A 370717-nucleotide genomic window follows, 5' to 3' on the forward strand; every position below is an offset into this window, starting at 1 on the left:
TGTCCAGAAACGCTTCGGGCTGTTCCAGGGCATAGCCGGGAATAAAAAAACGGTTTTTGCCGGTTTTGTCCCGAACCAGTTTCAGGCCGTATTCAAAATCACCGGATAGCTTACGATAGATCTGGTCAATATTCAACGATTCATTTGTCATTTTCTCGGAAATGAAGTCAATGGCATCTTCCTCAAATACGATATTGACATCATGACGATTGTAAAAGTCAATTTCAATTTTTTTGATCCGGTCGTAGAAATGCTTTATCCGGTGCATGGCCGTGCCGATTTCCACCACATAGTTCCAGTAATAATCGGCAATGGCTGCGATTCTGGATTTGGATAGCGGCAGGCCGTATTGTTCAGCCAGTTTTTTTCGGTTTTTGCGGATATAGTCAATGATGTGGCTGCGGTTTTGTTCGGCAATACGGGCAAACTCGGCTTCCTGTTTGGCGCTGTCGCCACCCGGGCCCATTGTTTTAAGGGCCTTTTCCGGATTTTGGATGGCCTCCGGGGTCACCGGAAACCGCCTGATGTTCATGGACGGCAGACGGGTTTCAAACGGAATCAAAGCCTGCTCAATAACGCTGACCAGTCCACGGGCACCGGTGTTTTCATCATAGGCCTGCCCGGACAGCAACTCCAGGGCCTCGTCTGAAAACCGTACGTCAATGCCGTAGGTGGCAAAATCAAGCCGCTTGCTCAAGATAACCGGGTTATTGGGGTTTTGGAGGATATCGAGCAGATCCTGCCGGGTCAGGCGTTCAAAGACCGAGCGCACCGGAAGCCGGCCGATAAATTCGGATTCAAATCCGTATTCCACCAAATCCTCGGACTTCACAAAGGAAAGAAGGGATGTGGGTTCCCGGGAGCTGTCGATTTTTGCACCAAACCCGATGGATTGCTGGGTGGTGCGGTTTTTGATGATCTCGGGCAGTTCGGAAAACGCCCCGCTGACAATAAAGAGGATGTTTTTGGTGTTAACGGATCGCTTCTCTCTTTTGCCGGTCTTTCTGAACTGTTCGACTTCCTGAATCATGGAGATGGGATCATGCGGAACTTTCATCTCCACCTCGGTTTCCTCCATGGGCTTTAAAAGAGCCCGCTGCACGCCGCTTCGTGACACATCCGTGCCAAAATGCTGCCGGCTTCCGGCGATTTTGTCGATTTCGTCAATGTAGACGATGCCGTACTGGGCCCGCTCAATGTCATTGTCGCTTTCGCGGACCAGGTCGCGCACCATGTCTTCCACATCACCGCCCACGTAGCCGGTTTCACTGAACTTGGTGGCATCTGCCTTGACAAAGGGCACGCCGATTTTTTTGGCAATCAGCTTGATCATATAGGTTTTGCCCACACCTGTGGGACCGATCATGACGATGTTGTTTTTGATCCGGCCTTCAAATTCGTCCTGGGTCCCGGTTTGGCGCTGATGCTCGATGCGGTTGAAATGCGTGCAGACCTTGGTGGCAAGGGTCTGCTTGGCGCTGTCCTGCTTGATAATGTACTGATCCAGATAGCCGATGAGTTCTTCGGGCTTCAGGTCAAAACGAATGCCACCGTTATTTTCTCCCTTACCTTCGTCATCTTCAGGGGATTGTTTGTCAGGAACCACCACGGGTGAGACGATCTTGACCTGGTTGCCATATTTTTTTGTAAGATAATCAGATATTTCTTTTTCGATTTCCCGTGGATCCGGAATGCTTGCATCTTTCATTTTTATTTTATCCTGATCATTTAAACTGTTGCCTAAATTGAGCGATTTACAAGTTAGGCATTGATATTCAGTGGTTATTTTCGATGGTTACACTATAATCACTTGCCCGGCAAATGCAAGGCTTGCCCGTGCAGGGTCTGAAATTCGCGAACTGGCGGGTGGTTTTGGGCAGCAAGCCAAATAATCGTTGGACAAAGCAAACAGGGTTTCTTATATTAAACATAGGTTTTCTTTCAAACTTAACGGACAAGGAGGGACCATGAGTGAGAGCGTGTACAAATTTATCGAATTGGTCGGCACCAGCCCTACATCCTGGGAGGAGGCAGTGAAAAACGCAGTTGAAACAGCCTCCAAATCCCTGCGGGATACCCGTGTGGCCGAGGTCAAAGATCTGGATGTCAAAATCGAGGGCGGCAAGGTGGCATCTTTTCGCGCAGTGGTGAAACTATCCTTTAAATACCAGACAGGTGACGCTTAAACCATGATGTTTATCATGATCACTGCCCTGATTCCGGGGGGATGACAGGGTCGGCGCTGTCCCCGGCCATCAGGTGAAACAATTGCTGAACAAATTTGCCGGACACCACGTCCGGCAAATTGATTTCCGGGGGAGTGTAGGGTGTGGTATCTTCGAGAAAGACTTCCAGCAGTTCATGGGAGAGAACCATGAGCTGCCATGCGGAGTTTTTGGTCATTTCCCGGGTTGTGCGGTCAAATACCCGGCACTGGGCCGGCCTGAACGCATAAAGCAGGCAAACATCGTTGTCAAGAAGCGGGCAGGGCGGTTTTTTTTCCGGATACCGGTCTTCTGAAGGCGTGTTTGAAGCCATGGCCCGGTCAATGGCCTGCTGGCGAAAGGTGCTGCTGAGCTGGGTGTTAATCCCGAATTGGAGGTAAACGGCCTCTGCAAGGGACATGGTAACCGGGGTAAAGCAGCACTGGCAATGATCTTTTCCGCAACGGGCCGCATTTTCCGGCACATCTGCCTCGGTTCCGGACAGGGCGGCTTTTGTTTGGTCATAATAGGGCTGGAGATCCACTTTGTAACCCGGAGCCAAAGAGGGTTCCATGGATATTTTATAAGGCTTTTCTTTTTTCCAGTACTGGTGCAGAAACCGTTTCTGGGGCTGTTCCGTGGGCTGGGAGCGGATGCCGCGCATTTTTCGGGCCGCGCTTTTGGTATCATATCCCTTGCGCAGCAGATAGGCATACACAATCGTGCCGGTCCGGCCGATGCCGAAACGGCAGTGAACCAGCACTTTTTTGCCCAGGTAAATGCATTCATCGAGCCAGTCCAGGGCCTTTTCCAGTTCATTGATCTCCGGAAACCCTTCATCCCGCACAGGAAGGTAATACACTTCAAACCCCTGCTGCTCTTCTAATGCAACCAATTCCCTGATTTCCATGCACAGGTTCATAATGCCCCGGATGCCCTGGTGTTTGATGCTGTCGAGCTCTGCAATGGACATGGGCGCATGTCCCACTGCCAGCTGAGGTGTCACCCAGGTCAGGGGATAAATGAAATCACCTTTTTTCTTGGACGGAAAAAATATCATGGGTTTCCTGTATGATTTGTCGGGCAAGGGTTTGAATCTGTTGTTGGTCTTCCAGCCGCATGTCGAGCATGACGGTTTTGCCCAGCACAATGCCGAGCACCACCAGTCCGGTCCCGGTATCGTCCATGGATTTGCGGTCAAGCGCGGCTTCCAGCAAATCTGAGGTTGTATGCACCACAAATCCGAAATGTTCCAGGATGGTTTGAATCAAATAAATTCGCATGTCCCGCTGGTCCGGGCTGCCGCCCCCGCCTTTGAAGCTGAAATGAATGTAGTTTTGCTCAGGGACCGTTCCCTGAACCGAATCCAGGACGGCAAAATGATACCCGAACCGAAGAAGGGCATGCAGATATTCCCGGTCCACGATGGCGTAGCTGCTAAAAAGGGTGGATTTCTCAACATCCACGAAATCCGCTGAGCTTTTGTAATATGCATCCCAGTCATAGTGCAGAATGCCGCTGTTCCATTGCACTGCCGGCGAGCCCAGGCCGTCAAAGAGCTGCCGCATGGGCAGGCTCTCAATGTGTTTGAGCGCAACCGATTTTTGACCGGCCGCCTCCGGGGAAAGCCCCTTGTACACGTCGAGCACATGCATCACCAGGGGCAGTCCGGACTCCAGGCGTTTTGCGCCGTAGCGGTCCAGCCCCCGCCGGCCCACCAGGGAAAACATCTCTCGAACCCCGGCTTCATGCACATAGCGGACAATATCATGAAGGCTCCGGCAGGATCCAATGGTAAAATCCGGACTTTCAGAATCCGGAAGGGTGAGGGGAGAGACATATCTCAATGCATCGGCCAGCTTTTGGATTACCGGGGTTTGCGGGGCGGCGGATGCTGTTTTGCCGGGTTTTGCCCGGAAAAAAGTGCCGGCCAGAATTTTTCCCGTGTTGCCGTCAATGCTGACATCCTGCTGGTTTTCCAGGGTATCGGCTGCTCCTCGGGCGTTGCAGATCACCGGAATGCCGGCTTCCCGGGCCACGGAAGCAAAATGGCAGGCCGGGCTTCCCTTCTCCGCCACCACTGCCCGGACCCGGTTTAATACCAGGGTGAGTTCCGGCGGCAGGTCATCGGTCACCAATACCGCCTGGTCGGGTATGTCGGATAAAAATTTCAAATCGTTAAGCTTGTACACCCGTCCGGCGGTCTGCCCGGAACTGACCCACTGTCCCGTTATCAAAACCGCGCTTTCCGGGTAATCCGGCTGACTATCGGGCGTATCTGCAACCGGCATTCCCAGGGGTCTGGACTGAAGAATGCGAAGCTTTCCCGAGGTGTCCAAAAGCCATTCCACATCCTGGGGCACCCGGCCTGCGGCATGTTCGAGTTTCATTCCCAGCCCAAACAGGTTTTCCAGGATATCCGGGCCGAGAAAGTCCCGGGGCGCCACTTTGCCCACCCTGCGGCTTTGTCGGTCAAAATCGGCCCGGCCCTGGTACTGCCCGCCGTCGGCCAGATTCTCCCCGCTGCCGGTGACCATGTAGGAGACAGCCAGTTCCGGCCGGTGGGGGTCGCGTGTGTAAAGAATCCCGCTGATTTTTGCCGCAATGGTGGGCATGATCAGCACGGCCATGGGTGTCATTTGATCGGTAAAGCCCTGGCGCATCCGGTAATGGATGGCATGCGGGCTGTATTTGCTGGCCGCCACCTGCTTGTAGGCCTCAAACCAGTTTTCCGGGCCCACGTTCAAACAGGTTTTAAACTGTCCGGCAAAAGAAGCCTGCAGATCTTCTCCCACGGCACTGCTGCGCAGCGCCAGGGGCTCGTTTTCAATACCCAGTCGGTTGATGCCGCTTAAAAATTCGTTTTCAAGCTCAGGCGGCATTTGGGCTTCGGTGACGGCAAACTGGAGGGCCTGGCTGATTTCATTTATTTCTGAATGATTGTTTGGCCCGATGCGGGCCAGCTGTCTTTGAACCCAGGCGGTAAGGTCGTTGGCCGCCAGCAGGCGGTAAAACGCCCTTGTGGTCATCACCATTCCGGCAGGAACGGGAATGTCGAAATCCCGGATCAGCCGGGAAAGGGGAGCCGCCTTTCCGCCAGCCAGGGATTCGGACAACTCCTGGTCCAGCCCCAGCACGTAAGGCGGATCGGTTTTGGGATCATCTTCGGCCAGGGCCATGTGGGCATAAAAGGCGTATTTGCGGTGGTAATTGCGCAAAAGTGCGTATTTCACCGGATTGAACCGCACAAGTGCCTCGATCAGGACCTGGATTTCATAATCCAAAAGACCCAGCAGATGACGAATGTATTCGATGTCGCAGGCGCTGTTTTTCTGCCGGATTTCCTCCAGTTGGGAGATGAGTTCCAGAGCCCGGCGGTCGCCGGCGCGCAGGTGCTGGAATGCAGCGTATTTTTTGCGGATCAGAGATCCGGGAAAACAGGTTCGCAAAAACCAGTTTTCCAGCAAGTGACGCGTCTGTGAGCCGATTCGCTGGACCCGGGTCAGTGGAATGGGTCCGGATGCGGTTTCCTGGATTTTTTGGGCCATCAGGCAGATGCTTCCCGGCTTTCCAGAATGCCGGCAATTTTTTCTTCAAGTTCGTTTTTGTCAATGGGCTTGACCAGATACTCCCGGGCGCCGTAACCCATGGCTTCCTTGGCGGTTTCCAGGGTGGGATAGCCCGTGAGCATCACCACATCGGTATCCGGACGTTCTTCCTTGATCTGCCGCAGGACCTCCACTCCGCTGATTTTTTTCAGCTTGATATCCAGAATGGCGATATCCACATTTTGATCGTGTACGTGGGCCAGGGCGTCGCGCTCTTCTGTAAAAACCGCCACAAAATGTCCTTTGCGTTCAAGGATGCGTTTGATCATGGCGCCGGCATCCTCCACATCGTCCAGGACCATAATGCTGCTCATTTCATACCTCCGAAATCATCAGGGTTGTCGTGTGGTTGGGGGAAGCCCGAGTTCCTCGCACTCTTCTTCCGGAAGCTCCATCTGCCAGAGGGGCAGTTCCACGAGAAATACGGTTCCGGGGCCGGTACATGAATCGGAATTTCCCATCTCCTGGAGATACTCTTTGGGCGCCGGGCTCAAAACATTGATCCGGCCCCCGTGATTCTGAATGATGCCAAACGTCACAGACAGGCCCAGCCCGGTGCCCTTGCCAACCGGCTTGGTGGAAAAAAACGGGTCAAAGATTTTGTTTAAGATTTCCTGCTTGATACCCGTGCCGGTGTCGGTGACGGTAAGGGCCACACGCCGCCGGTGGGCACAAAGCTTGGTTGTGATCCGGATGCAGCCGTCATGTTCAATTGCATCCAGGGCGTTGTTTAAAAGGTTTAACCAGACCTGTTTGAGCTTGTCCTTGTCCCCCTCGATTTCCGGGATGTTGGGATCCAGGTCATAGAGAATCCGGACCCGGTTTAAGCTGAAGGTATGCTCCACAAGGGAGATGACCTCCTGTATGGATTCATTGATATCCACATCCGTGCGTGTGGTCTGGCTCTGTCTGGAAAATCCGAGCAGGTCTGAAACAATACTGCTGCAGATTTTGGTCTGCTTTTCGATGATTTTCAGATCCGCCGCCATCTGGCTGTCAGAGTCCACGTCTTCGAGCAGCATTTGGGCATAACCCAGAATAATGCCCAAAGGCGTGTTGATCTCATGGGCAACTCCGCCGGCCAGCCGGCCCAGGTCTTCCATTTTTTGGGACTGCACCAGGCGATCCTGGTACTGCTTGATGACGGTAATATCCCGGGCGGTCAGCAGGAGCCCGGAAATCCGGCCCTCGGCGTACACCGGAACCTTTAAGATATGAAACCATATCACCATGTCCCCCTGTTTGACGCTGATTTCCTTGGACATGGGCTTTCCGGTCTGCAGGATCTGCCGGTCTTCATGGTAATTTTGATCCGCCTGGGATTCACTGAAAATATCAAAATCGGTTTTGCCCACAATATCGGATTCATTTAACTGAAAATAAGAGCAGAAGGCCTTGTTCGCAGCCCGGTACACCAGGTTTTCATCCTGCAGGGCCACCATGTCGGGAGTGACGTCCAGGGTTGTGCGCAGCAGTTCCTTTTGCCTGGAAAGCTCCTTTTCCGCGCTGCGGGCCTGGTCAATGCGCTCCTGCAGGGTCATGGCCATGTAATCAAAGGCTTCTGCCAGTTCCTGGATCTCATCTCCTGCATTCTGCTGATAAACCGGGCAGTTCAGGCAGTTTAAATCGCCCTGGGCATCCTGCTTCAAATGGTAGGAAGGACAAAGGGTTCCTGTTATATACCAGCATCTTCGCCGGGTATCGCCGTAGGCGGGGCAGGAGTATGCCTGGCACTTGTTGATTTGCCAGCACTGGCGCCTGGGCTCTGTGGCGGACTGGACCTCAAGATTGCCTTTGATGACTTCATTGGCTGATTCCGTGAGGCATTTGATGCGATTGGTAAATTTTGAGGAAAACCACAGAACCAGTATTATGGCGCCAATGGTGACCGCAGCGGTGAGTCCGAAAATCCAGAGACGCAGCCGGTTGATCATGGCTTCCAGCCGCTGTCTGTGTATGCCGATGCGTACCGTTCCGATGGGTTCCTGCTGGATTTCCACGGGCTGGACAAAATCGTAAATCTTTCCCTCATTGGTCAGCAGAAGCATGCTTGTGACATCGTTGTTTGGCCGGTTTTCCGGGTAGATATTGAACAACTCCACCGGAAACCCCTGCTCAAAGGTATGCACCAGTACCCGGCCGGCTGAATTCAGGATAAACGCATATGCAAGATCTGAATTGGCACTCTTTAATTCATCCAGCAGGTTTTTGAGGCGCAGAAAATCCCGTGTCAGCAAGGCTTCATCAGATCTGTAGGCCAGGTTGGCGGCCAGCACCTTGCCGCGTTCCTTGTTTTCCTTTATCAGTTCAGTGGAGGCAATATGAGTGCCGATAATGCCCAGAATCAGGCCCAGACACAGGACAACAGCCGACAGCCCCAACAGCAGTTTGCTTTTAATTTTCAGGCGCTGAAAGGAGATGGCCAGTTTACTCATATGGTTTTTCTCCGACTTTTTCCAGAAGCCTGCGGATGGCGTCAAAGTCGGCATCCTGCGCCGGAATAACTGCCTCAAAATGCGCCTTTTGAAGAATTTTTCGGTGATCGGCATTGTCGGGGTTTAATTCCAGCAAAGCCTGTTTGATTTTGTCCTCCATTTCAGATTCCAGATTTTTTCTTACGGCATACACCCAGCTCGGAAATGGCCGGGTTTGATCCAGTATGCGGATGGCCGTCAGATCCACCCGGTCCTTGACCAGCTCAAGGGTGCCTTCCCGAATGGAGCCGACATCGGCCTGCCCCAGGTACACGGCCTGGACAACGGTTTCCTGCTTGCCGCCGGGCCCGGGGGCAAAGGATATGTTTTGGAAATCGGACTTGGAAATGCCGTTTTTTATAAAATGATCCAGGACGAACAAGTAGCCTGCAGCCGATGCCCGATCCACGGCCATCCATCGTTTGCCTTTGCAGTCCTGGAGATTTTCAATGGCTTTGTTGTCTGCCCGGCAGATGATCTGGCCCCTGAAGGTGGGGGACTTGTTTTTTTCCACGATGCGGGCAAACGCCCTAGCCTGATAACGGTCTGCAATCCGGGTATAAACCAGGGGATTGGAAAATGAGATGTCGATTTTTTCATCTCTGACCATTTCCATGTGCTCTTTAAATGTGTCCGGAAAAACCTGCCGGATGGGCAGGCCGGTTTTTTCGGCAATATATTCCACCATCAGGTGATGCCTGGCAAACGACACTCTGTGGGAGTACTGCGGCAGGCATGCATAGGTCAGCGAGTCGAGCTCCGTGGGCGTCTGGATTTGTCTGCGCTGGTTCAGGTTGACTTTTTTGACGCCATCTCCCTGATCGCATGCAGACAAAAAACATCCGGCAACCAAAAAGACCCAGATAAAAATTCTGACCGGCAATGGAAATCGTGATTTCATTTTTTTGATGTTAGCATCGAAAGACAGAAAGTCAAGCAGACAGGGCATGGCTCAGCGCTTGGGTCACTTTCCGGGCCTGCCTTCCAGTTGCAATGGTGAATGTTTCGAATTGTTTTTTTAAGGAAAAACAATTGTCTGCTCTCTCCCGGATGTGATATGTATCCGCGCAATTGTTCTGCCATCCGTTGATCTGCAGCCGGTATCCGAATAAGGAGAGACAGCCATGGTGCAAAGCCCTTTAAAACTGATTTCCTGGAACGTCAACGGCCTTCGCGCGGTCATGAAAAAGGATTTTCTGAAATCCATTGACAAACTCGATGCCGACATCGTGGCTCTCCAGGAAACCAAGATCCAGCAGGACCAGCTCACAGAAAGCATGCACAGGGTCAGGGATTACGAAGCCTATTTCAGCCACGCAACAGTGAAAAAAGGCTACAGCGGCGTGGCCACCTATACCCGCATCACCCCCGAACACGTTCGCTACGGCATCGGCGAGCCGCGCTTTGACGACGAAGGACGCGTCATAGAGATGGATTTGGGAGACATTGTCTTTTTCAATGTCTATTTTCCCAACGGCCAGATGAGTGATGAGCGGCTGCAGTACAAGCTTGATTTCTACGATGCGTTTTTTGATCATGCCGATGATTTGCGCAAACAGGGCAAAGGCGTTATTGTTGCTGGTGATTTTAACACCGCCCACAATGAAATTGACCTGAAAAATCCGAAATCCAATGCCAACCGCTCGGGTTTTTTGCGCATTGAACGCGACTGGCTCGATCATATCGAGCAAAGGGGTTATGTGGATACCTTCCGGGCCTTTTACCCGGATACGGTGAAGTACTCCTGGTGGACCTACCGGTTCAACGCCCGCCAAAACAACGCAGGGTGGCGTATCGACTGCTTTTTCGTTACAAAAGACCTGTTTGACAGCGGCCGGATTGCAGACGCGTTTATCGACAATGACATCTACGGCTCGGATCACTGTCCGGTAGGTGTTGTATTAAATCCGTCCTGACGGGTTTACTGAACACTGAATCCCTTAAAATTGAACACTGCCTGTAAAAAAGACTTCTAAGTAATTTCGTTCAAAGTTCAAGGTTGATGGTTTCGTAAAAAGTAAGTTTTCAGATGGCGCCGTAAAAGTTCAAGATCAAGGCTTGCGCAATTTCGAAGAATGCAGCGTAGTTATCTGTACGTGAAATTCTGAGAAATTGCGCGTAACGCAGATATCGGACTTTTTACGACGCCATCACAAATAAGAAAGGCGGCCTTTTTAGGGGCCGCCTTCACTTATTGATTTTATTGGTGCCGAGGGGCGGATTTGAACCACCGACACGGGGATTTTCAGTCACCTGCTCTACCGACTGAGCTACCTCGGCGTAAATTTTTAAAAAATGTATAGGCAATGTGGTAAAACCTGTCAAGGACTTTTTTGGAGATCCCCGAAAACATACTGGACCAGGGTGCAGGCGGAAATGGCGGCGGTTTCAGCCCGAAGGATGCGGCATCCCATTGAAACCGCCGAAAATCCGGAAGCTTCAGCATCCGCGGCTTCGTTTTCCGTAAACCCGCCTTCGGGGCCCAGCAGCAGCAGTATGGCACCCGGGCTGTTTTCCGCAGTATCAGCCAGGGGAGCCCGGGCCTGTTCCCAGAAAAAAAATCGGGCATCCACGGTTGCCCCCAAAGACAGCACTTCGGAAAAATCCATCACCGGCGCAATCTCCGGCACCATGCTTCGGCCGCACTGCTTTATGGCCTCCAGGGAAATGGCCTGCCACCGCTCCATGCGCTTTTTCATCCGGCGGGCATCCGGCCGGGCAACGGTTCTGCGGGTCATCATGGGAATCCACCGGGTCACCCCGAGTTCGGTGAGATGCCGCACAAGTTCATCCATTTTTTTGTCTTTTAAAAAGCCCTGGGCCACAATAAGGTCCAGAGGCGATTCATTGCCGGCTTCAATCCGGTTTTCGATCACAACCCGCACGGTCTTTTCTTCTATTGAAATGATGCGGGCATCGCAGATCCGGCCGGCTCCGTTGGTGACCCGGATGCGGTCTCCGGCTGACAGGCGCAGCACGGTTTTCAGGTGACGGGCCTCTTTTCCGGTAATGCAGGGCTCGGGGCGCTCCAGTTCCGACGGGTTTATGTAGAATCGTCTCATGCGTTATGGCTGTATTGAATAAAGTTTGCGATTTCGGGCCCATCGGACCAAGGCCGGCCGGGTTTTCCGGCAGGATTCAAATTTCTTGACAACATCAGGCGGTTAAGATAATTTTACAGGATTATAACAGGATTTTCAACAGACAGTAAACTGGATGCGCCTGTAAAAAGTCTTTTTTACAGGCAGTGTTAGGTTTGAAGTGATTAAGTATTAAGTAAAATCAATAAGTTATTTCTTTACTGGTTGACGATTATATTCATTTCAGGACGTTTTACGATTCCATCAAACATATTCGGCACTGAATTTTCCAGGGAGGCCCATTATTATGACCGAAGACAGCCAGAAGGATCCGGACAAAGAAATCATCGAGCTTTCTGAAATCGTTGTGGGCACTTCTGAGGATGATGATGCCATTGTGGAGATGACCGAGGGCTTGCTTGACGAAGCCAGAAACGGCATTTCCGGGGCAACCGGGGATGAGTCCGGCGATTCCCGGCAAATGGATTTGTCCCGGGATTCAGCGTTTGACTTTGGTTTGGTTTCGCCTGAAAATGAAATCATTGAGCTTGTGGAGGAAATTGAGCCCGGTGCGGATGTAGAGGGGGAAGAAAAAGCCGTTGACGGCAAGGGGACCGAAAACGGCGATGAAAATGCCAGTGGCACTGAAAATGGCAGCGATGATATTCTTGAGTTGACCGAAGAGGTGGCGGCGGTTTCCGGGCAGCAGCTTGAGCAGGCGCTGGAGCGCGTTATTGAGAAGCGTTACGGCGATATGATCGACCGGGTGTTAAAGGAAGTGATCTGGCAGAAAGTCTCAGAGGATATTGAACATCTCAAGCAATACCTGCTGGCCTGCAAAACAGAAGAGTAACCCGCATCAACCGGGCCCGGAGCCGGCCCGGATGATGCGCCTGCAAACAAAACTTTTGCTGATGGGGATTGATTCAATCCCCATCTTTTTATGAATTGGAGTGCAATAAAACAAATGTCTGGCAAAGAGATCAACAAGGGCTATGAGCCCGCTGAAGTGGAAAAGCGCTGGTATGCGTACTGGGAGGAAAACGGACTGTTTCAGGCCGATGAAAATCCGGCAAATGACGCTGAAGCCTTCTCCATTGTCATCCCGCCGCCCAATGTAACGGGCGTGCTGCACATGGGCCATGCCCTTAACACCACCCTGCAGGACATTTTGTGCCGGTATCGCCGGCTGTGCGGAGACAATGTGCTCTGGCTGCCCGGCACCGACCATGCCGGCATTGCCACCCAGAATGTGGTGGAACGCCAGTTGGCCGCAGACGGGGTTGACCGCCACCAGATGGGAAGGCAGGACTTTATTCAGGCCGTGTGGCAGTGGCGGCAGAAATACGGCAGCGCCATTATCCGGCAGTTGAAATCCCTGGGCGCCTCGTGCGACTGGAGCCGGGAGCGGTTTACCATGGATGACGGCCTGTCTGCGGCCGTGCGCAAGGTTTTTGTGGAACTCTACGAGCAGGGCCTGATCTATCAGGGAAATTACATCATTAACTGGTGTCCCCGCTGCAATACAGCCCTGGCCGACATTGAGGTGGAGCATGAAACCCTTCAGGGACATCTCTACCACATCCGGTATCCTTATGAAAACCAAGAGGGCGGCCCGGTGGTGGCCACCACCCGCCCGGAGACCATGCTCGGGGATACGGCCGTGGCCGTGCACCCGGACGATGCCCGCTATGCCGATATTTCATCAAATCACGTGATGTTGCCCTTAACCGGCCGCAAAATTCCGATTATCCGCGATGAGTACGTGGATATGGAATTCGGTACCGGCGCGCTGAAAATCACCCCCGCCCATGACCCCAACGACTTTGTTGTGGGAGAAAAACACGGCCTGGAATCTGTGAAGGTCATTGATGACAACGGCATCATGAGCGAGGCTGCCGGGGACTTTGCGGGCATGGACCGGTTTGCGTGCCGCGAGGCTGTTGTCAGTGCCCTGCAGGAGCAGGGACTTCTGGTGAAAGTTGAAGACTACGAGCACAGTGTGGGCCACTGCTACAGATGCGCCACAGTGGTGGAACCCAATTTGTCCAGGCAGTGGTTTGTCAAAACCCGCCCTTTGGCCGAAATCGCAGTGGATGCGGTTCGCCAGGAACAGACGCGCATAGTGCCGGAAAAATGGAAAAACGACTATTTTGTGTGGATGGAAAACATCCGGGACTGGTGCATTTCCCGCCAGATCTGGTGGGGCCATCAGATTCCGGCCTGGACATGCTCGGATTGTGAAAAATTGATCGTGGCCACCAAAGCGCCCGAGGCATGCCCGCATTGCGGCTCTATCGCCCTGGTCCAGGACCCGGACGTGTTAGACACCTGGTTTTCCTCTGCACTCTGGCCCTTTTCCACCATGGGCTGGCCGGAAAAAACGCCTTTGCTGGAAAGATTCTATCCCACCTCTGTGCTGGTCACCGGGTTTGACATCCTGTTTTTCTGGGTGGCCCGGATGATGATGATGGGCATTCACTTCATGGCGCAGGTGCCGTTTTACGATGTCTATGTCCATGCCCTGGTGCGCGATGCTGATGGAAAGAAAATGAGCAAGTCCTCTGGCAATGTCATTGATCCCATCAGTGTGATTGAAAACTACGGAACAGATGCCCTGCGCTTTACCCTGGCCGCCTTTGCCGCCCAGGGAAGAGATATCAAGTTGTCTGAAAAGCGCATCGAGGGCTACCGGCATTTTATCAACAAGCTGTGGAATGCGGCCCGGTTTTCCCTGATGCACCTGGAAGCCGAGCACCCGGAATTTGCGGAATCCGATCTGTCCCTGGCAGACCGCTGGATTCTTTCCCGGCTCAAATGCACCACAAAGCTGGTCTCCGACTCTCTGGACAGTTATTATTTCAATGAAGGGGCAAACGGGTTGTACCGGTTTGTGTGGCACGAGTTCTGCGACTGGTACCTGGAAGCGGCCAAACCCGCGCTTTATGGAAAAATCGACGAAAAATCCCAAAATGCGACCCGGGCTGTTTTGTGGCGGGTGCTCCATGATGTGCTGATTCTGCTGCACCCCTTTGTTCCCTTTGTCACAGAAGAAATCTGGCACCGTCTGCCCGGCACTTCCGATTCCATCATGCGCGCGCCGTTTCCGGGCCGTGATTCAAAATTGCCGGAGATCAATGCCGATGCAACATCAGAAACCGGCATGGAGCAGATCATGGAAGTCATCACCGCAGTGCGAAACATTCGCGGGGAGATGAACATTTCCCCGTCTGCATCCCTGTCCGTGCTTGTTCAGGCAGAGGATGCCGATGTGCGCACCAACCTGGAAAGCCATAAGAACATGATTGTCACCCTGGCGCGGATTGCAGATCTGGAAATCGCTCCTGCAGGGGAAAAACCCAGGGGAACAGCTACGGCCATTGCCAGCTGCGCCGCTGTATCGGTTTACCTGGAAGGGGTGATTGATTTTGCAAAGGAACTGGCGCGGCTTGACAAGGAAATCTCCAAGCTGGAAAAGGAAATCCAGGGCCTGGAAAAAAAATTAAACAACCAGGGATTTTTGTCCAAGGCACCGGCTGATGTGGTGGAGCAGGTCAGACAGCAGCACGCGGATGCAACCGAAAAAATCGGAAAGCTGGAAGTCAACCGGGAAAAAATCCAACAAATCGAATCGGTGCAGACATGACCCGGGGCCATGAAATTTTCTTTTCTCCGCCGGTCAGCCGGTTAATCGACCTGGCCGTGGAAGAAGATATCGGCCACGGCGATATCACCACCAGTGCCCTGGGCATCTCAGGCCGGCAGGGCAGGGCCTGGATTACGGCCAAAGAGCCCATGGTCATTGCCGGGCTCAGCCTCGTGCCCCGGATCTATGAACGCGTGGGAAGTCTTGGCGCATTTCAGACAAAGGCTGAAGACGGGGATTTCATTGATTGTCCGGAAACAGTGGTGGCCGAAATGACCGGCCGTTTGGACACCCTTCTGATTGGCGAGCGCATTGCCTTAAATTTTCTCCAGCGCCTTTGCGGGATTGCTACTCACGTGCGCAGGCACGTGGATGCTCTGGGCTCCTCACCCATCCGGCTTACGGATACCCGCAAAACAGTACCCGGCTGGCGGGTACTGGAGAAATATGCCGTTCGCGTGGGCGGGGCCTTTAATCACCGTATGGGACTCTATGACGGGGTGCTGATTAAAGACAATCATATTGCGGCCTGCGGCAGCATCACCTCCGCAGTCAACACGGTCCGCAGGCGGATTTCGCATCTTGTGCGAATAGAGGTGGAAACCGAAACCCTGGCCCAGGTTAAAGAGGCCATGGACGCCGGGGTGGATGTGATCATGCTCGACAACATGGATGATGCCGCTATCTCAGAAGCTGCGGCACAAATCGGCAATGGGGCTGAAATCGAGGTTTCCGGCCGGGTGGATGCCGGACGCATTGCCCGCCTGGCAGAGCTTGGCGTAAACATTGTTTCCATGGGGGCGCTGACGCATGCCGCCCGGTTCGTGGATCTGAGCATGACCGTGGCCCATCCGGGCCATGACTGACCGATTTTTTTTCCGGGACACAAGCCCGGGCAAGGCCGGCATAAATGATTCCATTGAGAGATACCATACCGGCCAGGTATTATCCCCTGGTCACCCATGTGCTCATTGCCGTCAATGTCCTGGTTTTTTTGTCCCAGATCAGTTACGGACCCCGGGAACTCCAGCAGTTTATCGTCACCTACGGCCTGGTGCCGGCACGTTATACCTCAGGGGAGATATCCGCCTATTTCACGCCGTTTCAACAGGTGTTTTCCCTGTTTTCCTTTATGTTTCTCCACGGCGGGTTTCTGCATCTGCTGTTTAACATGTGGAGCCTTTATATTTTCGGCGACAACGTGGAGGACCGGCTCGGGTCGTTTTATTTTCTGATTTTTTACGTGGGCTGCGGCCTTGTTTCCGGGTTGTTCCATTTTGCCTTAAACGCCCAGTCCACAACGCCGGTTATCGGGGCCAGCGGTGCGATTGCCGGGGTTATGGGCGCCTATTTTTTGCTCTATCCCCATTCCCGGATCCTGACCCTGATTCCGATTTTGTTTATTCCGTTTTTTGTGGAGATACCGGCTTTTTTCTTTTTGGGGCTGTGGTTTCTGATGCAGTTGCTCAATGCCGCCGGCGCCCAGGCCCAGCAGGCGGGCATTGCCTGGTGGGCGCATATCGGCGGATTTGTCTGCGGCATGGCGGCTTTAAAGCTGTTTCCCCTGCTGCCGGACAACCGCGGGGAAAACGGGTATCACCGGAGCAGCATCCGGCGGAAAAAAAGTGATCACCTCCAGGTCATCCGGCCCCGTGGCGGGGGCAGTGAGCCGGATGTTCATGAGACCCTTCGCATCACCCCGTATGAAGCCGCTGCCGGGGCCACGAAAAGGATCAACGTTCCCTGGGGGTTTCACAACCGCATGTACCGGCTCAAAATTCCGCCCGGTACCCGGGACGGAAAAGTGCTGCGCTTAAAAGGCCTGGGCCGGGATGACGATTCCGGAAACAAGGGGGATTTGTATCTGACCGTTAAGATTGAGCAGCCCTGGTAAAACGGGTCTGCCTTGACAGGCCTGTTTTGAATTGATAGGAGAACACATTTTTCTCCGGGTTTTTTCCCGGGGAGTTCAAACCGGTTTATCCAATTGGAATTATATGAAAAACATTCGCAACTTCAGTATTATCGCCCATATTGACCACGGAAAATCAACCCTTTCCGACCGCCTGATCCAGTCCACCGACATTGTGGCTGAAAGGGATTTCAAGGACCAAATGCTAGACAGCATGGATTTGGAGCGGGAGCGGGGCATTACCATCAAAAGCCAGACCATTTGTCTTCCGTATACCGCAAAAGACGGCCATCTTTATTATCTCAATCTCATTGACACCCCGGGCCATGTGGATTTTTCCTATGAGGTCTCCCGGGCCCTGGCCTCTTGCGAGGGCGCGCTGCTGCTGGTTGATGCCAGCCAGGGAGTTCAGGCCCAGACCATTGCCAATCTTTACCTGGCCCTGGAGCATGACCTGGAGATCATCCCGGTGATCAACAAAATTGATCTGCCCTCGGCTGACATTGAAAAGGTAAAGCTCCAGATTGCAGATGAACTCGGCCTTGATCCGGACACGGCCATCCTGGCCTCGGCCAAGGACTGGATCGGCACTGAAGAGATCCTGGAAGCCATTGTCACCAAGCTGCCCCCGCCCCAGGGAAATCCGGACGCGCCTGTCAAGGCCCTGATCTTTGATTCCCATTATGATCCGTTCAGGGGAACGGTGGTGCATTTCCGGATGATCGACGGGACCCTGCGGCCAGGCGACCGGATCATGTTCATGTCCAACCAGGCGGAATACACGGTGGAGGAAACAGGGGTTTTTCAGATCAAGCGGGTACCCCAGAAGTCTATCACCGCAGGCCGGGTGGGCTATATCATTGCCGGGATCAAGACGGTGAGCGACACGCGCACCGGAGATACCATTACCGTAAAAAAGCGCCCGTGCGAAAAGGCGCTGCCGGGCTTTAAGGAGCCCAAGCCCGTGGTGTTTTCATCCATTTACCCGGTGGACACAGACGAGTATCCGGATTTGGCTGCGGCCATGGACAAGCTGAAATTAAACGATGCCTCGCTTGTGTATGAAAAGGACACGTCAGCGGCGCTGGGCTTCGGATTCAGGTGCGGTTTTCTGGGGTTGCTGCATCTGGAGATCGTCCAGGCCCGCCTGGAGCGGGAATACGATCTTTCCCTGATCATCACCGCACCCTCGGTGCAGTACGAAATCGGACTAAACGACGGTACCATGATGACAATTGAAAACCCGGCCCTTTATCCCGACCCGGTCAATATCGCCTATATCCGGGAGCCCTACATCCGGGCCTCGATTTTCACACCAGACACCTACATGGGCCAGATCATGCAGCTGTGCCTGGAGCGGCGTGGAATTAACACCAATTACCAGTACTTTGGCAGCAACCGCATGGAAATGGTGTTTGAAATGCCTCTGGCCGAGGTGGTTTATGATTTTTACGACCGGCTCAAAACCGTCACTCAGGGATATGGCTCATTTGATTATGACATGCTCGATTACCGGCAGTCTGATATCGTGCGCGTGGATATTTTGATCAACAGCGAACGCGTGGATGCCTTGTCCCAGCTGGTGCACAAAGACAAGGCCCCGTTTCGGGCCCGGCAGACCTGCGAGAAGCTAAAGGAGGAAATTCCCCGGCACATGTTTAAAGTCGCCATCCAGGGGGCCATCGGCGGCAAGGTCATTGCCCGGGAAACCATTAATGCCTATCGCAAGGACGTCACCGCCAAGTGCTACGGCGGTGATATTACCCGGAAACGCAAGTTGCTGGAAAAGCAGAAAAAGGGAAAAAAGCGGATGAAGATGGCCGGGGAGGTGATGATCCCGCAAAGCGCGTTTCTGTCGGTGTTAAAAAGCAAAGAGTAAAAAAGTGATGGCGCCGTAAAAGTCCAATATCTGCGTTACGCGCAATTTTTCAGAATTTCACGTACGGCTAACTACGCTGCATTCTTCGAAATTGCGCAAGCCTTGATCTTGAACTTTTACGGCGCCATTTGAAATCAGACTTTGGGCGAAAATTTTATATCCGCCCCCTGTTGAACCTTTATTTTATAATCTCAAACTGATTGAAAAAATAGCTGATTTCAAAGGCCGCGGTTTCGGGTGAATCCGATCCGTGCACCACGTTTTTTTCAATATCCGTGGCAAAATCCCGGCGGATGGTGCCTTCTTCTGCTTCTTTGAAGTTGGTTGCGCCCATGAGGGTACGGTTTTTTTCAATCACATTTTCGCCTTCAAGCACCATGGCTACGACAGGGCCCGAGGTCATGAAATCGGTCAGGCTTTCAAAAAACGGCCGCTCCTTGTGGACGGCATAAAAGCCCTGGGCCTGTTTTTTTGTCATCTGCAGCATTTTCATGGCTGCAATCCGGATGCCGTTTGCCTCAAAACGCTTTATGACTTCGCCGATCAGTCCCTGGCTGACGCCGTCGGGCTTGATAATGGACAGGGTTTGTTCCATGCTTTTATCCTTTCTTTTTATTCAATCGTGGTTATTGTGTATTTGCAGCGCCGGAAAAGGGCAGCCGGGTAAAAAACAATCTGCCGTATTTTCACGGTGTCCGGTGCAATAACAGATCCGCAAAAGCAAGTCAAAATAAAATTTTTATTGACAATGACGATATTTGCGGCTAGTTTTTTAAACTTTTAATTTGTATACTCAAAATATGAACCTTGGAGGAATAAACATGCTTGAAGTAACGGATGCAGCATACGAGAAGATTTCGGAGTTTTTCAAAGACAAGGACCCCAAGCCCATACGGGTCCTGCTCAACCCCGGCGGGTGAGGGGGGCCGTCTCTGGCCATGGTTCTGGATGAACCAAACGAAACCGATGAAGTTTTTGACGTGAATAATTTTCAGTTCATTGCAAACAAGGATTTCCTGGCGGAAGCCCAGCCCATTAAAATCGATTTTACCGGGTTTGGGTTTGCCATCAGCTCAAGCATTGAGCTGGGACAGGGATGCTCGAGCTGCGGCGGGGGAACCTGCTAGATACAGCACCTGGCTGACAAGCGCCAACATAAAAAAAGACGACACGCAGATTCGATGTGACTGCGTGTCGTCTTTTTTAAAAGCGGATACCTGCTCATTGGTCTGACCAAAGGCCGTCCGGCATAATACCGGGGGATTCTGCACAATTAATTGAGGGCTTCTTTCAGGCCTTTTCCCGGGGTGAACTTGGGGACCTTGCGCGCCTTGATATTGATGGCTGCACCGGTTTGCGGGTTTCTTCCGGTGCGGGCTTCGCGCTTGACGGGTTTGAATGTACCGAATCCGACCAGAGTTACGCTGTCTCCTTTTGACATGGCATCGGTGATGGTCTGGATCACACAATCGACTGCTGCCTGCGCCTCTTTTTTTGTGCTGACGACTTTTGCCACTTCGTTTACTAAATCGGCCTTGTTCACTGCACGACTCCTTTCATTGCTTTTGGGGTGGTTGATATTCAGGGGTTCGTCTGCCTTGCCAGATGCGGCAGAAACGATTAAAGGCGATGATTTATTGCGCCAATTGAGGCCAAACACGGGTCAGCAGTCATATAAAATTTAAAAATATAATGGCTTCTGAATCACTGTTTGCGATCTTGATTTCCGATAACAATACTGGGGCAAAACAGCCGTGTCAAGCATGATTTAAAGACTTATCCAAATTCATGGGGGTTTGCCGGGAGGTTACCAGGGCCGGGGGCCAAAAAAGTACCATTGAATCAGGCTCTGCCCGAAAAAGAGGTAAACCACCGCGCCCAGTGACAGAAACGGCCCGAAAGGCACGGCAAACTTGAGATTTTTGCCCGCAGTCAGTATCATGACAATACCGGTGATGGTTCCGATCAGTGATGCCACAAAAATGGTGAAAAAAACGCCTTTCCAGCCGATAAAGGCCCCAAGCATGGCCAAAAGCTTGATATCGCCGCCGCCCATGCCTTCCTTGCCGGCAAACAGGTAATAACCCAGGGCTACAGCATAGAGAAGGCCGCCGCCAACCAGTATGCCGAGCAATGAGTCAAGCCAGGAAAGTTCAGGGAGCAGAAACGAGGCCAGAAACCCGGCTGCAATCCCGGGCAGGCTGATCATGTCCGGGATGATGCGATGATCCAGATCGATAAGGGAAATGGCAATCAGTGCACAGATCAGTAAAAAATAAATCAGGGCCGGCAGAGCAGGGCCGTACTGGACAGCCACAAGCACAGCCATGACCCCGGCGGCAAGCTCCACTATGGGATAGCGTACTGAAATGCTCCGGCCGCAGGCTCTGCAGCGGCCTCTCAGCAGCAGCCAGCTGATAACCGGGATGTTGTCATAAAAGGCAATGGCCGTTGAACAGTCCGGGCACCGGGAGCCCGGCCGAACAATGGACAGCCCCTGGGGGAGCCGGCTGACGCAGACATTTAAGAAACTTCCCATGCAAAGACCGGTGCAAAATACCAGAAACCAGAAAATCAGATTTGACATGTCCGCAACCCTGTTAAATAATGAATCATACATACAGGCGAAAAAATAAAATGGATTTATTCCCCAGTCCCGTATTTTAAAATTTTGACATATTAAGACCGTAAAACCCCAACTATCATATCTCCCGGGGATGCAAAATCGTTTTTTGCCGTCACATGGCTATTGACTCCGGACCATGGTTTGATTTATTCGTAGCCCAGCCCATAAACGGCGGTCAGAACGACAAGAACTTAAATATTTGAATTTTTCAGGAGTAACAATGGCCGAAAGTGATAAGGACGATCTGATTCGACTCATAGATGAAAGCGATGAACGGGAGGTTGAAATTCCGGATCGCCTTCCCCTGCTGCCCGTGCGGGACATGGTGATTTTCACGGACATGGTTCTGCCCCTTTATATTGGTCGGGAAAAATCCCTGCGCGCAGTGGAGGCGGCCATGAAAAAGGAGCGGCTGCTTTTTCTGGCTGCACAAAAAGATCCCATGGCCGAGGATCCGAAATCCAAAGATATTTACCGAGTGGGAACGGTTTGCCGGATTCTGCGCATGATTAAGCTGCCCGACGGGCACTTCAAGGTGCTGATCCACGGCCTGGAAAAGGGCCGGGTCAAGCGGTTTGCCAGTAAAAAGCAGTTTTACGAGGTGTCATTTGATCTGCTCCCGGATGATTCAGCGGATATATCCGATGTGGAGCATCAGGCTTTGATGCGAAATGTCCGGGAAAACTGTGAAAAGATCTTAAACATCCGCGGCGAGTATACCGGTGAGATCAGTATGCTGCTTGATGAGATTGAAAATCCCGGAAAACTCGCTGACCTGGTTTCCTCCAATCTCAAGCTCAAAACCGAGGAGGCCCAGGGTCTGCTGGAAACCGAAGATCCCGTGGAACGCCTCAAGCAGGTCAACAACTATCTGGCCAAGGAAGTGGAGCTTTCCACGGTTCAGGCCAAGATCCAGTCCCATGTGCGGGATGAAATATCGAAAAACCAGCGGGATTATTTTTTGCGCGAGCAGGTCCGGGCCATTCATAAGGAACTGGGTGAGCAGGATGAGCGCTCCGCTGAAGTCGAGGAATACCGCAAACGCATCAAAAAGGCCAAAATGCCCAAGGAAGCGGCCAAGGAAGCTGAAAAGCAGCTCAAACGCCTGGAACAGATGCATCCGGATTCCTCGGAGGCCACCATTGTCCGCACCTATCTGGACTGGCTGGTGGATCTGCCCTGGAGCCGCTCCACAAAGGATGTCATCGACATTCCCAAGGCAAAAAGCGTGCTGGACAAAAATCACTATGGGCTTGACCGGGTCAAGGACCGGATTCTGGAATATCTGAGCGTGCGCAAGCTCAATCCCAACAAAAAAGGACAGATTCTGTGCTTTGTGGGCCCGCCCGGCGTGGGCAAAACCTCGCTTGGCCAGTCCATTGCCGATGCCATGAACCGAAATTTTTTCCGCATGTCTCTTGGCGGTATCAGAGACGAGGCCGAAATCCGGGGGCACCGCCGCACTTATATCGGCGCCATGCCGGGCCGGATTCTCCAGGGACTGAAGCACTGCAACAGCAACAATCCGGTTTTCATGATGGATGAAATTGACAAGATCGGCATGGATTTCCGGGGCGATCCGTCCTCTGCCCTGCTCGAGGCCCTTGACCCGGAACAGAACACCAATTTCAGCGATCATTTCGTGAACATGCCCTTTGATCTGTCCAGGGTGCTGTTTATTCTCACGGCCAACATGACCGATACCATCCCCTCGGCCCTGCTCGACCGCATGGAGGTCATTCAGTTGGCCGGCTACACCGAGGAAGAAAAGCAGGTGATTGCCAGAAGGTATTTGCTGCCCAGGCAGCTGTCAGACAACGGGCTTAAGTCCAAAGACCTTTCCGTCAGCAACTCGGCCCTGGCGCGCCTGATCACCGAATACACCTCCGAGGCCGGCCTGCGTAACCTGGAGCGGGAACTCGGGGCCTTATGCAGAAAAGTCGCCCGGAAAATGGCAGAGGGCAAAAAAGGCCCGTTTCGCATCACCCGTGGCAGTTTGAATACCTATCTGGGCCCGCCGCGCTACATTCCCGAGCTGGATCAGGACGAAACCCAGGTGGGTCTGGCCACGGGTCTGGCCTGGACCCAGGTGGGCGGGGAGGTGCTTTACGTTGAAGTCTCCCTGCTTGAAGGCAAGGGAGAGCTGATTATCACCGGCCAGCTCGGAGAGGTGATGCAGGAATCAGCCCGGGCCGCGGTCAGCTATGCCCGGGCCCACCAAAAGGAGCTGGGCCTTGAGAAAAACGTGTTTGAGTCCATTGACATCCATATCCATGTGCCGGCCGGGGCCATCCCAAAGGACGGGCCGTCTGCGGGCATTGCCATGGCAACGGCCCTGATTTCGGCCCTTACCGGGCAGCCGGTGGATAAGTGCGTGGCCATGACCGGTGAGATTTCCCTTCGCGGACGTGTGCTGCCTATCGGCGGCCTGCGGGAAAAAGCCATTGGCGCCCTGCGATTTGGCATCAACACCATCATCATCCCGGAGAAAAACAAGCCTGAGCTTTCCGAGATTCCCAAAAACGTGCGCCGTAAGATCCAGTTTATCCCGGTCAGCACCCTGGATCAGGCCATAGAGGTGGCCATCGGAAAGGATCTGGCCAAAAAATCCGCTGCTGCGGCCAAAAAAAAGAAAACCCCGGCGCGATCAACAAAAAAGCCGGCCAAAAAACCGGCCAATGCCGCCGGCTAGCCGGGACAAACAGACAATGAACCTGCTGGCCGTAGACAGCGCAACACGCACCTGCAGCGTGGCCCTGATGCAAGAGGGGAAAATCACGGCTGAATTCGGGGCGGATTTGGACCAGACCCATGCCCGGCACCTGATGCGGCTGATTGACGCCGTGCTGGCGCTTTCGGGACAGAAGATCTCAGAGCTCGACGCCTTGGCTGTGACAAGCGGGCCGGGCAGTTTTACCGGCCTTCGCATTGGCATGGCCACGGTCAAGGGCTTTGCCATGGCATATGGCCGCCCGGTCTGTCCGGTATCGTGTTTGGAGGCCCTGGCATGGCCTTATCTGGGTGTTTCCGGATTGTTTTGCCCCATGCTCGATGCCAGGAAAAATCAGGTTTATGCCCAGGTTTTTTGTCTGGAACAGGGACGGCTGGAGGAAATTATGCCAGCGCAGGTGGCCGGTCCCGACATGGTGATCGATGAAATTTCGGCCCTGGGCCGGCAGTCCTGCTGGTTTTCCGGTTCGGGCGCCGTGCTTTACAACGAGCACATCATCAGCCGCCTTTCCGGCAGGGCGCGACTGGCCCCGGGCGTTCAGAACCGGATCCGTGCGGCCGTGGTTGCGGAAATGGCGGGTGAAATGCTTCGTTCTGGTGCGGTCAGTGATGCTGCAGGGGTTGTCCCGCACTATATCCGCCAGTCCGATGCAGAGCGAAAACAGAAATTTCGGGGGAAATAAAGATTGGTTTTGTGCCCCGTGGGCTGCAAATCGCTTGTCGGGCAGGCATTTGCTGCGCCTTTTTATTGACAGGCATTGTTTCACCAAATATAATAATGGATTCAAATTGAATTACTACCAGTTGACTTGAGAAAGAGGATCGATATGGGGGGTTTTCGATGGGCCGACCCGCAGAGCCGGTCGGCCTTTGCTATTGCCGCACCCGGCTACCCGCTGATTTTTGCGGCCGGTTTTGCCACGCTGATTTTCGCGCTTCTGGAAATTGCAGGACTGGCCCTGGCGGGCCTTGCTGTGACGTTTTTTTTCTGCTGGTTTTTTCGGGACCCGGATCGGGCCACCCCTGAGGCGGAAAATGCGGTGATATCCGCGGCTGACGGAAAAGTGGTGTGCGTGCGCCCCCTTGAATCCAATCCCTTTGGCACGGGCCGTTGCTTGAACATCGGGGTTTTCATGAACGTATTCAACGTGCACGTCAACAGGATTCCGCTTGACGGCACGGTGGCGGCCATCCGTTATGCGCCCGGGCGGTTTTACCCGGCTGACAAGGACCGGGCCTGGCGGCTAAACGAGCACAACGCCGTGATTGTGCGCACGAAAACCGGACATGAAATCGCAGTGGTTCAGGTCGCCGGCCTGGTGGCGCGCAGAATTATCTGCACTGTGGCGCAAAATCAGAATATGACCGCAGGTCAGCGTTTCGGCATGATCTGCTTTGGCTCCCGGGTGGATCTGTATCTGCCGGAAAATACTGAACCGGCGGTCCGCGTGGGCGACAAGGTCAAGGCGGGCCAGTCCATCATGGGATATATGCAATAACGCATTAGACAACACAGCGCAGCGCATCCGGAAAAAACAACCTGCAACCGCGTAACTGCAAGACAAAAAGAGGACATCAATGGGAAAATCCTATAACATCGCCGTGATACCCGGCGACGGAACCGGACCGGAAGTGGTGGACGAAGGACTGAAAGTGCTTGAGCGGGCGGCACAGAAACACGGATTTTCGTTTCAATTCAAACATTATCCCCTGGGCGGGGAGCATTATATGAAAACCGGCGAAATCCTGCCGGAAAATGTCATTGACGAACTTCGTACCCGGGACGGCATTTTTTTGGGCGCCATCGGCCATCCGGATGTCAAACCCGGGGTCCTGGAAAAAGGCCTGCTGCTGCAGCTTCGCTTTGAACTTGACCAGTACATCAATCTTCGGCCGGTAAAGCTCTATGAAGGGGTGAGCACACCGTTGAAGGACAAAGGCCCTGCGGATATTGATTTCGTGGTCATCCGGGAAAACAGCGAGGGCTTGTATGCCGGCGCCGGGGGGATTTTGAAGCGGGGCACCCCGGACGAGGTGGCGGTTCAGGAATCGATTAACACGCGCAAAGGCGTTGAGCGCTGCATCCGCTTTGCCTTTGAATACTGCCGGAAGCGCAATCAAAAGAAAAAAGTCACCCTGTGCGGTAAAACCAACGTGCTCACCTATGCATTTGATCTGTGGGAGCGCGCTTTTTACGAAGTGGCCAAAGAATACCCGGATATTGAAACCGATTACGCCCACGTGGATGCCACGTGCATGTGGATGGTCAAAAATCCCGAATGGTTTGATGTTATTGTCACAGACAACATGTTCGGCGACATCATCACCGACCTTGGCGCCATGATTCAGGGGGGCATGGGCATTGCCGCAGGCGGCAATCTCAATCCCGAAGGCGTTTCCATGTTTGAGCCCATTGGCGGGTCCGCGCCCAGGTACGCCGGCAAGCAGATTATCAACCCGCTGGCAGCCATCAGTTCGGCCCAGCTGCTGCTCGAAGCCCTGGGAGAGGAAAAAGCGGCAGCAGATGTGGAAGAAGCCGTGAAAAAAGTGCTCAAAGACGATCTCAAGGATGTGGCTGCCGGGAAAATGGGTTACACCACCGCAGAGGTGGGCAGCCTGGTGGCCGATTATATTAAAACCGGATAACAGGGGAAGGATTGTGAGACAGGTACCGATCACCAGACAAGGGTTTGAATCCTTAAAAAAAGAGCTTCACCAGCTTCGCAAAGTTGAACGGCCCGGCAACATCCGCGCAATCGAGGAGGCCCGGGCCCACGGGGATTTATCGGAGAATGCCGAGTTTTCCGCGGCAAAGGAGCGCCAGAGTTTTCTCGACGCCCGGATCAACGAGCTGGAATACAAGCTGGCCAATGCCGAGGTGATCGATCCCGACACCCTGCCAAAGGACAAGGCCGTGTTTGGCTGCACGGTTGTGCTGGAAAACATTGATACCGGCGACGAGGTCAGCTACCAGCTGGTGGGTCCGGAGGAATCCAATATCAAGGAGGGGCGCATCTCGGTTGAATCCCCTCTGGGAAAAGCCATTATCGGCAGAAAGCTCGGAGACGAACTTGTCATTGATGCTCCGGGCGGACGCAGAAACTACGAACTTGTGGATATTGTTTAAATAAGAAAGGATTGCACCATGGCAAGGGTCACTGTGGAAGATTGTCTGAAGCGCATCCCGAACCGCTTTCTGCTGGTGCACACGGCAGCAAAGCGCGTCCGGCAGCTTCGGGAAGGCACCGATCGTCTGATCAAGGCGCCGAGCAACGGAGATATCGTGGCGGCCCTGCGGGAAATCGCGGCCGGAAAAGTATTTGTTACCGAACATGCCGAAGAAACCTTTATCCCGGATGACGTGGAAGTCAACGCGGGTGCCGGCACTGAACCTGAAAATCCGGCGCCATCCGGCCCGGAAGAGGCCCCGGAGACGGGTTCTGAAACCGACTGACAGGTTTTTTGGGGCACATGTCGGATTATTCCTACAAAGCCGTCAACAGGGACATGGGTCGGGTGATTCACGACTATGATTTGATCTCTGCCGGAGATCGTATCCTGGTGGGTGTATCGGGCGGCAAGGACAGCCTGAGCCTGCTGTGGATGTTTGCAGAGCGGCTGCGTCGCATTCCCATTGATTACCAGTTGGTGCCCCTGTATGTGGATCCCGGCTTTGACGGCGGTTTTGCTTCAGACCTGGAGCAGTGGTGCCGCAGGCAGCTTGACCTGGAGCTGCTGGTGGAATACACGGATCACGGGATTGTGGCCCACAGCGATGAAAATCTGGAAAACCCGTGTTTTTTGTGCGCCCGCAGGCGGCGGCAGCGGATTTTTGAAAAGGCCGAGGAAACCGGGTGCAGCAAAATTGCCCTGGGGCATCACAAGGACGATATCCTGGAGACATTTTTTATTAACATGTGTTATACAGGGGTCATGAGCACCATGCGGCCGGCCCAGCAGATGTTTGAGGGCAAATTCACCATCATCCGCCCCCTGGCTTACGTGGATGAAGACCGGCTTCGGCGGTTTGCGGCAGCCATGGATTTTCCGGAGTTTGTCAATCCGTGTCCGTCAGGGGATCGTTCGAAACGACGGGAAATCAAGGAGATCGTGGCTAGTCTGACCCGCGGCAAAAAAAAGATCAAAAACAACATGTTCAGATCTTTGGGGCACATCAACATGGATTATATGCTCAAACCGGCAGGCCGGCTTCGCTGATGCCCGGACCACCGGAGAAAACAGGGACAACGGTTTGACAAAAATGATCGGCGACGAGACAGAGGCAGAACTGCGGCGGCTCAATATTGAACGGACCATGAAGGACGTTCAGAACGAGCGCGACTACCGCAACATTGCCATCAACAAGGTCGGCATCAAGGGCCTGCGTTATCCCGTGACCGTGCTGGACCGAAACAACGGCCATCAGCACACCGTTGCGTCCATCAATATGTACGTGGATCTGCCCCACGAATGCAAGGGCACGCACATGAGCCGGTTTGTGGAACTGCTTCATCTGTTCCGGCCCAAGCTTTCCTTAAAAACTTTCTCGGATATCCTCAACCAGATGAAGGCCCATCTCAACGCGGAATCCGCCCACATCGAGGTCACTTTCCCGTTTTTCATTGAAAAGCAGGCCCCGGTCACTGCATCGCCCGGACTCATGGACTATACCTGCCGTTTTATTGGTTCGGTGAATTCCAAATCCAGCGTGGATTTGGTTTCAGAGGTCGTGGTCCCCATCTCCTCGGTCTGTCCTTGTTCCAAGGAAATCAGTGACTACGGCGCACACAACCAGCGGGGTAAGGTATATCTGAGCACCCGGTTTAAAAAATTCATCTGGATTGAGGACATGGTTGCGCTTGTGGAGCGCACCGCCTCCTGTGACGTGTATTCGGTGCTCAAACGCTCGGATGAAAAATATGTCACTGAAAAAGGCTTTTCCAACCCCAAGTTTGTGGAAGACATTGTCCGCGACATTGCCCTGGAGTTAAAGGCGGACAAAAACATTACCTGGTTTGCCGTGGGGGTGGAGAACTACGAGTCCATTCACAACCACAACGCCTATGCCTGCATTACAAGCGGCCAGGAACCTTCCCTTCTCTAGCGGCTTTTTCTCAAAACCCCGTCACTTTGTCACCAAGCGGCTCAGCATCCGGGCCCGGGGTTATTTCTTTTTGCGGATCTTGGCGGCGATGGCTTTTGTTACAGGGTCTGCGGCCTTGCCCGGCGTATTGATCAGCACGGCAAAGCCGTATAACTGCCCTTGGTGGGAAACAAAGCCGACCCGGGTCTGAATACCGGTTAATGTTCCGGTTTTATAAAAAATGCCGTGTTTTTCCGTGAGCAGGTCATAATAGGGGGCAAATCCGTGCAGCACCGGGCCGAACATGTGCGCACTTATGCGGTTTTTCCGGGAAAGGCCGGAGCCTTCAACAATTTCCGGGGAGATGCCGAGCTGATTTTCGGCATAATGATTCATCACGGCCACACCCTTTTCCAGCGTGGCCGGCGGGCCTGAAGCATCTGCGCCCAGGGCCAGCACCAACTGGTTGGTCATAAAATTGTTGGAATAGGTCATGATTCGGGAGATGACTTCGGTGAGGGAAAAAGGCGACCTGTGTTGGTATATAAGCCGGTGACAGTCCGGCACCGCCTCTTCCATGCGGATTTTCCCGGTCGGCCCAAGGCCGTTTTTGGCAAGAAAATGGGCAAACAACTGACCGGCGTAGATGAGGTTGTCCTGGTTGGCCGAAGACAAAAGAATTCGGCCGGATTTGGGCTGGATTTGGCTCAGCCGCTTTTTGGCAAGGGGCAGAAGCGGGGTCTGGGGTTCTGCGCTGACCCAGGTGTTGTTTCGTCGTTCTGCGGCCACTGTGTTGAAGTTCACACACAATGCCCCTGCAGGCGCGTCATAAGGCTGCAGAGAGCGTTTTTTTGCGCCCGGAATTCCAATGCCGGCATCCGCCCACGTGTCATCCAGAATCAGATGCCGCACCCGCGCAATCCGGTCGGTCAGAATTTTGGCGATTTCTGCCACCTGTTCGCTGATCAGCAAAGGATCGCCAAATCCTTTGATGATCAGGTCGTTTTTGTCATTGAGATAAAATCGCGTTTTAAATCGAAAATCAGGGCCAAGGCGTTTCATGGCGCACAGGGCGGTGAGCACCTTGAGCGTGGATGCCGGGATTTGCATCCGGTCGGCATTTTTGGCATACAGGACCCGGAAGTCCGGGGCGAATACAGCCGCTGAATCATTCGGGCCGATCATCTGATCCACGTCCTGCCAGGTCCCGGCCGCGGCTGCTGCGGGCAGCAGCAAAACCAGGATCCAGCAGATCCATGACCTCAAAGACATTGGGCGTGCGCATGCAGTGTTTTTGAGTTTCATGATCCGGTTTTGCTTTCCACCGTCAGGGTTACCGGGCCGTCATTGACCAGGCTGACATCCATCATGGCCTGAAATTGTCCGGTCTGCACGTCAATGCCTTTTTGGCGCACATGATGGACAAACTCCAGGTAAAAGGATTCGGCCTTGTGCGGATCTGCGGCATGGACAAACGAGGGCCTGCGCCCTTTGCGGCAGTCGGCAAGCAAAGTGAACTGGGAGACCACCAGCATCTGACCGCCTGTGTCTGAAAGGGATTTGTTCATTTTGCCCTGTTCGTCTGCAAATATGCGCAGGTTGACGACCTTGTCGGCCACATAGGCAATGTCTTTGGGCTCATCAGTGGCGGCCACGCCCAGCAGCACCAGCAGACCCGCGTCAATGGCGCTGATCTGTGTGCCGTCGACAGAGACGTATGCGTGTTTTACCCGCTGAAGTACTGCAATCATGGTATTGTCTCTAAATCGCTCAGTTTGGGTTTCCGGCTTTTACCGTTTCCGCCGCCCTGGTTTTCCAGGGCGGCCGATGTTTTTCTTTTTCGGTATAAGCTGCGGGTTTTGATCCTGTCAAGCAAAACACCCGCGGCCGCAGTGTCAAAGTCCTTGACATATTCCATGGCCTTGACATAAATTTAAAAGCTTTTGAGTCGGTTAATGCCTATGCAAACAGATCCCAAGAATACAAGGTGGCTGATATGGATTATAAAAAAACACTGAACCTGCCCAAGACCGGTTTTCCCATGAAGGCCAACCTGGCCAACCGGGAACCGGAACAGCTCAAAAAATGGGAAGCGTTAAACCTCTATGACATGATCCGCAAGGATTCGGCTACACGCAGGCCTTTTATTCTCCACGACGGGCCTCCTTATGCCAACGGCAATATTCATATCGGTACGGCCTTAAATAAGATCTTAAAAGACATTGTTGTGCGCTCCATGCAGATGACCGGCTACAACGCCGAATACGTGCCCGGCTGGGACTGCCATGGCCTGCCCATTGAGCACAACGTGGACAAGGCCCTTGGACCCAAGAAAAAAAACATGTCTGCCGTGGAAATCCGGCAGGAATGCCGCAATTATGCAGAAAAATACATTGATATTCAACGAAACGAATTCAAACGCCTGGGCGTGATGGGACAGTGGGATGACCCGTATCTGACGATGAGCTATGCCTATGAAGCCGAGATCGCCCGCCAGTGCGGGGAATTTGCCCTCCAGGGCAGCCTGTTTCGCTCCAAAAAGCCCATTTACTGGTGCTCGTCATGTAAAACCGCCCTGGCTGAAGCCGAGATTGAGTATGCCAACGAGGCCTCGCCGTCCATCTATGTCCGGTTTCCCTTAGCAGATGATCCCGCACAGGTTGACCCGGCCCTGGCTGGAAAAGACGTCTCCCTGGTGATCTGGACCACCACGCCCTGGACCCTGCCGGCCAATCTGGCCGTGGCCCTGCACCCGGATTTTGCCTATTGTGCGGTGGAAACGCCCGATAACGGGGTTCTGATCCTGGCCCGGGACCTGTTGGAGACCTGCATGCCGATCTTTGGGATCACCGATTATCAGACCATAGCAAAGATCAATCCAGCGGACCTGGAAAAGCGCAAATGCCGGCACCCGTTTCTGGACCAAACCTCGCTGATCGTTTTGGCCGGCCATGTGACCCTGGAAGCCGGCACCGGGTGCGTACACACGGCCCCGGGCCACGGCCGGGAGGACTACGAGGTGGGGCTTTCCTACGGCCTGGATGCCTATTCCCCGGTGGATGACAGCGGCCGGATCACCGAAGAGATTCCGGAGTTTTCCGGTCAGTTCGTGTTTGAGGCCGATTCCGGTATCATTGAACGGCTCCGGGCCGATGGCATGCTTTTGGCCCGGCAAAACATGACCCACTCCTATCCCCACTGCTGGCGGTGTAAAAAACCCGTGATCTTCCGGGCCACGCCCCAGTGGTTTATTTCCATGGACCGCACCGGTCTGCGGCAAAAAGCCCTGGAAGCCATTGACACGGTGAAATGGATTCCGGCCTGGGGCAGGGAGCGGATTTATTCCATGATCGCCAACCGGCCGGATTGGTGCGTGTCCCGCCAGCGTTCCTGGGGGGTGCCCATTGCCGTGTTTTACTGCGTCCAATGCGGCGAACTCATGATCAGGCGGGAGGTGGTGGACCGGGTGTATGCGGCATTTCTGGAAAACGGGGCAGATATCTGGTTTCAAAAGGATGCCGATTATTTTCTGCCGCAAAACACGTCTTGTGAAAAATGCGGGCACACAGCATTTGACAAGGAAACCAATATCTTAGATGTGTGGTTTGACTCCGGGGTCAGCCATGCTGCGGTCCTGGATGCCAGAGACAATCTGACCTGGCCCGCCGATCTTTACCTGGAGGGCTCAGACCAGCACCGGGGATGGTTTCACAGTTCTCTTCTCACCGCAGTGGGGTTAAAGGACAAAGCCCCCTACCGCTCGGTTCTCACCCATGGGTTTGTGGTCGACGGTGAGGGCAGAAAGATGTCAAAGTCTGTTGGCAACGTGATTGCCCCCAAAAAGGTGATTGACAAATATGGGGCGGAAATCCTGCGGCTATGGGTGGCGGCCTCGGATTACAAGGACGACATCCGGATATCCGACAATATTTTAAAGCAGCTAAGTGACGCCTACCGCCGGATCCGCAACACCTGCCGGTTCATGCTGGGCAACCTCTATGATTTTGATCCGGAAAAAGACCGGGTCGGCTACGGGCAGATGCCGGACATGGACCGCTACATGCTCCACCGCCTGCAAAACCTGGTGGGCAAATGCACGGCAGCCTATGAAAGATATGATTATCACGTGGTCTATCACTCCCTGTACAATTACTGCACCATTGATCTGTCCTCGGTGTATCTCGATATTTTAAAAGATCGTCTTTACACGTCCCCGGACCAATCCCGGGCCCGGCGATCGGCACAGACGGTGATGTTTCACACACTTTCGGCCCTTGTGCGGATCATGGCGCCGGTGCTGCCCTTTACAGCAGAGGAGATCTGGTCATATGCCCCGGACTGGCACGGCAAGCAGTCCAGTGTGCACCTGGCCGTGTTTCCGGAAATCCGCCCGGATTTCACGGACGCGGATCTGGCGGCCCGGTGGGAGAAACTGCTGGATATCCGCGGGGAGGCCACCCGGGTCATGGAGGCGGCCAGGGCGAAAAAAATCATCGGCCATTCACTGGATGCGCATCTAACCATTGCCGCGGCCTCAACCCTTTATGAACTGCTGGCATCCTACAAACAGGATCTGCGCGGCTTCTTTATTGTCTCTGCAGTGGATCTTGTTTCCCTGGAAGAGGCGGATGTCGATTTTGAGCAAACCGCCATGGAGCGCATCAAGATCCGGGTTCAGCCCTCTGATGCTGAAAAATGCCAGCGCTGCTGGGTCCATGACCCGAGCGTGGGCCATGATGAAGATCAGCCTGGCATCTGCCGCAGATGCGCTGCGTCCCTGGCCCAATCCGCTGCACAGGAGACATCTTGAGTTTTGGATCAAAAAGGCACGGGCTGTTTGCTGCGTTGACCGCTTTTGTGATTGCAGCCGACCAGGCATCCAAATTCGCCGTTGTCAGCCTGGTGCCCTTATACGAACGTATTGCAGTGGTGCCCGGATTTTTCAACATTGTTCATTACCGCAACCCCGGAGGTGCGTTCGGGCTGTTTTCAGACAATGCCGGGCTGTGGATGGCAGGGATTTTTATCCTGGTCACCCTGGCCGCCCTCGGCCTCATCCTTTATCTCTATGTTCAAACCCCGCCGGAGCAGCCGGTGCTGGCAGCCGGCCTGAGCCTTGTGCTGGCCGGGGCTGCAGGCAATCTCATTGACAGGCTCAGATACGGCCAGGTCATTGACTTTCTCGATGTTTATTTCCGGACCTGGCACTGGCCGGCCTTTAATGTGGCAGACAGCGCCATAACCGTCGGGATGATCATTTTTGCCTGGCATGTGTTTTTTAAAAAAACATTCTAAATAAAGACTGAAACTTCGTATTGTTATAATGTAAAAGCCAAAGTTTTTCTTTAAGGATAAATATGTTTCCGGTATTGTTTGAAATCGGGCCTGTGACCGTTTACACCTACGGTTTTTTCGTTGCCGCAGGTGCACTGGCCGCAATCGTGTTTGCCCGGGCCCAGGCCCGGCGCTGGGGTATTGATCCGGACCGGATCACGGATCTGTGCTTTTTTTTGGTCATTGCCGCAATTGTGGGCTCCAGGCTTTTTTACGTGGCCATCAACGGGGATTATTTTATTGCCAATCCCCTGGAAGTGTTTAAGATCTGGAGCGGCGGACTGGTGTTTTACGGCGGGTTTGTCGCGGCCTTGATGACCGCCGTGATTTTTATCCGCGCCCACGGCCTGCCGTTTTGGCTGACCGCAGATATAGCGGCCATGGCCGTGCCCCTGGGCCATGCCTTTGGCCGACTGGGCTGCTTTTTTGCCGGATGCTGCCACGGCAGCCAATGTGATTTGCCCTGGGCGGTGACATTTCACGATGCGCACTCCCTGGCGCCCTTAAACACACCAATACATCCAACCCAGTTGTATTCGGTCGCGGCCAATCTGGCCATATTCGGCCTGTTGTTGCTGCTTCGCTCCAAAAGGCGTTTTGAAGGCCAGTTGTTTTTGTACTATGTTCTGTTCTACGGCATTATCCGATCATTTATCGAAATTTTCCGGGGCGATGACCGGGGTGCGTTTCTGGCCGGCGTGCTTTCGGTGTCCCAGGTGATGGGATTATCTGCTGCGGCCGCAGCGCTTGTTTTGATGATCTGGATGCTGCAAAAACAAGGGAAATAAAGAGAGCCGATGAGTGAAATCAGCCACAGGCAAACAGGCCGCCACCTGGAGGCCTGCCAAAAAAACGGGTTTTCCCCGGTTTACCTGATATTCGGGGAGCCCTACCTGTGCCGGCGCGCCCGACAATCCATAGTCGAGGCGCTGATTCCCGATGAGCAGGCCCGCCAGGTGAGCCTGGAGGTATTTGATGCCGGAGAAGGGCAGGGTGCCAGTCAAGCGGTTGAAAGCGTTGGCACGTTTTCCTTTTTTTCGGGTCCCCGCGTGGTGGTATATGAAGGCCCGGTTTTGTTTGGCACAGGCGCCGGCCAGGGCGCGGAAACCAAAAGCCAGGGGGGCCAGGCTTCAAACGACGCCGCCATTTTCGAGGCGGCCGTGGAAAGAGGTTTTCCGAAGAATCACCACCTGATCATTGTCACTTTCAGGGCGGATAAACGAAAGCGGCTTTACAAGGCGGTTGCCGCGGCCGGCACGGTCATTAACTGCACGGTGGCAGCAGGCAGCCGCAAGGCGGACCTGGATGAGCAGCGGCAGGTTCTCCGGCAGCTGGCCGCCGAAACCCTCGGGCCACGGAAAAAAAAACTTGAGCCGGCCGCTTTTGAGCACATTTTTGATCTTACAGGGTTTGATCCCCGCAGTTTTGTCAACAACCTGGAAAAACTGGTCCTGTATACCGCGCAGCGGCCCAGGATAACAGCCGCGGATGCGGCAGAGGTTCTGGAAAAAACCCGGGAGGACCCCATATACCTGTTTACCGGGGCACTGGCTGAACGCCGGCCGGATCTGGCCCTGTATTATCTGGATTCCCTGCTGGCTTCCGGCTATCACCCCATGCAGCTTCTTGCCGCGGCCGCCAACCAGGTGCGCCGGATACTGGCGGTCAAAAGCTTTGTGGAAGACACCCCCGGCGGCAGCCAGTGGAAACCGTCCATATCTTTTGATCAGTTCAAGGCCCGGGTCCTGCCCCAGGTGACAGAGCATGACAAGGCGGTGGCCGCCTATGCTGTCCAGGCCTGGCAGGATCTTGAAATTGCCCCGGAATCCGGAAAGGACAAGCCTGGAACGGATATGGTCATTGCAAAAAATCCCAAAAATGCGTATCCGGTTTACCAGGTGTTTATCCAGGCAGACCGGTTTACCGGCCATGGGTTAAGCCAGGCCCTTGCCGCCATTGCCCGGGCGGATCTGGCCATGAAAAGCACGGGAACCTCACCCCGCGCCGTGCTTGAATTCCTGATATTTTCGGTTTTCGCCCCTGTGTCTGAATCGTCTGAAAAAACAAGTCCAATGACCGGCGACCATTTGTCCAATGCCAGATCATAGACAATCCGGCGGCATCCATGAATACGTGGAGGCGCTGAAAACTTCTGCGCGCCTGGGCAGCCAGGTAGTCTATCATACCCGTCTGGCGCAACAAAAAGCCAGATTCGCCGATTCCGGCAAAGAATCTGATCTTTCCGATCTTCTGGCGCAAATCGGCCTAGACGCCCTTTACAGTCATCAATACGAGGCCATTTCAATGATCCGCAACCGCGGCCACGTTGTGGTGGCAACGCCCACGGCCAGCGGCAAGACCCTGATCTACAACCTGCCGGTCATCGAGCGCATCCTGCAGGACAAAGATACCCGGGCCCTGTACTTGTTTCCGTTAAAGGCCCTGGCTCAGGACCAGTTGCGCACGTTTGTGGAGATGAGCGGGGGTTTTGCCGGTTTTTCGCCCACTGCGGCCATTTATGATGGGGACACCACGGCCTGGCGGCGCAAGAAAATCCGGGAAAATCCTCCCAACGTGATCATGACCAACCCGGAGATGCTGCATTTGACATTTCTGGCCCATCACGAGAAATGGGCCGGGTTTCTTTCCGGATTGCAGTTTGTGGTTATTGACGAGGTCCACACCTACCGCGGGATTCTGGGCTCGCACATGGCCCAGGTGCTGCGCCGGTTTCGCCGGATCTGCACGGAATATGGGGCTGATCCCGTGTTCGTGTTCAGCTCGGCCACCATCGGCAATCCCGGGGATCTGGCTTCGGCTTTAACCGGTCTGAATGTCAGGTCCGTGGAACAGGCCGGGGCGCCAGAGGGAAAACGGCACCTGGTGTTTATCAATCCTGTGGACAGCCCGGCGAGAACCGCCATTTTGCTGCTCAAGGCCGCCCTGCACCGGCAGCTTCGCACCATTGTCTACTGCCAGTCCAGAAAAATGACAGAACTGATTTCTCTGTGGGCCGGAAGCCAAAAAGGGGCCTATTCCGGCCGGATCAGCGCCTACAGGGCCGGGTTTCTGCCTGAGGAGCGCCGGGAAATCGAGCAGAAACTGGTCACCGGCGAGCTGCTGGCCGTGATTTCCACCAGCGCCCTGGAACTGGGAATTGATATCGGGGATCTGGACTTGTGCATTCTTGTGGGCTATCCCGGAACCGTCATGGCCACGCGCCAGCGCGGGGGCCGGGTGGGCAGATCCGGCCGGGATGCGGCCATTGTCATGATCGCCGGCGAAGATGCCCTGGATCAGTACATTATGCGCCATGCCGCAGACGTGGTCAACATGGCCCCGGAGTCGGCCATGGTCAACCCGGACAACGCCGACCTGCTGGAAAAGCACCTGGTGTGCGCGGCCGCTGAAAAGCCCCTGGCTGCAGACGACCCTGTGTTTCCCGAGAGCCGGGTGAAAGACAGCCTTGCCCGGCTGGTGCAAAGGGGGCATCTGCTGCGCTCCGAGGCCGGAGGGCTGTATTATGCCTCCCGCAAGCAGCCCCACCGTCATATTGACCTGCGGGGATCAGGCAGCCGGTATAACATCATTGACGGGAAAACCGGGGAAAACATGGGCGAGGTGGACGGCTTCCGGGCCTTCCGGGAAACCCATCCAGGGGCCGTATACCTGCACATGGGAACCAGCTTCCGGGTGGACCGCCTGGATCCGGAGACCAAGACGGTCACGGTGTCCCGGGCCAACCCCAACTACTACACCCGGGTGCAGGCAAGCAAGCAGACCGAAATTTTGGAGGAATACAGCCGCAAATCACTGGGTTCCACCTGGGTGGGGTTTGGCCGGCTGCGGGTCACAGACCAGGTCACAGGCTATGAGCGCCGGCAGATCCGCGACCAGAAGCGGATCAATATCATGGCCCTGGATCTTCCACCCCAGGTATTTGAAACCGAGGGGCTGTGGATTGCCATCCCGGCGAAAATCCAGGAAGAAACAGAAAGCGCGGAAATGCATTTCATGGGCGGCATCCACGCACTGGAACATGCGGCCATCGGCATCTGTCCGCTTCTGGTGCTGTGTGACCGCGACGATCTGGCCGGTATTTCCACCCCGTTTCACCCTCAGGTGCAGAGTGCGGCCGTGTTTGTCTATGATGCCTTTCCCGGCGGCATCGGCCTGTGCAAAAGCGCCTGGGCCCGTGCCGGGGATTTAATGGCACAAACATTAAAAGCCATTTCAGACTGTGAATGTGAATCCGGGTGTCCGGCATGCGTGCATTCGCCAAAGTGCGGCTCCGGAAACCGACCCATTGACAAGGATGCGGCGCAATTTATCATTGAAAGGCTCATGGAGAAAACGTCAATGAGAAATGCCGATCACGGCGGAGATCAGGATGTTCCAGGCCCTGCCATAACCACGGATTCCGGTCGGTCCGGGACCCCGCAATCGGTTTACGCCAACATCCGGCGCTACGGGGTTTTGGATATTGAAACCCAGAAAAGCGCTGAAGAAGTCGGCGGGTGGTCCCGGGCCGGTAAAATGGGTGTAAGCTGCGCGGTGCTCTATGACGCGCAAAAACACGATTTTGCGGTTTACCGGGACCATGAAATCGCGGCACTTATGGACCATATCACCGGCCTGGACCTGGTGGTGGGCTTTAACATCAAGCGTTTTGACTACCTTGTGCTCTCCGGATATGTGACCTTCTCCTGGCAGCAAATCCCCACCCTTGACATTCTTGAAGACGTCCACACCCGACTGGGCTACCGCCTGTCTCTGGATCACCTGGCGCGGGTCAGCCTGGGGGCGCAGAAAAACGGAGACGGGCTGCAGGCCCTTGCCTGGTGGAAACAGGGCCGGGTAGATGAGATCATTGCATACTGCAAAAAAGATGTGGAAATCACCCGGGACCTGTTTTTGTTCGGCTGTAAAAATGGCTATCTCTTGTTTGAAAACAAGGCCGGCAACCGGGTTCGCCTTCCGGTAAACTGGTAAAAACCCATTCTTTTTCCGCCAACTTCCTGTTGCAAATTTTTAAGTTTGTGATATAGTTGTTTGCTTATGGTTTTTGCCGGCTATTTTTTAGCCGGTTATCGCAGGGGCTGAAATGTCTGTAGATCCATATTTTCGGCACCCGGTTCAAGAAAAACAGCCGGATCAATTTCCAACCAATAAAAAGAAATGCAAAAAACGTTGTTTAGATAAACAAACTATGATAATTTGAAAAACAGGATTTTTTGTTCAAACCAGTTATCTGATAGATTCCAAGGAAGTTAAAAATGCCCGAGAAATCAACATTTGAACAATTACGAGAGGATGAGAGGGAAGTCCGCAAGCGTCTGATTATTGAAGCGGCAATGGAGTTGTTTGAGGAAAAGTCCTTTCATGAAATCGGCATGCGCGATATCGCATTAAAGGCCGGGGTTTCGGCAGCCTCCATATACCGTTATTTCCCGAGCCGGGATGATCTGTTCGTGGAAGCCCTGATCCGGGATATCAACAATATTGAAAAAAGGCTCAGGGATCGGGTGGATAACGGCGGCAACATGGAGGAACTGGCCATTGCCGTGGTGGATTATCTGGTTGAAAACGAGGCCACTTTTCAAATGATGGTCCATTTCATGATCCGCGGGGAGTTAAACCCCCAGGCGCTGAAAAAGTTCAACAGTGTCCAGCGTTACTTTCTCAAGATGTTTTCCAAGGTGGTGGAGCAGACGGACGGCTCGGAGCAGTTTCGCTTAAATGCCCAGGCTTTTTTTGCGTCCCTGGCCGGCGTGGTGCTGACCTACAGAAATTACCCGGGCCGCACGGCTGAAGAAAAACGAAAGGCCATTCACCGGCTGGCGCTGATGATCATGCACCAGGGGGAGTTCAACGAGATGGAAACCGATTGAAAGGCTCTCCGGTTCCGGCCGTTTTCCAGGCCTTTCTGGCCTCCTGCTCGACCCGGTCCCGGTTTTCTGAGTAGCGGGGGGAGAAGTGAAACAGGGTAAACCGCCGTGCCCCGGCCCGGGCGGCAATCCGGCCTGCCGCAGCCGCGGTGAGATGTTTTTTGCGCCGGGCAAGGTTGCGGTCTTCATCCAGGAAGGCCGCTTCAATAAACAAGTGATCCGCATCCATGGCCAGAGAAATTATTTTTTCCGTGTTTTGTTCATGGCCTGCCGCATCGGTGATATAGGCGATTTTGTGTCCTTTTGTGACAACGGCCAGCCGGTCTGTCAGCTCCCCTATAGAAAATCGGGTTTGTGCGTTTTTTGGCGCGTATTGCCGGGGGATTTCAAACAGGCTCTCCGGGTCGGATTCGGCATACAACGCCTGCTTGAACGCATAAAGCCAGGGGCCGGGCGCAAATCCCATTTCCTGAAGTATTTCCCTGCGGATGTTAACGCTGAATCGCTCCTTTATCGCATATCCCATGCACGCAATATCATGATCCAAAATGGCCGCATCTACGGAAAAAGCCGGTTCAGCGTGAATTGTCCGGGATTGAAGGTGCCGGGTGGCATAATCCTGCGGGACAAACCGGCTGCTGCAGTCAAAGATGCAGCTGACCAGTTCATTTTTGCGGATCTCGGTTGCGGTGATCCGAAGCGGGTTTTGATAGTTTTCCACCAGGTTCCAGGTGTAGGCGGAAAGCCGTGCCGCCATTTTTTCGATAAATCCTTCCGGGCCAAAGGTGTGCAATACCTTGTTTCTGCCCAGGCAGATGCGTAGAATCCGGTCAAAGCCGATAAAATGATCCATGTGGGTATGGGTGATAAACACGTGGGTGATTTTCAGGATATCTCTGGCTGACAGGGCGGAAAGGTCACCGGTGTCTATCAGCAGGGCCCGTTTTTCATAAAAAAACGGAACAAACAGGCCGGGATCTCCGGCCGGGTCATTTACCAGGCGGGGATTGAACAGCGGCGGCATCAGGTCATGAGGTGGCGGATCACCGGGCGGTGGATGCAGGCATAGATCTCTTCATCAGAGCCGTAAATGTCGATGATATCCGGGTGCTTGATGAGCTGCTCGATCACAAAGGCCGTGACGTAGAGGGTCACCACATGGGGGTTGGCCACCAGGTTGCGCATGGGGGCGATCTGGAAGTCAATGTCAAAATCATCTGCGCGCGAAAGCCTTTCCAGGCAGTATTCCAGCTGCTCGCGCACCGCATGGGCGTTGTTGGTCTCCACCAGGCGGTTTTCCAGAAGCTTTGCGGAAATGGCATTGGCAAGGGCCCCGACCACTTCTCCCACGGCGTGGATGGCCCGGCGCCGCTCGTATTCCTTGGATGTCTCAATGCGGGAAATCAGGCGCGACTCCCCGCTGTTCTCCGGTCGAAATCGTTTGGACATAACCGATTCCCTTTTTTATGAGGTTTTGAAAAAATAATAGATTTGCATCATAAAGCCATACCCGTTGGATTTCAAGAAAAAACTCAGGAGTTGACGATTTGCGGAGTTTCAGCGGTTTCCTCGATGATCAGCTGCAGATCTTTTTTGCCGTTGTAATAATTCCAGCGAAGTCGGAAGGCGATCCAATTCAAATGCCGGGGCATGGACTGTTGCGGGTCAATATTAAACCACACTGCAGGAAATGTCTTTTTTGCTCTGGATTCGGGCTGGCGCAGCATCAATCGCAGGTGCCGGCCGCCAATGATCTTTGAGAAAACCACTTCCACGTCTTTTGTGGCAAACAATGGCTCCGGGTTCTGTTCCCCGAAAGGCTCCAGGCCGGCGAGCTCGTCTGCAAGGGTTTCAGTAAGGGCATCAAAAGATATCTCGCAGTCCACCGGCAGTTGGGCGGAAAATGCCGATTCCGGGCAGCAGTCCCGTATCCGGCCGGCAAATTGGGTGCAGAAATCCTGAAACTGCCCGGGCCGGGCCGAAAGACCGGCTGCCATGGCATGGCCGCCAAAGTTTTCAAGATAGCCGGAACACGCAGACAGATGCTCGTATAAGTCAATGCCGGGCCGGCTTCTGGCCGATCCTTTCAACATGTCCGTACCTGCGGCAAACAACACAACCGGCCGGCAGTACTTGTCTGCCAGACGTGAGGCCACAATGCCGAGCACGCCGGGATGCCAGTCCGCATCAGCCAGAACCAGGGCTTTTTGGTCAAGCAGTTGCGGCGATTGTTCCAGATAGAGTTCAATGCGGCGCAGAATCCGGGCCTCGACATTCTGGCGCTCAGTGTTTAGGTTATGGACGTGTCGGGCAAGAGAGCCGGCCTTTTCTTCATCATCTGTTGTCAGTAGTTCCACGGCAATGCGGGCATGTTCCATGCGGCCGGCGGCATTTAAGCGCGGGCCCAGGCGAAAAGCCAGGTCCTCGGCTTCCAGGGCGGGCTTGGTGATGCCGCAGACCTCCACAAGCGCCCGGATGCCGGGGCGCGGACTGTTGTTGATGCTTTGCATGCCGATTTTTGTAATAATCCGGTTTTCATGGATCAGGGGCACGATGTCGGCAATGGTGCCAAGGGCCACCAGGTCACAGATTTCCTTTAAATTCGGCTCAGGGATTGTTTTGAAAAACCCCTTTTCCCGCAAAAGCTTGCGAAGGCCCAGAAGCAGGGCAAAGGCCACGCCCACCCCGGCCAGGTGCTCCAGGCCGGCATCACAGTCGCCTCTTTTGGGGTTGACCACCGCACATGCCGGCGGGATGTCGGCAATGTCGTGATGGTCTGTGACAATAACATCAATGCCGGACTGAGCGGCCCGGGCCACGGCCGGCCGGCCTGAAGAGCCGCAGTCCACGGTCACGATCAGCTCCGCACCCAGGGGTGCGGCCACATCGTTGATGTGTTCGGGCTTTAAACCGTATCCTTCGTCGATTCTGTGGGGGATGTGAAAATGCACATCCGCGCCCGCCCGGCGCAGAAAATCCACCATGATGGTGGTGGCGGTAATGCCGTCCACGTCATAGTCGCCGAATACCAGGATGCGCTGGTTTTCGCAAACAGCTCCGGCCAGGCGCAAAACCGCCGTGTCCAGGTCCTTTAACGCAAACAGAGATTCAATGTCGGCAAGGGAGGGATTTAAAAACCGCGCGGCTTTTTCGTCCGAATCCATTTCCCGGTTGACCAGCACCGCGGCGGTCACCGGGTGGCATCCGAGCCGGCGGCAAAGCCGGCGCACCAGGCGCTGGTCGGGTTGTGCAATGACCCATGTCTTATCCATGCCGCCGGTATAACGCACCCGGTTTTATATTGCAAAGTGAAAAAGGCAAGTGCTATGATTGATCTCAAATGACAGCGCATCCCGGCATATACCGCACCACAACCCGGCATTTGAAAGTCGAGCGCCGGGATATCTGTTTTCTCAAATTCATATTTGAAGCCTATGAAGGCATTGCCGTGCTTGAAACCATAAACGGCAGATCCGGACACGTGGCCCTGCACACCGCCCCGGGGTGCGAGGACATGGTGGCCGGCATCCTCATGGACCTGGCCCGGCAATGCCGGATGGAAGATATCAATGGAACACAAACGCAGGAATAATGCAGCAATGGCCCGGCAAAAACCCAAACACGTAATGATCCAGACCCTGGGCTGCCAGATGAATGTCTATGATTCCGAAAAAATGGAACAGACCCTGGCGGAAATGGGATATGCGCCCGTGGATTCGCCCTCGAAGGCGGATCTGGTGATTGTCAACACCTGCGCCATCCGGGAGAAGGCCGAGCAGAAGGTCATGAGCTCGGTGGGCCGGCTTTGCGGGATCAAGCGCAGAAGGCCGCACATGGCCATTGCCGTGGCCGGTTGCGTGGCCCAGTACCAGAGCGAAAAAATTTTCAAAAGATTTGATGGTGTTGATCTGATTCTGGGCACAAGAGTGATCCACCGGCTGGCTGATCATGTGCGCGCCCTGGAGCAGAGGCACGGCCGGATTGTGGATGTTGAAATGCCGGATAAGAACGCAGACAAGACAGGTACTGAGCCGGAAATCCGCATACCCCAAAACCCGGAACCCGCGCCTGTCAATCCTGCCCCGCCCCGTCCGGATTCCGGCGTATCCCGGTTTGTGACCATCATGCGCGGGTGTGACAATTTCTGCGCCTATTGCGTGGTGCCCTACGTGCGCGGCCGGGAAACCAGCCGCCGGCCCGAAGACATCATCAGCGAGGTGGGCGACTGCGTGGATGCCGGCGCCCGGGAGATCACCCTGCTGGGCCAGAATGTCAATTCCTACGGTAAGAAAGAGGGGTTGTGCACATTTGCCGAACTGCTCGACCGGGTTAGCGAAATCAGCGGCCTGGAGCGCATCCGGTTTGTGACCTCCCATCCCAAAGATCTGTCTGACGAACTCGTGACGGCATTTTCCCGGCTTGACAAGCTGTGCAACCATATTCATCTTCCTGTACAGTCAGGGGCAAACCCGGTGTTAAAACGCATGAACCGCAAATATACCCGGGAAATGTATCTGGAGCGGCTGGGAAAACTCCGCTCGGTGCGCCCGGATATCGCTGTGACAAGCGATTTTATCGTTGGCTTTCCCGGCGAGACACCAGATGATTTTGAAATGACCCTGGATCTTCTCAGAATAGTTGAATTTGATACCCTGTTTGCATTTGAATACTCAGACCGGTCCCTGGCCCCGGCCCGGCGGTTTTCCCCCAAGATCGATGATGAGCAAAAGCATCACCGCCTGCGCCAACTGCTGGACTGCCAGGCGCAGATCACCCGCCGGATTTATGCGGGCCTTGCCGGGCAGAGCGCCAGGGTGCTGGTGGAGGGTTTCAGCAAGCGAAGCCGGCAGATGGATTTACAAGGCACAGACCATGAAATTGAAATGTCAGGCCGCACATCTGAAAACCGGATTGTGAATTTCAGCGTTGACCCGCGGCACGGCAGCCCGGAAAATTTAGTGGGAAGGCTGGTTGATGTCGTCATTGAAAGGGCGTGCGCCAATTCATTGAAAGGTGCCATGACAATACCTGAGGCGCCGGTGGTGGGTGCCATAACCAAGGGAGGAAAAACCCATGCTGCATGAAATGACAGTGGCAGGACTGGCTGTTGACCCGTCCTCCAACGCGCCGATACTGATATTGAACTCAAAGGATGAAGAGTTTTCCGTACCCATCTGGATCGGGTTGATGGAGGCCGCAGCCATCGCTTCTGTGCTGCAGAACATCGAATTTGACCGGCCCATGACCCATGATTTGTTCCGCAACTTCATCGAGCAGGCCGGTGTCAGCGTGCCCCGCATCGAAGTCAGTGATTTGCGGGAAAACACCTTTTACGCCAAAATTATGTGCAACGCAAAAGATGGCGAATTTGTGGTGGATGCCCGGCCCAGCGACGCCATTGCCCTGGCCCTGCGCTTAAAGGCCGACATTTACGTGGATGACGTGGTGGTGCAGCAGCTCAAGGTTAAAAACGGCGAATACGAAGTGGCCGACAACAGCGACCAGGGACAGAAATGGGCCGAATACCTTGAGAATTTGTCTCCTGAAGATTTTGGCAAATACAAGGTTTGATGGGCCTGTAAAATACAGGCCGTTTTAAGTTTTAAGTGTTAAGTTTTAAGTAAGATACACACGTAAAAAGTTTGATTATAAATGGTGTCGTAAAAAAAGACTTGACAAAAGGATTTGAATCAGAAAGATTGTTTTCCCGCAGGCGCACAATTTTTTATGAATTGAAATTATGATGCGCTCATAAAAAGTTAATTTCCAGATGGCGCCGTAAAAAGCTTTTTACGGTGCCATCAAATTATAGAAAGCAATGCACATGGCAGACACATACACTGGCAGCACCTGGCTTTATTACGGCTATTATTTTTATTTTTACGCCACGGGTCTGCCGGTAGCGCGCTGATGCGAGTTTGATTCAAAAAATCGTTTAAAAGCCGCGGGCAGACCCGAAACTGCCCGCGGCTTTTTTTGTTTAAAAAGGCCGTGGAGAAAAAAATCCTTCACGGCCTTTTTTGTTTTCCGGCGCATCTGTCAACCGGACAAAAACTTATCATCATTTTACAGGAGGACCCAGTCATGACCATTATCGGCAAGCACATCCGCATGGAACGCATCATGGACAGAAATTCGGGCCGCACTATTATCGTGCCCATGGACCACGGGGTGTCAGTGGGGCCCATTGACGGGATCAAGGACATCAAAGGCGCGGTTGCCACCGTGGCCGAGGCCGGGGCCAACGCCATTGTAGAGCACAAAGGGCTTGTGGGCGCAGGCCACCGCCGGGGGGGATCGGACATCGGCCTGATCGTTCATTTGTCCGCCTCCACGAGCCTGTCTCCGTTTCCTCATTCCAAGACCCTGGTCTGCAGCGTGGAAGAGGCCATCAAACTGGGCGCGGATGCCGTGTCCATCCATGTCAACATCGGCGATCACCAGGAAAAGGAAATGCTAAACGATTTCGGCCGGGTGGCTGCAGAAGCCCGCACCTGGGGCCTGCCGCTTCTGGCCATGGTTTACCCCCGGGGCGAGAAGATCCAGGACGAATACGACGTATCCGTGGTCAAACATGCCGCCCGGGTGGGGTGTGAAATGGGCGCAGACATTGTCAAGGTCTCTTACACCGGCTCCACCGAGTCTTTTCGTGAAGTGGTGGACGGTTCCACCGTGCCGGTGATCATTGCCGGGGGCGCGAAAATGGATTCTGACCGCGATATTCTGGAAATGGTGAAAAGCTCTGTGGAGGCCGGCGGCGCCGGAGTGTCCATCGGCAGAAACGTGTTTCAGCACGCAGCCCCTGCAAAGCTCATCCAGGCCATGTCAACCATCATCTTTCATGACGGCACCGTGGAAGAGGCCCTGGCCGTACTGGGCAAGGCATAGAAACCATTTTAAAGGGGGCGTGCAAGCCATGAAAAAAACCATCTGGGTCAAAGTGGATCCGTGGGACAAGGACCTTGTCACCACCGCGCTTGAAGGGGGCGCTGACGGGGTGATCATCCCTGAAGGATATGCAGATCAGGCCAGGTCCCTGGGCCGGATTCTGACCATTTCCGAAGACGGGGATTTGCAGATCGGCAAGGATGTGGTGTATTATACGGTCTGCAGCGGAGAAGACGAAGAAGAGATCGCTCAGCTGGCCCGGGACCGCCAGGTGATTCTTACCTGTACGGACTGGACCGTGATTCCCCTGGAAAACCTTATTGCCCGGGGGGCAAAGGTGATTGCGGAGGTGCAGAGCCTCACCGAGGCCCAAACCGCATTTGCCATTCTTGAAAAAGGCGTGGATCACATTTTGTATGTGCCCGCAGACGCCGCTGATCTCAAAAAGGCCCTTTCCGTGCTTACCGGCCAAACCGAAACAATCGGCCTGGAAACTGCAGAAATTACGGAACTGCGGCCCGTGGGAATGGGCGACCGGGTCTGTGTGGACACCTGCACGGAAATGGCCCCGGGCCAGGGCATGCTGGTGGGAAACAGCAGTTCGGCCCTGTTTCTGGTGCATGCCGAAAGCATCTCCAATCCGTACGTGGCCCCGCGCCCGTTTCGGGTCAATGCCGGGCCGGTACACGCCTACACCCGGGTGCCCGGGGGAAAGACCCGGTATCTGTCCGAGCTGGCTGCAGGCGATGAGGTGGTAATCGTGGATTTCCAGGGAAAAACTTCAGTGGGTGTTGTGGGGCGGCTCAAGATTGAAAAGCGGCCCCTGATGCTGGTAAGAGCAAAAATCGGCGACCGGGAGATCACCACCATCGTCCAGAACGCGGAAACCATCCGGCTCACGGATCCGGATGGCAGTCCCGTGTCAGTTGCCGTGTTAAAGGCAGGCGACCGGGTGCTTGCGGCAACAGAGGATTCCGGCCGGCATTTTGGAATGAAAATCGAAGAAACCATTACGGAGAAATAATGAACCAGGCATCCCGACATCCGGTTTCAATTGACGCAGCCACTGAAGTCTACGGTGTGATCGGCCACCCGGTGGCCCACAGCAAAAGCCCGGTCATGCACAATCAGGCCTTTGCCGAAACCGGGCATCCAGGGGTATATGCGGCCTTTGATGTTATGGATGTGGCAGGTGCAGCAGCCGGAATCCGGGCTTTGGGCATACGGGGTGTGAGCGTTACCATTCCCCACAAGGTGGCTGTCATGGCTTATCTGGATGAAATCCATGATCAGGCCAGGGAAATCGGTGCGGTCAATACCATTGTAAACAACAGCGGCCGGCTCATCGGGCATAACACCGACGGTTACGGTGCGGTGCAGGCGCTGCTGGATCACACCGAAATAAGAGGCAAAACCGTTGTCGTGCTCGGCGCCGGGGGCGCGGCCAGGGCAGTGGGCCACGGGCTTTGCAGCCAGGGTGATACCCGGGTGATTTTCGCCAACCGCACGGAAAAAAAAGCCCGGCACATGGCCCGGGACCTGGGGGCTGAATTTGTGCCAATGGGGGATCTGGAAAACAGCCGGTTTGACATTCTGGTCAACACCACGCCCGTGGGCATGCATCCGCAAGCACAGGCCATGGCCGTATCCGAATCTGTTTTGCGCCCGGGTCTGGTGGTCATGGACATTGTCTACAACCCCCTTGAAACCCTGCTGCTTAAACAGGCCCGGGATTGCGGCTGCACGGTCATCAACGGAGTGGGGATGTTTGTTTACCAGGGCGCGGCCCAGTTTGCCCTGTGGACCGGCCTTGAGCCGCCAGTTGACCAAATGCGCCAGGCGGTTTACGACGCCTTAAACCCTATTGACAATTGACCCGTTTATGGATTTAATGTTTACCTTGAAAGAATCCGACAATATGCGCCCTGTAAAATGTGCTGACAAAATCGATGCGGATATAACCGTGCCCGGCTCCAAAAGCTATAGCCACCGCACGGCCATAGCTGCTGCGCTGTCAAACGGCAAATCCTTTATTTACAATTATTTAAACAGCCAGGACACAAGTTATACTTTAACTGCAATTGCACAACTGGGCATAAAAATTGAGCATCAGGATGATTATATTGTCATCCACGGCCAGGCAGGGCGGTTTGATCCAGGCCCGAAATCCATTTATTTAGGCAATTCCGGCACTTCCATGCGCCTGCTCACGGCTGTGGCCGCACTTGGCCAGGGGCCTTATCGGCTTTCCGGAACTGAGCGGATGCATGAGCGGCCCATTGGCGAACTGCTGGCTGCCCTGGAAAAAACCGGTGCTTCGGCCCGGAGTGTTCACGAAAACAACTGCCCGCCGGTGGAAATCAAAGGCGGGGACCGGATTTTGGCAGCCGGCACGCAAATCGACTGCTCCCGGAGCAGCCAGTACCTGTCGGGCCTTCTGCTCATGGCCCCGTGCACCCAAAACGGCATGGACATCCATGTCACCCATGGACCGGTTTCCAAACCCTACGTGGACATGACCCTGGATATCATGGCCCGGTTTGGCATCCAATTTGAAAGACAGGGGTTTGCCTGTTTTCACGTGCCCGGCGGCCAAACCTATGAGGCCGGCACATACACGGTTGAGCCCGACTGCTCCCAGGCGGGCTATTTCTGGGCGGCAGCCGCCATAACCGGCGGACGTGCCCGGGTTTTGGGCATTGACCGTCAGACCCGGCAGGGAGATATCCGGTTTGTTGATGTTCTCGAAAAAATGGGATGCAGTGTTTTCACGGATTCAAGGGGCATCACGGTCACCGGCGGCGAGCTCACGGCCGTGGATGCGGACATGGGCGACATGCCCGACATGGTGCCCACCCTGGCTGTTGTGGCCGCATTTGCCAGAGGCACCACCACCATCTGCAACGCTGCCCACCTGCGGACCAAGGAAAGCGACCGGCTGGCTGCGGTGGCGGCTGAACTGGAAAAAATCGGGGTGGCCGCCCGGGCCACAGACGACGGCCTTGTGATCACCGGCCCGCCCGCTCGCGGGGCCCAAATTGCCACCTATGACGATCACCGCATTGCCATGAGCTTTGCCGTGGCCGGCCTGGCCGTGCCCGGCATCACCATAGCCGACCCGGACTGCGTTAAAAAATCCTTTCCGGATTTCTGGGAGGTTTTTGAAGGGCTGTATTTATAGTGAATATCTATCTGATCGGATACCGGTGCACCGGCAAGACTTCTGTGGGCAGATGCCTGGCAGATTGTCTGGACATGGCATTTACCGATGCGGACGAAATTTTTGAACACCAGAACAAAACCAGCATTTCGGATTTTGTGGTCCAAAACGGCTGGGAAGCGTTTCGCAGCACAGAAGCCCAAATCCTGGCCGATCTGTCCTGGCAGACCGGATTGGTGGTGGCCACCGGCGGCGGCGTGGTTTTGCGGCAGCAAAACGTTTCTGCCATGCAAAAATCCGGCATTGCCGTCTGGCTCACAGCCCGGCCCGAAACCATTGTTTCACGTATGCAGGCCGATCCTGCAACCGGTTCCCGGCGCCCGGCCTTTGGCTCGGATCCGGTGTTTCAGGAGGTGATCAAAACCCTGGATCAGCGAACACCGCTGTATAAAAACGCATGCTGGATTGAAATTTCAACCGATGACAAGGACACTGACCGGATCTGCCATGATCTGGTTTCCCGGATAAAGATCAGATCATGATCTGGTTTCCCGGATAAAGATCAGATAAGGAGCACCTATGGCCGGCAATACCTTCGGAACCCTGTTTAAAGTCACCACCTGGGGCGAATCCCACGGCCCGGCTGTGGGCGCGGTCATCGACGGATGCCCGCCCAAAATTTGTCTCACCGAAACTTTCATCCAGGAAATGATGGACCGCAGAAAACCCGGTCAAACCAAAACCGGCACAGCCCGCCGCGAGGCTGATCAGGCAAGGATTTTATCCGGGGTGTTTGAGGACCAGACCACGGGCACATCCATCTGTCTTCTCATCGAAAACAAGGATGCCCGGTCAGATGCATACAAACCCTATGCAGACCTTTACCGGCCCGGGCACGGGGATTTCACCTACCAGGCCAAATACGGCATCCGGGACTGGCGGGGCGGGGGACGGGCATCAGCCCGGGAGACCGCCGCACGGGTGGCGGCCGGGGCCGTGGCTGCAGCGCTTTTAAACCAACACAACATCCGGGTTATGGCCTATACCCGGGCCCTTGGCGGCATTGAATGCAGGGATTTTGACCCTCAGGCCATCGGGCAAAACCTGTTTTGTGCACCGGATATGAAAGCGGCCGCAAAAATGGAAAAGCGGGTGGACGAAGTGAAAAAAGCCGGGGATTCCCTTGGCGGCATCGTGGAGATCCGGGTATCCGGTGTGCTTGCGGGCCTTGGCGAGCCGGTTTTTGACAAGCTGGATGCAGACCTGGCCAAAGCCTTGATGAGCATCGGCGCGGTCAAGGGCGTTGAAATCGGTGCCGGGTTTGCCGCCGCCGCCATGACCGGATCGGCCCACAACGATCCCATCACCCCGCAAGGGTTTTTGTCCAACAATGCCGGCGGCATCCTTGCCGGGATCTCAAGCGGTCAGGACCTGGTGATGCGCGCGGCCGTCAAGCCCATTGCCTCCATTGCCATGGAGCAGAACACAGTGGATCAAACCGGCAGTCCCAGGCAGATTTCCGTAAAAGGCCGCCACGATATCAGCGCCATTCCCCGGGTCAACGTTGTCTGCGAAGCCATGGTCTGCCTGGTCCTGGCCGATCATCTGCTGCGGCAGAAAATCCTTGATCACTCCGCCTCCAGCTCAAATTCCACCCGGGGCTGATCGGCGATTTTTGGACTTTCCATAAACACCCGGCCGGCCTCAATGCGGTCGTCTGCCAGAAGGGCGCTTTGAACCCGGCTGCCGCGCTGAACGGCCAACTGCCGCAGTCTTGTATCCGGAATTTCAATGGTTTGCTTAAACGCCGCTTCCATATCCGGAACTGACATGTCCTTTATTTCAATGTCCGCGCTTTTACAGAGCTTTTTGAGGATTTTTTCATATTCCTCTTCCGAAAGCAGCTCTGCATCCGTGCCTTTTTCGGCAATGACCAGCTCTTTTAGCTTTTGCTGCTGAAACGCCTCCCGGTCTTTTTGTCTATCTGCACCCGGCCGCACCAGCAGCCGCAGGCTGGGCCGATCATAAAGGGCCGTGGCCAGATTGACCAGCTTTTCCTGACCCTTGTCGGTCAGCTCGGCGCTGCCCGGTGCGAAATCCACAAAGCTCAACTCTTCGGCCCCGGGCACCAAAGAGGCCAGGGCGGAAAACGGAGATGTGACCAGCCGCTTTAACAAATTGACAAACGCGTCAAAAATCACCCCTCCGAGCCGGAACTGCGGATTGCCCATATCGCCTTCCACAGGCACGTTTAAGTCAATGCGGCCGGCCCGGTCCCGCAGCAGGGCCAGGGCCAGTTTCAACGGCAGACTGATGGCATCGTCGCTTTGCACCTTGTTTCCCAGGTAAAACTGGTCCAGGCGCACCTGATTTTTGCCGTCAAGCTTTAAGGAATCCACCTGATAGCCCAGATCCAGGTGCAGTTTTCCCTTCTGGATTTCATATCCCAGGTATTTTCCGAAATAGGGCGTAAACATGGGCATTTCAATGTTTTCAAAGCTGACATCGGTCAGGGTCATGGCTTTGGGGGACAGGGGCCGGATCTTGCCGCTAACGGAAAAAGGCGACCGGCCGTCTAATTGACCGTTTACAGTAAAGTCCGTGACATTTTCCGGATCCAGCTCCACATCGGAAATACTGGCATCCATGGGCGAAAGCCGGGTGGCAAAGGGAGGGGAAACCGTTTTATCAAAAAAGGCCAGTTCGCCCGCCTGCATTTCAATTTTTCGGATATCGGCCTGAAAAGACGGCTTGCCGGATAGCTGTCCGTCACCGGCGCCGGCCGGCGCATCTTTTCCAGAGGCGTTTTTCCCATCTGCCCGGGCGGCATCTGCTGCCTCGTCTGTATCCCCGCTATCGCCTGAATCGCCTCCGGCCAGCGCGGGCGGAAATATGCGGCCGTCTTGTTCAAAACCAAAGGTGAGCACCGGCTTTTGAAGCAGCACCCGCTCCAGTGCCACAGTCGTAACATCGGCGGACTCTGCCCGGATATTTTCAAACCCGAGCCGATCAAATGTGAAAAACGGCCTTCCGGACTCCGGGTCTGCTGCAGCAAAATCCTCGATCCGGGCCTTGCCCTGAAACCGGGTTTGGCTATTATCGCCTGTCTGCGCTTCCACACTCCCCGAGAGATTCACACGGCCGCCCTGGATATCTGCCCCGTAGGGCGCAGCCAGCGGACCGGCACCGGCCAGGGCCAGATCCGTGAGCTGAAAATCAAAAACCGCGCCTTCCGGATCCAGGCGGAAACCTGAAACATGCGCATTGATCGGGTTCAGACGGCCGGCGATTTCCGGGGAAACTGTCTGGTCAGTGAAGACAACCCCGCCGTTTTTCAGATCAACACGGTTGACTGTGACTTCGTAGCCAGGCGCTTTTGTCCGGCCGCCTTCATTTTCCCCGGCCTCGGATTTTTGTTCAGCCGTATCCGAATTTGGTTTTTTCTGCCTATCTGAGGCGCTGTTTTCACTGTTTTTTCCCGCCAGCAGGGACGGCAGCAGCCGGCCGTCCGGCCCCAGGCCGGCGGCAAACTGCGGCTCCTGGATTAAAATCCGGTCCAGGGAAACCAAAAGCTGATCCGCCATTTCCGCCTGGATGTCTTCAAATCCCAGGCGCGCAAATTTCAGAAAATTGTTTCCGGTTTTTGGATCTGTTGCTGTAAAATCGTCAATCCGGGCTTCGCCTGTATATTTTGCCAAAAACCCGTCAGGGGTGATGCCGGCTTCCACACTGCCGGCGGCATGCACAATCCCCTTTTGAATATCTGCGCCAAAGTCTTTGGCGTACGGGGCCGCACCCGCCAGATCCACTTCGCTGATCCTGAAATCAAAGTCGGCTGACACGGGATTGACCTGAAAGGCGCCCTGGGCTGAGACAATGCCGGGACGGGCAAGGGAGGCAAAGGACCATTCGGTTAAATGATCCTGCTGCAGGGTCATATCATAGAGCCGGATGGTAATGCCGTCAAGCCCCAGGGAAACCGGTTCTTTGGGCACGGCATCCGTGTATGCCGCGCTGTAGCCGCTGACGCTGATCATACCCAGATGCACGTTCCAGGGGTCAGGGGAGGGCACTGGTTTTGTTTTTTCCGGCGGTGGATCTGTATCGCTTCCGTTTGCCGATCCGGAGCCGGCTGTGAGTTTGGAAAAATTCAGTGTCCCGTTTTGCGCCCGCTCGCACAGGATTTTTCCGCCCCGGGTGGAGATGTTTTTGACATCCACAGACCGCTTTTCGGGATTGACCCGGATCCCCGAGAGGCTGAATTTGTCAATATTCAAAGCCGCATTGCCCGTATCCGGATCACGGATCAGAAGCGAGCGGATGCGAAGCTGCCCTTTTTCCAGCAATGGGTTTTCCGAAACAGGGGAGGGCTGGGGATAAATAATGTCTCCGGACACATCCAGGCGGCCGTCTGCGATCTCAAGGCCAATGAAATCCTGGTAAAACGGGGCATAATGGGCTACAGACAGATTTTCCGCGTCAATCCGCGCCTCGGCAGACAGGGGAAACAGCCCCAGACGCCCGCTTGCGGCAATGGTTTCCTTCTCCCGGGACTGCAGGCGAATTTCCAGATCCGCCATGGCATTGGCCTCACTGCTCAGGTTGTCCACGGAAACCGAAACCGACTCAACGGTGGTGTCAAACCCGGCTGATTGATCCGCAAACACCACCTGACCGTCTGTGAGACGCAATGACGCAACGGAAAAATAAACCGGGCTGCCGCCGTCTTCCGGATCCGCGGCTTGCTCTTTTTCATCCGCTCCGTCACCGCCGGCCAGATCCGAAAAATTAAAACTCCCGTCTGCCCGGCGGACCAAGTGTACGCGGGGCGCCTTGATCTCAACCGATTTGATCACCGCTCCCATTTTGACCGCAGAGGCCAGCTGCACATTGACAGCCGCCTGATCGGCTTCCAACAGGGCCTCTCCGTTATTCTGCACCACGGCCAGGCCGTTTACAGCCGCCCGAAACGTAAACGGATTGAAATCAATGTCTGCGATTGTGACTTTAGCGTTTAGTGCATCGGAAACCACGGCCGGCAGCTTCTTCTGGGCCACAATGGGCAGGATTACAAAACCGGCAATTGCGTAAACTGCCACAATGCCGCCGGCAATCCAGCAAGCCAGCCGCAACCAGGACCAACGACGGGGAGAAGAAGATGATTTTTCCATGGGTTAAAATAACCAAACTGTTTGAGGTTGCAGCAAAAATCCGGACACATTGAATAACTGGACATTGTTACTGCGATTCAAATTTTTCTGCAGTCTTTAATCGCCTGATCAATGTCATTGGCATCAATGCCCTGAGCCTTGAGTTTACTTCCCACACACTGCCATAGATCATCTATATACCACTCAGGGACCCTGAATTCTTTGGTCGTATCAGTCCATAGTTGAACAGCCTCTTTAATATTGCTTAACGCCGATTCCTCGGTTGGACCATGCGCCATGCATCATGGCAGCTCCGGCACGTCAGCAACAAACGCCTTGTCCTCATTGCTCCAGTAAATAACGATTTCGTATTTATGCATTTATAAATACCCGCTGTTTCTTATATTCATACGCATTTTTTCAGTATGATGCAACCACGTACAAAGTGTTCCGGCCCACGTAAAAACCCCCTCCTGCAAGCAGAAGGGGGTTTTGGGGGAGGGGGGAAAGTATAAAAAAATCAGTTTTCTTCTTCCACAGCCGCCTGGGCTGCCGCCAGCCGGGCAATGGGCAGACGGTAGGGCGAGCAGCTCACATAATCAAACCCCGCCCTGTGGCAGAATTTCACAGACGGCCCATCACCGCCATGCTCGCCGCAAATGCCCACCTTGAGATCCGGCCGGGTGGTGCGCCCCTTTTTCACCGAGTCCTCGATCATGGGGGCAATGCTCTCCATGTCCAGTGTCTGAAAAGGATCTCTGGGCAGGATGCTGCGGTCCAGGTATTCGTTCATAAAGGTGACCATGTCATCGCGGGAAAACCCGAATGTCATCTGGGTGAGATCATTGGTGCCAAAGGAGAAAAACTGCGCGGTCTGCGCCATTTGATCAGAGAGCATGGCCGCCCGCGGAATTTCGATCATGGTACCGAAATCATAATCGATTTTATCAATTCCCGCGGCCTGAACCACGTCTTCGTAAACCTGGTCCACGATTTGCTTCATGATATCGAGTTCTTTGACATCACAGGTCACCGGGATCATGATTTCAGGCCTGGGTTTTTTGCCCGCCTTGATCAGTTCGGCTGCGGCCTGCAGAATGGCGCGGATCTGGGCTTCTGCGATTTCCGGGTAGGTGATGCCCACGCGAACGCCCCTGTGGCCCATCATGGGGTTGGATTCCCGCAGGGCGTTGCTGCGCTTGATCACGGTTGCCACATCAATATTTAGGGCTTCTGCCAGCCGTTTCTGGTTTTCCTCGCTGTGGGGGACAAACTCGTGCAGCGGCGGATCCAGCAGCCGGATGGTCACGGGCCGGTCATCTAAAATTTCCAGGGTTTCCTTGATATCGTCTTTGACATGGGGAAACAGTTCATCCAAAGCCGCCCGGCGTTCGTCTTCGTTCACGCTCAAAATCATCTTGCGCAGCAGAAACAGCGGCTTTTCCGATCCCTTGCCGTAAAACATGTGCTCGGTGCGGTACAGCCCGATGCCCTCTGCGCCGAACTCCTTGGCCAGCTTCACGTCCTCTGCGGTTTCCGCGTTGGTGCGGACCTTTAGCTTGCGGTATCGGTCCACAATGGCCATGAAATCCTTTAAACGCGGGTTTTCCGTGGCATCGATCATGGCCAGCTCGCCTTCGTACACATAGCCCTTGGTGCCGTTTAAGGTAAAGACATCGCCTTCCTTAAAAGTCTTGCCGTTTGTGGACACGGTGCGCTGCTGAAGGTCGATCTTGAGGTTGCCCGCGCCCACAATGCAGCACTTGCCCCAGCCCCGGGCCACCAAGGCCGCATGGCTGGTCATCCCGCCACGGGCGGTCAAAATCGCCTCTGCCGCGCGCATGCCCTCAACATCCTCGGGGTTGGTCTCCTCGCGCACCAGGATTACATGCTTGCCTTCCCTGTACCATTTCACCGCATCATCTGAAGTAAACACGATTTGGCCGAACGCCCCGCCCGGGCCGGCGGGCAGGCCCTCTGCAATGGGGGTGGCCTTTTTTTCCGCTTCCGGATCCACCAGGGGATGGAGCATTTCGTTTAACTGATCCGCGGACACGCGGGTGACAGCGAGTTTTTCGTCAATCAGGTTTTCGGCCAGCATGTCCATGGCCATATTCAGCGCGGCCATGCCCGTGCGTTTACCCACCCGGGTCTGGAGCATGTAGAGCTTGTTTTCCTGGATGGTAAACTCAATGTCCTGCATATCCTGGTAATGGGCCTCAAGCTTGTTTCGCACATCCACGATTTCTTTGTAGGTATCGGGCATGGCCTCTTCCAAAGAGGGCAGGTGCTTGTTCTGCTCGCTTTTGGTATCCATGTTTAGGGGATTGGGGGTGCGGATGCCGGCCACCACGTCCTCGCCCTGGGCATTGGGCAGCCATTCCCCGTAAAATTTGTTTTCCCCGGTGGCCGGGTTGCGGGTAAAGGCCACGCCGGTTGCCGAGGTATCGCCCATGTTGCCGAATACCATACTCTGCACATTACATGCGGTTCCCCATTCATCCGGGATGCCCTCGATTCTGCGGTAGGACACGGCCCGCTTGCCGTTCCAGGATTTAAACACCGCACCAATGGCCTGCCAGAGCTGCTCCTTGGGATCATCGGGAAACTCGCTTCCCAGCACTTCTTTGATCTTTTTCTTGAACTTTTCAGACAGCTCCTTGAGATCATCAGCGCTAAAATCCGTGTCCCCCTCATAGCCTTTCTGCTCTTTGATCTCATCCATGATATTGTCGAGCTGGGCCCGGATCTCTTCGCCCTCGTCCGGCTCGATACCCTCGGCCTTTTCCATGACCACGTCGGCAAACATCTGGATCAGCCGGCGGTAGGCATCCCACACAAACCGCTCATTTCCGGTTTTTTCAATCAAGCCTGGAATGGTCTTTGTGGTCAGGCCCACGTTTAACACGGTTTCCATCATCCCGGGCATGGATTTTCTGGCCCCGGACCGGCAGGAGACCAAAAGCGGGTTTTCCGGGTCCCCGTATTTCATGCCCATGAGCTTTTCGGTTTTGGCAAGAGCCGCTTCCACTTCCTGCTCCATGCCTTCGGGATAGTCGCCGTGCTTCATGTAATACACACAACCATCCGTGGAAATGGTAAAGCCGGCCGGAACCGGCAGGCCGATGCGCGCCATCTCAGCTAAGTTGGCACCCTTGCCGCCAAGCAGATTTTTCTGTGCCCCGCGCCCCTCCGCGGTTCCTTCGCCAAAAGTGTAAACATACTGGGTCATGGTGGATAACTCCTTTTTTATCTGAAATTAAATCAATAATGGAAAAAACCAATGTCCAGGAGTCGGAAACCGCCACGCATCAAATCCGGTGCGATCCCCCATGCTGATTCAAATATATAGTGAGAATAGGCAAATACAAATGAAAATTTAACTATATAGCGATAAAACCGCAGATCAGTCAAGGAAAAATTGGCAAACCCCGGCTGTTTTCAGCCATTAAAAACCGAAAATACAGGGTATTGCAGAATTTTTCTTGCAGGGCAAAACCAATCCTGGTATACCCCGAACAATGATTTCATTTGTGAGCATACGACAAAAATTGTCAACACTTCACCGAAAATTGTCACCCGAAGCCCGCGGCCGGTTCCGCCAAAACCCTTCATCCTGCCAAACGATTCTTTTTTCCGTGTCATCTCAAAGTGTTGGAAAACTTTGCACAGGGCTTCTGGCTCCGGCACGCAAATTGCTCTATACCAAACGGAAACGGTTTCCAGGCAGACCTGAGCCTGAAAAAATTTGTCACCATTGAACACCAAACAAATAAAAAAGGAGGACACATGCTACAAAAATTAAGAGGTACCAACAACCAGGGTGGTTTCACCCTCATCGAACTGATGATTGTCATCGCCATCATCGGTATTCTGGCGGCAATTGCAGTGCCGCAGTTCATGTCCTACCGTGTTAGGGCCAACAACTCTTCGGCAGAAGCGGCCAATAAAAACGCCCAGACAGCCCTTGCTGCGCTGAATTCCGATATTGGCTGTTACGGTCTCAGCGACGATACTGCAGATCTACTTAATGCAGTTGGTGGCGGTGGGGCCGGCACCGAGTTACAAGGTTCAGGTGGCTCAATTGCAGCGGCCACACAGAATAACGCAGGTGGGATGGTGACCGGCACCAGCCCGTCCACCGGTGCCATCAGTGGAGTGGGTATTACCATACCAGACGGTATCGATCTTCTGGCAAGTACAGAAGGCGCAAACAACGCAACATATCTGGTGATGACAGAGCATGAAGATGGCAACAGGGGTTTTGCCTCTGAGGCTGAAATTGCCGATGTCATGTATTATGTGCAAAATGATGGATGGAATGGTTCTCCTGGCATTGATGCCGCACCTCCTGGTATCAACGCAAACACTCTTGATATTGACGGTGCGGCTGGCGGCGGATCGCCCACAGCAGCCTGGAGTGCACTGAACTAAGATTGTAATTTCAAGTTGACAAAAAGGGTATTTTTGAGGAATATATTCCTCAAAAATACCCTTTTTATATATTGAGCAGATATTTCCTGATTAAAAAATGACAAACCCGATTTCTTTTCAAAAGGTAAGCAAAAAATTTCCCTCGGGATTGATAGAAAAGCACCGGGTGCTTGACCGGATATCCCTTGACATCCGGGAGGGAGAGGTTTTTGGTTTTCTGGGGCCCAATGGCGCGGGCAAAAGCACGGCCATTAATATCGCCATGGGGTTTATCATCCCGGATGAGGGAAACGTTTTTATTCATGACATTCCGGCCTTTCAGCCCCGCGCAAGAAAATACGTGGGGTATCTTCCTGAGCATCCCTGCCTTTATGAGCAGTTGTCTGCGGCCGAGCTTCTTGACTTTTGCGGGGCTGCATCCGGGATTTCCCGGCGGGCCACCAGAGAGCAGGCAGACTTTCTGCTTGAGCGGTTAAACTTGCATTCTTTTAAAAACCGGCCTGTGCGAACCTATTCCAAGGGGATGAAACAGCGTTTGGGATTTGCCATGGCAATGATCGGCGACCCGCCTGTTTTGATACTTGATGAACCCATGTCCGGTCTTGATCCGCTGGGAAGAAATCTGATTACCAATATTATTTTAGATCTGAAAGCAAGGGGAAAAACAATTTTTTTCTCCACCCATATCCTAAACGATGTTGAAAAGCTGTGCGACCACATTGCAGTCATACACCAGGGCGGGATCCTTTACAACGGAACCATATCTGAACTTACAGGCGGCCCTGACAACGAGAACCTGGAAGCAGCATTTGTTTCTCTTATCAATACTTCCCGTATAGAAGAACATTTATGAATATCATATGGCAGTTATCCAGGATTACGTTTAAACAGGGCATTTACAGCAAGGTGCTTTACGGCATTGTCCTGCTCTCGCTGATCCTTTTTGTTTCAAACCTTTTTATCACCCAATTGTTTTCTCTTGAAATCGGAAAGGTGGCTATTGATGTGGGCTTTGCGGTATTTTCCCTTGCAGGGCTTTCCATTGTTTTTTTTATGGGCATAGGAATGATAAGCAGGGATATTCACCAGAAAAACATCCGCATGGTGATCTGCCACCCGGTTTCAAGGTGGCAATACGTGGCGGGAAAATTTGCAGGGCTATGCCTTTTTCTGCTTGTTGCCGTGGCTGTATTGGGCGTTTTTTCCGCTTTTTCGCTGTGGCTGGGCACGGTTTCTGCCGGCGGTATTCAGGCCCTTCGCAATTTTTCCTGGCTTATGCTGTTTGCTACCATATTGTCACATCTGCTGGCGTTGTTAATCATTCTTGCCGTGGGCTTTCTTTTTACAGTAATAACCAGCAGCGGATACCTGGCAATGCTTCTGACATTTGTTGTCTATATTATCGGAAATACGCTTGATACGGTTGTAAAAGTTCTTGTGCAGGGAGAGCATGTTCAGGCGGATTTGTTCTTTACAAACGGATTAAAATTATTGTCATGGATCTTTCCCAATCTTTCCGCCTTTGATCTCAAGGTTTATCTTTCTTACGGGCTTTCCTGCGAGCTTTCCAGCCTGTTATGGCTCGGTGCCTACGGGATTTCATATATTTTACTGCTTTTGTTTTTAACAGCGGCCATGTTACATAAAAAAGACTTATGCTGAGATTTCAAAAGACAAAAATTATTTTCACCATCGTGACTGTTTTTTTAGTATTTTTTGTTTATGTCTACAGCCTGCACAATGTTAACCAATATTTAGAAAACACCCGGTCACATGAACGGATCGAGGCCTCTGCCGTGCCCCCGGCTCTTTTAAAGGTTGCAGCGGGTGAATTCAAGGGTCTTATGGCGGATTACCTTCTTTTAAAAGGTGTTTCGTTTTTGGGCGGCCGACATGAAACCACAGAAAGAGACATGAATGCCATCCACACTCTTTTTAAGCAGTCTCTGGCCCTGGATCCGTATTTTCTGCAGACCTGTTATTTTACCCAAGCCTATCTGGCATGGCATGGTGAAAAATACAAGGATGCCATCGAACTTTTAAAGATCTCAAACAACCATCGTAGCTGGGACTGGCAACCCGCATTTTTTATCGGTTTTGATTACCATTATTTTTTAAATGACAATATCAAAGCATCCAAATATCTTATGGAGGCAGCAAAAAAGCCGGGGGCCAGCCCGTTTCTTGCCAATCTTGCAGCAAGGCTTTCACAAAAAGGCGGTCAGACCGAAGCAGCCATTGCGTTTCTCAAAAGCATGCGCCTGCAGACAAAGGATGAACTTGTAAAAGAACAGCTCAATAAGCGTATAAAGGCCCTGGAAGAGGTGAAAATATTGGAAAAAGGTATTGCGCGATACAAGGAAAAATTTAGCCGCCCACCTCAATCACTGGATGATCTTGTCAATTCCGGCATTTTATCCGGGCTGCCTGAAAATCCATACGGCAAACGCTTTGTTTTTAAAGACGGGGAGATAGAATTCTAAAGTATCTATCCATTTCTCTCAGAACTACCTGATCATAAACATACGAAATCGGCAGTTACTGACAAACCGATCGCCACAACAAAAATCTCCCTGAACCAGCCGCGCAATGACTTTCTGATTTTGTGAAAAATCTTCTTGGCCGTTGCCGATTTTAAAATATTTTATAGATGCTATTAAAATTTTTAACAGTACTATGCCACACATGTTTTTTTTGTGCACGGCCATATAAATACAACACCAGGCTGTCCATGTACGGAAAACAGCCAAACAGAAAAAGAAAAAAGTTCCGAAAAAGTCGCCCGAAAAGGCAAAAATACACTGGTATGAAATTTGCAGCCATGACAGCAGGCAGAAAAAGATCACATAATGGAGGGAAAATGGCCCGAAAAAGTCAAGGTTTCAGCATTATAGAACTGATGATCACCATTGCTGTTATTGCAGTGCTTGTTTCAATCGCAACCCCCAATGCGATCCAGTGGATAAGAACTGCCCAGTTTAATTCTTCTGTAAGGAATGTAAAAAGTAAAATTGAAGGAGCGCGCATTTTTGCCGTAAAGAGCAATGCCCGGGTTGAAATAACTTTTACCGGCAATGCTTATCAAATTGATCAATTAAACCGTGTTACAGGCGTGAGCGACATCCAAACCCATAATCTTAAACCCGGAATTTCTGCATCCTTTAATAATAGTCCGCTTCGGTACGACAACAGGGGGATGGCTGCCATCGCCGCCGGGACAATCCAGATCCAGAGCAGCAGCGGCATGTGCAGAGAGATAGTGGTAGCGCCTGAAGGAAATTCAAGGATAGAAGGATGTCCATAAAAGAGGAGCCATTATGTGCAGTAAAACAAGGAACGGATTTACACTAATTGAACTGCTTATTGCCATGGCTATAACTTCGATTGTCATGACCGCCATTGTATCCGTTTATCATATACAAATCAAAGGCAAAAGAACCCAGGAAGTCCTGACAGATATGAATCAGACGGCGCGGGCTGCGCAGGAAATAATGATCAATGAGATCCGTATGGCCGGCTGTGATCCCGCAGGAAATTCAAATGCGCGCATAATTGAGGCCGATGCCATGGAGCTGGTGTTTTCCCTGGATATTGACAACGATGCAGGAGCGAACCAGGCTGACGGCGACTGCTGTGACCCGAATGAGGTGATTCGGTATCAATTAACAAATGATGCAGATAACGACGGAATAAATGACAACATCGCAAATGTTGTTCAATGTGACCTTGGCAGGGAAACAGGCGCGGGCAATGACCCCCAGTCCGCCTGCGGGGGAGCGGGAGTGAACGGTCTTCAGGCAGTAGCGCGCAATGTTGACGCGCTGAATTTTGTTTACCTGGACTCGGACGGAAATGTATTATCCACCCCGGTGGCGGATCCGGATGATATTCGCCGGATAGAATTAACCCTGGTAGCCAGGGCGGGCGAGGTCTCCGGAGGTCTTCTGTTTTCATATGCAAACACGAATACCTACCAAAACCAGCAGGACGATGTCATTCTGCCGCCGCAGAACGATTCCTTCAGACGCCTGCTGCTGACCACTACAGTGAACTTAAGAAACATTGGCAGGTAAAGATTGATAAGGAGACGGGCCTGATATGAAGCTCCAGTTGTATAAATCACATAATTCCGGTTTTACCATAATTGAGGTGCTTATAGCGCTTGCAATTTTTTCCGTCGGGCTTCTGGCCATGGGAGCCCTTCAGTCTTCGACGTTAAAACAGACCGGTGATATCGGTCGGAAAACCGAGGCCTGGAGTGTGCTGGAAGACCAGGTGGAAAGATTGAAAGAGCTGCAGTTTTACACGAATGTCAGTGCACAGACCTTTCCTGCTGATCTGACCTCCGGGAACCATTCTGAATCCAGGAAGGAAGGGCGTTTTACTGTGGATTGGAACATTACCGATAACACCCCGATTGACGAGGTTACAATTCCGGATGATTTGCTCCTGGCCAATGTTCCCTCTGGAACTTATACGGTTTCAAAAACAATTACAGTGGAGGTTGCCGAATTCGGTAGCAATGACACCATTGCTGAGGTGGCATTTGTAAAGACCTGGGCTGTCGACGGCATGGAATAATTCCGGCATGAAAACAGTTCTGCCCGGAACGAGGATTTTAAAAGAGGGGATGGCTGATGGCTGAAATAAACAAACATAAAAAAGGTGCCTATTGCGGAGATGAAGACGGTTCCATCATTGTAGTGGTGCTTTTGATTCTGGCCATGATGACAATCGTGGGAGTGATGTCAGCAAATACAACGATTATGGAATATCATATTGTCCGCAATATGGGTATTTACAAACAAAACGCCAATCTGGTGGAATCCGCTGTTATGGAAGGGCTTCAGGAGTTTATGCACATAGATGCCAGCGACCCGGAGAATCTGGATCCTGATGCAGATCCGAATGACTGGATTGACAGCGATGAAGATGACTGGGACGCTTGGTATGATTCAACCACGGGTGCGCAGCTCCATGGCAATAATTCGATTGCTGCATCCTATGATGCGGGCTCCGCTATATTGAACTCAAGGGGGGAGGCGGGCAACGGCAATTTACGGGTTGCAGTTGTCGGATGGGAAGCCGCCCCCGGAGCTTCTTTGTCAGCAACCGATCCCGTCCGCAGGGCCGGGATTATTCTTTCAGAATACGTATCATTTGACGGTTCCGGCAACGACAACGGATTTGGCATCTTGAGAATGGAAATCGGGGTGGAACGGGTATTTTAATATTCGGTATATTATAAATGATCATAAGAAAGGCAGGACATCATGGGACTTTTACTGTTTCCAAATAAGAAACACACCGGCATCATCACGGCCTCGATATTGTTTTTTGTCCTTACAGCCATCGCGCCGGTGGTAAATGCGGATGAATGCGTGTTTGATTATTTGGCAGACATACCCCTTGACACTCAGGAGCAGGCAGGTCCGGGGCTTATCATGTTTCTGCTTGATGATTCAGGCTCCATGGACTGGTCCATGATGATGACCGATGATTACGCTGACAGCAGCGGGCTTTATCACGGATACGGGTACGTATTTGATGATCCTGGCGACATTTACTCATATTCCTGGCCTCCCCTGGATGTTGATCGTAGAATGGAATGGGTCACCCAGTGGTCTGAAACAAACAAGATGTATTATAACCCTGGTGTGACATACGAGCCCTGGCCCAGGTGGCACGAGTTATCTGTAACAGATACGCCTGCCTGGACTGATCCCCTGCCGGATACACCCGCTTATGACATGGACCCTGACAATCCGCGTTCTTTGCCCACCTCGGATGACTATACCCTGAATATGAATGAAACCTATTACGACTTCGGTGAAGGAATCAGTACAGCAGATATTCTTGTCGCCGGGGGAGTCATAGTTGACAACAGCAATGAAACTGCCGGCATGGTAGCCGTGGACGATACTGAGCCCGGGTTTTCCTATACCAGGGAATCCGGCTGGAATAACTATGATAATGAGGATTTTTATAACGGAAACTACCAGAATATCAATTTAAACGGAGGGGCGGTATCCGCCACCTGGCAGTTTGATGTGGAAGATTCCGGGGAATACGAAGTTGTTGCAAGCTTTTCCATAAATACCAATAGGACAGACAGTGCCGAATACACAATTGATCATTCCGGTGGAACTACAACGGTAACACGGAGTCAACACGGTCCCGGCGTTACGCAGCAATGGGAATCACTGGGAACATATGATTTTGACGCGGGCAGCAATGCAGCACAGATCACCCTGAATTGTGCAGGGACAACCAGCAACGATTACGTGGCAGTTGATGCAATCAGGCTGGAGCCCACGTTTACCGTCTCTGATCCGAATGTTTTGTTTGCAGCGGGCAGCGGATGGTCTTTTGCGGAAAACGGAGAACAGTACGGAGAGGATTACCTTTATACAGATGACGGCTCCGGGAATTACACGGCCACATGGACTGCGAATAACCTGGATTCGTCTGAAAGCTATACAGTATATGCCCGCTGGACGGGGGGAGGCGACTCCCGTCTTGAGAATGTAGAATATACGGTTTACGATGATGGCACTGAAAAGGCCAGTGCCTCGGTAAACCAGAAGGAAAACCACGGTGAATGGGTGCAGATTGCTTCGGGTATCGAGTTTAACGGCTCGGGAATTGTAAAAATCGACCAGGAAGCAGACAACAGCGGGATGTGTGCAGATGGGGTGGCGTTTATGCCTTCTTCCGGACCCTCGCCCATAAACCTTGTTAGGGCTCATTATTACGTTCAGGCAGATGACGGCACCATGTATCTTGTTAATCTGGACGGTGAAATCGAGTATTGGAGGATAAACGATGCAAACGACAATATGAAAGTTGATAGTGTCTATGAACTGGAAAAGGCGAGTGATCCGCCTTCTGAAATTGTCACCGGTCGCAGCTATAATGAGGAGCGGGTCAATTTTGGCAACTGGTATTCATTTTACCGAAAAAGGGAGTTGACAGCAAAAAATGCGGTTGCCAACGTAATAGATGATGTGCAGGGCGTCTATATCGGTATACTAACGATCCATAAACGGCTTGAACAGCATGCCCTTCCCATTCAGGTGGATCTCGATGGCACCCTGTATGAGGAAGCAGAAAGCCTTCTGGGATCTCTTTACACGCTGGATTCAAGCGGCGGTACTCCTCTGCGAACAGGTTTGAAACAGCTGGGAGAATATTTCAGCGGAAGCGGCGGGGGGCTCAGACCTTCGTCAATTTCTTCAATGCCGGCCTATGTAAGCGGTTACATGTCTGAAGACAGCTACCCGTATTTTACAGAGGACAAGGGCGGAGCATGCCAGCAGGCATTCAGCATTGCCATGACAGACGGGTACTGGAACGGAAGCAATCCGTCTATTGGAAATGAAGACGGAAATGACGACACTGATTTTGACGGGGATCCGTTCGGGGACTCATATTATAACACCCTTGCAGATGTTGCCATGAAATATTACGAAGACGATCTGAACCCAGACCTTTCCGATGTAGTACCCACGCGAAACTGGGATCAGGCCGCCCACCAGCATATGATTACCTATTCAGTGTCTTTTGGCGTAACCGGAACCATTGACCGCAGTGTATATCCTGAATGCGGGAGGGGGGGCTCCTGTCCTTACTGGCCAAATCCCGGAGATTCAGAGCAGAACAAGATCGATGATCTGTATCATGCAGCGGTAAACGGACGCGGAAAATACATTAACGCCAGTAATCCCCAGGAATTAATAGATGCCATGGGCGAGATGATGGAGGATATAGAGTCCAGGCTTGGATCGGCTGCTTCTGTTGCCACCAATTCTGTCCAGCGTACTGTTGGCACCACCATTTATCAGGGGATTTACAACACCGATAACTGGCACGGAGATGTCATGGCCAAAGAGGTAGAACTGGAAAGCGGGTCTGTCGGGTCCACAATCTGGAGTGCGAGTTTGGAGCTCGAAGAAGTATCATGGGACAGCCGGGAAATAATTACTTATGACGGTACCAGCGGAGTTCCGTTTCGATACGGACAATCCGGGGTTCCTTATGAAGAAAATCTTGTAAACTACCTGCGGGGAGATCCGTCAAATAATGTTTCAAACGGAGGTACATACAGAACCCGGGCCAGCAAGCTCGGTGACGTGGTGCATTCTTCCCCTGAGTATTATAATGGTGTTGTCTACGTTGGAGCCAACAACGGTATGCTCCATGTCTTTGACGCAGAAACCGGAGAAGAAAAGTTCGCTTACATCCCCAAGATTCTTATTGATAAGGGGAGTCTGCCTGGTCTGGCTTCAACAGATTACAGCCACCAGTTTTATGTGGACGGGGCTCCCTTTGTGCGAAAGATCAGCGATACCACAACTTTGCTTGTCGGCGGGCTTCGCAAGGGCGGCAAGGGCTATTTCGGTCTCAACGTGAGCGATTCGGATGCAATAAGTGAGGTCAGCGCAGCAGATCTTGTGAAATGGGAATATGCAGCTGACAGCAACGGAGATGGGGTTGTTGATGACAGCGACCTGGGCTATTCCTACAGCTCCGGTTATATTGTAAAAACCAGGGCAGCCGGATGGGTGGTGATATTCGGAAACGGCTACGGCAGTGAAAATGAAAGCGCAGTATTGTATATTCTGGATGTAGACGATGAAACCGGTGCACTATTGTCGGTTACAAAGATAGATACCGGTGCAGTCGGCTGCAACGGGCTGTCATCTCCGGCCATAACGGACGTGAATTCAGATGGGTATGCCGATTACGTGTATGCCGGCGATTTGAAAGGCAATCTCTGGAAATTTGATTTGACGGATACTAACGGAGACGATCTATACGAGATAAGTGACTGGAAGATCGCATACGGGACGGAAACGAATCCAGAACCCCTTATAAAGGTCAGCAATGACAGCGGAGGCCAGCCCATTACCGTGGAGCCGGACGTTATGCGGATGGGCTGCGAACCGGGGCAGGAAGGATATTTCGTGGTTTTTGGAACCGGACAGTATATTGCAATGACAGATTTTGAAAATACCGATCAACAAAGTTTTTACGGGGTTTGGGACTGGCAGGACGCCTGGCCTGAAGATGAACAGGCCTCCAGATATCTGGGAGAATTTACGGCAACAGCTGCTAATCCTGTCCTTTCAAACGCGCCTGACAACGCGGACAGTTTAACGCTGCTTGAGCAGACCGCAAGTGCTGCCGGAAGCGATTGGCGTATGTTTTCTGATAATTCAATTAGTTATTTTACTCCTACTGAAGGGGATATAGACAGTGAAACCGATCATGCCGGGTGGTATTTCAATCTGCTTGATGAGCGCGCCCGGGTTATACGGGATCCCTCGCTTCGTTCGGGCTCCGCACGGGATTCCGGGATTGTGAACTTTATTTCGTCTATTCCGTCAGAATCCCCATGCGATGCAGGCGGATATTCCTGGCTGTACAGGGTCAGCGCATGCAGCGGCGGCCGCTCAAACAACCCCCAGTTTGACACCACCGGGGATAATAAAGTCAATAAAGACGACGATGCAGAAAAAAGCGGCAAATCTTTTGACCAGATGATCTATACTCCCACTTCTATAGGGGATATGGATTATCTTACCGATTCCACAGGTGATATACAGGAAGAGGCATCTTCAGAGCGGCCGGAGGGAATGGTCTACTGGCGTATACTTCAATAATTCTTTTTTCATTCAATCGAAAGGATACAGTTTTATGTATGCTGCAATAAAGCCTATAGCCAAAAAGATTGTTTTTTATTCTTGCATTCTTGCATTTGCTGTTATCCTCGGATTTCCTTGCAGCAATGCGAGTGCACAAAACGACAGGACAGATGTCAAAATAGAACGGATTCGTCCTGCTCCCAATTACAATTCGTCTGAAACGGACTTTTCAAAAACAACCAGAAAATATTTTGATGTTATCGGCCCGCTTGACTATAAATTCGATACAAGAATCGTGGTTGGAGACAGGAATTTTAACATTGCCGGTAATAAAGCAAGGACAACAGGAGTCAGAGAGGGCGACTATGTGGGTGTGCGGTTTAACGATGAGGGGGAGGTAATAGAGGTAAAAAGACTTAAACGCCCATCCCGAAGGTGACCTTCCGGGACTATTCAGGTGGTTTGCTGCTTGTTGCCAAGTATTATAAGGATATTATTATGAAAATTTTCGTATATATTATTTTGGTTATGCCTGTTTTATTTTTATGGAGCCTCCCTGTTGAGGCAGAATATTATCAGTATAAAGATGAAAACGGAAAGTTGCATTACACGGATGATATTTCCCAGATACCGGAACACAGCAGCGAAACCCTGAAAAAATTTGATTCGGTTTCTTCACGCCCTGAGAGCACACGGCCGGAGAGCAGAAAAAGAAATCAGTCACAGAACAGACATGCCTCGGGGGAGACCTGGGACGGGAAATTAGAAAATACCGCGAAACAACTGGATAGCGAAAGAGAAAAATTACAGCAGACTTACCAAGAACTGCAAAATGAAAAACAGGAACTAAAGCAGAAATCAACTGATGACATGACCAAAAGTGAACGAAATGCCCATGCCCGGAAGATTCGTGAGCTCAATTCCAGGATAAGACGCTATAACGAGCAGGAAAAGGCGTTCAGCGAAAAAATCAAGCGCTTAAACGGCCGTATAAATGATAAAGAGGATAATGCCGGGCAGAGGTAGGAAGAAGTTTTTTTCCACCATCATTGATCCGGAAGAAGGGGTTTTTCCGCAATACGATTTCCCGGTATTGACATCATCCCAAATCACAACTTTTCGCATTAGATGGGGGCATGCTTTTGGAGTTATTCCAAAAAAATTTCCCTGAAAGAAATCGATACTGCACTGCTTGTGGAAACGGTTGTAAAATACGGGGATGTGGATGACATCAAACTGCCTTTCAACCATTACAATGAAGCTGATCTCAAAGAGATCTGGCTCCGGCGCCTTGTACCTGACGAGCGCTTTAAAAAATTAAATTTTTATCTGGCCAGAATTTTTTTTAACACAGATCTTGACCGGTTCAAGCAGGGAATAAAAGGTTATGACAGGGCAGCCAAATTGCGAATGCTTGCTTTGCCAGACTAAAAGAACAGCCATGTGGCTGACCCACATATGAAAGAAAAGCAGACCAACTGGCATCAGTGGCAGGACTGGGTGGCTCAGGCAGGAAAAGGGCTTGGACTCGTTCTGGATGATTATAAAATCGGGAATTTGGAACGATTTGCCGAAGAACTGCTTGAAGCCGGAGAGCGTTTGAATCTCACTAGTGTGGAGGATCCTCTGGAAATTGCCGAAAACCTGATGCTCGATTCCATGGTGCCGGCAAAATTTATTGCATCCGGGGCCAGGGTGCTGGACCTGGGAACCGGGGCGGGCATTCCCGGTATTCCCATGAAAATCGCGTTTCCGGAGCTGGATTTAACCCTGATTGACAGCCGGCGCAAACGGATCAGCTTTGTGGGGTATGCTATCCGGCGCCTGGGGCTTGAAAACATCTGCGCCCGGCATGTGCGGGCCGAGGATCTGGCAGGGGAAGATCAAAAGTTTGACGTGGTGGTCAGCCGGGCTGTGACTTCCCTGGCAGAGCTCATGAATCTGGCCGCGCCGCTGCTAAAACCCGGCGGCGTGCTCATGGCCATGAAGGGCAGGGGGTATGAGACTGAGCTGGAAGACGCCGGGCTTGGCAAGCAAGTAGGGGAAGGCGGCCGGGTGAGGCTGGAGAAATATCGGTTGCCTGGGCTGGGCATTGACCGGGTGGTGGTGATGGTCAAAGCTGATTTGTAATTTCTTCTTGACTTTTCCTGTTATGTTTCATTAACATATGCGCAACATATCATTTCAGGTGCCTTACAAAGGCTGAAAAGGGAACCTCGTTAAAATCGGGGACGGGCCCGCCGCTGTAATTGGGGACGAAAGTCGCAAAAAGCCACTTTTTCAAAAAAAGAAAGGGGAAGGCGCGGCAACTCGGATGATCCAAAAGTCAGAAGACCTGCCTGAATGAGAAAATAGCCTCCGGGATATGCGCGGACCAGAAAACCCGGCGGCTGCATGTATCTGAGGATAAAAAAGGGACATCCCCGGATCGATGAAAATATCGGTCCGGGGATTTTTTTTGGGCTTGGGACGGAACTTGCAACCAAAATGAGCAGAAGGAGAAACTGCGATGAAAGGAAAGATGGTTTGCCTGGCATGTATTCTTGGCATGTTATGGCCCCTGTCAGGTATGGCACAAGAAACGGGTGGCAGCAGTGATCTCTCCGCGATGAGACTGGAAGAGGTTGTGGTTACAGGGCAACGCATTGAGGAACCTTTGCAGGAGGTCGATGCCAGTGTAACGGTTTTAAATGAAGAGGATATCCAAATGTCTTCAGCCACGAACCTGGGAGATTTACTGGCAGAAGAAAATATCGGACATATTTACAAGACACCCGGGAATCAAATTGCCATTGGAATTCGGGGGTTCCGGGGTGATTCAATGGGTAGTGACCTGGACAGCAAAGTATTGGTATTGTTAAACGGCCGCAGAAGCGGAACCTCCAACGTGGCTACAATCATGACAGAAAATATCGAGAGAGTGGAAATCATACGCGGCCCCGCATCTGTTCAATACGGCTCTACAGCCATCGGAGGTGTGATTAATGTGATCACAAAACAGGGAAAAGACAATCCGGCTTTTTTTGCAAAAGGCACGCTTGGCAGTTTTGGCTATCAGGAAAGCAAGGCTGGTTTCTCCGGAAAAAGTGGAAATTTTGACTTTTCCGGTGCCGCAAGCATTAGCAGCATGGATGATTATGATACTGCAGAAGATGAAAAATACAAAAACACCGGCTATGATGAAAAGAAAAATATCAGCTTAAACCTTGGCTATGAGTTTTTGCCTGAAAACCGGATAGGCCTTATGTATACAAGCCATGAGGCAGACAAAGTCGGCAGTCCAGATATGTTAAGTCAAAATGATCCGGATGACTACGTGGACAATCTGAATGAGTCTATCGACTTAATATACGAGGGGACCGCAAGGAATGGAATCTTTTCCTGGAAAACACGGTATTTCACAGGTGATGATGAATATAATTTTTATGATATTCCGACCAATACTGATAATTTTGAAAGAAAGACTGATTTTCAGGGCGCCCAAGCTCAGCTTACCTGGGATCCAGGAAAATATACCATAACATCCGGTGTTGATTGGATCAATTATGAAACCAGTCAGAACGCCCCCCAAAAAACTGAGTTTGACAATCCGGCATATTTTATCCTTGGCAAAGCGAGGTATTTTGAAGACCGCCTCACCATAACCGGAGGACTCCGCTACGATGATTACGAAGTTGAAGTGAAAAAAGGGGAGGGCGGAAAAGAGGATGAAGACAATATAAGTCCCAGGGTTGGGCTATCCTGGTTTTTTATGGACAACCTTAAGGTTCGTGCCAATTACGGACAAGGGTTCAGAATGCCTTCTGCAAGAGAGCTGGCAGGCGATTATGATATTGAGTACTATGGGTTTGCATATCCTTATAAAGGAAACCCGGACCTGGATCCGGAAAAAAGCCATACATACGAGGCCGGGTTGGACTGGTATTATCATGCCTTTGATCTTTCTCTGACATATTTTTACACTGATTTTAAAGATAAGATTGAAACAAAAACGGATATGCAAACATTCATTACCACTTGGGAAAATATTGGAGATGCTACTGTTGCTGGATTTGAAGGCAATTTTTCTTATGATCTGGCTACACTATGGGATTTGGCCTGGAAAATCCGACCATATGTTAATTTTACTTACCTAACAGAATATGAGGATGATGAAACTGGTGAAGATCTCCCTCATGTATCAAACCTGCTTATTTCATACGGTATTTCTGTTTCTGACAATGACGGTTTTTCCATGCGGTTAAACATTGCCCACACCGGTGATCAGGATGTTGAATATCCGGTCCCTCGTGAAAAAAACAAGTTTAGTGTTGCCAATTTTACCATTGAAAAACGGTTGGCTGACTTTAATCACGCCGGAAACCTTTCCTTGAGGGGTGAAATAGACAACCTTTTTAACAGGGACTATTCCTATACTGATGGCTATCCAATGCCAGGACGCAATTTTGCATTAAGTCTTAAATACACTTACTAAAATCAATTTTCTCCTCGGCTTTACCATGAAGCTGTAGGCGGTACGCGCGGGGCCGCCATCCCCGGGCTTGCCAAAAAATGCAGGGGAAGCCGGAAGCGGCTTCCACGACAGGGAATTACCTCCTCCTCCTATTCCCTTTCTGTCGGCGGGCAACAGCCCGCCGCTGCATTTTTGAGCCTGTAAAAAATTTTTTTACAGGCAGTTTTAAGTGAGTAAGTATTAAGTGAAATCAAGAAGTTCTTTTTTTATTGGTTGGTGATTATACCAGTTTTTGAATTTTTTACGGTGCCATCAAGGATTGAAAAATTGTGTTTGTACGGTTAAGGTTGAAGTAGAGAAAGGAGGTATATGATGGGATTAAACCATGACAGCGTGACCGACAAGGCATTGTCTCTTCCTGCAGATGCCCGTTTAAAGCTTGTGGATAAACTTTTGGCCAGTCTCAATCCTCCGGTTGAAGAGGAGGTTGAGCATCTATGGGCATTGGAGGCAGAAAAAAGGGTTTCTCAGCTTGAAAATGGGAAGACAAAACTGATTTCCGGAAACGAGGTCTTTGCCAGAATCCGGGAAAAATATGGGAAATGAAATACCATTTTCATGAAGCTGCTGCACTGGAATTTGAAAATGCCGTGGAATATTATGAGGAGTGCAGCAATGGTCTCGGACTTGAATTTGCAGCTGAGGTCAATGCCGCAATTGAAAGAATAGCCCTTTATCCCGAGTCGTGGACTCGTGTTTCGGAAAACACCCGCCGTTGCCTTGTAAACCGCTTCCCTTTCGGAATCATTTATAAAATTGAAAAAGAAATCCTTTATATCATCGCTGTTGCGGATCTTCGAAGAAGGCCGGAATATTGGATAAGCAGAAAGTAGTTTTGACCATCTATCCCCTTGGATGATATTTTTCATGCATGGCTTTAATCTGGTCGCGGGTGACGTGGGTGTAGATCTGGGTGGTGGAGATGTCTGTGTGGCCCAGCATCATCTGAACGGCGCGCAGATCTGCGCCGCCTTCCAGCAGGTGGGTGGCAAAGGAGTGGCGGAAGGTGTGGGGGCTGATTTTTTTGTCGCATCCAGCGGCAAGGGCGTATTTTCTCACCAGTTTCCAGAACCCCTGGCGGGTCATGGGCCGGCCCGCCCGGCCGAAAAAAAGCCATGGGCTTGTCTGTTTTTTCAGCATTGCCGGCCTGGCCATGCGGATGTATTGATCCACGCGGCTTTGGGCATGGCCGCCCACCGGCACCAGCCGTTCCTTTGATCCCTTTCCTGTTACGCGTACAAACCCGGCATCCAGGTTCATCTCCTGGAGTTTGATGTGGATCAGTTCGCTGACCCGGAGGCCTGCGGCATACAGCAGCTCCAGCATGGCCGCATCCCGCATGCCCTTGTGTCTTGTGGTGTCCGGGGTTTCCAGGAGGGTGGTGATTTCGGTGATTGAAAGCACGTCAGGCAGTTTCAGGCCGAATTTGGGCAGGTCAATGAGCCGGGACGGGTCTTTTGAGAGGTGCTTTTCCCGGACCAGGAAACGAAAAAAACCCCGCAGGGTCACCAAATGCCGGGCTCTGGAGCGGATGCCCAGGCCGTCGTCGCGCAGCCGCAGCAGGTATTTTAAAATGGCTGCGGCATCCACCTCATGGGTGTGGCCGATTCGGCTGCCGGTCAGGAATCGCTGAAACCGGGCAAGGTCTGAGCCGTAGGATTCAACCGTGGCATCGGCAAGGCCCTTTTCCACCACCAGGTAGTTCAAGTACTGGTCCATGTGCATGGAAATTTCGTTCATGGCAGCAACGGCGGCATTTGGGTCAGAAAAGTTTCACATCCAGGCTGTTTAATACTTCTGCGCCGTTGGCGCGCACAACCACCATGTTTTCCAGGCGCACCCCGCCCCAGTCGGGCAGATAAACCCCGGGCTCAATTGTAAAGACCATGTTTTCCTTGAGCTCTACGTTTCTTTCCGCCACCGGGCTCAGCGACGGGGCCTCGTGGATGGCCAGGCCCACGCCGTGGCCCAGGCCGTGGCCGAAATATTCGTCCAGGCCTTTTTCGTGCAGGTGATTTCTGGCTGCGGCATCAATATCTTTTGTCCAGGCCCCGGGGCGGACGGCTTCGATGGCTTTTTGCTGGGCGTCATAAACTGCGGTAAACACTTTTTTAAAAGTTTCATCCGCTCTTCCCAGGACAATGGTCCGGGAAATATCGCTGCAATAGCCGTTTAAAACCGCGCCCCAGTCAAACAAAAGAGGCTGGCTGTTTTCCATGAGCCGTTCTGAAGGGATGGCATGGGGCAGGGCGGCATTGGCTGAAAATGCGGCAATCACAGGAAAGGACACTGACCGGGCGCCGGCTTCCCGCATGCGGCGCTCGATCTCCCAGGCGGCCCGAGCCTCGTTCATGCCGGATTCCAGGTTTTCCAGAAAGTCGGAAAATGCGGATTCCGCCAGGTGCAGGGATTTGCGGATAGCCTCGATTTCGACTTCCTCCTTGCACTCGCGCAGGTTTTCACAAAGGTTGTCCACTGGCACCAGTTCCACTGATGTGAGCTGCTCGCGGATCATGTCGTACTGGCTAACACTCATTCGGCGGCGCTCAAATCCCAGACGCGATGTGCCCAGTTTTTCAAGGATGGCTGGCAGCTCCTTTGCCAGGCCCTTTTTGTAGCAGATCACTTCAAAGTCTTCGGCTTCCTGTTGGGCCTGGATTTCGTATCTGGAATCCGTGGCCAGCACCAAGTGGTCGCCGGAGATGAGCAAAACCCCGGCGGATTCGTCAAACCCGGTGTCCTGGCCGGTAAAGCCGCTTAAATACATGCGGTTTTCGGCAATGGAGACAAGCAGGGTATCGATACTGGCTTTTTCAAATGTTTGCCGGATGTTATGGATCCGGTGCCGGATTTGGGATAGCATAATAATAAAATAACACAACCTGCGGCATTGATAAAGCCAATAACGCCGGAGAGGGTGCACAAGGACCTTGAAAACAGGTGTGTTTGTGATATGAAAGGGGGCATGACAAAGATATTCTGCATTGCCGCACCCGCGGCCGGCGCCGGAAAAACAACCGTTTCAGTGAATCTGGCAGGGGCGTTTGCGGCTCTGGATCAAAACACCCTGCTGGTGGACTGCGATGCCCGAAACCGATGCATTGAAGCCGCGGTCACTGACCCGCCGGCGGATGCACCGGGACTGGACCGGGTGATTGCGGATGCCGGGGATGCCGCAGATTTTTTGGTGCCAACCTGCATTGAACACTTCCGAATACTGCCGGCCGGCCCGGGGCCGGGCAGGGCGGCCATAGATCCGGGCCGGAGAATTTTGTCGGAAATTTCCGGACAGGACCTGGATATGATGGTTATCAATGCCCCGGCAGATTCCGGGGCGCTGATGCAGGAAGCCGTGTGCTGCGCAGACGTGCTGGTCCTGCCGGTTCGCCTGAATTTGGAGTCGGCCGGAAATATTTCGGGTCTTCTTGAAACATACAAAAGTTTTCTTGAGCAGGTGGCCGCGCTTCGGCAAAAGAATCCAACCGGCGCTTCAACGGTCCGGATTTTGATCAACGGATGCGATGCCGCCGCTGAAGCCGAGGCCCTGCTGGGCCCGGAAGTGTTTGAGGCCATTGCCCGACTCTGTCTGCCCGTTTCCATTGCCGAAGATGAGCGCCTGCACGAGGCCCTGGTTTTTGGAAAGCCCGTGGTCTGCTATGATATCATCTCCCCCGGGGCCGTGGCTTTTCTGGAACTGGCCGGTCTTTGGACGGATATCAAAGAAATCCGCATGGAAGAAAAAAAGGATTAGATCACATGAAACTTGCCCGCAAGGAAATCATTCAGGCCTGCGAAAAGCAGATGCTGAAAATGCTGGTCAAAAATCTGGACAAATCCGCGGTCAAATCCCTGCTCCGGGAAAAATACGATCTGTCGCCCGGCGAGGATCTGCTGTTTCACGGAGGGGATATCGCGATGGAAAACAATGAAGTGGTCTACAAACTCGATTTCAGCCTCCGGGTGGGCATGACCGTGATGCTCGATCGGGAGGGCGAATACGTGGACATCCGGGCCAGTCAGAAAAATCTCTCCGAGCCGCCCGAAGACGGGCAGGACTCTGTTTCAGGCGATGACAGCCGGCAGCTGGCATCGGATATTGCAAGGATGCTTTCGGAAATCAATCAATGATGGTGCCGTAAAAGTCCAATATCTGCGTTACGCGCAATTTTTCAGAATTTCACGTACGGATAAGTACGCTGCATTCTTCGAAATTGCGCAAGCCTTGATTTTGAACTTTTACGGCACCATCTGAAATCAGACTTTTTACGGTACCATCAATCAATAAACACATTTAAGGCATAATGCCCATGGAAAACCAGCAGACACAACCGGTGATCTCCCGGCCGGACATGGCAGTGGTTGAAAACTACAAGTACAAGATTTACAAGCCAACCCGCATTGTTGTGCTCGGAGACCCCAATGATCCTGTAACAAAGCGAATCGAGCAGTTCTGCGATCTGCTCCAGGGGCATCTGCCCTCGCTTGACGTCAAAAATGAAACAAGCGAGGAAGATGAGCGGCCCGCAATTTTTATTTATCCCAACATCCGGTTTTCAGCCGTTCCCGAGGGAAAACTGCTGGAGCTTTTTTTAATGTGCGCGGCCGGCATGGTACCCATGGAAGAAGCCGAGGCCGGGGTTTCTGCGGCCGATATCCAGAACCGGATCCAAATGCCCGGTGTGGTGCGGGTATATGTTTCCCCGGTATGCCCCCATTGTCCGGGCGCGCTTGGCAGATGGCTCTACATGGCCGCCTGGGCGCCGGACCGGGTGGATGTGCATGTAATTGATGCGGCTGTTTTTTCCGAATCCGCGGCCCGGGACAATGTAAAATCCGTTCCAACGGCCATTTTAGATGACCAGTTCAGGTGGACGGGAGTCGTGGCCGTGGCCGAACTGCTCGATATTTTCGAAAAGCGCAATCCCGCAGATCTCAGTGCAGATACCGTGAAAAAAATCATCTCAGACGGGGATGCCGAAGGCCTGGCCGCCCTGATGGCCGGGGCCAACAGCGTGATCCCGGGTTTTCTGGATCTGCTGGCCCATCCCAAATGGCCCACCCGACTGGGGGCCATGGTGGCATTCGAATATCTGGCCGAAACCGCGCCGGATCTGGCCCGCCAGTCCCTGCAGGCCATGTGGAACCGCTTTGCCGGCCTTGATGATGCCGTCAAAGGGGATATGATTCATCTTTTCGGGGTGTTAAATGATTCTGAATTTGCCGGACGGCTGGAATCAGTGATCAACGGCGACTACCCCCGGGCGGTCAGAGAAATTGCAGAAGAGGTGCTGGGGGATTTGGGGTAATATAATTCCCCCCTGCAGATGCTTTTTATGAAAAAAAGCATCTGCAGGGGATAGTGTCAAAATTATTGGCGGGTGTTTCTACTTTTCCTGTTCCTGCTGGCTGCGCAGTTCCTCGATGACCTTTTGGGAAATCTGGGCCGGGACCTCGTCATAGTGGGAAAACTGCATGGAAAACATCCCGCGGCCGCCGGTCATGGAGCGAAGATCCGGCGCATAAGTGAGCACTTCGGCCTGGGGCACCAGTGCGCGCACCACCTGGTTTTTGCCGCGGCTTTCCATGCCCAGCACCCGGCCGCGCCTGGAGTTTAAATCGCCCATGATATCGCCCATGTATTCCTCTGGGGTGATCACTTCCATTTCCATGATGGGCTCAAGCAGCACGGGATCGGCCTGCTCCATGGCCTTTTTGAAAGCCAGGGACCCGGCGATCTTAAAGGCCATTTCCGAGGAGTCCACGGAATGATATGAGCCGTCATCGACCTTTGCCTGGAAATCAATGCAGGGAAATCCGGCCAGAACGCCTTTTTGCGAGGCCTCGGCAATCCCTTTGTCCACTGCCGGAATATAGGTTTTGGGAATCACGCCGCCGACGATTTTGTCCACGAACTGGTAGCCTGAGCTTCGTTCCAGGGGTTCGAACTCCACCCAGCAGTCGCCGTACTGGCCGTGGCCGCCGGATTGTTTCTTGTGCTTGCCCTGGACCCGGACTTTTTTGCGAAAGGTTTCCTTGTAGGGCACCTTGGGAATATTGAGATTGACCTCCACATTGTACTTGCGCCGGAGCTTTTCCACCGTGGTTTCGATGTGCACCTGGCCCTGGCCGGTGAGCAGGGTCTGGCGGGTTTCATCGTTTCGCTCCAGGCGCAGGCCCGGGTCTTCCTCGATGAGCTTGGTCAGCGAGGAGTAGATCTTGTCCTCATCTCCCTTGGATTTAGGGGAAATGGCAAAGGACACCACGCCGCGCAGGGGTTCAGCGGGCTTGTATTCAATGGGTTTGTCCGGGGCGCACAGGGTGTTTCCGGTAACGGTTTCCTTTAGCTTGGCCACGGCCACGATATCTCCGGGGCCAGCGCCCTCCAGGGGTTTCTGCTCTTTTCCCTGGATCTGGAGAAGCTGGTTGTAGCGTTCCTTGGTGTCCTTTGTGGCGTTGAAAAATGTGCCGTCGCCGCCGAGTTTTCCGGAAAAAACCCGGAAAATGTTGAGGCGGCCGGCATAGGGGTCGGCCACGGTTTTAAACACCAGTGCGGAAAAAGGGGCGTCCGGAGACGGTTCCCGGGATTCCTCGTTTTCCGTGCCCGGAACATATCCGGTCTTCGGCCCCCGGTCCGCCGGGCAGGGCAGGGCGTCTGCCATGAGCCCGGCGACCAGGTCCACGCCGATATTTAAGGTGGCAGATCCGCACATCACCGGAACAAAGGCTTTTTCCAGGGTTCCTTTACGCAGGGCGGCCAGAATTTCTTCGTCTGAAAGGGTTTCGCCTTCCAGGTATTTTTCCACCAGTTCGTCATCGGCTTCCGCGATGTTTTCAATCAGGACCTCGCGCTCGGCCTCGGCGGTTTCCTGCATGTCTGCGGGAATGTCTGTGCCCTTTGCCTTGCCGTCTTCGTAAACCCAGGCCTTCATGTTGACCAGGTCCACCACACCCTTGAAATCGGCTTCCTGACCGATGGGCAGCTGCAGAATAATGGGCTTGGGAGAGAAAATTTCAACCGCGTCATTGAAAGCCTTGGAAAAATCCGCCCGCTCCCGGTCCACCTTGTTAATGAAAATCACCCGGGGCAGATCGAATTCATCTGCGTATTCCCATGCCTGTTCGGACTGGACCTTGATGCCGTCCACCGCATCAATGACCACCACGGCGCTGTCAGCGGCCTGCATGCAAAGCCGGGTATCAGAGAAAAAATTCTGGTCGCCCGGCGTATCAATCAGGTTGATCTTTCGCTGTTTCCAGGAAAAAGGATAAAAGGCAGTGGATATGCTGCTGCGGCGCTTGAGCTCCTCGGGCTCGAAATCCATGACGGCATTGCCCGCATCCACGCTGCCAAACCGCTTGGTCGCACCGGCGTTGTGCAGGAGGGCTTCGGCCAGAGACGTCTTACCGGATCCACCGTGTCCGATCAAGGCGATGTTTCTCAGATGTTCTGTCATAAGACTCCTAACTCCTCTCTATTCTGCTGGATTTACATGCGAAACGCAATCGTACGCCATCTTATTGTATTTATCGGTTTGACCTGAAAAAATCAACCTTAAAAGGCGTCTTTATTCACCCCGGGCCGGCATCTGCAGGTGCTGGATAAACTCCCGGTTGCCCCTGGACCCGAAAATGGGCGAGGGTGTGACTGCGCCGGGCATCAGGCCGCATTGTTTAAAAAAATCAGAAAGTTCTTCAATAACGCGATTGTGCAGGGCCGGGTCCCGGACCACGCCGCCCTTGCCCACCTCGCCCCTGCCCACCTCGAACTGGGGCTTGATCAGGGGCAAAATTGTCCCGCCGGACCGGATAAAGGGCTGTACTGCGGGCACCACAATTTTTAAGGAAATAAAGGAAACATCGATCACCGCCAGATCCAGGCCGGCCGGAAGATCCTTTTCCGTGGCATGCCGGATGTTAAACCGCTCCATTACCGTCACCCGCGGATCCTGGCGAAGCTGCCAGGCCAGCTGTCCGTAGCCAACATCCACAGCATACACCCGCTCCGCACCGTGCTGCAAAAGACAATCTGTGAACCCGCCCGTGGATGCGCCCGCATCCAGGCAGGAAAATCCTGTGACATTGATCTCAAAAGCCGTCAGGGCATGCTCCAGCTTCAATCCTCCCCGGCTGACATAAGCCAGGTCTGAGGCCCGGCTGACGATTTCCGCGTTTTCCGCCACCAGGCTGCCGGGTTTGTCCACTGGATGATCATTGACCAGGATATGGCCGGCCATGATCAGGGCCTGGGCCCGCTGGCGGCTGCCTGCAAGCCCGCGTTCCACAACCAGCAGATCCAGCCGTTTTTTTCCGGATCCAGGGCTTTTCATGTCAGGTAAGATCCCGGCACATGGCCTCTGCGGCCCTTACCACGGCATCTGCGTCCACCTCGTAATGCTTGCGCAAAACGGATTTTGCGCCGTGTGTCACAAAAGTGTCTTTGATGCCGATCCGGGTGATGCGAAAGCCTGCGATCCCGGTGTCTGCCATGGCCTCGAGCACCGCGCTGCCGAATCCGCCGTCAAGCACGTTTTCTTCAACTGTTATCACACGGGGAATTTTTTGGATCAAGCCACTGATAAGCTCTGTGTCCAGGGGCTTGACAAACCGGGCATTGACTACAGTGGCGGAAATGCCTTTGTGGGCAAGCATCTGCCGGGCTTTTACGGCCTCCGGGACAGAGTGGCCGACGGCTATAATCAAAATATCATCACCGCTGCAAAGCACTTCCGCCTTGCCGATGGCAAGGGGCTGGTCATTTTTTTCGGCTTTTTCCGGATTTTCGCCCGTGACCTTGCCCCTGGGATAACGCACGGCCACCGGGCCCGGATGGTTGACAGCGGTTACCAGCATGCGTTGAAACTCGTGTTCGTCCATGGGGGCCATGACCACCATGTTGGCAATGGCCCGCAGATAGCTCAAATCAAACAGGCCGTGATGGGTGGGTCCGTCTTCGCCCACAATGCCGCCCCGGTCCACGGCAAACACCACTGGAAGGGATTCCAGGCAGACATCGTGGATAATCTGGTCATAGGCCCGCTGGAGAAAAGTGGAGTAAATGGTTACCACCGGCTTGTAGCCCTCTGTGGCCATGCCTGCGGCAAAGGTGACACCGTGGGGTTCGGCAATGCCCACGTCATAGAACCGGTCCGGAAATTTTTCTGAAAATGGCCCGAGCCCGGTGCCTTCGGGCATGGCCGCGGTCACGGCAATGATGTTTGGGTCCTTTTCCGCCAGGCGCACCATGGTCTGGCCGAAAACATCGGTGTATGAAGGCAGATCGCTGCAGTTGACCCGGTTTCCGGTTTCAGCATCAAAGCAGCCCACGCCGTGGAAATAAACCGGGTTGGATTCGGCCGGGCCGTAGCCCCGGCCCTTTGTGGTGGCCACGTGGAGCAAAACCGGCTCGTCAAGGTTTTTGATGTTTTCCAGGATATCGATCAACTGGTCGATGCGATGGCCCTTGATGGGACCGAAATATTCGAAGTTAAAGGCTTCAAAAAGCATGCCCGGCGTGACAAAGGCCTTGATGGACTCTTCTGCCCGCTTGGCCAGAGAATAGGCGTCACTGCCGATTTTGGGCAGGGAACGCAGCAGCTCGCCGAACTCCTTTCGTCTGTCCTGGATGAATTTTCCGGAAAACGTCCGGCTCAGAAGCGATGACAGGGCCCCCACGTTGGGGGAGATCGACATTTCATTGTCATTTAAAATCACAATGAGTTCCTTGTGAATGGCCCCGGCCTGGTTTAATGCTTCGTAGGCCAGGCCCGCGGTCATGGAGCCATCACCGATGACGGCAATCACCCGGGAATCGTCGTTTTTGAGGCGCTTGGCACATGATATGCCCAGGCCGGCGGAAATTGAGGTGCTGGAATGGCCGGTGGAAAAGGCATCACACGGGCTTTCTGTTATCTTGGGAAACCCGGACAGCCCGCCGAACTGCCTGAGGCTGGAAAAACGATCAGCCCGGCCGGTGAGCAGCTTGTGGGTATAGGACTGATGGCCCACGTCCCAGACCAGTTTGTCCGTGGGGATGTCAAACACGTAATGAATGGCAATGGTGAGTTCCACCACGCCGAGATTAGAGGCAAGATGCCCGCCGGTTTTGGATACCACCCCGACGATGCGCTCCCGGATTTCCCGGGCCAGGTCAGGCAGCCGGGAGCGGGGCAGTCTTTTTAGATCCGCAGGGGAATGAATGGTTTCAAGTAAGCCCAATGAAATCGATTCTCCAAACTAACAATTATATGGTTCATATGATTGGGATGCCGGATCGCCGGTACGGCTGTTTATTTGTCCCTTTCAACAATATAGGCGGCCAGGGCGGTCAAAGGTGCTGCCTTGTTACCAAAAATCTCAATTGCCTGCAAGGCTTTGGAAATCAGGTCTGCGGCATAATCCCGGGCCGCATCAATGCCCATGAGGGAAGGGTAGGTGGATTTGGCCCGGGCGGTATCGGTTCCGGAAGCCTTGCCCATGCGTCCCGGGTTGCCGCAGACGTTTAAAATATCGTCAGTGACCTGAAAGGCCAGGCCGATATGGCCGGCATAGGTGGTCAGGGCCTGTTTTCCGGCCTCATCTGCACCTGCGAGCAGGCCGCCGGTTTCAATCGAGGCACGGATCAGGGCCCCGGTTTTCAACTCATGCATCTGCTTGAGATCCGCCAGGGCCAGGCCCTGGCCCTCGCCGGCCATGTCCTGCATCTGCCCTTCGATCATGCCGCAGTAGCCGGCCGCTTTTGAAATCACATCAATGGATTCCAGAATCCCGGCCGCTTTTTCCGGGTCAAGCTTTGCGCATCCGGCCAGGATTTCAAAGGCCAGGGTCAGAAGGGCGTCTCCGGCCAGAATGGCCGTGGCTTCGTCAAAGGCCACATGGCAGGTGGGCCGGCCCCGTCGCAGTTGGTCATCATCCATGGCCGGCAGATCATCATGGATCAGGGAATAGGTGTGGATCATTTCAATGGCGCAGCCGGCCTGAAGCACTGCCTTATCTGCCGAGCCTCCCGCAGCCTCGGCTGCTGCCATGCACAGCACCGGCCGCAGGCGTTTTCCCGGTGCCATGAGGGAATGGCACATGGCCGCGCACACCCGGCTGGGTTCCGGGCCGCAGGAGAGCAGGGCGGCCAGGTGTTTGTTAATCCGGTCCTGGTGACTTTTCAAATACCCGGCCAAATCAAATGACCGGGCCTGATTTTTGAGATTATTCATTGCTGCCGGCATTTTTTTCAGATGGGGCGGTGTTTTCGGCAAAAGGGACTTGCGCTGTGGTGCCGTCCTGCTTTTCCATCAACTGAACAATCTTTTTCTCCGTTTCATCGAGTTTTTCAAAACAGGCCCGGGACAGGCCGATGCCTTCCTCAAATTTTTTCAATGCTTTGTCCAATGGCAAATTGCCGGCTTCCAGCTCTTCGACAATCTTTTCAAGCTGGGCCATGGATTCTTCAAACGTCTTTTTTGCCATTATTATTTTTCCTTTCAATCCGGCATGTTAACATGCCTTTTGCAAGTATGACTTCAACGTTTTGTCCCGTGCTCACAGCTGCGGCATCTGTGAGCACGGTTTTGTCCGGCAGGACCCGGGTGATGCTGTAGCCCCGATCCAGCACGGCCAGGGGGCTGAGTGCATTCATGCGTCCACAGGCCGACTCCAGCCGTGCGCGCTTTTCCTGGACAAGGTTTTTGCCTGCGGATTTCAGGCGCCGGTCCAGGTTTTGGTGCCGGTCGGCCAGGGCAGACACGCGGTCGGCCAGGGGCACGGCCATAAGCCGGTCATGGCGCCAGCACAGCCGTTCGCGCCGGTTTGCCGCAATTCGTTTCATGGCCTGGGTCAGCCGGGCATGGATTTCATCTATGCGGATGCGCAGGTCATCCATGCGCTGCCTGGGATGAACCAGGCGGCGGGTGAGTTTCTGCGTGTTTTGCCGCAGATCCCGCACCTGCCGGACGATTGCCCCTTGCAGCCGGCGGGTGAGCACCTGGAGGGTATAGCTCACATCCTGTTTGACCGGCACGGCCAGCTCGGCGGCTGCAGACGGGGTGGGCGCGCGCAGATCGGCCGTGAAATCGGCAATGGTGTAATCGGTTTCATGGCCTACAGCAGAGATCACCGGGATTTCCGATGCAAAGATTGCCCGGGCCACGGCCTCTGAATTAAATGCCGCCAAATCCTCAAGCGAGCCGCCGCCCCGGGCCAGGATGATCACGTCTGCAGCCTTGTGGCGGTTTGCCGTCTCAATGGCGGAAACGATTTCCGCCTCTGCGGTATCGCCCTGGACGGCCGCGGCAATCACGCGGATGGGGATGTTGGCAAACCGCCGGGACATGATACGGATAATGTCATGGACCACCGATCCGGTAGCCGAGCTGATCACGGCCACGGCAGCAGGCAGAAACGGGACAGGCTTTTTGTATTTTTCATCAAACAGGCCTTCAGCCGACAGTTTCTGCTTGAGCTGCTCAAATGCGGCCTGCAGGGCTCCGGCACCCGAGGGCTCGATGTATTCCAGAATGATCTGATAGCTGCCCCTCGGGGCATATACACTGATGCGGCCGAAACCCGTGGCCTGCATACCGTCTTCAAGGTCAAATTTCAGGCTTCTGGCCTGGCCCTTAAACATCACGGCCTGGATCTGGGCGTCCTTGTCCTTTAGTGTAAAATAGCAGTGGCCGGATGCCGGCACGCGCAGATTGGAGATTTCACCGGAAATCCAAACAAATGGATAGTTTTTTTCCAGAAGCGTTCTGATCTGCGCGGTCAGTGCGCTGACCGTATAAACATTTCGCGCCGCGCCTATATGGGAATCCGTCGGGTTCATGGGTACGCGTTTTTAAGGTTACTTTTCCGATTGTTTGAATCTTGCCAAGCTAGCACAGTTGAATCAATCAATCAATCCCAAATCCGGCCAAAATCCGGGGCATAAAAGCCGGCCTTGAAGGGTCATAACAGACCCGCCGGATTTTTGATAATTTTATAACGTCTGATAAGATATATTATGTAAACTTTTCTTCGGGCCTGGAAAACCAGGGCGTTTAAATGGATTTGGCCTGAAATCATGTGCCCTTTCGTAAATCGGCTTTTAATGTTTTTTGAGCTTTTGCCTTTTTTCGTTCACCGGGATTTTATTTCTGATTCGGTTTCCGATCCAGGATTTTTCGCACCGCAGGCATGATATAAATTTCCTCCAGGGGCATCTGCCGCAGAGAGCCAGCCAGGAGCTCGATTTTTGCGTTTACGGACAGGCGCTTGTCCATGATAAAGACCGATTCCCCCTTGATCCGGCAAAGACCGCTTTTTGCATTGACCCCGGTGGCACGCAGGTTTTGTTCCGCCACCCGAATGCCGAGTTTTCCTGCGGTTTCCACAAGGTGCTGGTAGATTTGGGTTTGTTTCATTTCAAAAATCGCTTTCCGTGTACCGATCCGGCTTGAAAACAGCCGGCAATGTGTTATTATATCTTCAGTTGATTGTCAAAAAACCCTGCAATCGGGCATGATTTCCTTAAAATTGAAGCAGTTGAGAGCTAAACACTTCCATACAACAAGAATTCAGGAGGCGCATTTACATGGCAAACACGGCAACAACCAGGCAAACCGAGCGCACCCAGGTCATGGTCAACAGCTTTATCCGAAGCGTTTACAACTGGATGGCTTTCGGCCTGGCGTTAACCGGCGGCGTGGCGTTTTTCACCGCCCATAATCCCACCATGCAGCAGCTGATTTTCGGCACCCCAATGGTGTTTTTCGGCCTGATCATCGCAGAGCTTGGCATGGTTTTTTACCTGAGCGCAAGGATCCAGAAAATGGAGGCCTCCACAGCCACGGGCCTGTTTCTGCTCTATGCCGCGGTAAACGGACTGACCCTGTCCTTTATATTCCTGGTGTATACGGGAACCTCCATTGCCCAGGTATTTTTCATCTGTGCGGCCACGTTTGTGGCCTGCAGCATCTTTGGTATGACCACAAAGCGGGACCTGACCTCCTGGGGCAATTTTTTGTTCATGGGCCTGATCGGCATCATTATCGCCTCTGTGGTCAACATTTTCATGCAGAGCGCGGCCATGCAGATGATCATCAGCTATGTCGGAGTGCTGGTGTTTGTGGGCCTGACCGCCTATGACACCCAGAAGCTCAAAAATATGGCCATGACCCAGCCCTCAGACATCGGGGCCGGGGTGGTGAGAAAAGGCGCCATCATGGGCGCCCTCTCCCTGTATCTGGATTTTATCAACCTGTTTATCATGCTGCTCCACATATTCGGCAGCAGGGAATAACCCCCAAAAACAAGCGGCTCATATCATGGGGAGAAGCCGGAAAAACCGGTTTCTCCCTTTTTTCTCTTTTTGGGTTTTTTATTCCAGGGATCCGTTTAATTCAGCGGCAATCACATCCACGATCTGTTGACACAACTGGTCGGTTTCTTTCTCGTCCGGGCCTTCCACCATGATCCGGCACAGGGGCTGGGTTCCGGAATAACGCACCAGCACCCTTCCCTGTTCTCCCAGGTGGGTTTTCACTTTTTCGATTTTTCCGGCAATGGCGGGAACTTGGTAGATATCGGTTTTTTCGCGGATCCGGACATTTTTGAGCACCTGGGGATAGCGCCGCATGATCCGGCAAAGCCCGGAAAGCCGGCTGTTGGATGCGTCCATGGCCTCAATCAGGTGAAGGGCGGTCAGTATGCCGTCGCCGGAAGTATGGGCGTCCAGGAAAATCATGTGACCTGAGTCCTCACCGCCGATGATGGCCCCGCTTTTGCGCATTTCATCAAGCACGTAGCGGTCGCCCACATCCGTGATCCTGTGCTCGATCTCCATTTCCTTTAAGGCAAGGCGAAGGCCCAGGTTGCTCATGACCGTGCTGACGGCCAGGTTGTTTTTCAGGCGGCCGGCCTGTTTCAGATGTCGTGCGCAGATGGCCAGGATCTGGTCACCGGTGACCGCCGCCCCGGTTTCATCAACGGCAATCAGTCGGTCCCCGTCTCCGTCAAAGGCGCAGCCCAGATCCGCCCGGTTTTCCAAAACCGCCTGCTGCAGGGTTTCAATGTGCTGGGAGCCGCATCCGTCATTGATATTGGTGCCGTTGGGGGAATTAAACAAAACCGTCAAATCCGCCCCGAGGTTTTCAAACACCTGTGGGGCGATTTCCGAAGTGGCCCCGTTGGCGCAGTCCAGCACGATTTTCATTCCCCTTAAAAGCTCGTTTCTGCCTAGGCTTTTTTTTAAAAATCCGGCATACTGGTCTGCTGCCTCCGGCATTGGATAGACGCGGCCAATGGCTTCGGGTGCCGCAGCCAGGTGGATTTCCGGGGATGTATTGAGTATGCGGGCCTCAATTTGTTCTTCAGTGGCGGAATCCAGTTTAAACCCCATGGCGTCAAACAGTTTGATCCCGTTGTCTTCGTAGGGGTTGTGGGACGCTGAAACCATGATGCCCGCATCGGCCCGGGCATGCCGGACCAGAAAAGCCACCGCAGGAGTGGGAAGCATGCCGGCAAGCAAGACATCGGCCCCGGCCGAACAGATGCCCGCGGCAAGGGCGGCTTCGATCATGTCGCCGGATTTCCGGCCGTCTTTCCCAATCACAATGGTGCTGCGGTGGTTGTGCTTTAAAACCGCTGCAGCCGCCCTTCCCAGGTTCAATGCAATTTCCGGGGTAATTGGATGCTGGTTGGCCAACCCGCGAACGCCGTCGGTGCCGAAAAACCTTCCCATGTCATAATCCGTTTTTACAGGCAGTGTTAAGTAAAAAAATCAGGTGTTTGTTTTGTCCGGTACAACAGACTGCCAGGATTCCATGCAGGCGTCTGTCAGGGCCTGCAGCCATTCTGTTCCGGCTGCGGCCAGGTCCTTGTCAAGGTCCTGGATCACCCGGATGTAGTCGGTACTGTTCAAAGATGCCATTCGCTCCCGGAGACCGTGGATAAAAGGATCTCTTTTTTCAGGCAGATCCATCTGTTCTGCCGGTAGCTGAAGCCGGCTTTCCAGGCGGCCCCAATATTGACCCAGGTGATCGGGTGCCGCTTTTTGGGCAAAATCACCCAGGCGCTTGATGCGCTCGCTGATACAGTCCTGCAGTGTGTCAACCAGGCCCTGGTACAGGGCCCCGGGCATCCGGCTGGAGATAAAAAGGCTTCGCACATGGCTGTACCACTGCTCCAGGGCCCTGAGATTGGCCAGATAATGAAGGTTGTTGGATACGATACCCCGTAGGCCGCCCACGCCGGATGCGCCGGTGTAAGGCACGTTTCCGGATCGGGCGGGCCCGCCGAAAATCAGCCGGCCGGGCCGGGTTTCGCTTTTGCGGCATATGGTGCCGGCAGCAATGACAGTGCCGAAAGCCAGTCTGCAGGGGCCAACAAGCCCGCCCTGCCCGCCCAGAAAGATTGGCGGCTGATTGAGCATTACCCCGTTTGGCACATCCCCGATCAGCGAGGCCGTGGCCTTGTCCTGCCTGGGGGTGAAATTAAAGTGAATGTAAGCACTTCCCACCTCGGAGTGATTTTTCGGGCCGGTGCCCCCGGACATGAAACAGTCACAAAAGTTGATCAGGCTGCCCAGGGTAACAAAGGGAAACAGGATAGTTTGTTTTAACCCCGCGCTGTGGGCGGCACTGGCATGCTCCTCCAGGATGGTGCCGGCGCGGATATGGGCAGATGGTCCGATGGATGATTTTTCCAGAAAAACCGAATCGCTGAAATAGCCGCCTTCAAGTGATACTTGAGGTCCTACGAAGCAGTTTTCTATCGTGGCCGTGGCCTGCCGGCCAATCCGGGCCCCTGTGCAGATAAGGGTTTTTTCCCCGCGGATGCGGGTGCCCGGATGGATGACCGCGCCCGGGGATATGCGGTGAATATCCACCTCGGGTGCAATTTCAACGGTTTGCGGCTGTGGGATCACCACGCCGCGATCAATCAAGGCCTGGATCATTGTCCCCCTATCCATTTAAATTCATGGTTTTGCAAGGGCCGGCTGTCAGATGGTTTTTTTTGTACCAGTTATTTTGCGGATTGTCCATGGATTTTGCCAAAATAAGCCTGATTTCAAGTTGTTAAAGTAAACTGTGCTTGAAGCCGCAATCTTTTTGTGATAATTAGCAGGATTCTTAAAAAAACGATTTTGAGGCGACCCCGCAGAATCTGAAACTATTATAACCGCCAAACAATAAAAAAATAAATTCTTGATTTTACTTAACACTTAATCACTTAAAACATACACGGCCTGTAAAAAAGGTTTTTTACAGGCCTATCAGAATTGGCGAAAACACTTTAATCGGCATATCCTATAAAATGAATCAAAAACCTTACCGACTTTTAACCCGAAGCGATCTTGACGGCCTGATTTGTGCCGTTTTGCTCAAGCACCTGAAAATGGTGGATCAAATCCAACTCATTGATCATCCCAGCGTTATGCAGGAAGGCGGGGTTGTGGTGCGTCAAAATGACATCATCGCCAACCTGCCCTTTGTTCCCGGTGCGTTTATGGCTTTTGACCATCATGTATCTGAAACCATTCGCAACCGTGAACAGAAAAATCTCGTGATTGACGCAGATGCGCCATCGGCCGCCCGGGTTATCTATGAATATTACGGTGGGCGGAGCAAGTTTCCCCGGCATTTCGATGAAATCATGGAGGCAGTGGACAAGGCGGATTCAGGTCAGTTTTCCCGGAGGGAAATCCTGCATCCCACGGGATGGGCGCTGCTGAACTTTCTGGTGGACAAGCGTACCGGCATCGAGGACTGGTGCCGGTTTGCCATCAGCGAGCAGGAATTCAAGCGCCGCCTCATTGACTGGATCGCTGAGCTTTCCATTGATAAGGTTCTGGCCCTTCCGGATGTGAGCCAACGTGCGGAAATGTATTTTCAGTATGCGGAAAAATACAAGCAGCAACTGGTTTCCATTGCCGAGGTGCACCACAATATTGTGTTAATCGACTGCCGCGGACGGCAAAGCGGATATCCGGGCAACCGGTTTGTGGTGTATGCGCTTTACCCGAACTGCAATATTTCCGTTCAGCTCAAGCAGGAACCGGAGACCGGCAAAACCACCTTTTCCGTGGGCAAGTCCATTATCAACAATACTTCCGCGGTCAACATCGGAGAACTGATGCTCAAATACGGCGGCGGCGGCCACCGGGCTGCCGGGGCCTGCCACGTGCGGGCCGAAGACGCCCAAGCGGTTCTGGCGCAGCTGCTCCAATCCCTGAGCGATCCGGAATAATGGCCCGGATGCCTGAAAGCCGGGATTCGTCCGGAAAAGGCGTATTAATCTTCAAACTGATAAATGATGGCACCCCAGGTCACCCCGGCGCCCAGGCCGGCAAACAGGACCGTGCTGGATTTGCCGATAATGTTTTTTTCCAGGGCTTCATCCAGGGCAATGGGGATGCTGCCCGCAGTAGTGTTGCCGTAGCGCTGGATGTTGTGATACATTTTTTCTTCAGGTATTTGCAGCGCTTTTTGAAAGCCTTGGTTGATCCGGATATTGGCTTGGTGGGGAATGATCAGGTCCACCTCTTCAAGACTGACCCCGGCTTTTTCAAGTGTGTGATATGTGACCTCAGGCAGCCGGGTCAGGGCCAGTCGGTAAACATTGCGGCCGTCCATTTTGGGGTAATGCCGCCCCTGGTCGAGCATTTCGTGGGTCAACCGATTGCTCAGCCGGGAGGCGGGTGCTTCGGTCATCAGGGCATCGGCGTACTGGCCCTGGGCATGAAGCGTGGAGGCCAGAATGCCCACCTTTGACTCTGTTTCAAAGCCTTCCAGGCAAACCGCTCCGGCACCGTCGCCGAAGATTACGGCGACATCCCGGCCCCTGGTGGAAACGTCCAGGCCTGTGGAATGAACCTCGGAGCCGACAAATAACACCCGGTTGGCCTGTCCGCTTTTGATATAGGCGTCTGCCGTGGCCAGACCGTAGAAAAAGCCGGTGCATTGCTGACGGATATCCAGGGCCGGCGTGGTCTCAAGGCCAAGCATGTGCTGAAGCAAACATCCTGAGCCTGGAAAAAAAATATCCGGGCTCAGGGTGGCAAAAATAATCAGATCGATATCTTCTGGTTTCCACCCGGCCCGGTCCATGGCAATTTTTGATGCTTCCAGCCCCATGTCGGCCGCTCCCATGCCACCTTCCTCCGGTACCCAGTAGCGCTGCTCAATGCCGGTGCGCTGCTGAATCCATTCGGCCGAAGTATCCATCCACTGTGTCAGATCTTCATTGGTGACCAGTCTTGGCGGCAGATACCGCCCGGTTCCCCTGATAATTGTTTTTTTCATGTGCACCTGTATTTGGGTTTTTCCGGAAATGTTTTCAATTGTTTCAGACGGGCTCTGACCGCTGTTTTAACTGGATCCGTTTTCCTTGACCACATTCTTGGCCACCGGGCCCCGGTCGCTTTCCTCGACGTCAAAGGTGACCGGCTCGCCTTCGGCAAGGGTTTTAAATCCGGGTTCATCAATGGCTGAATAATGAACAAAGATATCCCGGCTTTCATCTTCGTGCCGGATAAACCCGAAACCCTTTTTCTCATTAAACCACTTGACTGTTCCGTTTGCCAAACCCCTTCCTCCTTTTGTCATGTCGTCGATAAAAGTATGATGGCACCGTTGTTCGCGTGATCTTCCCGGACCCAGGTCCGGCCGGGGGCCGGGCATAAAAGCGTCACCATAAAACCCTTCTGGCATTAATTGCCTGCAGAGGCTTCAGGCAGATTTTTTTCCACGGGATATTTTCGCTTCAAAGACTCGATATAGGGTTCGAGGTCCTGCATGATTTTTTCCTGCCGAAGTTTTTCCCGGACAGATTCTTTGACCTCGTCAAAGGATTTGGTTTCACCCGGTTTTTTATCTTCGCTTTTGATCAGGTGATAGCCGAAACGGCTTTCCACAATGTCGCTGACTTCGCCCGGTTCCAGGGCGAAGGCCGCTTCATCAAAGCTTTCCACCATCTGGCCGCGTCCGAAGTAGCCCAAATCCCCGCCTTTTTCGCTGCTCTGGCAGTCCGAGTATTGCTTTGCCAGTTCAGAGAAGTCCTGGCCGGACTGGAGTTTCTTTTCAACTTCCTGGATTTTTTCTTTTGCTTCGGCCTTCTGGGTCTCACCGGCATCCGGTTCTGTCTGGATCAGGATATGGCGGGCGCGAACCTGTTCCGGAACCTTGTATTCCTCTTGATTTTCGTTGTAGTATTTCCTGGCTTGTTTATCGGACACGGAAATCCCGGATTCGATTTTTTCTTCAATAAGGTTTCGAATAAGAAGATTTTCGCGCATTTCCGTTTTTAGCTCATCTTCGGAATAACCGCTTGAGGCGATTTTTTTCTCAAAAACGTCCTGGCTTTCGAACTGTCCCTTTAACTCATCGAGCTGTTTCTGGATCTTGGATTCATCAACATTGATGCCCTGGGCTTTGCTTTCTTCGATAAGCAATTGTTTTTCAATCAAATTGTTTAAAATCGATTCCCTGAGCCGGGCAAGCTGCTCGCCCTGGATGGGCATGCCCATGTTTGCATAACGGGACCGCATCAATTGTATCTTTTGCTCCAGTTCCTGGGCTGTGATTTCCACATCGTTGACCACTGCCACAGTCTGCGCGTCCATGGCAGCCTCTTGATCCTCTGCGCCATAAGCGGCACCTGCAGCTGCAGAAAGGACTATTGCAACAATAAGGATCACAAGCTTGGAAATCAGGGGTAAACGCATAAATTGGCTCCTTTTGGATTTATCTCTCCGGTTTGACAGGGGGTTGACAGGAATCAGGGAATCGGCATGTTGATCAAAGACAGGGGCGGGGTATGGATATTTGCCATACAGGCTGACAATGAGATTTGAAAACAAAGCAACAATTCCCCGGGAGTTTTGCGACCGTGTCTTCCCGCTTTGGGAAGTGGTCGGGACGGCAGGATTTGAACCTGCGACCCCAGCGTCCCGAACGCTGTGCTCTTCCAGACTGAGCCACGTCCCGACTTGTTGGGTGCATTTTTTATGTTACATTGCCCGGATTGTCAATTAAAAAATATCGCCTCCGGCTAACCAAACGGGTTGTTGACCATGATGGTCTGATCCCGTCCCGGTCCCACCGAAATAATTTCAGCCTCGGTTTCAGTGAGTTCCTCTACGCGGCGAAGGTACTGCCGGGTGGCTTGGGGAAGCTGGTCATAGCTGCGCACAGCTGAAATATCCGCCTGCCAGCCCGGCATTTCTTCATAGACCGGCTCGCATTCACCCAGCACCTGGAGGCTTGTTGGAAAATCTGCCAGTTCCTTGTTTTTGTATTTGTAACCGGTGCAGATTTTCAGCGTATCCAGCCCGCCGAGCACATCGAGCTTTGTGACCGCAAAACCGGTGAGGCTGTTTAATCGCACGGCGTTTCTGAGCATAACCGTGTCAATCCAGCCGCATCTGCGCCTGCGTCCGGTGGTGGCGCCGAATTCAGCCCCCTTTTCCTGGATGAAATCACCTGTTGCATCAAAGAGTTCAGTGGGAAACGGCCCCTTGCCCACACGGGTGGTGTAGGCCTTGACAATGCCGGTCACCCGGTCGATTTTTTTGGGCCCGACCCCGGCGCCGCAGCACGCGTTTCCGGAAACCGTGTTCGAAGACGTCACATAGGGGTATGTGCCGTGGTCAATATCCAGATGGGTGCCCTGGGCGCCTTCAAACAGCACGCGCCTGTCTTCTCTGAGCACCTGGTCAATCATCACGGATACATCCGTGACATAGGGCGCCAGCCGATCCCGGTACCGGCTGTAGGAATCGATTACGTCCTGAACACCAACGGCCGGGGCTTTGAAAAATTCGGTAAGGTAAAAGTTCTTTTCCTCTGCCACGGCCCTCACATTTTCTTCAAAACCATCGTCGAGCAGATCCACAAACCGAATGCCGCGCCTGGCGGACTTGTCTTCATAACAGGGACCGATGCCCCGGCCGGTGGTGCCGATTTGCTTTTTTTCATTGGCCGACTCGCGGGCGTGGTCCACTGCCTTGTGATAAGGCATTATCAAATGGGCTTTTTCACTGATTTTTAGCTGCTCCGGCCCTACGTTCACGCCTTTTTCGGTCAGATAATCAATTTCGTTGATCAGCACCTCCGGATCCACCACCATTCCGTTTCCGATCATGCAGACCTTGCCCTGGATGATGCCCGAAGGCACCAGGTGGCTGATAAACTGTTCGCCGTTGACCACCATGGTGTGACCGGCATTGTTTCCGCCCTGGAACCGGACCACGTAATCGGAATATTCCGCCAGCAGGTCTACGATTTTACCCTTTCCCTCATCTCCCCACTGGGTGCCGATAATGACGATATTGGCCAATTGCTGCTCCTTTCTAAGCGCGTGCCATGATAATTCTCTGGTTCAAAAAAATACGGCAGAGCGTTAAACCGAAACTGAGCGATTTTTAAGTTTGCTGCCGATACAAGAAAACTGAAACGCTCGGTTTGGGTTAAAGGGAGTTTTTACCCCGCCGTGCCGCAAAAAAATCGATCAGCAGTCTCCGGCATGCCTGTTTCCGCACCCCGGCGACAATTTCCGGGTGGTGATTCAGCCGCCGGTCTCCGGCAAAATCATACAAGGATCCGGCTGCGCCCCATTTGGGATCAAAGGCCCCGAAAACAACCCGGCCAATGCGGGCATGAATCGCCGCGCCCATACACATAGGACACGGTTCTACCGTAACATAGAGGCAGGTGTTTAACAAGCGATAGTTTCCGGTTCGCCGGGCTGCAGAGCGGATGGCCAGGATTTCGGCATGGGCCGTGGGGTCAGCCATGGTGATGCTTTGGTTAAAAGCCGATGCCAGGATACCGCCGTTGTTGGCCACCACTACGACACCCACGGGTACCTCCCCGCAGGCTTCTGCCTTTTGTGCCTGTTCAATGGCGGCATCCATGAATTGATTGTCCCGGTCCCGGGGGTCCATGATTTTTCTCCTGCCGGCGCTGCGCACCGGATCAATGTCGTGGAGCAAACTTATTTATTATTGACAAGGCGATTCGGATCGCCTATGTAAGGTGGCACTCATCTTGTCAGCGCCCGTAGCTCAGCTGGATAGAGTGCCGGACTACGAATCCGTAGGTCGCAGGTTCGAATCCTGCCGGGCGCGCCATAAAACATAAAGGGATTGCGGCTTTGGCTGCAATCCCTTTTTGCTTGATTCCGCCCTTTTCATCAGTCCTTTCATACACTTTTCCAGGTTGACATTCAAAGTTTTTTGTGGGTAAATCCAAACAAAATCTTTACGGAAGTTGTAAACTTGTACAAGGCGTTGAATGTTATGATACAGTTTGCGCATGACACAGTTCTATTCAGGAAGTAATCCCGCCAATTTCACAAAACCCTGCAAAACAGGTTCTCTATCGAAAAAAACAACTTTTATTGGCCTGTACGGCGTTTTTTTGTTCATGGTTTTTCTTGCCGGATCTGTGATTCCTGCAAAATCCGCCGGTTTTCCCCTTGAAATCAGCCTTGAAGACGCATACCGGCTGGCCCTGAAGAAAAATCCCGGGATTGCTGAACAGCGGGCCCGGCAGGACATCGCAACCAGCCTGAGACAGCAGGCCATGCAGGGATATCTGCCGACTCTCAGCTTTGATGCCTCCTATCTTCGCTTTGACAGTTCTCTTATATCTGACGTGCCGGTGCCGGTATGGCAGGACACGGGCTTTCCCCCGGCTCTGGAATTTCAAACCCGGGATTTCGGCCCGATAGATGGGTATATCACAGGCTTTTCGGCTGTTCAGCCGATCCTGAACCTGGAGGCATGGCTGGCCGGCCGCCAGGCCGCCCATCAGACAACTGCTGCAGGCCTTGCCCTGAGTCGTGGGGAAAGGGAACTGGCCCTGCACCTGATCGAGGCCTATTATGGCGTCATTGTTGCCGAGAAACGGCTGGATGTTGAAAAAACCGCACTTGAGGCTGCCCGCAAAACCCTTCAACTGGCGTCCTCCTCGTTTGAGGAAGGGTTGGTTGCGCCGGTGGACGTATACAGTGCCCGGGCGCAGACATTTGAGTTCAAAGCAAGGGTCAGCGATTCCCGGGGCCAGGCTGCGGTGGCCTTGGCGCAGCTTCACCGGGTGATGGGTCTGGAGGAGGACGCAAATATTGTCTTAACCGACAAGATTCCCGATCCCCCGGCAGCCCTGCCAAAAAGTCTTTATCCCGGGAAGGCCGTTGACCGGCGCATGGATATTCAGGCCCAGCAAAAGATGATTGCCGCCGCAGAGGCCGGGGTCAATCGCGCCGGGGCAGCTTTTACCCCGGAAATAAATCTGTTTGGCCGTTATCAATGGATGGACCATGACCATCTGATGGGAAGGGAATGCGATATGTGGGGGGTTGCGGTTAACCTGAAATGGACGATTTTTGCGGGCATGTCCCGTTCCGGCAAGGTCGCGGAGGCCCGTGCGCGAAAACGCCGGGAGGACGCAAAACTGAGGGAATTGCGACAACAGGCCAGGGCGGAGGCCCAAAGCAGCAGGGCGGAGTGGGAGGCGGCCATGGCCGGCTGGGACTATTCCAGGCAGGCTGTGGAGAATGCCGCTGCAGCCCTTGACCAGACCAGGGCCCGCTACCGGGAGGGGATTGATGGTATAACAGAGCTTCTTCGGGCTCAGGCAGAGGACCTGAAAGCCCGGTTAATGAATTTAAACGCCCGTTACGAGGCAGTCCTGGCCGTTTCCCGGTACCGGTTGCAGGCGCTGGGCGCCCATCCGATGAAAGATTTCCAATGAAACAAGCCCTTCAACTCTTCATGCTTGTATTGCTCATAGTCCTTATATCCGGATGCGCGGATGATTCCTCTGATTCGCGCCAGATGCAGTCCGTAAACGTCATTGTTTTCGAGGCTGAAACCGGCCGGATCCTTCCGGACAATTGGATCGCCGGCGTGGTTCTGCCGGCCAGGCGATCGCTGGTGGGAACACGTGTGTCCGGTTATGTGGACAAGCTTTATGTTGATTCCGGGGACATAGTGCAAAAGGGCGATCTCCTGGTGGAAATTGATTCCCGGGATATTTCCGCAAAGCTCCTTGCTGCGCAGAAACGGCGGGATACGGCCCGGGCGGCGTGGGAAAAAGCAAAAAAGGATCTTGGGCGTGTAAGGCGCCTTTATGACGAGGCGCTCATTGCAGAGGTGCGCGTTGAAGAAGCTGAACTACGGGAGAACAATGCCGGAAGTCAACTGGCGGCTGCCGAGGCTGAATGCCGTGCTTTTCAGGCCCATATGGATTATGCCAATATCAAGGCCCCGTTTTCCGGGGCCATCAGCGAGGTGATGACAGAAACCGGCAGTTTTGTGGGCCCGGGCCCGCCGCTGATTATCCTGGAGGACCGGAAAATACTGGAAGTACGCGCCCCCATTGATGAAAAAAGCATGCTGCGTCTCAGCAAAGGCGACCACGTGGATATTCATCTTCCCGGTTCCGGCAAGACCGCAGCGGGCCGGGTCGAATCCTTTATTCCTGCACTGGAAGAGCCCGGAACCGGATCAACCGTGAGGCTGCGGCTTGAAAATCCTCCGGCTGGCACCAGGCCGGGCATGGTTGCCCATGTGCGCACTTTCCGGGAAAAAGCAAAGGTGGAGGACATCGTTGTCATTCCCGCCTCTGCAGTCCTGGTTCGGGGCCAGATGCGCGGGGTTTTTGTTGTGCGTGAAATCGATGGCAAACTCCGGACCCGCCTGCGCTGGATTCATCCGGCCGGACCGGACCGGGATGAAAAGGGTTTCATTTCCGTGCGCCGGGGACTTGAGCCGGGCGAATTGGTGGTTGCGGGCGAGCAGGTGCAAACGCTGGCCGATGATCAGCCCGTACGGATAACCGAAAAGCGGATGAAGTAATGGAACGTAGCGGTTTTGCCGGCAGGATTGCCGGAACAATGATCGATTCCCCTCTTGTTCCCATTATCCTCATCGCTGCTTTGATCATGGGGGGGGCCGGTCTCCTGATTACCCCGCGCGAAGACCGTCCGGAAATCGAGATTCCCACAGCTGTTATCATTGTCGCGTTTCCCGGTGCGGGACCGGAAAAAATCGATGAACTCGTTGCCCGTCCGGTTTCATCCTGGGCAATGCAACTCGAGCGGGTGGAGGAAGTCACAAGCGTGGCTTCAAATGATGCGGCCCTGATGACTGTGGAGTTCGAGCCAGGGGTCAGCGATGCGGAAGCATACAGTGAACTGGCCGATGTTCTTGCCGCCAACACTGACAGGTTGCCCGCAGGGGTCCAATCTCCGGCAGTACGGACGGTTGGGGATGAGCAGCTTACCACTCTCATGGTTACCTTCTCCGCCCCGGATCTTTCCGGTTTTGATCTGCGGCGGATTGCCGAGGAAACAGCAGTGCGCCTGGAGAAAGTGCCGGGAGTCAGAACAATTGATTGTTACGGAAGCCAATCGCGCAGAATAGAGGTCCGGCCCGATCCCCGGGCCCTTGCAGCTTACGGCATCCCGCTTACAAAGGTCGTGGAGGCCATCAAGGCTTCCAATCTCCGGCTTCCCTCCGACCAAATGCGCGGCAGGAAAACCATGGACGTGGAGGCAGGCGCATTGCTCCGGTCCGTGGATGATATCGCCGGTATTCCGGTTGGGTCAGGCCCGGCAGGAATTGTATATCTCGATGAGGTCGCCGCAATCTCTGACGGTCCCGGGCCTGCGGAATCCCATGTTATTTTTCGGCAGAGCCAGTCGTCTTTTGAAAGCCCGGCGGTAAGCCTTTCGGTAACAAGCGTGCCTGAAAAAAACATCAGTGATATCAATAAGGTGATCATAGACAGGATTGAGCAGCTGCGGGGCGTTGTTATCCCGTCTGAGGTAAACGTCCATATCGGCTATGATGCCGGGCGCATGGCTACCGAGCAGGTCAGAAGCGTGCTGCAGAATCTTCTTACCGGAACGGTTATTGTTATTTTTATTATCCTGATAGGGCTCGGCCTGCGCTCGGCCATAACCATTTCACTTGTGATTCCGGCAACGCTGTCCTTTGTGCCGTTTGCCTATTATTTCATGGGATTTACGCTCAATCCGGTTTCTCTCGCGGCCATGATAATGGCCATCGGCATCATATCCGATGACAGCGTGATCATGCTGGAAAACACTGCGCGGCATTTCCGGCAAGCCGGGGAGCGCTCGAAAAAGTTGACAATTCAGTCGATCGACGAGGTCGGCAATCCAACCATCCTTGCCGTGGTGCTGATAATCGCCACCATTTTGCCCACGGCGTTTCTTTCCGGGGAAATGGGGCAATTTGTGCGGGCTATACCCGTTGGCACCGCAATTGCCGTATTTGCCTCACTTATCCTTGCGCTTACCGTGATACCGTTTCTCGCCTTTCGCCTGCTGCCGGCCGGAAATACGGGAAAGAATTGTGCAAAAAAGCCGAATTTATCAGCAGATGAATTTTCAGACGGAAAAGCGGACGATAAAAGTACGGAACCACCCTCCGGCTCGCTGGCTGAAACGTACCGGGCAATACTGCGGCCCTTTATGAAGCACCCGATTCTTCGGTGGGCGCTTTATGCGCTCATGGTGCTGCTGTTTGTCGGGCAGCTGAGTCTGGTGTATTTCAGGGCTGTTCAAATCGGATTCACCCCCCTGCTGGACCGCGAGGTTTTTGTTGTGGATCTGCGGCTGCCGGCCGGCACCCCCCTGGAAACAACCCTTAAGGCCACTTCTGATATCGGCCGCAGGCTTTACAAAAAAACTGAAGTGGAAGCTTACACGGTATTTGCCGGAATCCAGGGACCCCAATTATATCCATGGCCCGAGCCCATGGAGGTCACCCCTGTATCCACCCATCAGGCTTATATTTATGTTCACCTTTGCCACGAAGATAAACGAAAGCGCGACAGCCATGAAATCGGGAAAAACTTGTACAATGAACTCAAGCCGGTCATAGATCGCCATGATGCAAGAATAGTGGTACGCCAGCTGCCGTCCGGGCCAGCAAACAAAGAGGATATGCACGCTGAAATCTACGCTCCGTCCGATCAGGGGCGCTTCGAACTGGCCGGCAGGGTTTGGGACCTGATGGCACAGCACCCGGCAACAACCAGTGTCAGGCGCTCTCCGGAAGAACCGTGCCCGCGTCTGAGTCTTACAGTGGACCGTACAAGTGCATCCGCCCGGGGCATTTTCCCGGCAGAAGTGGCACAGGCGGTTCACGTTGCCTTGACCGGAACCGTTGCCGCAGAAATGCATATACCGGACCAGCGCCATCCGGTACCCGTTATTGTCCGTTTGCCGCCTGAAAAAAGGGAGCTTATCTATCATTTGGATGGACTGTATCTCAAGAGCCGGGCAAACGAAAACATGGTTTCCATGGCAGATCTTGTCGAAATCAAGGAAACCGGCCGGACACCGGACAGGTACCGGAAAAACGGACTTCCCGTTGTTTATGTGGGCGCAAAGCTGGATCGGAATGTAAATGAACCCTATGCTGCTCAGCGGGATATAAGCGGGCGCCTGGCCGAAACCGGCCCGGCCCCGGCTGTCAACTGGTTCAGCCAGCCCGAAAATTCGGAAAATGAAACGCTTCATTGGGCCGGGGAATGGGAACTGACGCGGCAGACTTACGGAGATCTCGGCGCAGCCGGTATTGTAGCGATTGCCCTGATTTACTGTATTCTGGCGGCGTGGTTCGGATCCTACGGGGTTCCCCTTCTTATCATGATGCCGATTCCTCTGGTGTTAATCGGCGTGATCCCTGCGCACTGGTTGTGGGGACAGAATTTAACAGGTATCGGAATTATGGGCGTCATTACCCTGGCAGGAATCGTGACCCGGAACTCGGTGCTGCTGGTGGATTTTATCAGACAAAACCGGAAAAGCGGTGTGTCGCTGGAAAACGCGGTTATTAATGCAGGCGCCCTCAGAACCCGGCCTATTGTTTTAACTGCATCCACGGTTATGCTGGGCAGCGGAGTTCTCATCTTTGAACCCGCTTTGGAGCCCTTGGGCCTGACGCTGGCCAGCGGGGTGCTTGTTGCTACCTTGCTTACCCTTTTGCTGATTCCGGTATTGTACTATCATTGTTACAGTAACAAAAGCAGCCGAAATCCGTAATCAGATTGCAGCTGTTTTCATGTCCAAAACGCACCCTGGAAATAGAAAAGCCGTAACCCATTAGGATTACGGCTAATTTCTTTCGGTGGTGCCGAAGGGGAGACTCGAACTCCCACTGGAATGCTCCAACTAGACCCTGAACCTAGCGCGTCTACCAATTCCGCCACTTCGGCACATCCATGATTGAACCCGGCCTCTTCTGCAAAATCGAGTCATGCAAAGCCGAAAAAACAATCATTGATCAAAAATGAAATTTCTTATATATACCGGAAAAACCCTGTTGTCAAGACGATTCTTTTTGCGGTTGAATAAAATTACCTGGTTTGAAGCGGGATCTGTGCCAATATGAAAACCCTATACAGTCTGGATGAAATCCAACGTCCCTTTCCCAATGCAGTTGTGGCCATCGGCAATTTTGACGGTGTACACCTCGGTCATCAGGCCATTTTCCAGCGTGTGCGGCAAAAGGCACGGGAAATTAACGGTACCTCCGTGGCCATGACCTTTGACCCCCATCCGGTCAAGGTGCTTGGCAATAACGGCTCACCACCCCTGATCACCCTGCTGGAGCAAAAAATTGAACTCATCGAAGCCCTTGGCGTGGATGTGTTTTTATGCGTTCCTTTTGACCAGTCATTTGCTGCGGTCAGTGCCCATGCATTTCTTAAAAATATCCTGATTGACAAGATCGGTATGAAAGCCCTTGTCATCGGAAAGGATTATACTTTCGGAAAAAACCGCAAGGGAAACGTGGCTTTTTTACGGCAGCATGCAGACGAGTATGGATTTGAGGTCATCGTTCCCGACTGGGTGCCGGTTTCGGCAGGTGGCCATGAACGGGTCAGCAGCACCCGGGTCCGACGGATCATCGAGGCCGGCCGTGTGGCGGATGCCAAAGCGCTTCTTGGCCGGTATTATCAGATCCGGGGACAGGTGGTCACCGGCCGGAACCGGGGCGGCCCGCTGCTGGGCATTCCCACCGCCAATATCAAGCTCGCAGATGAGCTCTGTCCCAAAACAGGCGTGTATGCAGTGATGGTCCAAACTCCCGAAGGTCGATTCAAAGGCGTGGCCAACATCGGCTACAGCCCGACCTTTGACGATCACCTGTTTACCGTGGAGGTCCATTTGCTGGATTTCAACAAGGATCTGTACGGAACAAAAATCCGCGTGGATTTCATCCAGCGGATCCGCGGGGAGAAAAAATTCAACAATTTTGATGAACTCAAGGCTCAGATCCGCAAGGATATCGAAGATGCCGCACAACTTCTGCCGGATGCGGCGTAACAATATGATATAAGGATTTTTCCGGATGTCTGTTTTAGATATTTTGACCTACCCTGACCCTTTTCTCAAGCATCCGGCCAGGCCGGTGGAAGAAATTGATGAAAGGATTCAGCAGATCATCGAGGATATGGCCGAAACCATGTACCAGGCTCCGGGTGTGGGGCTTGCCGCCACCCAGGCGGGAATTGACCAGAGCATTATCGTGTTTGACCCTGAGGCCGACAGCAGCAGCCGTAATTTTCAGGTGCTGATCAACCCTGGCATAACGGATGCCCGGGGCAAGGTGATATCCGAAAACGAGGGATGCCTGAGCGTTCCGGATTTTCGAAGCGATGTGCCCAGATTCGATCATGTTGTTGTCCAGGGCCTGGACCGTCATGGAAACGCCCTGGAAATCGATACCGATGGATTTCTGTCCACCGTTTTGCAGCATGAAATCGACCATTTAAACGGCATTTTGTTCATTGACCGCATCAGCGCCCTAAAGCGGCAGATTTACAAACGAAAACGCCTGAAGGAACTCAAAACCGCCTGATGTCAAAATTTACGACCATATTCATGGGCACCCCGGATTTTGCCGTGCCCGCCTTAAAAGCCCTTTACAATGCCGGCCATCCGGTAAGTCTTGTGGTGACCCAGCCGGACCGGCCCAAAGGCAGAGGCCGGCAGATCTCGCTGCCGCCGGTAAAAGCTGCTGCAAAACAACTCGGGCTTCCGGTTTTTCAGCCGGAATCAGTGAAAACACAGGACTTTTATGAAGCCATGACGGATTTGAAGCCCGACATTTTCGTGGTGGTGGCATTCGGGCATATTCTGCCCAGGCGGGTTATGGAGATCGCTCCCATGGGCGCAGTTAATCTGCATGCGTCCCTGCTGCCTGCATACCGGGGCCCGGCGCCTATTCAGCGGGCGATTATAAACGGCGAGTCTGAAACCGGGGTCACCAGCATGCTTATGGACGCGGGTCTGGACACCGGCGAGATCCTGGAAACGGAAAAAACCGTGATCCATCCCGCAGATACCGCAGGCACCCTGCATGACCGTCTGGCGCAATTGTCTGCCAACGTGCTCACAAAAACCCTGGCCGGTTTTGCCGCAGGCACCATTCGGCCCGTGGCCCAGGATCATGCCCGGGCCACCTATGCACCCATGCTGAAAAAATCCGACGGCCGCATTGACTGGAGTCGTTCTGCAGTTTTTCTGGAGCGTTTCATCCGGGGCATGTGTCCCTGGCCCGGGGCGCATACCTATTGGGGCAGCAAACGGATCAACATTTTTGCCGCCCGGGTATGCCCCATGGCCGAACTTCGCCCCCCGGGCACCGTGCTGGCCTCGTTTTCCAATGAATTGCGTGTGGCAACCGGAAAAGAAGCCCTGTCCATAGAAGAATTGCAGGTCGCCTCCGGAAAACGCATGCATATCCGCGACTTTTTAAAGGGCGCGGATATATCGCCGGCAACGGTGCTGGAATGATTTCAGGCGATGCCCGGGAGCTTGCTTTCCGGATTTTAAGCGAACTGGAAACCCGGCGCACCACCCTGGACCGGCTCATTGACGAGGAGTTTGAAAAAATTGCGCCGGGGATGGACCGGCGGGACCGCGCCCTTGCCTTTGCCCTTGTTTACGGGGTGCTTCGCTGGCGGGCAAAGCTGGACTGGCACATTGAAGGGTTGGCAAACCGGCCGTTAAACAAAATCCGTCCGGACATGCGCAATATTTTGCGCATGGGTCTTTTTCAGATGCTGTTTATGTCCCGGATCCCGGATTCAGCGGCGGTCAACACGGCCGTGAACCTGGCCAAAAAATACGGATCGCCGAAACTGGCCGGCTTTGTCAATGCCTTGCTCCGAAATGCCGCTCGACAGAAAACCGCTTTTGCAGATCCGGATCCGGCCCGCGATCCGGTGCCGGCATTGGCCGTAAGCCAGTCTTTTCCCGAGTGGATCGTGCGCAGGTGGAACAACCGGTTGGGCCTGGATGAAACCCGGCTTTTGTGTCGGTATAACAACCAGATCCCGCCGCTGACCCTGCGGGCCAACACCTTGCGGATCAGCCGGGAAGCCTTGACGGAAAAAATGGTTTTTGCGGACGCCGCGGAAACAATTTGTGGAACAAAATACGCACCGGACGGCATTTGCCTCTGGGGTCCGCATGTGCCGGTCAGTGAATTGCCCGGCTTTGCAGAAGGATACTTCCAGGTTCAGGATGAAGCCCCACAGCTTGCAGCCCATGTGCTGGACTGCCGGCCGGGACAGGACGTTCTGGACGCCTGCGCCGGACTCGGTGGGAAAACCGGCCATATTGCTCAGTTAATGGAAAACCGCGGCCGGATTCTGGGCATGGATTCGGATATGGGAAAACTCCGGGAGCTCTCCCTGGAAATGAATCGGCTGGGAGCGGATAATGTGGAAACATGCCCCCATGATCTCCGGCAGCCACTGGATCCGGAGAAATTGGGAACATTTGATCGGATATTGGTCGACGCCCCCTGTTCCGGGCTTGGGGTAATCCGCAGGAATCCGGATATAAAGTGGACGGCCCGGCAGGCGGACTTTCAGGGCCATGCCCGAAAGCAGCTTCAGCTTCTGAGCCATGCCGCCGCCCTATTGAAGCCTTCAGGTGGAGTGATGGTATACGCGGTCTGCAGCATGGAGCCGGAAGAAACGAACGGGGTGGTTTCCGCATTTTTGGAAAAAACAGCCAGGTTTGAACTTCAGGACATGGGTTTGCTTTTTCCCGGATTGGCGGATTTGGCAGATGACCGCGGGTGTCTCACCCTGCTGCCCCATCGGCATGCAACAGACGGGTTTTTTATTGCAAGGCTAAGGGTTTGCCCATGATCCGGTGGATTTTCAAATACCTGGTATTGATTTTTGTTTTTTGCGCCGTGGCCGGTTTGAGCACCTATTTCACCCTTTCTTTTTTCATCCAAAGCGAAGATACGGTACTGGTGCCGGATTTGACCGGCAAAAATGCAGTTGCTGCGCTGGAAACCCTTTCCGCCCTGGAATTAAACACCCGGGTGGGGGCAAAGCAATACAGCACGGAAGTGCCCGAATATCACGTAATCGCCCAGAAGCCCGCCCCGGGCCGGAGCATCAAGGTCAACCGCGAAGTGTCCCTGGTAATCTCCAGGGGGCCTTCCACCGTGACCGTGCCGGATGTAAAAAACCAGGAACTGGACCAGGCCCGGATGACCCTGGAGCAAAAAGGCCTGACGGCCGGGACGGTGACCCGTGTTTATGATGCAAATACTCCGCGCCGCCGGATTATGGCTCAGCATCCGGCTCCGAAAGATGGCGTGCAGCGCAGCAGTCCAGTGAACCTGCTGGTTAGCGCCGGTCCACGGCCGAAGGCGTACATGATGCCGGACCTGCGCGATAAATTTCTGGATGAGGCCATGCTTTCCATTGAAAGCCATCAAATCAGCCTTGAAGAACTCAAATCTGTCCATGACCCGTCAAAACCTGAAAACACGGTCACGGGCCAGGCACCGCCGCCCGGATACCGGGTTGAAGCCGGCGCTCCGGTTCGCCTGATCATCAACCGCCGGCCCGGAAGCCGGCAAGCCGGCCGGGATGAAAAAAAGCCGCTTTTCTCCCATCGACTGGCACCGGGTTTTTTAAAGCAGCGGGTGAGATTGGAGATGAGCGGGTTTGGCGCCCATATGGTATTGTATGAAGGCCTTATGGATCCAGGCGCCGTGATCTGGGCCATTGTTCCGGAGCATACAGAAGCTGCGGTTTTTCTGTATGTAAACGGCCAACTTGTTGAGTCAAAGATCTACAACTGATAAAGCCTGTAAAAAGACTTTTTTACAGGCAGTGTTAAGTTTTAAGTGACAAAAACCCCATGGAGAATGACAGATGAACGCGATCATTGCCCCCTCGATTCTTTCTGCTGATTTTGCCAGGCTCGGACAGGAAATCACGGCCGTGGAACAGGCCGGTGCCGACTGGATCCACGTGGATGTCATGGACGGCCACTTTGTTCCAAACATCACCCTGGGCCCCATGGTGGTGGAAGCCGCCCGGAAAACAACCGCCCTGCCCCTTGATGTGCACCTGATGATTGACAATCCGGATGAATTTATCGGCGAGTTTGCCAAAGCCGGTGCAGACCTGATATCCGTGCATGCTGAAACCTGCCCGCACCTGCACCGCACTGTGGAGTTAATCGAAAGCTCCGGATGCCGTCCCGGCGTGGTGCTCAACCCGGCTACACCTTTGAGCTGTCTGGACTGGATTCTTGAGCGGCTTCATTTTGTGCTTTTAATGAGCGTAAATCCCGGCTTTGGGGGCCAGTCCTTTATAGACGCTTCGCTGGACAAAATCCTGGCGCTCAGACAGATCATTGTCCGCCATGGGCTTTCCACCCTGATCCAGGTCGACGGCGGGGTCAATGCCCAGACCATCGGAAAAATTGCAGCAGCCGGCACGGACGTGTTTGTTGCCGGGTCTGCCATTTTTAAAAGTCCGGATTACAGCCAAACCATTTCCGGCATGAAAGCCGCTGCCGCAGAAGCTGCAGCCCCCCGGTTTCAAGAGGTCGGAAAAGACTGAAAAACCCGAAGCAAAAGGAATCAGGCCAGATGGAAACCAAACAGATCCTGGTGATTCACGGCCCCAACTTAAATATGCTCGGCAGCCGGGAGCCGCAAACCTACGGCACGCAAAGCCTTGCCGATATTGATGCCGCCCTGGTCCAGGCCGCCCGGGCGCACAACGCAGGACTGCAAACCCTCCAGTCCAATCACGAGGGCCAGATTGTGGATGCCATCCAGCAGGCCCGGGGCGCGTTTGACGCCCTGATCATCAACCCGGCCGGCTACACGCACACCAGCGTGGCCATCCGGGATGCCATTGCCATGCTGGAAATTCCGGTCATTGAAATTCATCTGTCCAACATATACAAGCGCGAGCCTTTCAGGCACAGATCCATGATCACGGACGTGGCCACAGGCCAGATCTGCGGATTTGGCCACCACGGATATCTGCTGGCCCTGCAGGCAGCGCTTCAGATGATAAAGGCATAACAGGACGTTACGGGCCCGGCCGGAAACCGGGCCCGCTGTCGGGTTTTATCCGCCCAGGTATTCCAGTGCGATATTGAGCATGCGGCGGATGGGTTCGGCAGCCCCCCAAAGGAGCTGGTCGCCAGCGGTAAAAAAGCTCAGATATTCCGGGCCCATGTTCATTTTCCGGATGCGGCCCACCGGCACACTCAGGGTGCCGGACACGGCAGCAGGCGTCAGCCGTGCAAGGGTGTCTTGCTTGGTGTTGGGCACGGTTTCCACCCAATCATTGGCAGCGCCGATCATGCCGGCGATTTCATCAACAGGCACATCCCGGGTGAGCTTTACGGCAATGGCCTGGCTGTGGCTGCGCATGGCGCCGATGCGGACGCAGATGCCGTCTATGGGAATCGGGGAATCGGTCTGCAGAATCTTGTTGGTTTCGGCAAACCCTTTCCATTCCTCCTTGGTCTGGCCGGATTCCATGGCACTGTCAATCCAGGGAATCAGGCTGCCGGCAAGGGGGACCCCGAAGTGCTCAACAGGAAAATCTTCGCCCGACATGGCGTCAAGCACCCGCCGGTCGATGTCCAGGATGGCTGAGGCCGGATCGGCCATCAGGTCTTGAGCGCTTTGGCCGATGATTTTCATCTGGGAAACCAGTTCCCGCATGTTCTTGGCCCCTGACCCGGAGGCCGCCTGGTAGGTCATGGAAGTCATCCACTCCACCAGATTGTTTTCAAACAGGGCGCCTGCGGCCATGAGCATGAGGCTGACGGTGCAGTTGCCGCCGATAAAGTTTTTCACCCCGTCGGCCAGGGCCTGGTCAATGATTTTTCTGTTGACCGGATCGAGCACGATAATGCTGTCATCGGCCATGCGAAGAGCGGATGCCGCATCAATCCAGTAGCCGTTCCAACCCTTGCTTCGCAGTTCCGGGTAAACTTTCTGGGTATAACCGCTGCCCTGACAGGTGACAATAATGTCCATACCGGCCAGCAGGTCGGTGTCATGCGCGTCTGCCAGGGGCGAAACGGGTTTTCCGATATCCGGGCCGGCCTGGCCTGCCTGGGAGGTGGAGGCAAAAAGCGGTTCAAAGCCCTCAAATCCATTTTCCGCCCGCATGCGGTCCATGAGCACAGAGCCCACCATGCCCCGCCATCCGATAAAAGCAACCTTTAACATATGCATTCTCCTTTAAACATAGGGTATCTGAAAAGATAACCGTATTTACTTATAAGCCGTTGACGTGCTTTGTCAACCGTGAATCTGCCGATGATTTAAACCCTCAGTAAAAAATTGAATACTCAGCGGTTTGATGGTAAATTCAACACTACAGGCAAACTTCTGTCATGACACGAAAGATTTGCGAAAACAGCCATGCCCATTTTTGAATACAGCGCCTTAAATGCCAAAGGCAAAAGCGTCTCTGACATTATTGATGCTGAGAGCGTGTCCGCGGCCAGGCAGAAGCTGCGGGCCGCCAGCATCTATCCGGTTTCCATCCGGGAGGTGCATGACAGCCAATCCCGCCAGACCGGTTTTCTGGAAAAATTGCTGCCCGCTTTCGGCTCCCGGGTCCGGCCCGGAGAACTGGCCATCATGACCCGGCAACTGGCCACCCTTTTGCAGGCCGGTTTTCCCCTGGTCTCGGCCATCTACACACTGATTCCCCAAACCCGTTCCAGGGTTTTAAAGCGGATGCTGTCTCAAATTAAAGACGCCATAGAAGAGGGATCCGGCTTTGCCGAGGCCCTGTCTGAATATCCTGAGACGTTTTCCCCCATCTATATCAACATGGTCCGCTCCGGTGAGTCCTCAGGCACCCTGGAACTAGTCTTAAACCGGTTGGCGGATATCACCGAGCGCCAGCAGGCGCTTTCCAACCGGGTCCGGTCGGCCATGGCCTACCCTGTTTTGATGTTGATTGTCGGGATCCTGATTCTGATGTTTTTGCTGACCTATATCGTGCCCAGCATTACCGCCATTTTCACGGACATGGACCAGTCCCTGCCCGCCCCGACCCGGGCCTTGATTGCGGTTAGTGAATTTTTAAAAGCCAGCTGGTGGATGCTTCTGGGGGCGATGGTGATGCTTTTGGCGGGACTTCGGCATTTCGGGCGTACCCAACAAGGGGCCTACCGGCTGGACAAGGCCGTTCTGCAAATTCCCCTGGCCGGCAATCTGAAAACCAAGCTGGCTGTAGCGCGTTTTTCCCGTACCCTTGGCTCGCTTCTGGAAAACGGGGTTCCCCTGATGGCGGCCTTAGACATTGTAAAAAACATCGTGGGCAACCGGGTGATTGCCGAGACCGTGCAAGCCGCTGCTGCCGAAGTGGAAAAAGGTGCCGGCCTGGGTAAATCCCTTGAATCCTCTCGGTTTTTCCCCCACCTGGCTGTTCAGATGATCCAGGTGGGCGAAAACTCCGGGGAGCTGGAGGCCATGCTGGCCAAGATGGCCGATATTTATGAAAACGAGGTGGAAAGCACGGTTTCCGGTCTGACCGCCATGCTCGAGCCTGCCATTATTCTGGTGATGGCCCTGGTGGTGGGCTTTATTGTCCTGTCGATCATCCTGCCCATTTTTGAAATGAATCAGATGATTGGATAACGGGGTCCAGCCCCCGGCCGTGCATGGGCCCTATTCCTGATTTTCCCGGGGTTTTTGGTCCGGCATCATTTCCCTGGCGTAGACTTCACAGTCCGCAGGGGTCAGCGGGGGAGCCGAGATCCGCTGGAGCTCATTGACAATGCGCAAAGACGGCGGGGCGCCGGCGGTGAGAATCAGATCGCTGGCATTGACGGTCACGGCTTTTTTCAGCAGGGAAGTCAGCTTGGTGCCGCTTTGGGTGCATCTTGTGCATGTTGACAAAAGCCTGTTGAGATTCCTGCCCTTTGCTGTCTGAAGCCATCGATTCTCCCTTGTTGTTGGTTAAAATGAGCCGTGAATCGCCAGCATTGCGCCCCTGGGCCGGAGCTGAAGGGAAACCGCAGGTCCGTGGGTGTCCTTGAGACGGCGGATAAAATGTTGGCTTTGCCGGTAATTGTATTTATGGGCGCTGGCCACCCCGCCGGCAATGCTGCCGCTGTAAAATCCCAGACCGGCAAGGCCGGTCAGGGCGCCGAGGGCGGGCAAATCCTCGTCAAAACATTGCCATGAAGCCAGTGCCAGCGCCGAGGTCAGAAAAAAAGCCACCCCGGCTTCCCGGAACCGGCCGGTATACAGATACCCCCCGCCGGGCACCGCAGACAGCAGACCGGCTGTCAACGGGCTTTTATGTTTTATTTCATCCGGATCATCAAGGGATGAAACAATCGCTGCAACATTATAGCGATCTTGATTTTTTTCACTAATGGCCAAAAACGACGATCTTGCCCGGGAGATGTCACCGGATTTCAGCAGAACCCATGCCATTTGACTGCGGGCCCTGTCCCGGATTTTCGGATCGGTCTGCTGCCGGATGATTTGCCGGAGCATCATCGCTGAACTCTCAATGTCATTTTGCTTCTGATAACACCGGCTGATCATGAACCTGGCTTCAATGGCCTGTTTGGCGCCGGGATAGGATCGAATCACCCTGTCAAACGCATCTATGGCCTGCTGATATTTTTGCATGGAAAAACGGGCCATGCCCGCGTAAAATGCGGCATCCGGTGCCCGGTCATCATCGGCAAAAAAATGGACAAACCGGTCAAATTCCGTTGCCGCAGCCTGAAAGTCCTGTTGTTCATAAAGTTTTTGCGCAAATTTGTAAGCATCTGCAGGGTGCATCTGCCACTGCCGGGCCGACAGGGTCTGGGGGCACAAAAGAATCCAGACTGTAAGAAGCACACAACCAGCAGGCATTGCGTAAAAAATCAGACTGTTTGATAATTTTTTCCAACCCATCCAAAACCCCGACTCTTTTTGATGCTGGTTAAAAATGATGCGCCTGTAAAAAGCTGTTTATCCCGCCGACCGCATTTTTCCAGAAAGGAAATCCATAAGCGCCTTGGCTGGTCGGCAGCGCGAAAAAGGAGGTTCCTCGCTTCAGGAGCCTCCTGAAGCCTCAATTTCCGCTCGGAAACCCGCTTTTCCGCGCCGCCGTAAGGGTACAGCAGTACAATTTCGATATAGTGTAAAAAAGGGATTTCCTCGGAAGTCCAATATCAGCTTTGGGTGACCCGCAAAACCTCCTCAATGGTGGTCTGTCCTTTCAATACCTTGTCAATACCGTCCTGATAAAGCGTTGTCATTCCGGCCTGCACGGCTTCCATCTTGATCCTGTGGGAATCATAGGTTTTTAAAACCAGGTTCTGCAGCTCAGGGCTCAATTCAAGGATCTCATAGATTCCCAGGCGTCCCCGGTATCCGCTGTTAAAACAACTGCTGCAGCCCACGGCCTTATAGATGACTGATTTTTCGGCCTGCTGCGGATCAAGACCAAGACGCTTCAGGGTGGCGGCATCCGGTGTATAGGCCTGTTTGCATTCATTACAGAGCAGTCGCAACAGCCGCTGGGCGATCACGGCGATTACCGAGGAGGAAATCAAAAAAGGCTCGATTCCCAGATCCACCAGGCGGGTAATGGCACTTGCCGAGTCGTTTGTGTGCAGGGTGGAAAATACCAGGTGACCGGTCAAGGCCGATTGCACGCCGATTTCAGCGGTTTCCAGATCGCGCATCTCCCCGATGAGAATCACATCCGGGTCCTGGCGGACAATGGAGCGAAGCCCCCTTGCAAAGGTGAGTTCGATTCTTGAGTTGACCTGAATCTGGTTGACCCCCTTTAGCTGGTATTCCACCGGGTCCTCGATGGTGATGATATTGATATCCGGGGAGTTGAGGCTGGAGAGCACGGCATACAGGGTGGTTGTTTTTCCGCTGCCCGTGGGGCCGGTTACCAGGATGATGCCGTGGGAATAACGGATCAGCCGGCGGATGGTATCGAGTTTTGTCTGCGACAGGCCCAGCTCTGTGAGCTGAAACAGAGAGCCGGACTTGTTGAGCAGCCGCATCACCACCCGCTCCCCGTACTGGATCGGAATGGTGGAAACCCGGATGTCAATACTTTGATCACCGATTTTGACCTCAAAGCGGCCGTCCTGGGGCAGGCGCTTTTCCGCGATATTCATCCTGGCCATGACCTTGATGCGCGATGCCAGCGACGCCTGCATCCACTTTGGGGGTGTGAGAAGATCATAGAGAATGCCGTCGACCCGGTAGCGGATTTTTAAGCTGTATTGCTCCGGCTCAATGTGAATGTCACTGGCACCGATTTTTACAGACTGGGAAATCACGTGGTTGACCAGCTTGATGATGGGCGCATCACTGGTATCATCAAGAAGGTCGGCGGTTTCCTCTATTTCGCTGATAATGCTGCCGGTGTTGTCCTCCATGTCGGCCACAAGCTGTTCTGCCGTGTCCCGGCTGCTGTCAAAGGCCATGTTGATCAGGGAATAAATGGCATCCCGGGGCGCGAGCACAACATCAAATTCATCGATTTCCAGAAGCCGCACCAGATCATCCAGGGGCTGGAAAGCCGAGGGATCATTGATGGCAATTACCGGGCGCGTGGTTTCGGCCTCATCGCTGCCGGGTTTTTCCGGATCAGCAGCACATGTCCGGCAGATGGGCACCATGGCGTATTTTTTCAGAAACCCGATGGGCACCCTGCGCGCAAATTCCGTGTCAAAATCCTCCGGCGGCAGATGGGTCCAAAACGGCAGGTCATAAACCCGGGAAAAGGCCTGGAGCAGCTGATGTTCCGAAAGGATCTTCTTTTTCAGGATCACCTCGGACAAGGGCACATTCTGCTGCCTTGCCAGTCTTCCGGCTTCAGCGATATCGTTTTCATCCACGCCAAAATCATGGACCAATATGTCGGTTAAGTGCTGTTTCATTGACGGCTGTCTTCTTTTGATGCCGGCTTTAGGGAGACACTGTCAGCTGATCTCCGGGCCGGATAACGGAATCCCCTGTCAAGTCGTTTATTTCCAGCAGCGTGTCAAGCGCGATGTTGTGTCTGCGGGCAATGGAATACAAGGTATCGTTTTTCTTCACCGTGTATTGCCTGCCCTCGCTCGGGTCAGTCTCCGGCTGATCGAATTCCGGGCCTGTTGGAGACACTGTCAGCTGATCTCCGGGCCGAATAACGGACTCCTCTGTCAAGTCGTTTATTTCCAGCAGCGTGTCAAGCGCGATGCTGTGTCTGCGGGCAATGGAATACAAGGTATCGTTTTTTTTCACCGTGTATTGCCTGCCCTCGCTCGGGTCAGTCTCCGGCTGATCGGATTCCGGGCCTGTTCCGGTTTCTGGTTTTGCCTCCGGAAGTCCGTTGGCAGAGCGCGCGTTTTTATTCTGCGGCGGTCCATAAAGCTTGATGGTTTGCTCGGGCACTGCTTGAAACTTTTCTTTGTTGTCCTTGTAGAATTCAGCGGCTTCATCGGGCGCGGCCATAACCCTGGGCGTTATAAACACAAAAAGGTTGGTCTGGTCCGAGGAATCGGAAAAAGACTTAAACAGCCATCCGATCAGCGGCACTCCGCCCAGGCAGGGCACCCGGTACTCGGTTTTTGAAAGGCTTTCGTCAATCAGGCCGCCGATGACCACAGTATTGGTGTCATTGACCTCAACCACAGTGTCAATGGTTCGTTTCAGGGTGGTTGGACGAAAATCATCGGTGCTTTCCAGTTTGGTCACTTCCTGGAGCAGCTCCAGGCGGATTTTGCGATCCTTGTTGATCTGCGGGGTGATTTCCAGCAAAATGCCCACATCCTGATATTCGTAATTGCTGTATTCGGTCTCCCCGCTGGCAGTCCGGGTCAAATAGGGAATATTTCTGCCCACCCGGATCTTGGCGGTCTCATTGTCCGTGGTCAGAATTTGGGGCGTGGACAGAATCTGCACGTCCCGGTCCTTTTGATAGGCCTGGATCATGGCCCGGATCGTGGGAAAAGTGATGCCGCCCACCTCGATGTTTTCACCGAGAATGCCCAGGGAAAAACCGGGCGGAAGCGGAGCGCTGCCGGAAGAATCGGGAAAGGAAAAATTGTATCCGGCATCACCGCCCATGGCGCCGCCGGAAAAACCCCCGCCGTAAACCCCCTCCCGGTCCTTGTAACTGCCCTCCCCGCCGGCGATCCACTCAGCACCCAGGCGAAAGGATTTGTCCTTGCTCACCTCCATGATCAGGGCTTCAATATAGACCATGGCCCTCGGCACATCGAGCTTTTCAATCACGGATTTCAAAACGTCGTAATCGTCTTTTTCCGCCCGGATAATCAGGCTGTTGGTGGCCTGGTCCGCGGTCACTTTCACTGCTTCGGATACAATGGGCGCCTGCTTTTTCCCCTCCTGTTGTTCCCGACTTGCGGGCAATTCCTGCAATACGCCCACAAGGTCCTCAGCCTTGGCGTTTTCCAGATAATACACATTGATTTTTTCTTTTCCCCTGGGCATTTCCTTGTCAAGGGAGTTTACCAGCTGCCGTACCCGCCCGATGTTGGGCTCGCTGGCCTGGACAATCAAGAGGTTGGTGCGTCTGTCTGCAACTGCGGTGATGGCTTGCCGGTCCCCCCGGCGGTCTGACCGGGCCTGGCCGAACACGGAATTGATGATTGAGACAATGTCTTCGGCATTGGAATGTTCAATGGGAAGCATGAGAATTTCACGTCCGGTGCCGGGCACGTCAATGGCGTCAATAATGCGCATCAGCCGCTTGATATTGGAGTAGACATCTGTGACAATAAGCATGTTGGTGGGTGCATAGGAGATGATCACGCTGCTTTTGGAAATCAGGGGTGCAAACAGCTGCTTGATCTCATCGGGACTGGCATATTCCAGCGGAATCAGCTGGGTGACGATTTTGTCCTCGCCGCTGCCGCCTTCCCTTTTCAGCTTGGTTTCAATGCTCATGGTCCGGGCATAGGGCGCCGGGATGATCTTGGTGATCTCCCCGGCCTCCACCGTGGTATATCCGTGGACATCCAGCACGGATTCAAAAACCCTGTAGGCCTCCTGAACCGATATCCGGGTCGGGGAAATCACGGTAATCTTTCCCTTGACCCGCTGGTCAACAATGAAATTGCGGCCCGTGAGTTCGCTGATAAACTTGATAAACACGCTGATATCCACATCATTGAAATCAATGGATACCGAACGCCCCTCCTGTTCCGGGCTTTGGATGCTGTTGGGGCCTGCTTTTTGCTGCGCCTGACTGTTTTGTCCATAAGCCGGACAAAAAGCCGCTGACACAAACAACGCAAAGCAGATGGTCAACGCAGCAATGGCTGCCCTGTGAAAAACGTCCATGTCTGCTGCCTTGCCGGAATGTCGCTGAAACCTGATCATGAGCGATTCCTCGTTTTCGGCCACGGGTTAATCGATCTGAAAGGAAAGAATCTGGCTGCTGCCGTTGCGTTCAATTTCCAGTTCAACCTCACCGGAAGATTGCATGTTTTCGTAAAAAGTCATGGCGTCCTCAACTGAGCGGATCTGGCGGCCATTGATGCTTTTGATGATGTCGCCGCTTTCCAGCCCCATTTCAGAAAAAACCGATTCACTGCGGATGCCGCTGAGCATCAGGCCCCCGGGCCGGCCGTCTTCAAAATAAGGCCTTATGCGCACCTGGCGCATAAGGGTGCTGACATCCTGCATGGCTTCATCCATTTGCTGGCCGGATATGGATATGGGTTCTTCTGAAACAGAAATGTCTGCGGCTTCAGGGGCCGGTTGGACTTGTCCGTCAGGCAGGCGGCTGGCTTGATCGGCCAGGTCCTCCATCTCCAGGATTTCATCTTTGCCGTTTACCGTCAAAACGACCCTTTTGCGCAGAATCATCCTGATCCGGGCCTGATCAATGGTGTCGCCCTCCTGGTAAAGGGCTTGTTTGCTGCCGGATTTTTCCTCAATGACCGCATAGGCTTTTTCATCCGTGCCTGTGATGGTGCCCCAGAGCCGGAGGTTGAGCCGGGTTTTTTCCAGATTTTCCAGTTCCGCCCCCGCCCGGGCATCCGCCGGGGTTTTTGCCTGTCCGGTGTGAAACAAATCCTTTTGGGCAATGGCCCCATAATAAGCATAAGCCTGCTGCCGGGGCATCTGGCTGTCCGGGGTGTCCGCCCGGATCCGGCGATCAAGGATTTCAGGGCGCAAATGACTGTTTGCCGCAAGGTCAAGTCTGGCTGAAACCATGCCGTAAAACAGGTCTGCGCACACAAAAACCGCTGCCGCCGCAAGCAGCACACGAATGATTTTCAGGATGGTTTTTGTCATATTCTGATAAACCGCTTAAATATCCATATGTTGTCGCCCCGGCCCTGACATCACCGGATTTGCCAGGAGGGCTGTTTCAGGGACCCGGCAATGCGAAGCGATATATCCCCGCCGCCTGTAAATTGCTCCGGCAGCAGCCCTTCCATGGCCCTGGCCAGGGCTGGATGCGGCCGAACCGTGGCGGAAATTTGAATCCGGCTGTTTTCAAACGGCTGGCGAATAAGAATACGGCCGGTGCCATCTCCGGAAAACTGGTTTCCCTTAAGTTCGATCTGCCGGATATTTACCTGCTGATCCTCAATTTCCAGATTCGTCTCAATGGATTGAAACGTTAATTGTTTTATGCCATAGATCGCTTCCTGCAAGGCAACCGTGCATTGGCTGGCCGCCAGCTCAATTGTGCCGCTGCCGGCTTGACCGGGAATGCCGCCGGTAAATTCAATGGTTCCGTCCAGGCTGCCGGAAACCCTATGCCCGCTCATGCTGCGGATCAAAACAATGCTTTCCAGGTCTGCATTTTCAAGCCGGAGATGAAAGGACTTGTCCGCCCCGCTGCCGCGGGCATCTTCCATGGCCACCCATCCCAGGGCCCGGCCCTCACCCAGGCGGATTGTAAAATCAAGGGCGTCAAAAATGCCCGGCAGTTTCCGATAGGCCGGAGACACAATTGTGCGGCCGGTTTCCAGGGCATCCATCTCCCGGTAAATCAGGGTGGCTTCATCTATGACCAGACAAGGAGGAAAACCCGGCCTTACCGATGCAATTTCAAGGGACACGGCATTGTCCGAAGCCTTCCATACCTGATGTTCCAGGTATTTTTTCACTGCCCCGGCCGGGAATAAAAGATAGAGAAACACGGCTGCCAGCACGGTAATATAACACATCCAGGCAAGCCGTTTTTTTGATTTTTTCAACATGAATAATGCGTCCACTTGGATTGCGGGCTTCTATGCATCCACTGCCTCGGCCTGCAGGACCACGGAAAGCAACCCTTCGGCCTCCCCGGTTTTGGAAATCGCCAACCGGCTGACACGGACCATGTTTTCAGATGTCTCTACCTCAAACAGGTAGGATATCAAATCTTTAAGGGTAATATCCTGAAGCTTGAGTTCAACATAGGAAATGGTGGTTCCGGATGTCTCATCGGTTGAGCTGCTGGGTTTCATATAGGTGATGTATGGCTTCACCCCGGTTTCTCCGGCAACCCGGTCCATGAACGAAAACAGGGTAAACCCCTCCGGTCTGAGGGCATACCGGTTTTGCGTGTGTTCTGCATTTGCCTGGATCACTTGGTACTGCCGGTACATTTCAATCATTTCCACAAGCGCGGCCTGCCTGGAAGCCAGCTGGTCACGAAGCTGGCTGCGTTTTTCAAAAACCGGATGCACCAGGATCTCAAAAACCAGGAAAACAGCCACAAATCCGGCACCTGCTGTTACCGCCAGTTTTTCCCTGCGGTTGAGATTGATCATTTTTTTCATCTGCCAGGCGCCTTTGGTCGTTAAAGCGGCTCTTTTGCCAGATCCGCCTTAATCCGGAACCGTACGCGATTGGCGGACTTGTCCATATTGGCGGAGCTGATGGTGATCTGTTTGAAAAATACAGATTTTTCAAGCTGCATTTTTATATCATCAACTGCGTTGAATGTATCCGTGAGACCGGCGATCTGCACGCTGCTTTGGCCCCGGACAAACCGGGTCAGCACCACATTGATGCTGGCCGGTATCAATTCACTGACATCTTTTAAAATGTCCACATTGCGGATATCCGCCCCATCGTCTCCGGTGAACACGTTCTGTTTTTTTAACCGGGAAATGCCAACTTCCATCTGCTGCACGGGATCAACAATGCGGGTGACATCCGGGAAGGCCTGTTGAAATATTTTGGTAATCTGCCTGTCTGTTTGCGCAATGCGATCCTCCATGTGCCGGTTTTCTATGATTGCCTGAATCATCAGAACCATGAAAACAAAAAAAGCCAGCGCGCCAATGCTGATGATCTCGCTGCGGTTTTCAGCCCAGTATTTCTGCAGCGCATGATGGCTTCGGTTGAACTGAAAAGGCCGGATGCCGGATGTTTCAATCCCTGCCAGGCTCAGGGCACAGCTGGCCTGCCGGCCGATATCCAAATCTTTGTCTGATAATTGGTAGAGCCGGGTTTCGGCAGCCAGGTTGAAAAAACGCACTTCCGTTTCCAGGGTCCTGGACAGTTTTTCAGCAAAACTGGTATCGGCTTGATCCGTCCCGGAAACAAAAATGCATCCAAGTTCTGGATCTCCGTCATACAGGGTTTCAAAGGAAGCCAGCATTCGTTGGATGCCAGCTGCGATCATATCCGCACATCCGGCTCCATCCGCGGCTGCGCCTGTGCGAATGGCGCGGATCATGTGAATTTTTCCGTCAACAACCATGCAGGCCGCGGCATTGGAGCCGTCGATGTCAAGCAGCAGAAAATTTTTCTCCCCGGTCTCCGACAGGCGGGAGACACAAAGGGCTGCAGCCGCAGAACCGATGGTGATCACCCTTGGCGTGAGATCCAATCCCCTGAAAATTTCCTGAATGGTCTCAAGTTTCCGGGTTTCCACAGCTGCCACGATCAGGTCGGTCTGCTCGGCCTGGCGAACAATGAGAAAATCCGTCTGCAGGGCACTGATTTCAAACGGCAGGGTGGGCTCCAGTTCAAAATCAAGCACCTGGCGAATTTTTCTGTTGTCTTTAAACGGCACCTGCAGATTGCGGAAAGACACCTCGGAAGCGGCGACGGAAACAAGACAGCCGGCGCCCTGAGCAGGGATATGGCGGGTCACGGTCTCCATGGCCCAGGCCAGGCGTTTTTCCGGGTTGGCGGCTTCTTCCGGGGCCTCGTCAAAAGACACGAACTTGTGGGCCTCGATCCGGTTGCCCTTCAGGGCGGTGCGGACCAGCACGGCCCACAGGCCCTGCTTTCTGATATCAATGGATAGAATCCGGTTGCTCATATCCGTGTTACGGCATTGGTTTTAAATTTTTTCACAGGCCTTATGCGATTTTCAAGCATTCCTTGACCAAATATATCCTATTCATACTGCCAGCGCAATACACGGCATTTCCATTTCCCGGATTTTTTCTGCTCCCGCCGCACAATCACCCGGGCGGCCATTGAACTTTGATTATGCCGGGCTTTGCACCGGATGCGAAACAAATCACTTTTAACCGCCACCAGGGAAGTGTCGATCTCCACCTCTCCCATACCGGGAACCTGCCGGTACCAGGTCGGATCGGTCAAATCATAGAGATACTCACCGCCTGAGGATTCCTTGCGAAAAGCGGCCATTTCCGGGGCCAGAAACTCCAGGCCCGTCGGCAGCAGCGCTGCTAATACGGGTATTTCTGCAGTGTTGATATTGATCCGGCCGCCATAGGTAAAGTCCTGGGGGTTGTTTGCTGCCGGCGTCAGGCCGTGTACCGTCAGAAAATCGCCCAGGCCGGCATTTTCATCATCTGCGAAAAATCGTTCCGGGGTGATGTTGCGCACGCGCAGCAGCTCAGACAAATGCCGCACAGGGCCGTTTCTGCACTTGTACGGCGGATCCTGGTCGATGTAATGGTCGGATTCCGCACCGCTCAGGCCGGTTATGGCGTCATCGTCGCCGGAATCAATCCAGTCCTTGATCGGATTGATGATCATTTCCGGCTCCAAAGGTTCTTTCGCTGTTGCTGTATCGGGTTGATCCTGCTGCTGAAGGAACAATTCAAGAAACCGTAGCCACAATTGCTGCTGCACAGGGTCAAACTCGCGTCCGGCCGGAAACTCCACCAGGGCGTTGACCTGCATACGGGCGCGTTCATCGGTGATTTCAATTTGCAATTCATCGTCGTCATATCCGGCCCGGCCAAGATAGCCGCTGATTTTTTCCGGGTCTGCCCAGTCCTCCTGGACAGAATCCACTTCCGTCTGTTCCTTGTCGCGAATCAAAATCAGCATGGCCAGGCTGACCCCGGATTCGATCTTTTCCTGCAGAATCTGTCTGTCTCTGCCTGCGCCGCTTCTGCTCAACGAAGCGCCGGTCTGCCGGTTCAACTCAAAGGCCACGGCAATCAAAACCGTGATAATGCTCAGGGTGATGAGAAGGGCAATGCCGTGATTATTGGCTTTTAACACGTTCAAGGGGCTCCCTGCCAGCCGGTAGAACCACCCGGGTAAGAAAAGGATAATTTCCCTGGTCGGTTTCAATCCTGAAAAAAATTTCAACAGCTGCCGGGGTTGCATAGTCTGTTGCGTCATCAGACGAATCCCAGGTTTTTCGGTCATTTTTCTTGTGATCGAAATATGTCAGCGCAAACTCCGTAATATGGGTGCAAAGCACCGGCGCGCTGTCTTCATCCCATTGATCTGCATCCGCGTTCCAGACAAACGGCCGGTCCCCGCGCCTGAGAACATAACCGCGGTCCGGCTCCGGGCTTTTTTCAACAAAATACCGGAGTTGCGCAAGGGCGGCAGCGCTTTTCTGCGGGTCTGCGCTGCCCGTGGAAACCGGCAGATGCGCAAAAGCGGCAAACTGCAATCCTGAAAAGGAGTCTCCGCCCACAAAATCGGTTTGGCCCACAAAGGCATAAGGATCCGGATTCTCTTCGGCGTTCTGCGGGGTGAACAGGGGATAGGGATCGGCATAAGCCGAGCGCAGATCCGTGCTGATCCGGTGCAGGCAGCCGGCGCCCATTGCAAAGACCCTGTCCCCGTCCTTGATGGCGCCTATCCGGGATATGGCGGCATTCATTGCACTGTAGACAATGGTGGCAATCACGGCAAAAATCACAACCGCCATCAACACTTCCAGCAGCGTAAATCCCGATTTTTTCCACATCCCTGGCTGGTTTTGACGGTAGGACGGATTCATGGCCGCGATTCCTCATTTTTGGCTGAAATCTGCCGGGTGATTTCATAGACAAGCCCCCACGAAGAATGCCGGACAGTGATGCCGGCTTCCAGGAAATTGATTTCTCCATTGTCTTCAATGTTGATTTCCCGTGGCTGGACCCGGCTCTGCCAGATATATCCGGGAAAATCCGCGCCGAAATCCCCGCTGTCTTCGCCCATAAAAGAATCAGACTCCATCCGGATTTGCGCAACCCGGGACTGGGCCAGAAACGGCGCCACGGAATAGAAGCGCACGGTTTCATTCATGGAAATGGTCTGGCCCTGAAGGCGGATAATGCTCACAAGGACCGTGGCGATAATGGCCAGGGAAACCAGGACCTCCAGCAGGGTGAAACCGCGGCCGGCGGTTTGGCCATATCCTATGCCGCAATAATGATCATCCATGGCTGCCGCCGGTTTTGATATCGGGCAAAAATGGATTGATTTCATAGGAAATGCGCTTGTTTCCGCGGGTTTGGACATAAATGACAGCCTGGTCCGAATATCCACGGGGATAAAAACGGATATGCGCGGTACCGGCAGATATTCGGTGGTCGCCGGCAAACACCACCTCAGAGAAACGGTTTGTCCCGGACAGGGATAATCCCTTGGATTTTGCGGCTTCCAGCGCCGGCTCCGCCATGTCATGCCGGCCGGCCCAGAGCCGGTTTTCATCTACGTCAACAAAGAGGATAAACTGCGTTTGATTTTCAACAGCCTGGTTTTTCAAATCTTTTACCTGAAGCTGCAGCCATGCGGAAAGTTTTCTGGTACCAGAGGAAAAAAAAGACTCATGGATCCTGGGTACGGCAAAAAACAACATGACACCCAAAAGACTGATCACCACGATCAGCTCTATGAGTGTAAAGGCATGGTCATTTTTTGCGGGCAAAAAGGATCTCAACTGTAAGGCTGCTGAAACGCTTGAAATAAAGGATTATCCGGTCTATTCAATTTCCCAGCTCCGGATATCGGCATTGTCTCCCTCGCCTCCGGGCTCCCCGTCAGCACCGTAGGAGATAATATCATAGTCATCATGGGTACCGGGGCTGAGATAGACATAATCATTCCCCCATGGATCCTTTGCGATTTTGCCCTTTTCAAGGTATCCGCCTTCCCGCCATCCTTTGGCCGGGGGCCCGGCGTCAGGGGGTTCAACCAGGGCTTCAAGGCCCTGCTCCGTGGTGGGATAGTGTCCGTTATCGAGTTTATAAAGCTTCAGTGCGGTTTCAAGGGCCTGGATATCGATTCTGGCCTTGAGCTGCTTGGCCTGCTCCGGCCGGCCCATAATTCTTGGGACCATATAGACAGCCAGGATACTTAATATAACGATGACCACCATGAGTTCAATAAGGGTAAACCCGCCGGATGTCGGGGACGGCTTGCGGGCGGGGGCTGTGGCTGCGGAAAAAATCTTCATGAACTATGCGCCTTCATCAGAATGGATTGACCGAAAAAAAGCCGGTCTTTTCAATGCTGTAGGATGTTTTTTTTTACCTGATATTTAACAGTATATCAAGATTTTTTAAGAAAGCATAACAGGGAGTCTGCCGGGTTTTGTTTACCGCGCGGACAAAAAGAGATAAAATGAATGTAATCCATTTTTATAATGATATCAAATAATCAAGGAGGAAATGAAAATGCAGGATTCAGAAGCCGCAATTCTGGACCGGCCCGAAATCTTACAAATTCTGTTCCATCCCCGCAAGGCCCCGGACACGCCGCCGCCTGCCGGGGCCATGGATCTAGACGTGGGTGCCGAAGACGGTGTGAATCTGGGGTGCCGGTTTTACCTGGCTTCCAAGGATCAGCCCCACCTGTTGTTTTTCCACGGAAACGGCGAAATCGCAGCCGACTATGACCCTGTGGGACCGGTGTACAATGATCACGGGCTAAGCCTCCTGGCGGCCGATTATCGGGGCTACGGCAAAAGCACGGGATCGCCAACCGTATCTGCCATGCTTTCAGACGCCCACCTGGTACTGGATGCCGTTGCCCGCTGGATGAAGGAAAACGGTCGGACCGGTCCTTTATGGATCATGGGAAGATCCCTGGGAAGCGCACCCGCCCTGGAACTGGCCGCATCCAGGCCCGGGGCCATGGCCGGCATTGTTATTGAAAGCGGTTTTGCCCATACCGTATCTTTGCTCCAACACCTGGGCATGGATGCACGGGCTTTGGGAATCGGAGAATCGGTTGTTTTTTCCAATGCGGAAAAAATCGCAAAATACAAGGGCCCCGCACTGATTGTTCATGCCCGGTTTGATCACATTATCCCGCTTTCCCACGGACAGGACCTGTATGAAAAATGCCCGTCTGAGACCAAGGCCCTTGAAATTGTTGAAAACGCCAATCACAACGATATCATGATCCGGGCCGGGCTGGACTATTTCCGGGTGATCCGTGATTTTATCCGTAAGGCGGACAATGGCTGACAGCCCGCACATGGCACTGGCAGGTAAAATCCGCAGCCCCGGCGTATCCCAGGCTGGTGTCCACAAACCAGGCGGCAACAAAGGATTTGCGGTCCGCGCTCCAAAGCCGGTGAATATCTCCGGAAAAAACCGGGGGTGTGCAATAGTCGCCGAGAACAGATACCGGAAAAAGCAGCAAGACCAGTTCATCCACCGTGGGAAGGCGCCAGTTTTGGACACCGCCAAAAGCCCGGGCATTCAGCGAGTCAATATATTGCCGTGCCCGGGACCACTCCACGGGCCATGGGGAACCGGCCTTCTGCCACAGCCGGCCGTGGGTTTTGTCCCGGACAGTGTGGTCATCGCACACTACAAACTCCGGGCTTCGCCGGCTTGCAGGCCGCCAGCGCCCATCAAGCCCGAAGCGGTTTTTTGCCGCACTTAAAGAAACCTTTACAGGGATGCTGCGCACGGGCTGGCTGTAATCCGCATCAGAAGCCCGGCTCACAGCCGTCACCTCCTGCATCCGGCAAGCCTTCTCAAGGGTTTGCTGCCAGGATTCAAAAGCCCTGTCCAGGGCAGCTGTCATCTTTTGGCAGTCCGGAAAGCGCCTGTCTGGTTTCGGGTGGGTGGCGCAAAGCAAAAAATCATCCCAGCATCGCCCAAGAAGGGGGTTGATTTCACCGGGCACGGGCTTTTCCCCATGATCCGGGGGCAGATAACCCGTCAGCATCCGCCAGGCCAAAACCCCTGCCCCGTAGATATCGGCCCGTTCATCCACGCCGTCTGGATCGGCCTCTTGCTCCGGGGCTGCGTAATACGGAGTGCCGATTTTAAACTGCTCCGGCACACCCCGGGTTTCGCCCCGAAGCAAAGACAGGCCGAAATCAATGATCCGTACCTGGTCTGATTCAGAGATGAGCATGTTATAGGGCTTGACATCCCTGTGAATGATGCCCGCGTCATGGAGCCGGCCCAGCCCGGAGAGCACCTGGTGCAGGTAACCCGCCGCCCGCTCCGGCGGCAGGCTGCGGACGGGGGCTTCCATGACATAGTGCTCGCCTGTCATATCCCCGAGATTGACGCAGTGATATTCCATGGTAAAAAAAGGCCGTCCCTCCTTGTCGCGGTCAAAATCCAGGATTGCCGCAATATGGGGATGCCGCAGATCCCCCAGAATCCGGGCCTCGTCCGTAAACATCTTTTCAATGGTCTTGTTTCCCAGCAGCTGTATCATATGGGGTCGGGGGCAAAGCCGTTTCAAGGCAACAGTTTTATTGATTTCCGGCAATTGGGCCTTATAGACCCGGCCCATGCCGCCGGTGCCCAGCAGCCCGGTGACCTTGTATTTCCCGATATACATGATTTCCCCGCTTGTTTTCCGTCCCCGGCAGGGCCGGGTTAAAAATGCCTGCAGCCCTGTATTGAGCCGGACAATGGTTTGTGATATGAAACATTTTCTTGCTTTTACTTAACACTTAATCACTTAAAACTGAACACTGCCTGTAAAAAAGCTTTTTACAGGCCCATCAAAACCATGAAGGATTTTTTCATGAATCCCCCATATGATCGCATTGAAATCATCGCCCTGGGCGCGGAAAGCCGTGAGGATCTTCAAAAACAGGTCAAAGACGCCGCAAAACAGGCCTCCGGCACCGCAGCCATAAAACAGCTCGGGGAAACATCCCGCAGGGCTTTTTCGGAAAACGCCCCCCTGCGCCTGCTGATTGCCGACACAGTACCCGGTCAGATCCGGGAAAAACTGCAAATCGCGGAAAACTGGCTCAATGCACCGGAAAAAGAAGCAAATCCGGTCCCGCCGGAAATATTTTACGGAAACCGCGCATCTGAAGGTAAGCTCGCATTTCTGTTTCCCGGCCAGGGAAGCCAGTATGTCAACATGGGCCGGTCCCTGGTTACCCATTTCGCCGAAGCCGGGCCGATCATGAAAATGGCGGAAACCGTGTTTGACAGAAATCCGTCCCTGCGCGCTCATCTGTATCCCCCGGAAACACAGGAAAAGGATGAAGAGCGCAGCCGGCAGGAAGCGCTGCGCAGCACCGACGTGGCCCAACCGGCCATCGGTCTGGTCAGCCGGATTTGTCTTTCGGTCCTGGCCCGCCACGGCGTGCTGCCAGCGGCCGCCGCCGGCCACAGTTTCGGGGAATTAACGGCTCTGTGTGCGGCAAAAAGCCTTGATGAAAACGATTTTCTGACACTGGCCGCCGCCCGGGGTCGGTTTATGGCCCTTGCGGGCAAAAATTCCGGGGAAAGCGGACAGATGATGGCGGTCCGGGCAGGTGCAAAACAAATCGAGGAATTAATCCGCACACACCGGGCAGACGTGGTGCTGGCAAATCGCAACAGCCCCAAACAGCAGGTATTGTCCGGTCCACGCCAAGCCATTGAACAAATGCAGGAAATTTGCAGGAAAAATCGGATCATGGCCAAGCCGCTGCCGGTATCTGCGGCATTTCATTCCCGACTGGTCATGGATGCGGCCGCCCCGTTTCAGGAGCTGATTGCAAACACCAAATTTCACCGCCAGCAAATCCCGGTCTACGCCAATACCACAGCCCTGCCCTACCCGGATGATCCGGATGCGGTCAGGCAACTGCTGGGCGGGCATCTGCTCAAGCCCGTGGATTTCATCAATACCGTAGAGAACATGTATGCCGATGAAATCCGCACCTTTGTGGAGGTCGGGCCCGGGGCGGTGCTATCGGGCCTTGTCCGGCAGATCCTGGGCACGCGCCCGCATGCGGCCTTCTCCGTTGACGCCTCAGCGGGCCGTCAGCCCGCAGTGCTGGATATGGCCCAAAGTCTTTGCCGCATCGCAGCTTTGGGATACCCGGCACAACTTCACCGGTGGCCGTCCGCAAGCCCGGATCAGGCCTTGCTTTCCGTCTGCTGAGTTTGCTCAACAGCGCTTCCGCAATAGGGGCAGAACTGATAATCCCGGCTTGTGACCGGCGCGTTACAGGACCTGCAAAAGTCGGGCACCGGGGCCAGTTCCACGATGAGTTCACCTTCGCGCACGGGCACCATTTTTTTGTCTTCGGTGTAGCTGGCGGTTTTCAGCACCCGCCGGACAATGCCGTCATCCGGCGCCAAAACAGCTTTTTCCTGCTTCATGATCGAAAGGTTAAACAGCTCCTCGCCCTTTTTGACCACTTCGCCGGGCTGTGCATAAACCACCCACAGATCCCCGGAGCTCGGGGAGGCCACCTGAAAGGGGTTTTCCGTGTCCGCCATCTCCGCCTCGCCTGCGGCCTTTCCCTCAGGGGCCTGGACCTGGACCTCAAAGGTGATGATCTCGGAGTCCAGCAGATAGCGTACTATGCTGATGCCGCTTTTCCTGGGCTTGGAAATATCCAGGATAGCCATCTTGTGGGGTTTCCCCTGGCTGTCGGCAAATTCAAGGTCCTGTCTGGGTTCCAGACCTTCGAACCAGACATCAATGGGCAAAATATTGGGATCAGCGTATTTTTTCTGGAATTCAAAGGTTTTTAAGGCATCTCCCGGGTGATTGAGGTACAGAATCAGCTCCTCTTGGCTGGGCATGCGTTTGATGCGGTTTCGAAGCGCAAGGGTCTCGGCCTGGATATCAATTTCCTCCAGGGACTCCAGGGGAGAGGCTTCGGTGCGTTGCTCCAGGGCCCGGCGGTATTCCGTGCCAAATGCGCTTTGATAAACCCAGTCCGGGGGAAAACCCTGGGGCAGGCGTCCGTATTTGCCCAAAAGCAGATCCCGGAAAGCATCATTGCTGTCCTGGTAAAGTTTCAGACAATCTTTTTTCACCTGCTCGGACAGATCTTGTTCCGGCTTGTCAGCAACGGCTTCGAGCACATCGAGCATATGGCGCACGTGATGTTCACCCCCGCGTTTATATGCGCCGGTAACCGCCAGAAAAGCCGTGTTCCAGGTAATCTGGGAGCCCGGTGTCACGTCGTGATAGCGAACAATCTTGCGGGTGCCGGCCAGAAACCGCAGCATGTGCGGCAGCAGCCGGATATAGCCCTGCTTCATGGCCCCTTCCTGGGAAGACGAGGTGGCCCCGCCGGGCATGCCGTGTTCCACCACGTCGTAATCAATGCCCCTGAAATGGGGGGAACAGTACTGATCATAATAGGGCATGATTTGTTTTAGAACAAAGCCGCAGCTGCGGATCATCTCCCGGTCCAGGCGGGTTTGAAGGCCCAGTTCGTCTTCCATGTAGGCGGCTGTGGACAGCACTTCGCCCTGGCCGTACCAGCGGACCGCCGCGCCAATGGCCGTGTCCACGATATGAGCACCGGCTTCTGCGGCCGCACCCACGGCCGGCACAAACAGTCCGTCAGTGTAGTGCCGGTGGTAATGGAGCACCAGCTCCGGGTATTTCTTGCGGATGGCGCCTACCAGTTCCCGCATGAAGCGCGGGGGACAAACCCCTGCCATGTCCTTTAATCCCAGAATGATCATGGATGCAGCCCGGTTTTTGTCCACCCCGGCGGCCCGGGCGCACATCTCCAGGATCTGTTCGGTGACCTTCAGGTAGTGGCCCACGGTAAAGCCCGGGGCCCAGGAAAGGGAGACGGCCGGTTCGAAGATGCACTCGTTTCCGGACAAAACGATTTCAGCAAACGGACGCATGTTTTCCACATGGTTGAGAAAATCAAAGCACCGGATCACGTCGTAATGGGAACAGATCATCTCCCCGGTTTTCTGCATCAAAGAACGGGGCTGGGGCTTGTAGCCCAGCACGTTGGTGGACCGGATCAGAATCTGCTTCAATGAGTCCGGGGCAAAATCGTTCCACTGCCGGGCCTCGTAAAACGGATAGGTCATATTGGCGAGCATGGCCACATGAAAATGGGCCCCGCCGCCGTTTTCAATGGAGAAAAACCCGCATCGGTCCAGATACGGTCCCACCAGACGGTCTTCGGCCAGCCGGAACCGGTTGCCGCTGTTGGACTGGGTGATGTCCCTGGTGGTGGTGTCAGTAAAATGAACAATGCCCTGCTCACGGGTGTCGCGCACCAGATCGAGTGCGGATTTTCGGTCCCTGACGGGATAGGAAAGCACGTGGCGGCCGCCATCGTTTTGCCGGGTGTCCATGACGGGCAACACCGCCTCAAACCGCCCCACCCGCCTGTCGCTTCGGCCCCGGTATTGCCCGAGCTCCACAAACGGATTATAGCCCCGGGCAGAGATTTCAGCCACCAGACGGGAAATGCGCAAAGACTCGGGCTCTATGTCTGAGTAAAACATCAGCTCCGGGTGTTTTTCAATAAACCGGGTGTCATAATCGCCTTTGACAAACACCGGATGCCGGACAATCTGGCTGTGAAACGGGATGGTGGTCTTCACCCCGGAGATCATGTATTCCCGAAGGGCCCGCTGCATGAGCTTGACCGCCTTGCCCCAGGTATTGCCGTAGGTGATCAGCAAGGCGGCGGCAGAATCATACTGGGAAGGAAACTCGTAGCCTTCTGTCACACAGGAGTCCAGGCGCACCCCCTGGCCGCCCGGGGAGACGTACCGGCTCAGCAAACCTGAATTGGGAGCAAAATCGTTCTGTGGATCCTCGCAATTGATACGGCACTGCATGGCGTGCAGATAGGGCACGGTTGCCTGATCTGAAAACCGGAGCCTGGCGCCAAAGGCCACGGCAATCTGCTCTTCGACCAGATCAATGCCGTAGCGGCATTCAGTGATGCCGTGTTCCACCTGCAGCCGGGTGTTGACCTCGATTAAATAAGGATCCGCCTTTTCATCCACCAGAAATTCCACTGTGGCCAGGCTGTGATAGCCCACTGCTGAAACCAGCCTGCGGGCATAATCCTTGAGCCGTTCGCGCAGCTCGGGGGTCATTTTGGACCATGGCGACGGAGTGATTTCCACCAGTTTCTGATGGTTTCGCTGAACCGTGCAGTCGCGCTCGTCAAAGGCAAACACGTTGCCGTACTGGTCGGCGATCACCTGGATTTCAATGTGGCGGACGCTGGGCAGGTATTTTTCCACATATACCCGGGGGTTGCCAAAAGAGGCCTCGGCCATGACAGAGGCCTTGTGGAACGCCGATTCCAGCTCGTTTTCGGAATAAACCTCGTAGATGCCGCGGCCGCCGCCGCCGCCTTCGGCCTTGAGCATGATGGGAAAACCGATTTTGGCGGCAATCCTGCGGGCTTCCGGGATGGTGACAGCATCTTCTGATCCCGGCACCACAGGCACGCCCAGTTCCCGGGCCAGGCGGCGGACCGATACCTTGTTTCCCAGGATTTTCATGGCCTCGGCCGGAGGGCCGATAAAGGTGATGCCGGCCTGAAGGCATTTGGCCGGAAAGGTGTCGTCTTCTGCCCCGAATCCCCAGCCCGGGTGTATGCCGATGATACCGCGTTCTTTGGCCTTGCGCACAATGCGGTCCAGATCCAGGTAAGCGTTGGGATCATCTCCCAGAAGCATGAGTTCATGGGCCCCGAGGGTGGACGGGGAGGTTTTGTCCACGTCTGTTGCGGTCATGATCGCCACGGCTTCGAGCTGCTCGGAAATCGATCGGCTGATGCGCCGGGCCGGAATGCCGCGGTTGGCGATCAGGATGGGATTTCCTTCGATTTCCGCCTGAACTTCTGCAAAGGTTTTGCTGGTTGAACGGCTTTGATCAGCATTTGAATCATTCATAAAAAAATACACCTTTATATCTAAATTTCAAGAAATTATATTTCTATATATAAAGTATTACTTTAAATATGTATGTTTTCCTTGGGCAGGATGCTGCCGGTATAAATCACACTGGATTTTTTGTTGATACGGACAATCAGTCCCCCGTCTGCGGCCAGGCCGCGGATTTCGCCGAGCACGGCCTCCTGGTGGCTGCGGCGGATGGTCACCGGCTGCTCCACCCAGGCCAGCCGCTTCTGTAGCTGCATAACAAATTCTTCAGGCTCCAGGGTTTTCACCAACTGGCGGATGCGGCTTCGGCCGGTTTCGGCCATGTGCAGCATCACTTCCATGGGTGAGACCTCAATGCCCAACTGTGAAAGGCTGACAGCCGGAATTGCAAATGCATCTGTTAACCGGTCGTTTGGCGGGGCTGTAGCAAGATTGATGCCTATGCCCACAATCAGGTGCCCGGCCCGGTGCTCCACCAGTATGCCGCAGATCTTGCAGTCGTTTACCAGCAAGTCATTGGGCCACTTAATCCGGACATCGGCGCCAAAGCTTTCCAGGGCTTCGGCTGCGACCTGGCCGGCAAGCAGCGACGCCATGGCCCGCCAACCCGGGCCTGCGCCGTCTATGGATTCCAGATCCGGCCAGTACCAAGACACATACAGATTTCCCGGCGGTGAAATCCAGGTGCGCGCCATCTGCCCCCTGCCCTTTTGCTGCTGCACCCCAATCAGGCCATCCCAGGGCGAAAGGCCGCAAGCGCCGATCAAATGCCGGATTGCATCCATGGTCGAGGCGCATCTGCCGCAGATCAAAACCTTGCTTTGGAGCTGTGATCCGCCTGAATGCCAGGCAGAAAAACCGCTTGCATGATCCGATCCCCTTTCGGTCTCAATCCATGGGGACAGGCGCTTTACATCCTTTTCCCAGGCCGGATGCGTCCGGGCCAGCCCGTCGGGATCAATGGCTTCAAACAGCGGCTTTCTGTCTGATCCAAGAAGATAAATCCCCGGTTTCATATGCTTTTCCTTTGCTGTAAGCGGCGATTGCCTTCCGGCAGGAGACACAGCTTCCCTTTCTGCTTGAAATGCACAAATTTGTCAAGCAAATTGTATATACTCCGGTTTTTTAAACACTTTACAACCGTCTGAATACAATGGATAAAGTGCGGACCTGGCAAAAAACAGCCAGCTTTTCAAACAGAGAATATGTTGCTCCGGGCTCAGGGAAGGAAAACGATGGGCAGAGTCATAAAATAGCTGCGGTCAGCCGGTATTGCCGGATCAGTTTAAGGCCCGCATCCTGTCATGCAGCCGCCGGGCCCGGAGGCAGAAGGCTTCCAGCTTGGCCTCAATGAGCTGGGGAAAAGGGGATCCGTCGCTTTCAACAGCCAGAAACGGAAGCGATTCCATGCCGTCGAGCACGGTTTCCAGGTATTTTTCCCGGTGCGGGATGCCCAGCTTATCTCCCGGGGTCATGACCTCGCTTAAAATGGACTCCGAGATCCGGTTGGGCATGCAGCCAAACGGGCCGATGGCAATGACGCCGCATGCCTCGGAGGCCACTTCAGTCAGGGCGCTGCCAACGGTTAAAATGGCTTCTCCCCCAAGATTAGGGGAAACATAGGGGCTTGCGTTTTCAATCACCGTGCGCACATCTGTCCAGGGATTGTGCACCAGGCCGGTCTGCGACAAGGTACCAAAAATACGTTTTTCATAGCGGTTCATAAATATCTGGCGAATTTTAAACCGCAGTTTTTGGCCCAAAGAAAGCTGCTGCCAGTTGGCCGGGTCTGTTTGGATGCAATAGTCGGAATAGCGTATCCATTCCGAAACCGGCGAGCAGACAACGGCAAAGCCCTTTTGCGCCAGGCGCTCGGTGATATACTGGCGGGAAAGCCCGTCGCGCCGGACAAAAATTTCGCCTGTGACCAGAATCACCGGCACATCAGCGGGGTTTTTTTGCATGGGCAGACCGGAGAGCGAATCCACGCTTTTTTCCAGTTCGGCCATGATCTGTTTGAAATTGCCATGCTTCATCTGCTCCACAATTGCCTGCCACCGGTTTTCAAATATCTCCAGGGCATGGGCCGCGTCTTTGGCATTGGCCAAAAGCATGGAACGGATATCCTCCATCAAATCAGAGATCACCAGGGCCCACCATGCCTTGTAATAATTGAACTGCTGTTCCAGGCCGAAATAGGAATTGTCCGATGTTAAAGAAAAAATTGCCACGTCCGGGATCTCCAGGCGTTGGACCAGGTCTTGCATAAACACGGAATACTGGCCGAACCGGCACGGCCCGGAAGCAGAAGCCATGAAATACACCAGGATTTCATCCTCCGCCTTGATATTATAGGCGTAGTTCAGCAGGGTCCCGGTGGTCAGAATCAGGGGGAGGCATTCCTTGCAGGTGGTATGGGCCCGGCCCAGCTTGAGCACATTTTCGTCTGCCGGCGGATGCGGGGCCACGTGAAACCCGGAAGCCTCAAACACCGCGGAAACGAGCTCCGTGCCCAGCCGGCCCATGGACGGCACCAGAAAGGTCACGCGGGAATCGGTCAGGGGCAATACCCGGCCGGATGAGTCCCGGACCATGGGAGTGCCGTTTTCCACAAAGGTTTGGGCGGGCAAAAAGGCCTCCGTCTCCTGTTCCGGGGCCCGGGACAAAAGCAGCTGCCGGTATTCGGCCACGATATCAAGAAACGCCTCGATGCGTGTTTCTATGCCCGCATCTGCGGTGTGGCTGTCAAGCTCCAGGGTTAGCGAGGGTTTCCGGCCCATGATATCCCGGAAATAGCCCACCACAAAAGAATCCGGACCGCAGGAAAAATTGGTGATATAAGTGCCGAACAACTGAGGATGGTTTTTTACAAACCGGGCGGCCTTTAAAATCATCTGGCCCATGCCCCAATACATGTGCTCCTTGGCCTCTTGTGCTTCTATGGGCAGAAAATCCAGGGGAATCACCACCACCCCCCGGGAGGCGAGCTTGTGGGGAATGCCCATGTGGGCCTCTTCCACAAATCCGTTATAAGGCCGGGCAAAAATGACAACGCCGATTTTTTCCGGATCCTTTTCAATCTGTTCAAGGGCGTGCTTCCCTATCTGCCGCATTTCATCAAAGCAGGCCTGCTGCCGGCTGAGTGCTTTTTCAAATGCCGCCCGGGCAGTGGCACGATCCACGCCCATGCTCATCGCTGTTTCCACCAGGGGTGCTCTGGCGGCATCCATGCCCTTTCCCATCTCGATAAAAGGAGTTAAAACCCGGGTACCGCGGTTTTCCAGGTCTGCCAGCGGCTTTCGGAATGTGGTTTTCAGATAATAAGGCTCGCTTTGCACAAACGGACAGAGCTGGGAATTGGGGTCGCCGTTTGGCACGTGGATGGATTTGACATGGGGCAGAAACAGATAATCCGGGGGATTTTCATCAGTAATCAGCCGGTGGAAAAATCCGTGCGCCAGTTCAGCCGGATAACAGAATGCGGCATTGCGCAGATCGCAGCCGTCTTCCGAGGCTTCGGAGGCCAGCACAGGCACAAACCCGATGGATGCAAAAAAGGTGGAGTACAGGGGATAAAAGGTATTGGTCAAAAAACTTTTATTGATCCCCACCCGTCCGCGCTGTTTGACCACATCGTCTGAATTGGCGGCATGCTTGTCAAATACCAGGTGCTCTCTTTTTTTCACAAGATCCAGGGACGCGATGTCGTATTCGAGATTGTAGCGCAGGTTGTAGTAGCGGTTGCAGGCCCCGCCAAAGGGATACCGCCGGCCTTCCAGTTCAATGACCGATATCTCGCATCTTCTGTCGCATTTTTCCTTTCCGCCTTTGCAGGTAAAGGATTTGCGGTACACCACCTCCCGGTCGGCCAGGGTCTGCAGGTCAAAGGTCGCCGGCTGCATCAGGCCCATTTCAATGCGTTTTTCAATCTCCAATGCAACGCCGAAAGCTCCCATCAGCCCAGGCTCCGGGGGCACAACAATAGGCTTGGACGACAGCGCTGCCATGGCCAGGGGCACGGCCCGGTTGTAGCATACGCCGCCCTGCATAAACACTTTGCGCCCGACCGGCCGGTTGCCCTTGACCCGGTTGGTGTAGTTCATACAAATGGAATAGACCAGCCCGGCCACGATATCTTCGTGAGCCACGCCTTCGTGTACTGCGGTCTTGATATCCGATGCAATAAAGGCTGCGCACTGATCGTTAAAATTCGGCGGCTTTGTGGCGGTCAGGGCCACTTCGGCGATCTGCTCCACCTCCACACCAAGGGTTTCCCGGGCTGATTCGGCCAGAAAAGAGCCGGTGCCGGCCGAGCAGGCCTCGTTCATGGCATAGTCCGAAGGCACACCGCTTGTAATATAGGTATATTTGGCATCCTGGCCGCCGATCTCAAAAAGGGTATCCACCTCCGGATCAAAATGCACGGCTGCGGCGGCATGGGCAACGATTTCATTAATCACCCCGTCGGTTAGGGCGTGCAGGCCCGCAATCTGGCGCCCGGAGCCGCAGACCCCAAGGCCGGTGATGGATATGGCCGACGGATCCACATGCTCCCTGACCTGGTCCAGCAATTGCCGGTAACAGGCCCGGGAAGCGCCCACGGGATCACCATTGGTGTAGAGATAAACAGAGGCCGGCATGGCCTTGTCGCTTCTTCGCACAAGTACGGCCTTGGTGGTCGTGGAGCCCACGTCTAAACCCAAAATGCACTCATCTCCGGCTTCAATGGTTTCCCGGGCCATGGTCTTGAATGTCACCTGGCCGGCAAAATCCGTAAGCCTGGGAAGGGTATCAAAGGACAGTGCCCCCTGCACAAACAGATCATCATGCGCCGGTTTTGGGGCATCCGGGTTTTCCAGTGCCCACAGGGCCGCGCCCAGGGCCTCGAAATACGGGGCCTGCTCCGGTACGATCAGCCCGGAGACGGCCTGATTCAGATACCCGATCATCATCTGGTTTCTGGCTGATCCGCCGGTGATCATGATATTTTTCTTTTCCACATGGTTGAGCAGTTCCAGGATCTTGTTGGCCATCATCCGGCACAAGCCCGCGGTGACCCGGGATTTGGGGATTCCTTTGTTAATGGCATGGGTGCAGTCGGATTTACAGAAAACCGAGCACCTGCCCGAGACCTGGTAAGGAGTTTCCGTGGCCGACCATTTGGCGGCTTCATCAAGGGAGACCCCCATGCGCTGCAATTGCTGCATGAAAAACTCGCCGGTACCCGAAGCGCACTTGTTGCCGGTAATCACGTTGCTGATCCGGCCCTTGTCATCCAGAACATAAACCATGAAAGTCTCGCCGCCGGCCGAGACAATGGCCGGACAGTCAATGCCTTCGGGCCGCACGTGCCGGTAAGCGTACTCCACAGCCTCGGGCTCGGAAATGGTGGTCAGGTTGACAAACTCCCGAAAGCGCCTGCCTGTTGCCACGATCCGGTCAATGTCGTCAGTTCCGCTGTCCCGGAGAACGGCCTGAAGGGTTTTTCTCGGATCACCGCCATGGGGGTGGGTTTGTGATGAGATCACCTCGGGTGAAGCCGCCGGATCTTCCGGGGCGGGCTGTCTGACACGGACCACGGAAACCGTTGAGGCGCCGAGGCATATCCCCAGGGCCTCACGGGCCCGGGTTTCTACTGTGACAGTGGTTTCAATGTATGCTTTCGGATCTTTCATTGATTTATCCCCTGATCCGCTGAAACGGATATGCAGATGCGGTTATACATGATTTGATTGCTGTCTAACAGAGCACATCGGGCTTTTTCCGCTGAACCTCCCACGATAATATAGCGCGCATAAGGCCGTAATGCAAGGGCGGGCTTGTGGTTTGCCGGCTCACGGAATCCATGACCGTTTCGATACCCAAAAGGCCAAAGAGTTTCCTTTCATACACAAATCCGGGGTTTTTCAAGCCCGGCTGAAAAAACTTCCGTCCTGGCCGGATGACGCAATAAACCCATCCCAAATGAAAGAAGATTGACTTTTACCAACGGGTATATAAAATTGTAGGCAATCTGCGCCCTGGCAGATCCGCTTCAACCGGCAATGATGATGGGCCTGTAAAAAGTCTTTTTCACAGGCAGTGTTAAGTTTTAAGTGATTAACTGTTAAGTAAAATCAAGAAGTTATTTCTTTCTTGTTTGGAGATTATATCTGTTTTAAGACTTTTTACGATTCCATCAATGATGATGTTCTCGTAAAAGCCTGATTTTAGATGGTGCCGTAAAAAGTTCAAGATCAAGGCTTGCGCAATTTCGAAGAATGCAGCGTACTTATCCGTACGTGAAATTTTGAGAAATTGCGCGTAACGCAGATATTGGATGTTTTACGGTGGCATCCATGATGGACACAGAAAAAGCAGCAGAAGGATAAACCAATGAGCGAAACAGACCCGAAGGAATCCTGGGTGTACGTGGCCGTGGAGAATCCGGAAAAGGATGAAAAATTCATGGGGTTTTATGATGAAACCGCAGAAATATCCTATATTCCGGCGTTTCACGATAAAGAGGCCGCCATGTCCTGTCTTATCAATCTGCCGCGAACCCCCGGCAAAAAATACGAAGTCCAGGCGGTGCTGGCAGAAGAACTGGCCAAAGATGCGCGCAAGCATGGTTTTATGATTTTCATGCTTGACGGCGACGGCCGGATTCTCAAACAAATCCAGCCATAGGCAGTCATGAGTTTGGTGTTTAACAAAAAACCATGATATCTTGACGCAAACAGGATTCACTGGTAGATAAACAGAACCTCGGCAAAAACCCTTCTGCCGATCCAATGGCATTGTTCCAGCGTGGGAACCGGTATAACACGCGTTATCTCATACAATCCACAAGGAGTCGGACATGAAAAATGTCGGTGTGCTATTGTCAGGGTGCGGTGTTTACGACGGAACCGAAATCCATGAATCCGTGATCACGCTTTTGGCCCTGGACCGAAACGGTGTTGCTGCAATATGCATGGCACCGGATATGGATCAGCACCACGTGGTGAACCATCTCACGGGCCAGACCTCGGAGGAAAAACGAAATGTGCTGGTTGAATCAGCGCGCATTGCCCGGGGTGAAATCATGGATGTCAGGAAGGTGCGAACCGCTGACTTGGACGCCCTGATCATGCCCGGGGGGTTTGGTGCCGCCAAAAACTTAAGCGATTTTGCCATCAAAGGAAATGAGGCGGCAGTGCACCCCGAGGTCCGCCGGATTATTGCTGAAATGGCCGATGCCGGAAAGCCCATCGGTGCCATTTGCATATCACCGGCGGTTCTGGCCAAAGTTTTGGAAGACCGGCATCCCCAGGTAACCATTGGCAATGATTTGGGCACGGCAGAGGCCATTGAGTCCATGGGCGGGCGGCACACTGTTTGTGACGTGACCGACATCCACGTGGATTCTGAAAACAAATTGGTGACCACCCCTGCCTACATGATCGGGCCCGATATTTCAAAAGTGGCCGAAGGTATTGAAAAACTAATCAATAAGATCCTGGAAATGATTTAAATCCGTTCATAAAAAACATTTTTCCGTATTAATCCGGCAGCACATCATAGAAATAACGCATGGCATCGGACCGGGAGATAATTCCAATGATCTGCCCGTCCTGGATAACCGGCAGTCTTCCGATGTCATGCTTTACCATGAGCCGGGCTGCATGCATCGGGCTCCGGTCCGGGGTGATGGTGATGTTTTTTGTGCTCATAAAAGCCTTCACCGGTGCCGCATACTGGGAAGGCTTTTTCAATTTTTTAAAATCTCGTTTGGAGATAATCCCCACAAGCTTTCCATCCTCACTTACCGGCAGCCCGGTACATCCCTTTTCATCAAGAATTCCGGCGACTTCCTTCATTGACAGATCCGGGGGGACCTGGAAGACCGGATACGACATGATATCGTAAATCTGGATGGAACTTTCCTGGTTGCCCTTGAGCAGTTCCACGAGCCATTCCTTAAGGGAAACCGGGTTGACCGATTTAAGCATTGCCGATCCCGCCCCGGGATGGCCGCCGCCGCCCATGGAGCGCATGATGGAGCCGATATTGATTTCCGCCGCCACGGATCGGCCGATGACAATGCATTTTTCGTTTTCCGGCTGGGCAAATATGCCGAATGCCGCATCCACATTGACGATTTCGCGGTACATGTGCACGACCAGGGAAAGATTGTTGACATGACCGGTAATCCTGGCGGTATTGATACTGACGCTGTAATTATTGATTGTCCGGCGCTTGGCATTTTTGAGCATTTCAAAAAGGATGTCTTTCTGCTTTTCGCCGTATGCCGGCTGCAAAAAAGTTCGCAGAATGGTGAGATCAGCGTTTTGCTCCAGCAGATATCCCGCGGTGTAGGCGTCCTCTGCCGTGGCAGAGGAAAAAATCAGGTTTCCGGTATCCTCATAAAGACCGCTTAAGAAAAGGGTCGCCTGGATGGGGGAAAGATCAATCCCCTGCTCACGGATGGCGCGCAGCATCAAAGTGATGTTGGCCCCTGCAGTATCCTGGATTTGCCAGTCCGGTTCCAGGTCGCAGTCTTCCGGACTGTGATGGTCCCACATCCATACTTCAAGCCCGGGCTTGTTTTTAAGGGTTTCCATTCGGTCGAGCCTGGACCATTTATTGGTATCCACCACAATCAAGCGTGAGACTTCTGACAGGTCAATATCATTGACCCGATACATTTCAAACATGTCCTTGTGAATGGACAAAAATGCCTTGACATTGGGGTTCACCGCTTTGGGAATCACCGCAACGACATCGGGCCAGATCAGGGTTGCGGCCACAACCGATGCAAGTGCGTCAAAATCCATGCTCTGATGGGTGGTTACGATATGCATTGTATTGCCTTTGCCGGATGAAAAAAGATTTGGTCCAACCCCCCGCGGCCGATAGCGCCGGCATCGCCGACACCAAAGTCCTTAGCATTTCCGGGCCTGTGGAAAAAGTCTTTTTTGATGGCGCCGGAAAAGTCCAATATCTGTGTTACGCGCGATTTCTCAGAACCTCACATACGGATAAGCCCCCTGCATTTTTCGAAATCGGGCAAGCCTTGATCTTGAACTTTTTCCGGCGCCATCTGAAAATTGAATTTTTACGAAACCATCTTTTTTTGAAAAAACCTGGTTTTTTGTGGAATACATGTTGCATTTAATAATAACAAGGTGTTATTATTAAATGTATGGGGTTTTATCACTTAACGGAAATTGCCCGGCATATCCCGTGTGACGGCTGCTCCATGGAGGCAGCGGCCCAAACGCCAAATTGAGGCTGTAATGGATTATCTTGCAAAATCCGATCGGATCCGACAGGCCGGAGCAAACACCACGGCCGGCTCGCTGCCGTCCCGGGCGCGCATTATTGATACGGGCCTGGAGCCCGAGACCGGGGGTGCCAAACAGTTTTTGAAAAAAAAAGGTCTCGTCAATCTTTTAAACCTCCGGCACTTCCAAGGCGGGATCATCCATATCCATTTCCGGCACATCCACGACAATCGCCAAATTGCGTTTGAAGCCGTGCCCCGGCCCTGTTTTGGAAAATACCTGGTCTGCTTGTGGAACAGCCCGCCGGGGCCGTATTTCCGGCTTTCGGATTACATGTTTTCGGGTTTTTCCCTTACCGACGGCAATGGACTGATTCAGGCCGAACCCCGGGTCCGTGGCATCAGCGCAAGCGGAATATGCCTGTATCTGCCGGAAAAATCCGCTGTTCACGCAGGGCGAAAGGAACTCCGTCACCCGTGCCCGTCTGTTTCCGCACGGATTATTCAAAACAGCCTGACTTTTTCCGGAACCCTTAAAAATTTAAGCACCTCAGCATTTTGCGTGGCCATAGAAGGCACGCCCGAAGCCCCTGAAGCATGGCTGAACAGCGCGCACGATCTCACCCTGGTGCTTGAATCAAACGGAGCAATGGTTTATTCCGGGCAGTGCCGTATTTTGAAAGCATTTCAGAGTGAACATGAATCCTGCCTTGTGCTCGCGGCGTTAAAGGACACCATTCAGCGATTTTCCCCCCGGGTTTACCGGAGTCGTCGCCTGTTGGTATCCCCTGCCCCGGATGTTGTTTTTCGTCACCCGCTCACTGGAGCCATGGTCGATCTTAAAGCCGCGGATATATCCGGGGCCGGAATTTGCGTCACAGACGAAAAAAACGCAAACGCCCTGATTGCAGGCATGCTTATCGAAGACATGACCCTTTGTTTTGCAAATGCGTTTCAGGTGAAATGCCGGGCCCAGGTGATCTACCGGAAATTTTTGACCTCCGCGCAAAAAGAAAATCAGGTTCAATGCGGTATTGCCTTTCTGGACATGGCACCCAATGATCACATGCGCCTGCTGTCTTTGCTGCACCAGAGCCAGAACGATCACCTCTATATCTGCCATCAGGTGAATATGGATGAATTGTGGGCGTTCTTCTTTGAAACCGGATTTATTTATCCCAGAAAATATTCTTTTATTCAAAACTCCCGGCAGTCCATCCGGGAGACATACAAAAAACTCTACACCTGCCAGCCTGAAATTGCACGCCATTTTACCTGGCAGAAAAACGGAAAAATCATCGCCCATGTGGCGATGCTTCGATTTTATGAAAATACCTGGCTGATCCATCACCTGGCCTCGCGCACGGACAAACGTGTGGGCCTGGGAACCGAAATCATCGACCAACTCGGTGCATTTACCTATGATACCCATCGCCTGGCCTCCGCGCACATGGCTTACGCCATTTGCTATTACCGGCCGTCGAATCGGTTCCCGGCACATTTTTTCGGCGGAGTGGCCGGAAAAATAGGCAATCCCCGGGCCTGCTCAACAGACCGGTTTGCTTATTATCACTGGCATCCGGATCTGAAAGCCAGGGGGCTGCCCCCGGGTTGGAGTCTGGAAAGAGTGGAATACGAGGACCTTAAAGAACTGGAGGCGGCCTACCGTCAGGATTCCGACGGCCTGATGCTCAAAGCCCTGGATTTGATGCCGGAAAAGACATCAAACCCCAGAAGTACCCTAAGTGATTTGTACGCCCACCAAGGATTGAAAAGACAGCGGCGGGTTTTTGCCCTGCGTCAACAGGGCCGGGCAACCGCGCTGCTCATGGCCAATATTTCGGATTTTGCCGTGAATCTTTCGGATTTGACCAACAGCGTCAGTATTTTTGTCATTGACCGCAGTCTTTCTTATGCCATTTTGCACCAGGCCCTCTGCGTGGCGGCAGAGGTGTATGAAACCGGCAAGGTCCCGGTACTGCTCTACCCGTTATCCTATGCCCAACATGCCAAACCGGCCCATGATCGCATCCATCATCGCATCTATGAACTCTGGGTTCTAAACCTGGCTCACACCGATGATTTTTTCAAACATTACCAAAAGCTGAAATAAGGGGGGGCAGCATCAGTTCCGGGAAGACACAACATGAATATTCCGGTCCCTCCGGAACTCGTGTTGTTGATAGCCGGGGTTGTTGTTTTCATAGTATCGGATAAAGGCTTCCACCACCCTGGTGTCAAACAGGGTACCTGCGAATTCTTCCAACTGGCGCATGGCCTGTTCAGGGGGGATGGGCCGGTGATAGTACCGGTTGGCTGTCAGGGCTTCAAAATAGTCTGCCACTGCAATGATCTTTGCGCCCAATGGAATTTCTTTCTCTGTCAGCCCTAAGGGGTAACCGGTGCCGTTAATTTTTTCATGATGGGCGCCGGCGATTTCCGGTACAGGTTCAAGATTTCCCTCAAAATTCATTTGCTTTAAAATTTCATAGGTTTTTCCCGCGTGGGATTTGATCTGCTCATACTCCGCAGGTGTTAATCGGTCCCTTTTCTTTAACAGGGAATCCGGAATACCGATCTTTCCGTAATCATGCAACAGTGCCGCTACCCGGACAGCCTCCTGATAATCCTTATCAATGCCCATTTCATGGCAAATGCCCGAGGCGTATTCGGCCACAAATTCAGAGTGTCCCTTGGTCACCGGATCCCTGGCATCAATGCTGGAGATCATCACCTTGAGTACTGACTTGAGCTGATTTTCCCTTGCCTCTATATGCTGGGTATGTCGAATGCTGATGCCGATCATGTGAGATACGCCCATCAGCAAGCTCATATCGCTGTTTAAAAGCTTTCGCTTGGAACGCATATTGTCCACGGCAACAACCCCCAAACTTTCATTATCACATATAATGGGACAGCAGATAAAGGATAAGGCGCCCATCTGTTTTGCAAATTCCAGGCTGCGATCAGAAAGCGTGCCTTCAATGTCATTGAGGTCATTGATCAGAAAAGGCTTCTGCTCGTGGAAAGACAACACAAACACCCCCCTGGAATTGGGATTGTCCAGTTGGAATTCAATATTTTTCAAAAACCTGGACTGGCTTTGCCCGTAACCGAATCCGGCTGCGAATTTGAGACGGTTTTTTCCCGCATTGCAAAGCATAATCATTCCCCGGTCATAATCCAGACGGGTTTCAAGAATCCGGGCAATGGAGTCAAGGGCGGTTTCCAGGCTGGTATAACGATTCACCACCTGCCCGATTTCCCGGGTCACCTGGGTGTTGTTGTAATTGATTTCAATCTGGTCCACGAGCTGTTCGCTTGAGTTCTGAAGGTTGCGCATTGCCGCAGCCAGGTTTTTTCTGGCCAGCCGATGGCTGACAACGCCTGTGGCCGCCATAAGTACCGCAAAACCGGAAAAAAGGGTCAAGGCGGCAGTGCCCGAAAGCAGGAAAAAAGACAAGATGCAGGCCATGGCAAAGATGCCGAAAATGTAGGTGCGCGCAATCCGAAAATAGTCAAATGCAGAACGCTTGCAGGTGATGATGTATCGGCAGACACTGTCACCCCGCGCCATGCATTCCGGATGTTCGATATTCGTGACGCGATTGTCAAAGATATTGAACATGGCTTCAAAAAAACCTTTGCGATTTTCGCAATGATGCAGGTTTTCACGAACGCCGGGTTTCGGGGTGACTGTGATTTCCACTTTGCCGGGGGTGATCTGCCGGACCTTGTAGTCGACAGATCGGGATAGGTTGCCAAAAGCCTGTTCAATCATTGCAAAAAACCGGCGCGGGTTGGCAAGGGTGTAAAAATAGTGGCCAATGGCGCCGATGGATTCGGGAAAGGCGGCGTAGAGTCCGGCCTCCCGGGCCACTTGGATATTGCCGGTTTTCCGGACCAGTTCCCCGTGGAACCGGTCCACCTGCTCCTGGGTAAACCAGTGGCCCTGATCTTCTACTTCATAAGGTGTCATACCGGCATGGGCCATGACCTCAGAAAACTGGACGTCAGGATATTTTTTCCTGACAAGGTGAAGATAGGCCTTGATAATACGACTGTTATATAACGAAGGATTTGGCTGCCGGATCTGCGTTGGATCTTCCATAATGTTTGTGAAATCCTGGCTCCAGAGTGAAAACAAAACAACCAGCCATTATGTTCTTTTACGTAATCGTCAGCATACTCCGTTTTGAAAAAATTGCAAGTAATTTATTGTTGTTATACACAACATCCTGTTTTTTTTACTTTATTGTATTTTTTCAGCAAATGTTGTTTATTGGCTGTCTTCCCGGGTATGCCGGGGTGCAATCCGGTCCAGGTACCGCACTGCATCCGGATGGCCCTTTTCCGCAGCTTTTTCAATATCTGCCATTCCCTTTTGCCGCTGCCCGGTTTGCACCCGTATCCAGCCTCTTGCATGCAGATACCGAGCGTTTTCCGGCTCCAGGGAAAGCGCATGATCCATGGCGTCCAGGGCTTTTTCAAATTTCCGGTTTTCTGCGTAGGCAAGCGCCAGGTTGCAGTGGGCACCGGCATTTTCAGGATCAAGGGCCACGGCCTTTTCAAAGTGTTTAACCGCTGCATCAATGTTGCCGTATGCCAGATAAAGGCCGCCTTTTTCCGTCCAGTAGCGAGGCTCATCCTTGCTGAAACGTTCCTGGCCGGTTTTGGTCTGCTTTTGGGAAGGCTGCCGGGATTTTTCCGAAGAGGACCGGGAGGTGCTTTGATCCGGTTCCGGGTTTGGTTCGGCCTGTTTTGTTTCCGGAGAAGGTGCAGGGGCCGGGTCTTGTTCAGGACCGGCCGGTACAGGATCCAGTGTGGCAACAAAAGCCATGAATTTTTTAATATCTTCGGTTTTCATGGCGTAACGGCTCCTGACCTTGCCCTCGCTGAGATCCAGGGTGTAATTCAGAGTGCCCGTATCCGGGATTTCCTTATGGGAAGACTGGATTTGTTCAGGTGCCATGGCGCTCATGGTGCGCATGAGCGCCCCCCAGTCCATGGTCATCTCCATGAGAGGCCCGCTGGCCGGAGCCGGTTTAAGCTTTGCAACCTGTGCCATTAAGTCAGCCATTCGCCCGTCATCCGGGGTGACCAGCAAACATCGGTCCTTTACCGCCATCCGGAGGGGCATTTCAAAAATTCTGATATCATCGCCTGGATCCTGAACAATGGGCAGATTGCCTTTGACCCCGACCACGGGGATATCGGCCACGGTGGTTTTTTCCGTTTTGACAAAAACCGGGGCAATGTCCTTGTCCGGATACTGTTTTTTATACATTTCCGTCATCCCCTCTCCGGTTTTCAGAATCCAGGGGATGTATTCAGATTCCAGGTAGTTCACTGACAGATCCCGGTCCGCCTTGATACAACTGACCGCTTCGATGACCAACCCGGCCGGCTCAATGGCCATGGCACCGGCGGTTTCACCGGTAAATGGCGCAACCACGGAGGCGGCTCCCTGCAGGTCAACGCCCATGGTTTTGTACATCTCACCGAAATATTTTTCCGTAAATGCGGTGGTGGCGGAAATATCAAAGGGCCGGCTGCGAAACTGCATACCCAGTTTGTCGGAAAATTCCATTTTCCCCAGAAGCGACTGTGCGTCTTCTTCCATGGCCCGGGCAATAAGATCTTGGAGTTCCGTGTCGGCTGCGGCCAGCACTTCGGAAAAAAAGGCCGTATCCCTGCGATTGAGATCCAGGCCCGTGGAAAATGTCTTTACCTGCTCAAAAAAATTCAGAAATGACCGAATCATGGCTTCTGCCTGATCCGCTTCAAAGGCTTCCGGGCCCTCCATTGCTGTGGATTGCTGCTGCTCAATACCCTGCCGGGCCTTGCGGATCATATCTTCAATCTCGGGTTTGGCCTTTGCCAGTGCCCGGGCTGCGGCAATATCTACAGTAAGCAGCCGGTTTTGGGGATCCTGTGCGTTTTGCACAAGTGCGGATTCCAATTTTTTACCGATGTTGCCCCCCTGGCCCGGAGGCAGGGAAATCAGGTAATAGCCCTGTTTCTCAACGGCGCCATAGGCTGCGGCAAACTCCGGGTTGGGCTCTGTAAACGGTACCAGTACGGCCATTTTCGGTTTTTGTTCAATGGATTTTTCCGAAAGCACCAACCCAAAAACCATTGCCCGATCCGGATCCAGCCACTGTGTCCCTTTCAGGGTCCCTTCAATCAGCGACCTGGGAGACCACTGGGATTTGGCATTCTGTTCTGAAAATGCCTCAATTGTTTTTAAGGCTTCTTCAATGTGGCCAAGCCGAATGGTGATATCCGGCCTGAAATCCGATTTTGCACCAACGGCTGTAGTCATAGGGGCAAAAATAATAAGCTGAATGCAGACAAAAACAAAAAAGAGTGAAAATACACGGAAATTGCGTGTTTTCATAACAGACTCCTTTTAAAGGCTTCAGGGGAAAAAACCGACCTTGGATGAGCAGGAAACTTATGCGAATTTTTTTAAAAAGTCAACCTGCGGGAAACCGTCCGGACAGCTCGCATTTCCGGGCGGCCCTCTGATCCAGCATCATGGGCAGGCCCCCTTTTTCCGCCGGTGAGTGGCCGAGGCATTTCTGCCAGACCTCGTCATCTTCCATGCAGAAATACACAAGCACCTCCGGGGCACGGGATTTAATGGCTTCGATGACACGGGAGTAGAGCTGTATGCGCAAGGGTTTGAAATACCGCATCTTGCCGTCTATGGCCCGGATAAACTCGTTGTAAATAATTTTGGACCCGGCAAAACGCCGGGCCACGATCGGCTTTAATTCCGGCATGAAACGAAAGGAGCCCAGGCTGATCCACACGATGCCCGCCGGGTCGATCCGGGAGAACAACTGCTCAATGACATTTTCATATTCGGCATAACATCCATTGTATAAAATCATGGGATCAAAATGAAAGGCAAGCGGAAAACCCTGTTTCCGGCACTTTTCCGCAGCAGCCAGACGCGCGCCAAGCGCTGCCGTACCCCGCTCCTGGTTTGCAATCACCGCCTCGGTGTTCAGAGACCAGGCCATGATGGTCTTTTTATGATGCGCCAGACCAAGAAGAGGCTCCACGACAGTGGTTTTTGTCTTTAATTCCAGCACGCAGGCTTTCTGGCGGGAAAACAATTCCACCAAGCGGGGGGCCAGGGGGTAGACCGATTCCCATATCAAGCTGTCGGTAAACTCCCCTGTGCCGATTCTGGCGATTTCACCTTTGGCAAAATGCTGCTGCAGACTTGCTTCCATTTCGGCGTGGTTGACAAAAAACTGAAGAACCGGGGGATGAAAATAAGCCTGAAGAATGCAGTAGGCGCAATCCATGGAGCAGTAGGTGCCGATATGCAGGATTTGATAACCGCAGCAGGTATAATAAGAGGTCCCGGGACAATCCCGGAGAAAGGCACCCCGGTTTCGGGCCAGCAGCAAAATAGATTTTCCGGCTTTTTCCGGATCCGGGCTGCGGGCAATTTCCTGATAAACCGACTCGGGATTGTCAATGATTTGCGCGGGCATTTCCAGCCGGCTGCAGATATGCCTTGTGACCGGATAATCTGCTGCACTTCGTTCTATATAGAGTTTACGAATTTTCATTCAAACTTCGATCCAGCAGGTCTTCCAGCTCGGGCTTGCGGCAGATGACAGCCAGTTTTTCAGCGTAGTCACACAATTGCCGGGATTGGGAAAAACGTACGGTCAGCGTATAAACATTGCTTTCAAAACCTGGAGGCGCACTGATATTCATGTTTTCCGGAAGTCCCAGATTTTTCTTTTTCTGCTCAAAGGCGGCCTCGGACCGGCTTAAATTCGGAAAACGCAGATTGTAAAGGGTCCTGCGCAGGGCCTGGAGCTGACGGCGCCGGTCTGTGCGGCTTGCATGCAAAATTTCTGAAAAATCCGAACAGGCCAAAACATCGGCCGGGGATTTGTCCTGAAGGCAGGCCAGTTCATACAGGCCGGTAAAAATTTCCTGCTGGTGGTTGACCGTGGGTTTGAGGTTTTGACAAAGCCCGGCAAAGGCAACTGCTGATGATTCATCCATCATCTCCAGGTTCAGAGCGATATTCAGCGACATCCGGTTTTGGGCCACAGCCTGCTGCACAGCCCGGGGCAAGGCCAGCAAACGGGTCAGTTTCCCAATCAGCTCCGGATTGATCCGCAGGCCCAGTGGGCCGGCCATTTGCGCGGCCCGTTTGGTATCACCATCGCAGACATCCATCAGCCCCGCCGCGGCCCGGGCCTGCTCCAGCAGGTTCAGGGAACGGGTCACGGCATTGTCTGCAATGGCGATTTTCCAGCCGGAAAGTTTTGGGGCGTCCGCCGGCAGCACACGGCATGTCAACTGCGGCCATCCGAGCTTGCGGCATACGGTTATACGCCTGAAACCGGCCACGACCCGGAAGGCTTTGTCAGCCTCCCGCTGCTGGACCCAAGGCAGGGATATCAGCCCTGCCTCACCAATGGAGTCGGAAAGATCCTCCGGCGGATCGGGATCAGAAATCTGGTACCGATTGTCCCCGGTGTCGATTTTATCTAAAAAAATCAGGCGGGCTTCAACTTGCATCCGTCTGGCCGACCAGGGCCTGGAGCGCCTCCAGGTACTTGCTTTTGGTATTTTCAATCACTTCGGCGGGCAGATGGGGCGGCGGCGGGGTCTTGTCCCAGTCAACCGAGTTTAAGTAATCGCGAAGATACTGTTTGTCAAAGCTTGCCTGGGGTCCGCCGGGCTGGTAAGTGGCCTTGGGCCAGAACCGGGATGAATCCGGGGTGAGCACTTCATCAATGAGAATCAGTCCGTTTTCATTCTCTCCAAATTCAAACTTTGTATCGGCAATGATAATGCCGCTTTTTTCCGCGATTTCAGCGCCCTTCTGATAAATCTCAAGGCTGAGATCCCGGACCTGCTGCGCCTTTTGGGTACCGATCAGATCCACCATGTGGTCATAGGAAATATTGATGTCATGCTCGCCAAGCTCTGCCTTGGTAGAGGGGGTGAAAATGGGTTCCGGCAGCCTGTCGGATTCCCTGAGTCCGTCGGGAAGGCGTATGCCGCAGACCTCTCCGGTTTTCTGGTAGGATTTCCATCCAGAACCTGAGATATAGCCACGCACAACGCATTCCACAGGCAGGGGCCGGGTCTTTTTGACCAGCATGCTGCGGCCTTCGAGTTCATCGCGATACTGCCGGCAGATTTGCGGGTACTGGTCCACGTCACTGGCAATTACGTGATTGTCAATAATGGAGCTGATAATGTCAAACCAGAACAGGGAGATCCGGGTCAAAATCTTGCCCTTTCCGGGAACAGGATCTTTCATGATCACATCAAAAGCCGAAATCCGATCCGTGGCAACCATCAGCAGGCGGTCCTCGAGATCGTATACATCGCGCACTTTGCCGCGCTTGAAAACCGACAGATCGTCAAATTTTGTTTCAAAAACCGTTTGTGCCATTGTACCTTCCTGACATTAACTGTATTGTTTGTTAAATTCCCGGACAAAGCGCGTAATAATCTCCCGGCTGCCCGGATCCAGGTCGTAGAATTCCACACCGGACTCAAACCTTGCCATCTCATTGCGGTTGCAGTAAATCACCCTTCCCTTGACGTCAACAACTTCATCTTCGAGGCCGACAGCCAGCAGAACAATGTACTGAGTTTCAATGGGCTCGTGGGTTTCAAGCTTCAGGCCGATATCATTGATGTTCAAAGTGCGCCCCATACCCTGCTTCCATTCTTTTCCTTCTTCGTCGATACAGACGTATGAAAGAAGCTGAATGGATTCATACCGCTGCTGTTGTCTTTGTTCGTTTTTTGTCATCTCCTCGGCTCCTTGTAAGGGGATTGGCAGATCCTGACCGTATCAATCCGCATCGTCGGATTGGCCGGCGGATCGGATCAGATCAAAAATCCGGCCCGTGGTGACAGATATGGAATTGGTCATATTCTGAATCATGTTTTTCAGCGTGCTGGATAAGGCCTCGTATTCCTGTTCGACCACGCTGGCTTCAATGGGCTGCACCGCAATGTCGTCGGACACATACACATGTGCGGAATAAGGTTCATGGGCGGCGTTTAAAAACGGAATTCTGCCGATAAGGTCACCGACGCCCAGAGTGAGCAAGTGTATGTACTTTTTTTTCATTTTTACATAAACAAAAGCCTGTCCCCGGGTAATAAAAAAAATTTTGTGCTCATTTTGTTTTTTGTCAATAAATCGTTTGCCCCCGGGTTTGCCGGATAGCGGGGGGGAGTGCTTGAGCACCAGTGCCGTACAGACATCAGTGAGCTGCTTCATCCGCTTGTCCATGGAAATCAAAATATTTTGAAACATCTCAGAAAGACTCGAATACTCCCGGGCAATAAGTTCTGAGTCGACCACCCCGAGCTGCACCCGGCCCACAGCGTAAATACTGGCGCTGCGAACATTGCCGTCGCGAAGAAAGGACACAATACTGCCGATAAATGCGCCTTCTGTCATGCGCAGAATCGGCGCCTTACCGTTTTCGGTTATCCGAACCACTTCCACAGTGCCCTCAAGAATCACCCAGAACCAGTTGCCAAAGCGGTTCTGGATGACAATTTCATCTCCGTCCTGAAAAATTTCTTCATCCACAACATAGACATAATCCACCACCGGACCATTGAGAACCGGCAGCTGATCAGGACCGGACCGACTTTTGTGCGAATCCGAATCGTTTTCTCCCATAATCGGAATCACTCCTTCATCAACCAGGCGAAGACCATCGAGTATGAGTTCCATCCGGCTTTTTTTAATGACCGGATCCCGATTGACATCTTCTTCCATGAATTCAAAATGGGCTTTCCGCCAACCAAAAAAGCCGTTTAAGGCCTCCAGACCTGTTATTTTTCCGTATTCGGCATCCACGGGGTTGCCGTTTTTTAAATAAATATAACCGGGCACCCCGCTCCAGGAACTGGAGATTTTCAAAATCCCGGTACTGCCGCCGCCGCCGAGTTGCTGGAGCAGTTCGGCCAGCCCGAGAAATGCCAGACTTCCTTTTAACACCACATTTGATTCCATTGTCACCTGGTTGTATCTTCGCTGAAATGGTCGTTAAATGCATTTGTCCCGGGCGATATGAGCTGAATCAATAAAAGAAAGCACTTGTATCAATAACATCGCATGATGCTGCTAGCATACTGATTTCACCACTGGAGCTCAAGAAAATTTTTCATAAATGCTTTATGCCGCCATTGTGCCAACCCCCTTGAAGAACAGCAACAGGAAGGCAAAGCGTAAAATTGCGCTTGACAACTCCGGCCGGCAATGGAATGCCTAAGCAGGGACTGTGACAAATCACGGGCAATCATGCCGCATTTCTCTTGCATGTCCGTTTACGGGGCTGCTGGAACAATAAAACCACATACAAAGGAGTGAACAATGGACAAAAAAGTGACCGTTGTGGGTGCCGGCAATGTCGGGGCCACTGCTGCCCAGCGACTGGCGGAAAAACAATTGTGTGACGTGGTGCTGGTGGATATTGCCGAAGGCCTGCCTCAGGGAAAGGCTTTGGATCTGGCCGAGGCCGCTCCCATTGAAAAACATGATGCCTGCCTTACGGGAACCAATGACTACGGGGAAACCGCAGGCTCTGATATTGTCATCATAACCGCCGGCATCCCCAGAAAACCGGGTATGAGCCGTGATGACCTTTTAAAGACCAATTCCGACATCATGAAAAGCGTTGTTAAAAACATTGCGGAAAAATCGCCTGACGCCATTCTCATCATCGTGAGCAATCCTTTGGACGCCATGTGTCATGTGGCCTTCGAGGCTTCCGGTTTTGACAAAAAACGGGTCATCGGTATGGCCGGGGTGCTGGATTCCGCCCGGTTCCGCTGCTTTATCGCCCGGGAGCTCAATGTTTCAGTTGAAAATACCCACGCTTTCGTACTCGGCGGCCACGGCGACACCATGGTCCCCCTGCCCCGGTTTTCCACCGTGGCCGGCATTCCCATCACAGAGCTGATGTCAAAGGACCGAATTGACGCCCTGGTGGACCGCACCCGCACCGGCGGGGCGGAAATTGTCTCATTGCTCAAAACCGGAAGCGCCTTTTATGCCCCTGCTTCAGCAGCAGTGGAAATGGCCGAGTCCATTTTAAAAGACAAGAAAAAAATTCTTCCCTGCGCGGTTTACCTGGAAGGTGAATACAACATCAACGGCCTGTTTATCGGGGTGCCGGTAAAACTGGGCAGCACCGGCATCGAGGAAGTGATTGAAATCGAACTAAAAGACGACGAGGCCGCAGATCTGCAGAAATCCGCAGATGCTGTGCGCTCCCTGGTCGATGCCATGGCCGCACTTTAATGGGCACCTGAATTGAGCGATTTTTAAGCATCCGCCCCGTTGGCGGCCGGTCTTTGCCCTCTCCTGACCGGCCGCCGTTGGCACTGAGTCGACAACGAAAACGTCAGGGCTTTTTCTTAAATCTGAATTGAGCGATTGTGAATACTGATGTACCCGAAAAAAGTCGCGATCCGACGGCTTTGTAAAAGTCCAAGATCAAGGCTTGTGCGATTTCGAAGAAAGCAGCCGGCTTAGCGTATGTGAAATTCTAAGGAATCGTGCGTAACGCAGATATTGGATTTTGCAAAGCCGTCACTACTGCCTGCAGTTATTGCAGGCTTCCTGCCAAAGCAGATTCAGCAGGGTTTTCATAAAGGATGTGCGGCTTTGTTCCAGGAGACTTTCCAATTGGGCTTTTTCTGACGGGTCATTCATTTTTCGGGCTTCATTGCCCACCGATTCCATTAAAATATCAGGGTCTGCGGCATCCCGGAACAGCCGGGTCAGGGCCAGGCGCAGAATGCTGCTGCGCGGAAGCGCCAGGGAATCCAGGGTTTGTCTGAACTGCCGGGCGTCCACCCCCCGGAGCTGTTCCACGGCCCGGGCTGCAGATTCATTCATCGGCAGGGACTGCAGGATTTCGATTGCCCCGGCCGAGACCAGGGAATGGATGACCCGGTAGCCGGTAAAATCATCCCATCCGGTTTCGTCAATAACCTGACGCACTGTGGATTGGCCGTTGATCATGGACAAAAGCATTGACTCATCCGTATTGAATTCGAGGTTTTGGCTTGTTTGTTCATGATCGCAGGGCTTGAGCACGGACTGGTCATCCGGGATTTGTTTTTTCAGCGCTGCCAGTTCATCAATCCTGCGGGAGGCTTCCAACAGGATGTTCATGGTGTTAAATGCACTGCCCACAATCCGTTTCAGGTCTATGGATTCATCTTTGTACACGAACTGCCCGGTTTGCCACAAAAATACGTTATAAAGAGAATTTTCCGCCTGTTGGAGCAAAAAGCCGTTTAGTTCCGCTACTGTGATTTTGCCCTGTTCCACAAGGGTTTTTCCGATACCCTGGTTTTTTTCCCGGCTTGCCGTCAGGGCGGCTTCCAGGGTTTGGGCACTGATCAGGCCGTTGTTGACCAGCAATTGCCCGATCCGGTTGCTTTTGCGAGATTCCGTGGCAAATACGATATCGCCTTCCTGCATCAGGATCTGTACTTGGTTGCTCTCAGAGCTGATGGTCAGCCTTCCGCTTTTTCTTTCATACTTGATCATCTGAAGAAGGTTTGAAAGATCAAATGTATCAAGGCTTCCCTGGATGGCCATGCTCTCTCCTGTATAAACGGGTCAAAAAATTATCCGCCAATATTTCATGGCATGGTAAAAAGTCTGATTTCCGATGGTGCCGTAAAAAGCTCAAGATCAAGGCTTGCGCAATTTCGAAGAATGCAGCGTACTGATCCGTACGTGAAATTCTGAGAAATTGCGCGTAACGCAGATATTGGACTTTTTCCGGCACCATCACGGCTTATTGCCCGGAAAGGCCGGATTGAATGGATTGGGCGGCTTTTCGTGTCATGCCGGAAAGCCCTGCGAGCTCCTCGACCGGGGCTGCGGCAATGGCCTCGATGCTGCCGTAATGCTGAAGCAAAACAGCCTTTCTCCTGGGCCCGATACCGGCGATATCATCTAAGGCCGAATGCAGGCTCCGGCTGCTTCGTCGCTTGCGGTGAAATGACACGGCCCGGCGATGGGCCTCGTCGCGGATGCGCTGGAGCAGATGCAATTGCCCGGTATGCTGTTGAAAATTAACCGGATTGGCCCGGCCCGGGAGGTAAATCTTGTCTTCGGGCTCGCCTTTGGCCTCGTCTTTTTTGGCAATGCCGATCACCCCGAACCGCCCGGATAGTCCAAGTTCGTCTATCACTGCAAGGGCAATGTTGAGCTGGCCCTTGCCGCCGTCCACCATGAGAAGATCCGGCAGGGATATGTCCTTTTCCTCTCCGGTGTCTGAAGAAAAGCGCCGGAACAGCACCTCCCGCATACAGGCATAATCATCCTGAGCTGAAACCCCCTGGATCCGGTAATGGCGGTAAAGCGATTTTTTGGGCACACCGTCTTCAAACACCACCAGACCGGCCACCAGGTCGGTGCCCGACAAACCCGAGTTGTCCACGCATTCAATCCGGCGGGGATATCTGTCCAGTCCAAGACGTTTTTCCAGGCCTCCAAGCAGGTGGGCTGCTGAGTTTTCCTCCTCTGTCAGGGCCTGGAGCCGCTGTCGGGCGTTTTGGACCGCCATTTCCACAAGGCGCCGCTTTTCTCCCCGCACCGGGGTGTGAAGCACCGCCTTGCGCCCCCGCATTTCCGAAAGCCAGCTTGCGTAAAGCCCCCTGTCCCGTGGCGGCGTATGCGTCAAAACTTCGCCGGGCACCGCCGGGTTCTGCTCATAGTATTGCTTGATAACAGCCCCGAGGATTTCCGCATCTTCTGAAATCGCGTCCTTGATCAAAAAATCCCGCATCCCCTGTAAATAGCCATTTCGCACCTTTAAAAGCATCACAACGGCTTTTTCCGGGCTTCGCTCCACTGCAAAAACGTCCCGGTCCACAAAGTCGGTGGTCACGGCCACCTGCTTTTCCAGGGTTTTTTCCAGTGCATAGACCTTGTCCCGGAGCTGAGCAGCGGTCTCATAATCCTGGCTGTCCGCGGCCTCCTTCATTTCCGCCCGAATCCAGCGGATCAAGTCCGGGGTGCGCCCCTGGAGAAACATGCGCACCTCGTGAACAATTTTGCCGTATTCCTGCTGATCCACATGAAAGCAGCACGGGGCCAGGCAGGCGCCGATCTGATAGTTCAGGCAAGGCCTGGAGCGGGGCTTGACCTGCGGTGACCGGCATTTGCGCAGCTTAAACACCCGGTGGATCATTTTCAGGGTCTGCTTGACCGCACCGGCCGATGCATAAGGGCCGAAATACAGGGCTCCGTCCTTTTTGGGCTTTCGCACAACCGTGAGATTGGGATAAGCCTCGGAAAGATCCATGCGCAAAGACGGATAGCGCTTGTCATCTTTTAGGATCACGTTGTAGCGGGGCCGGTAGCGCTTGATCAGGTTGGATTCCAGGATCAGGGCCTCGGTCTCCGAGGCCGTGACCACGGTCTCGAAATCCGCAATATGTTTGACCAGAACCCCTGTTTTGGCATCCATTCGCGATGAGGCATCCGAGAAATATGAACGGATGCGGTTTTTCAGATTTGCCGCCTTGCCCACGTAAATGACTTTGCCCTCGGCGTTTTTCATCAAATACACCCCGGGGCTTTTTGGCGTGCGGGCAATTTTGTCCGCCGGGCCCGGAGTCTGATTTTCTCCTTCGCCCATTGGCTGCCGGGTTTCAGACTGCGGCTTCAAAATCAAACACCATCATCTTTTTCAGTGTCTTGACCCGGTCGCGGTACCGGGCCGCCTTCTCAAACTCCAGGTTGTCTGCAGCCTTTCGCATTTTGGCTTCCAGCTCCCGGATCCGGCGCTCGACTTTCTGATCCGATCCATAAGTGGCTGCGGTTTCGGCCACCTGTTGCTCCGGTGCTTGTGAGCCGGTCTTTTCATAGGGCGATCCAAAGGCTGAGGCCAGGGATTTTTCAATGGTTGCCGGAATGATGTTATGTTCCTGGTTATAATCTTTCTGGATGCGGCGGCGGCGCCCGGTTTCCTCCATTGCATGACGCATGGCCGGGGTGACGGTTTCAGCATACATGATGACCGTGCCGCTGGCATTTCTGGCCGCCCGGCCAAAGGTCTGGATCAGGGACCGGGCGGAACGCAAAAACCCCTCTTTGTCCGCATCCAGGATCGCCACCAGGGAGACTTCGGGAATATCCAGGCCTTCGCGCAGCAGGTTGATGCCCACCAGCACGTCAAATTCACCCGCCCGGAGATCGCGGATGATCTCGATGCGCTCCAGGGTTTTGATATCCGAATGCAGGTAGCGGACGCGCACTCCCAGGTCCGTGTAATATTCGGTCAGGTCCTCTGCCATTCGCTTGGTCAGGGTAGTGACCAGCACCCGCTGGTTTGCACGGATTCTTTGCTGAATTTCAGAGTACAGGTCGTCGACCTGATTTTTGGCGCTTCTGACTTCCATTTCCGGATCAATCAAGCCCGTGGGCCGCACAATCTGCTCCATGACCGCTTCCCCGGATTTTTCCAGTTCGTAGTCAGACGGTGTGGCAGATACATAAATCACCTGTGAGACACGCCGGCTGAACTCTTCAAACCGAAGCGGTCGGTTATCCAGGGCAGAGGGCAGCCGGAATCCGTATTCCACAAGGGTTTGTTTTCTGGACCGGTCGCCGTTATACATCCCCCGGATTTGAGGGACGCTGATATGGCTTTCATCAATGAAAAGCAGAAAGTCGTCCGGAAAATAATCCAGCAGCGTGGGCGGGGGTTGGCCTGGTGCGCGGCCGGTGATGTGTCTGGCGTAATTTTCAATGCCGTTGCAATAGCCCAGTTCCAGAATCATTTCCATGTCGTATCGGGTTCTCTCCTCGATGCGCTGGGCCTCGATGAGCTTTCCCGTGTCCCGGAAATGATCGATCCTGTGCTTGAGTTCTTCCTGGATATCGTCGATGATCCGCCGCCGGCCGCGCTCCTGGGTGACGTAATGGCTGGCCGGATAAATGGTGGTGCCGTTGACCCGTCCTTTGACCTTGCCGGTCAGCGGGTCGATTTCCGAAATGGCCTCGATCACGTCCCCAAAAAACTCCACTCGTATGGCCCGGTCCTCTTCGTAGGCCGGAAATATCTCCACCCGGTCGCCCCTAACCCGAAAAACCCCCCGGTAAAAATCCATGTCGTTTCTCTGGTACTGCATCTCAACCAGATCAGCCAGCAGCTTGTCCCGGGTCAACTCCATGTCCGTTTCCAGATCCAGACGCATGGCCAGGTAATCCTCGGGTGCCCCCAGACCGAAGATGCACGAAACACTGGCCACCACCAGCACGTCTTTTCTCGACAGCACCGAGCGCGTTGCCGAGTGGCGCATCTTGTCAATCATTTCATTAATCGAGGAATCCTTCTGGATATAGGTATCTGATACCGGAAGATAGGCCTCGGGCTGGTAGTAGTCGTAATAACTGACAAAATACTCCACCGCATTTTCCGGGAAAAAGGACTTGAACTCATTGTAGAGCTGGGCGGCCAGGGTCTTGTTCGGGGCGATCACCAGGGTGGGTTTCTGAACCTCGGCAACCACATTGGCCATGGTAAAGGTCTTGCCAGATCCGGTTACACCGAGCATGACCTGGTGGGCCAGTCCATTATTGACACCGCGGGTGAGGCCGGAAATGGCCCCGGGCTGGTCTCCCCTGGGCGTCATTTCCGTATGCAGGGCAAATTTACGCTTTTCCATCGCCGTGTTTCCAAATCGTGCCGTCAGGACGGTCTTCGAGAATGATGTTGCGCGCTTTGAGATCGTCCCGGATCCGGTCTGCCAGGGCAAAATTCTTTTCCCTTCGGGCCCGGGTCCGCTGCCCGATCTGGTCTTCAATCCATTGGGCATCGATCTGCTGATCCTTTAGCACGGCATTTTTGCGCTGCTGAAAATACTGCTGCGGGGTTTCGGCCATCAGGCCGATGATCTGCCCGATACGCAGCATATCTTTGAGCCGGCCCAGAACTTCTGGATTTTGGAAGGCTTCCGGTGCCCCTTTTTCATCGATCTGACGGTTTAACTCCCGCACGGCCTCAAACAAAAGCCCCATGCCCCGGGCGGTGTTAAAGTCATCATCCATGGCTTCGCAAAACCGCTGCCACAGCTCGGTCCCTGAATCCCCGGAAACCTGCGGCGGCCAGGCGTCAAAGACCGGGGCCACCCTTTCGAGCAGGCCGTAAATCTTGTCCAGGGACGCGGCTGCCTCTGCCATGGCCTGCTCCGTATAGTCTATGGGCGAGCGGTAATGATTGGAAACCAGAAACAGGCGCAGCACTTCAGGGTGCCAGGCCCTGACAATGTCTTTGATCATCAAAAAATTGCCCAGGGACTTGGACATTTTCTCCTGGTTGATATTGATAAACCCGTTGTGAATCCAGTAGAAGGCAAAGGGCTTGCCAAATGCCGCCTCTGACTGGGCGATTTCATTTTCATGATGGGGAAAGATCAGATCCTTTCCCCCGCCGTGGATATCAAAGCTCTGGCCCAGGTACTCGGCGCTCATGGCCGAGCACTCAATATGCCAGCCCGGCCGACCCTTTCCCCAGGGGCTGTCCCAGGCCGGCTCACCGGACTTGGAAGCTTTCCACAAAACAAAATCAAACGGGCTATGCTTTCGCGGATCCACATCCACACGTGCCCCGGCTTCCATGTCCTCAAGTTTTCTGCCAGAGAGTTTTCCGTATTCCGGCCATTTTTCAACGGCAAAATACACGTCCCCGTCCACCGGGTAGGCATAGCCCTTTTCAATGAGGATGCGAACGATGGTTATAATCTGGGATATATGGTCAGTGGCCAGGGGCTCCAGGTCAGGAGGCTGCATGTTGAGCGATTCCATGTCCGCATGAAACTCGTCAATGCAGCGGGCGGCCAGTTCCGTGGAGGAGATTCCCAGATCGTTGGCCCGCTGGATAATCTTGTCATCCACATCCGTGAAATTGCGCACGTAATACACATCATATCCCCGGGCCTTCAAGTAGCGGTAGATCACGTCAAAGACGACGATGGACCGGGCATGGCCGATATGACAGGAGTCATAGACCGTGGGGCCGCAGACATACATGCGGATTTTGCCGGGTGTCATCGGATCCAATGGCTGCTTGCATCGCCCCAGTGTATTATAGACTTTAATAGTCATGGTTTTTGTCCGTCTGGTGTGGTTGGGTCAGAAAATTGTTTTAACAAAATAAATCAGATCACGTATTATTCAAGCAAAACCACGCACATGGCGGCTATGGCGGCCTCGCGGCCAATGATCCCGAGTTTTTCCGTGGTGGTAGCCTTGATGTTTACCCGCTCCGGTTCAATTTCAAGGACTTCTGCGATCCGGGTGGCCATTTCCCTGGTATAGCCCGCCAGTTTCGGCTGCTGGGCAAAAATTGTGGCATCGATGTTGCCGATGGTTGGGCACTTCACGCGCGCCTTCTGCCAGGTCTGTTTCAGCAGCACCATGCTGGAAATATCCTTGTAGGCCGGATCGGTATCCGGAAAGTGCTGTCCGATATCGCCCAGTCCGGCGGCGCCAAAAATAGCGTCGCATGCGGAATGCACAAGTACATCTGCGTCTGAATGGCCAACCAAACCCTTATCATGGGAAATTTTCACGCCGCCCAGCACGAGGCGCCGTCCGGCAGCCAGTTGATGAATGTCGTAGCCAACACCTACACGCATATACAGATTCTATCCTTATCACAACGCGCCATAGTGGTAAACCCGTCCTGTTATAGTAAAAAAAATCGCTGGTCATTTGAGGGTGCAAAGGGTACGGGAATGTTTTTTTTCAAATAGGCGATATATTCAAGGATTGCGGCAATGCCGTGTTCACAGGCCCCCTCCCCCTGACAGGCGCAATGGCAGAACAATTCCTCGTGATCAAATCCCACATGGGTGGCAAAGACCTCCTCTGCCTGAATCCATGTCAGCAAACCGCCGTCTGCGGTTTTTGAAAGCTGCTTGACCGATCCTTTGCGCTGCAGGTTTCTTCCGGCCGTGAGCACATCTTTTCCCGCCCATGCAGTGAGATCCCCCCAGGTCAACTCCCGGAACCGGTCGGTGCCTGAATTTCCGTTTTCCATGGTCATTGCGTATTCATCCGGGTTAACGGGCAAAACCGGCTGCCTTAGGCAAGCGGTTCAGCCATGCCGTTGACCAAAGCAGCAACGTTTTGGCCAAGCACGCTGTGGTTGTATCCGCCCTCGAGAATGGCAAAGCATCCGCCGCCCCGCTCAAAGGCGGATTGGCTTGCTTTTTTCCCGATATGGTAATAGTCCTCGGTTGCCATCAATCCGCCCCAGTCCTGCATATGATTGTCAAATCCGGCGGATATGCCGATGATATCCGCCCGGCTGGCGGCCAGAATCCGGTTGACTTCGGCCATGTATTGCTCCCGGGTATTTTTGGCCGGATTATGGATTTCAACCCAGTCATAATGGTCCAGGATGTTAACGGTTCCATCGCCGTAATGAAGATCAATGTCAAGCACCAAGGCCGTGTTAATGAGGTTTTGGCTCTTTAGGGTCAGCAGGGCAATGGCCATGTTGTTAAAATAGCAGAAACCCCAAGCCGTTTCCGCGGACGCATGATGTCCCGGTGGCCGAATAACGGCAAATGCGGGTTCAGAAAGACCGATCCGGGCGGCCTGGACCGCCCCGCCCGCGGCCAGGGCGGCTATGTCGTAGAGATCCTTGCGCCGGACATTTTCAATATGAACATTGGAATGCGCCAGCTCAATGAGATTTTCAGGGGCCGGCTCTGCATCCACCATTTCCGCGTGAGACGGCAGCCGGTCTACAATGGCTTCAATCCGGCCCGGAGCTGATGCCGGATCCGAAGTGTAGACCGGATAAAAAAACTGATGAAACACGACTTTCATGGCGCCTCCTTGATCACCTCCGCAGGTGCATCGGTCATAATGACATCCACTCCCATGTTCCGGGCGCTGTCCGCATCCGCAGGCCGGTTGCAGGAGTATACCGCAACAATGTGGCCGGCTGCATGGCACTGGTCAACAAACTTCCGGGTGAGCCGGTCAAAAGGCAGACAATATCCCCGGATCAATTGCTGCATTTTCCGGGACAACTTTCCGGAAAACGGCCACGGGCCGTGAATATTTAAAATGCAGGGCAAATCAGGGGCAAGTTCATGCGCGTCTGTTAGTATACCTGCATCAAAACTCAGAATATACAGATTTCGGCGAAAACATGCCGGCACGTGAAGATCGATTTGCTCCATAACCCCTGCAGCCAGCAGGCTCCGGCCGTTGCGGTCAGCCGGGGGCGCGGCGCCGGCTTTCAGTTCGATCATGAGCAGGCCCTGGTGCGCATATCGCTGCAGCACTTGTGTCAGGGTCATGATCCGGCTGCCGGCATACCGGTCAGAAAACCATTTGCCAAGGTCAAGTTTGCGAAGCGATTCCAGGGTGCACCCGGAAACCCGTTTTTTGATGCCGGCAATTCTTTCCAGGCTATCATCATGGAAAATCACGGGAACGTGATCAGCCGTCAATTGCACGTCGAATTCAATGCCGTGGGCACCCCGGCAAAAAGCCAGGTCAAAAGCGGCCTGGCCATTTTCCGGGGCTTCGGCCATGGCTCCCCGGTGAGCAATCAGCCAGGGAAAATCCAGCAATCCGCCGTTGCTCCCGTTTTTACCGGGTATTGGCCGTTCCTTTCTCATAAAACCGGATTTTTCCCCACCATGATTTCAACTACAATAACAATAACCGGATTTAAACATTTTCTCAAGCCGGATGGCACTGTGAAAGTTTTTCAGGGCTTTAAAATCAGACCGGCTGGCAGAGATTCGCCAAACATTGCGGTTTGCTCGGATTCTTCAAGTGGGGCTGCGATTTTCAGCACCCGGCTTTGCTTTTCCATCCCATGGTCGCACAGCCATTGAATCACCCGGTCCAAAAGGCTTTCGTCCATATCCCGGGACCGGTCACCGGTCTTGCGGGTCATCTGCACCAGGGCATTTCCCACAGCCCCGGGATGTTTCCACTGATTTTCAAGCAGAAACGCAACCCACGGGGCCGCCTTGTCCGGGGAAACCACCCGGTCCACGGGTCCGTAAAGCAGCTGCCGGGCCCCGAACCGGGACAATGCCCAGAATTGCTGGGGCTTTGCTTTTTTCGGTAAAATCTCTTCGGCCAGTGCATGGCCCCATTCGGCTTTCTCCCTTGCCCCCAGCCGTTCCATGCCGGCCACGGCCATCCACATCTCCAGTCTCTGCTGGGGGGGCAGCTTTGTTTTGCCTCCTTTTCTGGGCATGAGCACAGGCCGGAGGTCCTGGGCAAACTGCCGCTGGCGGCCGGAATTGAGACCACCGGCCACCCGGCGCCACAAAATCCACCATTCGGCCGCAGCCTGTTGGTTTTTTTTAAATATCACGCCCTGCTTGTAGATTTTCCAGAGCCGGGCAATGCGCTGGTCGTCCAAGCCGTCACCAAAGCCCGGCCGGAGACAGAACCCCAACAAATTCAGCCAGCGCACCTCGTGTTCAGGTGTTTTTTTCCGGGCATCCATGCGTTCGAGTAGGGCATCGGCCATTTGGCGGATCAATGAAAGGGGCCAGTTGTCCCTGGAGCGCCCGATGCGTTCAGCAATGCTTTTGACCAGACCGAAAAGCGCGCGGCCGTCCTGTGCGGAAAAGGCCTCATCAATGGTCCGGATCACCGTCTGCACCTGTGCGCTGTCAAACACCTCGGTTTCAGCCACCATCTCCTGGGCCGGCATCTGCCGCAGCTGGAACCGGAGCTGCCATTTGTGACCCGTGGAAACAGAGCCGCACCACAGTTCAAGGATGCCGGCTTCTGTGTATTCGGCTTCAATCTGCACGGGGATGGCCGTCTGCACCCCTTTCTGTCCGAACTGAATCACCGTCTGTATGGGCGGAAGGCGGGTTAAGCTTTCATCCACATCCACGATATCCCCGGCCCGGTCGCCGGAGCGGAAGCTGGAGCTCAACAGCTCAAAACTCACCGGCTGATTGGCCAGAACCTCAAATTCCTGATCCGCAAGCGTTACCCGTGACCCCTCATCCAGACCCCGCTCCACAACGCATATAGCCTGCGCTGTACCATCCTGCTGCCGGTCTGCCCGGGCAATGCCCAGGTAATAGGACCTTGGACTGCCGCTGCCCACCCGGACCCCTCTTCCGGATTTGACCAGTCCGTAATAGGAGGCGCCCAGAGCTACGGCCACGTCCAGATCCCGGTTTTCCAGCACCCGGGGATGCTGTTGTTCTTTTCTGCCAAACCACCGGCATATGGCAGATCCGATGCGATCCCGGATCACTTCGGCCTTCAGGCTGCCGCCGTTATACAGGATCAGGTCCGGAAACGGATCGCTTTTGTCTGTGAAGCGGGCGACATCCTCTTTGTGCTGTTCCAGAAACAGTCCGATGTGGCGGGTGATGGCCGGATCAGATGCATAGGGCAGTCCGAATTCGGAAATAGCCTTGCGCCGGGTTTCGGTTTTTTGGGCGGTCTTTTCCACCAGGGGGAAAAAACCTTCCAGAACGATTTGCGCCAGGCTTTCACGTGTGATTTCCGCAGTCCGGGTGCCGCCGATCAGACTGCTGCCCTGTCCCACCATGGTGATGGTTTCCCGGTCCGTTCCCTGGTTTAGGATATTTTCCTTGGCCTGGCGGCACAAATGGCACAGGGTCTTCCACCGGTCACCGGTGAGGTCGGCGCCTGAGCCGAACTGCTGTTCCGCATGCCGGGCCAGGGCCAGGTCAATGTTGTCTCCGCCCAGAATCAGATGTTCGCCCACGGCAATGCGCTCAAATCTGGGCGTACCTCCGGTTTCCTGAAGGGTGATCAATGTCAGATCCGTGGTCCCCCCGCCCACGTCGCAGACAAGCACCAGTTCACCCGGCCGGATATGCTCCCGCCAGTTGTTTTCATGCAAAATAAGCCAGGAGTAAAATGCCGCAAGGGGCTCTTCGAGCAGGATCACATCCACGAGCCCGGCGGTTTTGGCCGCCTCCAGGGTGAGGTCCCGGGCCACCTCGTCAAATGAAGCCGGCACGGTGATGATCAGAAACTGGTTTTCCAGGTACAGGGCCTCGTCTGAAACGCTGTGGTTCCAGGCGCATTTCAGATGCTCCAGGTATCGGGCCGTGGCCTCCACCGGCGAGATTCGGGCCACGTCCCCGCCCGCGCCCCAGGGAAGAATCCGGGCACGGCGATCTGCCTGGCCGTGGCAGAGCCAGCTTTTGGCAGAAGACACAAGGCGTCCGGGCACTCTGGCCCCGTGATCCCGGGCGAATGTTCCCACGAACGCGGAAATTTCAGATTCCCGGCTCCAGGGCAGCCGGACGGCTTCAGCGTCAATGTCGTATTTGCCGGTAATATAGCAAAACGAAGGCAGCACGGGCATGCGGTCGACTTCGCCAGCCGCCGTGAGCTGAGGGATGGAAAACAGGCGGATGCCTTTGTTTTCCGATGTTGCGGCTTCAAGATCCACAAAAGACAGGGCTGAATTGGTTGTGCCCAGATCAATTCCGATAATATAACGGGCTTGTTCAATATCCACGATCAATCCTGCTGCCGCACGTTAAACTCAAGTTTCCATCGTCTTTGGTCTTCCACGGACACGCACCACAGCTCAAGGGTGCCGATTTCCGTTGCTGCCGCTTCCAGGGTCACGCCCACGGTGGTGCCGGGCTCCCCGTCCAGGGTGGTCTCAAGGGTGGTGATCTCCTCGATCTGATCATGCCAGTCTTCCACCACAGCCCCGGCCGGATCATCCTGGCGCCGGACTGAACCCAAAAATTCAAATACCACGGGTTCGCCCACCACCAGCACGAATTCCTTTTCTGTGATGCGCGCAACAGTCCCTTCCTCCATGCCAAAGGGAGCCACGCACAGGGCCTTTACCGGCTGGAGCATGCCCGGCACCGCAGGCATGGCCGCAGCCACGCCGATATAATAGGACTTGTTGAGACCCGCCCGGATGCGGATGCCGCGGCCGTGGCGCGCCTGGCCGTAATAGGCGGCCCCCCTGGCCACAGCCAGATCATAGTTTTCCGTATTGATTTCCCGAATCCGGCCGGATGAATGGTTCCAGGTGTCCAGCACATCTTTGATCCGCTCCCGGATCAGAGGGGCCTTCATGACCCCGCCGTTGAACAAAATCGCATCCGGTGCGGCCATGGTCTCCTGGTGCCCCCGATCCCGGCCGGTTAAAAAGGCAGCCATGTGCCGGGTGACAGCGGGATCTGCTGCATAGACCAGTCCGGCCTCCCGCAGGCCGGTCCGGCGCTGTGCCCGGGGGAATTCATTTTCAGGGCATTGCGGGAAAAAACCATCAATAATGACCCGGCTGATATCCTCTGCGGGCAGGTCCATTTTCAGGGTGTTGCCGATCAGGCTGCTGCCCCGGCCCAGTATGGTTACCGGCCATGTATTCCGGTCCTGCAAACCGGAAAATGCACCTTCCTTGGCGCTGCGGCAGGCATGTACCAGCCCGCGCATCTGCCAGGAATCCAGGCGGGTGCCGGATTCGGCCATTTTTGCGGCCACGTGATAGGCCAGGGCCAAATCCATGTTGTCTCCACCCACAAGCAGGTGTTCGCCCACGGCAATCCGGTCCAGGACCAACTCCCCCTGCTCCTCGGAAACCCGGATCAGGCTGAAATCCGTGGTGCCGCCGCCGATATCGCAGATCAGGACGAGTTCGTCCTTTTCAACAGCCTTGCGCCAGTGATCGCCGCTTACGTCGATCCACGAATAAAAAGCCGCCTGAGGTTCCTCTAAAAGGGTTACCCGGGGCAATCCGGCATGTTCCGCGGCCTGCACGGTAAGCTCCCGGGCCACGGCATCAAAGGAGGCCGGCACGGTGAGATAAATTTCCTGGTTTTCCATGCGCAGGGCAGAATTGTCCCCTGCCATTTCGTAATTCCAGGCTTGACGCAAATAGGCCAGCAGGGCTGATGATGCGGCTACCGGCGATAGTTTTTCCACGTCATCGGCGGCCTCCCAGGGAAGAATTGCCGCATTTCGGTCCACGGAAGTATTGCACAGCCAGGACTTGGCCGAGGCAATGACACGCTGGGGTGCTTCTGCGGCCCGCATCCGGGCGTATTCGCCGATTACTACCTGGTTGTCCGCGTTCCAGGGCAGGGCAAAAGCCCCGTCACCGGCTTCTGCATGGCCCGGCAGATAGATAAAAGACGGCAGACCGGGCTGCTTTTCAATTGTGTGGGCGGCCGTGACCTGGGCAATCTCAAGGACCCGCACTTCCTGTGTCTGATCTGTTTCCGGCGTGGCCCCGGTATAGGCAACCACGCTGTTTGTGGTTCCCAGGTCAATGCCGATGATGTATGTCGGCTGATCCACTAACGGTCTCCTGCTGTTGAGATGATGCCAAAAAGATATTACTGGATTTCCACTTCCGCGGGGGCAATAATCAAGGGATCGCCGCTGGCCGAAAGCACGGGCAGTTCCAGGCGGCCGGCCCGCCAGCCCCGATGTCGGAGTACCCCGGTAAAGGGGGGATCTCCGGTGACATTGCCTGTAAGCTTGATGGCTGCCGGATCAAAACCGGCCGGAACAGTGAATTCCTGGCCCTCGGGCTTGTCGATTACGGCGGCCGGGGCTATGGTTTTTTTTACAGCACCGGCACAGTTTTCATGAATGCTGCGCACGGCCGCACCGATCTGGGCGTCCTGATAGGCGCTTAAATCCTCGTGAAAGAAATCCATCAGTCGGCCTTGTCGCTGGAGCACAGATATCAGGTGCAGGTAGTATCGTTTGCTTTCTTCCCTGCCGGCCGACTCCCTTTCCGGTTTTTCATCCCCCTGTTTTTCCCTTTTTTTTGCCGGCGCGGTTTTGGGGGATGGATCGGCAATTCCGGATTTGCGAATCCCGCGTTTGATCCCGCCCCGGAGCACCAGCCACTGAACCAGGGTCATCAAAAGCAGCAGCCCGGCCAGGGCCGGATAAAACCAGGTTTTCACCAGATCCAATAGCGGGGCGGTTTTCCGGGCCCATACCTGCAGTTCCGGAGTCCGGCTGATCACTTCCAGGATATCAGCAGGGCTTGTGGTGGCAAATACGGTTCGGGCTGCAAACCAGAAACCTGCCCCCATAAGGCAGCCCAGCACCAGGTTGACTATAAACAGCCGCAGCAAAATGCTGCGGGAAAGCGACGTGATCAGGTTCATGGGATATCTTTCTCCTGATTGGGTTGATCCGGATTGGGCAATATTTTCAAACAAATCATAAACCAATATAATGAAACAGGATGCCAAAAAGTGTCAAGCTTCTTTTGCGCTCTTGTCCTTCATCTCCCTTGCATTTTCCCAGCCCTCTCATAAATGGATGACCCGACGGCTTGCCCGGGTTTCCGCATGGGGCGGGCCGGGCGCAATTCACTCCCTGCTGACCCCTTGCGGGCTCAATGCGACTCGAAAATTACCTCCGGCCCGCCCCATGGTCAACAGCCTGCAACGGCAAAACGCACAAAATAATAAAACCAATGGGTTTTCACTTTTTCGCACTTTATCGGGAAGCCTGACGGGTTTTCCGGGGTGTGCGGTGGCGTTATGGACATATCCTGGCTTCCTGATACCCGCCGCCGGCCGGCTGCGGATAATTTTTCTTGATGCGGCCTGATGCTGATGTTATTTTATAAAAAACAAAAGTAAACTCCGGTCAGGCACGCAAATACTAACTTTTCAGGAAACAGCCATAAATGATCATTATTCGGGACATATTTGATTTTGACATCGGGCACCTGGCAAAAAGCCCGTGCCGGGAATGTCAGCATCGCCAGAACCTGCCGGACTGCTCTGAGCAGTGCGAGATGCTCGATAACATCCAGACCATACTGGCCCGCGCGATCTCCTGCACCGGCCGGCACCCCTTTCTTGAATCATAGCCGAAATTCAGACTTTCACCAGTGATGGCACCGTAAAAAGTCTGATTTCAGATGGTGCCATAAAAGTCCAAGGTCGGCGTTTCAGTTTTTGAAGCGACATTGAGCGTTTACGGAAAAATTCAGCAAATGCCGGAGAGCAAAAATTTCAAACTGTTTGAGGCCAGCAGGCCGAGTTCTTGAAATTTTAGCGAAGGCATTTGATGAATTTGTAAACGGTCAGGAGCGAAAAAACTGAAATCCCGGCCGCAGGGCTTCCTTCCTGCAACAACAGCGGACGCGGTAAAAAGCTTTTTACGGCGCCATCACCAGTCAATAAAAAAATCCCGGGATTCATCCTCCCGGGATTTTTTACAGGCAACGGTGCAGCCGCCTACGAGATTTATCCTTATGGCGGATCAGCTTTTCAGGACGTTATCCGGAAGATGATGCAATGACCTGATCCGCGATGGCTTCCAGTGTTTTGGGGCCGATCCCCCTGACTTCCAGCAATTGTTCTGCACTTGTAAACGACCCGTTTTTCTCACGATAATCAACGATCCGTTCCGCAATTGCCGGTCCGACACCCTTAAGCTGTGTAAGTTGCTCAGGGCCGGCCGTATTGATGTTGATTTTTTCCCCGGCTCCTGCGGTTTGCCACGCACCCAGAAATCCGAGCAGTAAAATCAGAACCAGAATCGCTTTTATCCACCGTTTTTGCAGAATCATTTCATACCCCCTTTTTTATGGTTATCAGTACCTGCACTGATGCCGCCAGCCCTAAAATAATCGCTAAAAAAGTGTATCAATAGAGAAAAAAAAGCAATAAAAAAACTCATATAATTTATTTAAGAAGTCAACCATTTTTTTTAAAAAATATCTTTTTTCAGGGGTTACCATTTAAAAGGTATAAAAATTGGCAGGTTTTTCACCAAAATAGTGATGCTTTCGTAAAAAGTCGATTTTCAGAGGACGCCGTAAATGTTCAGGTATCGGGACAGGGTTTTCATATAAAGGGACAAGGGAAAGCAAACAGGTCAAAACACCCAAATGAGCTATTTTCCAGATAATCGTTTACAATTCATCGGCAAAATTGCTAATGTGCCTTTTAAATCAATCATGCACAACGTCCAACAGGTATCCGGATCAATGAAACTCGCTGTTATTTCTGATATTCACGGCAATGCCGCAGCTTTTCGGGAAGTGCTCAAAGATGCTGAAAAGGCAGGTATTTCCAACATTTACTGCCTGGGTGACAGCATCGGCTACGGACCGGAACCCGACGAGGCCATCCGGATGGTGCGGGAACGCAGCATTTTATCCATCCAGGGCAACCATGAACTGGCCGTCAATCAGCCAGGGTACCTGGACTGGTTCAATCCCATTGCCCGGATTTCCCTGGAAAAAACCATAACCATGCTTTCCGGACAATCCCTGGACTACATCGCCGCACTGCCTTTTTTTCTCACGGGAAACAACTGTCGGTTTGTCCACGGGTTTCCCCCGGACTCGCCCACCACCTATCTGTTTGAGGCCGATCCGGAGCAGGTGGATGCGGCCATGACAAAGGCCGAGGAACCCATCTGCTTTGTGGGTCACACCCACGAACTGATGATCGTCTCCCATGACGGCCGCGAAGTTTCCAGACGTCCACTGAAGCGCGAAACCATAATGCTTGACACCGGCTGCCGGTATATCATCAATGTGGGCAGCGTGGGCCAGCCCAGAGATGGCACCAACCATGCGAAGTACGTGATTTTCGACGACCAGGCCCTTGAACTCGAGGTTCGGTTCGTGGAGTACAATGTCACGGAAACCATTGACAAAATATACGCAGCAGGGCTTCCGGAACAGCACGCCTGGCGCCTGTTTTAATTCTGCTCTGATTTTAAGGAGACACAGTCAGTTTGTCTCCGGGGTGAATCACGGAATTTTCATCCAGGCCGTTTATCTCCAGCAGCGTCTCAAGCTCTATATCATGATTTCGGGCAATGGAATACAGGGTATCGTTGTCCTGGACCGTGTATTGCTTTCTGTCAGCGGCTTCGGACTTTTTTTCCGCCGGCTCAGGAGATGGTTCGGGTTTTGAGGCTGCCGGCGAAGATCCGGCAGCCCTCCGTGTCTCCTGGATCGCCTGCACGGAAGCCTGCATTTCACTTTCCAGTTCCTTTGCCCTTTTGCTGAGGGCTTCGATTTGTTTCGTCAGGGATTGAAAAGTTTCTGTCTGCGCCTCAAGCTGCTCCTGGATCTGCTGCACCCCTCCCATGACCTGGTCATGATTGGCGGTAACCCGGGATTGCAAATCCGCCAGTGACGCCTGCAGGCGCAGATTCCCGGATGAATCATCCGCTTTTGGCAGTTGCTCCGCCGAACCGAGATTGATACTTTTTCGGGATGTTTGCGCCTGACGCTGATCCGTCCCGCCGGTAAAAAAGGAAATCAGCAGGATCAAAAAAATCGCTGCTCCGCCTCCGGCCAAAAGAATCAGCACGAGCTTTCTCCCGGCCGGCAAACGCTTCCGCTGCTGATGCAGCAGGGATTCGGGCGCTTCTTCATATCCTTCATACCGGGAATCATTGCCGTAGTCCATGGTGGTTATCCTTTCATCTGACAGTTGATATACTCGCAAAAAGCCGATTTTCAAATGGTACCTTAAAAAGCCATAAAACTGCAGCCTGCAAATCGGTCAAAGGCCTGCCAGAACACCTGCTGGCAGGCATCGGTTTCTTTCAGGATTTCATGTCTGGCGCCCTGGATTTTCACAAGCCGGCAGCAGGGCAGGCGGCTGCAGATCCGTTGGTGGGACCGGGTGTCCACAACCCGGTCCCGGGTCCCGGATGCCATAAGCACCGGGGTTTTGACAGCCTCCACATAACCCGGGACAGCCAGACAATCAATGGCGTCAAACGCGGCAGCTGCCCACCCGAAGGTCACGCCGCCAAGGGCCAGATCCGGATTTTTCCGCACTTCCCGGATTTCATCCAAAAACCGCTCCGGATCCCCGGTCAGGTCATTTCCCCGAAATCGTCCGGGCTTAAACGAATAATCACCGGCACCCGGAATATATCGCTCAGCGCGACCGGCCCGAACCGCCCTTTGCACAAGTTTTCGGGTCAATCCCCGGGGAAAGGGAAACGTATGAATATCAAACATGGGTGAAACCAACGCGGCCCGGTCAAAAAATCCGGGGCTTTCACGCAGAAATTGCATGCCGATGTTACCGCCCATGGAATGGGCCAGCAGGATTTTGGGCAAAGCCGGCTCCGGCTTTGCAATCCGGGTCACAAATGCATTGAGGTCTTTTCCATAATCGGCAAAACTGCGTACATATCCTTTGTGCGGGTTGTCCAGAATCCGGGAGGAAAGCCCCTGGCCCCGCCAGTCAAATGAATATACGGCAAAACCCCGCTTCCGCAGTCCTGTGATGGTTTCCCTGTTTTTTTCCAGAAACTCGGCCCGGCCGGAAAGATAAACCACTGAAGCCCGGGGCAAAGCCGATTTCGGGGGCCAGATGCCGTAACGGATTTTCAGACCGTCATGGGTGGTAAAAAAGGAACCATCCGGGTGCATGCAATCATCCACACAGGCTTGAGCCGGCTTGACCCGGCCGACGTTTTCCAATATGATAAAAATTTCAAAAAATGAATGTATCAGATTACCATCAACCTGCAGGGGAAGCCAAATGAAAAAATATTTCCATCAATTCGTGGAAACCTGTGAAGATCTGCTTACCTTTGGATGGGACCGGCCCACCGATGAGCAGACCCTGATCTGCTACTTGCAGATGTTCTCCGATGATCAGCTGATCCGGACCCTGGCCGGCAGAATGAGTGACGCGGAGATCGAAGAGGTTTACAATCTTATCAACCGGCTGCTTAAAACCCACTTAAAGGATTCTGAATACCATCGGCTTTTTCTTAAAGAAGAACATTGAACAAAAAACATAAGATTCTGAAAAAATGGATATGAACTTTAAACGCCAGCACATTGAACGTTATGCCGATATCCTTTTATGGGGCCTGAAAACCGCCCGGCACGGCCGCAGAAAAAAAAGCGATATCATTTTGCTGCGATATGACCCCGCGGCCCTGCCCCTGGCAGAAAAATTGTACGAAAAACTGCTCAAAGCCGGCCGGCATCCAATCCAGCGGATGATGCAGACCTGCCCCATGGAACAGAAATTTTATGAAATCGCAAACAACCGTCAGCTGACCTTTGTCGCCCCCGGGGAAAAGGAATTGCTGGAGAACCTAAACGGCAGCATTGTGCTGCTGGCCCCGGAATCCATTACTCATTTGTCCCATATTGATCCCGGATCCATTGCAAAATTTGCAAAAGCCAGAAAACCGCTTCGAAACATTCTTGACCGCAGGGAGGAAACCGGTGATTTCAGCTGGACCCTGGCCATGTACCCCACCCCGGCACTGGCCCATCACGCGGGCATATCCATTGAGGACTATACCCGTCAGGTGATAAAAGCCTGTTTTTTAAACCGTAAAGATCCGGTGGCCCAGTGGGAATCGGTCTTTCGCCGGGCCCGATCCATCAAACAATGGTTAAACCGGCTGTCCATAAGGCGTCTCCATGTGGAGTCCGAAAAAGTGGACCTGAAAATCACCCCGGGCCAGATGCGGCAGTGGATCGGGATTTCCGGCCATAATATTCCCAGCTTTGAAATCTTTCTGTCCCCGGACTGGCGCGGCACCCGGGGGGTGTATACGGCGGATCAGCCCACTTACCGCAGCGGTAACCGTGTGGAAGGCATCCGTCTGGAATTTGACAAGGGCCGTGTGATCCATGCCCGGGCCGAAACCGGGGAGGCCTTTTTGTGCAATCAGCTTCAAATGGATTCAGGCGCGGACAAAGTCGGGGAGTTTTCCCTGACAGACCGGCGGTTTTCCAAGATTGACCGGTTTATGGCCAACACCCTGTATGACGAAAATTACGGGGGATCTTACGGCAACTGCCACATCGCTTTGGGAAGCGCCTATTCCGACACCTATGCCGGAGACCCCGCCAACCTGACTCCGTATGCCAAAAAACAGCTCGGTTTCAATGATTCGGCCCTGCACTGGGATCTGGTCAATACGGAAAAAAAACGGGTGACCGCCCATCTTGCAGACAGGGGAAAAACAGTGATCTATGAAAACGGGCAGTTTCAGCACAATGGATAAAACAGATTTTTTCACCCGCCCCTTATTGCTGGAAAATCCGGTCCAGAAATATGCCTGGGGTTCGACAACGGCCATCCAGAAGATCCTGGCCGCAAAACCAGATGACCGCACCCCCTGGGCCGAGCTCTGGATGGGGGCTCATCCCAAAGCACCTTCCATGGTCCATGTCAATGGCCAGCAAATGCCTTTAAACGAGCTGATCCGGGAGCATCCCCGGGCCTTTCTGGGCGCGGACGCGGCAGCGGCATACAGCAACACCTTGCCTTATTTGTTTAAGGTTTTGGCCGCCAGCCAGCCCCTTTCCATCCAGGCCCATCCGGGTGCCCGGCAGGCCGGGGAAGGATTTAACCGGGAAAATGAGCAGCAAATCCCCATTGGCGACCCTTGCCGCAATTATCGGGATCCCTGGCCCAAGCCTGAGCTCATCTGTGCCATCGAACCTTTCGGCGCCCTGATTGGATTTCGCAGCCCGGAGACAATCTGCAGTCTTGGCCGCCGGTTTTTCCCCAAAAGCCTGGATCGCCCGCTGCAGGCCCTGGAAAGCCAGCCGGATGCATCCGGTATAAGGGGTTTTTTCCATGAATTGATGACCATAAAAAAATCATACCGGGCTGAAGTGATTCATGAAACCCTGGCCAACGCCAGGGCCAGCGATACCCCTGAAGGCTACTGGATTGACAGGCTTCACCAGAGCTATCCCGGGGATGCGGGTGTACTGGCCCCGGTTTGTCTCAATCTTCTGGAAATTCCCCCGGGACGGGCCGTGTTTCTGGCCCCGGGAATCCTGCACGCCTATTTGTACGGTACAGGTATGGAAATCATGGCCAATTCCGACAACGTGCTGCGCGGCGGGCTCACTGCCAAGCACGTGGATGTGGCTGAGCTTTTCAACACGCTGGAATTTGCGCCATCCTTTCCAAATCCGGCACCTCCGGAGAAAATAAATTCTGCAGAACAGCGATTTTCAGCACCGGCCGATGAATTCTGCCTTTCTGTCATCAGCCTTGACCCGGGTACCCGGTATTGCTCTCCGAACGAACACAGCGCTGATATTTTGTTTTGCCTTGCCGGTCAGGCGGAAATCCGCAAAAACAAAACAAATACCTGCCTGGATCTTGCTCAGGGGCAGGCGGCGATCGTGCCGGCAGCCGCGGGAACTTATGAAATAAGCGGTCGGGGGAAGATATGGAAAGCCGGTGTCCCGCAATGAACTCCCTTGGCGGCCAAATGCAAGCGGATCAACTTCGGGTCAATGAAATTTTTTACAGCGTCCAGGGCGAATCCCTTTCTATGGGCAGGCCCTGTGTTTTTGTGCGGCTGACCGGATGCAACCTGCGATGCACCTATTGCGACACCGGTTATGCCTACACACAAGGGCGGTTCATGGACATAGCGCAAATTCTTTCCCAGGTCGGGACCTATGGTGTTGATCTGGTGGAGATCACCGGCGGCGAGCCCCTGATGCAGCCCGGCACACCGGCCCTGGCCGAAGCTCTGCTTGCAAAAGGCTTTGAGGTGATGATTGAGACAAACGGCACCTATTCCATTGACATGGTACCGAATGTATGCACCCGAATTATGGACATCAAATGCCCGGCAAGCGGAGAAAGCCGCAAAACCGATTTTGACAACCTCAACCGACTCAAGAAAAACGACCAGGTCAAATTTGTGATCTGTGACCGCAAAGACTATGATTACGCCCGCCATATCCTCAGGCATTACTGGTCCGGCCGGCCGCCGGTACCGGTTTTGATCTCTCCGGCTGCCGGCCGGCTTACGCCGGCCACTGCAGCGGCCTGGATTCTCGAAGACCGACTGGATGTGCGGCTGCACCTGCAGCTGCACAAAATTCTGTGGCCAAATGAACAACGCGGGATATAGAATTACAGGAGATATAAAATGAAAGACCAGTCCCGGGCAGTGGTGCTTTTAAGCGGCGGGCTCGATTCGGCCACCACCCTTGCCGTTGCCCGCCAGCAGGGATTTTGCTGCCACACGCTCAGCTTTGACTACGGCCAGCGCCATTATCACGAACTGGCGGCATCTGAAAGAATATCCCGGATCCTGGGTGCAAAGGAACACCACGTGGTGCGTCTGGACATGCGCGATATCGGCGGCTCTGCCCTGACTTCGGATCTGGCGGTGCCCCCCGGCAACTCAGACGGGCAGGCTGGAACGGATATCCCGGTCACCTACGTGCCCGCGCGCAACACCATTTTTCTTTCCGTTGCCCTGGCATGGGCTGAAGCCCGGCGGGCGGCCGACATCTTTATCGGCGTGAATGCAGTGGACTACTCCGGCTATCCGGATTGCCGGCCTGAATATCTTGCAGCCTTTGAAGCCATGGCCAATCTGGCCACCAAAATGTCGCTCCAGGAAAACATCGTCGTACGCATCAATGCCCCCCTGCTTTACCTGAAAAAATCGGAAATCATCCAAAAGGGCATGGCCCTAGGTGTGGACTACAGCCTGACCCACTCCTGCTATGACCCTACCCCCGGCGGCCTGGCCTGCGGCCGGTGCGATTCCTGCCTGCTGCGGCAAAAGGGGTTTGCGGATGCGGGGGTCCCGGACCCCACGCTGTATGCACCAGACCCGGAATAAAAACCAAACCGGCCGCATCCGGCCTTTCTCACCAGCCCATAGGCACCAGAAACGCTTTGCCGGTCATCTGAAGGGATTTGTCCGGATCGGTTTTGCATTTTTCGCTCACCGAACGGATCAGATGGCCCGCTGCGGTCTGTGTCCAGAACCAGCGGGCAAACTCCCGGCTCGTGGGCGGGGTCGTGCCCGGCTGATGGCTGGCCGCTTCGTAATAAAAGGTTTTCAGGTCCTGAACCGCAAGCCTGATGGCCACAGCCAGGGTCATTTCCGAATCCCCGGGCTCCGGGGACTGATCCAGCAAATAATCACAAAGCAGGTCCGCGGCTGCATCCGGTTCAAAATTGGCCACAGCCGTGCGGCTTTTCTCCTTGCGGCGTTTGTCGTACCAAGGCATCAGCTCTGTCATTTCCCGTCGAAGGGCGGAAACCTGTTTTTCCAGATCGGTTTCAGCCTGCGCAGGGGCGGAGAAGCTGATTGGACAGGACCATGCCTCTTGTGCCGCATCGGAATCATCTGCTCCAACCGGTGCTTCCTCTAAAAAATCAACCAGAACAGGACCTGACCGGGCATTTAAAAGTTCCAGGGCCGAAACCAACACTTTTTTCTGAAATGACGGATCATCGGGCGCACCCAGAGGGCGGCCCAGGTCAAATGGCACCCACAGGGCGCGGGGGGGATGGATTTTTTCCGTGTGCTCCCGGATCAGGCTGATCTGGGTAGTGGCAATGCCCCGGGCTTCCAGGTAATGGGCCAGCGCGCCCACGGCGCGCGTGCAAAACGGTCAAACCGGGATCAAAAGGGCGGCATCCACATTGTCGCCTTTGAGCAAGCCGGCCAGAGTTTCGGCTGACGGTGCCATTTTCGAGGGAGCGGCAGCGCCCATGAAAGAATAATGAAAATCAGCCACACTGCCGATGCGGTTTTCATCAGCCAGCTGCCGGAGCCGGTCAATGGGAAAAACCACGTTCCAGTCCTGCTGAAAACCCGTGCGGTCAAAATTTGTTGAAATATGCGTCATGATCAGGTCCTCTGCCTGACTGGTGCCGTCGATCACCCGAAAGTCGCCGTCCATTCCCCCAAAGGGCCGGTCGCCCCGGCGATGAAGCCCGGCCGTGGAAATCATCGCGATTCGCTGATTTGCCAGTTCCCCGACATTGACCCAGGGCGTGTGATCAAACTGCGGACAAGGCAGATCGGCAATATGGGAGCGCATGGGTTCAGTCAAATTTTCAAGTCGCGCCATTATGTCCTCCTCTTTTGAACAATTACGTAACTGTATATTTTCAGGCCAAATTTACTGCCATTGTTGCACAGTGTTTATATGATGGCCTGGCAAGGCAGCGGCAGTTTTTCTCTGGAGGTCACTACGCTGCATTTCCGGCAGGTTTCCCGGTTTGGCGCCCGTTCACACCCTTGACATCGACTTACCAGATCCATGGCTTCACGGATTTCGACTTCCAGTTTCTGATAATCGGCGATTTTTTTTTCAACCGCGCGCTTTTGTTCTTCGAGCAGGGCCAGGACCCGGCTGCTTGCTTCATCGCCCGTGGCGCCGTTTTTGCGGGCCTCGTAAAGGGCCCTGATCTGTTTTAAGGCAAAACCGGCATCCCTGAGTTTTTGGACAAAAAAAACCGTATCCGCCGCTTGGGGAAAAAACAGGTAAAAGCCCCCGGCGCTTCGGGCAGCCGGTTCAATAAATCCCTCTTCCATGTAATAGCGGACAGTGCGAACGGTGGTGCCGGCCATTTTGGCAATCTCTCCGATCTGACAAAGATTTTCAGACTTGTTGTTTTCCATTTTTATACAATAACCATACTTTTACGTTATTGTCAAATCAAAAATTTGTCCGGCTGGTTGACATCCCTTTCAAGGACTGTCATATTTGGATCAAACAAAGGCCTCCCTCCGGTTTAACCTTATTGGCCCGTAAAAAACAGGGCAGGAGAACATAAATGCAAAAACCCAAACCCTGGCTGCTGGGTCTGCTGGCAGTGCTTGTCATCCTTGCTGTTGCCTATGTGGGCTTTTACTTTCTGTACCTGGATTTCCTGGTGGATTACTGGTGGTTTGATTCCCTGGGCTACGGGTGGTATTTTTTTCAGCGGATTTCTTACCGGTACCTGGTATTCGGCGGGGTGACCCTGTTTTTCTTTCTGGTATTTTTTCTCAACTTCTGGGCGGCTTCCCGGTTTCTTGGCACATCGCCTGCCGAAGCAGAAAAAAAAGACAAAAAACGCACCCGTCGCTACCACGACATGGCCCGGATGTTTCGCACCGGCTCAATGAAGATCTATACCCCGCTTTCACTGGTGCTTTCCATATTCGTGGCCCTGCCGGTTTTTGAAAAATGGGAGGAACTGCTGTTTTTCCTGTTCGGCCCCAAAGCCGGGACAACCGATCCGGCCTTTGGTATTGATGTCAGCTTTTACCTGTTTTCCTATCCCATCCATATGCTGCTGGAACAGCGGCTGTTGATCGCAGTGGCCATTGTGGCTGCAGCTTCCCTTCTGCTCTACATCATCGAACGCCGGATGCTGGCAAAAACCGATCAGCCCCTGGCCAGGGGCGCCAGAATTCATTTAAACATCATGGCCCTGATCCTGGCGGTTTTGGTTGGATGGGGGTTTTTTCTCAAACGCTACGGCCTGGTCTTTACAACTGAGCACATGCCCCTGTTTTACGGACCCGGGTTTACGGAAATGCACATCACCCTGCCCCTGATCTGGGCGGGGGTGATCTGCTGGGCTGCCGCGGCAGCCGGAGCCCTGTACTACTTGAATTTCCGCAGGGGCCTGTTTCCGGCCCTCGGCCTGATCGCCGTTTTTGCCGGGATATTTGCCCTGGGAAACACCACTTTTTTACAGGGGATGGTGGAAAAATACATTGTTTTGCCCAATGAGCTGTCCCGGCAGACCCCTTACATTGAAAACAGCATTGAGGCCACCCTGGCCGCCTACGGACTTTCCGATGTCACAACCCGTCAACTGGAAGTCGACCGCATCCCCTGGGGGGAGACCACGGATGCCATCCGCGCCAACATTGAAAACATCCCGGTATGGGACCGGTACCTGCTGGAAGACGTTTATGAACAGCTCCAGAGCATCCGGCCCTATTACAATTTCACCGGCGTGGACGTGGACCGCTACGAAATCGACGGCCAGCTCCAGCAGGTCAATCTCGCGGCCCGGGAGCTAAAACTGGAAAAGCTTCCCGGATCCGGCAAAAATTGGATCAACCGGCACCTGCAATACACCCATGGCTACGGCCTGGCCATGACTCCTGCGGCCCAGAGCGGGGAACACTTCATGAAATGGCTCATCCGCGGGATTCCGCCGGAATCCGAATTTGACCTGGAGATCTCGAAGCCGGGCATCTATTTCGGCCAGGAATCTCTGGAGTACGCGATTGCGCCCAATGACGCCGGTGAAATCGATTACCCGGACGGCGACTCCTTTGCTGCAACCGATTACGCCGGCAGCACCGGCATTGAGGTCAACTCTATGTTCCGCAAGCTGCTGCTTTCCATCTACTTCAAGGACCGCAACATCTTTTTTACCGCAAAGACCGGAAAAGACAGCAAGATCCTGTTCCGCCGCAATATCCGGGAAGCTGTGGGCCATCTGACCCCGTATTTCAAACTCGATGATGACCCCTATCTTGTGGCCACCGAAGACGGGATGTTCTGGTTCATGGACGCCTATACCCGATCTGCGCGCTATCCCAATTCCGAGCCCTTTGACAATGAGCACAATTATATCCGCAATTCAATCAAAATTGTCATGGATGCTTACAACGGCACCATTGACTATTACATGGCAGATGCCGATGATCCCGTGGTGCAGGCCTATGACCGGATGTATCCGGGCCTGCTCAAACCCCTGGAAGAAATGCCCGAAAACCTGCGTGCCCATATCCGCTATCCCAGGGATATTTTTGAAATCCAGGCGGAGATCTATACCAAATACCATCAGACCGATCCCAAAACCTTTTACCAGGAAGAAGATCTCTGGGAATTTGCCCACCAGCGGCCCGAGGAAATCCGCGAAATCGGTTCCCAGTCCATGCAGACGTACTACCTGACCCTGGACCTGATTGAAGAAGACAACCATGAATTTATGCTCATATCCCCCATGACCCCCAACAACAGGCCCAACCTCCGTGCCATGGTCATTGCCGGCTGTGACGGTGACCGGTACGGAAAATTTTATGTCTACAGCTTCCCCAAGGGCGAGCAGGTATACGGACCGTCCCAGATCAGCGCCTTAATCGACCAGAACACGGAAATCGCCGAGCAGTTCACCCTGTGGGATCAGGTGGGCTCCGAGGTCAAGCGGGGGCGGATGATTATTTTGCCCATTGCAGACGTGGTCTTCTATATTCAGCCGGTTTACATGAGCGCTTCCTCAGACCTGAAAATTCCCCAGCTCCAGCGGCTTCTTGTCACTCAGGGAGATGTGGTGGCCATGGACGTATCCCTTGAAAAGGCCTTTGACCAGATCCGGGAGCGCATGCTCAGTTCGGGGCATCCCACCCAGCAAAGCCCCCCGCCATCATCACCGGATACGCCCGCCGGCGAACCCGGAAAAACAGAACCGGCCGAAGATGAAACCCTTTAACAGTTCACAAGCCGGGTAAGGGATATGCCACTGCCCCGTAAATCCCTGATCGCTGTTTTGGTGTTATTTTGCCTGATTGCCGCATTTCAGGCTTCGGGTTATGTTCTGGGCAGGATCATGGCCCCCCGGCTGGAAAAACAAATCAGCAGCTTAACGGATGCCCGGGTTGTACTGGAAAACATGCGCTTTTCTTTTCTCTCCGGTGCTCAGGTGGAGCGCCTGCTGATTTCCTCGCCGGAAAATCCGGATCAGCCCGGGAATCTTCACCTGGAAATCCAGGACCTGTCTGTGCGCCATTCCCTCAAGGATCTCATTTCCGGGCAATACCGGGTCACGGGCGTCCGGATCCGGGAGCTGGAAACTTCGGCAACCCCTGCCGCACTGCCGGTTTTGTCCGCTCTGCGGAAAAAAATCAAGCCAAAGCAGGGTTTCCCGGATATTCGCATCATCTCCGGAAATATCCGGGTCCAACATCCGGATTTTCCACAGGATTTTTATATCCGCCGCCTGAGCGCCCGCCGCCTGGGAAACGGCCAAATGGAAATAGACGCCCAGGGTTCTTTTGACGGCAATGAAAACCTTATCAAAGCGCATATCAATGTGGATCCCGGACAGATCCGGGCTTCGGCGCAGTTGTCCATATCCGGCTATCCCCTCTCCGGCCTTCCGGCAGAGCCGTTGCTGGAAAAATTTCCACGGCTTCGCCAACTGCCGCTTGACCAGACTGTCACTGGCAAAATCGCCGCCCGGTACGACCATGCATCCCAAAGCCTGATTTTCAGCCGCGGACGGTTTGAAACCGGCAACACCGGCTTTGAGATATCTTCTGCAGGCATGGATTTTGACGACAGCGGCCTTTGCCGCGCCTGGATCAATGCGGATCTTCGGGAGGTGGAACTGTCTCTGGCCGACCGGCTGGACATATTCAAAGACATGCCGAAAAAATTCCATCCCCGGATTACGGATGGAAAACTCCGGGGCCGGCTCAATGGCCGCTGGAACCGAAGCGCGGGTTTTGCCTGGGATGCCGACCTGACCGTGGAATCCGGCTCTGTATTTTTGCCGGGTTTAAACACGCGGGTGGATGCCATTGACGCAGATGTGGATATGACCTTTCCCGGCCGCATCCATGTCCGGCAAAGCCGGGGCCGGACTTCCGGGGGCAGAATCCGGGCCTCGGGCAGCCTGGGCTGGGACAAAAGGGCCGGCATCCAAAAGCCGTTTATGGAAATAGAGTTCGACCACATCCGGCCGGATAAAAAAATCGACCGGCTTTTGCCTGAATCCATCCGAAAGGCTGTGGAAAAACTCAATCTGAAAAACCCCGGGGTAAACGGAAAAATCGTGTTTGCCGGCCCGGACCTGGAACTGGATCTCGGGGTTTACGCCCGAACCGCCCGGCTGCCGGATCTGCCTTTTTTGCTCCAGGCCCCCTCGGCCACAATCCTGTGGCGGACCGGGGAAGAAACTGTCCGCCTGGACAATCTCAGCGCCCGTCTTTACGGAAAAGCTTTGGAAGGAAATGCCCAGCTTTACCTAAAACAGCCGGTTTGCGCTGATTTCACCCTGTTTGGCCGGCATCTGCCCGTCACGCCGGAAATCCTGGACTGGCTCGGGGTAAAAACCGGGCCCTGGTCGGTTGAGGGAAAATATGATCTTGAACTCCGCGCCAGAAAATGGCGCACGGATGCGGCAAAACCTTCTGACCGGCTCAGGGGCATTGAGGCCAGCGTGGATGTGCGGGATCTTTCAATGCATCATCGGGAGCATGGCCGGGTGGGAGACAGCTGGTACGGGCATCTGGCCCTGGCCGGGGACCGGCTCCGCCTTGCCGGTTTCCGGGGAAATCTTTTCAATGCCGGATTTGAAGCAAACGGATTTATTCCCTTAAATGGAAAAGACACGTCCCATCTCCGGCTGGAATCCAAAACCATTGCCGTCAATCAGGCATTGCGCAACGCCCTTCCCGGCCGCTATGCCCGGATTTTAAAGGAATTTGATCTGACCGGACAGTGCGAACTGCAGGCGGACCTGGTCTTTGACAAAAAAAATAAAATCCCATCGTCAGCCAGGATCACGGCTGTGATCCATCACCTGGAGGCGGAGAAATCATCGGTTTCCGGCAGTGCCGGCGGCAGCATCCGGGCTGATATCTCCGGGCTCAACAAAGAGGGGTTTGCATTTGAAGGCTTTGCCGAACTCAGCCGGGTGAACGTGGGCCGGTTTGAATCAGACCGGCTGTCTGCAACGTTTTCCGGAAACCGGAAACGCCTGGATATACCGGAAATGAAAGTCAGTGCATACGGCGGCTCTATAGCCTTTGAAAACGTGGCTGTTCTGCCGGGTTCCCGAAAGTGGCAGGCCCGGATCATGCCGGCCCATATAGACGTGGAAACCCTTGTGGGTGCATTCGGGGTGACCGGACGCCATGCCCCTGCCGGCAGTCTTCGGGGGACGATTGACCTGCGGGGCACCGGGTTTGAACCTGAATCCATGGAAGGTACAGGTGAGATCAAGATTGATCGGGGCCGATTGTATCAATTCCCGGTCCTGGCCTCGGTGTTCAGGGTTCTGGACCTGCAGATGCCTGCACAAAGCCCCATCACAGATGCCTACGGCACCTTTCGCATCAGCGGCGGCCGGCTGGATATCGAGGATCTGCTGCTTCTGGGCGGCACAATACCCATGCATGTGGCCGGGTTTGTGGATTTGAAAAACAACAAGGCATTTAAAGACCAAAACATGGACCTGCTGGTTACCACCACCAAAACCAACGGGATTTTAAACAAAATTCCGGTGCTCAACTGGGTCAAGCACTACACCATTGACTGGTTCCGGCGTCTGGTTTTCCAGGCAAGGGTCCGGGGGACCATAGGCGACTATGAAGTCCAGAGCCTGGCCAGCCCGCTGGCCACACCCATTGACCGCATGTGGTCTTTGATGGAAAAATTGTCTCCGCCTTCTGCCGGTCAATAATCGCCGGCTTAGGGCATATGATCATAATCGTTTCGCACCAGTACCTCCCGGGGCTTGACCCCGTCGGAGGGTCCCACAACGCCTTCTTTTTCCATGACCTCGATCATGCGCGCTGCCCGGTTATAGCCGATACGCAAATGCCGCTGCACCATGGAAATCGAGGCCTGCCCGGTCTTTGTCACAAGGGCTACGGCCTCGTCGTAGCGCTCATCATAATCCTGTTCCCCGTTTTCCTGCTTGTCGGCCTCAGGGGCCTCAATAACCTCGTGATCATACTCCGGTGCCTTCTGAGATTTCAGAAATTCAATCACCCGGGTGACCTCGTCTTCTGACACATAGGCTCCGTGAATGCGCTGAAGCTTGGCCGTACCCGGGGGCAGAAAAAGCATATCCCCGTTTCCAAGAAGGCTTTCCGCCCCGTTGATATCGATGATGGTGCGCGAATCGATCTTGGAGGACACCTGAAAAGACAGGCGGGTCGGAAAATTGGCCTTGATTAGGCCTGTGAGCACGTCCACTGAAGGCCGCTGGGTGGCCAGAATTAAATGAATACCTGCAGCCCGGGCCATTTGGGCCAGCCGGGTGAGGCTGACCTCCACATCCCGGGAGGAAACCATCATCAGGTCGGCCAGCTCATCAACGATGACAACGATATAGGGCAGTTTCGAGGGCGGCGGCTGGCCCTCTTCGGGTTTTTCCTTTTCAATCCGGGCATTGTATTGCTTGATATTGCGGACCTTTTTTTCAGAAAGCAGCTTATAGCGGCGCTCCATTTCCCGCACAGCCCAGAAAAGCGAATTGGTGGCCTTTTTCATGTCTGTGACCACAGGGGCGATCAAATGGGGGATACCGTCGTAATTCGACAGCTCAATACGCTTGGGATCAATCATGATCAATTTGACCTCCTCCGGGGTGGCTTTAAACAGAATGCTGGCTATCATGGTGTTTAAAGCAACACTTTTGCCCGTTCCTGTGGCCCCGGCAATCAAAAGGTGCGGCATGCCTTCGAGATCGGCCACAACCGGATAACCCACAATGTCCTTGCCAAGGGCAATGGTCAGCCTGGAGGCGGATTTTTTGTATACTGAAGAGGCAATGATATCTTTAAACCCCACCAGTTCCCTTTTCTTGTTGGGAATTTCTATTCCAATAACCGCTTTTCCGGGAATCGGGGCCACAATGCGCACGCTCAGTGCCTTTAATGCAAGCGCCAGGTCATCGGAAAGATTCACAATCTTGTTGATTTTCACCCCGGGCGCAGGAGCGAATTCATACCGGGTGATCACAGGTCCGGGCAACACTTCGGTAACATTGCCCTGGACTCCGAAATCCTGGAGTTTCTGCTCCAACAGGGCGGACTGCTGCCGCAAATGCTCATGATCCACCCCGTCTTTGATTTTTTCCGCATCTTCAAGAAACTCCAGGGGCGGCAATTGAAACCCTTCCTGCTGGACCTGCATGGATTCAAACTCCTGCTGGCGGAAGGCGGGCTGGGGTGCCAAGGCGGGCGGCGCCGGGGCCTGGATCTTGATGTCACCTGATTTGCCCGGTGTTTTTTCCAAAACAGGGACCTTTGCGCCGGTTTTACGGGTTTCCGGCATTTCTTCCGGTTTTGGCGCCGCTGAAGCCACCGCCGCAGGAAGTTGTTCCGGTTGGCTGGCTTTTTCGGGCTTATACGCCCGTGGGGCGGCAGCCGGCTTTTTTTTCTGACCGCCCTGGCCTGACCGGTTGACAACGGCCTTGCATAGACCCGCAGCACCCGAAAGCAATTTCAGAATCCGCGTCCGAATACAGTCTGCCAAAAGGATGACCAGGCGAAATGCGTTTCTGGAAACCGCCACCAGGGAAATTCCGGTTGCCATGATAAAGCCGATAGCCAGCATGACGGCAAAAATCAGCATGGCACCGGAACGGTTGGCGTATTTTTCAAATACGGCCATCATTGGATAGCCAAGAATGCCACCGGCCGGATAGGGAGTCTGGAAAATCAGGTAGCTGTCTTTAAACAGAGAAGAAACCGCGCCGGTGCCCACAATGAGCAGAATTGCCCCGGATGCCATAAGCCAGGGAGACAGGGCGGAGTCGTGGGTATAGAAACGAAGCGAGGCCATGAGCAAAAAAACCGGAATCCAAAAGGCCCCCACGCCGAAAAGATCCAGCATCAGGCCAGCAGCATAAGCCCCTGCCACGCCGAAAAAATTATGCACCTGCCGCCAGTCCGCAGCATGGTTAAAGCCGGGATCAGCCGGATGATAGGACATCAGGCTCACAAGAGAAAAAATCACGAGAAAAAAACACAGGATTCCCAGAATTTCCTTCTGCAGGGTCCGGTATCCCGGGTTTGCCTGAAAAAGCCGCTTCATGGATCAAAGCTCCAGGATAAACGGCAATATTACCGGCCGGCGCTTTATGGTAAAACTGAAGTACTCCCTGAGGGCCCCGGGCAGGCGGCGGCGGATGATATCGGCCGGATGGGGAAGATCCACTGCATCATCAACAATTTCGAGCACAACGCACTTGGCGTCTTCAATAATGTGACCGGTTTCGGTTTCAAACACAAATCCCTTGGAAACAATTTCCGGGCCGTAAATCACAAACCCGGTATCCTCGTCAATGGCCATGGTCACCGCCACCATTCCCTCTTCGGAAAGCAGACGCCTTTCTTTTAACACCAGCCGGCCCACATCGCCAATGCCCTTGCCATCCACCAGTACCCGGCTTGTCGGGATCCGCTCGCTGATCCGGGCGCCGCGTTCCTCAAACACAACCACGTCGCCGTCCTCGGCCAGCAGCACATGATCCCTGGCAATACCGCATTCAGCCGCCAGCTGGGAATGGTGGTAGAGATGCCGGTATTCACCGTGGATGGGAATGAAATACCTGGGACGCACGGTTTCGATCATCATTTTGAGCTCGTCGCGAAAGGCGTGGCCGGACACGTGGATGTCGGAGATTTTTTCATAAATCACATTGGCGCCCCTGCGAAAGAGGTTGTTGATGATCTTGGCAATGGCTTTTTCGTTTCCCGGGATGAACTTGGAGGACAGCACCACCGTGTCGCCGGGCTTGACCTTGATCTGTTTGTGAATGCCGGTGGACATGCGTGCCAGGGCAGACATGGGCTCGCCCTGACTTCCGGTGGTGAGAATCATCACCTCTTCCTCAGGGTAGGCGTCGATATCCTCAAGAAAAATCTCCATACCCTCCGGGACATGGAGCAGGTTCAAATCCCGGGCAATCCGGACACTGAGCTCAATGCTTCTGCCGTTGAACAAAATCTTTCGCCGGCCGGACTTGATGATATTGATAACCTGCTGGATGCGGGATACATTGGAGGCAAACAGGGCAACAATCACCCGGCCCGGGCTGTTGACAACAATGTTTTCCAGACTTTTTTGCACCCGCGCATCCGAAGGGGTGCGCCCTTCCCTTTCCACGTTCGTGGAATCAGATAAAAGCGCCAAAACCCCCTTTTCCCCGCACCGGGCAAAGGAATCCATATCGGTTTCCAGCCCGGCAATGGTGGAATCGGAAATTTTGAAATCCCCGGTGTGCACAATCAGGCCGTATGGCGTGTCAATGGCCATGCCCACCCCGTCGAGCACGCTGTGATGGACCCGGATAAATAAAAAGGAAAAAGGCGCAATTGCCAGCTTTTGGCCCGCCCGAATTTCGTGGAGGCTGGCTGAGGCCAGCAGGCCGTGCTCTTCTATCTTGTGGCGGACCATGCCCAGGGTAAAGGCCGTGCCGTAGACCGGCGCCTGGATTTCCCGGAGCAGATACGGCAGGGCCCCTATATGATCTTCATGGGCATGGGTCAGGACAATGGCCCTGACCCGGTTTTTGTTCTGAAACAGATATCCCATGTCCGGGATCACATAATCCACCCCCAGCATGTAGTCTTCCGGAAACATCAGGCCTGCGTCAATGACCACAATGGAGCCTCTGCATTCCAGGGCCATCATATTCAGGCCGATTTCTCCGAGTCCGCCAAGAGGGATGATTTTCAGCATAATCAAGCAGATCCGTTGCAGGTCAGTAAAGATTTACTGATCCGTGGAGGTTAAACAGGGATACCGAGTTGCCGGACAATGCTGTCCATCAGATCAATCAACCAGTTTCGCTGTGCTTTAGTGGCGTAATCCATGCAGTCGCACCGCACCCGCTGATGCGTACGCACCAGAAACTCGCCTGCAAAAGCGCCGGGTTTGATCTGCAAGGCGAAAAAAAGGGGGTGGCAGTCCTCGTGGGCCGCCTGCACCGGGGTAAGGTATTCAGGATCCAGGGCAACCCAGTACACCCGGCCGAGAGCAGGCGGTCCGTACTGCTGTCTTAAATGGTTTTCCAGCGCCTCCGTGTCCTGTTCCCGAAGTTGATCAATAACGTATTGTTTCATTTTGGTATCGTTATCATATTCAATATGAATGCACAAGCGCCGGATCTTTGTTTCCGGCTTCATGAGCCAGGAGTTTCTTTTTCATTAGCGATCCGCCGCCAAATCCGCCTGTTTCGCCATTGCTGCGAACCACCCGGTGACAGGCAATCAGCAGGGGCCACGGGTTGGCTGCCAGGGTGTTGCCAACAAACCGGGCGGCACCGGATTTTCCCAGTTTTACGGCAATATCACGGTAGGACCGGACCTGTCCACAGGGAATTTCTGCCGTGAGGCGCAGCACCTGCTGCTGCAACGGGGTCAGCCGCTCCGGGCTCAGCCATTGCCATGGAGTTGCAATGGGCCGGCAAAATTCAAAATAGTCATGTATCATTTTTGTCACAGCCATGGCCGGGGGGCATTGCTGAAAATCGAAACCCAAACCGGATAACCCCGGTCCCTGTGGCCGGCCCGGCAAAAAAACCCTCTGCAGATCAAAGGGATGGGTTTGTGCGGCCACGAACACTGTTCCCATCCAGGTGTGAACGGAAAAACACAGCATTCTCAGTTCCCGGGATAAAAATCAAAAAGGTTTCCGTTTGCATCAAAATCCCACGGCCGCCAGGAAGAAACCTGTTTTAACCCTCCCTTCTCATTTGCAGCCGGCTGCAGAGAGCGCGATATTTCCATGTATTGCAGGGAGGTCGTGTCCCGTATTCTCACAATCCGGGCATCTGATCCATTTTCAATGCCTGCGGTATGTATGCACACCTGCATGCATTGCCAATCTGTATCAAAATACACGGGGATGGCGGCTTTTTCCGGTGATATGGCGGCAACCGCGTTTACTGCGGTTTTTTCCCGGTCCATACGTTTGACCAGCCGGGCGGTGGTAACGTCTGCCAGTCCGATGCCGTTTGCATTGCCATCGCTGTCACGGGTAAGGTCGCGCACAAAAATCCGCCCCGGACAAGGCGGAGCGGAAAAATCACCGGCAATGTCCCGGTGCCGGCCTGTGATATTGGAATCCATGCCAATACCCGATATTTCCTTGCCAATTTGGTCCACCACCAGGATATCCAGGCAGTCAAAGGGAATTGTTCCCATCATGGACCGCGCACGGGCCAGCAATTGTTTTTCCCGGTGGATCAGTGTCTCCGGGGCAAGGGCCTCAATGGTATACAATTTCCCGCATCCGTTTTCCGTCAGGGCTAGGCCGAAGAGTATCGGCAACTTTTTGAGCACAACCGCGGCCGCGGTTTCAATGAAGGAAAAGCCGCGGGAGACCGCAAAACGATGGCAGGCCGCCGCACCGGCCTCCAGGCCCAGGCCGATGACCAGCATTTTGCACAGCCCGCTTTCAATGACGGCGGAAAACTTGGTGTGGGGCTTGATCCGGTTGACCGGAACAATCCAGTCGGCATCCAGGGCAGCAGCGGAAAAATAAAGCGGCAGGCCGTCGTCGGTTCTGTCAATCCGGCGGGTATTCATATCCGCACATACCGGTACGCCCAACCCCTGCCCGGTGATGCCCAGGGAGGCCAGCACCCGGGTCTGCCCCTCGGCACAGGCTCCGCCGTGGCTGCCCATGGCCGGGACAATAAAGGGCTTTGCCCCTTTTTCACGGAAAAATGCTACCAGTTCGGATACGACCGTATCCAGTCGGTCAATGCGCCGGCTTCCAACAGCTATGGCAATGGATTTTCCGTTAAGGCAAAAAGACGGGGGCACCTGACTGGCCGCGGCCAGACGGGTTTGCTGTCCTGCATTCCGAAGCGCGGCGCTGGCCAGGTCCTGATAATAAAGCGCCATTTCCGGCAGTGGAAAAAAATTTGGATACAATGGGATCTCGCGGTTGCAATGAAGGGTTGCGCAGGATAAACTGCAAGATCGTCAAAAGGCAGTGCCGGACCTGTGTCCGGTGCGGAAAATCCCCGGCCATGACAACATGGCCGGGGCAAAATCAGTGGTTGTGCTATATTTTAAATTTCTTCCACGGTGATGGCGCCGGGCTCGCAAACCTCGATGCAGCTTTCACATCCCAGGCATTCCTCGGCGTTGACAGGAACGGACTTGCCGTCCTGGATTTCAAAGACTTCCACCGGGCATACTTCCACACACTCTTCGCACCCTTCGCATTTTTCCGCGTCAACGATCGGATTAAAAGCCATTTCAAATCTCCTTTCTCATTGTCTCAAATTATAATGATATATCATGGGGCCTTTGGTTTCAGCTTTTGCGTTGCAAGATTTTTCTCATTATACCAAATAAATAATCGCGTCAAGGGTCATGATTCGAATTTTTGCTTCATGCCCCTGCAGCAGGCAGCAACCCGATAATCCGGCCGGAATCGCGCATTTTGTAAAAAGACATTTCCGGAAGCAAACCCCCTGCCGCCGGATCGGGAAAGGCGGCTTGTACGTTTTCCGGCAGTCGTTCCGCAATTGACAGGGTTTCAAAATGTTCATCAACTGCGGAAACCACCGCCGGACTGGATGTAATCCAGATTTGCGGGCACTCCGGATCCCGTTCGGCCAGGCGGAGCCATGCGCGGATCCGGGCCTCGGGCATATATCCCCCCGGATCTTCAGGCCCGGCGGCAGCGCCGGAGCCGATCCTGTTGTCTGAAAACCCGGAATCCGGTCCGGAAGCACCGCCCTGCCCCCGGATGCGGGCAAACATCTGTTGTGCCGTATGATCGGTTGCAGCCAGGTCATTTTCGAGTTCCGCTGCCTGACGGTCAAATTCCTGGGCCATTAACAAAAACAGCCGGGCAATCAATACCGGATCCGGGGCTGTATGCTCCTCCTTGCCTCCCTTTACAATTTCCGTGCTGATTTCCCGGGCAAATTCCTGGTTGTAAAACCCGGCTTCCGCACAAGACTTCAGCGCTGCAGCGTGTTTCTGGTGCACCTGCCCCCAGTTCTGGTACTGCCGCGCCAGATCCGTGAGATGCCGGTCGTCTCCATGCACCGGGCGCCGCAAAATGATGCGTTCCTGCCGGTCAAGATCTTCCATGAAAGCCGGGGCCGCGCCCTCGGCAGGCTGATAGACCACTGGCGGGCCAAAGCGCGCACAGGTCCAGTCCGCCCATCTTTCTGAAATAAAAGTAAACGGGAAAAATGCAGTTGTTATCTTATTCATGAGTCTCCGATTTTTTCGTCCTTGATTTCAACACCGGCTTGCTGAAGCTGCTGCCGGATTTCATCCGCCCGGGCAAAATCCTTCCGGGCCCGGGCCTGATTTCTCTCCCGGATCAGGGCCTCGATTTCCGGGGGAAGGGTTTTGGGGGTAAAGTCAAAAAAGCCCAGCACCTGGTCGATGTCTTCAAACGTGTTTAAAAATTTATCTGCCTGCTCCCGGGTGAGTCGTTTTTCAGACACCAGAGCGTTGATCCGACGAATTTTTCGAAAAATCGCCGCCATGGCCCGGGGCATGTTCAAATCATCATCCATGGCATTGATCAATCCCTGCCGGATGTCATAGGCAATCTGATCGATTTCCTCAGTGGATGCCGCATCGTTTCCGGCCTGGTCAACCTGCTGCAGGCCTTTGATGCAGGCGTCAATGCGCCGGATGGCATTTTGGGCCTGATCCAGGCGTTTCGGCCCATATTCCAGGGGCTTTCGGTAATGGCCGGTGATCAGCCAGAAGCGGACATCCCTGGGCGTGTATCCCATATTCCGAAGATCTTCAAGGGTGGGGAGCCCCTGTTTCTGCGCCCGGGTGCCGTTTTGCCCGGCGTGCACCTGTTCGCAGTGGACCCAGTAGCGGGCAAGCGGTTTCCCGGTCAACGCCTTGGCAATGGCCCGCTCATTTTCATGATGCGGGAAGACCAGTTCCCGGGTGCTGGTGTGAATGTCATAGGTTTTGCCCAGGTGTTTCATGGAAATGGCCGCACACTGAATATGCCAGGAGGGGCGCACGTTGCCCCACTGGGTTTTGACGTAAATACCGCGCTTGAGCTCGGAGAGCCGGGCACGTTTGAGCAGGGTGAAATCCCTGGGGTTGTTTTTCTCGTATTCGTCCAAATCCACCGTGGCCCCGAGCTTGATTTTGTCAATGTCAATGCCGGATAACTGCCCATACTCGGAAAAAGACCCGATGCTGAAATAAAGGGACCGAAGCTTTTCATAGGCAAAACCCTTGTCATAGAGTCCGGTGGCAACCCGAACCATGTCGTCCACGTGCTCGCTGGCCCTTGGAAAATGATCGGCCGGAACGATATTCAAAGCCTCCAGGTCGGCCATGAACCGATCGATATAATAACGGGTGTATTCGACAAGGGATTGTCCTGCACTTTCCGATCCCTGAATGGTCTTGTCATCCATGTCCGTGATGTTCATCACATGATTGACATCCAGGTCCCGGTAGCGCAAATACCTGTAGAGCAGATCCGAAAACACGAACCTGCGGCATTCGCCCAGATGAATAAACTTGTTGGCCGTGGGCCCGCAGGTGTACATGGACACCCGTCCCTTTTGGATGGGGTCAAAGGGCATCTTGGACCGGGTCAGGGTGTTGAACAGATGAATTTCCGCCTTCTTCTTGACCAAAAACAGGGGTGTGCTCAGATATCGCTCCCCGCTGTCGGCAAAAATGGCCACAATGGTGCCTTCTGTCATCTCTGCGGCCTGCCGGGCGGCAATCACCATGGCCGCCCCGCTGCTCATGCCCACAAACAGGCCCTCCTCCCGGGCCAGGCGCCGGGTCATTTCAAAGGCTTCTTCATCATCAATGTTGATCTTTTCATCCAGCCATTTTTTTTCAAAAATTTCAGGACGATAGGCTTCCTTGAGATTTTTCAGGCCCTGGAGTTTGTGGCCCAGGTAGGGCTCCACCCCGATGATTCTGATGTCCGGATCATACTCCCGGAACCTGCGGGCGCATCCCATCACTGTTCCGGTGGTGCCCATGGTGGCCACAAATGCCGATATTTTTCCGCCGGTCTGCTCAATGATTTCTCCGGCAGTGCCCTGATAATGGGCCTGCCAGTTGGCGGGATTGTTGTACTGGTCGGTCATGAAATAACGGTCCGGGTCTTCGCGGACCAGGCGATAGACCTCTTCAATGGCCCCGTCCGTGCCCAGGTGCCCGGGCGTAAGAAAGATCTCTGCACCCCGGGCCTCTAAAATCTTACGGCGCTCAAGGGACACAGCATCGGACATGGCCAGCATCACCCGGTAGCCCTTTACCGCACAGATCATGGCCAGGCCGATGCCGGTGTTGCCGCTGGTGGCTTCAATAACGGTCTTTTCCGATGTGAGTTCCCCGGACTGTTCCCCGGCCTCGATCATGGCCAGGGCCGGCCGGTCCTTGATGGAGCCGCCGGGATTGACGTATTCAAGCTTGGCAAGAATCCGGACGGCCGGATTGGGGTTTAACCGCCGGATCTCCACCATGGGTGTATTGCCGATGGTATCGAGTATGGAATAATGCATGTGCTTGGGTCCTTATGGCACGCTTGCCGGCTGCGGGCAAATCAGGGCTGAAAATCGGCTGCAAGCCGGAGCGCAAGTTGTTCAATGATGGCCGCCCGCACCTGTTCCCGGGCAGCGTCTGCTGCTACCACCCGGATGCGTTCGGGATTTTCGCGCGCCAGGTCCAGATACCCCTGGCGGACTTTTTCGTGGAACCGGATGGTTTCCATCTCAAACCGGGTCTCCTGCGTATGGCGGTCCCCGGATTGGATCTGCCGCCATGCCCGGGATAATCCGATTTCGGCCGGAAGATCAAGCAAAAAAGTCAGATCCGGCGTAACACCGCCCAGAACCAGTTCATTCAAATCCCGTACAACTTTTGCGGAAATGCCCCTGGCCGCACCCTGGTAAGCCACGGTTGAATCACAGAAGCGGTCGCAGATCACAATGCTGCCCTGTTGCAGGGCCGGCCGGATCACCCGGCTGACATGCTGGGCCCGGTCGGCCTCGTAGAGCAATAATTCGGCCATGGGATCCAGGCCGGCATTTCCCGGCGAAAGCAATATGGCCCGGATTTGCCGGCCCGCCTCCGTGCCTCCCGGCTCCCGGGTAACCACGCAATGGTGCCCCCTGTCCTCAAGATAGGCCACCATGGCGGGAATCAGAGTGGACTTGCCGGAACCTTCAATGCCTTCCAGTGTAATCAGCATAAATTCTGCAACCGTATTTTTCAGCCCTGGGTTTCCGGTGTACCCCGGAAAAAAAACCGCTCCAGGGGTTTGTGATAGCCCGTCCATTCGGCGTCTGCATCCTGACTTTCCATAAATTCACGGATGCCTTTGATCTTGGCGTCGATTTCATCAAGATAATTGAGCAATACGGCTTCAAGGGTTTTGGGCGGTTCCGGGGAACCCAGTTCCCGGCTGCCGTGATGGCTGACCATCATGTGCCGCAGCAGAAGCGCCGTTTGCTTGGGAAAATCCGGGATCTGCCGGATTTTTTCTTCAAGCATCCCCACCCCGATAACAATATGGCTGACAAGCCGGCCTTCGCTGGAATAATCAATGTTTGTATCAAATACAAATTCATTGATTTTGCCAATGTCATGCAGAATGGCACCGGTGATCAGCAGATCCCGGTCAATGCCGGAGTAATGACCGGCCACCCGGTCTGCGAGCAGGGCCAGGGACAGGCTGTGCTCAAGCAGGCCGCCGATATAGGCATGATGCATTTTCTTGGCCGCAGGGGCTTGTTTAAACTGTGCGACAAAGCCGGCATCATTCCAGAAGGCATCGAGCAGTCCCCGCAGCACATCAGAGGAAACAGCCTGCCCGAGAGCTTTGATCCGCTCAAGCATCTGTTCCGGGTTCCTCCGGGTGGCGGGCAGAAAGTCAGCGGGATCAGCACCGGTTTCAGCGGGCTCCAGCCCCTTGACCACCACCTGCAGTCCCCCCCGGTATTCGGAGATATGGCCCTGTACACGGACCACGTCTCCGGCCGCAGCTGCATCGGCGATCTGCTCCACGTTGTCCCATACAACGCCCCGGACCCGCCCGGTCTTATCCGATAACGCAATACTGAGATACGGGGCCCCGTCTTTTTTGTGACTCAGCGTCTTTTCAGCCAGAACAAAGAGTTCGGTCACGGCCTGGCCGGATTTTAGCTGACTGACGAACCACTTTTTCATCAAATGCCTGTCATTTCTGAATTGGCGGGATTTTTTCCAGCTATTGGCTTGACATTTTTTATTTTTCGGTTTTTTATACTGGAATTTTACCTGTGCATCAAGGTATTATTCAAAAGCTCGGATCAGACCTGACCACAACCCTTTGGCGGCGTCAGGCGCGGCCATCAGCGCAAATGTTGCAAATGCCCATGTCCCGATTTTTACGGAAACAAACCTGTCTGTGGATGGCCGCCATATGTGCAGCGGTGCTGATAACAAATGCCGCCGTCGCACAGGAGATTTCTGACCCAGCGCTGACCAACGGCGGCTGGCAGGTCTTTGCCGACCGGCTCACCTATGATCCGGAAACGCAGTTGTACAAGGCCCTGGGCAATGTATTGATCATTCAGGGCCAAAAAGAACTGACAGCAGATTTTGCCACCCTTGACCAGGCTGCCAAAACCGCCAGAGCCGAAGGCAATGTGGTACTGGTATCCGGCGGCGACCGGATGTCCGGACGGCGCCTGGAGATGAACATGGCCGACAACACCGGCACCCTTTATGACGGATTTGTGTTTATTCGGGAAAATCAGTTCCGCATCCGCGGCGATCGCATTGAAAAAACCGGCGAGTCCACATACCGGATTCATGAAGCGTCCCTGACCACCTGCGAAGGCGATTCGCCGGACTGGCAGATCACCGGAAAGGAAGTCGAGGTCACCCTGGAGGGCTACGGGTATGTTTCCCATGCGGCTTTCCGGGTTCGGCAAATGCCGCTCCTGTATATGCCCTGGTTTATGTTTCCGGCCAAGACCGAACGGCAAAGCGGCCTGCTCCCGCCCAGTGCCACCTATTCCAGCCGCAACGGTATTGAATACACCCAGCCGTATTTCTGGGCCATATCCGATAACACGGACGCCACCTTTTATTACCAGCACCTGCAGGAGCGGGGGGAAAGACTGGGTGCTGAATACCGCTACATGCGGTCTGAAGACTCAAAAGGGGTTCTGATGTTTGACGGGTTCGAAGACAGAAGAATCGATGACGGAAGCCCGGAAGCCACTGAAGACTGGGGGTATGATCACGACAACGCACCCAGACCCAATGACGACAGATACTGGTTCCGGGCAAAGTTTGACCAGGAACTGCCCGGCGGGGCCATGGCCCGGCTGGATCTCGATGTGGTCAGCGATCAGGACTATCTCCGGGAATTTTCCGGCGGGTACATGGGATATGATGCCGCAGAAGAGCAGTTTTTTTCCCATTTCGGCAGAGATCTCGATGATGAGAACAACCCGGTTCGCACCAACCGGTTAAACATCAACAAGATCTGGAACTATCATGTCTTAAACACGGACCTGGTCTGGTATGATGATGTGATCAAGCGTCGGCAAAGCGATACCAATGACACCCTCCAGCGGCTTCCCCGGGTGGGATACAGCGCCCTGAAACAGCCCCTGCTCGAGGTTCCCGGTTTTTCCAATCAGATGCTGTTTGCCGCCATGGACAGCGAATACACCTATTTTTTCCGTGAAGACGGGTTGACCGGCCACCGGATGGATCTCCATCCCCGGATTTTCCTGCCCATACGCCTTTATGAAAGCTTTACCTTTGAGCCGTCACTGGGCTTCCGACAGACGGCCTGGTATGTTGACGGGGACCGGGAAGATTACACTGCAGGCGCTGACCGCTACAAGCACCGGGAAATGTATGACATCGGTGCTGAGCTCTCCACAGAGCTAAGCCGGGTGTTTTCCGTTGACAGCGAAAATGTGGAAAAGATCAAACACCTGATTATTCCCCTGCTTTCCTACGAATATGTGCCCGAATCCGATCAGTCGGAATTTCCCTTTTTTGATGAAAACGATCGGTATCAACAGCAAAACCGCATGGCGCTTTCCCTTACCCAGTTTCTGACCTCCAGGCGCACAGTCAGCGATCCGAAAAAAGACGATGGGCCCGGACACCGCTACAATCAATTTTTGCGTTTTTATATCGAGCAGGGCTATGATTTTAACCAGAGCCATGATCCCGACCTGGCCTTTGAACCCCTGTTTGCGGAACTCGACTTTACCCCGGCATCCCCGGTTACCCTGCGCGCAGACGCACAATGGAGCCACGAGGCAGACAAATTCATTTCCACCAACTTCTCTGTTCATTACCGCAGCAGCCGGGGTGACCGGCTTCACGCTGAATACCGAAACAACCGGGAATATGAATCCGAAGTGGCCTACCGCAACACCGATCAGCAGGCCCGGGAAAGCCTGTATCTTGAAGTCGAAACCCCCGTAACCCGCCAACTGACTCTTCTGGCGGATTACGAGCGAAGCCTGGAAACAGACGAAAGTATTGAAACCGGCCTGGGTTTTCGCTGGCGGTCCCAGTGCTGGGCTCTGCAGGTCAGGTACGAAAAAGAGGGAGAGGACCATGACATCGCGTTTATGATTAACCTCTACGGGCTCGGAAATTTCGGGGATTGATTGCCCGGATATGTTACAAATGACAGTCTCCGGCTGTGCACTTTTGCTTAACCCCTTGACTTATTGAAAATTTATGTTTAATTAGGAGAAACAGCTTGCAACCGGAGATTTTGACACAGGAGGAAAAATGAATAAACTCGAAATGATATCCGCCCTTAAAAAGGAAGCGGATATTTCCAAATCCGAAGCAGCAAAAATCGTGCAGATCTTTTTTGATTCCATGGCCGATGCCCTGGTCAATGAAGAGCGGATTGAAATTCGCGGCCTTTGCAGTTTCTTTGTGAAAAACTACAAGAGCTATACCGGCAGAAACCCCAAGACCGGGGAAAAGGTGCAGATCCGTCCCAAAAAACTGCCCTTTTTCAAGTGCGGCAAGGAACTTCGGGAACGCGTGAATGAAAAGGCGTAAACGGCGAATTTTGTGATCGGACTTGAAGATCTCATCGGGCAGAAGCGTCCGGTGCAGCTGCTGGCCAATGCCCTTCAAAACGATAAAATGCCCCATGCCTGGCTTTTTACCGGAGAAGACGGGGTAGGCAAAAAAACCGCCGCACTGGCCCTGGCAATGATCAGCAACTGCCAAAATCCGGATTTGACAGGCCTGCCCGCATCTCAAACAGACGGACAAAGCTCTGCTTTCCCCCGGGCATGCGGCAACTGCCGGTCGTGTAAAAAGATCGCCGCAGGCGTACATCCGGAGGTCCGGGTGATAGAGCCCTCAGGTCTCAATATCCGCATTGACCGAATCCGGTCTCTGTGTGCTGACCTGGCCCTGAAATCCGATGAACGCTCCTGCCGGTTTGTGATTATTGACCCGGCCGGCCGGATGAATGCCGAAGCAGCCAACGCTTTGCTCAAAATCCTGGAAGAGCCCCCGGAACACACGGTTTTTGTCCTTATTGCCGCAGATACCGGTGATCTGCTGCCCACCATTGTATCCAGGTGTCAGCATATCCGTTTTCACCCGATTGCCCCGGCTGAACTGGAGGCTTATCTTCGTGACAAATGCGGCATCGCCCCGCAGCAGGCCATGATCGTTGCCTCTCTTGCCCGGGGAAGCCTTGGCCGTGCCGTTGAAATGGCAGCGCGGGATTGGTCTGCACGGCGCAATTTTGTCATTGAGCAACTCAGGAAACTGCCCGCACAGCCCAGGGGCATTCGGCATGTGCTGGCTGAACTGATGGCCAGGGACAAGGACCGGATTGAGGCAAATCTTGAAATCATGAAAAACTGGTACAGGGATCTGGCGGTGTGTTCAGCCGCACCCGAGCTGCTCTACAACCGGGATCTTTCTGATCAGGTCCGCAAGACCGGCTCGCGGACCTCAATGGATCAGATCCTTGAAAAAACCGATGCCATTGCTGCAGCGGAAAAGGCACTGACCACAAACGCCAATGCCCGGCTGGTCATGGATGGCCTGGTCGAGGCGCTGGCTGCTCAGGGCGGCAAGACTTATTGATAAAAGGACTGAAGCTTTCACTTATGAATACGGAAGAAACCGAATCCAAACAAAAGTACCCCCTTAAAATCGTCGGCATCCGTTTCAAGCCGGCGGGAAAAATCTATGATTTCAATTGCGGCGCCTACGTGCTAAAAAGCGGCGACGAAGTCATCGTGGAGACCGAACACGGGCTGGGTTTCGGCACCGTGGCCACGGAACCCGAAAACCGGGATCCGGAAACCGTCAGACAAAGCCTGAAAAAGGTGTACCGTCCGGCCACCCCGGAAGACCAGGAGCAGAGGGAAAAAAACCGGGAAATCGAAGACCAGGCCTATGATTTTTGCCGGGAGTGCGTGGACAGCCTGAACCTGCAGATGCACCTGTTTTCCGTTGAAAGCAATTTCGACAACTCCAAACTCACTTTCTTTTTCACTGCAGACGGTCGTGTGGATTTCCGGAAACTGGTGAAAATGCTGGTCAAGGAATTCCGCACAAAAATTGAAATGCGCCAGGTGGGCATCCGAAACCAGGCCAAAATGTGCGGCGGTGTGGGCAGATGTGGACGGATCCTGTGCTGCTCGGCATTTATGACACGGTTCGACCCGGTTACCATCAAAATGGCCAAGAAGCAGGGGTTGTCCCTGAATCCTACAAAAATCTCCGGAGTCTGCGGCCGGCTCATGTGCTGCCTGACCTTTGAAAACAACCTGTATTCCGGCAGCCAGAAAGCGCAGAACCCGAATTCGAACAAAGACAATACAAAGCATTCGTCACAGGAAGAATAAAATGACATCGCATTTTTACATCACCACGCCCATATATTACGTCAATGCAAGACCTCACCTGGGACATACCTATACCACAATAGCCGCTGACGTGGCCCGGCGCTTCCACAGGATGCAGGGCAAACAAACCTTTTTTCTCACCGGCACGGACGAACACGGCGATAAAATCGTCAAGGCAGCAGAAGCCAGCAATGAGGCCCCCAAAGCCTATGCGGACAGGATTTCCGGGTTGTTCAGCGATCTTTGGCCGCAATTCAACATTCATCCCGATTATTTTATCCGAACCACGGATGCGGATCATATTGCCGTGGTTCAGCAGGTGCTGCAGAAAATCTACGACAGCGGAGATATCTATTTCAGCGAGTATGAAGGACTGTACTGCTTTGACTGCGAGCGGTTTTTCACCGAGCGGGAACTGGAAGACGGCAAGTGCCCGGATCACGGAAAGTCCCCCGTGCCCATCCGGGAGTCCAACTATTTTTTTAAAATGAGCCGGTATCAGCAGTGGCTCATTGACTACATCCATGAAAATCCGGATTTTATCGTGCCGGAACGCTATAAAAACGAAGTGCTCGGCTTTCTTCGGGAACCTTTGGAAGACCTCTGTATCTCCCGGCCCAAGTCCCGGCTGACTTGGGGTGTCACCCTGCCCTTTGACGACAAATATGTCACCTATGTGTGGTTTGACGCTCTGATCAACTATATCAGCGCCCTGGGATATCCGGACGGGGAAAAGTTTAAAAGCTTCTGGCCCCATGTGCGCCACGTGGTGGCCAAGGACATCTTAAAACCCCACGGCATTTACTGGCCTATTATGCTCAAGGCCGCAGGCATCGCCCCCTACCGGCACCTCTTTGTTCACGGCTACTGGAACGTGGATGAAAGCAAAATGTCAAAAAGCCTGGGCAACGTGGTGGATCCCGTTTATCTTAAAGACACTTACGGCGTGGATGCCATTCGCTATTTCCTCATGCGGGAAATGACCTTCGGGCTGGATTCCAGTTTTTCAGAAGCCGCCCTGATCCAGCGGATCAACTCGGATCTGGCAAACGATCTGGGCAACCTGTTTTCCCGGGTCCTGGCCATGTTTCACAAGTATTTCAAGGGCACTGTGCCGGACTGGAACCCGGAAGCAGGCGAAATTATGGGAACTGACCTGAAGGCCGGGGCAAGAACTGCCATTGACGCCTTTTGCCGCAGCATGGAAAACCTGGATTTTCACAAGGGGCTGGCTGCGGTGTGGGAATATATCGGGCAGATGAACAAGTTCGTGGACACCAGCGCTCCCTGGGAACTGGCCAAACAGGAAGACAGCCGCCCGCAGCTTGCCGAGGTGATCTGTCACCTGCTCGAAGGCCTCCGGGTGGTCGCAGGCCTGATTTATCCGGTGATGCCCGAAACAGCGGCAGCCATGCACAAGCACCTGGGCCTGGACCCGGAGGCCAAACCCGGATTTTACCTGGTGGCAGAAATCTCAAAATGGGGTGTAATCGCGCCGCAAACCGTATTGCCCAAAGGCATATCCCTGTTTCCGCGCCTGGATCCCGAGGCCATTCTCAACCGGCCTGCCCGGGACCCGGCACCTGAAAAAAAGAAAGCTGAACCCATGGCCCCGCAAATTGGAATTGAAGACTTTGCCAAGGTGGATCTGCGTGCCGCCAGGGTGATTTCAGCGGAAAAAGTCGCCAAAGCGGACAAACTGCTGAAGCTGGAAGTGGACATCGGCCACGAGACCCGCACTGTAGTGGCCGGCATTGCCAGGCTCTATGCACCGGAAGACCTGGTGGGCAAAACCGTTATTCTGGTGGCCAACCTGAAACCCGCAAAGCTCATGGGAATCCGCTCCGAGGGAATGGTGCTGGCGGCAGTCGATGGGCAGGACGGATCCGTAGCCGTGATAGACCGCCCGGTCCTGCCGGGAACCCGTCTGAAATAAGGCGCATCTGTATATCATGGATGCTTTTCGCAAGCGAAAAACCATCAACAGCCAGACAAAATTTCACAATACCGCCTGGCGCAAATACCAGTTCCGCCTGAGGCAAAAATCGGCAGCAAGGCAGGCCCTCAGACGGCTGCCGGCATACCTGCTGATTTTGTGCATCGGGCTGGGTTTGATCAAAGGTGGATTTTTTGTGGCCCACTGGTTTCAGAGCCGGCCGCTGCCGCAGCAGGCCGCTGTTAAACCGGAAACCGAGCGCGTCACCCGCGATGAGGTCCGGGCGCTTCTGGACCGCAGCGATCTGCTCAATCCCCTCACACCCGTGTTTTCCAAAAAAATCGCCGGCCGGGACTGCGCCCTTCATACCACCCTGAATGAAGACCTGCAGAAAGCCGTGCTTTCAATGATGGATCCCAAATATGCCCGGCAGATCGGTATTGTGGTCATGGACGCCCGGACCGGAAAAATCCTGGTCATGGCCTCCCATGACCGAAATAATCCGGATATGAACAACTGTACAAACGCCTCATTTCCCGCCGCCAGCCTGTTTAAGATCGTGAGTGCCGCAGGTGCCATCGATGACAGCGGCTTGACCCCGGAGACCCGCATGAGCTTTAACGGCGGTAAATACACCCTGTATCGCTCCCAGCTGGCGGACACGAAAAACAAATATACCAACTACGTAACCCTGGAAAAGGCCTTTGCCGAATCCATCAATCCGGTTTTCGGCAAAATCGGGCAAAACTACCTGGACAAGGCCCGCCTGGAAAAATATGCACAAGCCTTTTGGTTCAACCGGGAAATGGATTTCGATCTTCCCGTGGATGTCAGCGTTGCATCCGTATCCGAAAAACCTTATAATTGGGCGGAGATTGCCTGTGGTTTCAACAAAACCACGCAAATCTCCGCTTTGCATGCGGCAATGCTGTCAGCAGCAATTGTTCACAACGGGGCCATGATGCGGCCTTATTTTATTGAACGCGCAGTGTTAAACGATCGCGTTGTTTTCCGCCAGGATCGAAAAATGCTGACCAGATCCATCCATCCGGAAACGGCCCGGCAGATGCAGTCCATGATGAATGCCGCTGTAACCCGTGGCACGGCACGGGGCAGCTTTCGGGGCAGACAGGCAACCGCCATTTTCAAGAGGTTTGATGTGGGCGGCAAGACCGGTTCCATCAACGACAACCCGGCAAAGGTCAAATTTGACTGGTTTACCGGATATGCCAGACACCGTGAAACCGGAAACACCATCGCAGTCGGGGTGATCGTTGCCCACAAGAACTATATCGGCGTGCGGGCGGCTGAATATTTCCGCAGAATCGTTTACGAATACATGCAACAACCCCTAAACCAGGCCAAGGCACCACAGGACGCTGTAAATGATGACACCTAAAGCCCATAGCTTAAAAATTTTTTTGCTGTCTTTGCTAAAAAAGACCGCAGAAGTGATCCCGCAAATCCGCATCGGCAGAATCCCGCAAAATCCGGTAGAGCGCGACACCCTTATTTTTTTCCCCCTTGTCTTAAACCGGCTCTGCTGCGGCCTGACCGGCATTGTGACCTTTCAGCGGGCTGATAAATCCGATGCTTTGCCCCCAGATATGATTTCAGAATTGGAAAACGCTGCCGCTGAAATGGCGCAGACGGGTTTTTCCGCAAACAGCCCTGAGCCAGGCCGGATTGATGACGCCTATCTGGGGGGAGCCGATACCGTGGGCATTCTTTATTCAAAAATCCGGGAGCTCAAGCAGACGGACAGTTTTTATGGTTTGTTTACCGATACCGATGCCTGCAGCCGCCTTTCAGTCCTGCTGAAAAATCTGGAGGATCTGGCCAGAAAGGAACTTCAGGGCCGGGACCAGGCCATGGGGCGCCTTGCGCCGGATATTTTCGACATTGTTTCGACCCGTATTGAGACCCTGCGGGATGCGATATGGAGCCTGAAAACCGAGCTGCTGGACAACATGGAAAAAATCCGTGTGATAACACCCGGTATACCGGAACTTGCCCGGGGCGGGCTGGCTGCGGCCCAGCAGGTCAACTCGGTGTTAAACAGCATTGACAGACTCGAGGTGCGCGGCCGGGATTCAGCAGGATTGTCCCTGATGTTTATCCTGGAAGATTCGGTTTATTTTGACCTGGAAAGCCGGATTAACGCTGCCGGGTATGCCGAGGAATTTGCCCGGCGCACCAACAGGGGCCTGCTGCTGCACAAAAGTGTATCCGTGCGGCATTTAAAAAATGATCCCTCCGATCCGCGTGTCTCTGTTGCCCTGACCTACAAGGTGGCCGCTGAAATCGGCCGTCTGGGCGACAACATTGCCTATATCCGGGATGAACTGGCTGCCGATCCAGTGCTCCAGTTTCTGCTGATCCAGCCCCACCGGCGCTTTAACGTCTCTGCCCATACCCGGTGGGCCTCTGTGGGCGAGGTCAACGAACCCAACTGCCACCCCATGGATGCACAGACCCAAACCTCCCTGATTGAGGAAACCGGAATCATTCATGTGAGCTTAAACGGCGACATTGATAACTACCAGGCCCTGCAGAAAGCCCACGAGGCCGGGGGTATGGACTATCCCGCAGAGATCACCTGTGATACCAAAATCATCCCGGTCCACATTGCCGGGTATCTCAAAAAAGGCCATGACATCGCAGAAGCCTTTCGCCTGGCAGTCAATGATTTCGAGGGTTCCCATGCCATCTGCATGCAGTCGGACCTGGCCCCGGGAAAACTGTTCCTGGCCCTGAAAGGAAGCGGCCAGGCCGTTTTCGTGGGTCTGGGACCGGATTTCTACATTCCCACTTCCGAGGTTTACGGATTTGCCGAAGAAACCCCGTATTTCCTGAAAATGGACGGCGAAGCTGCGCATAAAGACAGCCAGGGCAGGCTTATTTCGGGCCAGATCTTTGTCATTGACCCGGACAGCCATGGGGGATTGTCCGGGGTCACGGCCATGTTTTACAACGGCGCTCCAATCGAGCTCACAGATGCCGACATCCGCAAGACCCAGCTCACCTCCCGGGATATCGACCGCCAGGATTTTGACCATTATTTTTTAAAAGAAATTTCAGAGGCGCCGGCATCAGTGCGCCGGACCCTGGAAAACCGCTGGAAAATCATCAATACAGACGGCCGTCGATACGAAATTACCCTGGATGAAACCACCATACCGCAGGCCCTGCTTGACAGAATCACCCACGGCCGGATCGGCCAGATCCTGTTTATCGGCCAGGGAACCGCGGGCGTGGCGGCCTCGGCATGCGCCAATCTCATGCGCTATTACCTGGATGAACCAACAATGCGCATAGAAGCCCTCAAATCATCAGAACTGTCCGGATTTGTTTTAAATGAATCAGACGGCCGGGATTTGTCTGACACGCTTCTGGTGCCCATCAGCCAGTCGGGCACCACCACGGACACCAACCGGGCCGTTGACATGGTGCGCAAAAAGGGTGCGTCATCCGTGTGTATTGTCAACCGCAGAGATTCAGACCTGACATTTAAAACCAATGGAGTGCTCTACACCAGTTCAGGAAGGGACATTGAAATGTCTGTGGCCTCCACAAAGGCCTTTTACTCCCAGATCATTGCCGGGGCTGTGCTGGCCTTATACATTGCCCAGGCCACCGGCCGCCGCAGCCATGCGTTTGTGTCAAACGAGGTCCGGCAAATGATCCAGCTTCCCGATATTATGGAGCAGGTGCTGTCCATGAAGGAGCAGGTCCGGGCATCCGCCAATCGTCTGGCCCTTCAGCGCACATACTGGGCCACTGTTGGCAGCGGACCCAACAAGGCGGCGGCAGACGAAATCCGGATCAAGTTAAGCGAGCTTTGCTACAAAACCATTTCATCAGATTTCGTTGAAGACAAAAAACACATTGACCTGTCCTCAGAGCCGCTGATCATCGTCTGTGCTGCCGGCACCCGCAGAAGCGTGATCGGCGACATTGTCAAGGACACGGCCATCTTCCGGTCCCACAAGGCCCTTCCCGTGGTCATTGCGGATGCCAATGAGTACCGGTTTGACACCTATGCCGAAGACGTTTTCCGGGTGCCTGCGGTAAGCGAGCATTTCGCCCCCATTGTCAACACCCTGGTGGGCCATATGTGGGGCTATTATGCGGCCCTGACCATCAATGAAGGCTCACACTTTCTCCACCAGTTCCGCGAAGAGATCCGGGAAACCATCAAGGCCTATGCCGAGCAGGATCTTGATATTTACGAAATCGCCCTGGAAAAATCTTTCAGAGAAAAAATCCTGCGTTTTTACAATGAATTTCGAAAGCGCCAGGCGGAAAACGGGCTTGCCCCGACCATGGGCATCAACGGCTCCACCAACCTGGTGCTGCTGCTCAAATACCTCTCCGGCCGGCTGCCGGTAGCCGATTTTGAGATTGATTTCGGTGTCAAAGGCACGGCGCGCAACATGTTTGATCTGTTGTTTGCCTCCCTTGCAGAGGCCATCAACACCATGGCCCGACCGGTGGATGCCATCAAGCACCAGGCCAAGACCGTGACCGTGGGCACCAGCCGTATCGAGGAAAAGGCAGAGGGGTTGCTTTTTGACATGATGCAGCAGTTGGGCTTTACCATCGAGCACCTGACGTTAAACAACATTCTCGTGATCAAAAATATGCAGCAGATACTCGATCACATCAAGGGCTGGACCCTTTACCGCATTTCCGGGGTCAATCTGATGGGCGAGCCCACGGAAGAAACCACCATCGAGGTCATTGACAAACAGGGCAGTTCCGCCGCCATTGCCTCCAGGGCTGAAAAAGACCGCACCCTGAAAGGCACCAAGCGAATCATCGTGCGCGAGGGCAATGTCTACATGGGCAAGGGCAGAAAAGACGACAGAAGCATCCTCGTCATCCCGCTGATCTCAGGAGATCCCTCCCGGCCCAACATGGTGGAGCACCTGCTTTTGTTCGACGTGGCCTTCCGCCCGGCCGTGGACCTGGCCTCCAGGGTCAAGGCCCTGGGCGGCAAGCACGAACATATCAAAAATATTGTCCAGGAAAACAATATTGCCTGGAACGATGAACTGCTGGAGCAAGTGCCCATGGACGAGCTGTTTGGCCGGTCTGCGGAAAAAATCGCAGAGCAGATCGTGGAAAGGGTCTCCTGAGGCCGTCAGGATTGATGGCACCGTAAAAAGTCTGATTTCAGATGGTGCCGTAAAAAGTTCAAGATCAAGGCTTGCGCAATTTCGAAGAATGCAGCGTACTTATTCGTACGTGAAATTCTGAGAAAGTGCGCGTAACGCAGATATTGGACTTTTTACGGCGCCATCAGGATTGTTTACAGCCATTTTCTGCGCTTAAACCAGACCAAAAGCCCGGCGAAAATCCCGAGAAACACCGCCCACAGTGCCGGGTAGGCCCAGGGCCGGGACAGCTCGGGCATGTAATCAAAATTCATGCCGTAGACCCCGGCAATAAAGGTCAGGGGGATAAAAATGGTGGCAATCACGGTGAGCACCTTCATGACCTCATTCATTCTGTTGCTCACCGTGGTCAGGTAGATATCGAGCACCCCGGAAAGAATATCGCGATGGCTTTCCACGGTGTCTGATACGTGGATGGCATGATCATAGACGTCGCGCAGATAGACACGCACATCATCGGAGATCAGATCCGTGTCATCGCGCAGCAGGTTATGGATGATCTCGCGAACCGGCCAGACCGCTTTTTTTAAAAAAATAATCCGGCTGCGGCTTTGATGAATGGTCTGGACAATTTCCTCTCCCGGGTCTTCTATGACCTCGTCCTGGAGATCTTCGATCTGTTCGCCGATTTGTTCCATGGCCAGAAAATATTGATCCACGATCATGTCCATCAGGGCATATGCCAGGTAATCCGCGCCCAGTTTTCGGATCCGGCCCTTGCCCTTTCGGATCCGCTCTCGGACGGGGTCAAACACATCCCCTGGCTTTTCCTGCAAAGAGATGACCAGGCCGGGCCGCACCACAAGGCTGACCTGCTCATGATCCAGCCGGTTTTGGCCGGGGTCATAGTCGATCATTTTCAAAATCGCAAACAAATAGGTGTCATAATCGTCAAGCTTGGGCCGACCCTCTGTGTTGAGCATATCTTCAAGCACCAGGGGATGCAGATCAAACATCTGTCCGAGCCGGCCGATCAGATCCGGATCATGGACCCCGGTGATGTTGATCCAGGTGACACTGTCTTCTGAAATCGCCTGCCTGCAAGCTTCTAAATCCGCATCCGTTGTTTCGGTGTACCTATCCCGGCTGTATTGGATGATGGAAACACATATATCCGCAGCCCCCTCCTCGCCCACGTAAACCAGCGAACCCGGAGCCATGCCAATTTTCGTGCTGACTTTCTCAGATGCCATTGGCCTCGCCCCCCTTTGGACAATGATCTGCAACCAGACAAAATTCAGTCTGAAAATTTTTCAATGCAGGATATACAGAAAACCAAATTCCTGTCAACGGGGGTTTTGCCCACACAACGCTTGACGACCTGCGCCGGCTTGCATATGGTAAGTTCCTTTTATGGATTTCAAAACCGGATACAAACAAAAGGATGATATCTGAAATGAATCCGAAATGGATACTCAAGGACGCATATAAAACATTTACCGCAGACCAGGACAAAGTTGCCGACCCGCAGGAAACCGTGGCAAAGGTCAGGCGCCGGTTTGCCCAACAGAACCTGGCCGTACTGGCCAAAACCGCGCGCATTGACACGGGCAGGCTGAATATTCCGGTTTATGTTTCCGTGTGCGGCCCGGATGCCCGGTCCCTGACCGGTACAGCCAAGCAGATGGGAAAAGGCGCCACCCCGGCCCAGGCAGAGGCCAGCGCGGTCATGGAACTGGTGGAGCGGTTCAGCTTCTATAGTTTTGCCGCAGACCCGGCCAATTTCGTGGAAGCCACCCGGCCGGAAATGGTAAAATCCGCCCTGCCCTTTGAAACCATTGCCGCATCAGTCCACGATGAATCAGAAGACCTGGAAGCCGCAGCCCGGGTATTTGACACCCTTCCCTTGAAATGGGCAATGGGGGCCAATCTTACCCGCGGCCATGACGTGCGGGTTCCCTTTGAATGGTTTTTTGCCATCAACGAATTCAACGGCACTTCTGCCGGCAACTGCCTGGAGGAAGCCCTTTGCCAGGGAATCTGTGAAATTGTGGAGCGCCACGTATCTGCAAGGATCTGCCGGGAACAAACCCCCGTGCCAGGCATTGACCCGGCATCGGCAACAGACCCCATGGTGCGGGAAATGCTGGAAAAATACAAAAAAAACGGAATCCGGGTGTTTTTGTCGGATTTTTCCTTAGACACGGGCATTGCCACGGTCGGGGCCCTGGCCTTTGATCCGGAAACCTTTCCGCACAAAAGCGAAATCGTATGGACCGCGGGCACGGCTCCGAATCCGGAAAAAGCCTTGTCGCGTGCCCTGGCTGAAACTGCCCAGCTCGCCGGCGACTTTCACACCGGATCCAATTACGTGGCCAGCGGACTGCCCAAGCCGGCGGACCCGGCAGATGTCGCCCATATCATCGAACCCGGGACCATCAAAAACATCACAGACCTGCCGGATATCTCAGACAGCAATATTGGCAAGGAGGTCCGGCGCTGCATTGCCGCCCTGAAGCAGCAGAACCTGGATGTCATCACCATGGACACCACCCACCCGGGTCTCGGAGTCTGCGCCCTGTACACGGTGGTTCCCGGTGCGCGTTTCCGGGAGCGGGCGGCTGCCGGAACTGTTGGCATGTTCTGCGCCCGGTTGATCACGGAAAAATTTGACCCGCATGAGGCCGCACAACGACTGGCGCAGATGGACGCCATGATGCCGGGCAAATATTACGTACAGTTTTATTTGGGGAAAACCCGCATGGAACTCGGGGAGACAGAGGCCGCCATAGCGCTTTTCCAATCCGCGCTCGCCCTTGACCCTCACGCCCAGGATGTTGCCAGCATTTATTCCTACATGGGCCAGGCGTTGAAAGACGCCGGCGACTATGAGCACGCCCTGGAAAATGCGGAAAAAGGGCTTGAATGGGACCATGAACGCACTGATTTGCACAACCTGGCCGGGTTCTGCCATTTCAAGAAAAAAGACCACGAGGCAGCGGTTGAAAGCTTCTCCAGGGTGATTGCACTTAACCCGGCATCGGGCATCGATCATGCCAACCTGGCGGTCAACTACCGGGAAATGGGGGATATGGACGCGGCCATACGGTTTTTCCGGATTGCCCTGGACCTGGACCCTTCCCTTGAGTTTGCCCGGCAGCACCTGGAAGCGCTCAGGAAATAAGGGTTTTGAGATCCTCCCGGATATAACGGCCCGGTACAGGGGTCACCCGGGGCATGGGACCAAGCGGGCTTTGATCCACAAGCAGGGGACACCCATAAGCCGCCTCCAGGGTTTCATAGGTCAGCACCCGGCCCGGGGGGCCCCATTGAATCATTTCTCCCTGATGCAAAAGCATCAGGGTATCGGCGTACATGGCCGCCAGGTTCATGTCATGGGAGACCATGATAACGGTAATGCTTTTTTCATTGCGCATCTTTTCCATCAGGTCCATGACCCGAAGCTGGTGGGAGATGTCTAAGGCAGCGGTGGGCTCGTCGAGTAAAATCAGTTCCGGCTCCTGGCAGATGGCCCTGGCGATAAAGACCCGCTGGCGCTCGCCGCCGCTTAGCTGATCCATGCGCCGATCAGCCAGCCGGGCAACGCCGGTAAAATCCATGGCCTGATCGGCCAGGGCGTGATCCCTTTCCGATTCCAGACCGAATGTGCCCAGATGCGGACTGCGTCCGAACAATACCATGTCTCTGACCCGGAATGGAAAATCCATGGGCACCTGCTGGGGCACAAATGCCATGCGCCGGGCAAGGTCTCTTCTGCCGTAGCTTTTCAGCCTGCGACCCAGGATCTGCACCCGGCCGGACACGGGCTTGAGCAGACCGGCCATGATTTTCATCAAAGTGGTTTTGCCGGAACCGTTCGGCCCTATGAGAATAAAGCACTCGCCTGTTTTGACCTCAAATGAGACATCTTCGAGCACGGCTTGATCCGCATAAGCGGCAGATACGCCTGCAACCGAAACAGCCGGGTTCATGCGCTGCTCCTTCTCAACAGAAAAATAAAAACAGGTGCGCCGATCATGGCGGTGATCACCCCGGCGGGCATTTCCCCCTGCCTGGGCAAAACACGTGCCAGCAAATCACAGAGCACCAGGTAGGCCGCACCGCCGAAAATACAGGCCGGTGTCAGGACCCGGTGGTCCGAGCCCAGGACCAGCCGCAGCAAATGCGGGATCACCAGGCCCACAAATGCGATCAGCCCGCACTGAAACACTGTTGCGCTGACCATAAACGAAGTGAGAACCAGAAGGGTGACACTCACCAACCGGACATTGACCCCCATGGACTGGGCCATTTCCCTTCCCATCAGCAGCAGGTTCATCTTGTGCGACAGCCAGAAAATGGCGGCAAAGCAGGGCAGCACCATCATGGCCAGAAGACGGGCTTCGGCCATTCCACCAGAGGACAAGTCCCCCATAAGCCAGAACATGATGTTCTGCAGCCGGGCATCCCTTGCAAGAGACAGCAGAAACATGATGCCGGCGGAACAAAACGCATTGACCATGACCCCGGAAAGCAGCAGGGATTCTTTTTTGGCCGTGGTCTGCCCGGAAGCAATGCCCAAAACCAGAAACAGGGTGGCCATGCCCCCGGCAAACGCCAGCATCCCTACCCCCGGAAACCGGGCCAGACCCAGAAGAATGCCGATGATCGCACCAATGGCTGAACCGCCGGAAATTCCAAGGATATAAGGCTCTGCCAGGGGATTTCGCAAAAGCGCCTGGAAAACCAGGCCGCCAAGGGAAAGGGATGCGCCCACAAGGGCGGCCAGAAGCACCCGCGGAAACCGGATTTTCCAGATAATCGAATGCATCAGGCTTTCCTCCCGGAAAAAATCCCGGATGGCCTGGATAACGTCAGCCGCCCCGGCTCCGGAAGAGCCCATGGTCAGGCCCAGAAATCCGGCTGCCGCCAAAAGCGCGGCCAAAATCGCTGTGACCACAAAAATTCGCTTGACCACGGCTGTCATCTTGCCCTGTCCCCGTCACTGTCAAACAGTTGCGGATGGAGAAGCCGGGCCAGTTCTTCAAGTCCTTTGACCAGCCGGGGCGAGGGGCGGTCGTATAGATTGGAGTCTACCAGGTGAATGCGGTCATCGGCCACCGCGGGCAGTTCCTCCCATTGCTGCCATTGCTGCAGCACCCGGTCAAAAACCTTCTGTCGGTCCATGGAGGTGACAATGATGATCTCCGGAGCCAGGGCCAGCACATCCTCCACTGAATACCTCGGATATCCGGGATGGCCGCCGGCCAGGTTGCAGCCGCCGGCCTTTTGGATCAATTCGTTGATAAAGGTATTGGACCCGGCAGAAACAATGGGATCCACGCCAATCTCAAAAAAGACCCCGGGACGATGGGAGACGCTGTCCACCTTTTTGCTTACCGCGGCCATGCGCTGATCCATGTCCGAGACCACCTCCCCAGCGCGCTGCTCTGTCCCAAGGATTTTGCCGATGTCGGATATGGTCTTCATCACTGAATCCAGGTCCCTGGGATTGACCGCATACACGGCAATGTTCATTTCCTCCAGGCGCCGGATAATGCGCAATGGATTGCCGTCCTTGATGGCAATGCACAGATCCGGCTTTAAGGACACGATCTTTTCCAGATCCAGATAAACATAGGAGCCTACGGATGGCAAATTCCCGGCCTCTGCAGGATAATCGCTGTACTGGGTTGCACCCACCAGGCGCTGCTCGCAGTTTAAAGAATAGACAATCTCCGTAATACTCGGCGCCAGGCTTACCACTCGGACCGGATCATCGGGCACCCGGACCTTGCGGCCGGTGTGATCCATGACCATATCTGCATGCACAAACCCTGCGCCCAGCAGAAAATACAAAAAAATCAGTCGTCGGATTTTCCAACCAGCTGGCTTTGTTTTGTTATTGGCCATCTGCGACCTCTTCTATGTGAGCCATGATCATGCGTACAGAGTTCAGGGTCGAGCCGTTGATTTCCAACGCCATGTTTTCTCCATCTGTCTGCACCGGCCATTGAAAGCCGGGCTTGGGGATCAAAACTGAAATTCGTGGGTATCCTAACCGGAAACAACTTGATATTCAAGGGTGTTCAATCAAGTTTCCTGAAATGTGCTTTTGTTTCCTCTGTTTTCCGGTTCTTTAACCGCGCTTGACCTGCCTGATATTTATTGATAAAGAAAAAGAATGTACCGGGAAAACTACATAAATGCACTGCGCCTGGAAATGGTGGAAATGGTGCGCGACGGGCTCTCGCCTGTGGCGCTCAAGTATGGCTATTCGGACGTGGCCCTGGAGAGCACCATCAAGTGGCGCCCGCTTGTGCTGGTGGTGGGCAACTATTCCTCGGGCAAATCCACCCTGATCAACGAATTTCTGGGCGGGGATGTGCAGGCAGTGGGACAGGCCCCCACAGATGATTCCTTTACGATTATCACCTATGATGATGCGGCCACTGAACAGGTCACGGTCCGGGTCACGGAAGAACGCGACGGAAAGTATCTGCTAAATGATCCGGATTATCCGTTTGAAATCCTGAAAAAGCACGGACAGCGTTTTGCCTCCCATTTCCGGCTCAAAAAGGTCAATTCCCCGTTTCTCAGAAATCTGGCCATCATTGACACACCCGGCATGCTTGATTCCATAACGGAACGGGACCGGGGCTACAATTACCAGGACGTGATCGGGGATCTGGCCCAGCTGGCCGATTTGGTACTGGTTTTATTTGACCCGCACAAGGCCGGCACTGTACGCGAGGCCCACACAAGCCTGCGCGAGACCATATCCGCCCGGACCTTTGAGGACCGGGTTCTTTTCGTGCTCAACCGAATTGATGAATGTTCATCCTTAAGTGATTTGCTCCAGGTCTACGGGACCCTCTGCTGGAATCTGTCCCAGATCACGGGCCGAAAAGACATTCCGGCCATCCACCTGACCTACTCCTCCCGGGCGGCCGGCAAATCTGACAGCAGCCGGCCCGGCTCACACGACTTTCTCTATCACCTCCAGAATCAGCGCAAAAAGCTCCGGGAGTCGGTCCTGGATGCCCCGCGCCGGCGGCTTGATAACCTGGCCTCATTTATCGAAACCCACTCCGAGCGCCTTGACCAGTTTCTCGAGGCCCTGCTGACCCATAGAAAAAGAACACAAAAATTTCAATTCAAACTCACATTGATCGGGGCGCTTTTAAGCCTTTTTCTGGGCGGGGCGGTTGCATACGGGGCCGTAATTTTCGGCCTGGCCGGCACCCTGACCGATCCATGGGCCATGGTCCTCGCAGTGGCGGCCCTGGGCGCAGGGCTGGCTTTTTGGATTTACGGTCCCATGCGCGTCATGATGAAGGCTTTTCAACGCAGGTGGCGCAAAAAAACCGATGCTATCATTTCCCTGGATACCCAGACCCGCAAAGACAACTGGCAGTCCGTGGGCCCCCTGGTATTTCGTTACCTTCAGAAAACCAGCGGCCGCTATCCTGTAAAAACCCTGAAAAACGAATATGCACAGGTCCATGAAATCTACACCGAGGGCAGCCGGGAAGTCAGAAAGGCCTTAAATGAACTGGCCAACATGGCACCGGACCAGGCAGTGTTTGACAACATTTCCAAGCCAATTGAAGATGAAGATTTTTCCGACGCTAAATCCGCAGATGATGCCAGCGACCCGGATCAATTGCCCCCTCCCCCGCAGGACCGGCCCGCAGCTTCGGAAAAATGAGTTCGTCCATTACCGCCATTAGCCCACAAAAGAAAAACCGGGGACGCTGCAATATATTTATTGACGGCGAGTATGCCTTTTCTTTGTCTGAAAAAATTGCGGCATCGCTTCAGGTAGGTGCGGTACTAACCCCTGAGGAAAAACAGCGGCTCCTGCACGAAGATGAAAAGCAAAAAGCCTTTGATCGGTGCCTGCACTACCTCCGGTACCGGCCCCGCAGCCGTGCGGAAATCATCGGGTATCTGGAGAAAAAGGGATTTTCCGGGCCGGCTGTCCAAAACGCGCTCAGCCGGCTGGAATCCTATGGTTACATTGATGATAAATCCTTTGCCCGCATGTGGATTGAAAGCCGCTGCCGCTGCCGGCCAAGGGGAGAATTTGCCCTGCGTCACGAACTGCGGCAGAAGGGCGTGGATGAAACCATCATCGATCAAATGCTCACAGACTTTGAAGAAACCGGGCCGGCGTGGCGGGCCGTGGCCCCGAGGCTTGCCGCATGGGCAAAACTGGACCGGCCGGCATTGAAACAAAAATTCTATCAATACCTCAACCGACGCGGCTTTTCCTGGGAAACCTGCCAGACGGTCTGGACGCAGGCCCTGGCGTTTCTGGACACGCAGGCTGAAAAAAAATATTAAAAACCTGTTTAACCGGGCAGCTATGGTGCCCTTTTGAGAAATTCCGCTGCCAGGGCTTGAAAATCCCGGGCGCCGTTGCTGGTTTTGCGGTAAAACACAACAGGTTTGGCCGCCTCGGTGCTGGCGGCAATGGTGGTGTTGGCGCGGATGGCCGTGTCATAAAGCATCTGGGAGTAGCGTTCATCGCTTCGCAGCCGGTCTAAAATCATGTTGCTGACCCGGGTGCGCTGATCAAAAAAAGTGGGCACCAGCCCTGAAATCCGCAATTCCGGATTGATCTCCTCCTGTACGGACTCAATGGTGTCAAACAGGTCTGTCAGGGCCCGGAAGGCATAGGGATGGGTCTGGCAGGGCACCAGCACTTCCCGGCAGAAGGCAAACACGTTGATGGTCAAAAGCGACAGGCTTGGCGGGGTGTCCATGAGAATGACGTCATAGTTTTTTGCCAATCCCTTCAGGGCCATATTTAAGCGGTTTTCCCGGCCCTCGGCTTCCACCAGCTCCACTTCGGCGCCGGCCAGATCAATATGGGATGCGATCAGCTCCAGGTTTTTCCATTTTGTGGAGAAAACCGCATCTGCAGCGTTGTATTGGTCCGGAGCGGTCATCAGGTCATAGACGGTTATGGTCTCATCATCGGCTTCAATGCCCAGGCCGCTTCCGGCATTGTGCTGGGGGTCCATGTCAACGATCAAAATTCGCTTGCCCATTGCAGACAGGGCCGCGCCAAGATTGATTACCATTGCGGTTTTGCCCACGCCCCCTTTTTCATTGGCCACCGCCACCAAACGCGCCTGCTTTGCCGCCATTGTCACCTCCTTGTCATGGGTTACGGGTCCTTATCGCCTGTGCCCGCCCCGCCGCCTGCAGGGCTTTGCCGGCCCAGGGACTTCCGCAGGCTGTCCACCTGGCCCTTGATCCGCTCAAGTTCGGAAATCATATCCTCCATCTCCGTCAGAAAATGTTTCTTTTCCTCCTGACTTTTGTTGCTGATTTCCCGGATCCGGGTCAAATCCGTGGCATATGTTTGAAAGCGCTGCACCAGCCACTGGCTCATTTCCCCGGCCATCGCATCAATGAGCACAAACAGATACTGGAACTTGAGATTTTCCCGGTAATTTTTGAAATGAAACACCACCGTGGCCTCGGTTTCCCGTTTCATCCTGGCCACACCGCTTTCCAAAGCGGAAAAGTCCGCGTTTCCGGCAGCCCCGGATCGCTTCACCAGTTTTTTAATACCCTGAACCATCCGGAAAAACCCGAGCTTCATGAAGGCCTCGGTCTGGATGCCCCGGGTGTAATCAAAAGTGGCGGCCGCATTGGGCATGGCAATACCATGGGCCTTTTTCACCCCGTCCATGGACACCGGTGCCGAATTGCCGGCGGATTGCCGGCCGCTGCTTTCCTGCCCGGACCCGCTGTGTTGTCCAAAATCCGCCAGGGTTTCGCGGATCATGCTTTCATACGGGCGGCAGATGGATTCCAGGTACTCGAATGCATAAGCCTCGTTTTCCGCAACAAAGCCAAACAGCCGGGGATTGATCTGCTCTGCCATGAAAACGTCGAGTCTTTCCTTGAAATCCTGGAACACCACAGGCAGGGTTTCAGACAACCCGTTTTCCATAAGCATGGCCCGGTATTGATCCGGTGAAATATGATAGCTGCGGATAAAATCCACCACAGCCGGCACCACCGGTCCGTGGCGTAGGTCAAAAAAGCGATCCGTATTTGTTTTCAACTCTTTTTTCAGCTGCCGGCAGGTACCGTCAAAGGTGCTGTTGATCATGGACCGGATTTTTTCGGTCTTTTTCTGCTGCTCCCGGACCTGGCTGACCAGCGCATCTGCGCCGCTGGCATCTGATGATAAAACTTTCTGGTTAAATGCCAGCCATTGCGAAAAATCCGAAATTACGGTTTCCATTCGCTGAAGCTGATTGATAAGCAGCAGCATGTAGCGGTGCTCCGTGATCAGATGCTTGAAATCCGTCTCAAACCGGTTTTTTTCCTTTTGGGAAAATCGGGCCAGGTCCTGGTCGCCGCGCCACTGGTCCAGGCGGGCCTGATCCTTTTCCGTCAGAAAATCGCGGATATCGGAAAACAGGGCATAAAGGCCGGAAAACGTGTATACCGCCGGAGAAGGGGTGAGCAGGGCAAGGTCCTGACGGACCTGATCCCTTACACGCTTTAAATCATCAAGGTTTTCATGTTCGTTAAAATCGCAGTTGATCACAAACAACACATTGCCCATGGCCCCCATCTGTTTGATCATGGACATAAATTTGAGATCCGCCTGGCGGATGCCGGTGCGGCTGCTGATCAGATAGGTAATCAGATCCGAGGTGTGCAAATAATCCTGGATCATGGCAAGGTGCAGGGGATTGGGGGAATCACTGCCCTGGCAGTCGGCAATTTCTATGTTTTCTGCCAGATCCCCGGAATCGATAAACAGCTCCAGGTCCCTGAGGTAAACCGCCAGTCCCTGGTTGCCGGCAAAGTCCTGATGCGTGTAAAAATCATTTTCTGAAAAACGCCGGATTTCAGTCCGGTCTGAAATAATTTCAGCCACCCTGTCGTATCCCTGCAGATAGGAATCCAGCAGCACACTGCTGACACTGCGGCTGTCGCGGTTGACCAGGTATCCGGCTTCCAGACTGGTCAGCGCCTGACGCAAATCCTGCCGGTCAGATGGGTTCCGGATATCAAAGGGTTCTGAAGCAGAAGAGCGCCAGCCCGCGGAAGGAAAAAGGCTCAGGGCCTGCCGGATTTCGCTGTTAATCTCCTCCCAGGGCTTGAAATAGACAACGGCTTCCAGCCGGTCTGAACGCCGGACACGGGTGACAATGGAGGTAATGACACCAGCGCCCCTTTTGAGGTAGTCACCGGAAAACAAGGAGTTGATAAAGGTGCTTTTGCCCGACTTGATGGTGCCCACCACAGCCATGCGCAGCAGGTCGTCTTCCAGGCGCTGCCGGCAATTTTCGCATAATTGCCGCCATTGCTCCAATTCCCCGCCATCACCCGACGATATTTGCCCCGCCGCCCGGTCAAGCAGATCCTCCAGTTCCCGTGCGGCCCGGCCCAGAGCCCTTTTAACTGCCTGCTGAGTCATATGCTTTCCTGCAACAATCCCCGTGCTGCCTGTAAGAATACAACAGGCACTTTATACAAATCTAAAATTATGACATGGTGGCCCCGGATTGTCAAAAATATTCTTTAGATAGTCCCATACAGCCGACACCTGGAATCCCTAAAAGCGGAGCATCAAAATGCGCACCGAACAGACCTGCTGCAAAAAAAAGCCATCCGCCCCCGGGGAAATCCGGGAGCACATCCGACCTACCGGGTAACACCCGGAAAGGATATTGAAACCCTCTCCGGGCGAGCGTTCTGCGTTATAATTCACCTATCATCTGCCGGGCCTTGTTCTCCCAATAAGGATTTTCCGTCAATGATATCGCCTCTTTCAGCAAATCCCGGGCCTCTTCCTTGGGCTCGCTACCCCACTTGTCCATTAATATCTCAGCCATGTACACATGGGCGGCAACACCGTGCGCAGTTTTGAAATATCCGGTCTCCTGAAACTCCCGGTATAACTCCAGGGCACGGTCCTTGTCATTGTAGGGCCAGGGCACTACCTGCCAGAACCGGCCCAGGGCCACGATTGGGCCGCCGTTTTCAAAATCTTTGTCTATTTCATAGGCTTTTTTCAGATTCTCCTGCGTTTTGTTCTTCAGCCCCTCTTTCAGGGCGGTGATAAGTCCCACCCCGTCTGAATACGTGCCCACGCACAGGCCGTAGTAATAATACCCGTTGGGCTTGTCCGGTTGCAGTTCCCGTGCCCGGGCGGCATATTTCATACCCTTTTTGCCGTATTCAGCACAGATGTCCTTCCAACCGTCAACCTGCCGCTTCTGGGCCAGATCTCCGTAGTACCGGCATGCCCGGGCGCATTTCCAGTTGAATTCAAAATTGTCCGGGTCATCCTCAAGCACCTCTTCGTAAATCTCAACCACCCGTTTGAGATCCTCCAGCTCCCCCCTGGCAAAAAAAGCTTCAGCGTCCCGGATCAGGCCGGAAACCTTTTGTTTTGCAACTTCTGCGGCATCTTCGGCCTTGTCCATGGTTTCCTGCACCTGCTCAGCCACCCCGGTCTCCTTGTTTTCACTTTCACTGCACCAAGCCGGATGCTGAATTAAAACCACCAGGCCCAAAATGGCGGCAGCCGTCAATGTCATCTGCAGTTTCATGCACTTTCCTCCTTTGTGAAGTTGTCTGAAAAATTCCGAAAAAACCCGGCCTTACATGCTGTATTGCTTTTCTGTTAATTGTATACGACGAAACCATGAAACAGATCAATCCCCTATTTTTTTGACTCTCCGTTGCCGGCTGTTGTGATGGATTCAGTGATTTGCAAAAAATCGACTTCATGCCCATTATTTGTAAAAACAAATTCACCCGGTTGACTTATCGGTTTTCGCCACAACCATGCAAGGAGTCCAGTGATATGCCTGAACAAAACAACGGCGGCCATGACCACGAGCACCACCATGAGGATACCCGAAAAGAGCTTGAACGGATTTTCTCCGCAGTTGAAAAACCGGTACATATTTACCTGTTTACCCGCAAAAACAAAAACGAAACCTACAATGACCTGGCCCGGCAGGTGCTGCAGCTGGTGGGAAAGGTCAACGACAAAATCATCGTCAAAACTTATGGCCTGGATCATTCCCTGGCAGACAAATACGGCGTTGTTCATTCTCCCACCATTGTCTTTGCGCCCGAAACCATAAATGTCCGATGGCTGGGCGCTCCGGCGGGAGAAGAAGGGCGGACCCTGGTGGAACTGATTCTGCTGCTGGCTTTTCAAAATCCCAATCTTGGAGAGGATGCCGCCTCGGTACTGGAACAGATTACCAGCCCCCGGCATGTGAAAGTTTTTGTCAGCCCCACATGCCCCTATTGCCCCCAACAGGCGATCAATGCCATCAAGGCGGCCATGGCCCGCCCGGATCAGGTTTCCCTGGAGATCATCGACATCCAGGCCTTTCCAGAGATTGCAGAGCAATATGATGCCCAGTCCGTGCCCCAGGCTTTTGCCAACGAAACCCTTATCGCCCTGGGCGCTCAGACCGAAGAGCTGTTTGCCGCCTCCCTGCTCAAAATGGAACAGCAAAACATTTTTATACCGGACAATGACGCCCCTGAAGTGGAGGCGGATCTTGTGATCATCGGCGGCGGACCCGCCGGTCTGAGTGCGGGCATATACGCGGCCAGGAGTGGATTTCATGCCCTGATCATCGAACGGGAGGCTTTGGGCGGACAGGTGGCCACCACGCCGGTGGTTGAAAATTATCCCGGTTTCAACCAGGTGGGCGGCAAGGCGCTGGTGGATATGATGGTCTCCCATGCCCTGGAGTACATCCGGATTTTCCAGGGTGAAGAAGTGCTTGAAGTGGATAAGGATCCGAGCCAACCCCGGCCGTTTACCGTAAAGACAAACCGCAGAAATTTTTTTGCCAGGGCCATTTTACTGGCAACCGGCGCAAAGAACCGAAAGCTCAACATTCCGGGTGAGTCCCGGCTTTCCGGGCGCGGGGTGAGCTATTGCTCCACTTGCGACGGCCCCATTTTCAAGGGCCGTAAGGTAATTATTGTGGGAGGCGGCGACAGTGCGGCAACCGATGCCCTGCACATGCACAATATCGGCGTGGAAGTGACCCTCGTGCACTGGAAAGACCGTCTTGACGCTCAGGACTACCTGGCCCGCCAGATCACCGGAAACAGCATTCCGGTACTCTACAACACAGAAGCCAGGGAGATACTGGGGGAGAGAAGCGTGCAAAAGATTATTTTGGAAAACAACCAGACCGGAGAAGTGCAGGAAGTAAAAGCAAACGGGGTTTTTGTTGCCATCGGATACGAACCAGCAGTGGATCTGGCGCAAAAACTCGGGGTTCGCCTGACCCCCCAGGGCTATATTGCCCACGAAAACCACAGGACCAACATTGATGGCATTTATACGGCCGGCGATGTGACCGGCGGCTTCAATCAGATTGTGATTGCCAGCGGCCAGGGTTCGGCCGCAGCCCTGACCATTTTTGAAGACCTGATCCACCCGTTCTGGCAGAAGCAAGCCGATAAACAGTCTTCAGGGCAGTAAATTTGTAACACAGGCGTCAAAAAGAGATTAAAAGGCGTTCATTATCTGGCCTTTCGCCTGAGACTTCTTAATCCCTGGCGCTTTTTCCCAATTGGCATCCGGGTTACGTCAGCTCGATTATTAAAGCTCCGTTTCGCTTTTCAACAGGAAATGATTTTATTGGTTCCTTTGCTGTTCCAGACACATTGGTTCCTGCGTAATCGAACGTGGATTTCCCTAAACTGCAGCACTGAATTCGTTGTTGTCCAGACAAGGGATCCAACCGGCGGCCAAAATGCGTACATTTATTTTCAAAAGCATAAAATTCATCGTCGCTCCCGTGCACTACAAGAACTCGATTCGGCAGTCCCTTACCCTCAAGACGAATAGCGGTACCCCTTTCTTTGAGTTCCGGCACTTTTGATAGCTCAAGTTCCGCCCTTTCGCTCAAATACCTCCAACAGTCCGGGTTTTCTGGCGACTTTGTTTCACAAATCCCAAAGATACGCTTAAAAATTTTCATCGTTAATCTCCCTGCCTAAAAGAATTTTGCCGACTTTATCTGCGTGTATTTTTTTTATGCCTCATGAATGGGGTGCAATAACAGGGGGTTGAAAAAAACTCCGTTTGCGTATTGCTGTTTTGCCCAAAAACAATAAATACCCATTACCAGGAAAGAGTTTCCATGATAAAGTACGCCGGCATATTCAGTCAAGCAATTACAAGGAGTTTGAACAGCCTGAGCGGGCCGTAGCCGTATGCTTGAAAGTGCCAGGATCGGCCCGAAAAGGTGCTATACGGTCACAACAATTTTTCCGAAATGGCCGCTGGCTTCCATGTAGCGATGGGCATCAGCCGTTTCCTCCAGCGTGAAGGTGCGCGCAATGACGGGTTTCAAATGGCCCGCGGCCAGTCCGTCGTAGACGAATTTTTTGCCCCGCTCCAGCCGCTCGGCATGGCTGGTGATTTCAAACAGGGTATAGCCCCGGATCCAGAGCCCTTTGCCCAGTGCCTCGGCCAGGGGATACGGGGTCGGTTCCATGGAAAGCGATCCGTATTCGAAGATGATGCCTTCGCGGGCTGCAGCTTTGGCCAGCTTTTCCAGAAACAGCCCGGATACCGGATCAAACACCAGGCGGGCCCCGCGGCCGTCGGTGATCTCTTGGGTGCGCCGGCCCACATCCTCCTGTTCGGTGACGATTACATGATCGGCCCCGGCCGCGAGCAGATCCGGCTTCTTTGCCGCCCCCCGGCTGGTGGCGATGGCGGTTGCCCCGGCCGCCTTGACGATCTGGATGGCCGCCAGCCCCACGCTGCTGCTGGCCGCGGAGATGATCACGCTGTCCTCGGCCGACACTTTCCCGTATTCCACCAGGGCGCCATAGGCGGTCATATACTTCATCCAGATGGCTGCACCTTCAACGCTTGACAAATTGTCCGGGCGGGCGGCAACCACATGGGCCGGCACCACGGCGCTTTCTCCGTAGACGCCGTATTTGCGCATGGAAAAGCCGGGTATCGTACCAACCCGGTCGCCCACGCGGATGCCGGTCACATCCGGTCCTACCGCATCCACCACGCCGGAGGCCTCATATCCGATTCGCGACGGCGGCTTGGGCTGCTCCAAATAGAGCCCCTGCCGAAACAGCACTTCAGCCCGATTGAGACCAAAGGCCGCGACTTTGATTCGCACTTCGCCCGGACCCGGTTCCTCCGCCGGCAGATCCTCTATCTGCAGTACTTCCGGTCCGCCTGTTTGATGAAAACGGACGACCCTGGCCATTATTCACCTCCCTTTCTATTGGCTGCCCGAGGCCGGGAAAGGCTTTGACAAGGCCTCGACCAGCGTTCGACAGAAATCGGGGATGTCTGCCACCACGCGCCCCCATACCTGGTTGCCTTCCTGAAAGGCGGGTGTATCCACCCAAGCGGCACCGGCATTTTCCATGTCGTCTTTGATGCCGACACTGCCGGTGGCCTTTCTGCCCTTGCAGATGCCCGCGCTGGCCGCCACCCATCCGGCATGGCAGATAAAGGCCAGGATTTTGTACCGGCTGTTCATGTCCCGCACCAGCTGCAGAATATCCCCGTTGCGGCGCAGTTTGTCCGGCGCCCAGCCGCCCGGCACAATGAGTCCGTCCAACAGATCGGCGGTCACCGATTGCGGGTCTGTTTCGCTTATTGCTTCAAGCCCGCCGCTTTTACTCGGGTACTTCTCTCCCGCACGGATTCCAATCACTTTGACAGCGGCACCCTCTTCCTTCATGCGCATATAAGGAACCCAGAACTCCAGATCCTCAAATCCGGGGCCCACGAGAATGCCGATGGTCTTTCCTTCAAGCAGCATTGCCGCCTCCTTTGAATCGTTTGCTGCACCACCGCGAAAAGCCGACGATGTGGAACACAGCTTGTTTAATAAAATAATGCCGAGCAGCGGCGTTGTCGATACCACTGCCTGCGGCCATTCAAGGAACAGTTTCAAAAGCGCTCAGTTTGGGTTGAAAATGAAAAAAAGGTGCCGGTGGTATTCTGGATCAGGGAAGGTCATAATCGCACCTACTCAGGTTTCGATTCATCATCCGGCAATGAAAAAACGATTGGATATACAATAACCGCGCTTGTGCAAATCAACAACAAAAGTCAGCCACGGTCAGAATAATTGCATAATAATGCTGATAGACTTACCCTTACCGTAAGAAAGGAGTCAGAAATGACAAGAGGTCCAGTATGTGGCATGGAGGTCGAGGACCGAAAGACCCAGCACAAGTTCCGCTATATGGAAAAACCCTATTGCTTTTGTACCCGGGCATGCCGGGAGGCATTTTCCAGCAATCCGGATCTATATCTTGCGAAAAAACCCCTTCAAGCCTGATTGATGGATATTATGGTATCGGTGACGTCTGTATGAGCCTGCCCGTGATGCTCAGTCAAAACGGGATTCAACGTCAGCTGTTCATGGATCGCAGCGACCAAGAAGTGGCCATTTTTCAGTATTCAGCAAAGAAGCTTAAAGAAGTCATTGAGCAACTCAACGAGGTCTAAGGAAGATCATTGGTTCAAAGGAGCATGTTTTGACAGAAGCACAGGATAAATCAGAACAAGACCTGAAAGCGCACAGCCGGCAAGATCAGCCGCATGATTCAGGCGGGTCACATGGCGGCCAATCCGGACACGATAAAGCTCCCTCCGGGCACCACAAGGCACATTCCGGCCATGGCGGCCACAGGGATCATCACGCCCACATGGTGGCGGATTTCAAAAAACGCTTCTATATATCCCTTGCCATCACAGTCCCCGTGTTGTTTCTCTCCCCCATGATCCAGTCTTTTCTGGGGCTGGAGGAACTTGGGTTTGCGGGCGATCAATACGTGTTGTTTGCCCTGTCCACAGCAATTTTTTTCTACGGTGGATGGCCGTTTTTAAAAGGGATCTTTGACGAGCTGAAAAAATTCCAGCCCGGCATGATGACCCTGATCGCCGTTGCCATTGCCACGGCGTATATCTACAGCAGTGTCGTGGTCTTCGGCCTTGCCGGCAAAGTGTTTTTCTGGGAGCTGGCCACCCTGATCGACATCATGCTGCTTGGCCACTGGATCGAAATGCGTTCGGTCATGGGGGCGTCACGGGCGCTTGAGGAACTGGCAAAGCTCATGCCCTCAGATGCCCATAAGGTCATGGATGACGGCAGCACAAAGGATGTTTCCATACAAGAGATTCAGGCCGGCGACCGGGTGCTGGTCAAACCCGGAGAAAAAGTCCCCGTGGACGGCGAGGTCTCAGAAGGCCAGAGTGCTGTCAACGAGTCGATGATCACCGGCGAGTCCATGCCGGTTTCCAAAAGCGCCGGCACAAAAGTGATCGGCGGGGCGGTCAACGGCGAAGGATCTTTAACAATCACGGTGCAGAAAACCGGCAAGGATTCATACCTGTCCCAGATGATCGACCTGGTGGAGCAGGCCCAGCAAAGCAAGTCCAGAAGCCAGGATCTGGCCAATCGGGCCGCTCTGTGGCTTACCATCATTGCGCTCACCTGCGGGGCGATCACACTGGTGATCTGGCTGGCGTTTATGGGAAGAGATTTTGCTTTTTCCCTGGAGCGAACAGTAACGGTCATGGTCATCACCTGTCCGCATGCCCTGGGCCTTGCGGTTCCCCTGGTTGTTGCCGTTTCCACCGCGGTTTCAGCCAAAAACGGCCTGCTGATCCGAAACCGGGCCGCTTTCGAGCGGGGGCGAAACATCGAAGCCATTATTTTTGACAAAACCGGAACCCTGACCGAAGGCCGTTTCGGCGTGACCGAAATCTTAAGCTTTTCAAATGATTACAGCCAGGAAAATTTGATCGGTTATGCCGCAGCCGTTGAATCTCAATCCCAACACCCCATTGCACAGGCAATCGCCGAAGGGGTGGAAGAACCACAAAAAGCCGAAGACTTCAAATCCATTACAGGCAAGGGCGCACAGGCACGGGTTGAAGGCAGGCATGTGAAAGTGGTCAGCCCGGGCTATCTCCGGGAAAACGATTTATCTGTCGATGATAATCGGATTGACGAATTAAACGCCCATGGCAAAACCGTTGTGTTTATCCTGATTGACGAGACGCCTGTCGGCGCCGTGGCGCTGGCCGACATCATCCGGGAAGAATCCAGACAGGCGATTTCAAAACTCAGGCAGATGGGCATCCAGTGCATGATGCTCACCGGCGATAACAAGCAGGTGGCTGGCTGGGTGGCAGAAGAAATCGGCCTGGATGACTATTTCGCCGAGGTGCTGCCCGAGGACAAGGCCAAAAAAGTGAAAGAGGTCCAGTCCCGCGGCCTGATCGTGGCCATGACCGGAGACGGTGTCAATGACGCGCCGGCCCTGGCCCAGGCCGATGTGGGGATTGCCATCGGTGCGGGCACGGAGGTTGCCGTGGAGGCGGCCGATATCATCCTGGTGCGGAGCAACCCCATGGATGCAGTGGCCATTCTGGACCTGTCCCGGGCGACTTATCGGAAGATGCTGCAGAATCTGGCATGGGCCACGGGCTATAACGCCTTTGCCATACCATTGGCAGGCGGTGTTCTTTATAGCTGGGGCATTCTTCTCTCACCGGCCGTAGGTGCCATTCTCATGTCTTTGAGCACCGTGATAGTGGCGATAAACGCCCGTTTTTTAAAGATTTCGACATGAACGATGCAGGCCGTGGATATTCTGAAACCTGAACTTATCAATTTTCAAGTTTACCTCAGATACAAGGAAGCCGAACCTTTAAAAAGCCAACATTGCGGCTATTTTTCTCCTACCGGGCAGGCGAATTCGCAACTCCGGCACCATTCGGTGACAAGGATCGGAGAGCCTTCAGAATCTCTTTGGCCGCTCTCAATAGGATGGGCACGATTGGAATCGAGTCGTTGGATACAGGTCGGACGGTCATATTGTCCAAGGGCGAACGCATTTTCGGGGCAGGCTTTTCGACAAGGCATGGCACATCCTTGGCAGGGCTGGAAATCTTCCGGCGGACGGCCGGACGGAAGACGGCCTTTGATCAATACCGCGCGAAGCCGGACTCTGGGTCCCCATTTTCGGTCCAGCAGCAGGTTGTTTTTCCCCACGACCCCCAGTCCTGCGAACACGGCAGCATCTTTCAGATACACCCCGCCTTTTTCCACATGGTAGGGCAGCGGCTGTGCACGAACCCCATGGCTCCTAAATAGCCAGGAGCCTAACTCCTCAGATATTTTGGTCATTCGGCGGTTTCCCGCGGTATTGCCGCGGTCAAACCAGTCCAGCCCTGGGTCATTTTCTGGATGATGCATGGCCAGCACCAGAAGAGAGCGGGCGTCTGGCAGCCATGGAGTAGCCTTTTCTGAATGGTTGGTCTTCCAGTTTCCCACAGATACAGCCTTGTAGGAAGGGCCACCCAACACTTCATCGATAGCTGCAATCCCTGCTCTAAAGCCATCCTGCTTTTCTGCCTCGGCAATCAGTTCCTCGGCCAGTTGGCGATGTTGGGTCATATTCTCTCCCGTGTTTTTTAGGGCCTGCCAATTGATACCGTCAAAAATATCTTTTGCACGAAAACCGTGAAAATGCAAGTTCCGACCGTGAGTGCCTGGCCTCCGGTGTAAATATAAAATCGCGCACTATAGCTATTACCGTTCAGTATTCCGGAGCTATTACCGTTCAGTATTCCGGCTTTGGGAGCAGGATCGTCCTGTCCATTAAAGTCTTTGCATCAGCAAACAAAATAAGGGTGCGTTCCCTGATCAAAACCCATTTATAATTGATTCAAGCTGCTCTCAAGCAATCGGCTTTGACAGTCTGTCCTCAATTACAGCAGCCCGGACCGGCTTGCTGAAGTAAAAGCCTTGTATCATATCGCAGCCCAGCAGCCGCAAAATTTTCAACTGCTCCCCGGTTTCCACACCTTCGGCGATGGTTTTCAACCCTAAGTGATGTGCCATGGAGATAATCGTGGATACAATTGTTGCATCATCCGTGTCTTGAGCAATATTTCGAATAAAGGAAATATCAATTTTGAGGTTATTTACCGGTAGTCGCTTCAGGTAACTGAGGGAAGAATACCCTGTCCCGAAATCATCAATGCTGACAGCCGCTCCCAGATCCCGGATAGCCTCGAGGGTTTCGCGGGTGTTTGTTACATCTTCCATGAAAGTGCTTTCCGTGATTTCACATGTCAAAAGCCGGGGGTCTATGCCTGCTTTTTGGATGATATCCGACAGATGCGCTGAAAAGCCCTTTTGCTTGAACTGTATTGAGGAAAAGTTAACGGCCACAGGTACTACATTAAGACCCTTTCCCTGCCATGAGGCGATTTGCCGGCAAACTGTTTTTACTATCCATTCTCCGACCTCTGCCAGAAGCCTTGATTCTTCAAGCACCGGAATGAATTTGCCCGGCAGAATTTCTCCGCTTTCAGGGCTCTGCCAGCGAATCAAGGCTTCCATCCCCCTGACATGGTGAGTTTGGGTATCCACGTAAGGTTGATAAACAAGAAAAAATTCATTATTTGACAAAGCGTCATAAAGTTTCTTTTCCATGTGGACAAACTCTGAGACACGGATGTTCATCCCTTCGGCATAAAACTGGTAATTATTGGCCCCCTGGCTTCGTACATCGGACATGGCAAGATTGGCATACTGCATGAGTTCTTCCGCATTTTCGCTGTCATTTGGATATACCGAAATACCTATGCTCACGGTGACCAGCAGTTCATTGTCCTCGATCAACATTGGCTGTGAGACAATTTTGAGATATTTTCGCACATATCGCAGGACCTCTTCTGTTTGGGATATTTCTGACAAAATAATGCCGAACTCATCACTTCCGATTTTGGCAACAATGCTTTTTTCATCTGATACGCTGTTAATCCGGTTTGCGGTTTCCCTGAGCACAGCATCCCCGCATGAGGGACCCAATGTGTCATTAATCAGATTAAAACGGTCCAGGTCCAATATCATAACCGCAACCAGATTCTTGTCTTTTTCAACCAATCCCATGCTCTGAGAAAGCAGTTCCAAAAACAGCCTCCGGTTTGGCAGACCGGAGAGCGGATCATAATGGGCCAGATGATTGATCCGTTTTTCCAGAATTCTCTGCTCTGTGAGGTCTTTGGATGTCACCACGAAAAAACTGAGCTGCCCCGCATCTGTTCGCACAGGGGTAATGGTGTGGTATATTTCAAAAAGCTTGCCGTCTTTCCTCCTGTTGGTAAGAATCCCCTGAAATGTATTGCCGTCCAGGAGGGTATCCCACATCTCTTTATAGTATTGTCTGTCGTGTTTTCCGGACTTGAATATGCGGGGTGTCTTTCCGATGAGTTCTTCTTTGGCATAGCCGCTGAGTTTCTCTGCAGCCTTGTTGGCATAACGGATCATGCCATTGGTGTCTGTAATGATGATCCAGTCCGAAGCCTTCTCCACAGCCGCCATGAGCAGTTCCATCTCTTCTTCCGCTTCTTTTCGGCCGGTAATGTCAGTGACAAATCCTTGATAAAAGGCGGTCTTTCCTTTTTTGGCCTTCATGGCCTTAATATGAATAGACACCCAAAAAATCCGGCCATTCCGGTCAACCCATTGACACCTGTAATCATGGATTTCTCCCCGTGTTTCCAGAAGGTTTTTCATCTGCTTTCTGTCCTCAGGATGGGCATAGATGTTCTGTGCAAGATTCGTTATCACCTCGATCAGCTCACAGGAAGCCTCATATCCCAGCATTTGGGCCAGGGTGTGATTGGCCGATAACAGTCTGCCTTCGGGTAAAGAGGTGAAGATGCCGATGGGTGCATCCATCAGAACTTCAGAGGAAATAATCGGTTCTTGCGGATGATCATGGCTGAAATCCGTATTTTTGGCGCCGCGGTCAATCATCGTGGACTCCTGTTATTGTTTACCGAATCAGATTAAGTTTGACAGGCCCAATTTTTAAGTCACTGTCAGGATGAATAAAGGTTATGAAAAAATTTTGGGGCATCCGGTAGATGCTGGGACATAAACTGAAATTCCGAAAAAGTTAATCGGAGTCTCAAACACATCGGTCGTACCAAGGGCTCGGCGAGGATGGGTTTCACAGAGAAGCTCACCGGAGATAAGGCGTCGCAGACAAGCGTTGTGCTGTGCTGAACCACGAATCCATCCCGCATTTTTTCCGAATGAAGCTTTTAACACATTTAATATAATTTTTACTTTAACCCTCTTTGGCAATCAAATGGTAGTGTTCGAAACTATTCAGAAAATATCAAAAATCTTTACATCATCCCAATTAATGGGAATTTGCGTTCTGACGTTATGCAGCGATAGATAAAACGCTAATCAATGTTATCCATCATATCGGCAAGACGCCCAGAGGATTTAATCCAAGGGGTAAACCACTTGGATTATGTCATTTCCGACAACCAAAAGTATACAGATGGACGGACTTTAGAGGATAAATACTGATGAGGCTTTTAAAGGGTGGATTGCAGATAAAAAGCAGTATGAACTGGTCTTAAATCGCTGGCGGATAACCTCAACCTTGATGGATAAGGAAAACTCAAACAGATGGCTTTCTCTAAGGAATGAGAGGAGATTCTTATGAAAGGGCTACCCAATGAATAAGGCTCTTTATTTTTTTATAGTCAAACAGATTAATCATTTCTTTAAGTACTCCCAGGTCATTTGACCAGGTTATTTACCAGGGATCTTTGAAGAAAATTCGGGAAAAGGCGGCTGGGAAGAAAAAAGATGAGGTTATCAAGTTTGATAAGGCGAAATAAGGGGTGGACCCAGGGGTCCAGGGTGGACACCAAATGGACACCGAAAATTGTCCCTTTCAAAATTTTAACTAGCTGATTTTAGAAAGGAATAAATGGAGGCGGCACCCGGATTCGAACCGGGGAATAAAGGCTTTGCAGGCCTCTGCCTTACCACTTGGCTATGCCGCCTTGAAAAAAATCAAACCCCAGAAATAAAAATGGAGCGGGAAACGAGATTCGAACTCGCGACTTCAACCTTGGCAAGGTTGCACTCTACCACTGAGTTATTCCCGCTCATCGAAATTGTGATCCCACTAATAAGGGGTTTTGATTTTCTTGTCAATAAAAAATTGCATTGTTTTCCGTGACGGGATGTTTCAGGTTTTGCTCCCGCCGGAGCCCTCATATATATACTTCCAGAAGCGCATGAAATAGTCAGCACCGGACCAGACCGTAATCACAAGGGCGATCCAGAACAAAACAATGCCAACTGCCTGAAAATCAAGCCCGAAGTAGACATAATGGATCAGCAGGGGAATCACCGCGGCGATCTGGAAACCGGTCTTGTATTTGCCCAGCATGGAAGCGGATACGTCCTGGCCGTGCTCGGCAATCACATTTCGAAGGCCGGTGATGGCAAGTTCCCTCCCGAGGATGATACACACGGCCCAGGCCGGCACCCGGCCCAGTGCCACGAGCATGATAAATGCAGAGGAAATCAGAAGCTTGTCTGCCAGGGGATCAAGCACTTTGCCCATACTCGAAACCAGGCCGTATCTGCGGGCCACATACCCGTCAAAATAATCCGTAATGGCGGCTGCCGAAAACACCAGGGCGCCCAGAATGCCGCAGATGCGATTTTCAAAGAGCATCAGCAGAATCAACAGTGGCACAGCGGCCACCCGAAACAGTGTCAGGCTGTTGGGGTGGCCCAGAATGCGGACGGAAAAAAAACGGGGCTTTTCGGTCATGATCGTCCCTTTGGCTGCGGGCAGCCGGAGCGCAAAACGCAGGCCGGCTGCCCCGGTTTGGACTCTTACTTTTTAGCCTTTTCCCAGTCGTTGAGAAACGCCTCAATGCCCTTGTCGGTCAGCGGATGGGCGGCGAGCTTCTTGAGCACGGAAAACGGAATGGTTGAAATATCGGCTCCGATCAATGCGGATTCCAGCACATGCAGGGGATTTCGGATGCTGGCCACGATCACCTCGGTCTGATACCCGTAATTTTCATAAATGCTCACAATCTGCTCAACCAGGTCCATGCCCTCCTGGGACAGATCGTCTAACCGGCCCACAAACGGGCTCACATAGCTGGCCCCGGCTTTTGCGGCCATCAAAGCCTGAAGCGGGGAAAATACCAGAGTCACGTTGGTGCGGATACCCTCTCCGGCCAGGGTGCGTACAGCCTTCATGCCTTCAATGGTCATGGGAATTTTCACAACAATGTTTTTGTGAATCTTTGCCAGGTCCCTTGCCTCGGCAACCATGCCCTCTGCATCCAGACTCACGGCCTCGGCGCTGATGGGGCCGTCAACGATTTCGCAGATTTCATTGATAATCTGCTTAAAATCCCGGCCTTCTTTGGCAATGAGGCTGGGATTGGTGGTCACACCGTCAACCATTCCCATTTCATTGGCTTCGCGGATTTCGTCAACATTGGCCGTATCAATAAAAAACTTCATCAAGGACTCCTTCGTTCAAGGTTCAGAATTCAAGTTGTCGGATTCAGGGTTAATCGCTCGCAGCCCTGGGCAGCAATACCGGGATCGGCAAGCAGTTCCCGGACCGACCGGCCCAGTTCCGGGTGTATCAGCTCCGGGGCAATGTCGGCAAGGGGGCGCAACACAAAGGCCCTTTGATGCATCCGCGGATGCGGCACCACCAGATCCGGGCCATGGATGATTTCATTTTCGAAAAAAATCAGGTCCAGGTCCAGCACCCTGGGGCCGAACCGGATTGTGCTGCGGTCCCGCCCTGCCCTGTTTTCCGTTTCTTTTAACCGCGCCAGCAATTGCGCTGGTTCCAGCCCGGTTTCCACGCCAAACACCGCGTTGACAAACCACGGCTGATCGTCATAGCCCATGGGCGCGGTTTCATAATAAGGGGAATGGACAAAAATCCGCATATCCCGGTTTTCCACAAGCATTTTTGCGCCCTGGCGGCAGGCGGCCACCCGGTCGCCGAGATTGGCGCCCACCGCGATATAGGCGATATACTTTTTTTCATCCGGCGCCTGGCTCATGAGCCGCTGTCTGACTCAGGATCAAAGGTCTTTGTCTCAGACGGCCTGGACTTTGCCCCTTTTTCCCCGAGACTGATCACCCGGTAGCGCTGGACCATATCCGGCCGCAGGGCATCGGTAAATCGCCACACATCAATTCTGCTCCGGCCCTCCTGGAAATCCACCTGCGCTGCCTGCTCAAAGCGCACCGGGCATCCCTGGCAGTCCAGTTCTTTGGGGGTCAGGGCACGTTCCACGATAAATCCGGCCGGCCGGGCATAATCGGCCTGCCAGCCTTCAGGCAGGTGCCATGTTAACAAAAGCCCGCCGTCCTGCTGCACAAGCGCCAGATCGACGGCCGGAGCCGGGGACAGGGTTTTGGGCGGCGTTGGCGGCCCCTTTTTGCCGCAGGAAGCGGCAAAAAGCATCAGAATTGCCGCCACCAAAGCAGCTGTTTTCCATACTATAAAAATCGTCCGCTGATGGCCTGGTGTCATTTTTATGCTCCAGGAATTTCAGATGCCGAATTGACCAGATGTTTTCGGGCCCGGGCAATGGCGGCCGATACGTTGGCCCCGGCCGTGCCGCCGTAGACCTTTCTTCTGTCGATCATCCGGGCAACGGACATGGCCTCATACACATCTTCTTCAATGCCCGGATCAAATTGCTGCAGCTCCTGCAGACTCAACTCGTGAAGTTCTTTGCCGCAATCCAGGGCATAGGCCACGGCCCTTCCCACGCAGGCATGGGCCTGGCGAAAGGCCATGCCCTTTGCCACCATATAGTCGGCCAGATCGGTTGCGTTTTGAAACCCGCTGTTGGCCGCTTTTTCGGTGACCTCCGGGTTGACCCGGATATTGGGAATCATCCGGGAATAGATATCCAGACAGGCTTTTAAGGTGTCAACAATTTCCATCAGGGGCACCTTGTCTTCCTGCATGTCCCGGTTATAGGCAAGGGGCAAAGATTTCATCAACGTCAGCAAATTGACCAGGTTGCCCGTGACCCGGCCCGTGCGTCCCCGGACAAGCTCCGGGATATCCGGGTTTTTTTTCTGGGGCATGATGCTGCTGCCGGTACAGAATGCATCCGGAAGCTCCACAAACCGGAATTCCGCCGAAGACCACAGCACCAACTCCTCGGACAGGCGGGACAAATGGGTCATGCAGATGCTGGCTGCAGCCGCAAACTCCAGCATGAAATCCCGGTCGGATACCGCGTCCATGCTGTTTTCGGAAATCTTTGAAAACCCGAGTAAACCGGCTGTGTAAGCCCGGTCCAGGTCATAGGTGGTGCCGGCAAGTGCCGCGCTGCCAAGGGGCATGACATCCATCCGGTCCAGGGCGGCGGCAAACCGATCAAAATCCCGGCTCACCATTTCATAATAGGCCATCATGTGATGGGCAAACAATACCGGCTGGGCCCGCTGCAAATGAGTATATCCGGGCATGACCACATGGATGTTGGCTTCTGCCAGGTCCACCAGTGCAGTTCGAAAATCCTTGAGCTGGACCAGAACGCCCCGGGTTTCAGCCTTGAGATAGAGCCGCTCATCCACGGCGATCTGATCGTTTCGGCTCCGGCCGGTGTGCAGTTTCCGGGCAAGGTCGCCCACATGGGCGGAAAGCCGGTCTTCCACATGCATGTGAATGTCTTCAAGCCGGTCGTAAAACGCCATTTCACCCCTGGCGATTTCCTGACGGACCTTTTCCAGGCCCTCTTCCAGGTCCACGGCCTCCTGCCGGGTTAAAATTTTTGCCCGGGCCAGAGTTCTGCAGTGGGCGATGCTGCCGTCGATGTCATAGTTGTACAGACGCCGGTCCACGTCAATGGATGCGGTAAAGGACTCCACGGCCTTGTCAGTGGGCTCGGAAAACCGGCCGTCCCAGGGTTTGAGGCTCATGACGGAATCTATGCCCCCTGTTTTTCCATGAGTTTGCGAATCCGAAGCCGCAGAGAGTTTAACCGGATAAAACCCTCGGCGTCCTTTTGATGGTAAACCGTGTCGTCCTCAAACGTGGCAAAATCCTCGCTGTAAAGCGAATGCGCGGATTTGCGGCCCAGCACCCGGCAGTTCCCCTTATAAAGCTCCAGACGCACCAGGCCGGATACGTTTTTCTGGGTCTCATCAATCATGGTTTGCAGCAGTTCCCGCTCCGGGGCAAACCAGAACCCGTTATAGATCATCTCTGCATACTTGGGGATCAGGGAATCGCGCAAATGCATGACCTCCCGGTCCATGGTGATCGACTCCATGGCCATGTGGGCCGCGCGCAGGATGGTACCGCCCGGGGTTTCGTACACGCCCCTGGATTTCATGCCCACAAACCGGTTTTCCACTATATCGGCCCGGCCGATGCCATTTTGCCCGCCCCGGCGGTTTAACTCCGCAAGCAGCCGGGCCGGGGAAAGGTTTTGCCCATCAATGGCAACCGGGTCGCCGTTTTCAAAGGTAATATCCATGATTTCGGCTTTGTCCGGGGCGTCGTGCGGCGATACAGTTAGCACGAACATGTCTTCGGGCGGCGGGTTCCAGGGATCTTCCAGGATTCCGCCCTCATAGCTGATGTGCAGCAGGTTGCGATCCGTACTGTAGGGCTTTTCTTTTGTGGATGTCACGGCAATGCCGTGTTTTTCCGCAAACGCCATCAGTGCGGTGCGGGAATTGAGATCCCACTCCCGCCAGGGGGCCACCACCCGGATGGATGGATCAATGGCGTAATAGCTCAGCTCAAAGCGAACCTGATCGTTTCCCTTGCCGGTGGCACCGTGGCTGACGGCCTCGGCGTTTTGCTCATGTGCGATTTCCATCTGGCGCCTGGCGATCAGGGGACGGGCCAGGGAGGTGCCCAGCAGGTACTGGCCCTCGTAGATGGCGTTGGCCCGGAAGGCCGGAAACACGTAGTCGCGCACAAACTCTTCTTTCAGGTCATCAATGTAGACCACGGATGCCCCGGTTTTTCTGGCTTTTTCATCAATGGGATCGAGTTCCTCGCCCTGGCCGATATCTGCGGCAAAAGCGATGACCTCGCAATCATAGGTTTCAGCCAGCCATTTTAAAATCACGGATGTGTCCAGGCCGCCGGAATAGGCCAAAACGACCTTGTTGATCTTTTTTTCCAAAATATTTTCTCCTGTTGATTTCCTGACCTGTAAAACAGGCGGGTATCACCTACCGGTTAATCAGTGTTTCCAGGATCGCCTTGTGCATATGAAGCTTGTTTTCCGCCTGATCCCATACCACGGACTGAGGGCCTTCAAAGACCTCCTCCGTGATTTCCTCCCCCTTATGGGCCGGCAGGCAGTGCATGACAATGGCATCTTTTTTGGCCCGGTCCATGATCCCAGAATTGACCTGAAAGGGTTCAAACACGGACTGTCTTGCCTCGGCCTGGTCTTCCTGCCCCATGCTGGCCCACACGTCGGTGTTAATCACATCCGCACCGGATGCTGCCTCTGCCGGATCATGAACCACGCGGATAAATCGTTTGTCTCCGGCGCCGTGGATCACGGATGAATCAGGCATATAATTTTGCGGGCAGGCCAGCACCAGTTCGAACCCGAGCGCCGCCGCAGCATTGATCCAGGAATGGGCCATATTGTTGCCATCTCCGATCCAGGCGACTTTCAGCCCCTGAAACCGGCCCTTGTATTCCAGCACAGTGAGCAGATCACTTAACACCTGACATGGATGATACAGGTCGGTAAGGGCGTTGATGACCGGAATGGAGGCCACGCGCGCAAATTCGGTCTGAATGTCCTGTGAATAGGTGCGCAGCACCAGCGCATCCAGGTAACGTTCCAGAACCCTTGCCGTATCAGCCACAGGCTCATTTCTGGCCAATTGGGTGTCGGCCGAACTGATAAACAGCGATGTTCCTCCAAGCTGGGCGGCTGCGGCCTGAAAGGAAATCCGCGTCCGGGTGGAGGCTTTTTCAAAAATCAGGCCGACTGTTTTGCCAATCAGGGACCAGTCCTGAATCCCCTTTTTATGCCGTTTTTTGAGCTGCCTGGCACGGGACAGCAGCAGGTCCATATCTGCCGCATCCAGGTCCGCCAGCGTCAATAGGTCTTTTTTCAAATCTTTTTCCTCTAGCAGGTTTCAGTTGTACCGGTACCGGCAAAGATATCGTCCAGGCATACCACGAGCCGGTCCACCTCTTCTGCGGTAATCACCAGAGGCGGCACAAAACGCAGGACGTTTTCCTGGGTGCAGTTGATCAAAAGTCCCTTATCCATGCAGGCCTCTACTACAGGGGCGCCTTTTTGCGAAAGCTTCATGCCCAGCATCAGGCCTACCCCGCGGACCTCCTCGACAACCGGGTACCGGTCTTTTAGCCACTCCAGCCGGGACTTGAAGTAATCGCCGACTTTTTGGCAGTGCTCAAGGATGTTTTCGGCTTCAATGATGCGAAGCACCTCCAGGGCAGCCGCGGTGATCACGGGCGTGCCGCCAAAGGTGGATGCATGGGCGCCGGGCGTGAATGCGGCAGCGGCTTTTTCCGTGGCCAGCATGGCGCCGATGGGCAAACCGTTTCCCAAAGCCTTGGCAAGGGTCATGATATCGGGCTGCACGTCAAAATGCTCGTGGGCGAATAATTTTCCGGTTCGGCCGATGCCGGTCTGGATCTCATCGAAAATCAGCATGATCCCCTTTTCATCACAGAGCCGGCGCACGTCCTTGAGATACTGGCGGTCCGCGCACCGGATCCCGCCTTCGCCCTGGACCGGTTCCAGGAGAACAGCGCATGTTTTGTCCGTCACAGCGGCTGCGAGCTGCTCTATATCATTGAAGGCCACAAAATCAAATCCTTCCAATATCGGCTCAAAGCCCTCGCGCACCTTTTGCTGGCCCGTGGCCGAAAGTGCGGCAAATGTGCGGCCGTGAAAGGACTGGTCCATGGCCACAATTCGCCAGCGGTTGAAGTCACCCTGGTCGAAAAAAGTTTTGCGGGCAAGCTTGATGGCGGCCTCATTGGCCTCTGCCCCGGAATTGCAGAAAAACACCCGGTCAGCAAAACATCGTCCCACAAGCCATTCCGCCAGCTCCACCTGGGGGACAGTATAAAACAGGTTGGATACGTGAAACAGTTTGTCCGCCTGCCGGGAAAGGGCCCGGGAGATCTCCGGGTTGGCATGGCCAAGGTTGCACACGGCAATGCCGGCCACAAAATCGGTGTACTGCCGCCCCTCAATATCCCAGAGGGTGCACCCCCGGCCCCGTTCAAACACCAGAGGAAAGCGCTTGTAGGTACTGGCCACGACCTTGTCGGCCCGCTGGATATAGTCTTTGCTCATTTTTCCATCCCTGATTGTGCTGTAACCTGTGTGCCGATGCCCTGGTCTGTGAAAAGTTCCAGAAGCAGGGCATGGCGCTTGGTGCCGTTGATGATCTGTACTTTTTCCACATCGTTTTCCAGGGCGTCAAGCGCGTATTCGAGTTTCGGAATCATGCCGCCGGAAATGGTTCCCTCCTGGATCATCTTCGTCACTGTCGGCGCGTCCACAGAGGTCACCAGATTGCCACGGGCATCCATTAATCCGTCCACGTCCGTGAGATAAATCAGGCGCCCGGATTTCAGGGATCCGGCTACCCGGGAGGCAACCAGGTCTGCGTTGATATTAAAGGTCTCACCGGCCGCGCCGACGCCCACGGGTGCAATCACCGGGATAAATCCCTGAGCGCTTAAACTGCTGATCAGTTCGGAATTGACACTGGTAACCCGTCCCACAAGCCCGGGATCAAGGATTTCAGGGGGCTTGTTTTCGTCCGGCTGGTGCATGATCTGCAGTTTTTCCGCCTGAAGCAAACCGCCGTCCTTTCCGGTCAGGCCAACGGATTTGCCGCCCTGCCGGTTGATCTGAGCCACAATGGACTTGTTGACCTTGCCGCCGAGCACCATTTCCACCACATCCATGGTTTCCTGGTCGGTAAAGCGCATGCCCCGGACAAATCTCGGGCTGATGCCCATGCGCTCGAGCACCTTGTTGATCTGGGGGCCGCCGCCGTGGACCACCACCGGATGCAGGCCGATGAACTTCATCAGGGTAATGTCTCTGGCAAAGTCCTCCTTGAGCTGCTCGTCGACCATGGCATTGCCGCCGTACTTGACCACCAGGGTCATACCGGAAAAATACCGGATATACGGCAGCGCCTCTATAAGGATGTCTGCAACATTTGGGGTCATGGCTGTTTTTTCCGTTTTGGTGCCGGCAAAACGATGCCGCCAGTTACAGGATGTATCGGCTCAGGTCCTGGTCCTGGCGTACGTCTCTGAGTTTTTCATTCACAAAAGCCCGGTCAATGACGATATTTTTCTCGGCCGTGTCCGGGGCCTCAAACAACAGATCGGCCAGCAGGTGCTCCATAAGGGTATGCAGCCGCCGGGCCCCGATGTTTTCGGTTTCATTGTTGACCGTCTCGGCAAAACCGGCGATTTCATCCACAGCCTCGTCTGCAAAAGACAAATCAATGCCCTCTGTGCGCAAAAGCGCAATGTATTGCAAAAGCAGCGCGTTTTGCGGCTCCGTGAGAATCCGCACAAAATCACCTTTGCCAAGGGAGTCTAACTCCACCCGGATGGGAAATCGGCCCTGAAGCTCCGGGATCAAATCCGAGGGGCGGTTGGTATGAAACGCCCCTGAGGCCATAAACAGGATATGATCGGTTTGAACCGGCCCGCGCTTGGTGGTCACTGTGCTTCCCTCCACAATGGGCAGCAGATCGCGCTGAACGCCCTCCCGGGACACATCCGGGCCCTGCCCCCCGCCCTGCCCGGCTGTGATCTTGTCGATTTCATCGAGAAAAATGATGCCGGATTGTTCCACCTTTTCAATGGCGTCCTTGGTGACCTTGTCCATGTCCACCAGCTGCTGGGCCTCTTCCTGGGTGAGGATCTCGATGGCTTCGGCCACGGTGGTCCGACGTTTCCTCGATGACCCCCTGGGCATGAGCCCGCCGAGCATATCCTTGAAATTAATCCCCATTTCCTCCATGCCGGAGTTGGAGAAAATCTCCATCATGGGCGTGGACTTGTCCTGGGTTTCAATCTCCACGGGCCGGTGATCCAGCTTGCCATCCTTGAGCATCCTGCGCAATTTTTCCCGGGTGGCAGATGCGGAAGTGCCCTGCCGGGCAGTGCCGGATTCCGAATCCGTTCCCGCGGCATGGGGTTGCTGGCGCTGGACCGGGGTGCTTGCACCGGTTTCCGGCAAAAGCATGTCCAGCACCCGCTCTTCGGCCATTTCCTTTGCCTTGGGCTGCACGGCTTCCTGTTCGCGGATTTTTAACTGATTAATGGTCATTTCCAGCAAGTCCCGGACCATGGATTCCACATCCCGGCCCACATAGCCCACCTCGGTGAATTTTGAAGCCTCCACCTTGAAAAACGGCGAGTCCGTAAGCCGGGCCAGACGGCGGGCAATCTCTGTTTTGCCCACCCCTGTGGGGCCGATGAGAATGATGTTTTTCGGAGCGATTTCATCGCGCAGATCCGGCTCCACGTGACGCCTGCGCCAACGGTTTCGAAGGGCAATGGCAACCGATTTTTTGGCATTTTGCTGGCCAATGATGTATCTGTCGAGTTCGGAAACGATCTGCTGTGGCTTTAAGTCCGTCATAAGGCGGTTTTTTCCTGAATTTCTTCGATTACAAACACGTGATTCGTGTACACGCACAGGCCGGCGGCAATCTCCATTGCCTGGCGCACAATTTGCCCGGCGGTCAATTCCAGTGCCGGGGCATGCTGCATGAGTGCCGAGGCTGCGGCATGGGCGGCCACGCCCCCGGAGCCGATGGCGATCACGCCTTCATCCGGTTCGATCACATCTCCGTTTCCGGATATCAAAAGCATCTGGGCGGCGTCCACGGCGATCATCATGGCCTCCAGGCGCCGCAGATACTTATCGGTCCGCCAGTCCCGGGCCAGTTCCACGGCCGCCCGGGTCAGGTTGCCGTTGTAGCGCTCCAGCTTGCCCTCCAGTTTTTCGGACAAATGCAGGGCATCAGCCGTGGCCCCGGCAAACCCGGCAATGATCCGGTCATTGTAAATCCGGCGCACTTTTTTGGCCTGGTGCTTGATCACCGAATTGTTCAGGGTCACCTGGCCGTCTCCGGCCACGGCTGCACAGCCGTTATACCGCACCGCCAGTATGGTGGTGCCGTGAGGATTTTCAGACATAAAATTCAGCCTTGTTTTATTTTCTGGGATGGGCGCTGTCATATGCAGCCATCAGCCGGTCAATGCTTACATGCGTGTATTTCTGGGTCGTGGACAGCTGCCTGTGCCCCAAAAGCTCCTGAACCATGCGCAGATCCAGCCCTGCATCCAGCAGGTGGGTGGCAAACGTGTGGCGCAGATCATGCGGGGACACCGGCACGGTGAGCCCGGCGGCCCGGGCGGCCTGGTCCAGCATGCGCGCAACAGAGCGCTGGGTGAGCCGTCCGCCGTTTTTGTTTAAAAACAAGGGCCCCTTCCAGATATCTGTTGTTTTTGCGCTGTTGCCGTACAATGCCCGACGGTAGGCGCGGATGGCTTCGGCAGCCTTGTTCCCGATGGGCACAATCCGCTCCACGGAACCCTTTCCCAGCACTCTGACCGTGCGGTTGGCAAAATCCACGTTTTCCACGTCAAGCCCTGTCAGTTCCGAAACCCGGATGCCTGTGGAATAAAGTGTTTCCAGTATAGCGCGGTTTCGTTTGCCGGCCACGCTGTCATCGGCAATGGAATCAATGAGCCGGAAAACGTCATCCACGGTGAGATAACCGGGCACCGGCTTGTCCTGCTTTGGAGTGATGACCTGGGTTGCCGGATTTTGGGAGATCACGTGGTGCTTTTCCAGGTAATTGAAAAAAGAGCGAATGGCCGACAGCTTGCGGGCAATGGAGGTCTTTTTGATCTGCTGGCGGTGGAGCTGTCCCAGATAGCTACGGATCACAAGGGCACTGATCTCCTCGATACCCGCGGCCCCGGAGCTGTCTTTTTGTGCGCCCTGCCGTTTTTGTTTCCGTACCTGTTCAGTGGATTGCCAGGTCGTGAAATAAGCCAGAAAATCACTTAAATCCCGGGCGTAAGCCCTGCAGGTGTGATCTGAATAGCCTTTTTCCGCAGCCAGGTAATCCACGAAGGAATCCAGCAGTTGGGTGACGGCAATTTTGCTCATTCCATTGAAATCAAGGCTTCAAGTTCCCTCCAATTGCCCACTTCAGCAAAAGGATGAGACTTTCGGTTCCAGGGTTGTCTGAAAACAATGGGTGTAATGCCGGCTTTGGCCAGCATAAAACATGTTTCCAGCCGGTCTTCCACAAAATGCGTGATATTACGCTTTTCCAGAACTTCCTGCTTGTTCTCGAATGAACCCGTTGCCACCACCTCGATGCATTCCCGACCGGTTTGCAGAATCTCGCATATCCAACCGGTAATGTGGCCGGCTTCCGGACGTGCGGTGACAAACAAGGTTGGCGAACAAATGCGGTTTAACTGCCGGAGCACCTCAGGGGCGCCGTCAATGGGGTCCAGCGGATGGTTGTAGCGCCCTTCAAGGATCCGGAGAATAATTTCCCACATCACGCCGTGATCAATGATTGCGGCCTCCACCAGGGAATAGTCGGTGATCTCCTCGTATCGGATATGACGGATGCCGAACTCCTTGTCGGCAATGGCCAGAAACAAAGACATGGTATCTGCCACCACCCCGTCGATATCAAAGGCTATGCCTTTTGGATCAATTTTCATGCCGGTTTTCCGATTCAGGCAGCCCTCCGGGTTTTCTTCTTTAAGCGGCTGATGCGCTTGCGGAAAATATCGGCCATTTTCCGATCATCGTTTTCCAGAAACTCCTGGCGTTTTTTCTTCAGTTCCCGGATTTTTTCCTTGATCTGGCGCACGGACGCTTCCGACTGTTTTTTTCTGCCGGAATCCTCGATACCCCGGGCTTTTTTGATCACCGCGATCAATTCGGACTTGTTCATGCCCGAAGCACCCGTGACATCCGGCAATTCTTTGGCAATGTCGCGCAGTTCCGGGGCTGTGTGTTTCTCAAGGGGTTTTTCTTTTGCCTGTTTTTCCTTTTTCGCCATTTTCAATCCTCATTTCAATGGTTTACAGGTTGTTCAAAAATACAAAGCGGAGGTTTGAAAAAAGCCCCCGCAGTCTATCAACTCCAAACTTCATTATATAAAACCAAATGGATTGGAATGTCAATGCATATTTAATGAGTTAAGCGCGCCATTACCTGTTTCATGTCCTCCCAGACAGCCCTTTTGGCCTTTGGGTGCACCAGCAGATAGGCTGGCTCGTGGGTGGGCATTACAGCAATGCCTTCATAATCATGAAACCGGCCGCGCAGGCGGGAGATGGGTTCATCGGTGCCCAGCAGGCTCTGCGCGGCAAAGCCGCCAAGGGCGCAGATGATTTTCGGGGATACAGCCCGGATTTGACGCTTGAGCCAGATGCGGCAGGCCCGGGCCTCGAACCGGTCCGGAAGCCGCTCTTCCGGCGGCCGGCACTTGACTGCATGACAAATGTAGACGCTTTGGCGGCTTTGACCCATGGCTTCAATGATGCGGGTGAGCAGTCGCCCGGTCTCACCGCTGTAGGGCATCCCGGAGTCTGTATCGGCCGGTTCCGGAAAGGGGCCGATAAACATGATATCTGCACCGGCTGTACCCTGCCCGCATATCACGGCCTTGCGCGAATCCGCCAGGCGGCACCTGCGGCAGTAGACCAGATCGCTTAAAATGGCATCAAGGCTGTCGTGTTCCGGCAAATGGGTTTCATGGCTGGCAATGACCTGTTTTACGCCGCCCCATTTTTGCACAATGCCCTGTGCATCTTCGCCCAGGGGTGCGCCCGTGCATCCCATCTCCTTTAAATAAAGCAGGTATTGGCGCACTTCCTGCATGAAATCCAGATTCATTTGGTCCGGGCCTGTCATTTGCCGGCCTCCGGCTGCCCGGCGGAAAGTATCCGGTCCAGCAGCACATGGGCGGCCCCCTGTTTGTCCATGGGCGGCACCGGCTCTTTGCTACCGTCTTTGAAAAACAGCTGGATGCTGCTGGTTTGGGCTGCAAATGCGGACGCCGGGCCGATGACCAGGTTGCCTGCGATCATGTCCAGGTTTTTGGCGCCGAGCTTTTTGGCGGCGTTTTTTTCCAGGTCCCGGGTTTCTGCGGCAAATCCCACCAGCACCTGGTTGGATTTTTTTCTTTTCCCCAGTTCTGCAAGAATATCCACGGTCCGGTCAAAAACAACAGTGAGGGCATCTTCGCCCTTTTTGAGCTTGTGGGGCGCCTTATCCGCTGGGGTGTAATCCGATACAGCTGCGGCCTTGATGATCACATCTGCGGCATCGGATTCGGCCAACACCGCATCGGCCATTTCCTGGGCGGTTTCCACGTTGATCCGGCACACCCCAAGCGGTGCTTCCAAATCCGTAGGCCCGGAGACCAGTACCACGTGGGCCCCTCTTCCGGCCGCGGCCCTGGCAATGGCATACCCCATTTTCCCGGATGAGGGATTGCTGATAAACCGGACCGGATCCATGGGCTCCCGGGTGGGCCCGGCCGTAACAAGCACCCGCTTGTTGAAATAATCATTTGGCAGAAAAACATTGATGATGTGCTCAAAAATGCTTTCCGGATCCGCAAGCCGGCCGGGTCCAACGGCCTTGCAGGCAAGTTCGCCTTCAGAGGGCTCCACAATGATGTAGCCGTCAGACTCCAGGGTTTCAATGTTTCGCTGCACAGCCCGGTTTTCATACATGTGGGTGTTCATGGCCGGGCAGATGAGCTTGGGTGCGGTGACCGCCAGCATCAGGGTGGTTAGGGCGTCATCAGCAATGCCGTTTGCCAGCTTGCCGATGATATTTCCGGTAGCCGGCGCAATCACTGCGGCATCTGCGGCCTCGGCCCAGGAAATATGATGCATGGCATCATCTTCCGGGCTGTCATACATATCCATAAATACCGGGCTGCTGGATATGGCCTGAAATGTCAGGGGGGCGACAAAGGCGGCCGCATTGCGGGTCATGGCCACATTCACCCTGGCTCCGGCACGCTGCAAAAGTCGCATGAGTTCCACGCTCTTGTAGGCGGCAATTCCGCCGGAAACGCCGAGCAGTATGGTTTTTCCGCTTATGGGGGGCCAAGTTTCCATAAAAAAGAAAATATCCTGGTTGGCTGTTTTTGTCAAACCCGGGCAGATTCCGCCCCGGTTGAAGGCCCGGCAATAAGGGCCCCAAGACGGCAGTCTGCCCCGATGCTCAGGAGGCCGTTCGGCTGACTGCTACAGATTTGGTCCATATCTGACTTTACCAGAAGCGCGTTTTTTCTCTGTATGACGACGAATTCGTTTTGTTTTCTTGGAAATCCAGTACCACTGGCACCGGTCCAATATATTCAACCGACTTTTTCCCTTGTAGAAAGTCAAAAGTGAAATCCGATCCTGTAAAGTAAAAACCTCGTCCGGCAAACTGTAATTGAGACGGGCAAGGCTTTTGATGCCCCATCGGAACTTTGAGAAAAACCCAGTTTCTACCCTTTGAAGGTCAAAAAGCGCAAGCTTTGGCATGTCAGATGCCCCTTCATAATAAAGCAAAATGTGGGTGGCATTAAAATCTTGGTGATTGAATCCATTTTCATGCATTTGCCTGGCAAGCGATGCGACTTTTTCAATCAGCTTTTTTTTTCGGCATCGGCCCTCTTTGCCCATAAAAAACTGCGGATTAACTTTAAGAAAAGTTTCAAGCGAAATATAAGGGGAAAAATCCACTGTTATCAAAAATGATTCCACATGAAACAATCCCCTGCGTCTTTGACCCGCAGCTACGGGAATAACCGTTGCCAAACCTTTTTCGCGAAAACGCAAGATATTATTATACTCTAAGGGTCCCTGAGCGCTTATAAAACCAGGAAAGCACCATCCTGCCATAGCTCGCAAAGCTGTATATTCATCATTGTGGCGTTTAAGATAAAATAACTTTTTGTTCTGGCCGGCAAGCATCTCTGTGCGCACAACTGAATGAAGAACCGTTTCCTTCACAAGTTCTCCATGAGGATACTGCCAGATTGCATCAAAATAGTTCAGCCCGAGAAGCTGTAGTACTTTTTCATAATTTTTGTTAACGATCAGATCTCGGGTTGAAATACTTTTGATAGGGGAGAACAAATCCTTCATTTGACTAAGTTCCCTGATTCTCACTAAAGGCCTGGTTCTTGATCAAAGCAGCGGCTTCGATAACTTCAGCTGCCTTCGCGTGTCTGCTGTACACATCGGTCCGGCCTACATAATTTTTTCCATTCAATGACCACTTTTTCAAATTTTCAGAAGTCAACATAACCAGTAAAAGTTCATTTAACCTGTATTGCAAAAAAGGAACAGGAATCAAATAGCCAGCATTGGCCCGAGATATGTGGAAACTGTACCCACAACTTTCCGTTGCCAACACGGGAAGCCCTGCTGCCATAGCCTCAATTAAGACAGTGCCCGTATTTTCTCTATAAGCCGGATGCAGTAACAGATCCGCTCCTAACAAGAACCGCGGCACATCATCGCGTTCACCGATAAAAATTACGCGGGATAATACCCCAAGCCTTTTTGCGAGTCTGCGATAAGGACCGGCTTTGCCCCTGCCCACAATCACCAGGCGAGTTTTGTCGGATAGACTGGCAGGCAGTGAAGCAATAGCATGAATTGCCCTATCAACACCTTTGATCTTATAATTGGAACCCACCATTAACACAATAAACTCATCCCGCGCCAAACCGATTTCTTGCCTAAGAGCGGCACCAATCTCCGATGCATCGGGCGGAGCTATCCGGTCTTTGGAGATACCCGGCGGAACCATAAAAAAACGCTTTTCCGGGGTTCCATAATGACGCTTGTACTGTTTTTTTTCGTATTCAGAAATGGCAATGATCCAAGTATTGGAAGATTGACTGAAGACTGATTTTTCAAGCTTTATTAGTGTTCGATATCTATTGGTTAAACGGTATAAAAAGCTTTTTTCCGAAGCCTTAGCTGCATAGCAAAAATCTGAGGCAAAATAGACATCCAAGCCTGGCATCTTATTAAACCCTACAATTGCGTCATACGCACCGTCGCAAATGTAGGGTTTCAACCTCCTGGCAAAGGATCGATATCGGCTGTGATTGGTCAAGCCACTATTGGTTATAGTTTTGACTTTAATATCTTCAGGCTTTTCTCCGACCCAGGAACCAGTATAAACATCTACCTGATGCCCACGGGAGACACAGGTTCGTGCGAGCTGCAAGAACCCTCTCTGCAGACCGCCGTATGGAAAATATTTAAATAAACAAAACGCGAATTTCATATATTCTAAAATTATAAGAGCTATCGAAAGATTCCGAGATAAAACGAAATCCCCGGAAAGTTAAGCAAATCCGCAAGTAAAATAGTTGAACAAGCGGCATTCAAAAGTTAGCCAAAAAAAAGTTTTGTCAATAATGTGCCAGCATTAATGATGGAACCTTTACCGTAAAGCTGTCATCTTCTGTGCCATCTTGATTTTTACGGAAAACACAGTAGCGCCTATGTCAAACACGATACATAAGAATTGCTATTTCCGAAAACTTCTCAAATATTTACGCAGATAAGAGAGTCGAAAAACAATGATTGGTCTTTCTTTTACTGCTTGTTTATAATACCCTCTGGCTTCTTTAAATCTTCTATTTCGGAAGTGTGCTCTGAAAAGAGTCAAATACCATCTAGTCAAATACAATGACCGATATCCCATCTGCTCAGCAGTAAGCAAGTTTTTATTAAATATATTGTCCACAGTGTTCAAACCTGCTTCCTGCATTTTTGCAATATTATATCGCTGACTTCCTTTGTGCCGGTTCACGGTAAGGACAAATCCTGATACTGATACGGCTTGATAACGAACCAATACTTTTGAATAAAAGACTACATCCTCGTTCACAGCCACCTCCGATGGAAACCTTATCAAATCAAAAGCTTCCCGTCTTACAAGAGCAGTACCCATACACAGCCCTTTGACTTTTTTAAGAATATATCGCCGAAAATTTTCAGTCCGATCATTGCCCAAGGGGCTTGGTGGCCGTTTTACTATTTTGCCTTTTTCATTTATGGCTTGAAAGCCCGAGAACAAGAGCCATGCCTGTGGGTTTATCTCTGCGGCCCTGACCATTTTTCTTACAGCACCATCAATTAATTGATCATCTGCATCCAAGCACCAAACATATTCTCCGGCAGCCTTTGCCACTCCGTTGTTCCTTGCCACGGAAGGACCTGCATTTTTCTGGAATATATAATCAATTTTTTTTTCCGGATACTGTTGTTGAATCCTTGATATAACATCAATTGTATTGTCAGTTGATCCGTCATCAACTACGATAACTTCGTAATCCCCATAATCTTGCTGAAAGACGGAGGCAAGGCAACGTTCCAAAAAATTCCCATAGTTATATGTCGGAATAACAAAGCTAATTTTCATAACATTTTAACTTTATTTTAGATAAAGGTATAAACTTCAATTTTTCAAGTTCTTGGCAAAATATGCGGCAGATAAATGGATGCCTTTCCCAGTTTTTCAATAGCCGCTGACAATCCTTTAACAGTTTTTGCTGAAATTTTCGCCCAGCCCGTCCATATGAACGCATAGAATCCAAGTCAATGACAACAAGATTGTCACCGGAAACAATAAAATTGGTCGCCTTAAAATCTCCATGTGTAATCAGGGAATGATAAAAAATCTTTAAAATCTGACCAAATTTGCTGGCCATATTCTGGATTTCAGATTCACTGTTTTCTTTTGCGTGAAACCATTGATAAGCATCTCTGCCATGTACATATTCAGTTATAAAATAAGCTTTTGAACGCAATGAACCCCATTTATATTCCAACATTGCAAGTGGTTTTGGAGTAGCAATGTTCAGCAAAATCAATCGATGCGCATTTTTCCAGGAACGCCAGGCCCTGCTAACCCTAAAACAGCGCCGCAACGCATGGGTAAAACTTTTTATATTATATCGCTTCACAATAAAAAAACTGTTGTCCATTTCTATCAGTGCAACTGTAGAAGAATTTCCATTCTTTAATAATTTTCCCTTATCAATGAATGCATCCGGGTGCCTTAAAAAAGTTTTCATTTCACGTGTATAACATTTTCGCTTGCACACCATGAACTGATTCCAGGACCTGGAACAAACCTGAACCGAAGATTCCCGATAAATTTTTTTAAAATATTTTTTTTCTTTTTTTTGCCGCTGAAGTCGAATTTGTTTAATAAGGTAACGGCGATAAGAACGGCCCGGAGTCCAGTTACGCTTTTGGCGATAGAAAACAAATGCATCTTCAAGCAAATAGTCAAAAGCTGATTCAAACTGGGCAAACACGGCCGCCAGGTTTTTTATACTCCTGGCAGGAGAAAGGGCTTTTCCCTTTTTGACTATCGCGACAGCGCCGCCGTCAATTGCGTAAAGGATTCCGCCGGCGACCATGAAGTTTCCCGGGTGGGCATCTTTGTGAATCAGACCGAATGCATGCATCGATGCAGTCAGCGAAAAAAGATTTTTTAGAAGGCCGGCACGCTGCCAGTCTGTTTCTGCACTTTTCCAGGCCTTTTCAAAATCAATTGCATGCTCCAGCATCTGCAGAATAAGCATCGGCTGTCGGCCGGCGGAATCAACGGCAGCGCTGCAAATGAGCTCAGGGGTGTTGATGCCTGTTTGAGCAAGCGCCAATAATCCCTGCTCTTCGCGCCTGCAATGAGTTTTGCCCCTTTTGGAATCCAGAAAAAACTTGGCAACGATGTTTCGGCCATTGGTTTCACCACCACAGACCAAGCGTTTACCCGGAAGATTTCTTAACACTCGGGTGCATTTGATTTCATGGTCATTGCCCCGGCATGACACAACCACTCGAAAAGGTGTTTGAATATCATGCCCGTCTGAAAGAAAACCAGAACTTTGCAAAGGGATTGTTTTTTTCAAACTGTGATATCCTTCTTACCGATCAAGGCGTTGATCCTGTTCCAGGTTTTTTACCCACTGCTGAGCTAAAAAATTTGCTGTTCTGGCCTCGAGCTTTTTTTGCTTCCTTTCGTATCTTAGCGGTTTTTCCTTGCGCACTGCGGCTGTGCCATGGGCGATATGAGCAATTTTTGACCGCATCTCCTCGACTGGAATCATAGGCGTTTGATAGCCTGCATTCCATAGCTGTGCTGCAATGGAATACCCCCCACCTCTTCCCAGCCCCCCTTCAGCTCCTTGAATCGGGGTAAACTGCAAACCATTTTCAACAATAATATCTCTTCGATACATTGCACAATAGTCCCGCGGATAATGACCTACTTTCCATTCTACATGCTTTTTTGAGCCCAACAGTTGTCTGATTTTTTTTACCATATACCTTGTCACTCTTTTCTGAAAAACATACACGGGATTTTCCAGATGCAGTTTCCAGGCACCGGATGCGGCAGCTTTGGGATGACTGTTGATTTCCCTGAGCATGGGGTCCAGCCAGTCATCGGCCCGGACAAATACGTCAGAATGCATGGTGATGTAATAATCGCCGGTTGCATGTGTCAGCCCGTAATCCCAGGCGGTAAAAACATTGCGGGGCCAGTTGGTGTGTTTTTCCTCTGGCCGCTCAAGCAGAATAATCCAATCCAGGGACCGCAGATAATCAAGGCTTTCATCCTTTGATCCGTTGTCCACGACGATCACCTGAATGTCATATTTTGCAGAATGCTTGCGAATCGAGCGCAGGCATATGCGCATGTATTTTTGGACCTGCCAGTGGGGTATGCATACGGTAACCGAAGGCTTATTCTCTGTCATACAAATTTTCTCCAATGTTTTCAAATCATCTGATACAGGCGTACCATCAGAAGAAAAAATTGTCGTCTTCTGCTGTTTCCAAAGACGCCACCGGGGTTTCCGAGGTTATAAAATTTTCAATCCACCAGTTGACATCATTATAAAAGCAGGCGATCCGGTCGCATTCCTTTTGGGCGTCAAAACAATCAATGGAACGCCTGAGATTTTCAAGGGTTTTTTGAAAATTTTCCTCCCCTGCATAACCGTCAGCCTCTGCAATTTTGGCACTCTCCACCCCCCTGAAAGCCGGGCAGTGAAAAATGCCGTCCGGGGCCAGAACAGAGTTGAAAATATGCATATGGCAGGTTTTGGGCTGCTTTTTCAGCTCATGGACCCGGTGATGGATCATGGCGATCAAATTGACACTTTCAAGGATTTTAATCCGGTCACCGGCCGCATCTTTGGTTTCATCAATGCGTTTTTTGACCTCATTGATGATTTCCTCCTGTTTTTGTCTGTCCACGCTGTCCAAAAGGGTTTCCTTGTGCAGATCCGGAAGCCGGATCAGGCAAGGCTTAAAAGAGATATAATCAAACCCATACCGGGCGGCCAGCCCGGCGGCCTTTTGCATTTCATCAATATTGGGTGCAATGGGCACACCGTTCATCTCCAGGCCCTCCCACATGATGACAAAGGAATAGCCAAGGGATAAATCCGGGTTCTGGCTTTTTATCTCCCGGGCGTTTTCAAGGATATCATTTAACTGAACCCCGGTTTTCGGACGGTGAAGCTTGTCAAAGGTTTCCTGGATGGCGGCATCAAGGGACAATCGCAGCCAATCATGCTTTCCCAGCAAATGTGCCACATCTGTTACCCGCTGGAGTTTTGACCCGTTTGTAACAATGCCCACCTGGAGGCCGATTTCCTTGCTATACCGGACCACCTCGCCAAAGCCGCGGTACAGGGTCGGTTCCCCGCCCCCCAGCAAAATTACCGAAAGCAGGCCATGGGCTTTTAGCGTGTCCAGGCTTTTTTTGACTTGTTCCAGATCCAGCTGCCGGCCGGAGTTAATGATTCCAGAATCCACGCAGTGCGGGCAGGAAAAATTGCAGGCAGTGGTCAGATCCAGGTTGATGGAAACAGGCGCCATATCCGGGACAGACGCGTCTGGCCGATCGTTTCGAAGGCTCCGCTGCCACCGGACATAATCCGCAAACCCCTCTATCACCGAGGCCTGCCTGAGTTTTAGGCTGAAATCATGTTCTTTGTGTTTTGGATGGGTCATTTTATTCCTCAATCAATTCTGCATTTGAATAATTTTGGTAAATTTGCGCCAGCAGCGCCATATTATTGATGATCATTTGCTCACCCATTGCCGGGGGGCGCTTTTTAATAACCGAAGACAGAAAATCCTGCACAGACAATTCCAGGGGATCTGTTATGTGAATTGTTTGACCCTGATATTGAAAACAGATGTCATATGTTTCCACATCAATGATGCGATGCACAATTTTATTGTTAAACCCATATGCAAAATCCCGGGGTTGACTCAATGTATGGACAAGTTCAATCATGGTCCTGCAGACACCGCCGGAATGCACATAATCAAATATGATTTCCATTACTTTGTTTTTTTTATTTTCCCGGATATGCAGACCGGCCACATCCCCGGAACCAAAAACCCTATATAGCATACTCAGGGCGTGGGGAACAGAGTCTAAAATCATGTCTTTGCCGGATACGGAAGGTGCCAGCTGGATGAAAAAGTTTTGGGTTTCGTCCGGTGCCACGGGCCCGCAAAGACATTCATAAAATGGCAGGGAAAACGGCCATTGGGCATTCATTGCAATTTTTAAATTCCGCCGGCCGGCTTCGTAGAAAACAGACCCAAGGCAGGCCCCTGCATCTCCGGCAATATCATCCATACTGACAAACGGTTTTTCACAAAAAATGTGCACCCCGTGATCAATGCATTGGGCCAGGTAATGGTAGTGGGTATCCACGGGAGAAGCAATGACCGCGGCTTCAGGCCGCTTTTTTTCGATCATTTCTGAAAACCCGGTGTAAGCCGCAGCAGTGATTCCGTAAGAAGCCAGAGACAAGGCCGCCTGCTGCGCTGACGACTCTGTGGTGCCCAGCACCGCTGTCACCTGTGCGCCGCTTTGATGAAAATATTTTGCAATATATTGCCCGATGCCGTTTCTTTTTCTGCCGGCACCGATTATGGCTGTTTTCATCGAATCTCTTTCAGTCTGTCCGGCTTTTTGTCAAGTTGATCTTGCAAAACCCGGAACCCTATATTATCAATCCAATTTTAATTCAAGTGCGGTTTAACTTTCTTAGCAGGTAATGACCGCCTGATGCAACAGCAGGAAATTTGTCTGACAGTACTTGACGCCTTGGATCAATCTACTATAAATGATGCCACTTAAAAATTGATGACACGGAAAAAGTTCAATATCTGCGTTACGCGCAATTTCTCAAAATTTCACGTACGGCTAAGTACGCTGCATTCTTCGAAATCGCGCAAGCCTTGATCTTGAACTTTTTACGGCGCCATCTGAAAATCGACTTTTTACGAAAGCATAAAAAATTAAAAGCTCCCGCATCCATAAATATAGAAGGACAAGCAAAAATAACCCATGAAAAAATTCGAAAATCTTTTTGATGCATATGAACCCAAATACGGCCTGCTCTTTTGCCTGGCACTGGCTGCTTTTATTAAAATCCTGCTGCTATGCCTTTTTCAAAAGCCCATCAATGCAGACGGCACGCTCTATATCTCCATTGCCAAACATTTTGCTGACGGCCGGTTCAGCGATGGCATGGCCCTGTACCCAATGCCTTTTTATCCCGCACTCATCGCCCTGGTTCATTTCATCATCCCCAACTGGGATCTGGCCGCCCGCCTGCTTTCCATTTTTTTTATGACCTTTGCCATTGTCCCGCTTTACTTTCTTACCCGGGACCTGTTTAACCGGCATGCAGCATTCTGGTCGGCCTTTGCATTTGCCGTATCCCCCGTGTTTAATGAATGGTCCGTGGATGTCATCCGGGGCACGGGTTTTGTGTTTTGCGTCCTGTGGGCGGTATGGCTGGGTCAAAAAGCCCTTAAACTTGAAAAACCAGCATTTTTTGTCTGGACCGGAGCGATCTCGGTTATTTCCTTCTTGTTTCGCGTTGAAGGAATTTTTTTAATTGTTTTTTTTCCTTTGTTTTGCATTGTCCGAATGCTGCAAAAACCCAAAACTGCTGTTTCTATGGCAAAGGGATTGATGCTTTGGCTCGCTTTCATTGCCGTTTTGGGCGGAGCGGGCTTAACTGCAGCCCATTTAAACCAGATGCCGGTCAACCGGCTGGACTCAGTGACAAGCAAAGCAGATGCCGCCTTACAGCTCGAGTTCATGGACAAATATATGGAGCGCTACAAAGCCCTTGAGAAATTGGAAGGAACCCCGCCTTTTTATCACGGTCGACAGAATCTGCTGGAAACCACCCGCCATTTTATGTACCTGGTTTATCTTACGGGTTTTGGTAAAATCTTCATTAAAGTCATATTCCCCTGTTTTTTTGTGGCGCTATTTTTTTCCTCCTGGCGGCCGATGCAAGTCCAGCATGCTTTTATTCTTGGCCTGATCGGTTTTTACCTGTTGTTGGTCTATCTCAACTTGATCAACCGCGATTTCATGCAGCACAGATTTGTATTCGCACCTGCCTGCCTTGTCTACCCATGGGTGGGCCAGGGGCTGAACAATCTGTTTAACCGTGTCAAAAATTCTTTTCGCCCGAATTTCTGGCTTTTCTGCTTTTTGGCGGTTTTTCTCGTCGTGCCGGCCTCCAAGGCATTTCATTCAGTTGTTAAAAGGGATGACAGTGTCATAATAGAAGCCGGCCGTTTTGCCAAACAAAACGAGTTGCTACGGGATGCACGAGTACTGACCAATGATTCGCAGTTACCCTATTATGGCGGATTAACCGTTGATCAGTTTGAAACCATACCGAATAAATACGAGGATGATTATGCCGGCATGGGAAAAATTGCAATAAAAAAGCAAATCGATATCATTTATATCAAAGTGTCGGATGAAAAAGACATCATGCCGCAATTTTCCGGATACCGGCTGATCAAAAAATTTCCCAGTGACGACCGGATAATATATATTTTTGGGTCCGCGCAGTTCTGCAAGGACAAGGGACTGCTGCAATGACCCGGTTTTGCCATGTAATTCTTGACCGCGACGGGGTGCTCAATTATGAGGCACCCGGCGGATATGTAACAGATCCGGACCAGTGGGTCTGGATTGAGGGGGTATTGGATGCTTTGGCCAAAATGGCTCAGGCCGGGCTCCGGCTTTCTGTGGCCACCAATCAAAGCTGTGTGAAACGGGGAATCATAGACCAACAAACCCTGGAAACCATCCATGACCGGATGCGCCGGGATGCTGCAGCAAAAGGCATATTTTTTTCAGGTATTCATTTCTGCCCCCACACCCCTGATCAAGGCTGCAGGTGCCGCAAACCCGAGCCCGGTCTAATAGAAGAGGCCGTCCAACAATCCGGTATCTCAAAAAATCAGACGGTATTTATCGGTGATTCGCAAAGCGATCTGCAGGCCGGCCGGGCCGCGGGCATTGCAACCTGGCTGGTTCGCACAGGAAAGGGGAAAAATACCGAGGCAGCCTTGAAAGAGGGCATGATACAAGGTATTAGCGCGGAAAACGTGCAAATTTTCGAGGATCTGGGCCAGGCCTGTGCTGCTTTGCTTGCAAGGACTTGAAAGAAAAGGATTTAGCGGACAACGGTCAAACAGAGGGGCGGGATGGGCAAATCAACTATACGCGGTATCCCGTCCATTGCCCGAATCCGACGGCCCTTCAACAATGATTTTTGCCCTGGCAACCGTCCGGCTCATGGGATCCGGCGAGCGGAGCAGATCGGTATAAGGAGTTCGGAAAGGGTCTTGATGGTTTCGTTTGGCCTGTTGGGATGCTTTGCCGACATTTCGTAGATTCATCCATGATTCGCTGATTATCTCCATAATAATTCCCAAAAACGCTTCAATCAAAAAACCATTTCCGATTCCGGGCGGGGGCCAGGCGAGGCGTCCATTATTCAAGCAGCATTCGAGCGCCCTTGTAATGGGTACTCCAATACTTATTCCCCAGGTGACCGATTCTCACGGCACCACCTGATCCCGGGGAATGAATGAATCGGTTCGCACCGATATATATGCCCACATGACTCGGGGACAAAATGGTGCCCAACCATTTCCATTTTTTAAAAAATACCAGATCCCCTTTTTTCAGGTTTGCCCGGGCAATCTTGTGTCCCGCACGGAATTGCTGCGTGGATGTTCTTGGAATTTCAAAACCCGCCTGCCTGTAGACGAAACGGACGAATCCCGAGCAGTCAAAGCCGGCCGGCGTATCACCGTTCCATTTATAAGGGGTGTTTTTATGCTGCAGCGCAATGTTGACAATCTCATTTCTTACCGCCGGACTGACATGGGTTCCGGGATGGGGCCGAAAAGCATTGCACCCGCCGGAAAAAAGGAGGCAAGCCGTTAAAAGCAACACCAATATCCAGGACCGGCCGGATCCGGAAAAAGAAAGTACAACAGGTTCGGCCCTGTTTCGGATGCACGTCTTGATCCTGCATTGCTTCATTGGTCATATGTCCCTGGCGGCCGGCTAAAGACTCAAACATCTTGCTCCCGACCGGTTTTTATCAGCGTAATCAGATTGTTTAAAATCCGCGCGGTCAATCCCCAGATAATATCGTTTCCGTATCTGTACAGATCGCTTTCAAACTCCAGGCCTTTCCAGTTGTAAGTGCCATATGTGTATGTTTCAGGGTCGAGCAGACGGGAAAACGGAATGAGGATCAGGCGCTCGACCTCCCTGGAGTCGGGCCGGAATTCATATGGATAAGGAATGCTGCCGACAAAAGGGGCAATCCGGTATTTCGATGTCACGGTCTGCTGGGTGCTCAGTGCGCCCCACACGTCAACGTGTTCCGGTTTTACACCGATTTCTTCATGAGTTTCCCTTAACGCGGTTTCCAGGTCGTCTCTGTCTTCTTTTTCTTTTCCGCCCCCGGGAAATGAAATCTGGTCTCCATGAACTCCGGGATAATCCGGACGCTTCATCAAAACCAAAGACAACCCTTCCGGAAGCGGGTAAAATGGGATAAGCACCGAGGCCGGTTTTCGCCCCGGCGACTGGAAATGCTGCGGTCGATGACTTGCCAGTATATTTCTGATTTCCGCCTTATGATATTTTTTTCTCAATCTATTGGTCCCCCCGTGTCCATCGGAAAGCATGAACTGCTGTTCAGCAGCATAAAACACAACCGGATCACAATCAATACTTCTCGATTTCCAGACGTCCATATACTGATACAAATTTGCGTTTTGACTTTGGCTGCCTCTTTTTGTAAAGTCGTTTAGTTTACAAAATCACAAGGGTATCAATGTGATAAGCACGCAGATTTGCGGCAAACCGGCCCAAGGCTGCGCTGTTTTTTTCCACAGAAGCCAGACTAAAAAGGAATTGCATGACAACATTTTCAGATATTGTTGCTGAACACAACCAGGTGCTCGGTGATTCGCTGGCATCATTTGAAAAAAAATTCGATCCGGCGCTGGGAGTTTGTATTCACTGCCTACAAAACCAGGGGAAGCTGATGATCTGCGGAAACGGGGGATCTGCCGCTGATGCCCAGCATTTTGCCGCAGAGCTGGTGGGCCGGTATGAAAAGGAAAGAAGCCCGTGGCCGGCTGTTGCCCTTTGCGTGGACACCTCCATTATCACGGCCCTGGGAAATGACTACGGCTTTGAACAGGTCTTTGCCCGCCAGGTAAAGGCCCTGGGCCGCGCCGGGGACGTGCTTGTGGCCCTCAGCACCAGCGGCAATTCCCCCAACGTGGTCAGGGCTGCTGAAGCCGCCCGGGAAATGGGCATCCAGGTCATTGCCATGACCGGTGAAGGCGGCGGAGCTCTGGCGGATCTGGCCGATGTTTTGTTTGCCGTGCCCTCCCGGCGCACCGCCCGGATCCAGGAAGTGCATGAAATCTGCCTGCACGGTCTTGCCCAGGCCATTGAAACCGGGCTGACCAATACCAAGGCGGAAAGGAAACCTTCATGAAAGCTGCTTTTCTGCTTTCCCGCAGTCTCGTGGAACTGCTCGAACATGCCCCCAAACTGCATGTATGGGTTGTGGGCGACGCGTTTTTGGATGATTACATCGAAGGCGCCATCAAACGGGTTTCCCCCGAGGCCCCGGTGCAGGTGGTCAACGTGGAAAACCAGTTCCAGCGCCTGGGCGGGGCCGCCAATGTGGCAAACGGACTGGCCCAACTCGGTGCCAGGGTGACCCTGGCGGCCATCACCGGCCAGGACGCCCCGGGCCATGCCCTGGCTGAACTGTGTGCTGAAAAAAACATTGATACCCAATGCCTGATCCGGGTTCCGGACCGGCCCACCATCCGCAAGCTGCGTGTCATGTCCCGGCGCCAGCAGATGATACGACTCGACTGGGAAAACCCGGAACCCATTGACAACCAAACCCGGCAGGCGCTTTTTGACGCCCTGGATCATGCTGATCCGCCGGATGCCATTTTGCTCAGCGACTATGCCAAGGGCGTGCTCACCGACAATGTCATCCAAACCCTTGTTGAAAAAGGCAGAAGCCGCAATATCCCGGTGGTGGTGGATCCCAAATCCAGAGATTTTTCCAGATACAGCCGGGCCTCCATCATTGCCCCCAATCTCCTGGAATTTGAAACCGCAGCCGGCCGCGCTGTTGATCCCCTGGATGAAACCGCAGTGGCCGAAGCCGCAAAATCCTTGTGTGAAAACTGCCGGCTCGATGCCCTGCTCATCACCCTGGGAGAGCTTGGCATGGCCCTGTGGAGCCCGGAAAACGGTCTGAAACGAGTGGATACCCGGGCCCGGGAGGTCTATGATGTAACGGGTGCCGGCGATACCGTGGTGGCTGCCCTGGGATTGTGTCTGGCCGCAAAAATGGATTTTCAGACCGCTGCCATGATTGCCAATGCGGCTGCCGGCATTGTTGTTGGCAAGGCCGGCACTTCCACGGCCAGCCCGGCGGAATTGGTGGAGTGCCTGTCCCCTCCGCTTGAAAACAAAATCCTGGACACAAGCACCCTTGCTGAACACGTGCGATGGTGGCGCATGCGCAAAAAACGCATCGTGTTTACAAACGGCTGTTTTGATCTTCTTCACGTGGGCCACCTCCACATTTTAAACCAGGCTGCCGCCCAGGGGGATCTGCTTGTGGTGGGACTGAACACAGATACCTCCATTGCCCGGCTAAAGGGCGCAGATCGCCCGCTGATTGCCGAGCATGAACGGGCCTCCATGCTTGCGGCTTTTGACTGTGTGGATGCGGTGGTGCTTTTTGACGAAGACACCCCGGTCAATCTCATTCACACCATCAAACCCGATGTGCTTGTCAAAGGATCAGACTACCGCATGGATCAGGTGGTGGGCAGAGAAGTTGTGGAAAAATACGGCGGCGAGGTGGTGCTTGTGAATTTTCTGCCCAACCAGTCCACTTCCCTGCTGATTGAACGCATCCGCGGCGGGCCGCGCAACAGCGGTTCCTTAAACTGACGTTGCAATTTTTTAAAATTTTAATTGCTCAATTCCCTTATAGGAATTCATAAAACTTTTTTCTGGTCTTATGCTCATAATTGTGATCCAATGGCTATAACCGGGTCCAAACAGCCGGCTGCAAAAATGCCGCCTTTTTGCCCAAGCCCCGGTCAATGACAATGAGCCGCAAAGGAGGCCGCCATGAACATTTCCATGCAACCCGTGGATCGCGTGGACATCCTGACCCTTCAGGACAACTATATTGACATCCTTGCCCGGGACAATTCGGATGTCATCTCCAGAGCCGTGCCCCTGGAGGGAATGGAAGTAAAAAACAGCATACTGGCCGAACACGGCTTTTCTGCGATGATCACTGTCAGCAGCGGCGAATCGTCTAAAAGCCTGCTGTTTGATTTCGGGTTTTCCCATCATGGGGCTGCCATGAACGCAAAAACCCTGAAAGCCGACCTTGCCCGGGTGGAGATCATGGCCCTTTCCCACGGCCACCTTGACCATGTGGGGGGCATCCGCCTGCTTTCGGAAATGGTGGCCAAACCCGGCATCCCCCTGGTGGTCCACCCTGAGGTATTTCGGGCTCCGCGCTACATGAAGATCACGGAAGATCTCAAGGTGTTTTTTCCGCCCTTTACCCGCCAGGACGCCGAGGACGCAAAAGTTTCCCTGATTGAAACCGCAACCCCCTATCCCATGCTCGACAGCCAGGTTCTGTTTTTATCTCAAATCGAGCGAACCACTGAATTTGAAAAAGGCGCCCCCTCGCTTTGGTATGAAAAAGACGGCGTTGCGAAGCCAGACACATTTGAAGATGATACCGCCCTGGCCTTTGTGGTCAAAGACAAGGGCCTGGTGGTGCTAAGCGGCTGCGCCCACGCAGGCATTGTCAACACTGTGAACTATGCCCGGAAGGTTACGGGCGTGGATAAGGTTTATGCCGTCATGGGCGGATTCCACCTCTCCGGACCGGACCAGGCGCCTGTTGTCAAACCCACTATTGAGTCCCTGACAGAAATTGACCCGGCCTGGATCGTGCCCACCCACTGCACCGGGCGTGATGCCACAGCAATGTTTGAACAGGCCTTTGGCGATCGTTTTATCCTGAACATGGCCGGCACCCAGCTGACTTTTGCCGCCGAACAGTAAGATTTTAAATAGTGCCCGAACGAAAACCAGGATTTTTCGTCAAGGTCAAGGACGGCGAAAATTTTAACCACAGGAATACTCGACGTATTTTGAGGATTAAAATTTGAGCCGGACGCAGAGATTGGCGGAAAAGACGGTTTTCGTTCAGGCACTAAATATGATTGACATATCCTTTCATGGCGCGTATAGAAAAACGCCATGAAAGGATATAAATCCCCCATACTGCCGCCGCCTTAACGACTCCCGTTTCTTTTGTCGTCACAACCCTTTTTGTCCTTTAAACAGGATTTTATCAAACACGGTACCAGAAAAACCCGGACCGAAAATTCAACAGAGTTGCATACATGAACGCGATATCAGAAAAACAAAACCGTCAGGAGACGGAACGGCGCCGCACCTTTGGCATCATCAGCCACCCGGATGCCGGCAAAACCACGTTAACGGAAAAACTGCTGCTGTTTGGCGGCGCCATTCAGATGGCCGGATCGGTCAAGGCACGCAAGGCAAGCCGGCATGCCGCCAGCGACTGGATGGCCATCGAGCAGGCCAGGGGCATATCCGTAACCAGCTCAGTGATGCAGTTTTCCTACCGGGATTGCCAGATCAACCTGCTGGACACCCCGGGGCACCAGGATTTCTCCGAAGATACCTACCGGGTGCTGACCGCGGTGGACAGCGCGGTCATGGTGATTGACAGCGTCAAGGGCGTTGAACCCCAGACCCGTAAGCTCATGGAAGTCTGCCGGATGCGAAACACCCCGATCATCACCTTTATCAACAAGCTTGACCGGGAGGGCATGGCGCCGCTTGATATCATCGATGATATTGAAAACACTTTGCAGATCGAATGCGCCCCCCTGTCCTGGCCCATTGGCATGGGCAAGCGGTTTAAGGGCACCTACAACCTGTACCGCAAGGAACTCAACCTGTTTACCCCGGGACAGGAACGCCTGCCCGATGATGTTTTGACCATCCGGGACACAAGCGACCCCAGGCTGGATGAAATCCTCGGCAGCCAGGCAGCCGAACTGCGCCAGGACGTGGAACTGCTGGAAGGGGCTGCCAATCCCTTTGATATGGAGGATTTTTTAAACGGCAGTCAAACTCCGGTTTTTTTCGGCAGCGCCATCAACAATTTCGGCGTTCGCGAACTGCTGGACACTTTTGTGGAAATCGCTCCGCCGCCCCAGCCCCGGCCGGCTGCCACCCGCATGGTTTATCCTGAGGAAAAGGAGTTTTCCGGGTTTGTATTTAAAATCCAGGCCAACATGGATCCGGCCCACAGAGACAGGATCGCGTTTCTGCGCATCTGTTCCGGCAGGTTTGAACGCGGAATGCGGGTGCGCCACCACCGGACCGGAAAAACCGTCCAACTGGCCAATCCCATCACGTTTATGGCCCAGGACCGGGAATTTGCCGAAGAAGCCTGGCCCGGCGACATTATCGGCATCCACAACCACGGCACAATTTGTATCGGGGATACGTTTTCGGAAAAAGAACTCCTGTGGTTTACCGGAGTGCCCAGCTTTGCCCCGGAACATTTCCGCCGGGTGCGCCTTAAGTCCCCCCTCAAGGCCAAGCAGCTGAAAAAAGGGGTTCACCAATTGGTCGAGGAAGGCGCCATTCAGGTGTTTCAGCCGGTGTTGGGAAGCGATTTGATCCTGGGGGCGGTTGGCGTGCTGCAGTTTGACGTGACCATGGAGCGGCTAAAGACCGAATACGGAGTGGATGCTGCCTATGAACCGGCCGAGTATGCCGCAGCCCGATGGGTCCGGTGCACCGACAAAAAAAAGCTGGATGCATTTAAAAAAGCCTGCCAGTCCCATCTGGCAACAGATGCGCGGGGGGAGCTGGTCTACCTCGCCCCGACCCTGTGGCGGCTCAATTATGAGTCCGAACAATGGCCGGATCTCACATTTTTAAAAACCCGGGAATATCAATAAATCCCTGCGCATCCAGTCCCGGAGGATGGAAATTGGCTATTTCTCCGCCTTGCGCGCGCATTCAATACAGGTTGCCACACTGGGATCAAAGCGCAACCGGCCTTCTGCAATTTCTTCATCGCAATTGACGCAATATCCGTAATCCCCGTCTTTCATGCGCTCAAGCGCCTTGTAAATCCGCCTGCGCTCCTGCTCGGCCAGTCGGGATGCGGCCCGGGACATGGCCTTTTGCTGCATGGCATCCATGCGCGAAAGCCGGCCTGTGCGCGCCTGATCCAGTTCCAGGGGCGCTGTGTCGTCTTTTTTGTCGGCCTGCCCGCTTTCGATTGCTTCCAGACGCTTTTGCAGGGCTTCTTGAAATTCTGCAAGGTCGATGTCTTTTCGCAAAATAAAAAAATCCTTTCCGGATCATTTGAAAACCATCTGTTTGACCGGCTTACACGTTGCCTTTTTGAAACAAATACAAATTTTTTATTTTATCCGAAAACGCATATCCGCACAATCATGATTTGTGTTCACTCCTGGCCAGTCTGCAAACCCAAAAATTGACACCAGCAAACAACAAGATTATCTTTTCTAAAGAATATATAGTTTCCCGGAATCAAGTGCCAAGCGGTTTTATTTCACCACAAATGCGTCACCATATACGCAAGGAGGGCCTGCCACAAAAATTCACCGGGCAAGAATTTTAAGCAAACATCTTATTGACATCTTTTCCCAAAAAAGGAGCAACGCCATGAAACCTATTGTAAAAACAGGTGTAATCATTCTTTCTGCCATATTTGTCACATTTCTGGCAGGTGAGAGTTTTGCGCAAACCAAAACAAAAATTGAGCCAAAGGCGGAGAACTTTGTTTTTTTCGTGGACAACTCCGGGTCCATGGGGTTTGACTACAAGCCCCTGGAAATGCCCAAAAGCCAGGCCGCAAAGGATCTGCTGGCAGCCGTCAGTCAGGATCTGCCAAAACTGGATGCCACTTTCGGCGTATATACATACGCCCCTTACAAGAAATATCTTCCGGCCGGAACCCCGGGATCCCAGGGATTGAAAGGCTCTTTTGAAGCCATGCCTGTTGAGTTTCCCATTTTTGACCGCCAGACCCCGATGGGACAGGATATGAAAAGCCTTGACGGCGCGCTGTCCCGGCTGCAGGACCGGATCAACGTCATTGTGGCCACAGACGGGGAATCCAACCGAGGTCCGGAACCGGTGGGTGTGCTCCAGGCAATGGATGACAAATACGGCGACCGCATCTGTTTTCACTTCCTGAGCCTGGCCCAGAGCCCTGAAGAAAAAGCCCTGGTCAATCAGATGGCGCGCATCCAGTCCTGCTCCACCACCACCGAAGCCGACACCCTGGCAGATGATGCCGGCAGACAGGCATTTATCGAAAAAGTATTTTATGAAACCCGCCAGGTGAAAACCGAACCCAAACCAAAGGAAAAACCGGCTGTAAAGGCCCCGGTGATCGGCAATGTTTTGTTTGGCTTTGACAGCAGTAAAATCAGGTCCCAATATGAAAGCAACCTGAACAAAGCCGTTGAGATCATCAAGGCCCACCCGGGCCAAAAGGTGATTTTAAGAGGCCATACAGACAGCAAGGGATCAGCCGAGTATAACTTGAGACTGTCCAGAAGACGGGCCAAAGCCGTGGCCGATTATCTAAAGGTGCAGGGTGTTGACCCGGAGCGTGTAACAATGGATCTCAGAGCATTCGGGGAAGCCAATCCCGAATACGACAACGCCACGGAAACCGGACGGGCCTTAAACCGCAGGGTTGAGATCAAGCTGGTCAAGTAAAACAAACCACCGAAAAACCACGGCATTTATTCAAACCAAACTGCCGGACTTTTTCAAACCGGTTGAAACAACGCAGTCCATAAGCGGGGATGTCAGGCAAAAGCCTGCCGGCATCCCCGCTTTTTTCTTTTTGATCCGGTTTTGCCCGATTTTATAGGATGTATCAGGGAAGCCCCGCGCCCGGAACATCCACATCCACCGCCCAGATAGCGGCCTCCCGGGCGGCTTTTCGGTTATGCTCGGCAAAATCCGGAGCCACGCACAAATACAGGGTCTGACGGTTAACCCCGCCCAGGGTGCACGCAAATACACCCTGCGCGCCCGTGGAAATCTCATCAAGAATCCTGCCGCCCTCTGCTACCCGCAGTGCCCGGTTGCCAATGGCATCGGCCAGCCATACAGCCCCTTCTGCATCAAGAACCCCGCCGTCAGGCGCCGCTTTGGCCTGGGGGATGACCTCGGCCAGCTCCCGTCCTTTGGGCATGGGGCCGAGAACCGCCCAGTCCCGGCGGGAACCAAGGGACCCGTCAGCCCGGATATCAAAGGCAGAGATGCGGTTGGCAAAGGTTTCATTGACAATCAGGGTTTGGCCGTCCGGGGTGATCATGGAACCATTGGGAAAATACAGGTCTTCTGCGGCCACACGCACGGTTCCGTCGGGGTCGACCCGGGCCAGACTGGCTGTCTGCAGTGGAACGCCGGCCATTAGATCAAAGCCGAAATTACCCACATAAGCCCTTCCCTGCCGGTCCACCACCATGTCATTGGCATGACCGCCGGCCACTTCAGACAGATCCGCATGAACCGCAAGGCTTCCGTCATTTTCCTGCCGAAGAAGCTTGCGGTCTGTCATGGATACAATCAGCAGGCGGCCGTCAGGAAGCCAGCCCAGACCGGAAGGCTGGCCGGGCACTTCGGCAATGACTTCAACGCCTCCGTCCGGATCTACGGCAATGACCTGTTTCAGATAAAAATCCGAAAGCCATAGCCTGTTGTCGTGCCAGCGAGGTGCCTCCAGAAAAAAATAGCCGGAAATCAATGTGGTAAAAGCGGGTTGTGTCATGGCAATCTTGCCTCCTTGCAGCCTTTGGGATGGGTAGGAAAAAAGGGGCCAATAAACAACCGGTACCGGAACAAATGAAGATAAAAATTCCTGGACCAGCTGTTGCAGGTCCTAAGATAATAGAATTCATACTGATTTTCAATCATTGTTTCAGTATGCGCCACCGGACCCGGAATTTTTTCCAAGGCCCGGGCCGCAGGGCAATGGCTTGACATCAGGCCAAAAGGATGTATTTTTGATTCAGGAAGCTTACACCTGAAAACACCTTTTAAAACGGAGGCGGTTATGCCGGAAAAGAAATTCAAGCAGGTATGTGAATGTGAAAAATGCGGCAATGAGGCGGAAATGATGATCACCTGCAGCCTGGTTCCTGAAGAGGACAAACCGGAAGAAAAGATGGAAGAGGCAAAGGTGCTAAAGGAGAAAAAACCGGGCACGGTTGAAGGACATGCCGTTTGCACCCGATGCGGCAGTGAAGCCGATATCTGGCTGGATACCAGCGGCATATAAAATGATTGGATTTTTTTTGCACAACCGGACAAGGTGCTGGCCGCTGTCGCAATTGCCTTGTCCGGTTGGCCGTCTGGGTTTGCATCCGTTATGGCCGGATCCGGTCCGGTCCGGGAAACTTGTCCACTGAGAGCTCCTGGAGCTTGTATTTCTGGATTTTGCCGCTGGCGGTCATGGGATAGCCATCCACAAAGGCAACGTGTTTGGGAATCTTGTAGCGGCTGATCCGGCCCCGGCAGAAATCCCGGATATCCTGTCCGGTTAAGTCTGAATCGGATTTTTTGATCACAAAGGCGCCCACCTCCTCGCCGTATTTCTTGCTGGGCACCCCCACCACCTGCACATCAACCACCCCTTCGAGCTGATAGAGAAACTCCTCGATCTCCCGGGGATAGATATTTTCCCCGCCCCGGATGATCATGTCCTTGTATCTGCCCGTGATGGCCAGATACCCGTCTGCATCAAGCACCCCGAGATCGCCGGTATGCAGCCATCCGTCGGCGTCAATGGTCTTGGCCGTGGCCTCGGCCATGTTGTAGTAGCCGCGCATGACATTATAGCCCCGGCAGCACACCTCGCCCTGTTCGCCCGGGCCTTTTTCCTCCCCGGTTTCCGGGTCCGTGATTTTGACTTCGATACGCGGCATGGGACGGCCGACAGTTTCGGTTCGCCGGCGCATATCATCTCCGGGCATGGTCTGGGTGATCACCGGGGAACCCTCGGTGAGCCCGTAGCAAATGGTGATTTCATGCATGTACATTCGGTCTATGACCTGCCGCATCACGTGTACCGGACAGGGCGAGCCGGCCATGATGCCGGTGCGCAGCGAGGAGAAGTCAAACTTGTCAAACAGTCCGTGGTCCAGAACGGCAATAAACATGGTGGGCACGCCATACAGGGCCGTGCATTTCTCCTGCTCCACAGCGGCCATGACCTGGACCGGATCGAACTTTTCCAGCACCACAAGGGTTGCGGCATGGCTGACCGCCGCCAGAACCCCCAGAACGCATCCAAAGCAGTGAAACAGGGGAACCGGCAGGCAAACCCGGTCGGCTGCGGTAAATTTCTGATTCTCCCCGATCCAGAACCCGTTGTTAACAATGTTATAATGGGTCAGCATCACTCCCTTGGGAAACCCGGTAGTGCCGGAAGTGTACTGCATATTGACCACGTCATGAACATCGAGTTGCTCCTGGCGGGCCCTGTAATCCGAATCAGAAACCAGAGCCCCCATTGCCATGACCTCGGGCAGGGCATACATGCCCCTGTGTTTTTCCATTCCCAGAAAAAACACCCGTTTCAGGTGCGGAAAACGGGGGGTATCCAGCCGGCCCCTGTCCTGGGACCGAAGCTCGGGGACCAGGTCATAGACGATCTGCAGATAATCGCTATCCATGTAGCCATCAATTAAAAACAAATTTTCGCATTCCGACTGCTGCAGCAAATAAGCCAGTTCATCGCTTTTGTAATTGGTGTTGACCGTGAGCAAAACAGCCCCGATTCTGGCCGTGGCAAACTGCAGCGCCACCCAGTAGGGGATATTGGTGGCCCAGACGGCCACTTTTTCACCCCTGGCCACACCCATGGCCATCAGCCCCTTTGCCAGGCGGTCCACCACGGAAACAAATTCCCGGTAGGTCATGCGGAAATCCCGGTCCACGTATATCAGTGCATCATTGTCCGGATGGCCGGCAACAGCCTCGTCCAAAAGCTGGCCCATGGTGATGGTGCGCAATTGATTGTCCATAACCGCCTCCTATCTGGGAATGTAGACCACCGCATAGATGGCAGCGGGCGCCTCACCCAGGCAGCTGACACAATGGGGAATGATGGAGTTGTAATAAATACTGTCGCCCTCGCCCAGGCGATAGGTTTCATCTCCGTAAATCACTTCCACCTCACCCTGCTGCACCACGATAAATTCTTCTCCCTCGTGGCTGGACAAATGCTTTTCCTCTGCCGACTCGGGCAGGATCTCAACATAGAACGGTTCCATGTGCCGATCGCTTTTGCCTTTGCCAAGGGAGTAAAATTTCAAATCCACGGGCTTGTCCCTGCCCCGGAGCATACTCAGCTCATTTTTGCGCTCAGCCCGGCGCATCACCAGAGGGTCCTGGCTCAACTGGTCATCCAGAAACGTTCCCAGCCGCACTTCCAGGGCCCGGGCAATTTTCAGCAAGGGCCCCAGGGATGGATAAACATTTTCCTCCACCACGGAATGCAAAAACTCGGGGGACAGCTCAGTGCGCCGCACCAACTCGTCCATATCAATTTCTTTCGTGGCCATAAACGCCTTGATTCGCTGGCCCACTTTTTCGGATTTCATGTGACCTCCATGCCTGATCTGTAAGCCTTTCGGGCTGCCGGATACCGCCCGGAAAAAATTTTTTCCACAAACCCGGTCCCTGTTCTGTGACACATATGCCACGAACCGGGTTTCTATACCTTATCTGCGCAATGATGTAAACCATAACCCGCACCGCCCGCCTTATACGCGGGCCCGGACAATCCGTAACCGAACAGACAATATAAATAGTGCCTTTACATGGCTGCCAGGGACTGTTATTCTTTTTATAATTAAATTTTTCCCATCTTTTCTGCCTTAACTGGTTTCAATGTTGGTTTAGCGGCTGCATGAAAGAATTGGCAGCCATATGATAACCTTATTTTCCTTTTCTGAATGGTGAACCATGGCTGCGTATCGCGAAAACCTTCTGGAGCTTCTGGTGGATGCACCCTGGTGGGTGAGTGCGGCAATTGCCGCTGCCGTTTTTGTGGTGCTCAAATTCATCCTGCCGGAACTGGTTACAGGACAATCTCTGTCTGCTGCTCTGGCCGGGGGACTGGCGGACGCGGCCTGGCTCATTGCCCTGATCGTTTTGATCCCTGCCCCGGTTTCCGCTTACAACACCTGGAAAAAAGACCGCCTGCTAAGCGGCCGGGAGGACCCGGCAGCCATCAAAAAACTTTCCCGGGGCGCTTTTACCCAGCTGGTGGAAGACATTTATGCAGCAAACGGCTACCGCATCAAGCCGGATGCAGACCCCGGCGATGAGGCTGAAGTGGACCTGATCGCGGAAAAAAAAAGCCAGCAGGTGCTTGTTCAGCACAGGCATCACAAATCCGGACAAATAACGCCCAAAGCCGTACAGGCCATGATTGACAGGCTGGAAAAAGACAACGCCGGACAAGCCCATATCATTTCCTGCAGCGGTTTTACCCGGGAGGCTTCTGAACTGGCTGCAGGCAGCGCAGTCCGATTAATTGACGTCAACGACCTGGGAAAGATGATCAAACCCGGCCGAAGCTGAAAACCTTCAACAATGATGGTCTCGTAAAAGTCGGTTTTCAGATGGCGCCGTAAAAAGTTCAAGATCAAGGCTTGCACGATTTCGAATAATGCAAAGTAGTTATCCGTACGTGAAATTCTGAGAAATCTCGTGTAACGCAGATACTGGATTTTTTCCGGTGCCATCAAAAATCGGCGGCAAGCCCCGATAGGAGGAAACCATGAGCTCCTCTTTGTTTGATTTCCTGTCCACTGTCCCGCCTTTTGACGTGCTGCCCGAACATGAACTGCGAAAAGCGGCCCAGGAACTGACCAAGAGCCACCGCTACCGGGACATGGTTCTTTTTGTGCAAAACAAAACCGTGCTCAATTATGTGTATATCCTCCTGGAAGGCCGGTTGGAGAAATATATCCAGGACGGGGACAAAAAGACCCTGGACGGGGTGCTCGAGGAAAAAAGCATCTATGGCGCCCTGTCGATTTTGTTTAACAAAAGCATTTCCATTCGTACGGTTCAGACCCTGGAAGACAGCACCTTTTACTGCCTTCCCAAGGAGCTGTTTCTCGAATTTTGCTCCCATTACCCGAAATTCACCAGCTTTTTTACGGAGCAGTTCAGCGAAAAGATGCTGCAGGAGCCCTACGTGGATTTAATCGCCAAAACCCCGGAAACACGGGAATCCGGCGATCAAAGTTTTTTAAACCTGACCTTGCAGGATATTTTTTCCAGGGAATTTGCCGCGTGCCGCACCGATGCCACTATTCAGGAGGCAGCACGACTCATGACCCGGAAAAAAAGAAGCTCTGTTGTGGTCATGGACGGGGACGGCAACAGCATCGGTCTGATCACGGATCATGACATGCGCAAAAAAGTGGTGGCAGAAGCCTACCCCGTAAACAATCCAGTAAGCGAAATTGTCGGCGCCCCACTGATTACCATGCCTGCCCAGTCCCAGATATTTGAAGCCATCATGCAGATGATGAAATACGACATCAAGCATCTGGCTGTCACGGACAATGCGCAAAAACTGCTTGGAATTGCAACCGAGCAGGATCTGCTGCTGGCCCAGGGCCGCTCTCCGGTCTACCTCATGCGGGAAATCCAGCTTGCAGACAGTGTTCAGGAACTAAAAGCCCGGCACAAACAACTCCCGGGCCTGATCAAGTCCATGATCGACAGCGGTGCCATTGCCAGCCATTTAAACCGGATCATCACGGAGCTCTCTGACGCCATTCTTAAAAAAATAATCGGCTTTGCCCTCGACGAAATGGGGCAGCCCCCGGTTGAGTTTGCCTTCATGGTCATGGGCAGCGAGGGGCGCAGGGAACAGACCCTGAAAACCGACCAGGACAATGCCATTGTTTTCAGGGATGTGGCCGAAAACAAGCAAAAAGAAGTCCAGTCTTTTTTCCTGGCCCTGGGCCAAAAAGTCTGCAACTGGCTCAATGAGGCGGGCTACAGCCTGTGTGAGTATGAAATCATGGCCCAAAACCCCAAATGGTGCCAGCCCCTTGGCAAGTGGAAGCAGTATTTCCGGCAATGGATCCACGAAGCCGACCCCGAATCCTTGCTTCATTCCAGCATTTTCTTTGATTTCCGGCTCGGGTTCGGACAGGCCGATATTGTCGATGAACTGCGGGCGGATCTGTTTAAAGCCCTTTCGGGCTGGGCGGGATTTTATCGTCATTTTGCCGAAAATGCCCTGCATTTTAAGCCGCCGCTGGATTTTTTCGGCAACCTGATTCTCAAAACCAGGGACGGACGAAAAAACAGCCTGGACATCAAAACCCCCATGCGGCTGATTGTGGATTTCGCCCGCATCTATGCTTTGCAAAACCGGATAAAATCCACCAACACCATGGAACGGCTGGAAGAAGTCCAGCTAAAAGGTTTACTGGAAAAAAAGGATTATGAGGAACTGGCCCTGGCCTACGGATTTCTGATGCACATGCGCCTGGCCCACCAGGTGAATGTGCTGGTGGAAGAAAAACAAAAACCCGACAATCTCATAGAGCCCAACAAACTCACCCATATGGAACGGCAGTCCCTGAAAGAAGCCTTCAAACGTATAAAGATCGCCCAGGGCAAGATGCGAATGGACCTGACTCAGGACATCGGCATCACCTGATCCCTTTTGTTGGGGCCCACATACTTGACTTGCTCGGTAACCGTCCTGGCCTCCTGAAGCGTATTGATCCCCTTGTTTTTCAGCAGCGCAATCAACTGCAAAAAGATCTCTGCAGTGGTCAGGGCATCTCCCATGGAGGTGTGCCTGGGATATATTCGGGTGCCCAGCCGGCTGGCAATGGCTTCCAGGGAATGGTCCTTTTGGCCGGGATGCACATAAAGGGAAAGCAAAAGCACGTCAAGGACCGGATTGTCAAACTTGAGCCCGATATTCTGTTCCTTTAGCTGCAGAAAGGTCAGATCAAAATCCGCGCAATACGCCACGAGTACGCTTTCTTTGGCAAATCCCCAGAAATGCGAAAGCACCTGTTCAATTCCCGGCTGATTGGCCACCATTTCATCGGTGATGCCGTGCACACGTATGGATTCGAGACCAATGGAGCGATTCGGATTCACCAGGCGGTCAAAAGTCTCGCCGGGTACAATTCGAAAATTAAAAATTCTGACCGCGCTGATGGAAACGATCTCATCGCCGCCCAAGGGATCCAGGCCGGTGGTTTCAAGATCCAGCACCGTGTAGGTGAGCTCTGAGAGTTCGCGCATGTCCATGGGCGAGCTTTTCTGCTGCCGGTACAAAAGCTGAAAATCATAGGTACAAGGCCGGCCATTTTGCAGTATGCCCGGCCCCTGACTCTTGGCAGCAAAATCCGCACTGCCCGTGCTATGGAGAAAGAAAGACTCCTGACCATGGGGCTGGAGCAGACAATAGTCCTCGTGTGCATGCAAAAAAAGGGCATATCCCAGAATTGCATGCTCATGATCCTGGATACAGACCATCTGGGCCGGCACATCCGCCCCCTGATCCTGTCTGACCTGGAGGTAGGAAACGGGTTCCCGGACATCTTCGTCGAGCTGGGTGTGCAGATCATGCATGGCCAGGGCGATCTCGTCCTGGTTTAAAAACGCGGACAGGGATCGCCCCAGCCCCAGTGATATTTCGGAGCCGTTGGCCGGGCTTCGTTTGCAAAGCAGTTCATCTGCTTTTCGGTTATACAGAAGAATTTTGCCCCGCCGGTTGCAGACCACCACCCCCAGGGGCATGCGGGTAAAAAGCGAGGCCAGTGTCTCGCGGTCGGTTCGCAGTTCCGAGTCGGGCTGGTTTTGCTGGTGGACCTGTTCCTGCAGGTGCTGCAGCTTATCTGCGGCCTTGTTGATTTTTTGCACCATACTTTTGATCTCTTTGCCGCCCTCGGTGACGTTGATTCTGTGGCCGGCGTTGACAGTGCTGATGAGTTCGATTTCTTCGCTGATCCTTGACAAGGGCAGGATATAGCTCTGGAAGATTTCATTTAACAGGAACAAAATGCCCATTAAAATCACCAGGCTGATTAAAAACAACAGGCCGAAAAACTCCCCCTGGGAACCCCAGATGGTTTGCCTGGCGGTTTCCGGCAGCTGGGTCCATAACAAAAAAAACAAATATCCGAGCACGGCAAACTGGGTGGTAATGATAGCCAGACTTAGCACCCAAAACTTACTTTTCAGGTCCATTTGCCTCCTGCTCCCGTGCCCTGTGATACCTGTTGGGGACAATCTCACGCTGATCGTTCCAAAAACCCCTGCAGATCGGCCTTGACATGATATTGCCGGTCCGGGCGCACGCCCGGACCGGCATGGTAACATTTTAAGATAAATATGTTATCCCAGCAGGCCCATTCCGATCAGAATGACCCACAGGATGGAAAATCCCACGACAATGAGCATCCACATATCTTCTGGTTTCATAATCCCTCCTCCTTTAACGGTTACGGGTCAAAACACTGCCGGCCGCAAATCTTTAGGTGGTTTCCTCCACCACGATGTTGGGCTCATTTTCCGCGCGCTGAATTGTCTTTTCGGTAATGCTTGACATCTCAGCCTTGAAACAAAGGGCCCACATCATGATAATGCCCAAAATCCAAAATGTTATCTGCCAGGACCACAGGGGCGGAAATCCGGCAAAGGAAAAAGCGCTGTTGCCGATAATGCACAGGGGGCCGATGGCCAATATGTACCATGCGGGCACCACGAACTTCATGGCATTGCGCCATTTGCGGCCGCTGGCAGTGGGCGTTTCCACGTTATCCAGCCAGCCCCGGAACTCGCTTTGCCGCTCCACGGTCTCGGCACTGTCCTTGACTCCCAGGCCCCGGCAAATATAAGCCACTGCCAGACCGGATGCTGTGCCCCAGAATGCGCTGTGCATGGTCAGCGGGTTGGGCCAGACCTTATAGGTCAGAAAGACCACGACCAAGCCGGCCAGAATACCCAGGACCGTGCCGTAGGAAGGCCACCTGAAACCCCAGAGCGTTCCCAGCAGGGGCACGTACATGACAAAACCAAATGCCGTTGCCAGCGCCCCCAGGATCACCAGGGCAGCTGTGGAATTTAACCCCACGGTAAGGGCGATGATGGTGATAATGGTGACAAACAGCCGGTTAACCCAGATTTGCTCTGCATGCCCGCCTTTTTTCTTGCGGATCTTGAGCCACCAGATGTCTCTTAGCAGCATGGAGCCGGCAGTGCCGATATAAGGCGCGGCAGTGGAATGCATGGCCGCAATCAGCCCGATAAAGGTAACACCCAGCAGAAACGAGGGGATATAATTGGCCATGAGCTGCGGGACCACATCACTGTCTGCGGCCAGGCTCAGCTCCCCGGCCCGGTCCAGAATCACTGCACCAAGGCCCTGGAAGGCGGTGAAAAAAAACAGGGCAAAGCCCACGATAAAGGTGGACATAAACACCTGCTGCCAGGCAAAGGGCCTGGGGTTCTTGTTGGAAAACTGCCACATGATAAAAGCAGGTGAAGACTGAATGCCCATCAGGGCAAACATATAGGTCAGAATCATCACCGTGGTCCATGTGGTCTTGCCCACTGTAAATTCAATTACTGAAGGCACCTGCAGGTATTTGTCCGGCAGATTGGCCACCTGCTCGCTCATGGCGCTCCATCCGCCCAGATGGGACAAGGTAAACGCCCCCACCAGGACGATGGCCAGAACCAGGAGAACAAACTGAACCACCCCCACCCATGTACTGGCCCGCAGGCCGCCGGTAACCACGTAAAACCACACAATGCCGGCCATGATGACCGCGCCCCAGACCAGCGGGATTCCCGTGACCCATTTAAACAAGGCGGCTGCGGCCATAAGCTGGACTGCGGAGTAAAACACCCCGTAGAGCACTGCGGTAATGACCACGAGATAGCGCACGCCGTCATTGTTGTAATAATAGGCAAACATGTCGCCCGGGGTAACAAAGCCGTACCTTTTGCCGGCCAGCCAGACCCGTTTGGCAAAAAAAGTGCCGGTGATCGGGATGGTCAGCACGTAAAAGGATGCAAATGCATAGGCCAGTCCCGCTTTCCAGATCAGTCCGGGATGGCCCACTGTGGTCCACCCGCTAAACGAGGCAGCGGTGGCCGCCATCAGAAAGGCGATCATGGGGATCTGTCTGCCGCCGAGGGTATAGCCCGAAGAGGTCTTCTCCGTGAAATACCCCCGTAATCCCCAGTAGAAACAGTAAACCACATACAAACCCAGAAAAATCCAGACCCATGTTGTGTCAACTCCACCGTTTCCCATAATTTTTCCCCCCCTTTTGTTTGTTTGCTTGCCGGCCGGCACCCGGCCGGCAAGCCGGTCAAAAAAACACGGTTATCCCTGGACCATGTGGCGAATCTCCTCGACGACCTCCGGGTTGGCCAAAGTGGTGACATCGCCCACGTCATTGTAACTGGAAATCGAGGCCAGAATCCGGCGCATGATCTTACCGGAACGGGTTTTGGGCATATCCGGGACAATATAGACATGGCCGGGCTTGGCGATCTTACCCAGCACGTCTGCCACTGCTTCGGAGACCTTTTTGGCCAGCTCAGTGGTTGCTTCATAGCCGGGTTTGAGAGACACATACAAATCCGGCACAGTGCCCTTGATTTCATCGGGCACGGCCACGACCGCGGCTTCAGCCACTTCCACCGCAGACAGGGCCGCAGACTCGATCTCCTTGGTGCCCAGCCGGTGACCGGAAACATTGATCACATCGTCTATTCTGCCCAGGATGCGCACGTAGCCGTCTTCTGCCATCACAGCGGCATCCCCGGCCATGTAAGGCCAGTCTCTCCAGTCCGTGCTCTGGGGGTTTTTGCAGTATTTACCGTAATAACTCTTGATATAGCGTTCCTTGTCCTTCCATATGGTCTGAAACGCCCCGGGCCAGGGGTTTTTAACGCAGAGATTGCCGGCCTTGCCTGCCCCGGGCGGGATTTCGTTGCCGTCATCGTCATAGACGATCGGATGAATTCCCGGAAGGCCCGGGCCCGCGCTGCCCGGTTTCATGGGCTGGAGTGCGGGAAGGGTGCTGCACAGAAACCCGCCGGTTTCCGTCTGCCACCAGGTGTCGACCACCACGGCTTTGCCCCTGCCCACAACCTCGTAGTACCAGCGCCAGACCTCGGGCTCGATGGGCTCGCCCACGGTTGTCATATGCTTGAAATAATAGTTGTATTTTGCCGGCTCATCGCCGCCCACCTTGCGCAGGGCGCGAATGGCGGTGGGTGAAGTGTGGAAGATATTGACATCCAGTTCTTCTGCAATGCGCCAGCAGCGGCCGGGATCCGGGTAAGTGGGCACGCCTTCGTAGATCACGGTACTGGCCCCAAGGGCCAGGGGGCCGTAAACAATAAAGGAATGTCCGGTGATCCAGCCGATATCGGCCATGCACCAGTACACATCCTCGGGATGGATATCCTGGACATATTTCGACATCCAGGTCACATAGGACAGATATCCGCCGATGCTGTGCTGGCATCCCTTGGGCCGGCCGGTAGAACCGCTGGTATACATGAGAAACAAGATGCCTTCAGCCGGCATGGATGCGGGCGGAATCACGGCATTTTTATACTTTTGCATCAGCTCGTCTGCAAAAAAATCCCGGCCCTCGACCATATCCGTGGACGAGGAATACTTGCCCGGATAACGTCTCCAGACCAGTACCTTTTTGACCTTCTGGCCCTGCTTTTCCGCGGCTGCCACGGCCTCGTCTGAATTGGCCTTGTGATTTAACAGCTTGCCGCTTCTGTAATAGGCATCCATTGTGATCAGGACCTCGCTTTCCGAGTCCCAGATCCTGTCGCCGCAGGCCTTGCCGCTAAATCCCGCAAAGACCTGGCAGTGGATGACCCCCAACCGGGCACAGGCCAGCATGGTGATGGGCAGCTCCGGGGTCATGGGCAGATACAGGGTGACCCGGTCGCCGGCTTTCAGTCCGCAGAAATCCTGCAGCACAGCCGCGGTTTCGTTGACCCTGCGATAGAGCTCCTGATAGGTCATGTGAATGATGGGCTCTTCTTCAAGCTCCGGGACAAAATGGATGGCGGTCTTGTTTTTGTATTTGGCGAGATGGCGGTCCACACAGTTATAGGCGGCATTGAGCATGCCGCCCACAAACCATTTCCAGACCGGGGCCTCGCTGGTATCCAGGGTGGTGTGCCAGTATTGGTCCCAGTCCAGCAGATCGCCGAATTCCTTGAAGCACTCCGGGAAATTGTCCAGACTGAAGCGCTCAAAGATATCCGGGTCGGTGCAGTTGGCCTGGCCGATAAATTCCGGCCTGGGGTAATAAAACTCCTCTTCCTGCCAATGAACAGCGTAATGTGAGTTTAAACCTTGTTCACCCTCAGCCATATGACCCCCTTTCGTTGATGTTGAGTGTTTTGTGCAGTGAAAGGTGTTTTCTAAGCTGTAATGTGTTTTTTTCTAAGAAAAAGTTTTACACAATGCTTTGTTAATGACTGAAAAGTGTTTGAGCAAACAAGATCAGGAGTCGAGGTGCGGCGATAAAAACTTCTTCTTATACGCCTTGTACCTTAAAATTGCAGTCAGCGGTGGAGATTGTCAAGTTTTTTTTTCCGGGTGCCGGTTTTTTACCATTTTTTTTTATGCAGACAGCTTTTCCCATTTCAGGACGTGCACCACCACAATTTCCCAAAATATAACCTTGCACAGCACCCACCGCAAAAAATTTTTAAAGCCCGGGCCTTAGGGTGCCAATGTGTCAGCAAGACCACCAAACAGCTCATCAAGTATCTGCTCTGCCCTGCGCAGCTGCGCCCCGGATGCAAACACCGAATGCAGATGCCGGAATATCACATCATAGGCGGAACCGGACCGGCCGGTTTTGGTGTAATCAACCCGGGGTTTGGGATATAGCTGGTCATTGAAAAAATAATTGGCCATGGGCCGGTTTCCTTCGGCAAAAGGCCAGTTGATTTTCAGCTCAAACAACTTGTTCCACAACCTGAAAATTTCCGGATCTTTGAGGGATTCCGGCCCCGGCCAGGCCGCCTGGCTGCGGGTGGTAATTTGCGCATAAAAGGCTTGCAGCAGTTCGGCCTCCTGGACATTAAGGCCGAAAACATACCAGTCCCGGATCACCCCTTGCAGCATTTTTTTCAAATCATCCGGGACATTGTTGTGGGTGGGACAGAAATACATCCGGCAGGTCATGGATCCGTAGTCGCTCAGTCCACGTAAATCCACGCCGGCATTGTGCCTTGCTTCAGGATGGAGCATGCACCCCACCCGGTTTTTATCCCGGCCGATCAATCCCAGAAATGGACAATGATGAAATTCCGGCATGGGGAGACCGTTGGCGGCCACCCGCTGCGACTCCTTGGTGCCGAAAGCAAGGATGGCATCCATTTGCCGGGGCACCCGGGCAAAGGCGTGCGTGCGTTTCTCAAGCATGCGGCAAAGGCCCTGCCTGGTGGCATCAGCCACATTGTAGAGCCCGCAGCAGGCCCCGCACGAAACCGTATCCCCAACCTGGCAGAGATAGATTCCCTCCGGGCCGTCGGCGAACCCGGACGTTTTTCGGGATGGCATTTGTCTTTCTCCTCCTGCAAAACCCTTTGCATGCAAGACAATCCCGGCGCTTATGCGTACCGGAAAAAATCGTGGAAAAACCGGGTACCGATCTGCTAACAATCAATACAAAATCAAAACCACGGGCCCGCGCCGTCGGCAGGCCCCGAATCAGGCTTGTGTGCGCCCCATGGACAACACCCGGCTCATCAGCATTGAAAATACGGATATCACGTATCATCAGCAACGGATTTTTTCAAATCTGAACCTTGAAATCCGAAAAAACCAGCACCTGGCTGTGGCGGGAGAGAGCGGATCGGGTAAAAGCGCCCTGCTCCGGGCGCTTGACGGACAATTACCCGTGTTAAAAGGCAAAATCCGGCACAGCGAATATGACCGCATCCAAAAAGCCCCTCACGAAGCCCCGGCTGCGGCCAACCGGCGCCGCTCCGTATACGTGGACATCCGCCATGATTTTCAACCCCCTGCCGGCGCCGGCCGTTTTTATTATCAGCAGCGTTTTAATGCCGGCTATGCCGACCATGCGCCAACTGTGGCGCAATACCTGGCCGAAAAAGCGCAAAAAGCAAGCCCGGACACTCCCTGGACATTGGAACGCATATATGCCTGCCTCCAACTCGAACCCATCGGCCGGCGCCACGTGATCAAACTTTCCAGCGGTGAAAACAAGCGACTGCGCATCGCCGCAGCCCTTTTGCAGCATCCGGTTTTGCTGCTGCTGGACTGCCCCCTGGCCGGTCTGGATGAAAAAACGCGTCAAATTTTTGAGGATCTTTTTTTCCAAATTGCAGATTCCGGTATCTGCCTTGTCATGGCCACCAACCCGGACCAGATCCCTGGTGTGATCACGCACGTAGCCGTGCCGACACCGGAGCAAAACCTGCAGGTGTATGAAAAAAAGGCATTCTGTGCATCCTTCGGGCAAAACCGGTTTCCGGGCCAGACAGACACCCGGCAGCTCAGGACACTGATGAACAACAGCGCCAGACAGCGTTTTAACCTTGTGGTCGGCATGAAAAATGTCCGGGTGGCCTATGGCAGTACTGTGATTTTTGAAAACATCAACTGGCAGATCCACCAGGGAGCGCACTGGGCCTTGTCCGGTCCAAACGGATCCGGCAAATCCACATTGCTCAGCCTTATCAACGGAGATCACCCACAGGCCTATGCCAATGACATTGTCCTGTTTGACCGCAAACGCGGCTCAGGGGAAAGCATCTGGGATATCAAGAAAAAAACCGGTTTCATGTCCCCGGAGCTGTTCCAGTATTTTCCCCTCCGATACACCTGTGCTGACGTGGTGGAGTCGGGTTTTTACGACACCCTGGGCGTGCTGCGGCAAACCAGCCCCCAAAACCGTCAAAAAGCAGAGCAGTGGATGAACATCCTGGGCTTGTCTATATTTGCAGACAGGTATTTTTCGCAATTGTCAGCCGGTAAACAGCGGCTGTGCCTGCTGGCCCGGGCCCTGGTGAAAAATCCCTATCTTTTGCTCCTCGACGAACCCTGCCAGGGCCTGGCGCGCAGTCAGCAAAGAGCGTTTCAGGAGCTCACAGACACCATTGCCGCCATCAGCGATATCACCATTGTCTATGTGACCCACCATGCAGAACAGCTGCCGTCCTGTATCCAGAACACCCTGCACCTGCCCGGCAGGATTTCTTAAACAATCTTTTTTGCATGAAAAGAATTTTTAAAAATTATTCTGGAAAATCATTACAATTGGATGTAGAATGGAGTTTTGAAATATGAACGGGTAATCACACAATACAATACCGGGTAAAAACCCGCCGGTTTTTTGAAAGGAGCATGAATCGTGGCGTTAAGAACCCTTGAACAACTCAAGACAGAGGAAAGAGAAGCCCGCCGCCGGCTGATTGCCGATACAGCCCGGGATCTTTTTTCCAGAAAGGTTTTCCGGGATGTCACGGTCCGGGAAATCGCAAAAACCGCCGGTGTGAGTGTGGGTACCATTTACAATCATTATACCAGCCTTGGCGAAGTCTTTCTGGACGTATTTCTGGAAAGCGCCAAGGAAATCACCGACCTGATGGATTCTGCCCTGGAAAACAAGGACGGAGATGTTTTTCGAAGATTCTGCAGGACTTATGTCAATTACCTCAACGAAAACATGACCTTTTTCCAGATGATGAGCAACTTTATCCTCGGCGGTGAACTCTCCGAGGACGGAGTCCATAATCTCAACAACAGCATGCGATCCATGGTGGACCGCATCGAACAGGCGGTGATTTTGGCCAGTATTCAAAAGGATACAAGAATTGCCGCCCATGCGTTATTTTCGGCGCTAAACGGCCTGATGATCAGCTACGGCCGGTATCCCGGAAGAACCCCGGAGGAAATCCGGCAACACACCCTGCGGCTCACCGACGTGCTGGCGGCCACATTTGAAGCCTCTACCCGCGAATAAGTTCCAGGACCCGGGGCAAAACAGCGGCATTTGCGGATATGGCCTCGTTTGCGCAAATGATTTCATTGCCGGACCAATCGCCGAAATAACCGCCGGCTTCCTTTAAAATCGGCGGAAACGGGGCACAGTCCCAGATATTGACCACAGCATCGAGCATCACTTCGGCCCGGCCCGTGGCCACCAGGCAGTGGCCGTAGGCATCGCCCCAGCCCGCACACACGTATGCCGCCTGCGAAATTCTCTGCCAGGCTTCGGCGCGCCCGTATTGGGCAAAGCTGCCCGGATCCGTGAATGTGGCCACTGCATCGGCCATTCGTCCAACCGAAGACACCCTGGCCGGCCGGCCGTTGAAACGGCAGCCAAGTCCGGTGGCAGCGGCCACCATCTCGTCCAGTGCCGGGAAATAGGCCACGCCGGCTTCCACCCGACCTTCTATTTCCAGGCCCAGCAGGACTCCGTAGAGGGGCACGCCCCGGGTAAAGGCCTTTGTGCCGTCAATGGGATCAATATACCAGCGATGGCTTGCCCCCTTATGGGCTGATTCCCCGAATTCCTCGCCCAAAATGGCATGATCCGGGAATTTTTTTTCAATGCGGCCACGGATGAGTTCCTCTGCCTTTTGATCGGCCACGGTCACAGGCGTCTGATCCGCCTTGAAGTCGGGTCGGATGCCGGCCTGAAAATATCCAAGGGTCAGCCGGCCGGCCAGGTAGGCGGTTTCCACGGCAAAATCCAGATAAGATGCCAGGTGGTTGCTCAACTGCTTTTCTCCATTGCCATGCCGGGCTTAATTGCGCATGCTGGTTACAGACGCGGGCAGCCGCCCGCCCCGCTTTAAAAAATCCCTTGAGGAAAACCCGTTGACATGCATCACCGGTGCGGTGCCCAGAAGGCCGCCGAATTGGACCAGATCCCCGGCCTTTTTGCCCGGCACCGGAATGACCCGCACGGCTGTTGTCTTGTTGTTGATCACCCCGATGGCCAGTTCATCGCCAATAATGGCGCAAAGGGTTTCTTCGGGCGTATCTCCCGGTACGGCAAACATATCCAGGCCCACCGAGCAGACCGCAGTCAGGGCTTCGAGCTTATCCAGACCAAGGGCGCCGGCACAGACCGCATCAATCATGCCCGAGTCCTCACTGATGGGAATAAATGTGCCGCTTAACCCCCCCACATTTCCGCTGGCCATGGCCCCGCCCTTTTTCACCGCATTCATCAAAAGCGCCAGGGCCAGAGTAGAGCCGTGGGTCCCGATTTTTTCAATGCCGAATGCCTCGATCACCCCGGCCACGGAATCGCCCCGGGCCGTGGTGGAAGCCAGGGAAATATCCACGATCCCAAATCCGATATCCAGTGACCGGGCCAGTTCCCGGCCGATTAACTCCCCGGCCCGGGTGATTTTAAACACCGTGCGCTTGATCACCTCTGAGAGCCGGGTCAGGTCACAGTCCCGGTTTTGCTCAACTACGCTGCGAACCACCCCGGGGCCGCTGATGCCGATGTTTAATGCCGCATCCGCCTCGCCCACCCCGTGAAAGGCTCCGGCCATAAACGGGTTGTCCTCCGGGGCATTGACAAATACCACGAACTTGGCACATCCAACGGCGTTTTCGCTTTTGGCTGCGGTTTGTTTCAGCATCGGGCCGATCCGGTTGACCGCATCCAGGTTCATGCCGGAGACAAAAGAGCCAACGTTTAAAAAGGAGCAAACCCTTTCGGTCTGAGACAAGACATCCGGGAGCACATCAATGAGCATGCTGTCAGCACGGGTCAGTCCCTTTTGTACCAGGGCGCCGAATCCGCCGATAAAATCCACCCCTGCGTCCCGGGCGGCCGCATCCAGGGTCTGGGCCATTTCAAGAAACTTTTCCGGCTCGCAATGGGTTTCCATGATCAGGCTTACCGGGGTGACGGCAATGCGCTTATTGACAACCGGAATGCCGTACTTTCTCTCAAGCCTTGCAGATTCAGCAATCAGGCGTTCGGCATGGGAGCAGACTTTGTCATAGACGTTTTTGCGGAAAACCCCGAAGTCGGAATCAATGCAGTCCTTGAGATTCAGCCCCAGGGTGGTGGTCCGGATGTCTAAATGCTGGCGCAGGATCATGCTGGCGGTTTCGTAAATCTCTTCGACTTCAAATGGCATTTTTTTCAGATCCTGTGCATCATCCGGAAAATGTTTTCATGCTGTACCTGTACGGACATGGCCAGCTCCTGGCCAATTTTTTCAAGGCCCAGGCTCAGTTCCTCCATGTTGACAGTTGCATCGCAGACATCAACAAACATGGACATGACAAAGCAGCCGTCGGGCATGATCCGCTGGTTGATATCGATGATATTGATGTTTTGATGATAAAGATAGGTGGCCACCGTGGCCACAATTCCTTTTTTGTCCTCGCCAATAACGGTGATAAACACCATTTCTTTTTTCTTTTCCATGGGCCGCGTTTTCCACTTGCGTTCAAATGTCTTGTTTGCCCCCAGGGGCATCGATCATTATTCTTCTGCCATGGAAAAGCGCCAGGCGCAATACCATTCTTCGGGATGTTCGTCAGGCGGGCATCCGATGCACTCGGTGCGGATGCGCGGATCAACGGCTGCGGCAAAATAGCTGTATTCCACCAACCCGGCGGATTTACAGGGATAGTCGGCCAGGTTTTTGCGTTTTCTGGCCACCTGGACCCGGCATTCATTCATCTGGAACACAAAACTGTTGGGTCCCTCGTCAATAATGGACTGGGTGTTGATATTGGCATACATGCGAAATCCCAGGGCCTTTTTGAGCCCCTCCAGCCCGGGTTTTTTGGAAAGCCCCAAAAAACGGCGGATCAGGCCGGCTTCCACCGGAGAAAAATGGGTCCAGCAGGAGTCATTGCAACGCTTGGCCTCGTTCATGCCGTGAGTCTGTTCCACGGTCTGAAACCAGACCCCGTCATTGACCAGCCAGTTGGCGCACAGCGCACCAATGAGCTCGCCCTTTTTTTCTGCTGAAAGATCCAGCAAGGGGGCGGGCAGGCCTTCTCTGATCTCAAAACCCAGAACCTTGGAAAGGCGTTTGAGCTGGATCTGAAAACTTGTTTCAAAGGCCTGATCCAGCATTTCCATGGCCTGTTCAAAGCCCATCTGGTGCTTGACCTCGGAGAACCATAGCACGTGGTGCATGACCATCCGGTGCATCATGGTGACCATATACCGGCCCAGGTCGGATTCAGACATTTCTTCAATGGAGGAAAACGCCGCTGTTTGATTGTTTTGTGTCATGGTGGTTTTCTACTCCTCGTGCACTTGCTTGATGTTGGCATAAAAATCGAGCACATCCGGGTTTAAAAGCGCGTCCCGGTTGCTCACGGGTTTGTTTTCAATGATGTTTTTAACCGCCAGCTCCACTTTTTTCATATTCAGTGTATAGGGAATATCGGGTACTTCCAGAATTTTGGCCGGCACGTGGCGGGGTGAAGCATTCTGCCGCAGATTTTTTTTAATCCGGTCTTTCAGATCCTCATCCACTGCACACCCCTGCACCGGTTTGACAAACAGCACCACCCGCACGTCCCCCTTCCAGTTCTGGCCCACCACCAGGCTGTCTTCAACCTCGGCAAAATCATTGACCCGGCGGTAGATCTCAGCCGTGCCGATACGCACGCCGCCGGGGTTTAATGTGGCATCCGACCGGCCGTAAATCCTTACTCCGCCGCGCTCGTTGATCTCAATATAGTCCCCGTGCCGCCACACCCCGGGATAGACATCAAAATAGGCCGACAAATATTTCTTGTTGTCCGGGTCGTTCCAGAAATACAGGGGCATGGACGGAAAAGGTGCGGTGCACACCAGTTCCGCCTGCCGGCCGATAACCGGCTGACCCTGTTCATCCCAGGCTTCCACTTTCATGCCAAGGCCCCGGCACTGCAATTCACCTGCGTAGACCGGACCCATGGGATTGCCCAGGGCAAAACAGCCGTTTAAATCCGTGCCCCCGGAAATGGAGGCCAGCTGCAAATCACTTTTGATGGCGTCATAAACAAACTCAAAACCTTCCTCAGACAAAGGCGAGCCTGTGGACAAAACCGCCCGCAGACCGCTCAGATCAAAGCGGTCACCCGGCCGCAATCCGGAATTTTCCAGTGCTCCCAGGTATCCTGCGCTGGTGCCGAAAACGCTGATTTTCTGATCTTCCGCCATTTTCCACAAGGCTTCCGGCCCCGGGTAAAACGGATTGCCGTCATAGAGCACAATGGTGGCGCCCGTGGCCAGGGCGCTGACAAGCCAGTTCCACATCATCCACCCGCAGGTGGTGAAATAAAAAACCGTGTCTTCGCGTCCCACATCCGTGTGCAGCACCATTTCCTTTAACTGGTTGACCAGTATTCCCGCGGCCCCCTGGACCATGCACTTGGGAAGACCTGTGGTGCCGGATGAATACATGATATAAAGAGGGTGGTCGGCCGGCAATTGAGCAAATTCCATTTCCGGTGCCGGCCCGCCGGCCCGGAAATCCGGATACATCACGGCGTTTTTGATACCCGAAATGTCAGGGTTTTCCATGGTATAGGGCACAACCACAAATCGTTTGACCGACGGGATTTGCCCGGCAATTTCATCCAGGCGGGAAATGGTGTCGATTCGTTTGCCCTTGAAAAAATAGCCGTCAGCGGAAAACAGCACAGTTGGCTCAATCTGGCCGAACCGGTCGAGCACTCCCTTGATGCCGAAATCCGGTGAGCACGAGGACCATGTGGCCCCCAGGCTCACGGCCGCCAGCATGGCAATAACGGTTTCAGCCATGTTGGGCATGTAGCCGGCTACGCGGTGGCCCGGACCCACACCCAATTCCTTCATGGATGCGGCCAGGCGCGCGGCTTCCTCATAGACCCGGGCATAGCTCCAGTACTCCGGGGCCCGGTCTTCACCCTGGAAAACCAGAGCGGTTTTGTCATCCCGGTATCGCAGCAGATTTTGCGCAAAATTGAGCCGTGCGCCGGCAAACCATTTGGCGCCGGGCATTTTGGTCAGGTCATCGATGACCTGATCATAGGGCACAGATGCCCGGATTTCCATAAAATCCCAGACTGCCGCCCAGAAATCGGCAATCTCGGTGACAGACCACTGGTAGAGATGGTCATAACAGGAAAAATCCTTGTTGTACCGCTCATTGACATAAGTCATGAAGCGGTACATGCGCGTCTGCCGGATTCGTTGTTCAGATGGCTGCCAAAGCAGTTTTGACATCTTCGGCCCCCCTTTTGATAACAGTATTTTTGATTTCCGGCCCCTTCCGTTGTCCAGCCGGTGGGATTTTACACGGGCCTGAGCTTTTCCGGCAGCACGGCCTGCTCTCCCCATTCTGCGGGCAGCAGCTGGTCCGGATTTTCCCCCTGCTTTTGCTTGAGCTGTTTTAAGCCCGGCCGGGCAAACTTCATGTGGCCCTCCTTTAATGTCCGGCCGTTGATTACCGCCTCACTGCGGAGCCTGTTACCCGCTGTCCGCTCCATCTGGCGGCCCAGCCAGAGCACCCGGTCCACGTCGTATCCGTGGGCAATGCCCATCTCATCGATCTGCACCAGCATGTCCTCCAGACAGTTTAATCCCACATAGCGCGGATCATCATAATAATACTCCCCGGTTCCCGGCACCGGGCAGTCATCCAGAAAATTGGCCGGCTGGCCACCCATGCCGCCAAGGGTGGCTTCAAACTGGGTGATGCCCGCCTGCAGGGTTGCCAGAATGGAGGCTGCGGCAACACGCTTGGTTTCATGGAAATGTGCGAGGTGCAGATCCGTGTTGGGTATTTCGTCAAGGATCATGGAAAAATAGCGGTATACATCAGGGGCTGAAGCACTTCCGTCATGATCTGCATGCTCGATGTCTGCTGCCCCGATTTCCAGCCACCGCTTGGTAAATTCCACTGCATCCTTTAATTCAGTGGCTCCGGCAATGGGGCTGCCCCAGATGGTGCTCACAGTGCCGCACATCTTGATTCCCGCATCCGTGCATTTTTTGATGCACCGCTCGGCCTCCTTCCAGTACATGGGAAGCGTGACCCCGGAGTTGGCAAAATGATGCTCCTCTTCTGTGGAAACCATCATCAGCACCCGGTCCGGGCCGATACCTTTCTGCTTTAGCGCAATGGCCCGATCCACTGCTGGTTCCCGGATGGTCACGGCCGTGATGCAGACATCATCCGGGTTAACGCCCCTCTTGGCACAGCGCTTTTTAAACCGCTCTCCCCGAAGATAGCCCAGCACCTCTTCTGCGTCCGAAAACTGGGGCAGCAGGTAGGGGTTTCCCAGGTTGGTGACCTCGATGTTGCGGCACCCGGCAAAAATCATTTCCTCCGCGTAAAAAATCTTGGCCCGGGTGGAGATAAACTTTTCCAGATGCTGGAACCCGTCGCGAACCGTGATATCACCAATGGTGACTTTTTCGGGCATGCGCGGAAAAATTTTCCAGAGATCATATTCGGTCATAAATCCCCCCTGTGATGGTTCAAGGTTGATAAGCCTGTAAAAAGTCTTTTTTACAGGCAATTTTAAGTGTTAAGTGTTAAGTTTTAACTATTAAGTAAAATCAAGAAGTTATTTTTTATTGATTGGCGATTCTATTCGTTTTAGGATCTTTTACGAGTCCATCAATGTTTGACAATCTCGTAAAAAGCAAATTGTTGGATGGTGCCGGAAACAGTTCAAGATCAAGGCTTGCGCGATTGCCAAAGAATGCAGCGTACTTAGCTGTACGTGAAATTCTGAGGAATCGCGTATAACGCAGATATTGGACTATTTCCGGCGCCATCCATGTTTAAAAGCGGAAATTGCCGAAACCGGGCTCGCCGATGGGCTGCAGGGTGCTGACTTCTGCGGCCATGGCCAGCCAGTCCCGGATTTCGGTAAATTTCAGGGTCCGGTCGTTTAACAGCCGGGCCCCGCAGAAAAACGGATGGGCCTCGCCGTCATATTTTTCCACCATTTTTTTATAAAATGCATCGCGCTCTTCGTCTGTCATGGGCTTGCCCTGGGCCTGGCGTTTTCTGTCTTCAATGGAGAGCAGCACCCCGCCGGCACTTCTGCCGCTCATCACCGAAGTCCGGCCCCGCATGGTGTTAAACAAAAACGTGGGCCGGTAGGCCCTTCCGCACATGCCGTAGTTGGCCGCGCCGTTGTCCTGGCCGATGACCAGCTGAATTCTGGGCACCTGGGCGCAGGACACGGCCCTTACCATGTCGGCCCCGTATTTTCCAATGCCGTTGTGCTCGGCATCAGATCCCACCATGTAGCCGGGCGAACCCTGGACAAACAAAATGGGAATTTTTTCATGGGAACAACGCACGATCCATTCCGCGGCCTTTCGGGCGGCTTCCTCGAATATGATCCCGATTCGGTTGGAGGCGATCACCCCCATGGGATAGCCCTTGATCCGGACCTTGCCGGCAAGAATATTATCGCCCCGGCCCGGAGCGTAATGGGCCTTGTATTCAATAAAATGGCTATCATCGGCCATGGTTTCGATCACGGACCGGGTATCAATGGCCTGGCTGCCCAGGGCCGGCAGGATATCATAGATCCGTTCCATGGGATATAAAGACGGGCTTTCCTCAAAACGCTGGAGATGGCAGGTCTGCAAAGGCTCCAGGGACAAAACCTCCCGCACTTTCTCAATGGCTTCGTCCTGATTTTTGCAAAAATGATCGGCCCCGCCCGATACATGGGTGTGCACCCGCGCACCGCCCAGGTCTTCCGCGGAAATCTCCTCTCCGGTGGCCATTTTTACCAGGGGCGGTCCGCCCAGAAAAGAATAGGACATTTTGTCGATCATTACGGCCTCGCATGCCATAAACACGATATAGGCTCCGCCCGCGGTATTGCCCCCGGTGCTCAGGGTCACCTGCTTTAATCCCATGGCCGACATCCGGGCCATGTTGTAAAACATGGAGCCGAAATGCTGATCGTCCGGGAATACATCGGCCTGCATGGGCAGAAAGGCCCCGCCGGAATCAGCGATATAGACGCAGTTAAGCCCGTTTTTTTCCGCAATGGCCTGGGCGCGCATGTGCTTTTTCAGGGTAATGGGAAAATAGGTCCCGGCCTTGACCCGGCTGTCATTGGCAAAAATCATGGTCCAGTTGCCGTAGATTTTTCCAAGGCCCGTGACCACCCCGGCGCAGGGCACATCCTCGACCCCCGGGTAATTCATCCCGAATCCGGCAATCCGGGAAAGCTCAAAAAATTGGGTGCCCGGGTCGATCAACTGATCAATAAGTTCGCGCACTGGTTTTTTGCCCTGTTTGGCCAGGCGGTCCACGGCCTCCTGCCCGCCGGGCCACAAAGCCGCATTGACCCGTTCATCAAGCTTTGCCTCCTCGTTTAACCAATGCTGCCGGTTTTCAGTCATGGCTTCTGTCATGGGATGGGCCTCCTATTTGCCTTTGTACACGGGTTTGCGCTTTTCCCGGAATGCGGCCAGGCCCTCTAACCGGTCCTGGGTGGGAATGGTAATCCAGTAGGCATTGGATTCAATGGCCAGACCGGTTTTCAGATCCGTTTCCATGCCCGCATCAATGGCGAACTTGGCCTGTTCAATGGCAATGGGGCCGGTTTCACAAATCATTTCTGCCATTTTCAGTGCCTCATCAATGAGCAGTTCCGGCTCGCAGATGCTGTTGACCAGGCTGATGTCCAGGGCCTCCTGGGCATCCACCCGGCGGCCGGTGAAAATCAGTTCCTTTGCCTTGCCCCGTCCCACAAGCCGGGGCAGCCGCTGGGTGCCGCCGCCGCCGGGAATGATGGCCAAACGGGTTTCAGTCAGCCCCATGGAGGCGTTCATGGAGGCAATGCGCAAATCGCTGGCCAGGGCGATCTCGGTTCCCCCGCCCAGGGCGATGCCGTTTACCGCTGAAATCACCGGTTTGTTCAGCGATTCAATATCGCTCAGCAGGTTGCGGATGGTGTAGATAAATTCCTTTACCTGAATGTCTGTGAGCGTGGCGCGCTCCTTTAAATCCGCTCCCGCACAGAAGGCTCTTTGCCCGGCCCCGGTGATAATCACGACCCGGATATCGGGATCAAAACGCAGGGCCTCGATTTCAGCCTTCAGGGTCCGGAGCATGGCAAAATTAACCGCATTCATCATGTCGGGACGATTCAGGGTCAGAATCCGGACCTGGCCCCGGTCTTCTTTTACAAGGTCATTTTCATTTTCCATGACTGGATCCTCCTGTCTTTATGTCCGCACACAGGCCCCGGCAACGGGGACTTCAGCAACCGATGTTTCTGGAAATCACCAGGCGCTGGACCTCGGAAGTGCCCTCGCCGATATCCAGCAGCTTCTGATCCCTGTAAAATCGTTCCACGTTGTATTCCTTCATCAGCCCGTATCCGCCGTGGATCTGCACGGCATGATCGGCCACCCGGCCCATGAGTTCGGAGCAGTAGAGCTTGGCCATGGCCGCCTCCTTCTGAAACGGCCGTTTCTTGTCCCGCAGCCAGCAGGCCTTGTACAAAAGGTTCCTGGCACATTCGATTTCCATGGCGGAATCGGCCAGTTTAAACCCGATGGCCTGGAATCGGGAAATGGGTTTTCCGAACTGGACCCGCTGCTTTGCATATTTCAGGGCCGTCTCATATGCCCCCTGGGCTCCGCCAAGGCCCATGGCCGCAATGGAGAGCCGCCCGCCGTCAAGGGTGTTTAACATCTGGTGAAACCCCTCGCCCTGGCGACCGAGGATGTTTTGCGCTGGTACGCGCACGTCGTCAAAATACAGCTCCGCCGTATTGGAGGCCCGCCACATCATTTTTTTGTGCATGGGTTTGGCAACAAAACCCCGGGTGCCGTGTTCCACCAGAAAACAAGTGTATTCCGGCCGTCCGTCATCGCGCTGGCCGGTCACGGCCTGGACCGTAACCCCCATTGACATTTCGCAGGCAGCGTTTGTAATAAAAATTTTGGATCCGTTGATCACCCACTCATTGCCGTCTTTGACCGCAGTGGTCCGGGTTCCGCCGGCATCTGAGCCGGCCGTGGGTTCGGTGAGCCCGAAGCCCCAGAGGGCCTCGCCGGCGCACAGCCTTGGAAGGTATTTGTCTTTTTGCTCGGGAGTGCCGAAATAATGAATGGGGCCGATGCCCAGGGAATTGCCGGCGGCCACCGTGGCCGCCTGGGAGCCGTCCACCCGGGCAATTTCCTCCACTGCAATAATATAGGAGATGTAATCAAGCTCCTGCCCGCCGAATTTTTCTGAAACAAACATGCCAAACAGGCCGATATCACCCATTTTTCGGGTCAGGTCCGGAGAAAAAGCTTCCTGGTCATCGAGCTCTGCAGCCACCGGCCCGATCTGCTTTTCGGCAAATTTGCGGATTTCCTTGCGGATCATTTCCTGTTCGGTGGTAAGATCGAAATCCAAGATTCACCTCCTTATGTCAGTGGCGGAATGCCTTGCACGCCCGAAACCCGGGCACAGGGGGAAACGAATGCAACAATACAATGATCATAAAAATAACATCTGGTTTAAAAAAGTAACGTAAACGTTAAGTTTTGTAAAGTGATTTTCCTTCCTGATAGCAGAAAAATGCATCGGCCTGTCTTGACACTGCAAAGTTTGTGATTACTTTTCAGATGTGGGTCAACATCCTGATATATCTGGATAAATACCTGCATCCAGCAGGGAGCTGATTTATTGTCTGAAAAAACATGCATGAAAAAAGGAGGGAAGTGCCATGATCACCAGAAGATTTCTTGATTTTCCGGATTTTGGTTGGAAAAATCCCTTCGAGGAAATGGACCGGGTGCGCAGATATCTGGACCAGGTGCTGGGCCAGGCCGATGCCGGCTACCGGATTCCGCAGGCGGGGGTATTTCCCCTGGTCAACCTCACCGAGACCAAGGAGAACTATATCCTGCGCGCGGAGCTGCCCGGCGTTAATGCCGAGGCTCTCGACATCCAGGCCACCGGCAGAAACATCAACATTTCCGGGCAGCGTACCATCGAGCCTGATCCCAATGCCCGGTATCACCGAAGAGAACGCGAATCGGGCCGGTTTTCCAGGGCATTGACGCTTCCGGGCGACATCGACCGGGAGAAAATCGAAGCACAGCTCACCAATGGCGTGCTGACACTGACCATTCCCAAATCTGAAAAAGCCCGGCCCAAACAGATTCAGATCAAGGGATAAAACAATCAATCGATCTTTTCCGAAAGGAGGATGCGATATGACAAACGAAGCACAAAGCAGGGACATGCAGGTGAAAGGAAAACAGGAAGCCGCAGGCGCCGAGCAGACCCGGCCGGGCCCGGTCTTTATCCCGTCAGTGGATATTTTTGAAAACGAAAACGGCATCACCCTTATGGCAGATATGCCGGGGGTGGCCACCGATGATATCAATATTGACGTACGGGAAAACACCCTGACACTGACCGGAGAAATCAAGCCGTTTGAAAACGCGGACGAAACCGACATCCTGGTGGAATATGAAACCGGCCAGTATTACCGGCAGTTCACCCTGCCGGAGCTGGTGGACCAGGAGAAGATCGATGCCCAGCTAAAAGACGGGGTGCTCACCCTGGTACTGCCAAAAGCTGAAGCGGCAAAACCCAGAAAAATTGAAATCAAAAACAACTAAAACACCGTATCTTTACAGGAAAGCGCAAACAGGCGGCACCGGCAGAGATCCGGTGCCGCCTGTTTTTCAGAGGCTTCAAAGATGATGGCACCGGAAAAAGTCTGATTTCAGATGGCGCCGTAAAAAGTTCAAGATCAAGGCTTGCGCAATTTCGTAGAATGCAGCGTACTTATCCGTACGTGAAATTCTGAGAAATTGCGCGTAACGCAGATATTGGACTTTTTACGGCGCCATCAAAGATGATGATACACATCTTCGAGGCTCAAGTCACAGGCCAGCATCATGACCTGGGTGTGATAAAGCAGCTGGGCGATTTCCGCTGCGGTCTGCTGCCGGCTTTCGTACCGGGCCGCCATCCAGACCTCGCCGGCTTCTTCCACCAGTTTCTTGCCGATCTCATGGGGGCCTTGGGCCAGACGGGCCACGGTGCCCGAATCCGGGTCTGCGGTTTTCTTCTTTTGCTGCAATTGCCAAAACAGTTCTTCAAAGCGTTTCATGATCCGGTCCCGTATCTGGCATCCGCATACTCCACCCATCCGCCGGCAGCCACCAGGGCCCGGTCAAATTCAGACACGGAAAAGGCAATCCTTGTCTGCTGGCCTTGTTTTTCCACAGTCAGCTCGCCTGTCTCCAGGTCTGCATAAATTTCCGTGTCCGGCCCGGCAAACTCGCTAAAAAGCCGGTCAATGGTCTGCCGGGGCACATCAATGGCCAGCATACCGCAGTTAAACATGTTCTGCCGGAAAATCCGGGCAAAACTTTCCGCAATCACCATGTGAATACCGTTGACCTCCAAAGCCCATGGGGCGTGCTCCCGCGAGGAGCCGCAACCGAAGTTGGCACGGGTCACGATCACCCGGCAGCCGGCAATGTCTTTTGCCGGATCAAAGCCTTCCAGGTTCAGATCCTCGAGCAGGTAGGGCTGCAGTGCAGCCTTTGAGATTTCGGTTAAATACTTGGCAGGAATGATTTCGTCTGTATTGATATCCGACCGGTCCAGAAACAGGGTCTTGCCCCCGAAGGTATGCATATGACTTGGCCTCGCTGGTAAAGTTTTATTTCCTGTAAAGATCCGAATTGGCAATATGGCCGGCAAGGGCTGTGGCCGCGGCAGTGGCCGGGCTCATCAAATGCACCATGCCGCCTTTTCCCATGCGGCCGTAAAAATTGCGGTTGGTGGTGGAGGCGCACACCTCCCCTTCTGCGATCACCCCGCAGCTCATGCCCAGGCAGGCCCCGCAGGTGGGGTTGGCCACGCAGAAGCCGGCATCCATGAAAGTTTTGATAATGCCTTCATCCAGGGCCTTTTGATAAATCTCCGGGGTGGCCGGAGACACAATGCCGCGGACCGAATCGTTGATCCGCTGTCCCGAAAGCACCCGGGCGGCCACCCGCAGATCCTCTATCCGGCCGTTGGTGCACGAACCGATATAGATTTGATCCACGGCAGTGCCCTGCATTTCCGAAACCGGGCACACTTTGTCCGGCTTGTAGCCGTAGGTGATCTGCGGGGGCAGATCCGTGACATCAAATTGCAGCACCTGCTGGTAAACAGCGTCTTTATCCGGCTGCCACCTGCGATAATTTTCCAGAGCAGCTTGCCGGGAGTCATACTCCGTGCGGATAAAAGGCCAGAGATATTCCACAGTGGTCATGTCCGGATAGCAGATGCCGCAGGTGGCCCCGGCTTCAACGGCCATATTGCACAGGGTCATGCGCGCCTCCATGCTCATGGCCGCCACCACGGGACCGGCAAATTCGATGACACAGTCAGTGGCCCCGTTGACCCCGATTTGGCCGATGATATGCAGAATCACGTCCTTGGCAAACACCCCGTCTGGCAGCTCACCGGTGATTTCAATTTTAATGGAGCGGGGATAGCGAAACGCGCAGACTCCGTTTAAGATTCCCACTTCCAGGTCGGTGGTGCCCACGCCGGCGGCAAAGGCGCCGAATGCGCCGTGGGTGCAGGTGTGGGAATCGCCCATGATAATCGTGTAGCCTGGCCGGACAAATCCTTTTTCCGGAAACAGGGCGTGACAGACACCGTTTCTGCCGATATCGAAAAAATGCTCGATATGATGGCGCCGGGCCCAATCCCGCATGATCTTTCCCTGCATGGCGGTTTTGGAGTCCTTGGCCGGGGTCACATGATCAATGACCGCCATGATGCACGAGGGGTCAAAAACCCGGTCCTTTCCCCTGGCAATCAGGTCGTTGATAGCCACCGGCGTGGTGATTTCATGGCAGAATACCGCATCCAAACCCAGCACAACCATATCCCCGGCCGGGTTGTCGACCCGGTGGGCGTCAAATATCTTTTCTGCTGCTGTTTTACCTGTATTTTCCTGCATCTAGGATTCCCACCCCCCGATCATGTGCATGTGCAGATGAAAAATCTCCTGTCCCCCGCCCTTTTCCACATTGAAAAACAGCCTGTAGCCGGTGGCGCTCACACCGGTTTTGACCGCCATTTCCTTTGCGGCGAAAATCAGCTTTGAAAGAATCGGGCCGTCCGTATCTTCCAAATCATTGACGCTACGGATATGCCGTTTTGGCACAAGCAGCAGATGCACCGGCGCCAGCGGATTGATGTCCTTGAACACCACCAGATCGTCGGTTTCCATCAACAATTCCGTATCCATTTGTTTGTTTGCAATCCTGCAAAACAGGCAATCAGACTCCATAACGCCTCCCTGCGACACAATTATCGGATTTTGCGGTACCCGGGGATGGGCAGTGGACATGCATCAGCCGGTTTTCACCACCAGCACCGCGGTTTTGCCCAGGGCCCGGATCAATTTGATGCTGATGTCGCCAAGAACGAACTCTTCCTGTTTGGACATTTTTTTTCTGCCGATCATCAGCATGTCAAAATTCCCCTGGTTATAATAATCAATGATTCCTTCGGTAATCGTCGGATAAGGCTCTTGTACCAGCTCTACGCGGATTTTTCCGGGATCAAAGCCCTTTTCCTCCACAAGGCGCTGCCGGGCCTTTTCAAGCATTTCCTGCATGCGTACCGGCAGCTCTCCCATAAATTTTTTGCCCATCAACTCCTCGCCCGAGCTGGGCTTGCGGAAAATATGGACAAAAGTGATCTCCGAGTCCGCACAAATGGACATATTGATCAAAAAATTCACCAGCCCCCGGGAACTGACCGAATCATTTAACGGAACCAGTATGGAAAAACCCAATGCCTTATCCTCCATGCATGTATGCCCGTTTTTCTTTTATCACGCCAGACAGAACCCGGCAACCGCGTTGCGCAGATCGTCGAGAAATTCGTCAATGTTTTCATAAAACACCTGGGTTCCCCGGGAAAAATGCATCAAAATATCATTTAACCCCTCGGGAACGTACGGATAGACTTTTTTCAGATTCATGAACCGGGACTTGTCAAGCAGGGAAAAATCATCTGCATTGATGCGCTCCAGCAAGCCCGGGTAACTGTCCGGGTCTGTGGCAATCATGTAGAGCTCAATAAACCCTTTGCCCATGGCATAAAGCAAAATGTTTCCCATGCCGATCAGATCCAGGCTGAACGGATTTTCCGGCGCATCATAATCATAGTCAAAATCAATCCACACGTATTTTTCGGTTTCCTGTTCCACGATGAGATGGTCGTTGCGGATATCTCCGTGCCGCAATCCATTGATGTGCAATTTTCTTATGGCCTCAAATGATTCAATGAGCGTCTGTAAAATTGCCGGCAGTCGGGTTTCAAAATAAGTGCGGTGATCCATGACAAGGTTTCCGAGCTTGACAAAGAGATTGGTGCCCCGCACGATGTCCAGTACCCGGATGTTGTTTCCCTTTTCATCCCAAAACGATGATCCCTGCATGAAAAACGGATGGCCGTCCACAAGCTCGAGTATCCGGCTTTCCTTTTCCGGGCTGCGGAAACAGCGGATTTTTACGCCGGCAAGAGATGTGTAAAAGCTTTCAAAAAAGGCAAATTTTAAAAGTTTTCTTTCCCCGGTTTCCACATCCACGGCTCGCTTGACCCAGAATTTGGGATCTTCGATGCCAAAGCGCCGCTCCCGTTCAAATCCGGTAATCCGGTATCTCCGTTGCCCAAGGACGATTTCGTCGCCGCAGTCAATACGGGAAAAATCCCCGAAGTCCGGCGTCAACACCGCCATCAGGAACTCCCGCGGATTCTGGGCGGCAGATTGTCAATGGCCATTTTGATCTGTTCCACAAAATTTCTCAGGCCGTTGGCCTCAATGACCACTCCGAGCTGACAGGCCATGACTTTCAGCGAATCCACATCCTCATCATGCATGCAGAGCCGGTCACTGTGGTAGATCCGGATAAGACCGGTGTTGATATTGTGGTACTTGATGGGAATCGACATCATGGAAACAATGCCTTCCCTGGCTGCCGCCTCGGGATACTGTACCCGTTCGTCACACTGAAAATCCTCCACCACCTCCACATTGCCGGTGTAAAAGGCGCATTTTTTCGGATCCGCAAAAACAGGGCCCTTTTCCACGTAAGCCTCGCTGATGCCGTGGCTGCTGACCCGGAACAGCTCCTGTTCAATTTCGTCGAGAATCATGATACTGGCGCCTTTTACTCCAAAAGTCCGGCACAAGCCTTCAGCAAGGTGGTTGACCAGCTGGGTGAAATCCTCGTAAGTGGCAATGGCCAGGCTGATCGACTTGAAATGTTTCAGGTAAAACTTGCGTTCAGGCCCGTGATTCATGCAAACCTCCTTTAATGGCCATCAAAGGGCCGTTTTTGACATATCCGGAGGCCCCGGGGGGATCAATACCGACCGTTTCCGGATCCGGAGAAATCCGGAAGCGAAACCACCCATTTGTCCCTGGGGGTCGGTTTTTTCAGGGAAGTTTGCAGCTGCCGCAAAAACACCTTCCTGGGCACTTCCCGGGCCCCCATCCATACCAGGTGGGCTGTTGCCACCTGACAGTCGATCATGTCAAATTGATTTTTCTCCATGTGCCGGCAAAGGGCCACCAAGGCCACCTTTGAGGCGTCCCTGGCCCGGGTGAACATGGATTCGCCGAAAAAGCAGCCGCCGAGACAGACCCCGTAAAGCCCGCCAACCAGTTGGCCGTTTTGCCAGATTTCCACGCTGTGGGCGTAGCCATCTTCATGAAGCCGGCAGTAGGCCTCGATCATGTCATCAACCAGCCAGGTCTCCTCGTTGTTTTCCAGGCGCACCCGGGCGCACTGCCGGATTACCCGGTCAAAAGCGGTATCGCTTGTGACCCGGAAGCAGCCGCTTTTGATTCTCCGGCGCAGGCGGTCGGGTACATGCACCTGCCCGGGATACAGAACCAGACGCGGGTCCGGACACCACCACAGAATCGGGTCATAAGGCGAATACCAGGGAAAAATACCTTTTTCATAGGCCAGCAGCAGCCTTTCCCGGCTCAGGTCCCCACCAATGGCCAGCAGGCCGTTGGCCGCCGCAAAATGCGGCGGCGGAAACGACATTTTCTCGGACAGGCGAAAAATTGGCATGGTCTTCTAGCTAAAGGCAAACAGCAGCCGGTCGTCTTTGACCTTTATAAAGACCTCGCCGCCCTTTGTAAGCCGGCCGAAAAGAATTTCATCGGTGAGCACGTCCTTGATTTCCTTCTGGATCAGCCGGTCCAGGGGCCGGGCGCCAAAATGCGGATCATGGCCCTTTTGGGCCAGCCATTTGCGGGCATTGGCAGAAAGCCGCACAGAGACCTTTTTCACCGCAAGCTGCGGGGCCAGCTCATCCATGAACTTGTCCACCACCTGTTCCATGATTTCCTGGGTCAGGGGCTGGAAATTGATGGTATCATCGAGCCTGTTGCGGAACTCCGGGCTGAAAAAGTTCTCAATGGCTTTTTTGCCCTTTTGGCCGAAATCCTCTAACTGCCTGCCGCCAAACCCGATGGTGTTGGCCGCCATTTCCCTGGCTCCGGCATTGGATGTCATAATCAGAATCACGTTCCGGAAATCGGCCACCTTGCCGTTGTTGTCGGTCAACGCGGCGTGATCCATAACCTGGAGCAGGATGTTGTACATGTCGATGTGGGCTTTTTCGATTTCATCGAGCAGCAGGACGGCATAGGGATTTTTCCGGATCTGCTCTGTGAGCAGCCCGCCCTGTTCAAAACCGATATAGCCCGGGGGTGCTCCGATGAGGCGCGCCACGGCGTGCTTTTCCATGTACTCGCTCATGTCAAACCGCAGAAACTTTACCCCGAGGTTGGCCGCCATCTGCCGGGCCACCTCGGTTTTGCCCACACCCGTGGGACCGGTGAACAAAAACGAACCAATAGGCCGTTCAGGCGCGGCCAGCCCGGCCCGGGACCGCTTGATGGCTGTCACCAGGGAGGCAATGGCGCTGTGCTGGCCGAAAATCTTTTCCTCCAGCCGGGTCTCGAGACTGGCCAGATTGGTCCTGTCCGTGGACGTTACCCGGTTGGCCGGCACCCGGGAAATCTTGGCCACCACCTTTTCCATGTCCGTGGGCTGAACCCGCTTTCTTCTGCCCGAACCGGTGAGCCGCAGCAGCACCCCGGCCTCATCCATGACATCAATGGCCTTGTCCGGCAGATAGCGCTCATTGATGTACTTGGCCGACAACTCGGCAGCAGCCTTTAAAGCGGCATCCGTGTATCCGATACAGTGATGCTGCTCGTAATAGGATTTCAGTCCCTTTAAGATCTTAACCGTGTCATCCACGGAGGGCTCGGAAATCTCAATTTTTTCAAACCTGCGGGAAAAAGCCCGGTCCTTTTCAAAGAAATTCTTAAACTCCTCATAGGTGGTCGAACCAATGCAGCGCATCTCCCCGCTTGCCAGTGCGGGCTTTAAGATATTGGAGGCATCCATGGACCCGCTGCTGGTGGCACCGGCCCCCACAATGGTGTGGATCTCGTCAATGAACAAAATGGCGTTTTCCCGCTTTTGCAGCTCATTGATCACGGATTTAAGCCGCTGCTCAAAATCACCCCGGTATTTCGTGCCCGCCAGCAGCGCCCCCAGGTCCAGGGCATAAATGCGTGCGCCCTCGAGCAGATCCGGAATCTGTCCTTCGGCAATGCGCTGGGCCAGGCCCTCGGCCATGGCGGTTTTGCCCACACCGGGTTCGCCCACAAACACGGGATTGTTTTTTCGCCTGCGGCACAGCACCTGCACGGTGCGATCCATTTCCACCTGCCGGCCGATCAATGGATCGAGCCGGCCGCACAAGGCCTGTTCCACAAGATCCACAGCATAAACTTCCAGGGGGTCGGCTTCCTTTTTCTTCTGCTTTTTTCCCGTGGTAATGCCGGTATCCGAGCTTTCCTTAAACATTTCATTGGATGTACCGTGGGAAATCACGTTTAGCACATCCAGCCGGGTAATGCCCTGGGCGGCCATAAAATAAGCCGCATGCGATTTACGCTCCTCCAAAATGGAGGCCAGAATGTCGCCCACGTACACGGATTCCTTCTCCGCGGACCGGGCGTGATTTACCGCCCGCTGGATCACCCGCTGAAAGCGGATGGTCTGCTGGAGGATATATTCATGGTCATTGGGCACTTTTTCCAGTTTTTCGTCAAAAAACCGCTCCAGCTCCTGCTGGATGGTTTCCACATTGCCGCCGCAGGATTCGATAATCTCGCTGCCAACGCTGTCTTGAAGTATTGCATGGAGCATATGTTCCACACACACATACTCATGCCGTCTTTTCCGGGCCTCTTTGACGGCCTGGCTCAATACGATGCTCAGTCCCTTGCTGATCATAGGCTACACCTTTTCCATAGAGCTTTTCAGCGGAAACCCTCTTTCAGTAGCCAGTTGATGGACCGTTTCAATCTTTGTTTCCGCCACTTCATAAGTATATACGCCGCACACCCCTGCTCCGGATCTGTGAATCCGCAGCATGATACGGGTGGCTTCCTCGAAAGATTTCTGAAATACGTTCATCAACAGCTCCACCACAAAATCCATGGTGGTATAATCATCGTTGTGGAGCAGCACCCGGTACATGGGCGGCTCCTGAAGTGATTTCCGGGTCTTTGAAATTACTTTTTCTTCGGTTCCCGGCCTGTTTTCCTGCATATTTCCTCCGCTTCACCGAAAACACCCCTCTTGCCTGAAAAAATAATTTCGCGCAAATTTTCGGGATTTTAATTCAATATAAACACCGATACCCGGACTGTCAGCCCGGGTAATGAAAATTATAAAATCATTGGCATCCAAAATTCAACCCAAATTCATCAAATGCGGCCTGCAGAAAGGATCACCAACAGGACAGAATGAAAGGAAACAGGGAAGAGGCCTATTTGCCGCAGCACTTCTTGTACTTTTTCCCGCTGCCGCAGGGGCAGGGATCATTTCGGCCCACCTTGGCCGCCTGGCGTTTATGGGGCTTTTTGGCCGCAGCCTCGCCGCTGCCGTGGGAAAATGACATTTCCTGCTCTTCGGGCTGAACAAGGTCATCGACTTCGGCAGAGGGAGCAATCTGAATCCGGAACAGTATTTTGAGGGTTTCCTCCTTGATCCTGTCGATCATCTCCTGGAACATGGCAAAGGCTTCGCGCTTGTAAACCATCAGGGGATCCTGCTGGGCGTAGCTGCGCAGCCCGATGCCCTCCTTGAGATGATCCATGGACAGCAGGTGATCCTTCCAGAGGCTATCCACGGTCTGGAGCATCACAATGCGCTCCAGATGGCGGAATTCTTCCTCAGGCAGCATTTTTTCCTTTTCCTGATAGGCCGCTTTGGCTTCATCGGCAATCCGGCGGGCAAGAACGTCAGCGTCCAGGCCTTCGAGGCGTCCGGCGCTCAAATCGATTTTAAAATTAAACTGCCGGAACACGGCATCGGAGAGGGTCTTTAAATCCCAGTCCGCGGGCGGGGTTTTTTCCTCGGCATAGGTCCAGGCAATCTGTTCGGCCTTTTCTTCAATCATCTCCAGGATTACCGGCCGGAGGCTGTCGTCGCTCAATGCCTGCTGGCGCTGGCGGTAAATCACCTCCCGCTGCTGGTTCATTACATCGTCGAAATCCAGCAGCTGCTTGCGGATATCGAAATTGTGGGCCTCGACCTTGCGCTGGGCGTTTTCAATAGCCCGGGAGATCATCTTGTGCTCGATGGGCTCGCCCTCGTTCATGCCCATGCGGTTCATGATCCCGGAAATCCGCTCGCCGCCAAAGATCCGCAGCAGATCATCTTCCAGGGATAGATAGAATCGTGAAGAACCGGGATCGCCCTGCCGCCCGGAACGGCCCCGAAGCTGGTTGTCGATCCGCCGGCTCTCATGGCGCTCCGTTCCCAGGATGTGGAGGCCCCCGAGTTCCACAACCCCGTCGCCGAGCACGATGTCGGTTCCCCGGCCGGCCATGTTGGTGGAAATGGTCACCACTCCCTTTTGGCCGGCATTGGCGATGATCTCGGCTTCGGCCTCGTGGTTTTTGGCGTTTAACACATTGTGGGCAACACCCCGTTTTTTGAGCAAATCGCTTAAATACTCCGAGACATCGATGGAAACCGTTCCCACCAGTACCGGACGGCCCACGCGGTTTAACTCGATGATCTCCTCGATGGCGGCATCGTATTTTTCCTTTTTGGTCATGTATATCGCATCCGGATAATCCTCCCGGATCATGGGCTCATTGGTGGGAATGATGACCACGTCGAGATCGTAGATCTTCTTGAATTCCGCGGCCTCGGTATCGGCCGTGCCGGTCATGCCCGAAAGCTTATCATACATGCGGAAAAAATTCTGAAAGGTGATGGTGGCCAGGGTCTGGTTCTCGTTTTCGATTTTGACGTTTTCCTTGGCCTCCAGCGCCTGGTGCAGCCCTTCACTATATCTTCTGCCCGGCATGAGCCGGCCGGTGAATTCATCAACAATGATGACCTGGTTGTCCTTGATGATGTAGTCCACATCACGGGTAAACAGGGCATGGGCCTTTAATGCCTGGTTGACATGGTGCAGCAGTTCAATGTTTTTGGGATCATAGAGATTTTCCACCTGGAGCTGCTGCTCGGCCATGGCCACACCCGCCTCGGTCAGGGTCACGGATTTGGCCTTCTCATCCACCGTGTAGTGTTCTTCGGGCTTTAAGTGGGGAACGATGCTGTTGACCTGGTAATACAGATGCGTGGATTTCTCCGCAGGCCCGGAAATGATCAAAGGGGTGCGTGCCTCATCGATAAGGATGCTGTCGACCTCGTCGACAATGGCAAAGTGCAGCTCCCGCTGCACCAGCGATTCCTTGTCAAACTTCATGTTGTCGCGCAGATAATCAAAACCGAACTCGTTGTTGGTGCCGTAAGTGATATCGCAGGCGTAGCCCTCCTTGCGCTCCTGGTCGTTCATTCCGTGGACAATATTGCCCACGCTCATGCCCAGAAAGCGGTAAATCTTCCCCATCCACTCGGCATCGCGCCGGGCCAGGTAATCGTTGACCGTCACCACGTGGGCGCCTTTCCCGGTCAGGGCGTTTAAATAAATGGCCAGGGTGGCCACCAGGGTTTTTCCCTCACCGGTTTTCATCTCCGCGATATTGCCCTGGTGCAGGACAATGCCACCCAGGATCTGCATGTCAAAATGGCGCATTTCCAGGGTGCGCCATGAGGCTTCGCGAACCACGGCAAAGGCGTCGGGCAGCAGGTCCTCAAGGGACTCTCCCTGCTGGTACCGGGATTTGAGCAAAGGGGTCTGGGCGGCCAGATCCGCGTCGCTCATGGCCGAGTATTTGGGTTCAAGGGTGTTGACCGCATCCACCACCGGGTAGAGCCTTTTTAGGACCCGCTCGTTTTTGCTGCCGAATAATTTGGTTAAAAAATTGCCTGCGGCAAGTGCTGCCATGGAAGTCCTGTTCAAGGTTCAAGGTTCAAAGTTGATGACACCGTAAAAGTTCAATATCTGCGTTACGCGCGATTCCTCAGAATTTCACGTACGGATAAGTACGCTGCATGCTTCGACAATCCCGCAAGCCTTAATCTTGAACTTTTCACGGCGCCATCTAAAAACTGACTTTTTACGAAACCATCAAAGTCCAAAGTTTTGGGCTGACGTCCGCTATAATATATGGACTGACCGGGGTGCCGTCAAGGTGTCGGGTTTGAAGGCAAAAGGCCCGCTTCACGGGGAAGCGGGCCCTGGTTTTGGAACCCGGATAACAGACTATTTCAGCCCCAGCTGATATTTCAGGGAATTGAGAGTGTTTTTCATGAGCATGGTAATGGTCATGGGACCCACGCCGCCGGGCACCGGGGTAATGGAGCCGGCGATTTCCTTGGCTGCATCAAAATCCACGTCCCCGCGAAGGATGGCAATGGTTTTACCGGTTTTCTCGCTGACCTTTTCGCCCACGCGGTTAACGCCCACGTCAATGACACACGCACCCGGTTTGATCCATTCCGGCTTGACCAGCCCGGGCACGCCTGCGGCAACGATAAGGATATCGGCGCGCTTGCAATGGGCGGCCAGATCCTTGGTGCGGGTGTGAACAATGGTAACCGTGGAGTTGGCACCCTCGCCTTTCTGGCACATCATCATGGCAATGGGTTTGCCAACGATATTGGAACGGCCCACCACCACGACCTCGGCACCGCTGGTTTCAACACCGCCGCGCACGATCATCTCCTGAATGCCGGCCGGGGTGCAGGGCGCGTATTTCACCTCTGATCCGCCGATCATCAGGCGGCCCACGTTGACCGGATGAAATCCGTCCACATCCTTGTCCGGGTCAATGGCATTGAGGATCTTTTTCTCGTTGATGTGCTTGGGCAGGGGCAGCTGCACCAGAATGCCGTGAATTTCATCATCCTTGTTGTATTTGTCAATCAGGGCCAGCAGGTCCGCCTCGGAAATGTCTTCGGGCTGGTTGTCCTGAATTTCCTTGTAACCCAGACGATCCGCGGTTTTGATCTTTAGGGTCACATAAGACACCGAGGCGGGGTTTTCGCCTACCAGGATGGTAACCAGACCGGGCACCTTGTTGTGCTTCTCCTTGATCTGTTTGACTTCCTCTGCGATCTCCTCGAGGATCTGCTCCCGGATTTCAGTTCCTTTAATCAGTTTTGCCGTCATTTTTCCAACTCCTTTGTTTGGGGTTACACATTCGGGGCATATTTTTGTGTCATCACGGCCAATCAAACCGGATACGGGGCTGCTGTCAGGCCGGTGGTTTCAGACAGTCCCCACATGAGGTTCATGTTCTGCACAGCCTGGCCGGCCGCTCCCTTGACCAGATTGTCAATGGCCGACATCAGAATCAGCCGGCGGTTTTGATCATCCACCACAAAACCGATATCGCAGTAATTGGTGCCGCGCACGTCCCGGGTATCCGGCGGCCGGCCCTGCTTTGTGATCCGCACAAACCTGCGGTCCTGGTAATACTGCTCCAGACACTGCCGGATATCCGGTTCATTTATGCCACTGGCCAGGCTCGCATATATGGTTGTCTCCATGCCGCGGATCATGGGCACCAGATGGGGTACAAAGGTGATGTTCACAGGTTTTTGCCCCGCCAGGGTGAGCTTTTCTTCCATTTCCGGTTCGTGGCGGTGAGAAGCCACCTTGTATGCCTTGAAAGACTGGCTGACCTCGCTGTAGAGGCTGGTGACAGAAGGGTTGCGGCCCGCACCGCTGACCCCGGACTTGGAATCGGCAATAATGGTTCCGCTGTCAATGAGCCCGGCCTCCACCAAAGGCACCAGAGGCAGCAGCACACTGGTTGGATAGCAGCCCGGATTGCCCACCAGCCGCGCACCGGCAATATCGTCTGCAAAGATCTCGCAAAGCCCGTAAACGGACTCGGCAAGCAGCTGTTTTGATTCGTGGCTCTGGTATGCAGCCGCATACAGGGCCGGATCCCGGAACCGGAAATCCGCGGACAGATCCACCACCCGGCAGCCTTTTTCAATGATTTCCGGAATGATTTCCATGGGAAGTTTATGAGGAAGGGCCGTAAACACAACGTCGGCACGCCGGCAGACCGAATCGGCATCAAAGGTCTCACACTTCTGGGTGATGATTCCCGCCATGGCCGGGTATATGCTGTCAAAGGCCACGTCCGCATACTGCCGCGAGGTTAAAGCCGTGATCACCGCTTCCGGGTGCCCGGCAAGAATCCGCACCAGTTCTGCACCGGCATAGCCGGTGGCCCCGACAACAGCGGCTCTGATCATGGATCCTCCTTACAGGTTGTTTCAAAAAACGATTTCCAGCACCAGGAAATCGGAACGTATAGGTTGAAATCTAGAACAAATAGCAGAGCTTTTCGGCAAATTCAAGGCGTTTCATGGCAGAGGCCCGTTTTTCCGGCACCCGGCCCTCCCGAATGTCCGCCCCCGGAAGAAACCGGAACAAAAGCCTCATAAAGATCTGTTCGGACAATAAATTCCATTACCTGAAAATCCGAATCCAGGATCTGTTCCGGGTTCATGAACAAATTCCGGTCCAGGCGGTTTACCATCGGCCAGTCCAGTCTTTGCAAAGGCGGCAGATTTTCCTCCGCGGCCATGCTCAGATGCAGATGCGGCGGCAGCCAGCGTTTTTTGTTTTCACCGGAAATACGGGCAAAACACCGGCCTGCTTCCAGGCGCTGCCCGGTATGCAGACCTTTTTCCGGCGTGATGTGGGCGTACAACACAAGGCACCTGCCAGTAGGGTTGTCCACCTCATGGGCTGCGATCACAGTTGTCCCGAGAAAATCGGGGATCATGGCGACCACTTGGCTGTCAAATGCCGCAGGCACACAGACGGTTTCATCCAGCCGGAAATACCGGCCGGACCTGTCGACAAAAAAACAAAGATCCAGCCCTTCATGGGACTGAGGCCGGGGCCTGCCGTGGCCCCACCAGCTTTTCCGACTGCCAAAGCGCATGCCGGCAAAAAACAGCAGGTGGTCAAATTCAATGTTCCGGCAAATGCGGTTTTCAATCAACAAATCCCGAAAAAAACCGGTCCTGCCGGCACAACCGCCTGAAGCGTTCACGCCTGCTGCCTCATTCGGCCGGCGAGTTCCAAATAGCGCGCCGCCTGATCCGACTCGCCCTGTTTTTCATACAACCGGCCGATGCGCTGATAATACCCGCCCCGGTTCTCCGGATCCTCCTGAACCAGGGAGAAAAACAAATCCAGCAGCTTGGTTGAGGTCTCGCCGCTTTGAAAGGAAAGTTCGGCAAACCGGCGTTTGATAAAGGGGTCAATGCGCTGTTGACAGGACACACACTGGTTCATGATCCGGGCATATGTATCCCGGGCCTCTGTCACGTGCCCGGAGGCCTCCAGGGTCTTGGCCAGAGCCCGGGACACGATTTCGTCTTCGCCGTGGGCATCGGCACAGGCCTGAAACATGCCCATGGCTTTTTCCAGGTCTCCGGCCTGAAAAAAGGTTTCTCCCATCAGCATCTGCATGTCCCGGATTTCCTGAATCTCTTCGGGTGCCGCGGCCAGCAGTTTCCAGGCTTCGGAATACTGCCCGTTTTCCCAGAACAATTCGCAGAGCAGCTGATAGGCCTGGATTTCCGCAGGATTTTGTTCCAGGCAGGTTTCCAGCAACTGCCGCGCCCTGTTGTGGTCTTCAGCATGCAGACAGGCCGTGGCCAGTTCCAAAACAATCAGGGGCTTTTCCGGGTTTTGCGCCATGGCCTCGGAAAGCTCGGTGACAGCCGTGGAAAATTCGCCCTGATTCAATGCGGTATACCCCCGGACAAAGGCATCCCCATAGGAGCGGTATTCTTCTGCCATCTCTTCGGGTAGCGCGTGGCAGAGCACGGCAAACATTTCCGCCTCATCTGTATCAAATTGCCCGGTCCCGTCGGATAACTCCGACTCTGCCGCTGAATCGGAATGTTGCGGTTCAGCATACCGGCGCATTTCTTTTCCTCCCCGGACAAGGCCGGATAAGTCCTGCTGGATCTGTTTCCGGATTCCGGCATTTTCCGTCAGGCCCATGGCCAGTTCATAGAATTCAGCAGCTTCCCTGGTATCCCCGGCTTCGGCCAGGGCCCGGGCGTTTTCCACATGGTTTTGCGCCAGTGCCTCGCTGGCCGCTTGATGCTTTTGCGCAATCCGGTCAAGCAGGTGGGTTTTTTCCGGATGCCGGGTTTTGATTTTATTCAATGCCTTTTCAAATTCAATCCGGGCTTGCCCATAGGCGGCGTTTTGAAGGCATTCATCGCCTTTTTCTTCATGTCCCTCCGGGGATTTTCCGGAAAATATGCGAAACAAACCCATTGCTTGTCTTTCCTTTCCAATCAACGCCAGTTTATGCCGCAGGCTCCGGAAAATCCGGTCCGCGGCGGTGGTGTAAAAATTTTCCGGCTGCCGTGACCCCTTGCTCAAAACCCTCCAGGATCTTTTCCTCGCTTCGGGTCAGGCGATGGACCCGGAAATCAGACGGCGGATAAATCACATCAATGCGGTGTTGGGTCTCCAGGTCATCCAGGAGTTGATTGTATGTCCCCCAATGTCGATCCAGGGCGGCAATCAAGTGCTGGTAGCGATCCTTTTTGTAATAGGATTCATATAACATCTTGACCCAAAAGGATTCCCGCTCCTTTCGATATCCCCGGGGCCGGGTGGCCACCACGAGGATGTCTTTTTCCGCAAAGCCCAGTTCCAGCGCTTTTTTGTACGGCAGGGGATTGCAGACACTTCCGTCCATTAACTGATCTCCGCCGTAGGAGACAAAATTGCGGTACAAAAACGGAATGGCCGACGAAGCCTTTAATGCATCCGGGATATCATGAATTTTGCTTTCCAGATACACGGGTTCCGGGGGTGCGTCTTCATAAAACCGGGTAACGGCGATCCAAAGGGGACATCCCGTGCTGCGCAGCCGCCTTACATGAAGCGGTTCTGGTCCGGCAATGAACTGATCCAGCAGCCAGTCCAGGTTCAAAACGTGCTTTTCCGGTCTGAAAATATTGCTCATCCGGATAAACCGGCCGGTCAGCAGTTCAGAGAAAAACGCGTCCCGGGCCAAATGAATTTGCCGGGCGGCATATGCCGCCCCGATCAGGGCGCCTGCAGAAGTTCCGATGATGGCACGCCACGGATAATACCCCCGTTCCAAAAAGGCCTGAAGCACGCCAACCAGAAAAATACCGCGCATGCCCCCGCCTTCGAGCACCAGCACCTTTTTGGGAGGAAAGTCCAGAAATCGGCTTTTAATGGATCGGCACTCGCTGAAAAGCCTGGAAATCAACGTCATGGTCCCCCTGTCCCGACTTTCGGTTTTTTTATTCATAATACATCCGGCCTGCCCCTGAAAAGCATAAAATCGCAAACTCTCAGCAGCCGGCCGCATCGGGAAGCCTTAATCCAGGCAAACGGTTTTGTTTCTGTCAGATTTTCTTTCTTGCACCTTTGCCCTTTGGCCTTTACCCTTAGGATCATGACAACCATTCGACAGCAGATCATCGCGATTCTGGAGCAGGGGCTCTGTGATGCCAGAGATCTTTCCCAGGAACTGGGCATCAGCGAAAAAGAAGTCTATGCCCACCTGCCCCATGTGGGCAAAAGCGTTGCCTCCCAAGGCAAAAAACTTCACATTCAGCCCGCCCGCTGCCTGGCCTGCGGATTTGTGTTCGGCAGCCGCAAACGGGTCACCCGGCCGGGCCGTTGTCCGGAATGCAAAAACCAGCGCATCCAGAGCCCCAGATTTGAGGTCAGATAAAAACCTGTTACAGGTCCAGCACGGCTTGCAGCTCCGTCAGGGCAACAGGTGAAACCATACAATCCCCAATGGCCGAAAGCAGAACAAACCAGATAAAATCCGCCTCCCGCTTTTTGTCCCGGGCCAGGGCGTCGTAAACCGCGGCCGGATCCGCAGGCAGGGAAACCGGAAGACCAAAGCACGCCAGCAAACCAGAAAGGCGCTGCATGTCGGATTCGCACAGCAGCCCTTTTTTCACAGACAACCGGGCTGCGGCAACCATGCCCGCGCTCACGGCCTGACCGTGGCTGCATCCAATGGTTTTTTCAATGGCGTGGCCCAAAGTGTGGCCAAAGTTGAGTTTCCGACGCTCACCTTTTTCCCGTTCGTCCCGGTTGACAATGTCGGATTTGATCACAACGGAGTCATAAACAATCTGCTCGATGACCTCCGGTATCAGGGCCATGGCCTCTTCGGCCCGGGTTTCCAGCCGGCCGAAATAGCCGGCATCGGCTATGGCGGCATGCTTGATAATTTCGGCAAACCCGGAAACCACCTCATGGCCGGGCAGTGTTTTCAAAAGGTGCGGGTCGCATATCACAAACCCGGGCTGATAAAAGACCCCCACCATGTTTTTGTAGCCGTCCAGGTTGACCCCGGTCTTGCCGCCCACGCTGGCATCCACCTGGGCCAGAAGGGTTGTGGCTGCACTGGCAAACCGCACGCCCCGCAGATAGGTGGCAGCCACAAAACCGGTAATGTCACACACAATACCCCCTCCCACACCGAACAGAAACACGCTGCGGTCGGCTTCCAGATCAATTAAGCGCCTGTAAATAAACGCGGCCGTATCCAGGGTCTTGGACGGCTCGCCGCAGCCAATAACAATGCGCTCTGCATCCGGCATTTTCTGACTGTAAAGCCGGTTAACGGTTTCATCGGTAATCACAATCACACGCGTGTTTTCCGGCAAATGGGCGCCTGCATTTTCCAGGCGCTCGCCCACCAGGATTTGTGAAACCCCGGTTTGGCCGGCAATTTCAAGATGCTTCATTACCACCTCTTTTCAAATAAACCAATTGCGTTTATGAGGAAGCAAAAATATCGCAAATCGCCCTGGCCTGACGGCACATAAGCGCAAACTGGTCCGGGTACAGCGACTGACCCCCGTCGCACTGGGCAAAATCGGGCATATCATGGACCTCCACCATGAGCCCGTGGGAGCCCACGGCCGCGGCGGCTCTGGCCAGGGGCAGAACCTGGTCCCGATATCCGGAGGCATGGCTCGGGTCGATGATCACCGGCAGGTGACTTTCCCGCCGGACCACGGGAATGGCGGAAAAATCAAGGGTGTTTCGGCTGTGGCGCACAAAGGTGCGCACCCCGCGCTCACATAAAATGATGTTTTCGTTGCCCTCGGACATGATATATTCCGCAGCCATGAGCCATTCATCCACGGTGGCCGACATGCCGCGCTTTAACATCACCGATTTTTTTGACTCCCCGGCCCGGCGCAGAAGGCTGAAATTCTGCATGTTTCGGGTTCCGATCTGGACGATATCGGCATATTGCTCCACCATGTCAAAATGCGCCAGGTCCAAAACCTCCGTGACCACGGGCATGTCAAAGGTTTCACGTACCTTTGCCAGAATTTTCAGCCCCTCTTCGCCCAGGCCCTGGAAAGCGTAAGGCGACGTGCGGGGCTTAAACGCACCGCCTCGGAAAATGTCGGCCCCGGCCTTTTTTACGTGTTCGGCCGTTGCCATGGCCAGTGATTCGCTTTCCACCGCGCACGGTCCGCCGATAATGGAAAAGCGGCTGCCGCCGATTTCTGTATTGCCCACCCGGACAATTGTATCATGGGGCTTTACCTCCCGGCTGACCAGTTTGTATGGGCGGGTTACGGCAATGGCCTCCTTGACCCCGGCCAGGGCCTGAAAATTGGCTGGATCCAAAGGGCCTTTGTTGTATAAAACCCCTATGGAAACCCTTTCTCCGCCGGGAATGGGCCGGGCCTGACATCCTTTTTCCCCGATAATGCCAATGACCGCATCAATCTGCTCCTGTGTGGCATCCTGCCGCATGACGATCAGCATGGTTTTTCCTCCTGTCTCAGATCACTGATAAAAACTTTTTCCGCAAAACAAAAAAACCGTGAAGCCCGACGGGGCCCCACGGTTTATCTGTGTGTCAACTTTTGCCGGCGGCTTTACAGCGGCACCGGCCGAAGGGCATACCCCGCCTGTTCGGCCTTGGACCACCAGCGCCAAAAAAAGGACCAAACGAAATTATGATTGTCGAATATGTCCATGATAAGCTATTGTCTGAAATTCAGAACGGACCGGTCAGCCGGTCGGAAAAAATCAGCTGTTTTTTATGCTATAGGCAAAAATCGGATCCGCGTCAAGGAAAAATACCACATGATCGTGATCCCCCCACGGAGGCGGCCATGACCACCAAGGATCTTTTGCTCACCATTGACAACGGCACCCAGAGCTTAAAGGCCATGGTATTTGACCTCTCCGGCCGGATGCAGGCCATTGTCAAGATCCCGTTCACCCCCTATTTTTCCGAAAAACCGGGCTGGGCCGAACAGGACCCGGAAATGTACTGGGAGTTGCTCGGCCGGGCCTGCCAGGGGTTATGGAGCGAAAAAAAAATCGAGCGAAAACGTCTTGCCGGTGTCTCGCTCACCACACAGCGGGGGACCGTAATCAACGTGAATAAAAACGGCCGCCCCCTGCGGCCGGCAATCCTGTGGCTGGATCAGCGCAAGGCAATGAACTGCCCGCCCGTGGGCGGACTCTGGGGCCTGCTTTTCAAGGTTGCAGGCCTATCCAGGACTGTGGCCTATTTTCAGCAGGAGGCCGAGGCCAACTGGCTGCAAACTCATCAGCCGGAAATCTGGGGAAAAACCCACAAATATCTGCTTTTGTCAGGGTATCTTACCTACCGGCTCACCGGCGAGTTTTCCGATTCCGTGGGCTGCCAGGTGGCATATCTGCCGTTTGACTACAAGCGCCTTGCCTGGGCCGGAAATTCAGACTGGAAATGGCGGGCCCTGCCCGTTGACCCGGACATGCTGCCCCGGCTGATCCACCCGGGCGGCCGCCTTGGATTGGTAAGCGCCACAGCCGCCCGGCATACCGGAATTCCCGAGGGGCTGCCGGTTGTTGCCGCGGCCGCGGACAAAGCCTGCGAGGTTATCGGGTCGGGCAGCATGGATGCGCAAACCGGATGCATCAGCTACGGCACCACGGCCACCATCAATGTGACGCATAATCGCTATGTGGAGCCCATATCCCTGATCCCGCCCTACCCGTCTGCCATTCCGGGCCATCATTCCCTTGAAGTACAGATTTTCCGCGGCTACTGGATGGTAAGCTGGTTTAAAAAAGAATTTGGGCACAAAGAACAGCAAAAGGCCCAAGACCTGGGCGTGGATGCAGAGGCGCTGTTTGACAGCCTGATTGACGACATTGCCCCCGGATGCATGGGACTGATGCTCCAGCCCTACTGGACTCCCGGCATCAAAATGCCCGGCCCCGAAGCCAAGGGCAGCATTATCGGGTTCGGCGACATCCATTCCCGCGGCCACGTGTACCGGGCCATCCTGGAAGGCCTGGCCTATGCCCTGCGAGAAGGAAAGGAGCGAATTGAAAAACGGACCAAAACGCCCATCCGGCAGCTGCGGATTTCCGGAGGCGGCTCCCAGAGCCGCAATGCCATGCAAGTCACCGCAGATGTTTTTAATTTGCCGGCATCCAGGCCGCATATTTATGAAACCTCCGGGCTGGGAGCGGCCATCAACACGGCCGTGGGATTGAATCTGCACCCGGACTATCCCGCTGCAATCGCCGCCATGACCCGCATCGGAGACACATTCGAGCCCATTGCCGAAAACCAGAGGCTTTATGAGGCATTATACAAGCGCATCTATCAAAAAATGTATGCCCGGCTCAAACCATTGTACGAAGAAATCCGGGAAATTACCGGGTACCCGCAATAAGCGGTTTGATCCGGCACTTGACATTAAAAAAAAAATCCTTTAAACATAAACAGGCATTTATGAGAATTTCTCATAAAAATGCCCATTTTCAACCTTGATGGAATCGTAAAAAGTATGACTTTAGATGGTGCCGTAAAAAGTTCAAGATCAAGGGTTGGGCAATTTCAAAGAATGCAGCGTACTTATCCGTACGTGAAATTCTAAGAAATTGCGCGTAACGCAAATATTGGACTTTTACGGTGCCATCAACCTTTTTTCTTTTACACTGTTGGAGGTGGTTACAAAACCACTTCCGGAAAAACCCGTTAACCACCACAAGGGGCAGGGCATGAGAACGCAATCCAAATCCAGGCGAATCCGGAAACTTGTCACCGCCGGTCTGTGCGCGGCACTCGTGATGTTTTTCATTACATCAGCAAACGCCGGCATTGAAGAGCACATCATTGAAACAGAAACCGGTTTTTACTACACGGTCCAAAAGGGTGACACCCTGTGGGATCTGTCTGAAGAGTTTTCAGACTCTCCCTGGCAATGGCCGGATTTATGGCACTACAACCCACAGATTCCCAATCCGCACTGGATCTACCCGGGCCAGAAAATCCGGATATACAAAAAAAGCTTTGGTGATAAAAAAAGGCAGGAAACCGAACCCACCCGGGAAGAAATCGAGCAGTATTTTACTTATACCCCGATCCGGACAGTGGGATTTGTCCGCAAGCAACCTGTTGAAACCCTGGGGACGCTCGCACTTGAACGCCATGACCATAACCTGTTAAGCACCGGTGACAAGGTCTACATCCGGCCGGAAGCCTACGGGGACATCGACAAAGGGGAAAGATACCTGATTTACCGCATGAAAGGCGCTGTTGACGATCCTTCCACTAATCAATATATCGGAGATCAGTACCTGCTCACCGGTGTCCTGAAAATTACGGATTCCCAGCCGGATTTTGCCGCAGGCAGAATCGTGGAGGCATTTCACGACATTCAAAAAAACGACAAAATCATGCCCCTGATGGATCGAAAGGCAGACATCCGGCTCAAACCCGGCATTGAAAATCTGAATGCCAGCCTCATGAAGTCAGAAGAGGACTGGAATTTCATTGGTCAAGACACCATTGCCTTTATCAACAAGGGCCGGGACGACGGCATTGAAGTTGGCCAGCAGTACACGGTTCTTTTCGAGGTCTCCACTAATCCGGACTGGGGTCCGGATTCCCCGAAATATCTGACCAGCGAGGAGATCGGCACCCTGCTGGTGCTCCACACTGAAGACAACACGGCCACCGTACTGATCACGGACTCAAAGGAAGATCTTAAGGCCGGCATGCCGCTGCAGGCCTTTAAATAAACGCATCCGACGAATGCTTTCTTTTTTTCCGGACAGGGTGGAAGGAAATCCACCCTGTCCGGCTTTTTAAAGGTCTTTATGCTGAAAACCATTTACGCCGAAGCGATGAATTGCCCGCCGATTAAAGTTCCTGTAAAATTTTTCAGACGACACCTAAAGAAATCCGCGGCATATCCGATAGGAAAAATATCAACGATTAAGACCTGACATACTCGTAAAAAGCCGGTTTTCAGATGGCGCCGTAAAAAGTTCAAGATCAAGGCTTGCGCGATTTCAAAGAATGCAGCGTACTTATCCGTACGTGAAATTCTGAGAAATCGTGCGTAACGCAGATATTGGGCTTTTTACGGTGCCATCAAGACCTGGCCCGGCTATCGTACTGCCCTGCCGGGATGGTATATACTGTAGAAGGAATTCATTCAGAGGAGCGTTCAATTGGTTTCCATCACCTGCACGGGTTGCAACAAAACCTACCAGATACCTGACAGCGAACTGCCTGAGAACAAACCTGTGGATCTGCTTTGCCCGGCGTGCAACACCGTGCTGAGGGTGCAAAAGGATCAACAGCAAACCCGGGCGGAAACAAAGACGCCGAGCCAGACCGGCCCGGAGTTGATGGAAAGGATTGTTCAGACCTCAAAAGCACTGCCGCCAATGCCGCAAATCATCGCCCGGGCAAACGAGGTGCTTTCCAGTGACAACTCCGGATTCAAAGAAATCAGCCAGGTGCTGGAAACCGACCAGGCCATGGCCACCCGGGTGCTGCGCATCGCCAATTCCGCCTACTACGGGGTGAGTGTGCCCGTAACCTCCGTACAGCAGGCCTCCGCCCTTCTTGGATTTCAAACCCTGTTTGAGCTCATTACCGTGGTCAGCAGTTCCAGAATGATGGGAAAACACCTGGAGGGATACAACATTGAGGCCAAATTCGTATGGAAGCATTCCCTTTCAGTGGCAGTGGGTGCCAAAGCCATTGCTGAAAAATATCACCCGGAACTGATCAATGACGCTTTCATGTCCGGGCTCATCCATGATTCCGGCATGGTTTTGCTCGACTCCCATGTCCATAAAAATCAGCGGCAATTCAATGAGCTGCTGGCCCGGGGAAAGACCCTGCAGGACGCGGAAACAGAAATGTTTGAATTCGACCATGCGGCGCTGGCCGCCAGGTATCTAAAAAATTGGAAGCTCCCGGAAAACCTGACCCATGCCATTCGGTATCACCACAGCCCGGCTGAATGCGGCCATGACCCGCTTGCCTGCATCCTGCACATCTCCGATGCCATGGCCAATACCAACAACCTGGAGAGCAATTTTGTCATGGACAACAGCGCTTTGGACGCCATCGGCATGCCCACCGATGACCTGGACCAGATGACCTTTGACATGGAGGACATGGTCGACAGCATCATCAAAAGCATGGAGGCCTGAAGGCAGCACCGTTTTGTCAGGCATTTACCCGCAAGGCTTTGCGAGATCCTCAACAACCAAATACAGGCACGGTACAATGACCAGAATGATGGAAGTGGCAAACACGATGCCAAAGCCAAGGGAAATGGCCATGGGGATGAGATAGGCGGCCTGCCTGGAACTTTCCAGAATAATGGGGGTCAGGCCCCCGAATGTGGTCAGGGTGGTGAGCGCGATGGGCCGGAACCGCCGCAGCCCGGCCTGGTGAATGGCGTCAAATGCCGAATGCATGGCTCTTCTCTTATTGGCGTAATGGATCATGATCAATGAGTCGTTGACCACCACGCCAGACAGGGCGATAATACCCATGAGGCTGATCAGCGACAGATCAAAGCCCAGCAGAATGTGGCCTGCCACCGCGCCCACGATCCCGAAAGGAATGGCGGTCATCACGATCAACGGCTGAATATAACTTGCAAATATCACCGCCAGAAGACCGTAAATCACGGCCATGGCCATGATGAAACCGCCCTGGAGCGCGGCGGTGGACTCCCGCATCTCGGCCTCGCCGCCCTGAAACGTCCAGGTAATACCAGGATAATCCGCCCTCAGCCCGGGCAGCACATCACCCCGGATCTCATTCATGACCCTTGTGATGGCGCTTTTGGGCTCAACAGTCATGCTCACAGTGACCACCCTTCTTCCGTCGCGCCGGTTGATGGAGGTATAGGCTGTCCCGGCTTTGAGTTCGACGATATCTGTAAACAGGACCTCGATGCCCTCTTCCGTGCGGATGACCAGATCCTGGAGAGGATAGAGCGCTTTGCGCTCGGATTCGGGCAATTTCACCCGCACCTCCACCTCGTTTGCCCCCCGGAGCTGGCGAATGGCCTCTGCCCCGTAAAACGCGTGGCGCAGCTGGCGGCCCACCTCAAATGGGGTCAGTCCCAGGCTCCGGCCCTCGGGCGTGAGGGTAAAATCAAACTGGGTTTTGCCTTTTTCGTAGTTGTCGCGCACATCCCGGGCTGCCTGAAAAACAGCAATGCGTTCTGAAAACGCAATGCTTGCTTCTTCGAGCACATTGATGTCGCTGTGGCTCAAATCAACGCTTACATCAGGGCGGTGCCCGCCGGGCCCGCGCTCGGCCTCAAAGGTGATCTGGTCCACGCCCTTGATGTCGCCGATTTCTTTTCGCCACAGTTCTATGACTTCGGCGGCGGTCATGTCACGCTCGCCGGGCGGTTTCATGACAATTTCAACGTCAATAAAATTCTGGCCGCGCACGTTTGTCTTCACCCCCTCTGCAGCCCGCTGCAGATTGTGTCTTTCAAACATGCGCAGGGTGGATTCGGTGATTTGATCGGCCACTTGTGCAGCCTGGTCTGGTGTGGTGTCCACCGGCAGGGTCACGCCGGCCTCAATTTCATCTGCTGACACCTCGGGCATCATGATCATGCCCATATGCCCGCTGTAGGCATAACCGCCCACCACCACCAGCAAGGTCAGGGCCGCGGAAAGAGTGATATATCGATAGCGCAGACAAAATTCCAGCAATCCCCGGTACCAGCGATCCACAAACCGGTTGAACCCGGAGGCAAAACGCTGCTGCAATGCATGCAGACGCGCGCCGGGACCGGTCTGCCCCCCTGTGCCGCTGTGGGCCAGATGGGCCGGAAGGATGAACATGGCCTCAAACAGGGACACAGCCAGCACAATGATGACAACCGTCGGAAGCGACCACCAGAATTTGCCCATTATTCCGGGTACAAACATGAGGGGTACAAACGCCACGATGTTTGTCAGGATACTAAATGTCACCGGCCCGGCCATTTCCCGGGCGCCGTTGATAGCCGCCGGCAGAAAACCGGTTCCCTGCTGCCGCTGCTCATAGATGTTTTCCCCCACCACAATGGCGTCATCGACCACAATGCCCAGGGCCACAAGAAAGGCAAACATGGAGATCATGTTGATGCTCACCCCGGCAAGGGGCAAAAACACCAACCCGCCCACAAAGGAAATGGCCATGCCCATCATCACCCAGAAGGCCAGTCTGTATTCCAGAAACACTGCCAGAATGCCCAGGACGATAAACAGTCCGATCAGCCCGTTTTTCAAAAGAAGGGAAAGGCGCTGCCCGTAGTCATCGGCCCGGTTGCTGTCAATGCGGGTCCTGACCCCTGGGGGCAGTGTTGTTTCAAACGCTTCGAGAACACTGCTCACCGCGCCGGCTACCTCCAAAGGATCCTGGCTTCCCACCCGAAAGACCTCGATTTCCACCGAAGGCTGCCGGTTGAAGCGGGAATGGAAGCCCGCTTCTTCAAACCCGTCTGTGATTTGGGCCATTTCCGCCAGCATGACCCCGGATCCCGATTGTGAAGTGACAATCTCGATCTGCCCGAACTCCCGGGCCCACTGCCGGCGTTCCTTCATACGCAGAAGGATCTCGCCGCCGGCGGTTTCCAGGGCTCCGGCCGGAATGTCGCGGCTCGAGGCCTCTATGATCCCGGCTACGCGACCCAGGGTCAGGCCGTATTCCCGCAACGTATCCCGGGGGATTTCCACATGGGTGACATAATCGGGCACATTGCCGAGTTCCACCTGGGTGACGGCCTGGTGGGCGAGCAGCAAATCCCTTAACCGTTCGGCCAGCACGCGCAGGGTCCAGATATCCACATCCCCGTAAAGGCCGATTTCCATGACATCGCGCCGGGGGTCCAGCAGCCGGACCTCTGGTTCTTCGATGTTGTCCGGAAATGTCCGGATCCGGTTGACCGCCTGGTCGATATCCTGGAAAACCTTCATCCGGTTGGCCCCGGAGACCAACTCGATTTGGACCCTGCCCGATTCTTCCCGGGCTGTGGAGGTGATTTCCTCGATGCCTTCAACGCCCCGGATGGCCTCTTCCACGGGCAGCAGGATGCCTTGTTCCACTTCCGCCGGGTCGGCGCCGGGATAGCTCACATAGACCTCGACCATGTCAAGCTCAAATTCGGGAAACACCTCCTTCTGGATGGCAAAGGCCGTCCAGATGCCGCCGGCAATCAAAATGACCATCAGCAGATTGGCGGCAATGGGGTTGCGAACCATCCATTCAATGGGTCCCGGGCGAATTTTGGGGGATTCGGGAACGCTGGTCTCTGTATTCATTTAACCGCCGTCTGCCGAATGGCCGTTTTCATCGGCGTCTTTCAAACGCAGGGGTGCCCCCCCGGCCACAGTGGCCAGACTCGAGGTGACCACTTTTTCACCATCACTTAGCCCCTTGCGGATATAGGCGTGTTGGGCATCGGAAAACACGATCTTTACATCCCGGATATCCAGCTTTCCGTCCTTCATCACCCAGACCGTGTTGTTTTTGCGTACATGATCCCGCTTCACCCGGATCACCCCGGATATTGGCCGGCCCTGGATTTCGGCCGCCACATAGCTTTGGAGCAGAAGCGGGGGCGTTTTTGGGTCATCTGCCTTGCGTCCCAGGGGGTCATCAACAGCCACAAGCACCCGGGCAAAACGCGTATCCTCAGCCAAAGCGCCCACGAGCCGGTAAAGCCGGCCGGTCCGGCTCATACCTTCGGACCAGGCCGACCGGTTCCGGATGCGCACCATGGCGCCTTTTTCATTGCTGTTTTCCGGAAAACAAATCCATGGAAGGGCTGACTGGGAAACCGTTGCCGCCACCCAGAAAGTTTTGGTGCCCACCAGACGGCCCAGCACATCTCCGGCCGAAACCTGCGAACCCACATCGGCCTGCCGGCTCAGAACTCTGGCGTCAAAAGGGGCTTTTACCCGCGTGCGCTCAAGCTTCAGCTCGGCCTGGGAAACTGCGGCTTTTGCATCGTCTACCTCGGCCTTTGCCGCCTTAAGCTGGGGCCGGCGCAGCACCAGGTCCCGGTGCTGACCGGAAAGCTCACGGCCCATGGCCCGGTAGTCCTGCTCGGCCACATTCTGCCGGCCCATTTCCAGCTGCAAATCCGATACAGCCCGGTCCAGGTCGCTTTTTCGCTGCGTCAGGCTGTTTCTGTAATCCGCTGGATCAATCCGGACAATCACCTGCCCCTTTTCCACAAAACCGCCCGGGGTAAAATCATCGGAGCGGGAAAGAATCTGCCCGCCCACCCGGGGCTGCAGCGACACGTCGTGTTCGGCCACAACCGTGCCCATGGCCCGGATCACAGGCCTGTAGTCTCCTTTTTGCACCTCGATGACATCCACCAGCATGGCGGTTTGCCTGGCAGCTTCCATCCGGCTGACTTCCGGTTCGGTGAGAAAAACGAGAACCAGGGCGCCTGCGCCGGTCAAAAAAATCAGCGCGCAGACCAGCAGGGTTGCTTTCCATCCGAGGCGTCCGCGTTGTGTAATTGAAGATTTATCGGTTGATGACACGATCAGTTTTCCTCCTGCCGGGTTACAAACCCGCCGGCCAGTGCCCTGTACAAAGCAATTCTGTATTCCAGCAACTGCAGCCTGGCGCCGAGCAGATCACGCCTGATCTGCTGCTCGTCTGTAAGGGCGGATAATATGTCAATATAATTTCCCGCACCATTGAAATACCGGTCCTTCAACTGCCGCCCGGCCTTTTGGGCCAAATCCAGCTGCCGCCGAAGACTGCGGACCCGATCCTTTTGCTTTTTCTCCTGCACAAGGGCGTCTTCGACCTCCTGAAACGCCTCCGCAACAATCTGTCCGTATTCATAAAGCCGCTGGTACTTGACGGCTTCAGCCGCATCGGCCTCGGCCCTGAGCCGCCCCGCGTCAACAACGGGAAGCACGAGGTTTGCAGCCACCGACCGGAGCCAGTCGGAAAAAAGCTCGGACGGGTCCTGATCGGTGGTGGATGCAGAGGCCGTAATACTGAGCCTGGGATACCGGCTGATTTGTGCCCCTGCCAGGTCCTTGTCCGCCGCCTGAAGCCGTCTGCGGGCCTCCCGGACATCTGGCCGCCGGCTCAGCAGTTGCGAGGGAACACCGGTTTCCGGTATGGGGGGAAGACCGGGAAGCCTGGAAGAAGGACAGCCGGTTTTTTTGTCAAAAGACCGGCCAAGCAGCACCGCCAGCTGGTGATTGAAAACACTGATTGCGGATTTTGCAGCATGGGCCTGCTCCCGCGTGGATTCCAGGAGCTGATCCTGACGGATTACATCGGCCCGGTCGGACTGGCCGTTTTCAAACCGGCTCTGGATCAGGGAAAGGATTTTTTCGTTGGCATTGATCTGATCCTGCAAAAGCCGGAGCCGGGCACAGGCCTCGGCAAGCTGGTACCAGGTGCGCACCACTTCCGCGGACAAAGAAACCGCAGCCGTGCGATAGGCTTCAAGACCCGCTTCAGCCCGCAATCGCGCGGCATCGGTTTCCGACCGGATACGGCCCCACAGATCCACCTCGTATTCAGCCGAAAGCCCCAGGCGCAGCACTTCATCGCTGGTGCCGGCAGCAGCCCGGCTGGCCTCTGCCTCGGAAAAAGCCTCAACCTGAGGGAAAAGGGATGCGGATTGGCTTTCCGCCAGGGCTTTTGCCTCTTCAAGCAGCTGCCATGCGGTCTTTAAATCAAAGTTTTGCTCCAGGGCCTGCTGCACCACAGCATTCAAATCCGGATCATGAAATTCGGTCCACCAGCGGTCGGCCAATGCCTGTTCACCGGATGCGGAAAAGGATTCCGGGGCGTGAACCAGGTCCGGGGCAAACCCGTCTGTCGGCCGGAAACAGCCGGACACAAGCACTGCCGCAAGCAGCAGCAAAACCGCCAGGGCCCTGAAAGCCAATGTTAATAGCAGATTGTTGGCAAGCATAAAATTCCTGTATGGGTTAGCCTTGATGGCGCCGTAAAAGTTCAAGATCAAGGCTTGCGCGGTTTCAAAGATCAAGGCTTGCGCGGTTTCAAAGAATGCAGCGTACTTATCCGTACGTGAAATTATGAGAAATCGCGCGTAATGCAGATATTGGACTTTACGGTGCCATCAGTTGTTCGTTCAAATTTTTTGACAGCAATGTAATCAAACAATCCAGAAAATCAGGCGAGTTGAGGCTCTGGATGCGCCCGAGCGTTTCAATATCAGCCTGTGCGGTTAGCCTGGCAGCCTCGGTTTTGGCGGTATCGTTTAGTTCTTCTGCGTCTATGGCGCTGCGCTGGAGACGGGACAGGGCAAGGCGCAGGTTGCTGGTGCGGGGCAGGTCAAGTGCGTCCAGGGCCTGGCGGAAGGTTCGGGCATCCACGGTTTCCAGCAATTCCACGGCCGTTGCGGCGGGGTTTTGAAATTCTTCCGGGACTTCGGATGCGGCTTCTCCGGCAACCGATTCCTCCGAGGCTTGCTCTTCCCCGGCATGCCCGAAAACCACTGTTTCATGGTAGGTTGGGGATTGGGAAAGATCCACGATGGCTTCATAAACAAAGACATCTGGCGTGTCTTTTACCGCCTTGAAGGGATAAATGCTGGCCACGCCGGTTGTTTTTTTCCGGAGCTGATCGCAGATGCGGCCGGATTCCTCCTGTTTTTTGCCCGGATCCGGCTGGTAGATCCGGATTTGGGCAATGGCGCGCATGGAGCCGGCCGCCGGGTTGTGTATGTCGATTTTCACATCCGGTTCCAGCTTAACACGCACCCCCGTGGCAATGCCCTTTAAGACCAGGTCCTGGGCCTTGAACACGGAAATCAGACTTCGCAATCGTGGATCGGGTTTGCGTTCTATGATGCAGTATCCTTTTTTGCCTTTTCAATGGAATCAATGGCCTGATCAACCTGCCCGGCCAGGTCCGGGTTTGCCCGGGCCAGATCTTTTAAAAAACTTACGGAAAAATCCCCGCCCACCTTTCCCAGCAGGCCGATTGCAGCCTTTAACACGTGGATTTCAGCCTGCGTCTGGCTGTTTCGCTTGAGCAGGGACAAACGCTTTTTCCCGCCAGTGCTCATTGGCTGAATCCACTCAAGGATCTGCGACTCCAGCCGGGTGCTTGCGGAAATATCAATCAAGGTTGAAAGTGCGGTCATCAAAGCCGCAGCCTGTTTCAACCGGGGGGAGGCTTCTTTTAAATGGTCCAGGGGAACATCAGTAATCAGGTCCAGGATCTGATCTACCGTGTCCGGATTTTTTACCGGCAGCTCAGTGATCGCCTTCGTGGCCCGCCAGTTCACCCGGGAATCCGGATCTGACAACAACTCAGTCACATGGCGTTCTGCATTGGGCGGTTTTAAGGCCACAATGGCGCCCAGTGCCTCCAGGCGCAGGCGAGGATGCTCATGATTCAAAAAAGCCTCTGCCAGCCGGGCGTCTTCGGCATCAGTGCTTACCTGCCGCAGTATCATTAATGCATTTCTGTGGATGTACCAGGGCCGGTTCAAATCGCTGAGCACGTCGGTCACCCATTTCCTGGCGCCTTCGGCCAGGGCGGCCAGCCGGTCGACCACCCTTGCCCGCAGTTTTCGGTCCGAAGTCTCGGAGAGAATTTTGCCCAGCACCCGGATGCCCGGATATCCCAGGCGGGCAAGCACGTCATCGAGCCGGTCTCGCTCCGGATCATCGGCGTTTTCATAGGCCCGGCACAGGCGGTCCAGGTGCGGGGAAAAAACCTGGTCAAATATTTCCTGGTCCCGGGCTGTAATGCCTTCCCGGCTTTCCAGAAGCCCCCGGGAAAGGCTTTCCAACACCTCCCATTGCCGGTTTTCCATAAAAACCGGCACCACCCGGCGGAAGCACCGGATATAAACCATGGCCGTGTCATTATCTGCGGCAGATGCAAATCCCTCTATGTATGCATCCGCGTGAAGGCGGACATCTTCTGCCATCCTGCGGGAATTGATAATATATCTGGCGTCTTCCGGCAGGTGTTCAAAGGAGACAATCTCATTTTCATAAAGGTAAGCCAGAAAGGCCTGTGCCCCGGAAATGTTTTCCGTCACAACCCGGCCGGCCATGCATTTTAAAATCCTGCGGATACCCTCGAGGCGGTGCAAAATACGCTGGTTGCCGGGATCTGCAGCGATTTTTTCATTCAGCCAGTCCAGTTCCTCAAAGGTATAGGCGGCTGTGGCCGGCAGCAGGTTCGCAGGAAGGGCGTCCACGAGAATATTCTCGATTTCTGACGGTTCCATGTGGGTGACGTAATCAGCAATGATGTAGCAATTGACCAGAAAATCATTAAACCGCTTCGGATGGCGCAAAGGCCGTAGAATGTCCCGAATGGACTGCTCTTTGAGCTTTTGCGCCTTTTCCTCTGAGATGCCGCTGAACATGGGCAGCAGCATCAAGTCCTTGGCCAGCCGCTGCATGGCGATTGCCACCCGCCAGGGCAGATTTTTTTCAAAATCAAGCTGGTCGTTGTCAAATACCGCTGAGACTTCGGTTATGTTCTGTTCCACCAGAGCTGCGGTCAAAACACGCCCGGCCTCACGGGCCCCGCTTTGATCCACTTTTGGATCGCTCATGATCCGGACAAAGGCCCGGAAGTGATCAGCGGAAATGTTTTTTTTAATGGCAATGCTGAGCAGTTTTTTTTTCTCGAAATACTCAAACAGCTTGGGCACATAGAGCGCAGCCGAGCCCTTTCCCACCAAGGTTCGCACGGATACCGGCGCATCCAGGATTCCGGAAATAACAATATCGGTTTGCTGCCGGGTTTCCTCGATGGTGAGCAAAAGCTCCGGGCAATCCCCCATTACCTGCTGAAACTCCTGATACAGCCCTTTCCCGGCCTCTGCCGCACCCGGATGGGAAGCATCATAGTAGCCGGTGCGCAGGATGGCCTTGGCCAGCTTCATAATCCATTCCCCCACGGGCCGGATCCGCTCGCGCTCATCCGGATCAGGGGTTTTGTTTTCCTCAACAGGCTTGTCTGAAAACCCGGCCACCGGCTGGGGTTCGGCTTCCCGTTCTTTCTCGGAAACCACCTCTTGAATCCATTCAAAGGATGCCGGGCCCGGAGCGCTTGAATTTGGGGTCCCGACAGATGTTTCAGGCAGAGCCGATATGATCTGTTTCCCGGAAGCATTGACCAGGGCAATCCGGGTGTCATCTTCTGTATGCTGCGTCACAACGGCATTTTCCACCACAGGGGCTTCCATATCCGGTGCGGTCAGAAATAAAACGATTTTTGTGTCTTCAGGCAGGGGTCTTTTCAGGGCAAGGTCCCGGGGACCGGTTTGAAGCTGATCATGGAAGGCTTCAAGCCGGTCTGCTGCAACAAATTTGACGATGATCAGGTGTGGTTTCATGATCGTCCGGCATTGCTGGTTATCAATCAGAAATCAAACTCAGGCCCGGAAATATGTGACCGCATTTTCAAAGATGCGGATCCCGGCAGCGGACAAAGGCGGTTTTTCATCAGCGCTGCTGCAACGGCGCAGATGTTTGTTCCGGGTCCAGTCCGGATGATTGGCCGGATGATTGTAGGCCTCCGGGTGCGGCATCAGGCCGAAAACCCGGCCTGTGGGATCGCAGATACCCGCGATATCGGCCATGGACCCATTGGGATTGGCCGGAAAACCGCCTGCGGCCAAATCGCCGTCTGCCCGGGCGTATCTGCACACCACCTGGTTTTGGTCAATGAGCTGGTCAATCACCTTTTGATCGGCAATGAACTTGCCCTCCCCGTGGCGCACGGGCAATTCCATATTTTTCATTCCGCGGGTAAACACGCAGGGCGATTGGGCGTTGATGGACAAATTCACCCAGTCGTCGCGGAAATTACCGCAGTCATTGTAGGTCAGGGCCACGGTGCGGGCGGTGTAATCATTGTCCATCCCCGGCAGGAGACCGAAATTGACCAGGGTCTGAAACCCGTTGCAGATGCCCAGCACCAAACCGCCCTGGTTGATAAAGCCGATGATCCGATCACCGGCATTTTTTTTCATGCGCACGGCCTGGATCACCCCGGCGCCGTGATCATCACCCCAGGAAAACCCCCCGATAAACACCATGATCTGGAAATCCTCCAGGGACACGGCCCCGGATATCACGTCGTTGATATGCACGCAAACGGCCCGGGCCCCGGCCAGCTCACATGCATGGGCGGTTTCCACGTCGCAGTTAAGTCCGTAACCGGTCAGCACAAGGGCGTTTATTTCAGCATTGTTTCTCATATATTTCTTCTTGAAAGATTATTTCACAAATATGTAGCGCAAACCAGTCCGGAAATCTATACCAATTGTCCAAACGGCGCTTTCCATGAGGCCTTGAGATCGGCCACCGGCACCGACACCAGAGATTCTGCACCACAGGACAGATCCAGCCGGGGCGCTTTTGTCACCTCGCCAATGCAGGCCAGTGCATGGTCTTTCATCATAGATGCAAAATCTTCCCTGCTTTCCGGTGCCACGCTCACCACAAACCGTCCCGGAGTTTCTGAGAAGAGCAGGTGATCGGCCCGCAGGCCCTCTGCGCCGGGTGCCTTGCCAATATCAGCACGGATGCCCAGGTTTCCGGCCATGGCGCACATGGCCAGGTGAACCCCAAGTCCGCCGCGGTAGATCCCGTGAACCGATGCGGCAAGATTTTTTTCCATTGCCGCGTGCAGATCTTTGTATAAAAGCCAATGTTTTCGGGCGTCAACCACCGGCACATTGCAGCCGGTATAGCCGAACCGGTCATAGTATTCCGATGCCCCGAGTTCGTCTTTTGTCACGCCCAGCACATATACAACGTCGCCGGGGCACTTGATATCCAGGGTTACACAGGAGGCAATGTCTTTGACAACGCTGACCGCGGAAAACTGCATGGTTTCCGGTGCCGAAAGCTTATGGGTCTCGCCGTAAGCCCCGGCCAGATGGCCGTCCACATACATGCTGTCCTTGCCGGAAAGCAGCGGGATTCCGTAAACCCCGCAGGTCTCGGCCAGAGCCCTGCAGGAACGCACCAGTTGCGCAGCCTTAAACCGGCCGTCCGGGTTCCGCACCGGATCATACTGTATATTGGGCCAGCAAAAATTGTCCACCCCGCCGATGTGCTCCGGATCGCCGCCCACAGCCACCAGCCGGCGTACGGCCTCGTCAATGGTGCAGGCGGTCATGTGAAAGGCGTCAATGGCGGAATAAAACGGCAGCAGGGCCTGAGAAAACGCCAATCCTTGTTCAGAGGTCAACACCGGCCGGATCACCGAGGCATCACTGTTGACATCCCGGTCGGCCCCCTCCAGGGGCTTGATCACGCTGGTGCCCTGGACCTCGTGGTCATACTGCCGGATGATCCATTCCCTGGAGCAGATGTTGGGCCGGGCCAGAAGATCGGTCAAAAGCCGGTTGTAATCCCGGGGCGCGCCCATCACCGGTTCATAAAGGCCGCGCATTTCAGGTGACCGCCACTCGGCATCAAACTCCCACTGGGGAAAACCCCGGGTGAGAAAATCCATGTCCACGTATGCACATGTCACCCCATCGTATGTGATGTGCAGCTTTCCCGAATCGGTATATTTGCCGATCACGGTGCTTTCCACCGCGTGCTTTTCAGAAAGCGCCATGAACCGGTCCTCGTCCTCCGGGCGCACGGAAACAGTCATGCGCTCCTGGGATTCGGAAACCCAGATTTCCCATTGATCAAGCCCTTCGTACTTCAGGGGCACCCGGTCAAGCCAGACCTCACAGCCTCCGGAAAACCGGGCGGTCTCCCCCACCGACGAGGAAAGTCCGCCGCCGCCGTTGTCGGTGACAAACCGAATCAGGCCCTCGTCTCTGGCCTGGAGCAGAAAATCGTGCATTTTTTTCTGGGTATAGGGATCGCCGATCTGTACGTGGCCGGCCGGGGTGTTTTCCGTAAAAATCTCAGATGAGGCCGTCACTCCGTGGATGCCGTCTTTTCCCACCCGGCCCCCGCACATCACGATCAGCTCGCCGGCAGCGGTGGTTTTTTCCTCAGATGGCGTGCCGGCCACCGTTGCCGGCATCATGCCCAAAGCAGTGACAAAAACCAGGCATTTTCCCATGTAGCCGTGGTCAAAGGTCACCTGGCCGAAAGGCGTGGGAATGCCGCTTTTGTTGCCCCCGTCGCGCACCCCTTCGATGATGCCGTCAAGAAGCCGTCTGGGGTGGAGCCTGGGTTTGAGCTCCCCGTCATAATCCCGGTCCCCTGTACAAAAGCCGTAGCTGCCCATGATCAGGCGCGCGCCCTTGCCAGTGCCCAGCGGATCGCGGTACACACCCACAATGCCGGTAATGGCCCCGCCATAGGCCTCCATATTGGATGGGGAATTGTGGGTCTCGCCAGTGATCACATAATAGTGGTCCCGGTCAAAGCGTCCCACCCCGGCGTTGTCCCACAGCACCGAGATCACCCAGTCCTTTTGCGCCTGAAGCTGCCGGGTGGGCTCCTGAATGCAGGTCTTAAACAGATTATCAATGGTCTCGGTCTCACCCGTGGAAAGATCCCGGTAATGAAACCGGCCCTGAAAGGTGTTGTGGTTGCAGTGATCGCTTCTGCCCTGGGAAATGTATTCGAGTTCCACGTCCGTGGGATCATCCAGGCCAATGGCCCGCCGCTGTGCGCGCACTTCCGAATCCAGGAAATACTGCCGGATCACCGGGATGTCATTGACATTGAGGGCAAGGTTTCGCGCATCGCTGATCTGCTGCAAAACCGCATCCGAATCCACACTCACCGGGGTCACCGTGGGCTTGTGGTCCAGACGGACCTTTGGGATGATGATGCCCACCCCGTTTTCGGGATCCCAGTCATGCCTGGAAAAAATCCGGACCTGCTGGATAATCTCGTTTGCCAGCAACTGCTCTGCGATGCATTGGGCATCGTCCTGACTGATTTCCGGGCCCCTGATGCAGAAGCGCTTTGAGGTAAAAACGCCCTCACCTTCGGCCAGGCGAATGCCGAGAACGTCTTCCATGGCTTCTATGGCCGTTTGTCCGGGAGTGTCCTTGACACCGGGCCGGTATCCCACCCAGATGCACCAGTCAAAGCCCAGATCCAATGGCGCAAAACTTGATACCTGGGTGACGGGGTTGGTGAAAATCTCGTTGCGGACGGTTTCGAGCTGCTCCGGGGACAGATCCGCATCCAGGGTGACAATATGCACAGCCCGGACGTCCTGCACCCGGATGCCGAAATAAGCATCCGCCTTGCCGGCCACGGCCGCGCCCTCTGCGTCAAACAATTCATTTTTTAAAGCGATTTCCAGGCGATGGGGCATGGCAGCTATCCCGTCAACAATCTCATGATATCATTGTAAAAAACAAAAACCATCAGCAGCATGAGCAGAAAGATCCCGACCTGCTGGGCCACTTCCCGAACCCGCAACGACACCGGGCGGCCCATGATGGCCTCAATGCCGAAAAACAGGATGTGACCGCCGTCTAACACCGGCACCGGCAACAGGTTTAAAATCCCCAGGTTCACGCTGACAAGGGCGATAAACGCAAGCAGGTTCACAATTCCGTGCTCCACCTGTTCACCGGCCAACTGGGCGATCATGATGGGCCCGCCCAGGGTGTCGGCCGAAATGGCCCCCTGGATAAGCTTAACCACGGACACGATTGTCAGCTCCACGATCATGTAGGTCCGGTACAGGCTTTCGCCCATTGCCGCCACCGGATTGAGCCGCTCGGCCCGGACCTCCCCGGCTGCGGTAATGCCCACGAGAAAACGATCACGGGTTTCGCCGAAAACGTCTTCCACCTCATCCTTTACAGGGGAGATGGTTACCTGGCGCCTGCGGCCGTCGCGCTCGATGGTAAAATCAATGGGCCGTCCCCCGCTCCGGGCGATGGCCTCGGCCATTTCAGGCCAGGCGTTAATGACCTTGTCCTGTACGGCCACAACCCGGTCCCCGCTTTCCAGCCCGGCGGACTGGGCCGGGGACCCGTCCTTGATTTTCCCGATGACCGGCTCCAGTATCCTTTCCCCGGAGATACTGAAAATGCCGAAAAAAATCAATATGCACAGGATGAAGTTGAAAAACGGCCCTGCGGCCACGATCAGCATGCGTCGGGAAACCGGCTTGTGGGTGAACGAATAGGGAATCTCGGCATCATCGAGTTCGGCGTCGGGCTGCTCGCCCACCATTTTCACGTATCCGCCCAAGGGCAGCGCGGAGATACAGTATTGGGTTTCACCAATGGTTTTTTTTAGAATCTTGGGGCCGAATCCCAGAGAAAAGCGCTCCACGCCCACCCCGAAAGCCTTGGCCACGAGAAAATGTCCCAGCTCGTGGAAAAAAATCAATACACCCAGGACAATGACCAATCCGATAACCGTACTCATATAGCGTGTTCCTAATTGTAAGTCTTATTCAGGCAGCTGAGCCCGGGCTGCATTGCGGCCCCATGCGTCTGCGGCCAGTATGTTGTCCAGATCAGGATCCGGTAAGGGCTCGTATTGCTGCATGACAGATCCGATCAACCCGGCAATCCGGTCAAACCCAATGCGGTCTTCAAGAAATGCGGCCACAGCCACCTCGTTTGCCGCATTGAGCACTGCGGGCATGGTGCCCCCGATTTTTCCGGCCTCCAGGGCCAGGGCCAGGCAGACAAATTTTTCCAAATCCGGGGCCTGGAAGGTAAGCTTTCCAATGCCCGGAAAATCAGGACTGGATAAACCCAGGGACAACCGCTGCGGATATGACAGGGCATAAGCAATGGCTCCCTGCATATCCGGCAGGCCCATTTGCGCCATAACCGTGCCGTCGCAATAACCCACCATGGAATGGATAATGCTTTGGGGATGGATTACCACCTCCACCTGTTCCACGCACAATGAAAACAGATGCATGGCCTCGATTACCTCCAGGCCCTTGTTCATCAATGTTGCCGAATCAATGGTGATCTTGCTGCCCATCTGCCAGGTGGGATGCGCCAGGGCATCACCGGGTTTTATCCGGGCAAACTCAGAAGCCGGACTGTTGCAAAACGGACCGCCTGAGGCTGTCAAAAGGATCTTTTCCACATCTTTTCGGCGATTGCCGCAAATGCATTGAAAAATGGCGCTGTGCTCACTGTCAACCGGCAGCACCCGCACACCGGAGGTCCGGGCCTTGTCCATGACCAGGTCCCCTGCCATGACCAGGGTTTCCTTGTTGGCAAGGGCAATGTCTTTTTTTGCCTCTATGGCCGCAAGTGTCGGCAGCAGGCCGGCCGCGCCCACCATGGCTGAAACCACCATGTCCACGCCCTCGTGAGTGGCGGCATCGAGATAGCCCTGCTCCCCGTGTAAAATTTTCGTGGAAACTTTCCGGCCCAGTTTCTTTTTGAGATCCTCGGCATCAGAGGGATCATAGACAACCGCAATATCAGGGCAAAAATCCTGAATCTGAGCAGCCAATAAATCAATGTTGTTTCTGGCAGTCAGGGCCCGGATCGAAAACCGTTCGGGAAAACGCCGGGCCACAGCCAGGGTATTTCTGCCGATGGAACCGGTGGAGCCAAGAATGGCGAGGTTGCGGGAAGTCATATACCTGTTTCCGGTTAAAGCACCAGTATTTTCCATGCATAAGCAACAGGCACGGCAAACAGCAGGGCGTCAATGCGGTCCAAAATCCCGCCGTGGCCCGGCAGAATCGAACCCGAGTCCTTGATCCCGGCGGTGCGCTTGAGCTCGGACTCAAACAGGTCGCCTGCCTGGCCGGCAAGGCCCATGAGCACCACCAGCACCAGCGTATGCAGCACTGGCAGCCCGGGAATAAAAAGCAGCTTGAAGATCAGGCCCACAACCAGATTCGCCCCCAGGCCCCCCAGGGCCCCTTCTATGGTTTTGCCCGGGCTGATGGCAGCATTGAGCTTGTGCCGCCCTTTGTATGTGCCCACATAAAAAGCACCCACATCTCCGAGAAAAACAACAAAGAGCACGAAAAAAAGCCATGCCAGTCCCTGGGGTTGTGCGCGCAGCAGTACCAGCATGGACAGGCAAAGAGGAATATAAACCAGCCCCTGGACCTGGAGGGCAACCGTTTCCATGATCTGCGGGCCTTTTTTGTATGCCTGTATGGAAAGCAGTGCAGCGGCCGCCAGACCCAGAAACACGAAAAACAGCAGGCTATTTTCCGGCAGCCAGGCAACGGCCATGATCATGGCAATCCCGGCTGCGAGTCCCGACAAGGCAACAGGCGAAAATATGCGGCCCCGATCCCCCCGGAAAACAATGAAGAAATATTCATAAAGGGCCACTGCCGCCACTATGGAAATAAACGCGGCAAACACCGGCAGCGATGCCCAAAAAATAAGGGCAATCAGCAGGGGAACGGCAATAATGCTGGTAATCCAACGCTTTAAATGCATAACACGATCCCGGATAAGTTGTAGTCAGGGAAAATCGGCGAAACAAATGCCAGGGGCATCATTTCTCCGCAACCTTGCCGAAACGGCGCTCGCGTCTTTGAAAGTCCTTGAGGATGCCGATAAATTCCTCGCGGGTAAAGTCCGGCCACAGGGTGGGGGTCACAAAAATCTCCGAATAGGCGATCTGCCACAACAAAAAATTGCTGATCCGGTATTCGCCGCTGGTTCGGATCAGCAGTTCCGGATCCGGAATTCCGTGGGTATAGAGATTTTGCGAAAACAGCTCTTCGGTGATGTCTTCGGGCTCCATGCGCTCCTCTTTGACCTGCCGGGCAAGATTTCGGGCAGCCTCAACAATTTCCGAGCGTGCCCCGTAGGAAAGCGCCAGGCACAAACACATGCCGTCATTTCTGCTGGTTTCCGCCATGATATCCGTCAGGCCCTCCCGAACATCTTCCGGAAGGTGGTGGATCTGGCCCAGCACGCGAAGTTGAATATTGTTTTCAACCATCTCCTTGCGCTCGGATGCCAGAAAACGTTTAAGAAGCGTCATCAGGGCTTTTACTTCGGATTTGGGCCGCTGCCAGTTTTCCGTGGAAAAAGCGTAAAGGGTCAGGTATTGGATTCCGATTTCCCGGCTGGCGCGGACCACCGCCCGTACCGTGTCCGCCCCCCGCTCATGGCCCTTAACCCGGTTTAACATCCGTTTCTGGGCCCACCGGCCGTTTCCGTCCATGATCACTGCAGCGTGAACGGGCAGTCTCGACGGATCCAGCCCCATATCTTCGGCAGAATCAGACTTCAAGGATCTCCTTTTCCTTGTCCTTGTACAGATCGTCTATCTGCTTGACATGCTCGTCTGTGAGCTTCTGGATTTGGTCAAAGGCCTTGGTCACGTCATCTTCTGAGGCATCGCCGTCTTTTTTCAGGGTTTTTAAGGAATCATTGGCCTCCCTGCGGATGTTTCGCACGGCAATCCGGTATTCCTCGCAAACCTTGTTGACCTGCTTGACAATATCCTTGCGCCGGTCTTCGGTCAGCGGCGGCATGGTAATGCGGATGATCTTGCCGTCGCTTGAGGGTGTCAGACCGAGATTGGACTTCATGATCGCCTTTTCAATCTCCTTGATCGCCGAAGGATCCCAGGGCTGAATGGTAATCATGCGGCTTTCGGGCACGGACAGGGATGCAAGCTGGTTTAGCGGAGTGGGCGTGTTGTAGTAATTGACGCGAACATCGTCGAGCAGACTCAGCGATGCCCGCCCTGTGCGGATTTTTTTCAAATCCTTTTTCAGGGCGTCCACCGACTTGTCCATCTTTTCACTGGCTTCACTGATAATCAAATCGATCATGGCTTTTTGCCCTCAAAATTGTAATTGACGGATGTCACTGATTTCAACCGAAGCAACCCTGCAGGATAGCTATCCTTACTTCCGGGGCTCGCAAATTTTTGTTCCAACGGCCTGCCCGCAGATGGCATTGCGGATATTGCCGCTTTCTCTGAGATTAAAGACAACCAGCAGCAGATGATTGTCCATGGCCAGGGAAATGGCGGTGCTGTCCATGACATGCAGCCTTTTTTCCAGGACCGTCATGTAATCAATATCCTGGATAAACTTTGCAGTGGTATTGCCCACGGGATCCATATCATAGACCCCGTCAACCTTGGTGGCCTTGAGCAGAACTTCAGCGTGAATCTCTGCCGCCCGGAGCACGGCGGCCGTATCCGTAGTGAAATAGGGATTACCGGTACCTGCTGCGAATATGACCACCCGCTTTTTTTCCAGATGCCGGACCGCCCGCCTGCGGATATAGGGCTCGGCCACCTGGTGCATGGATATGGCTGAAAGCACGCGGGTGGGAATATCGATTTTTTCCAGGGCCTCCTGCAGGGCCAGGCTGTTCATGACGGTGGCCAGCATGCCCAGGTAGTCGGCAGACGCCCGGTCCATGCCCTGAGAGCTGCCGGCCATACCCCGGAAAATGTTGCCCCCGCCCACCACCACGGCCATTTCCACCCCGAGATCCACAGCGGATTTGACCTCCCGGGCCACATATCCCAGGGTTTCGGGGTGGATGCCGTAGTTGCCGTCGCCCATCAGGGCTTCGCCGCTGAGCTTCAGTAATACGCGCTGGTATTTGGCCTGGTTCAAGATTTTCAGCTTTCTCCGATCTGAAAACGGGCAAAGCGGTTAATGGTGATTTTTTCCCCGGTCTTGGCAATCATCTCATTTAGCACATCTGAGATGGTCAAATTGGTATCCCGGATGTAGAGCTGGTTCATCAGGCAGGATTCCTTGTAGAACTTGTTCATCTTGCCTTCGACGATCTTTTCGGCCACGTTTTCCGGCTTGCCCATCTCCAGTACCTGCTGGCGGTAGATTTCCCTTTCGCGCTCGGCCACGTCTGCAGGGATATCTTCGGGAACCACGCCAAGGGGACTTGAGGCGGCAATGTGCATGGCGATGTTTTTGGCAAATTCCTTGAATTCATCTGTCTTGGCCACAAAATCGGTTTCACAGTTGACTTCCACGAGCACCCCGATCTTGCCGCCCATATGTATATAGGACTGAATCACACCGTCGCCGGCCACTTTCCCGGACCGTTTCTTGGCCGTGGCCAGGCCTTTTTTACGAAGGTAATCCGCAGCCTTTTCCATATCCCCGTCGCACTCGCTCAGGGCCTCCTTGCAGTCCATAATCCCCGCGCCCGAACGGTCGCGGAGCTGCTTTACCATATCAGCACTAATTGTTGCCATCATTACTCTCCTGTATTCACAGCTTCTTCAGATTGTTCCGATTCCGGAGCCGGTGTCTGGGGCTTGGCCGCGGATGCCTTGCGAATCACTTCCACCACCGGTCCTTCTTCATCCTGGGTCTCCACGCGGCGTTCGGCCTTTCCGGCCGTCTGCGTCCGGGCTTCCTCGGCCTGTTTGTCTTTTTCAGCCTGCATTTTCTCATCCCTGCGCTGGCTGCCTTCAATGGCGGCATCAGCAATCCGGGAGGTGATCAGCCGGATGGAGCGGATGGCGTCATCATTGCCGGGGATCACATAATCAATAAGATCCGGATCACAATTGGTATCCACCACAGACACCACGGGAATGCCCAGACGGAGTCCTTCGCGCACGGCAATGCCCTCCTTTTTGGGGTCCACCACAAACATGGCGCCGGGAAGCGATTTCATGGTGCGGATACCGCCAAGGTTACTGTCCAGCTTGGCCCGCTCCTTTAGCATTTTTACCCGTTCCTTTTTGGGATACAGGTTAATGGATCCGTCATTTTCGATGGTATTGAGATAATTGAGCCGCTCGATGCTCTTTTTGACCGTGGGAAAGTTGGTGAGCATGCCGCCGATCCAGCGGTTGTGCACATAATACATTTCACACCGGTTGGCTTCCTCGTAGATCGATTCCCGGGCCTGCTTCTTGGTGCCCACAAAGAGCACGCTTTTGCCGTTTGCCGCCGTGTTGGCCACAAAATCATAGGCGGTTTTAAACATCCGGACCGTCTGCTGCAGATCCACGATGTAGATGCCGTTTCTGGCCCCGAAAATGTATTTTTTCATCTTGGGATTCCAGCGGCGGGTCTGGTGGCCGAAATGGACGCCGGATTCGAGCAGTTCCTTCATGGTTACATAGGCCATTGACAACACTCCTTTTGCTTCGGTTTTGGATTCCTCCGCCCTTATCCTCCCGGCTGCCGACTTTATGCCAAAGCACCGAGGCCGCCGGTCAAAGGGCGTGCGTCGTTAATTCATAAAATGGGTATTTATAGCAGAACCCGTCCGGGATCGCAATATTTTTTATGAGCATTCCAGGACGTCCAGGGCCGGGACCGGTTTTTTCTGCAGAATTGCCACCCGGTCATGACCGCCGTAATCCCGCACAAATTCGGCAGGGGCATAACCCCCTGCCTCAAGGCAAAGATTTTCAACGGCCGATTTCTGATCCCAGCCGATTTCCATGAGCAAAAATCCCCCGGCCAGCAAATAATCCTGAGCCTTGCACACGATCTGCGAGATGGCAAAAAGCCCGTCATCAGCGCCGTCGAGTGCCATACGGGGTTCGTATTGACCCACTTCCGGCTGCAGGTCCCCGAACCGGGCAGACGGGATATAAGGCGGGTTGGAAACAATCATGTCAAAACCGGCACAATCGGCATTTACCGGGGACAACCAGCTGCCGGCGAAAAAATGAATGAAACGGGCCACCCCTTGGACTGCAGCGTTTTTCCGTGCCACCTGCAGGGCGGCAGGCGAGCGGTCCACGGCGAAATAGCGGTTTCCGGGCCTTTGAGCGGCAAGACAGACAACAATGGCCCCTGAACCTGTGCCCAGATCCAGAATTTTTCGGCTGCCACCGTCATCTTCCGGCAGACGTTCAAGTGCGGCTTCCACCAGGTGCTCGGTTTCAGGCCTGGGAATCAAAACATCAGGTGTAATGGTAAAGCTGCGGCCCAGAAATTCCTTTTCACCGAGAATATAGGCAACCGGCTCGCGCCTGACCCGGCGGCGGATCATCTCCCGGAATGCTGCCAGTTCCTCCCCGGCCAGGGGCTGATCATGGCGCATGTAGAGGTCAATGCGTGTGGTTTCCATCACCGCGGCCAGAAGAATCTCTGCGGTCAGTCTGGGAGAATCGATGCCATGGGTGTCAAAATAGCCGGCTGTCCACTGAAGGGCGTCAAGCACGGTCCATGTGGGCGGTTTCCGGGGACTGGGATTGCTCATTTTGTAATGCCTGCGCCTGATAAAAAGTGGCCAGCTCGTCGATAATTTCGTCCAAAGCCCCTTGAAGGACCTGTTCCAGCTTGTATAGGGTCAGGCCGATGCGGTGGTCGGTCACCCGGCCCTGGGGGAAATTATAAGTGCGGATCCGCTCGCTTCGGTCGCCGCTGCCCACCTGGCTGCGGCGTTGCTGGGAAATCTTGTCGTTCTGCTCCTGGAGCTGGATGTCAAAGAGCCGGGCGCGCAGCACTTTCATGGCCTTGGCCTTGTTTTTGTGCTGGGACTTTTCATCCTGGCAGGTCACCACCAGTCCGCTGGGCAGGTGAGTGAGGCGAACCGCGGAATCCGTGGTATTCACCGACTGCCCGCCCGGTCCGCTGGAGCGGAACACATCCACGTGGATTTCGCTGGGATCGATATGGACTTCCACTTCCTCGGCTTCCGGCAGAACCGCCACGGTCACGGCAGAGGTGTGAATCCGTCCCTGGGCCTCGGTGGCCGGAACCCGCTGGACCCGGTGGGTGCCGCTTTCATATTTCAGGTGGCTGTAGGCCGCCTGGCCCTTGACCATGGCAATGACTTCCTTGAGCCCGCCCGAGTCGTTCCAGTTGGCGTCCATCAACTCGATTTTCCAGTTCTTGGCCTCGGCATAGCGCGTATACATGCGAAACAGATCATTGGCAAAAAGGCCGGCTTCCTCGCCGCCTGTACCGGCCCGGATTTCCAGGATCACGTTTTTGTCGTCATTGGGATCCTTTGGAATCAGAAGCTTTTTGAGGTCCTGCTCCAGGCGCTCCTTTTCGTCTTCAAGGCTCTCGATCTCGCTTCTGGCCAGGTCTTTTATCTCCGGATCCTGATCGGAAAGCAGCTCCCGGCTCTGGTCGAGTTCCCGGCATACCCGGTCGTATTCCCGGTAGACCTCCACGATCTTTCCCAGCTCGGAATGCTCACGAACATATTTGGGATACAGTTCGCGGTTGCCCACCACTTCCGGGTCGCTAAGCAGGCTTTCAAGTTCCTGATAGCGTCTTTCTATGCCGTCGAGTCGTTCTAACATAAACCGCTTAAATCCTGGTTATTTCTTGTCGTTTTGCTGAAATTTGGCATATTTGCGGCGGAACCGCTCAATGCGGCCGGCCGAGTCCACCAGCTTCTGCTTGCCGGTGTAAAACGGATGGCACTGGGAGCAGATTTCAACGGAGATATCCTCGCGGGTGGAGCCGACGGTCACCTCGTTGCCGCAGGCACACCGGATGGTGGTGGTTTTGTATTCCGGATGAATCTCTTTTTTCATTTCAAACACCTCAGCGTTGGTTCGGGTTCAATGTTCAAAGTTCAAGGTTCAGGGTTTTCAGGAATTCATGGCGTCGAGAAATTCCTTGTTGGTCTTTGTGCCCTTCATCTTATCGAGCAAAAATTCAAGACTGTCAATAGGATTTAAGGGAGAGAGCAGCTTGCGCAGGATCCAGACACGGTTGAGAGCGTCGGCATCAAGCAGCAGTTCTTCCTTGCGGGTGCCGGAGCGGTTGATGTCAATGGCCGGGTACATGCGGCGGTCGGAAAGTTTGCGGTCCAGGTGCAGCTCCATGTTGCCCGTGCCCTTGAACTCCTCGAAAATGACTTCGTCCATTCGGCTTCCCGTGTCAATCAAGGCCGTGGCAATCACCGTGAGGCTGCCGCCTTCCTCGATGTTTCGGGCAGCGCCGAAAAACCGCTTGGGCCGGTGCAGGGCATTGGCGTCCACACCGCCGGAAAGCAGCTTGCCGCTGGAGGGCACGGTCATGTTATAGGCCCGGGCCAGGCGGGTAATGCTGTCGAGCAGGATCACCACGTGCTTTTTGTGCTCCACCAGGCGCTTGGCCTTTTCAGCCACCATTTCCGCCACCTGCACATGACGCTCGGCCGGCTCGTCAAAGGTGGAGGAAACCACCTCCGCATCCACGGAGCGCTGCATGTCCGTGACCTCCTCGGGCCGTTCGTCAATGAGCACCACAAATGGGACCACGTTTTTGTGGTTGCCGATGATGCTGTTGGCAATGTTTTTGAGCAGCATGGTCTTGCCGGTGCGTGGCGGGGAGACGATCAGGCCTCGCTGACCGAAACCCAGGGGGGTCATCAGGTCCATGATCCGCATGGAATAATTGTCCGGCTCCCGCTCAAGCTTGACCTTTTTTTCCGGAAACAGGGGCGTGAGGTTGTCAAACAGGATCTTGTCCCGGGCGGCGTCCGGCTCTTCAAAGTTGATGGCTTCCACCTTGAGCAGGGCAAAGTAGCGTTCCGAGTCCTTTGGCTGGCGGATCTGGCCGGAGACCGTGTCTCCGGTCTTAAGACTGAACCGGCGGATCTGGGAAGGCGACACATAGATATCATCCGGGCCCGGAAGGTAGTTGCAGTCATGGGACCGCAGAAAACCGAAACCGTCAGGCAGAATTTCCAGGGTGCCTTCTCCGTAGATGAGACCGTTTTTTTCAATGTGGGCCTGAAGCAGCGAAAAAATCAGCTCCTGCTTGCGCATCCGGCCGACGTTTTCAATGTTAAACTTCTTGGCCATCCGGGTCAGTTCATTGATTTTTTTGTTTTTCAGTTCAACGATGTTCATGTAATCCCATTCCTGTGTTTTCTCCGATTCATTTCAAAATTGGGTTGTATGTCAGGCGTGCAGTGATCCTGCGGTTTTTCACCCGCATGGAGCCGGATGTTTGAAGCCCTGCGCATTGCCGGCAGCAGAGGCAAAACTGTAAAACGAGCAACAGGAAAGCTGCAAAGCCGGATATAGAAATTATGTGTCTTCTTAAAACTTTAGGTAATATGAGGCCTGATTGGTTTTTAAGATGTTGAAGAAGGATTCGCGCAAAACAAACGTCCAGGAGGCAGGAGCGTTTTGTCTATCAATAAGTCAGATAAAAGGTCCTGTCAACCATTTTCGCCTATTTTTTTATACTTTTCCGCAAGTTTTTCCAGTACCCGGTCCACCTGGGCATGCATTTGGTCAATACTTCCGTTGTTTTCAATAATAAAATCGGACATCCGCCGTTTTTGGGCTTCTTCCATCTGGATGTGCATCAGGGCCCGGGCCTGCTGCCGGCTCACATTGTCGCGCTGCATGATCCGGTGAATACGAACCTCGGTATCCCCGGAAACCAGAATCACCGCATCAAACTGGTCCTGCAGGCCGGCTTCAAACAGCAGCGGAACCTCCACTGCCGCCAGCCATGCGCCCTGCGCGGCCGCAGACCGGAAATGGTTCTGCATTTGCACCCCTACCTCAGGGTGGACATAGCTTTCAAGGTCCCTGCGTGCAGCCTCGTCCTGCGTGATGATCTGCCGCAGCCGGGGCCGGTCAATGGTGCCGTCTGCCGTAAGAATGTCTTTGCCGAACCGCTTTACAATCTGTTTGTGGGCCCGGCTATGAGGTTCAACCGCCTGTCTGGCCAGTTGGTCCGCGCTGACAACGGGTACGCCCGACGCCTGCAGGCGGCGGCAGACCAGGGATTTCCCGGAACCCACCCCCCCGGTTACCCCGATTTTAATCAGCCGGCAGGGTTGTCCCGGGGTCGTATGCTGTCTGCCCATTGCATGCACCCTGTTTTTGAGCTATGAATCAATGATCCGATCCGAACGCGGGTCGCCCCGGGAAAACAACACGAAAATGCAAGAAGAATAACTGCATATATGAAAAAATGCCTTTGATCAATACCAAATTTCTCCCGCAACCGCTTCTCCCGAAGATTCCGGAACAATCCGGGGCCTATCTGGTTGGGGGAACCGTCCGGGATCAGCTGCTTGGCCGACCTTTCGCCGACTGGGACCTGGCAGTGGAACACGACCCGGCCCGCCTGGCCCGGGCTATTGCCGAAGCTGAAAATAGCCGGGTTGTGGTTTTGGGCAAAAAAAGGCAAATCATCCACCGGGTGGTCAGCGCCGGCAGGATTTTTGACATTGCTGCCATCCAGGGGCAAACCATTTCCGAAGATCTGTTGCGCAGGGATTTTACAATCAATGCCATGGCTGTATCCCTGCCATCCGGCCGCCTCATTGACCCGGCCGGCGGCCGCGGCGACCTTGACCGCAGGATGATCCGAATGACCGGTAAAAGGGTTTTCGATGATGATCCCCTGCGCCTGTTGCGGGCCTTTCGCATGGCCGCAACCCTTGGATTTGCCATTGACCCGGAAACGTTTGCGGCTGTTTCCGAAAAAGCCGGGCAAATCCGGCAGGTGGCAGGCGAGCGAATCCGGGATGAATGGCAAAAGATCCTCCAAACACAGGATTCGGCACAATGGATTTCAGAGATGGACCGCGCCGGGCTTCTGGGAAGCCTGTTTCCGGAACTCGAAGCCCTGAAAAACTGCGGACAGAACCGGCACCACGAATTTGACGTATTTGACCACACCATGGCGGTATACAGGGGCCTGGAACAGATGCTGCACCAAAACCGCCCTGCCCTTGCGCCGGACCGGACCAATCAAGAACTGCTGAGCATGCCGGCGGCCGTGAGACTGCTCAAGCATGCCGCCCTGCTCCATGATATCGGAAAGCCACAGACCCGCACAACAGATGACCAGGGCCGTATCCATTTTTATCATCACCCCCGGGCAGGGGCGCAAATGGCCGGTCAGATCTGCCGCCGCCTGAGATTTTCCTGCGCGGATGCCGGTTACGTGACCTTTCTGATCCGCCATCACATCCGGCCCCTTTTTCTGTACACGGCCCGGCAGCGCAATGCACTCACCTCCCGGGCGATGACCCGCTTTTTCATCAAAACCCGGCCCTATACCCCGGATCTGCTGCTGATGGCGACTGCCGACATGACCGGTAAGAAAGAAAAAACAAATCCGGAATTTATCGAATTTGCCAAAGATTTGGCGCAGCGCTACTTCACCGGGCACCTTCCGGCCCGGGCGCGTCCCCGCCTGCTCACGGGCCACGACCTGATCCGTGAACTGGGGCTTTCCCCTTCCCCCCTGTTTGCAACAGTCCTGGACAGGGTTGAAGAAGGCCGGCTGGCCGGTGATATTGAATCCCGGGATCAGGCCCTGGAACTGGCCCGTAAAATCGTTGAAACGCAAAAGGATGCTTGACATAATGCCATCATTTTAATATATAAAAAAATTTTGCAAACGGATAAAATGTGATGGCACCGTAAAAAGTCTGATTTTAGATGGTGCCGTAAAAAGTTCAAGATCAAGGCTTGCGCAATTTCGAAGAATACAGCGTACTTATCCGTATGTGAAATTCTGAGAAATTGCGCGTAACGCAGATATTGGACTTTTTACGGCGCCATCAAAATGTAATCTGACGTACAGATAATGTATTGAACCGCATGTTTTTGACATCAACCTTGGGCAAAAGGAGAAAAAGGCGATGAACATTTTGTTTTTCGGACCCAACGGGAGCGGAAAAGGAACACAGGGAGCCATTCTCAAGGAAAAATTCAAGACTCCCCATATTGAATCCGGGGCCATTTTCCGCGAAAACATCAAGGGCGGAACAGAAATGGGCAAGCAGGCCAAGGCCTATATTGACAAGGGCGAGCTGGTGCCCGACGACATCACCATCCCCATGATCCTCGACAGGCTCAAGGAAGACGACTGCAAAAACGGATGGCTGCTCGACGGTTTTCCGAGAAACAAAAACCAGGCTGTCAAACTCCACGAAGCCCTGAAGCAAGCCGGCATGAACCTGGATATCGTGGTGGAAATCGAGCTGGACCGGGAAATCGCCAAAAACCGCATCATGGGCCGCCGTCTTTGCGTCAATGACAACAACCATCCCAACAACATCTTCATCGACGCCATCAAGCCCGACGGCGACAAGTGCCGGGTATGCGGCGGCGAGCTGCAGACCCGCTCGGATGACCAGGATGAAGCCGCCATTGACAAGCGCCACGGCATCTATTATGACAGCGAAACCGGCACACTGGCGGCAGCCTATTATTTCCGGGACATAGCGGAAAATGATCCGTCCATGAGCTATATCACCTTAGACGGCAAAAACAGCGTTCCGGAAGTGGCAGACGAACTTGTCTCCAAGCTTCCCAAATAACACTGCAGCAGATAAACCGGCATCAGATCCGAACCGGCCGCAAGCCGGCGGCATGGTCCACGTAGGTTTGACATTTTTGTAAAAAATATTAGGATACAGCGTAACTAAATTTCTTTGTAAAGGGGGTTGAAATATTTGAAGGAAATCGCGGTCAAAGTGGAAGACAACGACCTTGAAAAGGCCATGCGCATTCTGAAGAAAAAAATTCAGAACGACGGTCTGTTCAAGCGTTTGCGGCTCAAGAAGAACTACGAAAAACCCAGCGAGTACAGACGCCGCAAGAAACGTGAAGCTCAGCGGCGGCAGCGGATTGCAGAAGCCAAAAAGCGGATGCGAACCCGCAGATCTTGATGCCGGCAGGACCGAAGCACGAAAATGAAAAAAGTGCCATATTGACCCAAGAACCCGGAAGGCCCTGACGGCTTCCGGGTTTTTTACGCACCTGTAACGGGAAAAAGCCATGACCCAAAGCCAATATGACAAATGCCTGGCAGAAATGTTTGGCCTGCGCCGGTTCGGCATCAAACTGGGCCTGGACATCATCGATGCCATGCTCAAAGCCCTGGACCGGCCGGAACGCAAATTTGCCTGCATCCACGTGGCCGGTACCAACGGAAAAGGCTCCATTGCCTCTGCCCTGGCAGCTATCCTGCAGACTGCCGGCCTGCGGGTGGGGCTCTACACCTCGCCCCATCTGGTGCGGTTTAACGAACGCATCTGCATCAACAACCAATACATCTCGGATCATGAAGTGGTCAATGCCTGGCATGCTGCCAAAGCTGCCGCGCCGAAAGAGCGCGAGGCCACGTTTTTCGAGTATACAACGGCCATGGCCTTATACGCCTTTGCCAGGGCGGAGGTGGACTGGGCCGTGATTGAAACCGGCATGGGCGGGCGCATGGATGCCACAAACATTTTGCAGCCCAGACTCTGCATCATTTCCAACATTTCCCTGGAACACCGGTTTTACCTGGGAAGCACCATCGCCCAGATCACCGGCGAAAAAGCCGGGATCATCAAGCCCGACACCCCGGTGATCACAGGGGTACACCAAAAATCGGCCATCGAGGTCATTGAAAAAACAGCAGCACGCAACAATGCACCGGTTTTCCGCAAAGGCAAGGATTTTCGCATAAGACGCAGTCCCAAATCCGATGCCGGCAACTTCGGCTTCACCTACAAGGGTATCGATCACAAATGGACCGACATGCGCTCATCTTTGCAGGGCATCCACCAGCTCGACAATGCCGCTCTGGTGCTGGCGGCCTGTGAAGTGCTCATGGACCAGGGCACTGCCATTGATGTATCCCGCATCAAGGACGGCCTTGCAAATGTCCGGTGGCCGGGACGCCTGGAGATGATTGACACCACTCCGCCCATGATCCTCGACGGTGCCCACAACCTGATTGCCGCCAGAAGACTTGCGGCTTTTCTCTCGGATACGGCTGCGGACAAAAACATCACCCTTGTCATCGGCATACTCGATGACAAGCCCTGCCAGGCCATGCTAAACACCCTGGTGCCCCTGTGCCAGCGGGTGATCGTGACCCGGCCGGTGATCGACCGAAGCCTGCCGGCCCGGGTGATCGAGGCCGGGGTAAAAAAACTCACCGATCATGTGGAGATTGTCGAAAGTGTCAGGGATGCGGTGTTTTACGCCATGGAGACCACAGCAAACACGGATCTGATCTGTGTTGCGGGGTCACTTTACGTGGTGGGGGAAGCAAAGGCGGCCCTGGAAGGCGCCCGGGCGCCGGAACCCGTTTAAAAGCGGGCGTTTTTGGCCATCGCGCACAATCATTGCCGGCGGCCTGCAATTCCTGCTTGACTTCTGAAAAACGATCTTTTATGTTTCATGCCGTGTGCGCCCGTAGCTCAGGGGATAGAGCGTCAGCCTCCGGAGCTGAAAGTCGCAGGTTCGAATCCTGCCGGGCGTACCATTTTTTCCTTTCCCGCCCTTTGATGGTGCCGTAAAAAGTTCAAGATCAAGGCTTGCGCAATTTCGAAGGATGCAGCGTACTTATCCGGACGTGTAATTCTAAGAAATTGCGCGTAACGCAGATATTGGACTTTTTACGGCGCCATCACCCTTTTATTTCCGCAAAATCCAGAAGACAACAGAGATCACCACGCTGATGACAATCATGGTGGTCACGGGTATGTAGACTTTCAGCCCGGGCCGGTCAATGATGATGTCTCCGGGCAGCCTCCCGACGGGAAGCCGGACAATCCACGGCCAGAAAACACCGATGACGGCAATGACGATTCCGATGGCAATCAGGGTTTTGTTCATGGCAGCTATTCGCTGTAATAATCCCGATACCAGTCCACAAACCGTTGGATACCTTCTTTGATGGGCGTCATTGGCCGAAATCCCACGGCATTGTATAAATCATCAATGTCTGCGCACGTGGCCGGCACGTCCCCGGGCTGCAGGTCCAGATACTCTTTTTCCGCCTGTTTTCCCAGGATCTCTTCGAGCACGCGAATAAAATCCATGAGCTTTTCCGGACGGTTGTTGCCGATGTTATAGACCCGGTAAGACGTATATGAGGTGCCCGGATCCGGGCTCTCCCCGCTCCAGTCGGGGTCCGGCTCCGGCAGTTTGCCCATGACCCGGACCACACCCTCGATGATATCGTCGATATAGGTAAAGTCCCGCTGCATGCGGCCATGGTTGAATACCTGGATGGGCCTGCCCTCCAGTATGGCCCGGGTAAACAGGAAAAGCGCCATGTCCGGCCGGCCCCAGGGCCCGTACACGGTAAAAAAACGCAGGCCCGTGCAGCGCATTCCGTAAAGGTGGCTGTAGGTGTGGGCCATAAGCTCGTTTGCCTTTTTGCTGGCCGCATACAGGGAAACCGGATGGTCCACGTTATCATGCACGGAAAAAGGCATTTTGGTATTGGCCCCGTACACGGAACTCGATGAGGCAAAGACAAAATGGGACACGTTAAAATGCCGGCAGCATTCCAGCAAATTGACAAAGCCCACCAGGTTGGCGTCCACGTAGGCATGCGGATTTTCCAGGGAGTAGCGCACCCCGGCCTGGGCGGCCAGGTTGACCACCACGTCGAACTTGCGCTCGGCAAACAAACGGTTTAACGCATCCCGGTCTTCGAGATCAATGCGGTGAAAGGAAAACCCGGGCTTTTGTTCAAGCCTTCTTAAACGGGCCTTTTTGAGCTCCACATCATAATAGGCGTTGAGATTGTCAAGTCCCGCAACGGTTTTTCCTTCATCTGCCAGCCGGGAGGCCAGATGATAACCGATAAACCCGGCCGCACCGGTGACCAATACCTTCTTGAATTCCAATTTCAATGCCGTCCTTTTTGATGGTTTCGTAAAAAGTAAGTTTTCAGATGGCGCCGTAAAAAGTTCAAGATCAAGGCTTGCGCGATTTCGAAGAATGCAGCGTAGTTATCCGTACGTGAAATTCTGAGAAATCGCGCGTAACGCAGATATTGGACTTGTTACGGTGCCATCAAATTTACAGATTTTCAATGACGCGGCACAGTAGCCGGACCCCAAAGCCCGTGCCCCCGGGCCCGCAATAGTCGTTGGCTCCGGATGTATAAGCCGGGCCGGCAATGTCGATATGGGCCCAGCGCGACCCCTGGGTGAATTCAGACAAAAACAGGGCCGCTGCAATGGCGCCGCCATAACGGTTTTTGCCCACGTTTTTCAGGTCTGCAAAATCGCTTTTCAGATTTTCCCGGTAATCCTCGGGCATGGGCATGGACCAGCAGCGCTCGTGGGTCTTTTGACCCGCCTGCGAAATGGCCTCTGCCAGATCCGTGTCCGTGGAAAACACTCCGGCGATCTTTTCACCCAGGGCCACGATGCAGGCGCCTGTGAGGGTGGCCATGTCAATGACCACATCCGGGCTGTACTGCCGGATGGCATAATAAAGGGCGTCTGCCAGGATCATCCGGCCCTCGGCATCGGTGTTGCCGATTTCAACGCTTTTACCGGATGCGGTTTTGACGATATCGCCCGGCCTATAGGAATTGCCCGAGGGCATGTTTTCCACAAGGGGCATTACCCCCACCACCCGCTTGCTGCAGCCGGTCTGGGCTGTTGCAATCATGGCTGCGGCCACGGCCGCGGCTCCGGCCATGTCCTGCTTCATGGTTTCCAGACCTGATGCCGGCTTTAAGTTAATACCGCCGGAATCAAATGTCACACCCTTGCCCACAAGCACCACTGTCTGATCCCAGGTTTCAGGCTTGTAGTCGAGAATCACCATCTGGGGCCGGCCGCTGCTTCCGGCGGCCACGGCCAAAAGCGCCTGCATCTTGTTTTTCCGCAGATCACCGCTATCCAAAACCACGGTCTCCAGGGGATATTTTTCAGCCGCCTTGACAATGGAACGGGCAAAGCGCGCCGGCCGCTTGTCATTGGGCGGCATGCTCACCCAGTTTCTGGCCATGTGGGTGCCCTTGCAGACAATTTCGGTTTTCTGCGCCAGGCTCCGGGCCAGGCCGGCGAAATCCTTGCCAACGGCAAACGCGATGGATTTCAGGGCCTTGTGGGGTTTTTCCTTTTTGTAGAAGTCAAAGCGGTAATTGGCCAAAACAGCGCCTTCCATCAGGGCTTCGGCCGCATCCCCGGGGTCCATGCCGCAGGCCCGGGCCTCGGGCATGCAGAGCAGAAGACCGGACATATCCGCGTTCACGGCCCTGCCAACAGCTTTTCCCGCAGCCCGGCGAAGGCTTTCCGCCGTAAGATCGCCTGTTTTGCCGAGGCCGGCCAGCATGACCCGCTGCGCCTTTGTCCCGGCCGGAGCATAAAGGATCAACGCATCGCCGGATTTGCCGGAAAACTCGGTATATTGCCGGCCCTGGTCAATGAGCGCCAACATTTTTGCATCGTTGTATAGCGCTGCGTCCTCGCAGACAAACAGAAGCATGAGATCGGTCTTGATCGCCTTTGGATCGCCCGAACGAATGGTCAGCAATGAAACCTCCCCTATATTTACAGATTTCTTTCCTTTTGAATGGCTTCCCAGGCCTCCTGGATCTCCCGGAATTTGTCATGGGCAAACCGGACAAATTCCTCGGGCAGCCCCTTGGAGGCAATGGTGTCGGGATGGTAGTCCCGCACCAGCTTGCGATACTGCTTTTTGATGGTATCATTGTCATCAGATGGACTGACCCCGAGCACGGAATAATATTTTTCAGAAACCGATACATATCGTGACTTCATGTTCTGGTAATCCGCATCCGGCAGCCGGAAGGTGCGCACCGCGGTTTCAATGAGCGCCTCTTCGCTTTTGTCCATGGTGCCGTCTGCCACCGAGACCCGAAGCAGAATGTCGATCATCAGCTCCAGAAGCTCGGGCCGGTCATGAAACTGCTGGTAGAACTGCAGGGCAAAGTCGTCGAAAGTCTGGGGCGCATTTAAAGCCGTGTAAAATATTTTTTCCGCCATCTGGCGGCTTTCGGCGTTGAGGTGCAGGTCCTGGGCCATGAACCTGCGGATGGAAGCCATTTCCTCATCCGTGACCTGCCCGTCCACCCGGGCCAGCTTTGCCAGCATGGAAAATGCCGCCACAAAAAAGGTCAGCTGGGCCTTTCCCTGGGGCGACATCTGCGCCTCATTGGGCAGTTCCCGCTGCTGCTGGCCGTTGTCTGAATCCATCAGGTGCCCAAGGGCCGCACCCCCGATGGCGCCCAGGGGTCCGCCCAAAGCAAATCCAATGGTGCCACCCACCATTTTTCCAAGCCATCCCATATGTCATCCTTGTTCACGGTTCAGTGTTGATAAGAGTGATTAAGTGTTAAGTGTTTTGCGCAAAAGGTTGAAGGCGGTTTCAGCAAATATGCGCTTGTTGGCCATCCGGTTTTCAAACGGAAATTTGTATTTCCTGGCAAAGCTCTGCTCCGGGCCGCAAAGGCCGATGCAAACCGTGCCCACGGGCTTTTCTGCCGTACCCCCGCCGGGGCCGGCAATGCCGGTGACAGAAACCGCGTAATCCGCATTGGCCATGCGACTTGCCCCCTCTGCCATTTCCCTGGCGGTTTGTTCGCAAACCGCTCCACAGGTTTCCAGGGTATGGGCCGAGACCCCGAGCATGCGCATTTTGGCGTCATTGGAATAGGTCACCACCGAGCAGAGAAAATACCGGGAACTTCCGGCTACATTGGTGATCCGGCTGGCGATCATGCCCCCGGTGCAGGATTCGGCCAGGGCCAGGGTGGCGGATTGCCGGGATAAAAGATCGCCCACCACCTCTTCCATGCGCTGGCCGGTCTCGGAGAAGACATAATCGCCCACGCGCTCGCGCACCCGGTCTGCGGCAGCGCTGACAGCGGCTTCCAGGGCGCTGCAATCTGTTCCCGAGGCTGCGAGCTTGACGTGGATCACCGGAAATTCGGCCAGCATGCCAAGTTTTACACCGTCTAATGATCCTGTCAAGTCCGCGAGCCGCTCGTTGACATGGGCCTCGGGCAGGCCGAACAAAGACAGCCGCTTTTCCCGGTAAAAACTGCCCGTGCCCTTTCTGGCCGCATCCGCCTCAAGGCTGGCAATCACATGATCGGCCATCATCTGCCGCATTTCAAATGGCACCCCGGGCAAAAAGAAAAACCGGCACCCACCCATCTTTAGGGTAAAGCCCGGAGCCGTACCAACGGAATTGAGCAACGGCGTTGCGCCCTGAGGCAGCAGGGCCTGCTTTGCATCAGAATCGGAAACCGGCCGGTCAAAGCGTTTGAAAAACGCTTCCATGTAGGCCATGGCCTCGTTGTTGCGCTCCAGCTCCACCCCGGCAGCCCGGGCTGCGGCCGAAGCAGTGATATCATCCACGGTGGGCCCCAGCCCGCCGGTAACAACGGCGATATCGGCCCGCTGCCCGGTTTCGGCAAGCACGTCTGTTAAGCGCTCCATGTCATCGCCCACGCACACGTGGCGGCCCACGGCAATGCCGGTTTCATACAGGCGGCCTGCAATCCAGGCGGCATTGGCGTCCACCACCGTGCCGGTCAACACCTCGTCTCCGGTGGAAATAATTTCTGCTATCATTGGGGTTCCTGTTATCCTGACAATTGATGGCACCGTAAAAAGCTTCTAAATAACTTCGTTCAAAGTTCAAGGTTCAAAAAAATAAAATCAAAACTTTTAAGCATGCGGCAAAAAGTTATTTGCAGTGTTCGGTCCTGGGCTGCGGCCCTGGAAGGACGGTTCCAAGGAAGTCCAAGGACGGGGTCGGTTTTTGAAGCGACATTGAGCGTTTACGGAAAAATTCAGCAAATGCCGGAGCTAAAAAATTTCAAACTGTTTGAGGCCGACAGGCCGAGTTTTTGAAATTTTAAGCGAAGGCATTGGCTGAATCCGTAAACGGTCAGGAGCGAAAAAACTGACCCCGGCCGCAGGGCTTCCTTCCTGACAAACAGCGGACGCGGTAAAAAGCTTTTTACGGCGCAATCATATTTAAAGGATTCATACCGAAATGTAGCTTCAAACACAAATGAAAAACCAGCACAAATTTTTGCTTGACAAATCCGTTAAAAAGCTTTTATTGATTCGTAAAACATACAAATTTAAACAAACCGGTCCGAATGTATTTGACTGTATCGGAAAGACCCATGTATTTATTTATTCTGCAGACAATGAAAACAAACCAGAACTGGTGGTGGCGGACCAGCATAGCGGGGTCTGCCTTTAAACCGGTTTAAATCAGCCATAGCGCAAGCAAAAAGACCGAGGCGGCCCATGAGCCCCCGGTCTTTTTTTATTTTCAGATCCTGACAAAAAAGGCCGCGGGGCAAACCCGCGGCCTTTTTTGTTTACACCCATCACGGAAGGAGCATCTCACATGCGGCTGCGACAGTTTCCGGACAAAGACACGTTTGAACAATATTTCCGCCGCCACAACGTGGTGCCGGTCTGCCGGGAGATTTTAGCGGACATGGAAACCCCGGTATCGGTGATCAAAAAGCTGTATTCCAACCAGTCCCCGGCGTTTCTGCTCGAAAGCGTGGAAGGCGGGGAGCGCTGGGGCCGGTACAGTTTCCTGAGCACCTCTGCGCGCACCCGGGTCCGGGTGTATGCCCACAGCGTGGAAACCGAAAAAAACGGCCGGACCGAAAAAATCGCGCACAACGGCGATCCCCTCACGGTTCTGCGCGGGATCATGCAGCGCTACAACCCCGCCGTCATTCCGGAACTGCCCCGGTTCTGGGGCGGACTGGTGGGCTATTTTTCCTATGAAACCGTGTGCTTTTTCGAGGCCATTGAAAACCGGCTGCCGGAAAACCAGCCCATGGCCGACTTTGTGATCCCCGACGAGATGCTGATTTTCGACAACATCAAAAATACGCTCATGATGGTGGCCATTTGCTTTAAAAACGATAACACAGACGCACAAGCCGCCTACCAGGCTGCCGGGCAGCGCATTGACGCGCTTCAAAAAACCATCCTGGAAAAAACCGCCCGCAGCACGGCCGGCCAAAACCAAGCCGAACCTGTTGCCCTGGAGCCGGTCCATGACGCATCGGTTTACAAAAAAAACGTGGAAATTGCCAAATCCCGCATAAAAGACGGCGAAATCATCCAGGCGGTGATCTCCCAGCCCTTTTGCGCCAACCGGCCCTTTGATGATGCCACGGCCCTGTACCGGGCCCAGCGCTATATCAACCCGTCGCCTTACATGTTTTTCATGCACCTGGATGACACCGTGCTGGTGGGCTCATCTCCTGAGACCATGGTACGGCTGGAAAACAACATCGCCACTTTAAGGCCCATTGCCGGCACCCGGCCCAGGGGAAAAACCGAGCAGGAGGACCGGGCCCTGGCAGACGAGATGCTTCAGGACGAAAAGGAACGGGCCGAACACCTTATGCTGGTGGATCTGGGCAGAAACGACCTGGGCCGGGTGGCGGAAACCGGCACCGTGCAGGTCACGGACCTGATGGTGGTGGAGCGCTACTCCCATGTGATGCACCTGGTTTCCAACATCACCTGCGATCTCATGGGAGGCGTGGACGCATGGGATCTGCTGACCGCATCCTTTCCGGCCGGCACTTTGAGCGGCGCGCCAAAAGTGCGGGCCATGGAGATCATCTCAGAGCTGGAATCCGAACCCCGGGGGCCCTACGGCGGGGCCGTGGGCTATATCTCCTTTCACGGCAACATGGACCTGGCCATTACCATCCGAACGGCGACCATCAACCAAAACCGCCTGACCGTCCGGGCCGGGGCAGGCATCGTGGCTGACTCGGACCCGGAGGCCGAATACACCGAAACGGTCAACAAGGCAATGGCCATCGGCCGGGCCCTGGAACTGGTTCAACAACAACTGCAATAAGGGGCGGACATGATATTTGTCATCGACAACTATGACTCGTTTACATACAACCTGGTGCAGTATCTGCGGCAGCTTGGCGCGGAGGTGGAAGTGCGCAGAAATGATGCCTTTGACATTGCCTATCCGGACACAAACCCGGTTTCCGGCATCGTGGTGTCCCCGGGCCCGGGAAGCCCGGAAAAAGCCGGCTTATCGGTTGAAACCATTGCCCGGTATTCCGGCCAGATCCCCATACTCGGGGTATGCCTGGGACACCAGGCGGTGGCCCATGCATTTGGCGGAAAAATTGTTCACGCAAAATCGCTGATGCACGGCAAGGTCTCCACTGTGACCGCGGACGGAAAAACCATATTTTCGCGCATCAGCAAGCCGTTTGCCGCCATGCGCTATCATTCCCTGGCCGTGGATGAAAACAGCCTGCCCGAATGCATGGAAATCAGCGCACGCACCGAGGACGGCGAAATCATGGGCCTTCGCCACCGAACGCATCCCACAGAAGGCATCCAGTTTCACCCGGAATCCATCATGACACCCACAGGCAAACGGATCCTGCGAAATTTTCTCAAGATGTGCACCACCGGCCAGAACCCATCATAAACGGAGGACCGCCATGTTCCGAGACCTGCTTTACAAGATTTACCAGCGAAACAATCTGACCGAGGAGGAGATGTCGGCCATGCTCGGTGAAATCTTTTCCGGCAACACCACAGACGCGCAGGTGGGCGCATTCATGGGCGCGCTGGCAACCAAAGGCGAAACCTATGCCGAACTTGCCGGCGCAGCCCGGGCCATGCGCAAAAAGGCCATCCGCATTGAAACCATGGCCCGCGATGTCATCGATACCTGCGGCACGGGCGGAGACACCTCCGGAACCTTTAACATCTCCACGGTAACCGCGTTTGTGGCGGCAGGAGCGGGCGCTGTGGTGGCCAAGCACGGCAACCGCTCCATTTCCAGCCAGTGCGGCAGTGCAGACGTGCTCGAGGCCATGGGGGTAAATCTGGACGTTGACCCGGAAATCGTGGAGGAGGCCATTGCCGAAATCGGCATCGGTTTTCTGTTTGCCCCGAAATTCCACGGGGCCATGAAATACGCGGCCAACGCCAGAAAGCAGGTGGGTCTGCGCAGCATTTTCAACATGCTCGGCCCCCTGACCAACCCGGCGGCGGCCAACCGCCAGCTCGTGGGCGTTTTTGCCCCGGAGTTAACAGAAATGTTTGCAAAGGCCCTGCAGCGCCTGGGAACCAAACGGGCCCTTGTGGTCCACGGACACGACGGCCTGGATGAAATCTCGGTGTGCGCCCCCACCCGGGTGTGTGAATTAAACCAAGGGCAGATATCCACCTATGACATTTCACCCGAGACCTATTTCGGCCGCATGGCCGCACCAGAGGAAATCGCCGGGGGTGATCCCGGTCAGAACGCGGAGATTACCAAAAGCATTCTTTCCGGAGAAAAAAGCGCCCGGCGCGATATCGTGGTCATCAATGCGGCCGCCGCCCTTGTGGCCGCCGGGCGCGCCGAATCGGTTGAAAACGGCGTAACCCTGGCTGAAAAGGCCATTGACTCGGGCGCTGCCATGGATAAATTAAATGCACTGATTGAATTTACCACGGAGAACGCGTAAATGGCCGCAGACATTTTAGACCGGATCGTGGCGCACAAAAAAGACGAGGTGGCTGCCTGCCGCACGCAAACCCCCTTGTCGGTGCTAAAAGACCAGGCCCGGACAAAAACCGCCAACCGCAGATCCTTTTACGAGGCCCTGGCCCGGCCGGCAGACCAGGTGCGCATTATCGCGGAAATCAAGCGAGCCTCGCCGTCCAAAGGCGACATCAGTGCAGATCTGGACCCCGCAGGCTTGGCACAAGCCTATGAACGCGGCGGGGCAGCCGCCCTTTCCGTGTTAACCGACCGGGCTTTTTTCAAGGGAGGCCCGGCCGATCTCCTTGCCGCCAGAAACGCGTGTTCTCTGCCGGTATTGCGCAAGGATTTTGTGATATCCGACTATCAGATCTATGAGGCTGCGGCCTGGGATGCGGATGCGGTATTGCTGATCGTGCGCATATTGTCCAAACAGCAGCTCTCGGAATTTTCCGGCCTGTGCAACGAGCTCGGCATTGACGCCCTGGTGGAGGTGCACACAGAATCCGACCTGGCGGCCGCAATGGATGTTGGCGCTGCTGTGATCGGCATCAACAACCGGAACCTGGCCTCGTTTGACACAGACATTGAAACCGCCATGTCCTTGTCAGCAAAACTCGGCGCCGGACAGATCGCAGTGGCGGCCAGCGGCATTTCCTCCAGAAAAGACATTGAGCAAAACCTGAAAGCCGGCATTTCCCGGTTTTTGATCGGAGAAAGCCTGGTTACGGCCGATGATCCGGAAAAATTTTTAACCCGCCTGATTGGCGGATAAACCCGCAGGGACAAACAGATCATGTATACCGGCTATTTCCCGGAAATCAAACACGATCGCATCCAGGTGAAAATCTGCGGCATCACGGCCGTGGAAGACGCCCTTGCCTGCGCGGCCTGGGGCGCTGATGCCCTGGGCCTGGTGTTTTACCCCAAAAGCCCCAGGTTTGTCACCGCAGATCAGGCTGCACGGATCGCATCCGTGCTCCCGTCCCACGTGGCCCGGGTGGGGGTGTTTGTCAACGCGTCCTTTGACACGCTTACAAAAACCGCATCTGCCTGCGGGCTTACCGCAGTCCAGCTTCACGGAAAAGAATCACCAGCGCTGGTGCAAAGGCTGCGGGAAAATGATGTGCTTGCCGTTAAGTGCCTTTATGTCAACGGCGTGCCCGGCATTGACGCGGCAGGCGCCTACAACGCCCCGGCGTTTTTAGTGGAGTGCGCTGCCGGCAAACTTCCCGGGGGCAATGCAAAGACCTGGGACTGGTCCGCGGCCCGGGCGTTTGCCCAAAACCATCCCACCATCATTGCCGGCGGGCTGGACCTGCAAAACGTAACCGAAGCCATCAGCCGGGCCGCCCCGGACGCAGTGGATGTCAGCTCGGGCGTGGAATCGGCCCCGGGCAGAAAAGATACAAAAAAAGTGCGCGACTTTATCTATGCCGTGCGCCTTTGCAAACCGGAAAATCCCACAAGGAGAATATTCTGATGTCTCATACCGGCAGCAGCCAAAACGTGCAGGAAAACACCGATTTTACCCGATACCCGGATGAAAGGGGCCACTTTGGCATTTACGGGGGCCGCTACGTGGCCGAAACCCTGATGCCGGCCCTGCTGGAATTAAATGAAGCCTACCGCACACACGTCCGGAACCCGGGCTTTCAAAAAGAGCTTTACGGCATGCTAAAAGACTTTGCCGGCCGGCCCACCGCCCTGTATTTTGCCGAGCGGCTCACCCGGAAAACCGGCGGCGGGGCCATTTACTTAAAGCGCGAGGACCTTGTCCACACCGGGGCCCACAAGATCAACAACACTCTGGGCCAGGCGCTTTTGGCCCGGCACATGGGCAAAACCAAGGTCATTGCCGAGACCGGCGCCGGCCAGCACGGGGTGGCCACGGCCACTGCGGCCGCATTTTTCGGCATGGAATGCAAGATTTTCATGGGCACCGAAGACATCCGCCGCCAGGCTCCCAATGTCAACCGCATGGAACTTTTGGGCGCGGAAGTCGTGCCCGTTGAATCGGGCACCGGAACGCTAAAGGACGCCATGAACGAGGCCATGCGCTACTGGGTTTCTGCCGTGCGCGACACATTTTACGTGATCGGCTCTGTTGCCGGCCCCCACCCCTACCCGGCCATGGTGCGCGACTTTCAAAAAGTCATTGGCGAAGAAACCCGGGACCAGGCCGTAAATGAAATCGGCCGCCTGCCCGATCACCTGGTGGCCTGTGTGGGCGGCGGCTCCAATGCCATGGGCCTTTTTTACCCGTTTATCAATGATCCGGCCATTGCCATGACCGGCGCGGAAGCTGCGGGCACGGGCATTGAATCCGGAAAACACGCCGCTACCCTGGGCGCGGGCAGCCTGGGCGTGCTCCACGGCTCCAAGTCCTACCTGCTCCAGGACCAATACGGCCAGATCAGCGAAGCCCATTCCATTTCCGCGGGCCTGGATTACCCGGGCGTGGGCCCGGAACATTCCATGTTCAAGGACCTGGGCCGGGTCAATTACGTGAGCATAACCGATGATCAGGCCATGGCCGCCTTTTATGAGCTGTGCCGCACCGAGGGCATCATCCCGGCCCTGGAAAGCGCACATGCACTGGCCGCTGCAATTGACATTGCCGCAAACGCCCCGCCTGACCGGGTCATTGTGGTCAATCTCTCCGGGCGCGGGGACAAGGATTTGGGAATTGTGGCGGAATACGCATCAGGATCAGAAGACGGATGACTGAAGACAGAAGACAGAGAGAAGAAGACGGATATCAGGGATTTTCTGAAAGGATATAGGCAATGACACGGATTGAACAGAGTTTTGCGCGTTTGACAGACAAGGGGGAAAAGGCCCTGGTGGGCTTTGTGACCGCAGGGGATCCGGACATGGAGACCTCGCTTTCCATTGTTTCGGCCATGTGTGAAAACGGGATGGACATTCTGGAGCTGGGCGTGCCGTTTTCCGATCCCACGGCAGACGGCCCGGTGATCCAGCGATCATCGGCCCGGGCATTGAAAGCCGGCATGAACCTGGGCCGGGTCCTGGAGATGACCCGGCAGATCCGGCAGAGCTCGGATGTGCCCATTGTTTTGTTTTCCTATTACAACCCCATCATGGCCTACGGAATCGATGCGTTTTACAAAGACAGCGTTGCCGCGGGTGCAGACGGGGTGTTGGTGGTGGATCTGCCCCCGGAGGAATCCGACGAGCTCACCGGCGCCTGGGCCGGGGGAGACTTTTCCCTGATCCGCCTGGTGGCCCCCACCACCCCGGAAGACCGCATGCAGATGATTGCCGGCGGAGCATCGGGATTTCTCTACATGGTTTCCATGACCGGTGTGACCGGCTCGGGCGGGCTGGATTTCACGCAGATCGGAGAGTACGTGGACAAGCTCAAGAATTCGGCAGACGTCCCGGTTTGCGTGGGTTTTGGCATTTCCACGCCCGCGGACGTGGCCGCGGTCTCAGGCATTGCCGACGGGGTGGTCATCGGCAGCGCCTTTGAGCGCACAATCGAGGAAAACGAAGGCAGCGCGGATCTGCCGGCCATTATCGGCAAGCAGACCGCGGCTTACAAGGAAGCCACCCGGGGATAAGCGGCCCGGGCAGTGCTAAAGCCGCCAGAAATAAAATCCGTTTTGCCGGATTTCGGCCGGATCCAGCATGCCCTTGACATCAATTAAGCATCCACCGGGCACCAGGTGATTGAGAAAATCCTGCCCGGCCATTTCCCTGTATTCCCTGTGGGCCACGGCAATGATCACGGCATCCAGGTCATGCAGATCCGGCCATCCGCACATGGAAATCCCGTAAATGTTGCGGGCCGCGGCCGGGTCTGCCAGGGGGTCATGGATCAGGGGAGTGATGCCGTAGGCCTGGATCTCCCCGACAATGTCGATGACCCGGGTGTTTCGCAAATCCGCGCAGTCCTCCTTGAAAGTCAGGCCCAAAATGGCCACCCGCCCGCCGATGATGCTGCGGCCGGCTTTGCACATGAGCTTTACGGTTTTTTCCACAACGAATTTGCCCATCTGGTCGTTAATCCGGCGGCCCGCCAGGATCACTTCCGGATGATAACCCATGGTTTCGGCCTTGTAGGTCAGATAATAGGGATCCACGCCAATGCAGTGGCCGCCCACGAGACCGGGCTTAAAGGGCAGAAAATTCCACTTGGTGCCCGCGGCTTTGAGCACGTTCTGGGTATCAATGCCCAGGTTGTCAAAAATCACGGCCAGCTCGTTCATCAGCGCGATATTTAAATCCCGCTGGGTGTTTTCAATGACCTTGGCCGCCTCGGCCACCCGGATGGACTCGGCCCGGTGCACGCCCTCGGTGACAATGGTGCCGTAAAGCCCGGCCAGCAAATCCAGGGTCGGTTCATCGTCTCCGGCCACCACCTTGACAATGGTGGCCAGGGTGTGTTCCTTGTCGCCCGGGTTGATTCGTTCCGGGGAATAGCCCACGTGAAAACCGGTTTTCCAGGTCAGGCCGGATTCGGCTTCCAGGATGGGCACGCAGATCTCCTCGGTCAGGCCGGGATAGACCGTGGATTCGAAAACCACCACCGCGCCCTTTTTCATGTGCCGGCCAGCAGTGCGGGTGGCCGAGGTAATGGGCCCGAGATCCGGCTGCCGGGCAATATCAATGGGCGTGGGCGCGGCCACCACAATCACGTCCGCCTCTTTAAGCCGCTCCGGGCCGTCGGTGTATTCCAGCCGCTCGGCTGAGCGCAGCTCATCCCCGCTCAGCTCGCCGGTGGGATCCACGCACCTGCGGTAGCATTCCACGATTTCAGTCTTGATATCATAGCCAATGGTCCGGAAATGCCGGCCAAAAGCCACAGCCAGCGGCAGCCCCACATACCCGAGCCCGATAACCCCGATCACACTATCCTTCATATCCTGCATATCCAACTCCATTCCCCGTCTTCTGTCCTCGGTCCCCTGCCTTTTCCCTTTTCCCTTGGCCCTTGGTTTTTGGCCCTTGACCCTTGGCCCTTGACCCTCCGTCAGATAAACCCCTTATTGCTCAAAAACAGCAAAATCTCCTGAGCCGCCTCAGCCGGGGTCAAATCAGTTGTATCAATGCGCAGCTCCGGGCGGGAAGGCTCCTCATACGGATCATCCACACCGGTAAAACCGGAGATCAGCCCGGCCCGGGCCTTGGCGTACATGCCTTTGCGGTCGCGCTTTTCGCATTCGTCAATGGGCGTGCTTACATGCACCTCAATAAATCCGCCATAAGCCTCGATGGTGCCCCGGATTTCCCTGCGGGTGACCTCATAAGGGGCAATGGGCGCGCATATGGCCACGCCCCGGTTCTTGGTGATCTCGCTGGCCACAAACCCGATGCGCAAAACATTGATGTTGCGGTGCTCCTTGGAGAAATTGAGCTCACTGGACAGATTGCGCCGCACGATATCCCCGTCGAGCAGGGTCACGGGCCGGTCGCCGCGCTCCAGGAACTTGGAGTATAAGACCTTGGCAATGGTGGATTTGCCCGCCCCGGAAAGACCGGTTAAAAACACCGTAAAACCCTGGCGCTCCGGCGGCGGATAGGCCCGCTGCAATTCCTTTACCACTTCGGGAAACGTGGCCCACTCCGGAATCTTTCTGCCCTCCCGAACCCGCTGGCGGATATCGGAGCCGGACAGGGAAATGGTGTCCGTGCCCGGCGCCACCTGGTCCTTGCTCCGGTACTCATCTTCAAATGGCAGATAGACCATTTCCTCAAACGGCACGATCTCCACACCGATTTCCGCGCTGTGCCCGGCCGCCACCTGGCGGGAGCGCTCAGCAGGGTAAAACAGGCCCCCGCTTCGGTTCCGGCCCGGGCTGGCATGGTCGTGGCCCACGATAAAATGGGTGCATCCGTAGTTTTTGGCAATAATGGCATCCAGCAGCGCATCCCGAGGCCCGGACAAGCGCATGGCAAGCGGCAGCAGGGTCATGACCTGAGAGTCGGACGGGTAATGCTCGGCCACGTGCCGGCAGCAGCGCACCCGGATGAAATGGTCAAAATCCCCGGGCCGGGTCATGCCCACCACGGGCATGATCAGCAGATTGGCCCGGGCCTGGCGCATGGCCTTAATCGTCATCTCAAACTGGGGCCGGTGGATGGGATTTCGGGTCTGAAAGCCCACCACCCGCTGCCAGCCCAGTTTTTCATAAGCCCGCCGCACTTCTGCCGGATAGAGGCGCATCTGCTTGAAGTCAAAATGAATGGGCAGGCTGATGACCTCGATGCCCCCGCCGATGTAGTAATCCCCGGACCGGTTAAACAGGTAATCCACACCTGGATGGCTGGTGTCTGTGGTGCCGTAGACCATTTCGGCTTCTTTTTGCCGGTCTGCGGGCCAGAGGTCTTCAATGTGCATCACTCCGAGCAAAAACCCTTCCGGATCGCGCAGGGCCACGGACTGGCCGGCTTCCAGGTTTTGGGCCTGGCCGGCGGAAACATCCAGGCAGATGGGCACAGGCCATAGCACCCCGGACTGCAGGCGCATCCGGTCGAGCACCGCCTCGTAGTCCGCACGCACCATAAAGCCTTCCAAAGGAGAAAACCCGCCTGTTGCCAGCACTTCCAGATCACACATGTTTCGCTCGGACAAATTCACGTCCGGCAGGTTCATGGTGATATCCTTTAGCAGCCCGGCCCGGTCCTCATCGACCATGAGATTGACCAGGCCGCCGCCGTGGGCTTCTGCCTGCATATCTGCCATGTTGATCCGCCCTGTTATCCGTCTTTGGCCGTGCGATACACAATAAACCACGGATTGGTAAGGTTTTCCTTGTTATAGGCCAGGGGTTTGCCGCTTTCAAACTCCAGCACCGATCCCCCGGCCTGCTCCACCACTGCCTGGCCCGCGGCCGTGTCCCACTCCATGGTGGGCCCGGTGCGCGGATACAGATCCGCCCGGCCCTCTGCCACCAGGCAAAACTTCAGGGAACTGCCCGCGGAAATAAACTCCAGGTCCCCGTGCTCCCGCCTTTTTTCCGCCACAAACGCGGAGAGCGCATCACTGGCGTGGGACCGGCTGCCCATCACAGTATAAGGCCGCGCCGGCAGATCCGCCAGCGGAAGGCGGCGGGAAACAGAGATCAGCCCATCGGCCGCAGATGTTTTTTCAAGGCCCCGAAGATCGCTGCCGTCTGCCAGAAACGCGCCCCTGCCCTGTGCGGCAAAATAAACCCGGTCCTTTACCGGCACAAACACCACCCCCAGCATTGGCACGCCATTTTGCACCAATGCGATATTAATGGTGAATTCACCGTTTTTTTTCACAAACTCCTTTGTGCCGTCCAGGGGATCAACGATCCACAACTGCGGCCAGTTTTTTCTTTCCGCATAGGCAATATCTCTGCCCTCTTCGCTTAAAACCGGAATCTGCAAGGGTTTGAGCCGGGCGGCGATAATCTCATGGGCCCGGCGGTCGGCCAGGGTCAACGGGGAGTGATCGGATTTTTCCTCTACTTCAAAATCTTCTTCATAGACTTCCAGGGCCGCAGCCCCCGCCTCCATGGCGGCAAAAACGGCTTTATCCAGATAATCTGCAGGCGTCATGGGTGTTTTCCATTTGGGTGAAAAGGCACAATGCTTCAAAATCCATCCACATATCCCCTCTGACCTAAACCAAAGCGCAAAACGAGTCAATTGGAAAATCTCCCAAAGCCCCGCATGGCCGCTGTCATCATCCGCCTTGCCGGATCAGTCCCACGTATAAACCCACAATGGTGACCCGGTTTTTTCTCTGCCCGTAAAACCGCATGGGCTTATAGGCCGGGTTGGCCGAATGCAGCTCCAGGGTATTTCGCTTTTTTCGCACTATTTTCAACGCAGCCTCGGGCAAAATCCCGTCCACCAGCACGGCCGCAATCCGGCCGTCATCCACATCCGCCCGCGGCCGGATCACCGCCAGATCCCCGTCCAGAATATGGGCCCCGATCATGGAATCGCCAACCACCCGCAAAGCAAAACAATCCTCGCTTCCGTAAATCATCGGGTCAACACCAATGCGCTCATCCGGCCGGTCCCATACATCCAGGGGCTTTCCCGCGGCAATGGTGCCGGCCACCGGCATGCCCTGCCCGCTTTCCGGCACCACCGGCACCCATGATCGCTTTTTGCCCGCCGCAGAGTGGATCACGCCCTTTTCTTCCAGCACGCCAAGAATCCGGTGCACCCCGGCCGGGCCGGCCAATCCCAGTTTTTCGCAAATCTCCCGAACACTCGGCGAATACCCATACTTTTTGTGATAATCGCAGATCGCCCGGTAAACGCTTTCCTGCCGCGGCGTCAGCGCCATAGCATATCCCCCGGACTTTTGACCCCTTTGCCGCCCCGGTTTAAAACATGGGTGTAAATCATGGTGGTGGACACATCCTTGTGGCCCAGCAACTCCTGCACCGTGCGGATATCATAACCCGCCTCCAGCAGATGCGTGGCAAAGCTGTGGCGCAGAGCATGGCAATTGCCGGTTTTCGGTATGCCAGCGTTGCGTATCGCCTGCTTAATGCCTCTCTGTATAACGGATTCCGCTATGTGATGCCGCCTTTCCACCTTGGTTCTTGGATCGATTGCTCTCTTTGTTGCCGGAAACACATATTGCCAGGCCCAGCTGCGATCCGCGTTTTTATATTTTCTTTCAAGCGCAAACGGAAGGTAAACCGAACCAAAACCGGCCTTCAGATCCCTGTCATGAACAGACTTCACCTTTTCCAGGTGAAGCTTTAACGGTTCCTTCAAAACTTCCGGCAACATGGTAACCCGATCCTTTGCACCCTTACCGTCTCTTACAAGAACCTGCCCGTATCCGAAATCAATGTCTTTTACCCGCAATCGTACACATTCCATGACCCTAAGCCCGGCGCCGTACATACACTGAGCCATTATCCACTTATATCCTTCCAGTTGAGTTATAATCTGCCGGATTTCATCCTTGGTAAATACAACCGGCAGCTTACGGGACTTCTTGGCTCTCTGCACATCCTTTAATTCTCCGAATTCAATTCCAAGGACATTTCGATACAAAAACAAAAGAGCGTTAAATGCCTGGTTCTGAGTAGAAGCCGCCACGTTTCTGTTAACGGCCAGATGTGTAAGAAAAGCGCTGATCTCTTTTTCGCCCATATCCTTAGGGTGCTTTTTGCCATGAAACAATATAAACTTTCGTACCCAATTCACATAAGTTTCTTCCGTCCTTATACTGTAATGTTTGGAACGGATAAGGTTTCTGACCTGATCCAAAAGCTTTGGCTGCTGCATGCCCCCTCCTCTACCCTTTAATGAAAAGACGCTTGAACCTGATAATGAACATTTGTTCATGTTGACTTATTCTTAAAATATCCGGATTTTTATTGCAAGAAAAAGTTTTGAATATCACTGTAGATAGTGGTATTATGCTCAAAAAATGAACCATATTCCAATATACATGCCGAAGAGGCCTGTTATTTTACGCCTTCTCGGGCATCTAATCATCGTTGTGTGAACACGGAGTGAGAACCTATGGAACCACAAGTTCATTTAGTAACTGCACAGGATTTCGATACTTTTCAGAAGATGCTTGATGGGGGTGAAGTGTTTTGTGGTCCGATTGTACCTACAAACAACAATAATCGATCTCCACGTTGGAAAAGCACTGTTGATATGGTTGCTGACCTTTGCAGAGTTAAAGAAGGAGATATTATTTTTGTACAAGTGATTAATGATAATATCTATGGTGCTTTCAGAGCAACAACATGTTTTATGGAAAGTCCCGATATCCCAGATTGTTATCGCTCTTCCACTCTCTCATACTATCCTGAAGGCGGTTGGTACCATACGGAAGGCGTAGATTTTCCTGACGGCGATTATTATTGGAGTTGCGCAGTAGAAAATTATCCAGAGCTTTACTTTGAAAAGGGGATTAGCCATAGAGATGTATTCGATTTGAAATTTAGAGGAGATCTTTGGACAATTCCAGAACGCTTTAAATATAATGACAAGGCAAAGACAGTTAAGCCATTAGACATTGCTGAATTGCCACCAATAATTAAGCTTTTTCAGAGAGACAATAGAGGAAAGACCTCAGATAGAATAATTGATCCGTGTGATCTTGGGGATTGGGATATTGTATCTCCGTCTTTCTCAACTTATGATGATATGCTCGAAAATGAAAAGCAATTGGAGGGTGCGATTATAAAAATGCTGCGCCATGGTAACCCCGAAGCACAGCAAATATTTGGGGAATTAAGCTTCGTAGCCAATGCAATACCAAGCTTTTATTTGGATTTTATGGATATTTATGGTTATCAAAGAACGAATGAAAATATATTTCGCCATGTAGTGATTGAATTAAAAAAAGATAGTTATGAAGGCCAAATAGGTACTCCTGGTTGTCCTGTTAATCAAGTCTTAAAATACAGAGATTGGATTGTTCAAAATCGTGCTAAAGGCGATGTGCGAGCAGTTGATTCATTTGTTGTAGCGAAATCTTTCGATCAAGAATTTATTGATTCCACTGAAATGCTGAATAGTGCTTTTGGGTACAAGGTTGTTAGGCTCGTCGATTATGAAGTACAAGATAATACCTTAACTCTTGAGGAAGTTACCGGCTAATATGATAGGAATCGTCACACAACCATGCCATTCACTCGGACAGGAATTCCGCTGCGCTACATTCCTGCCGGTGATGGCTTCGTTGGGCAACTGAAGGCCGTCACAGGGTATGGAAAGATAACTCATAGCTGAAGCTGTATGGCGTGATCAAGGAACAACGTGATGGACAACATCAACACATGGTTCGGAAATCGCCCAAAGTGGCTCCAAGAAGCGGCCAACCGCCTCTTCACGAAAGGCCGTCTATCGGAGGAGGACGTTGATACGCTTCTCGACAAGTGTTTGCAGGAGGTTGATGGGGGAAACCCAGCGCCGTCGATGACCCTCCCTGCTGATGCTTTCCATGCGCAGACTGCGTCTGCACTACACCTATGCGGGATTGGCAACGTGGAGGGGATCAATGCGCTTGCACCCCGTATCGCGCTTGACTTTGGATCGGACAATATGGCCATCGTGTACGGCGGCAACGGCTCAGGCAAGTCCGGCTACGTCCGCATCCTGAAGCATGTTTGTGGTGCACGCAACCCTGGCGCGCTGCATCCGAACGTTTTTGTGGAAGGTGGGGCTGCGCAGTCGGCAGATATTAAGTACAGCATCGATAACCAGGAGCGACAGGCATCCTGGAGTACCAGCGACGACGTTATTGAAGACCTTCGCCCCGTGGACGTCTTCGACACCGAGTGCGGCCGGACGTATCTGGAGAGCGAAAGCGAGGTCACCTATGAACCGTCCGCGCTGCTCTTCTTTTCCGACCTGATAGCCGTCTGCGAGCAAATCGCGGGACGCATTGACAGCAAGCTGGGAAGGCACTCGTCAAAGAAACCTCAGATGCCTTCGGAGTTCGGCGATACGGCGGCGGGCAAATGGTACTCGTGCCTGAGCGCGACGACTCCAGATGCAGATGTTGCCACGCACACGAAATGGGACGCGGAGAACGATAGGTCCGTTGCCGAACTGGAAAGACGTCTGGCAGAGAAAGCACCCTCCGACCGAGCCAAAGAGTTGCTTGCGAAAAAGAAGCATGTGGAGGACATGGTCCGTGGAATTGAAGACCATCTTTCGAAGCTTTCTGATGAGAACTGCCGTCGCATCCTGAAGCTTAAAAAGGACAAGCTCATCAAGCGTGAGGCCGCGCAAGCCGCCGCCACCAAGGTATTTTCCGGAGCTCCCCTGGAGGGTGTCGGAACGGATGCTTGGAAGCTCCTGTGGGAGCACGCGCGCCAATACTCCGAGGGCCACGCCTATCCTGGCCAGACATTTCCGCATCTTGCTTCCGATGCCAAATGCGTGCTCTGCCATCAACACTTGTCAGATGGTGCACGGCAACGCCTCGCATCCTTTGAGGAGTTCGTCAAAGGGCAGGCTGAGAATGACGCGAAGGAGGCGGAGAAGGCCCTCGAAGATGCGATGACCGCTATCGAGGACATCCCGACCAACCAAGCAATCAAGACGCAATGCGACGCAGCAGGATTGACCTACGAAGGGGATATGCCCCCCATGGTCGCTTCCGTGGAGGCCCTCCGGCAACGCAAGGCCAAGCTGCTTGAGGTCGAATCGGAAGATGCCCTGCCTGATGCTCCGGATTGCACCCCCTGGCTCCAGGAAGCAAAGAGGAAGGCGAACGAATACGCCGAGGCTGCGAAGAAATGCCAGGAAGACGCGGCGTCCGATACGCGGCCGCAACTTCAGAGCCAGCTGCGCGAACTCAAAGCGAGGAAGTGGCTTTCCGACCAGCGCGATGCCGTCAAGTCGGAGATCGAAAGGCTTCAGGCCGTTGACCGCTTGGAGAAGGCAAAGCGGCTGACGGATACGCGCGGGCTTTCGCGCAAGAAGGGCGAGCTTGCGGAGGCATTGATCACGGAGGCTTTCGTGCAACGCTTCCGCGATGAACTGACAGCTCTTGGAGCTTCAAGGATCAAGGTCGAACTGGTGAAGAAGCGAGTGGATCGAGGCCACGTTCTTCACGAACTGCGTCTGGCGAACGCCAGATCCTGCGCACCAACCGACGTGCTGAGCGAGGGCGAGCATCGCATTGTATCCCTTGCTGCCTTCCTGGCCGATGTGACCGGAAAGCAGCAGCCCGCACCATTCGTCTTCGACGACCCCATCTCTTCGTTGGACCAGAACTTTGAGGAGGCCGTCGTACAACGGCTGGTATGTCTGGCTGCGGATCGGCAAGTGATCGTGTTCACCCATCGGGTTTCTCTGCTGGTCCTCTTGCAGGAGTACGGCAAGCGCGAGGGACGCGAACCCAAGGTGACCTGTGTCCGATGCGAGCCCTGGGGCACAGGTGAGCCGGGCGACACACCGCTGTTTGCGAAGAAACCGGACAAGGCTCTCAATGCCCTTCTGAACGAGCATCTGGCCAAAGCACGGAGGGCGTATGCCGAGGAGGGACAGGCGACCTATGCGCCGCTTGCAAAGGCCATCTGCAGCGATTTCCGCATCCTGCTTGAGCGGATGATAGAGTGCGAACTGCTGGCGGATGTCGTTCAGCGGTTCCGGCGAGCCGTCAACACGCAAGGCAAGCTGGATAAGCTGGCCCGCATCAGGGCGGAGGACTGCAAGATCTTCGATGACCTGATGACGAAGTATTCCCGCTACGAACACTCGCAGCCGAATGAAGCCCCAGTTGCTCCTCCCGCGCCCGACGAACTGAAGGCGGACATGGAAGCATTAAGGGACTGGCGAGCCGGCTTTGTTATGAGGTCTTCTTGACGACCGTGATAGACATTGCCCAACCAGTCAGCCCAGGTGACAGCCAGGGCCGGCGGCCTTTTGACAAACCGAGGGGAATTGAACATTAACCATCTTTAACCAAGCCAGTGGAAGCCCTGGCTGCTCCTGGCTTTCTACGTTCGGTATTCTGGAGACATAGTGTTATGACTCAAAACAAACGAAATTCTTTCGAATTTTTTAATCTACCTGAGAAATTTAGCGTGGCTGTCTTAACACTCAGTTTTATTTTGCTCATAGGCCCTTATCTTGAGGGTTTAGATTTTGGTGTATTCAAAATACCAACTTTTGCTGCAGACACCAAAAAAGTCCTTCAATATTTAGGACCTCCTCTTTTTATTTTCGTTATCCTTTTATTTGTTCGCTTCTGGAAATCACCTGATACAAGCGATACAAAAGAAATAAAAGAGGTTGAAAGTAATTCAAAATTCAGACTTCAATCCATTTCAGATATTGTTAAAAATGAGGCAAGAAAAAATGGCATAAATATTGACGGAATACATATTGGCGATAGGCTAACGATAAGTGATTTGGAACGAATTTGCACAAAAACCTATTACCCGAATCAACCATCAAATGGCACATGCACCCTTTTGGAAAACGCAAGGGGAATGGCCTTCACAAAAAAATATGCTGAACCAAAAGAAGATGAAAAATTGGTAAATATCTCACAGATTAAATTGGAAGGATTAAAACAATGGGAGGCATATTTCTGGGATCTTCTTAAGGATTTGGGAATTAATGATCTATCTCATATTGATATTCTTAATGTTGGAATTGGAAATGGATATGCAGATTACGAACTTTTTAAAAATGTACCAAGATTTAAAGCAGTAGACATATCGCCGGAAGCGCTTAATTATGCGGCAAATAAGTTATCAAATATGCAATATTATGTCTGTTCCGCAGAAAATTTATTCCAAGTCCCAAATGGCTCAATTGATCTGTATTTGTCATTTAGAACTTTTCAATCAACTCTATTCGACAGGCGCGCGGCGGTTCATGAAGCTTATAGAGTCTTACGCAAGGGTGGCATTGCTATAATCTCAGTTCCGGTACTATATCTTAAAAAGAATGGTGAAGTGTTACAAGGGCTTATTCCTCCAGGCTCATATGAACCCAATTTAGATTATGCAACAGCTATTGCCGATCGTATAAAGGATTATATGGATATAATGAATTTCAAGGAAGTAGATATTGACAGTAGGTCCCCTTTTGAAATTTATATATGCGGCAAACGTTAACCCGATTTCGGTAGGGCGTTAAATATGCTTGAAACCGAACCAGTCACTGGTGCGGACGCAAAAAGCGCGCCGCACAGTTCATCGTTCGCAAGGGAATATCATGAACATAAAATCAATCGAAACACATGAAGCTGATGACTTGTCGACGAGGGAAGAGTCTCATTTTTTTGACAGGAAATCATTTCTCATAAAAGGTGCGAAGGTGCAAAAAATAGCTGTAGCCTACGCAAATGGTGATGGCGGTGAATTCATTATTGGCATCGCGGATGAAAAAGAAGAACCAAATCCAGCCAAACGATGGCAAGGTGCGTCCAAGATTGAAGACTTGAATAGTCACTTACAAGTTATTTTTGAAGTCACACCATCGCTGGATTTGAAATACGAGATTTTAAAATGTGATGAAAAACCAGGGTACGCTTTGCGTGTATTGGTTGAAAAAAGCTCCGAAGTTCATAAGACGGCAGATGGTACGGTCTACCAAAGGCATGGCGCGCAATCTCTCCCAATCAAAGATCCTGAAAAAATCACCCAACTTTCCTTTGCTAAAGGGGCAACTTCATTTGAAGATCAGATTATTAAAGAAATCCCAGCCGAACAAATTTCTGAATCAAAAGAACTTTTATCATTCCTTGATGACTACTCTCCAAAAACAGATCCGCTAGAATTTTGTATCAATCAAAATCTACTTGATTATAAATCATGGGAAACAAAAGTAGCTGCTGCATTGCTATTTCACCCTTGTCCTAGCGTAGTGGTTCCTAGAAAATGTGCAGTTAAGATTACACGTTATGAAACCAAAGAAGATGATCCAGAGAGAGATCACCTTGCAGAACAAATTACAATTGAGGGAGCTTTATATCCTTTAATAAAAGAAACTGTCCACAATATAGAAAGACTGATGTCTTCTGTTAAGGTGTGGACTCCTGAAGGCTTGAAACATCTTAGTTATCCACCCGAGGCGATCTGGGAGGTAATAGAAGCCATCTCAAAAAAACCGAAACAAAATTAAAGCGCATGCAAGTTGAACCATAGCAAGGAAATTCTCTGCATGGTATTCGTAGCGGACAACTA

Annotated in this window: 315 protein-coding genes, 7 tRNA genes and 1 riboswitch (1 of these 323 only partly in view); of the genes, 127 read left to right on the plus strand and 195 right to left on the minus strand. The window is 53.8% G+C overall.

Annotated elements, in window-relative coordinates; translation table 11 throughout:
* A protein-coding gene (locus HNR65_RS04410; RefSeq protein WP_181550253.1) for an AAA family ATPase crosses the window boundary here: on the minus strand, positions 1 to 1708 show its 5' portion. It extends 74 nt beyond the left edge of the window; only the first 1708 of its 1782 coding nucleotides appear in the window; the start codon lies at positions 1706 to 1708; its stop codon lies beyond the left edge, outside the window.
* Between the two features lie 259 nt (positions 1709 to 1967).
* On the opposite strand from HNR65_RS04410, the gene HNR65_RS04415 reads away from it, so the two are divergent.
* Positions 1968 to 2186 (plus strand): dodecin family protein, encoded by a 219-nt coding sequence (locus tag HNR65_RS04415; protein WP_181550254.1) that lies wholly within the window; start codon positions 1968 to 1970, stop codon positions 2184 to 2186.
* A 19-nt stretch (positions 2187 to 2205) separates the two neighbouring features.
* On the opposite strand, the gene HNR65_RS04420 is transcribed toward HNR65_RS04415, so the two are convergent.
* From HNR65_RS04420 to HNR65_RS04440, 5 genes are read right to left on the minus strand one after another with little or no spacing between them, the layout of a single operon-like run.
* On the minus strand, positions 2206 to 3264 hold the full coding sequence (locus HNR65_RS04420; RefSeq protein ID WP_181550255.1) for a protein-tyrosine phosphatase family protein: 1059 nt from the start codon (positions 3262 to 3264) through the stop codon (positions 2206 to 2208).
* Positions 3233 to 5752 carry a PEP/pyruvate-binding domain-containing protein gene (locus HNR65_RS04425; protein WP_181550256.1) on the minus strand — a complete coding sequence of 840 codons (2520 nt, stop codon included), beginning with the start codon at positions 5750 to 5752 and terminating at the stop codon, positions 3233 to 3235. The genes HNR65_RS04420 and HNR65_RS04425 overlap by 32 nt, the downstream gene beginning before the upstream one ends.
* Positions 5752 to 6126: a response regulator gene (locus tag HNR65_RS04430; RefSeq protein WP_181550257.1), complete on the minus strand. Its 375-nt coding sequence runs from the start codon at positions 6124 to 6126 to the stop codon at positions 5752 to 5754. The genes HNR65_RS04425 and HNR65_RS04430 overlap by 1 nt, the downstream gene beginning before the upstream one ends.
* An 18-nt stretch (positions 6127 to 6144) precedes the next feature.
* A complete protein-coding gene (locus tag HNR65_RS04435; protein ID WP_181550258.1) occupies positions 6145 to 8247 on the minus strand; it encodes an ATP-binding protein in 2103 nt (700 codons plus the stop codon).
* Positions 8240 to 9121 carry a phosphate/phosphite/phosphonate ABC transporter substrate-binding protein gene (locus HNR65_RS04440; RefSeq protein ID WP_232364652.1) on the minus strand — a complete coding sequence of 294 codons (882 nt, stop codon included), beginning with the start codon at positions 9119 to 9121 and terminating at the stop codon, positions 8240 to 8242. The genes HNR65_RS04435 and HNR65_RS04440 overlap by 8 nt, the downstream gene beginning before the upstream one ends.
* Before the next feature lie 289 nt (positions 9122 to 9410).
* Here HNR65_RS04440 and HNR65_RS04445 point away from each other — a divergent pair, with 289 nt between their 5' ends.
* Positions 9411 to 10202, plus strand: coding sequence for an exodeoxyribonuclease III (locus tag HNR65_RS04445; protein ID WP_181550260.1), 792 nt, complete (start codon positions 9411 to 9413; stop codon positions 10200 to 10202).
* Between the two features lie 288 nt (positions 10203 to 10490).
* Here the strand turns inward: HNR65_RS04445 and HNR65_RS04450 are convergent.
* Positions 10491 to 10566 (minus strand) — tRNA-Phe (locus HNR65_RS04450).
* Positions 10567 to 10607: 41 nt separating this feature from the next.
* Entirely contained in the window at positions 10608 to 11348 is a 741-nt protein-coding gene (locus tag HNR65_RS04455; RefSeq protein WP_181550261.1) for a 16S rRNA (uracil(1498)-N(3))-methyltransferase, read from the minus strand.
* 325 nt (positions 11349 to 11673) lie between these two features.
* Between HNR65_RS04455 and HNR65_RS04460 the strand changes: the two genes are divergently transcribed.
* The 5 genes from HNR65_RS04460 (at position 11674) to lepA (ending at position 18803) form a co-directional block, all read left to right on the plus strand.
* Positions 11674 to 12219, plus strand: a complete 546-nt coding sequence (locus tag HNR65_RS04460; RefSeq protein ID WP_181550262.1) for a hypothetical protein — start codon at positions 11674 to 11676, stop codon at positions 12217 to 12219.
* Positions 12220 to 12333: 114 nt separating this feature from the next.
* On the plus strand, positions 12334 to 15012 hold the full coding sequence (locus HNR65_RS04465; RefSeq protein WP_181550263.1) for a valine--tRNA ligase: 2679 nt from the start codon (positions 12334 to 12336) through the stop codon (positions 15010 to 15012).
* The gene (gene nadC, locus HNR65_RS04470) at positions 15009 to 15878 is read left to right on the plus strand and encodes a carboxylating nicotinate-nucleotide diphosphorylase (protein ID WP_181550264.1); all 870 of its coding nucleotides are present in this window, start codon (positions 15009 to 15011) and stop codon (positions 15876 to 15878) included. The genes HNR65_RS04465 and nadC overlap by 4 nt, the downstream gene beginning before the upstream one ends.
* Positions 15879 to 15922: 44 nt before the next feature.
* On the plus strand, positions 15923 to 16906 hold the full coding sequence (locus tag HNR65_RS04475; protein WP_181550265.1) for a rhomboid family intramembrane serine protease: 984 nt from the start codon (positions 15923 to 15925) through the stop codon (positions 16904 to 16906).
* 103 nt (positions 16907 to 17009) lie between these two features.
* Complete coding sequence (gene lepA / locus HNR65_RS04480) at positions 17010 to 18803, plus strand: translation elongation factor 4 (protein ID WP_181550266.1); 1794 nt, start codon at positions 17010 to 17012, stop codon at positions 18801 to 18803.
* A 178-nt stretch (positions 18804 to 18981) separates the two neighbouring features.
* Here lepA and ndk read toward each other — a convergent pair whose 3' ends face one another.
* Positions 18982 to 19398, minus strand: coding sequence for a nucleoside-diphosphate kinase (ndk, locus tag HNR65_RS04485; RefSeq protein WP_181550267.1), 417 nt, complete (start codon positions 19396 to 19398; stop codon positions 18982 to 18984).
* A 343-nt stretch (positions 19399 to 19741) separates the two neighbouring features.
* Here ndk and HNR65_RS04490 point away from each other — a divergent pair, with 343 nt between their 5' ends.
* Positions 19742 to 19930 carry a hypothetical protein gene (locus HNR65_RS04490; RefSeq protein WP_181550268.1) on the plus strand — a complete coding sequence of 63 codons (189 nt, stop codon included), beginning with the start codon at positions 19742 to 19744 and terminating at the stop codon, positions 19928 to 19930.
* Positions 19931 to 20076: 146 nt separating this feature from the next.
* Here HNR65_RS04490 and HNR65_RS04495 read toward each other — a convergent pair whose 3' ends face one another.
* Positions 20077 to 20346, minus strand: a complete 270-nt coding sequence (locus HNR65_RS04495) for an HU family DNA-binding protein (protein ID WP_181550269.1) — start codon at positions 20344 to 20346, stop codon at positions 20077 to 20079.
* Between the two features lie 264 nt (positions 20347 to 20610).
* Positions 20611 to 21390, minus strand: a complete 780-nt coding sequence (locus HNR65_RS04500; protein ID WP_181550270.1) for a prepilin peptidase — start codon at positions 21388 to 21390, stop codon at positions 20611 to 20613.
* Positions 21391 to 21649: 259 nt separating this feature from the next.
* Here HNR65_RS04500 and lon point away from each other — a divergent pair, with 259 nt between their 5' ends.
* The 8 genes from lon (at position 21650) to folE2 (ending at position 29263) form a co-directional block, all read left to right on the plus strand.
* Entirely contained in the window at positions 21650 to 24121 is a 2472-nt protein-coding gene (gene lon, locus HNR65_RS04505; protein WP_181550271.1) for an endopeptidase La, read from the plus strand.
* 16 nt (positions 24122 to 24137) lie between these two features.
* Entirely contained in the window at positions 24138 to 24842 is a 705-nt protein-coding gene (gene tsaB, locus HNR65_RS04510; protein WP_181550272.1) for a tRNA (adenosine(37)-N6)-threonylcarbamoyltransferase complex dimerization subunit type 1 TsaB, read from the plus strand.
* Positions 24843 to 24986: 144 nt separating this feature from the next.
* Complete coding sequence (locus HNR65_RS04515; RefSeq protein WP_181550273.1) at positions 24987 to 25658, plus strand: phosphatidylserine decarboxylase family protein; 672 nt, start codon at positions 24987 to 24989, stop codon at positions 25656 to 25658.
* 79 nt (positions 25659 to 25737) lie between these two features.
* Positions 25738 to 26805, plus strand: coding sequence for a 3-isopropylmalate dehydrogenase (locus HNR65_RS04520; protein ID WP_181550274.1), 1068 nt, complete (start codon positions 25738 to 25740; stop codon positions 26803 to 26805).
* A gap of 13 nt (positions 26806 to 26818) precedes the next feature.
* Positions 26819 to 27286, plus strand: coding sequence for a transcription elongation factor GreA (greA, locus tag HNR65_RS04525; RefSeq protein ID WP_181550275.1), 468 nt, complete (start codon positions 26819 to 26821; stop codon positions 27284 to 27286).
* An 18-nt stretch (positions 27287 to 27304) separates the two neighbouring features.
* Positions 27305 to 27613 carry a DNA-directed RNA polymerase subunit omega gene (rpoZ, locus tag HNR65_RS18200; RefSeq protein WP_181550276.1) on the plus strand — a complete coding sequence of 103 codons (309 nt, stop codon included), beginning with the start codon at positions 27305 to 27307 and terminating at the stop codon, positions 27611 to 27613.
* 17 nt (positions 27614 to 27630) lie between these two features.
* Positions 27631 to 28377: a tRNA lysidine(34) synthetase gene (locus HNR65_RS04535; protein WP_181550277.1), complete on the plus strand. Its 747-nt coding sequence runs from the start codon at positions 27631 to 27633 to the stop codon at positions 28375 to 28377.
* A gap of 97 nt (positions 28378 to 28474) precedes the next feature.
* Positions 28475 to 29263, plus strand: coding sequence for a GTP cyclohydrolase FolE2 (folE2, locus tag HNR65_RS04540; protein WP_181550562.1), 789 nt, complete (start codon positions 28475 to 28477; stop codon positions 29261 to 29263).
* 60 nt (positions 29264 to 29323) lie between these two features.
* Here folE2 and HNR65_RS04545 read toward each other — a convergent pair whose 3' ends face one another.
* Together HNR65_RS04545 and dtd are read right to left on the minus strand one after the other, a co-directional pair.
* The gene (locus tag HNR65_RS04545; protein WP_181550278.1) at positions 29324 to 30514 is read right to left on the minus strand and encodes a D-alanyl-D-alanine carboxypeptidase/D-alanyl-D-alanine-endopeptidase; all 1191 of its coding nucleotides are present in this window, start codon (positions 30512 to 30514) and stop codon (positions 29324 to 29326) included.
* Between the two features lie 29 nt (positions 30515 to 30543).
* Positions 30544 to 30993 (minus strand): D-aminoacyl-tRNA deacylase, encoded by a 450-nt coding sequence (gene dtd, locus HNR65_RS04550; RefSeq protein WP_181550279.1) that lies wholly within the window; start codon positions 30991 to 30993, stop codon positions 30544 to 30546.
* Between the two features lie 245 nt (positions 30994 to 31238).
* Here dtd and ileS point away from each other — a divergent pair, with 245 nt between their 5' ends.
* From ileS to HNR65_RS04580, 6 genes are all read left to right on the plus strand, one after another.
* Positions 31239 to 34052 (plus strand): isoleucine--tRNA ligase, encoded by a 2814-nt coding sequence (gene ileS / locus HNR65_RS04555; protein ID WP_181550280.1) that lies wholly within the window; start codon positions 31239 to 31241, stop codon positions 34050 to 34052.
* Positions 34049 to 34537 (plus strand): signal peptidase II, encoded by a 489-nt coding sequence (gene lspA, locus HNR65_RS04560; protein WP_232364653.1) that lies wholly within the window; start codon positions 34049 to 34051, stop codon positions 34535 to 34537. Before ileS ends, lspA begins: the two co-directional genes overlap by 4 nt.
* 62 nt (positions 34538 to 34599) lie before the next feature.
* Positions 34600 to 35364 carry a prolipoprotein diacylglyceryl transferase gene (lgt, locus tag HNR65_RS04565; protein ID WP_181550282.1) on the plus strand — a complete coding sequence of 255 codons (765 nt, stop codon included), beginning with the start codon at positions 34600 to 34602 and terminating at the stop codon, positions 35362 to 35364.
* 9 nt (positions 35365 to 35373) lie between these two features.
* Positions 35374 to 36684: a DNA polymerase III subunit delta gene (gene holA, locus HNR65_RS04570; RefSeq protein WP_181550283.1), complete on the plus strand. Its 1311-nt coding sequence runs from the start codon at positions 35374 to 35376 to the stop codon at positions 36682 to 36684.
* Positions 36671 to 39568, plus strand: a complete 2898-nt coding sequence (locus HNR65_RS04575; RefSeq protein WP_181550284.1) for a DEAD/DEAH box helicase — start codon at positions 36671 to 36673, stop codon at positions 39566 to 39568. The genes holA and HNR65_RS04575 overlap by 14 nt, the downstream gene beginning before the upstream one ends.
* 284 nt (positions 39569 to 39852) lie before the next feature.
* Positions 39853 to 40467, plus strand: a complete 615-nt coding sequence (locus HNR65_RS04580; RefSeq protein ID WP_181550285.1) for a TetR/AcrR family transcriptional regulator — start codon at positions 39853 to 39855, stop codon at positions 40465 to 40467.
* On the opposite strand, the gene HNR65_RS04585 is transcribed toward HNR65_RS04580, so the two are convergent.
* The 3 genes from HNR65_RS04585 to recJ form a co-directional block, all read right to left on the minus strand.
* Positions 40445 to 41488: a ribonuclease Z gene (locus HNR65_RS04585; protein ID WP_181550286.1), complete on the minus strand. Its 1044-nt coding sequence runs from the start codon at positions 41486 to 41488 to the stop codon at positions 40445 to 40447. The two genes, HNR65_RS04580 and HNR65_RS04585, sit on opposite strands and share 23 nt — an antisense overlap.
* Complete coding sequence (locus tag HNR65_RS04590) at positions 41488 to 41913, minus strand: hypothetical protein (RefSeq protein ID WP_181550287.1); 426 nt, start codon at positions 41911 to 41913, stop codon at positions 41488 to 41490. Before HNR65_RS04590 ends, HNR65_RS04585 begins: the two co-directional genes overlap by 1 nt.
* Before the next feature lie 83 nt (positions 41914 to 41996).
* Positions 41997 to 43736 (minus strand): single-stranded-DNA-specific exonuclease RecJ, encoded by a 1740-nt coding sequence (recJ, locus tag HNR65_RS04595; protein WP_181550288.1) that lies wholly within the window; start codon positions 43734 to 43736, stop codon positions 41997 to 41999.
* Between the two features lie 68 nt (positions 43737 to 43804).
* Between recJ and HNR65_RS04600 the strand changes: the two genes are divergently transcribed.
* The 9 genes from HNR65_RS04600 (at position 43805) to aroC (ending at position 52177) form a co-directional block, all read left to right on the plus strand.
* Positions 43805 to 44056 (plus strand): DUF4911 domain-containing protein, encoded by a 252-nt coding sequence (locus HNR65_RS04600; protein WP_181550289.1) that lies wholly within the window; start codon positions 43805 to 43807, stop codon positions 44054 to 44056.
* On the plus strand, positions 44034 to 45548 hold the full coding sequence (gene miaB, locus HNR65_RS04605) for a tRNA (N6-isopentenyl adenosine(37)-C2)-methylthiotransferase MiaB (RefSeq protein ID WP_232364654.1): 1515 nt from the start codon (positions 44034 to 44036) through the stop codon (positions 45546 to 45548). The genes HNR65_RS04600 and miaB overlap by 23 nt, the downstream gene beginning before the upstream one ends.
* On the plus strand, positions 45538 to 46035 hold the full coding sequence (locus HNR65_RS04610) for a bifunctional nuclease family protein (protein ID WP_181550290.1): 498 nt from the start codon (positions 45538 to 45540) through the stop codon (positions 46033 to 46035). The genes miaB and HNR65_RS04610 overlap by 11 nt, the downstream gene beginning before the upstream one ends.
* Positions 46036 to 46548: 513 nt before the next feature.
* A complete protein-coding gene (locus HNR65_RS04615) occupies positions 46549 to 47352 on the plus strand; it encodes a 2-amino-3,7-dideoxy-D-threo-hept-6-ulosonate synthase (RefSeq protein ID WP_181550291.1) in 804 nt (267 codons plus the stop codon).
* A 28-nt stretch (positions 47353 to 47380) separates the two neighbouring features.
* Positions 47381 to 48376 (plus strand): 3-dehydroquinate synthase II, encoded by a 996-nt coding sequence (locus tag HNR65_RS04620; RefSeq protein WP_181550292.1) that lies wholly within the window; start codon positions 47381 to 47383, stop codon positions 48374 to 48376.
* Positions 48376 to 49227, plus strand: coding sequence for a shikimate dehydrogenase (locus tag HNR65_RS04625; RefSeq protein WP_181550293.1), 852 nt, complete (start codon positions 48376 to 48378; stop codon positions 49225 to 49227). The genes HNR65_RS04620 and HNR65_RS04625 overlap by 1 nt, the downstream gene beginning before the upstream one ends.
* Before the next feature lie 43 nt (positions 49228 to 49270).
* The gene (gene aroA, locus HNR65_RS04630; protein ID WP_181550294.1) at positions 49271 to 50533 is read left to right on the plus strand and encodes a 3-phosphoshikimate 1-carboxyvinyltransferase; all 1263 of its coding nucleotides are present in this window, start codon (positions 49271 to 49273) and stop codon (positions 50531 to 50533) included.
* Positions 50533 to 51054 carry a shikimate kinase gene (locus tag HNR65_RS04635; protein WP_181550295.1) on the plus strand — a complete coding sequence of 174 codons (522 nt, stop codon included), beginning with the start codon at positions 50533 to 50535 and terminating at the stop codon, positions 51052 to 51054. The genes aroA and HNR65_RS04635 overlap by 1 nt, the downstream gene beginning before the upstream one ends.
* 37 nt (positions 51055 to 51091) lie before the next feature.
* Entirely contained in the window at positions 51092 to 52177 is a 1086-nt protein-coding gene (gene aroC, locus HNR65_RS04640; RefSeq protein ID WP_181550296.1) for a chorismate synthase, read from the plus strand.
* On the opposite strand, the gene HNR65_RS04645 is transcribed toward aroC, so the two are convergent.
* From HNR65_RS04645 to ppdK, 3 genes are all read right to left on the minus strand, one after another.
* Positions 52141 to 55683 (minus strand): DUF748 domain-containing protein, encoded by a 3543-nt coding sequence (locus tag HNR65_RS04645; RefSeq protein ID WP_435051285.1) that lies wholly within the window; start codon positions 55681 to 55683, stop codon positions 52141 to 52143. The two genes, aroC and HNR65_RS04645, sit on opposite strands and share 37 nt — an antisense overlap.
* 77 nt (positions 55684 to 55760) lie before the next feature.
* On the minus strand, positions 55761 to 55961 hold the full coding sequence (locus HNR65_RS17790) for a hypothetical protein (protein ID WP_220128288.1): 201 nt from the start codon (positions 55959 to 55961) through the stop codon (positions 55761 to 55763).
* A 221-nt stretch (positions 55962 to 56182) separates the two neighbouring features.
* Positions 56183 to 58894 carry a pyruvate, phosphate dikinase gene (gene ppdK / locus HNR65_RS04655; protein ID WP_181550298.1) on the minus strand — a complete coding sequence of 904 codons (2712 nt, stop codon included), beginning with the start codon at positions 58892 to 58894 and terminating at the stop codon, positions 56183 to 56185.
* A 422-nt stretch (positions 58895 to 59316) separates the two neighbouring features.
* Between ppdK and HNR65_RS18130 the strand changes: the two genes are divergently transcribed.
* The 15 genes from HNR65_RS18130 to HNR65_RS04730 all read left to right on the plus strand — a co-directional run bounded on the left by HNR65_RS18130 (position 59317) and on the right by HNR65_RS04730 (position 75089).
* Entirely contained in the window at positions 59317 to 60096 is a 780-nt protein-coding gene (locus tag HNR65_RS18130) for a prepilin-type N-terminal cleavage/methylation domain-containing protein (RefSeq protein WP_269750852.1), read from the plus strand.
* 97 nt (positions 60097 to 60193) lie between these two features.
* Positions 60194 to 60949, plus strand: a complete 756-nt coding sequence (locus HNR65_RS04665; protein ID WP_181550299.1) for an ABC transporter ATP-binding protein — start codon at positions 60194 to 60196, stop codon at positions 60947 to 60949.
* Positions 60946 to 61758 (plus strand): ABC transporter permease, encoded by an 813-nt coding sequence (locus tag HNR65_RS04670; RefSeq protein WP_181550300.1) that lies wholly within the window; start codon positions 60946 to 60948, stop codon positions 61756 to 61758. Before HNR65_RS04665 ends, HNR65_RS04670 begins: the two co-directional genes overlap by 4 nt.
* Positions 61759 to 61940: 182 nt before the next feature.
* Entirely contained in the window at positions 61941 to 62579 is a 639-nt protein-coding gene (locus HNR65_RS04675; RefSeq protein ID WP_181550301.1) for a tetratricopeptide repeat protein, read from the plus strand.
* Positions 62580 to 62827: 248 nt separating this feature from the next.
* The gene (locus HNR65_RS04680; RefSeq protein ID WP_181550302.1) at positions 62828 to 63400 is read left to right on the plus strand and encodes a pilus assembly FimT family protein; all 573 of its coding nucleotides are present in this window, start codon (positions 62828 to 62830) and stop codon (positions 63398 to 63400) included.
* Between the two features lie 13 nt (positions 63401 to 63413).
* Positions 63414 to 64169: a prepilin-type N-terminal cleavage/methylation domain-containing protein gene (locus tag HNR65_RS04685; RefSeq protein WP_181550303.1), complete on the plus strand. Its 756-nt coding sequence runs from the start codon at positions 63414 to 63416 to the stop codon at positions 64167 to 64169.
* A gap of 25 nt (positions 64170 to 64194) precedes the next feature.
* Entirely contained in the window at positions 64195 to 64677 is a 483-nt protein-coding gene (locus tag HNR65_RS04690) for a type IV pilus modification PilV family protein (RefSeq protein WP_181550304.1), read from the plus strand.
* A gap of 56 nt (positions 64678 to 64733) precedes the next feature.
* Positions 64734 to 65327: a pilus assembly PilX family protein gene (locus HNR65_RS04695; RefSeq protein ID WP_181550305.1), complete on the plus strand. Its 594-nt coding sequence runs from the start codon at positions 64734 to 64736 to the stop codon at positions 65325 to 65327.
* Positions 65328 to 65369: 42 nt separating this feature from the next.
* Positions 65370 to 69761: a PilC/PilY family type IV pilus protein gene (locus HNR65_RS04700; RefSeq protein WP_181550306.1), complete on the plus strand. Its 4392-nt coding sequence runs from the start codon at positions 65370 to 65372 to the stop codon at positions 69759 to 69761.
* Positions 69762 to 69795: 34 nt separating this feature from the next.
* Entirely contained in the window at positions 69796 to 70182 is a 387-nt protein-coding gene (locus HNR65_RS04705) for a hypothetical protein (RefSeq protein ID WP_181550307.1), read from the plus strand.
* 59 nt (positions 70183 to 70241) lie between these two features.
* Positions 70242 to 70769: a DUF4124 domain-containing protein gene (locus HNR65_RS04710; protein WP_181550308.1), complete on the plus strand. Its 528-nt coding sequence runs from the start codon at positions 70242 to 70244 to the stop codon at positions 70767 to 70769.
* 432 nt (positions 70770 to 71201) lie between these two features.
* Entirely contained in the window at positions 71202 to 71873 is a 672-nt protein-coding gene (gene rsmG, locus HNR65_RS04715; protein ID WP_181550309.1) for a 16S rRNA (guanine(527)-N(7))-methyltransferase RsmG, read from the plus strand.
* 39 nt (positions 71874 to 71912) lie between these two features.
* A riboswitch (cobalamin riboswitch) is annotated at positions 71913 to 72100 on the plus strand.
* Positions 72101 to 72252: 152 nt separating this feature from the next.
* Entirely contained in the window at positions 72253 to 74217 is a 1965-nt protein-coding gene (locus HNR65_RS04720) for a TonB-dependent receptor plug domain-containing protein (protein WP_181550310.1), read from the plus strand.
* A gap of 348 nt (positions 74218 to 74565) precedes the next feature.
* Positions 74566 to 74802 carry an addiction module protein gene (locus HNR65_RS04725; RefSeq protein WP_220128289.1) on the plus strand — a complete coding sequence of 79 codons (237 nt, stop codon included), beginning with the start codon at positions 74566 to 74568 and terminating at the stop codon, positions 74800 to 74802.
* A complete protein-coding gene (locus tag HNR65_RS04730) occupies positions 74799 to 75089 on the plus strand; it encodes a type II toxin-antitoxin system RelE/ParE family toxin (RefSeq protein ID WP_181550311.1) in 291 nt (96 codons plus the stop codon). Before HNR65_RS04725 ends, HNR65_RS04730 begins: the two co-directional genes overlap by 4 nt.
* Before the next feature lie 10 nt (positions 75090 to 75099).
* Here HNR65_RS04730 and xerD read toward each other — a convergent pair whose 3' ends face one another.
* Both xerD and HNR65_RS04740 read right to left on the minus strand, forming a co-directional pair.
* Positions 75100 to 75996 carry a site-specific tyrosine recombinase XerD gene (gene xerD / locus HNR65_RS04735; protein WP_181550312.1) on the minus strand — a complete coding sequence of 299 codons (897 nt, stop codon included), beginning with the start codon at positions 75994 to 75996 and terminating at the stop codon, positions 75100 to 75102.
* Positions 75997 to 76018: 22 nt separating this feature from the next.
* The gene (locus tag HNR65_RS04740) at positions 76019 to 77119 is read right to left on the minus strand and encodes a M24 family metallopeptidase (RefSeq protein WP_181550313.1); all 1101 of its coding nucleotides are present in this window, start codon (positions 77117 to 77119) and stop codon (positions 76019 to 76021) included.
* Between the two features lie 102 nt (positions 77120 to 77221).
* Between HNR65_RS04740 and HNR65_RS04745 the strand changes: the two genes are divergently transcribed.
* The 3 genes from HNR65_RS04745 to HNR65_RS04755 all read left to right on the plus strand — a co-directional run bounded on the left by HNR65_RS04745 (position 77222) and on the right by HNR65_RS04755 (position 79562).
* Positions 77222 to 78007, plus strand: coding sequence for a ParA family protein (locus HNR65_RS04745; RefSeq protein WP_181550314.1), 786 nt, complete (start codon positions 77222 to 77224; stop codon positions 78005 to 78007).
* A gap of 5 nt (positions 78008 to 78012) precedes the next feature.
* Complete coding sequence (locus HNR65_RS04750) at positions 78013 to 78384, plus strand: hypothetical protein (RefSeq protein ID WP_181550315.1); 372 nt, start codon at positions 78013 to 78015, stop codon at positions 78382 to 78384.
* A gap of 179 nt (positions 78385 to 78563) precedes the next feature.
* Positions 78564 to 79562, plus strand: a complete 999-nt coding sequence (locus HNR65_RS04755; RefSeq protein WP_181550316.1) for a thioredoxin family protein — start codon at positions 78564 to 78566, stop codon at positions 79560 to 79562.
* Positions 79563 to 79640: 78 nt separating this feature from the next.
* Here the strand turns inward: HNR65_RS04755 and fusA are convergent, their stop codons facing one another.
* From fusA to HNR65_RS04790, 7 genes are all read right to left on the minus strand, one after another.
* The gene (gene fusA, locus HNR65_RS04760; RefSeq protein WP_181550317.1) at positions 79641 to 81710 is read right to left on the minus strand and encodes an elongation factor G; all 2070 of its coding nucleotides are present in this window, start codon (positions 81708 to 81710) and stop codon (positions 79641 to 79643) included.
* 111 nt (positions 81711 to 81821) lie between these two features.
* Positions 81822 to 82583, minus strand: coding sequence for a TlyA family RNA methyltransferase (locus HNR65_RS04765; RefSeq protein WP_181550318.1), 762 nt, complete (start codon positions 82581 to 82583; stop codon positions 81822 to 81824).
* A gap of 1 nt (position 82584) precedes the next feature.
* A complete protein-coding gene (gene dxs / locus HNR65_RS04770; RefSeq protein WP_181550319.1) occupies positions 82585 to 84471 on the minus strand; it encodes a 1-deoxy-D-xylulose-5-phosphate synthase in 1887 nt (628 codons plus the stop codon).
* Between the two features lie 71 nt (positions 84472 to 84542).
* On the minus strand, positions 84543 to 85463 hold the full coding sequence (locus tag HNR65_RS04775) for a polyprenyl synthetase family protein (RefSeq protein ID WP_181550320.1): 921 nt from the start codon (positions 85461 to 85463) through the stop codon (positions 84543 to 84545).
* Entirely contained in the window at positions 85456 to 85716 is a 261-nt protein-coding gene (gene xseB, locus HNR65_RS04780; protein WP_181550321.1) for an exodeoxyribonuclease VII small subunit, read from the minus strand. The genes HNR65_RS04775 and xseB overlap by 8 nt, the downstream gene beginning before the upstream one ends.
* Positions 85697 to 87070 carry an exodeoxyribonuclease VII large subunit gene (xseA, locus tag HNR65_RS04785; protein ID WP_181550322.1) on the minus strand — a complete coding sequence of 458 codons (1374 nt, stop codon included), beginning with the start codon at positions 87068 to 87070 and terminating at the stop codon, positions 85697 to 85699. The genes xseB and xseA overlap by 20 nt, the downstream gene beginning before the upstream one ends.
* Before the next feature lie 304 nt (positions 87071 to 87374).
* Positions 87375 to 87647, minus strand: coding sequence for a hypothetical protein (locus HNR65_RS04790; protein ID WP_181550323.1), 273 nt, complete (start codon positions 87645 to 87647; stop codon positions 87375 to 87377).
* Between the two features lie 170 nt (positions 87648 to 87817).
* Between HNR65_RS04790 and HNR65_RS04795 the strand changes: the two genes are divergently transcribed.
* Positions 87818 to 88525 (plus strand): Bax inhibitor-1/YccA family protein, encoded by a 708-nt coding sequence (locus HNR65_RS04795; protein ID WP_181550324.1) that lies wholly within the window; start codon positions 87818 to 87820, stop codon positions 88523 to 88525.
* A gap of 78 nt (positions 88526 to 88603) precedes the next feature.
* Here the strand turns inward: HNR65_RS04795 and glmM are convergent, their stop codons facing one another.
* Both glmM and HNR65_RS04805 read right to left on the minus strand, forming a co-directional pair.
* Positions 88604 to 89965, minus strand: a complete 1362-nt coding sequence (glmM, locus tag HNR65_RS04800) for a phosphoglucosamine mutase (protein ID WP_181550325.1) — start codon at positions 89963 to 89965, stop codon at positions 88604 to 88606.
* 39 nt (positions 89966 to 90004) lie between these two features.
* A complete protein-coding gene (locus HNR65_RS04805) occupies positions 90005 to 91195 on the minus strand; it encodes a protein GlmU (RefSeq protein ID WP_181550326.1) in 1191 nt (396 codons plus the stop codon).
* Positions 91196 to 91539: 344 nt separating this feature from the next.
* Here HNR65_RS04805 and HNR65_RS04810 point away from each other — a divergent pair, with 344 nt between their 5' ends.
* Positions 91540 to 92472, plus strand: coding sequence for an exopolyphosphatase (locus tag HNR65_RS04810; protein ID WP_181550327.1), 933 nt, complete (start codon positions 91540 to 91542; stop codon positions 92470 to 92472).
* Positions 92473 to 92516: 44 nt separating this feature from the next.
* Here HNR65_RS04810 and HNR65_RS04815 read toward each other — a convergent pair whose 3' ends face one another.
* From HNR65_RS04815 to tadA, 6 genes are all read right to left on the minus strand, one after another.
* On the minus strand, positions 92517 to 93527 hold the full coding sequence (locus tag HNR65_RS04815; RefSeq protein ID WP_181550328.1) for a 3-oxoacyl-ACP synthase III family protein: 1011 nt from the start codon (positions 93525 to 93527) through the stop codon (positions 92517 to 92519).
* Positions 93528 to 93593: 66 nt separating this feature from the next.
* Complete coding sequence (locus HNR65_RS04820; protein ID WP_181550329.1) at positions 93594 to 93809, minus strand: cold-shock protein; 216 nt, start codon at positions 93807 to 93809, stop codon at positions 93594 to 93596.
* Positions 93810 to 93934: 125 nt separating this feature from the next.
* On the minus strand, positions 93935 to 94948 hold the full coding sequence (locus tag HNR65_RS04825) for a peptidylprolyl isomerase (RefSeq protein WP_181550330.1): 1014 nt from the start codon (positions 94946 to 94948) through the stop codon (positions 93935 to 93937).
* Between the two features lie 185 nt (positions 94949 to 95133).
* A tRNA-Pro gene (locus tag HNR65_RS04830) sits at positions 95134 to 95210 on the minus strand.
* Between the two features lie 64 nt (positions 95211 to 95274).
* A complete protein-coding gene (locus HNR65_RS04835) occupies positions 95275 to 96561 on the minus strand; it encodes an adenylosuccinate synthase (RefSeq protein WP_181550331.1) in 1287 nt (428 codons plus the stop codon).
* Positions 96562 to 96691: 130 nt separating this feature from the next.
* The gene (gene tadA, locus HNR65_RS04840) at positions 96692 to 97168 is read right to left on the minus strand and encodes a tRNA adenosine(34) deaminase TadA (RefSeq protein ID WP_232364655.1); all 477 of its coding nucleotides are present in this window, start codon (positions 97166 to 97168) and stop codon (positions 96692 to 96694) included.
* 109 nt (positions 97169 to 97277) lie between these two features.
* Here tadA and HNR65_RS04845 point away from each other — a divergent pair.
* The 4 genes from HNR65_RS04845 to HNR65_RS04860 all read left to right on the plus strand — a co-directional run bounded on the left by HNR65_RS04845 (position 97278) and on the right by HNR65_RS04860 (position 103305).
* Positions 97278 to 97354: transfer RNA gene (locus tag HNR65_RS04845), tRNA-Arg, on the plus strand.
* 295 nt (positions 97355 to 97649) lie between these two features.
* Positions 97650 to 98978, plus strand: a complete 1329-nt coding sequence (locus HNR65_RS04850) for a TolC family protein (RefSeq protein ID WP_181550332.1) — start codon at positions 97650 to 97652, stop codon at positions 98976 to 98978.
* Entirely contained in the window at positions 98975 to 100084 is a 1110-nt protein-coding gene (locus tag HNR65_RS04855; protein WP_181550333.1) for an efflux RND transporter periplasmic adaptor subunit, read from the plus strand. The genes HNR65_RS04850 and HNR65_RS04855 overlap by 4 nt, the downstream gene beginning before the upstream one ends.
* Positions 100084 to 103305, plus strand: a complete 3222-nt coding sequence (locus HNR65_RS04860) for an efflux RND transporter permease subunit (protein ID WP_181550334.1) — start codon at positions 100084 to 100086, stop codon at positions 103303 to 103305. The genes HNR65_RS04855 and HNR65_RS04860 overlap by 1 nt, the downstream gene beginning before the upstream one ends.
* Before the next feature lie 86 nt (positions 103306 to 103391).
* Here the strand turns inward: HNR65_RS04860 and HNR65_RS04865 are convergent.
* Positions 103392 to 103478: transfer RNA gene (locus tag HNR65_RS04865), tRNA-Leu, on the minus strand.
* Positions 103479 to 103650: 172 nt separating this feature from the next.
* Here HNR65_RS04865 and HNR65_RS04870 point away from each other — a divergent pair.
* The 7 genes from HNR65_RS04870 to aroQ all read left to right on the plus strand — a co-directional run bounded on the left by HNR65_RS04870 (position 103651) and on the right by aroQ (position 109627).
* Positions 103651 to 104592: a bifunctional riboflavin kinase/FAD synthetase gene (locus HNR65_RS04870; protein WP_181550335.1), complete on the plus strand. Its 942-nt coding sequence runs from the start codon at positions 103651 to 103653 to the stop codon at positions 104590 to 104592.
* Positions 104593 to 104617: 25 nt separating this feature from the next.
* Positions 104618 to 105127: a peptide deformylase gene (gene def, locus HNR65_RS04875; RefSeq protein ID WP_181550336.1), complete on the plus strand. Its 510-nt coding sequence runs from the start codon at positions 104618 to 104620 to the stop codon at positions 105125 to 105127.
* On the plus strand, positions 105127 to 106065 hold the full coding sequence (fmt, locus tag HNR65_RS04880) for a methionyl-tRNA formyltransferase (protein ID WP_181550337.1): 939 nt from the start codon (positions 105127 to 105129) through the stop codon (positions 106063 to 106065). Before def ends, fmt begins: the two co-directional genes overlap by 1 nt.
* On the plus strand, positions 106062 to 107432 hold the full coding sequence (gene rsmB, locus HNR65_RS04885; protein ID WP_181550338.1) for a 16S rRNA (cytosine(967)-C(5))-methyltransferase RsmB: 1371 nt from the start codon (positions 106062 to 106064) through the stop codon (positions 107430 to 107432). Before fmt ends, rsmB begins: the two co-directional genes overlap by 4 nt.
* Entirely contained in the window at positions 107429 to 108385 is a 957-nt protein-coding gene (locus tag HNR65_RS04890) for a PASTA domain-containing protein (protein ID WP_181550339.1), read from the plus strand. Before rsmB ends, HNR65_RS04890 begins: the two co-directional genes overlap by 4 nt.
* Positions 108386 to 108458: 73 nt before the next feature.
* A complete protein-coding gene (rpe, locus tag HNR65_RS04895; RefSeq protein ID WP_181550340.1) occupies positions 108459 to 109154 on the plus strand; it encodes a ribulose-phosphate 3-epimerase in 696 nt (231 codons plus the stop codon).
* Between the two features lie 29 nt (positions 109155 to 109183).
* Complete coding sequence (gene aroQ / locus HNR65_RS04900; RefSeq protein ID WP_181550341.1) at positions 109184 to 109627, plus strand: type II 3-dehydroquinate dehydratase; 444 nt, start codon at positions 109184 to 109186, stop codon at positions 109625 to 109627.
* 45 nt (positions 109628 to 109672) lie between these two features.
* Here the strand turns inward: aroQ and asd are convergent, their stop codons facing one another.
* Positions 109673 to 110791: an aspartate-semialdehyde dehydrogenase gene (gene asd / locus HNR65_RS04905; protein WP_181550342.1), complete on the minus strand. Its 1119-nt coding sequence runs from the start codon at positions 110789 to 110791 to the stop codon at positions 109673 to 109675.
* A gap of 195 nt (positions 110792 to 110986) precedes the next feature.
* On the opposite strand from asd, the gene gspF reads away from it, so the two are divergent.
* Positions 110987 to 112216, plus strand: a complete 1230-nt coding sequence (gene gspF / locus HNR65_RS04910) for a type II secretion system inner membrane protein GspF (protein WP_181550343.1) — start codon at positions 110987 to 110989, stop codon at positions 112214 to 112216.
* A gap of 30 nt (positions 112217 to 112246) precedes the next feature.
* Here the strand turns inward: gspF and HNR65_RS04915 are convergent, their stop codons facing one another.
* From HNR65_RS04915 to gspG, 13 genes are all read right to left on the minus strand, one after another.
* Positions 112247 to 112477: a hypothetical protein gene (locus HNR65_RS04915; protein WP_181550344.1), complete on the minus strand. Its 231-nt coding sequence runs from the start codon at positions 112475 to 112477 to the stop codon at positions 112247 to 112249.
* A 60-nt stretch (positions 112478 to 112537) separates the two neighbouring features.
* The gene (locus HNR65_RS04920; protein ID WP_181550345.1) at positions 112538 to 113437 is read right to left on the minus strand and encodes a tetratricopeptide repeat protein; all 900 of its coding nucleotides are present in this window, start codon (positions 113435 to 113437) and stop codon (positions 112538 to 112540) included.
* Positions 113438 to 113754: 317 nt separating this feature from the next.
* Positions 113755 to 115488, minus strand: coding sequence for a type II secretion system ATPase GspE (gene gspE / locus HNR65_RS04925; RefSeq protein WP_181550346.1), 1734 nt, complete (start codon positions 115486 to 115488; stop codon positions 113755 to 113757).
* 28 nt (positions 115489 to 115516) lie between these two features.
* Positions 115517 to 117937, minus strand: a complete 2421-nt coding sequence (gene gspD / locus HNR65_RS04930; RefSeq protein WP_181550347.1) for a type II secretion system secretin GspD — start codon at positions 117935 to 117937, stop codon at positions 115517 to 115519.
* A 27-nt stretch (positions 117938 to 117964) separates the two neighbouring features.
* Positions 117965 to 118858 (minus strand): type II secretion system protein GspC, encoded by an 894-nt coding sequence (gspC, locus tag HNR65_RS04935; RefSeq protein ID WP_181550348.1) that lies wholly within the window; start codon positions 118856 to 118858, stop codon positions 117965 to 117967.
* Between the two features lie 50 nt (positions 118859 to 118908).
* The gene (gene gspN, locus HNR65_RS04940) at positions 118909 to 119775 is read right to left on the minus strand and encodes a type II secretion system protein GspN (RefSeq protein WP_181550349.1); all 867 of its coding nucleotides are present in this window, start codon (positions 119773 to 119775) and stop codon (positions 118909 to 118911) included.
* 30 nt (positions 119776 to 119805) lie between these two features.
* Positions 119806 to 120339: a type II secretion system protein GspM gene (locus HNR65_RS04945; protein ID WP_181550350.1), complete on the minus strand. Its 534-nt coding sequence runs from the start codon at positions 120337 to 120339 to the stop codon at positions 119806 to 119808.
* Between the two features lie 20 nt (positions 120340 to 120359).
* Positions 120360 to 121835 (minus strand): PilN domain-containing protein, encoded by a 1476-nt coding sequence (locus HNR65_RS04950; RefSeq protein ID WP_181550351.1) that lies wholly within the window; start codon positions 121833 to 121835, stop codon positions 120360 to 120362.
* A 77-nt stretch (positions 121836 to 121912) separates the two neighbouring features.
* Positions 121913 to 122998 (minus strand): type II secretion system minor pseudopilin, encoded by a 1086-nt coding sequence (locus HNR65_RS04955; RefSeq protein ID WP_332309014.1) that lies wholly within the window; start codon positions 122996 to 122998, stop codon positions 121913 to 121915.
* On the minus strand, positions 122982 to 123734 hold the full coding sequence (locus HNR65_RS04960) for a PulJ/GspJ family protein (protein WP_181550353.1): 753 nt from the start codon (positions 123732 to 123734) through the stop codon (positions 122982 to 122984). The genes HNR65_RS04955 and HNR65_RS04960 overlap by 17 nt, the downstream gene beginning before the upstream one ends.
* Positions 123731 to 124159: a type II secretion system minor pseudopilin GspI gene (gene gspI, locus HNR65_RS04965; protein ID WP_181550354.1), complete on the minus strand. Its 429-nt coding sequence runs from the start codon at positions 124157 to 124159 to the stop codon at positions 123731 to 123733. The genes HNR65_RS04960 and gspI overlap by 4 nt, the downstream gene beginning before the upstream one ends.
* A complete protein-coding gene (locus tag HNR65_RS04970) occupies positions 124152 to 124646 on the minus strand; it encodes a pilus assembly FimT family protein (RefSeq protein ID WP_181550355.1) in 495 nt (164 codons plus the stop codon). Before HNR65_RS04970 ends, gspI begins: the two co-directional genes overlap by 8 nt.
* 54 nt (positions 124647 to 124700) lie before the next feature.
* Complete coding sequence (gene gspG / locus HNR65_RS04975; RefSeq protein WP_181550356.1) at positions 124701 to 125174, minus strand: type II secretion system major pseudopilin GspG; 474 nt, start codon at positions 125172 to 125174, stop codon at positions 124701 to 124703.
* 220 nt (positions 125175 to 125394) lie between these two features.
* Here gspG and HNR65_RS04980 point away from each other — a divergent pair, with 220 nt between their 5' ends.
* On the plus strand, positions 125395 to 126189 hold the full coding sequence (locus HNR65_RS04980; protein ID WP_232364656.1) for an alpha/beta hydrolase: 795 nt from the start codon (positions 125395 to 125397) through the stop codon (positions 126187 to 126189).
* Here the strand turns inward: HNR65_RS04980 and HNR65_RS04985 are convergent.
* Positions 126164 to 127531, minus strand: coding sequence for a serine/threonine protein kinase (locus HNR65_RS04985; protein WP_220128290.1), 1368 nt, complete (start codon positions 127529 to 127531; stop codon positions 126164 to 126166). The genes HNR65_RS04980 and HNR65_RS04985 overlap by 26 nt on opposite strands.
* Positions 127532 to 127720: 189 nt before the next feature.
* Here HNR65_RS04985 and HNR65_RS04990 point away from each other — a divergent pair, with 189 nt between their 5' ends.
* Entirely contained in the window at positions 127721 to 129082 is a 1362-nt protein-coding gene (locus tag HNR65_RS04990) for an ACP S-malonyltransferase (protein ID WP_181550358.1), read from the plus strand.
* Here the strand turns inward: HNR65_RS04990 and HNR65_RS04995 are convergent.
* The 3 genes from HNR65_RS04995 to HNR65_RS05005 form a co-directional block, all read right to left on the minus strand.
* Positions 129058 to 132828, minus strand: coding sequence for a pyruvate carboxylase (locus HNR65_RS04995; protein ID WP_181550359.1), 3771 nt, complete (start codon positions 132826 to 132828; stop codon positions 129058 to 129060). The genes HNR65_RS04990 and HNR65_RS04995 overlap by 25 nt on opposite strands.
* Before the next feature lie 62 nt (positions 132829 to 132890).
* Positions 132891 to 133835, minus strand: a complete 945-nt coding sequence (locus HNR65_RS05000) for a biotin--[acetyl-CoA-carboxylase] ligase (protein WP_181550360.1) — start codon at positions 133833 to 133835, stop codon at positions 132891 to 132893.
* A 264-nt stretch (positions 133836 to 134099) separates the two neighbouring features.
* Positions 134100 to 138494: an acyl-CoA dehydratase activase gene (locus HNR65_RS05005; protein WP_181550361.1), complete on the minus strand. Its 4395-nt coding sequence runs from the start codon at positions 138492 to 138494 to the stop codon at positions 134100 to 134102.
* 700 nt (positions 138495 to 139194) lie between these two features.
* Between HNR65_RS05005 and HNR65_RS05010 the strand changes: the two genes are divergently transcribed.
* Together HNR65_RS05010 and elbB are read left to right on the plus strand one after the other, a co-directional pair.
* Positions 139195 to 139488 carry a hypothetical protein gene (locus tag HNR65_RS05010; RefSeq protein ID WP_181550362.1) on the plus strand — a complete coding sequence of 98 codons (294 nt, stop codon included), beginning with the start codon at positions 139195 to 139197 and terminating at the stop codon, positions 139486 to 139488.
* Positions 139489 to 139660: 172 nt separating this feature from the next.
* The gene (gene elbB, locus HNR65_RS05015) at positions 139661 to 140314 is read left to right on the plus strand and encodes an isoprenoid biosynthesis glyoxalase ElbB (protein ID WP_181550363.1); all 654 of its coding nucleotides are present in this window, start codon (positions 139661 to 139663) and stop codon (positions 140312 to 140314) included.
* 28 nt (positions 140315 to 140342) lie between these two features.
* Here elbB and HNR65_RS05020 read toward each other — a convergent pair whose 3' ends face one another.
* The gene (locus tag HNR65_RS05020; protein WP_181550364.1) at positions 140343 to 141644 is read right to left on the minus strand and encodes a CBS domain-containing protein; all 1302 of its coding nucleotides are present in this window, start codon (positions 141642 to 141644) and stop codon (positions 140343 to 140345) included.
* A gap of 435 nt (positions 141645 to 142079) precedes the next feature.
* Here HNR65_RS05020 and HNR65_RS05025 point away from each other — a divergent pair, with 435 nt between their 5' ends.
* Entirely contained in the window at positions 142080 to 144179 is a 2100-nt protein-coding gene (locus HNR65_RS05025; RefSeq protein WP_181550365.1) for a PilZ domain-containing protein, read from the plus strand.
* Positions 144180 to 144191: 12 nt separating this feature from the next.
* Here HNR65_RS05025 and HNR65_RS05030 read toward each other — a convergent pair whose 3' ends face one another.
* The 7 genes from HNR65_RS05030 to HNR65_RS05060 form a co-directional block, all read right to left on the minus strand.
* Complete coding sequence (locus HNR65_RS05030; RefSeq protein WP_181550366.1) at positions 144192 to 146177, minus strand: HD domain-containing phosphohydrolase; 1986 nt, start codon at positions 146175 to 146177, stop codon at positions 144192 to 144194.
* A gap of 168 nt (positions 146178 to 146345) precedes the next feature.
* Positions 146346 to 148466 (minus strand): tetratricopeptide repeat protein, encoded by a 2121-nt coding sequence (locus tag HNR65_RS05035; RefSeq protein ID WP_181550367.1) that lies wholly within the window; start codon positions 148464 to 148466, stop codon positions 146346 to 146348.
* Positions 148467 to 148545: 79 nt separating this feature from the next.
* Entirely contained in the window at positions 148546 to 149658 is a 1113-nt protein-coding gene (locus HNR65_RS05040) for an SPL family radical SAM protein (RefSeq protein WP_181550368.1), read from the minus strand.
* Positions 149645 to 150628 (minus strand): ParB/RepB/Spo0J family partition protein, encoded by a 984-nt coding sequence (locus HNR65_RS05045; protein WP_181550369.1) that lies wholly within the window; start codon positions 150626 to 150628, stop codon positions 149645 to 149647. The genes HNR65_RS05040 and HNR65_RS05045 overlap by 14 nt, the downstream gene beginning before the upstream one ends.
* On the minus strand, positions 150618 to 151514 hold the full coding sequence (locus tag HNR65_RS05050; protein WP_181550370.1) for a phosphoribosylaminoimidazolesuccinocarboxamide synthase: 897 nt from the start codon (positions 151512 to 151514) through the stop codon (positions 150618 to 150620). Before HNR65_RS05050 ends, HNR65_RS05045 begins: the two co-directional genes overlap by 11 nt.
* Positions 151515 to 151529: 15 nt before the next feature.
* Positions 151530 to 151880 carry a PilZ domain-containing protein gene (locus tag HNR65_RS05055; RefSeq protein WP_181550371.1) on the minus strand — a complete coding sequence of 117 codons (351 nt, stop codon included), beginning with the start codon at positions 151878 to 151880 and terminating at the stop codon, positions 151530 to 151532.
* 42 nt (positions 151881 to 151922) lie between these two features.
* Positions 151923 to 153104: a DUF4388 domain-containing protein gene (locus HNR65_RS05060; RefSeq protein ID WP_181550372.1), complete on the minus strand. Its 1182-nt coding sequence runs from the start codon at positions 153102 to 153104 to the stop codon at positions 151923 to 151925.
* A 360-nt stretch (positions 153105 to 153464) separates the two neighbouring features.
* On the opposite strand from HNR65_RS05060, the gene mdh reads away from it, so the two are divergent.
* Positions 153465 to 154394: a malate dehydrogenase gene (gene mdh, locus HNR65_RS05065; protein WP_181550373.1), complete on the plus strand. Its 930-nt coding sequence runs from the start codon at positions 153465 to 153467 to the stop codon at positions 154392 to 154394.
* Between the two features lie 294 nt (positions 154395 to 154688).
* Here mdh and HNR65_RS05070 read toward each other — a convergent pair whose 3' ends face one another.
* From HNR65_RS05070 to HNR65_RS05120, 11 genes are all read right to left on the minus strand, one after another.
* Positions 154689 to 155705 (minus strand): DUF4388 domain-containing protein, encoded by a 1017-nt coding sequence (locus HNR65_RS05070; RefSeq protein WP_181550374.1) that lies wholly within the window; start codon positions 155703 to 155705, stop codon positions 154689 to 154691.
* Positions 155706 to 155907: 202 nt separating this feature from the next.
* Positions 155908 to 157758, minus strand: coding sequence for an excinuclease ABC subunit UvrC (uvrC, locus tag HNR65_RS05075; protein ID WP_181550375.1), 1851 nt, complete (start codon positions 157756 to 157758; stop codon positions 155908 to 155910).
* 13 nt (positions 157759 to 157771) lie between these two features.
* Entirely contained in the window at positions 157772 to 159790 is a 2019-nt protein-coding gene (gene uvrB / locus HNR65_RS05080; protein ID WP_181550376.1) for an excinuclease ABC subunit UvrB, read from the minus strand.
* Positions 159777 to 161228, minus strand: a complete 1452-nt coding sequence (gene cysS, locus HNR65_RS05085) for a cysteine--tRNA ligase (RefSeq protein WP_181550377.1) — start codon at positions 161226 to 161228, stop codon at positions 159777 to 159779. The genes uvrB and cysS (HNR65_RS05085) overlap by 14 nt, the downstream gene beginning before the upstream one ends.
* Positions 161229 to 161293: 65 nt before the next feature.
* The gene (gene ispF / locus HNR65_RS05090; RefSeq protein ID WP_181550378.1) at positions 161294 to 161761 is read right to left on the minus strand and encodes a 2-C-methyl-D-erythritol 2,4-cyclodiphosphate synthase; all 468 of its coding nucleotides are present in this window, start codon (positions 161759 to 161761) and stop codon (positions 161294 to 161296) included.
* A 50-nt stretch (positions 161762 to 161811) separates the two neighbouring features.
* Positions 161812 to 162198: an SWIM zinc finger family protein gene (locus tag HNR65_RS05095; protein WP_181550379.1), complete on the minus strand. Its 387-nt coding sequence runs from the start codon at positions 162196 to 162198 to the stop codon at positions 161812 to 161814.
* 11 nt (positions 162199 to 162209) lie between these two features.
* Positions 162210 to 162962: a histone deacetylase family protein gene (locus tag HNR65_RS05100; RefSeq protein WP_181550380.1), complete on the minus strand. Its 753-nt coding sequence runs from the start codon at positions 162960 to 162962 to the stop codon at positions 162210 to 162212.
* The gene (locus HNR65_RS05105) at positions 162959 to 163765 is read right to left on the minus strand and encodes a glycerophosphodiester phosphodiesterase (RefSeq protein ID WP_181550381.1); all 807 of its coding nucleotides are present in this window, start codon (positions 163763 to 163765) and stop codon (positions 162959 to 162961) included. Before HNR65_RS05105 ends, HNR65_RS05100 begins: the two co-directional genes overlap by 4 nt.
* A gap of 92 nt (positions 163766 to 163857) precedes the next feature.
* Entirely contained in the window at positions 163858 to 166629 is a 2772-nt protein-coding gene (locus HNR65_RS05110; protein ID WP_181550382.1) for an Hsp70 family protein, read from the minus strand.
* A gap of 2 nt (positions 166630 to 166631) precedes the next feature.
* A complete protein-coding gene (locus HNR65_RS05115; protein WP_181550383.1) occupies positions 166632 to 168434 on the minus strand; it encodes an Hsp70 family protein in 1803 nt (600 codons plus the stop codon).
* A 38-nt stretch (positions 168435 to 168472) separates the two neighbouring features.
* On the minus strand, positions 168473 to 169261 hold the full coding sequence (locus tag HNR65_RS05120; protein WP_181550384.1) for a DUF2760 domain-containing protein: 789 nt from the start codon (positions 169259 to 169261) through the stop codon (positions 168473 to 168475).
* Between the two features lie 70 nt (positions 169262 to 169331).
* On the opposite strand from HNR65_RS05120, the gene HNR65_RS05125 reads away from it, so the two are divergent.
* Together HNR65_RS05125 and HNR65_RS05130 are read left to right on the plus strand one after the other, a co-directional pair.
* Complete coding sequence (locus HNR65_RS05125) at positions 169332 to 169712, plus strand: hypothetical protein (RefSeq protein ID WP_181550385.1); 381 nt, start codon at positions 169332 to 169334, stop codon at positions 169710 to 169712.
* Between the two features lie 79 nt (positions 169713 to 169791).
* Positions 169792 to 169977 (plus strand): hypothetical protein, encoded by a 186-nt coding sequence (locus HNR65_RS05130; protein WP_181550386.1) that lies wholly within the window; start codon positions 169792 to 169794, stop codon positions 169975 to 169977.
* 411 nt (positions 169978 to 170388) lie between these two features.
* Here HNR65_RS05130 and HNR65_RS05135 read toward each other — a convergent pair whose 3' ends face one another.
* Positions 170389 to 170682, minus strand: a complete 294-nt coding sequence (locus HNR65_RS05135; protein WP_181550387.1) for a ComEA family DNA-binding protein — start codon at positions 170680 to 170682, stop codon at positions 170389 to 170391.
* A 420-nt stretch (positions 170683 to 171102) separates the two neighbouring features.
* On the opposite strand from HNR65_RS05135, the gene HNR65_RS05140 reads away from it, so the two are divergent.
* A complete protein-coding gene (locus HNR65_RS05140; protein WP_181550388.1) occupies positions 171103 to 171828 on the plus strand; it encodes a metallophosphoesterase family protein in 726 nt (241 codons plus the stop codon).
* A gap of 13 nt (positions 171829 to 171841) precedes the next feature.
* On the opposite strand, the gene HNR65_RS05145 is transcribed toward HNR65_RS05140, so the two are convergent.
* Together HNR65_RS05145 and HNR65_RS05150 are read right to left on the minus strand one after the other, a co-directional pair.
* Entirely contained in the window at positions 171842 to 172543 is a 702-nt protein-coding gene (locus tag HNR65_RS05145; RefSeq protein ID WP_181550389.1) for a LysM peptidoglycan-binding domain-containing protein, read from the minus strand.
* A gap of 62 nt (positions 172544 to 172605) precedes the next feature.
* Positions 172606 to 173523, minus strand: a complete 918-nt coding sequence (locus tag HNR65_RS05150; RefSeq protein ID WP_181550390.1) for an alpha/beta fold hydrolase — start codon at positions 173521 to 173523, stop codon at positions 172606 to 172608.
* A 112-nt stretch (positions 173524 to 173635) separates the two neighbouring features.
* Between HNR65_RS05150 and HNR65_RS05155 the strand changes: the two genes are divergently transcribed.
* The 5 genes from HNR65_RS05155 to queC are packed head-to-tail and all read left to right on the plus strand — an operon-like array spanning position 173636 to position 177731.
* Positions 173636 to 173887: a cytoplasmic protein gene (locus tag HNR65_RS05155; protein WP_181550391.1), complete on the plus strand. Its 252-nt coding sequence runs from the start codon at positions 173636 to 173638 to the stop codon at positions 173885 to 173887.
* Between the two features lie 31 nt (positions 173888 to 173918).
* Entirely contained in the window at positions 173919 to 175127 is a 1209-nt protein-coding gene (locus tag HNR65_RS05160; protein ID WP_181550392.1) for an aminopeptidase, read from the plus strand.
* Entirely contained in the window at positions 175120 to 176337 is a 1218-nt protein-coding gene (gene manA, locus HNR65_RS05165) for a mannose-6-phosphate isomerase, class I (RefSeq protein WP_181550393.1), read from the plus strand. Before HNR65_RS05160 ends, manA begins: the two co-directional genes overlap by 8 nt.
* A gap of 17 nt (positions 176338 to 176354) precedes the next feature.
* A complete protein-coding gene (locus HNR65_RS05170; RefSeq protein ID WP_181550394.1) occupies positions 176355 to 177008 on the plus strand; it encodes a radical SAM protein in 654 nt (217 codons plus the stop codon).
* Positions 177009 to 177026: 18 nt separating this feature from the next.
* Complete coding sequence (gene queC / locus HNR65_RS05175) at positions 177027 to 177731, plus strand: 7-cyano-7-deazaguanine synthase QueC (RefSeq protein ID WP_181550395.1); 705 nt, start codon at positions 177027 to 177029, stop codon at positions 177729 to 177731.
* Between the two features lie 28 nt (positions 177732 to 177759).
* Here the strand turns inward: queC and HNR65_RS18330 are convergent, their stop codons facing one another.
* The 3 genes from HNR65_RS18330 to HNR65_RS05190 form a co-directional block, all read right to left on the minus strand.
* The gene (locus HNR65_RS18330; RefSeq protein ID WP_181550396.1) at positions 177760 to 178494 is read right to left on the minus strand and encodes a hypothetical protein; all 735 of its coding nucleotides are present in this window, start codon (positions 178492 to 178494) and stop codon (positions 177760 to 177762) included.
* 18 nt (positions 178495 to 178512) lie between these two features.
* Entirely contained in the window at positions 178513 to 178974 is a 462-nt protein-coding gene (locus HNR65_RS18335; protein ID WP_181550397.1) for a glycine/sarcosine/betaine reductase selenoprotein B family protein, read from the minus strand.
* Between the two features lie 74 nt (positions 178975 to 179048).
* A complete protein-coding gene (locus HNR65_RS05190) occupies positions 179049 to 179528 on the minus strand; it encodes a MerR family transcriptional regulator (protein WP_181550398.1) in 480 nt (159 codons plus the stop codon).
* Positions 179529 to 179683: 155 nt separating this feature from the next.
* Here HNR65_RS05190 and HNR65_RS05195 point away from each other — a divergent pair, with 155 nt between their 5' ends.
* The gene (locus tag HNR65_RS05195; RefSeq protein ID WP_181550399.1) at positions 179684 to 182347 is read left to right on the plus strand and encodes a UPF0182 family protein; all 2664 of its coding nucleotides are present in this window, start codon (positions 179684 to 179686) and stop codon (positions 182345 to 182347) included.
* A 24-nt stretch (positions 182348 to 182371) separates the two neighbouring features.
* Positions 182372 to 185323, plus strand: coding sequence for a hypothetical protein (locus HNR65_RS05200; protein ID WP_181550400.1), 2952 nt, complete (start codon positions 182372 to 182374; stop codon positions 185321 to 185323).
* Positions 185324 to 185331: 8 nt separating this feature from the next.
* On the opposite strand, the gene HNR65_RS05205 is transcribed toward HNR65_RS05200, so the two are convergent.
* From HNR65_RS05205 to HNR65_RS05250, 10 genes are all read right to left on the minus strand, one after another.
* Positions 185332 to 187686, minus strand: a complete 2355-nt coding sequence (locus HNR65_RS05205) for a DNA translocase FtsK (RefSeq protein WP_232364657.1) — start codon at positions 187684 to 187686, stop codon at positions 185332 to 185334.
* A gap of 3 nt (positions 187687 to 187689) precedes the next feature.
* Positions 187690 to 189336, minus strand: coding sequence for a ribonuclease J (locus HNR65_RS05210; RefSeq protein WP_181550401.1), 1647 nt, complete (start codon positions 189334 to 189336; stop codon positions 187690 to 187692).
* Between the two features lie 50 nt (positions 189337 to 189386).
* Positions 189387 to 189719 carry a hypothetical protein gene (locus tag HNR65_RS05215; RefSeq protein WP_181550402.1) on the minus strand — a complete coding sequence of 111 codons (333 nt, stop codon included), beginning with the start codon at positions 189717 to 189719 and terminating at the stop codon, positions 189387 to 189389.
* A 19-nt stretch (positions 189720 to 189738) separates the two neighbouring features.
* On the minus strand, positions 189739 to 190257 hold the full coding sequence (locus HNR65_RS05220; RefSeq protein ID WP_181550403.1) for a methylated-DNA--[protein]-cysteine S-methyltransferase: 519 nt from the start codon (positions 190255 to 190257) through the stop codon (positions 189739 to 189741).
* Between the two features lie 2 nt (positions 190258 to 190259).
* The gene (locus tag HNR65_RS05225; protein WP_181550404.1) at positions 190260 to 191537 is read right to left on the minus strand and encodes a nickel pincer cofactor-dependent isomerase, group 22; all 1278 of its coding nucleotides are present in this window, start codon (positions 191535 to 191537) and stop codon (positions 190260 to 190262) included.
* A gap of 140 nt (positions 191538 to 191677) precedes the next feature.
* The gene (locus HNR65_RS05230; RefSeq protein WP_181550405.1) at positions 191678 to 191866 is read right to left on the minus strand and encodes a ferredoxin; all 189 of its coding nucleotides are present in this window, start codon (positions 191864 to 191866) and stop codon (positions 191678 to 191680) included.
* 136 nt (positions 191867 to 192002) lie between these two features.
* Positions 192003 to 192839, minus strand: coding sequence for a hypothetical protein (locus HNR65_RS05235; RefSeq protein WP_181550406.1), 837 nt, complete (start codon positions 192837 to 192839; stop codon positions 192003 to 192005).
* The gene (cysS, locus tag HNR65_RS05240) at positions 192836 to 195136 is read right to left on the minus strand and encodes a cysteine--tRNA ligase (RefSeq protein WP_181550407.1); all 2301 of its coding nucleotides are present in this window, start codon (positions 195134 to 195136) and stop codon (positions 192836 to 192838) included. The genes HNR65_RS05235 and cysS (HNR65_RS05240) overlap by 4 nt, the downstream gene beginning before the upstream one ends.
* A gap of 41 nt (positions 195137 to 195177) precedes the next feature.
* A complete protein-coding gene (gene tmk / locus HNR65_RS05245) occupies positions 195178 to 195825 on the minus strand; it encodes a dTMP kinase (RefSeq protein WP_181550408.1) in 648 nt (215 codons plus the stop codon).
* 20 nt (positions 195826 to 195845) lie between these two features.
* Entirely contained in the window at positions 195846 to 196802 is a 957-nt protein-coding gene (locus HNR65_RS05250; protein ID WP_181550409.1) for a 3'-5' exoribonuclease YhaM family protein, read from the minus strand.
* Positions 196803 to 196990: 188 nt separating this feature from the next.
* Here HNR65_RS05250 and HNR65_RS05255 point away from each other — a divergent pair, with 188 nt between their 5' ends.
* From HNR65_RS05255 to HNR65_RS05285, 7 genes are all read left to right on the plus strand, one after another.
* On the plus strand, positions 196991 to 199261 hold the full coding sequence (locus HNR65_RS05255) for an LPS-assembly protein LptD (protein WP_181550410.1): 2271 nt from the start codon (positions 196991 to 196993) through the stop codon (positions 199259 to 199261).
* 127 nt (positions 199262 to 199388) lie between these two features.
* Positions 199389 to 199670, plus strand: coding sequence for an HU family DNA-binding protein (locus HNR65_RS05260; RefSeq protein ID WP_181550411.1), 282 nt, complete (start codon positions 199389 to 199391; stop codon positions 199668 to 199670).
* 12 nt (positions 199671 to 199682) lie between these two features.
* Positions 199683 to 200720: a DNA polymerase III subunit delta' gene (holB, locus tag HNR65_RS05265; RefSeq protein ID WP_181550412.1), complete on the plus strand. Its 1038-nt coding sequence runs from the start codon at positions 199683 to 199685 to the stop codon at positions 200718 to 200720.
* A 23-nt stretch (positions 200721 to 200743) separates the two neighbouring features.
* The gene (locus tag HNR65_RS05270) at positions 200744 to 201487 is read left to right on the plus strand and encodes a PSP1 domain-containing protein (RefSeq protein ID WP_181550413.1); all 744 of its coding nucleotides are present in this window, start codon (positions 200744 to 200746) and stop codon (positions 201485 to 201487) included.
* Position 201488: 1 nt separating this feature from the next.
* Positions 201489 to 203423, plus strand: a complete 1935-nt coding sequence (gene metG, locus HNR65_RS05275) for a methionine--tRNA ligase (protein WP_181550414.1) — start codon at positions 201489 to 201491, stop codon at positions 203421 to 203423.
* 16 nt (positions 203424 to 203439) lie between these two features.
* Positions 203440 to 204822: a penicillin-binding transpeptidase domain-containing protein gene (locus HNR65_RS05280; protein ID WP_181550415.1), complete on the plus strand. Its 1383-nt coding sequence runs from the start codon at positions 203440 to 203442 to the stop codon at positions 204820 to 204822.
* Entirely contained in the window at positions 204809 to 208564 is a 3756-nt protein-coding gene (locus tag HNR65_RS05285; RefSeq protein ID WP_232364658.1) for an SIS domain-containing protein, read from the plus strand. The genes HNR65_RS05280 and HNR65_RS05285 overlap by 14 nt, the downstream gene beginning before the upstream one ends.
* 173 nt (positions 208565 to 208737) lie before the next feature.
* Here HNR65_RS05285 and corA read toward each other — a convergent pair whose 3' ends face one another.
* The gene (gene corA, locus HNR65_RS05290) at positions 208738 to 209796 is read right to left on the minus strand and encodes a magnesium/cobalt transporter CorA (protein WP_181550416.1); all 1059 of its coding nucleotides are present in this window, start codon (positions 209794 to 209796) and stop codon (positions 208738 to 208740) included.
* A gap of 203 nt (positions 209797 to 209999) precedes the next feature.
* Here corA and HNR65_RS05295 point away from each other — a divergent pair, with 203 nt between their 5' ends.
* Positions 210000 to 211727, plus strand: a complete 1728-nt coding sequence (locus HNR65_RS05295; RefSeq protein ID WP_181550417.1) for a YcaO-like family protein — start codon at positions 210000 to 210002, stop codon at positions 211725 to 211727.
* Here the strand turns inward: HNR65_RS05295 and HNR65_RS05300 are convergent.
* From HNR65_RS05300 to HNR65_RS05310, 3 genes are read right to left on the minus strand one after another with little or no spacing between them, the layout of a single operon-like run.
* Entirely contained in the window at positions 211717 to 212535 is an 819-nt protein-coding gene (locus HNR65_RS05300; protein WP_181550418.1) for an ABC transporter ATP-binding protein, read from the minus strand. The genes HNR65_RS05295 and HNR65_RS05300 overlap by 11 nt on opposite strands.
* Positions 212532 to 213530: a FecCD family ABC transporter permease gene (locus HNR65_RS05305; RefSeq protein ID WP_181550419.1), complete on the minus strand. Its 999-nt coding sequence runs from the start codon at positions 213528 to 213530 to the stop codon at positions 212532 to 212534. The genes HNR65_RS05300 and HNR65_RS05305 overlap by 4 nt, the downstream gene beginning before the upstream one ends.
* On the minus strand, positions 213527 to 214456 hold the full coding sequence (locus HNR65_RS05310) for an ABC transporter substrate-binding protein (RefSeq protein WP_181550420.1): 930 nt from the start codon (positions 214454 to 214456) through the stop codon (positions 213527 to 213529). Before HNR65_RS05310 ends, HNR65_RS05305 begins: the two co-directional genes overlap by 4 nt.
* Before the next feature lie 271 nt (positions 214457 to 214727).
* Here HNR65_RS05310 and HNR65_RS05315 point away from each other — a divergent pair, with 271 nt between their 5' ends.
* On the plus strand, positions 214728 to 216254 hold the full coding sequence (locus tag HNR65_RS05315) for a dynamin family protein (RefSeq protein ID WP_181550421.1): 1527 nt from the start codon (positions 214728 to 214730) through the stop codon (positions 216252 to 216254).
* Positions 216251 to 216892, plus strand: coding sequence for a RecX family transcriptional regulator (locus HNR65_RS05320; RefSeq protein ID WP_181550422.1), 642 nt, complete (start codon positions 216251 to 216253; stop codon positions 216890 to 216892). Before HNR65_RS05315 ends, HNR65_RS05320 begins: the two co-directional genes overlap by 4 nt.
* A gap of 20 nt (positions 216893 to 216912) precedes the next feature.
* Here HNR65_RS05320 and HNR65_RS05325 read toward each other — a convergent pair whose 3' ends face one another.
* The 3 genes from HNR65_RS05325 to HNR65_RS05335 all read right to left on the minus strand — a co-directional run bounded on the left by HNR65_RS05325 (position 216913) and on the right by HNR65_RS05335 (position 221139).
* Positions 216913 to 217701 carry a ParA family protein gene (locus HNR65_RS05325; RefSeq protein ID WP_181550423.1) on the minus strand — a complete coding sequence of 263 codons (789 nt, stop codon included), beginning with the start codon at positions 217699 to 217701 and terminating at the stop codon, positions 216913 to 216915.
* Positions 217702 to 217721: 20 nt separating this feature from the next.
* Entirely contained in the window at positions 217722 to 220001 is a 2280-nt protein-coding gene (locus HNR65_RS05330) for a dynamin family protein (RefSeq protein ID WP_181550424.1), read from the minus strand.
* A gap of 283 nt (positions 220002 to 220284) precedes the next feature.
* Complete coding sequence (locus HNR65_RS05335; RefSeq protein WP_181550425.1) at positions 220285 to 221139, minus strand: hypothetical protein; 855 nt, start codon at positions 221137 to 221139, stop codon at positions 220285 to 220287.
* A gap of 257 nt (positions 221140 to 221396) precedes the next feature.
* On the opposite strand from HNR65_RS05335, the gene HNR65_RS05340 reads away from it, so the two are divergent.
* The gene (locus HNR65_RS05340) at positions 221397 to 223052 is read left to right on the plus strand and encodes an FAD-dependent oxidoreductase (protein WP_220128293.1); all 1656 of its coding nucleotides are present in this window, start codon (positions 221397 to 221399) and stop codon (positions 223050 to 223052) included.
* Between the two features lie 103 nt (positions 223053 to 223155).
* Here the strand turns inward: HNR65_RS05340 and HNR65_RS05345 are convergent, their stop codons facing one another.
* The 3 genes from HNR65_RS05345 to HNR65_RS05355 form a co-directional block, all read right to left on the minus strand.
* Positions 223156 to 223554, minus strand: coding sequence for a Rieske (2Fe-2S) protein (locus HNR65_RS05345; protein WP_181550426.1), 399 nt, complete (start codon positions 223552 to 223554; stop codon positions 223156 to 223158).
* Positions 223555 to 223824: 270 nt separating this feature from the next.
* The gene (locus tag HNR65_RS05350; RefSeq protein WP_181550427.1) at positions 223825 to 224814 is read right to left on the minus strand and encodes a zinc-dependent alcohol dehydrogenase family protein; all 990 of its coding nucleotides are present in this window, start codon (positions 224812 to 224814) and stop codon (positions 223825 to 223827) included.
* Between the two features lie 15 nt (positions 224815 to 224829).
* Positions 224830 to 225378: a type 1 glutamine amidotransferase domain-containing protein gene (locus HNR65_RS05355; RefSeq protein ID WP_181550428.1), complete on the minus strand. Its 549-nt coding sequence runs from the start codon at positions 225376 to 225378 to the stop codon at positions 224830 to 224832.
* A 363-nt stretch (positions 225379 to 225741) separates the two neighbouring features.
* Between HNR65_RS05355 and HNR65_RS05360 the strand changes: the two genes are divergently transcribed.
* Genes HNR65_RS05360 through HNR65_RS05370 form a run of 3 tightly spaced genes read left to right on the plus strand, consistent with a single transcriptional unit; the run spans position 225742 to position 228205 of the window.
* On the plus strand, positions 225742 to 225903 hold the full coding sequence (locus HNR65_RS05360) for a YHS domain-containing protein (protein ID WP_181550429.1): 162 nt from the start codon (positions 225742 to 225744) through the stop codon (positions 225901 to 225903).
* 32 nt (positions 225904 to 225935) lie between these two features.
* On the plus strand, positions 225936 to 226073 hold the full coding sequence (locus HNR65_RS05365) for a hypothetical protein (protein ID WP_181550430.1): 138 nt from the start codon (positions 225936 to 225938) through the stop codon (positions 226071 to 226073).
* A 29-nt stretch (positions 226074 to 226102) separates the two neighbouring features.
* Positions 226103 to 228205, plus strand: a complete 2103-nt coding sequence (locus HNR65_RS05370; protein WP_232364659.1) for a copper-translocating P-type ATPase — start codon at positions 226103 to 226105, stop codon at positions 228203 to 228205.
* A 98-nt stretch (positions 228206 to 228303) separates the two neighbouring features.
* Here the strand turns inward: HNR65_RS05370 and HNR65_RS05375 are convergent, their stop codons facing one another.
* The 27 genes from HNR65_RS05375 to HNR65_RS05505 form a co-directional block, all read right to left on the minus strand.
* On the minus strand, positions 228304 to 229110 hold the full coding sequence (locus HNR65_RS05375) for an epoxyqueuosine reductase (RefSeq protein WP_181550431.1): 807 nt from the start codon (positions 229108 to 229110) through the stop codon (positions 228304 to 228306).
* A 204-nt stretch (positions 229111 to 229314) separates the two neighbouring features.
* Complete coding sequence (locus HNR65_RS05380; RefSeq protein WP_181550432.1) at positions 229315 to 231405, minus strand: sensor domain-containing protein; 2091 nt, start codon at positions 231403 to 231405, stop codon at positions 229315 to 229317.
* A 977-nt stretch (positions 231406 to 232382) separates the two neighbouring features.
* Positions 232383 to 232457 (minus strand) — tRNA-Cys (locus HNR65_RS05385).
* 30 nt (positions 232458 to 232487) lie between these two features.
* A tRNA-Gly gene (locus HNR65_RS05390) sits at positions 232488 to 232562 on the minus strand.
* A gap of 83 nt (positions 232563 to 232645) precedes the next feature.
* The gene (gene pgsA, locus HNR65_RS05395; protein ID WP_181550433.1) at positions 232646 to 233239 is read right to left on the minus strand and encodes a CDP-diacylglycerol--glycerol-3-phosphate 3-phosphatidyltransferase; all 594 of its coding nucleotides are present in this window, start codon (positions 233237 to 233239) and stop codon (positions 232646 to 232648) included.
* A 65-nt stretch (positions 233240 to 233304) separates the two neighbouring features.
* Positions 233305 to 233949: a fructose-6-phosphate aldolase gene (gene fsa, locus HNR65_RS05400; RefSeq protein WP_181550434.1), complete on the minus strand. Its 645-nt coding sequence runs from the start codon at positions 233947 to 233949 to the stop codon at positions 233305 to 233307.
* 29 nt (positions 233950 to 233978) lie between these two features.
* Positions 233979 to 234509 (minus strand): 2-amino-4-hydroxy-6-hydroxymethyldihydropteridine diphosphokinase, encoded by a 531-nt coding sequence (gene folK, locus HNR65_RS05405; RefSeq protein WP_181550435.1) that lies wholly within the window; start codon positions 234507 to 234509, stop codon positions 233979 to 233981.
* Positions 234506 to 234985, minus strand: a complete 480-nt coding sequence (locus tag HNR65_RS05410; RefSeq protein WP_181550436.1) for a hypothetical protein — start codon at positions 234983 to 234985, stop codon at positions 234506 to 234508. The genes folK and HNR65_RS05410 overlap by 4 nt, the downstream gene beginning before the upstream one ends.
* Positions 234986 to 234987: 2 nt before the next feature.
* Positions 234988 to 236391 (minus strand): argininosuccinate lyase, encoded by a 1404-nt coding sequence (argH, locus tag HNR65_RS05415; RefSeq protein ID WP_181550437.1) that lies wholly within the window; start codon positions 236389 to 236391, stop codon positions 234988 to 234990.
* Positions 236392 to 236399: 8 nt separating this feature from the next.
* Complete coding sequence (locus HNR65_RS05420; RefSeq protein ID WP_220128294.1) at positions 236400 to 237611, minus strand: argininosuccinate synthase; 1212 nt, start codon at positions 237609 to 237611, stop codon at positions 236400 to 236402.
* Positions 237612 to 237660: 49 nt separating this feature from the next.
* On the minus strand, positions 237661 to 238569 hold the full coding sequence (gene argF / locus HNR65_RS05425; protein WP_181550438.1) for an ornithine carbamoyltransferase: 909 nt from the start codon (positions 238567 to 238569) through the stop codon (positions 237661 to 237663).
* An 11-nt stretch (positions 238570 to 238580) separates the two neighbouring features.
* Positions 238581 to 239786 (minus strand): acetylornithine transaminase, encoded by a 1206-nt coding sequence (locus HNR65_RS05430; RefSeq protein WP_181550439.1) that lies wholly within the window; start codon positions 239784 to 239786, stop codon positions 238581 to 238583.
* Positions 239783 to 240676 (minus strand): acetylglutamate kinase, encoded by an 894-nt coding sequence (gene argB / locus HNR65_RS05435; protein ID WP_181550440.1) that lies wholly within the window; start codon positions 240674 to 240676, stop codon positions 239783 to 239785. The genes HNR65_RS05430 and argB overlap by 4 nt, the downstream gene beginning before the upstream one ends.
* A gap of 43 nt (positions 240677 to 240719) precedes the next feature.
* A complete protein-coding gene (gene hslU / locus HNR65_RS05440; RefSeq protein WP_181550441.1) occupies positions 240720 to 242108 on the minus strand; it encodes an ATP-dependent protease ATPase subunit HslU in 1389 nt (462 codons plus the stop codon).
* Positions 242105 to 242668 carry an ATP-dependent protease subunit HslV gene (gene hslV, locus HNR65_RS05445; protein WP_181550442.1) on the minus strand — a complete coding sequence of 188 codons (564 nt, stop codon included), beginning with the start codon at positions 242666 to 242668 and terminating at the stop codon, positions 242105 to 242107. Before hslV ends, hslU begins: the two co-directional genes overlap by 4 nt.
* A gap of 16 nt (positions 242669 to 242684) precedes the next feature.
* Positions 242685 to 243650 carry a site-specific tyrosine recombinase/integron integrase gene (xerA, locus tag HNR65_RS05450; RefSeq protein WP_181550443.1) on the minus strand — a complete coding sequence of 322 codons (966 nt, stop codon included), beginning with the start codon at positions 243648 to 243650 and terminating at the stop codon, positions 242685 to 242687.
* Positions 243647 to 244222, minus strand: a complete 576-nt coding sequence (locus HNR65_RS05455) for a 5' nucleotidase, NT5C type (protein WP_181550444.1) — start codon at positions 244220 to 244222, stop codon at positions 243647 to 243649. The genes xerA and HNR65_RS05455 overlap by 4 nt, the downstream gene beginning before the upstream one ends.
* Positions 244223 to 244236: 14 nt before the next feature.
* Positions 244237 to 244566, minus strand: coding sequence for a Rho termination factor N-terminal domain-containing protein (locus HNR65_RS05460; protein WP_181550445.1), 330 nt, complete (start codon positions 244564 to 244566; stop codon positions 244237 to 244239).
* 131 nt (positions 244567 to 244697) lie between these two features.
* Positions 244698 to 245423, minus strand: a complete 726-nt coding sequence (locus tag HNR65_RS05465; protein ID WP_181550446.1) for a uracil-DNA glycosylase — start codon at positions 245421 to 245423, stop codon at positions 244698 to 244700.
* Positions 245420 to 246643, minus strand: coding sequence for a bifunctional phosphopantothenoylcysteine decarboxylase/phosphopantothenate--cysteine ligase CoaBC (coaBC, locus tag HNR65_RS05470; protein WP_181550447.1), 1224 nt, complete (start codon positions 246641 to 246643; stop codon positions 245420 to 245422). The genes HNR65_RS05465 and coaBC overlap by 4 nt, the downstream gene beginning before the upstream one ends.
* A 129-nt stretch (positions 246644 to 246772) precedes the next feature.
* Complete coding sequence (locus tag HNR65_RS05475; RefSeq protein WP_181550448.1) at positions 246773 to 247663, minus strand: lipopolysaccharide kinase InaA family protein; 891 nt, start codon at positions 247661 to 247663, stop codon at positions 246773 to 246775.
* A gap of 4 nt (positions 247664 to 247667) precedes the next feature.
* The gene (locus tag HNR65_RS05480) at positions 247668 to 248819 is read right to left on the minus strand and encodes a glycosyltransferase family 4 protein (protein WP_269750855.1); all 1152 of its coding nucleotides are present in this window, start codon (positions 248817 to 248819) and stop codon (positions 247668 to 247670) included.
* A gap of 246 nt (positions 248820 to 249065) precedes the next feature.
* Positions 249066 to 249962 carry a glycosyltransferase family 2 protein gene (locus HNR65_RS05485; RefSeq protein ID WP_181550450.1) on the minus strand — a complete coding sequence of 299 codons (897 nt, stop codon included), beginning with the start codon at positions 249960 to 249962 and terminating at the stop codon, positions 249066 to 249068.
* On the minus strand, positions 249952 to 251460 hold the full coding sequence (locus HNR65_RS05490) for a lipopolysaccharide kinase InaA family protein (protein WP_181550451.1): 1509 nt from the start codon (positions 251458 to 251460) through the stop codon (positions 249952 to 249954). The genes HNR65_RS05485 and HNR65_RS05490 overlap by 11 nt, the downstream gene beginning before the upstream one ends.
* 15 nt (positions 251461 to 251475) lie before the next feature.
* The gene (locus tag HNR65_RS05495) at positions 251476 to 252309 is read right to left on the minus strand and encodes a glycosyltransferase family 2 protein (protein ID WP_181550452.1); all 834 of its coding nucleotides are present in this window, start codon (positions 252307 to 252309) and stop codon (positions 251476 to 251478) included.
* 46 nt (positions 252310 to 252355) lie between these two features.
* Complete coding sequence (locus tag HNR65_RS05500; RefSeq protein WP_181550453.1) at positions 252356 to 253573, minus strand: radical SAM protein; 1218 nt, start codon at positions 253571 to 253573, stop codon at positions 252356 to 252358.
* A gap of 1 nt (position 253574) precedes the next feature.
* Positions 253575 to 254525 (minus strand): Gfo/Idh/MocA family protein, encoded by a 951-nt coding sequence (locus tag HNR65_RS05505; protein WP_181550454.1) that lies wholly within the window; start codon positions 254523 to 254525, stop codon positions 253575 to 253577.
* A 405-nt stretch (positions 254526 to 254930) separates the two neighbouring features.
* Between HNR65_RS05505 and HNR65_RS05510 the strand changes: the two genes are divergently transcribed.
* A complete protein-coding gene (locus HNR65_RS05510; RefSeq protein WP_181550455.1) occupies positions 254931 to 256496 on the plus strand; it encodes a glycosyltransferase family 39 protein in 1566 nt (521 codons plus the stop codon).
* Entirely contained in the window at positions 256493 to 257065 is a 573-nt protein-coding gene (gene gmhB / locus HNR65_RS05515) for a D-glycero-beta-D-manno-heptose 1,7-bisphosphate 7-phosphatase (RefSeq protein ID WP_181550456.1), read from the plus strand. Before HNR65_RS05510 ends, gmhB begins: the two co-directional genes overlap by 4 nt.
* 51 nt (positions 257066 to 257116) lie before the next feature.
* Here gmhB and HNR65_RS05520 read toward each other — a convergent pair whose 3' ends face one another.
* Genes HNR65_RS05520 through HNR65_RS05530 form a run of 3 tightly spaced genes read right to left on the minus strand, consistent with a single transcriptional unit; the run spans position 257117 to position 258436 of the window.
* Positions 257117 to 257353, minus strand: coding sequence for a hypothetical protein (locus HNR65_RS05520; RefSeq protein WP_181550457.1), 237 nt, complete (start codon positions 257351 to 257353; stop codon positions 257117 to 257119).
* A 43-nt stretch (positions 257354 to 257396) separates the two neighbouring features.
* Positions 257397 to 257954: a C40 family peptidase gene (locus tag HNR65_RS18245; protein WP_181550458.1), complete on the minus strand. Its 558-nt coding sequence runs from the start codon at positions 257952 to 257954 to the stop codon at positions 257397 to 257399.
* 32 nt (positions 257955 to 257986) lie between these two features.
* On the minus strand, positions 257987 to 258436 hold the full coding sequence (locus tag HNR65_RS05530) for an NUDIX hydrolase (protein ID WP_232364670.1): 450 nt from the start codon (positions 258434 to 258436) through the stop codon (positions 257987 to 257989).
* Positions 258437 to 258843: 407 nt separating this feature from the next.
* On the opposite strand from HNR65_RS05530, the gene HNR65_RS05535 reads away from it, so the two are divergent.
* The 4 genes from HNR65_RS05535 (at position 258844) to HNR65_RS05550 (ending at position 264010) form a co-directional block, all read left to right on the plus strand.
* Positions 258844 to 259434: a D-sedoheptulose-7-phosphate isomerase gene (locus HNR65_RS05535; protein ID WP_181550460.1), complete on the plus strand. Its 591-nt coding sequence runs from the start codon at positions 258844 to 258846 to the stop codon at positions 259432 to 259434.
* Entirely contained in the window at positions 259431 to 260924 is a 1494-nt protein-coding gene (gene rfaE1, locus HNR65_RS05540; RefSeq protein ID WP_181550461.1) for a D-glycero-beta-D-manno-heptose-7-phosphate kinase, read from the plus strand. The genes HNR65_RS05535 and rfaE1 overlap by 4 nt, the downstream gene beginning before the upstream one ends.
* Positions 260925 to 261107: 183 nt before the next feature.
* Positions 261108 to 262067 (plus strand): MBL fold metallo-hydrolase, encoded by a 960-nt coding sequence (locus tag HNR65_RS05545; protein WP_181550462.1) that lies wholly within the window; start codon positions 261108 to 261110, stop codon positions 262065 to 262067.
* A 344-nt stretch (positions 262068 to 262411) separates the two neighbouring features.
* Entirely contained in the window at positions 262412 to 264010 is a 1599-nt protein-coding gene (locus tag HNR65_RS05550) for a peptide chain release factor 3 (RefSeq protein ID WP_181550463.1), read from the plus strand.
* 36 nt (positions 264011 to 264046) lie between these two features.
* Here HNR65_RS05550 and HNR65_RS05555 read toward each other — a convergent pair whose 3' ends face one another.
* Entirely contained in the window at positions 264047 to 264397 is a 351-nt protein-coding gene (locus HNR65_RS05555; protein ID WP_181550464.1) for a TraR/DksA family transcriptional regulator, read from the minus strand.
* Positions 264398 to 264746: 349 nt separating this feature from the next.
* Between HNR65_RS05555 and HNR65_RS05560 the strand changes: the two genes are divergently transcribed.
* Complete coding sequence (locus tag HNR65_RS05560; RefSeq protein WP_181550465.1) at positions 264747 to 265811, plus strand: OmpA family protein; 1065 nt, start codon at positions 264747 to 264749, stop codon at positions 265809 to 265811.
* A gap of 163 nt (positions 265812 to 265974) precedes the next feature.
* Here HNR65_RS05560 and HNR65_RS05565 read toward each other — a convergent pair whose 3' ends face one another.
* Positions 265975 to 266874: an SMP-30/gluconolactonase/LRE family protein gene (locus HNR65_RS05565; protein WP_181550466.1), complete on the minus strand. Its 900-nt coding sequence runs from the start codon at positions 266872 to 266874 to the stop codon at positions 265975 to 265977.
* Between the two features lie 285 nt (positions 266875 to 267159).
* Here HNR65_RS05565 and HNR65_RS05570 point away from each other — a divergent pair, with 285 nt between their 5' ends.
* Positions 267160 to 267384: a hypothetical protein gene (locus tag HNR65_RS05570; protein ID WP_181550467.1), complete on the plus strand. Its 225-nt coding sequence runs from the start codon at positions 267160 to 267162 to the stop codon at positions 267382 to 267384.
* Positions 267385 to 267472: 88 nt separating this feature from the next.
* Here the strand turns inward: HNR65_RS05570 and HNR65_RS05575 are convergent, their stop codons facing one another.
* Together HNR65_RS05575 and HNR65_RS05580 are read right to left on the minus strand one after the other, a co-directional pair.
* A complete protein-coding gene (locus tag HNR65_RS05575; RefSeq protein ID WP_181550468.1) occupies positions 267473 to 269131 on the minus strand; it encodes an AMP-binding protein in 1659 nt (552 codons plus the stop codon).
* Positions 269132 to 269140: 9 nt separating this feature from the next.
* On the minus strand, positions 269141 to 269710 hold the full coding sequence (locus HNR65_RS05580; RefSeq protein WP_181550469.1) for a cupin domain-containing protein: 570 nt from the start codon (positions 269708 to 269710) through the stop codon (positions 269141 to 269143).
* A 364-nt stretch (positions 269711 to 270074) separates the two neighbouring features.
* Between HNR65_RS05580 and HNR65_RS05585 the strand changes: the two genes are divergently transcribed.
* Both HNR65_RS05585 and HNR65_RS05590 read left to right on the plus strand, forming a co-directional pair.
* Positions 270075 to 270695, plus strand: coding sequence for a restriction endonuclease (locus HNR65_RS05585; protein WP_181550470.1), 621 nt, complete (start codon positions 270075 to 270077; stop codon positions 270693 to 270695).
* A gap of 199 nt (positions 270696 to 270894) precedes the next feature.
* Entirely contained in the window at positions 270895 to 272802 is a 1908-nt protein-coding gene (locus HNR65_RS05590) for a DUF294 nucleotidyltransferase-like domain-containing protein (RefSeq protein ID WP_181550471.1), read from the plus strand.
* Here the strand turns inward: HNR65_RS05590 and HNR65_RS05595 are convergent.
* From HNR65_RS05595 to HNR65_RS05610, 4 genes are all read right to left on the minus strand, one after another.
* Positions 272781 to 274352 carry a 3'-5' exonuclease gene (locus HNR65_RS05595; protein WP_181550472.1) on the minus strand — a complete coding sequence of 524 codons (1572 nt, stop codon included), beginning with the start codon at positions 274350 to 274352 and terminating at the stop codon, positions 272781 to 272783. The genes HNR65_RS05590 and HNR65_RS05595 overlap by 22 nt on opposite strands.
* A gap of 286 nt (positions 274353 to 274638) precedes the next feature.
* The gene (locus HNR65_RS05600) at positions 274639 to 276426 is read right to left on the minus strand and encodes a sodium:solute symporter family protein (RefSeq protein ID WP_181550473.1); all 1788 of its coding nucleotides are present in this window, start codon (positions 276424 to 276426) and stop codon (positions 274639 to 274641) included.
* Between the two features lie 72 nt (positions 276427 to 276498).
* The gene (acs, locus tag HNR65_RS05605) at positions 276499 to 278526 is read right to left on the minus strand and encodes an acetate--CoA ligase (RefSeq protein ID WP_181550474.1); all 2028 of its coding nucleotides are present in this window, start codon (positions 278524 to 278526) and stop codon (positions 276499 to 276501) included.
* Positions 278527 to 278880: 354 nt separating this feature from the next.
* On the minus strand, positions 278881 to 279726 hold the full coding sequence (locus HNR65_RS05610) for a hypothetical protein (protein ID WP_181550475.1): 846 nt from the start codon (positions 279724 to 279726) through the stop codon (positions 278881 to 278883).
* Positions 279727 to 279895: 169 nt separating this feature from the next.
* On the opposite strand from HNR65_RS05610, the gene HNR65_RS05615 reads away from it, so the two are divergent.
* Both HNR65_RS05615 and HNR65_RS05620 read left to right on the plus strand, forming a co-directional pair.
* Positions 279896 to 281392 (plus strand): ATP-binding cassette domain-containing protein, encoded by a 1497-nt coding sequence (locus HNR65_RS05615; RefSeq protein WP_181550476.1) that lies wholly within the window; start codon positions 279896 to 279898, stop codon positions 281390 to 281392.
* 150 nt (positions 281393 to 281542) lie between these two features.
* The gene (locus HNR65_RS05620) at positions 281543 to 282154 is read left to right on the plus strand and encodes a TetR/AcrR family transcriptional regulator (protein WP_181550477.1); all 612 of its coding nucleotides are present in this window, start codon (positions 281543 to 281545) and stop codon (positions 282152 to 282154) included.
* Here the strand turns inward: HNR65_RS05620 and HNR65_RS05625 are convergent.
* From HNR65_RS05625 to HNR65_RS05665, 9 genes are all read right to left on the minus strand, one after another.
* Positions 282141 to 282914, minus strand: coding sequence for an inositol monophosphatase family protein (locus HNR65_RS05625; RefSeq protein ID WP_181550478.1), 774 nt, complete (start codon positions 282912 to 282914; stop codon positions 282141 to 282143). The two genes, HNR65_RS05620 and HNR65_RS05625, sit on opposite strands and share 14 nt — an antisense overlap.
* Positions 282915 to 282941: 27 nt before the next feature.
* Positions 282942 to 284300, minus strand: coding sequence for a PFL family protein (locus HNR65_RS05630; RefSeq protein ID WP_181550479.1), 1359 nt, complete (start codon positions 284298 to 284300; stop codon positions 282942 to 282944).
* Positions 284301 to 284305: 5 nt separating this feature from the next.
* Positions 284306 to 284593, minus strand: a complete 288-nt coding sequence (locus HNR65_RS05635; RefSeq protein WP_181550480.1) for an ACT domain-containing protein — start codon at positions 284591 to 284593, stop codon at positions 284306 to 284308.
* 57 nt (positions 284594 to 284650) lie between these two features.
* Entirely contained in the window at positions 284651 to 285415 is a 765-nt protein-coding gene (locus HNR65_RS05640; protein ID WP_220128295.1) for a DUF6125 family protein, read from the minus strand.
* Positions 285416 to 285424: 9 nt separating this feature from the next.
* The gene (locus HNR65_RS05645) at positions 285425 to 287380 is read right to left on the minus strand and encodes an acetoacetate--CoA ligase (RefSeq protein WP_181550481.1); all 1956 of its coding nucleotides are present in this window, start codon (positions 287378 to 287380) and stop codon (positions 285425 to 285427) included.
* Between the two features lie 68 nt (positions 287381 to 287448).
* A complete protein-coding gene (locus HNR65_RS05650; RefSeq protein WP_181550482.1) occupies positions 287449 to 288618 on the minus strand; it encodes a hydroxymethylglutaryl-CoA lyase-like TIM-barrel protein in 1170 nt (389 codons plus the stop codon).
* Between the two features lie 328 nt (positions 288619 to 288946).
* Positions 288947 to 290548: an acyl-CoA carboxylase subunit beta gene (locus HNR65_RS05655; RefSeq protein ID WP_232364660.1), complete on the minus strand. Its 1602-nt coding sequence runs from the start codon at positions 290546 to 290548 to the stop codon at positions 288947 to 288949.
* A gap of 12 nt (positions 290549 to 290560) precedes the next feature.
* A complete protein-coding gene (locus HNR65_RS05660; protein WP_181550483.1) occupies positions 290561 to 291346 on the minus strand; it encodes an enoyl-CoA hydratase-related protein in 786 nt (261 codons plus the stop codon).
* A 52-nt stretch (positions 291347 to 291398) separates the two neighbouring features.
* Entirely contained in the window at positions 291399 to 292547 is a 1149-nt protein-coding gene (locus HNR65_RS05665) for an acyl-CoA dehydrogenase family protein (protein ID WP_181550484.1), read from the minus strand.
* 313 nt (positions 292548 to 292860) lie between these two features.
* Between HNR65_RS05665 and HNR65_RS05670 the strand changes: the two genes are divergently transcribed.
* On the plus strand, positions 292861 to 293316 hold the full coding sequence (locus tag HNR65_RS05670) for an Hsp20/alpha crystallin family protein (RefSeq protein ID WP_181550485.1): 456 nt from the start codon (positions 292861 to 292863) through the stop codon (positions 293314 to 293316).
* Positions 293317 to 293353: 37 nt separating this feature from the next.
* Positions 293354 to 293764 carry an Hsp20/alpha crystallin family protein gene (locus HNR65_RS05675; protein WP_181550486.1) on the plus strand — a complete coding sequence of 137 codons (411 nt, stop codon included), beginning with the start codon at positions 293354 to 293356 and terminating at the stop codon, positions 293762 to 293764.
* Positions 293765 to 293997: 233 nt separating this feature from the next.
* Here the strand turns inward: HNR65_RS05675 and HNR65_RS05680 are convergent, their stop codons facing one another.
* The 16 genes from HNR65_RS05680 to HNR65_RS05755 form a co-directional block, all read right to left on the minus strand.
* On the minus strand, positions 293998 to 294261 hold the full coding sequence (locus HNR65_RS05680; protein WP_181550487.1) for a phosphoribosyl-ATP diphosphatase: 264 nt from the start codon (positions 294259 to 294261) through the stop codon (positions 293998 to 294000).
* Positions 294258 to 294794, minus strand: coding sequence for a 3-isopropylmalate dehydratase small subunit (locus HNR65_RS05685; protein ID WP_181550488.1), 537 nt, complete (start codon positions 294792 to 294794; stop codon positions 294258 to 294260). Before HNR65_RS05685 ends, HNR65_RS05680 begins: the two co-directional genes overlap by 4 nt.
* A gap of 25 nt (positions 294795 to 294819) precedes the next feature.
* Positions 294820 to 296118, minus strand: a complete 1299-nt coding sequence (locus HNR65_RS05690) for a 3-isopropylmalate dehydratase large subunit (protein ID WP_181550489.1) — start codon at positions 296116 to 296118, stop codon at positions 294820 to 294822.
* Positions 296119 to 296511 carry a histidine triad nucleotide-binding protein gene (locus HNR65_RS05695; protein ID WP_332309012.1) on the minus strand — a complete coding sequence of 131 codons (393 nt, stop codon included), beginning with the start codon at positions 296509 to 296511 and terminating at the stop codon, positions 296119 to 296121.
* Positions 296512 to 296514: 3 nt separating this feature from the next.
* Positions 296515 to 296976: a universal stress protein gene (locus HNR65_RS05700; RefSeq protein WP_181550491.1), complete on the minus strand. Its 462-nt coding sequence runs from the start codon at positions 296974 to 296976 to the stop codon at positions 296515 to 296517.
* A 24-nt stretch (positions 296977 to 297000) separates the two neighbouring features.
* The gene (locus tag HNR65_RS05705; RefSeq protein WP_181550492.1) at positions 297001 to 297909 is read right to left on the minus strand and encodes a protein kinase family protein; all 909 of its coding nucleotides are present in this window, start codon (positions 297907 to 297909) and stop codon (positions 297001 to 297003) included.
* Positions 297909 to 298475, minus strand: a complete 567-nt coding sequence (locus tag HNR65_RS05710) for a GAF domain-containing protein (RefSeq protein WP_181550493.1) — start codon at positions 298473 to 298475, stop codon at positions 297909 to 297911. Before HNR65_RS05710 ends, HNR65_RS05705 begins: the two co-directional genes overlap by 1 nt.
* Before the next feature lie 62 nt (positions 298476 to 298537).
* A complete protein-coding gene (aat, locus tag HNR65_RS05715; protein WP_181550494.1) occupies positions 298538 to 299257 on the minus strand; it encodes a leucyl/phenylalanyl-tRNA--protein transferase in 720 nt (239 codons plus the stop codon).
* 6 nt (positions 299258 to 299263) lie between these two features.
* The gene (gene clpA, locus HNR65_RS05720; RefSeq protein WP_181550495.1) at positions 299264 to 301504 is read right to left on the minus strand and encodes an ATP-dependent Clp protease ATP-binding subunit ClpA; all 2241 of its coding nucleotides are present in this window, start codon (positions 301502 to 301504) and stop codon (positions 299264 to 299266) included.
* Between the two features lie 3 nt (positions 301505 to 301507).
* Entirely contained in the window at positions 301508 to 301822 is a 315-nt protein-coding gene (gene clpS, locus HNR65_RS05725) for an ATP-dependent Clp protease adapter ClpS (RefSeq protein WP_181550496.1), read from the minus strand.
* A 220-nt stretch (positions 301823 to 302042) separates the two neighbouring features.
* Positions 302043 to 304580 (minus strand): preprotein translocase subunit SecA, encoded by a 2538-nt coding sequence (gene secA, locus HNR65_RS05730; RefSeq protein ID WP_181550497.1) that lies wholly within the window; start codon positions 304578 to 304580, stop codon positions 302043 to 302045.
* Between the two features lie 318 nt (positions 304581 to 304898).
* A complete protein-coding gene (folD, locus tag HNR65_RS05735; RefSeq protein WP_181550498.1) occupies positions 304899 to 305807 on the minus strand; it encodes a bifunctional methylenetetrahydrofolate dehydrogenase/methenyltetrahydrofolate cyclohydrolase FolD in 909 nt (302 codons plus the stop codon).
* 62 nt (positions 305808 to 305869) lie between these two features.
* Entirely contained in the window at positions 305870 to 306907 is a 1038-nt protein-coding gene (gene argC / locus HNR65_RS05740; protein WP_181550499.1) for an N-acetyl-gamma-glutamyl-phosphate reductase, read from the minus strand.
* A 101-nt stretch (positions 306908 to 307008) separates the two neighbouring features.
* Positions 307009 to 307716, minus strand: coding sequence for a hypothetical protein (locus HNR65_RS05745; protein WP_181550500.1), 708 nt, complete (start codon positions 307714 to 307716; stop codon positions 307009 to 307011).
* Positions 307713 to 308960, minus strand: a complete 1248-nt coding sequence (locus HNR65_RS05750) for a tetratricopeptide repeat protein (protein WP_181550501.1) — start codon at positions 308958 to 308960, stop codon at positions 307713 to 307715. Before HNR65_RS05750 ends, HNR65_RS05745 begins: the two co-directional genes overlap by 4 nt.
* Before the next feature lie 31 nt (positions 308961 to 308991).
* Positions 308992 to 309975 (minus strand): patatin-like phospholipase family protein, encoded by a 984-nt coding sequence (locus HNR65_RS05755; protein ID WP_181550502.1) that lies wholly within the window; start codon positions 309973 to 309975, stop codon positions 308992 to 308994.
* 147 nt (positions 309976 to 310122) lie between these two features.
* Between HNR65_RS05755 and HNR65_RS05760 the strand changes: the two genes are divergently transcribed.
* On the plus strand, positions 310123 to 310404 hold the full coding sequence (locus tag HNR65_RS05760; protein ID WP_181550503.1) for a transcriptional regulator: 282 nt from the start codon (positions 310123 to 310125) through the stop codon (positions 310402 to 310404).
* A 7-nt stretch (positions 310405 to 310411) separates the two neighbouring features.
* On the opposite strand, the gene aroB is transcribed toward HNR65_RS05760, so the two are convergent.
* Both aroB and aroF read right to left on the minus strand, forming a co-directional pair.
* Positions 310412 to 311437 carry a 3-dehydroquinate synthase gene (gene aroB, locus HNR65_RS05765; protein ID WP_181550504.1) on the minus strand — a complete coding sequence of 342 codons (1026 nt, stop codon included), beginning with the start codon at positions 311435 to 311437 and terminating at the stop codon, positions 310412 to 310414.
* 31 nt (positions 311438 to 311468) lie between these two features.
* Positions 311469 to 312479, minus strand: coding sequence for a 3-deoxy-7-phosphoheptulonate synthase (gene aroF, locus HNR65_RS05770; protein WP_181550505.1), 1011 nt, complete (start codon positions 312477 to 312479; stop codon positions 311469 to 311471).
* A gap of 353 nt (positions 312480 to 312832) precedes the next feature.
* Between aroF and HNR65_RS05775 the strand changes: the two genes are divergently transcribed.
* The 3 genes from HNR65_RS05775 to HNR65_RS05785 all read left to right on the plus strand — a co-directional run bounded on the left by HNR65_RS05775 (position 312833) and on the right by HNR65_RS05785 (position 317174).
* Positions 312833 to 314392 (plus strand): FGGY-family carbohydrate kinase, encoded by a 1560-nt coding sequence (locus HNR65_RS05775; RefSeq protein WP_181550506.1) that lies wholly within the window; start codon positions 312833 to 312835, stop codon positions 314390 to 314392.
* Between the two features lie 328 nt (positions 314393 to 314720).
* On the plus strand, positions 314721 to 315743 hold the full coding sequence (locus HNR65_RS05780) for a LysM peptidoglycan-binding domain-containing protein (RefSeq protein WP_181550507.1): 1023 nt from the start codon (positions 314721 to 314723) through the stop codon (positions 315741 to 315743).
* A 435-nt stretch (positions 315744 to 316178) separates the two neighbouring features.
* Complete coding sequence (locus HNR65_RS05785; RefSeq protein WP_181550508.1) at positions 316179 to 317174, plus strand: HDOD domain-containing protein; 996 nt, start codon at positions 316179 to 316181, stop codon at positions 317172 to 317174.
* A 24-nt stretch (positions 317175 to 317198) separates the two neighbouring features.
* Here the strand turns inward: HNR65_RS05785 and HNR65_RS05790 are convergent, their stop codons facing one another.
* From HNR65_RS05790 to coaE, 20 genes are all read right to left on the minus strand, one after another.
* Entirely contained in the window at positions 317199 to 320300 is a 3102-nt protein-coding gene (locus HNR65_RS05790; protein WP_181550509.1) for an efflux RND transporter permease subunit, read from the minus strand.
* Complete coding sequence (locus tag HNR65_RS05795; protein WP_220128296.1) at positions 320301 to 321536, minus strand: efflux RND transporter periplasmic adaptor subunit; 1236 nt, start codon at positions 321534 to 321536, stop codon at positions 320301 to 320303. It lies immediately after the preceding gene.
* A gap of 2 nt (positions 321537 to 321538) precedes the next feature.
* Complete coding sequence (locus HNR65_RS05800; RefSeq protein ID WP_181550510.1) at positions 321539 to 322939, minus strand: efflux transporter outer membrane subunit; 1401 nt, start codon at positions 322937 to 322939, stop codon at positions 321539 to 321541.
* A 157-nt stretch (positions 322940 to 323096) separates the two neighbouring features.
* Positions 323097 to 323813, minus strand: a complete 717-nt coding sequence (locus tag HNR65_RS05805; RefSeq protein WP_181550511.1) for a hypothetical protein — start codon at positions 323811 to 323813, stop codon at positions 323097 to 323099.
* A 20-nt stretch (positions 323814 to 323833) separates the two neighbouring features.
* A complete protein-coding gene (locus HNR65_RS05810; RefSeq protein WP_181550512.1) occupies positions 323834 to 326356 on the minus strand; it encodes a HEAT repeat domain-containing protein in 2523 nt (840 codons plus the stop codon).
* A gap of 39 nt (positions 326357 to 326395) precedes the next feature.
* Positions 326396 to 327223, minus strand: a complete 828-nt coding sequence (locus tag HNR65_RS05815) for a phosphoribosylformylglycinamidine synthase subunit PurQ (RefSeq protein WP_181550513.1) — start codon at positions 327221 to 327223, stop codon at positions 326396 to 326398.
* A 56-nt stretch (positions 327224 to 327279) separates the two neighbouring features.
* Positions 327280 to 330273 (minus strand): AIR synthase-related protein, encoded by a 2994-nt coding sequence (locus HNR65_RS05820; RefSeq protein WP_181550514.1) that lies wholly within the window; start codon positions 330271 to 330273, stop codon positions 327280 to 327282.
* 5 nt (positions 330274 to 330278) lie between these two features.
* Positions 330279 to 331343: an RIP metalloprotease RseP gene (gene rseP, locus HNR65_RS05825; RefSeq protein WP_181550515.1), complete on the minus strand. Its 1065-nt coding sequence runs from the start codon at positions 331341 to 331343 to the stop codon at positions 330279 to 330281.
* A gap of 24 nt (positions 331344 to 331367) precedes the next feature.
* Positions 331368 to 332528: a 1-deoxy-D-xylulose-5-phosphate reductoisomerase gene (locus HNR65_RS05830; protein WP_181550516.1), complete on the minus strand. Its 1161-nt coding sequence runs from the start codon at positions 332526 to 332528 to the stop codon at positions 331368 to 331370.
* Between the two features lie 14 nt (positions 332529 to 332542).
* Positions 332543 to 333352, minus strand: a complete 810-nt coding sequence (locus HNR65_RS05835) for a phosphatidate cytidylyltransferase (protein WP_181550517.1) — start codon at positions 333350 to 333352, stop codon at positions 332543 to 332545.
* 58 nt (positions 333353 to 333410) lie between these two features.
* Complete coding sequence (gene uppS, locus HNR65_RS05840; RefSeq protein WP_181550518.1) at positions 333411 to 334157, minus strand: undecaprenyl pyrophosphate synthase; 747 nt, start codon at positions 334155 to 334157, stop codon at positions 333411 to 333413.
* Positions 334147 to 334704, minus strand: coding sequence for a ribosome recycling factor (gene frr, locus HNR65_RS05845; RefSeq protein WP_181550519.1), 558 nt, complete (start codon positions 334702 to 334704; stop codon positions 334147 to 334149). Before frr ends, uppS begins: the two co-directional genes overlap by 11 nt.
* Before the next feature lie 75 nt (positions 334705 to 334779).
* A complete protein-coding gene (pyrH, locus tag HNR65_RS05850; RefSeq protein WP_181550520.1) occupies positions 334780 to 335505 on the minus strand; it encodes a UMP kinase in 726 nt (241 codons plus the stop codon).
* Positions 335506 to 335510: 5 nt separating this feature from the next.
* Complete coding sequence (gene tsf, locus HNR65_RS05855) at positions 335511 to 336110, minus strand: translation elongation factor Ts (RefSeq protein WP_181550576.1); 600 nt, start codon at positions 336108 to 336110, stop codon at positions 335511 to 335513.
* Positions 336111 to 336112: 2 nt separating this feature from the next.
* Complete coding sequence (gene rpsB, locus HNR65_RS05860; RefSeq protein WP_181550521.1) at positions 336113 to 336997, minus strand: 30S ribosomal protein S2; 885 nt, start codon at positions 336995 to 336997, stop codon at positions 336113 to 336115.
* Between the two features lie 159 nt (positions 336998 to 337156).
* Positions 337157 to 338083, minus strand: coding sequence for a peptide chain release factor N(5)-glutamine methyltransferase (gene prmC, locus HNR65_RS05865; RefSeq protein ID WP_181550522.1), 927 nt, complete (start codon positions 338081 to 338083; stop codon positions 337157 to 337159).
* On the minus strand, positions 338037 to 339137 hold the full coding sequence (gene prfA, locus HNR65_RS05870; protein WP_181550523.1) for a peptide chain release factor 1: 1101 nt from the start codon (positions 339135 to 339137) through the stop codon (positions 338037 to 338039). The genes prmC and prfA overlap by 47 nt, the downstream gene beginning before the upstream one ends.
* 18 nt (positions 339138 to 339155) lie before the next feature.
* Positions 339156 to 339374 carry a 50S ribosomal protein L31 gene (rpmE, locus tag HNR65_RS05875; protein ID WP_181550524.1) on the minus strand — a complete coding sequence of 73 codons (219 nt, stop codon included), beginning with the start codon at positions 339372 to 339374 and terminating at the stop codon, positions 339156 to 339158.
* 57 nt (positions 339375 to 339431) lie between these two features.
* Positions 339432 to 340679, minus strand: coding sequence for a transcription termination factor Rho (gene rho, locus HNR65_RS05880; RefSeq protein ID WP_181550525.1), 1248 nt, complete (start codon positions 340677 to 340679; stop codon positions 339432 to 339434).
* Positions 340680 to 340993: 314 nt separating this feature from the next.
* Positions 340994 to 341653: a dephospho-CoA kinase gene (gene coaE / locus HNR65_RS05885; protein ID WP_181550526.1), complete on the minus strand. Its 660-nt coding sequence runs from the start codon at positions 341651 to 341653 to the stop codon at positions 340994 to 340996.
* Between the two features lie 113 nt (positions 341654 to 341766).
* Here coaE and HNR65_RS05890 point away from each other — a divergent pair, with 113 nt between their 5' ends.
* From HNR65_RS05890 to HNR65_RS05910, 5 genes are all read left to right on the plus strand, one after another.
* Entirely contained in the window at positions 341767 to 343161 is a 1395-nt protein-coding gene (locus HNR65_RS05890) for a CCA tRNA nucleotidyltransferase (protein WP_181550527.1), read from the plus strand.
* A 283-nt stretch (positions 343162 to 343444) separates the two neighbouring features.
* Positions 343445 to 344125, plus strand: a complete 681-nt coding sequence (locus tag HNR65_RS05895) for an adenylate kinase (protein WP_181550528.1) — start codon at positions 343445 to 343447, stop codon at positions 344123 to 344125.
* A gap of 135 nt (positions 344126 to 344260) precedes the next feature.
* Entirely contained in the window at positions 344261 to 344476 is a 216-nt protein-coding gene (gene rpsU / locus HNR65_RS05900) for a 30S ribosomal protein S21 (protein WP_181550529.1), read from the plus strand.
* Positions 344477 to 344585: 109 nt separating this feature from the next.
* Positions 344586 to 345893, plus strand: coding sequence for a bifunctional folylpolyglutamate synthase/dihydrofolate synthase (locus HNR65_RS05905; RefSeq protein WP_181550530.1), 1308 nt, complete (start codon positions 344586 to 344588; stop codon positions 345891 to 345893).
* Positions 345894 to 345989: 96 nt separating this feature from the next.
* Positions 345990 to 346065, plus strand: a tRNA-Arg gene (locus HNR65_RS05910).
* A gap of 152 nt (positions 346066 to 346217) precedes the next feature.
* Here the strand turns inward: HNR65_RS05910 and HNR65_RS05915 are convergent.
* The 5 genes from HNR65_RS05915 to HNR65_RS05935 form a co-directional block, all read right to left on the minus strand.
* A complete protein-coding gene (locus HNR65_RS05915) occupies positions 346218 to 346418 on the minus strand; it encodes a DUF2905 family protein (protein ID WP_181550531.1) in 201 nt (66 codons plus the stop codon).
* Between the two features lie 5 nt (positions 346419 to 346423).
* The gene (locus HNR65_RS05920) at positions 346424 to 347440 is read right to left on the minus strand and encodes an NAD-dependent epimerase (RefSeq protein WP_181550532.1); all 1017 of its coding nucleotides are present in this window, start codon (positions 347438 to 347440) and stop codon (positions 346424 to 346426) included.
* A 175-nt stretch (positions 347441 to 347615) separates the two neighbouring features.
* Complete coding sequence (locus HNR65_RS05925) at positions 347616 to 349085, minus strand: leucyl aminopeptidase (RefSeq protein WP_181550533.1); 1470 nt, start codon at positions 349083 to 349085, stop codon at positions 347616 to 347618.
* A 17-nt stretch (positions 349086 to 349102) separates the two neighbouring features.
* The gene (locus tag HNR65_RS05930) at positions 349103 to 349861 is read right to left on the minus strand and encodes a TerB family tellurite resistance protein (RefSeq protein ID WP_181550534.1); all 759 of its coding nucleotides are present in this window, start codon (positions 349859 to 349861) and stop codon (positions 349103 to 349105) included.
* Between the two features lie 39 nt (positions 349862 to 349900).
* The gene (locus HNR65_RS05935; RefSeq protein ID WP_181550535.1) at positions 349901 to 351151 is read right to left on the minus strand and encodes a competence/damage-inducible protein A; all 1251 of its coding nucleotides are present in this window, start codon (positions 351149 to 351151) and stop codon (positions 349901 to 349903) included.
* A gap of 793 nt (positions 351152 to 351944) precedes the next feature.
* Here HNR65_RS05935 and HNR65_RS05940 point away from each other — a divergent pair.
* The 7 genes from HNR65_RS05940 to trpA all read left to right on the plus strand — a co-directional run bounded on the left by HNR65_RS05940 (position 351945) and on the right by trpA (position 358666).
* Positions 351945 to 353435: an anthranilate synthase component I family protein gene (locus HNR65_RS05940; RefSeq protein WP_181550536.1), complete on the plus strand. Its 1491-nt coding sequence runs from the start codon at positions 351945 to 351947 to the stop codon at positions 353433 to 353435.
* A gap of 9 nt (positions 353436 to 353444) precedes the next feature.
* Positions 353445 to 354032, plus strand: coding sequence for an anthranilate synthase component II (locus HNR65_RS05945; protein WP_181550537.1), 588 nt, complete (start codon positions 353445 to 353447; stop codon positions 354030 to 354032).
* A gap of 13 nt (positions 354033 to 354045) precedes the next feature.
* Positions 354046 to 355062 carry an anthranilate phosphoribosyltransferase gene (gene trpD / locus HNR65_RS05950; protein ID WP_181550538.1) on the plus strand — a complete coding sequence of 339 codons (1017 nt, stop codon included), beginning with the start codon at positions 354046 to 354048 and terminating at the stop codon, positions 355060 to 355062.
* On the plus strand, positions 355063 to 355854 hold the full coding sequence (gene trpC, locus HNR65_RS05955) for an indole-3-glycerol phosphate synthase TrpC (RefSeq protein ID WP_181550539.1): 792 nt from the start codon (positions 355063 to 355065) through the stop codon (positions 355852 to 355854).
* Positions 355855 to 355875: 21 nt separating this feature from the next.
* Positions 355876 to 356562, plus strand: a complete 687-nt coding sequence (locus HNR65_RS05960) for a phosphoribosylanthranilate isomerase (RefSeq protein ID WP_181550540.1) — start codon at positions 355876 to 355878, stop codon at positions 356560 to 356562.
* On the plus strand, positions 356562 to 357806 hold the full coding sequence (trpB, locus tag HNR65_RS05965) for a tryptophan synthase subunit beta (protein ID WP_220128297.1): 1245 nt from the start codon (positions 356562 to 356564) through the stop codon (positions 357804 to 357806). Before HNR65_RS05960 ends, trpB begins: the two co-directional genes overlap by 1 nt.
* Before the next feature lie 62 nt (positions 357807 to 357868).
* Positions 357869 to 358666, plus strand: a complete 798-nt coding sequence (trpA, locus tag HNR65_RS05970; RefSeq protein ID WP_181550541.1) for a tryptophan synthase subunit alpha — start codon at positions 357869 to 357871, stop codon at positions 358664 to 358666.
* Positions 358667 to 358681: 15 nt separating this feature from the next.
* Here trpA and HNR65_RS05975 read toward each other — a convergent pair whose 3' ends face one another.
* The 5 genes from HNR65_RS05975 to HNR65_RS05995 all read right to left on the minus strand — a co-directional run bounded on the left by HNR65_RS05975 (position 358682) and on the right by HNR65_RS05995 (position 364394).
* Positions 358682 to 359977 (minus strand): nucleotide sugar dehydrogenase, encoded by a 1296-nt coding sequence (locus tag HNR65_RS05975; RefSeq protein WP_332309013.1) that lies wholly within the window; start codon positions 359975 to 359977, stop codon positions 358682 to 358684.
* Between the two features lie 101 nt (positions 359978 to 360078).
* Positions 360079 to 361791: a bifunctional sulfate adenylyltransferase/adenylylsulfate kinase gene (locus HNR65_RS05980; RefSeq protein WP_181550542.1), complete on the minus strand. Its 1713-nt coding sequence runs from the start codon at positions 361789 to 361791 to the stop codon at positions 360079 to 360081.
* Between the two features lie 14 nt (positions 361792 to 361805).
* A complete protein-coding gene (cysQ, locus tag HNR65_RS05985) occupies positions 361806 to 362633 on the minus strand; it encodes a 3'(2'),5'-bisphosphate nucleotidase CysQ (protein ID WP_181550543.1) in 828 nt (275 codons plus the stop codon).
* A 127-nt stretch (positions 362634 to 362760) separates the two neighbouring features.
* Positions 362761 to 363375 carry a transcriptional repressor LexA gene (lexA, locus tag HNR65_RS05990; RefSeq protein WP_181550544.1) on the minus strand — a complete coding sequence of 205 codons (615 nt, stop codon included), beginning with the start codon at positions 363373 to 363375 and terminating at the stop codon, positions 362761 to 362763.
* Entirely contained in the window at positions 363366 to 364394 is a 1029-nt protein-coding gene (locus tag HNR65_RS05995; protein ID WP_435051286.1) for an integron integrase, read from the minus strand. Before HNR65_RS05995 ends, lexA begins: the two co-directional genes overlap by 10 nt.
* Before the next feature lie 180 nt (positions 364395 to 364574).
* On the opposite strand from HNR65_RS05995, the gene HNR65_RS06000 reads away from it, so the two are divergent.
* From HNR65_RS06000 to HNR65_RS06015, 4 genes are all read left to right on the plus strand, one after another.
* A complete protein-coding gene (locus HNR65_RS06000) occupies positions 364575 to 365666 on the plus strand; it encodes a PDDEXK family nuclease (protein ID WP_181550545.1) in 1092 nt (363 codons plus the stop codon).
* A gap of 162 nt (positions 365667 to 365828) precedes the next feature.
* Entirely contained in the window at positions 365829 to 368384 is a 2556-nt protein-coding gene (locus tag HNR65_RS06005) for an AAA family ATPase (RefSeq protein ID WP_181550546.1), read from the plus strand.
* A 164-nt stretch (positions 368385 to 368548) separates the two neighbouring features.
* The gene (locus tag HNR65_RS06010; RefSeq protein ID WP_181550547.1) at positions 368549 to 369646 is read left to right on the plus strand and encodes a class I SAM-dependent methyltransferase; all 1098 of its coding nucleotides are present in this window, start codon (positions 368549 to 368551) and stop codon (positions 369644 to 369646) included.
* A gap of 28 nt (positions 369647 to 369674) precedes the next feature.
* Positions 369675 to 370655: an ATP-binding protein gene (locus HNR65_RS06015; RefSeq protein ID WP_181550548.1), complete on the plus strand. Its 981-nt coding sequence runs from the start codon at positions 369675 to 369677 to the stop codon at positions 370653 to 370655.
* Positions 370656 to 370717: the final 62 nt, after the last annotated feature.

Origin of the sequence: Desulfosalsimonas propionicica, from assembly GCF_013761005.1 — a bacterium.
Taxonomy (GTDB): domain Bacteria; phylum Desulfobacterota; class Desulfobacteria; order Desulfobacterales; family Desulfosalsimonadaceae; genus Desulfosalsimonas; species Desulfosalsimonas propionicica.

Bases quoted from the DNA above. Each gene is read 5' to 3' on its own strand.
- HNR65_RS05945 (WP_181550537.1), top strand. From the start codon at position 353,445: ATGATATTTGTCATCGACAACTATGACTCGTTTACATACAACCTGGTG.
- HNR65_RS05935 (WP_181550535.1), bottom strand. From the start codon at position 351,151: ATGATAGCAGAAATTATTTCCACCGGAGACGAGGTGTTGACCGGCACG.
- HNR65_RS04590 (WP_181550287.1), bottom strand. From the start codon at position 41,913: ATGTCCAAACGATTTCGACCGGAGAACAGCGGGGAGTCGCGCCTGATT.
- trpC (WP_181550539.1), top strand. From the start codon at position 355,063: ATGGCCGCAGACATTTTAGACCGGATCGTGGCGCACAAAAAAGACGAG.
- HNR65_RS05135 (WP_181550387.1), bottom strand. From the start codon at position 170,682: ATGATTCTGCAAAAACGGTGGATAAAAGCGATTCTGGTTCTGATTTTA.
- gspD (WP_181550347.1), bottom strand. From the start codon at position 117,937: ATGATCAGGTTTCAGCGACATTCCGGCAAGGCAGCAGACATGGACGTT.
- HNR65_RS04645 (WP_435051285.1), bottom strand. From the start codon at position 55,683: ATGGAAAAATCATCTTCTTCTCCCCGTCGTTGGTCCTGGTTGCGGCTG.
- glmM (WP_181550325.1), bottom strand. From the start codon at position 89,965: ATGGGAAGGTTTTTCGGCACCGACGGCGTTCGCGGGTTGGCCAACCAG.
- elbB (WP_181550363.1), top strand. From the start codon at position 139,661: ATGAAAAATGTCGGTGTGCTATTGTCAGGGTGCGGTGTTTACGACGGA.
- HNR65_RS05800 (WP_181550510.1), bottom strand. From the start codon at position 322,939: ATGCTTGCCAACAATCTGCTATTAACATTGGCTTTCAGGGCCCTGGCG.
- HNR65_RS05895 (WP_181550528.1), top strand. From the start codon at position 343,445: ATGAACATTTTGTTTTTCGGACCCAACGGGAGCGGAAAAGGAACACAG.
- HNR65_RS05820 (WP_181550514.1), bottom strand. From the start codon at position 330,273: ATGCCCCATCGCCTGGAAATCGCTTTAAAAAATGAATTGTTTGACGCA.
- HNR65_RS05145 (WP_181550389.1), bottom strand. From the start codon at position 172,543: ATGGACTACGGCAATGATTCCCGGTATGAAGGATATGAAGAAGCGCCC.
- HNR65_RS05995 (WP_435051286.1), bottom strand. From the start codon at position 364,394: ATGAACAAATGTTCATTATCAGGTTCAAGCGTCTTTTCATTAAAGGGT.
- prfA (WP_181550523.1), bottom strand. From the start codon at position 339,137: ATGTTAGAACGACTCGACGGCATAGAAAGACGCTATCAGGAACTTGAA.
- HNR65_RS04490 (WP_181550268.1), top strand. From the start codon at position 19,742: ATGGTTCTGGATGAACCAAACGAAACCGATGAAGTTTTTGACGTGAAT.
- HNR65_RS05780 (WP_181550507.1), top strand. From the start codon at position 314,721: ATGAGAACGCAATCCAAATCCAGGCGAATCCGGAAACTTGTCACCGCC.
- HNR65_RS05350 (WP_181550427.1), bottom strand. From the start codon at position 224,814: ATGGCCAGGGTCGTCCGTTTTCATCAAACAGGCGGACCGGAAGTACTG.
- aroC (WP_181550296.1), top strand. From the start codon at position 51,092: ATGGCCGGCAATACCTTCGGAACCCTGTTTAAAGTCACCACCTGGGGC.
- HNR65_RS04500 (WP_181550270.1), bottom strand. From the start codon at position 21,390: ATGTCAAATCTGATTTTCTGGTTTCTGGTATTTTGCACCGGTCTTTGC.
- rpmE (WP_181550524.1), bottom strand. From the start codon at position 339,374: ATGAAAAAAGAGATTCATCCGGAATACAAAACCACCACCATCCGGTGT.
- recJ (WP_181550288.1), bottom strand. From the start codon at position 43,736: ATGGATAAGACATGGGTCATTGCACAACCCGACCAGCGCCTGGTGCGC.
- HNR65_RS04995 (WP_181550359.1), bottom strand. From the start codon at position 132,828: ATGAATGATTCAAATGCTGATCAAAGCCGTTCAACCAGCAAAACCTTT.
- HNR65_RS04810 (WP_181550327.1), top strand. From the start codon at position 91,540: ATGAATCAAAAACCTTACCGACTTTTAACCCGAAGCGATCTTGACGGC.
- xerD (WP_181550312.1), bottom strand. From the start codon at position 75,996: ATGAACGAAATTTCCATGCACATGGACCAGTACTTGAACTACCTGGTG.
- HNR65_RS04575 (WP_181550284.1), top strand. From the start codon at position 36,671: ATGCCAGATCATAGACAATCCGGCGGCATCCATGAATACGTGGAGGCG.
- HNR65_RS05190 (WP_181550398.1), bottom strand. From the start codon at position 179,528: ATGGAAAACAACAAGTCTGAAAATCTTTGTCAGATCGGAGAGATTGCC.
- HNR65_RS05600 (WP_181550473.1), bottom strand. From the start codon at position 276,426: ATGGGAAACGGTGGAGTTGACACAACATGGGTCTGGATTTTTCTGGGT.
- HNR65_RS05610 (WP_181550475.1), bottom strand. From the start codon at position 279,726: ATGCCATCCCGAAAAACGTCCGGGTTCGCCGACGGCCCGGAGGGAATC.
- HNR65_RS05120 (WP_181550384.1), bottom strand. From the start codon at position 169,261: ATGAACCTGATCACGTCGCTTTCCCGCAGCATTTTGCTGCGGCTGTTT.
- HNR65_RS04670 (WP_181550300.1), top strand. From the start codon at position 60,946: ATGAATATCATATGGCAGTTATCCAGGATTACGTTTAAACAGGGCATT.
- HNR65_RS05545 (WP_181550462.1), top strand. From the start codon at position 261,108: ATGAACATTTCCATGCAACCCGTGGATCGCGTGGACATCCTGACCCTT.
- ppdK (WP_181550298.1), bottom strand. From the start codon at position 58,894: ATGACCCAGTATGTTTACACTTTTGGCGAAGGAACCGCGGAGGGGCGC.
- coaE (WP_181550526.1), bottom strand. From the start codon at position 341,653: ATGGGCAGACAGCATACGACCCCGGGACAACCCTGCCGGCTGATTAAA.
- HNR65_RS04610 (WP_181550290.1), top strand. From the start codon at position 45,538: ATGCTGCATGAAATGACAGTGGCAGGACTGGCTGTTGACCCGTCCTCC.
- HNR65_RS05480 (WP_269750855.1), bottom strand. From the start codon at position 248,819: ATGAAATTCGCGTTTTGTTTATTTAAATATTTTCCATACGGCGGTCTG.
- corA (WP_181550416.1), bottom strand. From the start codon at position 209,796: ATGGCATCTGAGAAAGTCAGCACGAAAATTGGCATGGCTCCGGGTTCG.
- gspE (WP_181550346.1), bottom strand. From the start codon at position 115,488: ATGAAACAGCACTTAACCGACATATTGGTCCATGATTTTGGCGTGGAT.
- HNR65_RS04545 (WP_181550278.1), bottom strand. From the start codon at position 30,514: ATGTCTTTGAGGTCATGGATCTGCTGGATCCTGGTTTTGCTGCTGCCC.
- HNR65_RS04465 (WP_181550263.1), top strand. From the start codon at position 12,334: ATGTCTGGCAAAGAGATCAACAAGGGCTATGAGCCCGCTGAAGTGGAA.
- HNR65_RS04720 (WP_181550310.1), top strand. From the start codon at position 72,253: ATGAAAGGAAAGATGGTTTGCCTGGCATGTATTCTTGGCATGTTATGG.
- HNR65_RS04475 (WP_181550265.1), top strand. From the start codon at position 15,923: ATGATTCCATTGAGAGATACCATACCGGCCAGGTATTATCCCCTGGTC.
- hslU (WP_181550441.1), bottom strand. From the start codon at position 242,108: ATGACGGACTTAAAGCCACAGCAGATCGTTTCCGAACTCGACAGATAC.
- HNR65_RS04705 (WP_181550307.1), top strand. From the start codon at position 69,796: ATGTATGCTGCAATAAAGCCTATAGCCAAAAAGATTGTTTTTTATTCT.
- HNR65_RS04790 (WP_181550323.1), bottom strand. From the start codon at position 87,647: ATGAAACAAACCCAAATCTACCAGCACCTTGTGGAAACCGCAGGAAAA.
- rpsB (WP_181550521.1), bottom strand. From the start codon at position 336,997: ATGGCCTATGTAACCATGAAGGAACTGCTCGAATCCGGCGTCCATTTC.
- HNR65_RS04680 (WP_181550302.1), top strand. From the start codon at position 62,828: ATGTACGGAAAACAGCCAAACAGAAAAAGAAAAAAGTTCCGAAAAAGT.
- HNR65_RS05305 (WP_181550419.1), bottom strand. From the start codon at position 213,530: ATGACAGCCGTGGTCAAGCGAATTTTTGTGGTCACAGCGATTTTGGCC.
- HNR65_RS05255 (WP_181550410.1), top strand. From the start codon at position 196,991: ATGTCCCGATTTTTACGGAAACAAACCTGTCTGTGGATGGCCGCCATA.
- HNR65_RS04515 (WP_181550273.1), top strand. From the start codon at position 24,987: ATGGGGGGTTTTCGATGGGCCGACCCGCAGAGCCGGTCGGCCTTTGCT.
- HNR65_RS04600 (WP_181550289.1), top strand. From the start codon at position 43,805: ATGACAGCGCATCCCGGCATATACCGCACCACAACCCGGCATTTGAAA.
- HNR65_RS05045 (WP_181550369.1), bottom strand. From the start codon at position 150,628: ATGCAAGTTGAAGCCCGCCTGATTTTTTTAGATAAAATCGACACCGGG.
- HNR65_RS04750 (WP_181550315.1), top strand. From the start codon at position 78,013: ATGAAACTTGCCCGCAAGGAAATCATTCAGGCCTGCGAAAAGCAGATG.
- HNR65_RS05340 (WP_220128293.1), top strand. From the start codon at position 221,397: ATGCCTGAACAAAACAACGGCGGCCATGACCACGAGCACCACCATGAG.
- HNR65_RS05220 (WP_181550403.1), bottom strand. From the start codon at position 190,257: ATGCTGTGTTTTTCCGTTCACACCTGGATGGGAACAGTGTTCGTGGCC.
- HNR65_RS05355 (WP_181550428.1), bottom strand. From the start codon at position 225,378: ATGCTGCTTGAAGGAAAGACCATCGGCATTCTCGTGGGCCCCGGATTT.
- HNR65_RS05380 (WP_181550432.1), bottom strand. From the start codon at position 231,405: ATGATTGACCGCGGCGCCAAAAATACGGATTTCAGCCATGATCATCCG.
- HNR65_RS05645 (WP_181550481.1), bottom strand. From the start codon at position 287,380: ATGTCAAAACTGCTTTGGCAGCCATCTGAACAACGAATCCGGCAGACG.
- HNR65_RS05615 (WP_181550476.1), top strand. From the start codon at position 279,896: ATGGACAACACCCGGCTCATCAGCATTGAAAATACGGATATCACGTAT.
- HNR65_RS05155 (WP_181550391.1), top strand. From the start codon at position 173,636: ATGAAAAAATATTTCCATCAATTCGTGGAAACCTGTGAAGATCTGCTT.
- HNR65_RS05575 (WP_181550468.1), bottom strand. From the start codon at position 269,131: ATGGACAATCAATTGCGCACCATCACCATGGGCCAGCTTTTGGACGAG.
- HNR65_RS05675 (WP_181550486.1), top strand. From the start codon at position 293,354: ATGACAAACGAAGCACAAAGCAGGGACATGCAGGTGAAAGGAAAACAG.
- HNR65_RS05060 (WP_181550372.1), bottom strand. From the start codon at position 153,104: ATGGAATCAAATGTGGTGTTAAAAGGAAGTCTGGCATTTCTCGGGCTG.
- HNR65_RS04870 (WP_181550335.1), top strand. From the start codon at position 103,651: ATGAAAACCCTATACAGTCTGGATGAAATCCAACGTCCCTTTCCCAAT.
- HNR65_RS05150 (WP_181550390.1), bottom strand. From the start codon at position 173,523: ATGCACCCGGATGGTTCCTTTTTTACCACCCATGACGGTCTGAAAATC.
- HNR65_RS04860 (WP_181550334.1), top strand. From the start codon at position 100,084: ATGGAACGTAGCGGTTTTGCCGGCAGGATTGCCGGAACAATGATCGAT.
- HNR65_RS05940 (WP_181550536.1), top strand. From the start codon at position 351,945: ATGCGGCTGCGACAGTTTCCGGACAAAGACACGTTTGAACAATATTTC.
- HNR65_RS05105 (WP_181550381.1), bottom strand. From the start codon at position 163,765: ATGAGAAAGGAACGGCCAATACCCGGTAAAAACGGGAGCAACGGCGGA.
- HNR65_RS05640 (WP_220128295.1), bottom strand. From the start codon at position 285,415: ATGACACAAAACAATCAAACAGCGGCGTTTTCCTCCATTGAAGAAATG.
- HNR65_RS04980 (WP_232364656.1), top strand. From the start codon at position 125,395: ATGCAGGATTCAGAAGCCGCAATTCTGGACCGGCCCGAAATCTTACAA.
- cysS (WP_181550407.1), bottom strand. From the start codon at position 195,136: ATGCATTATTCCATACTCGATACCATCGGCAATACACCCATGGTGGAG.
- argB (WP_181550440.1), bottom strand. From the start codon at position 240,676: ATGACCCCAAATGTTGCAGACATCCTTATAGAGGCGCTGCCGTATATC.
- HNR65_RS05020 (WP_181550364.1), bottom strand. From the start codon at position 141,644: ATGCATATCGTAACCACCCATCAGAGCATGGATTTTGACGCACTTGCA.
- nadC (WP_181550264.1), top strand. From the start codon at position 15,009: ATGACCCGGGGCCATGAAATTTTCTTTTCTCCGCCGGTCAGCCGGTTA.
- HNR65_RS05410 (WP_181550436.1), bottom strand. From the start codon at position 234,985: ATGACACCAGGCCATCAGCGGACGATTTTTATAGTATGGAAAACAGCT.
- uvrB (WP_181550376.1), bottom strand. From the start codon at position 159,790: ATGGAAAAGCGTAAATTTGCCCTGCATACGGAAATGACGCCCAGGGGA.
- folD (WP_181550498.1), bottom strand. From the start codon at position 305,807: ATGACGGCAAAACTGATTAAAGGAACTGAAATCCGGGAGCAGATCCTC.
- prmC (WP_181550522.1), bottom strand. From the start codon at position 338,083: ATGAGCAATCCCAGTCCCCGGAAACCGCCCACATGGACCGTGCTTGAC.
- HNR65_RS05205 (WP_232364657.1), bottom strand. From the start codon at position 187,686: ATGAAGCGGCTTTTTCAGGCAAACCCGGGATACCGGACCCTGCAGAAG.
- HNR65_RS05905 (WP_181550530.1), top strand. From the start codon at position 344,586: ATGACCCAAAGCCAATATGACAAATGCCTGGCAGAAATGTTTGGCCTG.
- argH (WP_181550437.1), bottom strand. From the start codon at position 236,391: ATGAGCCTCAAACCCTGGGACGGCCGGTTTTCCGAGCCCACTGACAAG.
- HNR65_RS18335 (WP_181550397.1), bottom strand. From the start codon at position 178,974: ATGGCGCGACTTGAAAATTTGACTGAACCCATGCGCTCCCATATTGCC.
- clpA (WP_181550495.1), bottom strand. From the start codon at position 301,504: ATGATCAGCAAGGGACTGAGCATCGTATTGAGCCAGGCCGTCAAAGAG.
- HNR65_RS05530 (WP_232364670.1), bottom strand. From the start codon at position 258,436: ATGAAGCGTCCGGATTATCCCGGAGTTCATGGAGACCAGATTTCATTT.
- HNR65_RS05550 (WP_181550463.1), top strand. From the start codon at position 262,412: ATGAACGCGATATCAGAAAAACAAAACCGTCAGGAGACGGAACGGCGC.
- HNR65_RS05685 (WP_181550488.1), bottom strand. From the start codon at position 294,794: ATGCATACCTTCGGGGGCAAGACCCTGTTTCTGGACCGGTCGGATATC.
- gspC (WP_181550348.1), bottom strand. From the start codon at position 118,858: ATGACAAAAACCATCCTGAAAATCATTCGTGTGCTGCTTGCGGCGGCA.
- queC (WP_181550395.1), top strand. From the start codon at position 177,027: ATGAAAGACCAGTCCCGGGCAGTGGTGCTTTTAAGCGGCGGGCTCGAT.
- HNR65_RS05930 (WP_181550534.1), bottom strand. From the start codon at position 349,861: ATGGGATGGCTTGGAAAAATGGTGGGTGGCACCATTGGATTTGCTTTG.
- HNR65_RS05050 (WP_181550370.1), bottom strand. From the start codon at position 151,514: ATGGCACAAACGGTTTTTGAAACAAAATTTGACGATCTGTCGGTTTTC.
- frr (WP_181550519.1), bottom strand. From the start codon at position 334,704: ATGATCGATTTGATTATCAGTGAAGCCAGTGAAAAGATGGACAAGTCG.
- gspI (WP_181550354.1), bottom strand. From the start codon at position 124,159: ATGGATGATCATTATTGCGGCATAGGATATGGCCAAACCGCCGGCCGC.
- HNR65_RS05505 (WP_181550454.1), bottom strand. From the start codon at position 254,525: ATGAAAACAGCCATAATCGGTGCCGGCAGAAAAAGAAACGGCATCGGG.
- HNR65_RS05160 (WP_181550392.1), top strand. From the start codon at position 173,919: ATGAACTTTAAACGCCAGCACATTGAACGTTATGCCGATATCCTTTTA.
- HNR65_RS05230 (WP_181550405.1), bottom strand. From the start codon at position 191,866: ATGGCTTTTAATCCGATCGTTGACGCGGAAAAATGCGAAGGGTGCGAA.
- HNR65_RS05810 (WP_181550512.1), bottom strand. From the start codon at position 326,356: ATGAAACCACACCTGATCATCGTCAAATTTGTTGCAGCAGACCGGCTT.
- aroB (WP_181550504.1), bottom strand. From the start codon at position 311,437: ATGAAGCATCTTGAAATTGCCGGCCAAACCGGGGTTTCACAAATCCTG.
- rpe (WP_181550340.1), top strand. From the start codon at position 108,459: ATGAACGCGATCATTGCCCCCTCGATTCTTTCTGCTGATTTTGCCAGG.
- HNR65_RS05485 (WP_181550450.1), bottom strand. From the start codon at position 249,962: ATGAAAATTAGCTTTGTTATTCCGACATATAACTATGGGAATTTTTTG.
- HNR65_RS05055 (WP_181550371.1), bottom strand. From the start codon at position 151,880: ATGACAAAAAACGAACAAAGACAACAGCAGCGGTATGAATCCATTCAG.
- HNR65_RS05670 (WP_181550485.1), top strand. From the start codon at position 292,861: ATGATCACCAGAAGATTTCTTGATTTTCCGGATTTTGGTTGGAAAAAT.
- HNR65_RS05565 (WP_181550466.1), bottom strand. From the start codon at position 266,874: ATGACACAACCCGCTTTTACCACATTGATTTCCGGCTATTTTTTTCTG.
- lexA (WP_181550544.1), bottom strand. From the start codon at position 363,375: ATGGCGCTGACGCCGCGGCAGGAAAGCGTTTACCGGGCGATCTGCGAT.
- HNR65_RS05815 (WP_181550513.1), bottom strand. From the start codon at position 327,223: ATGAGAAACAATGCTGAAATAAACGCCCTTGTGCTGACCGGTTACGGA.
- HNR65_RS05695 (WP_332309012.1), bottom strand. From the start codon at position 296,511: ATGTCCACTGCCCATCCCCGGGTACCGCAAAATCCGATAATTGTGTCG.
- HNR65_RS04445 (WP_181550260.1), top strand. From the start codon at position 9,411: ATGGTGCAAAGCCCTTTAAAACTGATTTCCTGGAACGTCAACGGCCTT.
- HNR65_RS04420 (WP_181550255.1), bottom strand. From the start codon at position 3,264: ATGATATTTTTTCCGTCCAAGAAAAAAGGTGATTTCATTTATCCCCTG.
- HNR65_RS04700 (WP_181550306.1), top strand. From the start codon at position 65,370: ATGGGACTTTTACTGTTTCCAAATAAGAAACACACCGGCATCATCACG.
- HNR65_RS05830 (WP_181550516.1), bottom strand. From the start codon at position 332,528: ATGACTTCCCGCAACCTCGCCATTCTTGGCTCCACCGGTTCCATCGGC.
- HNR65_RS05100 (WP_181550380.1), bottom strand. From the start codon at position 162,962: ATGAAAGTCGTGTTTCATCAGTTTTTTTATCCGGTCTACACTTCGGAT.
- gspF (WP_181550343.1), top strand. From the start codon at position 110,987: ATGCCCATTTTTGAATACAGCGCCTTAAATGCCAAAGGCAAAAGCGTC.
- HNR65_RS05035 (WP_181550367.1), bottom strand. From the start codon at position 148,466: ATGAAAACACGCAATTTCCGTGTATTTTCACTCTTTTTTGTTTTTGTC.
- xseB (WP_181550321.1), bottom strand. From the start codon at position 85,716: ATGGCAAAAAAGACGTTTGAAGAATCCATGGCCCAGCTTGAAAAGATT.
- trpD (WP_181550538.1), top strand. From the start codon at position 354,046: ATGTTCCGAGACCTGCTTTACAAGATTTACCAGCGAAACAATCTGACC.
- HNR65_RS05025 (WP_181550365.1), top strand. From the start codon at position 142,080: ATGGATTATCTTGCAAAATCCGATCGGATCCGACAGGCCGGAGCAAAC.
- HNR65_RS04675 (WP_181550301.1), top strand. From the start codon at position 61,941: ATGGCGGATTACCTTCTTTTAAAAGGTGTTTCGTTTTTGGGCGGCCGA.
- HNR65_RS06000 (WP_181550545.1), top strand. From the start codon at position 364,575: ATGGAACCACAAGTTCATTTAGTAACTGCACAGGATTTCGATACTTTT.
- HNR65_RS05700 (WP_181550491.1), bottom strand. From the start codon at position 296,976: ATGGAGGATAAGGCATTGGGTTTTTCCATACTGGTTCCGTTAAATGAT.
- rho (WP_181550525.1), bottom strand. From the start codon at position 340,679: ATGAACATCGTTGAACTGAAAAACAAAAAAATCAATGAACTGACCCGG.
- HNR65_RS04685 (WP_181550303.1), top strand. From the start codon at position 63,414: ATGTGCAGTAAAACAAGGAACGGATTTACACTAATTGAACTGCTTATT.
- def (WP_181550336.1), top strand. From the start codon at position 104,618: ATGTCTGTTTTAGATATTTTGACCTACCCTGACCCTTTTCTCAAGCAT.
- HNR65_RS05310 (WP_181550420.1), bottom strand. From the start codon at position 214,456: ATGGCCAATAACAAAACAAAGCCAGCTGGTTGGAAAATCCGACGACTG.
- mdh (WP_181550373.1), top strand. From the start codon at position 153,465: ATGGACAAAAAAGTGACCGTTGTGGGTGCCGGCAATGTCGGGGCCACT.
- pgsA (WP_181550433.1), bottom strand. From the start codon at position 233,239: ATGACCGAAAAGCCCCGTTTTTTTTCCGTCCGCATTCTGGGCCACCCC.
- HNR65_RS05070 (WP_181550374.1), bottom strand. From the start codon at position 155,705: ATGGCCATCCAGGGAAGCCTTGATACATTTGATCTTTCAAACCTTCTT.
- ndk (WP_181550267.1), bottom strand. From the start codon at position 19,398: ATGGAACAAACCCTGTCCATTATCAAGCCCGACGGCGTCAGCCAGGGA.
- lon (WP_181550271.1), top strand. From the start codon at position 21,650: ATGGCCGAAAGTGATAAGGACGATCTGATTCGACTCATAGATGAAAGC.
- HNR65_RS05760 (WP_181550503.1), top strand. From the start codon at position 310,123: ATGACAACCATTCGACAGCAGATCATCGCGATTCTGGAGCAGGGGCTC.
- HNR65_RS05170 (WP_181550394.1), top strand. From the start codon at position 176,355: ATGCAAGCGGATCAACTTCGGGTCAATGAAATTTTTTACAGCGTCCAG.
- HNR65_RS05430 (WP_181550439.1), bottom strand. From the start codon at position 239,786: ATGAGCAAAGACTATATCCAGCGGGCCGACAAGGTCGTGGCCAGTACC.
- holA (WP_181550283.1), top strand. From the start codon at position 35,374: ATGAGTGAAATCAGCCACAGGCAAACAGGCCGCCACCTGGAGGCCTGC.
- HNR65_RS04580 (WP_181550285.1), top strand. From the start codon at position 39,853: ATGCCCGAGAAATCAACATTTGAACAATTACGAGAGGATGAGAGGGAA.
- HNR65_RS05210 (WP_181550401.1), bottom strand. From the start codon at position 189,336: ATGCTGAAAATCATCCCTCTTGGCGGACTCGGAGAAATCGGCCTGAAT.
- secA (WP_181550497.1), bottom strand. From the start codon at position 304,580: ATGGCAGCACTTGCCGCAGGCAATTTTTTAACCAAATTATTCGGCAGC.
- HNR65_RS04615 (WP_181550291.1), top strand. From the start codon at position 46,549: ATGACCATTATCGGCAAGCACATCCGCATGGAACGCATCATGGACAGA.
- HNR65_RS05680 (WP_181550487.1), bottom strand. From the start codon at position 294,261: ATGAAACGCTTTGAAGAACTGTTTTGGCAATTGCAGCAAAAGAAGAAA.
- HNR65_RS04745 (WP_181550314.1), top strand. From the start codon at position 77,222: ATGACAAAGATATTCTGCATTGCCGCACCCGCGGCCGGCGCCGGAAAA.
- HNR65_RS05315 (WP_181550421.1), top strand. From the start codon at position 214,728: ATGTACCGGGAAAACTACATAAATGCACTGCGCCTGGAAATGGTGGAA.
- miaB (WP_232364654.1), top strand. From the start codon at position 44,034: ATGGAACACAAACGCAGGAATAATGCAGCAATGGCCCGGCAAAAACCC.
- clpS (WP_181550496.1), bottom strand. From the start codon at position 301,822: ATGCAGGAAAACAGGCCGGGAACCGAAGAAAAAGTAATTTCAAAGACC.
- HNR65_RS05580 (WP_181550469.1), bottom strand. From the start codon at position 269,710: ATGAAATCCGAAAAAGTGGGCCAGCGAATCAAGGCGTTTATGGCCACG.
- HNR65_RS05195 (WP_181550399.1), top strand. From the start codon at position 179,684: ATGCAAAAACCCAAACCCTGGCTGCTGGGTCTGCTGGCAGTGCTTGTC.
- HNR65_RS05360 (WP_181550429.1), top strand. From the start codon at position 225,742: ATGACAAGAGGTCCAGTATGTGGCATGGAGGTCGAGGACCGAAAGACC.
- HNR65_RS06010 (WP_181550547.1), top strand. From the start codon at position 368,549: ATGACTCAAAACAAACGAAATTCTTTCGAATTTTTTAATCTACCTGAG.
- HNR65_RS05975 (WP_332309013.1), bottom strand. From the start codon at position 359,977: ATGCAGGATATGAAGGATAGTGTGATCGGGGTTATCGGGCTCGGGTAT.
- HNR65_RS04625 (WP_181550293.1), top strand. From the start codon at position 48,376: ATGAACCAGGCATCCCGACATCCGGTTTCAATTGACGCAGCCACTGAA.
- rseP (WP_181550515.1), bottom strand. From the start codon at position 331,343: ATGAGTACGGTTATCGGATTGGTCATTGTCCTGGGTGTATTGATTTTT.
- HNR65_RS05915 (WP_181550531.1), bottom strand. From the start codon at position 346,418: ATGAACAAAACCCTGATTGCCATCGGAATCGTCATTGCCGTCATCGGT.
- argC (WP_181550499.1), bottom strand. From the start codon at position 306,907: ATGATCAGAGCCGCTGTTGTCGGGGCCACCGGCTATGCCGGTGCAGAA.
- HNR65_RS04415 (WP_181550254.1), top strand. From the start codon at position 1,968: ATGAGTGAGAGCGTGTACAAATTTATCGAATTGGTCGGCACCAGCCCT.
- HNR65_RS04520 (WP_181550274.1), top strand. From the start codon at position 25,738: ATGGGAAAATCCTATAACATCGCCGTGATACCCGGCGACGGAACCGGA.
- HNR65_RS04730 (WP_181550311.1), top strand. From the start codon at position 74,799: ATGAAATACCATTTTCATGAAGCTGCTGCACTGGAATTTGAAAATGCC.
- hslV (WP_181550442.1), bottom strand. From the start codon at position 242,668: ATGTCTGAAAATCCTCACGGCACCACCATACTGGCGGTGCGGTATAAC.
- HNR65_RS05300 (WP_181550418.1), bottom strand. From the start codon at position 212,535: ATGAACCCGGCTGTTTCGGTTGCAGGCGTATCTGCCGCTTATGCGGAT.
- HNR65_RS04690 (WP_181550304.1), top strand. From the start codon at position 64,195: ATGAAGCTCCAGTTGTATAAATCACATAATTCCGGTTTTACCATAATT.
- HNR65_RS05295 (WP_181550417.1), top strand. From the start codon at position 210,000: ATGAATCCGAAATGGATACTCAAGGACGCATATAAAACATTTACCGCA.
- HNR65_RS05595 (WP_181550472.1), bottom strand. From the start codon at position 274,352: ATGGACCTGAAAAGTAAGTTTTGGGTGCTAAGTCTGGCTATCATTACC.
- HNR65_RS05630 (WP_181550479.1), bottom strand. From the start codon at position 284,300: ATGCCATTTGAAGTCGAAGAGATTTACGAAACCGCCAGCATGATCCTG.
- HNR65_RS05705 (WP_181550492.1), bottom strand. From the start codon at position 297,909: ATGGCGGTGTTGACGCCGGACTTCGGGGATTTTTCCCGTATTGACTGC.
- aroF (WP_181550505.1), bottom strand. From the start codon at position 312,479: ATGCTGATCGTCATGCGGCAGGATGCCACACAGGAGCAGATTGATGCG.
- HNR65_RS04990 (WP_181550358.1), top strand. From the start codon at position 127,721: ATGAATCCCCCATATGATCGCATTGAAATCATCGCCCTGGGCGCGGAA.
- ileS (WP_181550280.1), top strand. From the start codon at position 31,239: ATGGATTATAAAAAAACACTGAACCTGCCCAAGACCGGTTTTCCCATG.
- uvrC (WP_181550375.1), bottom strand. From the start codon at position 157,758: ATGGGCGAAGGAGAAAATCAGACTCCGGGCCCGGCGGACAAAATTGCC.
- HNR65_RS05330 (WP_181550424.1), bottom strand. From the start codon at position 220,001: ATGACTCAGCAGGCAGTTAAAAGGGCTCTGGGCCGGGCCGCACGGGAA.
- gmhB (WP_181550456.1), top strand. From the start codon at position 256,493: ATGACCCGGTTTTGCCATGTAATTCTTGACCGCGACGGGGTGCTCAAT.
- HNR65_RS04755 (WP_181550316.1), top strand. From the start codon at position 78,564: ATGGAAAACCAGCAGACACAACCGGTGATCTCCCGGCCGGACATGGCA.
- HNR65_RS05010 (WP_181550362.1), top strand. From the start codon at position 139,195: ATGAGCGAAACAGACCCGAAGGAATCCTGGGTGTACGTGGCCGTGGAG.
- tsaB (WP_181550272.1), top strand. From the start codon at position 24,138: ATGAACCTGCTGGCCGTAGACAGCGCAACACGCACCTGCAGCGTGGCC.
- HNR65_RS05655 (WP_232364660.1), bottom strand. From the start codon at position 290,548: ATGACAGAAGCCATGACTGAAAACCGGCAGCATTGGTTAAACGAGGAG.
- xseA (WP_181550322.1), bottom strand. From the start codon at position 87,070: ATGAACCCGACGGATTCCCATATAGGCGCGGCGCGAAATGTTTATACG.
- HNR65_RS04795 (WP_181550324.1), top strand. From the start codon at position 87,818: ATGGCAAACACGGCAACAACCAGGCAAACCGAGCGCACCCAGGTCATG.
- HNR65_RS05235 (WP_181550406.1), bottom strand. From the start codon at position 192,839: ATGAATAAGATAACAACTGCATTTTTCCCGTTTACTTTTATTTCAGAA.
- HNR65_RS05835 (WP_181550517.1), bottom strand. From the start codon at position 333,352: ATGCATTTAAAGCGTTGGATTACCAGCATTATTGCCGTTCCCCTGCTG.
- HNR65_RS05750 (WP_181550501.1), bottom strand. From the start codon at position 308,960: ATGGGTTTGTTTCGCATATTTTCCGGAAAATCCCCGGAGGGACATGAA.
- HNR65_RS04775 (WP_181550320.1), bottom strand. From the start codon at position 85,463: ATGAATAATCTCAAAAATCAGGCCCGGTCATTTGATTTGGCCGGGTAT.
- metG (WP_181550414.1), top strand. From the start codon at position 201,489: ATGACATCGCATTTTTACATCACCACGCCCATATATTACGTCAATGCA.
- folK (WP_181550435.1), bottom strand. From the start codon at position 234,509: ATGAGCCAGGCGCCGGATGAAAAAAAGTATATCGCCTATATCGCGGTG.
- tsf (WP_181550576.1), bottom strand. From the start codon at position 336,110: ATGGCAACAATTAGTGCTGATATGGTAAAGCAGCTCCGCGACCGTTCG.
- HNR65_RS05590 (WP_181550471.1), top strand. From the start codon at position 270,895: ATGAGCTCCTCTTTGTTTGATTTCCTGTCCACTGTCCCGCCTTTTGAC.
- dtd (WP_181550279.1), bottom strand. From the start codon at position 30,993: ATGATTGCAGTACTTCAGCGGGTAAAACACGCATACGTCTCTGTCGAC.
- HNR65_RS05775 (WP_181550506.1), top strand. From the start codon at position 312,833: ATGACCACCAAGGATCTTTTGCTCACCATTGACAACGGCACCCAGAGC.
- HNR65_RS17790 (WP_220128288.1), bottom strand. From the start codon at position 55,961: ATGGCGCATGGTCCAACCGAGGAATCGGCGTTAAGCAATATTAAAGAG.
- HNR65_RS05280 (WP_181550415.1), top strand. From the start codon at position 203,440: ATGGATGCTTTTCGCAAGCGAAAAACCATCAACAGCCAGACAAAATTT.
- HNR65_RS05690 (WP_181550489.1), bottom strand. From the start codon at position 296,118: ATGCAGGAAAATACAGGTAAAACAGCAGCAGAAAAGATATTTGACGCC.
- HNR65_RS05125 (WP_181550385.1), top strand. From the start codon at position 169,332: ATGAAACAGGATGCCAAAAAGTGTCAAGCTTCTTTTGCGCTCTTGTCC.
- HNR65_RS05465 (WP_181550446.1), bottom strand. From the start codon at position 245,423: ATGACAGGCCCGGACCAAATGAATCTGGATTTCATGCAGGAAGTGCGC.
- HNR65_RS06005 (WP_181550546.1), top strand. From the start codon at position 365,829: ATGGACAACATCAACACATGGTTCGGAAATCGCCCAAAGTGGCTCCAA.
- HNR65_RS05040 (WP_181550368.1), bottom strand. From the start codon at position 149,658: ATGAAAATTCGTAAACTCTATATAGAACGAAGTGCAGCAGATTATCCG.
- gspN (WP_181550349.1), bottom strand. From the start codon at position 119,775: ATGTTGAAAAAATCAAAAAAACGGCTTGCCTGGATGTGTTATATTACC.
- HNR65_RS05325 (WP_181550423.1), bottom strand. From the start codon at position 217,701: ATGGCGGCAAAGCAGGCGCGTTTGGTGGCGGTGGCCAATGAAAAAGGG.
- fusA (WP_181550317.1), bottom strand. From the start codon at position 81,710: ATGACAGAACATCTGAGAAACATCGCCTTGATCGGACACGGTGGATCC.
- fsa (WP_181550434.1), bottom strand. From the start codon at position 233,949: ATGAAGTTTTTTATTGATACGGCCAATGTTGACGAAATCCGCGAAGCC.
- HNR65_RS05250 (WP_181550409.1), bottom strand. From the start codon at position 196,802: ATGAAAAAGTGGTTCGTCAGTCAGCTAAAATCCGGCCAGGCCGTGACC.
- coaBC (WP_181550447.1), bottom strand. From the start codon at position 246,643: ATGGAAACTTGGCCCCCCATAAGCGGAAAAACCATACTGCTCGGCGTT.
- HNR65_RS05660 (WP_181550483.1), bottom strand. From the start codon at position 291,346: ATGGAAAATGAAAATGACCTTGTAAAAGAAGACCGGGGCCAGGTCCGG.
- HNR65_RS04585 (WP_181550286.1), bottom strand. From the start codon at position 41,488: ATGCCGCCGCTGTTCAATCCCCGCCTGGTAAATGACCCGGCCGGAGAT.
- HNR65_RS04985 (WP_220128290.1), bottom strand. From the start codon at position 127,531: ATGTATATCGGGAAATACAAGGTCACCGGGCTGCTGGGCACCGGCGGC.
- trpB (WP_220128297.1), top strand. From the start codon at position 356,562: ATGTCTCATACCGGCAGCAGCCAAAACGTGCAGGAAAACACCGATTTT.
- fmt (WP_181550337.1), top strand. From the start codon at position 105,127: ATGTCAAAATTTACGACCATATTCATGGGCACCCCGGATTTTGCCGTG.
- HNR65_RS04460 (WP_181550262.1), top strand. From the start codon at position 11,674: ATGACCGAAGACAGCCAGAAGGATCCGGACAAAGAAATCATCGAGCTT.
- aat (WP_181550494.1), bottom strand. From the start codon at position 299,257: ATGCCAATTTTTCGCCTGTCCGAGAAAATGTCGTTTCCGCCGCCGCAT.
- HNR65_RS04665 (WP_181550299.1), top strand. From the start codon at position 60,194: ATGACAAACCCGATTTCTTTTCAAAAGGTAAGCAAAAAATTTCCCTCG.
- rsmG (WP_181550309.1), top strand. From the start codon at position 71,202: ATGAAAGAAAAGCAGACCAACTGGCATCAGTGGCAGGACTGGGTGGCT.
- cysQ (WP_181550543.1), bottom strand. From the start codon at position 362,633: ATGACGCCTGCAGATTATCTGGATAAAGCCGTTTTTGCCGCCATGGAG.
- HNR65_RS05130 (WP_181550386.1), top strand. From the start codon at position 169,792: ATGATCATTATTCGGGACATATTTGATTTTGACATCGGGCACCTGGCA.
- HNR65_RS05650 (WP_181550482.1), bottom strand. From the start codon at position 288,618: ATGACCGAATATGATCTCTGGAAAATTTTTCCGCGCATGCCCGAAAAA.
- HNR65_RS05960 (WP_181550540.1), top strand. From the start codon at position 355,876: ATGTATACCGGCTATTTCCCGGAAATCAAACACGATCGCATCCAGGTG.
- HNR65_RS04945 (WP_181550350.1), bottom strand. From the start codon at position 120,339: ATGAAAAAAATGATCAATCTCAACCGCAGGGAAAAACTGGCGGTAACA.
- HNR65_RS05285 (WP_232364658.1), top strand. From the start codon at position 204,809: ATGATGACACCTAAAGCCCATAGCTTAAAAATTTTTTTGCTGTCTTTG.
- HNR65_RS05755 (WP_181550502.1), bottom strand. From the start codon at position 309,975: ATGAATAAAAAAACCGAAAGTCGGGACAGGGGGACCATGACGTTGATT.
- HNR65_RS05345 (WP_181550426.1), bottom strand. From the start codon at position 223,554: ATGAAAATTTTTAAGCGTATCTTTGGGATTTGTGAAACAAAGTCGCCA.
- HNR65_RS05335 (WP_181550425.1), bottom strand. From the start codon at position 221,139: ATGAAACTGCAGATGACATTGACGGCTGCCGCCATTTTGGGCCTGGTG.
- tadA (WP_232364655.1), bottom strand. From the start codon at position 97,168: ATGGACCCCCGGGACCGGGACAATCAATTCATGGATGCCGCCATTGAA.
- rsmB (WP_181550338.1), top strand. From the start codon at position 106,062: ATGATTTCAGGCGATGCCCGGGAGCTTGCTTTCCGGATTTTAAGCGAA.
- HNR65_RS04455 (WP_181550261.1), bottom strand. From the start codon at position 11,348: ATGAGACGATTCTACATAAACCCGTCGGAACTGGAGCGCCCCGAGCCC.
- HNR65_RS05710 (WP_181550493.1), bottom strand. From the start codon at position 298,475: ATGAATCACGGGCCTGAACGCAAGTTTTACCTGAAACATTTCAAGTCG.
- aroA (WP_181550294.1), top strand. From the start codon at position 49,271: ATGCGCCCTGTAAAATGTGCTGACAAAATCGATGCGGATATAACCGTG.
- HNR65_RS04950 (WP_181550351.1), bottom strand. From the start codon at position 121,835: ATGAGCAACCGGATTCTATCCATTGATATCAGAAAGCAGGGCCTGTGG.
- HNR65_RS04695 (WP_181550305.1), top strand. From the start codon at position 64,734: ATGGCTGAAATAAACAAACATAAAAAAGGTGCCTATTGCGGAGATGAA.
- HNR65_RS05980 (WP_181550542.1), bottom strand. From the start codon at position 361,791: ATGGCAGATATGCAGGCAGAAGCCCACGGCGGCGGCCTGGTCAATCTC.
- tmk (WP_181550408.1), bottom strand. From the start codon at position 195,825: ATGCTGATTACACTGGAAGGCATTGAAGGTTCCGGCAAGTCCACTCTG.
- gspG (WP_181550356.1), bottom strand. From the start codon at position 125,174: ATGAAGATTTTTTCCGCAGCCACAGCCCCCGCCCGCAAGCCGTCCCCG.
- HNR65_RS05215 (WP_181550402.1), bottom strand. From the start codon at position 189,719: ATGAAACAATACGTTATTGATCAACTTCGGGAACAGGACACGGAGGCG.
- HNR65_RS04430 (WP_181550257.1), bottom strand. From the start codon at position 6,126: ATGAGCAGCATTATGGTCCTGGACGATGTGGAGGATGCCGGCGCCATG.
- HNR65_RS05500 (WP_181550453.1), bottom strand. From the start codon at position 253,573: ATGACCCATCCAAAACACAAAGAACATGATTTCAGCCTAAAACTCAGG.
- HNR65_RS04890 (WP_181550339.1), top strand. From the start codon at position 107,429: ATGATCCGGTGGATTTTCAAATACCTGGTATTGATTTTTGTTTTTTGC.
- HNR65_RS04805 (WP_181550326.1), bottom strand. From the start codon at position 91,195: ATGGATAGGGGGACAATGATCCAGGCCTTGATTGATCGCGGCGTGGTG.
- acs (WP_181550474.1), bottom strand. From the start codon at position 278,526: ATGGCTGAGGGTGAACAAGGTTTAAACTCACATTACGCTGTTCATTGG.
- HNR65_RS04825 (WP_181550330.1), bottom strand. From the start codon at position 94,948: ATGCGTTTACCCCTGATTTCCAAGCTTGTGATCCTTATTGTTGCAATA.
- HNR65_RS05790 (WP_181550509.1), bottom strand. From the start codon at position 320,300: ATGAATACAGAGACCAGCGTTCCCGAATCCCCCAAAATTCGCCCGGGA.
- asd (WP_181550342.1), bottom strand. From the start codon at position 110,791: ATGTTAAAGGTTGCTTTTATCGGATGGCGGGGCATGGTGGGCTCTGTG.
- HNR65_RS05560 (WP_181550465.1), top strand. From the start codon at position 264,747: ATGAAACCTATTGTAAAAACAGGTGTAATCATTCTTTCTGCCATATTT.
- HNR65_RS05260 (WP_181550411.1), top strand. From the start codon at position 199,389: ATGAATAAACTCGAAATGATATCCGCCCTTAAAAAGGAAGCGGATATT.
- rpoZ (WP_181550276.1), top strand. From the start codon at position 27,305: ATGGCAAGGGTCACTGTGGAAGATTGTCTGAAGCGCATCCCGAACCGC.
- HNR65_RS04855 (WP_181550333.1), top strand. From the start codon at position 98,975: ATGAAACAAGCCCTTCAACTCTTCATGCTTGTATTGCTCATAGTCCTT.
- cysS (WP_181550377.1), bottom strand. From the start codon at position 161,228: ATGACTATTAAAGTCTATAATACACTGGGGCGATGCAAGCAGCCATTG.
- lgt (WP_181550282.1), top strand. From the start codon at position 34,600: ATGTTTCCGGTATTGTTTGAAATCGGGCCTGTGACCGTTTACACCTAC.
- HNR65_RS05570 (WP_181550467.1), top strand. From the start codon at position 267,160: ATGCCGGAAAAGAAATTCAAGCAGGTATGTGAATGTGAAAAATGCGGC.
- aroQ (WP_181550341.1), top strand. From the start codon at position 109,184: ATGGAAACCAAACAGATCCTGGTGATTCACGGCCCCAACTTAAATATG.
- HNR65_RS04815 (WP_181550328.1), bottom strand. From the start codon at position 93,527: ATGAAAAAAACAATTATCAGGGGAACCGGGCGGTATCTGCCGCCAAGA.
- HNR65_RS05270 (WP_181550413.1), top strand. From the start codon at position 200,744: ATGAATACGGAAGAAACCGAATCCAAACAAAAGTACCCCCTTAAAATC.
- HNR65_RS05495 (WP_181550452.1), bottom strand. From the start codon at position 252,309: ATGACAGAGAATAAGCCTTCGGTTACCGTATGCATACCCCACTGGCAG.
- HNR65_RS05005 (WP_181550361.1), bottom strand. From the start codon at position 138,494: ATGAAAGATCCGAAAGCATACATTGAAACCACTGTCACAGTAGAAACC.
- HNR65_RS05455 (WP_181550444.1), bottom strand. From the start codon at position 244,222: ATGAAAATTGATCCAAAAGGCATAGCCTTTGATATCGACGGGGTGGTG.
- HNR65_RS04535 (WP_181550277.1), top strand. From the start codon at position 27,631: ATGTCGGATTATTCCTACAAAGCCGTCAACAGGGACATGGGTCGGGTG.
- HNR65_RS05030 (WP_181550366.1), bottom strand. From the start codon at position 146,177: ATGGAAGATCCAACGCAGATCCGGCAGCCAAATCCTTCGTTATATAAC.
- HNR65_RS04725 (WP_220128289.1), top strand. From the start codon at position 74,566: ATGATGGGATTAAACCATGACAGCGTGACCGACAAGGCATTGTCTCTT.
- HNR65_RS05200 (WP_181550400.1), top strand. From the start codon at position 182,372: ATGCCACTGCCCCGTAAATCCCTGATCGCTGTTTTGGTGTTATTTTGC.
- HNR65_RS05510 (WP_181550455.1), top strand. From the start codon at position 254,931: ATGAAAAAATTCGAAAATCTTTTTGATGCATATGAACCCAAATACGGC.
- HNR65_RS04850 (WP_181550332.1), top strand. From the start codon at position 97,650: ATGGTTTTTCTTGCCGGATCTGTGATTCCTGCAAAATCCGCCGGTTTT.
- HNR65_RS05000 (WP_181550360.1), bottom strand. From the start codon at position 133,835: ATGAAACCGGGGATTTATCTTCTTGGATCAGACAGAAAGCCGCTGTTT.
- HNR65_RS05365 (WP_181550430.1), top strand. From the start codon at position 225,936: ATGAGCCTGCCCGTGATGCTCAGTCAAAACGGGATTCAACGTCAGCTG.
- HNR65_RS05585 (WP_181550470.1), top strand. From the start codon at position 270,075: ATGGCTGCGTATCGCGAAAACCTTCTGGAGCTTCTGGTGGATGCACCC.
- trpA (WP_181550541.1), top strand. From the start codon at position 357,869: ATGACACGGATTGAACAGAGTTTTGCGCGTTTGACAGACAAGGGGGAA.
- HNR65_RS04765 (WP_181550318.1), bottom strand. From the start codon at position 82,583: ATGAAAAGCCCTGGATCCGGAAAAAAACGGCTGGATCTGCTGGTTGTG.
- HNR65_RS05460 (WP_181550445.1), bottom strand. From the start codon at position 244,566: ATGGCGAAAAAGGAAAAACAGGCAAAAGAAAAACCCCTTGAGAAACAC.
- HNR65_RS04960 (WP_181550353.1), bottom strand. From the start codon at position 123,734: ATGAATCCGTCCTACCGTCAAAACCAGCCAGGGATGTGGAAAAAATCG.
- HNR65_RS04620 (WP_181550292.1), top strand. From the start codon at position 47,381: ATGAAAAAAACCATCTGGGTCAAAGTGGATCCGTGGGACAAGGACCTT.
- HNR65_RS04740 (WP_181550313.1), bottom strand. From the start codon at position 77,119: ATGCTATCCCAAATCCGGCACCGGATCCATAACATCCGGCAAACATTT.
- HNR65_RS05535 (WP_181550460.1), top strand. From the start codon at position 258,844: ATGACAACATTTTCAGATATTGTTGCTGAACACAACCAGGTGCTCGGT.
- folE2 (WP_181550562.1), top strand. From the start codon at position 28,475: ATGAAGGACGTTCAGAACGAGCGCGACTACCGCAACATTGCCATCAAC.
- HNR65_RS05635 (WP_181550480.1), bottom strand. From the start codon at position 284,593: ATGGAAAAGAAAAAAGAAATGGTGTTTATCACCGTTATTGGCGAGGAC.
- HNR65_RS04435 (WP_181550258.1), bottom strand. From the start codon at position 8,247: ATGAGTAAACTGGCCATCTCCTTTCAGCGCCTGAAAATTAAAAGCAAA.
- HNR65_RS18245 (WP_181550458.1), bottom strand. From the start codon at position 257,954: ATGAAGCAATGCAGGATCAAGACGTGCATCCGAAACAGGGCCGAACCT.
- HNR65_RS05320 (WP_181550422.1), top strand. From the start codon at position 216,251: ATGAGTTCGTCCATTACCGCCATTAGCCCACAAAAGAAAAACCGGGGA.
- HNR65_RS04425 (WP_181550256.1), bottom strand. From the start codon at position 5,752: ATGGCCCAAAAAATCCAGGAAACCGCATCCGGACCCATTCCACTGACC.
- HNR65_RS05475 (WP_181550448.1), bottom strand. From the start codon at position 247,663: ATGAAGGATTTGTTCTCCCCTATCAAAAGTATTTCAACCCGAGATCTG.
- xerA (WP_181550443.1), bottom strand. From the start codon at position 243,650: ATGAGCAAAATTGCCGTCACCCAACTGCTGGATTCCTTCGTGGATTAC.
- ispF (WP_181550378.1), bottom strand. From the start codon at position 161,761: ATGCGTGTAGGTGTTGGCTACGACATTCATCAACTGGCTGCCGGACGG.
- HNR65_RS04710 (WP_181550308.1), top strand. From the start codon at position 70,242: ATGAAAATTTTCGTATATATTATTTTGGTTATGCCTGTTTTATTTTTA.
- lepA (WP_181550266.1), top strand. From the start codon at position 17,010: ATGAAAAACATTCGCAACTTCAGTATTATCGCCCATATTGACCACGGA.
- HNR65_RS05140 (WP_181550388.1), top strand. From the start codon at position 171,103: ATGAAACTCGCTGTTATTTCTGATATTCACGGCAATGCCGCAGCTTTT.
- rfaE1 (WP_181550461.1), top strand. From the start codon at position 259,431: ATGAAAGCTGCTTTTCTGCTTTCCCGCAGTCTCGTGGAACTGCTCGAA.
- manA (WP_181550393.1), top strand. From the start codon at position 175,120: ATGGATAAAACAGATTTTTTCACCCGCCCCTTATTGCTGGAAAATCCG.